The organism is Klebsiella sp. 141240 (assembly GCF_050600805.1).
Lineage (GTDB): Bacteria > Pseudomonadota > Gammaproteobacteria > Enterobacterales > Enterobacteriaceae > Klebsiella > Klebsiella aerogenes.
On sequence record NZ_JAQIRK010000004.1, the window covers coordinates 57,470 to 482,454 of the forward strand.

The 424,985-nt window shown below is 54.7% G+C and carries 378 protein-coding genes, 5 tRNA genes, 3 other RNA genes, 12 pseudogenes and 1 other annotated feature (1 of these 399 cut by a window edge); of the genes and pseudogenes, 204 read left to right on the top strand and 194 right to left on the bottom strand.

Going from position 1 to position 424,985, the window contains the following annotated elements; genetic code table 11:
• The 3 genes from PGQ95_RS08865 to PGQ95_RS08875 form a co-directional block, all read right to left on the bottom strand.
• Positions 1-99 carry the 5' end (the start) of a TonB-dependent siderophore receptor gene (locus PGQ95_RS08865; RefSeq protein ID WP_087857989.1) on the bottom strand. 2,091 nt of this gene lie to the left of the window's left edge, so 99 of the gene's 2,190 nt are visible here — the first part of the coding sequence; its start codon is at positions 97-99; its stop codon lies off the left edge, out of view.
• A 225-nt stretch (positions 100-324) separates the two neighbouring features.
• Positions 325-960 (bottom strand): TetR/AcrR family transcriptional regulator, encoded by a 636-nt coding sequence (locus PGQ95_RS08870; RefSeq protein ID WP_213793799.1) that lies wholly within the window; start codon positions 958-960, stop codon positions 325-327.
• Complete coding sequence (locus tag PGQ95_RS08875) at positions 957-1,076, bottom strand: hypothetical protein (RefSeq protein ID WP_161801890.1); 120 nt, start codon at positions 1,074-1,076, stop codon at positions 957-959. The genes PGQ95_RS08870 and PGQ95_RS08875 overlap by 4 nt, the downstream gene beginning before the upstream one ends.
• Positions 1,077-1,209: 133 nt before the next feature.
• Here PGQ95_RS08875 and bhsA point away from each other — a divergent pair, with 133 nt between their 5' ends.
• Positions 1,210-1,467: a multiple stress resistance protein BhsA gene (bhsA, locus tag PGQ95_RS08880; RefSeq protein ID WP_045375056.1), complete on the top strand. Its 258-nt coding sequence runs from the start codon at positions 1,210-1,212 to the stop codon at positions 1,465-1,467.
• 231 nt (positions 1,468-1,698) lie between these two features.
• On the opposite strand, the gene ldtC is transcribed toward bhsA, so the two are convergent.
• Positions 1,699-2,658: a L,D-transpeptidase LdtC gene (gene ldtC / locus PGQ95_RS08885; RefSeq protein ID WP_087857987.1), complete on the bottom strand. Its 960-nt coding sequence runs from the start codon at positions 2,656-2,658 to the stop codon at positions 1,699-1,701.
• A 165-nt stretch (positions 2,659-2,823) separates the two neighbouring features.
• Positions 2,824-6,270: a transcription-repair coupling factor gene (mfd, locus tag PGQ95_RS08890; protein WP_430917775.1), complete on the bottom strand. Its 3,447-nt coding sequence runs from the start codon at positions 6,268-6,270 to the stop codon at positions 2,824-2,826.
• Between the two features lie 338 nt (positions 6,271-6,608).
• Here mfd and lolC point away from each other — a divergent pair, with 338 nt between their 5' ends.
• From lolC to PGQ95_RS08920, 6 genes are all read left to right on the top strand, one after another.
• Complete coding sequence (gene lolC / locus PGQ95_RS08895; protein WP_087857985.1) at positions 6,609-7,808, top strand: lipoprotein-releasing ABC transporter permease subunit LolC; 1,200 nt, start codon at positions 6,609-6,611, stop codon at positions 7,806-7,808.
• Positions 7,801-8,502 carry a lipoprotein-releasing ABC transporter ATP-binding protein LolD gene (lolD, locus tag PGQ95_RS08900; RefSeq protein WP_015367168.1) on the top strand — a complete coding sequence of 234 codons (702 nt, stop codon included), beginning with the start codon at positions 7,801-7,803 and terminating at the stop codon, positions 8,500-8,502. Before lolC ends, lolD begins: the two co-directional genes overlap by 8 nt.
• The gene (lolE, locus tag PGQ95_RS08905; protein ID WP_113374189.1) at positions 8,502-9,746 is read left to right on the top strand and encodes a lipoprotein-releasing ABC transporter permease subunit LolE; all 1,245 of its coding nucleotides are present in this window, start codon (positions 8,502-8,504) and stop codon (positions 9,744-9,746) included. Before lolD ends, lolE begins: the two co-directional genes overlap by 1 nt.
• A 103-nt stretch (positions 9,747-9,849) precedes the next feature.
• Positions 9,850-10,761, top strand: a complete 912-nt coding sequence (gene nagK / locus PGQ95_RS08910) for an N-acetylglucosamine kinase (protein WP_087857982.1) — start codon at positions 9,850-9,852, stop codon at positions 10,759-10,761.
• 14 nt (positions 10,762-10,775) lie between these two features.
• Positions 10,776-11,606: a Sir2 family NAD+-dependent deacetylase gene (cobB, locus tag PGQ95_RS08915; protein WP_087857981.1), complete on the top strand. Its 831-nt coding sequence runs from the start codon at positions 10,776-10,778 to the stop codon at positions 11,604-11,606.
• A gap of 91 nt (positions 11,607-11,697) precedes the next feature.
• Positions 11,698-12,033 carry a hypothetical protein gene (locus tag PGQ95_RS08920; RefSeq protein ID WP_430917776.1) on the top strand — a complete coding sequence of 112 codons (336 nt, stop codon included), beginning with the start codon at positions 11,698-11,700 and terminating at the stop codon, positions 12,031-12,033.
• A gap of 140 nt (positions 12,034-12,173) precedes the next feature.
• On the opposite strand, the gene PGQ95_RS08925 is transcribed toward PGQ95_RS08920, so the two are convergent.
• The 5 genes from PGQ95_RS08925 to potA form a co-directional block, all read right to left on the bottom strand.
• On the bottom strand, positions 12,174-13,037 hold the full coding sequence (locus PGQ95_RS08925) for a DUF6708 domain-containing protein (RefSeq protein ID WP_430917778.1): 864 nt from the start codon (positions 13,035-13,037) through the stop codon (positions 12,174-12,176).
• A 316-nt stretch (positions 13,038-13,353) separates the two neighbouring features.
• Positions 13,354-14,400 carry a spermidine/putrescine ABC transporter substrate-binding protein PotD gene (gene potD, locus PGQ95_RS08930; RefSeq protein ID WP_430917780.1) on the bottom strand — a complete coding sequence of 349 codons (1,047 nt, stop codon included), beginning with the start codon at positions 14,398-14,400 and terminating at the stop codon, positions 13,354-13,356.
• Entirely contained in the window at positions 14,397-15,182 is a 786-nt protein-coding gene (gene potC, locus PGQ95_RS08935) for a spermidine/putrescine ABC transporter permease PotC (RefSeq protein WP_012968557.1), read from the bottom strand. The genes potD and potC overlap by 4 nt, the downstream gene beginning before the upstream one ends.
• On the bottom strand, positions 15,179-16,036 hold the full coding sequence (gene potB / locus PGQ95_RS08940) for a spermidine/putrescine ABC transporter permease PotB (protein ID WP_015705059.1): 858 nt from the start codon (positions 16,034-16,036) through the stop codon (positions 15,179-15,181). Before potB ends, potC begins: the two co-directional genes overlap by 4 nt.
• Positions 16,020-17,156: a spermidine/putrescine ABC transporter ATP-binding protein PotA gene (gene potA, locus PGQ95_RS08945; RefSeq protein WP_087857978.1), complete on the bottom strand. Its 1,137-nt coding sequence runs from the start codon at positions 17,154-17,156 to the stop codon at positions 16,020-16,022. Before potA ends, potB begins: the two co-directional genes overlap by 17 nt.
• Before the next feature lie 254 nt (positions 17,157-17,410).
• Between potA and pepT the strand changes: the two genes are divergently transcribed.
• Positions 17,411-18,634, top strand: coding sequence for a peptidase T (pepT, locus tag PGQ95_RS08950; RefSeq protein ID WP_087857977.1), 1,224 nt, complete (start codon positions 17,411-17,413; stop codon positions 18,632-18,634).
• 108 nt (positions 18,635-18,742) lie between these two features.
• On the opposite strand, the gene PGQ95_RS08955 is transcribed toward pepT, so the two are convergent.
• The 8 genes from PGQ95_RS08955 to rluE form a co-directional block, all read right to left on the bottom strand.
• Complete coding sequence (locus tag PGQ95_RS08955; RefSeq protein WP_015367148.1) at positions 18,743-19,864, bottom strand: cupin domain-containing protein; 1,122 nt, start codon at positions 19,862-19,864, stop codon at positions 18,743-18,745.
• Positions 19,865-19,949: 85 nt separating this feature from the next.
• Positions 19,950-21,416 carry a two-component system sensor histidine kinase PhoQ gene (gene phoQ, locus PGQ95_RS08960; RefSeq protein WP_087857975.1) on the bottom strand — a complete coding sequence of 489 codons (1,467 nt, stop codon included), beginning with the start codon at positions 21,414-21,416 and terminating at the stop codon, positions 19,950-19,952.
• A complete protein-coding gene (gene phoP, locus PGQ95_RS08965; RefSeq protein ID WP_087857974.1) occupies positions 21,413-22,087 on the bottom strand; it encodes a two-component system response regulator PhoP in 675 nt (224 codons plus the stop codon). The genes phoQ and phoP overlap by 4 nt, the downstream gene beginning before the upstream one ends.
• A 167-nt stretch (positions 22,088-22,254) precedes the next feature.
• A complete protein-coding gene (gene purB / locus PGQ95_RS08970; protein ID WP_045375095.1) occupies positions 22,255-23,625 on the bottom strand; it encodes an adenylosuccinate lyase in 1,371 nt (456 codons plus the stop codon).
• A 3-nt stretch (positions 23,626-23,628) separates the two neighbouring features.
• Positions 23,629-24,270 (bottom strand): high frequency lysogenization protein HflD, encoded by a 642-nt coding sequence (gene hflD / locus PGQ95_RS08975; RefSeq protein WP_015367144.1) that lies wholly within the window; start codon positions 24,268-24,270, stop codon positions 23,629-23,631.
• A 56-nt stretch (positions 24,271-24,326) separates the two neighbouring features.
• Positions 24,327-25,433 carry a tRNA 2-thiouridine(34) synthase MnmA gene (gene mnmA / locus PGQ95_RS08980; RefSeq protein ID WP_045393753.1) on the bottom strand — a complete coding sequence of 369 codons (1,107 nt, stop codon included), beginning with the start codon at positions 25,431-25,433 and terminating at the stop codon, positions 24,327-24,329.
• A gap of 56 nt (positions 25,434-25,489) precedes the next feature.
• Positions 25,490-25,948: an NUDIX hydrolase gene (locus tag PGQ95_RS08985; RefSeq protein WP_430917785.1), complete on the bottom strand. Its 459-nt coding sequence runs from the start codon at positions 25,946-25,948 to the stop codon at positions 25,490-25,492.
• Positions 25,949-25,969: 21 nt separating this feature from the next.
• The gene (rluE, locus tag PGQ95_RS08990) at positions 25,970-26,620 is read right to left on the bottom strand and encodes a 23S rRNA pseudouridine(2457) synthase RluE (RefSeq protein ID WP_045393759.1); all 651 of its coding nucleotides are present in this window, start codon (positions 26,618-26,620) and stop codon (positions 25,970-25,972) included.
• Positions 26,621-26,859: 239 nt separating this feature from the next.
• On the opposite strand from rluE, the gene icd reads away from it, so the two are divergent.
• The 3 genes from icd (at position 26,860) to yajD (ending at position 29,088) form a co-directional block, all read left to right on the top strand.
• Complete coding sequence (gene icd, locus PGQ95_RS08995) at positions 26,860-28,110, top strand: NADP-dependent isocitrate dehydrogenase (RefSeq protein ID WP_015705065.1); 1,251 nt, start codon at positions 26,860-26,862, stop codon at positions 28,108-28,110.
• 196 nt (positions 28,111-28,306) lie between these two features.
• Entirely contained in the window at positions 28,307-28,606 is a 300-nt protein-coding gene (locus PGQ95_RS09000; protein WP_113374181.1) for a hypothetical protein, read from the top strand.
• A 134-nt stretch (positions 28,607-28,740) separates the two neighbouring features.
• The gene (gene yajD / locus PGQ95_RS09005) at positions 28,741-29,088 is read left to right on the top strand and encodes an HNH nuclease YajD (RefSeq protein WP_015367133.1); all 348 of its coding nucleotides are present in this window, start codon (positions 28,741-28,743) and stop codon (positions 29,086-29,088) included.
• Positions 29,089-29,121: 33 nt separating this feature from the next.
• Here the strand turns inward: yajD and PGQ95_RS09010 are convergent, their stop codons facing one another.
• From PGQ95_RS09010 to PGQ95_RS09025, 4 genes and pseudogenes are all read right to left on the bottom strand, one after another.
• Positions 29,122-30,081: a YbgA family protein gene (locus PGQ95_RS09010; protein WP_430917787.1), complete on the bottom strand. Its 960-nt coding sequence runs from the start codon at positions 30,079-30,081 to the stop codon at positions 29,122-29,124.
• A gap of 149 nt (positions 30,082-30,230) precedes the next feature.
• Positions 30,231-30,958, bottom strand: a pseudogene (locus PGQ95_RS09015) (MerR family transcriptional regulator).
• 88 nt (positions 30,959-31,046) lie between these two features.
• Positions 31,047-31,451 (bottom strand): cell envelope integrity protein TolA, encoded by a 405-nt coding sequence (gene tolA, locus PGQ95_RS09020; RefSeq protein ID WP_271031897.1) that lies wholly within the window; start codon positions 31,449-31,451, stop codon positions 31,047-31,049.
• A gap of 117 nt (positions 31,452-31,568) precedes the next feature.
• The gene (locus PGQ95_RS09025) at positions 31,569-31,928 is read right to left on the bottom strand and encodes a helix-turn-helix domain-containing protein (protein ID WP_045393772.1); all 360 of its coding nucleotides are present in this window, start codon (positions 31,926-31,928) and stop codon (positions 31,569-31,571) included.
• Positions 31,929-32,257: 329 nt separating this feature from the next.
• Here PGQ95_RS09025 and PGQ95_RS09030 point away from each other — a divergent pair, with 329 nt between their 5' ends.
• Both PGQ95_RS09030 and oqxB read left to right on the top strand, forming a co-directional pair.
• A complete protein-coding gene (locus tag PGQ95_RS09030; protein WP_213793788.1) occupies positions 32,258-33,433 on the top strand; it encodes an efflux RND transporter periplasmic adaptor subunit in 1,176 nt (391 codons plus the stop codon).
• A gap of 23 nt (positions 33,434-33,456) precedes the next feature.
• On the top strand, positions 33,457-36,609 hold the full coding sequence (gene oqxB / locus PGQ95_RS09035; RefSeq protein WP_430917790.1) for a multidrug efflux RND transporter permease subunit OqxB: 3,153 nt from the start codon (positions 33,457-33,459) through the stop codon (positions 36,607-36,609).
• Between the two features lie 64 nt (positions 36,610-36,673).
• On the opposite strand, the gene PGQ95_RS09040 is transcribed toward oqxB, so the two are convergent.
• Entirely contained in the window at positions 36,674-37,153 is a 480-nt protein-coding gene (locus PGQ95_RS09040) for an RrF2 family transcriptional regulator (RefSeq protein WP_042892257.1), read from the bottom strand.
• Positions 37,154-37,257: 104 nt separating this feature from the next.
• The gene (locus PGQ95_RS09045; RefSeq protein WP_430918043.1) at positions 37,258-38,148 is read right to left on the bottom strand and encodes an oxidoreductase; all 891 of its coding nucleotides are present in this window, start codon (positions 38,146-38,148) and stop codon (positions 37,258-37,260) included.
• 171 nt (positions 38,149-38,319) lie between these two features.
• On the opposite strand from PGQ95_RS09045, the gene PGQ95_RS09050 reads away from it, so the two are divergent.
• Positions 38,320-38,802: a cold-shock protein gene (locus tag PGQ95_RS09050; protein ID WP_113374177.1), complete on the top strand. Its 483-nt coding sequence runs from the start codon at positions 38,320-38,322 to the stop codon at positions 38,800-38,802.
• A 50-nt stretch (positions 38,803-38,852) separates the two neighbouring features.
• On the top strand, positions 38,853-39,392 hold the full coding sequence (locus PGQ95_RS09055; protein WP_045375126.1) for a DUF2058 domain-containing protein: 540 nt from the start codon (positions 38,853-38,855) through the stop codon (positions 39,390-39,392).
• A gap of 107 nt (positions 39,393-39,499) precedes the next feature.
• Here PGQ95_RS09055 and PGQ95_RS09060 read toward each other — a convergent pair whose 3' ends face one another.
• Positions 39,500-39,658, bottom strand: coding sequence for a hypothetical protein (locus tag PGQ95_RS09060; protein WP_316424555.1), 159 nt, complete (start codon positions 39,656-39,658; stop codon positions 39,500-39,502).
• A gap of 34 nt (positions 39,659-39,692) precedes the next feature.
• Here PGQ95_RS09060 and PGQ95_RS09065 point away from each other — a divergent pair, with 34 nt between their 5' ends.
• From PGQ95_RS09065 to PGQ95_RS09145, 17 genes and pseudogenes are all read left to right on the top strand, one after another.
• Complete coding sequence (locus PGQ95_RS09065) at positions 39,693-39,950, top strand: YjhX family toxin (RefSeq protein ID WP_430917793.1); 258 nt, start codon at positions 39,693-39,695, stop codon at positions 39,948-39,950.
• 10 nt (positions 39,951-39,960) lie between these two features.
• A complete protein-coding gene (locus PGQ95_RS09070) occupies positions 39,961-40,719 on the top strand; it encodes an SAM-dependent methyltransferase (protein WP_430917795.1) in 759 nt (252 codons plus the stop codon).
• Between the two features lie 155 nt (positions 40,720-40,874).
• Positions 40,875-41,900: an LLM class flavin-dependent oxidoreductase gene (locus PGQ95_RS09075; RefSeq protein WP_430917797.1), complete on the top strand. Its 1,026-nt coding sequence runs from the start codon at positions 40,875-40,877 to the stop codon at positions 41,898-41,900.
• Between the two features lie 160 nt (positions 41,901-42,060).
• Entirely contained in the window at positions 42,061-42,624 is a 564-nt protein-coding gene (locus tag PGQ95_RS09080; RefSeq protein ID WP_045393784.1) for a YagU family protein, read from the top strand.
• 397 nt (positions 42,625-43,021) lie between these two features.
• A pseudogene (locus PGQ95_RS09085) lies at positions 43,022-43,304 on the top strand (Arm DNA-binding domain-containing protein); the annotation flags it as partial.
• A gap of 171 nt (positions 43,305-43,475) precedes the next feature.
• Positions 43,476-44,201, top strand: a complete 726-nt coding sequence (locus PGQ95_RS09090; RefSeq protein WP_430917799.1) for a hypothetical protein — start codon at positions 43,476-43,478, stop codon at positions 44,199-44,201.
• A gap of 27 nt (positions 44,202-44,228) precedes the next feature.
• Positions 44,229-45,458 (top strand): hypothetical protein, encoded by a 1,230-nt coding sequence (locus PGQ95_RS09095; protein ID WP_430917801.1) that lies wholly within the window; start codon positions 44,229-44,231, stop codon positions 45,456-45,458.
• A gap of 278 nt (positions 45,459-45,736) precedes the next feature.
• Positions 45,737-46,397: pseudogene (locus PGQ95_RS09100) on the top strand (integrase core domain-containing protein).
• A gap of 38 nt (positions 46,398-46,435) precedes the next feature.
• Positions 46,436-46,578, top strand: a pseudogene (locus PGQ95_RS09105) (integrase); the annotation flags it as partial.
• Positions 46,560-47,032: pseudogene (locus tag PGQ95_RS09110) on the top strand (GNAT family N-acetyltransferase). The pseudogenes PGQ95_RS09105 and PGQ95_RS09110, both read left to right, overlap by 19 nt.
• Before the next feature lie 168 nt (positions 47,033-47,200).
• The gene (locus PGQ95_RS09115) at positions 47,201-48,286 is read left to right on the top strand and encodes a DNA cytosine methyltransferase (protein ID WP_430917803.1); all 1,086 of its coding nucleotides are present in this window, start codon (positions 47,201-47,203) and stop codon (positions 48,284-48,286) included.
• Between the two features lie 9 nt (positions 48,287-48,295).
• The gene (locus PGQ95_RS09120) at positions 48,296-51,061 is read left to right on the top strand and encodes a hypothetical protein (RefSeq protein WP_430917805.1); all 2,766 of its coding nucleotides are present in this window, start codon (positions 48,296-48,298) and stop codon (positions 51,059-51,061) included.
• Between the two features lie 35 nt (positions 51,062-51,096).
• The gene (locus PGQ95_RS09125) at positions 51,097-53,877 is read left to right on the top strand and encodes a kinetochore protein (RefSeq protein ID WP_430917807.1); all 2,781 of its coding nucleotides are present in this window, start codon (positions 51,097-51,099) and stop codon (positions 53,875-53,877) included.
• Between the two features lie 14 nt (positions 53,878-53,891).
• Positions 53,892-59,840, top strand: coding sequence for a DEAD/DEAH box helicase (locus tag PGQ95_RS09130; RefSeq protein WP_430917809.1), 5,949 nt, complete (start codon positions 53,892-53,894; stop codon positions 59,838-59,840).
• 7 nt (positions 59,841-59,847) lie between these two features.
• The gene (locus PGQ95_RS09135) at positions 59,848-60,996 is read left to right on the top strand and encodes a PD-(D/E)XK nuclease family protein (protein ID WP_430917811.1); all 1,149 of its coding nucleotides are present in this window, start codon (positions 59,848-59,850) and stop codon (positions 60,994-60,996) included.
• An 81-nt stretch (positions 60,997-61,077) separates the two neighbouring features.
• Positions 61,078-61,200: pseudogene (locus tag PGQ95_RS09140) on the top strand (IS3 family transposase); the annotation flags it as partial.
• Between the two features lie 622 nt (positions 61,201-61,822).
• Positions 61,823-62,839: an ATP-binding protein gene (locus PGQ95_RS09145; RefSeq protein ID WP_430917813.1), complete on the top strand. Its 1,017-nt coding sequence runs from the start codon at positions 61,823-61,825 to the stop codon at positions 62,837-62,839.
• 173 nt (positions 62,840-63,012) lie between these two features.
• On the opposite strand, the gene PGQ95_RS09150 is transcribed toward PGQ95_RS09145, so the two are convergent.
• From PGQ95_RS09150 to pth, 3 genes are all read right to left on the bottom strand, one after another.
• On the bottom strand, positions 63,013-64,254 hold the full coding sequence (locus PGQ95_RS09150; RefSeq protein ID WP_430917815.1) for a tyrosine-type recombinase/integrase: 1,242 nt from the start codon (positions 64,252-64,254) through the stop codon (positions 63,013-63,015).
• Between the two features lie 214 nt (positions 64,255-64,468).
• Positions 64,469-65,560: a redox-regulated ATPase YchF gene (gene ychF / locus PGQ95_RS09155; protein WP_015705079.1), complete on the bottom strand. Its 1,092-nt coding sequence runs from the start codon at positions 65,558-65,560 to the stop codon at positions 64,469-64,471.
• 117 nt (positions 65,561-65,677) lie between these two features.
• Entirely contained in the window at positions 65,678-66,262 is a 585-nt protein-coding gene (pth, locus tag PGQ95_RS09160; protein WP_015705080.1) for an aminoacyl-tRNA hydrolase, read from the bottom strand.
• A 271-nt stretch (positions 66,263-66,533) separates the two neighbouring features.
• Between pth and ychH the strand changes: the two genes are divergently transcribed.
• The gene (ychH, locus tag PGQ95_RS09165) at positions 66,534-66,809 is read left to right on the top strand and encodes a stress-induced protein YchH (protein ID WP_045393789.1); all 276 of its coding nucleotides are present in this window, start codon (positions 66,534-66,536) and stop codon (positions 66,807-66,809) included.
• 43 nt (positions 66,810-66,852) lie between these two features.
• Here ychH and dauA read toward each other — a convergent pair whose 3' ends face one another.
• From dauA to lolB, 4 genes are all read right to left on the bottom strand, one after another.
• Positions 66,853-68,544, bottom strand: a complete 1,692-nt coding sequence (gene dauA / locus PGQ95_RS09170) for a C4-dicarboxylic acid transporter DauA (RefSeq protein ID WP_430917817.1) — start codon at positions 68,542-68,544, stop codon at positions 66,853-66,855.
• A gap of 124 nt (positions 68,545-68,668) precedes the next feature.
• On the bottom strand, positions 68,669-69,616 hold the full coding sequence (prs, locus tag PGQ95_RS09175) for a ribose-phosphate diphosphokinase (protein WP_015367113.1): 948 nt from the start codon (positions 69,614-69,616) through the stop codon (positions 68,669-68,671).
• A 181-nt stretch (positions 69,617-69,797) separates the two neighbouring features.
• Positions 69,798-70,649 carry a 4-(cytidine 5'-diphospho)-2-C-methyl-D-erythritol kinase gene (gene ispE, locus PGQ95_RS09180; protein WP_430918045.1) on the bottom strand — a complete coding sequence of 284 codons (852 nt, stop codon included), beginning with the start codon at positions 70,647-70,649 and terminating at the stop codon, positions 69,798-69,800.
• On the bottom strand, positions 70,649-71,263 hold the full coding sequence (gene lolB / locus PGQ95_RS09185; protein WP_015705083.1) for a lipoprotein insertase outer membrane protein LolB: 615 nt from the start codon (positions 71,261-71,263) through the stop codon (positions 70,649-70,651). Before lolB ends, ispE begins: the two co-directional genes overlap by 1 nt.
• A 271-nt stretch (positions 71,264-71,534) precedes the next feature.
• Here lolB and hemA point away from each other — a divergent pair, with 271 nt between their 5' ends.
• Genes hemA through kdsA form a run of 6 tightly spaced genes read left to right on the top strand, consistent with a single transcriptional unit; the run spans position 71,535 to position 76,864 of the window.
• Positions 71,535-72,791: a glutamyl-tRNA reductase gene (gene hemA, locus PGQ95_RS09190; RefSeq protein WP_015367110.1), complete on the top strand. Its 1,257-nt coding sequence runs from the start codon at positions 71,535-71,537 to the stop codon at positions 72,789-72,791.
• A 40-nt stretch (positions 72,792-72,831) separates the two neighbouring features.
• A complete protein-coding gene (gene prfA / locus PGQ95_RS09195) occupies positions 72,832-73,914 on the top strand; it encodes a peptide chain release factor 1 (protein WP_015367109.1) in 1,083 nt (360 codons plus the stop codon).
• A complete protein-coding gene (prmC, locus tag PGQ95_RS09200; RefSeq protein WP_430918047.1) occupies positions 73,914-74,765 on the top strand; it encodes a peptide chain release factor N(5)-glutamine methyltransferase in 852 nt (283 codons plus the stop codon). Before prfA ends, prmC begins: the two co-directional genes overlap by 1 nt.
• Positions 74,762-75,154, top strand: a complete 393-nt coding sequence (sirB2, locus tag PGQ95_RS09205) for an invasion regulator SirB2 (protein WP_015367107.1) — start codon at positions 74,762-74,764, stop codon at positions 75,152-75,154. Before prmC ends, sirB2 begins: the two co-directional genes overlap by 4 nt.
• 3 nt (positions 75,155-75,157) lie before the next feature.
• Positions 75,158-75,970, top strand: a complete 813-nt coding sequence (sirB1, locus tag PGQ95_RS09210) for an invasion regulator SirB1 (protein ID WP_045393803.1) — start codon at positions 75,158-75,160, stop codon at positions 75,968-75,970.
• 39 nt (positions 75,971-76,009) lie between these two features.
• Positions 76,010-76,864, top strand: coding sequence for a 3-deoxy-8-phosphooctulonate synthase (kdsA, locus tag PGQ95_RS09215; protein ID WP_015367105.1), 855 nt, complete (start codon positions 76,010-76,012; stop codon positions 76,862-76,864).
• Between the two features lie 78 nt (positions 76,865-76,942).
• Here kdsA and chaA read toward each other — a convergent pair whose 3' ends face one another.
• A complete protein-coding gene (gene chaA / locus PGQ95_RS09220; RefSeq protein WP_015367104.1) occupies positions 76,943-78,043 on the bottom strand; it encodes a sodium-potassium/proton antiporter ChaA in 1,101 nt (366 codons plus the stop codon).
• Between the two features lie 265 nt (positions 78,044-78,308).
• On the opposite strand from chaA, the gene chaB reads away from it, so the two are divergent.
• Together chaB and PGQ95_RS09230 are read left to right on the top strand one after the other, a co-directional pair.
• Positions 78,309-78,539 (top strand): putative cation transport regulator ChaB, encoded by a 231-nt coding sequence (gene chaB / locus PGQ95_RS09225; RefSeq protein WP_015367102.1) that lies wholly within the window; start codon positions 78,309-78,311, stop codon positions 78,537-78,539.
• A 148-nt stretch (positions 78,540-78,687) separates the two neighbouring features.
• On the top strand, positions 78,688-79,368 hold the full coding sequence (locus PGQ95_RS09230; protein WP_015705085.1) for a gamma-glutamylcyclotransferase: 681 nt from the start codon (positions 78,688-78,690) through the stop codon (positions 79,366-79,368).
• A gap of 28 nt (positions 79,369-79,396) precedes the next feature.
• Here the strand turns inward: PGQ95_RS09230 and PGQ95_RS09235 are convergent, their stop codons facing one another.
• Positions 79,397-79,639, bottom strand: a complete 243-nt coding sequence (locus tag PGQ95_RS09235) for a DUF1883 domain-containing protein (RefSeq protein ID WP_015705086.1) — start codon at positions 79,637-79,639, stop codon at positions 79,397-79,399.
• Positions 79,640-79,867: 228 nt separating this feature from the next.
• Positions 79,868-80,221, bottom strand: coding sequence for a DsrE/DsrF/TusD sulfur relay family protein (locus tag PGQ95_RS09240; RefSeq protein ID WP_015367099.1), 354 nt, complete (start codon positions 80,219-80,221; stop codon positions 79,868-79,870).
• A gap of 66 nt (positions 80,222-80,287) precedes the next feature.
• On the opposite strand from PGQ95_RS09240, the gene nasR reads away from it, so the two are divergent.
• The 7 genes from nasR (at position 80,288) to PGQ95_RS09275 (ending at position 92,847) form a co-directional block, all read left to right on the top strand.
• A complete protein-coding gene (nasR, locus tag PGQ95_RS09245) occupies positions 80,288-81,484 on the top strand; it encodes a nitrate regulatory protein NasR (RefSeq protein WP_430917819.1) in 1,197 nt (398 codons plus the stop codon).
• 234 nt (positions 81,485-81,718) lie between these two features.
• Positions 81,719-82,975, top strand: coding sequence for an ABC transporter substrate-binding protein (locus tag PGQ95_RS09250; protein ID WP_430917821.1), 1,257 nt, complete (start codon positions 81,719-81,721; stop codon positions 82,973-82,975).
• Between the two features lies 1 nt (position 82,976).
• Positions 82,977-83,861 carry a nitrate ABC transporter permease gene (gene ntrB, locus PGQ95_RS09255; RefSeq protein WP_087857956.1) on the top strand — a complete coding sequence of 295 codons (885 nt, stop codon included), beginning with the start codon at positions 82,977-82,979 and terminating at the stop codon, positions 83,859-83,861.
• A 9-nt stretch (positions 83,862-83,870) separates the two neighbouring features.
• Positions 83,871-84,659: an ABC transporter ATP-binding protein gene (locus PGQ95_RS09260; protein ID WP_087857955.1), complete on the top strand. Its 789-nt coding sequence runs from the start codon at positions 83,871-83,873 to the stop codon at positions 84,657-84,659.
• Between the two features lie 6 nt (positions 84,660-84,665).
• Positions 84,666-88,733: a nitrite reductase large subunit NirB gene (nirB, locus tag PGQ95_RS09265; RefSeq protein WP_430917824.1), complete on the top strand. Its 4,068-nt coding sequence runs from the start codon at positions 84,666-84,668 to the stop codon at positions 88,731-88,733.
• Positions 88,733-91,339 carry a nitrate reductase gene (locus PGQ95_RS09270; protein ID WP_087857953.1) on the top strand — a complete coding sequence of 869 codons (2,607 nt, stop codon included), beginning with the start codon at positions 88,733-88,735 and terminating at the stop codon, positions 91,337-91,339. The genes nirB and PGQ95_RS09270 overlap by 1 nt, the downstream gene beginning before the upstream one ends.
• 131 nt (positions 91,340-91,470) lie before the next feature.
• The gene (locus PGQ95_RS09275) at positions 91,471-92,847 is read left to right on the top strand and encodes a YchO/YchP family invasin (RefSeq protein WP_087857952.1); all 1,377 of its coding nucleotides are present in this window, start codon (positions 91,471-91,473) and stop codon (positions 92,845-92,847) included.
• On the opposite strand, the gene narL is transcribed toward PGQ95_RS09275, so the two are convergent.
• Together narL and narX are read right to left on the bottom strand one after the other, a co-directional pair.
• Entirely contained in the window at positions 92,844-93,494 is a 651-nt protein-coding gene (gene narL, locus PGQ95_RS09280; protein ID WP_015705094.1) for a two-component system response regulator NarL, read from the bottom strand. The genes PGQ95_RS09275 and narL overlap by 4 nt on opposite strands.
• 10 nt (positions 93,495-93,504) lie before the next feature.
• On the bottom strand, positions 93,505-95,283 hold the full coding sequence (gene narX / locus PGQ95_RS09285) for a nitrate/nitrite two-component system sensor histidine kinase NarX (RefSeq protein WP_087857951.1): 1,779 nt from the start codon (positions 95,281-95,283) through the stop codon (positions 93,505-93,507).
• Between the two features lie 311 nt (positions 95,284-95,594).
• Between narX and PGQ95_RS09290 the strand changes: the two genes are divergently transcribed.
• From PGQ95_RS09290 to narI, 5 genes are all read left to right on the top strand, one after another.
• Positions 95,595-96,983, top strand: a complete 1,389-nt coding sequence (locus tag PGQ95_RS09290; RefSeq protein ID WP_430917827.1) for a NarK family nitrate/nitrite MFS transporter — start codon at positions 95,595-95,597, stop codon at positions 96,981-96,983.
• A 386-nt stretch (positions 96,984-97,369) separates the two neighbouring features.
• Positions 97,370-101,113: a nitrate reductase subunit alpha gene (locus PGQ95_RS09295; protein WP_015705096.1), complete on the top strand. Its 3,744-nt coding sequence runs from the start codon at positions 97,370-97,372 to the stop codon at positions 101,111-101,113.
• Complete coding sequence (gene narH / locus PGQ95_RS09300; protein WP_015705097.1) at positions 101,110-102,645, top strand: nitrate reductase subunit beta; 1,536 nt, start codon at positions 101,110-101,112, stop codon at positions 102,643-102,645. The genes PGQ95_RS09295 and narH overlap by 4 nt, the downstream gene beginning before the upstream one ends.
• Positions 102,642-103,352, top strand: a complete 711-nt coding sequence (gene narJ, locus PGQ95_RS09305; RefSeq protein WP_015705098.1) for a nitrate reductase molybdenum cofactor assembly chaperone — start codon at positions 102,642-102,644, stop codon at positions 103,350-103,352. Before narH ends, narJ begins: the two co-directional genes overlap by 4 nt.
• The gene (gene narI / locus PGQ95_RS09310) at positions 103,352-104,029 is read left to right on the top strand and encodes a respiratory nitrate reductase subunit gamma (RefSeq protein ID WP_015367083.1); all 678 of its coding nucleotides are present in this window, start codon (positions 103,352-103,354) and stop codon (positions 104,027-104,029) included. The genes narJ and narI overlap by 1 nt, the downstream gene beginning before the upstream one ends.
• On the opposite strand, the gene PGQ95_RS09315 is transcribed toward narI, so the two are convergent.
• The gene (locus PGQ95_RS09315; protein ID WP_430917831.1) at positions 104,026-104,922 is read right to left on the bottom strand and encodes a DMT family transporter; all 897 of its coding nucleotides are present in this window, start codon (positions 104,920-104,922) and stop codon (positions 104,026-104,028) included. The two genes, narI and PGQ95_RS09315, sit on opposite strands and share 4 nt — an antisense overlap.
• Positions 104,923-105,029: 107 nt before the next feature.
• Between PGQ95_RS09315 and PGQ95_RS09320 the strand changes: the two genes are divergently transcribed.
• Positions 105,030-105,473: an Lrp/AsnC family transcriptional regulator gene (locus PGQ95_RS09320; protein ID WP_049056889.1), complete on the top strand. Its 444-nt coding sequence runs from the start codon at positions 105,030-105,032 to the stop codon at positions 105,471-105,473.
• Between the two features lie 117 nt (positions 105,474-105,590).
• On the opposite strand, the gene PGQ95_RS09325 is transcribed toward PGQ95_RS09320, so the two are convergent.
• From PGQ95_RS09325 to PGQ95_RS09350, 6 genes are all read right to left on the bottom strand, one after another.
• A non-coding RNA gene (locus PGQ95_RS09325) (RtT sRNA) lies at positions 105,591-105,723 on the bottom strand.
• A gap of 43 nt (positions 105,724-105,766) precedes the next feature.
• A non-coding RNA gene (locus PGQ95_RS09330) (RtT sRNA) lies at positions 105,767-105,899 on the bottom strand.
• A gap of 43 nt (positions 105,900-105,942) precedes the next feature.
• Positions 105,943-106,027 (bottom strand) — tRNA-Tyr (locus PGQ95_RS09335).
• A gap of 39 nt (positions 106,028-106,066) precedes the next feature.
• Positions 106,067-106,151: transfer RNA gene (locus PGQ95_RS09340), tRNA-Tyr, on the bottom strand.
• A gap of 159 nt (positions 106,152-106,310) precedes the next feature.
• Positions 106,311-107,153, bottom strand: a complete 843-nt coding sequence (gene purU / locus PGQ95_RS09345) for a formyltetrahydrofolate deformylase (protein ID WP_087857947.1) — start codon at positions 107,151-107,153, stop codon at positions 106,311-106,313.
• Positions 107,154-107,197: 44 nt separating this feature from the next.
• A complete protein-coding gene (locus PGQ95_RS09350; protein ID WP_113374297.1) occupies positions 107,198-107,656 on the bottom strand; it encodes a YchJ family protein in 459 nt (152 codons plus the stop codon).
• Between the two features lie 110 nt (positions 107,657-107,766).
• Between PGQ95_RS09350 and rssA the strand changes: the two genes are divergently transcribed.
• From rssA to galU, 3 genes are all read left to right on the top strand, one after another.
• The gene (rssA, locus tag PGQ95_RS09355; RefSeq protein ID WP_113374163.1) at positions 107,767-108,666 is read left to right on the top strand and encodes a patatin-like phospholipase RssA; all 900 of its coding nucleotides are present in this window, start codon (positions 107,767-107,769) and stop codon (positions 108,664-108,666) included.
• 89 nt (positions 108,667-108,755) lie between these two features.
• Positions 108,756-109,769, top strand: a complete 1,014-nt coding sequence (gene rssB, locus PGQ95_RS09360) for a two-component system response regulator RssB (protein WP_213316728.1) — start codon at positions 108,756-108,758, stop codon at positions 109,767-109,769.
• Positions 109,770-109,967: 198 nt separating this feature from the next.
• Complete coding sequence (galU, locus tag PGQ95_RS09365; protein ID WP_045397556.1) at positions 109,968-110,870, top strand: UTP--glucose-1-phosphate uridylyltransferase GalU; 903 nt, start codon at positions 109,968-109,970, stop codon at positions 110,868-110,870.
• A 124-nt stretch (positions 110,871-110,994) separates the two neighbouring features.
• On the opposite strand, the gene hns is transcribed toward galU, so the two are convergent.
• Positions 110,995-111,402: a histone-like nucleoid-structuring protein H-NS gene (gene hns / locus PGQ95_RS09370; RefSeq protein ID WP_004103116.1), complete on the bottom strand. Its 408-nt coding sequence runs from the start codon at positions 111,400-111,402 to the stop codon at positions 110,995-110,997.
• A gap of 546 nt (positions 111,403-111,948) precedes the next feature.
• Between hns and tdk the strand changes: the two genes are divergently transcribed.
• Positions 111,949-112,569: a thymidine kinase gene (gene tdk, locus PGQ95_RS09375; RefSeq protein WP_045397553.1), complete on the top strand. Its 621-nt coding sequence runs from the start codon at positions 111,949-111,951 to the stop codon at positions 112,567-112,569.
• A gap of 184 nt (positions 112,570-112,753) precedes the next feature.
• Here tdk and adhE read toward each other — a convergent pair whose 3' ends face one another.
• Complete coding sequence (adhE, locus tag PGQ95_RS09380) at positions 112,754-115,432, bottom strand: bifunctional acetaldehyde-CoA/alcohol dehydrogenase (RefSeq protein ID WP_430917834.1); 2,679 nt, start codon at positions 115,430-115,432, stop codon at positions 112,754-112,756.
• 478 nt (positions 115,433-115,910) lie between these two features.
• Here adhE and PGQ95_RS09385 point away from each other — a divergent pair, with 478 nt between their 5' ends.
• The 7 genes from PGQ95_RS09385 (at position 115,911) to PGQ95_RS09415 (ending at position 123,780) form a co-directional block, all read left to right on the top strand.
• The gene (locus PGQ95_RS09385; protein ID WP_045397549.1) at positions 115,911-116,558 is read left to right on the top strand and encodes a YchE family NAAT transporter; all 648 of its coding nucleotides are present in this window, start codon (positions 115,911-115,913) and stop codon (positions 116,556-116,558) included.
• Between the two features lie 753 nt (positions 116,559-117,311).
• Entirely contained in the window at positions 117,312-118,943 is a 1,632-nt protein-coding gene (gene oppA / locus PGQ95_RS09390) for an oligopeptide ABC transporter substrate-binding protein OppA (protein WP_045397547.1), read from the top strand.
• A gap of 84 nt (positions 118,944-119,027) precedes the next feature.
• On the top strand, positions 119,028-119,948 hold the full coding sequence (gene oppB, locus PGQ95_RS09395) for an oligopeptide ABC transporter permease OppB (RefSeq protein ID WP_015367069.1): 921 nt from the start codon (positions 119,028-119,030) through the stop codon (positions 119,946-119,948).
• Positions 119,949-119,962: 14 nt separating this feature from the next.
• The gene (oppC, locus tag PGQ95_RS09400; protein WP_087857941.1) at positions 119,963-120,871 is read left to right on the top strand and encodes an oligopeptide ABC transporter permease OppC; all 909 of its coding nucleotides are present in this window, start codon (positions 119,963-119,965) and stop codon (positions 120,869-120,871) included.
• 11 nt (positions 120,872-120,882) lie between these two features.
• A complete protein-coding gene (locus PGQ95_RS09405) occupies positions 120,883-121,896 on the top strand; it encodes an ABC transporter ATP-binding protein (protein WP_113374162.1) in 1,014 nt (337 codons plus the stop codon).
• Entirely contained in the window at positions 121,893-122,897 is a 1,005-nt protein-coding gene (gene oppF / locus PGQ95_RS09410; RefSeq protein WP_059304977.1) for a murein tripeptide/oligopeptide ABC transporter ATP-binding protein OppF, read from the top strand. Before PGQ95_RS09405 ends, oppF begins: the two co-directional genes overlap by 4 nt.
• A 16-nt stretch (positions 122,898-122,913) precedes the next feature.
• On the top strand, positions 122,914-123,780 hold the full coding sequence (locus PGQ95_RS09415) for an ion transporter (protein ID WP_162750197.1): 867 nt from the start codon (positions 122,914-122,916) through the stop codon (positions 123,778-123,780).
• 68 nt (positions 123,781-123,848) lie between these two features.
• Here PGQ95_RS09415 and PGQ95_RS09420 read toward each other — a convergent pair whose 3' ends face one another.
• Positions 123,849-124,178: an HI1450 family dsDNA-mimic protein gene (locus PGQ95_RS09420; RefSeq protein ID WP_015367064.1), complete on the bottom strand. Its 330-nt coding sequence runs from the start codon at positions 124,176-124,178 to the stop codon at positions 123,849-123,851.
• A gap of 34 nt (positions 124,179-124,212) precedes the next feature.
• Positions 124,213-125,673 carry a cardiolipin synthase gene (gene cls / locus PGQ95_RS09425; protein ID WP_045397543.1) on the bottom strand — a complete coding sequence of 487 codons (1,461 nt, stop codon included), beginning with the start codon at positions 125,671-125,673 and terminating at the stop codon, positions 124,213-124,215.
• 144 nt (positions 125,674-125,817) lie between these two features.
• Between cls and PGQ95_RS09430 the strand changes: the two genes are divergently transcribed.
• Positions 125,818-125,991, top strand: coding sequence for a YciY family protein (locus tag PGQ95_RS09430; RefSeq protein ID WP_086538044.1), 174 nt, complete (start codon positions 125,818-125,820; stop codon positions 125,989-125,991).
• A 52-nt stretch (positions 125,992-126,043) separates the two neighbouring features.
• On the opposite strand, the gene PGQ95_RS09435 is transcribed toward PGQ95_RS09430, so the two are convergent.
• Positions 126,044-126,340 carry a YciI family protein gene (locus PGQ95_RS09435; RefSeq protein WP_015367051.1) on the bottom strand — a complete coding sequence of 99 codons (297 nt, stop codon included), beginning with the start codon at positions 126,338-126,340 and terminating at the stop codon, positions 126,044-126,046.
• Between the two features lie 210 nt (positions 126,341-126,550).
• Here PGQ95_RS09435 and tonB point away from each other — a divergent pair, with 210 nt between their 5' ends.
• Complete coding sequence (tonB, locus tag PGQ95_RS09440; RefSeq protein ID WP_087857939.1) at positions 126,551-127,291, top strand: TonB system transport protein TonB; 741 nt, start codon at positions 126,551-126,553, stop codon at positions 127,289-127,291.
• A 43-nt stretch (positions 127,292-127,334) separates the two neighbouring features.
• Here the strand turns inward: tonB and PGQ95_RS09445 are convergent, their stop codons facing one another.
• From PGQ95_RS09445 to pfkB, 3 genes are all read right to left on the bottom strand, one after another.
• Positions 127,335-128,195, bottom strand: a complete 861-nt coding sequence (locus PGQ95_RS09445; protein WP_087857938.1) for a fructosamine kinase family protein — start codon at positions 128,193-128,195, stop codon at positions 127,335-127,337.
• A gap of 105 nt (positions 128,196-128,300) precedes the next feature.
• Positions 128,301-128,585 carry a type V toxin-antitoxin system endoribonuclease antitoxin GhoS gene (gene ghoS / locus PGQ95_RS09450; RefSeq protein ID WP_087857937.1) on the bottom strand — a complete coding sequence of 95 codons (285 nt, stop codon included), beginning with the start codon at positions 128,583-128,585 and terminating at the stop codon, positions 128,301-128,303.
• An 86-nt stretch (positions 128,586-128,671) separates the two neighbouring features.
• Positions 128,672-129,604 carry a 6-phosphofructokinase II gene (gene pfkB / locus PGQ95_RS09455; RefSeq protein WP_087857936.1) on the bottom strand — a complete coding sequence of 311 codons (933 nt, stop codon included), beginning with the start codon at positions 129,602-129,604 and terminating at the stop codon, positions 128,672-128,674.
• A gap of 357 nt (positions 129,605-129,961) precedes the next feature.
• On the opposite strand from pfkB, the gene PGQ95_RS09460 reads away from it, so the two are divergent.
• From PGQ95_RS09460 to ihfA, 9 genes are all read left to right on the top strand, one after another.
• A complete protein-coding gene (locus tag PGQ95_RS09460; RefSeq protein WP_015705111.1) occupies positions 129,962-130,720 on the top strand; it encodes a DUF481 domain-containing protein in 759 nt (252 codons plus the stop codon).
• A gap of 430 nt (positions 130,721-131,150) precedes the next feature.
• Complete coding sequence (thrS, locus tag PGQ95_RS09465) at positions 131,151-133,079, top strand: threonine--tRNA ligase (protein WP_045374332.1); 1,929 nt, start codon at positions 131,151-131,153, stop codon at positions 133,077-133,079.
• Positions 133,080-133,082: 3 nt separating this feature from the next.
• Positions 133,083-133,625: a translation initiation factor IF-3 gene (gene infC, locus PGQ95_RS09470; protein WP_004189469.1), complete on the top strand. Its 543-nt coding sequence runs from the start codon at positions 133,083-133,085 to the stop codon at positions 133,623-133,625.
• A gap of 90 nt (positions 133,626-133,715) precedes the next feature.
• On the top strand, positions 133,716-133,913 hold the full coding sequence (rpmI, locus tag PGQ95_RS09475; RefSeq protein ID WP_001124225.1) for a 50S ribosomal protein L35: 198 nt from the start codon (positions 133,716-133,718) through the stop codon (positions 133,911-133,913).
• 50 nt (positions 133,914-133,963) lie between these two features.
• Positions 133,964-134,320 carry a 50S ribosomal protein L20 gene (rplT, locus tag PGQ95_RS09480; RefSeq protein ID WP_004102963.1) on the top strand — a complete coding sequence of 119 codons (357 nt, stop codon included), beginning with the start codon at positions 133,964-133,966 and terminating at the stop codon, positions 134,318-134,320.
• Between the two features lie 118 nt (positions 134,321-134,438).
• Positions 134,439-134,563 (top strand) — a sequence feature (Phe leader region).
• On the top strand, positions 134,444-134,488 hold the full coding sequence (pheM, locus tag PGQ95_RS09485; RefSeq protein WP_001386830.1) for a pheST operon leader peptide PheM: 45 nt from the start codon (positions 134,444-134,446) through the stop codon (positions 134,486-134,488). (Overlaps the previous feature by 45 nt.)
• Positions 134,564-134,626: 63 nt before the next feature.
• Positions 134,627-135,610 (top strand): phenylalanine--tRNA ligase subunit alpha, encoded by a 984-nt coding sequence (pheS, locus tag PGQ95_RS09490; protein ID WP_015367044.1) that lies wholly within the window; start codon positions 134,627-134,629, stop codon positions 135,608-135,610.
• A 15-nt stretch (positions 135,611-135,625) separates the two neighbouring features.
• Positions 135,626-138,013 (top strand): phenylalanine--tRNA ligase subunit beta, encoded by a 2,388-nt coding sequence (pheT, locus tag PGQ95_RS09495; protein WP_430917837.1) that lies wholly within the window; start codon positions 135,626-135,628, stop codon positions 138,011-138,013.
• Between the two features lie 4 nt (positions 138,014-138,017).
• Positions 138,018-138,317: an integration host factor subunit alpha gene (gene ihfA, locus PGQ95_RS09500; RefSeq protein WP_015367042.1), complete on the top strand. Its 300-nt coding sequence runs from the start codon at positions 138,018-138,020 to the stop codon at positions 138,315-138,317.
• A 57-nt stretch (positions 138,318-138,374) separates the two neighbouring features.
• Here the strand turns inward: ihfA and PGQ95_RS09505 are convergent, their stop codons facing one another.
• Genes PGQ95_RS09505 through PGQ95_RS09515 form a run of 3 tightly spaced genes read right to left on the bottom strand, consistent with a single transcriptional unit; the run spans position 138,375 to position 140,943 of the window.
• Positions 138,375-138,728 carry a RidA family protein gene (locus tag PGQ95_RS09505; RefSeq protein ID WP_087857934.1) on the bottom strand — a complete coding sequence of 118 codons (354 nt, stop codon included), beginning with the start codon at positions 138,726-138,728 and terminating at the stop codon, positions 138,375-138,377.
• On the bottom strand, positions 138,725-139,990 hold the full coding sequence (locus tag PGQ95_RS09510; RefSeq protein ID WP_348854780.1) for a D-amino acid dehydrogenase: 1,266 nt from the start codon (positions 139,988-139,990) through the stop codon (positions 138,725-138,727). Before PGQ95_RS09510 ends, PGQ95_RS09505 begins: the two co-directional genes overlap by 4 nt.
• 38 nt (positions 139,991-140,028) lie before the next feature.
• The gene (locus PGQ95_RS09515) at positions 140,029-140,943 is read right to left on the bottom strand and encodes a LysR family transcriptional regulator (protein ID WP_015705115.1); all 915 of its coding nucleotides are present in this window, start codon (positions 140,941-140,943) and stop codon (positions 140,029-140,031) included.
• A gap of 278 nt (positions 140,944-141,221) precedes the next feature.
• Between PGQ95_RS09515 and PGQ95_RS09520 the strand changes: the two genes are divergently transcribed.
• Positions 141,222-142,655 carry a hypothetical protein gene (locus tag PGQ95_RS09520; protein WP_015367038.1) on the top strand — a complete coding sequence of 478 codons (1,434 nt, stop codon included), beginning with the start codon at positions 141,222-141,224 and terminating at the stop codon, positions 142,653-142,655.
• Between the two features lie 127 nt (positions 142,656-142,782).
• Complete coding sequence (gene btuC / locus PGQ95_RS09525; protein WP_430917840.1) at positions 142,783-143,769, top strand: vitamin B12 ABC transporter permease BtuC; 987 nt, start codon at positions 142,783-142,785, stop codon at positions 143,767-143,769.
• 36 nt (positions 143,770-143,805) lie between these two features.
• Here the strand turns inward: btuC and PGQ95_RS09530 are convergent, their stop codons facing one another.
• A complete protein-coding gene (locus PGQ95_RS09530) occupies positions 143,806-144,606 on the bottom strand; it encodes a MetQ/NlpA family ABC transporter substrate-binding protein (protein ID WP_087857930.1) in 801 nt (266 codons plus the stop codon).
• Between the two features lie 231 nt (positions 144,607-144,837).
• On the opposite strand from PGQ95_RS09530, the gene PGQ95_RS09535 reads away from it, so the two are divergent.
• From PGQ95_RS09535 to selO, 4 genes are all read left to right on the top strand, one after another.
• Positions 144,838-145,389, top strand: coding sequence for a glutathione peroxidase (locus PGQ95_RS09535; protein WP_087857929.1), 552 nt, complete (start codon positions 144,838-144,840; stop codon positions 145,387-145,389).
• Positions 145,389-146,138, top strand: coding sequence for a vitamin B12 ABC transporter ATP-binding protein BtuD (gene btuD / locus PGQ95_RS09540; RefSeq protein ID WP_087857928.1), 750 nt, complete (start codon positions 145,389-145,391; stop codon positions 146,136-146,138). The genes PGQ95_RS09535 and btuD overlap by 1 nt, the downstream gene beginning before the upstream one ends.
• A gap of 81 nt (positions 146,139-146,219) precedes the next feature.
• Positions 146,220-146,684 carry an NlpC/P60 family protein gene (locus tag PGQ95_RS09545; protein ID WP_430917842.1) on the top strand — a complete coding sequence of 155 codons (465 nt, stop codon included), beginning with the start codon at positions 146,220-146,222 and terminating at the stop codon, positions 146,682-146,684.
• 113 nt (positions 146,685-146,797) lie between these two features.
• On the top strand, positions 146,798-148,240 hold the full coding sequence (selO, locus tag PGQ95_RS09550) for a protein adenylyltransferase SelO (protein WP_430917844.1): 1,443 nt from the start codon (positions 146,798-146,800) through the stop codon (positions 148,238-148,240).
• A gap of 28 nt (positions 148,241-148,268) precedes the next feature.
• Here the strand turns inward: selO and hemP are convergent, their stop codons facing one another.
• The 3 genes from hemP to ppsR all read right to left on the bottom strand — a co-directional run bounded on the left by hemP (position 148,269) and on the right by ppsR (position 150,652).
• Positions 148,269-148,448, bottom strand: coding sequence for a hemin uptake protein HemP (gene hemP / locus PGQ95_RS09555; RefSeq protein ID WP_162750204.1), 180 nt, complete (start codon positions 148,446-148,448; stop codon positions 148,269-148,271).
• A 169-nt stretch (positions 148,449-148,617) separates the two neighbouring features.
• A complete protein-coding gene (gene aroH / locus PGQ95_RS09560) occupies positions 148,618-149,664 on the bottom strand; it encodes a 3-deoxy-7-phosphoheptulonate synthase AroH (RefSeq protein ID WP_047078818.1) in 1,047 nt (348 codons plus the stop codon).
• A 154-nt stretch (positions 149,665-149,818) separates the two neighbouring features.
• Positions 149,819-150,652 carry a posphoenolpyruvate synthetase regulatory kinase/phosphorylase PpsR gene (gene ppsR / locus PGQ95_RS09565; RefSeq protein WP_430917846.1) on the bottom strand — a complete coding sequence of 278 codons (834 nt, stop codon included), beginning with the start codon at positions 150,650-150,652 and terminating at the stop codon, positions 149,819-149,821.
• A 330-nt stretch (positions 150,653-150,982) separates the two neighbouring features.
• On the opposite strand from ppsR, the gene ppsA reads away from it, so the two are divergent.
• Positions 150,983-153,361, top strand: a complete 2,379-nt coding sequence (ppsA, locus tag PGQ95_RS09570) for a phosphoenolpyruvate synthase (protein ID WP_015367026.1) — start codon at positions 150,983-150,985, stop codon at positions 153,359-153,361.
• 83 nt (positions 153,362-153,444) lie between these two features.
• Here the strand turns inward: ppsA and rprA are convergent.
• Positions 153,445-153,552, bottom strand: an RNA gene (gene rprA / locus PGQ95_RS09575) — antisense sRNA RprA.
• 170 nt (positions 153,553-153,722) lie between these two features.
• The gene (ydiK, locus tag PGQ95_RS09580) at positions 153,723-154,847 is read right to left on the bottom strand and encodes an AI-2E family transporter YdiK (protein ID WP_045396076.1); all 1,125 of its coding nucleotides are present in this window, start codon (positions 154,845-154,847) and stop codon (positions 153,723-153,725) included.
• Positions 154,848-155,065: 218 nt separating this feature from the next.
• On the opposite strand from ydiK, the gene ydiJ reads away from it, so the two are divergent.
• Both ydiJ and menI read left to right on the top strand, forming a co-directional pair.
• Positions 155,066-158,122 carry a D-2-hydroxyglutarate dehydrogenase YdiJ gene (ydiJ, locus tag PGQ95_RS09585; RefSeq protein WP_430917848.1) on the top strand — a complete coding sequence of 1,019 codons (3,057 nt, stop codon included), beginning with the start codon at positions 155,066-155,068 and terminating at the stop codon, positions 158,120-158,122.
• On the top strand, positions 158,119-158,529 hold the full coding sequence (gene menI, locus PGQ95_RS09590; RefSeq protein WP_316424583.1) for a 1,4-dihydroxy-2-naphthoyl-CoA hydrolase: 411 nt from the start codon (positions 158,119-158,121) through the stop codon (positions 158,527-158,529). Before ydiJ ends, menI begins: the two co-directional genes overlap by 4 nt.
• Before the next feature lie 37 nt (positions 158,530-158,566).
• On the opposite strand, the gene PGQ95_RS09595 is transcribed toward menI, so the two are convergent.
• The gene (locus PGQ95_RS09595) at positions 158,567-158,755 is read right to left on the bottom strand and encodes a YegP family protein (protein WP_087857922.1); all 189 of its coding nucleotides are present in this window, start codon (positions 158,753-158,755) and stop codon (positions 158,567-158,569) included.
• 167 nt (positions 158,756-158,922) lie between these two features.
• On the opposite strand from PGQ95_RS09595, the gene PGQ95_RS09600 reads away from it, so the two are divergent.
• The gene (locus PGQ95_RS09600) at positions 158,923-159,171 is read left to right on the top strand and encodes a GlsB/YeaQ/YmgE family stress response membrane protein (protein ID WP_087857921.1); all 249 of its coding nucleotides are present in this window, start codon (positions 158,923-158,925) and stop codon (positions 159,169-159,171) included.
• Between the two features lie 486 nt (positions 159,172-159,657).
• Here the strand turns inward: PGQ95_RS09600 and PGQ95_RS09605 are convergent, their stop codons facing one another.
• A complete protein-coding gene (locus PGQ95_RS09605; protein WP_430917851.1) occupies positions 159,658-160,254 on the bottom strand; it encodes a hypothetical protein in 597 nt (198 codons plus the stop codon).
• 179 nt (positions 160,255-160,433) lie between these two features.
• Here PGQ95_RS09605 and PGQ95_RS09610 point away from each other — a divergent pair, with 179 nt between their 5' ends.
• Entirely contained in the window at positions 160,434-161,246 is an 813-nt protein-coding gene (locus PGQ95_RS09610; RefSeq protein ID WP_213316748.1) for an MBL fold metallo-hydrolase, read from the top strand.
• Between the two features lie 229 nt (positions 161,247-161,475).
• Positions 161,476-162,489 (top strand): acyltransferase family protein, encoded by a 1,014-nt coding sequence (locus PGQ95_RS09615; protein WP_430917853.1) that lies wholly within the window; start codon positions 161,476-161,478, stop codon positions 162,487-162,489.
• Positions 162,490-162,605: 116 nt separating this feature from the next.
• Here PGQ95_RS09615 and PGQ95_RS09620 read toward each other — a convergent pair whose 3' ends face one another.
• A complete protein-coding gene (locus PGQ95_RS09620) occupies positions 162,606-162,725 on the bottom strand; it encodes a small membrane protein (RefSeq protein ID WP_143115447.1) in 120 nt (39 codons plus the stop codon).
• A 554-nt stretch (positions 162,726-163,279) separates the two neighbouring features.
• Between PGQ95_RS09620 and sufA the strand changes: the two genes are divergently transcribed.
• The 7 genes from sufA (at position 163,280) to ldtE (ending at position 169,888) form a co-directional block, all read left to right on the top strand.
• Entirely contained in the window at positions 163,280-163,657 is a 378-nt protein-coding gene (gene sufA, locus PGQ95_RS09625) for a Fe-S cluster assembly scaffold SufA (protein WP_063443660.1), read from the top strand.
• Positions 163,658-163,659: 2 nt separating this feature from the next.
• Entirely contained in the window at positions 163,660-165,147 is a 1,488-nt protein-coding gene (gene sufB, locus PGQ95_RS09630; RefSeq protein ID WP_113374145.1) for a Fe-S cluster assembly protein SufB, read from the top strand.
• Positions 165,148-165,163: 16 nt separating this feature from the next.
• Entirely contained in the window at positions 165,164-165,910 is a 747-nt protein-coding gene (gene sufC, locus PGQ95_RS09635) for a Fe-S cluster assembly ATPase SufC (protein WP_047050190.1), read from the top strand.
• Complete coding sequence (sufD, locus tag PGQ95_RS09640; RefSeq protein WP_087857914.1) at positions 165,885-167,156, top strand: Fe-S cluster assembly protein SufD; 1,272 nt, start codon at positions 165,885-165,887, stop codon at positions 167,154-167,156. Before sufC ends, sufD begins: the two co-directional genes overlap by 26 nt.
• Positions 167,153-168,373 (top strand): cysteine desulfurase SufS, encoded by a 1,221-nt coding sequence (gene sufS, locus PGQ95_RS09645; RefSeq protein ID WP_087857913.1) that lies wholly within the window; start codon positions 167,153-167,155, stop codon positions 168,371-168,373. Before sufD ends, sufS begins: the two co-directional genes overlap by 4 nt.
• A gap of 11 nt (positions 168,374-168,384) precedes the next feature.
• Positions 168,385-168,801: a cysteine desulfuration protein SufE gene (gene sufE, locus PGQ95_RS09650; RefSeq protein WP_087857912.1), complete on the top strand. Its 417-nt coding sequence runs from the start codon at positions 168,385-168,387 to the stop codon at positions 168,799-168,801.
• Positions 168,802-168,901: 100 nt separating this feature from the next.
• A complete protein-coding gene (gene ldtE, locus PGQ95_RS09655; RefSeq protein WP_087857911.1) occupies positions 168,902-169,888 on the top strand; it encodes a L,D-transpeptidase LdtE in 987 nt (328 codons plus the stop codon).
• A 60-nt stretch (positions 169,889-169,948) separates the two neighbouring features.
• Here the strand turns inward: ldtE and PGQ95_RS09660 are convergent, their stop codons facing one another.
• From PGQ95_RS09660 to PGQ95_RS09670, 3 genes and pseudogenes are all read right to left on the bottom strand, one after another.
• Positions 169,949-170,185 (bottom strand): major outer membrane lipoprotein, encoded by a 237-nt coding sequence (locus PGQ95_RS09660; RefSeq protein WP_002908860.1) that lies wholly within the window; start codon positions 170,183-170,185, stop codon positions 169,949-169,951.
• Positions 170,186-170,496: 311 nt separating this feature from the next.
• Positions 170,497-171,909, bottom strand: a complete 1,413-nt coding sequence (gene pykF / locus PGQ95_RS09665) for a pyruvate kinase PykF (RefSeq protein WP_047056319.1) — start codon at positions 171,907-171,909, stop codon at positions 170,497-170,499.
• Positions 171,910-171,916: 7 nt separating this feature from the next.
• A pseudogene (locus tag PGQ95_RS09670) lies at positions 171,917-172,051 on the bottom strand (hypothetical protein); the annotation flags it as partial.
• On the opposite strand from PGQ95_RS09670, the gene PGQ95_RS09675 reads away from it, so the two are divergent.
• Both PGQ95_RS09675 and fumD read left to right on the top strand, forming a co-directional pair.
• On the top strand, positions 172,047-172,178 hold the full coding sequence (locus PGQ95_RS09675) for a hypothetical protein (protein ID WP_161799851.1): 132 nt from the start codon (positions 172,047-172,049) through the stop codon (positions 172,176-172,178). The pseudogene PGQ95_RS09670 and the gene PGQ95_RS09675 overlap by 5 nt on opposite strands.
• 235 nt (positions 172,179-172,413) lie before the next feature.
• Positions 172,414-172,626: a fumarate hydratase FumD gene (fumD, locus tag PGQ95_RS09680; protein WP_087857910.1), complete on the top strand. Its 213-nt coding sequence runs from the start codon at positions 172,414-172,416 to the stop codon at positions 172,624-172,626.
• 26 nt (positions 172,627-172,652) lie between these two features.
• Here fumD and PGQ95_RS09685 read toward each other — a convergent pair whose 3' ends face one another.
• The gene (locus tag PGQ95_RS09685) at positions 172,653-173,291 is read right to left on the bottom strand and encodes a TetR family transcriptional regulator (protein ID WP_087857909.1); all 639 of its coding nucleotides are present in this window, start codon (positions 173,289-173,291) and stop codon (positions 172,653-172,655) included.
• 127 nt (positions 173,292-173,418) lie between these two features.
• Between PGQ95_RS09685 and PGQ95_RS09690 the strand changes: the two genes are divergently transcribed.
• From PGQ95_RS09690 to PGQ95_RS09705, 4 genes are all read left to right on the top strand, one after another.
• Complete coding sequence (locus tag PGQ95_RS09690) at positions 173,419-175,269, top strand: bifunctional sugar phosphate isomerase/epimerase/4-hydroxyphenylpyruvate dioxygenase family protein (RefSeq protein ID WP_430917857.1); 1,851 nt, start codon at positions 173,419-173,421, stop codon at positions 175,267-175,269.
• A 76-nt stretch (positions 175,270-175,345) separates the two neighbouring features.
• On the top strand, positions 175,346-176,668 hold the full coding sequence (locus PGQ95_RS09695) for an MFS transporter (protein ID WP_087857907.1): 1,323 nt from the start codon (positions 175,346-175,348) through the stop codon (positions 176,666-176,668).
• A 15-nt stretch (positions 176,669-176,683) separates the two neighbouring features.
• On the top strand, positions 176,684-177,520 hold the full coding sequence (locus PGQ95_RS09700) for a shikimate dehydrogenase family protein (protein WP_430917859.1): 837 nt from the start codon (positions 176,684-176,686) through the stop codon (positions 177,518-177,520).
• A 58-nt stretch (positions 177,521-177,578) separates the two neighbouring features.
• Complete coding sequence (locus PGQ95_RS09705; RefSeq protein WP_087857905.1) at positions 177,579-178,316, top strand: substrate-binding domain-containing protein; 738 nt, start codon at positions 177,579-177,581, stop codon at positions 178,314-178,316.
• Here PGQ95_RS09705 and PGQ95_RS09710 read toward each other — a convergent pair.
• The 3 genes from PGQ95_RS09710 to PGQ95_RS09720 are packed head-to-tail and all read right to left on the bottom strand — an operon-like array spanning position 178,303 to position 181,104.
• Positions 178,303-179,052: an ABC transporter ATP-binding protein gene (locus PGQ95_RS09710; RefSeq protein WP_430917861.1), complete on the bottom strand. Its 750-nt coding sequence runs from the start codon at positions 179,050-179,052 to the stop codon at positions 178,303-178,305. The genes PGQ95_RS09705 and PGQ95_RS09710 overlap by 14 nt on opposite strands.
• Positions 179,049-180,056 carry a FecCD family ABC transporter permease gene (locus PGQ95_RS09715; protein ID WP_430917864.1) on the bottom strand — a complete coding sequence of 336 codons (1,008 nt, stop codon included), beginning with the start codon at positions 180,054-180,056 and terminating at the stop codon, positions 179,049-179,051. The genes PGQ95_RS09710 and PGQ95_RS09715 overlap by 4 nt, the downstream gene beginning before the upstream one ends.
• Positions 180,046-181,104 (bottom strand): ABC transporter substrate-binding protein, encoded by a 1,059-nt coding sequence (locus tag PGQ95_RS09720; protein WP_113374135.1) that lies wholly within the window; start codon positions 181,102-181,104, stop codon positions 180,046-180,048. The genes PGQ95_RS09715 and PGQ95_RS09720 overlap by 11 nt, the downstream gene beginning before the upstream one ends.
• Before the next feature lie 136 nt (positions 181,105-181,240).
• Here PGQ95_RS09720 and PGQ95_RS09725 point away from each other — a divergent pair, with 136 nt between their 5' ends.
• Both PGQ95_RS09725 and PGQ95_RS09730 read left to right on the top strand, forming a co-directional pair.
• A complete protein-coding gene (locus PGQ95_RS09725) occupies positions 181,241-181,960 on the top strand; it encodes a polyphenol oxidase family protein (RefSeq protein WP_213316762.1) in 720 nt (239 codons plus the stop codon).
• A gap of 80 nt (positions 181,961-182,040) precedes the next feature.
• Positions 182,041-183,444, top strand: coding sequence for a DUF7594 domain-containing protein (locus tag PGQ95_RS09730; protein WP_430917867.1), 1,404 nt, complete (start codon positions 182,041-182,043; stop codon positions 183,442-183,444).
• A gap of 54 nt (positions 183,445-183,498) precedes the next feature.
• On the opposite strand, the gene PGQ95_RS09735 is transcribed toward PGQ95_RS09730, so the two are convergent.
• Entirely contained in the window at positions 183,499-185,079 is a 1,581-nt protein-coding gene (locus PGQ95_RS09735) for a rhodanese homology domain-containing protein (protein WP_430917869.1), read from the bottom strand.
• Positions 185,072-185,677: a cysteine dioxygenase gene (locus tag PGQ95_RS09740; RefSeq protein WP_113374131.1), complete on the bottom strand. Its 606-nt coding sequence runs from the start codon at positions 185,675-185,677 to the stop codon at positions 185,072-185,074. Before PGQ95_RS09740 ends, PGQ95_RS09735 begins: the two co-directional genes overlap by 8 nt.
• Positions 185,678-185,784: 107 nt before the next feature.
• On the opposite strand from PGQ95_RS09740, the gene PGQ95_RS09745 reads away from it, so the two are divergent.
• The 7 genes and pseudogenes from PGQ95_RS09745 (at position 185,785) to PGQ95_RS09775 (ending at position 192,817) form a co-directional block, all read left to right on the top strand.
• Positions 185,785-186,678, top strand: a complete 894-nt coding sequence (locus PGQ95_RS09745; RefSeq protein ID WP_430917872.1) for a LysR family transcriptional regulator — start codon at positions 185,785-185,787, stop codon at positions 186,676-186,678.
• Between the two features lie 145 nt (positions 186,679-186,823).
• Positions 186,824-187,928: pseudogene (locus tag PGQ95_RS09750) on the top strand (LLM class flavin-dependent oxidoreductase).
• Positions 187,929-187,962: 34 nt separating this feature from the next.
• Positions 187,963-189,057, top strand: a complete 1,095-nt coding sequence (locus PGQ95_RS09755) for an acyl-CoA dehydrogenase family protein (protein ID WP_213316806.1) — start codon at positions 187,963-187,965, stop codon at positions 189,055-189,057.
• 5 nt (positions 189,058-189,062) lie between these two features.
• Positions 189,063-190,037: an ABC transporter substrate-binding protein gene (locus PGQ95_RS09760; protein ID WP_213316767.1), complete on the top strand. Its 975-nt coding sequence runs from the start codon at positions 189,063-189,065 to the stop codon at positions 190,035-190,037.
• Positions 190,034-191,071 (top strand): ABC transporter substrate-binding protein, encoded by a 1,038-nt coding sequence (locus PGQ95_RS09765; RefSeq protein ID WP_430917875.1) that lies wholly within the window; start codon positions 190,034-190,036, stop codon positions 191,069-191,071. Before PGQ95_RS09760 ends, PGQ95_RS09765 begins: the two co-directional genes overlap by 4 nt.
• Positions 191,052-192,047 carry an ABC transporter permease gene (locus tag PGQ95_RS09770; protein WP_087857892.1) on the top strand — a complete coding sequence of 332 codons (996 nt, stop codon included), beginning with the start codon at positions 191,052-191,054 and terminating at the stop codon, positions 192,045-192,047. Before PGQ95_RS09765 ends, PGQ95_RS09770 begins: the two co-directional genes overlap by 20 nt.
• Positions 192,041-192,817, top strand: a complete 777-nt coding sequence (locus PGQ95_RS09775) for an ABC transporter ATP-binding protein (protein WP_430917877.1) — start codon at positions 192,041-192,043, stop codon at positions 192,815-192,817. The genes PGQ95_RS09770 and PGQ95_RS09775 overlap by 7 nt, the downstream gene beginning before the upstream one ends.
• 95 nt (positions 192,818-192,912) lie before the next feature.
• Here PGQ95_RS09775 and PGQ95_RS09780 read toward each other — a convergent pair whose 3' ends face one another.
• The gene (locus tag PGQ95_RS09780) at positions 192,913-194,985 is read right to left on the bottom strand and encodes a TonB-dependent siderophore receptor (protein WP_430918051.1); all 2,073 of its coding nucleotides are present in this window, start codon (positions 194,983-194,985) and stop codon (positions 192,913-192,915) included.
• A gap of 505 nt (positions 194,986-195,490) precedes the next feature.
• Here PGQ95_RS09780 and PGQ95_RS09785 point away from each other — a divergent pair.
• From PGQ95_RS09785 to PGQ95_RS09820, 8 genes and pseudogenes are all read left to right on the top strand, one after another.
• Positions 195,491-196,312, top strand: a complete 822-nt coding sequence (locus PGQ95_RS09785; RefSeq protein ID WP_087857890.1) for an ABC transporter ATP-binding protein — start codon at positions 195,491-195,493, stop codon at positions 196,310-196,312.
• The gene (locus PGQ95_RS09790) at positions 196,309-197,334 is read left to right on the top strand and encodes a FecCD family ABC transporter permease (RefSeq protein ID WP_087857889.1); all 1,026 of its coding nucleotides are present in this window, start codon (positions 196,309-196,311) and stop codon (positions 197,332-197,334) included. Before PGQ95_RS09785 ends, PGQ95_RS09790 begins: the two co-directional genes overlap by 4 nt.
• Positions 197,331-198,383, top strand: coding sequence for a FecCD family ABC transporter permease (locus PGQ95_RS09795; protein ID WP_430917880.1), 1,053 nt, complete (start codon positions 197,331-197,333; stop codon positions 198,381-198,383). The genes PGQ95_RS09790 and PGQ95_RS09795 overlap by 4 nt, the downstream gene beginning before the upstream one ends.
• 11 nt (positions 198,384-198,394) lie before the next feature.
• Positions 198,395-199,347, top strand: a pseudogene (locus PGQ95_RS09800) (iron-siderophore ABC transporter substrate-binding protein).
• A pseudogene (locus tag PGQ95_RS09805) lies at positions 199,292-200,243 on the top strand (MurR/RpiR family transcriptional regulator). Before PGQ95_RS09800 ends, PGQ95_RS09805 begins: the two co-directional pseudogenes overlap by 56 nt.
• Positions 200,244-200,338: 95 nt before the next feature.
• Entirely contained in the window at positions 200,339-201,106 is a 768-nt protein-coding gene (locus tag PGQ95_RS09810) for a basic amino acid ABC transporter substrate-binding protein (protein WP_430917882.1), read from the top strand.
• Between the two features lie 63 nt (positions 201,107-201,169).
• Positions 201,170-201,934 (top strand): amino acid ABC transporter permease, encoded by a 765-nt coding sequence (locus tag PGQ95_RS09815; protein ID WP_020079062.1) that lies wholly within the window; start codon positions 201,170-201,172, stop codon positions 201,932-201,934.
• Complete coding sequence (locus PGQ95_RS09820) at positions 201,921-202,643, top strand: amino acid ABC transporter ATP-binding protein (RefSeq protein WP_032715551.1); 723 nt, start codon at positions 201,921-201,923, stop codon at positions 202,641-202,643. The genes PGQ95_RS09815 and PGQ95_RS09820 overlap by 14 nt, the downstream gene beginning before the upstream one ends.
• Before the next feature lie 53 nt (positions 202,644-202,696).
• Here PGQ95_RS09820 and PGQ95_RS09825 read toward each other — a convergent pair whose 3' ends face one another.
• Positions 202,697-203,896: an MFS transporter gene (locus PGQ95_RS09825; protein ID WP_316424606.1), complete on the bottom strand. Its 1,200-nt coding sequence runs from the start codon at positions 203,894-203,896 to the stop codon at positions 202,697-202,699.
• A gap of 257 nt (positions 203,897-204,153) precedes the next feature.
• Between PGQ95_RS09825 and PGQ95_RS09830 the strand changes: the two genes are divergently transcribed.
• Positions 204,154-205,317, top strand: coding sequence for a M20 aminoacylase family protein (locus PGQ95_RS09830; protein ID WP_430917885.1), 1,164 nt, complete (start codon positions 204,154-204,156; stop codon positions 205,315-205,317).
• Between the two features lie 78 nt (positions 205,318-205,395).
• Here the strand turns inward: PGQ95_RS09830 and PGQ95_RS09835 are convergent, their stop codons facing one another.
• The 3 genes from PGQ95_RS09835 to PGQ95_RS09845 all read right to left on the bottom strand — a co-directional run bounded on the left by PGQ95_RS09835 (position 205,396) and on the right by PGQ95_RS09845 (position 207,841).
• A complete protein-coding gene (locus PGQ95_RS09835; RefSeq protein ID WP_430915294.1) occupies positions 205,396-206,142 on the bottom strand; it encodes an SDR family NAD(P)-dependent oxidoreductase in 747 nt (248 codons plus the stop codon).
• Between the two features lie 70 nt (positions 206,143-206,212).
• Entirely contained in the window at positions 206,213-206,902 is a 690-nt protein-coding gene (locus tag PGQ95_RS09840; RefSeq protein WP_430917887.1) for a helix-turn-helix transcriptional regulator, read from the bottom strand.
• Between the two features lie 39 nt (positions 206,903-206,941).
• Positions 206,942-207,841, bottom strand: coding sequence for a LysR family transcriptional regulator (locus tag PGQ95_RS09845; RefSeq protein WP_430917889.1), 900 nt, complete (start codon positions 207,839-207,841; stop codon positions 206,942-206,944).
• Positions 207,842-208,136: 295 nt separating this feature from the next.
• On the opposite strand from PGQ95_RS09845, the gene PGQ95_RS09850 reads away from it, so the two are divergent.
• From PGQ95_RS09850 to leuE, 5 genes are all read left to right on the top strand, one after another.
• Positions 208,137-209,366: an MFS transporter gene (locus PGQ95_RS09850; protein WP_430917891.1), complete on the top strand. Its 1,230-nt coding sequence runs from the start codon at positions 208,137-208,139 to the stop codon at positions 209,364-209,366.
• 13 nt (positions 209,367-209,379) lie between these two features.
• The gene (locus PGQ95_RS09855) at positions 209,380-210,408 is read left to right on the top strand and encodes an alpha/beta hydrolase (RefSeq protein ID WP_430917893.1); all 1,029 of its coding nucleotides are present in this window, start codon (positions 209,380-209,382) and stop codon (positions 210,406-210,408) included.
• A 204-nt stretch (positions 210,409-210,612) separates the two neighbouring features.
• The gene (locus tag PGQ95_RS09860; protein ID WP_015366973.1) at positions 210,613-211,266 is read left to right on the top strand and encodes a LysE family translocator; all 654 of its coding nucleotides are present in this window, start codon (positions 210,613-210,615) and stop codon (positions 211,264-211,266) included.
• 257 nt (positions 211,267-211,523) lie between these two features.
• Positions 211,524-212,063: a GNAT family N-acetyltransferase gene (locus tag PGQ95_RS09865; protein WP_430917896.1), complete on the top strand. Its 540-nt coding sequence runs from the start codon at positions 211,524-211,526 to the stop codon at positions 212,061-212,063.
• Between the two features lie 126 nt (positions 212,064-212,189).
• Positions 212,190-212,834, top strand: coding sequence for a leucine efflux protein LeuE (gene leuE, locus PGQ95_RS09870; protein WP_087857881.1), 645 nt, complete (start codon positions 212,190-212,192; stop codon positions 212,832-212,834).
• Positions 212,835-213,139: 305 nt separating this feature from the next.
• Here the strand turns inward: leuE and PGQ95_RS09875 are convergent, their stop codons facing one another.
• From PGQ95_RS09875 to PGQ95_RS09885, 3 genes are all read right to left on the bottom strand, one after another.
• Positions 213,140-214,003, bottom strand: coding sequence for a 3D domain-containing protein (locus tag PGQ95_RS09875; protein ID WP_430917898.1), 864 nt, complete (start codon positions 214,001-214,003; stop codon positions 213,140-213,142).
• A gap of 11 nt (positions 214,004-214,014) precedes the next feature.
• Positions 214,015-214,821 carry a hypothetical protein gene (locus PGQ95_RS09880; RefSeq protein ID WP_130942411.1) on the bottom strand — a complete coding sequence of 269 codons (807 nt, stop codon included), beginning with the start codon at positions 214,819-214,821 and terminating at the stop codon, positions 214,015-214,017.
• A gap of 686 nt (positions 214,822-215,507) precedes the next feature.
• Entirely contained in the window at positions 215,508-215,864 is a 357-nt protein-coding gene (locus PGQ95_RS09885) for an ASCH domain-containing protein (protein WP_161798772.1), read from the bottom strand.
• Between the two features lie 338 nt (positions 215,865-216,202).
• On the opposite strand from PGQ95_RS09885, the gene PGQ95_RS09890 reads away from it, so the two are divergent.
• The 3 genes from PGQ95_RS09890 (at position 216,203) to PGQ95_RS09900 (ending at position 223,550) form a co-directional block, all read left to right on the top strand.
• Complete coding sequence (locus PGQ95_RS09890; protein ID WP_015705173.1) at positions 216,203-216,751, top strand: GNAT family N-acetyltransferase; 549 nt, start codon at positions 216,203-216,205, stop codon at positions 216,749-216,751.
• A 577-nt stretch (positions 216,752-217,328) separates the two neighbouring features.
• Positions 217,329-222,440, top strand: a complete 5,112-nt coding sequence (locus PGQ95_RS09895) for a hypothetical protein (protein ID WP_430917900.1) — start codon at positions 217,329-217,331, stop codon at positions 222,438-222,440.
• 525 nt (positions 222,441-222,965) lie between these two features.
• The gene (locus PGQ95_RS09900) at positions 222,966-223,550 is read left to right on the top strand and encodes a helix-turn-helix domain-containing protein (protein WP_430917902.1); all 585 of its coding nucleotides are present in this window, start codon (positions 222,966-222,968) and stop codon (positions 223,548-223,550) included.
• 19 nt (positions 223,551-223,569) lie between these two features.
• Here PGQ95_RS09900 and PGQ95_RS09905 read toward each other — a convergent pair whose 3' ends face one another.
• Together PGQ95_RS09905 and PGQ95_RS09910 are read right to left on the bottom strand one after the other, a co-directional pair.
• Entirely contained in the window at positions 223,570-224,013 is a 444-nt protein-coding gene (locus tag PGQ95_RS09905) for an acetyltransferase (protein ID WP_430917904.1), read from the bottom strand.
• A 358-nt stretch (positions 224,014-224,371) separates the two neighbouring features.
• The gene (locus tag PGQ95_RS09910) at positions 224,372-225,973 is read right to left on the bottom strand and encodes an aldehyde dehydrogenase family protein (RefSeq protein ID WP_430917907.1); all 1,602 of its coding nucleotides are present in this window, start codon (positions 225,971-225,973) and stop codon (positions 224,372-224,374) included.
• A 276-nt stretch (positions 225,974-226,249) separates the two neighbouring features.
• On the opposite strand from PGQ95_RS09910, the gene PGQ95_RS09915 reads away from it, so the two are divergent.
• Positions 226,250-227,260, top strand: coding sequence for an AraC family transcriptional regulator ligand-binding domain-containing protein (locus PGQ95_RS09915; protein WP_430917909.1), 1,011 nt, complete (start codon positions 226,250-226,252; stop codon positions 227,258-227,260).
• Between the two features lie 59 nt (positions 227,261-227,319).
• Here PGQ95_RS09915 and fdhF (PGQ95_RS09920) read toward each other — a convergent pair whose 3' ends face one another.
• Together fdhF (PGQ95_RS09920) and PGQ95_RS09925 are read right to left on the bottom strand one after the other, a co-directional pair.
• Positions 227,320-229,470, bottom strand: coding sequence for a formate dehydrogenase subunit alpha (gene fdhF, locus PGQ95_RS09920; protein ID WP_430917911.1), 2,151 nt, complete (start codon positions 229,468-229,470; stop codon positions 227,320-227,322).
• Between the two features lie 244 nt (positions 229,471-229,714).
• A complete protein-coding gene (locus tag PGQ95_RS09925; protein ID WP_430917913.1) occupies positions 229,715-230,806 on the bottom strand; it encodes a malate/lactate/ureidoglycolate dehydrogenase in 1,092 nt (363 codons plus the stop codon).
• 14 nt (positions 230,807-230,820) lie between these two features.
• Between PGQ95_RS09925 and PGQ95_RS09930 the strand changes: the two genes are divergently transcribed.
• From PGQ95_RS09930 to PGQ95_RS09945, 4 genes are all read left to right on the top strand, one after another.
• Positions 230,821-230,979 (top strand): hypothetical protein, encoded by a 159-nt coding sequence (locus tag PGQ95_RS09930; RefSeq protein WP_155953463.1) that lies wholly within the window; start codon positions 230,821-230,823, stop codon positions 230,977-230,979.
• Between the two features lie 311 nt (positions 230,980-231,290).
• Positions 231,291-232,379 carry an ABC transporter substrate-binding protein gene (locus PGQ95_RS09935; RefSeq protein WP_047066592.1) on the top strand — a complete coding sequence of 363 codons (1,089 nt, stop codon included), beginning with the start codon at positions 231,291-231,293 and terminating at the stop codon, positions 232,377-232,379.
• A gap of 125 nt (positions 232,380-232,504) precedes the next feature.
• On the top strand, positions 232,505-234,274 hold the full coding sequence (locus tag PGQ95_RS09940; protein ID WP_087857872.1) for an ABC transporter permease: 1,770 nt from the start codon (positions 232,505-232,507) through the stop codon (positions 234,272-234,274).
• On the top strand, positions 234,267-235,337 hold the full coding sequence (locus PGQ95_RS09945; protein WP_430917915.1) for an ABC transporter ATP-binding protein: 1,071 nt from the start codon (positions 234,267-234,269) through the stop codon (positions 235,335-235,337). Before PGQ95_RS09940 ends, PGQ95_RS09945 begins: the two co-directional genes overlap by 8 nt.
• 7 nt (positions 235,338-235,344) lie before the next feature.
• Here the strand turns inward: PGQ95_RS09945 and PGQ95_RS09950 are convergent, their stop codons facing one another.
• Complete coding sequence (locus PGQ95_RS09950; protein WP_430915233.1) at positions 235,345-235,716, bottom strand: VOC family protein; 372 nt, start codon at positions 235,714-235,716, stop codon at positions 235,345-235,347.
• 510 nt (positions 235,717-236,226) lie between these two features.
• Between PGQ95_RS09950 and PGQ95_RS09955 the strand changes: the two genes are divergently transcribed.
• From PGQ95_RS09955 to PGQ95_RS09975, 5 genes and pseudogenes are all read left to right on the top strand, one after another.
• Positions 236,227-236,976, top strand: a complete 750-nt coding sequence (locus tag PGQ95_RS09955) for a gluconate 2-dehydrogenase subunit 3 family protein (protein ID WP_183269031.1) — start codon at positions 236,227-236,229, stop codon at positions 236,974-236,976.
• 2 nt (positions 236,977-236,978) lie between these two features.
• Positions 236,979-238,763, top strand: a complete 1,785-nt coding sequence (locus tag PGQ95_RS09960; protein WP_015366945.1) for a GMC family oxidoreductase — start codon at positions 236,979-236,981, stop codon at positions 238,761-238,763.
• 10 nt (positions 238,764-238,773) lie between these two features.
• Positions 238,774-240,117 (top strand): c-type cytochrome, encoded by a 1,344-nt coding sequence (locus tag PGQ95_RS09965; RefSeq protein ID WP_162184090.1) that lies wholly within the window; start codon positions 238,774-238,776, stop codon positions 240,115-240,117.
• Between the two features lie 79 nt (positions 240,118-240,196).
• Positions 240,197-242,356 (top strand): annotated as a pseudogene (gene ccmI / locus PGQ95_RS09970) (c-type cytochrome biogenesis protein CcmI); the annotation flags it as partial.
• Positions 242,357-242,383: 27 nt separating this feature from the next.
• On the top strand, positions 242,384-242,902 hold the full coding sequence (locus PGQ95_RS09975; RefSeq protein WP_430918054.1) for a tetratricopeptide repeat protein: 519 nt from the start codon (positions 242,384-242,386) through the stop codon (positions 242,900-242,902).
• A gap of 184 nt (positions 242,903-243,086) precedes the next feature.
• On the opposite strand, the gene PGQ95_RS09980 is transcribed toward PGQ95_RS09975, so the two are convergent.
• Genes PGQ95_RS09980 through budA form a run of 3 tightly spaced genes read right to left on the bottom strand, consistent with a single transcriptional unit; the run spans position 243,087 to position 246,348 of the window.
• Positions 243,087-243,857, bottom strand: a complete 771-nt coding sequence (locus tag PGQ95_RS09980; protein ID WP_087857867.1) for a (S)-acetoin forming diacetyl reductase — start codon at positions 243,855-243,857, stop codon at positions 243,087-243,089.
• A 22-nt stretch (positions 243,858-243,879) separates the two neighbouring features.
• Positions 243,880-245,559 (bottom strand): acetolactate synthase AlsS, encoded by a 1,680-nt coding sequence (gene alsS, locus PGQ95_RS09985; protein ID WP_411326061.1) that lies wholly within the window; start codon positions 245,557-245,559, stop codon positions 243,880-243,882.
• A gap of 9 nt (positions 245,560-245,568) precedes the next feature.
• The gene (gene budA, locus PGQ95_RS09990; protein WP_015705188.1) at positions 245,569-246,348 is read right to left on the bottom strand and encodes an acetolactate decarboxylase; all 780 of its coding nucleotides are present in this window, start codon (positions 246,346-246,348) and stop codon (positions 245,569-245,571) included.
• Positions 246,349-246,455: 107 nt separating this feature from the next.
• Here budA and PGQ95_RS09995 point away from each other — a divergent pair, with 107 nt between their 5' ends.
• Entirely contained in the window at positions 246,456-247,328 is an 873-nt protein-coding gene (locus PGQ95_RS09995; protein ID WP_048228686.1) for a LysR family transcriptional regulator, read from the top strand.
• A gap of 63 nt (positions 247,329-247,391) precedes the next feature.
• On the opposite strand, the gene PGQ95_RS10000 is transcribed toward PGQ95_RS09995, so the two are convergent.
• Genes PGQ95_RS10000 through PGQ95_RS10025 form a run of 6 tightly spaced genes read right to left on the bottom strand, consistent with a single transcriptional unit; the run spans position 247,392 to position 253,117 of the window.
• The gene (locus tag PGQ95_RS10000; protein ID WP_032707870.1) at positions 247,392-248,162 is read right to left on the bottom strand and encodes a 3-hydroxybutyrate dehydrogenase; all 771 of its coding nucleotides are present in this window, start codon (positions 248,160-248,162) and stop codon (positions 247,392-247,394) included.
• Positions 248,163-248,185: 23 nt separating this feature from the next.
• Positions 248,186-249,577 (bottom strand): GntP family permease, encoded by a 1,392-nt coding sequence (locus tag PGQ95_RS10005; protein WP_087857864.1) that lies wholly within the window; start codon positions 249,575-249,577, stop codon positions 248,186-248,188.
• A gap of 47 nt (positions 249,578-249,624) precedes the next feature.
• On the bottom strand, positions 249,625-250,548 hold the full coding sequence (locus tag PGQ95_RS10010) for a 3-hydroxyacyl-CoA dehydrogenase family protein (protein WP_430917918.1): 924 nt from the start codon (positions 250,546-250,548) through the stop codon (positions 249,625-249,627).
• 11 nt (positions 250,549-250,559) lie between these two features.
• A complete protein-coding gene (locus tag PGQ95_RS10015; protein WP_430917921.1) occupies positions 250,560-251,741 on the bottom strand; it encodes an acetyl-CoA C-acetyltransferase in 1,182 nt (393 codons plus the stop codon).
• 9 nt (positions 251,742-251,750) lie between these two features.
• Positions 251,751-252,407, bottom strand: coding sequence for a CoA transferase subunit B (locus PGQ95_RS10020; protein WP_087857861.1), 657 nt, complete (start codon positions 252,405-252,407; stop codon positions 251,751-251,753).
• A 2-nt stretch (positions 252,408-252,409) separates the two neighbouring features.
• Positions 252,410-253,117, bottom strand: a complete 708-nt coding sequence (locus tag PGQ95_RS10025) for a CoA transferase subunit A (protein WP_430918056.1) — start codon at positions 253,115-253,117, stop codon at positions 252,410-252,412.
• A 140-nt stretch (positions 253,118-253,257) separates the two neighbouring features.
• On the opposite strand from PGQ95_RS10025, the gene PGQ95_RS10030 reads away from it, so the two are divergent.
• Entirely contained in the window at positions 253,258-254,148 is an 891-nt protein-coding gene (locus PGQ95_RS10030; protein WP_430917923.1) for a LysR family transcriptional regulator, read from the top strand.
• A gap of 45 nt (positions 254,149-254,193) precedes the next feature.
• On the opposite strand, the gene PGQ95_RS10035 is transcribed toward PGQ95_RS10030, so the two are convergent.
• Complete coding sequence (locus tag PGQ95_RS10035) at positions 254,194-254,334, bottom strand: hypothetical protein (RefSeq protein WP_015705194.1); 141 nt, start codon at positions 254,332-254,334, stop codon at positions 254,194-254,196.
• Between the two features lie 323 nt (positions 254,335-254,657).
• On the opposite strand from PGQ95_RS10035, the gene PGQ95_RS10040 reads away from it, so the two are divergent.
• Together PGQ95_RS10040 and PGQ95_RS10045 are read left to right on the top strand one after the other, a co-directional pair.
• Positions 254,658-255,572 (top strand): DUF535 family protein, encoded by a 915-nt coding sequence (locus PGQ95_RS10040; protein WP_430917925.1) that lies wholly within the window; start codon positions 254,658-254,660, stop codon positions 255,570-255,572.
• A gap of 320 nt (positions 255,573-255,892) precedes the next feature.
• Positions 255,893-258,292 (top strand): membrane-bound PQQ-dependent dehydrogenase, glucose/quinate/shikimate family, encoded by a 2,400-nt coding sequence (locus PGQ95_RS10045; RefSeq protein WP_316424631.1) that lies wholly within the window; start codon positions 255,893-255,895, stop codon positions 258,290-258,292.
• A 68-nt stretch (positions 258,293-258,360) separates the two neighbouring features.
• Here the strand turns inward: PGQ95_RS10045 and PGQ95_RS10050 are convergent, their stop codons facing one another.
• Positions 258,361-258,819: a winged helix-turn-helix transcriptional regulator gene (locus tag PGQ95_RS10050; RefSeq protein WP_087857856.1), complete on the bottom strand. Its 459-nt coding sequence runs from the start codon at positions 258,817-258,819 to the stop codon at positions 258,361-258,363.
• A gap of 60 nt (positions 258,820-258,879) precedes the next feature.
• Here PGQ95_RS10050 and PGQ95_RS10055 point away from each other — a divergent pair, with 60 nt between their 5' ends.
• The gene (locus PGQ95_RS10055) at positions 258,880-259,110 is read left to right on the top strand and encodes a tautomerase family protein (RefSeq protein ID WP_213793714.1); all 231 of its coding nucleotides are present in this window, start codon (positions 258,880-258,882) and stop codon (positions 259,108-259,110) included.
• Positions 259,111-259,127: 17 nt separating this feature from the next.
• Here the strand turns inward: PGQ95_RS10055 and PGQ95_RS10060 are convergent, their stop codons facing one another.
• From PGQ95_RS10060 to PGQ95_RS10090, 7 genes are all read right to left on the bottom strand, one after another.
• Positions 259,128-260,120, bottom strand: coding sequence for an ABC transporter ATP-binding protein (locus PGQ95_RS10060; RefSeq protein ID WP_430917928.1), 993 nt, complete (start codon positions 260,118-260,120; stop codon positions 259,128-259,130).
• Positions 260,117-261,097 carry an ABC transporter ATP-binding protein gene (locus tag PGQ95_RS10065; RefSeq protein ID WP_430917930.1) on the bottom strand — a complete coding sequence of 327 codons (981 nt, stop codon included), beginning with the start codon at positions 261,095-261,097 and terminating at the stop codon, positions 260,117-260,119. The genes PGQ95_RS10060 and PGQ95_RS10065 overlap by 4 nt, the downstream gene beginning before the upstream one ends.
• Positions 261,094-262,041: an oligopeptide ABC transporter permease gene (gene opp4C, locus PGQ95_RS10070; RefSeq protein ID WP_183269029.1), complete on the bottom strand. Its 948-nt coding sequence runs from the start codon at positions 262,039-262,041 to the stop codon at positions 261,094-261,096. Before opp4C ends, PGQ95_RS10065 begins: the two co-directional genes overlap by 4 nt.
• Positions 262,042-262,043: 2 nt before the next feature.
• On the bottom strand, positions 262,044-263,000 hold the full coding sequence (locus PGQ95_RS10075) for an ABC transporter permease (protein ID WP_271031829.1): 957 nt from the start codon (positions 262,998-263,000) through the stop codon (positions 262,044-262,046).
• Between the two features lie 43 nt (positions 263,001-263,043).
• On the bottom strand, positions 263,044-264,747 hold the full coding sequence (locus PGQ95_RS10080) for an ABC transporter substrate-binding protein (protein ID WP_430917932.1): 1,704 nt from the start codon (positions 264,745-264,747) through the stop codon (positions 263,044-263,046).
• Between the two features lie 183 nt (positions 264,748-264,930).
• Complete coding sequence (locus PGQ95_RS10085; RefSeq protein WP_213793711.1) at positions 264,931-265,581, bottom strand: CatA-like O-acetyltransferase, family 1; 651 nt, start codon at positions 265,579-265,581, stop codon at positions 264,931-264,933.
• Between the two features lie 29 nt (positions 265,582-265,610).
• Positions 265,611-265,994 (bottom strand): VOC family protein, encoded by a 384-nt coding sequence (locus PGQ95_RS10090; RefSeq protein WP_430917934.1) that lies wholly within the window; start codon positions 265,992-265,994, stop codon positions 265,611-265,613.
• Between the two features lie 92 nt (positions 265,995-266,086).
• Here PGQ95_RS10090 and PGQ95_RS10095 point away from each other — a divergent pair, with 92 nt between their 5' ends.
• From PGQ95_RS10095 to PGQ95_RS10105, 3 genes are all read left to right on the top strand, one after another.
• The gene (locus PGQ95_RS10095; protein ID WP_430917936.1) at positions 266,087-266,857 is read left to right on the top strand and encodes a DeoR/GlpR family DNA-binding transcription regulator; all 771 of its coding nucleotides are present in this window, start codon (positions 266,087-266,089) and stop codon (positions 266,855-266,857) included.
• 289 nt (positions 266,858-267,146) lie between these two features.
• Positions 267,147-270,362: a molybdopterin cofactor-binding domain-containing protein gene (locus PGQ95_RS10100; protein ID WP_430917940.1), complete on the top strand. Its 3,216-nt coding sequence runs from the start codon at positions 267,147-267,149 to the stop codon at positions 270,360-270,362.
• Between the two features lie 43 nt (positions 270,363-270,405).
• The gene (locus PGQ95_RS10105) at positions 270,406-270,864 is read left to right on the top strand and encodes a (2Fe-2S)-binding protein (RefSeq protein ID WP_045367023.1); all 459 of its coding nucleotides are present in this window, start codon (positions 270,406-270,408) and stop codon (positions 270,862-270,864) included.
• A 387-nt stretch (positions 270,865-271,251) separates the two neighbouring features.
• Here PGQ95_RS10105 and fdhF (PGQ95_RS10110) read toward each other — a convergent pair whose 3' ends face one another.
• The 3 genes from fdhF (PGQ95_RS10110) to PGQ95_RS10120 are packed head-to-tail and all read right to left on the bottom strand — an operon-like array spanning position 271,252 to position 275,011.
• Positions 271,252-273,399, bottom strand: coding sequence for a formate dehydrogenase subunit alpha (fdhF, locus tag PGQ95_RS10110; protein ID WP_430917942.1), 2,148 nt, complete (start codon positions 273,397-273,399; stop codon positions 271,252-271,254).
• 11 nt (positions 273,400-273,410) lie between these two features.
• On the bottom strand, positions 273,411-273,539 hold the full coding sequence (locus tag PGQ95_RS10115; protein WP_015366915.1) for a hypothetical protein: 129 nt from the start codon (positions 273,537-273,539) through the stop codon (positions 273,411-273,413).
• A 2-nt stretch (positions 273,540-273,541) separates the two neighbouring features.
• On the bottom strand, positions 273,542-275,011 hold the full coding sequence (locus tag PGQ95_RS10120) for a nucleobase:cation symporter-2 family protein (protein WP_430917944.1): 1,470 nt from the start codon (positions 275,009-275,011) through the stop codon (positions 273,542-273,544).
• Between the two features lie 532 nt (positions 275,012-275,543).
• Between PGQ95_RS10120 and ygfT the strand changes: the two genes are divergently transcribed.
• Positions 275,544-277,481, top strand: a complete 1,938-nt coding sequence (gene ygfT / locus PGQ95_RS10125) for a formate-dependent uric acid utilization protein YgfT (RefSeq protein WP_430917946.1) — start codon at positions 275,544-275,546, stop codon at positions 277,479-277,481.
• A complete protein-coding gene (locus tag PGQ95_RS10130) occupies positions 277,481-277,957 on the top strand; it encodes a 4Fe-4S dicluster domain-containing protein (protein WP_430917948.1) in 477 nt (158 codons plus the stop codon). The genes ygfT and PGQ95_RS10130 overlap by 1 nt, the downstream gene beginning before the upstream one ends.
• A 132-nt stretch (positions 277,958-278,089) precedes the next feature.
• Here the strand turns inward: PGQ95_RS10130 and ssnA are convergent, their stop codons facing one another.
• The 3 genes from ssnA to PGQ95_RS10145 all read right to left on the bottom strand — a co-directional run bounded on the left by ssnA (position 278,090) and on the right by PGQ95_RS10145 (position 283,364).
• Positions 278,090-279,424, bottom strand: a complete 1,335-nt coding sequence (gene ssnA / locus PGQ95_RS10135; protein ID WP_430917950.1) for a putative aminohydrolase SsnA — start codon at positions 279,422-279,424, stop codon at positions 278,090-278,092.
• The gene (gene ygfK / locus PGQ95_RS10140) at positions 279,421-282,525 is read right to left on the bottom strand and encodes a putative selenate reductase subunit YgfK (RefSeq protein WP_430917952.1); all 3,105 of its coding nucleotides are present in this window, start codon (positions 282,523-282,525) and stop codon (positions 279,421-279,423) included. The genes ssnA and ygfK overlap by 4 nt, the downstream gene beginning before the upstream one ends.
• Before the next feature lie 269 nt (positions 282,526-282,794).
• Complete coding sequence (locus tag PGQ95_RS10145) at positions 282,795-283,364, bottom strand: NTP transferase domain-containing protein (RefSeq protein ID WP_430917954.1); 570 nt, start codon at positions 283,362-283,364, stop codon at positions 282,795-282,797.
• A 34-nt stretch (positions 283,365-283,398) separates the two neighbouring features.
• Between PGQ95_RS10145 and yqeC the strand changes: the two genes are divergently transcribed.
• Both yqeC and yqeB read left to right on the top strand, forming a co-directional pair.
• A complete protein-coding gene (gene yqeC / locus PGQ95_RS10150) occupies positions 283,399-284,157 on the top strand; it encodes a selenium cofactor biosynthesis protein YqeC (protein WP_087858452.1) in 759 nt (252 codons plus the stop codon).
• A gap of 42 nt (positions 284,158-284,199) precedes the next feature.
• Positions 284,200-285,825: a selenium-dependent molybdenum cofactor biosynthesis protein YqeB gene (gene yqeB / locus PGQ95_RS10155; protein ID WP_430917956.1), complete on the top strand. Its 1,626-nt coding sequence runs from the start codon at positions 284,200-284,202 to the stop codon at positions 285,823-285,825.
• An 80-nt stretch (positions 285,826-285,905) separates the two neighbouring features.
• On the opposite strand, the gene arcC is transcribed toward yqeB, so the two are convergent.
• The 5 genes from arcC to ygeW all read right to left on the bottom strand — a co-directional run bounded on the left by arcC (position 285,906) and on the right by ygeW (position 292,029).
• A complete protein-coding gene (gene arcC, locus PGQ95_RS10160; protein WP_325081533.1) occupies positions 285,906-286,838 on the bottom strand; it encodes a carbamate kinase in 933 nt (310 codons plus the stop codon).
• An 11-nt stretch (positions 286,839-286,849) separates the two neighbouring features.
• Positions 286,850-288,256 carry a dihydropyrimidinase gene (gene hydA / locus PGQ95_RS10165; protein ID WP_430917959.1) on the bottom strand — a complete coding sequence of 469 codons (1,407 nt, stop codon included), beginning with the start codon at positions 288,254-288,256 and terminating at the stop codon, positions 286,850-286,852.
• A 51-nt stretch (positions 288,257-288,307) separates the two neighbouring features.
• On the bottom strand, positions 288,308-289,519 hold the full coding sequence (locus PGQ95_RS10170; RefSeq protein WP_087858456.1) for a YgeY family selenium metabolism-linked hydrolase: 1,212 nt from the start codon (positions 289,517-289,519) through the stop codon (positions 288,308-288,310).
• Between the two features lie 63 nt (positions 289,520-289,582).
• Entirely contained in the window at positions 289,583-290,782 is a 1,200-nt protein-coding gene (dpaL, locus tag PGQ95_RS10175; RefSeq protein WP_087858457.1) for a diaminopropionate ammonia-lyase, read from the bottom strand.
• 59 nt (positions 290,783-290,841) lie between these two features.
• Positions 290,842-292,029, bottom strand: a complete 1,188-nt coding sequence (ygeW, locus tag PGQ95_RS10180) for a knotted carbamoyltransferase YgeW (RefSeq protein ID WP_015366901.1) — start codon at positions 292,027-292,029, stop codon at positions 290,842-290,844.
• 485 nt (positions 292,030-292,514) lie between these two features.
• Between ygeW and PGQ95_RS10185 the strand changes: the two genes are divergently transcribed.
• From PGQ95_RS10185 to PGQ95_RS10200, 4 genes are all read left to right on the top strand, one after another.
• Complete coding sequence (locus PGQ95_RS10185; protein ID WP_087858459.1) at positions 292,515-294,293, top strand: sigma-54 interaction domain-containing protein; 1,779 nt, start codon at positions 292,515-292,517, stop codon at positions 294,291-294,293.
• A gap of 280 nt (positions 294,294-294,573) precedes the next feature.
• On the top strand, positions 294,574-296,223 hold the full coding sequence (locus PGQ95_RS10190) for an OFA family MFS transporter (protein WP_087858461.1): 1,650 nt from the start codon (positions 294,574-294,576) through the stop codon (positions 296,221-296,223).
• A gap of 148 nt (positions 296,224-296,371) precedes the next feature.
• On the top strand, positions 296,372-297,007 hold the full coding sequence (locus tag PGQ95_RS10195) for a carbonic anhydrase (protein WP_015366898.1): 636 nt from the start codon (positions 296,372-296,374) through the stop codon (positions 297,005-297,007).
• Positions 297,008-297,117: 110 nt separating this feature from the next.
• Entirely contained in the window at positions 297,118-297,792 is a 675-nt protein-coding gene (locus PGQ95_RS10200; protein WP_430918058.1) for a carboxymuconolactone decarboxylase family protein, read from the top strand.
• An 89-nt stretch (positions 297,793-297,881) separates the two neighbouring features.
• On the opposite strand, the gene PGQ95_RS10205 is transcribed toward PGQ95_RS10200, so the two are convergent.
• From PGQ95_RS10205 to PGQ95_RS10215, 3 genes are all read right to left on the bottom strand, one after another.
• Positions 297,882-298,091 (bottom strand): YdgH/BhsA/McbA-like domain containing protein, encoded by a 210-nt coding sequence (locus tag PGQ95_RS10205; RefSeq protein WP_015366896.1) that lies wholly within the window; start codon positions 298,089-298,091, stop codon positions 297,882-297,884.
• Positions 298,092-298,205: 114 nt separating this feature from the next.
• Positions 298,206-298,556, bottom strand: coding sequence for an antibiotic biosynthesis monooxygenase family protein (locus PGQ95_RS10210; protein WP_430917961.1), 351 nt, complete (start codon positions 298,554-298,556; stop codon positions 298,206-298,208).
• 21 nt (positions 298,557-298,577) lie between these two features.
• Complete coding sequence (locus PGQ95_RS10215; RefSeq protein ID WP_430917963.1) at positions 298,578-299,264, bottom strand: B3/B4 domain-containing protein; 687 nt, start codon at positions 299,262-299,264, stop codon at positions 298,578-298,580.
• Positions 299,265-299,307: 43 nt separating this feature from the next.
• On the opposite strand from PGQ95_RS10215, the gene PGQ95_RS10220 reads away from it, so the two are divergent.
• Both PGQ95_RS10220 and PGQ95_RS10225 read left to right on the top strand, forming a co-directional pair.
• On the top strand, positions 299,308-299,910 hold the full coding sequence (locus tag PGQ95_RS10220; RefSeq protein WP_087858464.1) for a cupin domain-containing protein: 603 nt from the start codon (positions 299,308-299,310) through the stop codon (positions 299,908-299,910).
• Between the two features lie 101 nt (positions 299,911-300,011).
• The gene (locus tag PGQ95_RS10225; protein WP_271032197.1) at positions 300,012-300,329 is read left to right on the top strand and encodes a putative quinol monooxygenase; all 318 of its coding nucleotides are present in this window, start codon (positions 300,012-300,014) and stop codon (positions 300,327-300,329) included.
• Positions 300,330-300,381: 52 nt separating this feature from the next.
• Here PGQ95_RS10225 and PGQ95_RS10230 read toward each other — a convergent pair.
• The 3 genes from PGQ95_RS10230 to PGQ95_RS10240 all read right to left on the bottom strand — a co-directional run bounded on the left by PGQ95_RS10230 (position 300,382) and on the right by PGQ95_RS10240 (position 300,618).
• A tRNA-Val gene (locus tag PGQ95_RS10230) sits at positions 300,382-300,458 on the bottom strand.
• A gap of 3 nt (positions 300,459-300,461) precedes the next feature.
• A tRNA-Val gene (locus PGQ95_RS10235) sits at positions 300,462-300,538 on the bottom strand.
• A gap of 3 nt (positions 300,539-300,541) precedes the next feature.
• A tRNA-Val gene (locus PGQ95_RS10240) sits at positions 300,542-300,618 on the bottom strand.
• Between the two features lie 249 nt (positions 300,619-300,867).
• Between PGQ95_RS10240 and PGQ95_RS10245 the strand changes: the two genes are divergently transcribed.
• Complete coding sequence (locus PGQ95_RS10245) at positions 300,868-301,437, top strand: TIGR00730 family Rossman fold protein (protein WP_015366891.1); 570 nt, start codon at positions 300,868-300,870, stop codon at positions 301,435-301,437.
• A gap of 55 nt (positions 301,438-301,492) precedes the next feature.
• Here PGQ95_RS10245 and mdtK read toward each other — a convergent pair whose 3' ends face one another.
• The gene (gene mdtK, locus PGQ95_RS10250) at positions 301,493-302,866 is read right to left on the bottom strand and encodes an MdtK family multidrug efflux MATE transporter (RefSeq protein ID WP_087858465.1); all 1,374 of its coding nucleotides are present in this window, start codon (positions 302,864-302,866) and stop codon (positions 301,493-301,495) included.
• Between the two features lie 230 nt (positions 302,867-303,096).
• Here mdtK and PGQ95_RS10255 point away from each other — a divergent pair, with 230 nt between their 5' ends.
• Positions 303,097-303,732 (top strand): riboflavin synthase subunit alpha, encoded by a 636-nt coding sequence (locus PGQ95_RS10255; RefSeq protein WP_430917966.1) that lies wholly within the window; start codon positions 303,097-303,099, stop codon positions 303,730-303,732.
• Between the two features lie 50 nt (positions 303,733-303,782).
• Here PGQ95_RS10255 and cfa read toward each other — a convergent pair whose 3' ends face one another.
• Both cfa and punC read right to left on the bottom strand, forming a co-directional pair.
• A complete protein-coding gene (gene cfa, locus PGQ95_RS10260) occupies positions 303,783-304,931 on the bottom strand; it encodes a cyclopropane fatty acyl phospholipid synthase (protein ID WP_015705219.1) in 1,149 nt (382 codons plus the stop codon).
• Between the two features lie 298 nt (positions 304,932-305,229).
• On the bottom strand, positions 305,230-306,414 hold the full coding sequence (gene punC / locus PGQ95_RS10265; RefSeq protein WP_430917968.1) for a purine nucleoside transporter PunC: 1,185 nt from the start codon (positions 306,412-306,414) through the stop codon (positions 305,230-305,232).
• A gap of 112 nt (positions 306,415-306,526) precedes the next feature.
• Here punC and punR point away from each other — a divergent pair, with 112 nt between their 5' ends.
• The gene (gene punR, locus PGQ95_RS10270) at positions 306,527-307,438 is read left to right on the top strand and encodes a DNA-binding transcriptional activator PunR (protein ID WP_430917970.1); all 912 of its coding nucleotides are present in this window, start codon (positions 306,527-306,529) and stop codon (positions 307,436-307,438) included.
• A 19-nt stretch (positions 307,439-307,457) separates the two neighbouring features.
• Here punR and purR read toward each other — a convergent pair whose 3' ends face one another.
• Positions 307,458-308,483: an HTH-type transcriptional repressor PurR gene (gene purR / locus PGQ95_RS10275; RefSeq protein ID WP_015366884.1), complete on the bottom strand. Its 1,026-nt coding sequence runs from the start codon at positions 308,481-308,483 to the stop codon at positions 307,458-307,460.
• A 295-nt stretch (positions 308,484-308,778) separates the two neighbouring features.
• Here purR and PGQ95_RS10280 point away from each other — a divergent pair, with 295 nt between their 5' ends.
• Both PGQ95_RS10280 and PGQ95_RS10285 read left to right on the top strand, forming a co-directional pair.
• A complete protein-coding gene (locus tag PGQ95_RS10280; protein ID WP_032705726.1) occupies positions 308,779-308,868 on the top strand; it encodes a YnhF family membrane protein in 90 nt (29 codons plus the stop codon).
• Between the two features lie 159 nt (positions 308,869-309,027).
• Complete coding sequence (locus tag PGQ95_RS10285) at positions 309,028-310,194, top strand: MFS transporter (protein WP_087858469.1); 1,167 nt, start codon at positions 309,028-309,030, stop codon at positions 310,192-310,194.
• Between the two features lie 49 nt (positions 310,195-310,243).
• Here PGQ95_RS10285 and sodB read toward each other — a convergent pair whose 3' ends face one another.
• A complete protein-coding gene (sodB, locus tag PGQ95_RS10290; RefSeq protein ID WP_045373530.1) occupies positions 310,244-310,825 on the bottom strand; it encodes a superoxide dismutase [Fe] in 582 nt (193 codons plus the stop codon).
• Positions 310,826-311,303: 478 nt separating this feature from the next.
• On the opposite strand from sodB, the gene PGQ95_RS10295 reads away from it, so the two are divergent.
• A complete protein-coding gene (locus tag PGQ95_RS10295) occupies positions 311,304-311,759 on the top strand; it encodes a helix-turn-helix domain-containing protein (RefSeq protein WP_087858470.1) in 456 nt (151 codons plus the stop codon).
• Here PGQ95_RS10295 and PGQ95_RS10300 read toward each other — a convergent pair.
• The gene (locus PGQ95_RS10300; RefSeq protein ID WP_430917973.1) at positions 311,756-312,631 is read right to left on the bottom strand and encodes a C40 family peptidase; all 876 of its coding nucleotides are present in this window, start codon (positions 312,629-312,631) and stop codon (positions 311,756-311,758) included. The genes PGQ95_RS10295 and PGQ95_RS10300 overlap by 4 nt on opposite strands.
• Before the next feature lie 339 nt (positions 312,632-312,970).
• Between PGQ95_RS10300 and PGQ95_RS10305 the strand changes: the two genes are divergently transcribed.
• Positions 312,971-313,318, top strand: a complete 348-nt coding sequence (locus tag PGQ95_RS10305; protein WP_045392486.1) for a Grx4 family monothiol glutaredoxin — start codon at positions 312,971-312,973, stop codon at positions 313,316-313,318.
• A 52-nt stretch (positions 313,319-313,370) separates the two neighbouring features.
• On the opposite strand, the gene rnt is transcribed toward PGQ95_RS10305, so the two are convergent.
• The 4 genes from rnt to PGQ95_RS10325 all read right to left on the bottom strand — a co-directional run bounded on the left by rnt (position 313,371) and on the right by PGQ95_RS10325 (position 316,357).
• Positions 313,371-314,015, bottom strand: coding sequence for a ribonuclease T (rnt, locus tag PGQ95_RS10310; protein WP_047040933.1), 645 nt, complete (start codon positions 314,013-314,015; stop codon positions 313,371-313,373).
• 104 nt (positions 314,016-314,119) lie between these two features.
• A complete protein-coding gene (gloA, locus tag PGQ95_RS10315; protein WP_045373539.1) occupies positions 314,120-314,527 on the bottom strand; it encodes a lactoylglutathione lyase in 408 nt (135 codons plus the stop codon).
• 79 nt (positions 314,528-314,606) lie between these two features.
• Positions 314,607-315,704: an alkene reductase gene (locus tag PGQ95_RS10320; protein ID WP_015366875.1), complete on the bottom strand. Its 1,098-nt coding sequence runs from the start codon at positions 315,702-315,704 to the stop codon at positions 314,607-314,609.
• 53 nt (positions 315,705-315,757) lie between these two features.
• Entirely contained in the window at positions 315,758-316,357 is a 600-nt protein-coding gene (locus PGQ95_RS10325) for a TetR/AcrR family transcriptional regulator (protein WP_045392477.1), read from the bottom strand.
• Positions 316,358-316,494: 137 nt separating this feature from the next.
• Here PGQ95_RS10325 and PGQ95_RS10330 point away from each other — a divergent pair, with 137 nt between their 5' ends.
• From PGQ95_RS10330 to sodC, 3 genes are all read left to right on the top strand, one after another.
• A complete protein-coding gene (locus PGQ95_RS10330; protein WP_087858472.1) occupies positions 316,495-316,734 on the top strand; it encodes a DUF1289 domain-containing protein in 240 nt (79 codons plus the stop codon).
• A 48-nt stretch (positions 316,735-316,782) separates the two neighbouring features.
• Positions 316,783-317,679: an aldo/keto reductase gene (locus tag PGQ95_RS10335; RefSeq protein WP_430917975.1), complete on the top strand. Its 897-nt coding sequence runs from the start codon at positions 316,783-316,785 to the stop codon at positions 317,677-317,679.
• 70 nt (positions 317,680-317,749) lie between these two features.
• Positions 317,750-318,271, top strand: coding sequence for a superoxide dismutase [Cu-Zn] SodC (gene sodC / locus PGQ95_RS10340; RefSeq protein ID WP_113374668.1), 522 nt, complete (start codon positions 317,750-317,752; stop codon positions 318,269-318,271).
• Here sodC and PGQ95_RS10345 read toward each other — a convergent pair.
• From PGQ95_RS10345 to PGQ95_RS10355, 3 genes are read right to left on the bottom strand one after another with little or no spacing between them, the layout of a single operon-like run.
• Entirely contained in the window at positions 318,264-320,288 is a 2,025-nt protein-coding gene (locus tag PGQ95_RS10345) for an FUSC family protein (RefSeq protein ID WP_430917977.1), read from the bottom strand. The two genes, sodC and PGQ95_RS10345, sit on opposite strands and share 8 nt — an antisense overlap.
• Positions 320,288-321,184 (bottom strand): efflux RND transporter periplasmic adaptor subunit, encoded by an 897-nt coding sequence (locus tag PGQ95_RS10350; RefSeq protein WP_087858476.1) that lies wholly within the window; start codon positions 321,182-321,184, stop codon positions 320,288-320,290. Before PGQ95_RS10350 ends, PGQ95_RS10345 begins: the two co-directional genes overlap by 1 nt.
• A gap of 10 nt (positions 321,185-321,194) precedes the next feature.
• A complete protein-coding gene (locus PGQ95_RS10355) occupies positions 321,195-321,431 on the bottom strand; it encodes a DUF1656 domain-containing protein (RefSeq protein WP_015366868.1) in 237 nt (78 codons plus the stop codon).
• A gap of 172 nt (positions 321,432-321,603) precedes the next feature.
• Here PGQ95_RS10355 and slyA point away from each other — a divergent pair, with 172 nt between their 5' ends.
• Positions 321,604-322,044: a transcriptional regulator SlyA gene (gene slyA / locus PGQ95_RS10360; RefSeq protein WP_087858477.1), complete on the top strand. Its 441-nt coding sequence runs from the start codon at positions 321,604-321,606 to the stop codon at positions 322,042-322,044.
• A gap of 37 nt (positions 322,045-322,081) precedes the next feature.
• Here slyA and PGQ95_RS10365 read toward each other — a convergent pair whose 3' ends face one another.
• Entirely contained in the window at positions 322,082-323,437 is a 1,356-nt protein-coding gene (locus PGQ95_RS10365) for a sensor domain-containing diguanylate cyclase (protein ID WP_113374670.1), read from the bottom strand.
• 219 nt (positions 323,438-323,656) lie between these two features.
• Positions 323,657-324,124: an outer membrane lipoprotein SlyB gene (slyB, locus tag PGQ95_RS10370; protein WP_045392464.1), complete on the bottom strand. Its 468-nt coding sequence runs from the start codon at positions 324,122-324,124 to the stop codon at positions 323,657-323,659.
• Positions 324,125-324,387: 263 nt separating this feature from the next.
• On the opposite strand from slyB, the gene anmK reads away from it, so the two are divergent.
• The 5 genes from anmK to pdxY all read left to right on the top strand — a co-directional run bounded on the left by anmK (position 324,388) and on the right by pdxY (position 328,963).
• Positions 324,388-325,512, top strand: coding sequence for an anhydro-N-acetylmuramic acid kinase (gene anmK, locus PGQ95_RS10375; RefSeq protein WP_087858479.1), 1,125 nt, complete (start codon positions 324,388-324,390; stop codon positions 325,510-325,512).
• 91 nt (positions 325,513-325,603) lie between these two features.
• Positions 325,604-325,927 (top strand): C-type lysozyme inhibitor, encoded by a 324-nt coding sequence (gene mliC / locus PGQ95_RS10380; protein ID WP_087858480.1) that lies wholly within the window; start codon positions 325,604-325,606, stop codon positions 325,925-325,927.
• Between the two features lie 57 nt (positions 325,928-325,984).
• The gene (gene pdxH / locus PGQ95_RS10385) at positions 325,985-326,641 is read left to right on the top strand and encodes a pyridoxamine 5'-phosphate oxidase (RefSeq protein WP_032706215.1); all 657 of its coding nucleotides are present in this window, start codon (positions 325,985-325,987) and stop codon (positions 326,639-326,641) included.
• Between the two features lie 125 nt (positions 326,642-326,766).
• Positions 326,767-328,041 carry a tyrosine--tRNA ligase gene (gene tyrS / locus PGQ95_RS10390; RefSeq protein WP_045392458.1) on the top strand — a complete coding sequence of 425 codons (1,275 nt, stop codon included), beginning with the start codon at positions 326,767-326,769 and terminating at the stop codon, positions 328,039-328,041.
• 61 nt (positions 328,042-328,102) lie between these two features.
• On the top strand, positions 328,103-328,963 hold the full coding sequence (gene pdxY, locus PGQ95_RS10395) for a pyridoxal kinase PdxY (RefSeq protein ID WP_087858481.1): 861 nt from the start codon (positions 328,103-328,105) through the stop codon (positions 328,961-328,963).
• A 37-nt stretch (positions 328,964-329,000) separates the two neighbouring features.
• On the opposite strand, the gene gstA is transcribed toward pdxY, so the two are convergent.
• The 13 genes from gstA to blr all read right to left on the bottom strand — a co-directional run bounded on the left by gstA (position 329,001) and on the right by blr (position 340,793).
• Entirely contained in the window at positions 329,001-329,606 is a 606-nt protein-coding gene (gene gstA, locus PGQ95_RS10400) for a glutathione transferase GstA (protein ID WP_087858482.1), read from the bottom strand.
• A gap of 108 nt (positions 329,607-329,714) precedes the next feature.
• Entirely contained in the window at positions 329,715-331,220 is a 1,506-nt protein-coding gene (dtpA, locus tag PGQ95_RS10405; RefSeq protein WP_087858483.1) for a dipeptide/tripeptide permease DtpA, read from the bottom strand.
• A 656-nt stretch (positions 331,221-331,876) separates the two neighbouring features.
• Entirely contained in the window at positions 331,877-332,512 is a 636-nt protein-coding gene (gene nth / locus PGQ95_RS10410) for an endonuclease III (RefSeq protein ID WP_113374672.1), read from the bottom strand.
• Position 332,513: 1 nt separating this feature from the next.
• Positions 332,514-333,212: an electron transport complex subunit E gene (locus tag PGQ95_RS10415; RefSeq protein ID WP_087858486.1), complete on the bottom strand. Its 699-nt coding sequence runs from the start codon at positions 333,210-333,212 to the stop codon at positions 332,514-332,516.
• A 3-nt stretch (positions 333,213-333,215) separates the two neighbouring features.
• Positions 333,216-333,836, bottom strand: coding sequence for an electron transport complex subunit RsxG (rsxG, locus tag PGQ95_RS10420; protein ID WP_430917980.1), 621 nt, complete (start codon positions 333,834-333,836; stop codon positions 333,216-333,218).
• 9 nt (positions 333,837-333,845) lie between these two features.
• A complete protein-coding gene (gene rsxD, locus PGQ95_RS10425; RefSeq protein WP_213794736.1) occupies positions 333,846-334,898 on the bottom strand; it encodes an electron transport complex subunit RsxD in 1,053 nt (350 codons plus the stop codon).
• On the bottom strand, positions 334,899-336,995 hold the full coding sequence (gene rsxC, locus PGQ95_RS10430) for an electron transport complex subunit RsxC (protein WP_430917983.1): 2,097 nt from the start codon (positions 336,993-336,995) through the stop codon (positions 334,899-334,901).
• On the bottom strand, positions 336,988-337,566 hold the full coding sequence (gene rsxB / locus PGQ95_RS10435; protein ID WP_045392444.1) for an electron transport complex subunit RsxB: 579 nt from the start codon (positions 337,564-337,566) through the stop codon (positions 336,988-336,990). The genes rsxC and rsxB overlap by 8 nt, the downstream gene beginning before the upstream one ends.
• On the bottom strand, positions 337,566-338,147 hold the full coding sequence (rsxA, locus tag PGQ95_RS10440) for an electron transport complex subunit RsxA (RefSeq protein ID WP_015366851.1): 582 nt from the start codon (positions 338,145-338,147) through the stop codon (positions 337,566-337,568). The genes rsxB and rsxA overlap by 1 nt, the downstream gene beginning before the upstream one ends.
• Positions 338,148-338,225: 78 nt before the next feature.
• A complete protein-coding gene (locus tag PGQ95_RS10445) occupies positions 338,226-338,666 on the bottom strand; it encodes a DUF2569 domain-containing protein (protein ID WP_015366850.1) in 441 nt (146 codons plus the stop codon).
• 78 nt (positions 338,667-338,744) lie between these two features.
• Complete coding sequence (gene ydgT / locus PGQ95_RS10450) at positions 338,745-338,960, bottom strand: transcription modulator YdgT (RefSeq protein ID WP_015366849.1); 216 nt, start codon at positions 338,958-338,960, stop codon at positions 338,745-338,747.
• A gap of 214 nt (positions 338,961-339,174) precedes the next feature.
• Positions 339,175-340,545, bottom strand: coding sequence for a GH1 family beta-glucosidase (locus PGQ95_RS10455; protein ID WP_213317643.1), 1,371 nt, complete (start codon positions 340,543-340,545; stop codon positions 339,175-339,177).
• A 110-nt stretch (positions 340,546-340,655) separates the two neighbouring features.
• Positions 340,656-340,793 carry a division septum protein Blr gene (blr, locus tag PGQ95_RS10460; protein WP_015366847.1) on the bottom strand — a complete coding sequence of 46 codons (138 nt, stop codon included), beginning with the start codon at positions 340,791-340,793 and terminating at the stop codon, positions 340,656-340,658.
• A gap of 170 nt (positions 340,794-340,963) precedes the next feature.
• Between blr and PGQ95_RS10465 the strand changes: the two genes are divergently transcribed.
• Positions 340,964-342,004: an oxidoreductase gene (locus PGQ95_RS10465; protein WP_308958954.1), complete on the top strand. Its 1,041-nt coding sequence runs from the start codon at positions 340,964-340,966 to the stop codon at positions 342,002-342,004.
• A 33-nt stretch (positions 342,005-342,037) separates the two neighbouring features.
• On the opposite strand, the gene add is transcribed toward PGQ95_RS10465, so the two are convergent.
• Both add and PGQ95_RS10475 read right to left on the bottom strand, forming a co-directional pair.
• A complete protein-coding gene (gene add, locus PGQ95_RS10470; protein ID WP_087858491.1) occupies positions 342,038-343,042 on the bottom strand; it encodes an adenosine deaminase in 1,005 nt (334 codons plus the stop codon).
• Positions 343,043-343,279: 237 nt separating this feature from the next.
• Positions 343,280-343,675: a DUF1398 domain-containing protein gene (locus PGQ95_RS10475; protein ID WP_087858492.1), complete on the bottom strand. Its 396-nt coding sequence runs from the start codon at positions 343,673-343,675 to the stop codon at positions 343,280-343,282.
• A 345-nt stretch (positions 343,676-344,020) separates the two neighbouring features.
• Between PGQ95_RS10475 and metQ the strand changes: the two genes are divergently transcribed.
• Complete coding sequence (metQ, locus tag PGQ95_RS10480; RefSeq protein ID WP_430917985.1) at positions 344,021-344,836, top strand: methionine ABC transporter substrate-binding lipoprotein MetQ; 816 nt, start codon at positions 344,021-344,023, stop codon at positions 344,834-344,836.
• On the opposite strand, the gene PGQ95_RS10485 is transcribed toward metQ, so the two are convergent.
• Positions 344,837-345,265, bottom strand: a complete 429-nt coding sequence (locus PGQ95_RS10485; RefSeq protein ID WP_087858494.1) for a MerR family transcriptional regulator — start codon at positions 345,263-345,265, stop codon at positions 344,837-344,839.
• A gap of 80 nt (positions 345,266-345,345) precedes the next feature.
• On the opposite strand from PGQ95_RS10485, the gene PGQ95_RS10490 reads away from it, so the two are divergent.
• Positions 345,346-346,572: an NADH:flavin oxidoreductase/NADH oxidase family protein gene (locus PGQ95_RS10490; RefSeq protein WP_430917987.1), complete on the top strand. Its 1,227-nt coding sequence runs from the start codon at positions 345,346-345,348 to the stop codon at positions 346,570-346,572.
• Between the two features lie 33 nt (positions 346,573-346,605).
• Here PGQ95_RS10490 and yedF read toward each other — a convergent pair whose 3' ends face one another.
• The 5 genes from yedF to malX form a co-directional block, all read right to left on the bottom strand.
• Positions 346,606-346,839 carry a sulfurtransferase-like selenium metabolism protein YedF gene (yedF, locus tag PGQ95_RS10495; RefSeq protein ID WP_015366840.1) on the bottom strand — a complete coding sequence of 78 codons (234 nt, stop codon included), beginning with the start codon at positions 346,837-346,839 and terminating at the stop codon, positions 346,606-346,608.
• Positions 346,836-348,047, bottom strand: coding sequence for a selenium metabolism membrane protein YedE/FdhT (gene yedE / locus PGQ95_RS10500; RefSeq protein ID WP_430917989.1), 1,212 nt, complete (start codon positions 348,045-348,047; stop codon positions 346,836-346,838). Before yedE ends, yedF begins: the two co-directional genes overlap by 4 nt.
• A 164-nt stretch (positions 348,048-348,211) precedes the next feature.
• On the bottom strand, positions 348,212-348,415 hold the full coding sequence (ydfZ, locus tag PGQ95_RS10505) for a putative selenium delivery protein YdfZ (protein WP_015705242.1): 204 nt from the start codon (positions 348,413-348,415) through the stop codon (positions 348,212-348,214).
• Between the two features lie 92 nt (positions 348,416-348,507).
• Complete coding sequence (locus PGQ95_RS10510; protein ID WP_430917991.1) at positions 348,508-349,692, bottom strand: MalY/PatB family protein; 1,185 nt, start codon at positions 349,690-349,692, stop codon at positions 348,508-348,510.
• Between the two features lie 48 nt (positions 349,693-349,740).
• On the bottom strand, positions 349,741-351,333 hold the full coding sequence (gene malX / locus PGQ95_RS10515; protein WP_113374681.1) for a maltose/glucose-specific PTS transporter subunit IIBC: 1,593 nt from the start codon (positions 351,331-351,333) through the stop codon (positions 349,741-349,743).
• Between the two features lie 173 nt (positions 351,334-351,506).
• On the opposite strand from malX, the gene PGQ95_RS10520 reads away from it, so the two are divergent.
• On the top strand, positions 351,507-352,535 hold the full coding sequence (locus PGQ95_RS10520; protein WP_015705245.1) for a Mal regulon transcriptional regulator MalI: 1,029 nt from the start codon (positions 351,507-351,509) through the stop codon (positions 352,533-352,535).
• 57 nt (positions 352,536-352,592) lie between these two features.
• On the opposite strand, the gene PGQ95_RS10525 is transcribed toward PGQ95_RS10520, so the two are convergent.
• Positions 352,593-354,086, bottom strand: a complete 1,494-nt coding sequence (locus PGQ95_RS10525; protein ID WP_213794740.1) for a YdgA family protein — start codon at positions 354,084-354,086, stop codon at positions 352,593-352,595.
• A 97-nt stretch (positions 354,087-354,183) separates the two neighbouring features.
• On the bottom strand, positions 354,184-355,362 hold the full coding sequence (gene manA, locus PGQ95_RS10530) for a mannose-6-phosphate isomerase (protein ID WP_430917994.1): 1,179 nt from the start codon (positions 355,360-355,362) through the stop codon (positions 354,184-354,186).
• Positions 355,363-355,558: 196 nt separating this feature from the next.
• On the opposite strand from manA, the gene fumA (PGQ95_RS10535) reads away from it, so the two are divergent.
• Both fumA (PGQ95_RS10535) and fumC read left to right on the top strand, forming a co-directional pair.
• Positions 355,559-357,205, top strand: a complete 1,647-nt coding sequence (fumA, locus tag PGQ95_RS10535) for a class I fumarate hydratase FumA (RefSeq protein WP_015366832.1) — start codon at positions 355,559-355,561, stop codon at positions 357,203-357,205.
• Positions 357,206-357,349: 144 nt separating this feature from the next.
• Entirely contained in the window at positions 357,350-358,750 is a 1,401-nt protein-coding gene (gene fumC, locus PGQ95_RS10540) for a class II fumarate hydratase (protein WP_430917996.1), read from the top strand.
• On the opposite strand, the gene tus is transcribed toward fumC, so the two are convergent.
• Both tus and rstB read right to left on the bottom strand, forming a co-directional pair.
• A complete protein-coding gene (gene tus, locus PGQ95_RS10545; protein WP_045392408.1) occupies positions 358,740-359,672 on the bottom strand; it encodes a DNA replication terminus site-binding protein in 933 nt (310 codons plus the stop codon). The two genes, fumC and tus, sit on opposite strands and share 11 nt — an antisense overlap.
• A gap of 73 nt (positions 359,673-359,745) precedes the next feature.
• The gene (rstB, locus tag PGQ95_RS10550) at positions 359,746-361,047 is read right to left on the bottom strand and encodes a two-component system sensor histidine kinase RstB (RefSeq protein ID WP_430917998.1); all 1,302 of its coding nucleotides are present in this window, start codon (positions 361,045-361,047) and stop codon (positions 359,746-359,748) included.
• A gap of 190 nt (positions 361,048-361,237) precedes the next feature.
• Between rstB and PGQ95_RS10555 the strand changes: the two genes are divergently transcribed.
• Positions 361,238-361,819 (top strand): hypothetical protein, encoded by a 582-nt coding sequence (locus tag PGQ95_RS10555; RefSeq protein WP_430918000.1) that lies wholly within the window; start codon positions 361,238-361,240, stop codon positions 361,817-361,819.
• A 6-nt stretch (positions 361,820-361,825) separates the two neighbouring features.
• Here PGQ95_RS10555 and rstA read toward each other — a convergent pair whose 3' ends face one another.
• Complete coding sequence (gene rstA, locus PGQ95_RS10560) at positions 361,826-362,542, bottom strand: two-component system response regulator RstA (protein ID WP_032707933.1); 717 nt, start codon at positions 362,540-362,542, stop codon at positions 361,826-361,828.
• A 125-nt stretch (positions 362,543-362,667) separates the two neighbouring features.
• Here rstA and PGQ95_RS10565 point away from each other — a divergent pair, with 125 nt between their 5' ends.
• A complete protein-coding gene (locus tag PGQ95_RS10565; RefSeq protein WP_015366825.1) occupies positions 362,668-363,003 on the top strand; it encodes a GlpM family protein in 336 nt (111 codons plus the stop codon).
• Here the strand turns inward: PGQ95_RS10565 and folM are convergent.
• The 3 genes from folM to ydgH all read right to left on the bottom strand — a co-directional run bounded on the left by folM (position 363,000) and on the right by ydgH (position 366,270).
• Positions 363,000-363,722 carry a dihydromonapterin reductase gene (folM, locus tag PGQ95_RS10570; RefSeq protein ID WP_113374687.1) on the bottom strand — a complete coding sequence of 241 codons (723 nt, stop codon included), beginning with the start codon at positions 363,720-363,722 and terminating at the stop codon, positions 363,000-363,002. The genes PGQ95_RS10565 and folM overlap by 4 nt on opposite strands.
• A gap of 37 nt (positions 363,723-363,759) precedes the next feature.
• Positions 363,760-365,142, bottom strand: coding sequence for an amino acid permease (locus PGQ95_RS10575; RefSeq protein WP_015366823.1), 1,383 nt, complete (start codon positions 365,140-365,142; stop codon positions 363,760-363,762).
• A gap of 177 nt (positions 365,143-365,319) precedes the next feature.
• Complete coding sequence (gene ydgH / locus PGQ95_RS10580; protein WP_032711543.1) at positions 365,320-366,270, bottom strand: DUF1471 family protein YdgH; 951 nt, start codon at positions 366,268-366,270, stop codon at positions 365,320-365,322.
• A 519-nt stretch (positions 366,271-366,789) separates the two neighbouring features.
• Here ydgH and pntA point away from each other — a divergent pair.
• From pntA to PGQ95_RS10595, 3 genes are all read left to right on the top strand, one after another.
• On the top strand, positions 366,790-368,319 hold the full coding sequence (gene pntA, locus PGQ95_RS10585; protein WP_430918002.1) for a Re/Si-specific NAD(P)(+) transhydrogenase subunit alpha: 1,530 nt from the start codon (positions 366,790-366,792) through the stop codon (positions 368,317-368,319).
• 10 nt (positions 368,320-368,329) lie between these two features.
• The gene (gene pntB, locus PGQ95_RS10590) at positions 368,330-369,718 is read left to right on the top strand and encodes a Re/Si-specific NAD(P)(+) transhydrogenase subunit beta (protein WP_020078971.1); all 1,389 of its coding nucleotides are present in this window, start codon (positions 368,330-368,332) and stop codon (positions 369,716-369,718) included.
• A gap of 131 nt (positions 369,719-369,849) precedes the next feature.
• Positions 369,850-370,038 carry a YdiH family protein gene (locus tag PGQ95_RS10595; RefSeq protein WP_045392396.1) on the top strand — a complete coding sequence of 63 codons (189 nt, stop codon included), beginning with the start codon at positions 369,850-369,852 and terminating at the stop codon, positions 370,036-370,038.
• Between the two features lie 135 nt (positions 370,039-370,173).
• On the opposite strand, the gene uspE is transcribed toward PGQ95_RS10595, so the two are convergent.
• The 3 genes from uspE to ogt all read right to left on the bottom strand — a co-directional run bounded on the left by uspE (position 370,174) and on the right by ogt (position 372,738).
• A complete protein-coding gene (uspE, locus tag PGQ95_RS10600; protein WP_045392393.1) occupies positions 370,174-371,124 on the bottom strand; it encodes a universal stress protein UspE in 951 nt (316 codons plus the stop codon).
• 151 nt (positions 371,125-371,275) lie between these two features.
• Positions 371,276-372,028 carry a fumarate/nitrate reduction transcriptional regulator Fnr gene (gene fnr, locus PGQ95_RS10605; RefSeq protein WP_004862555.1) on the bottom strand — a complete coding sequence of 251 codons (753 nt, stop codon included), beginning with the start codon at positions 372,026-372,028 and terminating at the stop codon, positions 371,276-371,278.
• A 194-nt stretch (positions 372,029-372,222) separates the two neighbouring features.
• Positions 372,223-372,738, bottom strand: a complete 516-nt coding sequence (gene ogt, locus PGQ95_RS10610) for a methylated-DNA--[protein]-cysteine S-methyltransferase (protein WP_430918004.1) — start codon at positions 372,736-372,738, stop codon at positions 372,223-372,225.
• Positions 372,739-373,190: 452 nt separating this feature from the next.
• Here ogt and PGQ95_RS10615 point away from each other — a divergent pair, with 452 nt between their 5' ends.
• Complete coding sequence (locus tag PGQ95_RS10615; protein ID WP_087858541.1) at positions 373,191-373,310, top strand: phosphatidate cytidylyltransferase; 120 nt, start codon at positions 373,191-373,193, stop codon at positions 373,308-373,310.
• A gap of 32 nt (positions 373,311-373,342) precedes the next feature.
• Here the strand turns inward: PGQ95_RS10615 and abgT are convergent, their stop codons facing one another.
• The 3 genes from abgT to PGQ95_RS10630 all read right to left on the bottom strand — a co-directional run bounded on the left by abgT (position 373,343) and on the right by PGQ95_RS10630 (position 377,740).
• A complete protein-coding gene (abgT, locus tag PGQ95_RS10620; protein ID WP_316423829.1) occupies positions 373,343-374,869 on the bottom strand; it encodes a p-aminobenzoyl-glutamate transporter in 1,527 nt (508 codons plus the stop codon).
• Positions 374,870-374,984: 115 nt separating this feature from the next.
• On the bottom strand, positions 374,985-376,430 hold the full coding sequence (locus tag PGQ95_RS10625; RefSeq protein WP_430918007.1) for a M20 family metallopeptidase: 1,446 nt from the start codon (positions 376,428-376,430) through the stop codon (positions 374,985-374,987).
• Positions 376,430-377,740: a M20 family metallo-hydrolase gene (locus tag PGQ95_RS10630; RefSeq protein ID WP_430918009.1), complete on the bottom strand. Its 1,311-nt coding sequence runs from the start codon at positions 377,738-377,740 to the stop codon at positions 376,430-376,432. Before PGQ95_RS10630 ends, PGQ95_RS10625 begins: the two co-directional genes overlap by 1 nt.
• Positions 377,741-377,906: 166 nt before the next feature.
• Here PGQ95_RS10630 and PGQ95_RS10635 point away from each other — a divergent pair, with 166 nt between their 5' ends.
• Together PGQ95_RS10635 and smrA are read left to right on the top strand one after the other, a co-directional pair.
• On the top strand, positions 377,907-378,815 hold the full coding sequence (locus tag PGQ95_RS10635; RefSeq protein ID WP_087858508.1) for a LysR family transcriptional regulator: 909 nt from the start codon (positions 377,907-377,909) through the stop codon (positions 378,813-378,815).
• 102 nt (positions 378,816-378,917) lie between these two features.
• Positions 378,918-379,481, top strand: a complete 564-nt coding sequence (smrA, locus tag PGQ95_RS10640) for a DNA endonuclease SmrA (protein ID WP_047077719.1) — start codon at positions 378,918-378,920, stop codon at positions 379,479-379,481.
• Here smrA and PGQ95_RS10645 read toward each other — a convergent pair.
• Positions 379,478-380,284, bottom strand: a complete 807-nt coding sequence (locus tag PGQ95_RS10645) for an IclR family transcriptional regulator domain-containing protein (RefSeq protein WP_015366809.1) — start codon at positions 380,282-380,284, stop codon at positions 379,478-379,480. The genes smrA and PGQ95_RS10645 overlap by 4 nt on opposite strands.
• Before the next feature lie 167 nt (positions 380,285-380,451).
• Here PGQ95_RS10645 and PGQ95_RS10650 point away from each other — a divergent pair, with 167 nt between their 5' ends.
• From PGQ95_RS10650 to pcaC, 6 genes are read left to right on the top strand one after another with little or no spacing between them, the layout of a single operon-like run.
• Complete coding sequence (locus PGQ95_RS10650; protein WP_032707939.1) at positions 380,452-381,138, top strand: 3-oxoacid CoA-transferase subunit A; 687 nt, start codon at positions 380,452-380,454, stop codon at positions 381,136-381,138.
• A 10-nt stretch (positions 381,139-381,148) separates the two neighbouring features.
• A complete protein-coding gene (locus PGQ95_RS10655) occupies positions 381,149-381,805 on the top strand; it encodes a 3-oxoacid CoA-transferase subunit B (RefSeq protein ID WP_430918011.1) in 657 nt (218 codons plus the stop codon).
• Positions 381,806-381,815: 10 nt separating this feature from the next.
• On the top strand, positions 381,816-383,018 hold the full coding sequence (pcaF, locus tag PGQ95_RS10660; protein ID WP_430918061.1) for a 3-oxoadipyl-CoA thiolase: 1,203 nt from the start codon (positions 381,816-381,818) through the stop codon (positions 383,016-383,018).
• Between the two features lie 9 nt (positions 383,019-383,027).
• Positions 383,028-384,380: a 3-carboxy-cis,cis-muconate cycloisomerase gene (locus PGQ95_RS10665; RefSeq protein WP_213794750.1), complete on the top strand. Its 1,353-nt coding sequence runs from the start codon at positions 383,028-383,030 to the stop codon at positions 384,378-384,380.
• Positions 384,370-385,137: a 3-oxoadipate enol-lactonase gene (pcaD, locus tag PGQ95_RS10670; protein WP_430918014.1), complete on the top strand. Its 768-nt coding sequence runs from the start codon at positions 384,370-384,372 to the stop codon at positions 385,135-385,137. The genes PGQ95_RS10665 and pcaD overlap by 11 nt, the downstream gene beginning before the upstream one ends.
• On the top strand, positions 385,127-385,516 hold the full coding sequence (gene pcaC / locus PGQ95_RS10675) for a 4-carboxymuconolactone decarboxylase (RefSeq protein WP_015705266.1): 390 nt from the start codon (positions 385,127-385,129) through the stop codon (positions 385,514-385,516). The genes pcaD and pcaC overlap by 11 nt, the downstream gene beginning before the upstream one ends.
• Positions 385,517-385,669: 153 nt before the next feature.
• Here pcaC and PGQ95_RS10680 read toward each other — a convergent pair whose 3' ends face one another.
• The 3 genes from PGQ95_RS10680 to PGQ95_RS10690 form a co-directional block, all read right to left on the bottom strand.
• Complete coding sequence (locus tag PGQ95_RS10680; RefSeq protein WP_271032610.1) at positions 385,670-387,286, bottom strand: mechanosensitive ion channel family protein; 1,617 nt, start codon at positions 387,284-387,286, stop codon at positions 385,670-385,672.
• Between the two features lie 149 nt (positions 387,287-387,435).
• On the bottom strand, positions 387,436-389,088 hold the full coding sequence (gene fumA, locus PGQ95_RS10685) for a class I fumarate hydratase FumA (RefSeq protein ID WP_430918016.1): 1,653 nt from the start codon (positions 389,086-389,088) through the stop codon (positions 387,436-387,438).
• Positions 389,089-389,143: 55 nt separating this feature from the next.
• Entirely contained in the window at positions 389,144-390,649 is a 1,506-nt protein-coding gene (locus PGQ95_RS10690; RefSeq protein ID WP_032707943.1) for an anion permease, read from the bottom strand.
• Positions 390,650-391,288: 639 nt separating this feature from the next.
• Between PGQ95_RS10690 and PGQ95_RS10695 the strand changes: the two genes are divergently transcribed.
• Positions 391,289-394,066, top strand: a complete 2,778-nt coding sequence (locus PGQ95_RS10695) for a flavocytochrome c (RefSeq protein ID WP_430918018.1) — start codon at positions 391,289-391,291, stop codon at positions 394,064-394,066.
• Between the two features lie 62 nt (positions 394,067-394,128).
• On the top strand, positions 394,129-395,079 hold the full coding sequence (locus PGQ95_RS10700; protein ID WP_430918020.1) for an FAD:protein FMN transferase: 951 nt from the start codon (positions 394,129-394,131) through the stop codon (positions 395,077-395,079).
• Here the strand turns inward: PGQ95_RS10700 and dcuR are convergent.
• Both dcuR and PGQ95_RS10710 read right to left on the bottom strand, forming a co-directional pair.
• Complete coding sequence (dcuR, locus tag PGQ95_RS10705) at positions 395,060-395,779, bottom strand: two-component system response regulator DcuR (RefSeq protein WP_087858519.1); 720 nt, start codon at positions 395,777-395,779, stop codon at positions 395,060-395,062. The two genes, PGQ95_RS10700 and dcuR, sit on opposite strands and share 20 nt — an antisense overlap.
• Entirely contained in the window at positions 395,776-397,392 is a 1,617-nt protein-coding gene (locus PGQ95_RS10710; RefSeq protein WP_087858520.1) for a sensor histidine kinase, read from the bottom strand. The genes dcuR and PGQ95_RS10710 overlap by 4 nt, the downstream gene beginning before the upstream one ends.
• A 304-nt stretch (positions 397,393-397,696) precedes the next feature.
• On the opposite strand from PGQ95_RS10710, the gene PGQ95_RS10715 reads away from it, so the two are divergent.
• The 3 genes from PGQ95_RS10715 (at position 397,697) to PGQ95_RS10725 (ending at position 401,600) form a co-directional block, all read left to right on the top strand.
• Positions 397,697-398,617, top strand: a complete 921-nt coding sequence (locus PGQ95_RS10715) for an N-acetylmuramic acid 6-phosphate etherase (protein WP_430918022.1) — start codon at positions 397,697-397,699, stop codon at positions 398,615-398,617.
• A 243-nt stretch (positions 398,618-398,860) separates the two neighbouring features.
• Entirely contained in the window at positions 398,861-400,516 is a 1,656-nt protein-coding gene (mqo, locus tag PGQ95_RS10720) for a malate dehydrogenase (quinone) (RefSeq protein ID WP_430915212.1), read from the top strand.
• A 157-nt stretch (positions 400,517-400,673) separates the two neighbouring features.
• Complete coding sequence (locus PGQ95_RS10725; RefSeq protein ID WP_113374703.1) at positions 400,674-401,600, top strand: LysR family transcriptional regulator; 927 nt, start codon at positions 400,674-400,676, stop codon at positions 401,598-401,600.
• Here the strand turns inward: PGQ95_RS10725 and mdcH are convergent.
• The 9 genes from mdcH to PGQ95_RS10770 form a co-directional block, all read right to left on the bottom strand.
• Positions 401,590-402,492 (bottom strand): malonate decarboxylase subunit epsilon, encoded by a 903-nt coding sequence (mdcH, locus tag PGQ95_RS10730; protein WP_430918063.1) that lies wholly within the window; start codon positions 402,490-402,492, stop codon positions 401,590-401,592. The genes PGQ95_RS10725 and mdcH overlap by 11 nt on opposite strands.
• Positions 402,492-403,109, bottom strand: a complete 618-nt coding sequence (locus PGQ95_RS10735; protein ID WP_271032604.1) for a malonate decarboxylase holo-ACP synthase — start codon at positions 403,107-403,109, stop codon at positions 402,492-402,494. Before PGQ95_RS10735 ends, mdcH begins: the two co-directional genes overlap by 1 nt.
• Positions 403,110-403,112: 3 nt before the next feature.
• Positions 403,113-404,072, bottom strand: coding sequence for an AEC family transporter (locus PGQ95_RS10740; RefSeq protein WP_004148291.1), 960 nt, complete (start codon positions 404,070-404,072; stop codon positions 403,113-403,115).
• Between the two features lie 136 nt (positions 404,073-404,208).
• Positions 404,209-405,009, bottom strand: coding sequence for a biotin-independent malonate decarboxylase subunit gamma (mdcE, locus tag PGQ95_RS10745; protein ID WP_087858525.1), 801 nt, complete (start codon positions 405,007-405,009; stop codon positions 404,209-404,211).
• Positions 405,009-405,842, bottom strand: a complete 834-nt coding sequence (locus PGQ95_RS10750; RefSeq protein WP_430918025.1) for a biotin-independent malonate decarboxylase subunit beta — start codon at positions 405,840-405,842, stop codon at positions 405,009-405,011. The genes mdcE and PGQ95_RS10750 overlap by 1 nt, the downstream gene beginning before the upstream one ends.
• Positions 405,835-406,134, bottom strand: a complete 300-nt coding sequence (gene mdcC, locus PGQ95_RS10755) for a malonate decarboxylase acyl carrier protein (RefSeq protein ID WP_008805033.1) — start codon at positions 406,132-406,134, stop codon at positions 405,835-405,837. Before mdcC ends, PGQ95_RS10750 begins: the two co-directional genes overlap by 8 nt.
• Positions 406,135-406,151: 17 nt before the next feature.
• Positions 406,152-406,994 carry a triphosphoribosyl-dephospho-CoA synthase gene (locus PGQ95_RS10760; protein WP_004190298.1) on the bottom strand — a complete coding sequence of 281 codons (843 nt, stop codon included), beginning with the start codon at positions 406,992-406,994 and terminating at the stop codon, positions 406,152-406,154.
• Positions 406,994-408,649, bottom strand: coding sequence for a malonate decarboxylase subunit alpha (gene mdcA / locus PGQ95_RS10765; RefSeq protein ID WP_430918028.1), 1,656 nt, complete (start codon positions 408,647-408,649; stop codon positions 406,994-406,996). The genes PGQ95_RS10760 and mdcA overlap by 1 nt, the downstream gene beginning before the upstream one ends.
• 224 nt (positions 408,650-408,873) lie before the next feature.
• Positions 408,874-409,908: an AI-2E family transporter gene (locus PGQ95_RS10770; protein WP_087858529.1), complete on the bottom strand. Its 1,035-nt coding sequence runs from the start codon at positions 409,906-409,908 to the stop codon at positions 408,874-408,876.
• Between the two features lie 448 nt (positions 409,909-410,356).
• Here PGQ95_RS10770 and mdtJ point away from each other — a divergent pair, with 448 nt between their 5' ends.
• The 3 genes from mdtJ to PGQ95_RS10785 all read left to right on the top strand — a co-directional run bounded on the left by mdtJ (position 410,357) and on the right by PGQ95_RS10785 (position 413,293).
• On the top strand, positions 410,357-410,719 hold the full coding sequence (gene mdtJ, locus PGQ95_RS10775; RefSeq protein ID WP_087858530.1) for a multidrug/spermidine efflux SMR transporter subunit MdtJ: 363 nt from the start codon (positions 410,357-410,359) through the stop codon (positions 410,717-410,719).
• A complete protein-coding gene (gene mdtI / locus PGQ95_RS10780; protein WP_087858531.1) occupies positions 410,706-411,035 on the top strand; it encodes a multidrug/spermidine efflux SMR transporter subunit MdtI in 330 nt (109 codons plus the stop codon). Before mdtJ ends, mdtI begins: the two co-directional genes overlap by 14 nt.
• A gap of 101 nt (positions 411,036-411,136) precedes the next feature.
• Complete coding sequence (locus PGQ95_RS10785; protein WP_411324831.1) at positions 411,137-413,293, top strand: putative bifunctional diguanylate cyclase/phosphodiesterase; 2,157 nt, start codon at positions 411,137-411,139, stop codon at positions 413,291-413,293.
• On the opposite strand, the gene PGQ95_RS10790 is transcribed toward PGQ95_RS10785, so the two are convergent.
• On the bottom strand, positions 413,294-414,106 hold the full coding sequence (locus PGQ95_RS10790; RefSeq protein ID WP_162750230.1) for a trypsin-like serine peptidase: 813 nt from the start codon (positions 414,104-414,106) through the stop codon (positions 413,294-413,296).
• 653 nt (positions 414,107-414,759) lie between these two features.
• Between PGQ95_RS10790 and PGQ95_RS10795 the strand changes: the two genes are divergently transcribed.
• The gene (locus PGQ95_RS10795; RefSeq protein ID WP_183269045.1) at positions 414,760-415,017 is read left to right on the top strand and encodes a hypothetical protein; all 258 of its coding nucleotides are present in this window, start codon (positions 414,760-414,762) and stop codon (positions 415,015-415,017) included.
• Positions 415,018-415,175: 158 nt separating this feature from the next.
• Here PGQ95_RS10795 and asr read toward each other — a convergent pair whose 3' ends face one another.
• Together asr and PGQ95_RS10805 are read right to left on the bottom strand one after the other, a co-directional pair.
• On the bottom strand, positions 415,176-415,595 hold the full coding sequence (gene asr / locus PGQ95_RS10800; RefSeq protein ID WP_113374707.1) for an acid resistance repetitive basic protein Asr: 420 nt from the start codon (positions 415,593-415,595) through the stop codon (positions 415,176-415,178).
• Positions 415,596-415,767: 172 nt separating this feature from the next.
• On the bottom strand, positions 415,768-417,255 hold the full coding sequence (locus PGQ95_RS10805) for a carboxypeptidase M32 (RefSeq protein ID WP_430918030.1): 1,488 nt from the start codon (positions 417,253-417,255) through the stop codon (positions 415,768-415,770).
• A 194-nt stretch (positions 417,256-417,449) separates the two neighbouring features.
• Here PGQ95_RS10805 and PGQ95_RS10810 point away from each other — a divergent pair, with 194 nt between their 5' ends.
• Complete coding sequence (locus PGQ95_RS10810; RefSeq protein ID WP_020078946.1) at positions 417,450-417,542, top strand: KPN_01571 family protein; 93 nt, start codon at positions 417,450-417,452, stop codon at positions 417,540-417,542.
• A gap of 35 nt (positions 417,543-417,577) precedes the next feature.
• On the opposite strand, the gene PGQ95_RS10815 is transcribed toward PGQ95_RS10810, so the two are convergent.
• Positions 417,578-418,828, bottom strand: coding sequence for an MFS transporter (locus tag PGQ95_RS10815; protein ID WP_063447887.1), 1,251 nt, complete (start codon positions 418,826-418,828; stop codon positions 417,578-417,580).
• A gap of 131 nt (positions 418,829-418,959) precedes the next feature.
• On the opposite strand from PGQ95_RS10815, the gene PGQ95_RS10820 reads away from it, so the two are divergent.
• The 3 genes from PGQ95_RS10820 to bioD all read left to right on the top strand — a co-directional run bounded on the left by PGQ95_RS10820 (position 418,960) and on the right by bioD (position 422,029).
• Positions 418,960-419,862: a LysR family transcriptional regulator gene (locus PGQ95_RS10820; RefSeq protein ID WP_213317617.1), complete on the top strand. Its 903-nt coding sequence runs from the start codon at positions 418,960-418,962 to the stop codon at positions 419,860-419,862.
• 123 nt (positions 419,863-419,985) lie between these two features.
• On the top strand, positions 419,986-421,206 hold the full coding sequence (mlc, locus tag PGQ95_RS10825; protein ID WP_087858535.1) for a sugar metabolism global transcriptional regulator Mlc: 1,221 nt from the start codon (positions 419,986-419,988) through the stop codon (positions 421,204-421,206).
• A 127-nt stretch (positions 421,207-421,333) separates the two neighbouring features.
• The gene (gene bioD, locus PGQ95_RS10830) at positions 421,334-422,029 is read left to right on the top strand and encodes a dethiobiotin synthase (protein ID WP_430918033.1); all 696 of its coding nucleotides are present in this window, start codon (positions 421,334-421,336) and stop codon (positions 422,027-422,029) included.
• Here bioD and clcB read toward each other — a convergent pair.
• The 4 genes and pseudogenes from clcB to PGQ95_RS10850 all read right to left on the bottom strand — a co-directional run.
• Entirely contained in the window at positions 421,982-423,277 is a 1,296-nt protein-coding gene (clcB, locus tag PGQ95_RS10835) for a voltage-gated ClC-type chloride channel ClcB (protein WP_430918035.1), read from the bottom strand. The genes bioD and clcB overlap by 48 nt on opposite strands.
• 101 nt (positions 423,278-423,378) lie before the next feature.
• A complete protein-coding gene (dmsD, locus tag PGQ95_RS10840) occupies positions 423,379-423,987 on the bottom strand; it encodes a Tat proofreading chaperone DmsD (protein WP_430918037.1) in 609 nt (202 codons plus the stop codon).
• A gap of 42 nt (positions 423,988-424,029) precedes the next feature.
• Positions 424,030-424,887, bottom strand: a complete 858-nt coding sequence (locus PGQ95_RS10845) for a DmsC/YnfH family molybdoenzyme membrane anchor subunit (protein ID WP_430918039.1) — start codon at positions 424,885-424,887, stop codon at positions 424,030-424,032.
• A gap of 1 nt (position 424,888) precedes the next feature.
• A pseudogene (locus PGQ95_RS10850) lies at positions 424,889-424,985 on the bottom strand (dimethyl sulfoxide reductase subunit B); the annotation flags it as partial.

Genomic DNA, 424,985 nt, shown 5'->3' on the forward strand with positions numbered 1-424,985 from the left:
GCTGACGATAATATCGTCTTCATCGGCAGCCTGCGCAGTAAACGCTGGCAGAGCGGTGGCCAGCAGCAGAGGATTGAGCAGCCAGAGGCGCTTGTTCATTCGCATTCCTTGATATGAGTTAGTCAGTACTGTTGTTATTTTTTTCAGCCACAGGCGCGGCTGTTACAGCGTGAAACATATAGAAAGACAAATGCGAATTTTGCACATATTGATTATCGTTATCAATATCATTTACAACAAATCAACATAAGGAAAATATTGAGAAAAGTAAGGGTATTCAGCAGAAGGGGAAAAAACCGGCGAGCGATGGTCGCCGGTAGGGGATTAAGGTTGCAGGATTTGCGGCCACAGGCGCAGCGTAGTGTCGCTTATTTGTTTCAGGGTAGCGAAATCAGCGCCTTCGCGCGCGCTGATTGACATTCCTTGCAGCACGCAGTTTAAAAACTGCGCCAGCTGCAAGACATTGCCCTGCGCAGGGAGCTCGCCGCGCTGCTGGCGTTGCTGTAAAAATTGCGTCAGCGTTTGTTCCTGCACCGCGTGGCGCGACTTAATGGTGTTGGCGATATCGGTTGACGAGGCGGCCAGCGCCGCGGAGGTGTTAATCATAAAACAGCCTGCCGGGGTATCTTTGCTGGTAAAGCAGGTGGCGACGGCGGTGAAATAGTCGCGCAGCGCCTGATCGACGGTTTTAGCGTCATCGAATAGCAGGGCTTCGTGTTTGGCGGCGAAGCGGGAAATGTAGCGATCCAGCACCGCGCGGAATAAGCCTTCTTTGTTCACGAACTCGGCGTACAGCGTCGGGGCTTTCGCACCGGTCGCTTCGACGAGATCGGCCAGCGAAGTTGCTTCATAGCCGTGCTGCCAGAAAAGTGTCATGGCCTTGTCCAGCGCCGCGTCCCTGTCGAACACTTTAGGTCGGCCACGGCTTTTTTTTGCGCAACTTTGAACGTCAGTTGTCATGATGCCGTTGTACCTATGTTGGGTTGTTGAACGGCCATTATAAAAATAAACGTGTCATGCTGCCAGCGGCAGAAGTCCAAAAATAAATAATTCATATATGTATGAAAATTAAGCATTTTATAAATAGTTAAATGATCGTTATAAAAATGAGTTGACCTGTGATGTGGATCACATTATCATTTACCTATCGATCGTTAAGTTAATTCTTTCGACCCTACTATAAAAATCATCTGCATAGGTATAATAATCATGAAAAACGTCCAAAAACTGGCACTTGCCGCCGTACTGAGCTCACTCTCATTCGCAAGTTTCGCCGCTGTTGAGGTGCAATCCACCCCAGCAGGTCAACATAAAATCGGTACCGTTTCCGCATCCGCCGGCACCAATCTGGGTTCGCTTGAAGATCAGCTGGCGCAGAAAGCCGACGAGATGGGGGCGACCTCTTACCGTATTACTTCGGTAACCGGTCCTAACACCCTGCACGGTACCGCGGTTATCTATAAATAAATGTTGTAACCCCTGTCATGCCACTGACAAAACGCGTTCCTGACCCCCTTCAGCAGAACGCGTGTAGTAAGCAGTAAAAAGTCGTTCCCTTTGTTATGCCACTCTCGCGACGCGGTCCACACCCCTTCATGGGACCGCGCCCCGCGAAACCTCGTCAGCGACGCTGACGATTGCCACAAAAAAACCCGCCGTGCCTGGCGGGTTTTTTACTTTCTGCAATTCGGAAATGCATTACAAGGCTTGCTCGGCGGAAACCTGATGGCGGGTCACATCGATCGGCATTCCTGAACGCAGCTCCATCGCGCTTTCCATCACCTGCTGATTGGTCTGCGGCGCCTGTTTAAAGTTCTTCATGCTGGCGTTCAGGACGATTGGCAGCGTCTGCGGATCGTCATTGATATGTTCGGACAGTGGCTGGTGGACTTCCACCAGACGGGTACCGTTTGGTTCTACCGAAACTTTGATTGGTTCGTTGATGATATTCACCCTGGTGCCCGGCGTGATTTTGTTATACAGCGACTTGATATCGGCATCGCGCAGGCGGATACAGCCTGAACTGACGCGCATCCCGATACCGAAATCGGCGTTGGTGCCGTGCAGCAGATAGACGCCGCCGTAGGCCGCGAGACGAATCGCGTGATGCCCCATCGGGTTATTCGGCCCGGCTGGAACGACCGCAGGTAAATCGATCCCCATCGCTTTATATCGTGCGCGGATGTTGGCGGTTGGTGTCCAGGTGGGGTTGGCGCGCTTATCGGAAACGGTAGTGACCATCGTCGGGGTCAGAGTATCGCCGCCAAGCTGGCCGATACCGATCGGGTAAACGGTCACGCTATTCTGTCCCGGCGGATAGTAGTACAGGCGCAGCTCGGCGATATTGAGCACCAGACCTTCACGGGGGGCGTCAGGCAGCAGCGTCTGTAGCGGGATAGTCAGCACGCTCCCGGCGCGCGGCACATAAGGATCGACGCCAGGATTAGCCTGCAGCAGCGCGAGAAAACCGACGTTGTATTTTTTAGCAATCGCTTCCAGCGATCCGCCGTTATCCTGCACCACATGAAACTGATTCTGCCCGACCAGCCGGCTACCGCTCGGCGGTAGCGGCCAGGTATTGGCGCGGGCGGGAAGGGCCAGCGTCGCCGCGAGAGCGAATGCCGTAAGCCAGGTTGAAACACGCGAGATATTTATCATTACCATAATTCCACAATAAACAAACGGTTATTTTTATAAGATAATCAATGTCAATTATGGCGCGGGAGAGTGTTGGGAAATCCAGGTGGATTGCAAAATGTTTGTAAAGTTTGCTAACTGTGACAGGTAAAGAGATGCGGTTCTGACAACCGCATCTCTTTTTTATCATGCGCTGGCGTTCTCTTCTAGCTGACGCATAAACTGGTTTACCCAGTCCATGCGCGTTTTACGCTCATCAAGCTCCTGGAAGAATTTGAGTCTTGTCGGCCCATCCAGCCGGTAATGCTGCGGCTGTTTCTGCAGTAGACCGATAAGCCAGACCGGGTTAACGTTATTTTTCTCATTAAACTCGATCACGCCGCCTTTTTCATTGCACTCCAGCTTGCGGATCCCCAGCTTTTGCGCCTGCTGGCGTAGGCGCGCGATATCCAGCAAATTACGCGCCGCATCCGGCAATGTGCCAAAGCGATCGATCAGCTCGACTTTGATTTCATCGAGATCGTGTTCATTTTTGGCGCTGGCGATACGCTTATAGAACGACAGGCGGGTGTTAACGTCGGGAATAAAGTCATCCGGCAGCAGCGCCGGCATGCGCAGCTCCACTTCCGTCTGCTGGCTGGTGAGATCTTCCAGCGACGGCTCGCGACCCTCTTTCAGTGCATCGACAGCGTTCTCCAGCAATTCCATATACAGTGAAAAGCCGATAGTTTCCATCTGCCCGCTCTGACCTTCTCCCAGCAGTTCGCCAGCGCCGCGGATTTCAAGATCGTGGGTCGCGAGGGCAAAGCCGGCGCCAAGGTCTTCTAACGACGCGATAGCTTCCAGGCGTTTCTGCGCGTCGGTGGTCATGGCTTTCGGATGCGGGGTGAGCAGCCAGGCGTAGGCCTGATGGTGCGAACGACCCACGCGGCCGCGCAGCTGGTGCAGCTGGGCAAGGCCGAAGTGATCGGCGCGCTCAATGATGATGGTATTGGCGGTCGGGATATCGATGCCGGTTTCAATGATTGTCGTGCAAACCAGCACATTAAAACGCTGGTGATGGAAATCGTTCATCACCCGTTCCAGTTCACGTTCGCGCATCTGGCCGTGACCGATGGCAATTCGCGCCTCCGGTACCAGTTCAGCCAGACGATCCGCCGCTTTCTGAATATTTTCAACATCGTTATACAGATAGTAGACCTGGCCGCCGCGCAGGACTTCACGCAGAATCGCCTCGCGAACCACCAGCGCGTCGTATTCGCGGACAAAGGTTTTTACCGCCAGACGGCGAGCTGGCGGGGTGGCGATAATGGACAGATCGCGCATTCCGCTCATCGCCATATTCAGCGTACGCGGGATCGGCGTGGCGGTCAGCGTCAGGATATCGACGTCCGCGCGCATCGCCTTGATACGTTCTTTATGACGCACCCCGAAGCGGTGTTCTTCATCGACGATAAGTAGACCCAGGTCGCGCAGCTTGACTTCATTTTGCAGCAGCTTATGGGTACCGATCAAAATATCGATTTTACCCTCAGCCGCCTGTTCGAGGATCTGCGCCTGCTCTTTAGCGCTGCGGAAACGCGATAGCATCTCAATGCGTACCGGCCAGTTGGCGAAGCGGTCGCGGAAGTTATCGTAGTGCTGCTGGGCGAGCAGGGTGGTCGGCACCAGCACGGCCACCTGTTTGTGGTTTTCGACGGCGAGGAAAGCGGCGCGCATCGCCACTTCGGTTTTCCCAAAGCCAACGTCGCCGCAGACCAGACGGTCCATCGCCAGCGGCTGGCACATGTCGCTGAGGACGGCGTTAATCGCCTGTGCCTGATCCGGCGTGGTTTCGAACGGGAAACCGTCGCAGAATAATTGATACTGCTCGCGGTCATGCTTAAAGGCGAAGCCTTCTTTGGCCGCGCGCTGGGCGTAAATATCCAGCAGTTCGGCGGCCACGTCGCGCACTTTCTCCGCCGCTTTTTGCCTTGCCCGCGCCCAGGCGTCGCCGCCGAGTTTATGCAGCGGCGCATTTTCTTCCGCGCCACCGGCGTAGCGGCTGATCAGATGTAGCGATGATACCGGCACATACAGTTTGGCGTCGTTGGCGTAGGTCAGCATCAGGTATTCGCCTTTGATGCCGCCCGCTTCGAGGGTGGTCATCCCGGCATAACGACCCACGCCGTGTTCAAGGTGCACCACCGGCTGGCCGATATGCAGTTCCGCCAGGTTGCGAATGAGCGTATCGGGGTTGATGGTACGGCGGGAATCCTGACGGCGGCGGGCGACGCGTTCGCCCAGCAGATCGCTTTCGCAAATCAGCGCCAGATTGGCCTGACTGTCGATAAATCCGTGCTCGGCGGCGCCGATCATCAGGAAGTGGCCATTTCCGGTGGCTTCCTGCAGGCGCAATATATGTTTTGGCGCAATTTTGATGCGCGCCAGCATTTCGCCCAGCGCCTCGCGGCGGCCTTCGCTTTCAACTGAGAAAATCACCGGGCCGCTGAAGGATTCAAGGAAGCGACGCAGATTGTCCAGCGGCGCTTTATTCTGCGCCTGGATCGCCAGCTCGGGCAGGGGTTGATAGCCGAGGTTAGTATTAGCGGCTTTCTCCGCCAGACGCTCGGTTTTTAACTGGATCCGCGGCCATTTTTTCAGCTCGCTAAAAAGTTCGTCGCTACGAAGCCACAGTTGTTCCGGCGGTAACAGCGGGCGCATCGGATCGACGCCGCGGTTTTCAAAGCGGGCGCGGGTTTCATTCTGGAAACGCTCGGCGCTGTGCTCCAAATCGCCGGTATTCACAATCAGCGTACTGGGCGGGAAATAGCTAAACAGCGGCGGCAGCGGTTCGTTGAAGAACAGCGGTTGCCAGTATTCGATCCCGGCGGGTAGGGTACCTTTGCTCACCTGCTGGTAGATATGTTCCGGATCGCGCTTCACGTCAAAACGATCGCGCCACTGGCTGCGGAACAGCTCGATCGCCGCCTGGTCGGTCGGGAACTCATGCGCCGGCAGCAGATTGATGGCCTCGACTTCTTCCAGGGTACGCTGGCTATCAACATCGAATAACCGCAGGCTGTCTATTTCGTCATCAAAGAAATCGAGGCGATAGGGCTGCTCGCTACCCATCGGGAAAAGGTCGAGCAGCGCGCCGCGGGTCGCGTATTCGCCGTGTTCCATCACCTGATCGACATGGCGGTAACCGGCGCTATCTAACTGCGTGCGTAGCGCATCGCGCGACAGACGCTGCCCTTTTTTCATTACCAGCGCGTGACCGTGCAGATAATTATGCGGGCAGACCTTCTGCATCAGAGTGCTGACCGGAACGATAAGCACGCCGCGCTGCATGGTCGGCAACTGGTATAAAGTGGCAAGGCGCGAAGAGATAATATCCTGATGGGGCGAAAAGCTATCGTAAGGCAGGGTTTCCCAGTCAGCGAGGCTTATCACCATGCTATCGGTAAATTGCCTGATTTCATCATTCAGACGCAGGGCGTTTTGCATGTCGGGCGCCACCAGCACCACCGGGCCGTGATGGCGTTCGGCCATTTCGGCTACCAGCGTGGCGCAGGCGGCGCCGGTGAGTTCGCCAAGCTGGCGCTGATCGCCGGCTTTGACCGGCAGAGTATAGCGATATTGTTCAGGCATAACGGTTGTCAGGATCCCTTAGCGCCTATCCCATCAGGCGATTGTTTGTACTGTTTGGCCGCAGTCGGCCAACTCGCTCTACGATGTAGGGGCAAATTGCTGATATTCAATGTCTCTGATTATCCGCAATTGGTCTGATTTCGCCAACCCGAATGGCCTTCCGCGCCAGGTTTTCTACAGCGCGTGGCGATTGATAAATATATACACTCTAAATTAACTTCCTGATTTAAAACTATTATTTTGTTATTTTGGCGAAAAAATCTACCGTATCAGCGATTTACGCGTTGGGCTATGCCATATATACTCGAACATCGGCTATCAGCAACCAGATGGATTACATGTACCAACCTGCCGCACTATTTATCGGCCTTCGCTACATGCGCGGGCGCGCAGCCGACCGCTTCGGCCGTTTCGTCTCCTGGCTTTCGACCATCGGCATTACGCTTGGCGTGATGGCGCTGGTGACCGTCCTGTCGGTGATGAACGGTTTTGAGCGCGAGCTGCAAAACAACATCCTGGGGCTGATGCCGCAGGCTATCATTAGCGCCCAACAGGGCTCTATCAACCCGCAAAAAATGCCGGAAAGCGCCGTTAAGCTGCAGGGCGTGACGCGCGTCGCGCCGCTCACCACCGGTGATGTGGTGCTGCAAAGCGCCCGCAGCGTCGCCGTCGGCGTAATGTTGGGCATCGACCCGGCGCAAAAAGATCCGCTGACGCCTTACCTCGTCAACGTCAAACAGAGCGATCTGCAGGCAGGTAAATATAACGTCATTCTCGGCGAACAGCTGGCGGGTCAGTTGGGGGTTAACCGCGGCGATCAAATTCGCGTCATGGTGCCTTCCGCCAGCCAGTTTACGCCGATGGGACGCGTGCCGAGCCAGCGTCTGTTTAACGTCATCGGCACCTTCGCCGCCAACAGCGAAGTTGACGGCTATCAAATGCTGACCAATATCGATGATGCCTCTCGACTGATGCGCTATCCGCTGGGCAATATTACCGGCTGGCGATTGTGGCTTAGCCAGCCGCTGCAGGTTGACACCCTCAGCCAGCAGACGCTGCCGGAAGGTACCAAATGGCAGGACTGGCGCGAGCGTAAAGGCGAGCTGTTCCAGGCCGTGCGGATGGAAAAAAATATGATGGGGCTGCTGCTGAGCCTGATCGTCGCCGTCGCCGCTTTTAACATTATTACCTCGCTTGGCATGATGGTGATGGAGAAGCAGGGCGAGGTGGCTATTCTGCAGACCCAGGGGCTGACGCCGCGGCAGATCATGGCCGTCTTTATGGTACAGGGGGCCAGCGCCGGGATCGTAGGCGCGCTGCTTGGCGCGCTGCTCGGCGTGCTGTTGGCCAGCCAGCTTAATAATTTAATGCCGATTATCGGCGCGTTTTTGGACGGCGCGGCCCTGCCGGTGGCGATTGAGCCGCTGCAGGTGATTATTATCGCTCTGGTGGCGATGGCGCTGGCCCTGCTGTCTACGTTGTATCCTTCCTGGCGCGCTGCCGCCACCCAACCCGCTGAGGCTTTACGTTATGAATAAGATCCTGCTGCAATGCGACAACCTGTGCAAACGCTATCAGGAAGGCAACGTGCAAACCGATGTGCTGCACGATGTCAGCTTCAGCATTCAAGAGGGTGAAATGATGGCGATTGTCGGCTCTTCAGGCTCCGGCAAAAGTACGCTACTGCACCTGCTTGGCGGGCTGGATACGCCGACCTCCGGCGATGTTATTTTCTCCGGTCAGCCGATGAGCTCGCTCTCCGCCGCGGCTCGCGCCGATCTGCGTAACCGCGAGCTCGGGTTTATCTATCAGTTCCACCATCTGCTGCCGGATTTTACCGCGCTGGAAAACGTGGCGATGCCGCTGCTGATTGGTAAGAAAAAAGCGGCGGATATCGAACGCCAGGCGAAAGCGATGTTGCAGGCGGTCGGTCTGGAGCACCGTAGCCACCATCGTCCGTCGGAGCTTTCCGGCGGTGAGCGCCAGCGCGTGGCGATTGCTCGCGCGCTGGTGAACAAACCGCGGCTGGTACTGGCGGATGAACCGACCGGCAACCTCGACGCCCGCAATGCCGACAGCATTTTTGAGCTGCTGGGCGAGCTTAACGTGGCGCAGCGTACCGCTTTCCTGGTGGTGACCCATGACTTGCAGCTGGCGAAACGAATGAACCGCCAGCTGGAGATGCGCGATGGCCGCCTGACGGCTGACCTGACCCTGATGGGGGCCCAGTAATGGCTTCACCGTTATCTTTACTGATTGCGCTGCGTTTTAGCCGCGGCAGACGCCGCGGCGGTATGGTCTCGCTGATTTCCGTCATCTCTACTATTGGCATCGCATTAGGCGTGGCGGTACTGATCGTCGGCCTGAGCGCGATGAACGGTTTCGAGCGTGAGCTCAACAACCGCATTCTGGCGGTGGTGCCGCACGGTGAAATCGAGCCGGTTAATCAGCCGTGGAATAACTGGAACGAAGCGCTGACGAAGGTTGAAAAAGTGAAAGGCATCGTCGCCGCTGCGCCTTATATCAACTTTACCGGGTTGGTGGAGAGCGGCAGCAATATGCGTGCCATTCAGGTCAAGGGCGTCGATCCGCAGCAGGAGAGCCGCCTGAGTTCATTACCAAACTTTGTGCAGAACAATGCCTGGGCTAGTTTTAAGGCCGGCGAGCAGCAGGTGATTCTGGGCAAAGGCGTCGCCGATGCGCTGCACGTGAAGCAGGGGGATTGGGTGTCTATCATGATCCCCAATTCAGATTCCGAGCACCAGCTGTTGCAGCCGAAACGCGTCAGGCTACACGTGAGCGGCATTCTGCAACTGAGCGGCCAACTGGACCATAGCTTCGCGATGATCCCGATGGCGGACGCCCAGCAGTATCTGGATATGGGCAGCAGCGTGACCGGCATCGCCATTAAAGTCACCGACGTCTTCCACGCCAATACGCTGGTACGCGACGCCGGCGAGGTAACCAACAGCTACGTCTATATCAAGAGCTGGATCGGCACCTACGGCTATATGTATCGTGATATTCAAATGATCCGCGCCATTATGTATCTCGCCATGGTACTGGTGATTGGCGTCGCCTGTTTTAACATTGTCTCGACGTTGGTGATGGCGGTGAAAGATAAAAGCGGCGATATTGCGGTGCTGCGCACGCTTGGCGCGAAAGACGGCTTAATCCGCGCGATTTTCGTATGGTATGGTTTATTGGCCGGTTCGGTCGGGAGCCTGATCGGGGTGGTTATCGGCGTGTTAGCCGCGCTGAAGCTGACATCGATTATCAACGGTATCGAAGCGTTGATCGGGCATAAATTCCTTTCCGGCGACATCTATTTTATTGACTTCCTGCCGTCTGAATTGCACTGGCTGGATGTCGTTTATGTGCTGGTGACAGCACTGTTGCTGAGTTTGCTGGCCAGCTGGTATCCCGCCCGCCGCGCCAGTCGTATTGACCCGGCGAGGGTGCTGAGTGGCCAGTAATTTATCGTCGTGGCCCTTCAACGCTGCATCTATTAAGCCAATTCTGTGACAGCAGAGGCCGCCCAAAGGATGTGGGGTTGGGGCTAATAAGAGGAATGGCTAAATGTATTACGGATTTGACATTGGCGGCAGCAAGATAGCGTTGGGGGTGTTTGATAACGCCCGGCAACTTCAGTGGGAAAAACGCGTTGCCACTCCAACGGAAAGCTATGAGGCTTTCCTGCAGGCGATTGAAGCGCTGGTTCGCGAAGCCGATCGGCGCTTTGGCGTGGAGGGCGCGGTCGGTATCGGTATCCCCGGCATGCCGGAAACCGCGGACGGCAAGCTGTATGCCGCCAACGTACCCGCCGCCAGCGGCCACCCGCTGCGCGTTGATCTCAGCGCGCGCCTGGGGCGCGAAGTACGTCTTGATAATGACGCTAACTGCTTTGCGTTATCTGAAGCGTGGGATGATGAATTTACCCAATATCCGCTGGTGATGGGATTAATCCTCGGCACCGGCGTCGGCGGCGGGATCGTGCTTAACGGCAAATCGATTACCGGTCACAGCTACATCACCGGCGAGTTCGGCCATATTCGTCTACCGGTGGATGCCCTGGAAGTGGTGGGGCGCGATTTTCCGCTGACCCGCTGCGGCTGCGGCCAGCTCGGCTGCATTGAGAACTATCTTTCCGGCCGCGGATTCGCCTGGCTGTATCAGCATTTTTATCACCAATCCTTAACTTCGCCGCAGATCGTCGATCTGTGGCTGCAGGGTGATGCGCAGGCGCGGGAGCACGTTGAGCGTTATCTCGATCTACTGGCCGTTTGTCTGGGCAATATCCTCACCATTGTCGATCCGGATCTGCTGGTGTTGGGTGGCGGATTATCTAATTTTACTGCTATAACCGAAGGGCTGGCGCAGCGCCTGCCGCGTCATTTGCTTCCGGTCGCCCGGGTGCCGCGCATTGAGCGCGCGCGTCATGGCGACGCCGGAGGTATGCGCGGTGCGGCCTTCCTTCATTTGACTCATTAATTACAGGGGTAGCTATGCTGTCGCGCCGCTTACATCGCTTAAGCCGTTTCCGCCGTAAAAAACGCCAGTTGCGCGATCGCTTACGGCAACGTGTCTTCTTCGGCGAAGACAAAACGCCGCCGCAGGCAATAGATAAACCGCGGGTGGTGGTGTTAACCGGCGCCGGTATTTCGGCAGAGTCGGGGATTAAAACCTTCCGCGCCGCCGACGGCCTGTGGGAAGAACACCGGGTGGAAGACGTGGCGACACCGGAAGGTTTTGCCCGCGACCCGGCGCTGGTGCAGGCGTTTTATAACGCCCGCCGCCGCCAGTTGCAGAGTGCGGAAATCGCGCCCAATGCCGCGCATCTGGCGCTGGCGAAGCTGGAAGAGGCGCTTGGCGATCGTTTTCTGCTGGTGACGCAGAATATCGATAATCTGCACGAGCGCGCGGGTAACCGCCGGGTTATCCATATGCACGGCGAGCTGCTGAAAGTACGCTGTTCATGGAGCGGGCAGGTGCTGGAATGGACCGGCGACGTGACGGCGGATGATAAATGCCACTGCTGCCAGTTCCCGGCGGCGCTGCGCCCGCACGTGGTATGGTTTGGCGAGATGCCGCTGGGCATGGATGAGATCTACAGCGGGCTGGCCGAGGCCGATATCTTTATCGCTATCGGAACCTCCGGTCACGTTTATCCGGCGGCGGGTTTCGTCCATGAAGCCCGTCTGCACGGCGCGCATACCGTCGAGCTAAACCTTGAACCCAGCCAGGTCGGCAGCGAATTCGCTGAGAAACATTACGGGCTGGCAAGCGAAGTGGTGCCCGAGTTCATTGATAAGCTGCTGCAGGAAAACTCGCTATAAACTGAAGCAGCCTGCCAGGGAGTATGGGCACAGCCCATTGCTTCCGGCAGCGCTGTTGACAAGGATGAAACGTCATGACAGGAGTCAGACTATGCATAATCCGCTGGTTATCGAAGCGATCATGTTGATCGCGGCCATTGTCGTCGGCGTATGGAGCCAGAGAGCTTTACCTATATACGCCGATAGTCGGCCGATTCTCTTTATACTGTGCTTGTTCATCAGTATCGGCAGCTCATTGGGCCTGCTGCTCGATGGCTTAGCCCTGCTCCTCACCGGCCAGGTAGCAACAGGTATTGTACGGATATATGGCCCCCTGCTGCTGCTGGTGGTGCTGTGGAAACCCCTTAATGCGGTCTTCGGTATCATTGAAGATTTTTTGCAGCGCAGAGAAGCCAGGGGGAAATCCCGGCGGCGAAAGCGAAATTAGAAACGTCTTAACGGTCGGAAGTTACCGACCGCGATGAGTTATTGCTTAAAAAAATTGAATACCTATCTGCCTGAATATTATGGACAAATTTTAATGCTCGCAAGAACAGGTCTGTAAGCCACTCTGGCTACTTCTAACTTTTAACTATCCAACGTAGATTCCGTCTGCGCGGAGTCAGACCACGGGGTGTCGGGTTTTATTCGTAACACCACATACGTTATTAATGCATCAGGTATCATCATTGGCAGCATGAAAAGAGCCAGAATCCAGAAGAAAGGGTTCCGGAAAGGAATAATAGTTGACCATTTATCATTTATATCAGCACGCAGGAAACCCCGACTAACTAATAACATGCAATATTTAAATGAGTGTTGAGGCTCTGGCGGTAAAATATGGACAGGCGTCATCATGCCGCGCATGTAGTTTTCACACCATGCCCATGATTTCGCATAGCTAAAGAGAAAATCTTCGTTTTCAATGGTAAAACGTGAAAATAGCGAAGCACTATGATCGGCGCTAATAACAAATTTTCTTTGGTAACCGCTGGGTTCAGTAACACGCCACTCATACCACGTACAACCGCAGCTTTTCCCGGATCCGGTCTTAAAGTTAGCGACTATCTCTTTCCAGTCATAAGTCAGCGTTTCGATAGGCCATCTGGCAAAGATGTTATAGGAAGTATTATGATGTTGAATATACACCCGCTGTTGCTTGCGATTCAGTCTGATGATTAAGCTTTTAGGCTGTGTTATGGCCACGCGTAGCACATATATACTGTAGTATAATATAAAAATAACGAATAGTATGGCGTAAAAGATTTCATCGGAATGGGTTAGTAGAGGCCCCACCAGAAAAAGAGAGTAAATAGTTCCAATTATTAAAAATAACCATATGGTTACGCCGGTTCCATTTCCTCGGAGGATGTTTCTTTTTATATCGCAGTAAATATCATTAACTTCTGTAATACCGAAGAGTGGAGGGGGGTTAATTTTTATATCATTCATTATTCCATTTCCTTATGTAAGAGCGGCGGTTAATCCTTTAGGTATTTCTGCTGGTTATGTTTTTTATCGCTAAATAATGGCGGTAGAGTTGCCTTCTCTTATTTATCCCGGTTAGGGCTACCCGCAAAGCGGCAACATCGATGTAAAGTATCGACGGCGACGGGTGAGATGCAATACATATAATTATTGAATAAATTCGGATGAAATGAATAACCCGCAGTACTTTATAAGCCTGTGTTTTCACGGGTGATTGACAGTGAATATATTAATTTTTTATATGCTGGATAACATCGCGCTATCCAGCATAGTATTACAATTAGCGACCGGCTTTCAACTTCTGGTAATACTCTTCATAAATGGCGCTGGCGCTGCCGACGTCATTTTGCCATTCGCCTTTTTCAATTGTGGCGGCATCCGGATACAGCGATTTATCGTTGGCGACTTCCGGGCTGAGCATTTTGCGCGCGGCCAGGTTTGGCGTCGGATAACCGATAGTTTCGGCTACCTGTTTCGCGACATCAGGGCGCAGCAGGAAGTTAATCAACTTCAGCGCGCCGTCAACGTTTTTGGCATTCGCCGGAATCGACAGGCTATCCATCCAGAAAATGCCGCCTTCTTTTGGCCAAATCACTTCCAGCGGGGTGCCAGCCTGACGCGCGACAAAAGCGGAACCGTTCCAGACCATGCCAAGGTTCACTTCACCTTCCATATACGGGTTTGCCGGGTTATCGGAGTTGAACGCCGCGACGTTTGGCATCAGCTTTTTCAGCTCGTTATAAGCCGCTTCAATCTCTTTTGGATCGGTGGTGTTGCCGGAATAGCCCAGTTTGCGCAGCGCCATCTGGAACACCTCGCGCGCGTCGTCGGTCAGCAGCAGGCTGCTTTTATATTCCGGTTTCCACAGGTCGGCCCAACTGGTTACGGTTTTCGGGTCGATAGCATCGCTATTGACGCCGATTGCCGTCGCGCCCCAGATGTAGGGAATCGAGTAGTCGTTATTCGGGTCGAAAGGTTTGTTCAGCATCTGCGGATCGAGGTTGCTGAAGTTACTCAGCTTGCTCTTGTCAATCTTTTGCAGCATGCCTTCTTTGCGCATTTTGTCGACGAAATAGGTCGATGGCACCACCAGATCGTAAGCGCCGTCTTTATAGGTTTTGAGCTTGGCGTACATGGTTTCATTCGACTCGTAGGTCGAATAGATCACCTTGATGCCGGTCTCTTTGGTGAACTGTTCCAGCAGGCCTGGCGGCACGTATTCGGTCCAGTTATAGAAGTAGAGCGTTTTGCTATCGTCCGCCTGCGCGGCGCCCATGCCCAAAGCCAGAGCGCCCGCAGCGAGCAGGTGGCGTGACCATTTTTTCATTTTAACGTCCCCTGAGTTTTATCACGTGCAATTAACTGACTGGCGATAACCATCACCAGCGAAAGAACCAACAGAATCGTCGCCAGCGCGTTCACTTCTGGTGAAACGCCGACCTTCACCATGGAGTAGATCTTCAGCGGCAGGATTTCATAACCCGGACCCGTAACGAACGAAGAGACCACCACGTCATCCATCGACAGGGTAAAGCTCAATAGCCACCCGGCCGCTACCGCCGGCAGCGCCAGCGGCAGGATGATTTTGCGCAGGATGGTCATCTCGCTGGCGCCGAGATCTTTCGCCGCTTCCAGCATGCGCACATCAAAGCCTTTCAGGCGAGAGAACACGGTCACCACCACGAATGGCAGACAGAAGGTGATATGCGAAAACAGCAGCGACCAGAAGCCCAGCTGAATACCGATCAGCATAAACAGCACCAGCAGGGAGATAGCCATCACGATATCCGGCGACATCATCACGACGAAAAGCATTCCGCTGACGAACGGTTTACCGCGAAAACGGTAGCGATACAGCGCCACGGCGGTGAGTGAGCCGATAAGCGTGGCGAAGGTTGCCGACAGCACCGCCATGGTCAGCGAGTGCTGGGCGGCCTGCAGCAGGCTATCGTTATTCATCAACAGGCTATACCAGTCGGTGGTGAAGCCTTGCCAGTTGATACCGAAGCGTGAACGGTTAAACGAGTTAACGATCAGAATAATAATAGGGATGTAGAGATACGCGTAAATGGCGGTCATAAAGCCGCCGCGCAGCAGTCGACCGATCATTCCAGCTCCACCTTTTTATTCAGCAGGCGCGCCGCGCGCCAGTAAATCAACAACATCAGCCCCATCACCAGCGTTAAGGTAATACTGGTTGCCGCGCCGAATGGCCAGTCGCGGATATTAAGGAACTGACTCTTGATAACGTTGCCGATCAGCAGATTTTTGGCGCCGCCCATCAGGTCTGAGACGTAAAAGAGCCCCATTGCCGGCAGCATCACCAGCAGACAGCCGGCGATAATTCCCGGCATGGTCAGTGGAATAATGATGCGGATAAAAGTCTGCAGCTTGCTGGCGCCGAGATCTTTTGCCGCCTCCAGCAGCGGGCGATCCAGTTTCTCAATGCTGGAGTAGAGCGGCATCACCATAAACGGCAGCAAAATATAGACCAGGCCGATAATTACCGCCGATGGCGTGTACATAATGCGTACCGGCGTATCGATAACCCCCAACCACAGCAGGAACTCGTTCAGATAGCCTTTGGTACTGAGGAAAATCTTCAGCCCATAGATGCGGATCAGCGAATTCGTCCAGAACGGGACGATAAGCAGGAACAGCAGCAGCGGGCGTACCTTTTGCGGCAAGCGCGCCAGGAACCACGCGAACGGGTAGCCCAACGCCAGGCAGGCGAGGGTCGCCAGCAGCGCCATATTCAACGAGTGCAGCAGCACATCGTAATAGAGCGGATCCAGCAGCCGCGAGTAGTTATCCAGCGTGAAGACCATTTTGACGAAGTTCGCATCGTCGCGGGTCAGGAAGCTGGTGGCGATGATCATCAGGTTGGGCAGAAAGACGAACAGCACAAGCCAACCCACGATGGTGGCGATCACCACATTTTGGAATTTACTGGTGTTCTTCATCGGCCAGCACAACCTCCCAGCTTTCTACCCAGTTAATCGCCATTTTCTGGTCGAGGGAGTGGTCAAAGTCCGGATCGTCTTCATTGAAGAATTCGCTGACCATAACCATCTTGCCGTTTTCCAGCTCAACAACTGACTCAAGGGTCATCCCCTTGTAGTTGCGTTCGCGCACGTAACCGATAAGGCCATCCGCTTCGCTGCCGTGATGAATTTCATCAACGCGGAGATCTTCCGGGCGCAGTAGAACGTTCAACTGTTGCCCTTTTTCAACGGCGAAGTTGACATAGATATTGCACTCGCGGCCTTCGACGCAGGCGCGTACGCGCTGTTCATCCAGGCGTTCAATAACGGTCGCGTTGAAGATGTTGATTTCGCCGATAAAACTGGCGACGAACAGATTCTTCGGCTCTTCGTAGATTTCACGCGGGGTACCGTCCTGCTCGATTTTGCCATCGCGCATCACCACAATGCGGTCGGACATGGTCAGGGCTTCTTCCTGGTCATGGGTGACGAAAACAAAAGTGATGCCGAGCTTGCGCTGTAGCGCTTTGAGTTCGTTCTGCATCTGCTTACGCAGCTTGTAGTCGAGCGCCGAGAGGGATTCATCAAGCAACAGCAGACGCGGTTTGTTGACCACCGCCCGGGCGATGGCGACGCGCTGCTGCTGGCCGCCGGAGAGCTGGTGAGGCTTACGCTGGGCAAACTCTTCGAGCTGTACCATTTTCAATGCGTCCACCACCCGCGGGGTGATTTCTGCCGCCGGGGTTTTCTGCATCCGCAGGCCGAAGGCGACGTTTTCGAACACGGTCATGTGCGGGAAAAGCGCATAGCTTTGGAATACGGTATTGACGTGGCGGTTTTCCGCCGGGACATGGGTGATATCCTGGTCTTCCAGGTGGATACGTCCGATATCGACGCTTTCCAGACCAGCGATTAGACGAAGAACGGTTGTTTTACCGCAGCCAGAGGGGCCAAGCAGGGTGAGAAATTCACCATTATTGATGGTTAAGTTGAGATCGGAGATAACGGTCTTACCATCAAAGCTTTTGCGAATTCCCGCCAGTTGTACCAGCGGAGAAAGCGAACGCGGTTGTATATTCAATTTTTGACTCTGTCCCATGTAGACGCAACGGAAAAGGGATCGCTGCGGGGTTTGTGATTAACCACCTTTGGGGTTGCACATAATTAATAAGGGCCAGCATTTTACGGCAAACGATTGTAATCGCCAATCATTGTTGTACCGCGGTGTATCACCTTTACACATAATGCACGTAAATGTATTAAAATTTGGTTTACGGGCTAAAAATGACCTGACGCAATATTTGTCTTTTCGCCCTTATTGATAATGTTGTCACAAAAAAAGAGGGTGGCCACATGGATAAATTGCTTGAGCGTTTTCTGCAGTATGTTTCTTTAGATACGCAATCGAAGCCTGGCGTGCGTCAGGTTCCCAGTACCGAAGGACAGTGGAAGCTGCTGCGCTTGCTGCAGAACCAGCTGGAAGAGATGGGGCTGGTCAACGTGACGTTAAGTGAGAAGGGCACGGTGATGGGGACCCTGCCGGCCAACGTCGCAGGCGAAATCCCGGCCATCGGTTTTATTTCCCACGTTGATACCTCGCCGGATTTCAGCGGTAAGAACGTGAATCCGCAAATTGTCGAAAACTACCGCGGCGGCGATATCGCCCTCGGCATCGGCGATGAAGTGTTGTCGCCGGTGATGTTCCCGGTTCTGCATCAACTGTTAGGCCAGACGCTTATCACCACCGACGGTAAAACGCTGCTCGGCGCCGACGATAAAGCGGGCATCGCAGAGATCATGACGGCGCTGGCGACGCTGCAGGCGAAAAAGATCCCTCACGGCGATATTCGCGTCGCCTTTACGCCGGATGAAGAAGTCGGCAAAGGCGCGAAGCACTTTGACGTCGCCGCGTTTGATGCCCGCTGGGCGTACACTGTGGATGGCGGCGGGGTCGGCGAACTGGAGTTTGAAAATTTCAATGCCGCCTCGGTGACCATTAAAATTGTTGGCAATAATGTGCATCCCGGCACCGCGAAAGGGGTGATGGTTAACGCTTTATCGTTGGCGGCGCGTATTCACGCCGAAGTGCCGGCCAGTGAGGCACCGGAAACCACCGACGGTTATGAGGGCTTTTATCACCTGACCAGTATCAAGGGCAGCGTTGACCGGGCGGAGATGCACTACATTTTGCGTGATTTCGATCGCAAGCAGTTTGAAGCGCGCAAACGCAAAATGATGGAGATCGCCAAAAAGGTCGGTAAAGGGCTACATCCGGATTGCTACATCGAACTGGTGATCGAAGATAGTTATTACAACATGCATGAGAAGGTGATTGCCCATCCGCACGTAGTGGACATCGCGCGTCAGGCGATGGTGGACTGCGATATCGAGCCGCAGATAAAGCCAATCCGCGGCGGTACCGACGGCGCCCAACTCTCTTTCATGGGGTTACCATGCCCGAATCTGTTTACCGGCGGCTATAACTATCACGGTAAGCACGAGTTTGTCACTCTGGAGGGTATGGAAAAAGCCGTGCGGGTGATTGTGCGGATTGCGGAGCTGACGGCAAAACGCTAAATCCAGAGCCCGGTCCTGTAGGCCCGGTAAGCGCAGCGCCACCGGGCAGGGTGTGGTTGATGCCGTTGTAGGCCCGGTAAGCGTAGCGCCACCGGGCAGGATGCCGACTCAGTCCTCAAAGAACCAATAGCCGCTGTTGACCAGCGCCGCCAGCATGGCGAGGAACGACGGGTCTTCCAGCGCATCGCCGAAATGTTCGGCGCGCAGCGACAGATGCGTTGCCAGCGCGTCAAGCGCAGGGCGGTGCGGAGAGTCTATTTTTTCGCCGTTGACGAACACTTCGCCATCGATCCGCAGCACGCGCAGGCCGCCAAGGCGGGCGAGCTTATCGCCCTGCTGCAGCGCATCGTAAATTTCGTCCGGCTGATAAGGCGGCTCCGGCGGCGCCACGTCAAGTTCGTGGCGGGATTGGGTAATGAACTCGCCAAACCACTGTTTAAAATGCTCAGGTTGGTTAATCAGCCCCAGCATCATCTCACGCAGGCGATCCAGTTCAACCGGCAGAATATCGGCCGGATGGTCGCGGGATGGCACGTCCGGGTCGGCATAGCGCTGGCTGCCCAGTTCACGTTGCAAAATATAGTCAGCAAAGCCGCTGAACAGCTCGCGGGCATTCGGCGCACGATAGCCGACCGAATAGTTAAGCGAATTTTCCAGCGAATAGCCTTCATGCGGGAATCCTGGCGGAATGTAGAGAATATCGCCAGGTTCCATCTCTTCATCGATGATGGCTTCAAACGGATCAACCTGCAGCAGATCCGGATGCGGGCAGTGCTGCTTCATCGGCACCTTTTCGCCCACGCGCCAGCGCCGGCGACCGGTACCCTGAATGATAAACACGTCGTATTGATCAAGGTGCGGGCCCACGCCGCCGCCGGGGACGGAGAAAGAGATCATCAGGTCGTCGATACGCCAGTCCGGCAGAGCGCGAAAGGGGTGCATCAATGCCGCCGTCGGCTCGTGCCAGTTGTTCACCGCTTGCACCAGCAGCGACCAGTTGTTTTCGCTGAGATGATCGTAGCTTTCAAATGGACCATGGCTGACCTGCCATTTTCCGTCCTGATGACTCACCAGACGGCTGTCGACCTCGCTCTCCATGGCCAGGCCGGCCAGTTCATCCGGGCTGATTGGGTCGATGAAATTGGCGAAGCCGCGCTTTAACACTACCGGGCGTTTTTGCCAGTAGCGTTCGATAAAGTCGGGCCAGTTTAGCGTTAATTGATAGTCCATATTTATATTCCACAGCAGGTGTCTGTCTGGGATTATAACGGATGCGGCGCCGCGGCGATGCAGGCGTCGTTAAAAAACTGTTGCGTTAGCTCTCTTTATCATCAGGAAGCTGGCGGCCAAAGATAACTTCCATGCAGGCGCCGCCGAGCAGGCTGTCGCCGGTCAGGATATCGCCATCGTACTGTTCAACGATATCGCGGGCGACAGACAGGCCGACACCCTGGCCCGGGCGCAACGTATCGGCGCGCTGGCCGCGATCGAATACCGCCGTGCGCTGGTTACGGGGAATACCGGGACCGTCGTCCTCCACCAGAATATGCAACTGGTTGTCGTTGGTCTGGCGTACCGAGACTTCGACAAACTCCAGACAGTACTTGCAAGCGTTATCGAGAACGTTGCCCATCACTTCCATAAAGTCGTTCTGCTCGCCGACAAAGCTTATCTCCGGCGAAATATCCAGCGTGATGTTAACCCCTTTACGCTGGTAGACCTTATTTAAAGCAGAGGTCAGGCTATCCAGCAGTGGGGCGATCGGGTGTAGTTCGCGGCTGAGAAGCGCATTGCCGCTGCGCATGCTGGCGCGGTGCAGATAGTAGCCGATTTGCTGCGATATGCGGCTAATCTGCTCCAGCATCACCGGCTCCGCTTCGCTGACGCTAATTTTCTCGCCGCGCAGCGAACGTAGGGTGCTTTGCAGCACCGCCAGCGGTGTTTTCAGGCTGTGGGTTAAGTCAGTGAGGGTGGTTCGGTATTTGTCGTAGCGGTCACGTTCGCTTTTCAGCAGGCGATTGAGGTTACTGACCAGGCCGGTAAGTTCACGAGTGGTGTGAGAATCGAGCCTCTCACGATGATGTTCTTCCAGCTCGCGGACCTCTTTCGCCAGTGATTCGATAGGGCGTAAACTCCACCAGGCGGCAAGCCACAGCAGCGGGATGACCAGCAACAGGTTGGCCGCCAGCACGTAGATAAACCAGCTCCACACCATGTAAGAGCGTTTTAGCTCCACCGGAATGGTGTCGACCACCACAATGCTTAATTGCGGCATCTTCGCGGTGGCCGGATAGAGATTAATCGCCACCGAGTGGGTCATCTCCGAGGAGTCATCTTCCTCGCGGATGGCGTCAAGCTGCTCGCGAATTTCATCATTATTGCGCAGCAGCAGACTACTGCTGCCAACATCGGCTTCGATTTCATGGAAGCCGTTGCTCTTCAGCCATTCAGGTTGGATTCGCTTCACCAGCCAGGGGACGTCATGCTGCGCCCACAGCAGTTTGCCTTTGGCATCGTAAATCAGCGTCACCGTCGGGCTCTGCATGTTCAGGTGTTCGGGGATATCGACATCGATATGGTTATTTTCCCACTTCGCCAGCATATAGAACAGGTTGCTCTCGCCGCGCAGCAGGCGGAAGGTGGTTTTATCGAAGCTTACGCTGTAGCCTACCAGCGCAACCATGCCGTAGGCCAGAGACAGGATCAGCACTACGGCGGCGGTCGCCAGCAGAAAGCGGACGCGCAGAGAAAGCGGAAGAATATGTCGCAACACGCCTTTCATCCGCGCAGTTCGAATAAGTAGCCCTGACCGCGCACGGTGGTGATCACGTCCTGCGGATATTGCGCCTGGATTTTTTTGCGCAGCCGCCCCATCAGCACATCGATGGTGTGGCTTTCGCGGAGTTCGGCATCAGGGTAGAGCTGTAGCATCAGCGAATCTTTGCTCACCACTTTGCCGCGGTTACGGATCAGCGTTTCCATGATGGTGTACTCAAAGGCGGTGAGCTTAATCGGCTGGTCATTGACCGACAACTCGCGGCGGGATAAATCTACCTGGAACGGCGGGATCGAGATAACCTGCGAGGCCAGGCCGCTATTGCGACGCAGCAACGCCTGCATGCGGGCGGCGACCTCTTCGATATGGAAGGGTTTGGTGACGTAGTCATCGGCGCCGGCGCTCAGCACCTCGACTTTATCCTGCCAGCCTTCACGGGCAGTCAGCACCAGTACCGGTACCGATACGTCGTGACTACGCCAGCGGCGGATCAGCGACAGGCCGTCTTCATCCGGCAGGCCAAGGTCAACGATGGCGACATCCGGGATATGCTCGCCCAGGTAGTAATCTGCTTCCTTTGCATCTTCCGCGGCATCCACCTGATGCCCCAGTTCCTGTAGCTGGACCTTGAGGTGATGGCGCAGCAGAGCATTATCCTCAACGACGAGTACGCGCATGCCCATTCTCCATTTCATTTACGATTTGAATAGTTTAACGCGATTATGTGGCGCTGGGGGTAAACATTATTTAAACCAGGCGGGAGAGAGCGTGTTTCTGCGTGGAAAGTCGTGATTGACAGGTAGCATGCGCGAAGAGATTGCCCATGCTACCTGAGTCAGGCTGGTTACTTCAGCTCGTCGACCATGGTGGTCGCGCGACCGATGTAGTTAGCCGGAGTCATCGCCTTCAGGCGGATTTTTTCTGCTTCCGGCAGCGGCAGGCCGTCGATGAACTGCTGCATGCCTTCGGCGTCGACGCGCTTACCGCGGGTCAGCTCTTTCAGCTTCTCGTACGGTTTTTCGATACCGTAGCGGCGCATGACGGTCTGGATCGGCTCAGCCAGCACTTCCCAGTTGTGATCCAGTTCGTCCAGCAGACGATCCTGGTTCAGCTCCAGTTTGCTCACGCCTTTCAGGGTGGATTGGTAAGCGATCAGCGCATAGCCGATGCCCACGCCGAGGTTACGCAGCACGGTGGAGTCGGTCAGGTCGCGCTGCCAGCGGGAAACCGGGAGTTTGCTGGCCAGGTGCTGCATGACGGCGTTCGCCAGGCCGAGGTTGCCTTCGGAGTTTTCGAAGTCAATCGGGTTCACTTTATGCGGCATGGTTGAAGAGCCGATTTCGCCCGCGATGGTTTTCTGTTTGAAGTGGTTGAGCGCAATGTAGCCCCACACATCGCGATCGAAATCGATCAGGATAGTATTGAAGCGCGCGATGCAATCAAACAGCTCGGCGATGTAGTCGTGCGGCTCGATCTGGGTGGTGTACGGGTTCCACTGAATTCCCAGCGAGGTAACGAACTCTTCACTGAACTGATGCCAGTCAACTTCCGGGTAGGCGGCGATGTGGGCGTTGTAGTTACCGACCGCGCCGTTGATTTTACCGAGGATTTCCACCTGGTTCAGCTGACGGTACTGGCGCTCCATACGGTAGGCGACGTTGGCCATCTCTTTGCCCATGGTGGACGGGGTCGCCGGTTGACCGTGGGTACGAGAAAGCAGCGGCACGTCACGGTATTGGGTCGCCAGATCTTTAATCGCGTCAATCAGCTTGCGCCAGTACGGCAGCACCACTTCGTCACGGGCGGTTTTCAGCATCAGCGCGTGCGACAGGTTGTTGATGTCTTCAGAAGTACAGGCGAAGTGAATGAATTCTGACACTGCGTGCAGTTCGGCGATATCGGCGACTTTTTCCTTGAGGAAATATTCTACCGCTTTCACGTCGTGGTTGGTGGTGCGTTCGATGGTTTTGATACGCTCCGCGTCCTCTACGCTGAAGTCGGCAACGATTTTATCAAGGAAACCGTTTGCGTCGGCAGCAAAAGCAGGAACTTCCTTGATCGCTGCGTGCGCGGCCAGTTTTTGCAGCCAGCGGACTTCTACCTGTACACGGAATTTCAGCAAACCGAATTCGCTGAAGATACCGCGCAGCGCGCTGACTTTATCGCCGTAGCGGCCGTCTACGGGGGAAACGGCGGTCAGTGAGGATAATTCCATAAATCATAACTCCGGGGTTAAATGAGCAAGAATTTGTTTTGCCTGGTTAACCAGACGATTGCGAGAAAACATGAGCTGCAGACGTCCGCCGCCAACCTGATGCCAGAGCACGGCGGAACGAATGCCGGCGAGCAGGGTAGAGCGTACCTTCGCCTGAACCTGCGGGCTTTGCAGCACGGCAGGAGAACCGGTGACCTGAATGCGCGGCCCCAGCGGGCTGATGACGTCAACGTAAATGCCAGCCATCGCGCTGAGCAGCGTTTCAGACTGTAGATCAAAATGTTCTAACTGACGGCGCAGGCCGCCGATGCGGTTGCCGAGAGTATCCATCGCCCCTTTGCTGGCGGCGAGTTTACGTTCCAGCACCATCAGGCTCAATGTGTAGCGGGTGAGTTCCGCGTTGAGGCCCTGACGGCTGCTGGTATTCAGCACGCCGAGCAGAGTCTCAAGCCCGAGACGAAGATTGGCTTCACTACCACCGAATACCGCCAGCGTTGAATCCGGGTCGAGATCGATGATGCTGTTCAGCGAAACGTGCAGGGCGTCGCTGTCGCAATGCCCCTGATGCGCCAGTTGCTGAACCAGCCGCGCTGCCTGGCATACGCCCGCCAACGCCAGAGTGATGTCATAATAATTCTTCGCCACGCTTACTCCTTGTAACCCGCCGGGCGTTAATCAGGCGTCCGGCGGAAAATGGTCGATCAGGATACCAGCGGCAGGCGCTGTTCGATAATTCCGCCGCCGAGGCACACTTCGCCGCTATAGAAAACAGCCGACTGTCCCGGCGTCACGGCGGCGACGGGTTCATCAAAGATAACTTCGATGCGGTCGTCATCCAGCGCCTTCACGGTGCAGGGGATGTCGGTCTGGCGGTAGCGGGTTTTTACCGTACAGCGAAGGGTGCCCTGCAGCGGCTGACGATCGACCCAGTGTAACTGCTGGGCAATCAGGCCGACGGACATCAGACGCGGGTGATCGTGACCCTGGGCGACAATCAGCACGTTGTTTTCCACGTCTTTATCGACCACGTACCATGGATCTTCGCTACCTTCTTTGGTGCCGCCGATGCCGAGCCCTTTACGCTGTCCGAGGGTGTGATACATCAGCCCCTGGTGTTCGCCTATCTCATCGCCATCGACGGTGATGATTTTGCCCGGCTGCGCAGGCAGATAGCGGCCCAGGAAGTCGCGGAATTTACGCTCGCCGATAAAGCAGATGCCGGTAGAGTCTTTTTTCTTCGCGGTGATCAGATCCAGCTCTTCGGCGATTTTGCGCACCTGCGGCTTTTCCAGCTCACCGACCGGGAACAAACTTTGCGCGATTTGTTCGTGGCTGAGGGTGTAGAGGAAATAGCTCTGGTCTTTATTGCCGTCGAGCCCGCGCAACAGTTGGCTTTTGCCGTTGACATCGGCGCGGCGCACGTAGTGACCGGTGGCGATGTAGTCAGCGCCGAGATCTTCTGCGGCGAACTCAAGGAAGGCTTTGAATTTGATCTCTTTGTTGCACAGGATATCCGGGTTCGGCGTACGGCCGGCTTTATACTCTTCGAGGAACAGCTCAAAGACGTTATCCCAGTATTCTGCGGCAAAGTTGACGGTATGCAGTTCAATACCGAGCTTATCGCAGACGGCTTGCGCGTCGGCGAGGTCGGCAGCGGCGGTGCAGTATTCCTCACCGTCGTCTTCCTCCCAGTTCTTCATGAACAGGCCTTCCACCTTATACCCTTGCTGTTGCAACAGGTAGGCGGAAACAGAGGAATCGACGCCGCCGGACATGCCGACGATCACTTTTTTTGGACTTTCTGACATTGGAATACTCACCACATTGAACTTCAAGGCGGCGTATTCTAGCACGCGCTAACCGTTCAGGCACCCCCTGTGAACGGCCAGTTAAATTCCGCAATCAGCGACAGCGGATGCCGCTGATCCTGCTGATAGCTGCGAATGCTTTCCGCCACCAGCGGCGAGCGCAGGTTTTTCGCGTTAAGAATTTCCTCAGCACCGAGCCACAGACAGCGATCGATGTCGCTGTCGTGCGGTTCAGTAGCGCACGTATCGTTAAGCTCAATGGCAAACAGGAAGCGCAGGAACGGCGTGTTATCCGGGGCCTGCCACTGATGCATGCGGATGAAGTGCTGCGGCGCGGCGCGAATACCGGTCTCCTCCCACAGTTCGCGCTCGGCGGCCTGCGCCAGGGTCTCATTGGCTTCGAGATGACCGGCTGGCTGGTTCCATAGCGCTTTGCCGTTAATCGTCTCTTCAACAACCAGGAATTTGCCTTTGGCGTGAACCACGCAGGCGACGGTGACGTGCGGTTTAAACATCGAGCTTCCTTATGAATGCTGTTATTCGGTTTGACGCCACTCGCCGTTGGCTAAACCATCAAGCGTATAGCCGCCCATGGCGTAGCGAATCAGCCTTAGCGTCGGAAAACCGACGTGGGCGGTCATCCGGCGAACCTGACGGTTGCGTCCCTCATAGAGGGTGATTTTTAGCCAGCGAGTGGGAATCGATTTACGCTCGCGAATCGGCGGATTGCGCGGCCAAAGCCAGGCGGGTTCATCCACCAGCTCCACGCCGGCGGGTAGGGTGGGTCCATCGTTTAGCGTCACTCCGTCGCGCAGTGCGCGGATCGCTTCTTCTGTAGGTTCGCCTTCCACCTGAACGTAGTAAATTTTGCCGGTGCGCTTACCGGGCTGGGTCAGTTTTGCCTGTAGCGCGCCGTCGTTGGTCAGCACCAGCAGACCTTCGCTGTCGCGGTCAAGACGACCGGCGGCGTAAACACCGGCGACAGGAATAAAATCCTTCAGCGTGCTGCGCCCGGACTCGTCGGTAAATTGCGGCAACACATCGTAGGGTTTATTGAACAAGATCACAGTTTTAAGCTGGCGTTCTTTACGTTGTCTGGTCACTTGTTGTGTGCTGAATCGCTCAACGCGATGTTTTCTAAATGAAGTTTTCTGCATGGTATTTTCAGGCTCTCTCAATTGCCGCATTATAGCCTAATTACGAATGCCTTTCATGGACGCAAACATTCAGGTAGTATTGACATGCTCATTACAAATTATTAACAAAAAATTGCTCAAACCGATTCGCAATACAGGCAGGAAGGCAACACGGACGCGAATCTCCGGTTAGCGGGGCGACCCGGTACTCAGGAGTAGGCCGACTAAGCCAACACCAGGCTCGCGTGAAGAGGGAAGAGCAGAACCAGAAGCGCTCGAAGGAGAGGTTAATGGAAAGCAAAGTAGTAGTTCCGGCGGAAGGTCAGAAAATCACCCTGCAAAACGGCAAACTGAACGTCCCTCATAACCCGATTATCCCGTTCATTGAAGGCGACGGTATCGGTGTCGACGTTACCCCAGCGATGCTGAAAGTGGTTGATGCCGCCGTTGAGAAAGCCTATAAAGGCGAGCGTAAAATTTCCTGGATGGAAGTTTACACCGGTGAAAAATCTACCCACGTTTACGGCCAGGATGTCTGGCTGCCTGCTGAAACCCTCGATCTGATTCGTGATTACCGCGTTGCTATTAAAGGTCCTCTGACGACGCCAGTTGGCGGCGGCATCCGTTCTCTGAACGTGGCGCTGCGTCAGGAGCTGGATCTCTACGTTTGCCTGCGTCCGGTACGTTACTATCAGGGTACCCCGAGCCCGGTTAAACACCCGGAACTGACCGATATGGTTATCTTCCGCGAAAACTCCGAAGATATTTATGCGGGTATCGAGTGGAAAGCAGATTCTGCCGAAGCTGACAAAGTTATCAAATTCCTGCGCGATGAGATGGGCGTGAAGAAAATTCGCTTCCCGGAACATTGCGGTATCGGCATCAAGCCGTGCTCTGAAGAAGGTACCAAACGCCTGGTACGCGCCGCTATCGAATACGCGATCACCAACGATCGTGATTCCGTGACCCTGGTGCACAAAGGCAACATCATGAAGTTCACCGAAGGCGCGTTCAAAGACTGGGGTTACCAGCTGGCTCGCGAAGAGTTCGGCGGTGAGCTGATCGACGGCGGCCCGTGGGTGAAAATCAAGAACCCGAACACCGGCAAAGAGATCGTGGTTAAAGACGTGATCGCCGATGCGTTCCTGCAGCAAATCCTGCTGCGTCCGGCTGAATACGATGTTATCGCCTGTATGAACCTGAACGGCGACTATATCTCTGACGCCCTTGCGGCGCAGGTTGGCGGTATCGGTATCGCGCCGGGCGCCAACATTGGCGACGAGTGCGCGCTGTTCGAAGCTACCCACGGTACTGCCCCGAAGTATGCCGGCCAGGACAAAGTGAACCCAGGTTCCATCATCCTGTCTGCAGAAATGATGCTGCGTCACATGCAGTGGTTTGAAGCCGCAGACCTGATCGTTAAAGGCATGGAAGGCGCTATCGCCGCTAAGACCGTGACCTATGACTTCGAACGTCTGATGGAAGGCGCTAAGCTGCTGAAATGTAGCGAGTTTGGCGACGCGATCATTAAAAACATGTAATCCAGCTTTCTGGATTAATGCGAAACGGGAGCCTAAGGGCTCCCGTTTTTATTTGCTTTGTACCGGGTTATCCATAATTAAATAACTGTGAGCTATTCATGCCCGCAGCCGCTTGCTACGGTAAATCATCCATTGGCTTTATTTATTGCCATATTTTGCCTGGTTTTTTCAGGTTATTATTATTAGAGGTGATATTATGAAAAAGATTATTCTGACCCTGGTATTAGCATCAGCGAGTATTTCTGCCTTCGCGGGTTACCATCCGGTCGCAAGGACCGCAGCCGTAGCCTCAGCCGATCATCCGGTGGCGGTAGCGGCGGCAACCGGCGATAACGGTAACCATCCGGTGGCGCGCACCGCGGCTGTCGCTTCGGCTGACCATCCGGTGGCGGTGGCGGCGGCAACCAGCGATAACGGTCGCCACCCAGTTGCGCGTACCACGGTTGTCGCTTCAGCGGATCATCCGGTCGCGGCGGCGGCAGTGACCAGCCATTAATAATCCTCTTCCCGGCGCCACGCCGGGATTTAGCTACTGCTCACGTCTGCGCATCGATTTCCTTTCCTGCTCCGTTTTACGCTATATTGGCGCTATTATCGTAAATTATCTCTTTATCACAGGTAACATCTGCCATGGCTTTGATCCCTAAAAACTATGCCCGCCTGGAAAGTGGCTATCGCGAGAAGGCGCTTAAAATTTATCCATGGGTCTGCGGACGCTGCTCGCGCGAGTTTGTCTACTCCAACCTGCGTGAATTGACGGTACATCACATCGATCACGATCATACCAATAACCCGGAAGATGGCAGCAACTGGGAACTATTGTGTCTGTATTGTCACGATCACGAGCATTCCAAGTACACTGAGGCCGACCAGTACGGTACAAGAGTGGTGGCCGGTGAAGATGCTCAAAAGGATGTCGGTGAAGCCACCTACAATCCTTTTGCCGATTTAAAAGCCATGATGAACAAGAAGAAGTAGCTACGCTTCGTCGTAATGCGCATAGCCTGGCTGCTAATTGACGCCCAGACGCAGGGCTAAATCCTGCGGGTAGGGATCAAAATAGTTCTGCGTCTGCAGATAGCGGTCGGGATATTCGGCCAGGTAGTGCTTAAGCAGCGTCAGGGGCGCCAGAATAGGGAGCAGCCCCGCGCGATAATGCAGTATCACGTCACGCAGCTCGCCGCGCTGACGGCTATTCAACCGTTCGCGGAAATAGCCCTGAATATGCATCAGCACATTGGTGTGGTTTTTCCTGGAGGCGGTATTTTTCAGGATCGCCATCAGCTTATCGCGGTAGGCGACGAAAAAGGCATCCAGGTCTTGCCATTGATGCATCGACGCGACGAAAGGGCCAATTTCTCGATAGCCGGCCTGATGATGCGCCAGCAACTGCAGTTTATAGCGGCTATGAAAATCCATTAACGCCCGACGGGTCAGGCCATTGGCCCGCAGCGTATTCAGTTCATGCAGGGCGAAAAGACGCTCGACAAAATTCTCTCTTAACTGCGGGTCGTGCAGTCGTCCATCCTCTTCTACCGGCAACCACGGATAGGCTTCCATCAACGCGTGGGTAAACAGGCCGGTTCCTTCTTTGCGCCCGCGGTTGCCTTTTTCATCATACAGGCGCACGCGTTCCATACCGCAGCTCGGTGATTTGGCACAGACGATAAAACCCGCTAATTCGCCAAGCCCAGGCAGGTAACCGGCGGTAAAGTCCGCCATTTTGCCCGTGACATCGTCGTGCGGCTCGCTGCTAAAACGCATCTGAATCTCACCTGCGCCGGTCTGCACCAGGCGCAGGGCCGGTCGAGGAGAGCCCAGGCCGATGGCCATTTCCGGACAAATGGGTTTGAAGGTTACCCACGACGCCAGTTCATCCATCGCAAATGGCGATCGTTTATGTCCGCCATCAAAGCGCACGGACGAGCCGGTTAAACAGCCGCTGATGCCAATGACAGGTTGCTTATTCATGGCGTACTCCTCGCTTTGTTCTCACTGGATGAGCCGTCCCGCAAAAGCGTTCGACCCGATATATTAAACTTACACAATCATGATTTTTTGTCCAAGTTTTTGGTGTGCTTTTTTAGCGGAGAACATGGCGCACAGGTGCAAAGCTTTTTTTACAGCGAGATAACGTCCAGAGAGGCAACGTGCTGGCGCCAGAGGTCTATCTGCCTCTGGCGTGCGGCGGTGAGCTGGCCCGAGGTCACCAGTAACCAGCGGCGTTGAGGGAATATTTCCGGGGCCAGCGCGGTGGGCGGCATCGGCAGCACATCAATGCGATGACCTTGTCCGGTGCGCATGAGCGCTTCCAGCCAGATTTCACATGGGTCGCTCAGGTGCCAGCCGGTAATCAGAGAGTTATCGCCCGGCGCGCGTTTATCGCCTTCAAGACAAAAGGAGGTGTAGGAGATGATAATACCGTCGAGGAGCTCACGCAGGGTCTGCATCGCCGGCACATTAGCCGATACCTTACTGCGTAACGGGCGCAATACGTTGGTAACCAGCTCAGGGCGGGGATATTCCCGACCGGCGTCGTAAATCAGCTGGCGCAGGGATTCGATTTTTCCCTCTTTCAGCCGCTGCAGCATGTTGTCCTGCAGGACAAGCCAGTTATTGCCTGGGCCGCTATCAGGGCGGGTCAACAGCGGTTTGACCTGGCTTACGGGAACACCTTTTTTTACCCAGTCGAGAATTTTCAGCGCCAGCTGACATCGTTATCGTTATAGAGGCGGTGGCCTCCATCGGTGCGCTCGGGTTTAAGCAGGCCGTACCGGCGTTGCCAGGCCCGCAGCGTGGTTGCGTTGATGCCGCAAAGACGGGAAAATTCGCCGATGGAGTAAGACATTGCAATTACCTGATAACCGAGATTGCTTCTAATATACTACGGATGACGGCCGGTTGAATGCCGTGGCGCTGGTAATAAAGCGCTAGTCTTATGCTTTAAAATCGATACTCGTATTTTTAAACGTCTGATAAGCGTCATCATCCGGCGCGGCGGGAATGTCTGCTTGCATAAATGCGGCTACAACAGTGTTGCATAGTTCTTCATCACCCTTTTCCACGGTAGCGGAATTTACGGTGCCATCACGCTGCAGCGACAAACGAATACGACAGGTTTGCCCGGGATACTCCACGGAATCAGGCATTTTGGCTTTGACGGCGGTCATTATCTGATACGCGTAGGTAGCCCGACTTGATGGCTTCGCCGAAGGGAGGCTGGCGAAAAGGTCGTCTACTTCGGTGGCGCTCGCCGCCGCGCGCGGCGTGGGCTGAGGATGATGACAGCCTGCCAGCAGTAAAGGGAACAATAACAACACCAACGGCGATTTGTTCAGCATGGTAACGCGTCCTTGTTTGTTTGGTATGGGCCAATCATAACGGTAGGCGCTACGCCCTGATAGCTGCTAAACATAGGTGCTTCTACCGTTCGCTCACCGATTCCCTGAGGACGATTATCACGACGGTAAGCGCAGTGGTGGCGTTTGAGAGCCGGAGACGCTTCGTCGCCAGGCGCCGGGCGCCTGACCATACTGGCGTTTGAAGCTGCGGTTAAAAGATTGCTGGGAGTCGAAACCCAGCGCTATCGCTACGTTTAAAATGGGCTCGTCGCTGTTGGCTAAGCGCTCGACCGATCTTTGCAGCTTATGCATGCGAATATATTCAGCGAGAGGGTAACCGGTGTGCTCCTTGAAGATCCGCTGCAGGTGCCATTTCGAATAGCCCGCGCGCCTGGCAACGGTCTCGATATCCAGACGGCTCTCGAGATTATTGTCGATCCAATCGAGTAGATCATGAATTACCGCAGCAGTATTCATCTTGCGCTCCACGTAATTATAAAAGCACCTTTAATTGTTGCATTTAAAGGTGGCTCGTTTTGGCATTAATTGCAAGTTTTATTGTTGCAATTAATTCCTTGCCGTAAACAGGCCTTTCTACAGCCAGAGGAATAGCACAGAAAGTGCAACAATTATTCTTGCACTTAGTTAAGCGCCTTCCTACAATCGCCGCGATAGTGTATTCGCAACTGTTACAGTTTTGTGGCGATGAACGACACAAATGGCCTCAAGCCTGCCCGGACAAAGGAAGTGGCGCGGCGTCTCCCGCAGCGTCTTGCCCGGCGGCGACAATTACCGGAATAAAAATAATGAGCCTGCAAAAAACCTGGGGAAAACGTCATCTGACTGCAGTAGGTATGGTGCTACTCTCGGCGCTGCTCGCCGGCTGCGATGAAGGCGTCGCGCAAAACGCCGCGCCGCAAGCGCCTGCCGTCAGCGCCGCTGAGGTGGTGGTGAAATCCATTAGTCAGTGGGATAGCTTTAATGGCCGGATTGAGGCGGTGGAAAGCGTGCAGCTACGTCCCCGCGTCTCTGGCTACATTGATAAAGTGAATTACACCGACGGTCAGGAGGTGAAGAAGGGGGAGGTGTTATTCACCATTGACGATCGAACCTATCGCGCCGCGCTGGAACAGGCGCAGGCAAGCCTGGCAAGAGCGAAAACGCAAGCCAGCCTGGCGCGCAGTGAAGCAAACCGCACCGATAAATTAATCAATACCAACCTGGTATCCCGGGAAGAGTGGGAGCAGCGCCGCTCCGCCGCGGTCCAGGCGCAAGCGGATATTCGCGCCGCGCAGGCGGCGGTTGATGCCGCGCAGCTTAATCTGGACTTCACCAAAGTGACCGCGCCTATCGACGGCCGCGCCAGCCGCGCGTTAATCACCAGTGGTAATCTGGTCACCGCCGGCGATACCGCCAGCGTTCTTACCACGCTGGTGTCGCAGAAAACGGTTTACGTCTACTTTGACGTGGATGAGTCTACCTATCTTCACTATCAAAATCTTGCCCGCAGGGGGCAAGGGGCCTCCAGCAGCCACCAGGCATTACCGGTTGAGATCGGCCTTGTGGGCGAAGAGGGCTACCCTCATCAGGGTAAAGTGGATTTTCTGGATAATCAGTTAACGCCGAGCACCGGTACGATCCGCATGCGCGCGCTGCTGGACAATTCGCAGCGTCTGTTCACGCCGGGACTCTTTGCCCGCGTCCGCTTGCCGGGCAGCGCTGAATTCAAAGCCACGCTTATCGACGACAAAGCGGTACTGACCGATCAGGACCGTAAATATGTCTATATCGTTGATAAAGAAGGTAAAGCTCAGCGTCGCGATATCGCGCCGGGGCGGCTGGCTGCCGGTTTACGTATCGTCAAGCAGGGGCTGAACCCAGGCGACAAAGTTATCGTCGATGGCTTACAAAAAGTGTTTATGCCGGGGATGCCGGTTAACGCGAAGAACGTTGCCATGACTACCAGCGCCGCCCTCAACTGATCCCTTATCTGAGAATCCGATCTATGGACTTTTCCCGCTTTTTTATCGATAGGCCGATTTTTGCCGCCGTGCTGTCGATTTTGATTTTTATCACCGGCTTGATCGCCATTCCGCTGTTGCCGGTCAGCGAATATCCTGACGTCGTACCGCCCAGCGTGCAGGTGCGGGCGGAATATCCCGGCGCCAACCCGAAAGTGATTGCGGAGACCGTGGCGACGCCATTGGAAGAAGCCATCAACGGCGTCGAAAATATGATGTACATGAAATCCGTCGCAGGCTCTGACGGCGTGCTGGTAACTACCGTCACTTTCCGTCCGGGAACCGACCCCGATCAGGCGCAGGTTCAGGTGCAAAACCGGGTATCACAGGCCGAGGCGCGTCTTCCGGAAGATGTGCGGCGTTTAGGTATCACTACCCAGAAGCAATCGCCAACCCTGACGCTGGTTGTGCATCTGTTTTCACCCGGCGGTAAGTACGATTCACTGTATATGCGTAACTACGCCACGTTGAAAGTCAAAGATGAACTCGCGCGTCTGCCCGGCGTCGGGCAGATCCAGATTTTCGGCTCGGGTGAATATGCGATGCGCATCTGGCTGGATCCCAATAAGGTTGCGGCGCGCGGGTTAACCGCATCGGATGTGGTGACGGCGATGCAGGAGCAAAACGTTCAGGTTTCCGCCGGACAGCTGGGCGCCGAGCCGCTGCCGAAAGAGAGCGATTTTTTGATCTCTATTAACGCTCAGGGGCGTCTGCACACGGAAGAAGAGTTTGGCAATATTATTCTGAAAACGGCGCAAGACGGTTCGCTGGTGCGCCTGCGCGACGTGGCGCGTATCGAAATGGGCTCGGGTAGCTATGCGTTACGTTCCCAGCTTAACAATAAAGACGCAGTCGGGATTGGTATTTTCCAGTCGCCAGGGGCGAATGCTATCGATTTGTCTAACGCCGTTCGCGCTAAAATGAACGAACTCTCCACCCGTTTCCCGGAAGATATGAAATGGGCGGCGCCGTACGATCCGACGGTGTTTGTGCGTGATTCGATTCGCGCGGTGGTGCAAACGCTGCTGGAAGCGGTGGTGTTGGTGGTGCTGGTGGTGATTTTGTTCCTGCAGACGTGGCGAGCATCGATTATTCCGCTGATTGCGGTGCCGGTATCGGTGGTGGGCACCTTCAGCATTCTTTATCTGCTGGGCTTTTCGCTGAATACCCTGAGTCTGTTTGGGCTGGTACTGGCGATCGGTATCGTCGTGGATGATGCCATCGTGGTGGTGGAAAACGTCGAACGAAACATTGAAGAGGGGCTGGCTCCGCTAGCGGCGGCGCATCAGGCGATGCGCGAAGTCTCCGGGCCGATTATCGCTATCGCGCTGGTGTTGTGCGCGGTGTTCGTGCCGATGGCATTCCTCTCCGGGGTAACGGGACAGTTTTACAAGCAGTTTGCGGTGACGATTGCGATATCGACGGTGATCTCCGCCATCAACTCGCTGACGCTCTCGCCGGCGCTGGCTGCGCTGCTGTTAAAACCGCACGGTGCGGCGAAAGATTTCCCGACCCGGCTTATCGATCGCTTGTTCGGCTGGATTTTCCGTCCGTTTAACCGTTTTTTCCATCGTAGCTCAAACGGCTATCAGGGGCTGGTGGGCAAAACGCTCGGGCGACGCGGCGCGGTGTTTGTGGTCTACGTCCTGCTGCTCTGCGCGGCTGGCGTGATGTTTAAAGTCGTACCCGGCGGATTTATTCCGACGCAGGATAAACTGTATTTAATTGGCGGCGTGAAAATGCCGGAAGGCTCTTCACTGGCGCGCACCGACGCGGTGATCCGCAAAATGAGCGAAATCGGTATGAATACCGAAGGCGTGGATTATGCGGTGGCCTTTCCGGGGCTTAATGCCCTGCAGTTCACCAATACGCCGAATACCGGGACGGTCTTTTTTGGTCTGAAACCGTTCGACCAGCGAAAACATACCGCTGCGGAAATTAACGCCGAGATTAACGCCAAAATCGCGCAAATTCAGCAGGGCTTTGGTTTCTCGATTCTGCCGCCGCCGATTTTAGGACTGGGTCAGGGTTCCGGCTATTCGTTGTATATTCAGGATCGCGCCGGTCTGGGTTATGGCGCGTTGCAAAACGCGGTGAACGCGATGTCGGGTTCAATTATGCAGACGCCGGGAATGCATTTCCCTATCTCGACCTACCAGGCGAACGTGCCGCAGCTGGATGTGCAGGTCGATCGTGATAAAGCGAAAGCGCAGGGCGTGTCGTTGACCGACCTTTTCGGTACGCTGCAAACCTATCTGGGGTCATCGTATGTGAATGATTTTAACCAGTTTGGGCGTACCTGGCGCGTGATGGCGCAGGCCGATGGGCCGTTCCGCGACAGCGTGGAAGATATCGCTAATTTACGCACCCGCAATAATCAGGGCGAAATGGTGCCAATTGGCAGTATGGTGAATATTAATACCACCTACGGGCCGGATCCGGTGATTCGCTACAATGGCTATCCGGCGGCGGATTTGATTGGCGATGCCGATCCCCGCGTGCTCTCGTCCACGCAGGCGATGACGCAGCTGGCGGCCATGTCTAAGCAGATACTGCCGAACGGGATGAATATTGAGTGGACGGATCTCAGCTTCCAGCAGGCCACGCAGGGCAATACGGCGCTGATCGTCTTCCCGGTCGCGGTCCTGCTGGCGTTCCTGGTGCTGGCGGCGCTGTATGAAAGCTGGACGCTACCGCTGGCGGTTATCCTTATCGTCCCGATGACCATGCTCTCCGCGCTGTTTGGCGTCTGGCTGACCGGCGGCGACAATAACGTATTTGTGCAGGTGGGGCTGGTGGTGCTGATGGGGCTGGCGTGTAAAAACGCGATTCTGATTGTCGAGTTTGCCCGCGAACTGGAAATTCAGGGTAAAGGGATTATGGAAGCGGCGCTGGAAGCCTGTCGCCTGCGTTTACGCCCGATTATCATGACCTCGATTGCCTTTATTGCCGGGACGATCCCGCTGATTCTTGGCCACGGCGCGGGGGCTGAAGTGCGCGGCGTCACCGGGATCACGGTGTTCTCCGGTATGCTCGGCGTGACGCTGTTTGGCTTGTTCCTGACGCCGGTGTTTTATGTGACGCTGCGAAAACTGGTGACGCGTGGCAAACAGGCAAGGGACGTCTTGCCCGCGTAGGTCGCTGCTAATAACAAAAAACCGCCTTTTCGTTTAAGGCGGTTTTTTTTCGCAACAAGAAAAGTTAATGCGCTTCTTTATAGCGGGCAGTCAGCTCAGGCAGCGGATCGCAGCCGCTGGTATCGGCTTTTTTGACCTCTTCCAGGGCGCTTGCCACGGTGTGGCGAGCTAACACCGCGAGCGACGCCTGCTCGGCTTCATCGGCTACGGACTTAAAGTACCAGCAAGCGTTGGCGCTAATCACGCAGCGAGCCGGGACGTCAGGGCGAGACGCCCACAGTTTTTTATCTTCAATAACGGAAAGATAGATATCACGCAGCGTGATTTGGTCGGCAGGGCGGCCAAGATGAATAGAGCCGTTGCGGCCAAGCGTGGAAACGATGATACCGTCGCGAGTGAGCGGAACCATGAGTTTACGGATAAAGCTCGGGTTGGCTTCCAGGCCGTAGGCCAGAATCGCACTCGTCGAACGTTCACCCAATTGCTCCGCCATCGCTACGCTGAGAACCATCTGCAAAGCTGTCGGGAAGCGGTAATCTAACATTTTCTTATCCTGGGTTGCGGTGAATCTTGTTCTTTTTGGCACCGCAGAGGTAAATAATCAGTGAGTAACACTATAACAAATACGGTAATTTTTTTGAAGCAATCTTAGCCAGGTCCCTCGCTTGCGGCCGCCAGCAGCGGCACGACGACATCGCTGATGGGGGTGGCAACGCCCAACCTTCGGCCATAGCGTTGTATGACTCCGTTACGGATGTCCCATTCCAGCGGACGATTGGCCTGACGGTCGGCGAGTATCGAGGTGCTTAAATCCGCCGGCGCCTGATGAAACCCATCAACAATTTCCTGCGGCACGCTATCGGCGAGTACCGCCCCTGCGGCGCGCGCCACCGCCAGACACTCGTGTAGATAGGCCAGCGCCAACCCGGTGATGTCCTGGCGCGAAAACATCCCGGCGCGGCGATTCGCCAGTACCATCAGGCCAGCGACGGCATTTTGCAGCAGTTTCCGCCAGGCGACCGAGGTGAAATCTGCCGTCAACTCAACCGCGCAGCGGGTACCGTTGAGAACCTCGACTATCCTCTTCACCTGCGGCGTATCGGGTAGCGTCAGGCGCGGTTTGGCACGTAACCATACCGAAGCATCCGCCTCTCGTTGTGCCGGAAACCAGACAACCGAAGGCAACACCTTTGCGCCGTTAACATAGGGGTCAAGCAGGCTTTCCTGTTCAACGCCGTTCTGTAGCGCGCAGACCACCGTGTTTTCATCACACAGCGCGTTAAGCCAGCCCGCGCAATCCGCTACCTGGGTGGTTTTCACCGCCACAAACAGCAACTCAACCGGGCGTTCCAGCGTATGCGGATCGGTCAATACGGGCCCTGGAAGGATCGTTTCGCCGTCTTCCCGGCGTAAAATCAATCGCTGATGTGCGGTGCGTCCGCAGAGCAGCGGTTTACGGCCCGCTTCATGCAGCACGGCGGCAATGGTTGTGCCAATAGCGCCAGGACCTAGCAACGCGACGGAGGAAAAGTTAGACATCATGCATTCTCCTGATTGAAGCCTACCCATTAATGATACAAATTTTCGGCAAAAGCCAGGATCAATTGCCGATATCGGGCAACACTTAGAGCAAAGGCATGGTCTATGCTGGCATTGTGCTTTAAACTGCGCGCTGCAAAATTGAGTAGATAAACGATTAATCAGGCGGTAATGGCGATGAACGGTACGATCACAACGTGGTTTAAAGATAAAGGTTTCGGATTTATCAAAGATGAAAATGGTGATAACCGCTATTTTCACGTGATTAAGGTCGCCAATCCGGATCTGATTAAGAAAGACGCGGCGGTCACGTTTGAGCCCACGACTAATAATAAAGGTCTCTCGGCTTACGCGGTTAAAGTCATCCCGGAAAGCAAACATCTGTATATTGCCGGTGAGCGTGTGAAGCTGACATCGATCAAGTCTTACCTGGTATACAGTGAGGAAGTGCCGGCCGATACGCGTATCGACAAGGAAAATGCGGTGCTCTCCGTGGGACTACTGATGAACAGCATCAAGCCGAAAGAGAGCGTGAAGCCGGGCGAAATGCGCACGCTGAAAAAGTTGGCGATCACTACCTTTCAGGGCACAACGCTCATCTTCTCTGAAGATGAAATCGACATCGACGCCACGGTGAAGCTCCTTAAAGTCTAATCCTGATTTACCGTATCCGAAGCAGAATTCAAACGATTGTAGAAACGACGATGACAAAACTTACCTTACAAGAACAGATGCTGAAAGCGGGTCTGGTCACCAGTAAAAAGATGGCTAAGGTTCAGAGAACGGCGAAAAAGTCACGCGTTCAGGCGCGTGAAGCCCGCGAGGCCGTTGAAGAAAACAAAAAAGCCCAGCTTGAGCGTGACAAGCAGCTCAGCGAGCAGCAAAAGCAAGCGGCTTTAGCAAAAGAGTACAAAGCGCAGGTTAAGCAGCTGATTGAAATGAACCGAATCACGATTGCGAAAGGTCAGATCGCTTTTAACTTTACGGATAATAATCTCATCAAAAACATTGATGTGGATAAAACCACCCAGGCGCAGCTCATTAGCGGCCGTCTGGCGATTGCCCGCCTTGCTGTTGATAATAACGGAAAATACGAATACGCGATTATTCCCGCCAGCGTGGCGGATAAAATCGCCCAGCGCGACGCCGAAAGTATTGTGTTGAACAGCGCCCTGAGCCAGGAAGCCGAGGACGAAGACGATCCGTATGCTGACTTTAAAGTACCTGATGATTTGATGTGGTAATCCGGGTCAGTACGCTGAAGCTAGTCATTGTGCGTCTTCCGTCATGGAGCGGGGGGCGCAATTTCAGATATCGATCACAATTTTCCCGTTTATAAATATCCTTTCTGTCACTGGATGTTATTATCCGGCTGGTAAATACCTTTCAACTCTACCGAGGCTTTGATGCTGGAGAATGTAATCATCTGATAATCAGTTTGCCGACCTTTCAGGCCGGGCTGGTTATCAATGCGCTGAAATCGAATGCGGGCACCGCTGCGTGTTTGCACGTTTTGCACATGATGATTAAACAGGTTTTCCAGTATGAATTTATCCCGTAAGGAACAACGTACCTTACACGTTCTCGCGAAAGGCGGACGTATTGCGCACATTCGCGATACCTCAGGCCGCGTCATCGCCGTGGAGTGCTATAGCCGCGAAGGACTACTGCTCAGCGACTGTACGCTCGCCGTTTTCAAAAAACTCCGCACTAAAAAACTGATTAAATCCGTTAACGGCCAGCCGTACCGCATCAACACCAGCGGGCTGAATAACGTTCGCGCTCAACCGGATAACCGCTAAGGAGAGTGGCATGACCACAACAATCGATATCCCCCGTATCTTTACCATCAGCGAAAGTGAACATCGTATCCATAACCCCTTCACGGCGGAAAAATATGCCACGCTTGGCCGCGTACTTCGCCTGCAGGCGGGGGCGCAGATCCTCGACCTTGGCAGCGGTTCTGGCGAAATGCTCTGCACCTGGGCGCGGGACCATGCTATCGGCGGTCTGGGCATTGACATGAGCCCATTGTTTACCGCGCAGGCAAAACAACGCGCCGCAGCACTTGGCGTTAGCGATCGCGTCACTTTTCTCCATAGCGATGCGGCAGGTTACGTTGCCGAACGGCAATACGATGTGGCGGCCTGTATCGGCGCGACGTGGATAGCCGGCGGCGTCGCTGGAACCGTGGCGCAGTTAGCCCGAAGCCTTAAGCCTGGCGGTATGCTACTTATCGGGGAGCCCTGGTGGCGTAAGGTACCCGCCACAGAAGAAGAAGCGCGCGCCTGCGGCGTTTCTGCGGTGGCTGATTTGTTGCCGCTTCCGGCGCTGGTCGCCTCTTTTGGCGAACTGGGCTATGACATTGTTGAGATGGTGCTGGCTGACCGCGAGGGGTGGGACCGTTATGAAGCCGCTAAATGGCTGACGATGCGCCGTTGGCTGCAGGCGCATCCGGATGATGAATTTGCGGTTGAGGTCCGTGCGGAGCTCAATGCCGCACCGCTTCGCCATGTCACTTCTACCCGGGAATATTTCGGTTGGGGCGTTTTTGCGCTGATGCAGAAATAACTCTCGTTATATTTGGTCAATTTATTTGAACTATTCTGTTAAATAAACGCCATTTATACATTTTGGCTAAGGGGTAGAGTAGGAGAACCACAAGCAGACGCGGAACGTTATCTCCGCGTCTGCTGAATGTTTTGCCGAAATCAGGGGCTATCCTCATGAAAAAGATTGGATTTTTGTCATTTGGCCACTGGACGCCATCGTCGCAGTCGGCGACCCGTTCCGCTGCCGACACGCTCTTACAATCCATCGATCTGGCCGTTGCCGCCGAAGAGCTAGGCGCGGACGGCGCCTATTTTCGGGTTCACCATTTCGCCCGCCAGCTCAGTTCACCGTTCCCGCTACTGGCCGCTATCGGCGCGAAAACTAAGAAGATTGAGATCGGCACCGGCGTTATCGATATGCGCTATGAAAATCCGCTATATATGGCGGAGGATGCCGGCGCTGCAGATTTGATCGCCGGTGGTCGTTTACAGCTTGGCATCAGCCGGGGTTCGCCGGAACAGGTGATTGATGGCTGGCGTCATTTCGGTTTTCAACCGCAGGATGGCGAGTCCGACGCTGACATGGCGCGGCGCCATACTGAGGTTCTGCTGGACGTGCTGCGCGGCGAAGGTTTCGCTAAACCTAACCCGCAACCGATGTTCCCCAACCCGCCGGGATTGCTGCGTCTTGAGCCGTACTCCGCCGGACTACGTGAGCGTATCTGGTGGGGCGCGGGCTCTAATGCTACGGCGATGTGGGCGGCGAAGCTCGGCATGAACTTGCAAAGCTCGACGCTGAAAGATGATGAGACGGGCGAACCATTCCATATTCAACAGGCGAAACAGATCCGCGCCTATCGTCAGGCCTGGACTGAGGCGGGGCACACGCGTACGCCGCGGGTATCGGTCAGCCGAAGTATTTTTGCCCTGATGGACGATCGCGACCGGATGTATTTCGGCTCCAGCCGGGATACTAGCGATAGTATTGGTTTTCTTGATGAGAAAACCCGCGCCATTTTCGGCCGCAGCTATGCCGCTGAACCCGATAAGCTCGTCGAGCAACTGAAACAGGATGAAGCGATCGCGGAAGCCGATACCTTATTGCTGACCGTACCGAATCAGCTGGGCGTGGATTATAACGTTCACGTGATTGAGTCTATTCTGAAGCACGTTGCGCCGGCAATGGGATGGCGTGATTAAAAGAATGCCTCGCGGGGCATTAATTGATGCCCCGCGATAATATAAAAGTATTAGCTTTGTTTATCTTTTGAACAAAAAGTGTGATCTTGATCAAGCCATACCCGCGCAGACTTAAAGAATATTGCAATGCTGTAACAATATTATTCATGGCGAGGGATTTATGGCAATTAAGGATTTTTTTGTACAGACTGCACCTGGTCGGCGTCGCTATGGCGTCGCCTTATTGGTTGGGGTTATTGCCGGAATCATGTCGGCATTCGTTAAGTGGGGGGCGGAAGTGCCTCTGCCGCCGCGAACATTTTCCGGCGGGCGTGATGAATTCAACCCTCCTTATCTCTTTCTACGCGACTATCTTGGTATTGACCCAACGCATACCGTTTACACCTTTTCTGAGCATATCATCAACCCGGTGATGGTCACGCATATCATCTTCTCGTTGGTGTTTGCGATTGGCTATTGCGTGGTGGCGGAGATATTCCCAAAAGTTAAATTATGGCAGGGCGTGTGGGCCGGCATTGTCGCCACCATTGCGGTTCACTGGATATCTTTCCCGCTATTAGGACTTACGCCGTCGTTATTCAATATTCCGGCTGATGAATATATTTCCGAACTGCTTGGCCATATTTTTTGGTTCTGGGCAATTGAGATGATTCGTCGCGATCTGCGTAACCGAATTACCCACGAGCCTGACGCAGAAATTCCGTTAGATGCGCCGTTCAGATAATTTAAAACCTCGCGAGTTATAAAACCTGCGAGGCTTTGAAATGAAAAATCCGCGCCGTGGCGCGGATTTTATCGTCAGGGATTAGACGTTGAACCGTGATTTAACAGTTATCTTATTGATATAAATGTTTTATTTTATTCATATTTTTGTATGTACTTATCATTGTACTCATTTTGGAGTTTGCTCGCATTAGTAACGCGAAGGCCGTAGGTTCGACTCCTATTATCGACACCATTTCAAACGCTTCTCAAGTCTATCGAAATCAACACAAAGCCCGTATACAGTGGTTTATGGCCTGTGTCTTATCTCCTGTTATCAACTGGACTTAACCGGAATCAAGTCACAGTTGGGGGTATAAATGGGGGCATTATGTGTTCGGTCCAGGGAGATGCCCCCAATGAAGCTTAATGCGTGACAGGTAGACACTGCTAAACCCAGAGAGAAAGCCTACAAGTGGGTAGACGGTGCTGGTTTGTATCTTGAAGTCGTTTCCTCTGGTCCCAAGTACTGGCGGATGAAATATTGCTTCAATGGAAAAGAGAAGCGTATGGCTTTTGGTGTTTACATCTTTTGCCAAGAAAGAAGAAAAACTGGTTCGCGATGTGCAGCTCAACAACACGCTTCAGGCTGTGGCGCTTGAATGGCACGGAACAAAGGTGAGCCAATGGGGAGAAGGCTATGGTGGTTTACATATTATGGGACTGGAGTTTACGGCTAGGGAGGCGATAATGTGGATTGCACCGCGGGTGTTGTTGGCACTGCTTGTGACAGTGATGCGGATAAGGCAAGCAAAGCATGCTAAGTTTTTAGATTGCTTTGCGCAGATTACTATAAGGAATTAACGATTAACTATGCTTAACATTCCAGTGTTCCACCCATGGCGCTCGATTTGGGACACTCAACTCAGCGATAAGATGACTAAGCTTGATGCTATTGCCGCGCGGAGGCAGCGAGGGCGTCAAAGACCTCCAGCACTTGAGGGTCTGAGTGATCACACCCTGGTTCTTGCTGCTCTTAATTTATCACGGGCGCGATTGGACTCCCCTGAGATATTGCACCAAAAAATCGAACCTTTGCTTTTGGCATGTGTCTGGCCACGCTGGTTGCTCCTGGAAGAGGCGTTAGACCAAGCCTCCACCACAGGTGACCTACATTTGGCTGCTCTAGTGCTTCGAACCCAGATAGAAGAACTCGATGCATTAAATGTCGTTGCGGAACTCTTTGAATTTGGCAAAAAGACTCCATTTGACAGTGAGGCTGTGGCGGATAAAATTCGTTTTCTCCAAAGTCGGGTCTTACCTAGGCTGGAATTAAAAAATAGGGAGGAGCTGACTAATCAGGCTTCAGATAAAGAGATAGCCGATAAACGTCATGAAAGTCTGAAGCTGGCTTTCAACCAACTTAGTGAATATGTCCATCCTAACTATGGTAGCCATATTCTATCTGTGAGGCCTCACTCTACTGATGCAGCAACTATTGTAGCTGACGCTTTTATCGTGATTTATGAAGCGTTTTTTCAATTGCCATGGGTTGAAAATGACAATTGCGATCATATTGTTTTTTTACCTTTGAATTAGACATCCTCAAATGATCCTTTCCGTATCTTGGCGGATGTCACTTTACCCATCCTCAAAAAGACTTACTCTGTGGAAATGGGGCATAGAGAAGCAGATTGGAAGGACGCAGAGGGGACTTTTCACCATTTTGCTAACTGCGAGTCTAACTGGGAAAGCGCTTTTGGTACTCCGCCGACTTGGCCAACAGATATTGAGGCAATCAAGGCTTTGAGAGAGAGCCAGCTTTCACCAAGTCTTTGGCCTGACTCACTTAAGACAATTTCAGGGCAGAATCGATATTCGTTCTTAATTCAACAAGAACTTCGACTTGCTCAAGCTGCTAATTCTTTACCTATACCGAATGGCGCGTATGAGAGTAATGAGCAGCTCTCGATCCTAGTTCCGAGTTTGAGCTTCAGCATCGAGGTAATTGAGTACAAGATGTGGTCTATGGCTCGTCAAGCGGCGAGACTTGTTAACGCAGACAGCGTTCTCGGGGTGACGCTACTCGTGCGCTCAATGCTTGAGCATCATGCATTGGCAATCGAGTTAGGGGAAAAATTAACCAAAGCTAAAAATGAGGTGGAAAAGTCTGCCCCTAACTCCGGAAAAATTTCGGAATTATTGGCGAACGCTGAGAAACAATTGGCACGAGTTCTTGCGGGAAGCTCGAACTTGTCTGGTGCAACGTCCGAGTGGCGGCACTTGTGGCGAGAGTCTATCAAAAAGCCGTATAACATACTAACTCCACTAGGGACAATGAATTCAAAACAACCAGGGGTGCTCAGCTTGTACGGTTTCTTGTCCCATGTTGCGCACGGTACAATTGCTACCGGAGGTGATCTTTTGGGGGGCGGGGGAGAAGGGTGGAAGTCAGGTCATAAGATAATTCTGGCGCAATTGACACTTATGCTTTCAACGCTATGTGGGATTGAGGCGATGATGGATCGCCAAGTAGCCTCTATGCTGACCGGATCTTGGCTCGACTCGCTGCGAGAAAAATCAACTGACCTCGGAAAAAGTATCAAGGCGAAGCGAATACTTGAAGGTCAAAAATTGAAATTTGGAAGGGATATTTTTGGAGTTGGAACCAAAGATGATCCTTACCGCTTTCGCGAAGGATTGGACTATCGTCCGTCATTTTATCACTACTTGTCACAAGAAGGTTTAAAGGTGGACAGTCGCAGTGTTGCCCTTTTTAAGGGAGCATTTGGAGATGAGGTCAAGCTCGATGATGGAAGTGTGCTGTACTTTATGAATTCCCAGCTGAACATCTGACTCTAAGATGAATATGTTCGTCTGAGTTGATTACCGTCCAAGGTGGCAAATTGGATCCGTTCTGGAATTATATTCTAAAGCGTTATGATTGCCGCCTTTTTCTCGCTAGTTTATTTCAGACCGGCTGAGGCTGAGGAGTCGAGTACTTTAGACCATCCCTCGCTTGTCGTTAGAAAAAGATAGCTTTGGGTGGTGAGTTTGTAAGTATCCCGGCAAACCGAACCATTCACTTTTAGAGATCTTCCGACATACTGATTATGTCCCCTGAGGAGATCGCTATGCGTAATATCCGATTCACCGAGCACCAGATAATCGCCGTCCTGAAGTCTGTCGAAGCCGGACGAACTGTCAAAGATGTCTGCCGTGAGGCCGCAATATCTGAAGCCAGTTACTACAACTGGAAGGCGAAATATGGCGGGATGGAAGCGGCTGATATTAAAAAAATCAAAGACCTTGAAGATGAGAACCGACGCCTCAAACAGATATTTGCTGACCTGAGTCTGGAAAATCGAGCGTTAAAAGACGTCATTGTCATCGAAAAAAAAGCTTTAAAACCAGCGATAAAGCGTGAACTCGTCAGCTATCTGACGGCGCAATTTGCCATGAGTTTATCCGCTGAAAATGCGGATGGATAACGGGCCAGAACTGGTGTCGCTGGCACTGGCGCAGTGGGCGGAAGAACACGGGGTGATACTGGAGTTTATCAAACCGGGTAAGCCGACACAGAATGCCTTTATTGAACGGTTTAACCGGACGTACCGGACAGAAGTACTGGATTTTTATCTGTTCAGAACCCTGAATGAAGCACGGGAAATTACGGAGCGCTGGCTGGCTGAATATAACAGCGAGCGGCCTCATGAATCCCTGAATAACCTGACGCAGGAAGAGTACCGGCTGATGGCTGAAAACCCGGAGATCTCAAAAAGTGCGTGGAACTAAAACGGGTATGCTTACACCCATCAACAACAAAGAAATAAGAGAAACTGGTTTGCGATGTACAACTCAACAACAGGTTCCAGACCGTGGCGCTTGAGGGCATGCGACAAAAGTTGGTCGACGGCCTGAAGGTTATGCCTCTGACATTCTGGAGGCTTTAAATAAATACATTTTCCCCTTCATACAGGGCATATTCTTACCTCGTTCTGTTGTGGAGTAGATTCTATGGATAACTGGCTAAAACGATGTGCGATGAAGAACCAGCTTTCCGTCGCATCCAGCATGTTTGTCTGCTTCGACGATGCTAATGTGATGGCTTCCTACTCGCTGGCTTCCAGCGCTGTTACAACAAATACTGCCCCCGTGCGCTTTTGTCGCAATATGTCTCATCCAATCCCCTTCTGATGCTGGGACGCCTGGAGGGGGATAAATCGCTACATAGGCAAGGTATGGGGCTGACACTGATACGTGATGCCGAGTTGCGGGTAATACAGGTGGCGGAAACCATCGGTATTCGCGGGACGCTGGTTGATGCGTTGTCTGACGAAGCGCGGGAATTTTATCTGCAGGTGGGGTTTGAGCCGTTGCCGATGGATCCGATGTTGCTGATGGGGGATTTGGTGGGAAACGCTATCTGAAGAACGGCCATTTAGTAATACTTTAACAACAAAAACACCACTTCCCCCTCAAAAGCTAAGTATATTGATGTAAGATTCTTTACAGAGGGGTATAATCTTTCTCTATGATTTTATGGCAAATTAACAACCATTTACGGTTTGTTAGAAGAAGATATTTGGTATGGGCGTATGAGCAGTGTTTTTGAGAGAGAGAACGATAATATTCGGGTCCTTTCACTTTTCTCCGGTTGTGGTGGTATGGATTTTGGAATTACCTCAGCTGGTGGAGACATCGTCTTTGCCAACGATGTTGCAGAGAATGCCTGCAAAACATTAGGGAACTATTTCCCCGATAGTGATATCAGGCATAGTGATATCTCTCAAATTCTGTCTTTTCCGGATGTTGATATTGTTGTTGGAGGCTATCCCTGCCAGTCATTTTCAATGGCAGGTAACAGAAAACCTAACAATGACGACAGAACAAACCTTTATAAACACTTTCTACGGGTATTAGAGACTGTTCAGCCGAAGTATTTTGTTGCTGAAAATGTTTCTGGCTTGAAACAATTAGGAGCAGGTAGCTTTCTGGAACAACAGCTCACGGCATATAAAGCTGCCGGGTACCAAGTCAGCTATCATATGGTAAACGCGAGGGCTTACGGCGTGCCTCAGTCGCGCAAGCGTTTGTTTATTATTGGCGTCAGAAACGATCTGGGGCAATACTTTGAATTTCCTGCTGAAACACATGGCAAAGCGACAAAAAAGAATCCTCATTTAAAACCCTATGTTTCACATGGTGAGGCTATTAGGGATTTACCACTATGGCCTGAAGGTGAGTTTTACGAACGACCACATGATCCTGATGGGCATTTCTCATGGTATTTCATGTCCCGAAATCGTAAAGCTCTATGGGACAGCCCTGCTTACACCGTCGTAGCTAACTGGCGTCATGTTACATTACATCCTGCCAGCCCGGTGATGAAGTTAACATGGTCAAACCTGGAGGATGGCTGGAAGCAGCGCTGGGACTTTTCTGATGAATATGAGCATCTAGTTGTTGATACTTCTCGTCCCAAACTGGAACAGGCAAGGCGGTTATCATGGCGGGAATGTGCACGAATACAAACTTTTCCACACGGTTTTGAACCTGTAGGAGACGTCGAGTCAAAATTTACCCAAATTGGTAATGCTGTTCCTCCACTGCTGGCTGAGGTACTTTTTCAGCATTTATTTTCTGGTGCTGGTTTGAAAAAGATGACAGCGAACGGTAATTAGGCGGTGAGTATGGATGATTTTTTCCCGGTTACCTTAGAAGAATGGAATGCTGAACTAGTAAAGATCGTCTTTCTTGAGTCTTCGCATACGGGCTCGACTTTAAGCCGAATTGATACTACGGGACGCATTTTTGAGCAACTTGCAGGTCCACGTAGCAAAGAGGATGCTAAGCGAAGTTTCCTGATTTCGTTTGGAAAAAAAGCGTCTAAAATCCAGGATGCTCTCAGGGATGAGTCTCGATTAGACATTTTAGCGCAAATAAAAGGATACCCTACTTATTTTGCCGTTTTATATTTAACATTACTTGCTGCCAGTGCTGATGATGAAACACATGACGAAGGGGATTTTCGGGTTCGATTTTCTGTGCTGCTTGGCTTTGATAAAAATAAAAAATTTGTTTTTACTGAATTACCCAACTTATGGGAAAGGTTAGAAAGATGGAGTAGTAAAAGACAAAACTGTACCCGTTTAATCTTGCCAAGGCCATCAAAACATGAAAGATTGATTGGGTACTCCAAGAGAATTGCTTTTCCATGCTACAAAGATGAGGTCTTTTTACGGAATGTTCTCATCGATAATAAGTTAGATAACTATTCAACTTTTGAATCAGTTAATAAGGTAGTACATCAATATATATCTTGTTTTAGCGAAGTTTTTAACCAAGAGTTTATTGAGTTCAGAACATTACTTTCAAAGGCTGCCATGCAGCAGGCTTATGACTCTCCTTTTTGGGGGGCTGTTCGTGATATCACTGTACATACAGAGAGAGAACAACTCAAAGAGAATGGTAAGTATTGTATTCACATTGAGTTTAATGATTCAGGTAATCCTGAGATTTATCTTCTTATGGATGACGCTGCTGCTACAGACTCAGAAATCCAGCGTTATTACTCCTTGCCTAATGAAATAGAGAGCTATAATAATATATATTACGAACGAGACATAGGCACCACATTAAATTTCTTGGATTTTTTATTAAAAAAACGGAAGGGTCATTTCTATAAATCACGAGTGGGAGTCGCACTGCGGTCTGGGTGTTTGCCGCTTTTTCGTGATGATTTTTGTCATATTAGTTCAGAGGGAGAATATTATGAAAATTCTCCAATCTATTTAATACTTCATCATACATATGCAGACAGTATTTTCACTGTCTTGAAGAAGGTTGGTGAAAGAGTACAACGTCGGGATATTAAATCTACCAAATGGTCAATAGTTTCTTCCGATAAAGTTGGCAGGCAAACGCTGGATAAGATAGCCCGTTTGTTACCAGAAGAAGCCCGTCGTTTTCTAATACAGGGATGGCAGCCTGCTCGACCTCGTATGTCAGGCGCAGCGCGATTTGGACAGGCTATACTGCTTAACCCTGCCAGTACACCGATAATTCATATGCCTGAAGTACTAAGAGGATGCTATGTCATCAGCAATAAAGACGGAGAAGAATTAATTCATGGCTCGCTATCTCAGGGAGCTGAAGGATTATTCATTCCACCAGAGGAGTTGATGGAAATATCTGGTCAGGCATTTTGTCGCTACGAACTTACGTTAGCGCATTCAGATATCCCAGTAAATTTTGATGTACACGTGTTAGATCACGCGCCTTACGCCACTTATTGTAAAATTGCAGAGCCACATGATTGGCTTATTGATGGACCATCGGGAGTATTAATGGCGTTAGGGGATACGGCAGTGATCTGCCCACTAAAACGCGAAAAAATAACACCATTGAGTGGTGCTCAGATGTTATGGCAGTATGAAAATTGCCTTCCTGTAACATGCCAATATACCGAGTTACATAATATACCCGCAGCATTTGACTGGCTCGCTGAGGCGCTGGCATTGCGTTTTCAACGTCGTAGCACATTGCCTTTTGGTGAATTAAAACAACATATTGACCCCGTATCACAGGTAACGAGGATACCAGAGTGGCAATTGCGTCGCATGCTCTTTGCTGCTGGCTGGCTTTGTGTAGTACAACGACGTCATGCGCCATATTCGTTAGTCTCATTAGCTGAAAGAACTATTTCCGTTGATGTCACTGAGCAGGGAATTGTTGCCCGAATTCTGGGGATGTTTACAAGAAGTGAACGTAATCTTCTCCAAGAAGCACTGAATGACGGTGAGCGAATAGGGCGTCGGTTGGTTGAGGATAAAGGTTGTTCAATGGGTTGTATTGAATTGCATCTATCAGCCAGAGAGCGTATTCATGCTTTCATTGAACAGTTTGGGTTACGTTTGGTTAGTCACCACGATTTCCCCGTAAATGCTTTGAGCGGAGTATTGCTACCACTGTCTCAAATGCAGTTTATCCCGGCTTTACCCCCGGAACTCTATGTGTCGCTATGGCAAGCTGAAAAATACCAATGGTCAGAAGAACAGCGGCTTACTCAAACGGCTAATAATCTATTGATACGGTGTCAGGAAAAGCAGAGTTATCGTTATTTTATTCGGCAGAACACCGGATACTGGCAAACTGATAGCTTCTCCTGGGCATTAATGGCTCAGATGATATGTACAGGAGAAACGGTTGGCGTGCAAAAAGGCGATACTGACTGGTGCTGGTCAAAGAAAATCTTTGCGTTACCGCCCTCCGTTTTACAGTGGTGGATCCATGTTGCCCATGGATGCTTGTCGATAACAGATAATGGTGGCTACTTATTTGCAGGGGGGAAATTTCCACTCTGGGACAATGTAATGGTTTCCCCTTCGTGCCAACGCGCGTTGGAACGACGGAACAGAGCGCTAACAACATGCAAGCTGCGTAGAACCTTACAGTAATTTTACAGAATCAGGTGGTAAGGAGAACGTTTAACATGGCTAAAAAGCAAAGTATTATCAGCGACCGGCTGGGCCAAATGTACAGCTTCGGTACAGAATCTCATGAATTGATCAGATGCTTGCAAGAGTGCAAGCAAAGGCTCACCAGAAATGGCGCTAAAGCAGATAATTTACCGAAAGGACCAGAGAAAAGGTTACATTTTCTCCGTACGTTACCACCTAAGGCCAAACTTGTTGTGTCTGATTGGCTTCGTGAAAATTTAACGTTTTCTGAACAAAATGACCCAGAAAATGTTCTTAGAGATTTGTTAGAAGCAGAAAGTAATGCGGAAAATATTGAACTCTGCAAACCGTTATGGCGCACTATTCTGGGATTCTATATTTCTTCTGACTGCCCTGAAATTATAACGAAATTTCTGAATGGTGAAGAAATAGATTTACCCCAACATGGTGTTTCTGACTCTTCGACAATTAATTTCATGGATGAAGACATTGAACATTGTGCCTTAATTAGTCAGGGTAGAGAAATTCCTAAGCCAGAGCGCACTATACCGCTGTTTGTTGGGGGATTGGTTGATGCACTCAGGGGAACGCGAACAGCCGATAATCGATGGCGGACAAAGCTATCAGAACATTCTTTACCGATGGCGCGAAAATTGGGTGAGCTTATCGATCAGTTTGAAGCCAGTTACGACCTTAAAACAATAGATGGTACTAGTGTAATACAGGCTCCTCCCGTTGTTTCCAAAGAAATCGACAGTTCGATGGACGAAGTTATGTTCATTGGAAAAGTGTTAGCGTTAACCGCGACCGGCGCTTTTTTTGTTATGCCGATTAGTCTGTTAATTAATGGCAACCTACGAGACCTCCCGGAGGAACTGGTAAAAGATTTTTTTCCCCATGGAGGTGAAGCCATTGGTTTTGAAAGCTATTTCAGCAAAAAATTTACTCGGGGTGAAATAGCAATATGGAAAGCCCGATATCAGCCGTCTGATAAACCCGCGCAGTATGTTATTACTGACTACATGTCGCGCGTTTATCCTGTCGTTGCGCTGCCTCATGCCTCTGATGAGCCAGATGCTGTCAGAGAGTGGTTACTTACCCGCTACCAGCCGCAAAACGATACGGCGGTCATTTTTCACCTAAGTGATGGCGTATCCCTAAGATTACCGGGTGACTTGTCTGATCCTAAAAAATATGACTTTGATATGCCGCTAGAGAGTTATCGTCAGGTTTCTCAGACACTACTTGGTTCTCATGCCCTCAGGGTGATCACTGAACTCCCTCAGGTGAGTAAAAAATATGATTGCGCTGAAGCCAGCACGTGGATCAAACGCCTGCTTAAACGCACTGATTCAGCAAAAGATTTCCCTCAGTTCAGTAAAGGACAGCTACAAAATTTAACCCACTTTATTGCTGAACATGAGTCTGATAATCAGGCATCCTATCTTCGTGCTGTATCTCACCTGGAACAGATAGCAGATACAAGATCCTTTCTTAACGATACGACTCAACAGTTATTGGCTTTACCTGAGGTTGAAGCGCAAATTAATATTGAAAAACAAGAAATACTGACTCGTTACGAAGAAGAACAGTACCAGATTAAACAATCAATAAAGGTATTATCTGAAAAGAAAATACAGCTTGAAAATGAAATCGACGACCAGAAGAAAAAACTGAAAAAAGAGACAGATCGTATTAATAAAGCGCTACGTCAGCAAGAAAATGAACTTGAACAACGGATTAAAAAGACCTTCGAAGCTGCGTCTCAAGCGGGAATTGAAACGCTGGCCCAGACAGCGTTACTGCGTGCGATAATTAAAAATGAAACAGTGCAGGAACAATCTGCCCAACGACAAATAGCACCAGAACCTGTAGCCGAATCAGTAAATTCTAATTTTCCATTAGCAGAGGCGAATGCCCTGACTCGCAAACATCAACTATCATCGGCTATCGAAAAACAGGCTCTGGCGACGGGACTAAGTGAATCTTTATTATCCAGCATGATTGCCGCTGCGAGTGTTACACCCGCAGTCGGATTGATGGGAAAACAGACGAAAGAGACTATCGCCTCACTAGCGAACCTCTTAGCCGGGAATGTTTGGGGAGAAGTATCGGTACATAGCGATCATTTTAGCTTCAGTGATTTAATGAACTCCCCCACATTGATCCGTTTATCCGGCGATACTAATACCATGACGCTAGGCGATTTTTTGACCCATCAACAAGAGGCAGGGCTGGTGAGCATCGTTGAATTGCGTGGTTTTAACCGCACTCCTCCAGAAACGCTGCTCCCTGAACTCCAAGAGTGCTTATTCAGAACTCGCCATCCTGCCGCATGCAGTTGGACGGATCGGCGGCAGGCTCTGCGACATTTGCCCATCCGACACCCGATACTTTTTTTACTCACATTCACCACCGGGAAAAGCACGTTTCCATTACAGGCTCCTCTTGCTTACCAGTTACCCCTGTTTCTTGCAGAAAATATATGGTCGGATGAACGGCCATTTGAGCAAAATACTGACATCACGCCTTCTCGTATTACCCTTGAACTATGGCAGACAATCTATGTGGACAACCCCCAGCCAGAGTACCAAGCTTGTGCGCCAAGGGAAGTGCTAGAAGCAGCGCTACTCTCTTTACTTCCTGATGAACAAGCACAAGCTGTTGCCCGTCTGGCTTATAGCCTAGGCCGTAGTACGGCACAAGATATTGCGACCACGATTGACGCTCTTGCCCCGCAGTTAGGGCCATATGTTCAGGAAATGACTACCGGTGAATCTGCAAGCGTACTTGAGACCCTTTTCCAGTTATAAGCAAAGGATTAATAATGAATAACCCACTGGAAACATTTGAATCAATAAGAGATTTTTATATTTCGTACCTTGAAACGGCCTTCCGTATTGGTTCATCAGACATACAGACTGAACGGCGAGCATTACTGGAACAGCAAGGGACATTATGTGCCGATCTATTTCTTGAGCCGATGTCCCGATATCAGAACTATGGCTTAACTATCAGTGCATTACGAAATGATGCTCATGGTCAGACATGGTTGCCAGGGTTTAATGCGCAACAAAGGGCGGCATTCATCGACCTCTGTTTAGGTGGACTTCTGCCCCGCAATAAAACGGATTCAACTAAGGGACGTTTTAATCTTTATACCCATCAACTGGACATGCTGAAAAGAGGGGTACAGCCAGGGAAACCGGGCATTGTCACCTCCGGGACCGGTTCCGGTAAAACCGAATCATTTTTATTGCCGGTTCTGGCACAGATCGCAAAAGAAGCTACCGGCTGGCCGCAAAGCTCGGCGTTGAAGCGCTGGCAACCGTGGTGGCATAAGGTAGCGGATAAACAGCCCAGCTTCATGCGCGAGCATGAAGCCGCTGCTCGTCCGAAAGCGGTACGGGCGCTGATCCTCTACCCGATGAATGCCTTGGTAGAAGATCAACTGGTACGTATGCGACGGGCGCTGGATTCCAGCGAAGCTCATGATGTCATGGATACGTATTTCGGCGGCAACCGGATCTTCTTTGGCCGTTATACCAGCGCAACTAAAGTAACTGGCTGGCTTAAACATCCCCGACTCAGTGAAGAAAAAAATGAGAAAAAGCGCGTGGCTAAAAAAATCACTGAGCTGCGTGAATATATGCAATTAACGGAAGAGACCCATCAGGAGGCGGTACGACAAGCGCAGCAGGACAAGGATAACGAATTATCGTTTAATTTCCCCCGAACCGCTGGCGGCGAGGTTCTCAGCCGCTGGGAAATGCAAAAGACACCGCCCGATATTCTGATCACCAACACCAGCATGCTCTCGACGATGCTGGTTCGCGAGGTGGACGATCCTATTTTTGAGCAAACCCGACAGTGGATTGAGCGCGATCCTGATGCCTATTTTTATCTTATTCTTGACGAGCTTCATCTACAGCGAGGAACCGCGGGTACTGAAGTCAGCTACTTGCTTAAACATTTGATCAACCGTCTGGGGCTGGATCAGGAAAAACACCGACACAAATTGCGTATTCTGGCCTCCAGCGCCTCTTTACCCGTTGAAGGGGCTGAAGGTGACCAAAGCGTCGAATATTTATGGGGAATGTTCGGTCAGCGGGGATTACCCACCGGTGCCTCTTCCAACGACTGGAGAGAATGTATTATTAAAGGTGCCACTCTTCCCCCGGGCAATATGTCTCTTTTCCAGGGGGAGCTGGAGGCGTTTTATCACGCAGTGCTTCAGTTACAGCAAGCACCACTTACCTCATTACAACACTGGCAGAATGTCGCCCGCAGCATGGGAATGATAGTCAGTGAAGCCTCAACAGAACAACTAGCGCAACGGGTCGTTTTACAGGCGGGCAACCTGCTTGAAAGTGGCTGCTATACGGAAGATCATTCTCCGAGAGCTACGTCAATCAAAATGCTTAGTTCACGCCTTTTCAACGCCCAACCCCTTAGTGACAAAGCGCTCCAGGCATTAATCTGGTTACGTTCGACTGAGGGAGACTGGCCGCAATGGTTTTCACATGCCTTTCCTGATGATATCGGTGCGCCACGTTTCCGCGCTCATGCTTTTTTGCGCGCTCTTGAGGGGTTATATGTCGCGCCATTGCCCGTCCCTAGCGCTGCATCTGCGCAAGACATTAATCACAGATATTTTGGCGATCTTACCGTGGAGTCCGGCTTACGTTACGGCAAAGATAAAAAATCGCGGCGTGTCGAATTACTCTATTGTGAATGTTGCGGTAATCTCTTTTGGGGGGGGAAACCTTCGGTCTTTTCCGGTTCAGAAAGTCGAATTGAACTTTTACCCAACGACCCTGATACGGAACAACTGCCCGAACACGCAAAATCAGTCATGGTAGAACGCCGATCTGCTGAAGAATACGCGCTATTTATGCCCGTTGTCGAACGTTTCTGGCCGAAAGGAAATGAGGAGCTAAACAGCGATAATGACAATACTTTTGGTACTTGGGTAAAAGCCAGCTACGATCCATTTACCGCCACTATTCAACACCCAGTATCGCTCTTAAAACCGCTACCGGAAAACCATATAGCGGGCTGGTTCTATTACGTTAAACCCGGTGAATTTGCCTCCTCGGAAAGAGGCCAGTCATCCAGCCAGTCACCGGGAACGGCGCTACCTTTTCAGTGTCCGGCGTGCGGTACGTCCTATAAATACGGCAAAGGTAAGCTCTCCCCAATCCGTAGCTTTCGCGTCGGTTTTTCAAAAACGACACAACTACTGGCCAGCTCGCTAATGGCGGAACTACAGCGATCGGGTAACCGTGAGCAACTGGTAACGTTTTCAGACAGTCGTCAAGATGCCGCAAGGGCGGCGCTCGATCTGGAATCGGGTCACCATGACGACGTCCGACGAGAAATTGTTGTCCATTCGCTACAGACTATTGCGGCTGATAAACCGTCCCATAACCAACTAAAAATACGCCAGGCAGAAATAGAGAACCGGAACAAAACACTAGTTAACCTCAGCGTAAGGTCGGATGAGGAAGAGGATGAATTGGATCAACTTGCTGATGAACGAAAGAAAATCAGAGGGTTATTATCAAAGCCTGAATCTGACAGCATACCTCTGCGTGAAATCCTCGAACCTGAATCACCGGATGCAGGTCAACCACTTGGCCCGCTGTTAAGGGCGCAGGTAGATGCAGGTATTCACCCTTCCGATCGTACTGGCATCGCGCCTGTTCCCGATCCAGAAAAACATGAAGAAGGCACGCTGACCTTTGCATGGCAACAACTCTTTGAAAAGAACACGCAGGGGGAGTGGTGCTGGAAGGCGCTTCCATCCTATGAAGACAACCTGCTTGTGGCACGACAGGAGATTTCACGCGATCTGAAACGGCTGGTAGGGGAAAGCGTATTCAGTAAAACCTACTTCGCGCTGGAAGAGTCCGGTTGGGGTTATCCCTGCCTTCCCATTACCGGAAACGACTCACGGGAACATCTCGCGATTTATGACGCAATGTTTCGTGTGTTGGCGGACGCATACCGGGTTACCCCTTCACAATATACAAAGCCAGAAACTCCATGGAGTTCAGCGCGCGATGTCAATCGTAGAAACCGCCTGTACCGTTTTACACAGGAGATATGCCAGTGTTCAGGAGGCGAGCCTTTATCTTTAATTGATAGTTTTCTCCGGCGACTAGAGCTGGCGGGTCATCAGGGCGGTATTATTGATATTGGTAAAATGCACTTTCGCCTGGCGGAACCTACAGATCGCGTCTGGCGCTGCTCCCGCTGTGGGCGTATACACATGCACACCGGCGCGGGAATCTGTACTCGCTGCTACTCTCCTTTACCAGAAACGCCGTGCAGTGAGGCAAAAACGCTCCAGATGCAACACTATCTCGGCAAACGTCTCTCACATTCTTCTGGTATTCACAGGATGCGCTCAGAGGAACTGACTGGAATGACCGAAAATCCGGCGGCAAGGCTACGCCGGTTTAAAGGTATTTTGATTGCCGACGACGATGATATTTTACCAGAAGGAATGAAAAATTTTGAGCCCGATCGAGATCTTGACCGGGCAGCTCGGGTGGTTGATGTGCTTTCCGTAACCACCACCATGGAAGTGGGCGTGGATATCGGTGATTTACGTGCGGTCTTTCAGGCCAACATGCCGCCACAGCGCTTTAATTATCAACAACGTGTCGGACGTGCCGGACGACGTGGACAAGCGTTTTCATTCGTATTAACCGCGTGTCGCAGTAAGAGTCACGATCTGTTTTACTTCCGCTATCCGGAAAAAATTACAGGCGACCTCCCTCCGCCACCGTTTCTGACTACAAAGCTGGAAATGATCTGCCAGAGACTGGTACGAAAAATCTGGCTGGTGTCGGCATTCAAATGGTTAAGACAGCAAACGGAAAAAGCCGATCACCCATGGCCGGTTGACGACTACGCACACGTCCCTGATAACCATGGTGAGTTTTTCCCGGTACACTGGCTGAAAGAAAACCAAACGGACTGGCTGCCAAAAATCCGGCAGGCCATCGAAGCAACCATCCTGGCGCGCGATGAATTTGCCCAGACTAGCACACAGCAAAACCCCCATTTGTTCCAGAAAATTATTCAGCCCTTGACGCCGGAACAGCTGATTCAGGATATCAACGCCGTACTGAACGACAGCGCGATGGAGGCGAAAGGATTGGCTGAAGCGTTGGCGGAACACGGTAAATTCCCAATGTATGGCATGCCGACCCGATCACGCCTTTTGCTGACAAGGCCTGTAAGCACAGGTGGAAAAGAAATCGAATTCGCCAGCATGGATCGCGATCTGGATATTGCGATACAGGAATTTGCCCCCGGAAAAATTCTGGTTCAGGATAAACGACGCTACTTTACAGCAGGTTATAGTGGACTGCTTAAACAGAGCAGAAAAAATCCACGATCATTTTATTCAAATGCCTGCGAACCGGGTGAACTCAGAACAATGACCGCCTGTCCGGTGTGCAACATTTGGGCTCCAGCAAACTCTCTGGCTACCGAATGTACTATCTGCGGTGCCGTTATGGATAAGGCAGAGCGCTATCAATGCTATGTTCCTTATGGATTTATCACTACGCTGGAACCAAAATCGGCCAAAGAGGATTTTGATCAGATCTTGACCACGGCCAGTCGTGTATCAATTGCAGAAGCCTACGCTTTTTCTGCAACGCCTGAGCCTGACGTTAATGTGGCGATACAGCTTCAGCCACAGACATGTCTGCACCGCCTGAATCGGGGAATTTATACCAATAAAACATGGCGTGGTTTCAGCGCAACACAGGGGAGCCTATCGGTCCCTTTCAGAAAGCAGGGGACCTACCAGCCGCTTTGGGCGAACCGGGTTTGGATGGATAGTCAAATAATTGAGGCCGACCTGTTAGTTAAAAACCGCTTTACCGATCGGGGAGAAACGCGAAACACATTTTATCTTGCCGCGCCTAAAGTGACTGATCTACTTGCGCTGATGGTTGCCCAAACCCCGCCGGGTCTCCGGCTACAGTATTCCACTCTAACTCCGGCATTCAGAGCTGCTGCGCTCTCGGCGTCTTCTATCATTGTGAATTATGCATCAAAAGAGCTACTGGATATTGATCCTGAAGAAATCGAAATTCTGGAACCCCGTGTTCAAATGCTGAAAAACGGTAAGTCGGTACCGGTTCTGCAAATGGCCGATCGTCTGGTTAATGGTTCAGGGTTATGTGAACGGCTACAGCAGAAGGGTGCATCCGGTTCTCTCATTATCCTTGAGGTCATGAAGAATATTTTAAATAACAAAACGGCCTACCCGCTGGCTGAGTTCCTGCAACCCGATCATCGCGAACGCTGCTTTCAGGGGTGTTATCACTGCCTGCACCGGTACGGAAACCAGCCGTATCACGGATTGCTGGACTGGCGTCTGGGACTGGATGTTATTCAACTTCTGCTGGATCAAACCTATAACGCCGGGCTGAACGGTGATTTTACCTCTCCGGGCGTAGCTGACTGGTCAGAAAATGCCCTACGATTAGCCAAAGAGGCCGCTTCGCTATACAGCGACAGTGCCGCAGAAATGATGGGGAATATACCCGTGATTCGCACCGGGGCCGGGCGTTGGGCTGCCGTACTACATCCATTCTGGGATCCCGATGCTGCATTTGCTGCAAACCCGGAACTTGAGGCATTTTCATATGAGGTGGACGTAGACGCGACGAATACTTTTGCATTATCCCGCCGCATGGGGACTGAAATGGCAAAATTACGGACTCAGGCGTCCTCGGCTCAGGAGTGATAATGCAATGAATGAAATGACGCTATCGCGTACTCGCCCGGTGCTTCCTTCTCTGTTGGGGAGCTTCGTCATTTGCCCGGCGAAATACCTGCTGGAAAGTGAAGCTCATTCTTACGCACGTTTACCGCTGCACCCGGGAGTGATTCTGGGCCAGGTAATACATCAACGAGTCAATTCAGTGATACGCAGGGAGGCCGCTTTTGGGAATTATACCCTCAGGCAACTGGAAAATGATTTTTCGATCGAGCTGAAAGCCAATCGACGTGCCGGGCCGGTAGCAAACTGGATATATGACCGTCACGGCGTTGCCGGGCTGGTGTCACGCCAAATGCTTGTTACCCAGATCCGTTACGTCAGATCGCTTATGCCACCTGTTTTCGTAAAAGGGGGCCCTGCACACGAAAAAACATTACCCGTTGGCCGGGAGGTTATGCTGACCAGCAATGATTTCGATATGCATGGGCGGGCCGACCTCATATATCAGGAGCGACCCGATCGGCTAAACGTAGTTGATTTGAAAACTGGAAAGGTAACAGACGAACTAAACCAGCCGAAAGAAACTAACCTGTTACAGATTGCGGCCTATGGCATAATGGTAAGAGAGCGAGCACCTGATATGAACATTGGGTTAGTTCTGACGGGGAGCCGTGATAGTTGGGAAGGGGCACTGAATACAGACCTGATTGAACGGGTCACTACGATTATCAAAAATATTAATCGACTTTTGCCACGGAATATCCCACTTTCAGTATATGAGTTGGCTTGTCCAGGCACGTACTGCTCCCATTGTCCCTGCCGTTGCTCGTGCCCGGCCTGGACAGAAAAGCTTCGCAAGCAGATGCAACCGTCTCTTTCTGATCATCAGCATGGCGGAATCGATATCAGTGGAAAATTACTTGATGCGGAAAGTGACGATCATCTTCTTACGCTGAAGATCCTGCTACCCGATAATTCAGTTGTTAAGGTCTTTTGTGTGCCTTCTTGCACCATCCCAGACCCAACGGAAGTAACAGGAAAACAAATTGCATTGTACGGATTAAACACCTTCAGTGAGACACCAACAGAGTATTTTCCCCGCAACTTCTACGTCATCAATATGCAGGATACAAGAAGATCGGCGTTTCAGTTTCACTGGCAGAGTGAAGGAGAGAATTAGACCAGGGGAAAACGCTTACCTTAAACAACGCTCGATGATCTTACCCGTAATATATTGACGCTCAGCCAGCGGTGATTACTCATGACAAAACCAGCATCGACCAGCAAAATGGCCCGTAAGCAGTACACACCCTAATTCCTCGATGAAGCCCTGAAACTGGCTGAGCGTATTGGTATCGCTGCCGCTGCCCGTGAGCTCAGCCTGTGACCTGCTCCCTTTTGATTAATACATGCGATTCTTTTTAATGTCTGCATATGGCACGGAGCGCACATATAGAGTCAATTAAGTTAGCGCGTCGGAACAACGGCGGCGGTCATTGATTGGTCACAGTCCCTAACATTACTAATGTGTAGCATGAATGTCTTCGGCTGTTGTGCCAATCTGAATCAATCCCATCCACCGATCAAATTCTAAAAAAATCCTCTTCTTGTCGACTGGCATCCTTTGCCGTTTAACTATCATAAACCATACACATTTATATAAAATTGTCCCTTGCCATCCTCTGTTTTCTGTATAGAGAGCCTCTGGCAATCTGCTGCCGCTGCTGGCCCGAGGCCGCCGATTGGTCGCTACTGGGGGACTGCTGCGAGCCCGAACCTGCTGAGTGACGAGTACACACGAATTAGAGCCACACGCGACCACTGCCAAAGAATTTTGCAGATCATCGCGAAGATTCACGCATAGCTTAGGACAACTATTAACAACCCTTGGTAGTTCGGTGTGTGGTGGACACTGCTCTCGAACCATAATAGAATTTGCTTCGAATGGAACAGCGTCAGATTGCCTGTTTTACTTGTCGCAAGCAACACCAAATAAGGAGTTCTTTTTGACTATAGATTTTAAATACTCAGCTGGAAAGGTTGAGCTATTTTATAGCGGTACTTACCTGATGGATAGTCCACAATATAGTAAGCTACAAGTAAGCGGGACTGATTTTCTGTCAAAACTGAACGGGACAAGAGTTGAAGATATTCCGCCTGGCATTAGTTTTTATATAGGAGGGGTTCAAGAAGTTTATCCTTCCTTGTCAGCACTCTCTCTTGATAACTCAGAAAGAGGGATGACGATAACTATGCAGACGAAATATATGAATATCGGCGCTTGGGTTAAGCCGTTTTCTTTTGATGAATATCTTTTGAAAATACAGTCACTAATGAGTGATATTCTCCCGCCAATAAAAAAATATTATCAGTATGACGATGTAACACTTATTAATTACACCGTATTGGGAGTGGTTTTTTCAATTAGAAACGGAGATCTGTTAGATGCTATTTCAAGTCGTTTGGAGAGCTTCGCTCGCGCACAGCGTGAAGCTGAGAGAATGCTATACAATCAAACCTTATCAAATTATACATATCTGGCCCGAGAGTTGAATTTTGTTGAGGGAGAAAAATTTTGCTTGGAAGAAGACTTGACAGTGGAGTTCAAGGAGGTCAAGGGGAATAATCCAGTAAAGTCAATTCAGAACTTAGTAGATGAATATATTCTAGCTTTTTTTAATAGCCAAGGTGGTAGCGTTTTTTGGGGGGTAAATGATGATGGCATAGTCACAAGCTTGAAATTGACATCTAAAATGAAGGATGATATCAGGAAGTCTGTTAGCGATAAAATTAACGTGATTGAGCCGCCTATAGATCCCACGCAGATAGGTGTGTTTTTTCACAAAGTATCAAACACTGATAGTGGCTACGTGCTGGAAGTGAACGTACCAAGCTCTCAATCAGAACTGCTTTACTTTAACTCATCTGGAGAAACTTGGGTTAGGTTAAATGGCTCGAAAAAAAAGATTCAGGGTTCTGCATTGCAAGACTATATTATCAAGCGAACTCATAAGAGTTCCTGAGGTTATTTTGCAAATCTTGAAAATCTACCATTGGTTTCGGCCACTAACGAACTGCATGCCAGATTGATATTTTCCCAAGGGTCAACGATCTACCTTCTGCCATGAGCAAACCGAAGGTAAATCGCCGAATATAAATGGCAGCATTGTGGAGAACAAGCTTTCGTTAATGGCGGCTATTGGCACAAAGTGGACCCTGAAGAATGAGTTCTATCCTCGTGGTTCAGTAAGTGCTGTAAGTTCTGCTCGAATTCTGTTATCCATTTGTCCAACATATCAGCCCATTCCTGCATCATCACTTTACGCTCATCAAGATAAGTTGCATGGTTGTATGTGCGGCGAACATTGTTAGTATCAGCGTGCGCAAGTTGGGCCTCAATAGCAGCAGGTCGATAGCCCATCTCGTTTAAGCGGGTACTTCCTGTAGTTCTGGTTGCATGCGGGCTATAAGTACCGCTCCAGCCTAGGCTTTTAAGTAGCTGGCGCAGGGAGTGCGATGTCATTGGACCTTTCGGATTATCCCTGCCCGGAAAAAGGTGCTGTCGATGCCCGGTTAATCTCTGTAGCGTTCTGAGCATGTTGACAGCCTGGGAGGGAAGGGGAATAACGTGTTCTCTGCGGGCTTTCATTCGCGTTGACGGAATGGTCCATAGTGCGTTATCGAGATCGAATTCTGTCCATTCAGCCTCAGTTACTTCGGCTGGTCGCGCCAGCGTCCACCACATGAGCCACATGCAATAGTTAACCTGGTATGAGCCACCACTGTTATCAAAACAGCTTAATAGCTTCCCGATTTTTTGTGGGTTTAATGCCTGTTTGTGCTGTGTCTTATTCGCCGGAATCGCCTTACGCACTGGCCAGACAGGATCGCTATCTGCTCTGAGCGTCGCCACCGCCAGTTCAAAAACGGATGAAATGGTGCGGCGGGCTTCAGCGGCAACGGTCGGAGCGCCGCGCTTAGCCGTTTCCTGAAGAATTTTAAGAATGTGATGTGGAGTGATCTCTCTGACTGGGAGTTTACCAATTGCAGGGAAAACCACTCGTTCGAGCATATCCAGTCGCCGCGTTTTGGTAATTTCGGCCCAGTCTTTCATCTGCAACCACTCTTTAGCGATCAGCTCAAAGGTGTTGGATGCGTCGTTGACCTTGCGAATCTTATCTAACTGGCGAGCCTGTGTCGGGCTAACTCCATCCGCGACTTGTTTACGCGCTTGCTCACATTTCTCCCGAGCTTCGGCAAGTTTGGCCGTTGGGTACTCACCCAACGCGAACATGCTTGATTTGCCGTTGAGTTTAAACCGATAGCGCCATGCCTTTTTGCCGTTGGGTTTCACTTCGAGGTAGAGACCATTGAAGTCATTGAGTCGATAGAGTTTTTCTTTCGGCTTGGCAGTGCGGCATTGCGTATCGGTGAGCATAACGGGGCCTTGTTTATTTATTATACCGTTATTGAACTCACTTAAAATGAAGATGGAAGAATGTTGTACTCATCCATGTACTCATTTTTGACAGCGTTGTTACGAGATGAGCTGAGACATTGTGAAATGAAAAATCCACGCAATTGCGTGGATTTTATAGAGTTTTACCGTTTCTATGGGATTCAGCGAAACCTCATGAGACAACAGAAGTGATTTAGACGTTGAACAAGAAGTTCATCACGTCGCCATCTTTAACGATATAGTCTTTGCCTTCCGCACGCATTTTACCGGCTTCTTTCGCGCCTTGTTCACCTTTGTAAGCAATGAAGTCTTCATAGGCGATGGTCTGGGCGCGGATAAAGCCTTTTTCGAAGTCGGTGTGGATTTTACCGGCAGCCTGCGGCGCGGTCGCGCCAACCGGAATAGTCCATGCGCGAACTTCTTTCACGCCGGCGGTGAAGTAGGTTTGCAGGTTCAGCAGAGCGTAGCCTGCGCGGATCACGCGGTTCAGGCCCGGCTCTTCAAGGCCCAGCTCGGCCATAAACTCATCACGCTCTTCGTCGTCCAGCTCGGCAATGTCGGATTCAACGGCGGCGCAAACCGGAACTACCACAGAACCTTCTTGCTCAGCGATAGCGCGAACCTGGTCGAGATACGGGTTGTTTTCAAAACCGTCTTCGTTAACGTTGGCGATGTACATGGTTGGCTTCAGGGTCAGGAAGCTCAGATAGCGGATCGCTTCTTTCTCTTCTTTGCTCAGATCCAGCGCGCGCAGCATGCCAGCTTTTTCCAGCTGCGGCAGACATTTTTCCAGCGCGGCCAGTTCAACTTTAGCGTCTTTATCGCCGCCTTTGGCTTTCTTGGAAACGCGGTGAATGGCGCGTTCGCAGGTATCGAGGTCGGACAGCGCCAGCTCGGTGTTGATAACGTCAATATCTTCCGCCGGGTCAACTTTACCCGCGACGTGGATAATGTTGTCATTTTCAAAGCAACGCACTACGTGGCCGATGGCTTCGGTTTCACGGATATTGGTCAGGAACTGGTTGCCCAGACCTTCGCCTTTGGACGCGCCTTTAACCAGACCGGCAATATCAACGAATTCCATGGTCGTCGGCAGGATACGCTGCGGCTTGACGATCTCTGCCAGTTTGTCCAGACGCGGATCGGGCATCGGTACGACACCGGTGTTCGGCTCAATGGTACAGAACGGGAAGTTGGCCGCTTCAATACCTGCTTTGGTGAGCGCATTGAACAGGGTGGATTTGCCGACGTTGGGCAAACCGACGATACCGCATTTGAATCCCATGATTTAAATCACCTTAATCTTTGGATAATCAGTCTGTTATGAATAACAGACTGTAGAAAAGTAAATAGCTTCGCCTATTATACACGGTGTGCGGCAAAAATTCCGCACGTCGAACGCTTATTGCGCTTTAAACGCGTGTAAACGGTTGGTTGCTTTAGTTAAACCGTCTTTCAGCCACACCTCGGTACAACGCGCCGCTTCATCAACCGCTTCGTCAATTAACTTCTGTTCGCTGGCCGGTGGTTTACCCAGCACAAAACCGACAACTTTGTTTTTGTCGCCCGGATGGCCAATTCCGACGCGTAAGCGGTGAAAGTTAGGGTTATTACCCAACTTGCTGATTATGTCCTTCAAGCCATTATGGCCGCCGTGCCCGCCGCCAAGTTTAAATTTAGCGACGCCGGGCGGTAAATCGAGCTCGTCGTGAGCGACCAGAATTTCGTCCGGATTAATGCGGTAAAAGGTGGCCATCGCTGCCACGGCCTTGCCGCTGAGATTCATAAAGGTAGTCGGCACCAGCAGGCGCACGTCTTCCCCGGCCAGGTTGAGGCGCGAGGTATAGCCAAAGAATTTGCTCTCTTCGCGCAGCGGCGCGCGGTGGCGCTCCGCCAGTAAATCTACGTACCAGGCGCCAGCGTTATGGCGCGTTGCCGCGTATTCCGCGCCGGGGTTAGCCAGGCCGACAATCAGTTTTATCGTCACTTTTTATTCCTGCATGGGTCGTTCTTTGCCGCGTAGTGTACTGCCTGCGTCGGCGCTTGACAAAATTCTGCCGGCGAAACGCTACCCTTACTGATAATTTCTCCTTTGAACCATTAGAATTTGATGTTGTTCAGTGGCTTATTTGTAAACTTTTGTTGATCAGATGTTCCCGAATGTGATCACTAACGCAATCACTCATATCTCCATTGTCTATACTTAACCTATAAATTTTGGGGATATTCCCATGCAGCCCAAGGTCCGGAGGTGACATATGAAACGCAGAAACGCTTCGTTACTCGGTAACATACTGATGGGTTTAGGGTTGGTTGTGATGGTGGTCGGCGTTGGTTACTCTATTTTAAACCAGCTTCCACAGCTTAACCTGCCGCAATTCTTTGCTCATGGCGCCGTGTTGAGTATTTTCGTCGGCGCCGTTTTGTGGCTGGCGGGCGCTCGCGTAGGCGGTCATGAAAGAGTCACCGACCGCTATTGGTGGGTTCGCCATTACGATAAACGCTGCCGCCGCGATCCGCACCGTCACAGCTAACGGAATTCAGCTCGCCGGATAGCCTTTCCGGCGAGCCTCTCATTTATTGCCCTAATTCTATATCCGCCAGTGCCGCAGTACGGTCTGGGTAGAAGCTCAGGCGTCCCGGAATTGGCTGAACCCCTGCGCGCGCCAGGGTACGCAGCGGCTGGAATTCAAGGTTCGATACCCGCAGCTCGCAGCCTTCCGGCAGGCGTTTCACAAAGCGCAGGAACGCGTCAAGACCACCGGCATCCAGCACCGGTACCGCATCCCACTTCAGCACCACCACGCGTTTGCCTTCAATCCGGCTTTCCAAATCGGTGAACAACCCTTCCGCCGCGGCGAAAAACAGCGGGCCGATCACCCGTAGCACCAGTACATCGTCCGGCACTTCAACGTTGACTGACGCCAGTCGCGTCATGCGCGCGATGCGGCGCATAAACAGCAGCGAAGCCAGCACGATACCGACGCTAATGGCGATGACCATATCGAACAGCACGGTCAGCGACATGCACATCAACAGTACGACGATGTCATCTTTTGGTCCGTGGCGTAGCAGGTTAATCACCTTATGCGCTTCGCTCATGTTCCACGCTACCATCAGCAGCAGGGCGGCCATGGCCGACAGCGGCAGCCATGAGAGCAGCGGGGCGAGGATTAACAATGCGAGGATCACCAGCAGGGCATGGATCACCGCGGAAATCGGCGAAGTTGCGCCAGCGCGTACGTTAGCCGCGGAGCGGGCAATCGCCGCGGTGGCGGTGATACCGCCAAAGAACGGCGCGATGATATTGCCAAGGCCCTGGCCTACCAGCTCGCTGTTCGCTTTGTGCTTGGTGCCGGTCATACCGTCGAGCACCACCGCGCAGAGCAGTGATTCAATGGCACCCAGCATCGCCATAGAGAAGGCGGCAGGCAGCAGCGCGCGCAGCGACGACCAGCTCAGGGTAAACTCCGAGCCCGGCATATCCCACGGCAACACCAGTTGCGGCAGCAGCTGCGGGATACCATTGCCCTGGCTGCCGTCGGCGAGTACATAGTGGAACTGCGAGCCGATGGTCGCCACATGCCCGCCAAGCACATTAACGATACCCATCACCGCGCAGCCCGCCAGCAGCGCCGGCAGGTGCCCCGGCAAGCGGATGCCCAAACGCGGCCAGAAAATCAGAATACCCAGCGTCACGATACCGATGGCGGCATCGCCAACGTTAATTGTCGGCAGCGCCATCACCAGCGCGCCGACTTTCTGCAGATAATGCTCTGGGACATGCGCCATCTGCAGACCAAGGAAGTCTTTAATTTGCATGGTACCGATAGTGATGCCGATACCAGAGGTAAAGCCAAGGGTGACTGAAAGCGGGATATATTCAATCAGACGGCCAAAGCGGGCGAGGCCGAAAAGGATTAAGAAAATACCCGACATTAGCGTCGCCACCAGCAGGCCGGCAAGGCCAAACTGTTGTGACACCGGATAGAGGATCACCACGAAGGCCGCGGTGGGGCCGGAAACGCTAAAGCGCGAACCGCCGGTCAGGGCGATGACAATCCCCGCCACCGCCGAGGTGTAAAGTCCATATTGCGGCGCTACGCCGCTGCCAATTGCTAACGCCATCGCCAGCGGGATAGCGATGATCCCGACGGTTATTCCGGCGATGAGATCGCGGGTAAAGCGCGATGCGGTGTACTTTTCTTTCCAGCAAGCGTCGATGAGGGCGCGGAAAGGCATCACATGTGAGGAAAATAATCTATTCACAATAATGTTTCATCCATGAGCGCATCATCTGTCAACTGAATGGCAGGTGAAGGAGGCATTAGTCATACAAATATGAACCAGAGACAAAAAAACCCGCCGCAGCGGGTTTTTCGGCTGGGCTCGATTAGTGCTCGAACATAGCAGAAATGGATTCTTCGTTGCTGATACGACGAATCGCTTCGGCCAGCATACCAGACAGGGTCAGGGTACGGACTTTGTCCAGCGCTTTGATTTCCGGCGTCAGCGGAATGGTATCGCAGACGACGAATTCATCAATCACAGAGTTTTTAATGTTCTGGATAGCATTGCCGGAGAAGATCGGGTGAGTCGCGTAGGCGAAGACACGTTTCGCACCGCGTTCTTTCAGCGCTTCCGCTGCTTTACACAGGGTGCCGCCGGTATCGATCATGTCATCAACCATCACGCAGTCACGGCCAGCGACGTCGCCGATGATATGCATCACCTGAGAAACGTTAGCGCGCGGGCGGCGTTTATCGATGATCGCCATGTCGGTATCGTTCAGCAGCTTTGCGATAGCGCGAGCGCGAACCACGCCGCCGATGTCCGGAGAAACCACGATCGGGTTGTCCAGATTCAGCTGCAGCATATCTTCGAGCAGAATTGGGCTACCGAATACGTTATCAACAGGAACATCAAAGAAGCCCTGAATCTGTTCAGCGTGCAGGTCAACGGTCAGAACGCGGTCAACGCCGACACTGGACAGGAAGTCAGCGACGACTTTTGCGGTGATTGGCACACGAGCGGAACGTACGCGACGGTCCTGGCGGGCATAGCCGAAGTAAGGGATAACAGCGGTGATACGGCCTGCAGAAGCGCGACGCAGGGCATCAACCATAACAACCAATTCCATCAGGTTGTCATTGGTGGGAGCACAAGTGGACTGGATGATGAAAATATCACCACCGCGTACGTTTTCGTTGATTTGTACGCTGACTTCGCCGTCGCTAAAACGACCTACAGCGGCGTCGCCAAGAGAAGTGTACAGGCGGTTGGCAATACGTTGTGCTAGTTCCGGGGTGGCGTTACCAGCAAAAAGCTTCATATCAGGCACGAGAAGAACCTCAGGCATGCGTCCAGTGGTGGATGAAACGGGCCATTAAACTGTGCGGGCCGGCGCCATCTCATCCAGGCGGTGTATTAAAGAGCACGATGCAACGTCTGGAACAGGGTGACGTTGTCACCGATACTCTGTTTGCCCGGCAAACTTGCCGTTATTCATGCAAAAAGCAGAATTACTTCAGTAGGGCTTGCTTCAGCGGCGAGACATTAATTCCTCGCGCAACAAAGCCTTGCAGCCATTCCGGGGCTTTTTCCAGCACCTGACGAGCGGCGGATTCGGTGTCAAATTCAGCAAAGACACAGGCTCCTGTGCCAGTCAGGCGCGACGGCGCGTATTCTAACAGCCAGGAAAGCGTTGCATCAACCTCACGAAAACATTTTCTTGCGATAACCTCGCAATCGTTGCCGAATTCACAGTTTAGTAAGGTATTAATTGACCTGCTCGGGGTATTTCGTGGTAACTCCGGATCGCGAAAAATGATCGGCGTCGGGATACTCACGCCCGGGTGGGCGACCAGATACCATTTTTCCGGCGGATCGACCGGGGTGAGAATCTCGCCAACCCCTTCGGCAAACGCCGCGTGGCCGCGAACGAAAACCGGGACATCGGCGCCGAGCTGTAGCCCAAGCGTCGCCAGTTGGTCTTCGCTAAGCCCGCAGCCCCACAGATGATTGAGGGCTACCAGCACCGTCGCGGCATTGGAAGAGCCGCCACCTAAGCCGCCGCCCATCGGCAGGCGTTTGTCGATGCTGATATCCGCGCCGCTGCCAGTGGGGAGTTGACCGTGAGACTCCGCCGCCGCCATCAGTAGCCTGGCGGCGCGAATAATCAGGTTCTCTTCATCCGGCACGCCGGCGACCGGCGTTAACAGCCGCAGTTTCCCGTCGCGGCGTGGTTCAATAGTCAGCATGTCGCCATAGTCGAGAAACTGAAACAGCGTCTGCAGCGTGTGATATCCATCGGCGCGTTGACCGGTGATATACAAAAAGAGATTCAATTTTGCAGGGGCGGGCCAGCGACTCATCATTTCACAATCCAGTTATCCATTTTCAGCTTGATGCGCTGGCTGCCGTTGTTGAGTTCCATATTAGACGGCAGGGTGGGTTTGGTGTCGCTGGTGTAGCCGCTGTAGGTCACGTGCCAGGTTTTACCGTTCTGCGTGTAGTTGAGTTCGCGCAGGCGGTACTGGTCATCCAGCGAATAGTCGGTGGCATCGCCCGGCAGGCCGATAATCCACTGACGCAGGCTGTTAAGCGGGATCGGCATGCCGGTCAGGCGGCCAATCATCTCTTCGGCATCGGTGGCGTTGTAAGTCTGGCCTTTGTTGTCAATCAATTGGACGCCGCCCGGCTGCGCGGTTAATGACAGTTCGGTGCTGCCAAGCGGGTTGGTCAGCAGCAGGCGGTAGCGGTCCTGGCCGGTTTGTTGCCAGAAGAAACGGGCATACACTTTCTGCTCATCGGACAGATAGGCAAACGCCCCGCGAGTCTGGAACTGGTTAAGGTTGCGGACATCCTGCTGGTGCTGGCGCCACTGTGGGGAATCCGGGCTTTTGCCGGGCCCTTGCGGCGGAGTATTGATTGCACAGGCGGTCAGAACGAGGCTTGCCAACGGCAGCAGGCGGAACAGTCGATTCATAATGATGACAAATCCTTGATGTCTACAGTGAAATGCGGCGACTGATGGTTCGCACACCGATTTGTGTAGCGGGTTGCAATAATAACCCTTAATGCTAGCGTCGCTGGCCGATAGCGTCTACGTTCAAGTTGTCTGAAATCAAAAAATTACCGTTAGTGGCTATTAAGCCCTGACTATTACTCCAAAAGGGGGGCGTCTCTTTTATTGAGTACGCGCATCCTGTATGATGCGCTCAGACTAACCTTAGCAACGCTGGTACTATTCCCTCACCATGACCCTTTTAGCTCTTGGCATCAACCACAAAACAGCTCCGGTAGCGCTGCGAGAACGCGTAACGTTTTCGCCGGATACGCTCGACAAGGCGCTGGAGAGCTTATTGGCTCAGCCAATGGTGCAGGGCGGGGTGGTGCTATCAACCTGTAATCGCACGGAGCTGTATCTCAGCGTTGAAGAGCAGGACAACCTGCAGGAAGCGCTGATCCGCTGGCTATGTGACTTCCACGGCCTGAATGAAGAAGACCTACGTAAAAGTCTTTATTGGCATCAGGATAACGACGCCGTCAGCCATCTGATGCGTGTCGCCAGCGGCCTGGATTCACTCGTGCTTGGCGAGCCGCAAATCCTCGGGCAGGTGAAAAAAGCGTTTGCGGATTCCAGCCGCGGCCATCTGAACGTCAGCGAACTGGAGCGCATGTTCCAGAAATCGTTCTCGGTGGCTAAGCGTGTACGTACCGAAACCGATATCGGCGCCAGCGCCGTTTCCGTTGCTTTCGCCGCCTGTACGCTGGCGCGACAAATTTTTGAATCGCTCTCCAGCGTCACGGTGTTACTGGTTGGCGCGGGGGAAACGATAGAACTGGTCGCCCGCCATCTGCGCGAACATAACGTTCGCAAAATGGTGATTGCCAACCGCACCCGTGAACGCGCCCAGGCGCTGGCGGATGAAGTCGGCGCGGAAGTTATCGCCCTCAGCGATATCGACGAGCGCTTAAAAGACGCCGATATCATTATCAGTTCTACCGCCAGCCCGCTGCCGATCATCGGCAAAGGGATGGTCGAGCGCGCGCTGAAGGCGCGCCGCAATCAGCCGATGCTGCTGGTAGATATCGCGGTGCCCCGCGACGTCGAGCCGGAAGTCGGCAAGCTGGCCAACGCCTATCTGTACAGCGTTGATGACCTGCAAAATATCATTCAGCACAATCTGGCGCAGCGTAAGGCCGCGGCGGTGCAGGCGGAATCGATCGTCGAGCAGGAAACCAGCGAATTTATGGCCTGGCTGCGCGCCCAAAGCGCCAGCGAGACTATCCGCGAATATCGTTCCCAATCCGAGCAGGTTCGCGAGGAGCTGACGGCGAAAGCGCTTGCCGCGCTGGAGCAGGGCGGCGATGCGCAGGAAATTATGCAAGATCTGGCCCGTAAGCTGACCAACCGCCTGATCCACGCTCCAACCAAATCTCTTCAGCAGGCTGCCCGTGACGGGGATGATGAACGCCTGCATATTCTGCGCAACAGCCTCGGGCTGGAATAGCGCACATTTCTCTATTTAAAGACAGGGTGAATTCACGCCTATGAAGCCTTCTATTGTTGCTAAACTGGAAGCTCTGTACGAACGCCATGAAGAAGTTCAGGCGCTGCTTGGCGACGCCGCCACCATTGCCGACCAGGATCGTTTCCGCGCGCTGTCGCGCGAATATGCGCAGCTTGGCGATGTCGCCCGCTGCTATACCGACTGGCGCCAGGTGCAGGACGATATCGAAACCGCGCAGATGATGCTCGACGATCCGGAAATGCGCGAAATGGCGCAGGAAGAGCTGCGCGATGCCAAAGAAAAAAGCGAAGCGCTGGAACAGCAGCTGCAGGTGCTGCTGCTGCCGAAAGATCCAGACGATGAGCGCAACGCTTTTGTCGAAGTTCGCGCCGGCACCGGTGGCGATGAAGCGGCGCTGTTCGCCGGCGATCTCTTCCGCATGTACACCCGCTACGCTGAAGCCCGCCGCTGGCGGGTCGAAATCATGAGCGCCAACGAAGGCGAACATGGTGGATTTAAAGAAGTGATTGCCAAGATCAGCGGCGATGGCGTCTATGGGCGGCTGAAATTTGAATCCGGCGGCCATCGTGTCCAGCGCGTTCCGGCGACCGAATCGCAGGGGCGTATCCACACCTCCGCCTGTACCGTGGCGGTGATGCCGGAGCTGCCGGAAGCCGAAATGCCGGATATCAACCCGGCGGACCTGCGTATCGATACCTTCCGTTCCTCGGGGGCGGGCGGCCAGCACGTCAACACCACCGACTCCGCTATCCGTATTACCCACTTGCCGACCGGTATCGTCGTTGAATGTCAGGACGAACGTTCGCAGCATAAAAACAAAGCCAAGGCGCTGTCGGTGCTGGGCGCGCGTATTCGCGCCGCCGAAGTCGCCAAGCGTCAGCAGGCGGAAGCGTCTACCCGTCGTAATCTGCTGGGCAGCGGTGACCGCAGCGACCGCAACCGTACCTACAACTTCCCGCAGGGCCGCGTGACCGACCACCGTATCAACCTGACCCTTTACCGTCTGGATGAAACCATGGAAGGCAAACTGGATATGCTGATCGAACCGATTGTGCAGGAATTCCAGGCTGACCAGCTGGCGGCGCTTTCCGAGCAGGAATGATGACCTTCCGACAGTGGCTCACTCAGGCGATAGCCCGGCTCGGCGCGAGCGAAAGCCCGCGTCGCGACGCCGAGATCTTACTGGGGCACGTCACCAGCAAAGCGCGGACCTGGATCCTCGCTTTTGACGAAACCGTATTGACGGCGGAACAGTTGGCGGAACTGGAAGCATTGCTGGCGCGCCGCGCCAACGGCGAGCCGGTGGCGCATCTGGTGGGTCAGCGCGAGTTCTGGTCGCTGCCGCTGTTTGTCTCGCCGGCGACGCTTATCCCGCGCCCCGACACAGAATGCCTGGTCGAGCAGGCGCTGGTACGCTTGCCGCAGACGGCCTGCCGCATCCTGGATCTTGGCACCGGCACCGGCGCTATCGCTCTGGCGCTGGCCAGCGAGCGGGCGGACTGCGAGATTATTGCCGTTGATTTTATGCCTGACGCCGCGGCGCTCGCCGCGCGCAATGCCGCTCATCTCGCTCTCAACAACGTGACCGTGCTGCAAAGCGACTGGTTTAGCGCGCTCAAGGAGCAGCGGTTCGCGATGATTGTCAGTAATCCCCCCTATATCGATGAAACCGATCCGCATCTTGCCGAAGGGGATGTTCGCTTCGAGCCGAGAACGGCATTGGTCGCCGCCGACCAGGGACTGGCCGATTTAGCGCATATCATCCGTGAAGGACGCAACTACCTGCTACCCGATGGTTTTATGCTACTGGAACATGGCTGGAAACAGGGCGAAGCGGTACGCGCATTGTTTAATGAAGCAGGATATCGCGACGTCGAGACCTGCCGCGATTATGGCGATAACGAACGTCTGACTCTCGGGCGTTGGCCGCACAAGGAGCAAGCCGGCGAATGAATTTATTTACTGCAGTACTCTATTTGCATATTGCCTGCGTGGTGACATCCGTCGGGCTTTTCGTGTTGCGTTACTGGTGGACCTACAGCGGTAGCGCGATGCTCAATCAGCGCTGGGTACGTATTGCGCCGCATTGTAGCGATACGCTGCTGTTCCTCAGCGGCGCGGGATTAATGGCGATAACGCACTATCTGCCGTTTACCGAAGATGGCGCATGGCTGACTGAAAAGCTGTTTGGCGTTATCATTTACATCGCATTAGGATTTATTGCGTTGGGCCGACGTCGCCCGCGCCGCCAGCAGACCCGGTTCATCGCCTTTCTGCTGGCGCTGGTGGTGTTGTTCTTCATCGTTCAACTCGCCATCACAAGAATACCGTTACTGGGGTAAGGCATGAGGTCATTAGCTGATTTCGAATTTAACAAAGCGCCATTATGCGAAGGCATGGTCCTCATTTCTGAATTGATCCGCGACGACTTTCCGACGCACTTTGTGCAGGATGAGCTGCAGCGGTTGTTAACACTGGCGCAGGAAGAAATTGCCACCTCCTGGGATCAGGAGCGTCAGCTCGACCGGTTGCTGGAATTGTTCTATCACGAGTGGGGCTTCGGCGCATCGCAGGGCATCTATCGTCTGTCCGATGCGCTATGGCTGGATAAAGTGCTGGTGAATCGCCAGGGAAGCGCTGTGTCGCTGGGGGCGATTCTGTTATGGATTGCCCAGCGTCTGGATCTGCCGGTGGTGCCGGTTATCTTCCCGACGCAGATGTTGCTGCGCGCCGACCCGGACACCAGCGAAGAGATGTGGCTGATTAACCCATTCAACGGCGAAACGCTTGATGAACACACGCTTGAGGTGTGGCTGAAGGGAAATATCAGCCCGGTGGCCGAGCTGTTTAATGAAGATCTCGATGAGGCCGACAACGCCGAAGTGATCCGCAAACTGCTCGATACGCTGAAATCGGCGCTGATGGAAGAGCGGCAGATGGAACTGGCGCTGCGCGCCAGCGAAGCGCTGCTGCAGTTTAATCCAGAGGACCCGTATGAAATTCGCGACCGCGGGCTTATCTACGCCCAACTGGAGTGCGATCACGTGGCGCTGCTGGATCTCAATTATTTCGTTGAGCAGTGTCCGGAGGATCCGATTAGCGAGATGATCCGTGCGCAGATCAACACGATTTCACATAAACAAATTACATTGCATTAGTCTGGAACCATTCCGGTTACACCCTGATAAGGCGATCTTATGAAACAAAAAGTGGTTAGCATTGGTGATATCAACGTAGCAAACGACCTGCCGTTCGTGCTGTTTGGCGGAATGAACGTGCTGGAGTCCCGCGATCTTGCGATGCGTATCTGCGAACATTATGTGACCGTCACGCAAAAGCTGGGCATTCCGTATGTGTTCAAAGCCTCTTTTGATAAAGCCAACCGTTCTTCCATCCACTCCTATCGTGGGCCAGGACTGGAAGAAGGGATGAAGATTTTCCAGGAGCTGAAGCAGACTTTCGGCGTGAAAATCATCACCGACGTTCACGAAGCCAGCCAGGCGCAGCCGGTGGCCGACGTGGTTGACGTGATCCAGCTGCCAGCGTTCCTCGCGCGTCAGACTGACCTGGTGGAAGCGATGGCTAAAACTGGCGCTGTCATCAACGTCAAGAAACCGCAATTCGTCAGCCCGGGCCAGATGGGCAACATCGTTGATAAATTCATCGAAGGCGGGAACGACAAAGTGATCCTGTGCGATCGCGGCGCTAACTTCGGCTACGACAACCTGGTCGTTGATATGCTCGGCTTCGGCGTAATGAAGAAAGCGTCCAACAACTCGCCGGTCATCTTTGACGTGACCCACGCCCTGCAGTGCCGCGACCCGTTTGGCGCTGCCTCAGGCGGCCGCCGCGCTCAGGTGACGGAACTGGCTCGCGCCGGGATGGCGGTGGGTATCGCCGGACTGTTCATTGAAGCGCACCCGGATCCGGACCACGCGAAATGTGATGGCCCGTCCGCGCTGCCGCTGGCTAAACTGGAACCGTTCCTGAAGCAAATGAAAGCGATCGACGATCTGGTGAAAAGCTTCGACGAGCTGGATACCAGCAACTAAGTTTCGCTGAGCAGTAAAAAAGCCTGCCGGTTTCGCCACCGACAGGCTTTTTTTTGGGCTTTATTGCTGATTACCCGGTCAGGCAAATATCGTCATCAGGTAGGCGGCGAACAGCGCCAGATGCGCCGCGCCGTTGAGGACATTGGTGCGCCCGGTTGAGAACGAGATATGGCACAGCACCAGCGACGCCACCATCACCACCATTTCCGGCGCTCCCAAACCGAAGCGGAGTTCATTGCCGGTAAGGAAGGCGATAAGCGTGACGACAGGCACCGTCAGGGAAATCGTCGCCAGCACCGAACCAAAGAAGAGATTCATTGCGCGCTGCACCTGATTATTCAGCACCGCTTTCAGTGCGCCGAGTCCTTCCGGGGAGAGGATCAGCAGCGCCACCAGGAAACCGGTAAAGGCTACCGGCGCGTTCATGCTGGTCAACAGTGTTTCCAGCGGATTAGCGTTCATTTTGGTAACGGCGATAACCGCAACCAGGTGTACCAGTAACCAGGCTGTGTGCCAGCCGCTACTGTGCGCCGATGGCTTACCGTGATGCGGGTCGTCATCATCGCTGTCATCTTCATGCTCGTACACAAACAGACTCTGGTGCGTTTTGGTCTGAATGAGCAGGAATACGCCGTACATGGCGGCGGAAATCAGCGCCACCAGCAGCGCCTGGCCAGTGCTGAAATTGGCGCCCGGCAGCGCCATAGGGAATACCAGTACGATAATCGCCAGCGGGAAGAGGGCGATCAGGTACTGCTTGATACCAAACAAATTCATATACTGCGTGGCGAATTTACGCCCGCCCAGCAGTAAAGAGAAGCCGACCAAACCGCCGGTGACGATCATAATGATTGAATATAACGTATCGCGCATTAGCGTTGGCGCGGCGTCGCCGGTCGCCATTAATGCGGAAATCAGGCTCACTTCAAGAATGACCACTGACAGGCTCAAAATTAATGAACCATAGGGCTCGCCGAGACGGTGAGCAAGAACGTCGGCATGGCGAACCACGCTAAATGCGCTACTCAGAATCCCGACTAGCGCCAGAATATTAATCGCAACGACCACTGGTAGTGATTGACTGCTTCCCCAGAGAAACAGCACCACCAGTGCTAAAACCGGAAAAACGAGGGAGGTCTCCTTGTGGCGGGTCTTAACCGCCTCATGTGCATGTGTCATGAACCATCTCCATTTATGCAGGTGTTATAATTATAGATAACGTAAGTTGATAAAATAACAGACATTGATAGGTTTAATTTGTATTTTTACTTAAATTTACCACTCTTGCATAAGAAATGCGTTGGTCTGCTAAAAAAAGCTGTTACGTATGTTTTATATATATTTTTCAGATGATTACTAAAATTCATTTCTCAATATTCCTGCCATTTGCCAACCTGGCAATTGTGTTCCAGACTTAGCTTTTACCCTGATTCTGGAGGTCATGATGCCTTATCGTAGTAAACAAGAACTTCCCGATAGCGTTCAGCACGTCTTGCCGGAACACGCGCAGGAAATTTATAAAGAAGCTTTCAATAGCGCGTGGGACCAATATAAAGACAAAGCCGACCGTCGCGATGATGCCAGCCGTGAGGAGACGGCGCATAAAGTCGCTTGGGCGGCGGTGAAAAATGATTATCAAAAAGGCGATGACGACAAATGGCATAAGAAAAAGTAATCACTTTTGCGATCTAATTTTTTGTCAGACCCCTTGTCAACGCTCCGTTAATTGCTTATTGAGTAATAAAGCTGGATAATAATTCAGCAATATTCACGGATGGCACAGATTATCGCCGGGAAGCAGGCAGTGGCGGAGGTAGTAGAAAGTGTTAACTCGTGATTTCTTGATGAATGCGGATTGTAAGACGGCGTTTGGCGCGATTGAGGAATCGCTGCTGTGGTCGGCTGAGCAACGGGCGGCCTCGTTGGCGGCGACCCTGGCCTGTCGTCCGGACAACGGTTCGGTGTGGATTTTTGGCTACGGTTCGTTGATGTGGAACCCGGCGCTGGAATACAGCGAATCCTGCACCGGTACGCTGCCGGGTTGGCATCGCGCGTTTTGCCTGCGCCTGACCGCCGGTCGCGGCAGCGCGCATCAGCCGGGCAGGATGCTGGCGTTGAAGGAAGGCGGGCGTACCACCGGCGTGGCCTATCGTCTGCCGGATGAGACGCTGGAGCAAGAGCTGACGCTACTGTGGAAGCGAGAAATGATCACCGGCTGCTATTTGCCAACCTGGTGCCGTCTTGAGCTCGACGATGGGCGCACGGTGAATGCGCTGGTGTTTATTATGGATCCGCGCCACCCGCTGTATGAATCCGATACCAGCGCGCAGACCATCGCGCCGCTAATTGCCCGCGCCAGCGGGCCGCTTGGCACCAATGCTCAGTATCTCTTTTCGTTGGATCAGGAATTACGCAAGCTTGGCATGCGCGACGCCAGTCTTGACGATCTGATTATCCAGGTGCGACATCTGGTCGGCGAGGCGAGCCAACCCGGGCTCGCATAAAAACGCCCGGTCCGCCGGGCGTGGAGATTCAGGCGGGAACGTAGCTAATGGAGTGCTCCAGCGACTGGCTATGGCTATCGATCAGCACGTTCCAGGTGCCGCTGTAGGGCACGGTGAGATAAGCGCTATCCCTGTCCTGCACGCTAAAAATATCGGCGTGGCTGTCGCCGGCGGCCTTGGCGCTCATTAAGTGAATATGACAGCGCTCCGAACAGCGCACCACCAGCGTATCACCGCCGAATAACGTTAAACTTGCTTTTACCATTGCCATTTTCATAACCCCGTTTCTGTCTCTGAATACATCAACCCGCGCGTGATATTGTTCACACTTTGCTCGTTGCATAACACCAAAGGGGGAGCGCGTGGATGATGATTTCGATCAACAAAATGGATAACGATTAAACAAAAATGACAATCTTCCTGAAAGCGTTCAGGTGGCGTACTTTTGCATCAGCAATAGCCGCCAGCCTGACATTTAATCCTGTTAATGGCGATTAATTTAGAAGGTCAGCACTTTATCCGCCGCCAGCGTCCACTGCGCCAGCTCGACCAGCGTTCCCACTTCCACGCCATCTACTAATGGCAAATGGGTGATCCCGCGTCCGTCCGTACAGGTCTTGCAGAGTTTTACCGGCACATTCTGCGCGGTGAGGATCTCAAGCATCTGCTGGATGTTATAGCCTTCCGCCGGTTTCTGTCCGCGAAGCCCGGCGGTCACCGCATCGGACATTAAAAACAGCTTCAGATCGAGGTCTGACTCCTGCTCGCGCAGGGCGATAGCCAGGCGCAGGCTATTAAACAGAGATTCGCTGCCGTAGGCGGCGCCGTTGGCGACAATCACAATACGTTGCATAAAGACTCCTTTTATCAGGCACGGTTATTGCTTAGCTTTACCTAAAGACGTAATTCGGGAGAGGGTATGAATAATACGACCGGCATGACGCCTGAAGCAATCGGCTGGTTTCATTATGCGCGCCAACTACAAAAACAGCAGCTCCGCAAGCTAACGCAGCAAGGGGCGCTGGCGAGCGAAATAAGTGGGTTGGTCCATATGCTGCAGTGCGAGCGCGGCGCCTCCAATATGTGGCTCTCTTCCGATGGCCGCTTGTATGACGCCGAACGCCGGGCGGGCGGGGCGCTGGTGGACGCGCGCTTAAGCGCTTTTTATGCTGCGCTGCAACCGGCGCGGGAATCCGCCAGTAGCGCGCTCTGTTGGCGTATAGCCAGCGCGGTGTGGTATCTGGCGCAACTTCCGGCGCTGCGAGCGGCGGTGCAAGGCCGCACGGTGGACGCTCAGGAGGCCACTCAGCGCTTTAGCCGTATTATTCGCCATTTATTGAATATCGTGCCGCAGTTGAATGACAGCATAGACGATCCGCAGATCGCCAGGCGTATGGTCGCCCTGTACAGCTTTATGCAGGGTAAAGAGCTGGCCGGCCAGGAGCGCGCGCTGGGGGCGTTGGGCTTTGCGCGAGGCCAATTTAACGGCGAGCTCCGTCAGCAGCTGGTTGACCGCATTGACGGTCAGCAGCCCTGTTTTGACAGCTTTCAGGCACTTTCCGGTCTGCCACGGGCGCTTGAGCTGCTGCAGGGTTGCGAAGCCGGGCGCGAGATAGAGCAACTGCGGCGCATCGCCTGTACCCGCCAGCCCTCGGCGGACGAAGGGGCCGCGGCGCAGCGCTGGTTTAGCCTGCAAACTGAACGGCTTGAGCAGATGCGCGGTCTGGAGGAGGCGTTGATTGCCGACCTGCTCAGCGCGACCCGGCAGTTGCTCGAACGTGGAGAAGACGATATGCCTCCGCTGCAATGGCCTGAAGAAGAAGGCGGCGATAGCCTGACTTTGCGCCTGGATAAGCAGCTGCTGCCGCTGGTCCGCCAGCAGGCGTGGGAACTTGAGCAACTTTCCGGCCAACTGGCTTCACTGAAAGCCACGCTTGAAGAGCGCAAGATTATTGATAAGGCGAAAGCGCTGCTGATAAGCCATCAAGGGATGCAGGAAGAACAAGCCTGGCAGGCTCTGCGTAAAATGGCGATGGATAAGAACCAGCGGATGGTTGAAATCGCCCGCGCGTTGCTAACGGTGAAAGCCCTGCTGCCGGACTCATCGTCAAATTGAATGCACAATCAGCGGGCAGGCATTGCCTGACGATGGTGCAATAGTTTACGCGGGGAGCGGTAAAACAACGTCTGGCGGGCAATGATAAATTGGCATCCGCTTTGCATTACTGAATTTGAGTGAATCAACAATTTGAGATAACGGACCAACGGCGGTCTGAGGGTCTCTGGATAAAGGCGTCCTGCGGTGCGAAAGCACTGCCGGGCGCTTTTTTTTGCGCGTTCTGGAGCGGCTATGGGCGATAAAGTTTTTATTTCACGACGGCGTTTTTTGCAGGCCGGGGCGGCGCTGGGCGGCGCTATGCTGCTACCCGGCGTGATGCAGGCGGCGTGGGCGGCGGGTTCCGATAAACCGGAGTTGGCCACCGTGCGGGTTGGATTCATCCCGCTAACCGACTGCGCGCCGCTGGCGATCGCGGCACTGAAAGGATTCGATAAAAAGTATGGCATCAGCCTGCAGCCAAGTAAGGAGGCCAGCTGGGCGGCGGTGCGCGATAAGCTGGTTGCCGGCGAACTCGATGCGGCGCATATCCTCTACGGCATGCTGTATGGCCTTGAGCTTGGTATCGCCGGCAAGCCGCAGTCGATGGCCAACCTGATGACCCTGAACCGCAACGGTCAGGCGATCACCCTCTCAAGTGACCTGCAGGCGCAAGGCGTGAGCGATAGTCATGGGCTCAAGCGGCTGATCGACCAAAAAGGGCCGGGCAGCTACACCTTCGCCCATACCTTTCCTACCGGCACCCATGCGATGTGGCTCTATTACTGGCTGGCTAATGCTGGTATCGACCCCTTCGCCGATGTGCGCATGGTGGTCGTGCCGCCGCCGCAAATGGTGATGAACATGCGCATCGGCAATATGGTCGGCTTCTGCGTCGGCGAACCGTGGAACGCGCGTGCGATTAACGATCGCATTGGCTTTACGGCGGCAACCAGCCAGCAGATCTGGCCGGATCATCCGGAAAAAATCCTCGGCGCGCGCAGCGATTGGGTGGCGCGCTACCCAAATACCGCAAGGGCGCTGGTGGCGGCGCTGCTGGAGGCCCAGCGCTGGATTGAAGCGTCTGCCGACAACACCCGCGAAACCGCGCGGATCCTCTCCAGACGGGCGTGGCTCAACACCAAAGAACAGTACCTTAGCGGGCGCATGCTTGGCGAATACGACAATGGCATCGGCAAACGCTGGCGCGACGCTCATCCCATGCGCTTCTTCCAGCAGGGCGAAGCCAGCTATCCGTGGCTCTCCGACGGCATGTGGTTCTTAACCCAATTCCGCCGCTGGGGCCTGCTGAAAAACGCGCCGGATTACCTGGCGGTAGCGCAGCGTATCAACCGCATCGACCTGTGGAAAGAGGCGGCGCAGGCCGTGGGCGGTATCACTGCGCCAACGCAAACGCTACGCAGCAGCACGCTGCTGGACGGCAAAGTGTGGAACGGCGTCGACCCGGAAGGGTACGCCGCCAGTTTCGCCATTCAACATAAGGGGGCATGAGATGAAACCAGCCATTAACACGCAGCCGCGCACGCAGACCTCACCCGCGCCGGGCGAAATCATTGTCCTGCCGCCGCTGCAGGTGCGCAAAGCTACGCCGTCCGCCAGTCGCTGGCTGAACGCCGCGCTGCAACGTCTGCTGCCGCCGCTACTGGGCCTGGGTCTGCTGCTGCTCGGCTGGCAGCTGGCGGCGCTTGGTACGAAAGGCTTCCCGACGCCGCTGAGCACCCTGGATTCGGCGCTGACGCTGTTTTCCGACCCGTTCTACCGCGACGGACCGAACGACATGGGCATCGGCTGGAACGTGCTGGCTTCGCTGCAACGGGTCGCGGTGGGCTTTGGTTTGGCGGCGCTGGCCGGTATTCCGCTGGGCTTTCTTATCGGCCGCTCGCTGTTCTTTGCGCGAATGTTTAATCCGCTTATCGCGCTGCTGCGCCCGGTGAGTCCGTTGGCGTGGTTACCGATTGGCCTGCTGCTGTTTCAGAAGGCGGAGCCGGCTTCCAGCTGGACCATTTTTATCTGCTCTATCTGGCCGATGGTCATTAACACCGCGGAAGGCGTCAGGCGCATCCCGCAGGACTATCTCAATGTGGCTCGCGTGCTGCAGCTGTCGGAATGGACGGTGATGCGCAAAATCCTCTTTCCGGCAGTGCTGCCCGCGGTATTAACCGGCGTGCGGCTGTCGATAGGCATTGCCTGGCTGGTGATCGTCGCCGCCGAGATGCTGACCGGTGGGTTGGGTATTGGGTTTTGGATCTGGAATGAATGGAACAACCTCAATGTGGAAAACATCATCATCGCTATCGTCATTATCGGCGTCGTCGGCCTGCTGCTCGAACAGGGGCTCATATTGCTCGCCCGCCGCTTCAGTTGGCAGGAAAAATAAGGAGTCGCTATGAAACCATTAATTCAGGTGCAGGCCGTCAGTCAACGCTTTAACACCGCCAGCGGCGAGTTCCTGGCGCTGCAAAACGTCTCATTTGATATTCACGAAGGGGAAACCATCAGCCTGATTGGCCACTCCGGATGCGGCAAATCCACGCTGTTGAATCTGATTGCCGGGATTACCCAGCCCACTGAGGGCGGGCTGCTATGCGATAACCGTGAAATTTCCGGGCCGGGGCCTGAACGGGCGGTGGTGTTCCAGAACCATTCGCTGCTGCCATGGCTGAGCTGTTTTGACAACGTGGCGCTGGCGGTGGATCAGGTGTTTCGCCGTACCATGAGCAAGGCAGATCGCCGGGAGTGGATTGAGCACAATTTACAGCGAGTACAGATGGGGCACGCGCTGCACAAACGTCCGGGGGAGATCTCCGGCGGTATGAAGCAGCGCGTTGGCATCGCGCGCGCGCTGGCGATGAAGCCAAAAGTGTTACTGCTTGATGAGCCTTTTGGCGCGCTGGACGCGCTCACCCGAGCCCATCTGCAGGATGCGGTAATGCACATCCAGCAGGAACTAAACACCACCATTGTCGTGATCACCCACGACGTCGATGAGGCGGTACTGCTTTCCGACCGGGTGTTAATGATGACCAATGGCCCGGCCGCGACGATCGGCGAGATCCTTGACGTTAATCTGCCGCGTCCACGTAACCGGGTCCAACTGGCGGATGATAAACACTACCACCACCTGCGTCAGCAGATCCTCCATTTCCTCTACGAAAAGCAGCCGAAAGCGGCGTAAGGCGGAATGATGCGGCGACTGGTGATTATCGGCAACGGTATGGCGGCAACCCGGCTGGCTGAGAAGCTGGCGGCGCGCGCGCAGGGGCGTTTCATCATCACGCTAATCGGCGATGAACCGCAGCCGGCCTACAACCGCATTCAGCTCTCGCCGGTACTCGGCGGGGAAAAAACGGCGGCGCAAATACAACTGCTGCCGACGGAGTGGTACGCACAGCATGGTGTCCGCGTGCGGCTTGGCGAGGCGGTAAGCGAAGTGGATGTCGCCGGGAGAAGACTACGCGTCGGCGGCGACTGGCTGGGATGGGATGAACTAGTGTTCGCCACCGGATCGCAGCCGTTTATCCCGTCGCTGCCGGGCATTGAGCGCCCTCAGGTATTCGCCTTTCGCACCCTGGCGGATGTTAAAGACATCCTGGCAATCCCCGGCCCGGCGGTGGTAATCGGCGGTGGCGTACTGGGCGTGGAGGCCGCGGCGGCGCTGCGCCGTCATGGTGGGGAAGTGACGCTACTCCATCGCGGTAGCGGTTTGATGGAGCCACTTACCGATGCTTTCGCTGCGGAACAGTTAAAACAACAGCTTGAGGCACGCGGCATCCGCTGCGTGCTGGAGAGCCGAATTGCCGCTATTGACGAACAGCATGTGCGGCTGGAAGACGGGCGCGCTTTTGCCGCAAGCCGGGTGGTGTTAGCCACCGGCGTGCGGCCGGATATCCGTCTGGCGACGCGCAGCGGCGTAGCCTGCCAGCGGGGGATTATCGTCGACCGCCGGATGGCGACCTCGCTGCCGGGGATCAGCGCTATCGGCGAGTGTTGTGAGATTGACGGCCAAACCTGGGGACTGGTGGCTCCCTGTTTGCGCCAGGCCGATGTGTTAGTTGAACGCCTGTGCGGGGCTCCCGGCGAAGAGTTCAGCTGGCAGGACGGCGGTACCCGGTTGAAGGTCACCGATATCGAGTTTTTTAGCGCTGGCGAACAGCAGGCCGGCGAGCAGGACCAGATCTACAGCAGTTGGGACCCCATCGATCGCCACTATCGTCGCCTGCTGATCCGCGAGGGCCGGCTGCACGGCGTGCTGCTGCTGGGCGACTGCCAGCAGGCGGCGCCGCTTACCGCGCTGCTCGGCAGCTATAGGTCTCCTTCAGCGGAGTGGCTTTTTGACCCATCTATAACGCAGCCGCGGGCTGCAGGAAAAATGACGATGACTAAACCTGTATTAGTGCTGGTCGGACACGGCATGGTCGGCCACCATTTTCTTGAGCAATGCGTGAGCCGGAACCTGCACCAGCAGTACCGTATCGTGGTTTTTGGCGAAGAGCGCTATGCCGCCTATGACCGGGTTCATCTCTCGGAATATTTCGCCGGGCGCAGCGCAGAGTCGCTATCGCTGGTAGAGGGAGACTTTTTTAGCCAGTACGGGATTGAGCTGCGGCTAGGGGAGACGATCGCGGAAATCGATCGTCCGGCGCGAATCGTGCGCGATGCTCACGGCCATGAAACCCATTGGGATAAGCTGGTGCTGGCGACCGGCTCCTATCCCTTCGTGCCGCCAATCCCCGGTAACGATGAAGAAGGCTGCTTCGTCTATCGTACGCTTGACGATCTTGACCGCATTGCCGCCCGCGCCGCCACTGCGCAGAGCGGGGTGGTCATCGGAGGCGGGCTGTTGGGGCTGGAAGCCGCTAACGCGCTAAAACAGTTGGGGCTTAAGACCCATGTGGTGGAGTTTGCCGCCAACCTGATGGCGGTGCAGTTGGATAACGGCGGCGCGGCGATGCTGCGGGAGAAAATTCTCGATCTGGAGGTTGGCGTGCACACCAGCAAAGCGACGACGGCGATAGTGCGCACCGCCGAGGGGCTGCAGCTTAACTTTGCCGATGGCGATACGCTGCAGACCGATATGGTGGTCTTTTCCGCCGGGATCCGCCCGCAGGATGCGCTGGCGCGCGGCGCAGGCCTGGCAATCGGCGAACGCGGCGGTATCGGTATCGATGACCACTGCCGGACCTCGGACGCAGATATATTGGCGATTGGCGAATGCGCGCTGTGGGACAACAAAATTTATGGCCTGGTGGCGCCGGGCTATCACATGGCGCGCACCGCAGCGGCGCAGTTGGCTGGCGAAGCGGCCCGCTTTAGCGGCGCCGATATGAGCACCAAACTCAAACTGCTCGGCGTGGATGTGGCGTCGTTTGGCGATGCTCACGGACGTACAGCTGGTTGCCAGAGCTATCAATGGACCGATGGTCCGCGGCAGATCTACAAAAAGATCGTTGTTAGCGCTGATGGCAAAACGCTGCTGGGCGGCGTACTGGTGGGCGATGCCGGTGACTACGCGACGCTGTTGCAGATGATGCTGAACGGCATGGCGCTACCGTCTCGTCCGGAAAGTCTGATCCTCCCCGCGATGGATGGGGCCACGACGAAAGCGCTGGGCGTGGCGGCGCTGCCGGATAGCGCGCAGATTTGCTCTTGCCATAACGTCAGTAAGGGGGACATTTGCCAGGCGGTCAGCGCAGGAGCGGGCGATATGGCGGCGATAAAAAGCTGCACTAAAGCGGCGACCGGCTGCGGGGGCTGTAGCTCGCTGGTCAAACAGGTGATGGAACACCAGCTTACCGGACAGGGCGTCGAGGTAAAAAAAGATATCTGCGAGCATTTTCCGTGGTCGCGGCAGGAGATCTATCATCTGGTACGAGTCAACCACATCCATACCTTCGATCAGCTCATTAGCCGTTACGGGCAGGGCCACGGCTGTGAAGTGTGTAAACCGCTGGTGGCGTCGGTACTGGCCTCCTGCTGGAATGAGTATCTGCTGAAACCGGCGCATCTGCCGCTGCAGGACACCAACGATCGCTACTTCGCCAATATTCAGAAAGACGGCACTTACTCGGTGGTGCCGCGGATGGCCGCAGGCGAAGTGACACCGGATGGGCTTATCGCTATTGGCCAGATCGCCAAACGTTACCAGCTGTACAGTAAAGTGACAGGAGGACAGCGTATCGACCTGTTTGGCGCGCGGCTGGAGCAACTGCCGGACATCTGGCGCGAACTGGCGGCGGCTGGATTTGAAACCGGACACGCCTATGGCAAATCATTACGCACGGTAAAATCCTGCGTCGGCTCGACCTGGTGCCGCTATGGGGTTCAGGATTCAACGGGGCTGGCGGTAAGACTTGAACATCGTTACAAGGGGCTGCGCGCGCCGCACAAAATCAAAATGGCGGTCTCGGGCTGTACCCGCGAATGTGCCGAAGCGCAAGGTAAAGACATCGGGGTTATTGCGACTGAAAAGGGCTGGAATCTATACGTCTGCGGCAACGGCGGGATGAAACCGCGCCATGCGGACCTCTTTGCGAGCGACCTTGACGACGCCAGCCTAATCCGTACCGTCGATCGGTTGTTGATGTTTTATATTCGCACCGCTGACCGCCTGCAGCGCACCAGTAGCTGGATGGATAACCTTGAAGGCGGCGTGGCGTATCTACGTGAGGTGATCTTGCACGATAGTCTCGGTATCGGCGATGAGCTGGAGCAGGAGATGGCGCGGGTGGTGGATAGCTACCAGTGCGAATGGCAGACCACCCTGAACGATCCACAGCGGCTGGCGCTATTCCGTTCCTACGTTAACAGCGATGAGGCTGATGAGGCGGTGCAGCGGCAAATCCTGCGCGGTCAGCCGCAGTTGGTGGCGCCGCAAGGGCTTGGGCAACCGGTCCTGCCGTCGCGACCGTGGCAGGCGATCTGCGACCTGGACGCGATCCCACCGCAGGCGGGGATCGGCGCGCGCCTCGGCGAACGGCAGATTGCGCTGTTCCGCTTCGGCGAGCAAGTTTATGCGCTGGATAACCAGGAACCCGGCAGCGAGGCCAACGTGTTATCGCGCGGTATTTTAGGCGACGCGGGCGGCGAGCCGATCGTCATTTCGCCGCTCTATAAACAGCGGATTCGCTTGCGAGACGGTCGCTTGTACGACAGCGGCGAGCCGTCGGTGCGCGCGTGGCCGGTGAAGATCGAACAGGGAAAAGTGTGGGTCGGCAACCAGGCATTGCTGCTGCGCGCGGAGGCGAGCTGATGAGCGAAACCCGAACCACCTGCCCATACTGCGGCGTCGGCTGCGGGGTTATCGCCCGCGTTGAACCCAGTGGAACCGTCACGATTCGCGGCGATGAAAACCATCCTGCCAACTTTGGCCGCTTGTGCGTAAAAGGGGCGGCGCTTGGGGAAACGACCTCGCTTACCGGGCGATTATTACATCCTGAAGTCGATGGCCGGGCGGTCGGCTGGCCGCAGGCGCTGGCGGAGGCGGGTTCACGTCTGCGCGACATTATTGAGCGCTACGGCCCGCAGGCGGTCGCGTTTTACGCCTCAGGCCAGCTGTTAACTGAGGATTATTACGCCGCCAACAAGCTGATGAAGGGCTTTATCGGCGCCGCCAATATCGATACGAATTCGCGGTTATGTATGTCATCGGCGGTCACCGGCTATAAGCGGGCGTTCGGCGCGGACGTCGTGCCGTGCAGCTATGAAGATGTCGAGCAAAGCGATCTGGTGGTGCTGGTGGGCTCCAACGCCGCCTGGGCGCATCCGGTTCTCTATCAGCGGTTGGCGCAGGCGAAACGCGATAATCCGCGGTTGCGGATCGTGGTGGTGGATCCGCGACGCACCGCGACCTGCGATATTGCCGACGATCATCTGGCCTTGGCGCCCGGTAGCGATGGCGGGCTATTTGTCGGCCTGCTTAATGCCATTGCCGCCAGCGGTGAAATGGCGGCGGGTTTTCGCGACCAGCGGCAGGCGCTGACCATCGCCGCGCAATGGAGCGTGGAAAAAGCGGCCGCTTTCTGCGGCCTGCCGCCGGAGCAGGTGGCTCGCTTTTATCGTGATTTTATCGCTGCGCCTCGCGCCATCACGCTGTACACCATGGGAATTAATCAGTCCGCCAGCGGCAGCGATAAGTGCAACGCGATTATCAATGTCCATCTTGCCAGCGGGAAGTTTGCCCGCCGCGGCTGCGGGCCGTTTTCGCTGACCGGTCAACCCAACGCCATGGGTGGGCGTGAAGTGGGGGGATTGGCGACGATGCTGGCGGCGCATATGAATTTTGAGCCACAGGATCTGCAGCGATTAGCGCGCTTTTGGGGCAGCGAGCGACTGGCGCAGACGCCGGGGCTAACCGCCGTCGAACTCTTCGCCGCGATTGGACGCGGCGAGGTCAAAGCGGTGTGGATTATGGGGACCAATCCGGTGGTCTCACTGCCCGATAGCCACGCGGTGAGTCAGGCGCTGTCCAGGTGTCCGCTGGTGATGGTCTCCGATGTCGCCGCCAATACAGACACCGGTCGCTTTGCCCATATCCGCTTTCCGGCGCTGGCATGGGGCGAAAAAAACGGTACCGTGACTAACTCGGAGCGGCGAATTTCGCGTCAGCGGGCTTTTTTGCCGCCGCCGGGGGAGGCGAAAGCCGACTGGTGGATCATTTCCCGTCTCGCCGCCGAATTAGGTTATGCCCGGGCTTTTTCATGGCAACATCCGCATGAGGTGTTTTGTGAACACGCGGCGCTCTCAGGGTTTGAAAATGACGGTCAGCGGGCGTTTGATATTGGAGGGCTGGCGGACCTCCGCCGGGAGGCGTGGGATGCCCTGGCGCCGGTGCGCTGGCCGGTGAGCCGCAGCGCCGCGCCCTGGCGGTTAACGGAGGGCTGGCACGGCGACGGCAGGTTGCGGATGGTGCCGGTGTCGCCGCAGCCGACCCGGGCGCGGACCGAGGCATTTTATCCATTAATCCTCAATAGCGGACGTATTCGCGATCAGTGGCATACCATGACCCGCACCGGCGACATACCGCGGTTGATGCAGCACATTGCCGAACCGGTCGTCGAGGTGGCGCCTGCCGATGCTCGTCGCTTTGAATTACGTGAGGGAGAACTGGCTCGCGTCTGGTCGCGCCACGGCGTGATGATTGCAAAGGTGATAGTTAGCGAAGGGCAGCGCGCCGGTTCGCTCTTTGTGCCGATGCACTGGAATAATCAGTTTGCCCGCCAGGGACGGGTCAATAATTTACTGGCGGCGGTCACCGATCCGCATTCCGGGCAGCCGGAGAGCAAGCAGTCGGCGGTGGCGATAGCGCCGTGGCGGCCGGCGTGGCAAGGGGAGCTATTATCTCGCGAGCCCTTACCGTTGCCATCCTCGCTGCACTGGCGGCGGCGGGCGGCGGTAGGGATCAGCCATTTGTCGCTGGCCGCGGATACCGGCCCGCAAAGCTGGCTGAGCGAGTGGTGTCGCAAACAGGGATGGCAGTTGCAAATTGCCGAGGGCGGTGGGCTGTGGAACCTACTGGCCTGGCACGACGGACAATTGATGCTCGGCTGCTGGAGCGATATTAAGCCGCCGCAAATCGATGCTGAATGGCTGTATACGGCGTTCCGGACGCCGCCGCAGACCGCCGGGCTACGCCATGCGTTGCTCAGCGGCCGTAAGGGCGGCGACAGCGCGCCGCGTGGGCAGACTATCTGCAGTTGCTTTAGTATCGGTGAGCGGCAGATCGGCGAGGCGGTTGCCGGCGGTTGCGTCAGCGTAGAGGCGCTTGGCGCGAAGCTCAAGTGCGGCACCAACTGTGGTTCCTGTATTCCGGAACTCAAAGCGCTGCTGGCGGCAAATCAAACTCGAACGCTGGTTTGATGATAGGGGAAAGCAAACGCCAACCGGTTTCAGTTTATTCCTGGAATGGCCCACAGGGCTGCGGGGAAGGGCAAAAAACGATAAACTAACATGATGTTGTTATTCCCCGTGAGCTTACGTTAATCCGTTTGATGCCTTTGCCGTACCGCTTAACCCCATCACTGACGCTTCTCCTGCTGCTGACAGGCGCTCCCGCCTGGGCGCTGATTGCCAACGATAGCAGTATGCCGCCGCAAACTACGCTGCCTGATTTAGGGATAGCGCCGCAGGTCGACGACGATGCCAAACATTTCGCCGAGATGGCCAAGAAATTCGGCGAAGCCAGCATGAGCGATAACGGACTCACCACCGGCGAGCAGGCGCGAATGTTCGCCATCGGCAAAATCGGCAATGAGTTCAGCCATCATCTGGAAAACTGGCTGTCGCCGTGGGGGAATGCCAATATCGACCTGTTGGTGGATAAAGAGGGTAACTTCACCGGCAGCAAGGGGAGTTGGTTTGTGCCGCTGCAGGACAATGAACGTTACCTCACATGGAATCAATATTCGGTTACCCGGCGCGAGAACGATCTGGTGGGCAATGTTGGGCTCGGCCAGCGCTGGCGTGTCGGTAGCTGGCTGCTGGGTTATAACTCGTTTTACGACAAAGTGCTCAGCGAGAGCCTGGCGCGCGGCAGCATCGGCGCGGAAGCCTGGGGCGAGTATTTGCGCTTATCGGCCAACTATTACCACCCACTTGGCGACTGGCAGTTGCGGGAAAACCAGACTCAGGAACAGCGGATGGCCGTCGGCTATGACGTCACTGCCCAGGCGCGATTGCCGTTTTATCAGCACATCAATACCAGCGTCAGCGTTGAACAGTATTTCGGCGATAGTGTCGATCTGTTTCATTCCGGTACCGGATATCACAATCCGGTGGCGGTTTCGGTGGGACTCAATTACACCCCGGTACCGCTGGTGACGGTCACCGCTAAACACAAACAGGGTGAAAATGGCGTCAGCCAGAATAATGTCGGCCTGAAGCTGAATTATCGTTTTGGGGTACCGCTGAAACAGCAACTGGCGGCGGATGAAGTGGCTATCAGCAACTCGCTACGCGGCAGCCGCTACGATAGCCCGGAACGCGATAATCTGCCGGTAGTGGAGTATCGACAGCGTAAGAATCTGACGGTGTATCTGGCGACGCCGCCGTGGGATTTGCACTCCGGCGAAACGGTACAGCTGAAGCTGCAAATTAATAGCCTGCACGGCATTAAATCACTGCATTGGCAGGGGGACACTCAGGCGCTAAGCCTGACGCCGCCGGTTAATGCCAACAGTGCGGATGGCTGGAGCATCATTATGCCGGTTTGGAACAGCGAGCCGGGCGCGGTGAATCGCTGGCGTCTGTCGGTGGTGGTTGAAGATAAATCGGGTCAGCGCGTCTCTTCCAATGAGATCGCACTGGCGCTGACCGAGCCGCTGGTGACGTTTACGGCTCCCGACGTTTCCTGGACGGAATCGCCTTAGAAGATCCGTTCCTGGTGAACCCAGACGGCGGCTTCAACCCGTGATTTCAGCTTCATTTTCTTCAGCATGTGTTTCACGTGCACTTTAACGGTGCTTTCGGTGATATCCAGGCGGCGGGCAATCATTTTGTTCGGCAGGCCCTGGGCAATCAGCTTCAGGATATCGCGCTCGCGCGGGGTCAGCTGGCTGATGTCGCGGTCGGACGTGGCGCGATTAGCGCGCAGGCTGGCGGCCAGTACCGGGGTTAACGCTTCGCTTAATACCATTTCGCCTGCAGCGGCCTGCTGCAGCGCTTTCAGCAGATCTTCTGGTTCCATATCTTTCAACAGGTAGCCGTCGGCGCCGCGTTTCAGGGCGGTCACTACGTCCTCTTCATGATTGGAGACGCTGAATACCACTACGCGGCCGGAGAGCGATTTTTCCCGCAGCTTGTCGAGCGTTTCGAGGCCGTTCATCCCTGGCATATTAAGGTCCAGTAGAATCAGGTCCGGATCCAGCGATTCCGCCAGTTCGATACCTTGTTCGCCATTACTGGCTTCGCCGATAACCTGAATGTCCGGCGCCATGCTAACCAGTTGCTTTACGCCAGTGCGCAGCATGGGATGATCATCAATGAGAAGGATGGTTGCCCGTTCCTGTTGACTCATAGGGGTCTCCTTATTGGATTGAAAACGATTTTTCCGGGATAAACGTCACCACGACTTCGGTACCGCCGGTCTCCCGGCGGCGCACCTGACAGTCGCCGCGCAAACTTTGCGCGCGATCCCGCATAATAATTAAACCGTAATGGTTACTTCGCTCCGCGTTTTCCGGTACCCCGCGGCCGTTATCGGCAACGACTAAACGTACCTGATTATCGCGTTGTGACACGGTCACGGTGACTTCCGTCGCGTTGGCATGCTTCAACGCATTGCTTAACGCCTCGCGGGCGATCTGCAGCAGGTGAATCGCCTGATGCGACGGGACAAAACGCGGCGGCAACTGATAATCCAGTTGTACCGTGAAACCAAAGTGCGCGCTGTACTCCTGACAGCTGGCCTCCAGCGCCGGGCGCAGACCCGCCTCGGTAAGCTGCAGACGGAAGGTGGTTAACAGCTCCCTTAACTGCGCCCATGAGGTGTTGAGTTCGTTGCGGATCTGCCCCAACAGCAGCCGGCTTTCATCCGGCAGGCTATCGCCCTGCATCTGCAGACAGCTCACCTGCATCTTCATGCACGAGAGTGACTGGGCGATAGAGTCGTGAAGCTCGCGGGCGATGGTCGCACGCTCTTCCATCACGATGAGCTGCTGCTGTTTTTCCTGATGGCGATCCAGCGCCAGGGTGCTGGTCAACTGCTCCACCAGCGTATCCACCAGTTGCTGTTGGTCATGGCTCAGGTGGCGGCCAACCGGCAGCGTTGCCAGCAGAATGCCATACTGGTTATGCGCGTCTGAAAGCCGCCATTTCAACGTCGTGCCGCCATCCGGCAGCGGGGGAAGATCGCGCGGACACAGATAGCAGCCTTTATCATCGCACTCGATATCGGAGTGGCAGGCAAACTCCTGATGATTGTCTTCATCCTCAAGGTCATAAACCCGCACTTCAATATCACGTAGCAACGTCAGCCCTTGCAGACCGTTCAGCACCGGTGAGATGCGCTCACACAGCGGAGCGCTGGAGTGTAACCGACGGTTGGCCTGCCATAAAAAGGCCAGGATCTCGTTTTTCTGCTCGAGCCCGGCAGTCTTTTCCTGTACCCGTCGTTCAAGCACGGCGTAGCTTTCCGCCAGCTCTTCCGACATGTTATTCAACGCCATGCCGAGGGTCGCCATTTCGTTGCGCCCGCTAATGTGCGCGCGCTGGGTAAAGTCGCGCTGGCTGACCGCCCGCGCCATACCCAGTAACTGTTTCCACGGTCGCAGCAGACGGGCGCGTAGCCAGATGATGGTAAAGATCAGCAGCAGCGCCATGCCAACGGCGAGGATCCGGTGGATCCAGACCACGCGCTCGATACGTTGTTCGGTGGTGTGGTCGAAGGCGGTCACCAATTGGTCAATACGGTCGACAAAATCGGCGACATCCTGTGCCACGTCGCTTTGCCTGACGGCCTGTTTCATACCTGGTCCCAGCGACAACTGCCAATATTGCTGTAGTGCTTTCAGCTGGACTTCCTGGCCGTCACGACGCGCGGAGTATTGCAACTCCGGGCTGAAAACGGTAGCGGTCATATCGTTAAACAGCTTTTGATCGTTGGCCGTCAGCGGAATAGCCGCCAGCAGGCGGTAACTCTGCATACGCAACGAGCCGGCCTTGTTAATGGCGTGGGCGCTGCCCTGCACCCCATGCACCAGGCGGGCGGATATCGCCATGCCGGCCACGCCGATGATGGTGGCGAGCAGCACGATTAACGCCAGCTGATTAACCAACGTGAGCGGCGTAAAAAGACGTTTTAACATGGAATGGGTGGCTCCTGATGGGTCATCTCTCCGGGAGTGGCGCTTATTCTCAGCTATCCCCTGGAGTATACCCATACCCCTAAGGTATTACTCCTTAATTGTCGGTGGTAGACGCCGTGGTGGGAGGGATAACCAGAAACCCGGCAGCCGCGTGAAAAACCACACTTTTTTTCTCATAATTATCTACTCACTTCGGAGCATGATTTATTTTTGCACAAAATGGCCCGCGCTTTTCCTTTGATTTATATCAACTTACAGCCTTGAGCAACCCCTAAGGTAGCATCAGGAAATATGAATAATCAGAGGTATCTATGAGTCAATCTTCAATCCCGGAGAAGGCTAGCAGCTCAGTCATCACCGACTGGCGTCCTGAAGATCCTGAGTTTTGGCAACAGCGCGGCCACCGTGTGGCGAGCCGCAATTTATGGATCTCCGTTCCCTGTCTTTTACTGGCGTTCTGCGTCTGGATGTTGTTTAGCGCCGTCGCGGTAAACCTCAATAAAGTGGGTTTTCAGTTCACTACCGATCAGCTGTTTATGTTGACCGCATTGCCAGCGCTTTCCGGCGCGCTGCTGCGCGTACCTTATGCCTTTATGGTCCCGCTGTTCGGCGGCCGCCGCTGGACGGCGTTCAGTACCGGTATCATGATTATTCCGTGCGTTTGGCTGGGCTTTGCGGTACAGGATACTTCCACGCCGTTTAGCGTGTTCGTGATTATCTCTCTGCTGTGCGGCTTTGCCGGCGCTAACTTTGCTTCCAGTATGGCGAACATCAGCTTCTTCTTCCCGAAAGAAAAGCAGGGCGGCGCGCTGGGGGTTAACGGCGGTCTGGGTAACATGGGCGTCAGCGTGATGCAGCTGGTTGCGCCGCTGGTAGTCTCGATTTCTATTTTTGCCGTTTTTGGCGGTAGCGGTAGCGAGCAGCCGGATGGCTCAATGCTGTATCTGGAAAACGCCGCGTGGATCTGGGTTCCATTCCTGATCATCTTTACCCTGGCCGCGTGGTTCTTTATGAACGATCTGTCGGCCTCAAAAGCATCGCTGAGCGAACAGTTGCCGGTACTTAAACGCCTGCATCTGTGGATTATGGCGCTGCTGTATCTGGCGACCTTTGGTTCCTTTATCGGTTTCTCCGCCGGGTTTGCGATGCTGTCAAAAACCCAGTTCCCGGACGTGCAGATCCTGCACTACGCCTTCTTCGGTCCGTTTATTGGCGCGCTGGCGCGTTCGATGGGCGGGGCGATTTCCGACCGTCTCGGCGGGACCCGCGTGACGCTGGTGAACTTCGTGGTGATGGCTATTTTCTGCGCGTTACTGTTCCTGACTCTGCCGACAAATGGTCAGGGCGGCAACTTCATCGCCTTCTTCGCGGTATTTATGGTGCTGTTCCTGACCGCCGGGCTGGGCAGCGCCTCTACCTTCCAGATGATTTCCGTGATCTTCCGTAAGCTTACGATGGACCACGTGAAAGCGCAGGGCGGCAGCGAAGCGCAAGCGATGCGTGAAGCGGCGACGGATACCGCCGCGGCGTTGGGCTTTATTTCGGCGATTGGCGCGATCGGTGGTTTCTTTATTCCGAAAGCGTTCGGTATTTCGCTGGATCTGACCGGCTCGCCGGCCGGGGCAATGAAAGTCTTCCTCGTTTTCTATATTGCCTGCGTAGTAATCACCTGGGCGGTATACGGCCGTAAACAGAAATAAGTCTTTTCTTAATGTGAAGTGACAGGGCGCGCCACAGGGTGCGCCCTTTTTATTATTTGTTGTTAGTTACAACATACTTTTACTTGTGCAAAGTTGTTGAATTCAGGGAAATAACTATCGGTACGTCATCTACCACTTAATACCTAAGCGTGGCATAAATCCCGGTTAACATTCTGTCATATTTAAAATAATCCTTATAAAACAATTGGATATTTAATAAATATCATTACTACTTTGGTGGTACCTGCGAGTTGGGTGCGGATTTATAAGCTATTTCGCATTGATCGCCATCAATTCTCCTCTTCTGGCATGGCGCTATTTTCGCTGCAAATCCAGCAATGTCGATTTATCAGAGAGCCGTCAGGCTCCATATCAGGAGAAACCCGATGAGTAAATTTCTGGACCGGTTTCGCTACTTCAAACAGAAGGGTGAAACCTTTGCCGATGGGCACGGCCAGCTTCTTAAAACCAACCGGGATTGGGAGGATGGATACCGCCAGCGTTGGCAGCATGACAAAATCGTGCGTTCCACTCACGGTGTGAACTGCACCGGCTCATGCAGCTGGAAAATTTATGTCAAAAATGGCCTGGTCACCTGGGAAACCCAGCAAACTGATTACCCGCGTACCCGCCCCGATCTGCCGAACCATGAACCACGCGGCTGCCCGCGCGGCGCCAGCTACTCCTGGTATCTGTACAGTGCTAACCGCCTGAAATATCCGCTGATGCGTAAGCGTCTGATGAAGATGTGGCGTGAAGCGAAAGTTCAGCATAGCGATCCGGTTGAGGCATGGGCTTCAATTATTGAAGATGCCGATAAAGCGAAAAGCTTTAAACAGGCCCGCGGTCGCGGCGGTTTTGTTCGTTCTTCATGGAAAGAAGTGAACGAACTGATTGCCGCTTCAAACGTCTATACCGTCAAAACTTACGGTCCAGACCGCGTGGCAGGCTTCTCGCCGATCCCGGCGATGTCGATGGTTTCCTATGCGTCCGGCGCCCGTTACCTGTCGCTGATTGGCGGTACCTGTCTGAGCTTCTACGACTGGTACTGCGACCTGCCGCCAGCCTCGCCGATGACCTGGGGCGAACAGACCGATGTGCCGGAATCTGCCGACTGGTATAACTCCAGCTACATCATCGCCTGGGGCTCCAACGTCCCGCAGACCCGTACCCCGGACGCGCATTTCTTTACCGAAGTTCGCTACAAAGGGACCAAAACCGTGGCGATTACTCCGGACTATGCCGAAATCGCCAAGCTCTGCGATCTGTGGCTGGCGCCGAAGCAGGGTACCGATGCCGCGATGGCGCTGGCGATGGGCCACGTCATGCTGCGTGAGTTCCATCTCGATAAACCGAGCCAGTACTTCACCGATTACGTACGTCGCTACACCGACATGCCGATGCTGGTCATGCTCGAAGAGCGCGACGGCTACTATGCCGCTGGCCGTATGCTGCGCGCTGCCGACCTGGTTGACTCCCTGGGCCAGGAGCAGAATCCGGAATGGAAAACCGTCGCCTTTGACGAGAAGGGCGAAATGACCGTACCTAACGGTTCTCTGGGTTTCCGCTGGGGCGACAAAGGCAAGTGGAACCTCGAACAGCGCGATGGTAAAACCGGCGAAGAAATTGAGCTGCGCCTGAGCCTGCTTGGCAGCCATGATGATATCGCCAACGTCGGTTTCCCATACTTTGGCGGCGAAGGTTCCGAGCATTTCAACAAAGTCGACCTCGAAAACATTCTGCTGCACAAACTGCCGGTAAAACGCCTGCAGACGGCCGATGGTTCCACCGCGCTGGTGACTACCGTTTATGACTTGACCATGGCGAACTACGGCCTGGAACGCGGTCTGAACGATGAAAACTGCGCGACCAGCTACGATGACGTCAAGGCGTACACTCCGGCCTGGGCAGAAAAAATCACCGGCGTATCCCGCGCGCACATCATCCGTACCGCGCGCGAATTTGCCGATAACGCCGATAAGACCCATGGCCGCTCGATGATTATCGTCGGTGCGGGCCTGAACCACTGGTTCCATCTGGACATGAACTACCGCGGGCTGATCAACATGCTGATCTTCTGCGGCTGCGTTGGCCAGAGCGGCGGCGGTTGGGCGCACTACGTTGGTCAGGAAAAACTGCGTCCGCAGACCGGCTGGCAGCCACTGGCGTTCGGCCTTGACTGGCAGCGTCCGGCACGCCACATGAACAGTACATCGTACTTCTATAACCACTCCAGCCAGTGGCGCTATGAAACCGTCACCGCGCAGGAACTGCTGTCGCCGATGGCGGATAAATCCCGCTACAGCGGACATCTGATCGACTTCAACGTGCGCGCTGAGCGTATGGGCTGGCTGCCGTCGGCGCCGCAGCTGGGCGTGAACCCGCTGCGTATTGCTGACGAAGCGAAGAAAGCCGGCATGACGCCGGTCGATTACACCGTGAAATCGCTGAAAGAGGGGTCTATTCGCTTTGCGGCCGAGCAGCCGGAGAACGGTAAAAACCATCCCCGTAACCTGTTTATCTGGCGTTCCAACCTGCTGGGCTCCTCCGGTAAAGGCCATGAATATATGCTCAAGTACCTGCTGGGTACCGAGAACGGTATTCAGGGCAAAGACCTTGGCAAGCAGGGCGGCGTGAAGCCGGAAGAAGTCGAATGGCGGGATAACGGTCTCGACGGCAAACTGGATCTGGTCGTCACGCTCGACTTCCGTCTGTCGAGCACCTGTCTGTACTCCGACATCGTACTGCCGACCGCAACCTGGTACGAAAAAGACGATATGAATACCTCGGATATGCATCCGTTTATTCACCCGCTGTCTGCCGCCGTTGACCCGGCCTGGGAATCCAAAAGCGACTGGGACATCTATAAAGGTATCGCTAAGAAATTCTCTGAAGTCTGCGTAGGCCACCTCGGCAAAGAAACCGACGTCGTGACGCTGCCGATTCAGCACGATTCCGCCGCGGAAATGGCGCAGCCGTTTGACGTTAAAGACTGGAAAAAAGGCGAATGTGACCTGATCCCAGGTAAAACCGCGCCGCATATTATTCCGGTCGAGCGTGATTATCCGGCGACCTACGAGCGTTTCACCTCTATCGGCCCGCTGCTGGAAACCATCGGCAACGGCGGTAAAGGTATCGCCTGGAATACCCAGAGCGAGATGGACCTGCTGCGTAAGCTCAACTACACCAAGGCGGAAGGCCCGGCGAAAGGCCAGCCGAAGCTGGAGACCGCTATTGACGCCGCTGAGATGATCCTCACCTTGGCGCCGGAAACTAACGGTCAGGTAGCTGTGAAGGCGTGGAAAGCGCTGAGCGAATTTACCGGCCGCGACCATGCGCATCTGGCGCTGAACAAAGAAGACGAGAAGATCCGTTTTCGCGATATCCAGGCGCAGCCGCGTAAGATCATCTCCAGCCCGACCTGGTCTGGCCTGGAAGACGAACATGTCTCCTATAACGCTGGCTACACCAACGTCCACGAGCTGATACCGTGGCGTACGCTGTCCGGCCGTCAGTCGCTGTATCAGGATCACCAGTGGATGCGCGACTTTGGCGAAAGCCTGCTGGTCTATCGTCCGCCGATTGACACCCGTTCGGTGAAAGCGGTGATGGGCGAGAAGTCCAACGGCAATAAGGAGAAGGCGCTGAACTTCCTGACGCCGCACCAGAAGTGGGGGATTCACTCTACTTATAGCGATAACCTGCTGATGCTGACTCTGTCGCGCGGCGGGCCGATCGTCTGGATGAGCGAAGCGGATGCGAAAGATCTGGGTATCGAGGATAACGACTGGATCGAAGTCTTCAACGCCAACGGCGCCCTGACGGCGCGTGCGGTAGTGAGCCAGCGCGTACCGGCAGGAATGACCATGATGTACCACGCGCAGGAACGTATCGTTAACCTGCCGGGTTCTGAAGTTACCGGTCAGCGCGGGGGGATCCACAACTCGGTTACCCGTATTACGCCAAAACCGACCCATATGATCGGCGGCTACGGCCATCTGGCGTACGGCTTTAACTACTATGGCACCGTCGGTTCCAACCGCGATGAGTTTGTTGTGGTACGTAAGATGAAGAACATTAACTGGTTAGACGGCGAAGGTAATGACCAGGTACAGGAGAGCGTAAAATGAAAATTCGTTCACAAGTCGGCATGGTGCTGAATCTCGATAAATGCATCGGCTGCCACACCTGCTCCGTAACCTGCAAAAACGTCTGGACCAGTCGTGAAGGGATGGAGTACGCCTGGTTTAACAACGTAGAAAGTAAGCCGGGCGTCGGTTTCCCGAACGACTGGGAAAACCAGGAAAAATGGAAAGGCGGCTGGATCCGTAAAATCAACGGTAAACTGCAGCCGCGCATGGGCAACCGCGCGATGCTGCTGGGTAAAATCTTCGCCAACCCGCATCTGCCGGGAATCGATGATTACTACGAGCCGTTTGATTTTGACTACCAGAATCTGCATAACGCGCCGGAAAGCAAACATCAGCCGATCGCTCGTCCGCGTTCGCTGATTACCGGCCAGCGGATGGACAAAATTACCAGCGGCCCGAACTGGGAAGAGATCCTCGGCGGCGAGTTTGAAAAACGCGCCAAAGACCAGAACTTCGAAAACATGCAGAAGGCGATGTACGGCCAGTTCGAAAACACCTTCATGATGTATCTGCCGCGCTTGTGCGAGCACTGCCTGAACCCGGCGTGCGTCGCGACCTGCCCGAGCGGTGCCATCTATAAGCGTGAAGAAGACGGTATTGTCCTGATCGACCAGGATAAGTGCCGCGGCTGGCGTATGTGCATCACCGGCTGCCCGTACAAGAAGATCTATTTCAACTGGAAGAGTGGGAAATCCGAGAAATGCATTTTCTGCTACCCGCGTATTGAATCCGGGATGCCGACGGTGTGCTCCGAAACCTGTGTAGGACGTATTCGCTATCTCGGTGTTCTGCTCTACGACGCAGACGCGATTGAAAACGCAGCCAGCACCGAGAACGAGAAAGATCTGTATCAGCGTCAACTGGACGTCTTCCTCGATCCTAACGATCCAAAAGTGATTGAACAGGCGTTAAAAGATGGCGTACCGCAGGGCGTAATTGAAGCTGCGCAGCAGTCGCCGGTTTACAAAATGGCGATGGACTGGAAGCTGGCGCTGCCGCTGCACCCGGAATATCGCACCTTGCCAATGGTTTGGTACGTGCCGCCGCTGTCGCCGATTCAGTCCGCCGCCGATGCGGGCGAACTGGGTAGCAACGGGATCCTGCCGGATGTAGAAAGCCTGCGTATTCCTGTCCAGTATCTGGCGAACCTGCTGACCGCGGGCGATACCCAGCCGGTACTGCTAGCGCTGAAACGTATGCTGGCGATGCGCCACTTCAAACGTGCGGAAACCGTCGACGGCATCGTCGATACCCGCGCGCTGGAAGAGGTTGGGCTGAGCGAAGCGCAGGCGCAGGAGATGTACCGTTATCTGGCTATCGCCAACTACGAAGATCGTTTCGTGGTGCCGAGCAGCCATCGCGAACAGGCTCGCGATGCCTTCCCGGAGAAGAGCGGTTGCGGCTTTACCTTCGGCGATGGTTGCCACGGCTCTGACAGCGAATTCAACCTGTTTAACAGCCGTCGCATTGACGCCATTGACGTTACCAGCAAAACGGAGCCGCACGCATGATTGAACTCGTGATTGTGTCGCGTCTGCTCGAATACCCTGACGCTGCCTTATGGCAGCATCAGCAGGAGATGTTCGAGGCTCTCGCGTCATCGGAAAAACTCGCCAAAGAAGATGCCCAGGCGCTGGGCGTTTTCCTGCGCGATTTAGTGGCTCAGGATCCGCTGGACGCCCAATCGGCGTATAGCGAGCTGTTTGACCGCGGCCGCGCCACCTCGCTGCTGCTGTTTGAACATGTGCACGGCGAGTCCCGAGATCGCGGGCAGGCGATGGTCGACCTGATGGCGCAGTACGAGCGCCACGGTCTGCTGCTGGATAGCCATGAGCTGCCGGATCACCTGCCGCTGTACCTTGAGTATCTGGCGCAGTTGCCGGAAGAGGAAGCGCTTGGCGGCCTGCGGGACGTTGCGCCAATCCTTGGCCTGCTCAGCGCGCGTCTGCAACAGCGCGAGAGCCGCTATGCGGTGTTGTTCGAGCTGCTGTTGAAGCTTGCCAATACTCAGGTCGATAGCCAGAAAGTGGCGGAGAAGATTGCCGACGAGGCCCGCGACGATACACCGCAGGCGCTGGATGCCGTCTGGGAAGAAGAGCAGGTCAAATTCTTTGCCGACCAGGGCTGCGGCGAGTCGGAAATCTCCGCTCACCAGCGCCGTTTTGCCGGAGCCGTGGCCCCGCAATATTTGAATATCTCTAACGGAGGACAGCACTAATGCACTTCCTGAATATGTTCTTCTTTGACATCTATCCGTACATTGCGGGTTCAGTGTTTCTTATTGGCAGCTGGCTGCGCTACGACTACGGTCAGTACACCTGGCGCGCCGCCTCCAGTCAGATGCTGGATCGTAAAGGGATGAACCTGGCGTCAAACCTGTTCCATATCGGGATCCTGGGTATTTTCGCCGGTCACTTCCTCGGCATGCTGACCCCGCACTGGATGTATGAGTCCTTCCTGCCGATCGACGTGAAGCAGAAGATGGCCATGTTTGCCGGCGGCGCGTGCGGCGTGATGACGCTGGTCGGCGGCTTACTGCTGCTCAAGCGCCGTCTGCTGAGCCCACGCGTTCGTGCCACCACCACCACAGCGGATATTCTGATCCTCTCGTTGTTGATGGTGCAATGCGCGCTGGGACTGCTGACCATTCCATTCTCCGCCCAGCATATGGACGGTAGCGAAATGATGAAACTGGTCGGTTGGGCGCAGTCGGTGGTCACCTTCCACGGCGGAGCTTCGCAGCATCTCGATGGCGTGGCGTTTGTCTTCCGCGTTCACCTGGTGCTGGGGATGACGCTGTTCCTGCTGTTCCCGTTCTCTCGTCTGGTTCACATCTGGAGCGCGCCGGTCGAGTACCTGACGCGCAAATACCAGATTGTGCGCGCGCGTCGCTAGTTCATTCGCGACGGCTGACTCACCCCGCTATGGCGGGGTTTTTTTTCGCCCCAACCAAGGTTGTTGCCGGCAGCGGCAAGCAGAATCAGTACCCCTCCAGCCAACTGCAGCGGCGCCAGCGCATGATGGAAAACCAGATAATCAACCAGAATGGCCACCAGCGGATAGATAAACGAGAGCGAACCGGTGACCGGCGTCGGCAATTTTTGAATCGCGCTATATAAAAGCTGGTACATAATCCCGGTATGGACGATGCCGAGGATTAACAAATAGCGCCAGGGAAAATGGCTGTTAAATTCGGGGTGATGAACCAGCGGTAAAAGCATCACCGTGCCGACGATAACCTGAATAAAAGCGATATGCTGCGCCGGTAGCGGCTGCAGTTTGCGGGCGATAATGGCGGTCAGGGCATAGAAAAATGCCGCGCCTAACGCCAGGATAATACCAGTGACGAGATTATCGTTGTGGGAGGGAGTCAGTTCGCTCGACAGCAGAATCACCACGCCGCCAAAGGCCAGCAGTAACCATCCCCATTTTACCGCGCTTACTCTTTCACCTAGTATCATGCTCAGTAATACCAGCATAAAGGGCTGGGTATTGTAGACCACGGTGGCCATCCCGATAGAAACGCGTGAGTAGGCGGCAAAAAGCAGAAGCCAGTTGATGACCAGCGCGACGCCGCCAAGGATTGCCAGCGCCAGGGTGAGACGCGTCAGGCGGCTGAAGGGCTGTCGGCTTAACAAAATAAACAGCAATAATGTGACTGCGCCAATAAGACAACGCCAGAACACCACATCAATCACCGGTAACCCTGAGAGCAGCACGAACGCGCCAATCGAGCCGGAAATTATCATCGCCAGACTCATTTGCCAGACTCCACTAGAAAGTTGCATATTTCACCTCCAGAAGTTTTCCATTATTGTCGTGAAAAGCCTGACAGCTTGATATATCTGGAATAAGGTAAACACAGATGAATGCCTTTATTAATTAGGTGAAATAAATGGAATACATAATTGATGAAATAGACCGGGCGATTCTTGCCTGCCTGACGCAAGATGCCAGAGTTTCGCTTAAGGTATTGAGTGCGCAGGTGGGATTGACCTCGCCGAGTACCGCCGAGCGGGTAAAACGCCTTGAGGAAAAAGGGGTGATTCAGGGTTATAGCGCGCGGGTTAATCTGGCGGCTTTGGGATATAGCCTGCAGGCATTAGTTCGAGTGAGACCGCTACCGGGATTGCTGCAAAAAGTGGATAAATATATCCAGGCGATGCCGGAGTGTATTGAAAGCGACAAGGTCACCGGAGAGGATTGTTTTGTTATGCGTCTCGTGGTCCGTGATATTGCGCAGTTGGATACGATATTGGATGGTCTCGCGGAGTATGCGCAGTGCAATACGTCGGTGGTGAAGAGTTCACCGGTAAAAAGACGATTGCCCCCGCTGTGAGTTTTCCCGGAGGCGGTGCTGCGCACCTGTCCGGGCTACCAAACGGCACCACCTGTAACCTCGCTAAGCGAAGCGCGAGCGAGGAGATAGCAGAACAGGTGGCTGAAGAGAGTGCAACAGGAGTGGGGGAAGGATTACTCGGCGCTAAAGCGCCTCGCCCTTCGGGCCGTTGCCTGCGGCAACGTTCTCTCGCTGACGCTCGAGTCGAACCTTAATCGAAGCTTCTCATCCTTCCCCGTAGGGCAGAATATTAAGTATTGTAGGTAGATTAAACTGGGTATGACATGGGGAGATGGTGGTGGGGGAAGGATTACTCGGCGCTAAAGCGCCTCGCCCTTCGGGCCGTTGCCTGCGGCAACGTTCTCTCGCTGACGCTCGAGTCGAACCTTGGTCGAAGCTTCTCATCCTTCCCCGTAGGGCAGAATATAGAATATCGTAGGTAGATTAAGCTGGGTATTACAAGGAGAGATGGTGGTGGGGGAAGGATTCGAACCTTCGAAGTCGATGACGGCAGATTTACAGTCTGCTCCCTTTGGCCGCTCGGGAACCCCACCAGGGGTAAAATCAAATTGTAGGCTATTCAGCAAAATGAATGGTGGTGGGGGAAGGATTCGAACCTTCGAAGTCGATGACGGCAGATTTACAGTCTGCTCCCTTTGGCCGCTCGGGAACCCCACCACGGGGTAATGCTTTGTACTGGCCTGCTCCCTTCTCGGGAAGCGGGGCGCATCATACCAAATGACGCGCCCCTGTAAAGCATTCCTTTGACAAAATTAAACTGGTTGCCTGATTTTTACGCGTAACGCCGTAAAGCTAACCAATTCATTTCGCTGTTGATTAAAGAATGATCGTCCGGTTGCCGTAAACAAAGACGCGCTGCGCCAGTACCTGATATAGCGCACGGCTTAAGACATTTTTTTCAACGTCACGGCCCGCGCGCATCATATCTTCGGCGGTATAGGTATGATCGACGTGAATCACGTCCTGCATGATGATTGGGCCTTCATCCAGATTATCATTCACATAGTGGGCGGTGGCGCCAATGATCTTCACGCCGCGCTCATAGGCCTGGTGATACGGACGCGCGCCGATAAACGCCGGCAGGAACGAGTGGTGAATATTAATGATTTTGTTCGGGAAACGAGCGACAAACGCCGGAGTAAGCACGCGCATGTACTTTGCCAGTACCACGTAGTCCGGATCGTGGGCGGCTATCGCATCGCCCATCTGCTGGTCGTGCTCTTCGCGGCTCAATCCTTCATGGCTCACCAGCTCAAAGGGAATACCGAAACGTTCCACCAGCGTGCGCAGCGTTTCATGGTTGCCGATAACCGCGGCGATCTCGACATCCAGCCCGCCGTAGTTGGCTTTCATCAGCAGATCGCCGAGACAGTGCGCTTCTTTAGTGACCAGAATCACCACCCGGCGACGGCCGGCCGGGTTGAGTTCACGGATTGAGCCTTCCGGCAGCGCGCTATCGAGGTCGGCCAGCAGAGTGGCGTCGTTAAAGATACCTTCGAGCTCGGTACGCATGAAGAAACGACCGGTACGGTGGTCGACAAACTCATTGTTCTGCACGATGTTTAACTCGTGCTTGTAGCAGATATTCGTGATACGCGCGATGAGGCCTTTCTGATCAGGGCAAATGGTGCGTAGTACTTTACGTTGTAATGAATGCATCGCGGGGGAAATCCTGTTGTGTTTGCAATTGCTGATGCCGGGCCTTACTGGCCGCAGCATTTTTTAAATTTTTTACCTGAACCGCAAGGGCAGGGGTCATTACGACCAATTAATGGTCGGGTGCCGTCAATATAGTACCACTGTCCGTTTTCTTTTAAGAATCTGGAACGTTCAATAATCGCGCCGGGACGGTTATCTTCAGTAAAGCGAGCGATAAAGCTGACGAAACCTTCATCGGGGCTACGCCCGTTATCGGTAGCGAAAACGGTTAAACCGAGCCACTGCGTGTTAGCAAAGCCTTTTTCGATATCGGCGCGAAAACGTGGTGCTTCACAGCCTGGATGCCAGGTTTTGATTAAATAATCGACATCTTTCATCACGAATGCGCTATAACGGGAACGCATCAGCTGTGACGGGCTCGGCGCAAGCTGACCGCCAGTCAGATATCGCTGGCAACATGAGCTATACTCGAGAGCGCTGCCACAGGGGCATAATTGCGACAAAATCGCCTCCATGGAAAAGAATAACGGCGCCAGAGCGCCAAAGTGCATTATGTTAACTGAGCGATGGCGCTAATGTCATGCTCGGAGTGGAAGGATATGTATCTGTACTAATGAGAAAGTTGAAGATTGGTTTAGCGCTAGGGGCTGGCGCCGCGCGCGGTTGGTCGCATATCGGCGTGATAAAAGCGCTGCATCGGGCAGGAATTGATGTCGATGTAGTGGCAGGATGTTCTATTGGTGCCTTAGTCGGTGCGGCATACGCCTGCAATCGTCTCCCTGCGTTGGAAAAGTGGGTTAGCTCCTTTAGCAACTGGGATGTGCTGCGATTGATGGATCTCTCCTGGAGGCGCGGCGGTTTGTTACGCGGCGAGCGGGTGTTCAATCAATACCGGCAAATTATGCCCGTTGCGCAAATTGAAGAGTGCGAACGTCGTTTTGCCGCCGTGGCGACTAACCTGAGCACCGGGCGTGAATTATGGTTTACGGAAGGTGACCTGCACATGGCGGTCCGCGCTTCTTGTAGTATGCCGGGCCTGATGTCGCCGGTGATGCATAACGGCTACTGGCTGGTAGATGGTGCGGTGGTCAATCCGGTTCCGGTCTCGCTAACGCGAGCCTTGGGGGCGGATATTGTGATTGCCGTCGACCTCCAGCATGACGCCCATCTTATGCAGCAGGACCTGTTATCAATCGAATCGCCGCGCCCGGAGCCGATAGAGGAGCTCAGTTGGCATTCCCGCCTGCGATCCCGGTTGGGGAGAATGAGCTCTCGCCGTACGACAATAACTCCCACGGCGATGGAGATTATGTCTACCTCGATTCAGGTGCTGGAAAACCGTCTGAAACGTAATCGTATGGCAGGCGATCCGCCAGATATCCTGTTACAGCCGTTTTGTCCGCAAATTTCCACTCTTGATTTTCATCGTGCTGGCGAAGCGATGGCCGCAGGACAGCTGGCCGTTGAGAAAAAAATGGATGAATTATTACCCTTGGTGCGCACTTCCGCGTAGCGCACTTGTCCAACACTTAAGTAAATTCTGACAGGCGATAGCGTGAATAGCGTGCCACTATTTAATTATCGTCAGCCAGGGGAGAGAACATGACGCAGCCATTGGCGGGAAAACAGATTCTGATAGTAGAAGACGAACCCGTTTTCCGCTCTCTTCTGGATAGCTGGCTCACTTCACTGGGGGCGACCATCCGCCAGGCGGAAGACGGCATTGAGGCGCTGCAGCAAATCGCGATTTCGAAACCAGATCTGATGATTTGTGATATCTCGATGCCGAGAATGAACGGCCTGGAGCTGGTTGAACAGGTTCGCAACCAGGGTGAACAACTTCCTATTTTGATGATTTCCGCGACCGAAAACATGGCGGACATTGCCAAAGCGCTGCGTCTTGGCGTGCAGGACGTCTTACTGAAGCCGGTAAAAGATTTTAATCGCTTGCGTGAAACGGTGTATGCATGTCTCTACCCGACAATGTTTAGTTCTCGAGTAGAAGAGGAAGAGCGATTATTTGAAGACTGGGATGCGTTAGTTAGCGATCCCCTGGCGGCGTCAAGGTTATTGCAGGAGCTTCAGCCGCCGGTACAGCAGGAGATATCTCATTGTCGCATTCATTACCGCCAGCTTATCTCTGCAGATAAACCGGGGCTGGTGCTGGATATTGCGCCGTTATCAGAAAACGATCTGGCGTTTTATTGCCTGGATGTTACCCGTGCCGGTGATAATGGCGTTCTGGCTGCATTATTATTACGTGCTTTGTTTAATGGCTTGCTGCAAGAACAGCTCGCTCATCAGGGGCAGCGCCTGCCGGAAATGGGCGCATTGTTAAAACAAGTTAACCAATTACTCCGCCAGGCCAATTTACCAGGTCAATTCCCATTGTTGGTTGGTTATTATCACAGCGGATTAAAAAATTTGATTCTGGTTTCTGCAGGTCTTAACGGCACGTTGAATACCGGTGAGCATAAAATTCAAATTAGTAACGGCGTTCCGTTAGGAACGTTGGGCAACGCATACCTCAACCAAATTAGCCAGCGCTGTACTTCATGGCAGTGCCAAATTTGGGGCGCGGGGGGACGTTTACGACTGATGTTGTCTGCAGAATGAACAATTCTATCTATTTTTAGTAGGTGGGATTACCGGGCCTACATTTCCGGTGGTACTATCACTGCGTTTTATGCGTAAAAGTCCTAATTCGAGGGTATCCAAACCTTTTCAGACCAGGTTTAACTGATCAGACTGATATACTCGATGCGTTATTTATTGACGATTAAGTTCAAAAAACGAACAGTCCAGGAGATTTCAATGGCTGCCCTTAATTCTAAAGTAAGAAAAGCTGTTATCCCGGTAGCGGGATTAGGCACCAGGATGCTACCCGCCACCAAGGCTATTCCGAAAGAAATGCTGCCACTGGTAGATAAACCATTAATCCAATATGTTGTTAACGAATGTATCGCCGCTGGGATTACTGAAATTGTTCTGGTGACACACTCTTCGAAAAACTCTATTGAAAACCATTTCGATACCAGCTTCGAACTCGAAGCGATGCTGGAAAAACGTGTAAAACGTCAGCTTCTGGAAGAAGTTCAGTCTATTTGTCCGCCGCACGTTACCATCATGCAGGTACGTCAGGGGCTGGCTAAAGGTCTGGGTCATGCGGTGCTGTGCGCGCATCCCGTTGTCGGCGACGAGCCGGTTGCGGTTATTCTGCCGGACGTTATTCTGGACGAATATGAGTCCGATCTGACCCGTGATAACCTGGCGGAAATGATTGCTCGCTTTGACGAAACGGGCGCCAGCCAGATCATGGTTGAGCCGGTTGATGACGTTACGGCTTATGGTGTTGTTGATTGCAAAGGCGAAAGCCTGCAGCCTGGCGAAAGCGTGCCGATGGTCGGCGTTGTTGAGAAGCCGAAGGCAGACGTCGCGCCATCTAATCTGGCGGTTGTCGGCCGTTATGTACTGAGCGCCGATATTTGGCCGCTGCTGGCTAAAACCCCTCCGGGAGCCGGCGATGAAATTCAGCTGACTGATGCTATTGATATGCTGATCGAGAAAGAGACCGTGGAAGCCTACCACATGAAAGGCAAAAGCCATGACTGCGGTAATAAGCTCGGTTATATGCAGGCCTTCGTAGAATATGGCGTTCGCCATAAGACTTTGGGCGAAGACTTTAAAGCCTGGCTTGAGCAAGCTGTCGCGAAGTAATATTCGTCGCCAGAACAACCGGGTCGCCTGATAGCGATCCGGTTTTTTTATGCCTGATACTTTAGCGCGTAGCGATAAAAAAAATCCCGCCGAAGCGGGATTTTTATATCAAGCATAAAGCTAATTAGAGCAGGAAATCGTCCAGTGTTTTACCTTGCTCATCCATTGCTTTCTTGATGACTGCCGGAGTACGACCCTGGCCAGTCCAGGTTTTAGTTTCGCCGTTTTCATCAACGTAGCTGTATTTAGCCGGACGTGCAGCACGTTTAGTTTTGGTGCCAGCTTTAACTGCCGCCATGGTGCTCAGCAGTTCATTCGGATCAATACCGTCAGCGATCAGCATTTCGCGGTACTGTTGCAGTTTACGAGTACGCTCTTCAATTTCTGCAGCAGCGGCGCTTTCTTCTTCGCGACGTTCGTTAACAACAACTTCTAATTTTTCCAGCATCTCTTCAAGCGTTTCAAGGGTGCATTCTCTTGCCTGCGCACGAAGAGTACGGATGTTGTTCAAAATTTTAAGTGCTTCGCTCATTGTAGTAATCTCAAACTTATATTGTGGGGTGGTTTGTTGAAGTAATAATAGAGCGATAAAATCAGATGTGCAATAGGGGAGAATGTAAGGAATTCAAAATTACTTGTTATTTGTCTGGTTGATTAAATAATTTAAGTTAAATTTTCGCGCGACCTCACATCTTCTCGCTTATAGCTTAAGCATACGCACTGGCGCTAAAACCATGAGTCAGGATGATTTTCCCGCGTTTCGAGAGTAAATTTATACTTCACGTGGATAAATATCGCTCTTCAGTTTTAGCGCATTAGTTACGGTGATGCTTAATATAAATTGGCGGCCAAAACCCATTATAGTTGTCCGGAGAATGGCGGTTTAAGCACAAAACGACAATGATTTGTATCCGCTGGCGCGGCGACGGTGGTGCCTGACGCTATTCATTCGCTGGTCGTTTCATTTTTTGTAAAGCATTATCAGCCTGCCAGCAATACCCCCTGTGAAAGCACGGTCGGCTCGGTAATATATGATACAATTGCGCGGTAAAACACATTGATTGGGGTTACGCAGCCGATGGCACAACTTTATTTTTACTATTCTGCAATGAATGCCGGTAAGTCTACCGCGCTGTTGCAGTCTTCGTACAATTACCAGGAACGAGGGATGCGTACCGTCGTTTATACCGCTGAAATTGACGACCGTTTTGGTTCTGGCAAAGTGAGCTCGCGAATCGGGCTCTCTTCGCCGGCGCGGCTGTATAATCCTCAGACGTCGTTATATGCCGATATCGCGTCGGAGCATGCCCGCCAGCCCATTCATTGCGTGCTGGTGGACGAGAGCCAGTTCCTGACCCGTGAACAGGTCCACGAGCTCTCTGAAGTGGTGGATGAGCTCGATATCCCGGTATTGTGCTACGGATTGCGTACGGACTTTCGCGGTGAGTTATTTAGCGGTAGTCAGTATTTGTTAGCATGGTCAGATAAGCTGGTTGAATTAAAAACGATTTGCTTCTGTGGGCGAAAGGCAAGCATGGTTTTACGTCTTGATCAGGAAGGGCGCCCGTACAATGAGGGGGAGCAGGTAGTTATTGGCGGTAATGAGCGCTACGTTTCCGTCTGTCGTAAGCATTATAAAGAGGCGCTGAATATCGGTTCGTTAACCCAGGTGCAAAGTAAGCTGCGTCACTGCGAATAATTCTTTAATTTCATTACCTTCAGGCGCCTATATGGCGCCTGTTGTCTTTTATGGAATCGGTTCCTGTATTCAGATATTACCAGGTTTATTGTCTTTTGTACTTCTGTAGGCAAACGTTAATAAAGTATGAAAATAAAAAAAGCCCCATCAATAGATGGGGCTTCGTTCATATCAATGCCGTGAATTAAGCGGATTTTTTCGCTTTTTTCTCTGCTTTGACTGGCGCTGCTTCTTTTTTCACAGCCGCAGCTTCGCCTTCGACAAAGTCACGACCGTAGTAGGTATCCAGCAGAATCTGTTTCAGCTCGGCGATCAGAGGGTAGCGCGGGTTAGCGCCGGTGCACTGGTCATCAAAGGCGTCTTCAGACAGCTTATCAACGTGAGCCAGGAAGTCAGCTTCCTGAACGCCGGCTTCGCGGATAGATTTCGGAATACCCAGTTCAGCTTTCAGGCTTTCCAGCCATGCCAGCAGTTTCTCGATTTTCGCAGCAGTGCGGTCGCCCGGAGCGCTCAGACCCAGGTGGTCTGCGATCTCGGCATAACGACGGCGCGCCTGCGGACGGTCATACTGACTGAATGCGGTCTGCTTGGTCGGGTTGTCATTCGCGTTATAGCGGATAACGTTGCAGATCAGCAGGGCGTTTGCCAGACCGTGCGGAATGTGGAACTGCGAGCCCAGTTTGTGAGCCATTGAGTGGCACACGCCCAGGAAGGCGTTAGCAAACGCGATACCAGCGATAGTGGCGGCACTGTGCACACGTTCACGGGCTACCGGGTTTTTAGAACCTTCATGGTAAGAGGCCGGCAGATACTCTTTCAGCAGTTTCAGCGCCTGCAGAGCCTGACCATCAGAGAACTCAGAGGCCAGTACGGAAACGTAAGCTTCCAGGGCGTGAGTCACGGCATCCAGACCACCGAAGGCACAGAGAGACTTCGGCATATCCATGACGAGGTTGGCATCGACAATCGCCATATCCGGAGTCAGCGCGTAGTCGGCCAGCGGATATTTCTGTCCAGTTGCATCGTCGGTTACCACGGCGAACGGGGTAACTTCAGAACCGGTACCGGAAGTGGTGGTAATGGCAACCATCTTGGCTTTGACGCCCATTTTCGGGAACTTGTAGATACGTTTACGGATATCCATAAAGCGCAGCGCCAGTTCTTCGAAGTGGGTTTCCGGGTGCTCATACATGACCCACATGATTTTGGCAGCATCCATCGGGGAACCGCCGCCCAGCGCGATGATTACGTCTGGTTTGAAGGAGTTGGCCAGATCCGCGCCTTTACGCACGATGGTCAGCGTTGGGTCAGCTTCAACTTCAAAGAATACTTCGGTTTCTACGCCAGCCGCTTTCAATACGGAAGTGATCTGGTCTGCATAACCGTTGTTGAACAGGAAGCGGTCAGTCACAATCAGCGCGCGTTTGTGACCATCAGTAATCACTTCATCCAGTGCGATTGGCAGTGAGCCACGACGGAAGTAGATAGATTTCGGAAGTTTATGCCACAACATGTTTTCAGCTCGCTTAGCAACGGTTTTCTTGTTGATCAGGTGTTTCGGACCAACGTTTTCAGAGATGGAGTTACCACCCCAGGAACCACAACCCAGAGTCAGGGAAGGTGCGAGTTTGAAGTTATACAGGTCGCCGATACCACCCTGAGAAGCCGGGGTGTTGATCAGGATACGCGCGGTTTTCATCATCTGGCCGAAGTAGGCCACGCGAGTCGGCTGGTTGTCCTGGTCGGTGTACAGGCAGGAGGTATGGCCGATACCGCCCATAGCGACCAGTTTTTCTGCTTTATTGACCGCGTCTTCGAAATCTTTCGCACGGTACATTGCCAGCGTCGGGGACAGTTTTTCGTGAGCGAACGGTTCGCTTTCGTCAACGTCGGTAACTTCGCCGATCAGAATCTTAGTGGTGGCCGGCACGGTGAAGCCCGCCAGTTCGGCGATTTTTGCCGCTGGCTGACCAACGATAGCCGCGTTCAGCGCGCCATTTTTCAGGATAATGTCCTGAACGGCTTTCAGTTCTTTGCCCTGCAGCAGGTAGCCGCCGTGGCTGGCAAAGCGTTCGCGAACGGCATCGTATACAGAGTCAACGACGACGACAGACTGTTCAGAAGCACAGATAACGCCGTTATCGAAGGTTTTTGACATCAGTACGGACGCTACTGCGCGTTTAATATCGGCAGTTTCATCGATAACAACCGGCGTGTTGCCTGCGCCAACGCCGATAGCTGGTTTACCAGAACTATAAGCGGCTTTAACCATACCTGGGCCACCGGTGGCGAGGATCAGGTTGATGTCAGGGTGGTGCATCAATGCATTAGACAGTTCTACTGAAGGTTGGTCGATCCAACCAATCAAATCTTTCGGCGCGCCTGCGGCAATCGCCGACTGCAATACAATATCCGCCGCCTTGTTAGTTGCGTCTTTAGCACGCGGGTGCGGAGAGAAGATGATGGCGTTACGCGTCTTCAGGCTGATCAGCGATTTGAAGATTGCCGTTGAGGTTGGGTTGGTAGTCGGGACGATACCGCAAATAATACCGATTGGTTCAGCAATGGTGATGGTACCGAAAGTGTCGTCTTCAGACAGGACGCCACAGGTTTTTTCATCTTTATAGGCGTTGTAGATATATTCGGAGGCGAAGTGGTTTTTGATCACTTTATCTTCAATAATACCCATGCCGGATTCGGCAACGGCCATTTTTGCGAGAGGGATTCGAGCATCTGCAGCGGCCAGAGCGGCGGCACGGAAGATCTTATCAACTTGTTCTTGAGTGAAACTGGCATATTCACGCTGGGCTTTTTTTACGCGCTCTACAAGTGCGTTAAGTTCAGCGACATTAGTAACAGCCATAATGCTCTCCTGATAATGTTAAACTTTTTTAGTAAAACAGTAGCTCGATTCGACATTATAGACAGGCTGTTAACAGCTTGCATGTAAATGTTAACGTAAAGATTTCTAACGCTTTGAACACACTGATTTACTAAAAAAGCTTTGTCTTACTACGCACTCAGGTACTTCGGCCTTTCACTCTGTTGGTGTAGCCAAGATTACTCACTTCTGAGTATGAATTACGTGATTTGGATCAATATTTGGCGATGCTGATACCTTTCAGCAGGGCAATAATTGACCAGTTAAATCATGAGGAGTGATAAGGTATGCATATTTAATGAATAAAGCGCATACATTAAACAAATATATAACAAATAAAATCAATCAGCCGCGGCTGCATATTTGAGATGAATTGTGGCTATGAAAAGGGTATCTTCTGCCAAATTAATTCGTACTGACGCTGTCAACAGCCTTTTTTAATGGTGCTGCGGAGTTCACTGTGACCCTACCGTTGTTTGATTTCGCTGTTTATTTTAAATTTTTTATCGGCCTGTTCGCGCTGGTCAATCCGGTCGGCATCATTCCGGTTTTCATTAGTATGACCAGTTATCAGACGGCGCTGGTACGTAATAAGACGAATCTGACGGCTAACCTGTCGGTGGCTATCATCCTCCTTACCTCGCTTTTCCTCGGTGATGGAATCTTGCAAATTTTCGGCATCTCAATTGATTCTTTCCGTATCGCGGGGGGGATCCTGGTGGTGACTATCGCCATGTCGATGATCAGCGGGAAACTCGGCGAGGATAAACAAAACAAACAGGAAAAGTCGGAGACGGCCATTCGTGAAAGCATCGGTGTCGTACCGTTAGCGCTGCCTTTAATGGCGGGGCCGGGGGCGATAAGTTCCACGATCGTGTGGGGCACGCGTTATCACTCAATTGCCCATCTGATCGGTTTTTCAATCGCCATTGCGCTGTTTGCCGCCTGTTGTTGGGGAATCTTTCGCATGGCCCCATGGTTGGTCAGATTGCTGGGGCAGACCGGAATTAACGTCATTACGCGTATCATGGGTCTGTTGCTGATGGCTTTAGGGATCGAGTTTATCGTCACCGGGATTAAAGCGCTGTTTCCTGGATTAACAGGGTGACTGACGCAGCAGACGCGGGGCGCTGAGCCTCGCGTTTGAAAGATTATTAGCAAAACTTATCCCTGTCGTTGCTATAAATGGCAAGCGATAACTTTTGCTGATAATGATTTTATTTTATATTTATCATATTGTTAGTTGTTTTTATTCTATCTCGTCAGACTGTTTTTCTCCCCTCATCACTGTTATTTTTGTCACATCATTCTCTGGCGCTTGCTGTCGGATCATCGAAATGATATTAGTAATTTCTTCGAGACAGCAGATTAATGTGCTAAAAATTAGACAATTGTTAAATTTTTGTGCAAAAAAGCAACTTTGCGTACAGAGCGGGAACGTAAAACGACAGGGTGTTCCTATCTGTGTGATTTTAAACGCTATTTTTGATTTTTAAACGTCATAAGTCTCAGGTTAAGCACGGTAAAAAAAACAATAAAAGAGAATCCGGTAACATATTTGCAAATTGCATTGGCGGACAAGAAACCGTTTTGGTACTTTCCGGCCTGATCGCTAACTAAATAATGTGCACAAATGAGAATTATTATTACATAACTCATTGTGCCGGCATTCCCCCTCTGGACAGGGGATAAAGAATCGACGTCAAGGCTGCCGTTTGAGCGGTCGTAATAAATAAGTCGGTGATAGCAAGCAGTAGAATCTGACAGCGGCAAAGACTCCTGCACTGTACAGAATCCCTATAAGGGAAAAATAACAGGCTGGTTAAATAACCAGTAATTATAATGAGTGGAGTAACAACACATGACCATCATCACTAAAAAAAGTCTGGTAGCGGCGGGAATTTTATCTGCGCTCATCACCGCAAATGTTGCTATGGCAGCTGATGTCCCTGCCGGGGTGCAACTGGCGGATAAACAAACGCTGGTACGTAATAACGGGGCAGAGGTGCAATCTCTGGATCCGCATAAAATTGAAGGTGTACCGGAGTCCAACGTTAACCGCGATCTGTTTGAAGGGTTAGTGATTGGCGATCTTAACGGCCATCCAGTTCCGGGCGTTGCCGAATCGTGGGATAACAAGGATTTTAAAGTCTGGACTTTCCATATTCGCAAAGATGCCAAATGGTCCGACGGTTCACCGGTTACCGCGCAAGATTTCGTTTATAGCTGGCAGCGTCTGGCCGACCCGAAAACGGCATCACCTTACGCCAGCTATCTCCAGTACGGCCATGTGGCTAACGTCGATGAGATTATTGCCGGCAAAAAACCGGCAACCGATCTCGGCGTCAAAGCAATCGATGACAAAACATTTGAAGTCACGCTGAGCGAACCGGTCCCGTATTTCTATAAACTCCTCGTCCATCCATCTGTTTCTCCAGTACCAAAAGCCGCCATCGAAAAATATGGCGAGAAATGGACGCAGCCTGCGAATATCGTCACCAACGGCGCCTATAAATTAAAAGACTGGGTGGTGAACGAACGTATTGTGCTCGAGCGTAATACGAATTACTGGGACAACGCCAAAACCGTTATTAACCAGGTAACTTACCTGCCAATTTCTTCTGAAGTTACCGATGTCAACCGCTACCGCAGCGGCGAAATCGACATGACCTATAACAACATGCCGATTGAACTGTTCCAGAAGCTGAAAAAAGAGATCCCGAAAGAAGTTCACGTCGATCCTTATCTGTGTACTTATTATTACGAAATCAATAACCAGAAAGCGCCGTTTACCGACGTACGCGTCCGTACCGCGCTTAAACTGGCGCTGGATCGCGATATTATCGTTAATAAAGTGAAAAACCAGGGCGATCTGCCGGCTTACAGTTATACCCCGCCATACACCGACGGCATGAAACTCGTTGAGCCGGAGTGGTTCAAATGGTCTCAGGACAAGCGTAATGAAGAAGCGAAAAAATTGCTGGCGGAAGCCGGCTATACCGCTGATAAGCCGCTGACCTTTAACCTGCTGTATAACACCTCTGATTTACATAAAAAACTGGCTATCGCCGTGGCGTCCATCTGGAAGAAAAACCTTGGCGCTAACGTTAAGCTGGAAAATCAGGAGTGGAAAACCTTCCTCGATAGCCGTCATCAGGGCACCTTCGATGTCGCGCGCGCCGGCTGGTGCGCTGATTACAATGAGCCGACATCGTTCCTGAACACCATGCTCAGCGACAGCTCTAACAACACGGCGCATTATAAGAGCCCGGCATTCGATAAGATCATCGGCGATACTCTGCAGGTCACCGATGAAGCGAAACGTGCCGAGCTGTACGCGCAGTCCGAACAACAGCTGGATAAAGATTCCGCGATTGTTCCTGTTTACTACTATGTGAACGCACGCCTGGTTAAACCGTGGGTTGGCGGTTATACCGGTAAAGACCCGTTGGATAATATTTACGTGAAGAACCTTTATATTATCAAACATTAATGGCAAGACGTGGGGCAGGCTGAGCTTGCCCCACCGTGTCTGAATTCATCGCACTCGATAGGCACAGGCCAGAAGGTACGGGCAATGTTAAAATTCATATTACGTCGCTGTCTGGAAGCGATTCCGACGCTATTTATTCTTATTACTATCTCTTTCTTCATGATGCGCCTCGCGCCGGGCAGTCCTTTTACCGGTGAACGCACGCTGCCGCCGGAAGTCATGGCGAACATTGAAGCGAAATATCATTTAAACGACCCCATCATGACCCAGTACTTCAATTATCTGAAGCAACTGGCGCACGGTGATTTCGGTCCTTCCTTCAAATATAAAGATTATTCGGTGAACGATCTGGTTGCATCAAGCTTCCCGGTTTCCGCCAAATTGGGCCTTGCAGCCTTCTTATTAGCCGTGATTCTTGGCGTTAGCGCCGGGGTTATTGCCGCCTTAAAACAGAATACCAAATGGGACTACGCGGTGATGGGGGTGGCAATGACCGGCGTCGTCATACCGAGTTTCGTGGTGGCGCCGCTGCTGGTGATGATTTTCGCCATCACGCTGCACTGGCTGCCTGGCGGCGGCTGGAACGGCGGGGCGCTGAAATTTATGATCCTGCCGATGGTGGCGTTATCGCTGGCCTATATTGCCAGTATCGCCCGTATCACCCGCGGTTCGATGATTGAAGTTTTGCACTCTAACTTCATCCGCACCGCGCGGGCGAAAGGCCTGCCGATGCGCAGAATTATCTTCCGTCACGCGCTGAAGCCTGCGTTGCTGCCGGTGCTTTCCTATATGGGCCCGGCGTTCGTTGGCATTATCACTGGCTCAATGGTTATCGAGACAATTTACGGCCTGCCGGGTATTGGCCAGTTATTCGTCAACGGCGCGCTTAACCGCGACTACTCGCTGGTGCTCAGCCTGACGATTCTGGTCGGCGCGCTGACCATTCTGTTTAACGCGATCGTCGACGTGCTGTACGCCGTCATCGATCCGAAAATTCGCTACTGAAGCCGGAGTTCGCCATGATGTTAAGTAAGAAAAATAGCGAGGCGCTGGAGAACTTCAGTGAGAAACTGGAAGTTGAAGGCCGTAGCCTGTGGCAGGACGCGCGTCGCCGCTTTATGCATAACCGCGCGGCGGTGGCCAGCCTGATTGTGCTGGTGATTATTGCGTTGTTTGTGACTATCGCTCCAATGCTGTCGCAGTTCTCCTATTTCGATACCGACTGGGGAATGATGTCTAACGCTCCGGATATGGAGTCTGGTCACTATTTTGGCACCGATTCATCCGGTCGCGACCTGCTGGTGCGCGTGGCGATTGGCGGACGCATATCGCTGATGGTTGGCGTGGCTGCGGCGCTGGTGGCGGTGATCCTCGGCACCCTCTATGGTTCGCTTTCCGGTTATCTCGGCGGCAAAGTGGACTCGGTGATGATGCGTTTACTGGAAATCCTCAACTCCTTCCCGTTCATGTTCTTCGTGATCCTGCTGGTGACCTTCTTTGGTCAGAACATCCTGCTGATCTTTGTGGCTATCGGGATGGTGTCGTGGCTGGATATGGCGCGTATCGTACGCGGTCAGACCCTGAGTCTGAAACGTAAAGAGTTCATCGAAGCCGCGCAGGTCGGCGGGGTCTCCACCGCGAATATCGTTATTCGTCATATTGTGCCGAACGTCCTGGGTGTGGTGGTGGTTTACGCTTCACTGCTGGTACCCAGCATGATTCTGTTCGAATCCTTCCTGAGCTTCCTCGGCCTTGGCACCCAGGAACCGCTGAGCAGTTGGGGCGCGTTACTCAGTGATGGCGCCAACTCAATGGAAGTCTCGCCGTGGCTGTTGTTGTTCCCTGCCGGTTTCCTGGTGGTAACGCTGTTTTGTTTTAACTTTATCGGCGATGGCCTGCGTGATGCCCTCGACCCGAAAGACCGCTAAGGAGCGCCGTCATGAGCACAATTGAAATGGCTAAAGCGCCGCAGGCCGCGCAGCAAAGCGGTCTGCTGCTGGATGTGAAGGATCTTCGGGTGACGTTTAAAACGCCGGACGGCGATGTCACCGCGGTTAACGATCTGAATTTTAACCTGCGGGCCGGCGAAACCTTAGGAATCGTCGGTGAGTCAGGTTCCGGGAAATCGCAAACGGCATTCGCGCTAATGGGGCTTTTGGCCGCGAATGGTCATATTAGCGGTTCCGCCACTTTTAACGGTCGCGAAATCCTTAATTTGCCCGAGCGCGATCTGAATAAGCTGCGTGCCGAACAGATTTCGATGATTTTCCAGGACCCGATGACGTCGTTGAACCCTTATATGCGGGTTGGCGAGCAGCTGATGGAAGTGCTGATGCTGCATAAAGGACTGAGCAAAGCCGCGGCTTTTGAAGAGTCGGTAAGAATGCTCGATGCGGTGAAGATGCCGGAAGCACGTAAGCGCATGAAGATGTTCCCGCACGAGTTCTCCGGCGGGATGCGCCAGCGCGTGATGATTGCCATGGCGCTGTTATGTCGGCCAAAACTGCTGATTGCCGATGAACCGACCACCGCGTTGGACGTTACCGTGCAGGCGCAGATCATGACCCTGCTTAACGAGCTGAAGCGCGAGTTTAACACCGCGATTATTATGATTACCCACGACCTCGGCGTGGTAGCGGGGATCTGCGATAAGGTTCTGGTGATGTATGCCGGGCGTACCATGGAATACGGTCAGGCGCGCGACGTCTTCTATCAACCGTCGCACCCGTACTCGATTGGTTTACTCAATGCGGTACCGCGTCTCGATGGCGAAGGCGATTCCTTGCTAACGATTCCTGGTAACCCGCCGAACCTGCTGCGTCTGCCGAAAGGCTGTCCGTTCCAGCCGCGCTGCCCGCATGCCATGGAAATCTGTAATAGCGCTCCGCCTCTGGAGTCGTTTGCGCCAGGCCGCCTGCGCGCTTGCTTTAAACCGGTAGGGGATCTGCTATGAACGCCGTGATCGAACAAAGAAAAGTGCTGCTCGAAATTGCCGATCTGAAAGTGCATTTTGATATTAAAGATGGCAAGCAGTGGTTCTGGCAACCGTCAAAAACGCTCAAAGCGGTTGATGGGGTCACTCTGCGCCTGTATGAAGGCGAAACGCTGGGCGTGGTCGGCGAATCCGGTTGCGGTAAATCAACCTTCGCCCGCGCCATTATCGGTCTGGTGAAAGCTACTGACGGTAAAGTCGCCTGGCTGGGTAAAGACCTGCTGGGCATGAAACCGGAAGAGTGGCGCGATGTGCGCAGCGATATCCAGATGATCTTCCAGGATCCGCTGGCCTCACTGAATCCGCGTATGACCATTGGCGAAATTATCGCTGAACCGCTGCGGACCTATCATCCTAAGATGTCTCGTCAGGAAGTGCGCGATCGCGTGAAGGCGATGATGATGAAGGTCGGCCTGTTGCCGAACCTGATTAACCGCTATCCGCATGAATTCTCCGGCGGCCAATGTCAGCGCATTGGTATCGCTCGCGCGCTGATCCTTGAGCCTAAATTGATTATTTGCGATGAGCCAGTATCGGCGCTGGACGTTTCCATTCAGGCGCAGGTGGTGAACTTACTACAGCAGCTGCAGCGGGAGATGGGGCTGTCGTTGATTTTTATCGCCCACGACCTGGCGGTAGTGAAACACATTTCCGACCGCGTGTTGGTCATGTATTTAGGCCATGCGGTGGAGTTGGGCACCTATGATGAGGTGTATCATAATCCGCTGCATCCTTATACCAAAGCGCTGATGTCGGCCGTACCGGTGCCGGATCCGGATCTGGAGAAGAATAAAACCATCCAACTATTGGAAGGGGAATTACCTTCACCGATTAATCCGCCTTCGGGTTGCGTATTTCGCACCCGATGTCCATTGGCCGGGCCCGAATGCGCCAAAACGCGGCCGGTGCTGGAGGGCAGTTTCCGCCATGCGGTTTCCTGCCTGAAGGTAGACCCGTTATAATCACTCGGGCTGACTGATGTCAGCCCTTTTTTATTGTGAGGTTAACGTGGCAGTTTCGCTCTCCGCCGCCCGTTTGCGGCTATACCATCTACTCTTCGATCAAACTCGTCGCTCCGGCCGTCGTTTTGAAGGGCTTTGCGGTTTATTCGCCCTGTTAAGCGTGGTCATTATTTTTGTTGAGTCCGGACTCGGCTCGCAATATCACCTGTCGCTTGATGAGTGGCATGTTTTTGTTTGGCTGGAGTTGGGGGTTACCGCGGTCTTCACCGCAGAATATATTCTACGCGTTATAAGCTGGCCGAATCCGCTACGCTATATCTTCAGCTTCTGGGGATTTATCGATCTGGCGACCGTTTTACCGCTGTATGTGATGTGGTTATGGCCGGAAATGAGCCTCGAGTATGTCTTTGCCTGGCGGGCCATGCGGGTTATCCGGGCGCTACGTATTCTCAAACTGCTGCGCTTTATGCCGTCGCTGAATATTTTTTGGCGGGCTATCGTCAGCGCCCGTCATCAGCTCATTCTGTTTTACTCGTTTATTGCTATTGTGATGGTGATTTTCGGCTCGCTGATGTATTTAATTGAAGGGCCGCAATACGGGTTTACCACCTTAAATGCTTCGGTCTATTGGGCAATCGTCACCATTACTACCGTGGGATACGGCGACATTACGCCACATACTCCATTAGGGCGGATACTCGCCTCTGTACTTATTCTCATCGGTTATTCTATCATCGCCATCCCAACCGGGCTGATAACGACACATATGACTACGGCGTTGCAAAACCGACGCGCTCGCCGCGTTTGCCCAAACTGCAATAACGCCGAGCATGATAAAAATGCCCGTTTCTGCCACGCTTGCGGAACAGAATTACCGCAATAACGTATAGAACAAAAAGCCTGCCGATATTACTGTCGGCAGGCTTTTTTACAGGCGCATTAGCTTAATGCTTATTCGCGCCACAGAATATGGCACAGTTTGTGATCTTTTTCCCGGCACAGCAGAACGCGAGCGAAAATATCGTTGATCTCGCCGCCATCGGTATCGGCAAGGCCAATAACGACTTCGGCGAAGAAATCTGGATTGAGGTCGTAATCGACATGCTCTTGCCAGTCTTCCGCCGGGTCAAACAGTTCTGCGCCGCCGCGCTCCTCAAACTGCAGGTTGAAAAGGATGATATCTGCCGGGTCGAGGTTATCCGCCGCCAGCTCAAGAAAGATATCGTAAGCCTGTTCGAGCGTTTCGTCTTCGGTCAGGCGATTGTTTAAATCCATATCCATGATTGCTACCCGTTAAGCATCTGATGGGCACGTTTTACAGCAACGGGCTGAAGAAGTAAAACAGTCGCTCTGCGATCCGCTGCCATAGCGGGCGTTTGGCCCACAATTTTGCATCCAGCAGGCGTGAACGGGAGATGTAATCGTCCTGCACCGCCGCCAGGTCGCCGCCGAAGCCCACGTCGTCGATCGCCAGCGTGATCTCGAAATTAAGCCACAGGCTGCGCATATCGAGATTAACGGTACCGACCAGGCTCAATTCGCCATCCACCAGCACGCTTTTGGTATGTAGCAGGCCGCCTTCGAATTGGTAAATTTTCACGCCAGCGGCAAGCAGTTCAGTGAAGAAGGCGCGGCTGGCCCAGCCTACCAGCAGGGAGTCGTTTTTGCGCGGCATAATAATACTGACCTCGACGCCGCGCTGGGCTGCGGTACAGATGGCGTGCAGCAGGTCATCGCTGGGGACGAAGTAGGGGGTGGTCATAATCAGGTGTTCTTTCGCCGCATAGGCTGCGGTTAACAACGCTTGATGAATCAAATCTTCCGGGAAGCCGGGACCGGATGCAATGGTATGAATGGTATGCCCGTTAGCCTCTTCAAACGGCATGATGTTGACGTCCGGCGGCGGGGGCAAAATTCGCTTGCCGGTTTCAATTTCCCAGTCGCAGGAGTAGACGATACCCATCGCCGTCGCCACCGGGCCTTCCATTCGCGCCATCAGATCGACCCACTGACCGACGCCGGAATCCTGTTTGAAGTAGCGCGGATCGACCATATTCATGCTGCCGGTGTAGGCGATATAGTTGTCAATCATCACCATTTTACGGTGCTGACGTAGATCCATGCGGCGTAAGAACACGCGCATCAGGTTAACTTTAAGCGCTTCAACCACCTCGATACCGGCGTTACGCATCATGGCCGCCCACGGGCTGCGGAAAAAGGCGACGCTACCGGCTGAATCGAGCATTAGTCGACAATGCACGCCGCGACGCGCGGCGGCCATCAACGATTCCGCCACCTGGTCGGCCATCCCGCCGGGCTGCCAGATGTAGAACACCATTTCGATGTTATGCCGCGCCAGCTGGATGTCTCGAATCAGCGCCTGCATCACATCATCAGATTCGGTCAGCAGCTGTAGCTGGTTACCTTTTACGCCAGCGATCCCCTGGCGACGTTCACAGAGTTTGAACAGTGATTCGGCAACCGGGCTATTTTCTTCAGCAAAGATATGTTTGCAGCTTTTCAGGTCCGTTAGCCATTTGGCGGTGGAGGGCCACATGGCGCGAGCGCGCTCGGCTCGACGCTTACCAAGATGCAGTTCGCCGAAGGAGAGGTAAGCGATAATTCCCACCAGCGGCAGGATATAAATAATCAGTAACCATGCCATGGCGGAAGGTACCGCGCGGCGTTTCATTAGAATGCGTAATGTAACACCGGCAATCAACAGCCAGTACCCCAGAATGACCAGCCAGTTTACGACCGTGTAAAAGGTTGTCATAGATGAAAAATCCTTTTGAATAGCCCGATGCCATGAGTTTACGCATCATCATCCATCTGGCAAATAAAAACGCAGCGAAAGCGATGGTCAGACAGATTCATCGGTTTATAATGAGGGCTGTTTTTCACTCGTAGAGTAGTAGCAATGAAGCGTAGTAGAACGGAAGTAGGGCGCTGGCGCATGCTTAGACAGGTAAGTCGCCGTAAATCGCGCTGGCTGGAAGCCCAATCTCGCCGCAACATGCGGATTCTTTCAATCAGGAAGTGCCTGGTCAAACGGCAACGTCATGCTTTGCTGTTCACCTTCTCTGAATTCTGAGAGTTAAAACGAAAGGCACCGCTTGCGGTGCCTCTGTGTTTTAAGTTATTGATTAAAATACTTTTTTGTAAGGTTTCACCGAGACGTGCTGATAGACGCCCGCGGCGATATAGGGGTCATCGTTGGCCCAGGACTGCGCCGCTTCCAGCGATTCAAATTCTGCGATAACCGTTGAGCCGCTAAATCCTGCCGCGCCAGGTTCATTGCTATCTACCGCGGGCATCGGGCCTGCGGTCAGTAAACGGCCTTCATCATGTAATAGTTGTAGGCGCGCCAGATGGGCAGGGCGCACCGCCTGGCGTTTTTCCAGAGAATCGGCGATATCTTCTGCGTAGATGACGTAAAGCACGGCAAGGCTCCTTAATCAAAAAATAGGCAAATCACGTGACGTGAAAGCGTTATGAGCAGCAATGTAAGATGCGCACGCCTTTAGCATGCCACGGCACGCCGGTTTTTTTCCACAAAACGAGGCAAAATTTGATGCAGGATAACACGCCTTATTGAATATGATTGCTATTTGCATTTAAAATCAGGGCATCATTTTTCAACAGAAACGACTATGAGCGCAATGACCCTTGATTTACCTCGCCGCTTTCCGTGGCCAACGCTGCTGTCCGTGGCTATCCACGGTGCCGTTGTGGCGGGGTTGCTTTATACCTCGGTACATCAGGTTATTGAAAAGCCTTCGCCTTCACAGCCAATCGAAATAACAATGGTGGCGCCGGCGGATTTAGAGCCTCCGCAGGCGGCGCAGCCGGTCGTTGAACCCGTTGTTGAACCGGAGCCGGAACCGGAGCCTGAAGTGGTGCCTGAGCCGCCAAAAGAGGCGCCAGTGGTTATTCACAAACCGGAACCGAAGCCCAAACCTAAGCCGAAACCAAAGCCTAAACCAGAGAAAAAAGTCGAGCCGAAACGCGAGGTGAAACCCGCTGAGCCGCGCCCGGTCTCGCCGTTTGAGAACAGCAATACGGCGCCTGCGCGTACCGCGCCGAGTACGACGGCGGCAACGGCAAAACCGATGACTACCGCGCCGAGCGGTCCTAAAGCGTTGAAACGCGGCGACCCTTCTTACCCGCAACGTGCCCAGGCGCTGCGTATTGAAGGTGATGTGCGCGTGAAATTTGATGTTACTGCCGATGGTCGCGTGGAGAATATTCAGATACTCTCTGCGAAGCCGGCCAATATGTTTGAGCGTGATGTCAAAACAGCGATGCGCAAATGGCGCTACGAGGCAGGCAAGCCGGGCACTGGTTTGACGATGAACATCAAATTCCGCTTAAACGGCGTAAAAATGGATTAAACTTGCTGAAGAAAAAGGCCCCTTTGAGGGCCTTTTTTTACGCTTATTGCAGGGCTTCATCGAGCGCTTTTTGCGCGGTGACCAGGTGCTGGCCGCCGAACAGAATCGCCCGATTAAGTAAGGTATAAAGCTGGTAAATCGGTTGTCGTTCAAGGAAGCCAGCAGGCAGCGGCGAGACCGACTGGTAGCCGTCGTAAATCTGCGGCGGCTGTTCCGGATGCAGAGGCAGCATTGCCAGATCGCATTCGCGATCGCCCCAATAACATGCCGGATCGAAAATATACGGCCCATTGGGCCCTAGCGCGCAGTTACCGGACCACAAGTCGCCATGTAATAAAGAGGGCTGCGGCTGATGGTTGCTGAGCCGCTGCTGTACGGTGTCGACAATGCTGTCGATATCGCCGAAGTGCAGTCCTTTTTCCGCCGCTAACTCCAGCTGCCAGCCAATGCGTTGTTCAGCGAAAAACGTTGACCAGCGGCGCTGCCAGGCATTCGGCTGCGGGGTCGTCGACAGATCGTTGTCAAAATCAAGGCCAAATTGCGGCTGGTCGCTCCACTGATGTAAATGGGCAATTTGCTGACCGAGCAGAAACGCGTTATGCGCGTCCAGCGGTCGCGGCGGTAAATATTCCATCACCAGAAAGCTGTAATCCCGATCGCTGCCGACGGCAAAGACCTGCGGAACGCTGACGGTTTTACAGCGCGAGAGCAGCTCCAGCTGATCCGCCTCCGCGGTAAAAATGGGGAGCAGCTCGCGTTCATCGCATTTGACGAAGTAGTCTTTCCCGCCAAAACGTAAATGCCAGGCGGCATGGATTTCCCCGCCGGGTAGCTCGTTGCGCAGTTCGATTTCAGCGCCGTCAGTGTGCTGCTCGCTTAACAAATTGCTAATAGCTTGCCACATGCTGTCTCTCCCCATGTTTTCCACCATATCATAAGGTTAGCGTATAACCTGGCCGTAAAGTTCGAGCTAACGCACAACTGGCGCCTTCCACGATGGCGATCGCACTTATTGAGCTTTTAACCATTCGCTAAATGTGGTGATGGCTATCTCTGCTGGTCTGCCTAGAGCGGTTTCCGCAAGGCCTGCGCTTAAAGCCCGCACGTCGTCGGCGCTCTGCGCGCTCAGCAGGCCAAACGTGTTGGTGCCTAATTCATGCGTTTTTCCATCTTCGTCGTTGAGCGTCAGGACAAAACCTGCGCGGATGAAATGATTGCTGAGCTCATTTATCTCGGTCAGCGTCTGTTCCTGAAATTTAACGGTGATCACGTGCGCGGTAATATCGTTGCTCATTTTTCACTCTGTTGTTATGCATGGAATTTCTAGCATAGACCATGATAGCGAATTGACCCCCTTCACCGGAGCGAAGGGGGGCGAGACTAGCGGGCACACAGGTAATCGTAGATTTTTTGCGTATTGGCTAATGAACACAGACGGGTGCCGTGGTTAATCGTGGCGGCGCTACCGGCGGCGACGCCAAAGCGGACCATATCTTCCAGCGAGGCGTGCTCGGCGAGACGCAAAGTCATCGCGCCGACCATACTGTCGCCGGCACCTACGGTGCTTTGGCTTTTCATCGGCGGCGGCACCACCTGTACGCTGCCGGAGGCATCAACTCCCAGCGCCCCCTGCGGGCCCAGCGAAACCACAACCCGGCGTACTTTTCCGGAGCGGATGAGCTCCAGCGCGGCATTGCGTACGTCGTCAGGCTGGCTGAGGTCGCGCTGTACCAGCGCGCTAAGCTCTTTCTGGTTCGGTTTGACCAGCTCAATGTTGCCGACGTCCAGCGCGGCGGCCAGCGCATCGCCGGAGCTGTCGATGATGCAACGTAGCCCGTGCTGCTGCGCGTTTTTTACCAGTTGAGTCAGATGCTCGACGCTGATACCGGGAGGCAGACTGCCGCTGATAACCAGCAGCGAACCGGGCTCAATCGCCAGCACTTTCTCTTCCAGGCGGCGGAACTCATCCTCGGTTAGCGCCGCGCCGGGCATGACAAAGCGATATTGTTCACCGCTGGCATCGACATGCACATGTAAGTTTTGCCGCGTCCAGTCGCGGGTTTCTATTGTTTCGACCGGGACCTGCTCGTCTGCCATCAGGGCGGTAAGATGCTCGCCGGTGGCGCCCCCAACCGGGAAAATAGCCGTCGCTTTACCACCCAGAAAGGTAATGGCCCGGGCGACGTTGATCCCGCCGCCTCCAGGTTCGAATACCGGTGCGCTACAGCGTAATTTGCCTTCGGGATAAATTTGCGGCGTCAGCGTTGCGCTGTCGAGTGATGGGGCCAGCGTGAGCGTATAAATTTTGGTCATCCTGTTCCTCCTTAATACGAATAAAGCTGCTTTTTTAAGCATGGCACCGAAATGGAGTAAGGGGAAGCGGGGTGGGCGGCGGATTTGCAAAGATGTCTGTGTTTTTATCTTTATGAAATAAAGATTGTTTTGGGAACCGTCTTATTCAAAAAACGAAATAGCAATTGATTGCTAAGTTATTCGTGCCTTTTTATAATCAAGCGCCTTTCTTAGGACTCGCATTCAGCGCGCCTCGCGAAAGTTTCCGGGACCTGTCGGGTCTCCTTAAATGTTGTACGGACTCTAAATTCAATGAAGGGATCTCTGGTCCATTCATCATTTGTACTGTCCTGAAGATATGTATTTTAGAGAGTTATAATGAAGCTTTTGAAGACAGTACCCGCAGCGGCATTGCTGGCGGGGGGGCTTTTTGCGTCTGTAAACGCACTGGCCGATGATTCCGTTTTTACCGTCATGGATGACCCTTCCACTGCCAAAAAACCTTTCGAAGGTGCTGTGAATGCGGGTTATCTCGCTCAGTCCGGCAATACGAAAAGCTCATCAATGACCGCTGACTCCACGCTGACCTGGTACGGCGACACGACGGCCTGGTCACTGTGGGGCAATGCGAGCAACACGTCCTCTAACGATCAACGCTCTTCGGAAAAATATGCCGTGGGCGGCCGTAGTCGTTATAACCTGACCGATATGAACTACGTATTTGGTCAGGCCAGCTGGCTGACCGACCGCTACAACGGTTATCAACAGCGCGACGTACTGACCGCCGGTTATGGTCGCCAGATCCTTAACGGCCCGGTTCACAGCCTGCGTTTTGAATTTGGTCCGGGCGTGCGCTATGACGAATATACCGATGGCGATAACGAAACTCAGCCGCTGGGGTATGCGTCCGGAACCTGGGCGTGGCAGATGACCGACAACGCTAAATTTACACAAGGTGTTTCGGTATTCGGGGCTGAAGACACGACGCTGAATTCGGAAAGCGCATTAAACGTGGCCATCAACGCCCACTTTGCGCTGCGCGTCGCCTATAACCTGACGTGGAACTCGCAGCCGCCGGCCTCGGCGCCTGAGCATACCGACCGCCGCACCACCTTGTCGCTCGGTTATAAAATGTAATTTACAGGCCGGGCAACCGGCCTGATTCCTGTTATTTCCTGCCGGGTATGAATACTCACTATAACGGATGATTTTTTCATTCATTTTTTAGCGGTGGGGGGATTTATTTATGTATGCAGGTAATTTATCGATTAATTAACCGCGTGGTATGAGCGGGAATTGCCACGATAAATTGTCAGCGCCCCTTGCTATTTAAAAGAAGAATAACCATTTAGTTATTACGTCTTTAATCGCGCACTAATGATGTGTACACTAACCCTCGGTGTTATCAACGAGCGGCTGCAGGTGAGGGCGGTTCAATAGATAGACGGGCGTACTCATATTTTCGCAGAGTGAAGCGGGAGCTGAGCCACAACTCGTTGATAATTATGATTATATTGTTTTGTATGTGCTCTTTCGTGTGGGGCACCACTGCAAATAAGGACATAAAATGCCTGTAATTACGCTTCCTGATGGCAGCCAACGCCATTTCGACCACGCAGTTAGCCCGATGGATGTGGCTCTGGATATCGGTCCAGGCCTGGCGAAAGCCACCATCGCCGGACGTGTAAACGGTGAGCTGGTTGACGCCTGCGACCCGATCGAAACTGACTCCACGCTTTCTATTATCACCGCAAAAGATGAAGACGGTCTGGAAATCATTCGTCACTCCTGCGCTCACTTGTTAGGTCATGCGATCAAACAGCTGTGGCCGAACACTAAAATGGCCATTGGCCCGGTTGTCGACAACGGTTTTTACTATGATGTCGATCTGGACCACACCCTGACTCAGGAAGACATCGACGCGCTCGAAAAACGTATGCACGAGCTCGCCGAGAAAAACTACGATGTCATCAAGAAGAAAGTCAGCTGGCACGAAGCGCGTGAAACCTTCGTGAAGCGTGGCGAAACCTATAAAGTTTCTATTCTTGACGAAAACATCGGCCATGATGACAAGCCAGGCTTGTATCATCACGAAGAATATATCGATATGTGCCGCGGCCCGCACGTACCGAATATGCGTTTCTGCCATCACTTCAAACTGATGAAAACCGCTGGTGCGTACTGGCGTGGCGACAGCAACAATAAAATGTTGCAGCGTATCTACGGTACCGCCTGGGCAGATAAAAAAGCGCTGAACGCCTACCTGCAGCGTCTGGAAGAAGCCGCTAAGCGTGACCATCGTAAAATCGGTAAACAGCTTGACCTGTATCATATGCAGGAAGAAGCGCCGGGTATGGTGTTCTGGCACAATGACGGCTGGACTATCTTCCGTGAACTGGAAACTTTCGTTCGTTCTAAACTGAAAGAGTACCAGTATCAGGAAGTCAAAGGCCCGTTCATGATGGACCGTGTGCTGTGGGAAAAAACCGGCCACTGGGACAACTACAAAGATGCGATGTTCACCACCTCTTCCGAGAACCGTGAATACTGCATTAAGCCGATGAACTGCCCGGGTCACGTGCAGATCTTCAACCAGGGGTTGAAATCTTACCGCGATCTGCCGCTGCGTATGGCTGAATTCGGTAGCTGCCACCGTAATGAGCCGTCGGGTGCGCTGCATGGTCTGATGCGCGTTCGCGGCTTTACTCAGGATGATGCGCATATCTTCTGTACTGAAGATCAGGTTCGCGATGAAGTGAACGCCTGTATTCGTATGGTTTATGATATGTACAGCACCTTTGGCTTCGAGAAAATCGTCGTCAAGCTGTCTACTCGCCCGGAAAAACGTATCGGTAGCGACGAGACCTGGGATCGCGCGGAAGCGGATCTGGCGGTGGCGCTGGAAGAAAACAACATCCCATTTGAATATCAACTGGGCGAAGGGGCGTTCTACGGCCCGAAAATTGAATTTACCCTGTATGACTGCCTCGATCGTGCATGGCAGTGCGGTACTGTACAGCTGGACTTCTCCCTGCCTCAGCGTTTAAGCGCCTCTTATGTTGGCGAAAACAACGAGCGTCAGGTACCGGTAATGATTCACCGCGCGATTCTCGGCTCGCTGGAGCGCTTCATCGGCATCCTGACCGAAGAGTTCGCTGGCTTCTTCCCAACCTGGCTTGCGCCAGTGCAGGTAGTGGTCATGAATATTACTGATTCTCAGTCTGAATACGTTAACGAATTGACGCGTAAACTACAAAATGCGGGCATTCGCGTAAAAGCGGACTTGAGAAATGAGAAGATTGGCTTTAAAATCCGCGAGCACACTTTACGTCGTGTCCCGTATATGTTGGTCTGTGGCGACAAAGAAGTTGAAGCCGGCAAAGTGGCCGTGCGTACCCGTCGCGGTAAAGACCTCGGCAGCATGGACGTAAATGAAGTGATCGAGAAGCTGCAACAAGAGATTCGCAGCCGCAGTCTTCAACAACTGGAGGAATAAGGTATTAAAGGCGGAAAACGAGTTCAAACGGCACGTCCGAATCGTATTAATGGCGAGATTCGCGCCCAGGAAGTTCGCTTAACTGGTCTGGAAGGTGAGCAGCTGGGTATTGTGAGTCTGAGAGAAGCTATCGAAAAGGCTGAAGAGGCTGGAGTAGATTTAGTTGAAATCAGCCCTAACGCCGAACCGCCAGTTTGTCGTATCATGGACTACGGCAAGTTCCTTTATGAAAAGAGTAAGTCTTCTAAGGAACAGAAGAAGAAGCAGAAAGTTATCCAGGTTAAGGAAATTAAATTCCGCCCTGGTACTGATGAAGGTGACTATCAGGTAAAACTCCGCAGCCTGATTCGCTTTCTCGAAGATGGCGATAAGGCCAAGATCACGCTGCGTTTCCGCGGTCGTGAGATGGCCCACCAGCAGATCGGTATGGAAGTGCTTAATCGCGTGAAAGACGATCTGGTTGAACTGGCAGTAGTCGAATCCTTCCCAACGAAGATCGAAGGCCGCCAGATGATCATGGTGCTCGCTCCGAAGAAGAAACAGTAAGGCCATCAAGTAACATTCCGGTGGGCTTCGGCTCACTGGTTTGTTCGCCTTTGTTTCGTTTATTAACAATGCGAAGTGGAAGTTATTAAAATGCCAAAAATTAAGACCGTACGCGGTGCTGCAAAGCGCTTCAAAAAAACCGGTAAAGGTGGTTTTAAGCACAAGCACGCTAACCTGCGTCACATTCTGACCAAAAAAGCTACCAAGCGTAAACGTCACCTGCGTCCGAAAGCCATGGTTTCCAAAGGCGATCTGGGCCTGGTAATCGCGTGCCTGCCGTACGCATAAGTCGTTAACCCTTTTAACTTTTTAATTAGAATAGATACAGGAGAGCACATATGGCTCGCGTAAAACGTGGTGTAGTTGCCCGTGCACGTCACAAGAAAATTTTGAAACAAGCTAAAGGTTACTACGGTGCGCGTTCTCGCGTATACCGCGTTGCCTTCCAGGCTGTTATCAAAGCTGGTCAGTACGCTTATCGTGACCGTCGTCAGAAAAAGCGTCAGTTCCGCCAGCTGTGGATTGCGCGTATCAACGCAGCAGCACGTCAGAACGGTATTTCTTACAGCAAATTCATCAACGGCCTGAAAAAAGCCTCTGTTGAAATCGACCGTAAGATCCTGGCTGACATCGCTGTATTCGACAAATTAGCGTTCACCGCTCTGGTCGAAAAAGCGAAAGCAGCTCTGGCATAAGCCAGTTGAAAGAGGGAGCTTGTCTCCCTCTTTTCGTTTCAACACTATCAATACATTGACTTTTATCCGTGCAGGCTTTTCAATACAGGTCTGACGTTTCTTACCAGACAAGGTAATGCAAGCATGAATGCTGCTATTTTCCGCTTCTTTTTTTACTTTAGCACCTGAACTCAGGAGGCTAGCGCGTGAAAGAAGAAACGGAAAACAGCGCCAGAAAGCCTCCCCTGTGGAGGCTTTTTTCGTATATAGATTCGGGATATTTGTTTCACTAAAACCGGTGTCTGCACCGACATAATGAGGAAAACCATGTCACATCTCGCAGAGCTGGTTGCCAGTGCCAAGGCAGCCATTAACGAGGCATCAGATGTTGCCGCGCTGGACAACGTCCGCGTTGAATATCTGGGTAAAAAAGGGCATCTGACCCTGCAAATGACCACCCTGCGTGAGTTGCCGCCGGAAGAGCGTCCGGCAGCGGGTGCGGTCATTAACGAAGCGAAAGAGCAGGTGCAGCAGGCGCTGAACGCGCGTAAGGCTGAGCTGGAAGGCGCCGCGCTCAATGCCCGTCTGGCCGCAGAGACTATCGATGTCTCCTTGCCGGGACGCCGCATTGAAAATGGCGGTTTGCATCCGGTTACCCGCACCATCGATCGTATCGAGAACTTCTTCGGCGAGCTTGGCTTCACCGTGGCGACTGGCCCCGAAATCGAAGATGATTATCATAACTTCGATGCGCTGAACATTCCGGGTCACCATCCGGCGCGCGCTGACCACGATACCTTCTGGTTCGATGCGACCCGTCTGTTGCGTACTCAGACTTCTGGCGTACAGATCCGCACCATGGAAAACCAGCAGCCGCCAATTCGTATTATCGCGCCGGGCCGCGTCTATCGTAACGATTACGATCAGACCCACACCCCGATGTTCCATCAGATGGAAGGTCTGATTGTTGATAAGAACATCAGCTTCACCAATCTGAAAGGTACCCTGCACGATTTCCTGAATAACTTCTTCGAAGAAGATCTGCAGGTACGATTCCGTCCGTCCTACTTCCCGTTCACCGAACCGTCTGCAGAAGTTGATGTGATGGGTAAAAACGGTAAATGGCTGGAAGTGCTGGGCTGCGGCATGGTGCACCCGAACGTACTGCGTAACGTCGGCATCGATCCGGAAGTTTACTCCGGCTTCGCCTTCGGCATGGGCATGGAGCGTCTGACCATGCTGCGTTATGGCGTGACCGATTTGCGCGCATTCTTCGAAAACGATCTGCGTTTCCTCAAACAGTTTAAATAAGGGCAGGACAGAACAATGAAATTCAGTGAACTGTGGTTACGCGAATGGGTTAACCCGGCGATCGACAGCGACGCGCTGTCCGATCAGATTACCATGGCGGGCCTGGAAGTTGATGGCGTTGAGCCGGTGGCCGGTAGCTTCAACGGCGTGGTCGTCGGTGAAGTGGTCGAGTGCGGCCAGCATCCGAATGCTGACAAACTGCGCGTGACCAAAATCAATGTCGGCGGCGAGCGTCTGCTGGACATCGTCTGCGGTGCGCCGAATTGCCGTCAGGGCCTGAAGGTGGCCGTCGCGACCATTGGCGCCGTACTGCCGGGTGATTTTAAAATTAAAGCGGCGAAACTACGCGGCGAACCGTCAGAAGGAATGCTGTGCTCTTTCTCCGAGCTGGGTATTTCCGACGACCATAGCGGTATCATCGAGCTGCCGGCCGATGCGCCGATCGGTACCGATATTCGCGAATACCTCAAGCTTGACGATAACACCATTGAAATCAGCGTCACGCCAAACCGCGCCGACTGCCTGGGTATCATCGGCGTGGCGCGCGATGTCGCTGTGCTGAACAAAGCGCCGCTGAACGCGCCGGAAATCACTCCAGTTGCCGCGACTATTGACGACGTGCTGCCGATTCAGGTTGACGCGCCGCAGGCGTGCCCGCGCTATCTGGGCCGGGTGGTGAAAGGCATCAACGTCAAAGCGCCCACTCCGCTGTGGATGAAAGAGAAGCTGCGTCGCTGCGGTATCCGTTCCATCGATGCGGTGGTTGACGTGACCAACTACGTGCTGCTCGAGCTCGGCCAGCCGATGCACGCCTTTGATCGTGACCGCATTGAAGGTGGTATCGTCGTGCGGATGGCAAAAGAGGGCGAAACGCTGGTACTGCTGGACGGCTCTGAAGCTAAGCTCGATAGCGATACGCTGGTCATTGCTGACCACAAGAAAGCGCTGGCGATGGGCGGTATCTTCGGCGGCGAACATTCCGGCGTTAACGATGAAACCCAGAACGTGCTGTTGGAATGCGCGTTCTTCAGCCCGCTGTCTATCACCGGTCGCGCGCGCCGTCATGGCCTGCACACCGATGCATCCCACCGCTACGAACGCGGCGTCGATCCGGCCCTGCAATATAAAGCGCTGGAGCGTGCGACCCGTCTGCTGATCGACCTGTGCGGCGGGGAAGCCGGCCCAATTATCGATGTGACCAACGAAGAGACGCTGCCAAAACGCGCCACTATCACCCTGCGCCGTAGCAAGCTGGATCGCCTGATTGGCCATCATATTGATGACGCTCAGGTGAGCGACATTCTGCAACGCCTGGGTTGCGAAGTGACCATTGGTCAGGACGAGTGGCAGGCCGTGGCGCCAAGCTGGCGTTTCGATATGGAGATCGAAGAAGATCTGGTTGAAGAAGTGGCCCGCGTCTACGGCTACAACAACATTCCTGACGAGCCGGTACAGGCAGGTCTCATCATGGGAACCCACCGTGAAGCGGACCTGTCGCTGAAGCGCGTGAAAACGCTGCTTAACGACAAAGGTTATCAGGAAGTGATTACCTACAGCTTCGTTGACCCGAAAGTACAGCAGCTAATCCACGCCGGTGAAGAGGCGCTGATTCTGCCAAGCCCTATCTCCAGCGAAATGTCGGCGATGCGTCTGTCGCTGTGGACCGGTCTGTTGGGCACCGTCGTCTACAACCAGAACCGTCAACAGAGCCGCGTGCGCATCTTTGAGAGCGGTCTGCGCTTCGTGCCGGATACGCAGGCGCCGCTGGGTATTCGTCAGGATGTGATGCTGGCCGGGGTGATTAGCGGTAACCGTTACGAAGAGCACTGGAACCTGGCAAAAGAAACCGTCGATTTCTATGATTTAAAAGGCGATCTGGAATCTGTTCTTGATCTGACCGGTAAATTAGCCGATATCGAATTCCGTGCAGAAGCGGCTACCGCACTGCATCCGGGACAATCCGCGGCGATTTATCTGAAAGGTGAACGCATTGGTTTCATTGGGGTTGTTCATCCGGAACTGGAACGTAAACTGGATCTCAACGGCCGCACTCTGGTGTTCGAAATCGAGTGGAACAAGCTTGCAGACCGCGTGGTGCCTCAGGCGCGCGAAATTTCTCGCTTCCCGGCGAACCGTCGCGATATCGCGGTACTGGTCGCGGAAAACGTCCCTGCAGCCGATGTTTTGGCCGAATGTAAGAAAGTTGGCGTAAATCAGGTAGTTGGCGTAAACTTATTTGACGTGTACCGTGGTAAGGGTGTGGCGGAAGGCTTTAAGAGCCTTGCGATTAGCCTGATCCTTCAGGATACCAGCCGTACACTCGAAGAAGAGGAGATTGCCACTACCGTTGCCAAATGTGTAGAGGCATTAAGAGAGCGATTCCAGGCATCATTGAGGGATTGAACCTATGGCGCTTACAAAAGCTGAAATGTCAGAATATCTGTTTGATAAGCTTGGGCTTAGCAAGCGGGATGCCAAAGAACTGGTAGAGTTGTTTTTCGAAGAGATCCGTCGTGCTCTGGAAAACGGAGAACAGGTAAAACTCTCCGGGTTTGGCAACTTCGATTTGCGTGATAAGAACCAACGCCCGGGACGTAACCCGAAAACGGGGGAAGATATTCCCATTACAGCCCGGCGTGTGGTGACCTTCAGACCCGGACAGAAGTTAAAAAGCCGTGTCGAAAACGCTTCACCCAGAGAGAAATAATCTGGACTGACTAATTAAAAAGGCCGCTATGCGGCCTTTTTTCTTACCTGTTTTATCTTACGCTTTTACGGCGGTGACCATGATTTCCACCAGGATGTCGGGCCGCGCCATCTCGGCCTGAACGGCCGCCCGCGCCGGGCTATGGCCTTCCGGCATCCACTTCACCCAGACCTCATTAAACGCGGCAAAATCGCGTGAGATATCTTTAAGCCAGATCTGTGCGGAAAGGATGTGCTGCTTGTCGCTACCGGCGGTAGCCAGCAGGGCGTCGATCTTCTCCAGAACTTCACGGGTTTGCAGCGCAATATCATCAGTACTGCTTTTCGGCGTTTGTCCGGAGAGAAACACCAGGTTGCCGTACTCGACGCTGGCGGAAAGTCGGGGTTGCGGATTATTACGAATAATTGTCATGCGGATTGTTTCCATGTCAGACCATCTAAAGAAATTGCCGGCGCTTCGCCATCGAGGAGCGCTCCCAGTACCACGGCGCTGCCGGCCGCGAGGGTAAAACCGAGGCTACCCTGGCCGAGATTCATCCACAGATTCTGGTATCCGGCACGCCCCAGCATCGGTGGGCCCGCGGGCGTCGACGGACGCATACCGGTCCAGGCTTCAGCCTCATCCAGTCCCTGCAGTTCGGGAAAGCTGCTAGCGACGATTTTCTTCAGCGCCTGAACGCGGCTATCACGTAGTTCATCGCCGTCGTAACCGATATCCACCATCGCCGCGATGCGTAACCGATCGCCCAGGCGGGCGTAAACGATTTTGTGTCCGTAGTCGGTCACGCTGATATCCGGCGCGATCCCGGATTGCTTAGGGTAGGGAAGGGTCAGGCTGTATCCCTTCAGCGCGCACAGCGGCACGCGCACGCCCAGATGACCCAGCAGCGGGCCGCTGCCGTTACCGGCGGCGACGACATAATCATCGCCGGTTATCGTACCGCAGCTGGTCTCAAGTGAACTGATGCGCCCGTCGCGCTTATTGAGCCGCAGCACCTCGCAGTGGGTGAGCAGGCTGAAGTTGCTGCTGGCATTGAGTTTGTCGAGCAGCGCGAGACAGAATTTATGGCAGTCTGCCGTTTCATCTCCTGGCGAATAAATCCCGCCCTGTAGCGAATGGCTGATGTGTTTCAGCGCCGGTTCAAGCTGCAGGCAGGCTTCGGCGCTCAGCGCATGCTGGTATTGGGGGTTAATCCCTTTTGCCGCTTTATGAAAATCATATTCCCGGCGATGGATGATGAGTTTGCCGCTACGCCGCCAGTGAAAATCAGCAAGATTATCTTCATCAAGCCACGACTGCATGACCTGACGGCTAAGCAGTGATAAACGTAAAATATGATCGCCGTTAATTTTGTTGCTTTGGCTATTGCAGGCGCGCAGAAACTGCAACAGCCAGCGCCACTGCTGGAAAGACATTTGCAGGCGCATATTCAGCGGTGAATCGGCTTTGCCCATCCATTTAATTCCCTGCAGGGGAACGCCGCGGTCGGCAAGCGGCGCCACGTAGCGGTAGCTTAATTGCCCGCCGTTGGCGAAACTGGTGGCGCTGCCCGGCTCGGCGTTGCGCTCCAGTAGCTGCACCTGGTGTCCGCTCTTAATTAATACCCAGGCGGTGGCCAGCCCCACCACGCCGCCGCCGATAATCACAATGCGTTTTTTCATAACCTGATATATCCACCGCTGATAAATATCTTGCGGTTATGTCAAAGCATTTACCCCAGCGGCGCAATTGACTTTTTATGGTCAGGGTATAACTGCAGGTTAATTTCTTTGAGCTGTTGGCGCAGCTGTTTACACAGAAAATCGACAAATTTCTGCGTGATTGGGCTGAGTGAAACATCGGCGCGACGCAGCAGGCAAAGGTTGATTTTCATCGGCGGCGTAATCGGGTGAATCATCTCCGGCGACAAATTATGCCGCGCCGAGAAGATATCGGTGATACTGCAGCCGATGCCGCGCTTCACGAACTCGGTGGCCATGTAGTAGGTCTGCACATTAAGCCGGGTAGTGGAAAAATCACGGCGGGTGGCGATGGCGGCAGAGAGCGAATGCGGCCCCGGCGAGATCCAGCGCTGCTGATCGATCTCTTTGATGTCCACCGCGCCTTGTCGGTAGTCGCGGTCGATATAGACCAGCGGCACTTCGGCAATCAGGGTGGTGATGATCTCCCCCTGCTGGACCGGCTGCAGCGTCAGCGCTAAATCTATTTCGCGCAGATCCAATTTCTTGACCAACGTCTCAGTATGCTCGGTGGTTAAGGTCATCACCAGATTACTGTTTTGCTGATAAAAATCGGTCACCAGCTCCGGCACCAGGCTTAATCCGAGGCTTGGTAAACAGCCTAAGGTGATTTTGGCGCGCGGATCGCGGGCCAGATTATCCGCCAGCAGGCGCAGGTTATCGAGATCCTGATAAATGCTCTGCGCTTTTTCAAAAAGTGTGAGCGCTTCGCTACTTGGCAGCAGCTTGCCCCGTACCCGCTGAAACAGCTTAAAACCGAGCTTAAGCTCGGCGTTTTTTAACGCTTTACTGGCGGCTGGCTGGGAGATATTCAGCGATTCCGCCGCACGTGAAAGAGAGCCGCAAGTCATCACGGCGTAGAAGATTTCCAGATGGCGCAGTTTCATGAACAGTTAACTCAGGGTTATAGCTTGCCGATAAAAAGTCATTTTCTACTAACACTAAATTAACATAAATTTAATCGCCAATCAGCGCTCCGGTTACATATTGTGCTGCTGGTACCGTCTTCAGACGGACTTTTACGTTCTCAGAACCATTCCCTTTGTTCCCTACAAATCCTCAGGCCATCGAGCCAATAATGATAACGAGGGGGGGATATTTTCTGAGCAGGCCCGAATACGCCAACCTGCAAGTGCGGTCGGTTTTAATGGCTTTAAGGAGTTATATGAGTGACTCAACGCTCGCTGGCAATACCCTCGCCAGACGAAATATCACAAGAAAAAACGTTATTATTGGCCTGTTATTGGTGCTTTTTGTGTTGACCGCGTGGTGGTGCCATGGCCGCCCGAGTAATGAACTCGGCCTGTTGGGCTTTACGCCATTAGTGGCGTTAGCGGTGCTGTCGCTGGTCGGTGTCGATATTGTTCTGGCGGTGATTTCTTCGATTATTATCGCCATGATTATGACCTCCACCGGATTGCCGGAAATGGGCACCATGCTGGCGAAATCCACCGGTTCATTTATCGCCACCGTCGGGCTGATTATTATGCTCGGCGCCGGGGTGGGCGAAGTCGCCACCCGTACCGGCGCCGCAGTTGAGTTGGTGAAATTTGTCGTTCACCGCATCGGCCTGTCCAGCCAGACCCGAGTGAAGTTTGGCATTGTGGTGTCCTCGATTTTAATCTGCGGCTCGCTGGGGACGATGGCCGGTGGTAACGCGATTATTGTCGCGGTAATCATCCCGGTAGCGGCAGCGGTACGCCTGACTCCGCCAACGGTAGCCGCGCTGATGATGACCGCCGGCTCCGTGGGATTGTTTACCGGGCCGTTTACCCCTAGCACCGTGACTATCCTGAGCCTTGGCGGATTAAGCTATCCGGATTATCTGCTGTACGTGGGGCTGCCGATGAGCGCGGTGACGTTGCTGGCCGGCTGGGTGATGGCGGGACGGATCCAGAAGATGACCGAAGGCAAACTACGCTATGAAGTCGATCTCACGGAGAAGCCAACAGAAGCACTGAGCGCCGCGCAGCTGCGTCGGCGTAAGCTCAGCGCGCTGGCCTTCGCGGCAACGATTATTGTGATGGCGGTAATTGGTGTGGTGATTAAAGCCGGATTCAGCTTTGCGATTATCGTGATGCTGCTGGTGGCCCTGATTACCGGGCTGGTGGGCGGCCTGCGCCCGACGCAGATCCTGCAGGCGCTGTACCACGGTTGTGGCCGTCTGGTGTGGATGTTTATCCTCTACTGGCTGTATAACCCGATCCTGGAGCTGATGGATGGTCTTCATGCCTACCAAGGGCTGCTCGACTATACCCAGCCGCTGCTGGAAGGCATTTCGCCTGCCTGGTTGTGCTTTTGCATCTTCGCTTTCAATATTATTGGCCACGTACCGGGGGCGGCGGTGGCGCAGATGACCTTCACCCACAAAATATTCGGCCCGATGCTGATGGCCGCTGGCGTACCGCCACAGGGAACCACTGCGGTGCTGCTGGCCTCTTCGCAGGTCGACTGGTTTGGCCCATTCCCCTCTTCGGATATGTTTGGTCAGATGGGGCTGGCGCAATCTACCCATCTGAAATATATGCTTTATAACGGCTGGGCGATTGTGGTGGCGAATATCATTCTCTTCGCGCTACTGTTCCAGGTATTGGTGTAAATTCCATTCCCACGCTGGCGTCTCGAGGAGCGCCGGCGCCAGCGTGGTGATAACTCAGAGTTTTTCCTTTTCTCCCCGCCATCGCCACCGTAAAATCAATCACCTCGCTCACTTGTCTCCGGGACTTATGCAGACCTTCGCCGATATTCAACAGCGCTATAACCGTCGTTGGCTAACCGCCTTAACGCTGATCCTACTTGTCACATTGACAATTAGCCTGTGCGCCGGTGACCAATGGATCGCGCCGCAGGAGTGGTTTAGCGCTAAAGGCGAGCTGTTTATCTGGCAAATCCGTCTGCCGCGCACGCTGGCGGTGCTGTTAGTGGGGGCGGCGCTGGCGCTTTCCGGGGCGATCATGCAGGCGCTATTTGAAAACCCGCTGGCGGAACCGGGTCTGCTGGGTGTTTCTAACGGCGCGGGCGTTGGGCTGATTGCCGCCGTGCTGTTAGGCCACGGCATGTTACCCATGTGGGCGCTGGGGCTGTGCGCCATCGCCGGCGCGCTGCTGATTACCTTTATTCTGCTCCGTTTCGCCCGGCGTCACCTGTCCACCAGCCGTCTGCTGCTGGCAGGGGTGGCGCTCGGCATTATTTGTAGCGCGTTGATGACCTGGGCGGTCTATTTCTCAACGTCTTTTGATCTGCGCCAGCTGATGTACTGGATGATGGGCGGTTTTGGCGGCGTCGACTGGCAGCAGCTGTGGCTGATGCTGGCGCTGCTACCGGTGCTGCTGTGGGTATGCTGGCAGTCGCAGCCGCTGAACTTACTGGCGTTGGGCGAAGTCTCGGCGCGTCAGCTCGGCCTGCCGCTGTGGCTATGGCGAAAACTACTGGTGGTGGCCACCGGCTGGCTGGTCGGCGTCAGCGTGGCGCTGGCGGGAGCGATTGGCTTTATTGGTCTGGTGATCCCACATATTTTGCGCCTGTGCGGCCTGAGCGATCATCGGGTGCTGCTTCCCGCCTGCCTGTTAGCTGGCGCCAGCGCGCTGCTCGGCGCCGATATCATTGCCCGTCTGGCGTTATCGGCAGCGGAATTACCGATCGGCGTGGTGACGGCGACGCTGGGGGCGCCGGTATTCATCTGGTTGCTGCTGCGTTCGGGACGGCGGGGGTAGGGAGACGCCGTCGTAATGGACGGCGTCGGGTGACGATTACCAGCCTTTGATGGCATCGCCTTTATAGACTTCCTGCGCTTTATCGGCGACTTCCTTGGTCTGGAAGGCCTCTTTCAGCTCCTGGATTTTCTTGCTGTCTTTATTGTCTTCGCGAGAGACAATCGCATTGACATAAGGTGAATCCGGGCCTTCCATAAACAGGCCATCGCGGGCGGCGGATAAACCGACCTGCGCCGAGAAATTAGTGTTGATGATGGCAAGCGTTACGTTCGGATCGTCGAGCGTACGGGTCAGCTGCGGAGTATCGACTTCAACAATCTTCAGGTGTTTTGGGTTATCAATGATATCCAGCGTAGTGGGCAGATAGCCTACGCCATCTTTCAACTTGATTAATCCTTGCGCCTGTAACAGCAGCAGGCTGCGGCCAAGCGTGGTGGTTTCGTTAGAGATAGAGACGGTCGCGCCGTCAGGCAGTTCGCTGATATTTTTGATTTTGCGCGAATAGGCGGCAATCGGGAAGACGAACGTTTTACCGACGATGGCGAATTTATAGCCGCGCTCTTTCGACTGCGCTTCGAGATAGGGCAGCGTCTGGAAGGCGTTGGCGTCGACATCTTTATTATTTAACGCTTCATTCGGCAGGACGTAATCATTGAAAGAGATAACCTCAACGTCGAGGTTATATTTGTCTTTTGCTACCTGCTCCACGACTTTCCAGATAGCTTCATCCGGGCCGGTATTGATCGCGACTTTAACCTTATCGTTATCGTCCGGAGAGCAGGCGGATAACAGCGCCACCGATGTGGCGATTAATACCGAGCTTAATAACTTCTTCATCTATAAAAACTCTCATAAATTAACAAGTAACGAAACACTATTACATCTGTTTCACACTGTACACTGATTTGTCCATTGCTGATATTGAGAGGAATTCATGTTGCCGGTGGCAAACGCAGCGGTGTTACATCAAGCGACATTTGCCCACGAATCAAAGTAGAATCAGCCGCGTTGAATCCGCTACAGTAGATAGGGATCTCCTTAACCTGCATTATTGACTGAGGGAAGGCTATGCAACACGACATTCTTAATACCGAAGTGACGACCATCGATGGCGAGAAAACCACCCTGGCAGCGTATGCCGGAAAGGTGCTGCTGATCGTCAACGTGGCCTCAAAATGCGGCCTCACGCCGCAGTATGAGCAACTGGAAGCGCTGCAAGAAGAGTTTGCTCCGCAGGGATTCAGCGTCCTTGGCTTTCCTTGTAATCAGTTTCTCGGCCAGGAGCCGGGCAGCGAAGAAGAGATTAAAACGTTCTGCAGCGTGACCTACGGCGTCACTTTCCCACTGTTCAGTAAAATTGACGTCAACGGCGAACATCGCGCGCCGCTGTATCAAAAACTGATTGCCGCCGCCCCGAAAGCCGTCGCGCCGGAAGGGAGCGGCTTTTATGAGCGGATGGCCAGTAAAGGCCGAGCGCCGCTGTACGTTGACGACATCCTGTGGAACTTTGAAAAATTCCTCGTGGGCCGCGATGGCCAGGTCATTCAGCGTTTCTCTCCGGACATGACGCCGGACGACCCGCAGCTACTGGCTGCGCTAAAAGGAGCATTAGCGCAATAATGCCGTTTTTGATGCAGCTACAGGATGTAGCGGAAGCGGGGCGGCTGTCGCCGTTTACCGCTGACGTTCGGCCCGGAGAGATAGTCCATCTGGTGGGGCCGAACGGCGCGGGTAAAAGTACCCTGCTGGCGCGGATGGCCGGGCTGACCACCGGCCCCGGCCTGATTACGCTTAACCAGCGGGCGCTGGATAAGTGGCCCGCGGCGGAGCTTGCCCGCCATCGCGCCTATCTGAGCCAGCAGCAGCTCCCGCCCTTCGCAATGCCGGTGTGGCACTATCTGTCGTTACATATGCAGGATAGCGCCCCGCAGGGGTTGCTCAACGAGATCGCCGGCCAACTGGGGTTAAGCGATAAGCTGGGGCGCCAGGTCAACCAGATCTCCGGCGGCGAGTGGCAGCGGGTGCGTCTGGCGGCGGTGATCCTGCAGATTCACCGCCGCGCGAATCCAGCCGGCCAGCTGTTATTATTGGATGAACCGATGAACAGCCTCGATGTCGCGCAACAGGCGGCGCTGGATAGCGTGTTGGCGTCGCTATGCGGGCTGGGGATCGCTATCGTGATGAGCAGCCACGATCTCAACCATACGTTGCGACATGCGCAGAGGGCGTGGCTCATTTGTGGTGGGCAGATGATTGCCAGCGGGGAAACGTATGAGGTGCTGAGTGAGGAAAATTTGACCGCCGCTTATCATATCGCTTTCCAGCGTGTGGAAGTCGCGGGTCATCTTATGCTCGTGGCGTCACAGTAGCAGGTAAGGATCTTGCCTGTACGCCGCTAAACAGGCTAAATTATTGCAATAACAGGACAGGGAACAGAGGAATCGTCTGAGATGCGTTTGTGGTTCATTTTTATTGCGGCGATGGTGCTGCCTGGCTGTAGCAGCCACCGGGCGCCGCCGCCGAATCCGCGGCTGGCTGATTCCATTACCGTGGTGGCGAATCTGAATGAGCAATTGCGCAACTGGCGTGGTGCGCCGTACCGTTATGGCGGCATGACGCCGCGCGGCGTTGACTGTTCGGGCTTTGTGGTACGCACGTTCCGCGACAAATTCGCCATGCAGTTGCCGCGGGAAACTCGCGAGCAGGCGGAAATCGGCACCCGCATTGATAAAAGCGATCTGTTGCCCGGCGACCTGGTATTCTTCAAAACCGGATCCGGCGAAAGCGGCCTGCACGTCGGTATCTATGATACCGACAATCAATTTATTCACGCCTCTACCAGCCAGGGCGTTACCCGCTCGTCGCTGGACAACGTCTACTGGAACAAAAAATTCTGGCAGGCGAGGCGCATTTAACCCGCATTCGGTGAAAAAGGGGAGCGATGGCTCCCTTTTTTAATTGCCATAACCCTGCAGTTCGCCCGTGTTAATACCCTGTTGAAGGCACTACACTGGCGGCAGGAGGAACCATGACCCTGTCTTTTACTACTCACTGGCGCGATCGGCTGCCGGGTTTTTACACTTCTCTGGCGCCCACGCCGCTGGAGAACGCGCGTCTCATCTGGCGCAACACCGCTCTGGCGCAAACGTTGGGCGTCCCGGAAACGTTATTCGAACCCGAGCGCGGAGCGGGCGTCTGGGGTGGCGAAGCGTTGCTGCCGGGGATGTCGCCGCTGGCGCAGGTCTATAGTGGCCATCAATTTGGCGCCTGGGCCGGTCAGCTTGGCGATGGGCGCGGCATTTTGCTTGGCGAGCAGCAGTTGCCGGATGGTCAACGTTTTGACTGGCATCTTAAAGGCGCTGGTCTGACGCCCTATTCGAGAATGGGCGATGGCCGGGCGGTACTGCGTTCAACTATCCGCGAAAGCCTTGCCAGCGAAGCAATGCATGCGCTTGGGATCCCAACCACCCGCGCGCTGGCGATGGTGACCAGCGACACGCCGGTTTACCGCGAACGCGAAGAACGCGGCACCATGCTGATGCGCATCGCCGAAAGTCACGTACGCTTTGGCCATTTCGAACATTTTTACTATCGTCGCGAAGCGGGAAAAGTGCAGCAGCTGGCCGATTATGTGATTGAACACCACTGGCCGCAGCTGCAGCAGGAGGCGGATAAGTATATTCTCTGGTTCCGTGACGTTGTCACGCGTACCGCGGAAATGATCGCCAGCTGGCAGACCGTTGGCTTTGCCCACGGGGTGATGAATACCGACAATATGTCGATTCTTGGCCTGACCATGGATTATGGTCCGTATGGCTTCCTCGATGATTTCCAGCCCGGTTTTATCTGTAACCACTCTGATTACCAGGGGCGCTACAGCTTTGATAACCAACCGGCTGTAGGGTTGTGGAACCTGCAGCGTCTGGCCCAGTCGCTCTCGCCGTTTATCAGCGCCGACGCGCTGAACGCGGCGCTGGATGACTATCAGCATGCCTTGTTGACCGCCTACGGCCGCCGCATGCGCGACAAACTCGGCTTCTATACTCAGCAAACCGGTGATAACACTCTGCTTGATGGACTGTTCAGCCTGATGGAGCGTGAAGGGAGTGACTACACTCGTACCTTCCGGATGCTGAGCCAAAGCGAGCAGCATAGCGCGGCATCGCCGCTGCGCGATGAGTTTATCGACCGCCCGGCGTTTGATAGCTGGTTTGCCGACTACCGGGCGCGGCTGCGCGATGAACAGATCGACGATAGCGAACGCCAGCAGCGGATGCAGGGCGTCAACCCGGCGGTGGTGCTACGCAACTGGCTGGCGCAGCGGGCAATAGAAAAAGCCGAAGATGGCGACATGCGCGAGCTGGAACGTCTGCATGAGGCCCTCGCGCAGCCGTTTGCCGATCGTTCAGATGATTATGGCAGCCGCCCGCCTGACTGGGGTAAACATCTGGAAGTCAGCTGCTCCAGCTAACCGTAAAGCCTCGCCATCGCGCGAGGTTTTATTTGGTCAAAATTAGCTTACCGGCGTGGGTCTGGCGCAGCAGATAGCGCTGGCCGTCATGTTCGATCACCACGCGGCCTTCCGCGCCCAACAGCGTCCGGCTGCTGATTTGGCGATCGCTGGCAATAGGATAGGGAGCATTGTCTTTCGTTTTCTCAGCTGTGGCAGTGTTATCCATACGCGTCATAGCACCAAAGTAAAAATAAAAGCAACAATGATAATCATTATCAGTAATGTTAATTTTCACGGCAAGCCTTTTTTGTCGTGGCTTACCATTTCAGGTAGCTATTGCGCAGAGGATGAACGGCGAGCGATGAATACCCGCCGCGAGCGCGGCGGGGGAAGGGTTACAGCCGTGTAGCGGTGGCAGCAGCCAGTTCGGCGAGCATTTTTTCGCTATCTTCCCAGCTCAGACACGGGTCGGTAATCGACTGGCCCCAGGTCAGCGGCTGACCGGGGATCACTTTTTGCGTCCCTTCGGCGAGGAAGCTCTCCGCCATAATCCCGGCAATGGCGGTAGATCCATCGCGGATCTGCTGGCAGATATTGGCGCACACTTCCAGTTGCCGGCGATGCTGCTTCTGACAGTTGCCGTGGCTGAAGTCGACGACCAGTTGCTCAGGGAGATCGAATTCCCGTAGCGCTTCACCGGCGGCGGCGATATCCGCTGCATGATAATTTGGCCGTTTACCGCCGCGCATAATGATATGGCCGTACGGGTTACCGCTGGTCTGGTAGATGGTCATCTGGCCCTGTTTATCCGGCGACAGGAACATATGGCTGGCGCGCGAAGCGCGTATCGCGTCGACCGCGATACGGGTGTTGCCGTCGGTACCGTTTTTAAAACCAACCGGGCAGGAGAGCGCCGAGGCCATCTCGCGGTGGATTTGACTTTCGGTGGTGCGCGCGCCGATGGCGCCCCAGCTAATCAGATCGGCAATAAACTGCCCGGTCACCATATCCAGGAATTCGGTGGCGGTGGGGATACCCAGCTCGTTGACCTGCAGCAGCAGACGACGCGCCAGTTCGATACCGTGGTTGACCCGGTAACTGCCGTTGAGGTCAGGGTCGGAAATGAGTCCTTTCCAGCCCACGACGGTGCGCGGTTTTTCGAAATAGGTGCGCATGACAATTTCCAGCTGCGGCTGGTAACGTTCGCGCATGCCCTGCAGGCGGCGCGCATATTCCAGCGCCGCTTCGGGGTCGTGAATGGAGCAGGGGCCGATAATCACCAGCAGGCGGCGGTCTTCGCCGTTGAGGATTTTTTCAATCCGCCGGCGGGAGGCGGAGACGTGGGCGGCAACCTCGGCCGACACGGGATGGCGCTGCGCCAGTTCCGCGGGCGTTACCAGGCTTTCAATGCGCGCGGTACGCAATTCGTCTGTTTTATTCATTGGGGTCTCAAAAATCTGTTTCTTCCGCGGCGAAAATGCCGGGAAGTGATGCGCATCACGATAAACCAATCCCTGCTTATTGCAAGAGCAGGGCATGATCCTGTATAGGCCACGAGCGATAGCATAAACAAATTTTCAATAATGTACTAGTGTATTAGTACATCCTGCGATTCAGCCCCATGATATCCATGATTTTGGTGGCAATTTCCTCTACCGAATAGTTGGTACTGTTGAGGCAGGGGATCTTGTTTTTGCGATACAGCGCTTCGACTTCGGTTACTTCCATACGGCACTGGCGCAGCGAGGCGTAACGGCTGTTTTCCCGGCGCTCTTCGCGGATTGCCGCCAGTCGCTCCGGGTTAATCGTCAGGCCGAACATCTTGTGCTGCAGCGGCTTTAACGAGGCCGGGAGAACCAGATTGTCCATATCGTCGGCGATAAAGGGGTAGTTAGCGGCGCGAATGCCATACTGCATTGCCAGATACAGGCTGGTCGGCGTTTTGCCGCAGCGCGATACGCCGAGCAGGATCACCTGCGCCTGATCGAGATTGCGCAGCGAAATGCCGTCGTCATGGGCGAGCGTGTAATCGATGGCGGCGATACGCGCATCGTATTTAATCAGGTTACCGGGGTTCAGGCCGTGGGTGCGGTGAGCCACCGGTGTGGGATCCAGATGTAACTCTTGCTGCAGCGGGGCCACCAGCGCCTGCACGATATCCTGACAAAAACCCTCGCTTTGCAAAATAATGTCGCGAATTTCGGGGATAACGATGGAATAGAAGACCAGCGGGCGGATGCCGGTTTGTTGATAAATGGCATCGATTTGTTCTTTTACCGCCCGGGCGCGGCTGACGTTTTCAACAAACGGCAACGTCACGCTACTGATGACCACCGGGAATTGCGACATTACCGCATGGCCTAAAACTTCCGCCGTAATAGCGGTACCGTCAGAAATATAAAATACGTGGCGATCTACAGCACTGTCCATTTTGACCATCCGGTATAATTATCTAAAAGCAGAGTAAATTTAAGCACAGAGCTTTAACCTTTGTCTCACTTTAAAAAATGAAACGCTATTTTTGTTTTTAATGAAATGGCAGGTTCAGTTTCGGGTTTTGCACACTATTTGTATCAAATATCAATAGAATCCATTTTAATCATATAGTTAGGGAATTCCGGAAAACAATCCTAAAAACAGAAAATTAATTTGCTTGAACGATTCACCGTTTTTTTCAGCGGCATAAATATGTCAGGATGAATACCGTAGTCGATCGTGTGTTTTCTATAATTTGTATTAAATCACAAAAGGATTGTCTCGATGTCCAACAATGGCTCGTCACCGCTGGTGCTTTGGTATAACCAACTCGGCATGAATGATGTAGACAGAGTTGGGGGCAAAAATGCCTCCCTTGGTGAAATGATTACTAACCTGTCCGGTATGGGTGTCTCCGTACCAAACGGGTTCGCCACCACCGCTGATGCTTTCGATCAGTTCCTGGACCAAAGCGGCGTTAACCAGCGCATTTATGCACTGCTGGATGAAACCGACATTGACGACGTTTCCGCATTAGCGAAAGCGGGCGCGCAGATCCGTCAATGGATCATCGACACCCCCTTCCAGAGCGAACTGGAAAACGCGATTCGCGAAGCTTATGACCTGCTGTCCGCCGATGACGCCGAGGCCTCGTTCGCCGTTCGCTCTTCGGCGACGGCGGAAGATATGCCGGATGCTTCCTTCGCCGGCCAGCAAGAGACATTCCTCAACGTGCAGGGCTTTGACGCCGTGCTCGTTGCCGTGAAGCACGTCTTTGCTTCACTGTTTAACGATCGCGCGATCTCCTATCGCGTGCATCAGGGTTACGATCACCGCGGCGTGGCGCTATCCGCCGGGGTGCAGAGGATGGTGCGCTCCGACCTGGCCTCCTCCGGCGTGATGTTCTCCATCGATACCGAGTCCGGTTTCGACCAGGTGGTGTTTATCACCTCGGCGTGGGGGCTCGGTGAGATGGTGGTGCAGGGCGCGGTGAACCCGGACGAATTTTACGTTCATAAACCGACCCTGGCGGCTAACCGCCCAGCTATCGTGCGCCGTACCATGGGGTCGAAAAAAATCCGCATGGTTTACGCGCCGACTCAGGAACACGGCAAGCAGGTGCGCATCGAAGATGTGCCGCAGGCGCAGCGCGATGTTTTCTCGTTAACCAACGAGGAAGTGGAAGAGTTGGCGAAGCAGGCGGTGCAGATCGAGAAGCACTACGGTCGCCCGATGGATATCGAGTGGGCGAAAGATGGCCATACCGGTAAGCTGTTTATCGTCCAGGCGCGCCCGGAAACGGTTCGTTCGCGCGGTCAGGTGATGGAGCGTTATACGCTGCATGCCCAGGGGCAGATCATTGCCGAAGGTCGAGCTATCGGCCACCGTATCGGCGCCGGCCCGGTTAAGGTTATCCACGATATCAGTGAGATGAACCGCATCGAGCCTGGCGACGTGCTGGTCACCGATATGACCGACCCGGATTGGGAACCGATCATGAAGAAAGCCTCGGCGATCGTCACCAACCGCGGCGGACGTACCTGCCACGCGGCGATTATCGCCCGCGAGCTGGGGATCCCTGCGGTGGTCGGCTGCGGCGATGCAACCGATCGCATCCAGGAAAACCAGAACGTCACCGTCTCCTGCGCCGAAGGCGACACCGGCTACGTCTACGCAGAGCTACTGGACTTCAGCGTGAAGAGCTCCAGCGTCGGCGAGATGCCGAACCTGCCGCTGAAGGTGATGATGAACGTCGGCAACCCGGATCGCGCCTTTGACTTCGCCTGCCTGCCGAATGAAGGCGTGGGCCTGGCGCGGCTGGAATTCATCATCAACCGCATGATTGGCGTTCACCCGCGCGCGCTGCTGGAATTTGACGACCAGGAGCCGGGCCTGCAGAACGAAATCCGCGAGCTGATGAAAGGTTACGATTCGCCGAGAGAGTTCTACGTTGGCCGCCTGACCGAAGGGATCGCTACCCTTGGCGCCGCCTTCTATCCGAAACGCGTCATCGTGCGTCTTTCGGACTTTAAATCTAACGAATACGCTAACCTGGTGGGCGGCGAGCGTTACGAGCCGGAAGAAGAGAACCCGATGCTCGGCTTCCGCGGCGCCGGACGCTACGTTTCGGAAAGCTTCCGCGATTGCTTCGCGCTGGAGTGTGAAGCGATGAAACGCGTGCGTAACGACATGGGCCTGACCAACGTGGAAGTGATGGTGCCGTTCGTTCGTACCGTCGCGCAGGCGAAAGCGGTGGTTGAAGAGCTGGAACGTCAGGGGCTCAAGCGCGGCGAGAACGGGCTGAAGATCATCATGATGTGCGAAATCCCGTCGAACGCGCTGCTGGCGGAGCAGTTCCTCGAGTATTTCGATGGCTTCTCGATCGGTTCGAACGACATGACGCAGCTGGCGCTGGGTCTCGATCGCGACTCCGGCGTTGTGTCTGAGCTGTTTGATGAACGCAACGACGCGGTGAAAGCGCTGCTGTCGATGGCCATCCGCGCGGCGAAAAAACAGGGCAAATATGTGGGCATCTGCGGCCAGGGGCCGTCCGACCACGAAGACTTTGCCGCCTGGCTGATGGAAGAGGGGATCGATAGCCTGTCCCTGAACCCGGATACCGTGGTGCAAACCTGGTTAGGTCTGGCTGAACTGAATAAATAAGTTCAACGCGGATAGCCCAATCCCTGGCAGAAATGCCGGGGATTTTTTTTGCCTTCAGCAACGTTGCGTTTTTTGATTTTGACGTAAAAAAAAGCCCATCGTGGGAGATGGGCAAAGACTACACACAGCAATTCGTTGTTTCACTCAGGGGATTTCCATGCTTATAAATCAATATCTTGATCTATAACCGTGGGCTAATAGTAGGCATCAGGGCTGTTGACGTCGATCGGATTCTTCTCAATAGTTAAATCAGTGTGAAGAATATGAGGGGTAAATATCGAGCTGGAACATGAATATGCCGGAAGTGGCGGGGGATTGATAAATTTAGCTTAAGTTTAAGGCGGGTTTCCCCGCCTTTCTGTTACTTTTCGCTTTTGTTATGGCTGGCATTAAGCTCGGCGAGCTCCGCCAGAACCAGATCCGGGTCCAGCGGCGGCGGCGGTACTTCTTGCACCCAGGCGTCGTAAAGGCGCCAGGAGACGGCCAGCAGCACCGGACCGATAAACAGGCCAATCATGCCGAAAGCGATCAGGCCGCCGATAACGCCGGAGAGGATCAGAATCATCGGCAGGTCGGCTCCCATGCGAATCAGCACCGGGCGAATCACGTTATCCATCGTACCCACCACGCAGCTCCATACCAGCAGCACCGTGCCCCAGGTCGTATCGCCGGTCCAGTACAGCCAGATAATCGACGGCACCAGCACGATAAGCGGCCCCAGCTGTACCAGACAGGTGAAAATCATCACCACGGTCAACAGCGCGGCGTAAGGTACGCCGCTTATCGCCAGCCCGATACCGCCAAGAACCGCCTGCGCCAGCGCGGTGACAACCACGCCCAGCGCCACGGCGCGTACCGCCTGTCCGGCTAGGACCACCGCAGCATCGCCACGCTTTGAGGCCAGACGGGTCGCGAAGTAGCGGAAACCATAGGCGACCCGCTCGCCGCGCCAGTAAAGCAGGGCGCTGAACAATAGCATCAGTCCGCAGTAAACCAGCAGTTTACCAATATGCGCAGCCTGGCCGACAAACCAGGTGGTGGTGGCGCCGATATAAGGGCGGACCTTGGCCATAATCGCCGCGCCGCCCATCTCCAGCAGGCTATGCCAGGCGGAATAGAGTTTATCGCCGATCAGCGGAATCGAGTTCAGCCAGGCGAAATCCGGCAGCGTTACCTGGCCGGTACTGACGATTTTAATCAGCGGGGCGCTATTATCGACCAGGCTATTCACCAGTAAGGCAATGGGAATGACGAATAGTAAAAACAGCAGTAGCGTCATCACCAGCACCGCCAGCGCGCGTTTGCCGAACAGCAGCTTTTGCAAACGAAGCAGCACCGGCCAGGTGGCGATGACCACGGTACCGGCCCAGGCGAAGGAGAGAATAAATGGTTGCACAACCCACAGGCAGGAAATAATTATCAGGGACAAAAACAGCACCGACAGCAGAATTTGCGGTATGTCCCGGGGCTGATGTTGGTTAATCATAGAGAAAATTTACCTTTCCAGTCGCGTCTCAATGCTGACGCAGCGTAATTCCATGTACAGATAATAATATCAATAATTTCGCGCGCCTGATTTTGCCCGTAAATCTCGTGGGCGGATATGAAAAAAATGTGATAAAAAGTTGAGTGCGCCACGCAAACGTTTAATTTGCGCATTATTACATCATCTAAACACAACATATTCAGGCAGGGTCAAGCGTCATGATCCCACAGATTTCTCAAGCGCCGGGCGTCGTTCAACTGGTGCTGAATTTTTTGCAGGTACTGGAGCAACAAGGTTTCACCGGCGATACCGCCACCAGCTATGCCGACCGGCTCACTATGGCGACCGATAACAGTGTCTATCAGCTGTTGCCGGACGCCATTCTGTTTCCCCGTTCCACCGCAGACGTCGCTTTACTGGCGCGACTGGCGGCGGAACCGCGCTTTAAATCGCTGATTTTTACCCCTCGCGGCGGTGGTACCGGCACCAATGGTCAAGCGCTGAATGCGGGGATCATCGTTGATATGTCGCGCTATATGAACCGTATTATCGAAATCAATCCTGAAGAGGGTTGGGTACGGGTCGAAGCCGGGGTAATCAAAGACCAGCTTAACCAGTTTCTTAAGCCCTACGGCTATTTCTTCGCCCCAGAGCTGTCGACCAGTAACCGCGCGACGCTCGGCGGAATGATCAATACCGATGCCTCCGGACAGGGGTCATTGGTTTACGGTAAAACCTCCGATCATGTGCTCGGGGTGCGATCGGTACTCATGGGCGGCGATATCCTTGATACTTTACCAATTCCCGCCGCGCTGGCGGAAACGCTGGGGCGCGAGCAGTCAGCGATTGGCCGCATCTACCGTACCGTCTATCAGCGCTGCAAAGCGCAGCGTCAGCTGATCATCGATAAATTCCCGAAACTGAACCGCTTCCTGACCGGCTACGATTTGCGTCATGTGTTCAATGATGAGATGAGCGAGTTCGACCTGACGCGCATTCTGACCGGCTCCGAAGGCACGCTGGCATTTATCACCGAAGCGCGGCTCGATATTACGCGTCTGCCGAAGGTGCGCCGCTTGGTTAACGTCAAGTATGACTCCTTTGATTCGGCGCTGCGTAACGCGCCTTTCATGGTTGAAGCGAAGGCGCTGTCGGTGGAGACCGTCGACTCGAAGGTACTTAATCTGGCGCGAGAAGATATCGTCTGGCACTCGGTAAGCGAATTGATCGCCGATGTGCCGGATAAAGAGATGCTGGGGCTCAATATCGTTGAGTTTGCCGGTGATGATGCTGAATTAATAGACGGTCAGGTTTCCACCCTGTGTCAGCGTCTTGATGAGCTCATGTCGCAGGGCGCCGCAGGAGTGATTGGCTGGCAGGTCTGTCATGAACTGGATGGCGTCGAGCGCATCTATGCCATGCGTAAAAAGGCGGTTGGTCTGCTGGGCAACGCCAAAGGCGCCGCTAAACCGATTCCTTTCGCTGAAGATACCTGCGTGCCGCCTGAGCATCTGGCGGATTACATCACCGAGTTTCGCGCTTTACTCGACGGACATGGCCTGAGCTACGGCATGTTTGGACACGTCGATGCCGGCGTGCTGCACGTTCGTCCGGCGTTAGACATGTGCGACCCGCAGCAGGAGGTGCTGATGAAGCAGATCTCCGATGAGGTGGTGGCGTTGACGGCCAAATATGGCGGCCTGCTGTGGGGCGAACACGGTAAAGGGTTCCGCGCCGAGTACAGTCCGGCCTTTTTTGGCGAGGAGTTATATAGCGAACTGCGTAAAGTGAAAGCGGCATTTGATCCGGATAACCGATTGAATCCTGGGAAAATTTGCCCACCGGAAGGCGTCGATGCGCCGATGATGAAAGTCGATGCGGTGAAACGCGGCACCTACGATCGCCAAATTCCCATTGCCGTGCGTAGCGCCTGGCGCGGCGCGATGGAGTGTAATGGTAACGGTCTGTGCTTTAACTTCGATGTAAAAAGCCCGATGTGTCCATCAATGAAGGTCAGCAATCAGCGCATCCATTCGCCGAAAGGCCGCGCGACGCTGGTGCGTGAATGGTTACGCCTGCTGGCCGACCGTGGTATCGATCCGAACAAACTGGAGCAAGAGCTTCCGGAAAAAGGCGTGAGCCTGCGCGCCCTGATCGAGCGTACCCGCAATAGCTGGCATGCGCGTAAAGGCGAATATGATTTCTCGCATGAAGTGAAAGAGGCGATGTCTGGCTGCCTGGCCTGTAAGGCCTGTTCAACCCAGTGTCCGATTAAGATCGACGTGCCGGAATTCCGTTCCCGCTTCCTGCAGCTATATCACAGCCGCTACCTACGACCGGTACGTGATCATCTGGTGGCGACGGTCGAGTCCTACGCGCCGCTGATGGCCCAGGCGCCGAAAACATTCAACTTCTTTATCAATCAGCCGTGGATGCGCAAGCTGTCGGAAAAACATATCGGCATGGTCGATCTGCCGCTGCTCTCCGTACCGTCGCTCAAACAGCAGCTGGCAGGCCACCGCTCCGCCAATACCACGCTTGAGGAGCTGGAAGCAATGAGCGTCGACCAGCGTGCGAAGAGGGTGCTGGTGGTACAGGATCCGTTTACCAGCTACTACGAAGCGCAGGTGGTAGCTGACTTTGTCCGCCTGATTGAAAAAGTTGGCTATCAGCCGGTGCTGTTGCCGTTCTCGCCGAACGGTAAAGCGCAGCATATCAAGGGGTTCCTGACGCGCTTTGCGCGTACCGCGCAGAAAACCGCTGATTTTCTCAACCGCGTAGCGCGGCTGGATATACCGATGGTTGGCGTCGACCCGGCGCTGGTGCTTTGCTATCGCGATGAATATAACCAGACGCTGGGCGAGAAACGCGGCGATTTTCGCGTGATGCTGGCGCATGAGTGGCTGACCCAGGCGATAGCGCCATCGGCCGGCCAGGACAACAGCGGCGAACCCTGGTATCTGTTTGGTCACTGTACAGAAGTGACGGCGCTACCGGCCGCGCCCAAACAGTGGGCGGAAATATTTGCCCGTTTTGGGGCGAAAATGGAGTACATCAGTACGGGTTGCTGCGGTATGGCCGGTACCTATGGTCATGAAGTGAAAAACCATGCCAACTCGCTGGCGATTTACGCGCTTTCCTGGCAGCAGGCGATGGCGCGTTTACCGCGCAGCCGCTGTCTGGCTACCGGTTATTCCTGCCGAAGCCAGGTGAAGCGTATCGAAGGTAGCGGAGTGCGTCACCCGCTGCAGGCTCTGCTGGAGATTATCGGATGATTTGGAAACGTCAGGCTTCGCTAGCGCAGCTTAACGCGATGGGCGAGGGGAACATGGTGGGTCTGCTGGATATTCAGTTTGTGGCCATCAACGATAACGCCATTGAAGCAACAATGCCGGTTGATCACCGTACGCATCAGCCATTTGGCCTGCTCCACGGCGGCGCATCGGTGGTTCTTGCGGAAACGCTGGGTTCGGTTGCGGGCTATTTGTGTACCGAAGGGGAACAGAAAGTGGTCGGCCTGGAAGTGAATGCCAACCATATTCGTTCAGTGCGCAGTGGGCGGGTGCGTGGGGTTTGTACCGCGCTGCATGTAGGGTCGCGCCATCAGGTGTGGCAAATTGATATCACCGATGAGCAGGGGCGCCTGTGTTGCTCATCACGGCTGACCACCGCGGTGGTGTAACAGTATTTCAGGGGATGCATTAGCATCCCCTGATTGTTTATTGCGTGTCGTCCTTGATGACATCGCTGGCGCCGTTTTTCTGCACCGAGGCGATACCCTTTTTCGCCGCATCTTTCGATGAGTACATCTCGCTGGTGGCGATGGTCTCGTGGTTATCGGCCTTCAGCAGAAAATACCACGGCTGCGAGACGTTCTTATCAGACTTTTTCAGTACGTAATATCCCATTTCTCACTCCTTCGGCGTTGACGAGCACTGAATAATCTGTAGACCATGGCTAACGCTACGGCAAGCAATCATCCAATAAATATATATTTGTTAAATCATTCGTTGTAATTATGCTACTATTTTAATTACGAATTACATTCACGGTAACAAAGAGGACGGAGTTAACCATGGGTATCATTTCCTGGATCATTTTTGGTTTGATCGCTGGTATTTTGGCTAAGTGGATTATGCCGGGCAAAGACGGCGGTGGATTTATTGTCACCGTGATCCTCGGTATTATCGGTGCGGTAGTTGGTGGCTGGATCAGTACCTTATTCGGCTTTGGCAAAGTTGACGGTTTTAACTTCGGTAGCTTTGTCGTGGCGGTAATTGGCGCACTTGTTGTGCTGTTTATCTACCGTAAAGTGAGGAGTTAATACGCCACGCGTACATTGACTCTGAGAAAGTAAGCCGCCGTGAACCACGGCGGTTTTTTTATGCCTGCGACACAAAAAAAGCCCGCAGGATACCCGCGGGCGAACCCATTTTGGCAAATTTTTTCGGCTGCCTCCTGACAAAGGGCGTATACACCGTTTTGCCGGATGGTAAGGCGCAGCCTGACCGCTTCCCGGCTGGAGAAGCAGTGAGGTAATTTTATGTCCAATTCAGGGGGAAAATAAGCTGACAAAAACAGTAGGGGCCGCGCTTATTCCAGCAACACGCTCATCACCAATAGCACAACCATGCACATCGACATAATACTGATATCAATCATCCTGTACGACACTCGCTCCCAAAACAATAGCCCGGCCTTGCACCGGTAAGTATTCACAAAGGAGAGGAATTGTACATGAGTAAACGCTGTCTTAACCAACCCTGCTTTTAAGAATTAACCGATCACATCACAAAACGTGAACGTTCTATTACTCGTCAGCAGCACCGATTGGCACTTTGGCGAAAATCTGTAGTCGGGCTTCGGATGCGTAAAATGGAATCAGCAGAAAAGCGAAACCTGCGCCACCGGTTGCATACTGCACTGCCAGGTCGGCGCTGTGGGTGATAAATATTTGATGTCCACCCCAGCTACAGCCCACGCTCATATCCGGCGTACAGTTTTTCCATTTACTCAGTAACTCGCCACTTTTCGTCAGGTATAAGTACTTCGTATCCGAACCCGATGGCGGCGTCGCGGATTCGGCTAACAAGATGAACGTTTGAGTGCTTACTACTTTCCCTTGCCCGTCTAACGATGAGGCTTGTAGCGTTGCGGTGGGGTAATTGAAGCGTAATTCAATGCTTGCGGCATTTTTGTCACTGACGTAAAAAACCTGCGTTAAATTATCCGCCCCCCAATATTTTCCACCGCTGGATTGCAGCGGTTTTATCTTAAATCGGTATACGTTCCGCTTGCGTATATCCTGGCGCTGGGAGTATTCGGCATTGTATTGCGCGCTTTGCGGCGCGTTAACCGAGCAGCCGGTAAGTAACCCCATTAATAGTAATGCTGAAAATTTACGCACTCTTTTTCCCGTCCATTATTCATATACTGCTGACGGTCGATTATGCCCGTTATGACAAACGATAAAAAATACAGAACGCTACCAAACCCGGTAGGTCGTTGCATCTCGCACTATCTGACATATGCTTAAAATAAGCATGTGCCATGCTTGTTATCAGATGCTGGGATAGAGGGGAAGATATGACGATTACGCTGTGCAAAGCTTGTGGTACCTCCTATGAATTTAGCGGAGGCCCTGCGCAACATTGCCCGATATGTGAAGACGAGCGTCAATTTGTTCCTGTGGGCGGGCAGCAGTGGATTGCGTTAAATAAGCTCACCGCATCGCATAACAATAAATGGCAGCAGCATAACAGTGGGCTTTTTAGCATTCGCACCATCCCCAGTTTTGCCATTAATCAGCGCGCATTTCTGCTGCGTACGCCGCAGGGCAATATTCTGTGGGACTGTATCGCCAACCTCGATGAGGCGACCAAAACGCTGGTTTCCGCGCTAGGTGGGCTGAAGGCTATCGCCATCTCGCATCCGCATTATTACAGCTGTATGCAGGATTGGGCGGCGGAATTCAAGGCGCCAATCTATCTGCATGGGGATGACCGGCAGTGGATCATGCGTGATAGCCCGTGGATCAGCTTATGGGAGGGCGAAACTCTACAACTGACCGCTGGCGTCAGCTTGATTCGTCTGGGCGGGCACTTCGCCGGCGGCAGTGTGCTTCACTGGGCACAGGATGACGGTCTGTTATTATCCGGCGATATAGTCCAGGTGGCGCCCGGAGCTAACGCCGTTTCTTTCATGTGGAGCTACCCCAATATGCTGCCGCTGCCGGCTGCTACCGTGAGTGATATCATTCGACGTCTCGACGAGCTGAAGTTTAGCCAAATCTACGGCGCGTTTGAAGGACGGGAGATTTTGGTTAATGCACAAGAAATCGTACGTCAATCGGGGAAAAAGTATGTGGCATGTTTGGCCCGAAATGGCGCCGATCTTTAATATTAAATCTTAACGTCATGGAAATCTATGCCTTAGAGATAGATATGTGCTGAAATTCGGTCCTTTTGGCCTAATTGGAATGGAAAAATAAACAACACTTATTAACCACTACATTTATATAGGTATATAATGAGGGGTTATTGAGGTTTTTAATGTTCAATGAATTCTTACGATATAAATAAGCTCTCAATTAGGAATTTACTTAACGACATAAAAAACAAAATGCCATATGAATAACTGCTTTGCTTATTTTAATTTCAGTTATCTTAAGGTGGCATTTATCGTGGTTAGGGAAAGAGATTTATCATTTGATAGCGTAAAAGGGGTGCTGATTATCCTTGTGATTATTGGGCATATTCTACCCGGTAGTGATAGCGAAGGAGTCAGAGGACTCATTTATTATTTTCACATGCCTCTATTTTTGGCAGTTACAGGTTATTTTATTAAAACTAAAGCTCTTGAGGTTAAATGGTCAGAGTTATTAAATCGCTATAAGTTCAGGATGATATTACCATACGTGGTGGCTTTTATAGTTTATACTTTGTGCCACTGTCTGTTTTCTATTGGTATAGAGAACTTGGAATTAAAAGATGTAATATGGCTAATACTTCACCCTTATTATCATTTATGGTATATACCTGCTGTGTTAATATTTATTGCGTATACTAAAATCATCAAGGGTAATATCATAGCTATTTATATCATTTTTGCTTTATCGTCAATAATATCAATTCTTTGGCACGGGGCCGATAACTTAGTTGATAATTTATTCCCATCGGTTAAATACCTTGGAGATAAGAGGTTTTATAACTATTACTCTTTCTTCTTACTAGGCTATATTATTGGAAGCATTAATGTAACTGTTAAATGGTATATATCAGTAATAATATGTCTGCTGATGGTGTTTATTAACAGGATGGTTGCTTTTTCACCAAGCATGGAGGCGGTAAATTGGTATATTTTCAATGTGTTCTTGATTTTTTTTGTTATCGCACTTTGTCAGCATAAATACTTCCTTGTAAACCGGTTTTTGGTTAGTCTCGGTCAGACCTCGTTACCAGTTTATCTTTGGCACGTTGGTGGTATTTTTATCGCTGGAGAAATAATGAATGATTCAGGTGTTGCGTACTATGTAATGGCATTATTTTTTGTGCTTATGCTTATATGGATCTCAATCAGTCAGCGGGGCAAGTATCCCCTGTTGAATAAATATTTTTATGGAGAACCATCAAAAGCGAAGTGAGGAAGTTAAGCGAATAGTGCATCCCTTTTTATGTCAATATGCCCCTGTCATGGGGCATAACTGTTTTTTATGCAGGGTGACAATTTGATACAAATGAAGAAATATTATCTAGAGTATCAATATTTTTTTTTGAAAGTGTCTTTTTGTTTTTTCTGATCCTTTATATAGGAAATGAAAACAGCAATAGCAAGTAGCAAAAGAATTATCACAATAATAACGAAAAATAAATTTTCCATTTGAGATATCCTCAGGAATGAAGATCGGTAATTTTATTGTTATGAGGAAGAATCTACATCTACACCAGGAAAAATCCTAGTGAAAAACACACTTCAGATAACAAAAAGTATAACTGAATGATGGTTGTTAATTGAGGTGGCATATAATTCCGAAATCCAGCGGCAGAAGCGCTATTTTCTATAGCTAATTACTATTATTTTTCACTTTGATGACATCCTGATGGCGCAAGCGATGCTAATCCTGGCGCTGGCAAGGAAGCTGCCTGTTGCTACCACATAGACGGGTCATTTGCCTATCTAATAAATAGGTATTTTCGATACATCTTTTTTCATTGCCGCTTTGCCTAAGTCTTTTCCCTGATAATTTATTATTTATCATTGAGTTAGATGAAGAAAATGCTGCCTGATAACCCCTCTGCCAGGGTCTATGCTTATAGAAAAGCCCAGGAATGGGCGAAATGGACGAATACCCCTGCTATGGCAGGGTTGAAGTGATAATCATTATCACTAACATGAGGGTATGGCCCGATAGCGGCAATCGATGAGGTAGAGCGATGGAACTACAAACAAACACCTTTAATCCCGACGATTTCAACTGGCAGGGGCTCACGATGACCCCCGCTGCGGCGGCCCATATCCGCGAACTGATGCATAAACAGCCGGATAAGCAGGGGCTGCGTCTGGGAATCAAAACCAGCGGTTGCGCCGGTTTTGGCTACGTGCTGGAAATGATTGCCGAACCGGCGGACGACGACCTGCTGTTTGAGCGCGACGGCGCGAAGCTGTTTGCGCCGCTGCAGGCGATGCCGTTCATTGACGGTACCGAACTGGATTATGTTCGCGAAGGTTTAAATGAAATATTCAAATTTCATAACCCGAAAGCGCAGCACGAATGCGGCTGCGGCGAAAGCTTCGGGGTGCAGGCGGAGTAACTATGTCTCGAAATACTGAAGCAACTGACGATGTCAAAAGCTGGACCGGCGGCCCGCTCAACTATAAAGAAGGCTTTTTTACCCAGCTACAAACCGATGAGCTGGCCAAAGGCATCAACGAAGAGGTGGTGCGCGCGATCTCCGCTCGTCGTAATGAACCGGAGTGGATGCTCGAATTTCGTCTCAACGCCTTTAGGGCGTGGCAGGAGATGGAAGAACCGCACTGGCTGAAAGCGCATTACGATAAGCTCAATTATCAGGATTACAGCTACTACTCGGCGCCATCCTGCGGCAACTGCGACGATACCTGTGCCTCCGAACCCGGCGCGGTGCAGCAAACCGGGGCGAACACTTTCCTGACTAATGAAGTCGAGGAAGCCTTTAACCTGCTCGGCGTACCGGTACGCGAAGGCAAAGAAGTCGCGGTGGACGCTATTTTCGACTCGGTATCGGTGGCGACCACCTATCGCGAGAAGCTGGCGGAGCAGGGGATCATCTTCTGCTCCTTTGGCGAAGCGATTCACGATCATCCGGAACTGGTGAAAAAGTACCTCGGCACCGTAGTGCCGGGCAACGACAACTTTTTCGCCGCGCTGAACGCCGCGGTCGCTTCCGATGGCACCTTTATCTACGTGCCGAAAGGCGTGCGTTGTCCGATGGAGCTGTCGACCTATTTCCGCATCAACGCCGAGAAGACCGGCCAGTTTGAACGTACGATTCTGGTCGCCGACGAGGGTAGCTACGTGAGCTATATCGAAGGCTGCTCGGCACCGGTCCGCGACAGCTACCAGCTGCATGCGGCGGTGGTTGAAGTCATCATTCATAAAGATGCGGAAGTGAAGTACTCCACCGTGCAGAACTGGTTCCCCGGCGACAACAATACCGGCGGTATCCTTAATTTCGTCACCAAGCGCGCGCTGTGCGAAGGCGAAAACAGCAAGATGTCGTGGACCCAATCGGAAACCGGCTCAGCCATTACCTGGAAATACCCGAGCTGTATTCTGCGCGGCGATAACTCGATCGGCGAATTCTTCTCGGTGGCGCTGACAAGCGGCCATCAGCAGGCGGATACCGGGACCAAAATGATTCATATCGGCAAGAACACCCGTTCGACCATTATCTCGAAAGGGATCTCCGCCGGCCACAGCCAGAATAGCTATCGCGGGCTGGTCAAAATTATGCCGACCGCGACGAACGCCCGGAACTTCACCCAGTGCGATTCGATGCTGATCGGCCCGGACTGCGGGGCGCATACCTTCCCGTACGTCGAATGCCGCAATAACAGCGCCCAGTTGGAACACGAAGCCACCACCTCGCGGATTGGTGAAGACCAGCTGTTCTACTGCCTGCAGCGGGGTATTAGCGAAGATGACGCGATCTCGATGATCGTCAATGGATTCTGTAAGGACGTGTTCTCAGAATTGCCGCTGGAGTTCGCCGTCGAAGCGCAAAAATTGCTGGCTATTAGCCTTGAACATAGCGTCGGCTGATAATTAAGGAAAAAAGATGTTAAGTATTAAAGATTTGCAAGTCGCCGTTGAAGACAAAGAGATCCTGCGCGGACTGAACCTTGAGGTACGCCCCGGTGAAGTCCACGCGATCATGGGCCCTAACGGCTCAGGGAAAAGTACGCTCTCGGCGACGCTCGCCGGACGGGAGGATTACGAAGTCACCGGCGGCAGCGTCGAGTTTAAGGGAAAAGACCTGCTCGAACTCGCCCCGGAGGATCGCGCCGGGGAGGGCATTTTTATGGCTTTCCAGTATCCGGTGGAAATCCCCGGCGTCAGTAATCAGTTTTTCCTGCAAACCGCGCTCAACGCCGTACGCGGCTATCGCGGCCTGGAGGCGCTGGATCGTTTCGATTTCCAGGATTTAATGGAAGAGAAGATCAAACTGCTGAAGATGCCGGAAGATCTGCTGACCCGTTCGGTGAACGTTGGTTTCTCTGGCGGCGAGAAAAAACGCAACGATATTCTGCAAATGGCGGTGCTTGAGCCTGAGCTGTGTATTCTGGATGAATCGGATTCCGGACTGGATATTGATGCCCTGAAGATTGTTTCGGAGGGGGTTAACTCGCTGCGTGACGGTAAACGCGCCTTTATTATCGTCACCCACTATCAGCGTATCCTTGATTACATCAAACCGGATTATGTCCACGTGCTGTATCAGGGGCGAATCGTCAAGTCGGGCGATTTCACTCTGGTTAAACAACTGGAGGAGCAGGGCTATGGCTGGCTTAGCGAACAGCAGTAACGCGCTGCAGCAGTGGCATCATCTGTTTGAAGCTCACGGCGAAGAACGCACGCCGCAGGCCAATCAGCATCTGCAACAGCTGTTGCGTCTGGGGTTGCCGACGCGCAAACATGAAAACTGGAAATACACCCCGCTGGAGACGCTGCTAAGCGGCACATTTGTTGCGAGTCCGGCGACGCTCAACGTGGCGCAGCGCGACGCGCTGGCGCTCAACCTCGATGCCTGGCGGATGGTGTTTATCGACGGCCGCTTCAGCCCGGCGCTCAGCGACGATCTCACCGCTAGCGGTTTTGACGTTAGCGTTGATAACCAGCGCCAGCATTTGCCGGATGCGGTACAGCCGGAAGTGTTTCTTCATCTCACGGAAAGCCTGGCGCAGACGGTGACCCGCATCGGCGTAAAGCGCAATCAGCGTCCGGAGAAACCGCTGTTGCTGATGCATATTACCAGCGGACTGGCAGGCGACGAGCTTAATACCGCTCACTATCGCCATCATCTGGCGTTGGAGAGCGGGGCGCAGGCGACCATCATCGAACACTATATTAGCCTTGACGAGCAGCGGCATTTCACCGGCGGACGCCTGACGATGTCTGTCGCCGACAACGCCCATCTGCAGCATATTAAGCTGGCGTTTGAAAATGGGCAAAGCTACCACTTTGCCCATAACGATCTGCTGCTTGGCCGCGATGCGTCGGCCTTCAGCAGCAGCTTCCTGCTGGGCGGCGCGGTGTTACGACACCATACCAGCACCCGTCTGGCTGGTGAAAACAGCAATCTGCGCATTAACTCGCTGGCGATGCCGGTGAAAAATGAGGTCTGCGACAGCCGTACCTGGCTCGATCATCGCGTTGGCTACTGCAACAGCCGTCAACTCCACAAAACCATCGTCAGCGATAAGGGGCGGGCGGTGTTTAATGGCCTGATTAACGTCGCTAAACACGCGCTGAAAACCGATGGTCAGATGACCAATAACAATCTGTTGTTGGGAAGGCTGGCGGAAGTCGATACCAAACCGCAGCTGGAAATTTACGCCGACGACGTCAAATGCAGCCACGGCGCCACCGTCGGACGTATTGATGACGAACAGCTGTTTTATCTGCGCTCGCGTGGTATCGATCAACAGGCGGCGCAGCAGATGATCCTTTACGCCTTCGCCGCCGAGCTTACTGAAGCCATTAGCGATGATGCGCTGAAACAACAGGTGCTGGCGCGTATTGGCAAGCGCCTGCCGGGAGGAGATGCATGACATTTTCAGTGGAACGCCTGCGCGCCGATTTCCCGGTGCTGAGCCGCGAGGTTAATGGTCAGCCGCTGGTCTATCTCGATAGCGCCGCCAGCGCGCAGAAACCGGAAGCGGTGATTAACGCAGAAGCCGAGTTTTACCGCCACGGTTACGCTGCCGTCCATCGTGGTATCCACACGCTGAGCGCCGAAGCGACGGCGCGGATGGAGCAGGTACGTCAGCAGGCGGCCGTTTTTCTTAATGCCCGTTCGCCGGAAGAGCTGGTATTCGTACGGGGTACCACCGAAGGCATCAACCTGGTAGCCAATAGCTGGGGCGGGGCTAACGTCGGGGCCGGCGATAATATTATCATCAGCGAAATGGAACACCACGCCAATATCGTGCCGTGGCAGATGCTCTGCGCCCGCGTCGGCGCCGAGCTAAGAGTGATCCCGCTCAACCAGGACGGTACTTTACAACTCGATGTTATTCCCGGTCTATTTGACGACCGCACCCGGCTGCTGGCGATAACCCAGGTGTCGAACGTACTGGGGACAGAAAACCCGCTATCGGCGCTGATCCCGCTGGCGCATCAGCATGGGGCGAAGGTGCTGGTGGATGGCGCGCAGGCGGTGATGCATCACCCGGTGGATGTGCAGGCGCTGGATTGCGATTTTTACGTCTTCTCGGCGCATAAGCTGTACGGGCCGACCGGTATCGGCGTGCTGTACGCCAAAGAATCGTTGTTACAGGAGATGCCGCCGTGGGAAGGCGGTGGGTCGATGATTGCCACCGTCAGCCTGAAGGAGGGCACCACCTGGGCGAAAGCGCCGTGGCGCTTTGAAGCCGGCACGCCGAATACCGGTGGAATTATTGGCCTCGGCGCCGCGTTGGACTACGTCAGCCAGATTGGGCTTGAGCAGATCGGCGAATATGAGCAGACGCTGATGCGCTATGCCCTGCAGGAGCTGAAAAAGGTGCCGGATTTGACGCTTTACGGCCCGCAACATCGGTTGGGCGTCATCGCTTTTAACCTCGGGAAACATCATGCCTACGATGTCGGCAGTTTTCTTGATAACTACGGCATAGCGGTGCGCACCGGTCACCACTGCGCGATGCCGCTGATGGCGTTCTATCAGGTGCCGGCGATGTGCCGGGCGTCGCTGGCGATGTACAATACGATGGAAGAGGTGGATCGGCTTGTGGCCGGGCTGCAGCGGATCCACAAATTACTGGGTTAAAGGACGCGAATATGGCGGCATTACCAGACAAAGACAAATTGCTGCGCAACTTTTCTCGCTGCGCTAACTGGGAAGAGAAGTATCTCTACATCATTGAACTCGGCCAGCGCCTGGCGCCGCTCAGCGCGGAAGAACACATCGTGCAGAACATTATTCAGGGCTGCCAAAGCCAGGTGTGGATTGTGATGGAGCAGGAGCCATCCGGCGTGATTACCCTACGCGGCGATAGCGATGCGGCCATCGTCAAAGGGCTGATTGCGGTGGTATTCATCCTTTACGACCGCATGACCGCGCAGGATATTAGTGAATTCGATGTGCGCCCGTGGTTTGATAAAATGGCGTTGACGCAGCATCTTACCCCCTCCCGCTCGCAGGGCCTTGAAGCGATGATCCGCGCAATTCGCGCGAAAGCCGCAAATCTTAGCTAGAATAAACAGGTAGATTTCATTCTGTTACGTGCGACGAAGGCGAACGCTTTCGTCGCCGCGCAGATCCTGGCGTTTTATCAGCGAAAGAAGGAATCTCAGTATGAAACGCGCGTCTCTCATCACGATGACCCTTCTCGCAGCTCTGAGCGCGCAGCACGGCGCCTGGGCTGTCGATTATCCACTTCCCCCTGCCAACAGCCGTTTGATTGGCCAAAACCAATACTGGACGGTACAGGAAGGGGATCGCAACCTGCAGGCTATCGCCCGCCACTTCGACACGGCGGCGATGCTGATTCTTGAAGCCAACGATACGATTGCGCCGGTGCAGCCGAAGCCGGGCACACGGGTCTTAATCCCATCGCAGATGCTGCTGCCGGATGTCCCGCGTGAAGGCATTGTCGTCAACCTGGCCGAGCTCCGGCTGTACTATTTCCCGCCGGGGCAAAATCAGGTGCAGGTTTATCCGCTCGGCATTGGCCAGTTAGGGCTGGAAACGCCGGAGATGACCACCCGCGTCGGGCAGAAAATCCCTAACCCGACCTGGACGCCGACTGCCGGTATTCGCGCGCGCTCGCTTGAGAAGGGTATTAAGCTGCCGCCGGTGATCCCCGCCGGGCCCAATAACCCATTAGGCCGCTACGCGCTGCGACTGGCCTACGGTAACGGCGAGTATCTGATCCACGGTACCAACGCGCCTGATAGCGTCGGGCTACGGGTGAGTTCCGGCTGTATGCGAATGAACGCTGACGACATCAAGGCGCTGTTCAGCCAGGTCCGCGCGGGCACGCCGGTACGGATTATCAATCAGCCGGTGAAGTTTGCGGTAGAACCCGATGGTAAACGCTATGTAGAGGTCCACAGGCCGCTTTCGCAAACTGAAGGGGAAAATACCCGGACAATCTCTTACACGCTTCCTGCCGCGTTTCAGGCCTTTTCTGACGATAAAGCGGTGGATGACCTGCAGCTGAAAAAAGCGCTGTCGCGAAGAGCGGGATATCCGGTGGTGGTTTCTGAAGGGGCGGGCAGCGCGACGACCGAGCTGTCAGCGCAGAATAGCCAGCAGAATGACACTAAACTGACGCAGTAGGGTAAAACAACAGGCAAAAAAAATGGCGCACAATGTGCGCCATTTTTATTACCAGAACTCTTACTTACGGTAAGAGTGAGCCTGGTTGTCCAGACGCTGGTTAGCGCGAGCTGCGTCGTCTTTAGCAGCCTGAACGTCAGAACGCATTGCGTTCACGTCGTTGCTCAGCTGGTCAACTTTAGCGTTCAGAGTCTGAACGTCAGAAGACAGCTGATCGATTTTAGCATTGCTGGAGCAACCAGCCAGCAGAGTAGAACCCAGGATTACCGCGCCCAGTACCAGTTTAGTACGATTCATTATTAATACCCTCTAGATTGAGTTAATCTCCATGTAGCGTTACAAGTATTACACAAACTTTTTTGGGATGAGAATATTTTTTTTATCCGAATGCACTTATTTTTGATCGTTCGCTCAAAGAAGCATCGAATTCGTCGATTTGGTTTAAAAAGCGCTGTGAAAACAGAAGGCTTCCATCGGATTCATCTTAGATAATCTCTTATTAAATAGTAAAATCCGATTTGCATTTTTATTAAGAACAGCTAGGGAATGAATAAAAAAAAGCGCCCCAGAGGAGCGCTTTAAAAAAAGATAAAATAACCTGTAAATTATTACAGCACGTGCACGGAGGCTGTGTTGGTGGTGCCGCTTGGAACCAGCGCGCCAGAAACCATCACAACCACGTCGCCTTTACGCGCCAGGCCGCTCTGCAGCGCCAGCTCTTTACCCAGGTGGTAGAAGTCATCAGTAGAGGCGATCTCTTTCACCAGCTGCGGTACCACGCCTTTGCTCAGGACTAACTGGCGAGCGGTGGTTTCGTTGGTGGTCAACGCAAGGATAGTGGCGTCCGGGAAGTATTTACGCACGGCGCGTGCGGATTTACCGCCCTGGGTGGCGACGACAATCAGCGGCGCTTCCAGTTTCTCAGCGGTTTCAACTGCGCCGCGGCAAACCGCTTCGGTAATGCGCAGTTTGCGGTTGTCGTTGTTGTAATCCAGGCGGCTGGTCATCACGCGGTCGGTACGCTCGCAGATGGTCGCCATAATGGTAACGGCTTCCAGCGGGTATTTACCTTTCGCGGATTCGCCGGACAGCATTACGGCGTCGGTGCCGTCGAGGATGGCGTTAGCGACGTCGCCTGCTTCAGCGCGGGTCGGACGCGGGTTTTTGATCATGGAATCCAGCATCTGGGTCGCGGTAATAACGACTTTGCGCGCGCGGATACATTTTTCGATGATCATCTTCTGCGCGAAGATAACTTCTTCTACCGGGATTTCAACGCCCATATCGCCACGAGCAACCATGATGCCGTCAGACGCTTCGAGGATTTCGTCGAAGTTGTTCAGGCCTTCCTGGTTTTCGATTTTGGAGATGATCTGGATGTTTTCGCCGCCGTGCGCCTTCAGGTGCTCGCGGATTTCAACCACGTCAGAACGTTTACGGATAAAGGAAGCGGCTACGAAATCAACGCCTTGCTCACAACCGAAGATCAGGTCCTGCTTGTCTTTTTCAGCCAGCGCCGGCAGAGCGATAGAAACGCCCGGCAGGTTAACGCCTTTGTTCTCGCCGAGGTCGCCGTTGTTCAGCACTTTACAGATAACTTTGTTACCTTCGATCGCGGTCACTTCCATACCGATCAGACCATCGTCGACCAGTACGGTGTTGCCGACGCTCAGGTCGGTGGTGAAGCCTTCGTAGGTCACCGCAACGATTTCATTGTTGCCGATTACGGATTTATCAGTGGTGAAGGTAAAGGTCTGGCCCGCTTTCAGGGAGACGTCGTTGCCGCCTTCCAGCTTGATGGTGCGGATTTCCGGCCCTTTGGTGTCCAGCAGGATTGCGGCTTTCTTACCGGTTTTGTTCATCACATTGCGCAGGTTCTGGATGCGCTGACCGTGTTCCGCATAGTCGCCGTGAGAGAAGTTCAGACGCATGACGTTCATGCCCGCGTCCAGCATTTTGGTCAACATCTCTTCGGATTCGGTTTTCGGACCGATGGTGCAAACAATTTTGGTCTTTTTCATGACAGTCTTAGTCTTTAAGTTGTGAAGGATATGGAAATCTCGCTCCGAGGGCGCACTGCCGCGGAGTCAAACCTGTGTTACGAAAGTTGCAATGCCACGCTCTAAGGATAGGTGACAACAAAAGAGCGTGCAGAAGAATGTGTGCTGGCGGTTCAGCCCATGAAAAGTGGCAATGTTTTGTACGTTTTTTTGTGCAGTCCAATGCGCTGAAACCATTCAAGAAAGAATCGAGGCGCATTATACGCTGCCGAAACGAAAAAGGAAAATAAAAACGGCGTTTCATTTTTAGTGTGATTAATGTAACAAAATTCACACGATTCGCTCGCGAAGCTGCAACACACTTTTGCCGCTGCGGATCAGATTAAACGGTGTTTTATCATATTTACAAACCTATTAAAGGCAGTAAAACGCTTCATTGAGTGGAAAAAAATAGCGCAGTTTGCTTTATTATAAAATCGTATCAATAATGAATTGATTGATAATGATAATTTACGAGTCTTAATAATGGGAAATAAAGCGAAAGACGACGAGCTCTATCAGGAAATGTGCCGCGTAGTGGGTAAGGTGGTATTGGAAATGCGCGATCTTGGCCAACAGCCAAAACATATTGTTATCGCCGGAGTCGTACGCACCGCGCTGGCAAATAACAAAATTGAACGTTCAGCGCTGACCCGCGAGGCGATGGAAAGGGTGATTCACGCGTTGTCGGGGCACTAAACCCCGCGCCCCGACATAAGTAATGCTTAAGAGATAACGAACCGAATCACCGCTTTTACCGCGATTTCGCAGTGGTGCGAGACCATCTCTTCGTCGTCGATTTCTGGCAGCGGATCGTCGAGATACAGGCTGCTGAAAGTATAAAAATTCGATACCTGATAGAAGCTAAAACTACTGATCAGCCTATGCACGTCGCGCGCTTGCAGACCAGCCTGGAAAATCCCCTGTTGCTGGCCGCGTTGCAGAATATCTTCGATAATCGACAGCGCGGTACGGTTAAGCGGCTTCAGCTCTTCTGAACCTTTCAACCACTTGCCGCGCTGCATGTTTTCCATGCAGATAACCCGCATGTAGTCGGCGTGAGTGGCGTGATAGCGCACGCTCCATTTCACCAATTGCACCAGCGCCTCAACCGGCGGCAGGTGCTCCAACCCCAGCTGTTGCTCCGTTTCACGGATCCGTGCATAGACATGTTGCAGTACCGCCTGGTACAGCTGCTCTTTGCTCTTGAAGTAGTAGACCACCATGCGTTTGGTGGTTTGCGCCTCGATGGCGATCTGCTCCATACGCGCGCCGGGAAGGCCATATTCGGCAAACACGGTAATGGCGGCGGCGAAGATGCGCTCCTTCAGGGATTGTGCTTCATCATGAGCAATGAGGGACATAACGACTCCTTTTTCTGTGGAGACAAAAAATACACATATTGATCACAATTCAGCAACCAAATCTGGCGCCTGTGAACCAAATGATACATAGTCAGTGCTCATGTCGATTGATGACCCGAGGACTCTTATGTTGCGTTCCATCGCTACCGTTTCGATATCCGGTACTTTACCCGAAAAGCTGCATGCTATTGCTGCGGCCGGTTATCAGGGCGTTGAAATCTTTGAAAACGATCTGCTCTATTATACGGGCACGCCGCGCGATATTCGCAACCTTGCCGCTGAATTAGGGCTAAAAATCACGCTTTTTCAGCCCTTTCGCGATTTCGAGGGCGCCAGCCGCGCGCAGTTTGCCGCTAACCTGCAGCGGGCTAAGCGGAAATTCGCTCTGATGCATGAATTAGGCTGCAATACCATGCTGCTCTGTAGCAATGTCCAGCCGGACTGTTCGGCCGATATCGAACTACAGGTCGCCGACCTGCGCATGCTGGCCGATCTTGCCGAGCAGGAAGGGATCGTCATTGGCTACGAAGCGCTGGCGTGGGGAACCCACGTTAACCGCTGGCGTCAGGCATGGGAACGGGTGCAGCGGGTGAACAGCCCGGCGATGGGCATCGTCCTTGATAGCTTCCATATTCTGTCGCTCGGTGATGATCTACAAGGCCTTGCCGAGGTGCCGGTTGAGAAAATCACCTTCCTGCAGCTGGCTGACGCGCCGTTGATGAAGATGGATGTTCTCGAATGGAGCCGTCATTTCCGCTGCTTCCCGGGCCAGGGGCAACTGCCGCTGGTGGATTTCGCCCGTGAACTGACCCTCTGCGGCTATCGCGGACCCTGGTCGCTGGAGATATTCAATGACGGCTTTCGCGCCTCACCCAACGGCGCCACGGCAAAAGATGGCTACCGGTCGTTGCTGTGGCTCGAGGAGCAGACCCATCGGCAGCTTGCGGATTGCGATGCGGCGTTATTTTCACCACCTGCGCTACCGCGCTATGACGGTCTGGAATTTATTGAGTTCGCCGCCAGTCCGGCGGAGTCTATCGCGCTTGGCCAGCGCCTGACGCAGTTGGGTTTTAAGCTCCAGGGCAAGCATCGGTCTAAGCAGGTTGCGCTCTGGTGCAATGGTGAGGCGCGGGTGATTGTTAACGCGCAGCCGCACAGCTGGGCCGACCATTTTCATCAGCGCCACGGCATCTCGTTGTGCGCAATGGCGCTGCGGGTGAGCCACAGCGCGCCGGTTGTGGAGCGCGCCCGCGCCTACGGTTATGCCACCTGGCAGGGGGATTCCGGGCCAAATGAGAGTTCGATCCCGGCGGTTTGCGCCCCAGATGGCAGCCTGATCTACCTGGTTGAAACCGGTGACGACATCTACGCCCGCGATTTTCATTTACAGGCAGCAGCGCCGCGCGACGATTACAGCGGTATTGACCATCTGGCGTTAGGCATGGAGGCCGACAGCCGCGACAACTGGATTATCTTTTTCCGTACGGTTTTCGGCTTCAGTCTCGAACATGAACAGACGCTGCCCGATCCATACGGCCTGGTACGCAGCCTGGCGGTTCATAGTCCGCAGGGTGATATCCGTCTGGCGCTGAATATTTCACAAAGTCGAGCCACGCAGATTGCGCGGTCGGTCGCCTGTTATCAGGGCGCCGGGCTACAGCACGCCGCTTTCGCCTGTCGCGATTTACCCGCAACGCTCGAAAGTCTGCCGCAGGCCGCGCTGAGCGCGCTGCCGATCCCGGCGAATTACTATGAGGATCTGCTGGCGCGCTTCGGGGGAGAGCCGCAGGTAGAGACGCTGCAACGCCTGCAAATCCTCTATGACCGTGACGCCCACGGCGGCGAATTCCTGCATCTCTATACCCGGCCATTCGCGGCGGGGCGCTTCTTCTTCGAATTAACCGAACGGCGCGACGGTTACGCCCAGTACGGCGCGGTGAATGCCGCTGTCCGCCTTTCGGCCATGCAGTACAGCTAAACGTAGCAAATGGTTCACAACACGACATCGCAAACACAATAACAACATTCATCTGTACTCAAGACAGGACACGACTATGAACTCTTATAGCCATAACCAGGCGACGGCGGCGGATACCGCGACCACCGCGCCTCGCTCCCGGCGGCGTATCGGGATCCTGGCGCTGCTGGCCGTCGGCACGATGATTAACTATCTCGACCGCACGGTGCTTGGCATCGCCGCGCCGAGACTGACCGCCGAGCTCGGCATTGATGCCGCCATTATGGGAATTGTTTTTTCGGCCTTTGCGTGGACCTACGCGCTGGCGCAAATTCCCGGCGGTATTTTCCTCGATCGTTTCGGCAATAAGGTGACCTATTTCCTCTCATTGGCGCTGTGGTCGCTGTTCACCTTATTTCACGGTATGGCGATTGGCTTAAAAACGCTGTTGCTGTGCCGCTTCGGGCTTGGCGTCAGTGAAGCGCCCTGTTTTCCGGTCAACAGCAGGGTAGTGAGTACCTGGTTTCCGCAGCAGGAGCGTGCGAAGGCCACGGCGGTCTACACCGTTGGCGAATATCTCGGGCTGGCCTGTTTCTCGCCGCTGCTGTTCTGGATTATGGGCAGCTTCGGCTGGCGCGCGCTGTTTATCAGCGTCGGGGTTGTTGGCATCCTGTTCGCGCTGGTCTGGTGGCGTTGCTACCGCGAACCCCATCAGGACAGTCGCCTGAGCGACAGTGAACGCGAACATATTCTTCGCGGCGGCGGGCTGGCTAGCGCGCAGCGGCAAAAAAACGCTTTTAGCTGGCCGCTGGTGCGCCAACTGTTGGCAAAACGACAGGTGATTGGCGCCAGCGTGGGTCAATTCGCTGGTAATACCGTGCTGGTCTTCTTTCTGACCTGGTTTCCAACCTACCTGGCGACCGAGCGCCACATGGCATGGTTGAAAGTGGGCTTCTTCGCCATCCTGCCGTTCCTCGCCGCGGCGGGAGGCGTGCTGTTTGGCGGCTGGCTCTCCGACAAGCTATTGAAAGCCACCGGTTCGGCCAATCTGGCGCGTAAGTTGCCTATCGTCGTCGGGCTGATGATGGCCAGCAGCATTATTTCCGCCAACTGGTTGCCGAGCGACCTGGCGGTGATCCTGATGATGTCTTTTGCCTTTTTCGGTCAGGGTATGGTTGGCCTCGGCTGGACGCTAATCTCCGATATCGCGCCGCAGGGGCTTGGCGGGATAACCGCCGGCATCTTTAATTTCTGTACCAATCTGGCGGGGATCCTCACGCCGCTGATTATCGGTTTTATCGTTGCCGCTTCCGGTAGTTTCTTCTACGCGCTGGTCTATATCGGCGGCGCGGCGCTGCTTGGCGTAGTGGCCTATCTGTTTATTCTTGGCGATGTCAAACGCATCGAACTTTCGCAGTAACGACAGGAGTAAGGCATGATCATTAGTGGTCATACGCGGCTGATAGCGCATCTTGGTTATCCGACCGCCAGTTTTAAAGCGCCGATGATTTATAACCCATGGCTGGCCCATTGCGAGGCGGACGTCAAAGTGGTGCCGATGGGGGTGAAACCAGCGGATTACGCGGCGCTGGTGCCGGCGCTGTTTTCCATGACGAATATCGTCGGCGCGCTGGTCACCATGCCGCATAAAATGGCTACCTGCGGGCTGGTAGACCAGCTGAGCCCGACGGCGACAATCGCTGGCGCCTGTAATGCCATCCGTCGCGAAGTCGATGGCAGCCTGCGCGGCGATATGTTCGACGGCGAAGGTTTTGTGCTGGGGATTAAGCGCAAGGGCTTTCAACCACAAGGGGCGAGAGCGCTGGTGATCGGCTGCGGCGGCGTCGGCTCGGCGATTGCCGCGTCGCTGGCGGCCGCAGGGGTCAGTACCTTGACGTTGTTCGACACCTGTGAAGCCGCCGCCGAGGCGCTGGCGGAGCGGCTGCATCAGCACTATCCACGTCTGGAGCTCGTCCTGATGCGGCGCGATCCCATCGCGCAGGATCTGGTGGTCAACGCCACGCCGCTGGGTATGAAAGCGGATGATCCGCTACCGCTGGACGTTTCGCGCCTGTCGCCGCGCACCTGGGTTGGCGAGGTGGTGATGAGCGTTGAATACACTCCGCTACTGCGGGCGGCGCAGACGTTGGGGTGCCCGATTCAGCGCGGTACCGATATGCTATTCGAGATGATCCCGGCCTATCTCGAGTTCTTCCAGCTCCCGGTGGCGACGCCGGAACAACTGCGCGAACGGGCCGAAATTCGCTACTGAATCAGCAAAAAAGGCGTTACCCTAGCGTTATGTTTTTGTCTTTATAGCGATTCGTGTGATGACCACTTCATTGACGCTGCTGGCGGCGGGGAGCCTGAAAAGCGCTTTCCTCCCGCTGCTGGCGCGATTTCAGCAGCTTAGCGGCATTCCTGTCGAGGCGCAGTTCGGCCCGGCCGGTCTGCTGCGCGAACGCATTGAAGGCGGTGAACGCTGCTCGCTGTTCGCCTGCGCTAATACCGAACACCCTCAGGCGCTGCTGCAGGCCGGGCTTGCAAAAAATTGCTGTTCGTTTGCCGCCAACCGGCTGATGCTAACCGCGCGCCGCACGCCTGACACCGATCGCGCTGACTGGCTGGCGTTGCTTCGCGACGGGCGACTGCGGCTGGCGACCTCCACGCCGGGCTGCGATCCCTCCGGTGATTACACATGGCAGCTTTTCGCTCGCCTTGAGGCCAGCTTTCCGGGGCTCGGACGGGCGTTGATGGCCCGGGCACAGCAGCTGGTCGGCGGCCGGGCGTCGCTGACTGTGCCGTCGGGCATTACCGCTGGGGCGTGGCTGATTGGCGAAGACTTTGCCGATCTGTTTATCGGTTACGCCCACTATGCGGTTCAGATGACGGAGAGCGCGCAGTTTCGCACGTTACTCATTCCCGAGCCGTGGAATATACGCTGCGAATATCAACTGGCGGAAATTGAGGAAAGCGCCGCCGCGCGGCAGCTACGGCGCTTTATCACCGCGGAAGAAGGGCAGAACTTTCTGCGCGCGGCAGGTTTTTTGGCCGTTAACGATGGATAGTAAACTGCGGCGCCAGTAACGGCACCGCGCTACCGGGATGATGGATTTTGTGGACCGGCAGGCCGTAGGCGCGGCGCAGGTTTGTCTCGCTGAGCACTGCGAATGACTCTCCCGCCAGCCATTCTCCGCCGGGCAACAGCAGCAGGGTATGGCTGGCGACCTGCAGGGCGTGAGTCGGATCATGGGTGGTGAACATCACCGTGCGTTTCTGCCGATGGGCAAGGTCGCTAATCAGCTGTAACACAATCTGTTGATTGGCCAGATCCAGCGCTGAGCAAGGTTCATCTAACAGGATGTTCTGGCTGGCGCTGACCAGCGCGCGGGCTATGAGCGCCAACTGCTGCTGACCACCGGACAGGGCGCGAAAAAGCTGATTGGCCAGCGCGGCGATCCCCAACTGCGCCAGCGCCTGTTGAACCTCCCGTTCATCTTCCTGCCCCGGCTGCGCGAACAGATCGACGTGGCGGGCGCGCCCCATCAGCACCACATCGCGCACTTGCCAGCCAAACGCCGGACGAAACGACTGCGGCACGATGGCGACGCCGCCTTCCACGCTAAATTTCCCGCCGAGCGGCGGCAGAACGCCGGTCAGGGTATCCAGTAGCGTGCTTTTACCACGACCGTTGGCGCCCAGAATTGCCCAGATTTGCCCATGACGGCACTGCATTGATAGTGGGGCGAAGAGCGGCTGACGATGACCATAGCGCAGGGCGTCCAGTGATAAGGAAATGTTCATTGGGCCACTCCGCGGCGTTGAGACTGAATCAGTAAAAGGGTAAACAGCGGCGCGCCGAGCAGGGCGGTAATAATGCCAATTGGAATCTCCGCCTGGGTTAAGGTGCGCGCCAGGTCGTCCACTACCACCATAAACGCGCCGCCGAGCCAGAATGCCGTTGGCAGCAGGCGGCGGTGATCGGCGCCGACCAGCAGTCGCGCCAGATGCGGAATCACCAGCCCGACCCAGGCGATGCTGCCGCTAACCGCGACCTGGGCGGCGACCAGCACCGCGCAGCAAACCAACACTCCGCGGCGCAATTTGGCCACCGAAACGCCAAGACCGTGCGCATCTTTATCCTCCAGCGCCAGCAGGTTGATACGCCAGCGCAGCTTTAGCAGGATAACGGCGGCGACGGCGACCGGCAGCGCCATGGACAGCACTTTGTGCCAGTTGGCGGTGGCAAAGCTGCCGAGCAGCCAGAAAACGATATTCGGCAGGGTTTCTTCCGTATCGGCAAGGTACTGCATCAGGCTGACCAGCGCGGCAAAGAAACCGCTGAGAATAATGCCGGAAAGGATCAGCGCCAGCGTGTTTTCACGCCCTTGTAGCCTGGCAATCAGATAAACCAACATCAGCGCGGCGAGGCCGAAGAAGAAGGTGCAACCCATCATCGGTATGATGTCAAAACCTAGCAGGATCGCCAGCGTGCCGCCGAAGGCGGAGCCGGAGGTCACACCGATGATATGCGGGTCGACCAGCGGGTTGTGGAATACGCCCTGTAAAGTCGCGCCGCATAGCCCCAGTGAGCCGCCGGCCAGCAGCGCCATCGCTACCCTGGGAAGTCTGACTGACCAGACTATCTGCCCGGCGACGGCGCTGGCGGACGCGCTATGCGTAAGCTCATGAAAGACCTCATTCAGGCTGAGGGGGTACTGCCCCAGGCATAGCGAAGCGATAGCGATAAATAACGTTGCCGCCGCCAGCCCGCCGTGCAGCAGGGCCCAGTGAAGGTTATTGCGCATTCGGCGTCCATTTCACGCGGTAGAAGCGTTGATAGTAATCCTGCGCTTTGGCATCGACATCGACGTTCCGGTAGCGGGAAGGATAGAGCTTTTTCGCCATCCACAGTTCGCCTATCGCCAATGCCTCTGGCATTGGATAGCCCCAGGCCTTGGCGTATTCCGGCATCAGCCATACGCGGTGGTTTTTCACCGCGTCTATCGTCTGCCATTGCGGGTCGTTTTCAATCTGTTTGACCACCTGCGGATAGCGGTCCTGGACGAAGATCACCTCGGGGTTCCACTGCAGAACCTGTTCCAGCGAGACTTGACGCGCCCCCTTAACCGTCGCGGCCGCAACGTTCAGCGCCCCGGCATGCTTCATCATCAGACCGGTATATTTGCCGGAGCCGTAGGTGTTGAGATCCGGGTTGGCCATATACACGCGCACCCGCTGATTCTCAGGGATACCGGCGACCGGGGCGTTAGCTTCTGCCCGCGCCGCGAAGGTGTAATCAATCAGCGCTTCGGCCTGGCTTTGGCGTTCGACGACTTCGCCAATCAGGCGGATCCCTTGTTTGAGCCCATTGTTATAGGCCTGCTCTTCATTGGCCATCGTCGGATTCATTTTGCTTTTCTCTCCCGCCGCGTCCTGGCGCAGAGAGATGGCGATAACCGGAATACCGGCATTTTGGATCTGCTGGATCATCGCCTGCGGCGCGTAATTAGCGACGAACACCACCTGCGGATGCAGCGCCAGCAGGCTTTCGATATTGACCTGCGTTAAATCACCCGGCGTTGGCAGATTTTCAATAGCGGGCATAAAGCGGACAAACTGCGGCCCGAGCTGTTTTTTCCAGCTGCTTAACACGCCAACGATATCGTCGCCGGCATTCAACTGGACCAGGAGATTAAGCGTCTGGTGCTGCAGGACGACCGCGCGGGTGATGTGATCCGGAAGCGTAACCTGGCGGCCCAACTGGTCGGTAACGGTGCGGTCGGCAAAGGCCTGGCTGGTGAACAGGCTGGCGCTACACAGCGCCAGGCCTAAAAGTAAACGGTGTGGTGACATGGATTAACCCGGTTGGATAAGAATAATCGATATATACTAAATTATATAGCGATGCCAAAAACAAAGCATCAACATCTTGCGTAGCGAGCGGCCTTGGCCTACGGTAAATCCACCACCAATCCATTCATGCGACGTTATGTCTTATCCATCCCGCTTGTTAAGTGATATTCCCGGTATTCGTTACGCTTTTCTTGATGTGCACGAAACCGCCGCCTTTCCGTACAGCGAAATGGCGCCGGTTAAGCTGGTGCACGGCAATGTTGTTCATCACTATCAGGAGCCGCTGGCAGAGCGGCCGCATGCCGATGCGGTGTTTACGGCGCTGCGTGGGCAAAAGGTCGGCGTCGTCACCGCCGACTGTTTACCGCTGTTAATGGCTTCGCGGGATGGGCGCTATGTTTGCAGCGTGCATGCCGGCTGGCGCGGAGCGGCGAGCGGCATTATTGAAAACAGCCTGGCGCTGTTTCACCAGCATCAGGTGACGACAGAAGAGATTGTGGTGGTCTGCGGGCCGCATATTCACGCCTGCTGCTATGAGGTTTCGGCCGATTTTTATCGAACGCTGTTGACCATGCCGGCGGGCAAGCTGGCAAAACGGTACAGCGACGAGCTCTTTCATCAGCGCCTCGCCCCACCAGGAAACGGGCAAGCGCAGGCGACCGGTAGCGATAATCTGTGGTTCGATCTCCGCGCGCTGGCGCAACGGGTGCTGCAACAGGCCGGGGTGGCGGCGGAAAATACCGAATGGCTGGGAAGCTGTACCTACTGTACGCCGCAGGCGCTCGGCTCCTACCGTCGGCGTACCCATTTTCCGGCGGCCAAAACCTTCCAGTATTCATGGATTATGCGTGAATGAGATAAAATGATGTTTGCTGATGTGTAACATCGGCGCACGCTTGCTATCTCTACGGTCCTTCAAACAAGGAGGATCGTAAAATGAAAGCTAACTCAGTTGTACTGGCCCTGACGCCGCTGCTGGCCGCCAGCGCTTTTTCCGCCCATGCAGGACCGCAAGCCCAGGCGGTATGCGGCTACAGTCACACCCTTGGCGACGACGCGATTATGATGTTCGGCATGCCTAACCAGGCGATGTGGCATGATTTCTTCGGCAATAGCCACACCGACGCGGTCTCAACCTATCAAACCCTGCGCGCACAGCCGGAAACCACCTGTGATAACAAGGCCGACAGTTCTGCATACTGGGCGCCGTCAATGAAGTTGCCGGATGGACAAATTGTCACTCCGGCTTATCAGAAAACCTATTACCAGGCGACCAAAGTCGAACAGTATCCGCTGCATCCTTTCCCGTCGGGGTTAGAGCTGCTGGCTGGCGACCACCACGGCTCCGCGCCGAGCTCGCGGATAACCTTCCTGTGCGCCAACGGTAAAGGCTATAGCAACAAAGCCGGTGAGGTTTGCGGCCTGCGTAAAGCGGGCGATGCCGTACAGTTTAATATCGGTATTCAGTTCCCCAACTGCTGGGATGGCGTCAACCTCAAACCGAGCCACGGTCACAGCAATGCCGCCTATGATGTTAACGGCGCCTGCCCGGCCGACTATCCGGTAAAAATCCCGACGGTAAATATGAATATCGCCTACGTGCTGCCGCAGATTACGTCTCTGGACACGGCGAAAATTGAGCTGTCGATGGACCCGGTAATGAAGGGCGATAAACGTGAAGAGAAGTGGGGCAGCATCTATACCGCCCATGCGGATTTCATGAACGGCTGGACGGTCGAGGGCGCGCACTTCATGACCGAACACTGTATGAATGAAGGTATGGATTGTGGGACCAACGTGCCTTATAGCTTCTCGCTGGCGGAAGAAAACGCGGTGGTTGAGAGCGCGCAGCCGAATGTTAACTTTGGGACGCCTGAAGCGCTGCAGATTTCCGATAACTGGAAGAACGGCGGCCGCACCCGCAACCCGGAAACCCTGACCCTGGTGAAGTTTAAAATCCCGGCGCTGCCGAAAGATCAGGATGCGTCGCTGTTTAAGTATCGTCTGCGTCTGTACGGCGGCAAGGTTGAAACCAACGGCGCGGATCAGATTTTCTTCTATCCGGCCAGCAATAGCTGGAGTGCGTCAAGCGTGACCTGGAAGCATCGCCCGACCTGCAGCTACAATTCAGATGCTCAACTGTATCTCAATTCATCTCGTGAGTATCGGATGGTGGATATCGATAAAGCGGTGCGTAAGGCGCTGGCGGAAGGGAAAACCGAAATCTCCTGGTACATCGGCGGCGACCGTCAGGGCAACCACTATCAGTTTGACGCCACAGCGGCGCAGAAGCAGCCGATCCTGATGCTGGTTGGTTTTAAAACCACCCCGGAAATTTAATTCGCAATAAAGGTAAGCTATTCCCGGTGGCCGTGTCGCCACCGGTTTTTTGACTTACAACACCTTAAAGCCGTGGGTACCATCACGCGCTAACTGTTCCACCAGACCAAACTCCCAGTCGAGATAAGCCTGCATCGCCTCAGCGGAGTTATCGGTTCCTTCATAAGGCCGTCGATAGCGATCGCTGCGCGCTGTTGCCAGATGCGTCTCGCCCTGTTCTAGCGCCAGCCCGGCATCAATCCACGCCAGCGTCCCGCCGCTTAACAGTTGCACAGGCTTACCGGTCAATGCCGCGACTTCAGGCACGGCGTAGCGGGCCAGCAGGCTGCTGCCACAGGTGACAACGTAACGTTTTGCGGGAGGGATGAGCTCTAGCGCCTGACGTAGCTGTGAACGCACCAGCCACCAGGCGCCGGGGATATGCCGTGCGACATAGTTCGCGCTGGTGGTGAAATCCAGTACCACGGTGCCGGGTTCGCGCAATTGTTCCGCTAACTGCGCTGGGGTTATCTCCTCAGCCTGCGGCGCCGGCGGTACGCTGGCGGGCGGAACGCCGCGCTCGCTCAATTGCTCAACGCGGACATCGCGTAAAACCGCCACTTCCCAGCCCATCTGCGCCAGCCAGGACGCCGCGATCGGCGCGCGGATCTCATCATCGGCGACCAGCACAATCCGCGCTCCGCGTACGCTGGCGTAATGATCGGTTTCCTGCACCAGCTGGCCGCCAGGGGCATTCACGCTGTGCGGCAGATGGCCTGCGGCATACTCCTCGGGGCTGCGAACATCAAAGAGATAGGTGGTGCGGCTCGGCTGCTGTTGCCAGCGGGCTAAAGTCGTGGCATCAATGAAGGCCACGCCAGCGCGCTCGGCCAACTGCGTCACCGCAGCCACGCGCTGCGCTGAGGCGCGGAAATCGGCGTCGTAGCGCCGCTGTTGGCCGTGCTCGAGTTCCAGTCCGGCTAAGGTCCAGCCGATGGTACCGTTGCGCAGTGCGTATACCGGATTGGCTAAGCCGGCATTGCGCAGCGATTGACTGCCGACAATGCTGCGGGTACGGCCGGCGCAGTTAACGATCACTGTCGTTTGCGCCGACGGCAGCAGGCCTTCGATGCGTAACGCCAGCTCCCCGCCGGGCACGCTGATGCTGCCGGGAATATTCATCGTTTGATATTCATCGAAACGACGCGCGTCGACCACCACGACCGGCTGTGGCCCCTCGATCAGCGCCTTCACTTCCTCAGCGCTCAACGACGGCGTCTGGCGCTCGCTCTCTACCAGCTCGCCGAACGCTTTGCTCGGTGAGTTAACGTCCTGAAAGAGCTCACCGCCGCTACGCTGCCAGCCCGTCAGTCCGCCTGCCAGTAGCGCGACATCCTGATAGCCCCAGCGTTGCAGCCGTTCAAGGGCCTGCTCCGCGAGACCTTCGCCGTTATCGTAGAGGGTAATCGGCGTCGTCAGGCGCGGCACGCGGCGAAAAATCTCCAGCTCCAGCTTGCTGAGCGGCAAATTAGCGGCAAACAGCGGATGGTTAGTGGCAAATGCGGCCTCTTCGCGAACATCGATGAGCGCCACTTCCGCGCCATCGATTAGCGCCTGGCGCACCTCGGCTGGCTGGCGGTAATTGTAGTCAGGCATATTCATTATCCTTTGAGAGATCCCAGATATTGGGCAAGTGGCGGTTGGAGTAACCGGAGACGAAAGGTTTGGCGATCCCATCCGCGGTATAAACAGCACGCCGGACGCCGCCAATGTTAGCGCCGTAGACGTGAATACTGATTGAGACGTGGTCCGCGAGCGCATTACTCACCCGATGAATATCGCCATCGCGGGAAGAGACTTTTTCCACCTTGCCGGGTGAAAGCCGTTCAGCAGGACCAGTGGCGATCGGTAAACCGCGTTCGTCGAGTCGGTAGCGCTGGTTCTCCTCCGCGCCGCGCAACATACCGATGGCTCCCCAGACCCGATGGTCGTGGATCGGCGTCGATTGCCCCGGCCCCCAGACGAAGCTGACAATCGAAAAACGTTGGCCGGAATCGGCATGCAGCAAATACTGCTGATAGTGGTGGGGATGCGGTAGGGTGTACTCTTCCGGTAACCAGTCATCTTTTTGCACAAGCGAAGCCAGGCGCACGGCGACGGCGTCGAGCAGGGGGGCCTCATCGGTAAACTGGCGATGCAGGGCATCAAGGTCTTGAATGAACTGGCGTAATTTTTCCACTCGCGGTGCGGTCATGGTGGTTTCCTGTTGTCGGGACTGGTCATTACGCTAGCAAAGGCGTTAATATAATTAAAATGCAATTTCCGCATATATTAATATGCAAAAATCACATTAAGGATTGTATGCGTATCGACGACATTGATGCTCTGCTGGCTACCGTGCAGTTTTCCTCCCTAAACCAGGCTGCGGAATATCTTGGCATTACCCAATCGGCCATTACCCGTCGGCTTCAGCGCCTTGAGCAAACCCTCAATGTGACGCTGCTGGAGCGCCAGACCAGGCCCCTGACGCTCACCGCCGCCGGGCACCGGGTGTATGAACAATGTCTGAGCATCAAGCGGGAAACTAAAAAGCTGTACGGTCTGCTTGACCCGGAGGCGGAGCCGCAGGGCGTTCTGCGTCTTGGCGTGCCGCAGAGCGTGGCGGAAATCGCCCTCCAGCCGGCGCTGAGCGCGCTACGCCAGCAGTTCCCAGCTCTGGAGCCGCAGGTGACCTGCGGCTGGAGCGGGCTGTTGCAAAAACGGCTGGAGAGCGTCGAACTGGATGGTGTTCTGGCGATGGGACCGCAACAGCAGCGCTTTGCTGACGGCTACAGCGGGAGGCTGCTGTGTCCGCTGGATATCGTGGTCATCGCGGCGAAAAGCTGGCGACTGCACGCCGGAGCGCTGCGCGACTGTGCGCAGCGAGGCTGGATACTGAATCCCGACGGCTGTGGTCTGCGGGCCGGGCTAATCCGCGAACTACAATCGCAGGGGCTGCGGCTGGCGCTGAACGTCGAGACCGCCGGCGCCCAGTTGCAAATCAGCCTGGTGGCGCAGGGGCTGGGGCTTGGCCTGGTGCCTCGCGCCGCGCTGGCGGCCAGCCCGTGGCGCGACGAAGTAGCCACGCTTACGCTCGCGGATTTTCAGCCGCAAGTGCATCTGTGGCTGGTACAGGCGCAGAATCTGGCTAACCTCAGCCAGCCGCTGACTTTTTTCGCCGAAAAAGTGGTCCAGCAACTTAACGCATCTTTCTGATACGTATATGTTATTTTAATAAATGCTTATCTTGCATATTAAGTTATGATAAAAATGCATTTTGTTCATTAAGTGCCTGTGTATAGGGTAATGAAAACGCGCCGCCGCCGCGGCCCATTCATTACCTTGCTACCAGGAGTTCTGTATGAGCATTCAGTTTCTCGGCATGATCGGCCACCGCCTGTCGTCAGAAACCATCGCCCCGGTAGGGCCGATTTTTGACCGTGATTATATTGTGCGCTTCGCGCAAACACATGAAGCCGCGGGGTTTGACCGTCTGCTGGTGGGGCATTGGTCCGATCAACCCGATGGCTTTTTGGTGACCGCGCTGGCGGGGTTGTCGACACAAAAGATAGCTTTCCTGCTGGCGCACCGCCCCGGTTTTGTCTCGCCAACTCTCGCCGCGCGTAAATTCGCCACCCTCGAACATCTGCTCGGCGGCAGGCTGGCGGTACATATCATCAGCGGCGGCAATGACGCCGAGCAGCGCCGTGACGGCGATTATCTCGACCACGACCAGCGCTATGCGCGCACCGACGCCTTCCTCGATACCATCCGCAAAGTCTGGACCGCCGAACAGCCGGTGGACATCGACAATGATTTTTATCAGGCGCAACAGGCCTGGTCGGCGATTCGCCCGCTGCAGAAACCGCATATTCCCCTCTATTTCGGTGGCTCGTCGGAGGCGGCAATTACGGTTGCCGGTAAACACGCTAACGTCTTCGCGCTATGGGGGGAGTCGCTGGCGCAGACTGCGGAAACTATCCAGCGGGTACGTGCCGAAGCGGCAAAACATCAGCGCGAGATCGATTTCAGCGTGTCGTTCCGGCCGATTATCGCCGATAGCGAAGCGGAAGCCTGGGAGAAGGCCGAGCATATTCTGCATGTCGCCACCGAGCGGGCGGCGCAGAACCAGGGGGGATTTAAAGCCAAGCCCGATAGCGTTGGCGCGCAGCGTCTGCGGGCTACGGCGGCGCAGGGTAAGGTGGTGGATAAACGCCTGTGGACCGGCATCGCGCAGCTGGTGGGCGGCGGCCACAACTCCACCGCGCTGGTCGGCACGCCGGAACAGGTTGCCGATGCGCTGCTCGACTACTACGACCTCGGCGTGCGTAACTTCCTGATCCGCGGCTTCGATCCGCTGAACGATGCACAGGAGTATGGCAAAGCGCTGCTGCCGATTACCCGCGAAAAAGCCGCGCTGCGCGCCGTGGCGGAGCGCGCATCGTGAGGCAACCCCCTATTGCTGATTGGCCGCGGCAGCTTGCCGAGATCCGCCAACTGATGGCGGAGGAGGCGGCCAGCCTTGATGCCAGCGGCGATTTTCCCCATCGCAATATTGACGTTCTGCGCCGACGCGGATTTTTAAGCCTTGCCGTACCATCGCAGTATGGCGGTGCAGGCGCCAGTTTAGCCGAGCTGCAACAGGCTATCGCCGCCATCGCCTGGGGCGAACCGGCGACCGCGCTGATTGTCTGCATGCAGTACCTACATCATCTGAGGCTGGCGGAAAATACGCATTGGGCTGAGCCGCTACGCCAGCGCGTGTTTGATGATGCGCTCACAAACGGCGGGTTGATGAATAGCCTGCGCGTCGAGCCGGATCTGGGCTCTCCGGCGCGCGGCGGCCTGCCGCAAACGATAGCCAGCCGTAACGGCCGGGGCTGGCTGATTAACGGTCACAAAATTTATACCACCGGTATCGAAGGGTTGAGCTGGCTGGCTCTGTGGGCGCGCAGCGACGACAACCCGCCGCTGGTCGGTAGCTGGCTGGTCCCTGCCGACAGCGAGGGCATTAGCGTAGTGAAAAGCTGGGATCACGTAGGCATGCGGGCCACCGGCAGTCACGAGGTGGTGCTGAAAAACGTGCAGGTATCCGCCGGGCACGCGGTAGACGTTTGGCCTGCCGACGAGCCGCCCGCGCCGGACGCCGAACAATTTCGTCTGTTTGCTAACCGTCATACGGCGTTGCTGGCGGCGATTTACGACAGTGTAGCCCGCGCGGCGCGCGACTGGCTTGTCGCGTGGCTTGGTGCGCGGGTTCCCGGCAATCTTGGACAACCGCTTTCCAGTCTGCCGCGGGTACAGGAAAAAGTGGGGCAGATAGAGGGGCTGCTACTGGTTAACCGCACTCTGCTGGAGAATGCCGCGGAGCTGGGCTTTTCCGCTATTGAGGCCAATCTGGCGAAAGTCACTATCACCGATAACGCCATTCTGGCGGTCAATCTGGCGCTTGAACTCACCGGCAATCATGGTTTAAGCCGGCAAAATCCTCTGGAACGCCACTATCGCAACGTCCTGTGCGGGCGGGTACATACGCCGCAGAACGACAGCGCGTGGCAGGCGGCGGGTAAACACGCTTTTCAACAACAAGGATAATTAAGATGCGCATACCTCATTTTACCCGCATAGCCGGGGCGCTAATGCTATTGACGCTGAGCGGCTATGTTGCGGCTCAGGAAAGAATCACGCTGCGAATTGCCGATCAAAAAGGCGGCATGCGGTCGCAACTGGAGGCTGCTAACGCCTTGCAAAACCTCGCTTACGATATTAAATGGGCCGAGTTTCCTGCCGCCGCGCCGCTGGCTGAAGCGCTCAACGCCGGCGCGGTTGACGTGGGGATTATCGGCGATGCGCCGCTGCTGTTCGCGCTGGCGAACGGCGCGCCGGTAAAAGCTATTGCCGTCGATAAGAGCAACCCGGCGGGGACCGCCGTGCTGGTGCCGCCCGGCAGCGCGTTAAAAAGCGCGGCGGATCTGAAAGGTAAACGCATTGCCACCGGTAAAGGATCAATTGGCCATTTTGTGGCGCTGAAAGCGCTGGAGCAGGCGGGGGTCTCGCCGAAGGATGTCCAGTGGGTATTCCTTGGCCCGGTGGATGCGAAAGTCGCGCTGCTTAACGGTTCGGTAGATGCCTGGGCGACCTGGGAGCCCTATACCACGCAACTGGTGAAAACCGCCGAAGGGCAGATTCTGGTGAGCGGTAAAGGGCTGTTGCCGGGTAATACCTTCCTGGCCGCCACCGATAATGCGCTGAAGGATCCACAAAAGCGCGCGGCGCTTCAGGATTATCTCACCCGACTGGCCGGCGCCGAGCGTTGGGCATACGCCAATCTCGATAGCTATGGCAAAACGCTGGGGGAGATCATTCGCTTCCCGGCGGAGATCGCCCGCGCGCAGTTTGCCAACCGCCAGTCGCAGTGGCAGCGGCTGGACGCGCCGACGGTCGCCCAGCAGCAGTCGACGGCGGACTTTTATCTTGCCAACGGCCTCATTCGCGCAAAGCTCGATGTAACGCCGACATTTGATAACGGCTTTAACGTGCCGGTCGCGCCGGTTCATGCGGAGGCGGCGCCATGATGACCACACGTTTTACCCGTCGTCGTTTCTTACAATTTACCGGCGGTCTGGCGCTGGCCGGGGCGTCTGTGCCGCTATGGGCTCACGATATGGCGGAGATGGCGAGCGGCGATGAACATCCGGCGCTGCGTCTGGCGCAGCCTTACAAAATCAAGCTGGCGATCAACAAAAGCGCGGTGTGCCTGGCGCCGGTCGCCGTCGCGGAGCAGCAGAAGATTTTTAGTAAATATAATCTCGACGTTGAGTTTGTTAACTTTGGTAACTCGACGGATGTACTGCTGGAAGCGATTGCCACCGGCAAGGCTGACGCAGGGGTAGGCATGGCGTTACGCTGGCTGAAGGCGCTGGAGCAGGGGTTTGACGTCAAACTTACCGCCGGAACGCACGGCGGCTGCCTGAATTTGTTGACGGCCAAAAACTCGCCTTTTAGCGGTCTGGAGAGCCTGAAAGGGCAAACCATTGGCGTCACCGATATGGCTGGGCCGGATAAAAACTTCTTCGCCATCTTGCTGAAACGCCACGGTATCGACCCGATTAGTGATGTGCAGTGGAAAGTCTATCCGGCCGACCTGCTCAGCGTGGCGCTGGATAAACGCGAAATCGCCGCCATTAGCGGCAGCGAACCCTTTAGCTATCGCCTGCTGGAAACCGGGAAATATCAGCTAATCGCCAGCAATATGACCGGCGATTACGCCAATCTTAGCTGCTGCGTGCTGGGCGTCAGCGGCTCCCTTGCGCGCGATCATAAACCGGCGGCGGCCGCGCTTACCCAGGCGATTCTGGAAGCGCACAGTTATGCCGCCGCGCACCCGGAAAGCGTGGCGCAATCTTTTCTCGCCCATGCGCTAAATACTAACGAAGCGGAGGTTAGCGGCATTCTTCACGGCCAGGGGCACGGCCATCATGCGGTGGGCGTGGCTTTTGTTAAAGAGCTGACGCAGTATGCCGTGGATCTGCAGCGGGTACAGGTCATCAAACCGGGAACCGATCCTCATCAGTTTGCGGAGAGTATTTATGTCAACGTTTTCGCCTGACCGCGCGCTCGCCCGACCGGGGCTCGGCGCTCTGCTCTGGACGGAGGGCGGGCTTGCCGCCGCGCTATGGCTGCTGGGCGGCCTGTTCACGCAGGCCTGGCCCGATGCCGGTCGGCGCTGGCCGTTTAGCGAGGAGTGGGCGCTGGCGCAGTTCACTCTCGGCGGCGGACTGCTGTTACTGACGCTGAGTTACCGTTACTGGCGCCAGCGGGGCGCGCGTTTGCAGCGTGCCGGAAAATGGCTGGCGCTGCTGCCGGTGCTCTTCGCGCTATGGGAAGGGCTGACGGCCAAGACGGCGTTTTTGCCGGTGCCGTTTTTCGCTCCGCCGCAGGCGCTGATTGAAGTCCTGCACGATGACTGGCCGCGGTTGCTTGATAGCCTGCTGCATTCGCTGGGGCTGCTCGGGCTCGGAGTACTGCTCGGCACCAGCTGTGGGTTTATTAGCGGGCTGGCGATTGGCTGGTCTCAGCGTATTGGCTATTGGGTGCATCCGGTATTACGCCTGCTGGGGCCGGTGCCTTCCACCGCGCTGCTGCCGCTATGCCTGTTTATCTTTCCTTCAAGCTTCGGCGCCAGCGTTTTTTTAATCGCGCTCAGCACCTGGTTCCCGGTCACGGTATTAACCTGGTCCGGGGTCATTGGTATCGATAAAGCGTGGTATGACGTGGCGCGAACGCTGGGAGCCAGCCAACGGTTCCTGATCCTGCGCGTGGCGATCCCCGCCGCGCTGCCGAACGTGTTTGTCGGCTTATTTATGGGGCTTGGCGCGTCGTTTTCAGTGCTGATTGTCGCCGAAATGGTCGGCGTCAAATCCGGGATCGGTTTTTATCTGCAGTGGGCGCAGGGCTGGGCGGCCTATCCGAATATGTACGCGGCGCTATTCGTGATGGCGTTGTTATGTTCCGGCCTGATTAGCGGGCTATTTATGATTCGCGATCGGCTGCTGAGCTGGCAGCGCGGAGGGATGCAATGGTAAGTGCCCAGACAATTTCGACCGGTGCGGCGGTGGCGGTACGTCATCTTCATCATGCTTTTACATTGGGCAAACAGACGGTGCCGGTGCTGGAAAATATCAGCCTGCAGCTGCGCCCAGGGGAGAGCGTCGCGCTGCTTGGCCCCTCAGGATGCGGTAAATCGACGCTGCTGCGTCTGCTGGCGGGGCTGGAGCCACAGCAAAGCGGGCATATTGAGATTGACGATGCGGCGATAGGCGGGCCGGGGCCGGAACGGATCCTGGTTTTCCAGGACCCAACGCTTTATCCGTGGCTGACGGTGCGGCAAAACGTGCTGCTGGGGCCGCAGGCGCAGGGGAAAAAGGGGCAGGAGCCGAAGGCCGACGCGCTGATTTCACGGATCGGGCTGCAGGCGTTTAGCGAGGCGTGGCCGCGGCAGCTTTCCGGCGGGATGGCGCAGCGTGCGGCGCTGGCGCGCGCGTTGCTCAATGAACCGCGTCTACTGCTGCTTGATGAGCCGCTGGGTAAGCTGGATTCGCTTACCCGTATCAGCATGCAGCGCGAACTGATTGCGCTGTGGCAGCAGCAGGGTTATACCAGCCTGCTGGTGACCCACGATATTGAAGAAGCGCTGCTGCTCTGCGAGCGGGTGCTGGTGATGTCGCCGCGGCCGGGGCGCATTATCGCTGAGTTTACGCTTCCGCTGGCGTTTCCCCGCCATCGCGACAATCCACTGCTATTGCAGCATCGGCAGGATATTTTGCGTATCCTCGGCCAGGAAGAGGATTGGTAAGCCAAATGCATCATCCGGTATTTCCCCGCAGCAGGGGCTGAGGGGAGGTAGCCCGGATAAGGCGCAGCGCGCCGCCATCCGGGGCAGGGCAAGGCTTAAAAATCCATTTTCACCGTAAACTGCACTTCACGCGGGTCGCCAATCTGGTTGCCGAGATTATTGGTGCCGATTGACGAGGTGTAATAGGTCTTATCAAACAGGTTCTTCACATTCACCTGTAGCGTTACCGGATACTGCAGCTTCATTTTGTAGGCCGCGAAGACGTCGGCCACCGCATAGCCCTGCAGATAATAATCCGCGCCGTTGGTGCCGGACCGTTTGCTGACCGCGTGGCCGCCGCCGCCAACGGTCAGGGTGTTGCTGTTATAGACGTTATGAATGTCATAGGTCAGGAACAGCGAACCGGTATGTTTTGGCACGTTCGGTAGCGGTTTACCGGCATAATCGGGATCTTCCAGCACTTTGGCATCGGTATAGCCGTAGCTGGCGATGACGCTGAGGTTATCGGTGATCGAGCCCGCCAGATCCACCTCCACGCCGCGCGAGCGAACCTTACCCGCGGTCTTCGCCACCGTCTCGTCGCCGATACTTTCGGTATACAGCACGTTACGTTTATGAATATCAAATAACGCGATATTGGCGGTAATACCCTCTAAAAGGTCGAATTTCGCGCCAACTTCGTAAGAGGTGGACTCTTCCGGCGGCAGTTCGCCGATGTAGCTGGCAATTGACGACTGCGGCATAAACGACTGGGCGACGTTAGCAAACAGCGACACATTTGGCGTTACCTTGTAGACCAGGCCAGCCTTCGGCGTCCATTTCTCATCGCGGCTATCGGTATTGACGTTAAACGGACGGCCTTTACCGGCATACTGGGTGTAATACTGGTAGCGTACGCCGGCCACGGCAATCCAGTTATCGGTCAGGTACAGGGCGTCCTGCAGATAGGTCGCATAGCTCTCCTGCTTGATGCGCTGATCGCTATCGGCAGCGGAAACGGTATTACAGGTATCGAGAGTGCCGTAAACCGGATGATAAATATTAAAGCCTTTCACGTTCTTACAACGCAGCATATCGGTACGCAGCAGATCGTAATTCTCATAGGCGACGCCGGTCAGCAGTTCATTATAAAAGCCGCCGATCACCACGTTGCCTTGTAGATCGGCGCGGGTGGAATGCATCTTTTGCGTTGAGCCATGCGTGCCGTCGACCCGGCGGGTCAGGTTGCCGGTTGCAGAATCATAGGCCATTACCCTGGCCTGGTTATCGTTGTAGTGATCCTGGCTGTAGCTGTAATCAAAGCGCGCGGTCCAGGCGCTGTTAAGACGATACTCGGCGTTCAGTTGGGCAATATCGGAATAACCATCGGTGATATTAAAGGCTTCATCGAAACGGGTTTTACGGTCGACGTTGACCGCGTGGCCGGTATTGAGATCGAAAATCGTGCCGCGGTCAAAGGGGGCGCTGTAATCGCGATGTGAATACGAAGCGGTAATGGTTGCGCTATCGCCAAACCAGGTCAGGGAAGGGGCGATAAAGCTGCTTTTGTTCTTGCCGAAATTACGCCAGTAATCTTCATTTTGATATTCGCCGATCAGTCGATAGGCCAGATTTGTGCCTTCGATTGGCCCGGTCACGTCGAAGCTCCCCGTGCCGCCGCCAAAACTGCTGGAGGTGGCGGAAACCGAACCAGAGAACTGGCGCTCGGGGCGTTTGGTGACCACGTTTATCAGCCCGCCGGGGTCGAGAATGCCGTACAGCGTCGAGGCCGGGCCCTTCAGAACTTCAACCCGCTCGGTAGCGGCGTTAAAGCTGCGCGGTAGAACGGTACGCAGGCCGTTGGTCATGATAGAACCGTCGCGATTGGCGCCGAAGCCGCGGCGGGTAAACGCATCCTGGGTACCGCCGAGGGTATTGGTCTGCACCACGTTGGCGACGTTATACAATGCTTCATCCAGCGAGGTAGCGTGCTGATCTTCCAGCACCCGGTCGCTGACGGTATTCACCACCTGCGGAATATCCAGCAGCGGCATTGAAGTCAATGTCGCCGTGGACGAACTCAGCGGCTGATAACCGCTGGTGGCGTTCTGCTGGCGGCCGTCAGCCACTACGGTAATGGTGTCCTCCGCGTCCTTGGTATTCTTTGCCGCGTTATTTTCTGCGGCTATTAATCCCGGTGAGGCTAAAAAAAGAAGCGAAAAAAGCGCGCGCCCTTGCAATGTCCTGCAGGCGACATGGGGTTGAGTCATTATCTGTTTCTCGTGAACGAATCTGCCTTTGCGGTCAGATAAAGCCAATTAAATCATTGCCCTGAAAATAAAACCTATCCGTTAAGCGTCTGAATGCGCCTTCAGATATGTAATTGAGAATCATTCAAACACGAAGAAATGTAGTAGTAAATGTTATGTAAGATAAAAAAGCTGCGCTGAAGAAAAGCGCGATTTAGTAGTCTGTACCAGGTGATGTGATGATCTTATTTTATTGATTATAAATAGTATTCATAAAATTCATTTTGTCTCCCCATGAGGTCCTGAACGTGAAGGAAGCAACATGCAGCACAGTATTGACTACTACATTCATCCCCTTCATGATCAAAAGAGAATGAGATTTATTTTTATTTGACTGCAGAACGTTGAAGGCGGACGCCGGAACGCTGCGGCGCAGGAGCGAGTTATGCCACAGCGGGTAAACCCTGCAGAGAAGGGGATCGTCCTGGAATCCCTGTCGGCCGGCTATGGCCAGACGCTTATCGTCGATGACATTAATCTGACGATCCCCAGCGGTAAAATGACGGTGCTTGCCGGGGCTAACGGCTCAGGCAAATCAACGCTATTATCGACCATCGCCCGGATGCTAAAACCGCTCGGCGGCTGCGTGCGTCTGGACGGAAAGACCATCCACGACATGCCGACCAAAGCGGTCTCCCGCCAGTTGGGGATCCTGCCGCAATCGCCGCTGACGCCGGAAGGGCTCACGGTGTTCGAACTGGTATCGCGCGGGCGCTACCCGTGGCAGGGGCTGATGCGCCAGTGGTCTGAAGCCGATGAACAGGCGGTGGAAGAGGCGCTGCAATTAACCGGCACCGCCGAATTCGCCCATCTGCCGGTCGACAGCCTTTCCGGCGGTCAGCGTCAGCGCTGCTGGATAGCGATGGCGCTGGCGCAGCAGACGAAAACCATTTTACTGGATGAGCCCACCACCTGGCTCGACCTGCGCTATCAGGTCGATATTCTTGAACTTCTGCAGAGCCTGACCCGTCAGCATGGCCGCACGGTGGTAACGGTCCTTCACGACCTGAACTTTGCGGTGAACTACGCCGACCTGCTGGTATTTCTCAAAAAAGGGCGGATAGCCGGGACCATTTCAGAACACGAAATCTGCAGCCCTGAACTGATTAAAAACGTCTTTGATGTTGATGTGCAGATGTCAATCAATCCGCAAACCGGCAAACCTTTCTTTATGCCGTTTCGCGCAAGCCAGGTCGTTGCCCTATGAGCGCCGCCGTGCTGTACGCCACACGGCGTCGTACTCGTCCGCGGCTGGCGATGCTGCTGTTAGCTCTGCTACTTATCATCGGTTCGCTGATTCATCTTGGCTTAGGCGCCCGCTGGATCGCGCCGCAGACGGTCCTGCAGGCACTGCTCGAGTACGACCCGCGAAACTTCGATCACCGTATTATTGTTGATTTACGTCTGGTTCGGCTGGCAGCGGCGCTGTTGACCGGCGCGGCGCTTGGCGTTGCCGGGGTGCTGCTGCAGACGGTGATCCGCAACCCGCTTGGCGAGCCGCATATTCTTGGGCTCAACGCCGGCGCCTCGCTGGCGATGGTTGCGACCTCGGCGCTGGGCCTCTCTGTCGGCGATTTTCCAGCGGCGCGCCCGCTAACCGCCGCCTGTGGCGCGGCGCTGCTGTTCGGCGGGGTAATGGCGCTGGCTTCTGCCGGGCGCGGCGGGGCGACGCCGCTGCGCATCACGCTATGCGGCGTGGCGATCTCGGCGTTTGCCTCGGCGGTGACGGCGGCGATTTTAATTCTTGATGAACAAACGCTGCTGGCAATGCGCACATGGCTTGCCGGCGATCTGGCCGGATTGAACTGGGCTACCCTACAGGCGGCGCTGGTGCCGGCGCTTTCTGGCATGGGACTGGCGCTGCTCCTCGCGCCACGTCTGAACGTGCTGGCGCTGGGCGATAAAGCGGCGCTGGGGCTGGGGGTGAATCTGGTGCAGACCCGGCTGCTGGGGCTGGCCGCTATTGCGCTGCTGTGCGGCGCGGCGGTGGCGGTGGCCGGGCCTGTTGGGTTTGTCGGGCTGGTGGTGCCGCACGTGGTGCGCCGTCTGATAACGCAAGATATTCGCCTGGCGTTACCGCTGGCGGCGCCGGTAGGGGCGCTGGTGCTGGTGCTGGCGGATATCGCCGCCCGTACCCTCGTCGCCCCGCAGGAACTGGCGACCGGCGCGATGACCGCGCTGGTGGGGGCGCCGCTATTTATTTTTATCGCCGCGAGGTTTTTTAAATGATACGCGCCGTTCATCGCGCTGGATTTCGGCCTCTGGGGTTCGCTTCAAGGCATCTGTTGCTGCGTCCGGCAGCATTGAAAATTGCCGCCTTCATGCTGCTCTTTTTGCTGGCGCTGGGGCTCTATAGCCTCAGCCGCGGCAGCTTTCCGCTGTCATCTTCGACATTGGCGCGTGCGCTGCTGGCGCCGGAGAAGCTTGGCGAGCAGCAACGTTTCATCCTGTTTGACATCCGCCTACCGCGAATTTTGATGGCGCTGCTCTGCGGCGCCATGCTTGGCCTGGCGGGAGCGGCAATGCAGAGCATTACCCGTAACGGCCTGGCGGACCCCGGCCTTATTGGCGTCAAAGAAGGGGCCAGCATTGTGGTGCTGGCGCTAATCCTGTTTTTTCCGGCCGTAGGGCTGGCGTGGCGGCCGCTGGCGGGAATGCTCGGCGGCGTGCTGGTGGCGCTGTTGGTGCTGGCGCTGGCGCGCGATTGTTCACGTCCGCGCTTTATTTTGATTGGCATCGGGGTGTCGTGGACGCTGGCGGCGGCGGTTGGCATTTTTATGACTACCGCCGACGTACGCGACGTACAGACGGCGATGATCTGGCTCTCCGGTAGCCTGCACGCGGCGACCTGGCCGCTGCTGGTGGTCGCGTTTTGCTGGGCGCTACCTGGCGCACTGATTCTGTTCTGCACCGCCCGCGCGGCGGATGCGGCGCTGCTGGGCGACCGTACCGCCATCGGTCTTGGCGTGCGTTTGCCGCAGCTCACGCTACTGCGTTTCTTCGCCCCCGTGCTGCTGACCTCTGCCAGCGTTTCCTGCGTTGGCAGTCTGGGTTTTGTCGGCCTGATGGCGCCGCATATGGCGCGTTTCGTCCTGCGCGGCGGCCAGGTGGCGCTGCTCTGCGGCAGCGCGCTGATTGGCGCGTTGCTGGTGCTGGCAACCGATACGCTGGGGCGGCTGGCGTTTGCGCCGCTGCAGATCCCGGCGGGGATTGTCATTGCGCTGGTAGGGTGCCCATTTTTTATTGCTCTGCTTTGGCGTCGCCGTGACGCCCTGTAAATCAAAAAGGATTGTTATGCGTTGGTTCGTTTCTCTGCTGGTGCTGTGCGCGGGCGCTGCCGCGGCTGCCGATTCGCAAACCTTCACCGACGATTTAGGTCGTACGGTGACCGTACCGCTGCATCCGCAGCGAATCGTTTCGATGCACGATCTCGATATCACCATCCCGCTAATTGAGCTCGGAGTGCCGCCGGTGGCCAGCCATGGCCGCACGCGCCCGGACGGCAGCCACTACCTGCGTTCCAGCGCCCAGTTGACCGGCGTCGATTTCGACAATAGCGAGATCCGCTTTATTGGCACCGCCGATATCGACCTTGAGGCCGTGGCTGCGGCGAAGCCGGATCTGATTATTACCGAGCCTAGCCGCCATGTCTCGGTGGAGCAACTGGCGAAAATCGCGCCGACGGTCAGTATCGATCACCTGCAGGGCAGCGCGCCGCGGATTTACCGCCAACTGGCGCAGCTCACCGGCAGCCAGGCGCGACTGGCGGTGCTTGAGCGTCGTTATCAGGAACAAATTAAACAGCTAAAGGCCACGGTCGACCCGCAGCAGTACCGCGTGTCGGTGATACAGGCGAATAACGGCAAGGTGACGGTACACTACTCCTATCACGCGCTGGGGCGAGTTCTGCGTGACGCCGGGTTCCGCTTCCCCCCGTTGATCGACAAGATCCCCGATGGCCAGCGGATCGACGTCAGCGCCGAACAGCTACCGGAGCTGGATGCCGATTTTGTTTTCGCGACCTGGCGTTCGGACACCGGCGGTAAGCCGCAGGATGAGCTAAAGGCCATGGAGGCGGTAATGCCCGGCTGGTGTGACTTCATGCGCGCCTGCCGAACTGGACGCTATATTTTGCTGCCGCGCGAAGAGGTTATTTCTAATTCGTACGCCGCATTGACGCTGATGGTTGCTCAGGTGCAGTCGCACATCGCCGGGCGGCCGATTCCGGCGGGGGCGAAATGAAAACGGGAGTGAAAAAAGAGAAGGGCAGAGTCGATCTGTTTGGCGAGCGTTTTCGCGCTCGCGCGCATCAGCTTTCGCCCCGTTTACGCGAGGTGGCAAACTACATCAATGATAATCGTGAAGTGGTACTGGAACGCACGGCGATGGAGATCGCCACCGCTACCCACACCTCCGATGCCACCGTGGTGAGGGCGATTCAGGCTTTAGGTTTTGCCGGGCTGCGCGAGTTAAAAGAGACCATGGCGCGCTGGTTCGGGCCGTCAGCGACCTCGTCGGAAAAGATGCGTTCGACGGTGGGGGCGCTCTCCTGTGATGTCAATTCCAGCATCGATTTTGTGCTCGATGGGCATCAGCGCGCCTGTGAGGTGCTATCGCGTGCGGATAATCGCGCGGCGGTAGCCCAGGCGGTGGCGCTGCTGGGCGATGCGCGTCAGGTGGCGATATTTGGCATCGGGGCGTCGGGGATCCTCGCCGAGTACACCGCGCGTCTGTTTAATCGTATTGGCTTACCTGCCTGTACCCTCAACCGTACCGGCTTCAGTCTTGCTGAGCAGTTGATTAGCCTGCAGCGCGGCGACGTGCTGATTATGATGGGGCAAAAATCACCGCACCGGGAGGGCATGACCACGTTGCGCGAGGCGCAGCGGCTGGGGATCCCAACGATATTACTCACCCAGGCGCTGGATTCGCGCTTCAGTCAACTGGCACAGGTGGTGATTGATGTTCCGCGGGGCGGCGATAACGGGCGAGTGCCGCTGCACGGTACGGTGCTGATTTGCCTTGAGATGATCGTGCTGTCCGTCGCCTCGACCGCGCCGCAAAAGACGGTCAAATCAATGAAGCGAATCAATGAATTGCATCGAGCCATCGGCAAATCAGGTGGTCAACGCGGTTGAACAAAAGATAATTCACTCACCAGACGCTTTCCGGTTGCATGCCATGCTAAGTATGTGTATTTTTATGCAAAATAAATGCATAAAAAGGATGTCTCATGGTCAAGAATTTGCTCAAAGCGTGTTTCATGATGGCCGCGCTGGCGGCAGCCGGACAGGCGGCTGCGGAAACCTATACCGTCGGTTCTGGCGGCACCTACCGTCCCTTTGAATTCGAAAATAGCCAAAAGCAGCTGGAAGGCTTTGATATCGATATCATTAAAGCCATCGCCAGGGCCGAAGGTTTTGACGTCAAACTGGTCAGCACCCCCTGGGAGGGCATTTTCGCCACTCTGGGTACCGGCGATCGCGACATTATCATCTCGGGTATTACTATCACCGATAAACGCAAACAGATGGTGGATTTCTCCGCGCCGTACTTCCCGGCCGAACAGTCGATTGTGGTGCCGGAAGGTTCAAAAGTGAACTCGCTGGCGGCGTTGAAAAACGAAAAAGTCGGCGTGGTGAACTCCAGCACCGGCGATATTGTGGTTTCGCAGGAACTGGGTAAAAACAGTACCTCCATTAAGCGTTTTGACAATACGCCGCTGATGCTGCAGGAGCTGTTTGAAGACGGCGTTAGCGCCGCGGTAGGCGACGTCGGGGTGGTTAAATACTACATCAAGCAGCACCCGGAAAAGCAATTCAAGCTGGTGCCTGACGCCAAATTTGAGCGCCAGTATTTCGGCATCGCCGTCGCTAAAGGTAACAGTGAACTGCTGGGCAAAATCAACGCCGGTTTGCAGAAAATCGTTGCCGATGGCACCTACGCCAAAATCTATAAAACCTGGTTCGATGACAACGTGCCGACGCTGCCTGCGCAATAACACCAATTTTCAGTGACCGCGGCTGTCGCTCAGGCGATGGCCGTATTTTTTTAGGGAAGGACTATGACGGGATTCCGTTGGGAGATCATCGAGGAGTACGGCCCGCTGTTTATGGACGGCGCCTTGATGACGATTAAATGTACCATTATCTGCGTGATCCTCGGGACGCTGTGGGGGTTAACGCTTGGACTGGGGCGGATGGCGAAGGCCGAGCACGGGCCATGGAAATATATTCTGCGTTATCTGGTGCAGTTTCCGGTGCGCTTCTACGTCAGCGCCTTCCGCGGTACGCCGCTGTTTGTGCAGATCATGGTGGTCCACTTTGCGCTGGTGCCGCTGTTTATTAACCCGCGCGACGGCCTGCTGGTCACCAGCGGAATAATGAGCGCCGATTTCGCCCGCGAACTGCGTTCTAACTACGGCGCGTTCCTCTCCTGTATCGTGGCGATTACCCTCAACGCCGGGGCCTACGTGTCGGAGATCTTCCGCGCCGGGATCCAGTCTATCGACAAAGGGCAGATGGAAGCCTCGCGCGCGCTGGGTATGCCGTGGTGGAAAACCATGCGTAAAGTGATCCTGCCGCAGGCATTTCGCCGCATTCTGCCGCCGCTTGGCAACAACGCTATCGCTATTGTTAAAGACTCATCGCTGGCCTCGGCGATCGGGCTTGCCGATCTGGCCTACGCGGCGCGAACCGTCTCCGGCGCTTACGCCACCTACTGGGAACCCTACCTGACTATCTCGCTGGTCTATTGGGTGATTACCTTCCTGCTGGCGCAGCTGGTTAACCGTCTGGAAAAGAGGTTTGGCAAAAGTGATTCACATTAATAATCTACATAAGCGCTTTGGCGATAGCCACGTGCTGCGCGGCATCAGTTGCGATATTAAACCACAGGAAGTGGTGTGCATTATCGGGCCCTCCGGCTCCGGCAAAAGCACTTTTCTGCGCTGCATGAATGCGCTGGAAACCGTGAGCGAAGGCGAAGTGGTGGTCAACGGCTTTGCCGCCCATGACCGGACGACCGACCTCAACAAGATGCGCGAGAGCGTTGGCATGGTGTTTCAGCGCTTCAACCTGTTCCCGCATATGACAGTGCTGGAAAACCTGCTGATGGCGCCGATGAATCTGCGCAATATGCCGCGCCAGCAGGCGGTCGACCTGGCGGATGCCTTGCTGGCGAAGGTGGGACTCAGCGATAAGCGCGATGCCTGGCCTTCCAGCCTCTCCGGCGGTCAGCAGCAGCGGGTAGCGATTGCCCGTGCGCTGGCAATGAAGCCATCGATCATGCTGTTTGATGAGCCCACGTCAGCGCTGGATCCGGAACTGGTAGGGGATGTGCTGGAAGTGATGAAAAATCTCGCCAGCGAAGGGATGACAATGGTTATCGTGACCCACGAAATGGGCTTTGCCCGCGAAGTGGCCGACCGGGTGATTTTCATCGATCAGGGCGTGATTCAGGAAGAGGGCAAACCGGCGCAGATCTTTAGCGCGCCGACCAATCCGCGCACCGCTGCCTTCCTCAGTAAGGTGCTGTAGCCAAAAGCAAAACGGGCAGGTGGAGTCCCGCCTGCCCGTTATCAACAACTCCGCTATTGCGCGGTCTCGGTAGCCTCTTCCATGTCTTCTTCCTGCTCATTGGCGAGCAGCGTTTTTTCATTCTTGCTAAGGCACTGGATTAACAGGAACAGCACGCCGCTGGCGAACAGGGTGATGATCAAGCCGTCATAGCCGGAAACGCCAATCAACAAGCCGCTGACAATCGGCCCGGCCACGCTACCCGCTGACCAGAAAAAGCCAAATAGGGCGTTGATCATGATGAGCTTTTGCCCGCTAAAGGTTTTGCCTGCCCGCACCAGCGACAGGGTATAAAGCGCGCCCGCCGCGGCGCCGAGCAGCAGGCAGATAGCCATCAGCTGTACGCGCGAGGCGAGCATAAACGGCAGCGCCAGTAGCGACAAGCTAAAGATAACCGCGCAGATAAGATGCACGCGACGGATGCCGAAGCGGTCGGCAACCCATCCCAGAGGCGCCTGGAACATGGCGTCGCCGGTGAGGACGACGGTGACCAGCAGTACCGCCATCGTTTCATTTAAACCTTTATCGATGCCGTACAGCGGCAGTAGCGCGAGAATACTGGCGTCGAAGAAGGCAAAGCAGAATACCCCAGAGGCCAGAACTGGCAAGAACGCCCCCAGGCTACGCCAGCTGGCGCGCTCGGCAAGGCTTTCGCGACTGCCGCGCGGCAGATGACGCAGCATCAGCAGGCAAACGGCGGTAATGGCGACAATTGCCATCAGCGCCGCGTGTTGCCAGGCGGGGCCGACGGAGATAAGCAGCGGGCCGGCGAGCTGGCAGCCGGTAAAGGCCGAGGCATAGATGCCGGTGAGAGTGGCGCGATTACTGCCCGCCGCGCCGCCGGTTATCCAACTTTCCCCCAATACGATAATGACGCCGGAGGCGAGTCCGGTCAGCAGGCGCGGCACTAGCAACAGCGTCATGTCGGTGGTCATGCAGGAGGCGATGGTCGCCAACGCCAGCAGGATTAGGCTAACGCTGAGCAACGCGCCCATTTCAAAACGACGGCACAGCGCGGGAGAAAGGAAAGAAGAGAGCATCATTCCAGCGGGCGGCAGCGCGGCCAGCAGGCCGACATAAAGCGGAGCAACTTGCTGCTGCGCCAGCTCAAGGCTGATTAATGGCACCGTATAGCCGGTGATAAATCCCACAAGTGAAGCGGCCATGATCATCGCCAGCGTGGGGGCCAGGCGATTCTGGTCTGGGTTAAACATTGTATTCCCGATAACGGAAGGTTGCAGGTGAATAATCCGGCAAAACGCCGACCAGTCTGCATGATAATTAATCAGCTGACGGAAGTCACCGCTGAAATAGCTACTATTTTTGATATCGATAAAACGATCCGCTGGTGAATAGACAAAAATCATCATCGCTGAAGTTGTCAGCCGCGGGGGCGAAAGGATATAACGAAGGGTGCCGCCTGGAAGCAGCAGGACGGGGACTACTCATTCAGTAATGAAAGGAACAGGACATGGCGGTATCGTCTTCACTGATTGCCGAAGCTATCGGCTGGCGTCGCGATTTTCATGCTCATCCGGAGCTCGGGTACCAGGAGCAGGAGACCTCGCGTCGGGTCGCCGGGCTACTGGCTTCGTTCGGCCTGCAGGTGCATGTCGGGCTGGCCGGTACCGGGGTGGTCGCGACGCTTGAGAATGGCCCGGGGCCGGTGATTGGCCTGCGCGCCGATATGGATGCGCTGCCGATCGCTGAACAGGGGGCGGTGGAATATCGTTCGCGTCATGCTGGCGTAATGCATGCCTGCGGCCATGACGGCCACACCGCCATGCTGTTGGCCGCCGCTGCGCACCTTGCGCAGACCCGCAGCTTTGGCGGCACCGTGCATTTTGTCTTTCAACCCGCGGAGGAGAACCTCGGCGGCGCGCGCAAAATGGTGGAAGAGGGGTTGTTCGAGCGCTTCCCGATGGACGCCATTTACGCGTTGCACAACTGGCCAGGCTTGCCGCTGGGGCATGTGGCGGTGAATCCCGGGGCAATGATGGCCTCGCTTGACTCCTTTGAGATAACGCTCACCGGTAAAAGCTGCCATGCGGCGATGCCGGAGAGCGGCGCCGACCCTATCGTCGCCGCCGCACAGCTGATTATGGCGCTGCAGACGATTCCGTCGCGCCGCCTGTCGCCTCAGGATTCCGCGGTGGTCAGCATTACCCAGATCAACGGCGGCGAGGCGATCAACGTGCTGCCGGACCGCGTGGTACTGCGCGGGACTTTTCGCTGCCTGAGCAATACGGTGCGCGAGCGGGTAAAAAACCTGATTGAGCAATACGTGCATACGCAGCCGCAGGTTTCCGACGTTGACGGTCAGATTACGTGGTATCCAGGCTATCCGGTGACCAAAAATGATAAACAAGAGGCGCTGAAGGTGCGAGAAGTGGCGCAGGCCGAGCTCGGCGAAGCCGCGGTGCGCTGGCAGATCAATCCTTCCATGGCGTCGGAGGATTTTGCCTGCATGCTGGAAGTGTGTCCCGGCGCCTATTTCTGGATAGGGACAGATGGCGAGACGCCCTCGAGGCCGCTGCATAATGCCAGCTACGATTTTAACGACGATCTGCTGGCGCCCGGCGTGGCGCTGTGGACGGCGCTGGTGGAAAAGCTGCTGCCTGCCGGGAAGGGCTAAGTTTTCGTGCGCCGCGGAAAGCGGGTCAAGGGTCTCCGGGCGCCAACATCTTGCAGTTAAAAAAGCCTCGATGGGAGTTCACTCAGCTAAATAACCCCCATCGATGGGATAAACGCCGCCGGTACAGAACGCCGCATTTTCTGACAGCAAAAACAGTATGAAGTCTGCTATTTCTTGCATTTTTGCCATCCTCTTCATTGGGTGGCTATTGGCGAAACTACGTACGATATTGTCAGGGAATTCACTCATTCGTGGCGTTTGGACGTAGCCCGGAGCGACGGCATTGATTCGAATACCTTGCGTTGCAAACTCTAATGCTGCGGTTTGGGTCAAACCGATGATACCGTGTTTAGCCACGGTGTAAGGCGCTAATCCTGGAATGCCAACCAGACCATTGACTGCAGATAAATTAACGATAGAACCGCCAGATTTTATCATCTCAGGTATTTCGTATTTTAGGCAGTAAAAAACGCCGCTCAATGAAGTGGCAATAACTTTTTCCCAGTTTTCAACCGTCTGCTCTGTTATATTTTTACCATGCTCACCTGTTATGCCCGCATTATTTACAGCATAATCAAGTCTGCCGAAATGTTTGATAACATCAGCAATCATTTTCTCTACTTGTTCAGGTTGCGACACATCGCATCCGATCCCCAGCGCCTGTTGCCCCTGTGAAGATAATTGTTTCGCTTTTTGGATGGCCTGCTCTGGCGAGCGGGAGACAATAACGACCTTAGCACCATATTGGTGTAATTGCTCTGCGACTGCCTCACCTATCCCTGTAGTACTTCCTGTGATGACAGCAACTTTATTCTGGAAATTCATCATTCCCCCTATGACGTAGAATTGAGTCTTTCATCTGGGGGAGTATACAAAATCGCTGTGACAGTTTTTGTCAGTACTCTTTCTCCTCGTCGATCCCTTCTTTTATTCTCCATTTTTTCAATAAAGCCATCCGGCTTTCCCTGTACATAGAGCCCAGTTGTGCCATCTCTGAAATTTTGTCAGTTCTAAAGTGACGAAAATCATTTCTCATTTCACACCACGCGACCAAAAGCCAACATGACTGCATATATGCCAATCCAATGGGCCATATCACGCGAGAAGAGTAAGCGCCTTTCTTGTCACAATATTTTATTTGGACCCTCCTTTGCTTTTTAATAGCATCGCGAATGTTTTTGAAAAATACCTCATTGCTCTCGGAAGGACCGAGCACATAGGATTGGCTTTCAATAAGATTTTTTAATTCGTCAGGAATGACGGCGTGTATTTTGGCAAGCGCATTCCTTGCTGCGTTTTTGAAATCATCATCCGTGCTATGAGATACCCAGTTTAGCCCAAGGGTAATGGCATTGATTTCTTCATGAGAAAGATTTAAGGGCGGCAAATGAAAATCGGACTTAACGATATAACCCATTCCGGCCCCACCTTCAATGCGCACCCCTTGATGCTGTAGCGTTTTTATATCCCTGTAAAGTGAACGTACGCTTATCCCTAATCTTTCTGAGAGCGTGGATGCCGTGATGGGATATCTTTGCGCTCTTAATATCTGTAGTAACTCGAGAAGCCTCTCTGTTCTGGTCATTTGATAAGTCCATCCTGATACAGCGAAAAAATCTTAAACCTAAAGTTTCCCGTTCATGCGCAGCGCATCAACAACGAGTGAAAAGGCAGGGGAAGGCTGCTTGCGGCTGGGATAATAAAGATAGTAGCCCGGAAAAGGATGACACCAGGACTCAAGCACCCGCACGAGACGACCTTCTCTGATGTGTGAGCCGAATTCCTCTTCAGGTAAAAAGGCGATGCCTAACCCGGCCAGGGCGGCGTCGACAACATGATCCGACGTGTTAAACGTCAACTGTCCATTAACCCGGACGTTCAACTCTCCTCCCTCGCGATCGAATTCCCAGACATAAATCCCGCCGGAGCGGACCATGCGCAAATTAATACACTGATGCTGCGTCAGCTCATGAGGCGTTTTCGGCACCGGGTATCGTGCGAAATAATCTGGCGAGGCGGCTGCTGCCATGCGCAGTTTCGGGCCGATTGGCATCGCTATCATATCTTTATCAATCGTATCGCCAAGCCGCACGCCAGCATCAAACCGATCCGCCACGATATCCCGGAATCCGTGATTAGCATCGAACTCAATATGAATATCCGGATATTCGCGGAGCAGCGGCGCAAGCTTGGGCAGCAGGGTCGTTTTCAGCACGTTCGGCCCGCAGGTGATGCGGACGGTGCCTGCAGGCTTGTCCCGCAGTTCAGTCAGCATGTCCAGCTCAGCCCCTATCTCGTCAATACGGTGGCCCACCGATTGCAACAGGCGCTCCCCGGCGGCCGTCGGGGACACACTGCGGGTGGTCCGCGTTAATAGTCGGATTTGCATTCGTTCTTCCAGTCCGGAAATCGCTTGGCTTAGCGCAGGCTGGGTCACGCCAAGCTGCGCGGCGGCGCGCGTGAAGCTGCCTTCCCGCGCCACGGTGACGAAAGAGAGTAAATCGTTGAGGTTGCGTCTTGCCATGTTGGTTTCCGGGCTATTTATAAATTTTACTTATAAGGCTATTAAGCATTCATTAGCTAGTTTCACCGCTGCCTATTGGTAACAATAATGCGATGAAAAAGTCAACGCTAAACGAGATGGAAAATGCTCACCGTAAAACGACACGGCTGATGCTCCTCCTTGCCGGATTCAGGATCGTGGATTGAGCCGTCGAGCCTTCCATATCCATCGTTCTCTTTAACTCACGCGCTTATCCCCCACGTCGCCGTTTCAGGAGGGGGAGGGCATCGCATTATCAACAGAAAAGAAAGGCTAAATGCGTAATCAGAAAACTGAAACCAGAAATCAGAACGGAACCAGTGAAAAACAACAGGCTCACTGGGGCGGCGTGTTTGCTATGACGCTGTGCGTCTTCGCCCTGATCGCCTCCGAGTTTATGCCGGTCAGCCTCCTGACATCGATGGCGCAGTCCCTGAAAGTCACCGAAGGCATGGCCGGGCAGGGGATCGCCATTTCCGGCGCGTTTGCGGTGGTGACCAGCCTGTTTATTTCCCGACTGGCAGGCACGCTTAACCGGAAAAACCTGCTGCTTGGCCTGACGTGCATCATGGCACTTTCGGGGGGCGTCATTGCGATGGCACCTAATTACCTGACCTATATGACCGGCCGGGCCCTGATTGGCATCGTAGTCGGCGGGTTCTGGTCGATGTCGGCGGCGACAGCGATGCGTCTGGTGCCGGTGCACCGTGTTCCGCTGGCGCTGGCCATTTTTAACAGCGGCAACGCGCTGGCAACCGTTGTGGCCGCGCCTCTGGGCAGCTGGCTGGGTTCCGTCATCGGCTGGCGGGGAGCCTTTTTCTGCCTGTTACCCGTCGCCATCGTCGCGTTTATCTGGCAACTACTCAGCCTGCCCTCGATGCCGGTTACCCGCCAGCCAGCGGGGGCCGGCAACGTCTTCATACTGTTTCGCCGTCGAGTGGTCACGCTGGGCATGCTGGGTGTGGGGATCTTCTTTATGGGGCAGTTCACGCTCTTTACCTATATCCGGCCTTTCCTTGAGACGGTCACGAAGGTGGACGCCTCAGCGGTGACTCTCATCCTGCTGGTCATCGGGAGCGCAGGTTTCATCGGCACCACGCTGATTGGCCGGGTATTGAAGCGCGGATTCTACTCGACGCTAATGGCCATTCCTGTGCTGATGGCGACCGTCGCGCTGGCCCTGATCGCGTTTGGCAGCCAGGCGGCCATCGTGACGGTCTTGCTCGGGCTGTGGGGGTTTATTTCAACTGCCGCGCCCGTGGGATGGTGGGCATGGGTTCCACGCACGTTCCCCCAGAATGCCGAAGCGGGCGGCGGGCTGATGGTGGCGATGGTGCAATTGTCCATTGCGCTGGGATCCACCGTGGGGGGCGTACTGTTCGACCATCATGGCTACCAGAGCACCTTCCTGGCCAGCGCCGCGATGTTGATTATCGCAACCGTACTGATTTTCCTGACCTCACGTGCAGACGCCTCTGCCGATGGTCTTTCATCACACTCGTCCTGACAAGGAAACTATCATGAATAAATTTGCGTTAGCCCTGGGAATGTTCATCAGCGCATTTGCCGCCTCGGCGGCGGATATGTCCAGAGGCGCTGATAACTTTTATAAAAGCGAAAAAGTGACGCAGCAGAAAGTCACTTTTAAAAATCAGTATCAAATGAACGTGGTCGGCAATCTGTTTATGCCGAAAACGATAAATCATAACGCCAAAAACCCGGCGATCGTCGTTGGCCATCCAATGGGCGCGGTCAAGGAACAAAGCGCAAACCTATACGCGCAGAAGCTGGCGGAGCAGGGGTTTGTTACGCTGGCGATCGATCTCTCGTTCTGGGGAGAAAGCGAAGGCAAGCCGGGGCACCTGATTTCACCGGAAATCTACGCGGATGATTTCAGCGCGGCGGTGGATTACCTCAGTACACAATCGTTTATTGATCCAGAAAATATCGGCGTGCTGGGCATCTGCGGCAGCGGAAGTTTTGTCATCAGCGCCGCGAAAATTGACCCGCGTATGAAAGCTATCGCCACCGTCAGCATGTATGACATGGGAGCCGCCTTCCGTAATGGCCTTAACCACTCCCAGACGCTGGAGCAGCGTAAGGCCTTTATCCAGTCGGCCATTGATCAGCGGTTTGCCGAGTTCAAAGGAGGAGAGAAAACTTATATTCCGGGCACTGTGAATAAGCTGGACGCTTCCACGCCGGAAATTCAGCGCGAGTTCTTTGATTTCTATCGCACTGAACGCGGCGGTTATACCCCGCAGGGCGAGAAAGAGGAACTGACGACAAAACCGATGCTGAGCAGTATCGGTAAGTTTATGAACTTCTATCCTTTCAATGATATTGAAACCATTTCGCCGCGTCCGATGCTCTTTATTACCGGTGACCAGGCCCATTCAAAAGAGTTCAGCGAGGACGCCTTTAAACGCGCCGGTCAGCCTAAAGAGCTGTATGTCGTTCCGGGGGCAGGGCACGTCGATCTGTATGACCGCACGGACGTGATCCCCTTCGACAAGCTGACGGACTTTTTCCGCAACAACCTGAAATAACGCGTGGTAATGGGTTGTATTAACAGCTACCGGCCTTCGGGTCGGTAGTGGGGCGTAATTTGCTCAAAAGGACAAAATGCTGCCGCATCACTGAGAGTTCAAATGTCTGTGTAGTGCCACAGGCGGAGGCTGCAATATATTCCGCTTTCGGCATGAATCAGACTGAGGTAACGTAGCGAAAATATTTTTCTGGACTCAATCACGATGCCTTCCATCGAAACGTTTATAACTTTCCTTCTCGCGCTGACGCTGCTGGAGATTTCTCCTGGGCCAGACATGATGCTGACTATCGCCAGAGGTGTCGGTCAGGGAAGACGTATTGCGCTGCTTACGGTCCTGGGCAATGTATTTGTAGCAGGTTTTGTGCAAGTTTCTTTTCTTGTCCTCGGGCTGGTAACCGTTGTTCATGCCTGGCCGGTTGCGCTGGATCTGTTACGGTGGGTCGGTGCGGCTTATCTGATGTGGCTGGGCATAAAAATGATTGCGACTTCAGGTACTGATACGCGGCTGCGAAAAACGGCAAAAATTTCTGACTGGAATGCCGTTAAGGAAGGCGCTCTGAACAGCCTGACTAACCCAAAATCCCTGTTGTTCATGTTTGCTTTTCTTCCTCAATTTGTTGATCCCGCAGCGGGTCCAGTTTGGCTGCAATTGCTTGTCCTTGGCAGTATCCAAAAGCTGGCAGGAATCGTGTCTCTGGGGTCAGTCGCGATGGCATCAGGCACATTTGGTAACTGGCTGGGTAAACACCCAGGCGTTATCAAATGGCAGGAACGATTTACAGGTGTTGTCATGATTGGCTTGGGTATCCGCATGTTGTTTAGCGGGTCCGGCATAGTATCAAAATCTATCCGTTAGGTTATACAGAACCGGTAAATCCTGTGTCCGCTTCTCGCTCAGACAGGATTTTAAATTCAGTTGGTTGATTCGCTTTGTACCAGGAGCGGACAGTTTAGTTCTGGAGCATCATTTATATTGACCGATTGCCGTTAGTGATGCGTACAAATGATTTATTGTGGGAAGAAGACATTGTTGATTTTATGTTAATGCTATAGGCTGGCTGCAATTTATACTAATAAACCAGACTATGTAACCTGACTAATCAAGGGGATATAATGATTTTTCAGCAGGCACCTCAGCTAGAGACTGAGCGCTTAATTCTAAAACATTTCACGTTAGAGGATTTTTCCGCTCTTCAGGCATGCTGGGCTGATCCAGAAATGGTTAAGATAAATGGCGGAGAAGTTCCCACGGCAGAAGCAGTATGGGCCCGCTTGTTACGTTACATAGGTCACTGGCAAGCTTTAGGTTATGGATACTGGGCTGTTTTTGAAAAAGCAACCCATCTTTATATTGGCGCGTTTGGGTTTCAGGATGCGCATCGCAATACTGAGCCAACATTAAAATATCCAGAAGCGGGATGGACAATCATCGCTGAAATGCGCGGAAAGGGTTACGCCAATGAAGCATTGGCAGCGATTTTAGGTTGGGCAGACCAGACATTTACCTCCCCGGTATGCTGTATTATTGCGCAAGAAAACCAACGTTCAAATTATTTAGCTGAGCGATTTGGTTTTCAATACCAGAGTCATGTTACATACCGTAATAAAAAGGTACGCCTGTTAATCCGTCCGAAATTCGCTATTCAGTCTTAATAAACATTTGCTCGTCAGCGCTATGCCAAAAGTGGAAATTGGCTGAGTAGAAAGCAGCCGTTATGTTTTCATTAACGCTGGTTACGTTAGAATAGCCTCGATAAAAACGAGAGAACTGGAGTAAAAATGTTTGCTGATTTTGGTATCGTGAATTTCTGGACGTATCTGCTTGGTGCGACACTGATAGTGCTTGCTCCTGGCCCTGAGACCATGTTCGTGATCAAAACAAGCATTACGAGCGGCGTCAAACGAGGCTTTGCTGCAATATTTTCCATTCTGATGAGTGACGTACTTCTGGTTCTGCTGGCATGGTGTGGGCTGGCTGCAGTCATAAGCTCAACTCCAGCCTTATTTAACGCCATCAAATACGCAGGTGCTGCCTATCTTTTCTATCTCGGTGTCCAGACGATACGCGCTATCTTTAAGCCCACTGTCGAAACGAATGAGGAAAAGAAATCTTCAGCTGATGCTAAGGGGATCATCGGGCGTGGAATGCTGGTTACGCTACTGAATCCAAAGACACTGCTGTTCTATATCTCTTTCTTCGCCCAGTTCATCAATGTTCAGGCTGAACATTCCTGGATGGCGTTTATCATTCTTGCTGCGGTGATGTTCGCGATTACTCTCGTCTATTTCGGTTTCCTTGTTTTCTGCGGCTCTTATCTGCTAAGCCGTTTGAAAGGCAACCGTAGATTATCAACCATTGGAAACGCGCTGGTGGGTATGTTCTTCATCGGATTTGCCGCACGACTCGCAAGCGCAACTTCCTAACTAGACAGCTAAACCGCCTCACCGCGGTTTTTTTACGTTCTTACGCCGGATGGGACGACCGCTGTTCGCTCACAGCAAACCTCGCAATGCTTCAGGCGGTCCGCTTAGTGCCAAAAGCGGAAGTAGCTAACTACATTTTTTTGGATCTACGGGGTGCAGTTCACAGAATTCCCCGACCGGCTTATCGCAACGATAGCTAGCCACGGTCGCCGCCACCAGGCAGAGCCTGGCGGCGCCTTCTGCAATAGCCGGAAACTTTTGACTACGCCTAAAAGCACAGATTGCAGCGCATGTTATACCCGCAACTACCTGTAGCTGGATTTTAAGTGCATTCGTAGCAGTTTTTCTTTGATTGCGGGGTCAGTGATAACCACGGCTGTAAACATATAATGATGATCGTCATCACTGCTTGTAAACGGAGGAAGGCAATTTTTTTGGAAACCACAAAAGGTGTCAGCATGGATATCTTTAACTTTTCCACCAACATCTCCGACAAAGAAATATCCGTCATGCTTGAATTTCCTGCCAGTGTAGGGATCTGTGATCATGTTGTTAGTCACATCATTAATATAAAGTACGTCTCCTGCCTTTAATTTTAAACCTGAATTATCATTAACCTTTACAGCCATAGTCCGGTACGGAACCAAAAAGTAATTGTTAATTCCTAAGCCAAACGGTGCGTTGGTTTTTACATGATAACTTAACCCATACGCAGACAGATCATGAGTATGGGTTTCATATTCCACATCACAGTCGATATAATAAGGAGGTTTTTTCTTAAATACTCCAGCATGCGTGAGCCTGATTTCCTCTCCATGAAATGTTGTTTTGACAGAACCTTCCTGAGCACCCAGGCACCAGCTACGCTTACTGACATTATCCGATATCGGGATACCATCTTTATCCCGGAATGGGACGCCGTTTTTATCCTCGACGGGTTGCGTGGTATAAAAGTTAGTCGACCATAGCTTTATTTTTCTCCCGGTCGAACTGTCGGGGGGAGGCGGGATATCAAAAGTGTCCTGAAAATCAGGTGTCAGTATGCGATATTCCTGATTGATAATTTGTGCAGGTTGCATACAGGAACTGACGAGCGCTCCCCCTCCCAGCAACAGAAATGTGCGCCAAGTAAGCCTTGCAATTTTAAAGTTCTGGATACTATTTATCATATTGATATTCCTCATTTTCCATCACCTTTACTTTGAGCACTATTTCCGCCTGCCGGTTTGGTTACCTGATATGCAACTACCGGCGCAGTGGCAGGCGTTGCTTTACACATTTTTATGTTGGTACGGATAAGCTCAGCGAGAGCTATTGCTGAATTTTTATCGGCGGCCGAAAAAGACATTAAGCTACTCTGCGCCGCCTTTTGCTGATTTAAGGTCTCAGCAATCTCTGTGACATCGGGTGCAACCAGACTGACGGCGGCCTGCTCCGACTGGAGTTCAAACTCCAGATCAGACATTACACTGTTTAAATATGGTTGTATCAGCCCACTTACTGAAGGATTGGGGTCGGTACTTATTGCAATATCCATTTGGTCGGATGTTATATCCATCATGGAGCGATATATACAGTTTAATTTTTTCCGGGTAGAGCGATAATTCAGAAGTTGAATATCATAATTATATCGCTGGCTTGCGGCACCACCTACCACAGAAGTTCCACCGGCATAAAGTGCCGTGGTCAGTGCTCCACTCGCAGCCGCAATCACTGATGTCACAGCACCAGCGGCACTGGTATCACTTAGAAGATATTTTTGCGTGGCTAGTTGCTGTTCTTTTTCTCGTAATTGCATTTCATATCTTTTAACTTCAGTAGCCATTTTTTCATAATCATTTTTAGCTGTGTTTATGCATTGAGAAGCCGTTTTTTTATTACTGCAATCTAATGAACTGACGTAATTCATCTCAGGAATAGCATTAGGGTAAGGCGAGGTGCAGGAAACAGATGTCAGGCAGACAAAAGCAACGATTGTTCTCATCATTTATCCTCATACGGATAAAACACCACTGCTTGATTTAGAGTGATTTTAGTACAGATTTTACCCCCTATGTTCTATTAATCTGCTCCTCCGTGTTTCACATACGCTGTTAGCAATGTCTGCTCCTCCACTGTGAGTTCAACGGGTCGATGCAAAGGTCATTGATACTCGAATGAGACCCCAGTCATAGCTTTTAAGAACCGGCAAAGGTCATCACCAGCATCCTCAATCGTATGAAAACGAACAGAGTCTACACACCCGGATTTACTCTTATTAAGACAGGCAATGAATGGCGGTGTTGGGTCTTGTCCTGTAAGACTTCTAAATCGAGTAGCATCAACACGCCAGCGATACATTGCTCCATATCGTTGTACCCCCCTGATGCCTGTGCGGGTATTTTTCGTCGTTTTAATAGAAATTGGCATTCTGAGTTACCTTAGTTAAATGACTGTGAGATTGCATAGTCCTTATACAGCTGACCAGATCAGTTTATAGCAACCGGCTGAATGGCGAAAGGAATCCCCACTGCTTAACTAACCGTCATTTTTGGCTGCTGTGATTTATGGTCACTGCCAACGTCCGCTCCTCGCTCTCAGCGGACCTTCAGCTTCGTTAACACGTCCGCTTAGTGCCAGGAACGGACGTTTATGAAAAGGGTGATAGATAAACATCAGCAATTTTCTCTCCGATTACAGCACCTCAACCACTTCGAATTCTTCTGCGATCAACTCCATATCCTCAGAAAAATGACCTTCACGGATGAAAAATCGCTGATGCTCTTTCTTCCAGTATTCAAGACTTAAATCGCCTTCACCCTCTTTGCGAGCAAACTCCTCATTAATATCGCAAAAACGCACCAATTGTAGCGAAACCAGCCGGATCACGCATACCGGGACATTCTGTCCATCAAGAATTATGTTATAGCTGCCAATCCTCGGAGCAGATTCTTCCTGTTGGTAAGAGGCAAAAGATCCACAAGAGGCCGTTTTGATTCCTTTTTTAATAAGGTTAGCAAGCTCGCTTGCCAGTTCTGGACTGTCTCCCATTTGCCAGGCCCCTGCGCCTGGATATTTCATTTCTATTTCCCTAAGCTTAACCATTAATGCATCTGCCTAACCGTTGATGAAAAAAGTAATAATAGTATTAGCGTTAATGGGGTCACCATTAACAGTAATACGTTACCTCAGATAGTGTGGTTTGCTCTTCGCTCAGACTGGAGCTTAAACTCAGTTGGTTCATCCGCGCAGTGCCAAAAACTGCCCCTGACTGCTTGTTAACCGCGCCTCCTATTGTATAGATATTTTCTGTACATCAAGATACATTGAGATAGCTATTTAATGGCTTAAACAGTAATAGACACTAAGTTCAGGAAGGAAAAGTGCTGATGCCAATACCTATACTCTATACAGAACGCTTACTGTTAAAACCATTATCCTCAGAAGATGCCTCACAAATTCAGATACTTTATCCTCGCTGGGAGATTGTTCGGTACATGGTCTCATCAGTACCGTGGCCCTATCCGGATAATGGCGCCGAGAATTATGTCAATAACGTTGCCTTGCCTGATATAGCAAATGGAATCGCTTGGATCTGGACTATTAGGCATCGTGAAACACCTGACAACATGGTAGGTTTAATCTGTCTTTATGATGTTGAGGATAACAACCGAGGATTTTGGTTAGCACCGGAGCATCAGGGCAAAGGTTTTATGCGTGAGGCCTGTAACGCAGCTACAGATTATTGGTTCAATTCCTTAAATAAGACTATATTGCGTGCGCCGAAAGCGGCTCTCAATAACCGCTCCAAACGTATCTCACAAAGCAGTGGCATGAGGCTCATTAGGACTGAAAAGAAAGCATATGTCAGCGGTCTGCTGGATTCCGAGCTATGGGAAATCACACGTGACGAATGGAATGCTCGTAAAGGTGGCTGATAAGCTGATGGCATGTCCGCTAAGCGCTCCCAGCGGACCTTCAGCTTCGTTAACACGTCCGCTCCGTGCCAGGAGCGGACCTTTTTAGACTGTCATTCAATCTTTCAGAGAGCTCAATTCTTCAGAGAGCCATTGTCTTAGAATGCTTATTTTAAATACTGAACGGTAGACTAAATCGTATCCTGGCTCAGCCTTAAGTTTGTACTGTGGAAACGCAACAACAAGCCTTCCTGCAGCCACATCATCCGCAATCTGAGATCAAAAGCGCTTATGACAACGCCAAACGAGCACTGTCGGGCGGACTGGTGAAAATCAAAGAACAGACGAACAAAGAGGCCCGAAAAGCTTCAGGTGGAGGTAGATCGCCTCAAGGCCGAGCTAGAGGCCTACAAGGGAAAGGAAGAACAATGGCTACGCCGCTGGCAGCAAATCGCCTTTCATGTGCGGCAGAAAGGCATACAGATGGCTAGTGTGGATAAAACCTCTACTCAAAGGGCTGAGCTGCCTTATAATACTTAAACCGCGCAGACACACCGGCCTTTTGATAAAGAAATTCCACCTTCAGGGAGAATATAAAATGAGTCTAGAAATAAAAAAACAAAGTAACCCGTTTTCTACTGGCGGTGGGGGAGTTAATTTTGAAACAAGAGTTCAAGCAGCTTTCGCACTATCCTTATTGACTAAATCTTGTGTTCCTTGTTTGAGTAACTACATGAGGGCTAAAGAGTTAAAATTCCAGAACAAATATGATGGTGTAAATACTGATGATTTTGTATTGACTGCCACAGATAACTCAAATAATGAAAGTAAGATCTTTGCTCAGATTAAACATGAAATAACTATTAGTGGCTCATCAAACTCAGTATTTGCAGAAGTTATAAATAGTGCTTGGGCGGACTTTAAAAGTGTGGGCTTTAAGTCAGAAAGAGATTCTATCGCGTTAATAACAGGTAATTTACCAAAAACTGACATAAATAATACTTTGCCGTTACTTGAATGGGCTAAGTTTTCATCGAACTCAGAAGATTTTATAAAGAAATCTCAAACCCAAGGATTTACCAGTGAAGCAAAGCTCGAAAGATTAGGGATATTTAGAGATCAGCTTACTCATGCGAATAACGGGGTAGCTATCTCAGAAGAAGAATTGTGGTCTTTCTTAAAATCGTTTCAGATTTTACCTTTTGACTTAGATGCAGAACATTCAATCGTAGCAAACTTACTTTGCTCATTGATTCAGTGTTACTCAGACGTATTACCTTCTCTAGTCTTAGCTAGACTTGTTTCCTGCGTTCAAAGTTTCAACCAGAATGCGGGGGTTTTAACTCAAAATAATATACCAGAAGACGTTAAAGGATTATTTAATAAATCAAGCTACTTATATTTCGAGAATGACTTGATAAAGCTTTATGAGCGCAGTCAGCATATTTTTGAAGGTATTTCTACAACTATAAATGGACTCCATGTTGATAGGGCAGAACAACTAGCAGCACTATCTAACTGCTATAGAGATAGTGAGTTTGTATTTGTTACCGGTGCAAGAGGGGCTGGAAAGTCAGGCGTTGTTAAAGATTTTATCACAACAAAAAATTTAGATATTCCAGTCTTCTACTTAAGAGCTGAAGATTTAGATAAAAGTAACTTAAATGAAGTTTTCACTTCCATGGGAATTACATCTTCTTTGGGAGAAATTGAAAGTCATTTCTCATTGCTTCACGAAAAAGTACTCGTAATAGAGTCCCTAGAAAAAGTTTTAGAGCTAAATTATCCAAATACTTTTGTTGAGTTATTGCAATACATTAGAAAACAGTCTGGTTGGACTATCATTGCAACTGGCCGGGACTATGCTTATCAACAATTGTTATTTAATTTCCTACAGCCTTGCTCTATAAATTTTAGCAGCATGAATATTGAAGGGCTTGAAGATAGTCAAGTCGAGCAAGTTTGCGAGCATATTCCAGAGCTAAAATCTTTAGTATCTAATAACTCATTAGTAGAACTACTAAGAATACCATTTTTTATTGAGATTGCTGTAAGAGCTATAAAAAATGGCGCTCAATTTGGGATTGGAGATACTGAAGAAGACTTTAGGGATACAGTGTGGCGGACTGTCGTTGCAAAAGAAGCTGATAGAAAGTCAGGGATGCCAGATAGAAGAAGAGCAACCTTTATTAAAATAGCAATAGAGAGAGCTAAAAAGATGCTTTTTGGTGTCAGAGCAAGCGGTTTTGACCCGGAAGTAATCGCAAAGTTGGAAGAAGACAATTTGATCTACAGAGATCAAAAATCATCTTGTGTAAGTCCTATGCATGATGTTTTGGAAGATTGGGCTTTAGAGGAGTTCATCGATAGAGAGCATTTTGATAATTCTCATAATGTTGCAAGCTTTTTGTTAAATATAGGAAATGAACCTGCGATAAGTAGGGCATTCAGGTTATGGCTGTATAGGAAGCTAAAATTTGATGATACAACTAATGAATTCGTAGAAGGTTTATTATCTTCGGACGAGATAGAGAGTTATTGGAAGGACGAGGCAATTTCTGCAATCATGCAGCATGACTCTCCCGGGATATTTCTTAATTCACTCAAGCGCCAACTTCTTAGAGATGATTGTGCTCTTTTGACACGGTTTTGTTTTATTCTCAGAATAACGTGTCAAAGACCAATATCTCTACACAACGGACTATTGATAAAAGATAAAAAATCGGGATTGCTCAAATCCCTTTTCCTGAAACCATATGGAGAAGGTTGGGAAGCACTATTCCATTTTATTTATCAGGAAAGAGATAATTTGAGTAGTCCTGTGCGCACTCAAGTTATTGAATTAATAGATGAATGGACTGGTCTCATTAATATACATGATGAGTTGCCAAAAGCGTCTGAAAAGGTTGGTTTTTTAAGTTTATGGCTCCTTGAAAAGGTTAAAGATTCATATCGTGGTGAGGGGCAAAGAAAAAAAATATTAAATGCTTTATTAAAAGTTTCAACGGCTATTAAAGATGATTTTGATGAATTGATGAAACAGGACGTTTTCACCTCAAAGATAAAGCCTAGACGATTAAGTTATGTTGATGAACTGAGTAGTTTGGCACTTATAGGCTTCAATGTTCCTATGTTGTGTAAGTTTTATCCTGACTTCGTAGTTAAACTTTCCATGCATGAGTGGCTGTTGGAAGAATCCGAAGAGAACGATTATGGCTACGGGTCATATCGAGTAGACGTAGAGGAATCATTTGGGCTAGATACAGAACGAGATTTTTTCCCTGCAAGCGGTGCCAAAGGCCCTTTCAAATATCTTCTTCAATTCAAGCCAAGGCTAGGCTTGGATTTCATTATTAGATTGTGCAATTTGACAGCACAAAAATACTCAGAATCGGATTTTTCTAAAACTCAAGACAATGAAGAAGACACTATTTACGCCTTCGAAACAGTAGCTAAACAAGTCGATATAACCCTGAATGATGGCACAGTAGTTAAACAGTATGCATCTCCCCACCTCTGGAAGGGATATAGAGGACAGTCTACGTTGCCCTACTTATTACAGAGTGCTCTTATGGCATTGGAGAACTGGTTAGTTGAGTACGTTGAAAATTGTGGTAAGAATAATGAAATAGATTGGATTTTTGATTATGTTCTTCGCTCTAGTAATTCAGTAATGCCTACATCTGTTTTATCTTCTGTGGCCACAGGCTTCCCTAATAAAGTAGGTAAAGCAGCCTTTCCTTTGCTTAAAACTGCTGATTTATACCATTTAGATTTGATTCGAATGACACAAGAAATGGGTGGAAATGAGATGCATTTCTTTGGTCTTAATAGGGATGCATTGTCGAAAATATACCTGGAAGAGAGAAGAGAAGCAGCACTTCGACCATGGAGAAAAGAGTCATTAGAAACCTTATTAACAAGGCTTCAGTTCGTAAATGAGTTAAGGGATGATATTTTAAAAATTGTTGATGAACTGAAAAATGAAGCTACTGCAAGTAATGAAAAAAGCCTTCGGTATATGGTGCACAGAGTCGATACAAGGACTTGGAAAGTAGTTGAAGACAAAGAAAATGACAGAGTATTGTTTCAAAGCTCATCAGAGCTTCCGGAAGATTTAAAGCTGGATCAACAAGAATTTAATGAAAAGCACGCAATGGATAACACCGTAACTAGTTTAAACTTATGGGGTAAAAAACTATTCGATGAGCAATTACTAGAAGAAAAATACTTCTCTTCATATCAGGATGCATTAATAGCTACTAAGGGATTGCTCAGCGCCCTCCAAAAAGGTGAAGTACACAACTTTGCTGATATGGCGGTTGGCACAATCACAACTGTTGCAGCGGTTTGTGTTCGTGATGTACTTTTAGAATTGAGCTATGAAGATAAAAAGTGGTGCTTAGAAATCATCCTAGAATCAATATTCATGCACGCAGACAATATGAATGGGACAGCTGCACATGATAAGACTGATTATTATGGCTCTGGAGCATGCGCATTTGTCTTACCTAAGTTATTTGATTTAGATCTAGATTCAGAACAAATAGAATATTTGAAGTTTGCGTTAGCTACAGCATTAACGCATGAGAACCTGAACGTTAGTGCTTGTGCTGCTAAGGGAGTAAGAGAGTTTCTTTGGTCTAGAGACGCTGAATTAGCATCCCGTTGTATAGGTGGAATAGTTGAGTATGCCAGATTACGAAGGGAAAATAGTGAGGTACGTAGGTTTTATCATTTACAAGGTGCTGAATTGCAAGCCGCACTCGAAAAATGGAATGATCTTTTAACAACTTTTCGTAACGACTTGATTGAGGGAAAGTTTAAGCTTTCAGTTAACGATATATCTTTGGAAAGCCACTGTTCGTGGTTTATTCATTTACCAATGCTAATGGTTCCTTACTGTACTAAGGATGAGATACAAATTCAGTTGGTCAATAGGTTAATGAGTTTTGTATTTGATACGGAGTATCAAAACCATCGTTCGAGTGATGATGAAAAAATAAATCATGAAATTAAAAAGCAGATTCAAGACTGTCTCTCTGAACATGTTGTTTCTTCAAGAAAAAATAACTTCATGCCCTTTAAAGATCTATTGGTGTTAGGGTGTGCAAAAGCTCCCGGCTTCATTTATTCTTTAACACTCTCCTATCATGTCGCTGTAGAAAAAGAAGGTGATTATGATGCTATATGGGCACTTTGGTGCCTGTTAGCACCAGAAGCACACAAGATAGCTTTGAATGATGTTAATGATCGTTATATCGGTTTACAGAATGACCTAAATCAGCTCCTGCGTGGAATGATGTATGCGGATTGCCCTTGGCAAGGACATGAGAATGAAGAGAAAGATATGAAGCGAGGTGCTAAATATTTGCTCGATTTTGCTAGGCAATCTGCACATAATAGCCATGTGTTTGAAGCCTTGTCTTCATTGATTTATAACTTCTACAACGTATTCTTCGAAGAAGGCATTCTGATTTTAGCTGAGCATTATAGTGCCAATCGACATATTATCGGGAAGCAAGTCAATACAGCATTTTATATAGAAATGGTTGTTGGAAGATTTTTGCAGATAGAAAATCGCGGAACTCTCAATAGAAAAATGTACGATATATGCCTGCTTCTCTTAACAGGAATTGTAGAAACTGGCTCTGCTAGAGCTTATTACTTACGTGAAGAATTGATTCGTTCTCGAAAGATTTCAGCCTAGAGGGTAACAGTGACAATTTTTTAAAAAATGGTGATGGCTCAGCTGAGTATAAAGAAGCGATTCTTCGATCTTTTATTAGTCAATGACTAGATCAAAAGTTCAGTATGCTCAGACAGATAGGTTCATTGAGCTTTGATGGATTTGCACTGGAAAAGAGGCTAGTCCATCACATCAATGCCCAATGGTATCTCAATAACCACCAAACTGTATCGAGATTAAGGTGATGAGCGAAATTCTGACCTTCGGTTTGATGGTAGGCCAACCGGCATTGCGTAATCTGTGCCTCGCGGGTTCACCTAGAACGCTGTTAGCAATGTCCGCTCCTCGCTCATAGCGGACCTCCAGCTCATTAACTTACCCGCGTTGTGCCGGGAGTGCGCATCGCAAACTCATGCTCTTCTGATGACGTAGGTACTTAAAATGATTGTCCAGCTATTGAAACCTGACTTTTTCACACTGACACAATCAATGATTCCAGCCTAATTTAGCTAATGGCATAATCAGGCTGGCGAAAGTGAGGGTGAAATGGATAAAAAAGATAAAAATCAGATAGTAGATAGCGACATTGCACAGTTATTACTAAAGCACAGGAAAGCTCGTAACTGGACGGTAACGGAGCTTGCTCAACGCTCAGGCGTGAGCCAGGCGATGATTAGTAAGATTGAACGAGGCGTCTCCAGTCCCAGCGCGACTATCCTTAGTCGTTTAGCGAACGCCATGAATATTACGCTATCAAAACTTTTCGCCGAGCTTGAGGAACATCAGAATTCGCTGGTTCGTTTCGCTCACCAGCAGCAGCATTGGACAGATGAACAGTCAGGCATTATCCGTTGGACATTGTCCCCGGCGGGCGCCAGTCCGGAACTGATAAAAGTTGAAATCCCTGCAATGGGTCAACTGACGATCCCCGCCTCCGCTATTGAGCATCTTTGCGGGCAAACACTTTGGATGCTGAGCGGCAACCTTGATTTTAGGTTCAATCATCAGACTCATCATTTGCAAGCGGGTGATTGTCTTGCTCTTACCTTTGCAGGCGAGTGCCAAATGACTAACCCGGATAGCGAACAGAGCTGTACATACATCGTTGCGTTTAGCCAAAAAAACAGATGATATTTCCCCTGGCAAACGGTTAGACGCCATTCCCTTTACGCAGGTGCAGCAGGGGATAAGGTCTTCCCTGACTATCCTGCCCGGAGCGCCCTGAAACCTGAAAGCCGATATGTTGATAAAACCCGACGGCCTGTTGGTTTTGTTCATTGACGTCGACGCTTAAATCAGGATGAAGAGCAAGGGCATGGGATATCAACTGTTTTCCGACGCCAAGCCCGCGAGCAGAGGCATCTACGAACAGCGCCTCCAGATGGCCATCATGTAAAAACATAAATCCGAGCGGAAGGTCTTCATCATTTGTCGCTACCCATACAGGGGTTTCTGAAAAAAAGCCGACCACCTCTTTTTCGATCTCTTGCCGGTCGTGAGCTGTCAGAAAATCGTGCGTAGCATCTACAGAACTTTTCCAAATTTGGATGATGTCTTCCGCTTCACAAGGTCGTGACATTCTGATTTTTATCATCTTTTCTGCCTTAAAGTGGACATGATTTTGGGTAATTACCTACAAAAAGAATCCACGTAATTTACTATGGTGTAATTAAATTCACAATAGTGATGATGTCGCCATGTCTATCGTTGCTAGCCTCACTTTCAGGTGCAGAATGCCACGACCGGCGCTGGCCTGATAGCGCTCAAACTGGCGTACAAGCCGTTTGAGCGTATGGAAAGCCGCGATGAGTTCCGATTTATTGTTGTGGAGCTCACCCTATGCATGTCCTCAAGGTCGTAGTCACTGCCCCGGCTATGAAGCAGACTCGCTACAACACAGTCGAGTAAGGGGCAGTTGGATAAGGCCTTTCAGGCCGATGTGTTGTACTGACTCAAAAATCTTTTTTACGGAAGCTATCGCGGATGGCGTCCCCCATCAGACAGGTCAGGTTCATCCAGGTAGGCTCGACTGCGAAATTCGCCATGTTTCCAGCCATATTGTCGAACGCTCGCTTGTTGGTGTAGAGCATGTGCCCTGGTGACATAAACTTTGCCTCCATGATTGATTTCTCAACGTTCTCGTAATTGAGTAGGTTGCCAAAGTTGCCGCGACCAGAAACGAACGTCTTGCCTGCCTCATTTCCACCCCAGGTAAGATAGGGGTTGAGAAAAATGAAGGACGGCATGCTGTTGATGGCGACCGCACCATATTCCAGGTCAGACACCGCCTGCTCGAGTAATTTCTGATGGGCCTTTCTGGTGTCCTCATCGATAAGTATCGCGCTGGCGAGCGTGCCCAGGAGCTGGGTGTTGGCGAACTTGACGGCGCCGGGGAGAAAGTGCGCTGCATTGGCTGGCAGGTCAAGCGGCACCTCAGCGAGCACCAGGCTGAACGCTTCATGCGAAGTGGCGTAGCCACAGGGCTCAACGCCTGTTAGTAATATGACATCGGAATGCGGATACTTGCCGCCCTCGGGGCTCAGTACTTCCGCATCGGGATAGGCCTGGCGAAAACCATCCACGACCTTGTCGGCACCGGGGTAGTACATACCCATGGCCGGAGTAGTCTCCGAGATAGCGACCCGCAGCGCGTCGAGGAATTCCATGCGCTGCGGCCAGTGCTTGCTTGTCACCAGAGTCTGGGGACGACCGCAGTTCGCGCCACCATTGAACTTTGCCATGGTGGCTATCTGCACTGCCTGATGCTCAATTTCCTTCTTTGTCCATGGCCGGTCGCCCGGCACGATGATGCATGGGTTATTGCCGCCGCATTCGGAGATAAGCGGCGTCTCTGTGGCTGACATAATAGCCTCGGCCGTTGCGGTTCCACCTGTAAAGTAAATCCGGGAGAGGCGGGGGTCTACTGTCAGGTCTTGTCCCCGATCGGCATCGCAGAAGCTCAGAACGCGCCGATCAATCAGCGGCTGCATGATCTTCGCCCAAATCCTGTCGGTTTCTTCGTTCAGGTGATGCGGTTTGTGTACGACCGCACAGTTCTCGAAGAAGATTGCTTTCAACACCTCGAGCGCTGAGCTGTAGTTACCGGCACCCAGCACGGCAATAATACCCGAGGGCTTTTCCATCGGATTGATTTGTTTCGGCGTGCCTTTCACACGGATGCGACTCTTCTGATCCGCGTACATCAACTTGTCCTTCCGCTCCTGCGGAAAGACATAAATGTCGTAGAGATCCTCACTCACTTTTTCCACGCTCAGCGGCTGTGGCATCTTGCCGTCGAGAATGGATTCATAAAGGATGATGGCTGCCGAGACGGTACTCGCCATAGGAACGACGGTAGCAACCTTTGACATTGGGTATGAAAAAAGAGGCGCACCGAGGATGCCATTCTTCATCTTGCTGTCGGCGAAGGCGAGGTCATCACCGTACTTCTTCAGGTTTGCACGGATTTCCTCCAGCAGATGCAAACGTTCTGCGGGAGATGTTGTAGTCCATTTTTGGGGATCCAGTTGGTCGATAGCTTCGGTAGCATTCATTGAGATTTCTCTATTGTTCAGATTGGACCGTCAGGACGGTGGAACGTGTCCTGGCTGGTGTGATGTTTACACTCACTATAGGAAGCAAGCCGCGACAACGCTCTGGCAATCCGCGCCAATTTTAATGCGAGAGATGCCAGCACAGGGAGTGAGTCGCGGATGTTACAGGTTGGCGCAACGTGCAGTCATTGTGGCGCGGTTTGAATGGGGTTAAGCGCACGACTGCTCTATACTCTGAGCGTCGGTTGAATGAGCAATAGTGACGGAGTGCTGAAGGTGCAAAACAAAACTTTTCCCATGGATATTGGCTGGCTGGCAATACTGAAGGACTTAGGTGTTCAGCCTGGCCATGTATTACGTCGGGCCGGCCTTCCAGACGATTTACTCTCCCGTACAAGACAGGGGCTTTCTGGCGAAGACTATTTTCGTTTCTGGCGCGCTTTAGAGGCTGAGGCAAGTGATGCCATGTTTCCCTTACGCCTCGTCGAGACTCTCTCGGCTGATTCTTTCAACCCACCACTCTTCGCTGCCCTGTGCAGCGCGAATCTGGTACAGGCTATGCATCGCCTCGCCAAATACAAGCAACTTGTGGCGCCCATGAGCCTGGAAGTCAATACGGGTGACGCAGGCGAACTGGTCGTGACGCCTCGCTGGTTGTCGATACAAACCGAGGTACCTTACTCGCTGCAAGTGGCCGAGATTGCGTTTTTTGTGCGACTAGCCAGACTGGCTACCCGTGAGCACATTAAGGCGTATCGCGTTATCCTGCCGCAACTTCCATCCAGTCATTATCTCCGGCGTTACGAGAATTTCTTCGGCGTACCTGTGCAAAAAGGAGAGTATCCAGCAATCGCTTTCGCCGCTGTGGATGCTTTGCGTCCATTCCTGACGGTCAACGAAAGCATGTTTCACGCGTTCGAACCCGATCTTCGCCGTCGGCTCAGTGAACTCGATTCGACGGCGTCAACGGTGGAACGCGTGCGTGCTGTCTTACTGGAGCTGTTGCCTGGTAACGCGGCTACCATTGAGAAGGCCGCGGAACGACTGGGCTTGAGCAAGCGTACGCTTCAACGTCGTCTCGAGGAAGAGGGGGAAAACTTTCGCGCCCTGGTCAATATGGTGCGGGAGAGGCTTGCCCGACACTACCTGGCAAATACCACGATGTCCGGCGCAGAAATCGCTTTCCTCCTGGGATTCGAAGATCCCAATTCCTTTTATCGCGCATTCCAGGGGTGGACTGGGAAAACACCTGACAGCGTCCGTCATGCCAAAGAAGGCCTATTTTGATGTCAATCCAGACAACGTCAGATTCCAGGGAGAAGCTAAGCTTCTCCCTGAATTTACCCTCAGGCGTTTGCCGCCGCCTTTAACCGCGCCTTCATCAGGCTATAGGTCGTCCAGGCGTACCGTTCCGCCCAGTCCTGGTCGGCAATAGCCTCTACCTTCACCGCGCAGTACTTGGTTTCCGGCGTTTTCGAGATAGGATCCAGATTATCCTGGGTCAGCTCATTACAGGCGCCGACCCACCACTGGTAGGTCATGTACACCGCGCCGGGGTTGATCCGCTCGCTGAGATCGGCGCGGGTCATCACTTTGCCGCGCCGCGAACTCACCCATACCAGCTGACGATCGGCGATACCCGCCCGCTCGGCATCAGCAGGGTGCATTTGGATCCGGCCCGGTTCGTCCGCCAGCGACTGCAGCGCCGCGCAGTTGCCGGTCATTGAACGGCAGGAGTAATGGCCGACTTCGCGCACCGTGCAGAGCACCAGCGGGAAATCATCGTCCGGCGTTTCCGCCGGCGCGCGCCACGGCGCGGCGAACAGTTGCCCTTTGCCCGATGGAGTATCAAAGTGATTATCCTGATATAACCACGGCGTGCCGGGGTGATCGAGCGTCGGGCACGGCCACTGCACGTGGCCCATATCGCCCATTTTCTCCCAGGTTACGCCGTAGAACAGCGGGCAGAGTTCGCGCATTTCATCCCAGATTTGCTGGTTACTGGTGTAATGCATTGGATAGCCCATCTCGCTGGCCAGTAGGCTGATAATTTCCCAATCGCGTTTCACGTTACCTGTGGGCGGAATAGCCTGTTCAAAACGCTGGAAGCCGCGGTCGGCGCAGGTAAAGACGCCGCCGTGCTCGCCCCAGGATGTCGCCGGCAGCAGTACGTCAGCCACTTCCGCCGTTTTAGTCATAAAGATATCCTGCACCACCACAAAATCCAGCGCTTCCATCCCTTTGCGTACCAGACCCAGATCGGCCTCGGTTTGCAGCGGATCCTCGCCCATGATGTAGTAGGCTTTGATTTCTCCCGCCAGCGCTTTATGCGGGACTTCAGTGATACGGGTGCCGATTTGCGTATCCATTAGCGTCGGATCGATGCCCCAGGCATTGGCGAATTTGGCGCGCACCGCGGCGTCGGTGACGTCCTGATAGCCCGGGAACTGGTTGGGTAGCACCCCCATGTCGCAGGCGCCCTGGACGTTATTTTGTCCGCGCACCGGGCCGACGCCGACGTTGGCCCGTCCGAGGTTGCCGGTCAGCAGCGCGAGGCTGGCGAGACCGCGGACGACATCAACCGCCTGGCCGAACTGGGTTACGCCCATTCCCCACATAATGGTGGCGGAAGGGGCGGCGGCGAAGGTGCGCATCGCCCGCCGGATGGCCAGCGCGGGGACGCCGACCAGCGCTTCCACAGCTTCGGGAGAGTAGTCTTTCACCGCCTCGCGGTAGGCCTCCAGCCCTTCGGTATAACGCTCAACGTAATCGTGATTGTAGAGATCTTCTTCCAGCAGGACATAGGCGAAGGCGTTGACCAGCGCCATATTGCTGCCATTGTTGAGTTGCAGATGCTGGTCGGCGATGCGGGCGGTTTCAATGCGCCGCGGATCGCAGACGATGATTTTCGCGCCGTTGTCGCGGGCTCTCAGTACCCGTCTCGCCACGATAGGGTGAGAATCGGCGCAGTTATAGCCAAAGACCAGCAGACATTTTGAGTTCTCAATATCGCTTATCGAGTTGCTCATCGCGCCATTGCCGAGAGAAGCCTGCAGCCCGGCGACCGACGGCCCGTGGCAAACGCGGGCGCAGCAGTCGACGTTATTGGTATTGAGTACCGCACGGGCGAATTTCTGCATCACGTAATTGGTTTCATTACCGGTGCCGCGGGACGATCCGGTAGTCATAATGGCGCGCGGGCCATATTTGGCCTTGATCTCGCGGAGCTTAGCGGCGGTGTAGCGAATTGCTTCTTCCCAGCTGACCGGGGTGAACGGGCCGCCTTTCTGATAACGAATCATCGGCTGCTTGAGGCGAGGCGTGAGAAGCTGCGTGTCGTTGAGGAAATCCCAGCCGTAGTAGCCTTTCAGGCATAGCTGGTTTTGATTGGTGACGCCGTCAGCGGCCTCGGCGCGAATGATTTTATCATTTTCGACAACCAATTTGAGTTTACAACCCGCCCCGCAATAGGGGCACACGCTGGTAATTTTATTCATCAGTAACAGACCTGTTAACAGTGAAGATAGGGCGATAGCGCGCCGGGCCCGGCAGGCTACCGTCAGCAAACGCGCGACGTCGAACGTCGTGCGATGCACTTCGATTGCATAATGCGTGCCAAAGTGAAAATAGCGCTGATGACGCGGGATGAAGGTGATGAAGACGCGGGAAAATCACTGACGTCGTCACAAGTGACGATGACGCGGGACGCCGTGGCTGACGATCGCCCCGCGGGGGCTGAGGTTAAGCGTTGACTTCCATCTTCTGCTGCAATTGGTTCAACGTCTCCTGCGACATCCCGGCCTGCCGCGCGGCGGCGCAGATCGCCTGCCAGCTACTGGCATCGAGCGGAATACCGTTTGCCAGCCGCTGCTGACGATTGGCCGCTTCCCACTCACCCGGCGCCAGAATAGGCGTATCGGCATCGTGCGGCGACCGTTTACACCAGTCGATAAAGGCCTCGGTTTCGCGCTGCATCTGCGGCGCATCGAAGGCTTCCGGGCTGAGAATAATGGTAGTCATGCAGTTGAAGATAGCGTCGAGGCAGCCCTGCAGGCTATCCTGATGGGTCGTTTGCCCGCCCGAGACCGCGCCGCCGAGCACCTCGCACAGCGTCGCCAGGGCATAACCTTTGTGTTGGGCAAAGGTGAGCAGGGCGCCAAGCGGTGAGGTCTGCATCACCGCCGGATCGGTGGTTGGTTCGCCGCGAGAATCAATCAATGAGCCGGCAGGCACCGCTTCGCCTTTATGCCATGCGACGCGGGTTTTGCCAAAAGCGATGGCGCTGGTGGCGTAATCGAGCAGCAGCGGCGGGTGGCCTTCACGCGGGAAGACCACGCAGAGCGGGTTAGTGCCGAAGCGGCTATCTTTGCCGCGAAATGGCGCCACCATCGGGTCGCCGACGACGTTGACGAAATGAATGGATATTAACCCCTGCGCGGCGCACTGTTCCGCCCAGTAACCGATGCGCCCGATATGGTGAGCATTGCGCAGCGCCACGGCGGCCAGGCCGTGCTGTTTGGCTTTTTCAATCCCCAACTGCATGGCTTCATGGGCAACGACCTGGCCGAAACCGGCGTTGCCGTCGAGGGTGACGACGGCGCCGGCGTCTTTCATCACGCTGGCGTGACGGTTAAGTTGCAGAAACCCTTCGCTATGGGATTTTACGTAACTCGGGATCATGCCGACGCCGTGGGAATCGTGTCCGGCAAGGTTGGCGGCGATCAGGTGGTCTGCGACCAGCGCGGCTTCGGTTGGCGTACTGCCCAGCTGCGTGAACAGGGTGGTGACGAAGTGGTGTAGCTCCGTGGGGCGAAAGCGATGTCCTGTAGGCACGGATAGTCTCCTCGATGTATGTTGTTGTTTTGTTGCGTTTGCCGTTCCATGCTGCGCCGCAAGGCGCAGAAGATCAAGGCGATAAATATCTCTCACTGAATAGGGAGATTATTGGCATGGTTCATTTTGACGAAACCGCCCGGCAAAATGGTTTTGAATGTAATATTAGGTGAATATGTAAAAGGTACATTTATTACTCCATCCTCGTAATGACACTGCTCCTGTTTTTCTTTATTCGAATGGTCCTGAAGAAATGCAAATAAAGGCTTTGACCATAGCGCTAATCGCTCCATGACGCTGCAGCATTAATCTGTGACCTCGCTCGCTGTTTTCTCTATTCGCTGAATAAACTCCATAAACACTACTTTTTAAACTACACCATTGTCACAAAAGCCATAAAAACCCCACCCGCAGCGTTGCAGAGGGTGTTGTAGCACTATATGTTAAATTTGTGTTTAATTATTGATGCTTAAGGGTTGATTTTATGTATAAGAAAATCGGTGGTTTAGTGGTTTCACTGACGACAGTCTTCTCGTACTCCGCGCTGGCGGAGGTGCCGCAGGGCTACCCGGCAGATTATCAAAAAGTCGTTGATGCCGGGGTGAAAGAGGGCAAAGTCGTGGTTTATTCCACAACGGACACCAAAGCGGCAGGGCCGTTAATTAAAGGCTTTGAAGCGCAATATCCTGGGATTAAAGTTGAATATAACGATATGAACAGCACCGAGCTGTACAACCGTTATATTAGTGAACAAGCCGCCGGCGGCGGGAGCGGCGACGTGGTGTGGAGCTCTTCCATGGACACGGCGCTGAAATTAGCCACCGATTATGCGCAAGAGTATGCCTCGCCGGAAGTTGGCAAGCTGCCGAAATGGGCGGTCTGGCAGCAAAAAGCCTACGGCACAACCTATGAGCCGGTGGTCTTTATCTATAACAAACGGCTGATCCCACAAAATGAAGTGCCGGATTCACATACCGCATTGGCCAAACTTATCGCCGGGCAGGCTGATAAATTTAAAGGCAAAGTCACCACCTACGATATCGAGAAATCGGGGCTTGGTTTTATGCTGGCGGTGCAGGATAGCAAAGCTGACGCCAACTACTTCGCCGACCTGGCGAATATCGCCAAAGGCGGCCTGACGGTGCAATCTTCTACCGGCACCATGATGGAGCGCGTCTCCTCCGGTGAAAACCTGATCGGCTATAACATCCTGGGATCCTATGCCGAAGCGCGCGCTAAAACCGACCCGTCATTAGGCATTGCCTATCCGAAAGACTACGTGCTGGTGCTGTCCCGCGTCTCATTTATTACTGCGGAAGCAGGACACCCAAATGCGGCGAAACTGTGGTTCGACTACGTACTGTCGGAAAAAGGGCAAACGATTCTTGCCTCTCAGGGCGATATCCCGTCAATTCGCAACGACATTGAAGGTAAAAATGATATCGACGGGATGACCAAATTACTGGGCAATGCGCTGAAGCCGATTCCGGTGGATGAAAGCCTGCTGCAATATCTGCAACCCAAACAGCGTCTGGAATTTATTAAGCAATGGCGTGCCGCTGCTGCGAAATAAAGCAATTACCTATGAAACTTCCCCTGGAACGTATCCGGGGGAATGATCGTATCAGTATTCAGTAAATAAATACTCATTATCTCTTCTTGATAATTTATCTCTGCACTTTGCCAGGGGAATTAAAGATGAACATTTTACGCAGAAAGTGGCAAGGGCTACCGCGTGGCATAGTGGTATTGATAGCGGCACTGGTAATTTACGTTCCGCTATTATTTATTGTGGCCCAAAGTTTTCTTTCCGCACCATTTTTTGCCCGCTCTAAAGAGTGGAGCCTCGAAGCCTTCGGTTTTATTTTTACCGACCCGGATTTTTACCTGGCCTTACGCTCTGGATTTATCCTCGCTTTTGGTCTTGTCATTATCGCGATTCCGCTGGGCGGCATTCTGGCCTTTTTAATGGTACGTACCGATTTACCCGGTAGGCGTTTTATTGAGCCGCTGATCCTGGTGCCGATTTTCGTCTCGCCGATGGTGTTGGGCTTTGGTTATGTGGTGGCCGCCGGGCCGGTCGGTTTCCTGTCGCAGTGGGCGCAGGCGTGGCTGGGTTTTGTGCCCTGGAATATCTACTCGATGTTCAGCATCGTGGTAATAGCCGGTTTAACGCACGTCCCGCATGCCTATCTTTATATCTCCTCGGCGCTACGTAGCGTCGGTTCGGATGTGGAAGAGGCGGCGCGTACCGTCGGCGCCACGCCGCTGCAGGTGATGACCTCGGTGAGCCTGCCGATGGTACGGCCATCCATTCTTTACGCCTGCGTGCTGCTGTTCTTCCTCGGCCTGGAGGTCTTCGGCCTGATGCTGGTGCTCGGCGATCCGGAAGGCAACATGGTGCTGGCGACCTATCTCTATAAGTTGACCAATAAACTGGGAACGCCCTCTTACCATCTGATGGCGGCGGTCGCGGTGGTGTTAATCTGCATTACCATTCCGCTGGTCATGTTGCAGCGCCGGTTGATGCGTACCGCCAACCGCTTCGTGACCATGAAAGGTAAAGCGTCGCAGTCGCGCGCCTTGCCGCTGGGGAAATGGCGTTGGGTCGCGGGCGCGGTCGTGGTGGCGTGGCTGACGGTGACTATTGGCGTCCCGCTGCTGGGTGTGGCGCTACGGGCCTTTATTTCCAATTGGGGCGTTGGCGTTTCGCTATGGGATGAGCTGTCGCTGGCGACTTTCCGCAACATCTGGCAGCAGCCGAATCTGCTGCGGGCGATCGTCAACTCGATGGCGATCGGGATTATCGGCGGCGCGCTGGCGGTGGTGTGCTATCTGTTTGTCGGTATCGCCATGCACCGTAAACCGGATAACGTCACGCGCTTTCTCGACTACAGCGTGCTGGTACCTCGTGCGGTGCCGGGCCTGTTGGCCGGTTTGGCGTTTCTGTGGGTGTTTCTGTTTGTGCCGATGTGGCTCGATCAGTCATTGAAAAATGGCTGGCTCTCGGCGCTGCCGGTCGCCGACTGGCTGCGCGAACACCTTATCGTGCAACTGCGCGCGCTGCGCAACACCATTTTCAGCGTCTGGTTGGCCTATACGGTGGTGTGGATGGCCTACGGCCTGCGCCTTATCTCATCAACGCTGCTGCAGGTGGCGCCGGAGCTGGAGGAGGCCGCGCGCAGTACCGGCGCTTCTCGCGGACAAATCACCCGCCACGTCACCATTCCGCTGGCGCGCTACGGGCTAATTGGTTCCTGGCTGCTGATGTTCCTGATCTTTGAACGCGAGTATTCAACCGGCGTTTATTTGTTGTCGCCAGGCACCGAAACGATCGGGTCGATGCTGGTCTCGTTGTGGGCGGCGGGCGCCATTGATATCGTCGCGGCGCTATCGTTTATCAATATTCTGCTGGTGGTAGTCGGTCTGGGTATCGCCCTGCGCTTTGGAGTGAAATTACATGATTGAGTTATCGGTAGACAATTTGCATCTGACCTATGGCGACAACCCGGTGCTGAAAGGGGTGTCGATGGAGCTCAAACGCGGGGAAGTGGTGTCGCTGCTTGGCCCTTCAGGTAGCGGGAAAACCACGCTGCTACGTGCGGTCGCCGGGCTGGAGAAACCGACCGCCGGGCGGATCACCATCGGCAATAGCGTGGTTTATGACGGTAGTCCGCGTAGCGAAATCCCGGCGGAAGAGCGTAATCTCGGGCTGGTGTTCCAGTCCTACGCCCTGTGGCCGCATAAAACGGTATTCGACAACGTGGCCTATCCGCTGAAACTGCGTAAAGTGGCCAGCGGCGAGATTAAACAGCGGGTGCAGAGCGTACTTGATCAGTTAGGTCTGGGACATCTGGGCAACCGGCACCCGCATCAGCTTTCCGGCGGCCAGCAGCAGCGTGTGGCGATAGGACGGGCGCTGGTCTATAACCCGCCGGTTATTCTGCTGGATGAGCCGCTATCCAACCTCGACGCCAAGCTGCGTGAAGAGGCGCGGGTATTCCTGCGCGAGCTCATTATCAAGCTGGGCCTGTCGGCGCTGATGGTCACCCACGATCAGAATGAAGCGATGGCGATCTCCGATCGCATTTTGCTGCTTAACAACGGCGTGATTGAACAGCAGGGGACGCCGCAGGAGATGTACGGTAACCCAGCCACCCTGTTCGCCGCCGAGTTTATGGGCAGCAATAACCGCCTGCACGGTAAGGTGACGGCGCTGGAGGACGGACGCGCGCGAGTTGAAGGCGCCAGTTGGGCGCTATGGGGGCGCGCGGGCGAGGGGGTCAGCGTCGGTCAGCCGGCGACGGCGGTGATCCGCGTCGAACGGCTGCGCCTTGACTGCTCGCCGCAGGACAATAGCCTGGAACTTCCGCTGCTGACCAGCATGTACCTCGGCGATCGGTGGGAATATCTGTTCCGTACCGAGGGCGATGACTTTGCTATCCGCGCCTACGGCACGGCCCTGCGTGATGCCGAACATTGTCATCTGACGCTGCCCGCGGATGATGTGTGGATTTTCCCGCAGCGATAAACTTTGCTTAGGGCGCCAGATGACACACCGCTTCGATATTGTGTCCATCTGGCGCAATGACAAAGGCGGCGTAGTAATTGGCGTGGTAATTAGGCCGTAATCCCGGCGAGCCGTTATCCTTGCCTCCGGCGGCCAGCGCCGCGTGCCAGAAGGCATCAACCTGCTCGCGGCTGTCGGCGCAAAAGGCGATATGCAGCGGCGCGGGTTTATCTTCGCTTTGATAGAGGCATAAAGAGGCGTCGTTCGCCCCGGCTAACTCCGCGCCGTAAGCTGGCTCGCCTTCGCCTGCCAGCGTCACGCCGAGCGGCGCCAGCGCCTGTAAAAAGAATGCCTTGCTCGCGGCATAATCACTGACGCCAAATTTGACATGATCGAACATAAATTCTCCTTGTGGTTGGGAATATCTGTACGACATCACCGTGTCGTTAAATTGATAAGCGAACCAGCTTTGGTTTAATTAACAACGGTGATTAACTAATTTAACAGCTCGAATTGTTTAATTATTCATTAAGCGAGTATTTACAGGTGCTTAATCTGCCATGTACCATAAACAAAAAATAACAAATGTGATACATATCACCCTTTATTGGCGCTTTGGTAAAACCAAAGGCGCGTAATTTCCGCATGACTTACCGCACTCAGGTTATTAAATGCCCGATCTTATCGTGACAACCCGGTGAATATTTGCGCCATTTTCCCGCGTTGCGTTGAGAATCGTCTAATATCCAAACGATAACCCTATAAATCTTATCGCTATTGGCGATTTATTGTACGTCTTATTGGCCAGAGCCAGAGGGGCTGTTGCGTAATCGCTGAATGGTATCGGTACCAGAGCGAGATTTGCTGGGCTTGTAAGCGTCAAAACAGTAATTTAATTGACAGGAATGTGATTATGTCGAGCGAGAAAACCAACAATTCGAGGCGTGATTTTTTAGTAAAATCAATGGCCTTGATTCCAACGGTCGTCATCGGCGGCGGTAGCGTGGGCGCCATTGGCGTGGCGACGAGCGCCACGGCGCAGGCGGCTTCCGCACCCTCTGCCGGTGGCAACGCCGCATCCAGCGACTGGAAGCCGCAATTCTTCAACGATCGTGAGTGGCTGTTTATCAACGCCGCCGTCGCTCGCTTAATCCCAGCCGATGAACTCGGTCCAGGCGCCAAAGAGGCCGGTGTGCCGGAGTTTATCGACCGCCAGCTCAACACCCCTTATGCCACCGGTTCCATCTGGTATATGCAGGGGCCATTTAATCCCGACGTGCCGAAAGAGATGGGCTACCAGCTGCCGCTGGTACCAAAACAGATTTATAACCTCGGTATCGCCGATGCCGAAGAGTGGTGTCAAAACCAGTATCACAAGAGCTTTGCTGAACTGAGCGGCGAACAGCAGGATGAGGCGCTCGGTTTGTGGGAATCCGGCAAGGCGCAGTTCAAACAGCTGCCGGCCTCGCTGTTTTTCTCCTATCTGTTGCAAAACACCCGCGAAGGCTTCTTCAGCGACCCTATCCATGGCGGCAATAAAGGCATGGTCGGCTGGACGCTGATTAATTTTCCCGGCGCGCGCGCCGACTTTATGGACTGGGTTGAACGAGGCGAACGCTATCCCTTCCCGCCGGTATCAATTAATGGGGAGAGGGCGTAATCATGGCGACCGTATTGAAAAAAACCGATGTAGCGATCGTTGGCTTCGGCTGGGTTGGCGCGATCATGGCCAAAGAGCTGACGGAAGCGGGGCTCAACGTCGTCGCGCTGGAGCGCGGCCCGATGCGCGATACCTGGCCGGACGGCGCTTATCCGCAGGTTATCGATGAGCTGACCTATAACATCCGCCGCAAGCTGTTCCAGGATCTCTCTAAAAGCACGGTGACGATTCGTCACAACACCAGCCAGCAGGCGGTACCCTATCGCCAACTGGCCGCCTTCCTGCCGGGGACCGGCGTTGGCGGCGCGGGTCTGCACTGGTCCGGCGTGCATTTCCGCGTCGATCCGATCGAACTGCGTATGCGCAGCCATTATGAAGAGCGTTACGGCAAAAACTTCATTCCCCAGGATATGATCATCCAGGATTTCGGCGTCACCTACGACGAACTGGAACCGTTCTTCGATAAAGCGGAAAAAGTCTTTGGCACCTCCGGTACCGCCTGGTCGGTTAAAGGGAAGGTTGTCGGTAAAGGCCGCGGCGGTAACGCCTTCGCGCCGGATCGCTCGGACGATTTCCCGCTGCCGGCGCAGAAAAATACCTGGTCGGCGCAGCTGTTTGAAAAAGCGGCGCTGGAAGTGGGCTATCATCCCTATAACCTGCCTTCCGCAAACACCTCCGACTCCTATACCAACCCGTATGGCGCGCAGATGGGGCCGTGTAACTTCTGCGGTTTCTGCAGCGGCTACGCCTGCTACATGTATTCGAAAGCCTCGCCGAACGTGAACATTCTGCCGGCGCTGCGCCAGGAAAAACGCTTTGAACTGCGTACCAACGCCAACGTGCTGAAGGTCAATCTGACCGACGATAAATCCCGCGCCACCGGTGTGACCTATGTCGACGGTCAGGGCCGTGAAATGGAACAGCCGGCGGATCTGGTGATTATCGGCGCCTTCCAGTTCCATAACGTGCATCTGATGCTGCTTTCCGGGATCGGTAAACCGTACAATCCTGAGACGGGCGAAGGGGTGGTCGGGCGTAACTTCGCCTATCAGAACATGACCACTATCAAGGCTATTTTCGATAAAGATACCTTCACCAACCCGTTCATCGGCGCGGGCGGCAACGGCGTCGGCGTCGATGACTTCAACGCCGATAACTTCGATCACGGCGCGGCGGGCTTCGTCGGCGGTTCGCCGTTCTGGGTCAACCAGGCGGGGACTAAACCGATCTCCGGCGTGCCGGTGCCTCCGGGTACCCCGGCGTGGGGCAGTAAATGGAAATCGGCGGTGGCCGACACCTACACCCACCACCTGTCGATGGATGCCCACGGCGCGCATCAGTCCTATCGCCAGAACTATCTCGATCTCGATCCGAACTACAAAAACGTCTTTGGTCAGCCGCTGCTGCGCATGACCTTCGACTGGCAGGAAAACGACATCAAGATGGCGCAGTTTATGTTCGATAAGATGGCGCCGATCGCCAAAGCGATGAAGCCGAAATATATGCTCGGCAGCCCGAAAAACGCCAATAGCCACTTTGACACCACCAGCTACCAGACCACCCATATGAACGGCGGCGCGGTGATGGGCGAAGATCCGAAAACCAGCGCGGTGAACCGTTATCTGCAGAGCTGGGACGTGCATAACGTCTTCGTCATCGGCGCTTCCGCTTTCCCACAGGGGCTGGGCTACAACCCGACGGGGACCGTTGCCGCGCTGGCCTACTGGTCGGCGAAGGCTATCCGCGAACAGTACCTGAGAAATCCGGGTCCATTGGTGCAGGCATAAGGGAAAGCAAATCATGAAAATGCAATGGTTATCGGCACTGGTTCTCGGTGCGTTAAGCTGCGCGGCGTTCGCCGAAGAGGCGCCTGCGGACAGCAATCTGATTAAGCAGGGCGAATATCTGGCGCGCGCCGGCGACTGCGTGGCCTGCCACACCAACGGTAAAGAGGGCAAACCTTTTGCCGGTGGTCTGCCGATGGAAACGCCGATCGGCACCATTTATTCCACTAACATCACGCCGGACAAAGCGCATGGTATTGGCGGTTATACCTTTGAAGAGTTTGACGATGCGGTGCGTAAAGGCGTGCGTAAAGACGGCTCAACGCTCTATCCGGCAATGCCATATCCTTCCTTCGCCCGTATCAATGAAGCGGATATGCGCGCCATGTACGCCTACTTTATGCACGGCGTGGAGCCGGTTAACGTCGCCAACAAAGACACGGACATTCCGTGGCCGCTGTCGATGCGCTGGCCGCTGGCGTTCTGGCGCGGCATCTTCGCCCCGACGCCGAGCGACTTTGTCGCCAATCCGCAGGTGGACCCGGTACTGGAGCGCGGCCGTTACCTGGTGGAAGGCCTTGGCCACTGCGGCGCCTGCCACACCCCGCGTAGCCTGACGATGCAGGAAAAAGCGCTTAGCGAAAGCGAAGGCGATAACTACCTGGCGGGTAGCAATGCGCCGATTGACGGTTGGGTGGCATCCAGCCTGCGCGGTGAAAATCGCGACGGGCTGGGAAGCTGGAGCGAAGCTGAACTGGCCGAGTTCCTTAAAACCGGGCGCAATGATAAATCCGTGGTCTTCGGCGGCATGAGCGACGTGGTTGAGCACAGCCTGCAGTATCTCTCGAATGACGATATCACCGCTATTGCCCGCTATCTGAAGTCGCTACCGCCGCGCGGCGGTAAACAGACGCCAGCTCCGGTGGAAGATAGCGTGGCGAAAGATCTGTGGAAAGGCGATGACAGCAAAACCGGCGCGGCGCTGTACGTCGATAACTGCGCTGCCTGCCACCGTACCGACGGCGTCGGTTATAAACGCGCGTTCCCGTCGTTGAAAGGCAACCCGGTGGTACAAACCGAAGATGCGACCTCGCTGATTCACATCATTCTGACCGGCAACACCACGCCGGCGGTGAAGGATGCGGTCTCGAACCTGACTATGCCGTCATTCGGCTGGCGTCTTGACGATCAACAGGTTGCGGATGTGGTCAACTTCATCCGCACCAGTTGGGGCAACAACGCGCCGCCGGTGAGCGCCAGCGATGTGGCGAAAGTACGAAAAGATAAGTCGATGATTCGCGATGAAAAGGCGTTAGGTAACGCCGACGTCTCGAAACTGCCGACTGCTGCAGAGTAACTGGGCCGGGGCGGGGCACTGGATTCGCCCCGCCTGAGGTAAAAAACGTGATGACACCTGAACAACAGGGGACACAGCCATGATGCCGGAACTGGGCAACTATCTGCTGTGTCTGGCGGCGGGGCTGGCGCTGCTGCTAAGTATCTTTCCGCTATGGGGCGCGGCGCGTCAGGAACGATGGCTGATGGCATTAGCCCGGCCGCTGGCCTGTGCGCTGTTTATCTGCATCATCGGCGCGTTTGCGCTGCTGGTGCATGCCTTTGTAATCAATGACTTCACCATCCGCTACGTGGCGGAAAACTCCAACAGCGCGCTGCCGGTGTGGTACCGGGTGGCGGCTACCTGGGGAGCGCACGAAGGCTCTTTGCTGCTGTGGGTGCTGCTGCTCAGCGTGTGGACGTTCGCCGTCGCGCTCTTCAGTCGTCAGATGCCGCCCGATGCGGTAGCGCGGGTGCTGGCGGTGATGGGGATGATCGCCTTCGGTTTCCTGCTATTTATCCTGTTCACCTCCAATCCGTTCAGCCGCAGCCTGCCGCTGTATCCCGTAGATGGCCGCGATCTCAATCCTATGCTGCAGGATATCGGGATGATTTTTCATCCACCGATCCTCTACATGGGCTACGTTGGCTTCTCGGTGGCCTTCGCCTTCGCGATTGCGTCACTGCTGGCGGGACGGCTGGATACCGCGTGGGCGCGGTGGTCGCGCCCGTGGACGCAGGCGGCGTGGATGTTCCTGACACTTGGGATCGTGCTGGGCTCGGCGTGGGCCTATTACGAACTGGGCTGGGGCGGCTGGTGGTTCTGGGACCCGGTGGAAAACGCCTCGTTTATGCCGTGGCTGGTCGGCACCGCGTTGCTGCATTCGCTGGCGGTGACCGAAAAGCGCGGCAGCTTCCGCGCCTGGACCGTGCTGCTGGCGCTGGCTGCGTTTTCGCTGTGCCTGTTGGGGACTTTCCTTGTGCGATCTGGCGTGCTGGTATCGGTGCACTCCTTTGCCTCCGATCCGGCGCGCGGGATGTTTATACTGGCTTTGTTGACCCTCGCGATTGGCGGCTCTCTGCTGCTGTATGCGGTGAAAGGCGGGCGAGTGCGGGCGCGAGTGGAACATACGCTGTGGTCGCGCGAGTCGTTCCTGCTTGGCAACAATATTCTGCTGATGGCTGCGATGCTGGTGGTGCTGTTAGGCACGCTGCTGCCGTTGGTGCATAAAGCGTTGGGGCTGGGGACGATATCGATCGGCGAACCGTTCTTCAATACCATGTTCACCGCGCTGATGGCGCCGTTTGCACTGCTGCTGGGGCTAGGGCCGCTGATTCGTTGGCGCCGCGATGAGCCAGGTAAACAGCTTAAACGATTGGCGATATCGCTTCCTGTGACGTTGTCACTTTCTCTGGTCTTACCATGGCTTCTTCAGGACCGCATCACCGCGATGGCGGTTATCGGCCTGATGATGGCGCTGTGGGTGCTTATCTTCGCGCTGATTGAAGTCCATGAACGGGCCACGCATCGCCACGGCTTCTGGCGCGGCCTGCGTACCTTAACGCGTAGCCAGTGGGGCATGGTGCTCGGCCATGTTGGCGTGGCGGTAACCGTCATTGGCATCACCTTCAGCCAGAACTACAGCATCGAGCGCGATGTCCGCATGCGGGCTGGCGACAGCCTCGATATTCATCGTTATCACTTCGTCTTCAAGGGCGTGCGTAATATCGTCGGGCCGAACTGGAGCGGCGGCGAGGGGGTGATTGCCGTCAGCCGGAACGGTCGCCCGGAAGCCACGCTGTATGCCGAAAAACGCTTTTACACCGCCAGCCGGATGATGATGACCGAAGCGGCCATCAGCGGCGGGTTTACCCGCGATCTTTACGCCGCGCTGGGTGAAGAACTGGATGATGGCAGCTGGGCGGTGCGTCTGTACTATAAACCGTTCGTGCGCTGGATCTGGTACGGCGGCGTACTGATGGCGCTGGGTGGACTCTGTTGCATGCTCGATCCGCGTTACCGCCGGTCGCGGCAACAGAAAACAGCAGCGGATCGCAATGACATTAACCGCTCGCTGTACCAGTCCCGACTGCGCGAACTTGAGCAGGAGCGTACTGACGGTAATGAGGAGATGATCGTCGAGCTGCAACGTACGTTGTTGGCAGATATTTCGCCGCAGGAACCGACGCGTGTTCGGCCGCTTAGCCGCTGGTTGCTGCTACCGGGGGCGCTGTTATTGGTCTTCGTCAGCGGCGGGCTCTATCTGAAAACCAGCGATGTGGGTCAGGTGCTGCTGTGGCGACAAAGCGAGCGTCATTATCCCGCGCTGCTGGCGCAGGCGAAGGATCCGACCGCTGCGCCGCTGCGGATGGATGAGTTGGCTCAACTGAGGCTTGGGCTGCGCAGCCATCTGCAGGCTAGCCCTGACGATCTCGCCGGCTGGCAACTGCTTGGGCGGCTCGGCCTGCTGCTAAACGATGGCGAGACGGCGATCGGCGCTTTTGGACGGGCATATAAGCTGGCCCCGGCTGACCCGGCGGCAGGCTTTGATTATGCCAGCGCGCTGGTGCGGGCGGGTGATAACGCGCAGATGCGGATGGGCGAGCTGTTGCTGCGCGAGCTGCATCAGCGGCAGCCGAAAAACCTGCCGGTGCTGGAGATGCTGGCGCTCAGCGCGGTCCGCAATGAAGACTATCCGCAGGCGGTAGCGGCGCTACAGCAACTGCTGATGTTGTTGCCGGAGGGCGATGCCCGCCGTGAGGCGATTGCCCGCCAGCTGGCGCAGGCGCAGCAGCAGGCGCGGTAAATATTTGCTTTTTCTGCACTGCTCCCCGGTCGCGCTGTCGCTTACCGGGGCTACAAATGGCAGTGACCGCGCGAACGGTAGGCCGGGTAAGGCGTAGCCGCCACCCGGCAAAATAACGCCGTAACAGACGAAAAAAAGCCCCTGCGAACAGGCAGGGGCAAACCATGTCAGAGCTTATTTTTTATTAATTGAACACCATGCCGCCATCGATCAGCAGCGATTGACCGGTCATATAATCGGAATCCGGGCTGGCAAGGTAAGAGACGCAGGCGGCGACATCTTCTGGTTCCGACAGGCGGCCGAGGGTGATGCGTTTGGCGAATTCGGCGGTGCCATAGCCCAGAGGTTTACCGGCCGCTTCGGAGACCTGACGATCGATCTCGGCCCACATCGGCGTTTTCACAATCCCCGGGCAGTAGCCGTTAACGGTAATACCCAGCGGCGCCAGGTCGCGGGCGGCGGTTTGCGTTAAACCGCGTACGGCGAATTTGCTCGAGCTGTAGACCGCCAGTTCCGGGTTGCCGACGTGACCGGCCTGGGAACAGGCGTTGATGATTTTGCCGCCGTGACCCTCTTTTTTAAAGGCATCGACTGCCGCCTGAATCCCCCAGATCACCCCTTTAACGTTGATGTTGTAGACCTTGTCGACAATCTCCGGCGTAATGGATTCGATAGGCGTTGATGGCGCAACCCCGGCGTTGTTGACGATGACGTTGAATCCGCCCAGCGTTTTCCGCGCCTGTTCGACGGCGGCAAACACCTGCTCGCGGTCGGAAACATCGACTTTGACCGCGATTGCTCGCCCACCGTGCTGATTGATTTCATCCGCCACGGCTTTTGCCGTAACGTCATTGTAATCGGCGATCGCCACGGCAAAACCGTCCTTCACGAGGCGTAACGCGATAGCTTTACCAATGCCCTGACCGGCGCCGGTGACAAGTGCGACTTTTTTCATTTCCATTTCCTTTTGTGATGACTTAAAGAATCTGACTCAGATGTAGCTGGCCCATCAGCAGCGGGTTATCGCGGTAATCTACGGGGATGGCGACCACCGCCGGGCCGTCGACATCCATCGCCGCGCGTAGCGTTGGCTCCAGCGCATCAGCGCTTTCCACCGCAAACCCTTTCGCGCCGAAGGATTCGGCATAGGCTTTAAAATCCATTGGTCCGAACTCGACGCCGGACAAGCGTTGATATTTTTTCTCTTCCTGGATAGCGACCATGTTGTAGCCGTTATCGACCCAGATAAGATGCAGGATGTTGGCTTTCAGGCGGACCGCCGTTTCCAGCTCCATACTGGATTGCAGAAAACCGCCATCGCCGGAGACCGAGACCACTTTGCGCTGCGGATTGACCAGCCAGGCCCCGATGGCCCACGGTAGGGCGACGCCCATGGTCTGCTGACCGTTGGAGATCATCACCTGACGGGCTCGGAAGCTGTAGAGATAGCGGGCGATCCAAATATGAAAGCTCCCCATATCGACCGTCAGCGTGACGTCGCTATTCACGATATCCTGCATGGCGCGGACGATGCGCAGCGGGTGCAGAGCAAACTGATTCAACTGCGCCCCGCGGCGATCGAGCAGTTCGCGCTGATGCTGGCGGTCGTGGAGGATTTCAGCGGCCTGCGGCGAGAGCACCAGTCGATGATCGATATTTTGCGCCAGCTTGTTCAGCGTGCCGGCGATATCGCCCACCAGCTCGACATCCGGCGTGTAGTTACGCTCTTCATAGGCGGGCAGCACGTCGATGTGTACCAGCGTCGCGTTGCCGCTGTTCCACATCGCCGGCTCGTATTCCACCGGGCTATAGCCGATGCAGATAACCAGGTCGGCCAGTTGCAATAAGCGGTCACCGGCCTGATTGTTAAACAGCCCAACGCGCCCGGCGAAGCGCGAGAAGTTATCCTGATTGACCGCTCCGGCGGCCTGATAGGTGCTGGTGACCGGAATATGGCTGGTTTCCAGCAAACGATGCAGCGCGGCGCTGTTTTCCGTCTGGCTGGCCATTAATCCAAGCAGGAACACCGGATTCTTCGCCTGGGTAATCAACTTCGCAACCTGATTGATTGCCTCGTCAGGCGCGGCGCCCATCTGCGGCGCGCTGCTGGCGGGCAGCACTTTGCCGGTCGCCGGGCCATCGACGACATCCTGCGGCAGGCTGACGAAGGCGCTGCCCGGGCGACCCTGCTCGGCGGCGCGAAAGGCATTGGAAACCACCTCGGCCAGCGCATCCGGCGAGGTCACTTCTACGGCGTATTTGGTGACCGGGCTGAACATCGCCACCGTATCCATACTCTGGTGTACCTGTTTGGCTTTATCGGCGCGTTTGACCGCGCCGCCCAGCGCCACCACCGGATCGCCTTCACTGTTAGCGGTGGCCATCCCGGTTATCAAGTTGGAACAACCGGGTCCGGAGGTCACCAGCGCGACGCCCGCTTTGCCGGTAATGCGCCCGACCGCGGCAGCCATAAAGGCGGCGTTGGCCTCGTGGCGCACCGGAATAATGCGGATTGAGGAGTCCAGTAACGAGTCGAAAACCTTATCGATTTTAGCGCCGGGGATCCCGAAGACCTGGCGTACGCCTTGCGCTTCCAGTTGGCTGACGACCAGATCGGCGCCGTGCGCCCACTGGCGCAGCGGATACTGTTTGTCCATGTGAACCTCCTAACTTTCTACTGAACGGATGGCGGCATCGAGATTATCGGGATGCAGATTGGCCTGCAGGAACGCGCTGTCGGCGGGAAGGTCGATCATCAGCTTATGAATTTCGCCGAAGGTCAATACCCCATGGTCGAGCTGGTAGTCCAGCAGGTGGCCGCCGCCCTGGCGGTCATCGGTGATGAAGTGTTCGTGATAGCCGGCGACGTTTATGCCCTGCATATGCTGCGGGGTACGAAAACCGACCAGTACGCCGTCACGCTGGTTAAAGCGGAAAACCGGCTGATCGTCGAGCACGTCGGTCATCGCCCGGTAGGGCGGCGTCTGACGCGGCACGGTGCGGGTATGGGCGTGGCGGAAATGACCATCGATTCGCAGCGCGCAGAACAGATTGTCGGAAGGAATTTGCTGGTCAATAACCTCATGCAGCTGCTGGCGGCTGACCGGATGGTCAAAGGTTTTACGGTACTGCGGCTGGAACCAGGTCATCACCGCAAACGGCGTTTTCTGTTCCGGCCGCGCTTTACGCGCGCTGCCGTCGGCACGTAGTTGATACACCTGGCTGCTAAACGCGATCAGCTCGCCGTCGAGTTCATTAAAGGTGCCGAGGCCGAAATCGCCGTGCTTCAGCAGGTCCGCAATGGTGGTGGTACCTTCGTAGACGCCGCTGAGCAGGGCGCTCATCAGCGAAGTTTGATATAGCACGCTATCGGGATGCTGGGCGGAAAACGCGCGTAGCGTTTCACACAGACTCTCTTCGCAGGTGCAATCTGAAGCATGATTCATGAGCCACTTCCTCGGTTCAACAAATATAAGAAAGGTTAAATAAAGGTTGACCCGATTCAGCTCACAGTTCCAATATAGAAACCATGCTGGTTTGAGACGTTTTCGATATGGAACTTCGTTATCTACGCTATTTTGTCGCCGTCGCCCGGACGCGGCACTTCACCCGGGCAGCGAAAGAACTGGGTATCTCACAGCCACCGTTAAGTCAGCAAATTCAGCGACTTGAGCGTGAGGTTGGTACTCCGCTGTTGCGTCGGCTAACCCGCGGGGTGGAGCTGACCGAAGCCGGGGAGTCCTTTTATGAGGATGCCTGCCAAATCCTCGCGCTGAGCGATGCGGCGCTGGAAAAGGCCAAGGGCATTGCTCGCGGAATGAACGGCAGCTTGTCATTAGGCATTACCAGTTCTGATGCTTTCCATCCGCAAATCTTCACCTTGCTGCACCGTTTTCAGCTCGATCACCCAGGCGTCGTCCTCCATCAACGGGAGGGCAACATGGCGAATTTGATGGCGGCGCTGAGCGAGGCGGAGATCGATATCGCCTTTGTCCGTTTGCCGTGTGAAAGCAGTAAGGCGTTTAACTTGCGTATCATTGATGAAGAGCCAATGGTCATTGCGCTCCCGCGCGATAATCCATTGTCAGCGGAACCGACGCTGGCGCTGGAACAGTTGCGGGACGTCGCGCCGATCCTCTTCCCGCGCGAAGTGGCGCCGGGTTTGTATGAGCTGGTGTTCAATAGCTGCCTGCGCGCCGGTATCGATATGAACCGCGCAAGGCAGTCGTCGCAGATTTCATCGTCGCTGAGTATGGTTAACGCCGGATTTGGTTTCGCGCTGGTGCCGCAGTCGATGACCTGCATCGCGCTGCCCAACGTCAGCTATCAATCGATACAGGGGACGCCGGTCAAGACCGATATTGCCATCGCCTGGCGCCGTTTTGAGCGCTCGCGTACGGTGAAGCGATTTTTAGAGATGTTCTAATTCCCGGGGCGCATAGCGCGACCCAACGGAGATACGCTGATCTTTTCTCCGTTGGGTTACCCGTTACTGCGCCACCCAGCCGCCATCCATATTCCACGCCGCGCCGCGCACCTGCGCGGCGGCGTCGCTGCATAAAAATAGCGCCATTTCACCCAGTTGCTGAGGCGTCACGAATTCTCCGGAAGGTTGTTTTTCAGCCAGCAGCTGCGCTCTGGCCTGCTCCGGGTCGGCCCCCTCAGCGATACGTTTATCGATCTGCTGCTGAACCAGCGGCGTCAGCACCCAGCCGGGGCAAATCGCGTTGCAGGTTATACCGGTACGCGCGGTCTCCAACGCCAGCGTTTTGCTAAAGCCAATCACCCCATGCTTGGCGGCAACGTAGGCGGATTTCTCTTTCGAGGCGACTAACCCATGCACGGAGGCAATATTAATAATCCGCCCCCAGTTGCGCTCGCGCATGCCCGGCAGCGCCAGTCGGCTGGTGTGGAAGACGCTGGACAGATTTATCGCCAGAATATCGTTCCACTTTTCCACCGCGAACTGCTCCACCGGCGCCACATGCTGGATCCCGGCGTTATTAATCACAATATCGACGCCGCCAAATTCGCTTTCGGCATAGCGCATCATCGCTTCAATTTGCCCGACGTCACGCAGGTCGGCATCGTGATAGCCGGGAATTTTACCCAGCGCGGCAACCTCGGCTCGCGCGCTCGTGCTGTCGCCAAAACCATTCAACACCAGCTGCGCGCCGGCCTGCGCCAGCACTTTGGCAATGCCTAAACCAATACCGCTGGTGGAGCCGGTGACCAGCGCCGTTTTACCGTTCAAATTCATTTCGTTACTCCTTAAATCAGGCATCAGACAATACCGGTTAAATAGAACACGGCAATGACAAACAGAACCGCGAGGCTTTTGATGAGCGTGATGGCGAAAATGCCGCCGTAAGCCTGGCGATGGCTTAAGCCGGTGATTGCCAGCAGCGTGATGACGGCGCCGTTATGCGGCAGGGTATCCATGCCGCCGCTGGCCATTGACGCGACGCGGTGCAGTACCTCAAGCGGGATATTGGCGGCATGCGCGGCGGCGACGAAAGTATCGGACATCGCTGCCAGCGCGATACTCATCCCACCAGAAGCAGAACCGGTGATCCCGGCCAGTACGGTGACGCTAATTGCCTCGTTTAACAGAGGATTGGGAATGGCGGTCAGCGCTTTCGACAACACCAGAAAACCCGGCAGGGCGGCGATTACCGCGCCGAAACCATATTCCGAGGCGGTGTTCATCGCCGCGAGTATTGCTCCACCGACCGCCGTACGGCTGCCTTCCGCCAGACGACCGCGAATATTACGAAAACCGAACACCAGTACCACGACGATGCCGGAGAGCAGCGCGGCCTCGACGGCCCAGATGGCGGTGATTTTGCCAACTTCGGTGACGATGGGCTTAGCCAGCCCGGGTAGCGTCAGCTCGTGGCTGGTCCCGTACCAGTGCGGGATCCAGCGGGTAAACAGCAGGTTCAGTATGCCGACCAACAGCAGTGGGGCGATGGCAATCAGCGGATGCGGCAAATTGATGTTGTCCGGCGTCTGCGGCTCGTTTTGCAGATCGGTACCGTAACCCTCGCCATTCGCGAGCGCTTTACGCCGCTGTCGTTCCAGCCACAGTAAACCGAAGGTGATGATAAACAGTGAACCTATCAACCCAAGCCAGGGCGCGGCCCAGGCGTTGGTGCCAAAAAAGCTGGTGGGGATAATGTTCTGAATCTGCGGGGTGCCCGGCAGGGCATCCATGGTGAATGAGAACGCGCCCAGCGCGACGGTTGCCGGGATCAGCCGCTTCGGGATACCGCTTTGGCGAAACAGTTCGGCGGCAAAGGGATAGACCGCAAAAGCCACCACGAACAGCGAAACGCCGCCGTAGGTCAGCAGGGCGCAGACCAGCACGATCACCGGGATCGCATGTCGCCGCCCGAGAATTTGAATCGCGGCGGCGACGATGGATCGCGAGAAGCCCGATAGTTCAATCAGCTTGCCAAAGACGGCGCCGAGCAGAAATACCGGAAAATAGAGCTTCACGAATCCGACCATTTTTTCCATAAACAGGCCGGTAAAGGTCGGGCCTACCGCGCTCGGGTCGGTGAGCAGAACCGCGCCAAGCGCGGCGATAGGGGCGAACAGGATAACGCTATATCCACGATACGCAGCCAGCATCAGTAATGCCAGCGCGGCCAGGGCGATCAACACACTCATTACGACTCCTCACTATCATTGTTATTGTCGGGGTACAAAACGAGAAGTTACGGTTTCAGGGCATAGCGCAGCTGATGTTCGCGGCGCGACTGTATTCGTTTCTGCCGGGTCTCATCCCAGCGATAAAAACCTTGCCCGCTGCGGGCGCCGGTATCGCCTTGCGCGACTTTGTCGGCGACCAGCGACATCATGTCGCTGCCCGTGGCCAGTTCCGGCAGCAGGTGCTGGCAGATATCCTGAACCGTCGCCAGACCGGTCATATCCGCGGCTTCCAGCGGGCCGACCATCGCGTAACGGCGGCCGAGCGAGGCGCGCATCACTTTGTCGACCACTTCCGGCGAAGCGATGCCGCTCTTGACGATATGCAGCGCTTCGCGCAGCAGGGCGAACTGTAGTCGGTTGCCGACGAACCCCGGCGCGGCGCGGTTGAGTACCACCGCTTCCAGCGCGCAGGAGGATAAAAAGTCGCTGACCTGGTTGGCGAGATGCGCCACGGTAGCGCTACCCGGCACCACTTCCACCAGCGGGATAAAATGCGGCGGATGCCAGAAGTGGGCGATTAACAAGCGCTCCGGATGCCGCATACCCTGCGCCAGCCGATCCGGCGGTAGTCCGCTGGTGTTGCTGGCGATGATGGCTTCGTCGGCGATCAGCGTTTCCAGTTCGCGGTATAAGGCGTGCTTGAGCGCCAGACGTTCCGGAATCGCTTCGATCAGCAAGGTCGCGTCAGCAAGATCGCCTAATGTCGTGGTGCCGGAGAGGAGCGAGAGCACCGACGCACGCTGAGCGGCGTCAAACTGCCCGCACTCTTCGAGCTCGCGCAAAATGGCGGCGGCGACGCTCTCGATCTCGCTAATGCGCGCCGGGTCGGTGTCGTAGAGGCGTACGGCGTGGCCGTGGCGGGCAAAATGGCAGGCGATGCCGACGCCCATCAGGCCAGCGCCCAGTACCGCCAGTTGTGGTGTAAACATAGTGGCTCCTGTTAACGTTCTATGGTCATCGCGATACCCTGACCACCGCCGACGCAAAGCGTCGCCAGGCCTTTGTTGACATCGCGGCGCTGCATCTCGTGCAGCAGACTAACCAGAATGCGACATCCTGAGGCGCCAATCGGGTGGCCGAGCGCGATAGCGCCGCCGTTGACGTTGACCTTCTGGCTGTCCCACTCAAGCAATTTGCCAACCGCCAGCGCCTGTACGGCAAAGGCCTCGTTGGCTTCGATGAGATCCACCTCATCCAGCGACCAGCCGGCGCGCTGCAGCGCCTTCCGGCAAGCGCTTACCGGGCCGATACCCATCACGGACGGATCGACGCCGGCCACCGCAGAGCTGACTATTCGCGCCAGCACCGGCAACCCAAGCTGCCGCGCTTTATCGACGCTCATCAATACCACTGCCGCCGCGCCATCGTTGAGCGAAGAGGCATTGCCCGCGGTGACGCTGCCATCTTCCGTGCGGAAGGCCGGGCGTAACTGCGCGAGCTGTTGTTCGCTGGTTTCCGGGCGCGGCTGTTCGTCTGCGTCCACCATGCGCGGCGCTTTTTTACCCTGAGGGACGCTAAGCGGCACTATCTCAGCCTGAAAGCGCCCGGCGGCTATCGCGGCGGCGGCTTTGCGCTGCGAAAGGGCGGCGAAGGCATCCTGCTGGGGGCGGGAGATGTCAAAGGCGTCGGCGAGATTCTCGGCGGTGATGCCCATGTGATAGTCGTTAAACGCATCCCATAATCCGTCCTGAATCATACTGTCCTGCATACTGGCATGGCCGAAACGCAGGCCATCGCGCGCCCCCTGAACCAGATACGGAGCATTGCTCATGCTCTCCTGGCCGCCGGCGATCGCGATCTCCGCCTCGCCGCTGCGAATGGCTTGTACTGCCTGTTGCACGGCTTTCAGCCCGGAACCGCAAACCAGATTGATGGTAACGGCCTGAGTTTCAACCGGTAGCCCGGCGCGCAGCGCGGTTTGTCGCGCTGGATTCTGTCCGCAGCCGGCAGTTAATACCTGGCCAAAAATCAGTTCGTCAACGGCGCTGGCCGGTAGCTGTGTGCGTTCAAGCAAACCACGCACTACGGCGGCGCCAAGCTCGACGGCGGAAAGGGAAGATAAGGCGCCGCGAAAACTGCCGATTGGCGTACGTAGCGCGCAGACGATAGCGACTTCTTTCATATTGTCTCCTTAGTTGAAGCGCATTTCGCGGACGTCATCGGCAATGACCAGCCGTCCAGCCGTTTTATGTGCAATTTCGTCAATGCTGACGCCGGGGGCGTATTCGCGCAGAACAAAGGCGCCGTCGCTAATTTCCAGCAGCGCGAGATCGGTCAGTACCCGGCGAATACAGCCCGCGCCGGTGAGCGGCAGGGTGCACTGCGCCAGCAGCTTGGATTCGCCGTTTTTCGAGGCGTGAGTCATCACCACGATGATGTTTTGCGCGCCCGCCACCAGATCCATGGCGCCGCCCATGCCTTTCACCATTTTTCCTGGGATCATCCACGAGGCGATATTACCCGCGACATCGACTTCAAAAGCGCCAAGGACCGTGAGATCGACGTGGCCGCCGCGGATCATGGCGAAGGACTGGGCGGAGTCAAAGATAGCCGCCCCGATTTGTGCGGTAACGGTCTGCTTACCGGCGTTAATCATGTCGGCATCGAGGGTTGACTCATCGGGAAATTCGCCCATCCCCAACAGGCCGTTTTCCGACTGCAGCATCACTTCAATACCGGCGGGAATATAGTTTGCGACCAGCGTGGGAATGCCGATACCGAGATTGACATAATCGCCGTCGCGCAGTTCCTGGGCGACGCGCATCGCCATTTGTTCGCGAGTTAACATGTTCAGTTCCCTCCGGCGCGCAGCGTGCGCTGTTCAATACGTTTTTCGAATTGCCCGACGATCAGCCGGTCGACATAAATACCGGGCGTGTGGATGGCGGAAGGGGGGAGTTCGCCCGGCGCGACGATTTCTTCGACTTCCACTACCGTGATACGTCCGGCGGTGGCCATCAACGGGTTAAAATTTTGCGCGGTATGGCGGTAGACCACGTTGCCGTACCAGTCGGCTTTCCAGCCCTTCACAAGGGCGAAATCGCCGCGAATGGCTTCTTCGAGAATGTAATTTTTACCGTCGAACTGACGCACTTCTTTGCCTTCCGCCACCGGCGTGCCGTAACCGGTCGCGGTATAGAATCCGGGGATCCCGGCGCCGCCGGCGCGAATTTTCTCGGCAAGCGTCCCTTGCGGGGTCAGTTCCACCGCCAGTTCGCCGCTCAGTTCCAGTTGTTCAAAGAGGGCGTTTTCGCCAACGTAAGAGGCCACGACTTTGCGTACCTGGCGCGTTTCCAGCAGCATGCCGAGACCAAAGCCATCAACGCCGCAGTTATTAGAGACGACCGTCAGCCCCTGTACCTGGCGGCGTTTGACCTCGGCGATTAAGTTTTCCGGGATGCCGCACAGGCCGAAGCCGCCGGCCAGTAACGTCATACCATCGGTTAATCCGTCCAGCGCCGCTTCATAGCTGGCGACGCGCTTATCCAGTCCTGCCATCATTTTTCTCCTGCCTTGCGATGGCTCTATCATTAAGGGCGCGGACTGATTTGATAATTTTGAATTTGTGACTCACTCATTTGGTTTTTTTATTAATTTATCGTTAACTAAATTCTTTCAATTAGTTAACAGGCAGAAAAATGAGAATGAGTGTCAAACAGTTACGTGCGTTTCTAGCGGTAGCTCACACTCTTAATTTCGCCCACGCCAGCGAGCGCCTGAACCTGTCGCAGCCGGCGCTGAGTTTGACCATTAAGGGGCTGGAAGAGGCGCTTGGCGGAGCATTGCTGCAACGCAGCACCCGCAAAGTGACCTTAACCCAGGAGGGAGAGACCTTTTTGCCGATGGCCCGCCAGCTGCTGGCGGACTGGGATAATGCCGAAGAGGCGATGCGGCAAAGTTTCACCCTGCAACGGGGAAAGATCTCCGTTGCCGCCATGCCGTCGTTTGCCGCTAACGTGCTGCCGGAAGTGCTTAAAGCCTTTCGTGACCGCTATGCGGGAGTCAACGTCACGGTGCATGACGTGATCAATGAGCAGGTCATTGAGATGGTGCGCGAAGGCCGGGTGGAGATGGGGATCGCGTTTGAGCCATCGCCCGGCAACAATCTGTTGTTTACGCCGCTGGCGGTGGATCGCTTTGTGGCGATCGTGCCAAAAACGTCGCCTATGGCGAGCAAAAAGCAGTTGAGCTGGCGTGAACTACTGACGCTGGATTTTATTACCCTGCAGCGGCCGTCGGCGGTGCGTTTGATGTTGGAAGAAGAGCTGGCGCGTAGCGGCGGCCAGTTAGACGTGGCGCTGGAAAGTCATCAGTTGGTCACCGTCGGGCGGATGGTCGCCAGCGGTTTGGGCGGCAGCGCGGTGCCCGCGTTATGCCAGTCGCAGATGCAGTCGCTGGGAGCGGTTTGTCTACCATTAAGCGATCCGCCGATTGAAAAGTGTATTGGCGTTATTCACGCCGGACATATGCAGTTGTCGAAAGCGGCGCAGGCGCTGCTGGAAACGCTGAAGGGTTTTTTGCCTGCTTAGGTCGTTTACAGATAAAAAAACCGGCCTCTTCAGCCGGTTTAATCATCAGATTTTGCAGGCATCGCCGCAATCATCATCGGCAACAATCGCCTGTGCTTTTTTGTCCGCTTCATCCAGGCGTTCAGCGTTACGTTCTTCCGCTTCTTCCAGGCCGCTAAACACCAGGTTGTCGAGATCAATTTCCATGAGTTACCCACTTTGCTACTGTTTTGACTGTCGGCAGAGTATAGGTCAAAACGATGGAGGGTGGCACCCCACGGCCGAAGCTATCGCACAGAGCGTTAATCGTCAGCTTGTTTCAGATAGCGGAGCGGCGGAGCGGCGGAGCATGAGTTAATAACCGCTATTATTTATAGTTGACATTATTTGTTTATTATAATGAGAGCATAAAAGGATAATTTTCAGATTGTTTCTTAAATGAAATGACAACGAACCAGTAAATAACCATTGACCCGTTTCAGATATGGTAATATGGCCGCGATTATGGATGAGTCTATGGATCTTGATCAATGGTATCGATAACAGCATCTGCCATCAAAGAATGGCGGAGAAATAATAAAGTCATTTGTCACGTTAAACTTAAATATAAAAAGGTGTTGCGTAAATGCCGCGAAATACCTTTAACAGGAGGTAAGTACAAGGAATATCAACGGCTTTGCCAGACATTCAGCTGTGCAAAATTGACCAGTGCGACGCCTGGACTGGTACATTTTGAAGATAAGCCTTTCAAGGCTTATTTAAATAAGAGAATGTCGAAAAGAGCTAAACTGAATATTGCCCATGGCGCTTTGAATTTTATTGAAAAAAGCTTTCAGGCGGAAATATTACCGCAGTTGTATAATGTGTCAGCGTTCGGTTGTTCGATGATTGCCATCCCGCTAAAGAATGGAACCAGCCTGGAAGTGAAACTTCTGGCCTCGCCGTTCCAGGAAGAGGGGGAACTGATGCTGCAGATGTTCTTTGAAAATAAACGCGTGTATAGCGTCTGTTTTTCCTGTACGGATCAGGGCAGCGCGTGGATTGGCGGTATTCAGGGCGGTAAAGACATTAGCAACGACGAAGTGAAAGTGTTGACCAAAGAGCTCTATGGCACGCGGCCAAAAAACCTGATTATCACTTTGCTGTACGGGTTCTTGCGCCACTTTAATATCCGCGAGATCTACGCCATCGACAGCGACTACCATGTGAAGAGCGACAAGGTGAAAGCCAGTTACTCAGAGTTGTGGTTAGAAATCGGCGGCGAGAAGCAGCGGCGCGGTTGGTACAAATTACCTGCGCAAGAGATTAAAAAAAGTCTTGAAGAGGTGAAAAGTAAACATCGCAGCCAGTTCATTAAACGTGAAAATTTAAAAGAGCAGGCACAGTTGGAGCTGATCGCTGCATTACGGCAGATTAGCGTCGGTGAAAACACCACCCAACCATAATACTGGATTGCCGATTCGCCGGGGGCGGCGGGTCGGCAAGCCATGATTGATGCCAGCTCCTTCCTTGCGTCTGCGTCTAACACTGCTCACCTTTACAACCTGCTCATCTATCAAATCCAGTTTATAAATTAAAAGATTTTAAACATTTTATGCGGTTAAATTTTACATAAAATTTACATGTCCATATACTTTCTTACGTTCTTCGCCCTGGTTTGGGGCGTCCAACCAACAGGTTAACTGCGCTGTACGGCATCGCTTATCGATCGGCGCTTTAAAATAAATGCTTTGGTTATATCGACATATGTCGAATGGGATGAAATATGGACGAACAAAAAGGTCATGGTCGAAGGATCTTCTTCACCATATACCGATTGCTTTTTGTGTTACTGAGTTTTGGCATTGGGATTTTCTTAACTATCTGGGGGGGCAAGCTGCTCTCGCTCGGCGGCAGCGCCTGGTATCTGTTAGCCGGTCTCGCTTATCTCATCATCGCCGTCGGTTACTTCACTCGTAGTCAATACGCGCTTCCTCTTGCTGTTCTTACCTTTCTGTTAACGCTGGCCTGGGCACTGTATGAAGTGCAGCTCAGCTACTGGGGCTTGATCCCTCGTCTGGTGGTTCCTGCGCTCATGCTGATGTTGGCTCTGTGGCTGGCGGCGGCGATGCCGGTGGCTCGCGTGCGTCTGGCGAACTGGAGCGCCACGGTTATCTTTATTGCGCTGCTGGCGACGCTGGTTTCGGCGTTCTACCCGCACGGCGGCATCCATAATGGCGTCGTGAAAGCGGCGAGCGGCGATAGCGCGACCCAGGCGGCAAAAAGCGATAACTGGGAGTTCTTCGGCCGCGATGCCTCCGGCACCCGTTTTGCGCCGTATACCGATATTACCCCGGAAAACGTACATAAGCTGAAAGTCGCCTGGACCTACCACACAGGCCGCCGCCTGACCGGCCCGGCCATCGGCGTTGACGAAAATACGCCGCTGCAAATTGGCGATACGCTGTATTCCTGTACGCCGCTCAACGTGGTGACCGCCATTGATGCCGATACCGGTAAGGCGCGCTGGCGCTTTGACCCGCACGCGCAGACGGCGGAACATGTGACCTGCCGCGGCGTGGGTTACTATGATGTGCAGAGCGACGATACGCTCAGCGCGGAAGAAAAAGCGAGCCCGGCGCTGCAACAGTGTCCGCAGCGGATCATGGTATCGACCGTGGATGCGCGCCTGCTGGCGCTGAATGCAAAAACCGGCGAACTGTGCGATGACTTCGGCGACCACGGCAGCGTGGATCTGAAGCAGGGCATGGGCGACACCGAAAACAGCAAACGCTACCATCCGACTTCAACGCCGGTGATCATGGGGCACATTGCGGTGCTGGGCGGCTGGGTACGCGATATCGTACACGGCGAGCCATCCGGGGTCGTACGCGCATTTGACGTACGCGATGGTAAAGTCGTCTGGGCCTGGGATGTCGGCAAGCCGGAGAATATCACCGACCCGGAAAAAGGCCGCGTTTATACCCTCGAAACGCCGAACGTGTGGACCATTCCCGGCTTTGATAAAGAGCTGAATCTGGTTTATCTGCCGACCGGTAACGGGCCGCCGGACTACTGGGGCGGCGATCGGAATGAAGCGAAAGAGAAATATGGCTCCGCGGTGGTAGCGGTGGATGCCAGTACCGGTAAAACAAAATGGGTTTTCCAGACCGTCCACCACGATATCTGGGATTATGACCTGCCATCGCAGCCGGTACTGTTCCACATGAAAAACGAGCAGGGCGAGGACGTCCCGGTTCTGATCCAGACCACCAAAACCGGTCAGATATATGTGCTCGACCGCCGCACCGGCAAACCGGTGACCCGCGTCGAAGAGCTGCCGGTCGCTCATCAGGGGGCGGAGGGCGAACATCTGTCTGCCACCCAGCCGTTCTCCACCGGCATGCCGCAGTTAGGCGTCGAGCCGCTGAGCGAAAAATCAATGTGGGGCGTGACGCCGTTCGACCAACTGATGTGCCGTATCGATTTTAAAGAGTCGACCTACCTTGGCATGTATACGCCGCCGTCGGAGAAACCGTATATCGAGTGGCCAAGCCTGCTCGGCGGCATGAACTGGGGCGGCATCACCATCGATGAACGTACCGGTACGCTGTTCGTCAACGATATGCGTATGCCGTTGCGGATGTCGCTGGTGCGCAAGGAAGAGATGGCGAAATACAAAGTCTCCACCGACGAAGTCCCTGGCTTTATGGGCACCGTTCGCCCGCAAGTTGCAGGGCCTTACGGCGGCGTGCGTATCGATATCCTGCAGTCCGCGCTGGGCGTGCCGTGTAATACCCCGCCGTTTGGTACCATGAGCGCCATTGACCTGAACAGCCGTCAGCTCCTGTGGCAGGTGCCGATGGGCTCGGTGGAAGATACCGGGCCGCTGGGGATGAAAACCCATCTGCATATCCCGCTGGGAATGCCGACGTTGGGTGGCCCAACTTCCACCGCCTCGGGCCTGGTATTCTTCGCCGGTACCCAGGATAACTATCTGCGGGCGCTGGATTCCGCCAGCGGTAAAGAGCTGTGGCGCGCTCGCTTGCCGGTTGGCGCGGTAGCGGCGCCGTTGGTCTACAAATCGCCGAAAACCGGCAAAGAGTACGTGCTGATTTCCGCCGGCGGCGCCAGCCACTCGCCGGACGTCGGTGACGATATCATCGCCTACGCGCTGGAGGAATAACCTCCCTACACGAAACAGGTCCCGGAAACGGGACCTGTTACTGGCTGACAGCCCGCGCGTTGCAGGGGTCAATCCTGGACTTTTACTATCTGAACATCGCTCTGCGCAATACGCTGCCCTGCGGCATTGACGTAGGCCAGAGACACCGGCGCACCGGTGGTTTTATCGACTAACTGGATATGCGGCGACGTATGCAGGAGTTGCTGATGTCCCCATTCCATCAGGGCAAAAAGGACCGGCGCCAGGCTGCGGCTCTTTTCGGTGAGCGTATATTCATAACGCTCGCGCGCACCCGCTTCGCGATAGGGGAGCTTGCGTAGTAGCCCCACATCAACCATCAATTTTAAACGCTGAGTTAACGTCTGTTTGCTCATTCCGGTATGAGCGCGAATCGTTTCGAAACGCGTCACGCCGTAAAACGCCTCTCTTAAAATCAATAAAATCCATTGATCGCCAACAATTTTAGCGCTCTCCGCCAGCCCGCAAAGTTCCGCAGGCAGATAGGGGGATGAATTATCTTTTGACATGATATAGGTTATCTCCTAACCTGAGTTTGAAATATAGACTCAGTTAATCAGGAGAATACTGTGCCTTTTGTTAATGTGCAAACGATTAAAGGGATCATGACCGCAGAGCAGAAGAATGAACTACTGCGTCGCATGACTGACCTCATGGTGGAAATTGAAGGCCGGGGCGATCCGCAATTCCGCCAGTCCGTCTGGGTCCGCATTGATGAACACGAGCCGGAACAGTGGAGCCTCGGAGGAATACAGCCAACGTCAGAGATGATAGCGGCAAAATTTGCCGCTAAACGATGATTTTATTGCCGTTATTGTTATGCGATAACCACGCGTGACTCAGCCTCAATTTCATGACAGGCGACCTTGTGGCCCGGCGCGATTTCGCGAAGACGCGGCGGCTCGCGACGGCAACGGTCGTTTGCCAACGGGCAGCGAGACGAAAAACGGCAGCCTGCAGGCGGTCGGGAAGGGTCGGGAATTTCCCCCTGAACGACCGCCTGCGGTTCGCTTTCGGGATCGAGTGTGGGTACCGCGGCCAGCAGCGCCTGGGTATAGGGATGAAGAGGGAGGCTAAACAGCGCATCGCGGCTGGCGGTTTCCACCAGTTGACCGAGGTACATCACCGCCACGTCGTCGCACAAATGCTCTACAACTCCAAGGTCATGGGAGATGAATAGAAAGGTGACGCCACGCTCGTCGCGCAGGTCGGAAAACAGATTGATAATCTGCGCCTGAATCGACACATCGAGTGCGGAAATGGGTTCATCGGCGACGATAAAGTCCGGATTGAGGATAAGCGCGCGGGCGATGCCGATGCGCTGCCGCTGACCGCCGGAAAACTCATGCGGAAAACGGTGGTAATGCTGAGGCGCCAGCCCGCATATCTTCATCACCGCAATGACTTTCTCATAGAGTTCAGCGCGCGTGCACAGTTTATGCTGCAACATCGCTTCGCCAATCGCCTCGCCAACGCGGATGCGTGGGTTTAGCGAGCTATAGGGATCCTGAAACACCAGCTGAATTTTTGGCCGTAGGGCCTGTATTGCGGCCGCTGGCAGTTCGGATAACTCCTGACCGCGGAATTTAATGCTGCCGGCGGTTTTGTCATACAGGCCAAGCAAGGTACGGCCAACGGTCGTTTTGCCGCTACCGGATTCTCCGACGAGACCGAAAATCGTTCCCGGTCGAATATTAAAACTGACGTCATCAACCGCGCGCAGTTCACCTGTCTGTTGGCCGAACAGGCCGTCGCGCAGCGGGAAATACTTTTTCAAACCATTAACTTCAATGATATAGGGCTGATTCATGCCACCGACTCCGCGAATTCACTATAAAAACAGGCCGCCTGGTGAGAAGACCCCAAAAGAGGTGGTGTGTCCTGACGGCAGCGCGCGGTTGCCTGTTGGCAGCGGTCGGCAAACGCGCAGCCTGCAGGCAGTTGCGCGAGATCCGGCACCTGGCCGGGAATGGAGTACAGCCGCCGGCGCCGCGTGCCAGGCACCGGGCGAGAGGCGATAAGCCCGCGGGTATAGGGATGCTGGGGCTGGCGCAGTACCTCGGCGGTGGTTCCCTGTTCGACGATCCGCCCGGCATACATCACCACTACCCGTTCGGCCATCTGTGCGATCACTCCCAGATCGTGGGTGATCAGCAGCATCGCCATCTGGCTTTCGCGCGCGCGGTCGCGCAGCAGGCGCAGGATCTGTGCCTGTACGGTAACATCCAGCGCGGTCGTCGGTTCATCTGCTATTAATAATTGTGGCCCGCAGCTCAACGCCATGGCGATCATCACCCGTTGCAGCATACCGCCGGAAAGCTGGTGCGGATAGTTCGCCATCAGGCTTTCGCTGCGTGCCAGCCCCACCTCGTTTAACAGCCGTATTGCGCGCTGCCAGGCGGCTTTCGGCGAGTCGCCGCGATGGCGGATGAGCGGCTCGCAGAGCTGTTCGCCTATGGTCAGTACCGGGTTGAGCGCCGACATCGGCTCCTGGAAGATCATCGCCAACTGGTTACCGCGCAGATCGGCCATTTGACGGGCTTTCAGCTTGAGCAGATCGCGTTCTTCGAAAAGGATCTCGCCGCCGTCAATACGCGCGGCATGGGGAGGCAGCAGGCCCATTAGCGACATCGCGGTCACGCTTTTGCCGCAGCCGGATTCACCGACGATACCTACCGTTTGCCCGGCCTGAATCGAGAAAGAGATCTCCTGTACCGCGCGTACCCGGCTACCTTCAGCAGCAAAAGAGACAGAAAGTTGCTTAAAAGAAATTAATGGTGCGCTCATTTCAGCCTCTGTTTCATTTTCGGGTCCATCGCGTCGCGCAGGCCATCGCCCAGCACATTAATGGCAATCACGGTAATAAAGATGGCAATACCCGGAGGCATCCACAGCCACGGTCGCCGCTGAAAATCAATCAAGCTGTTAGCGGCATCCATCATATTGCCCCACGATGGCGTCGGCGGTACTACGCCGAGACCGAGATAGCTCAGCGCCGATTCGCTCAGAATGGCGTTAGCGACCGCCATTGTCGCCATTACCACCAGAATCGGGATGGTATTGGGCAGCAGGTGACCGAACAGCCGGCGACGCGCCGACAGTCCCAGTACCTGCGTCGCCAGCATAAAATCGCGTTCGCGTAGCGACAGGCACTGCCCGCGTACTAACCGCGCCAGCTTCGGCCACTCCAGCAGGCTGAGCATAATCACCACCATCCAGATGCGGGAATCCGCTGAAAAGTCGAGCTCGGAGAGCATCGCGCCTGCAACGATTAACAAAGGCAGGCCGGGTATCGTCATCACCAGGTCGGCCAGACGCATAATCAGTTTATCGGTGACGCCGCCGACATAGCCCGATAGCGCTCCCAGTAGATAGCCAAGGGTAACCGACAGCAGCATAGTCAGCAGGCCGATTATCAGTGAAATGCGCCCGGCCAGCAGCAAACGTGTATAGATATCGCGGCCAAGAAAATCGGTACCCAACCAGTGTTCGGCGCCTGGCGGCTTGTTGATCATCAGCGCATCGGTGGCGTCATCTTTCCATGGCGACCATATCGGCCCGAGTACGCACCACAGGGCCATCACCACAAGCAGGATTAAACACAGCATCGCCATCCGGTTGCGGCGTAGCTGGCGCCAGGCCTGATACCATGGAGAGGGCGTTATTTGCGCAAGCGCGGGGATTGTCGCCTGGCGCAGGCGGCGACGGTGACCAAATAGGGAAGTTATCATCATTATCTCACTCGAATGCGCGGATCGGCCCACGCGTAGAGCACATCGGCCAGTAAATTACCGATGATCGTCAGTACCGCCAGAAATAGGGTAAACCCCATCAGTACCGGATAATCGCGGGCGGCCAGCGAATCGATATGAATGTGCCCGGCACCCGGCCAGTTAAATACTTTCTCGGTAATGATGGCGCCAGAGAACAATCCCGGCAGTTCGAAGCCAAGCAGGGTGATGACCGGCAGTAACGCATTGCGTAGCGCGTGTTTCATAATAACCGTGCGTTCTCGCAACCCTTTAGCACGGGCGGTACGAATGAAATCCATCTTCACCACGTCAAGCATGCTGGCGCGAAAATAGCGCGTCAGGCTGCCGGCCTGCAGCATTACCAGCGCCAGTACCGGCAGTACCAGATGAGCGGCGACCTGCAGCACGTACCGCCAGCCGCTATCGTCGCTACCGGTATTGGTCATCCCGCCTACCGGCAGCCAGTGCAGGTCGACGGCAAACCACTTAATCAGCAGCAGGCAGAGGAAAAAGGTGGGAAAGGACATGGCGGCAAACACCGCGATACTCACCAGATGATCGAACCATGAATTAGGTCTGAGCGCGGAGACCACGCCAACCGTCAGGCCGATACCCCAGTAGAAGACCAGCGCCACGCTTGCCAGCAGGAAGGAGTTCCAGATGTACTGGTTCAGTAACTGGCTGACCGGGATCTGGTATTGCAGCGAGAAGCCTAAATCCCCGCGCAGCAGTTGCCCCAGCCAGTGAAGGTAGCGGGTGAAAAGCGGTTGGTCGAGGCCGTATATCGCCTTCAGTTCGGCGGCGCGGGCGGCCGTCAGGGTGATGTTGCCATCGATAAAATCGCCGGGGGTTTTAGCAAAGAGCATAAAAATGATAAAGGAGGCCAGCAGCAGCATCGGCAGCGTTTGCAATATGCGCCTCAGGATGAAATTTTTCATAACATTCTCACATCAGCCGCCGGGTGGCCGGCGGCTGGGGGATTTACTTCACGATTTTCACGTCCGGCAAACTGCCGGTGAGGCCGTTATAGATATCCGGCTTAAAGCCGGTCACCCGGGCGCTGCTGGCGGAAAGAATTTCCCGGTATCCAAGCAGGATAACCGGCGGATCCTCGGCCAGCACCTGGTACAGCTGGTGATAGATAGGCTTGCGTTGTTCGACATCCAGCACCGCGTTGCCTGCATTGATAAGCTTATCGACTTCAGCATTGTGGTAGCCCGACTCTTTGGCTTCGCTGCTGTAGAAGTCCCACACGCCGTCATGTGGATCGTTGAGAGTGCTGGTGCTAAACGACGCCAGATCGTAATTACCCGCTTTGCGCTGCGCCATCAGCGCGTTGAAATCAACCACCTGCGGTTTCAGCAACACGCCGATCTGCCGCCAGTTCTCTTTGGCAATCGGGATCAGCGCATCGTTAATGACTTTTTTGCTCGCAAGCAAGGTCAATTCCAGCCGTTTTCCGTCTTTCACGCGGATGCCATCGGCGCCAGGCAGCCAGCCCGCTTCATCGAGCAGTTTTTTCGCCTGCGCCGGATCGTAATGGTAGGGGTTGACGCCTTGCGCGTTGAAGGCCCAGGAGATAGGCGCGATCGGTTCAATGGCTACCTTGGCGTACCCCTGATATACCACGTCGATTAACTTCTGCCGGTCAAGCCCGTAAATCAGCGCCTGACGCACTTTTTTATCCTGCAGCGCCGGGCGATGGACGTTGAACTCCACCTGGCTGTAGTCGCTGGAACCGTAGAGGTTAATATTGGCAAAACCGAGCATCTTAAGCTGCTCAATATCATCCGGGCGCGAGGTGAAGGCGTCGTAGTCGGTTTCGCCGGTCTGGAATAACTGGAAATTGGTAGACGGATTGGTCACGCGATAGATAAAGCGCGGCGTGGGCGGCGTACCGCGGTAAAAATGCGTGTTGGCGTGGAAGCGAATCTCCTGACCGGGAATATATTTATCGTAGACATAAGGGCCGTTACCGAGCGGTTTTCCGTGCAGAGAACGCAGATAATCCAGATTTCCGCGTTGATACCCTTTACCGTACCAGGCTTTCGATAATACCGGACCGCCGATTTTCGCCAGCGTTGTCGCGCCCGGCTGGGTGGTAGTAACCTGCAGGGTCAGCGGATCGATAACTTTCAGGCCGCTCACGCTATCGGCTTTACCGGCTTTATATTCCGCGCCGCCGGCGATATTAGCCAGAGTAATATCGGTGTCGCCGTCATATTTCGGGTCGAGCAGAACGGTCAGCGTAAAGGCGACATCTTCCGCGGTGAGCGGCGATCCGTCGCTGAAGGTCAGGTTAGGGCGCAATTTGATGGTATAAACTTTGTTATGCGCGCTCACCGTCCAGCTCTCAGCTAGCCCCGGCACCAGCTTACCCTGACTGTCCCAGTCAATCAGGCGCGAGAAAATAACGTTGGTGACGTTCTCATCCCAGCCGTTGACGAAGAAGTAAGGGTTAAAGATCCCCTGCGGTTCGGAAATGCCGGCCACCACCGTGTCTTTACGCAGTTTGGCGCTGGCCGGGATCTGGCTGGCATCGGTTGCGGGAGTGATCCCTTCTTTGAGAATATCGTCGGCGTTGGCGACAGAAGAAAATGCCACCATGCTACCGAGTAGCGCCACTTTCAACGCCAGCGCGAAGCGCGTTTGTCTGGTTTTTAATCCTTGCCGTAATCTGGACAAAAGTGCTACCTCATCAAATGATTGCGTTGTTATTTACAATTCATGACGAAGATAAGAGGCGCGTTGAATACTGTCTAACAACGAAACGCTATGGTTTATAGCCATTTCGCATTAGCAAAAAACCGGCAATATAATGCCGGTTTTCGGGGAAGTCATAGTGGATTGTTCTTTATGCCGCGGCAGCTACTCGCGGGCCTCAACCGGCAGCCACAGGGCCTGCGGGTTAGCGAAATAATATTCGACTTCGGCATAAAAACGGCTGGCGTGCAGGCCATCCACAAAAGCGTGATTAAATCGGCCGGCAACCGGAATGATGCCATTTTTCAGTTTTCCCCACGTCAGGGCGGGCACCGCCGCGCCAACGTAGTATTCCGCATGGGTCATGGCGCTAAAGTGCAGCCACGGTAGGCAACTGGCGCAAAAGAAATTTTCTTCTTCCACAATAAGCGGTGAGGGATTGGTGCTTCTTGCGGCCTCAATGCGCGGCGTCGCGGCGGCGCTAAACGCGGGGAAATCAGCGGCGTTATCGCACCATACCTGGCGAAAACCTTCGCTGGCCGTCATGATCGGCGTCATCACCGAGATGGCGTCATATTCGATGATATCTTCGTTGCGCAAGCGCTGTTTTAGCTGCGGTACGGCGTTGGCCGCGCGCAACAGGCCGAATAATGCCAGTTGGAAGAAGGAGACGCCCCGGTCCTTCGCGCAGGTGTACAACTGTTGCGCTTCTACCGGTACGCACAGATTGAAGCTGGGATTGGCAAAGGTACGGTAGAACGTAAAATGATCCAGGCGAGGCCAGCTCGCTTTATCAATGACGCGATAATGTGCCACGGTCGACTCCTTCATGTGGATTTGCCTTACTATGCGACGATTTCCACCAGGTTTCCATCAGGGTCTTTAATAACCGCCTCATAATAGCCATCGCCGGTAGTGCGCGGGGCAGAGACTAAAATGTCCGCCATTTCAGCGCGTTTGGCTAACGCATTAACCTGATCGACGCCGCCGACGGCGATCGCCAGATGCGCCCACCCCGTATAGTTGTTATCGCGGGGCGAGTCCTGTAAGCCGGGTTTGCTCATTAACTCAATTGCCACGTCAGAGCCAATTTTTACAAAGTAGGATTCAAAACCAGGATTGGTTTTACTGCGGTACTTTTCGTTGATTTCGCCAGCAAAAAATACCACCCAAAAGCGTGCTTGCTGCTCAAGATGACGGGTCCAGAGGGCGATATGGGCAACTTTCATGGTTTACCTCGTAAAGGATCGGGTTGACAGCATGCGCATGAGTGAATGATTATGCTCTTTGCTGCTCGTTATGTTTATTTAAAGGAGTTATTGTGCTCGATTATGCTGCTTTCCCTCAGCAACGACAAGCGCTGATTTGTCAGATCCTGCAGGAGGACGGTAGGGTCGTCTGCGCCGATCTGGCCCAGCGCTTACAGGTCTCTGAACACACTATTCGCCGCGATCTTCATGAGCTAAGCAAAGACGGATATTGTAAGAAAGTCTACGGCGGTGCGGTGATGACCCTGCCGGAATCCATGGAGTACAACGAACGTAAAGAGAAAAATAGGGCAACAAAGAGCAGGATCGCTCAGAAATGCGCACAGCTAGTGAAACCGGGCGGCTGTATTTTTATTGATACCGGCACCACCAATCTGGCAATGGCGGAAACGCTACCGGGCGAACTGGCCTTAACCGTGGTTACCAATTCCCCGGAAATTGCGGCGGTTCTGCTTAAAAAACCGCTTTATGAGGTAGTGATGCTTGGCGGTCTGGTGCAACGCGCGGCTGGCGGTTGTGTCGGCGCATCGGCGGTGGCCCAGGTGCAGGGGATCCTCTTCGATCAGGGATTTATTGGCGGCTGCGCGATGGCTCCGGAGTCAGGTTTAACCGGCTTTGATCACGCCGATTGTGAATTTAAGAAAGCGGTTATCAAACAGTGCAGTGAAATTATCGTTGGCTTAACCTCAGATAAAATCCCCGCCGTCGCGCGTTTTGTGGTAGCTGAAAGCAGCGCCATTGACGTGCTGGTGGTGGAGGAAAACATCAGCCGTAAATACCGGGATGCTTTCCGTGAACATGAGATCCGTATCTATACCGTCTAGCACACGGGCAAATTATTAATTTGAGAAATCCGGGCTATCACTTTGATAAAAATGGCGGCGAAATGTTACTGACCTGCGAGCCGCGGCCTCAGCAGCGCTATTTTCTCCGCACTTTAGCCGCATTTTGCGCGGCGACTCACAAAAACGAAGCTCAAGCAGCACCTCATTGATTTCTGGCACAAATCTTGGATTTGTTATCGCTGATGTGGCTTTTCCCATGGGTTGTGGATAGCGCGACGTTTAGCGTACCCGGGATTGCCCGCAACGGATAATCATTGAGGGGACTGTTATGTGTGCTTCACCTTCAGCGCCGCTATGGCGCGTGGATGGACTGGCGAAAGTCAAAGGAACGGCCGTTTATGGCGACGATATTACCTTACCGGGCATGCTGTATGGCGTTTGCCGTTTTGCGGATATACCCGCCGGGAAAATCGAGGCGATAGATCTCAGCGAGGCGCTGAATGTTGCAGGCGTGGTAAAAATCGCCACCTGGCAGGATATTCCCGGTACGCCGGTCGTGGGGATTATCGTCAAAGATTATCTGCCCATCGTCAAAGACGAGGTGGTCTTCCACGGCGATGTCGTCGCCGTGGTGGCGGCAACCAGTTATGAAGCTGCCTGCGAAGCGGCGGATAAAATACATGTGCGCTACACGCCTTATGAGCCGCTAACGGATGTAGAAGCCGCTCTGGCGTCGGATGCCCGGCGAATTCACCCGGAGCGCAGCGATAATATCGCCGCTCATCACCACACCGTTAAGGGCGACATCGCCAAAGGCTTCACCGAAGCCAGCCACGTGATTGAACGTGAATATGAAGTGGGCTTCCAGGAACATGCCTACATCGAACCGGAAGTCGTACTGACCTGGCTTGATCCTACCGATGGCAGCCTGATTATCTCCGGCTCTATTCAGAACCCGCACCGCGTACGCAGCTTCGTGGCTAAGTTTATGGGCTGCCCGCAAAGCCAGATTAACGTCAAACGCGCGGTGATGGGCGGCTCGTTCGGCGGCAAAGATGACATCATCGATCATCTGGCCTGCCGTTCCGCATTGATGACGCGCCTGACCGGTCGCCCGGTGAAATTTGCCTACACTCGCGAGCAGTCCATTATCGAAAGCTGTAAGCGCCACCCTTATAAAATGAAGTATCGGGCCGGGGTGGACGACAACGGACGCATTCTGGCGATCAAAATCGATATTCTTGCCGACAGCGGCGGCTATGCGGCGTCCTCCCCGTTCGTCACCTGGCGCTCTTCGGTGCAGGCGGCGGGGCCGTACAATATTGATAACGTCCATATCGACGTCAAAGCCGTCTATACCAACAACAGCTATACCTCGGCGATGCGTGGTTTCGGTTCACCACAGGTGGTTTACGCCAACGAATCCTTTATGGATGAAATTGCCGAAGCGCTCAATCTCTCGCCGGTGGCGGTGCGTGAAGTGAACGCGCTGCGTCAGGGCGATACCTCGGTCACCGGCCAGCGGTTTGATAAACACACCGTCTCGGCGATTGAAGTCCTGAGCAAGGCGGTGAATGCCTCGGAATTTGCGGCAAAACGCCAGCACTATCGTGAATTGAACCAACAAGGCGATGTTTATCGATATGGTATTGGCCTGGCGCTGAGCTACCGCGGTTGTTCCATCGGCGCGGAAGGGGTAGATACCTCGACGGCGCTCATTCAGGTGAATGAAGATGGTAGCGTCAATCTGGCGACATCGGTATCGGAAAACGGTCAGGGTCTGCAAACCGCGATGTCGCTAATCGCCGCGGAAGCCTTTGGTATTCCTCTATCGGAACTGCATTTTATGGAGCCGCCGACCTCGGTTATCGGCGACGGCGGATCGACGGCGGCCACCCGCGGAACGATGGTCGGCGGCGGGGCGATTCTTGACGCCGCCGACAAGATAAAGCGCCGTATTCTCAGCGTCGTCGGCGACAGCATCGGCACCCGCGAGTTGGAAGAAACCCTGTGGCAGGATGGCTTTATCATCAACGCCCAGGACAGTGAACGGCGTATTGACTTCAAAACCGCGGTCAATAGGACCAAATGGGCCAGCGTCAGCCTGACCGAGTACGGCTGGTTTGTGCCGCCGCCCATTCACTGGGATGAAGAAAAAGGCTGCGGCAGCCCGTACTTTACCTGGGTCTACGGCTGCCAGGTGGCTGAGGTACGGGTGAACACCAGCACTGGTAAAACCGATTTGCTGCACGTTACCGCCGCCCATGACGTGGGCCGGGTACTCAACCCGGTGGGTTTTGAAGGCCAGGTTTACGGTGGGGTGGCGCAGGGTTTCGGCTATGCGCTGCTGGAAGACTTCAACATTGAAAACGGCCAGGTCAAATCGGAAAACTTCGACAGCTACCTGCTGCCGACGATGAAAGACATTCCGCCGATGACGATTATCGGCGTAGAAAACCCGGATATCGCCGGGCCTCTGGGGGCGAAGGGGATCGGCGAGCCGGCCACTGAACTCGCGGCGGCGGCTATCAATAACGCGGTGAGTTTTGCCCTTGAGCAGCGGTTTAATAAATTACCACTGACCCTCGAACAGGTGATCCTCGGCTACAACCTGAAGAAGCCGGTTCGCCAAAGCGAAATGATGCTGGAGGCGGAAAACAAGAAGCAGGTGCTGCGCCTCACTGATGTGAAAGTTACCCGGGCGAAAAGCCTGCAGGAGGCGTTAACCCTGCTGGCGCAAGAGGGCGTGACGGCTATCGCCGGTGGTACCGATGTGATTGTGCAGGGGCGTTTGCAAACCCGCGCGATGCGGTTGGTTGATATTTCCCGTCTGCCGGAGTTGACGCAGGTGAGCGAGGATCCGGTCAGCCATGAGGTCATCATTGGCGGAGCGATGACCTTTAACCGTATTACCGATCATCCGCTGCTGCGCGAACGTTACCCGCTGCTGGTGCAGGCCTGTCATACCGTCGGTTCGCACCAGATCCGCAACCGCGCCACCATCGGCGGCAATATCGTCAACGCCGCGCCCTGCGGCGATTCCATTCCACCTGCCATCCTCTATGACGCGCGCATCGAACTGCGCTCGTTAAATGGCGTACGTACCCTCGGTCTGGCCGAGTTCTTGCTGTCTGGCTACAAGACCCAGCGCCAGCCGGATGAGCTTTTGACCAAAGTGATACTGCCGCCACCGGCGCGTCCGCAGGCCAAAGGTTTCTATCACCAGTTAGGGCGGCGCAACGCGCTCAACATCACCCGTCAGAGCCTGAGCGCGCTGCTTGATTTTGCCGATGATGGCACGGTGAGCTACTGCCGTCTGGTGGATGGCGCGCTGTTCAGTAAACCGCAGCGGCTGCTGGATATTGAACGATGCCTGCTAGGGAAACCGTTAAATAGCGACACGATTAATAGCGCCTGCGAGATGCTGGACAAGCTTATCTATGCGGCCATTGGTAAGCGCTGGTCGGCGGCATATAAGCAGCCGGTATTCGTCAATATGTTCCGCGACATGATGGCCGAGGCGCAACGGGCCTCAGGGATTTAATGATTCAATCAGGGCGCCAGAGCGCCCTGTACAGGATAGAGCTATGAGCACAATTAAAGTGAAGGTAAATGGCAAGCTGGTGGAAGCAAAAGTAGAAGGCAATATGCGCTTATTGGATCTGGTGCGGGATACATTGCATCTTACCGCCACCAAAGAGGGATGTTCGATTGGCGAATGCGGCGCTTGCACGGTGCTGATGGACGGTAACGCCGTTTGTTCTTGCCTGGTACTGGCCGAACAGTGTGATGAAGCGGAGATCGAGACGCTCGAAGGGTTAAACGATAATCCGATTACCCAGAAATTACAGAATGCATTTATTGAGAAGGGCGGTGTGCAGTGCGGGTTCTGTACGCCAGGAGTATTGGTGAGCGCCACCGAATTATTAACCAAAGAGCCGCATCCGGACGAAGCGCAAATAAAGGATGTATTAGAAGGCAATATGTGCCGCTGTACCGGCTATCAGCCGATTATTGATTCCATTCAACACGCGATTAAATCGTGATCTTATACCGGGGTTACAGCGTTGTGTGACTTGGTAGCCGGCAAAGCGCCATGCGCCGCTTCGGGGAAAACCCCCGGTGGCGCTAGCGCTTACCGGGGCTACAGGATTATGCGATTGGGTAGCCCGGAGAAGGCGCCATGCGCTGCCACCGGGGAAAATCCCCGGTGGCGCTAGCGCTTACCGGGGCTACAGGATTATGCGATTAGGTAGCCCGGACAAGGCGCCATGCGCCGCCTCCGGGAAAATCCCCGGTGGCGCTAGCGCTTACCGGGGCTACAGGGTGGTGCGATTTGGTAGCCCGGAGAAGGCGCAATGCGCCGCCTCCGGGAAAATCCCCGGTGGCGCTAGCGCTTACCGGGGCTACTCAATGGTACAAAGGCTCGAACCTTAACCCATCGCGCTTTCGCGCAGGCGGGCTTTCAGCTTGTTGTACTCGTCGATCACGTACTGCTCCGCCGCGCGCTGATCGGCAATCCGCTCAACGTTGACCGCGCAGTACTTGTACTCCGGCGTTTTGGTTATCGGGCTCAGGTTCTCCGACACCAGCTCGTTACAGGCGCCAATCCACCACTGGTAGGTCATGTACACCGCGCCTTTATTCGGCCGTTCGCTGACCTGCGCGCGGGTGATGATGCGGCCTTTACGCGAATTGACCCACACCAGCGCTTCATCTTCGATGCCCAACCGTTCGGCGTCGGCGGTGTTGATTTGCGCATAGCCTGGTTCATCGGCAAGCCTGCTTAAGGCCGCACAGTTACCGGTCATCGAACGGCAGGAGTAGTGACCGACTTCGCGCACCGTCGACAGCACCAGCGGATACTGTTCAGAAAGTTTATCTCCCGGCGCGACCCAGTCGCAGGTGAAAAACTGGGCTTTACCGCTCGGTGTAGAAAACCTCTCTTTAAACAGATACGACGTCCCCTGGTCGGCGTCGGACTCATCGCGGCATGGCCACATGACATAGCCAAGCTCGCCCATTTTTTCATAGGTAGCGCCGTAGAAGTCCGGGCACAGATGCCGCAACTCATCCCAGATCTCCTGGGTGTTGTTGTAGTGCATCGGATAGCCCATCCGGGTGGCGATTTCGCTGATGATCTGCCAGTCGGTTTTCAGGTCCCACTTCGGCTCCACCGCTTTAAAGAAGCGCTGGAAGCCGCGGTCCGCTGCGGTATACACGCCTTCGTGCTCGCCCCACGAGGTGGACGGCAGGATGACGTCGGCCGCGGCGGCGGTTTTGGTCATGAAAATATCCTGGACGATAACCAGTTCCAGCTGTTCAAACGCCTTGCGCACCGCGGAAAGCTCGGCATCGGTCTGCAGCGGATCCTCGCCCATAATATAGGCCGCGCGGACTTCGCCGTGTTCAGCGCGGTGCGGCAGCTCGCTGATGCGATAACCGGTATGTTCCGGCAGGCTGTCGACGCCCCAGGCTTTAGCGAACTTCTCGCGGTTTTCCGGGAACTTAACGTACTGGTAGCCCGGATAGGTATCCGGCAGCGCGCCCATGTCGCAGGCGCCCTGGACGTTGTTCTGCCCGCGTATCGGGTTGACGCCGACGCTTGGCTTGCCGAGGTTGCCGGTGAGGATCGCGAGGCTGGTCAGCGAGCGCACGGTCTCCACGCCCTGGTAGAACTGGGTGACGCCCATGCCCCACAGGATGGCGGCGGATTTGGCGCTGGCGTACATCCGGGCGCAGGCGCGGATCTCCTGAGCGCTGACGCCGGTTATCTCTTCCACCGACTCCGGCGTGTAGCCTTCGACGATTTTGCGATACTCCTCGAAGCCTTCGGAACGACTGGCAACGAAGGATTTATCGTACAGATCCTCTTCAATAATGACGTGGCCAATGGCGTTGAGCAGCGCGATATTCGAGCCGTTCTTCAGCGCGATGTGCATGTCGGCGATGCGCGCGGTTTCAATTTTGCGCGGGTCGCAGACGATGATTTTCGCCCCGTTGCGTTTGGCGTTAATGACGTGATTCGCCACGATAGGGTGGGAATCCGCCGGGTTGTAACCGAAGATAAACACCAGATCGGTGTTATCAATCTCCGTGATGGCATTACTCATGGCGCCGTTACCGACCGACTGGTGCAGACCTGCAACCGAAGGGCCGTGTCAGACGCGAGCGCAGCAGTCGACGTTATTGGTGCCAATAACGGCGCGCGCGAATTTTTGCATCACGTAGTTGGTTTCATTGCCGGTCCCGCGGGAGGAGCCGGTGGTCTGGATCGCGTCCGGGCCATATTTTTCTTTAATGGCGCCAAGGCGGGTGGCGACATAATCGAACGCCTCATCCCAGGAGACGGCTTCCAGTTTGCCGCCACGCTTACGACGGATCATGGGGGTTTTGAGACGCGGGGTCAGGATCTGGGTATCGTTAATAAAGTCCCAGCCATAATAGCCTTTCAGACACAGGGTGCCCTGATTGTTTTTCCCCATGGCCGCTTCGGCGCCGACGACCATGCCGTCGTCCACCACCAGCCGCAGCTTACAGCCAGCGGCGCAGTAGGGACAGACGGTGGTGACTTTTTCCATCGTGTGACTCCTTAAAAATAGTACGGCAACAGATAGATAAAACGGCTGTTAATTCCGAGGGTAATGGCGTCCTGGATGGCGGGAACCGCCATCAGGGCCATCATCAACAGTGCAAAAAGCAGACGTTGCGACATAGACATAATCACTCCTGGCCGTCAGCGGCGGTTTGACCTTTCTGTACCTTGCGCAGCAGCAGCCACATGCGCACCGTACGCACGGCCATGTTGCGGGCAGCCGCGCTCGGCGGCGCCGGGTCCGGTTCCGGGACATCGTGAGAAATACGGAACGGCACGCTGCCGTTCAGCGTCAGGTTGGCGACAATTGCTGTCAGGGTGCCGATAGTGATGCCGCTATGCAGAAACAGCTGCATCATTGGCGGGAACTGGGTAAACAGATTCGGCACCAATACCGGCATCATGCCGAGACCAAGGGTGAGTGCGACGACCATCCCGTTGTTATTGTTGCGATAGTTGACCTGACCAAGAGTACGAATACCGGAAACGGCAACCATGCCGAACATAACGATACCGGCGCCGCCGAGGATCGGTTTCGGAATCAGTACCACCAGCGCCGCCATTTTGGCGAAAATGCCCATCAACATCAGAATGACGCCGGAGACCGACACCACGAAGCGGCTGCGTACGCCGGTCAGGCCAATCAGGCCGACGTTCTGCGCGAAGGCCGCGTAGGGAAACAGATTGAAGAAACCGCAGATTGTCGTCGCCAGTCCGCAGGTATTCAGGCCGTTACGCAGCATGCTGGCCGTGACCTGTTTACCAACGATATCGCCGGTGGCCATGATGGACGACATGGTTTCGACCATCACCACCACCATCACCATCGACAGCAGGGCGACCGGCACGATATGAAATTCAGGCCCGGCGAACTGCATCACCTGTGGCAGATGCAGCCACGGCGTAGCATTGACGAGGTTAAAATCCAGCGGCTTGAAGAAGCTCCATAAAATAGTGCCAATCACCAGACCGATCAGCACCGAGGTGTTTTTGACCACGCCGGTGGCGAAAGTATAAAGGTTAAGAATAATGACCAGCGTGATGGCCGCCATCAGCAGCGAGAAGAGATCGCCGAAACCGGCCATCTCGCTACTGCCGCCGCCGATCCACCCCCCCGCGACCGGCATAATCGAGAGGCCGATCAGCGTTACGATGCCGCCCATCACCACCTTCGGAAAGAAGCGAATGAGGCGGCTAATCCACGGCGCGCAGCAGAGGATAAAAATACCCGAGACGATAACCGAGCCGGAGATCGCCCCGATACCGTACTCTTTACCGATAAGCACCATCGGGATCAGCGCGGCGAAAGTACAGCCCTGGATCAGCGGTAGGCGGCAGCCCAACCACTGCTTGATGCCCATCGATTGCACGATGGTCGCGGCGCCGCAAATAAACAAATCGGCGCTGATTAACAAAATAATATGCTCCGCAGGCAAACCGACCGCGTTACCCACCACGAGCGGTACCGCCACCGCCCCGGCGTACATCACCAGCACGTGCTGCAATCCATAGAGAATCATTTGCGTAATTGGCAGGACCTCATCGACCGGCGCGACAGTCGCCGTATTGCGTGAGGCCGGAATGGCAAAATCTTTCATGAAGTAGTTGTCTCCTTTACGACTTCTGCCCGTGCCGAACTGAAAGGGGAGAAGTTACGATTCGAAGGCCATTGCCTCCCTCTGCTGATGATGTTCACCAGCGTATAACGCGCACGGAGTTGCTTATGCGTTAGGAGGGTTATGCGTAAGCTGTGCCAAAAATGAGCGATGCGGCAGTGGAATAATATATTTGTGAAATCAATCACGGGTTGGCATGTTTATTTCTTGCTGGCCTGTTTAGCGCTGCGAGCGGGCATCAGAAATAAAAATGGCGAATATCAGTTTGAGATGTATACCGTCTCATTTTGGTAGGCGAAATAAGCGCTAAGAAGATAAAAATGATAAAAAGTCAGGGCTGGCTTGAGATGCCATCCCGGTGATTTGATGAGCTTTTATTTATTCGTGAGTGACAGGAGAGTAATAATTTGAGCTGACTCGCAAAAATGAATAGCAGCAGAAGGTGAGCGCCCAATATCGCCCGAATATTGCAATCCATCCCTAAGACTATTCCAGAAGAATAAAAGGGAAGCAAATGAATCGATTTATTGTGGCCGATGTTGCGAACTGTATTGGATGTCATGCCTGCGAAGTAGCCTGCGTCACGGCGCATCATCAGAATGCCTGGCCGGCACAGCGCAGCGCGTTTGTTCCGCGCATCCATGTTGTCTTCCACCGGAATACCAGTACTGCGACCACTTGCCACCATTGCAACGACGCGCCTTGCGTCACCTCCTGCCCGACTCAGGCGCTGTATGTCGCCAACGACAGCATCCAGTTTACCCAGTCCGAGTGTATCGGTTGCAAAAACTGCGTTGTTGCTTGCCCATTTGGCGCAATTGAGATGGTCGCCAGCGGGGAAGATGGCCCGCAACTGGCGCAAAAATGCGATCTTTGTCGCGATCGCCCCTCAGCAGAGCAGGCCTGCGTGGCCAGTTGCCCGACTCAGGCGCTGCGCGTAATGGACGAGAGCGCGCTCCAGCGTTTACAGCGGGAAAGACAAATCCGCTCCGCACAAGGGCAGCCGCTGGCCGAGCGTCGTGGCGCAAGGCGCGAAGCGTTCCTGGATAAAGCGCCGCGGGTGGGGGCGAAGAAGCTTGCCGCGGAGGAGCGAAAAGGGCATTTTGCCGAGATCTACCAGCGCCTTAGCGAATGTGATGCCGAATATGAAAGCGAGCGTTGCCTGTACTGTGCGCAAAAAGCCTGGTGCAACTGGACCTGCCCGTTACACAACCACATTCCCGATTTCATCAAACTGGTACGTGAGGGAAAAATTATTGAGGCCGCAGAACTCTGTCATCAAAGCAGTTCACTGCCGGAAATTTGCGGCCGGGTCTGCCCACAGGACAGGCTATGTGAGGGCGCCTGTACGCTGAAAAACGAAGGCGGCGCGGTGGCGGTTGGCAATCTGGAGCGTTATATCACCGATACCGCGCTGGCGATGGGCTGGCGGCCAACCACAGGCGAGGTCGCGCCGCGTCGGGAGCGTGTGGCTATTATCGGCGCCGGCCCGGCGGGACTGGGCTGCGCGGATATTCTTGCGCGCGCTGGGGTGCAGGTTGATGTTTTTGATAAACATCCTGAAATTGGCGGGCTACTGACTTTCGGCATTCCGTCTTTCAAGCTGGAAAAAACGGTAATGGCGCTGCGGCGCGAGATCTTCAGCGACATGGGGATTCATTTCCATCTCAATCAGGAAGTGGGGCGCGACGTGGACTTTAGCGAACTGCTGGCTAACTACGATGCGGTCTTTTTAGGTGTCGGCACCTACGGACTGATGGGCGCGGGTCTCGATGGCGAAGACGCGCCGGGCGTCATTCAGGCGTTGCCGTTCCTGATTGCCAACACCCGTGAGGTGATGGGGCTTGAAGAGAGCGCCGAATATCCGTTAACCGACATTAAGGGTAAGCGGGTGGTGGTGCTCGGCGGGGGCGATACGGCGATGGACTGTTTGCGCACCGCGGTGCGTCGCGGAGCCGAGAGCGTGACCTGCGCCTATCGTCGCGATGAGTTAAGCATGCCGGGCTCGAAAAAAGAGGTGGTGAACGCGCGAGAGGAGGGCGTGGCGTTTCAGTTTAATGTTCAGCCGCAATATATCCTGCGTAACCGTAAAGGCCAGGTCAGCGCCGTCGGGATGATCCGTACCGAAATGGGTGAACCAGGGCCGGATGGCCGCCGCCGCCCGCGGCCAATTGCCGGTTCAGAATTCGAACTCCCGGCCGAAGTGCTGGTGCTGGCGTTTGGTTTCCAGGCCCACGACATGCCTTGGCTGCGGGGGCACGGCATCAAACTTGACCGCTGGGGGCAGATTGTGACGGGCGGCAAAGGTCGCGGCACCACGCAGACCAGCCATGACAAAATCTATGCCGGCGGCGATGCGGTACATGGCGCCGATCTGGTGGTGACGGCAATGGTTGCCGGGCGCCAGGCCGCAAGCGAAATGCTGGCGCGATTTGACCATAAGGAGCGGTGATGACCCATTTTATTCTTGCCAGTTCACAGGCCTGTATCGGCTGTCGTACCTGCGAAGTCGCCTGCGCACTGGAGCATGTAGCGGAAGGGGCGGAATTTCATCCGCGATTGAAGGTGATGCGACTCGATGCGTTGAGCGTGCCGGTGATGTGCCATCAGTGTGAGAACGCGCCATGCGTCGGGGTCTGTCCGACCGGCGCATTAGCGATGGGCGCCGAGCGGGTCGAGGCCGATGCCGGGCGCTGCATTGGTTGCCAGAGCTGCGTCGTCGCCTGCCCATTTGGCGCGATTACTATCGAGACATCGGCGGCGCATCCGCCGGTTATTGTGAAGTGCGATCTCTGCGAGCAGCGAGAAGATGGCCCGGCCTGTGTATCGGTGTGCCCAACGGCGGCATTATCGCTGATGACCGGTGAGGCGCTGACGGCGCTGCAGAAACAGAGAACGATCGCCAGCGCTAGCTTATTGAGCTTGTAGGAGAGCCCCGGATGGCGACGCGCTGCGTCTTATCCGGGCTACCCAACGATGTTCCTGCGCTATTTATAGCCCCGGTAGAAGCCAAAAACAAAACCCGGTACAGCGACCGGGTTTTGTTTTTGCGTGATGGGATTATGGCAATGCATCCATCCGCTGCCACATCTTCTTCGCCACCTTCCGCGCTTCGGCGAAAATCGTATCGCAATCAATAGCGAACTGCCGATCCTCATAGACCATGACGCCATTCACCATCACGCTATGAACGTGGCTGGCCCCCAGACCGAAGGCGATGTGCCCGGCGAGATTCGCCGCCAGCAGCGGCGTCGGCGGAATATAATCGCTGATGGTTAAATCCGCCTTATAGCCTGCCTCAATACGGCCGAAACGGTCGTTAAAGTTGCGGCTAAGCAGCGTGTTACCGTTGCTTAATGCCCGCGCAAAGCTATCCGGCCACAGCGGCCCGCCGGCATCGCGGTGTTTAAAGAAAGCGAACTTGAGCTCTTCGAACATATCGGAGCCGATGCCGTCGGTGCCCAGCGCCAGGTTGCGAAACGCCGTCAACTGCTGGTTATAACCAACGTGGTTGTTCATGTTAGAGCGGGCGTTATGGACAAGGAAACCATCGTGCGCGTTCAGCAGTTCAATATCAGCTTCCGACAGATACAGCCCGTGCGCTACCAGCGTTTTACTATCGATGAGATCGAACTCCGCCAGGCGTACCAGCAGATCTTTACCGTAGTGATGGTGGCTATGAGAAACGTCGTAACGGTCTTCCGCCATATGAATATGCAGGCCGCGCCCGGTTGTTTTTAATGCTTCGCGAAGCATTAATAGCCCCTCATCAGGAATCGTAAACGGCGCATGGGCGCCGATATGCGCTTCTACCAGATACGGCTCGTCGCCGCTTTCCCGCGCCCGATCGATTTCGCGGGCAAAGCGGATATTTTCCTCGACGCTTGCCTGAAGTTCCTGCAGCCCGCCGTTACGGTCGGTGGTTTCAAAGCAGGTCATGCCGCGCAGGCCGACCTTGATGAAGGCGTTACGCAACTGGCTTAACGAACCGGCGATATAGTTCGGCGACGCGCTGTGGTCAATGACGGCGGTGCAGCCGCTGCGAATGGCCTCCAGCGAACAGATAAGCCCGCTGTAGTATAAGGATTCCTCATCCAGCGCGCGGTCGAGCCGCCACCACAGATTTTTCAGCGTCGAGATGAAATCGGGACTCGGCGCAATATTGGCCTGAATCCCGCGCGACAGGCCGGAATAAAAATGGTTATGCGAGCAGACCATCCCCGGCATCACCAGCCGGCCGCGCATTTCTTTAATACGCGCCTGCGGATAACGCGGGCTCAGGTTCGTGCCTGTTTCGAGAATTCTGTCATTTTCGATGACGATATCGACACCTTCTTCCACTTTTGCCGGGTGAAGCTGGGCAAGAGTGGCATTTTTAAGCACTAAGATACTCATACTTCGACGGCTCCCAGCAAATAGTGATGATGTTGATGAACGTGGCTGATGATGCGGCACATGGCATCCAGCTGCGGCGGTACTTCAACGAACTGACCCTGAGTATCGATTTCCAACTGCCAGATCAGACCGTCCTGGCGGACATGAACCCGCTGCTGTTCCACGAGGAAACCCGGATTACTGCTGTTATTGAAATCCTGTTCAAGGCTAAAAACGGTGACTTTGTCTTTATAAGGTTTGCCTTGCCATGGGCAGAACTGCGCGCAGTTGCCGCATTCGTTGCAGTACGCATCGAGGTGCAGCGTCTGGAAGCGGTTGTCGAACCCCGGTACCGCAATTGAGACATTGGCGCGGTTCGGGCAGACATCAACGCACTTGCTGCAGACGTAATTACATTCGAGGCAGCGTTCCGCCTCCTGCGCGACAAAAGCATCGCGGTCGTCTTTATCAACCTGAGCGATAGCAATGGTCCCTTTGCGGCGGTAGATGTCCGCGGGATCGACGTTATTCCACTGTTTATCGCCGAAGTGGCTGCGGATATTCTCGCGCTTAAGGATTGCATCGCTGGCGCGACGGGCGTTGCCTATCGCCGAGACGATTGAAGAAGGGCCACGCTGTACGTCGCCAATCAGGAAGACGTTAGCCAGACGGCTTTCGCCATCAGCATTAACTTCAGGCCAGCCGTGGTCGTTGAGCGGGATCCCCATCGCCGCCAGCGCTTCGCCATCCTGCTGTTCACCGATGGCGGTAATCAGCGTATCGACCTGCAGCGTCCAGGTTTCATCGGTGGGCATTGGGCGACGTCGACCTTGTTCATCAGGCTCACCGAGGGCCATGGTGCGGACGGTCAGCGTGCCGTCAGCGGCGAAATGCTCCGGGTTACTGAGAAAACGGAACGTAACGCCATCCTGGAGGGCTTCTTCGTACTCCTCGCGCCATGCCGGCATCTCCTGCTGGGAGCGGCGATAAATCACCGTCGCTTTCTCAACGCCCGGGATGCGCAGCGCCGCGCGGGCGCAGTCCATTGCGGTGTTACCCGCGCCGACAATGGCCACGTGTTTACCTACTTTCAGGCGATCGCCGTGGTTGAACGCCCGCAGGAAGTTGAGCGACTTATGAATATTCGGATTGTCGCCGCCAAGCTTCACGCCGCTGTTTTTGTCAGTGCCGGTTCCGACCAGTACATAGCGATAACCCTCCTGACGGAGTTTTTCGACGGTGAGATGCGGGTCGCAGCCGTAGACAATATTGACGCCGTGATTAACAACGAACTCAATATCCTGCTGGATAAGTTCAGCGGGAATGCGGAAATGCGGAATGATATTTTTTACCACTCCGCCCGCGTTGGCTTCGCGCTCAAAGAGCGTGACCGGGTGGCCGGCGCGGGCGAGGAAGTAACCCGCCGCCAGCCCCGCCGGGCCTGCGCCAATCACCGCCACCGGATTTCGGCTGCCGGAACCTGCCGGTTTATGCCAGCGGCGTTGGTATTCCGGCCAGCCTTTCTCAAGGGCGATTTTTTTCAGCTCGCGGATATTTAACGCGCTGTCATAGTCAAGACGCGTACAGTTGTACTGGCACTGGTGATCGCAGATATGGCCGGTGATCGCCGGCAGCGCGTTACGTTGATAGATAAGCTCCAGCGCATCGGCATAGCGCTGTTCGCCCATCAGGCGAATGTATTCCGGAATATCCTGTTTGATGGCGCAGGCGCTGACGCAAGGGGCGACGTAGCAGTCGGTTAACGGCAGCGGCTCGCCAACGTCGATGCGATCGTCTGGCTTCCAATGTTTTTGCGTGTACTCCATGCTGACCGCTTTTTCCGCCAGCGCGTTCAGGCGCTTGACGTCGACCTGATTCATTTCCCAGCCATCGGCCTGCTCCAGCTCGCGCATGCACTGGCTAAGACGCAGATAACCCCCGGGTTTCAGCAGGTCGGTCGCCATGGTAATGGGGCGGATCCCGGTTTCAAAGATATCGCGAATATTGAGCTGGCTGGCGCCGCCGGAGTAGGAGATCGGGAGTTTGCCGTCGAATTCACGCGAGAGCAGTGCCGCAACGTTGATGGAGAGGGGGAACAGCGCGCGGCCGGACATATACATCTCATCGCCGGGCAGCGCGCCTTTATTGTTGACCGTGCCGAGGGTGTTGGTCAGCTTCACGCCGAAGCCAAGTTGTTTACTTTTCGCCAATGCCATCAGGCGCGTCAACATTTCCAGCGCCTGGCCGATTTTAAGATCGTGTTCGAAGGATTCTTCGTTCAGACCGATATAGTCAAAGCCGCAAGTGTCGAGAATTTCGCGTACCCGCGGGTAGCCCAACAGCGTCGGATTGAGCTTCACGAAGGTGTTGAGCTGCTTCTCTTCCAGCATATAGCGGCAGATCGCTTCGATTTCATCTGGCGGGCAACCATGCATGGTCGAGAGAGTAACCCCTTGTACCAGTTTTGCAGGAATGCGTTCCGCGAGCGTCGCCAGCCGTGGGCGAATATCATCCAGCGACAAGCGGGTGAGGAAGGCGTCATCATGCAGCCAGCGGTTCAGCGTGTCGCGGTACTGGGTAAATTTGGGTTGCCCGGCGGCGTTCATCATATTATCGATAAACTGCTGCATCGGCGGTTGCTTGATCCCTTCCAGGTTATAACCGACGCTCATATTGAAAATAAAGGACTTACCGTTCTTCGCCGGCGTGAACGGGAAAACCTCTTCCAAAAGATGCAGAATAAACCATGCTTTAAGATACTCATCCCACGCTTTTTGCAGCGTAAATTCCGTAGACCATTCGGTGTTAAAGCATTCGTCTTCGGCATCGATGCAGGGTTTTTCCAGCTCAAGCCGGTCGAGAATCTGTACGGTTTTCAACTCGATAAATCGCCCACCGGTGAGCCAGGCGGTGATGATGTTCTGCGCCAGTTGGGTATGCGGCCCGGCGGCGGGGCCGATTGGGGTGGCGCAGCTTTCGCCGAAGACGCTTACCCGGCGTTGGTTGGCAGGCGAATAGAACTGCTGCTCAGGAATACCAAAAATGGAATGGTGTTGTTGATACTCATCGAAAATGCGCGTCAATAATTCCTCAAACGGGACGGGACGCATGATATCCCCCATAACCCTCTCCTTTATTTGTGCAATCAAATTTGCCGGTTAGTAGTGCTTATTCCGACGGATAGTTAAGGAGGAGCAACAATCGAACCAGTTATTAAAGGCAGAAGGTTTGAATAATTAAAAATGTGAGAGAGATCTAAAGAACACCTGGCTTTGTGAATAGGCTCACGCTATGGTAATGAGAATTAAAATCACTCTATATTTTTATCCGGCGGGATTTCTCAAAATAAACGGCGAAATATCACAATGATAATTTCCCGACAAAGGCATGATTAATCCTGGTTTTGCAGGCGAATAAAATCAGCAGGGGTATCGATATCCCAGACCATTTGCGGAAAATCTAACTCCAGGCAGCGATGGCGGCTTTGTAATAACCGTTTGCGCATTGAGCCTGGTCCATCGAGAGTGATAAGTTGGCGCAAGTGCGTGCCGGCAATAAGAATGGGATGGCCCGGTACGCCTTGATATTGCGGAAGAAGAGCGCTGTCTCCGCGATGTTGCCACAGCCGCTGGAAAAGCGCAGGCGGCAGGCAGGGTAAATCGCCGAGGGTGATAAAACAGAAGTTGTTTCGCACCTGGCTTGCGCCGGCGCAAACAGAAGTAAACAGACCCTGTTGATAGTTGGGATTATAAACCAGGGTTATTTGCGGATGCGCCGAATAGCGTTGATGTAACTCCTCTGCGCGAAAACCGCTCACCAGAATAATACGCGAGCAGAATTGCAGGGCATTTTTTATACTTGCATCAAGTATTGTCGTTCCACGCCAGGGTAACATCATTTTCCACTGTCCCATCCGGGAGGACAATCCGGCGGCGGTAATAATACAATCGACCTGTCTCATACTCCTCCCTGAATAATGGAATCCTGGCCAGCGCATGGAAAATATACCGCATATGCAATCGCTGTTTTGTGATTTAGGCGTAAATGATGGTCCGCTGCTCATTTCCGCCGTCGGCGCGGGAGGCAAAACCAGTACCTTAATGTGGCTGGCGCAGCGTTTTCTTGAGTCTGGCCGGCGAGTTCTGCTCACCACGACTACCCATATGTATCTCCCGGCATCACTACCTGTGGTGATTTGCCGCGAACCGCTGGCGCTGCCTGTCGAGGTTTGGCAGCGGCCGCTGCAGGCCTGTTACGCCTCATGGCTCGCCCCTGCGGGTAAGGTTCGTGGGTTTAGCCCGCAACAGCTTGATGCGCTGGTTGCCGCGGGGCGCGTGGATGTGGTGCTGGTAGAAGCTGACGGGGCTCACGGTTTCGCTTTAAAAGCGCCAGCTGAGCACGAACCTTGCATACCTCAATCCTGTTGCTGCGTTATTGCCGTCATGGGGGCCTGGAGGCTCGGGCAAAACGTTGGGCCAGCGACCGTTCATCGCTGGCCCCTTTTTTCCCGGATCACCGGCGCGGCGCCGGATACGGCGCTGAGTTGGCCAATGCTGCATCGCTTAATTACGCATCCGCAGGGAGCGTTTAAAGGTGTTCCGCCATCCAGTCGCCGGATCCTGCTGCTGAATCAGCTTTCTCAAAATGAGAATTTACCGGAGGAGGCGCTGTTGCAGCAGTGGGGAATTAACGCACTGTGGGCGGGAGCAGTACAAGAGCAGCCCGCGATAACGCGACGACGAACAACAGAGTGACGCCCCGGCTTGGGCGCATAGCGGATATCCATTGAGGTTGTTATGAATATTTTCTCTGAAGCGGCAAAACTCGAAGCACAGAATCGCCCGTTTGCGCTGGCGCAGATTGTCGATAGCCGCGGCTCAACGCCGCGCCATTCGGCGCAGATGTTAATTCGTGAAGATGGTTCGATAGTCGGCACCATCGGCGGCGGCATGGTTGAGCGCAAAGTGATTGAACAGGCGCTGGAAGCACTCAGCGAAAAAGCGTCGCGCATGTTTCATGGGCGGATGGCGCGCAGCGGCAGCGATGCGGTCGGCTCCGATTGCGGCGGGGCGATGTCGGTCTATATTAGCGTACATGGCCTGCGCCCGCGTCTGGTGCTGATCGGCGCCGGGCACGTGAACCGCGCGGTGGCGCAAAGCGCGGCGCTGCTCGGTTTTGAGGTGGCGGTGGCCGATATCTATCCAGAGAGTCTGAACCCCGACTATTTTCCGCCGGCAACGCAGTTGCTGCATGCCGAAACCTTCAGTGAGGCGGTGGAAAATCTGGCGATCCGCGGCGATGACTTTGTGTTAATCGCCACCAATAACCAGGATCGTGAAGCGCTGGATAAACTGATTGAACAACCGGTCGCCTGGCTTGGGCTGCTGGCGAGCCGCCGTAAAGTCCAGGTGTTTTTACGCCAGCTGCGGGAGAACGGCGTTGCCGCAGAACATATTGCCCGCCTGCACGCGCCGGTCGGCTATAACATTGGCGCCGAAACGCCGCATGAGATAGCGATTAGCATTCTGGCGGAAATCCTGCAGGTAAAAAATCGTGCGCCAGGCGGCCTGCTGATGGCGGCTGCCACGCCTGCGCAGCAGCAGTTGGTCGCTATTCGCGGCGCCGGCGATATCGCCAGCGGCGTGGCTCTGCGCCTGTGGCATGCCGGGTTCAAAGTGGTGATGCTGGAAGTGGCGAAGCCGACGGTTATCCGCCGTAGCGTCGCTTTTGCCCAGGCCGTCTTCGACGGTGAAATGACGGTAGAAGGGGTGATGGCGAAGCGGGTGTCATCCGCTCAGGAGGCCATCCGGGTAATTGAAAATGGCGCGATCCCGGTATTGGTGGATCCGCTGTGCGAATCGCTGACTGAACTGCGCCCTGTCTGCGTGGTGGATGCCATTCTGGCGAAAGAGAATTTTGGTACGCAACGAGAAATGGCGCCAGTGGTTATTGCGCTGGGTCCTGGTTTTTGCGCCGGCGTGGATTGCCATGCGGTGATTGAAACCAATCGCGGCCATTGGCTGGGGCAGGTGATTTACGATGGCAAAGCGCAGGAGAACACCGGGGTTCCAGGTAATATTCTTGGCCATACTTCACGACGGGTGATCCGCGCGCCGGGGGCCGGGGTGATGCGCGCGAAGGTGGCGCTGGGTGATATTGTGAACGAAGGTGATATCATCGCCACCATCGGCGAGGCCGAGATTATTGCGCCATTAAGCGGTATGGTGCGCGGTTTGCTCAGCGATGGGTTAGTGGTCGAGAGCGGCTTTAAAATTGGCGATATCGACCCGCGCGGCGCCAGCGCCGATTTTACCAGCGTCTCCGATAAGGCGCGCGCCATCGGCGGCGGGGTGCTTGAGGCGCTGATGACGCTGATGAATAAAAGAGTAAAAGAGAAGAGTGAGTTATTGTCGGTGGCGTAGATAGCAGCACGAAACCGGTGTTGATGGCCTCAAAATCCCCGGTGGCGCTACCGCTTACCGGGGCTACATTCGGTGCCTTTTTACCCTTCAATGACCGTACCGGTTTTTCCTTCAATCCCTTCTTTGGCTTTATTTAATACGGTGATGAGCGCTTTGCGCCCCGGACGTGAACGGGCGAATGACGCGGCGGCCTCAACTTTCGGCAGCATCGAACCCTTAGCGAAGTGCCCCTCACGAATGAACTGTTCGGCATCGCTGAGCGACAGCTTATCCAGCCACTGCTCGTTGGGTTTGCCAAAGTTGATCGCCACTTTCTCGACCGCGGTCAGGATGATCAACATGTCGGCGTCGATCATCGCCGCCAGTTTAGCGCTGGCCCAGTCTTTATCAATTACCGCGCTGGCGCCGCGCAGATGATTGCCTTCGCGGATTACCGGGATCCCGCCGCCGCCCGCGGTGATCACCACGTGACAGGCATCCATTAGCGCTTTTACCGTCTCTTTCTCAATAATATCGACCGGCTGCGGCGAGGCGACAACCCGGCGATAGCCGCGCCCGGCATCTTCTTTCATGACGTAGCCCTGACGCGTAAGCTGTTCCGCTTCCTGCTCGGTGAAAAAAGAGCCGATAGGTTTGGTCGGATTTTTAAACGCCGGATCGTTGGCGTCGACTTCCACCTGGGTGATGATTGTCGCCACCGGGATATGCATCGATCGCGACAGCAGCTCCTCGCGCAGGGCGTTTTGCAGGTCATAGCCGATATAACCCTGGCTTAGCGCCACACAGACCGACATGGGCAGCATCGGGGTATGGGCCTCGGTTTTGGCAGCGGCTTCGAAGGCAAGGTTAATCATCCCAACCTGCGGGCCGTTGCCGTGGGTCACGACCACCTGGTGGCCCTGAGCTATCAGGTCGACAATAGCCTGCGCGGTTTGTTTGACGGCCTGCATTTGCCCGGCCAGATCCTCGCCAAGCGCGTTACCGCCGAGGGCGAGTACAATTTTCTTACTCATGAATGCCTCACTTAAGATGTGGTTCCGCTGACCGGAAGGTGAGCGGTAGAAAAGGGATCGCGGCGTAAGAAGCGCCCTTGGCCAGCGCTGCCGGTGAAGGTGCCGTTATCGAAAATAACCCGGCCATGCGATAAGGTCTGGCGAATCGCGCCCTGGCAAATAAAGCCCTCCCAGGGCGAATAGTCGGCGTTGTCATGCAACATCTCATGGCGGATCGTGGTGGTGCGCTGCGGATCGATTATGACGACATCGCCGTCTGCGCCGGGTGCCAATAGTCCTTTTTTCGGCCACAGGCCAAATAGCTTCGCGGGGGTGGCGCTGGTGAGCGCGACGAAACGCTGCGGTGAGATCCGCCCGGTCATGACGCCGTGGGAAAACATGAGCAACAGGCGGTTTTCCACCCCCGGTAGGCCGTTCGGACAGCGGCTGAAATCGCCGCCGGAGAGCTGCTGGCGTTGGGCCATCGAGAAAGCGCAGTGATCGGTCGCCACCACGTCGATCGAGCCATCGGCGATACCGCACCACAGCGCATCATTGTTGCTGGCGTTGCGCAGCGGCGGGCTTAACAAATAGCCCAGCGCGTCTTCGCGTTCATAGCACCGGTCGTCAAGCAGCAGATATTGCGGACAGGTTTCAATCCACACCGGCTGGTGCCGCCGCTGGGCGAGACGCAGATAATCCAGCCCCAGGCCGTTGGAGAGATGAACGATATACAGCGGCGCATTGTCGGCGAGCTGGGCGAGGTTGATCATCCGCGCGATAGCCTCCGCTTCACACTCCAGCGGGCGGCTAAGGGCGTGGTAGCGCGGCGCGGTTTTGCCGACCGCCAGAAATTCGGCCCGTTTACGGGCGATAGCGGCGTCGTTTTCCGGATGAACGGTGGTTAGCGCGCCGGCGCGGTGGAGATGGCGCATCGCCTGAAGCACTTCGTCATCGTTCAACTTATACTGGTAGGTCAGGTAGAGCTTGAAGCTGCTAATTCCGGCTTCCACCATCATCGGGATTTCATCGAGGATGGCATGGTTGATATGCTGGATAACGCCGTGAAAACTGTAGTCGATCACCGCTTTGTAGGCGGCATATCCGTGATAGGCCTCTAGCTGGTGACGAAGTCGGCAGCCGGCGGGGCCGAAGCCCATATGGTCGACGATAGTGGTGGTACCGCCGCAGGCGGCGGCGCGGGTGCCGGTGAAGAAATCATCGCAGCTGCGGGCATGCCCGGTATCGATATTAAAGTGAGTATGAACGTCAATGCCGCCGGGCATGACGTAGCAACCCGCGGCATCGATAGTCTGGCAAGGTTCGGTCGGGGTTATCCGTTCGGCGAGCTGGCTGACCAGGCCGTTTTCAATCAGCAGATCCTGTTTTGCCTGGCCGTCGGCGTTGACCACGATGCCGTTTTTAATCAGTACGCGCATAAAAACTCCAGACTCCCGCCGACGCGCGGCGGGAGGAATAACCGTACGAACTTACTCCGTTGCCAGCCAGCTCAGCGGGATTGCGGCGTACATAGCGGCGCAGGTCACCAGATGCTGTTTCCAGGTTTTTTCATTTGGCGCATGGGCTTCCGGCTCTTTACCCGGACCGAAACCGATAACCGGGATGCCGTGACGGCCCATGATGGAAACGCCGTTGGTGGAGAAGGTCCACTTGTCGACCACCGGCGCTTTACCGAACAGCCCTTCATAAGCGTTGCAGAGCGCGCGCACGGTGAAATGATCCTCTTCCACTTTCCAGGTCGGGAAGTAGCATTCCGTTGGATAAACCAGCCCGGTCCATGACGGACGCTCATAGTTGTACATTGAGACCACGGCGCCGGCCTTCTGCACGGCAGGCAGGGCGCGGATTTCATCCAGCGCGCCTTCCCAGGTTTCGCCCCAGGTCAGACGGCGGTCGATAGAGACCGCGCAGCTGTCGGCAACCGCGCAGCGGCTTGGCGAGGTGAAGAAAATTTCTGAAACGGTGAGGGTGCCTTTACCCAGGAACTCATCGTTGCCCAGGTTATGGGAGAGCTCCTGCAGCTCGTTAAGAATCGGCCCCATTTTGAAAATCGCATTATCGCCGCGCTCCGGCGCCGAGCCGTGGCAGCTGACCCCCTGGACATCGACACGAATCTCCATACGCCCGCGCTGGCCGCGATAGATTTGGCAATCCGTCGGCTCGGTACTGACCACGAATTCCGGGCGAATGCCGGACTGTTCGATGATGTACTGCCAGCACAGACCGTCGCAATCTTCCTCCTGAACGGTACCGGTCACCAGCAGGGTATATTCATCTTCCAGACCGAGATCTTTGATGATTTTTCCAGCGTAGACCATCGACGCCATCCCGCCTTCCTGGTCAGACGCGCCGCGCCCACCGATCAGTTCGTCGGTTTCCATTCCCTGATAGGGGTCAAAGGTCCAGTTCTTGATGTTACCGATGCCAACGGTATCGATATGCGCGTCCATGGCGACCAGTCGCGGGCCGTGGCCGATATAGCCCAGCACGTTGCCCATCGGGTCGATCTCGACTTTATCGAAGCCGACTTTTTCCATCTCTTCTTTAATACGATGCACGACGCGTTTTTCGTCACAGCTTTCGCTGGGGATGGCGATCATATCGCGCAGGAAGCGGGTCATATCCTGCTGGTAGTGGTTTGCTTTTTCGACAATCAGTTTGAAAGGAATGTGCTTAGCCATGAATTAACTCTCCGGTCCTGGTTTCCCGCTTCGCGGGATGAATATGTTGAATAAGTTGAACGTTTATTGTGCTGCCGGCAGTTTGCCTTCCCAGACGACCTCGCGGTAATGCTGCACGTCGGTGTCGCCTTCAGTGCTGATGACCAGCACCACGGAGTGAGTATCAAGCCCCAGCTTGTTCATTAGCGCCTGGCGCTCGGGATGGAAGTGGACGGCGGCCAGCGTTCCGAGCCCGACGGCGCCGGATTCCCCGGAGATAACCCGGTGGTCATTGCCGACAGGATTACCGAGTACGCGCATACCGAGGGCGGCCACGGCATCCTGGCAGGAGATAAATTGGGTGGCGCAGTTGCGCAGGATTTCCCAGCCCAGCGGGTTAGGTTCGCCGCAGGCCAGTCCTGCCATGATGGTGGCCATGTCGCCGCCGACGTTGACGATGTCGCCTTTTACCCCGGAGCGATAGATGCAGTCCGCCAGTTCAGGTTCCACAATCACCGAGTGCAAATCGCGGGCGCCGAAGACGTCGACCAGATAGCCGAGCACGCCGCCTGCCATCGCGCCGACACCGGCCTGCAGGAAGACGTGGGTAGGGCGAGCAATGCCCATCGCCGCCATCTGTTCTACCGCTTCATCGGCGAGGGTGGCGTAACCTTGCATAATCCAGGTCGGGATTTTGGTGTAGCCTTCCCATGCGGTGTCCTGTACCACTTCCCAGCCGTTTTTCTGTGCGGTTTGCATGGTAAAACGCACGGTATCGTCGTAGTTCATATCAGTAACGATACATTCCGCGCCGAGGCGCAAAATGGCATCCACGCGTTCCTGCGCTGACCCTTTCGGCATGTACACCACCGCGTTTTGCCCTAGCTGCTGGGCGGCCCAGGCGACGCCGCGCCCGTGGTTGCCATCGGTGGTCGTGGCGAAAGTCATCTTCTCTTTGATGGTGGATTTGAGGGTATCAAACGAGAAAGCGTTAATATCGAGATGGTATTTTTCGCACAACAGTTGGGCGATGGCGTAGGCGCCGCCGAGCATTTTGAAGGCGTTGAGGCCAAAGCGCTGGGATTCATCTTTTACCAGGATGTTCTTTACGCCGAACAGCGTCGCCAGTTCCTTCAGGGCATACAGCGGCGTCGGTTGGTAACCGGCGATTTTTTGATGAAAATGGCGCGCCTGTTGCGCCTGCTGACGAGAGAACAGCGGCGAAGTTTCACCGGTAAAGAAACGGTTGTCGGCAATATCCATTTTCAGCGAAAAAGCAGACATATTCTGTCCTTATCCTTCTTTGGAGTCGGGAAAGCCGGCCCGCAGACCGGCTCGCGAAGTTATTTGATGCGTTTTTGCGCGTCCTGTAGCAGTTGTTCCAGCAACTGACCGGGTTTGGCATATTTGCGACAGAGGATCATGGCGGCGATGATGTATGGCTTCCAGCTGGCCTCTTTATAGGTGGCGATACGGTATTTCTCGAACACCGCTTCGGTGACTTCGCCCTCCTCGCAGGAGACGCCGGTAATATCCGCCGGCAGGCAGTGCATATACAGCGCGTCACCGTCTTTGGTGTGCTTCATCATCTCTTCGGTACAGTGCCAGTCTTTGTGATTGGCGTTCTGGGCGAGACAGGCTTTTTCCAGCGCTTTCAGCCCGTCATGGTCGTTGGCGCGCAGTAGCTCGGTGCGCTGTTCCATCACTTTGTATGGCGCCCAGGATTTCGGGTAAACGATATCGGCGTCTTTAAAGGCTTCCGCCATATCGGTGACCTGACGGAAGCTGCCGCCGGATGCCGCGGCGTTTTTCTTCGCCACTTCGATAACATCCGGGATCAGATCGTAGCCCTCAGGATGGGCGAGGGTGACGTCCATACCGAAGCGGGTCATCAGGCCGATAATCCCCTGCGGAACGGAAAGCGGTTTGCCGTAGCTTGGTGAGTAGGCCCAGGTCATGGCAATTTTTTTACCTTTCAGATTTTCCAGCGAGCCGAAGTGCTCACGCAGCCAGGCCAGGTCGGCCATCGCCTGCGTCGGATGGTCAATGTCGCACTGCAGGTTAATTAATGCCGGGCGCTGCGGCAGTACGCCCTGTTTGTGACCGTCATCCAGCGCTTCGCCGACTTCACGCATATAGGCGTTGCCGGCGCCGAGGTACATATCGTCGCGGATACCGATAGCGTCAGCGCAGAAGGAGATCATATTGGCGGTTTCACGTACCGTTTCACCGTGGGCGATCTGCGACTTGCCTTCGTCGAGGTCCTGCTGCGCCAGGCCGAGCAGGTTTAACGCCGAGGCATAAGAGAAGCGGGTGCGGGTCGAGTTATCGCGAAAGACCGAAATACCCAGTCCGCTGTTAAAAACTTTGGTCGCGATGTTTTCCGCCCGCAGCGTTTTCAACGCCGCGGCGACATCCAGCACCTGCTTCAGCTCGTCCGGCGATTGCTCCCACGTCAGCAAAAAGTCTTTTTCATGCAGGTTAGAGTTGAGCTTATTGATATCCTTGATCAGTTCGTTAACAGTTTTCATATTTCGATCCTGGTAGTGAATGACGGCTTATTGATTGCTGTGCAGTCGAAATGACATTGATGTAAGTGGCGACGGCCAGCGCTGTATTACCACTAACAATAAGCGTGCCAGTTATAATTGAGTCGCGGTGGCTGAGCAGAAAAGCCGGAAATTATGCGAGGCGGGTCACGAAAAATGGCTTATAACGCTCACTTGATGGAAATGAAATTCATTTGCCAGTTGTTACGGCAAATTAAATTTGAGCCATCAGACAAGCGTAGATATCGATCTGCGACGATGAGTTTGTCACCAAAATGATAATTTTGACCTGCGGATTATCATATTGAGAGGAAAATGTGATACCTCTTCCATATTTTCTTTAAGCTGTAAAAAAGCGCAGGGTTGGCACCTTTTTTCAGGTCGGCCGGCGGTAGTATGATAAACGCAGAATAAAAAGAGTCGATCTTCAGCATTCTCTTTCGGCTACTGATATTAAAAGGTCAATTATGATTCCCTCCAATTCGCTATCCGTTTTAATGCAGATTCAGCCAACGATTCAACGTTTTGCCCGCATGCTCTCCAGCGTGTTACAACTCGAAGTCGAGATTGTCGACAATACGCTGTGCCGGGTCGCCGGTACCGGCGCCTACGGTAAATTCCTGGGGCGAAAATTAAATACAGATTCGCGACTTTTACGTTACATAATAGAAACAAAAAAAGAAAAGGTCGTAACTCATTCGCGTTTTGATCCCTTGTGTAAAGGTTGTACCAATAAAGAGAACTGTAAAGAGAAGGCATTTCTGGGTACCCCGGTGATTTATCAGGAACAGTGTGTCGGGGTTATTAGTCTGGTCGCCTTAACTCGCGAACAGCAGGAGCGCATTAATGACAACCTCCACGAGTTCTCAGATTATGTACGCCACGTTTCTTCAATATTTGTCTCCCGCCTGTTAGAAGACCAGGGTGGGGGAGACAATATGCTTAAAATGTTTTCCACCATGATTGAAAACATGGATCAGGGCGTGCTGGTGGTTAGCCAGGATCAAAAAGTTAAATTTGCCAATCAGGCGGCGATGAAAATCCTTGGCGCGAATCACGGCAGTATGATTGGCAAAACTATTCATTTTCGTCCGCTGACTTTTGCGCAAAATTTTATTCGCGGCCATGTTCAGCACGTGATTTCATTTGATGATAAGAAAGAACTGATTATCGGTCAGCTGCACGCTATTCAGGATCAATGGCTGTTCTTAATGGCCTTCCACCAGTCGCATTCGTCAGCCGATCTGGCGCCACCGCAGGATGGCCCGCAGATTGAACAGATGGTTGGCGAATGTCGGCCAATGCGTCAGCTGAAAAAACTGATTACCCGCGTGGCGCCAAGCCCGTCGAGCGTGATGATCGTCGGTGAAAGTGGGACCGGCAAAGAGGTGGTTGCTCGCGCGGTGCATAAGCTGAGCGACCGACAGGCGAAGCCTTTCATTGCGATCAACTGCGCGGCCATCCCCGAGCAGCTACTGGAGAGCGAGCTCTTTGGCTATGTCAAAGGCGCATTTACCGGGGCCTCGGCCAATGGTAAGACCGGTCTGATTCAGGCGGCTAATCACGGCACGCTGTTTCTTGATGAAATCGGTGATATGCCATTAACCCTGCAGGCCAAGCTGCTGCGGGCGATTGAATCGCGCGAAATTCAGCCGGTGGGCGCCAGCCACCCTGTACCGGTCGATATCCGCATTATTTCGGCCACCAACCAGAACCTTGAGCAGTTCATTGCCGAAGGGAAATTCCGCGAGGATCTGTTCTATCGGCTTAATGTCATCCCGCTGCGCCTGCCGCCGCTGCGCGAGCGTCAGGATGATATCGAATTGCTGATTCACTATTTCCTGCATCTGCACACCCGTAGGCTGGAGCTGGTCTATCCCGGCGTGTCCCCGGAAGTCATCGCCTTACTGAAGAACTACCGCTGGCCGGGCAATATTCGCGAGCTGAGTAACCTGATGGAGTATCTGGTTAACGTGGTTCCCTCCGGCGAGGTGATTGATCTTTCGCTGCTGCCGCCAAATCTTATCAGCAGCGGCAAAGTCACCGAGCGGGAAAGCACCCGGGCAGCGCCAGCCAGCGTTGCGAAAGAAGAAGAGGGGGGAACGGCGCTGGAGGAGATGGAAAAACAGATGATCCGCGACGCCCTGACGCGCTATAGCAATAAAAAGCAGGCCGCCGATGAGCTCGGGATCGGCATTGCGACGCTGTATCGCAAAATTAAAAAGTATGAGCTGGTCGGGGTTTGATAAGCCGTATCACTCTGAGAGCAACGTTTATCAAAATCGCCGATCGTTATTGATCTGGCAACGAAAATGCCCTTATACGCGGAAAAGAGAAAATCACTACCGCTGATTTTCTCTTTTTTTACGCCTTTGAACTTCATCTCGCCAGTCCTTATCCGCTCTGCTTGCTCGCTTCAGTCGCCATTTTCTGTTCGTTTTTTCAGCGGCTGGCATTGTTCTTGCCTTTACCGTTTGCCATCGGCTGCTGCGATAGCCGGCAAACAAACATGATAAGGACAGGAACATGGTGCAGATAAATGAGAATCTCGCGACTCCGCCCGTTTCATCGTTGAGTCGTTTTTTTGCTAAGCCCCGCATTATTGCTAAACCTGGATTTAACCGCTGGCTGGTCCCACCCGCGGCGCTGGCGGTGCATTTGTGCATTGGCATGGCCTACGGCTTTTCCGTCTATTGGCTGCCAATGTCGCAGCTGATCGGCGGCAGCGCGCCGCTGCAGTGTCCGGTCGATATGTCGTTCTGGCAGCAACTGGTTACCCGCCAGTGCGACTGGAAAATTTCCCTGCTCGGCTGGACCTATACGCTATTCTTCGTTTTTCTCGGCTGCTCCGCGGCGCTCTGGGGAAGCTGGCTGGAGAAGGTTGGCCCGCGTCTGGTGAGTTTTGTCGCCACCCTCTGCTGGTGCGGCGGCCTGCTGCTGGCGACCGCGGCAATCTATTTTCATCAGCTGTGGCTACTGTGGTTGGGCGCCGGCGTGATTGGCGGCATTGGCCTGGGGCTTGGCTATATCTCGCCGGTCTCAACGCTGTTGCGCTGGTTCCCTGATAAGCGAGGGATGGCCGCGGGAATGGCGATCATGGGCTTCGGCGGCGGGGCGCTGGTGGGAGCGCCGCTGGCGAATTGGCTAATCAATTTTTTCGCCGATGGTCAGGAAAGTGGGGTATGGCAAAGCATCCTGGCGCTGGCGGTGATTTATGCGCTGTTCATGCTCTGCGGCACTTTTGGTTACCGTCTGCCGCCAATGGGCTGGCATCCGCGCGGCGCGAAGGCGCAGCAAGCCATCAGCAAACAGCCAACTATTCAGGTTCACGTCAGCGTCGCGTGGCGTACCCCGCAATTCTGGCTGCTGTGGCTTGTGCTGTGGCTCAACGTTACCGCCGGGATTGGCATTCTCGGCATGGCCTCGCCGATGCTGCAGGAGATTTTTGCCGGAAAGCTACTATCCCTGGATCTGGGCTGGCAGGAACTCAATGCAGAACAACTGAAGCGCATCGCGACAATGGCGGCGGGATTTACCGGCCTGCTCAGCCTGTTTAATATTCTGGGGCGCTTTTTCTGGGCTTCTGTTTCCGATATGTGCGGCAGGAAAGCCACCTTCGCGCTGATCTTCTTTCTGGGAACCCTCCTTTACGGCACACTGCCGTTGATTAACCACGGCGGCTACGTGGCGTTTTTTGTCTGTGCGCTCTGCGTGATTATCTCTATGTACGGCGGCGGTTTCGCGACCATCCCGGCATATCTTGCCGATGTATTTGGCTCACAAATGGTTGGCGCGATCCATGGTCGTCTGCTGACTGCCTGGTCGGCGGCCGGGATCAGCGGCCCGGTGCTGGTCAACTATTTGCGCGAGTACCAGCTGGCGCAAGGCGTGGAACCCGCGAGAATTTATGACATCACGCTGCTGGCGTTGACCGGGTTGCTTATCATCGGCTTTATTTGTAATCAGCTGGTTCGGCCGATTCCGCAGAAATATGCCATGACCGCGGAGCAACAGCAGCAGGCGAGGGGGCTGTATACTATCAATAAAGACGCGCAGCTGAGCTGGGAACCGACGCCCGCGCCGCTGCTGCTGACGCTAAGCTGGCTGGCCGTCGGTATACCCTTGCTGTGGGGAATGGGCACCACCTTGCAACAAGCGGTGAAGTTCTTTATGTAGACCCACAGAGGCGAGCACCCAACGGGCAGGTTGGGTGCTTATTGCACAGCTATTATCAATAACGATTCCCATTCTGCGCTTCGGTGATACACTAGCTAAATGTGATCTTTGTCATATCGTAATTACTACAGAGAAAAGAGACACTGCTATGCAACATATCATTGAGGGCTTCCTCAACTTCCAGAAAGAGATTTTCCCGCAACGCAAAGAGCTCTTCCGCAGCCTGGCGTCGAGCCAAAACCCAAAAGCGTTGTTCATCTCTTGTTCTGATAGCCGCCTGGTCCCGGAGCTGGTTACCCAGCAGGAGCCAGGGCAGCTGTTCGTTATTCGTAATGCCGGTAATATTGTTCCCTCTTTCGGGCCGGAGCCGGGCGGCGTGTCTGCAACTATTGAATATGCCGTTGTCGCCCTCGGTGTGACGGATATCGTTATTTGCGGTCACTCTAACTGCGGCGCGATGAAAGCCATCGCCACCTGCCAGTGTCTGGAACCAATGCCTGCCGTTTCCCACTGGTTACGCTACTCCGACGCGGCGAAAGCGGTGGTAGAGAAGAAAACCTGGGCCAGCGAAACCGATAAAGTGAACGGTATGGTGCAGGAAAACGTTATTGCCCAGTTGAACAACATTAAAACGCATCCGTCGGTTGCGGTTGGCCTGCGCGACAAAACCCTGCGTCTGCACGGCTGGTTCTATGATATTGAAAGCGGCGATATTCGCGCACTGGATAAAGACACCAAAACCTTCGTTTCACTGTCGGAAAACCCGGAAGTCTACTTCGAATAATATCCTCCAGGGCAAGGAAGCCCTGTGCATCGTTATAAATAATTCATGAACCCATCTCATAGGTCTGTTCGTTTTTGCCTGGCTAATCAACCCCCCGCTAACTTTCTATAATCGTCTTCTCCTGTCGACACTTTCCGTTTGGAGAACAAACGATGCAAAACCCATTGAACGCGCGCCAACAGGCGCTGATCCCGGTTGCCGCCCTGGCCGCTGAAGGCAATATCGAGGAATTGGCCTCGGCGCTGGAGACCGCGCTGGATACCGGCCTGACGATAAATGAATTAAAAGAGACGCTGGTGCAGCTGTACGCCTACTGCGGCTTTCCGCGTAGCCTGAATGCGCTCTCCTGCCTGATGAGGGTGATAACCGAGCGCCAGGCGCGAGGCGTTATTGATAACGAGGGTGCGACAGCGGCCCCGTTACCGGAGAACTGGGATAGCCTGCAGGCCGGTAGCCGTAATCAGACACAACTGGTAGGGCAGACGGTCAGCGGGCCGCTATTTGATTTTGCGCCAGCCATCGACTGCTATCTGAAGGCGCATCTGTTTGGCGATATCTTCCAGCGTGACGTCCTGGATTGGTCGACGCGCGAGCTGGCGACGATCTCAATGCTGGCCGCACTAACAGGCGTGGAAAGCCAGCTGAAGAGCCATTACGCGATTAGCCTACACAACGGGCTGACGGCGCAGCAGCTGCGTGGATTTATTGACGTGCTGGCGACAAAAGTTAGCGCCGAAATAGCGGAAAAGGCCTCGGCGGTACTGGAGCAAGTGGCAGGTAGTTGAAGCATCGGTGGAGAGGACAACGACATTGTCGTAGCTGAAAAGCAGCGCGGCGCGCCAGAAATAAAGCCTGGCGCGTCACACTCGCACTTTTATTTGCTCAGTTCGGCAGTCATATAGACGCGGTTATTGAACTGGGCGCTGGTGATTTTATAAGACGCGCCTTGCTCGGCAGCCTGGGCGGCAATTTTCGCTTCCGCACGGTCGAGGGTTGAAGCGGTTGCCGTCACGCTCTGGGCAAAAGCACCGAATGACATCAGGGACAGCACGGTAACTGCAGCAAAAGTTTTGATGGATTTCATGGTCATATTCCTTAAAGATTTTGTTTGGTGAGGAGCGCTGTTGCTCCGATGTGATAAGAATAGAACCAATGATGATTGTTTAAAATCGAAACAATTTGCCTATCTTGTTCAAAATCACTGATGTTGTGTTTGATAGCGTAGTGGATACTCCGCAAGTGGATGGGGCAGGTTCATATTATGGCTGCCCTCAATCTCGGCAACGATGGTTTGATAACCGGCGATCCAGCGTTGCCCCTGAGCTTTGGCCTGCTGGTGTTGCAGATGGTTCATCATCATTTCCATAGACTCTCGGTCGCGCCAGTAGTAGTTGTTGATGATTCGGCCGCTGGCGGCATCATGATAGCTCTCCATACCGATAAATCCCTCCAGCGACTGGGTATAGCGCTCGATCTCGCCGTCCAGTTGATAAAAGTCATCGTCGTACTCTTTCTTCTCAAAGATAAAACTGGTTAAAAATAGTGACATTACCTGCTCCTGTGTCTGACTTTATAGGCTGATTAGCGTGGACTGGTGGCTCAAGCCGGGCATCATCTGCTCCAGCCCCCCGGTAAGCATGCGGCCGGCCTCATGCAGTGCTTCGAGCGGCATCTCTGGCAGACTTTCCAGAATAAACCACATCTGCGGGTCGCGAGCGCTCAGGCGGGTACGAACACCCTGTCGCCAGTTCCAGCGGCGGCAGGTCACGCCGCGATCGTCACGCCAAATGACTTCTCCCGATTCCGGTGATTCAACGGCGGCTAAGCCTTCCTTCATCGTATCAAAGGGCTCAGAGCCGTCGGCGATGACCAGACGCGGCGCGCCGCAATAGGCGGCGATGTTCTCGCCGCCGACGGGAACGGCATACCGCAGGCTGACGGCATTGTAGAGGTCAACGACCGGGTCAATTGCCGGCATGGCGCCATCGCGAAGTACGCGTTTACGCAACGCCTCTGCGGAACAGGGCGTACGTTTCGGTTTAGCGCCAAACGCTTTGAATACCGTAGACCATGCCGCGAGATGGTCCTCCGCCCATGCGGGTTCTCCGGCTAATACTGCCTGACAGGCTGACGCCAGCGCGGCTTCACCGATAGAAGCATCACCTAGCGGCGCAGCGTTGACGGTAATACTCAGCGCCCGAAACCCAGGAGCGATCCCGGCTAACTGTGGGCTAATTGACGGTAATGGGTGAGACATTGCATAATCCTGTAATGACTGATTTAGAGCATAATATCGACCGATGAATGATAAAGTCAATATAACGACCGATAACAGTAACGATCTAAGCCGCATTAATGAGGCGGTATCGCGGCGTATTAAGCAGTTTCGACGCGAAAAGAAGATCTCTCTCGACGAGCTTTCCCGTCGCGCCGGCGTCAGTAAAGGGATGCTGGTGGATATCGAAGGGTGTAGGGCGAATCCCAGTATCGCGCTGTTGTGCAAAATCGCTGCGGCGATGGGGGTGTCGGTGGCGGAGTTTGTCAACGTTGCCAGTGAGCCGATGGTTCATCTTATCGACCGTGATGCGATTCCGGTATTATGGCGCGGCGAGCAGGGCGGCAGTGCCAGGCTGCTGGCCGGCACCAGCGGACCGGATATGCTTGAACTCTGGCAGTGGCGGATGTTGCCTGGCGAATCGTTCCGTTCACCGGGGCATCCGGCCGACACCTACGAACTGCTATACGTGACCGAGGGAGAACTCACCCTGACGGTGAATAATGACCCATATCAGGTGGCTGAAGGGTGTTCTGCGGTAGCACGTACCGATGTGCCACATGAATATTGTAATTTCAGTCAGTTGCCCGTCGTCTTTACCATGACGGTGTATGAGAAAGGGCGCTGACGCGGACTCTGGCGTAATTCTGGCTTCACCACTACGCTGAATAATTCACGCCCTGGATAGATATAGCCTCCAGGGGAATACGGTGAGCCAGAGGAAACCTTATGAGTGAAGTCAAAATTGTTGCCACGCTAACTCCCCATCCTGAATATATCGATACCATCAGAGAGGCGGCATTAGCCATGGTGCCGCCGACGCACAGAGAAGCAGGGTGCCTGCAATATGACCTGCACGAAAGCCGGGAGATCCCTGATGTCAGGCAGCTTTCCCGGCAAGGAAAGATCTCATTTGTGTTTATTGAGCGTTGGCGTTCGGAAGACGATCTGAAACAGCACGTTGCGATGCCCTATCATGACGATTTTCTGGCGATTCTGGAGGGTAAACTGGAGAGTATTCAGGTACAGCGGCTAATGGCGTTATAGATAAAAAAAGAGGAAAGAAGAGAAGTGCGCACCAAATCAATAACGATTGAAATGGTGCGTCCGAGTGGACTCGAACCACCGACCCCCACCATGTCAAGGTGGTGCTCTAACCAACTGAGCTACGGACGCATATGGTGCGTTTAATTGGACTCGAACCAACGACCCCCACCATGTCAAGGTGGTGCTCTAACCAACTGAGCTATAAACGCGAATGGTGCGTTCAATTGGACTCGAACCAACGACCCCCACCATGTCAAGGTGGTGCTCTAACCAACTGAGCTATGAACGCAATGTTGTGGTGACAACGGGGACGCATATTAACGGCAGGGAGGCCGTGTGGCAAGAGGCAAACGTCACTTTTCTTGCAGAATAGACGCGTTTGCAGAACTTTTATCCATATCGCCCATATTTTACTGATGATAAAGGATATTTCTTCAGCAATCTCCAGCTTCGTTGCGTTTTTCTGCCCGGATTGGCAGGGGAGACGCTCACCGACTTTATGCTAGAGTGTGCGGCAAATAAACGACGGAGCGCAGTAATGAAAGCAATTGGCATTTTTTGTGGTTCTTCTACCGGGGAAAACCCGATTTATCAGGTTTACGCGCAACAGGTTGGCAAGGCGCTGGCGCAAGCCGGGGTGGAGCTCGTATATGGCGGCGGTAAAGTAGGACTCATGGGCGCCGTGGCAGACGCTGCATTAGAACACGGCGGGCGGGTCATTGGCGTGATGCCGCGCGGGCTGGTGGAGCGTGAGATTGCGCATAGCGGATTAAGCGAGCTGCATGTCGTTGAGAATATGCATGAGCGCAAAAACAAAATGTCGCTGCTGGCGGACGGCTTCATTGCCATGCCGGGTGGAGCCGGAACGCTGGAAGAGATTTTTGAACAGTGGACCTGGGCGCAGCTCGGTATTCATGAAAAGCCCTGTGCTTTCCTGAACGTGAACGGCTATTACAACCCGCTGCAGGCGATGGCGGAAAAAATGGCCGCCGAAGGGTTTATGCATCGCCGCTATGCTGAGATGCTGACTTTTAGCGATGATGTACAGGAGATTTTAACCGCATTCCATCGCTATACGCCGCCGCAGCGCAAATGGCTTGCGAAGTAGCGCTATTAAAGGGCAAACCGTTTTATCGGCTTGCCCTTTTCTTTAGCGTTTCTGGTTAGCGCGCGGCGCGCTGCAGGATCACGCTTGACGGCTGACGCTGCAGGAAGCGCATGCGCAGCATCATCATGATGGCAGCGGAGGTCAGGCCGATGATAAATCCGCACCAGAATCCCGCAGGCCCCATCCGCGGCACCACAATATCGGTCAGCGCCAGCAGATAACCGCTTGGCAGGCCTAGCACCCAGTAAGCGGTAAAGGTAATAAAGAAGATCGACCGGGTATCTTTATAACCGCGCAGAATACCGCTGCCGATCACCTGGATGGAGTCGGAAATCTGATAAATCGCCGCCAGCAGCATCAGCTGTGAGGCCAGTAACACGACCTCCGGGTTATCGTTGTAAAGCAGGGCAATCTGCTTACGCATCAGGATCGTGAAAATCGCGGTGATCATCGCCATGCAGACGCCCACGCCGACGCCGGTACGCGCTGAAGTCTGGGCATCCAGCGTCGAGCCCTGGCCGAGGCGAAAGCCAACGCGGATGGTCACCGCCGCCGCCAGTGAGAGTGGCAGAACGAACATCAGCGAACTGAAGTTAAGGGCGATTTGATGCCCTGCGACATCGATAATCCCCAATGGCGAAACCAGCAGCGCCACAACCGCGAACAGCGTGACTTCAAAAAACAGCGCCAGCGCGATCGGCAGGCCTAACTGTACCAGCCGTTTTAATACCGAAAAATCAGGTTTACTGAAACGCTCAGCGCAGCGGATATCGCGCATTGAGCGCGCGCGGCGCACCCAGGCCAGCATGCTGGCAAACATGACCCAGTAGACCGAGGCGGTCGCGACGCCGCAGCCGATGCCGCCAAGTTCCGGCATACCGAAATGACCATAGATAAAAATGTAGTTCACTGGAATGTTGACCAGCAGGCCGATAAACCCCATCACCATTCCGGGCTTGGTTTTTGCCAGCCCTTCGCACTGGTTACGCGCGACCTGGAAGAACAGATAGCCCGGCGCGCCCCATAGCAGCGCACGCAGATACCCCACCGCTTTGTCGGCAAGCTGTGGGTCGATGTTGTGCATCGAGCTGATGATATAGCCTGCGTTCCACAGCACCACCATCACCAGTACGGAGACAAAACCCGCCAGCCAAAAGCCCTGGCGTACCTGCTGGGCGATACGATCGCGGCGACCGGAGCCATTGAGTTGGGCGATAACCGGCGTTAGCGCCAGCAGCAGACCGTGGCCAAACAGGATGGCCGGTAGCCAGATCGAGGTGCCGATAGCCACGGCGGCCATATCGGTTGCGCTGTAGCCGCCGGCCATCACCGTATCGACAAAGCCCATCGCCGTCTGGGCGACCTGCGCCAGAATGACCGGGATAGCCAATGCTAATAACTGACGCGCTTCTATAAAGTACTTCTGCACGTGAACACCTTTATATTGTTGTTATTTTGAGACTAAAAAAGCCGCCTTAAATGGCAGCAAGAAGAAAATACAGGAGGAATTTCCAGTCTATTGTAGCGAGGATTAGCCATTAAGCCAGTGAAAAAATGGTGGGGGCACGATGCGCGCTGGCAACCTGTTTGGTCAACTGTTATTGTTCCGCGTATATATAACGGTAATGATACCGTCACGATTCTCAACAGGAGCAAAGTATGTTTACTGGTATTGTACAGGGGACTGCGAAAGTGGTGTCCATCGATGAGAAACCGAATTTCCGCACCCACGTGGTGGAGCTGCCGGCGCATATGCTCGACGGCCTGGAGACCGGTGCTTCGGTGGCGCACAATGGCTGTTGCCTGACCGTTACCGAAATTGACGGCCCGCGAATCAGCTTTGATTTGATGAAAGAGACGCTGCGTATCACTAATCTTGGCGCTATCCATGAAGGTGATATGGTCAACGTTGAGCGAGCGGCGAAATTCAGTGATGAAATTGGCGGTCATTTGATGTCGGGCCATATTATGACCACCGCCGAGGTCGTTAAAATCCTCACCTCGGAAAATAATCGCCAGATTTGGTTTAAGGTGCAGGACCCGGCGTTGATGAAATATATCCTGTATAAAGGGTTCATTGGCGTCGACGGTATTAGCCTGACGGTTGGCGAAGTGACCCCGACTCGTTTCTGCGTGCACTTGATTCCGGAAACGCTGCAGCGCACGACGCTTGGCGTGAAAAAACTCGGCGATAAAGTGAATATCGAAATCGATCCGCAGACTCAGGCGGTCGTGGATACCGTGGAGCGCGTGCTGGCGGCAAAAGAAGCGGCGCAAAAAAACGCCGAGGAATAATCAAAAAAGCCCCCGTAGAAGCGTATTTCTGCGGGGGCTTTTTTGCGAGTCTAGCGGGCTACGCGCAGGCCGTGTTCAACACCGCGCGAGAAGACGACCTGCCAGAGCTGAATATCGCGGGCGCGGAAGGCACCGGCGCAGGCATTCAGATAATAGGTAAACATGCGTTTGAAACGGTCTGAATAGTTATCGGCAATATCCGGCCAACTGGCAAGAAAACGCTCGTACCAGGCCATCAAAGTAGTGTCGTAATCGGCGCCAAAGTTATGCCAATCTTCCATCACAAAATGCTTCTCGCTGGCATCGGCAATATGGCGTACCGACGGCAGGCAACCGTTAGGGAAGATATATTTATTAATCCACGGGTCGACGTTGTGATCGGTAATTTTTGAGCCGATGGTGTGCAGCAGAAAACGACCGTTTGGTTTTAAATTACGATCGACAACTTCAAAATAAGTGGCGTAATTTTTAGGCCCCACGTGCTCGAACATCCCGACGGAGACGATACGGTCAAAACTCTCATGGAGATCGCGATAGTCCTGCAGCAGAATATTGACATCTAATCCTGCACAGCGCTCCTGCGCCATTTTTTGTTGTTCGGCCGAAATGGTCACGCCCGTCACGCTGACATTATAGTTTTTGGCCATGTAATAGGCCAGTCCGCCCCAACCGCAACCGATATCCAGCACTTTCATTCCCGGTTCAAGCTGCAGTTTGCGACAAATAAGATCTAATTTATCCTGCTGCGCCTGCTCCAGATTTTCGGCCTCTTTCCAGTATCCGCAGGAATATTGCATATAGGGATCGAGCATGCGGTGGAAAAGGTCGTTGCCTAAATCGTAGTGTTCTTTACCCACAATCCAGGCGCGTTTTTTACTTTGCAGATTGAACAGGCGAGCGCCAGCGATACGTAGCGTATCTTTGAAATGGTGGGGGAGTTGCTTATCCAGCCCGGCGCGCAATACCTTGTGAAAGAATATATCCAGGCGTTCGCATTCCCACCAGCCGTCCATATAGCTTTCGCCTAATCCGAGAGACCCTTCCTGTAACACACGTTTAAAAAAGAGCGGGTTTTTTACCCGGATATCGGAGGGTGCGGAACCATTGATTTCAATTCCGGCACGGCCCAATAATTCAGCTGCAATCCGGTACCAATCATCGTTTGGTACACTTACTTCTTCTATACACGATGAACTCATAGCTTCTCCATCACGCCCAAGTGATCAGAACCTTAAAACAGCGTAGACGCTTTTTTGGCTTTGTGAGAAATCTCACGAAAAAATCGTGAGGGTGCTATCCGACGTAGAACAGAGGAAGGGAGATAACCCTTGCCGAAAGGCCTTCCATGGTGAAACGGGCTGCTTCCTGCCCCCGTTAATATCTAAAAAACTTTCTATTTATGTGATGCCGGATCCAGTATAGGCCGCTAAAAACCGCCTTTCAATAAAAATATATTAGCAGGCTAATGACTGGTCCGGGATTTCCTTTAAAAAATCATCAAGCGTGAGAGGATTCGTTCACTAACTGCACGCGTCGTTGCTGCATCCAGAAACCGATGCCTGCCAGGACGATGGAAATCAACATCACGCTGGTGGTGGTCAGAAGCGGAGTGGCGATAAGGCTTGATACCAGCAGGCTTGCCAGGAAGCACAGGCCAAGCTGCAGCGTATTCTGCAGGGCGGCGGCGCGGCCGGTCGCTTGTGGAAAAGGTTTCAGCGCCTGGGCGACGACGATAGGGTAAATCCCGCCATTCACAATCGCCATGATGCAAAACGGAATCATTAGCGCAACCAGCGACGGATGAGCCTGCATTCCGGCAAGCCAGGTCGCCGCCACGCTCAGCGCAAAAACAACCAGCAGCCAGGGCAGCATCTGATGACCCTGCCATTTTTGCAGCGCCGCGCGGCAGCCGTAACCGCCGATCAGGAAGGCAATAGTTTGCGGCACGTAGCTGAGACCAATCACCGTTGGGCCATAACCCATTTCATGAAGGATAAACGGCGAGCCGGTGAGCCAGGCGAAGAAGCTGGCGGAACACGCCGCATAAATGAGCACGTTACCGCTATATTCACGTGAACGCAGCAGGGCCATAAAGGTGAGTTTTTGCGGCGTTTCGCCAGCAGGTTTTACCACCGCCTTCAGACGAAAAGCCGGCAGCATCAACAGTAAGGTGATAGCGAACAGGGTGGCGAAAATAGCCTGCCATTCCAGATGAACTAACAGCCAGCTGCCGAGTAACGGCGCCAGCGCCGGAGAGAGCCCGACCAGCGGCATGATCGTCGCGAAAATGCGGTTGGTGCGCTGGGCTGGATAGTAGTCGGTCACCATCGCCTGCCAGGTCACCGCGGCGGCGCATACGCCAATCGCCTGGATAAAACGCAGTACCAGCATCAGCGTCGCGTCGCGTACCCACAGCATCCCAAGACAGCCAAGAGCGAAGATAGCCAGCCCGGCGAGCAGAATCGGTTTTCGGCCATAGCGGTCCGACAACGGCCCCCAGAACAGCTGGCCGAGCGCGAAGCCCGCGAGGAATAAGCTCAGGCTGGCGCTAACCGATGCGGCAGAGGTGTTGAGGTCTTGCTGAATGGCGGCAAAAGCCGGTAGATACATGTCGGTGGCCAGAAAGCCAAGCACGCTCAGGCCGCCCAGCCACACTAAAAATCCTTTCCCAGGTTGTTGCATAACGTTCTCTTTCTACTGATGCAGGTACGATGCCGCAGAGTGTAGGGAGTGTAATCCACCTTGTGAAACGCTATTATTTGTCACATGCATTCAAAAATTTTGCAGGCAGAATATGTGGTCTGAATATTCCTTAGAAGTGGTTGATGCTGTAGCGCGTAACGGAAGTTTCAGCGCCGCGGCGCAGGAGTTGCACCGCGTACCTTCGGCGGTGAGCTATACGGTGCGACAACTGGAGGAGTGGCTTGCGGTTCCGCTGTTTGAACGCCGCCACCGTGATGTTGAACTAACCCCCGCCGGGCACTGGTTTTTGCAGGAAGGGCGTTCTGTTATCAAAAAAATGCAGATCACCCGCCAGCAGTGCCAGCAGATTGCTAACGGCTGGCGTGGTCAGTTGTCCATCGCGGTGGACGATATCGTTAAACCCGCGCGTATGCGCCAGATGATCGTTGATTTTTATCGCCATTTTAGCGATGTCGAACTGATCGTTTTTCAGGAAGTTTTCAACGGCGTCTGGGATGCGTTAGCCGATGGGCGGGTAGAATTAGCTATCGGCGCGACGCGTTCGATTCCGGTGGGCGGGCGTTACGCTTTCCGCGATATGGGGATGCTGAACTGGCACTGTGTCGTTGCCAGTAGCCATCCGCTGGCGCAGATGGATGGGCTGCTCAGCGATGATGTGTTGCGCAACTGGCCGTCCCTGGTGCGCGAAGATACCTCGCGCTCGTTGCCGAAGCGCACAACCTGGCTGCTGGATAACCAGAAGCGGGTGGTGGTGCCGGACTGGGAATCTTCAGCCACCTGTCTTTCTGCGGGATTATGCGTCGGGATGGTGCCCGGCCATTTCGCCCGCCCGCATATCGATAGCGGGGAGTGGACGGCCTTGACGTTGGAAAACCCATTCCCGGATGCTGCCTGCTGCCTGACCTGGCAACAAAGCGATGCTTCACCCGCTTTAAGCTGGCTGCTTGACTATCTTGGCGACAGCGAAACGTTGAATCGGGAGTGGCTGCGGGCGCCGGAATAACCGGCGCCGGAGGAGGGCGTTAGCGGCGATAATCGACGAACGGGCCGTCGGCTACCGAGCGGCGCTCGATAAGACGTGGATGCACCTCGATGGACTGCGACTCTTCACGTTTATTAACGATACGATCGAGCAGCATATTGAATGCCGCTTCCCCGAGCGAGTCCTTCGGCTGGTGAATGGTGGTCAGCGCCGGGCTGAAGTAGCGGGCGTTACGCACGTTATCATACCCGATCAGCGAAATGTCCTGCGGCACGCGCAGGCCCATTTCGTCGGCGGCGCAGATAGCGCCCATCGCCATGATGTCGCCGCCGCAGAACACGGCGGTTGGGCGATGCTGCTGATTAAGGATCTGCTGCATGGCGCGGTAGCCGGATTCCGGTTCAAAGTCGCCCTGCACAATCCAGTTTTCCGGCACATTGATATGCGCTTCTTTCATTGCCTGCATGAAGCCTGCCAGGCGTCCGGCGCCGGTGTTGCGTTCAAGCGGGCCCGGAATAACGCCAATTTCGCGATGGCCGCGTTCAATCAGGTAACGGCCGGCGATATAGCCGCCTTCAAAGGCATTATCGATAACCGAGTCGGTAAAGTCCGCCTTGGCTTCGCCCCAGTCCATCACCACCATCGGAATATGACGATACTCTTCCAGCATGCTGAGTACGGACTCCGGGTACTCGGAACACATCACCAGCAGGCCGTCGACGCGCTTTTGCGCCATCATAGACAAGTAGGCGCGCTGTTTTTCCGGATCGTTCCAGGCGTTGCCCAGAATCAGGGTATAGCCTTTCTGGAAGCAGCTCTTTTCTACGGATTCGATAATTTCAGCGAAATAGGCCGCTTCGCTGCTGGTGGCCAGCAAACCGATCGATTTAGTGTGATTGACTTTCAGGCTGCGAGCCACGGCGCTTGGCGAATAGTGGAGTTCTTTAATTGCCGCCCACACCGCATTGCGCGTCTCTTCCGCCACGAAACGGGTTTTGTTAATCACATGTGATACAGTTGTAGTGGAAACGTTTGCGCGTTTCGCTACATCTTTAATAGTTGCCATTACTTCTCACTCCAGACCTTGACCTGATCGTCTGATTATCGATACGTAAACGTTTGCCTATACACACCCTGTATACAATGCTCAACATTGCAACACCTGGGAAAACGACACAGAACGACAGGAAGGGGTCAATGGCCGATACGCTTTCAAATTAGCGTGGGATTTTGTCCTATCTCGCGGCAAAGGGGAAGAGCAAAAATGTGCATCACTCTAAATCCGGGAAGATTTTTGCATATTTTTGTGCAAAAATGAGCAAGCTCACTTTCTATGTGGGGATAATCAGGGGAGAAAATTGATGGACACAAATTTAAAGTTTTCGCTGACAACGACGGTTATTGTTTTGGGTCTGATCGTCGCCGCCGCGTTGACCGCGGTACTGCACTGATTCCAGCAGGGAGGGGGCTTCCCCTCCCATCCCGCCATTATTAGCAAATCTGCAAAAATCTTTTGTCATTTCGTTTACTTCTGTTTTTCTGTGATTGATGTCATGCTTTTGGCTTCTGATGTAATGCCGAGTCCTGAATCGGCCTGATGGAGTCTCTGAATGAAAATCAACTTTCCCTTACTCGCGTTGGCGATCGGTGCCTTTGGTATCGGTACCACCGAGTTTTCCCCGATGGGACTACTGCCGGTTATCGCCAAAGGCGTAGATGTTTCTATTCCGGCCGCGGGGATGCTGATTAGCGCCTATGCCATTGGCGTGATGGTCGGCGCGCCGTTAATGACGTTACTGCTGTCGCATCGCGCTCGCCGCAATGCATTGATCTTCCTGATGGGGATCTTCACCCTCGGCAACGTGCTCTCTTCAATTGCGCCGGATTACACGACGCTACTGCTGTCGCGTATTATCACCAGCCTCAATCATGGCGCGTTCTTCGGCCTCGGCTCGGTCGTTGCCGCAAGCGTGGTGCCAAAACACAAACAGGCCAGTGCGGTCGCGACCATGTTTATGGGGCTGACCATTGCCAATATCGGCGGCGTACCGGCGGCTACCTGGCTTGGCGAAACCATCGGCTGGCGAATGTCTTTCCTCGCCACGGCGGGTCTGGGATTAATTGCGATGGTCAGCCTGTGGTTCTCCCTGCCGAAGGGTAGCGCCGGCGAGCGTCCGAACGTGAAGCGCGAGCTGTCGGTGTTGATGCGTCCTCAGGTACTCTCCGCGCTGTTGACCACCGTGCTGGGCGCCGGGGCGATGTTCACGCTGTATACCTACATTTCTCCGGTACTGCATACCATTACCAATGCTTCACCGCTGTTTGTTACCGCCATGCTGGTATTAATCGGCGTTGGTTTCTCACTTGGCAACTATCTGGGCGGTAAATTTGCCGACCGTTCAGTCTCCGGAACGTTGAAAGGGTTCCTGTTGTTACTGATTGCCATCATGTTGGCCATTCCGCTGCTGGCGCAATCACAGTTGGGTGCTGCCGTCAGCATGGTCGTGTGGGGCGCGGCAACCTTCGCGGTGGTTCCGCCGCTGCAGATGCGCGTAATGCGCGTGGCGCACGAAGCGCCGGGTCTGTCATCGTCGGTGAATATTGGCGCTTTTAACCTCGGTAACGCGTTGGGTGCGGCGGCGGGCGGCGCGGTGATTTCCGGCGGTCTCGGTTATGCTTTTGTGCCGGTGATGGGGGCGATTATTGCCGGGCTGGCGTTGGCGGTAGTGCTGTTTGGCGGGCGTTCTCAACCAGAAGAAGCGTTAGCGAATCACTAAGTTGTACTAAGAAAAAACCGCAGCGGGGCAAGCCTGCTGCGGTTTTGTTTTATGCTGCCAGGTTGGCGGCAACAAATTTCCAGTTTACCAACGCCCAGAAGTGTTCCAGATAATTAGGACGGGCATTGCGGTAGTCGATGTAGTAGGCGTGTTCCCAGACATCAACGGTCAGCAGCGGCGTCGCATCGGTAGTCAGCGGAGTGCCGGCGTTGCTGGTGGAGACGATAGCCAGGCTGCCGTCTGCGTTTTTAACAAGCCAGGTCCAGCCTGCGCCGAAGTTTTTCGCCGCGGCATCGGTGAATTTCGCTTTAAAATCAGCGAAGCTACCGAAAGATTTGCTAATCGCTGCGGCCAGTTCGCCTTCCGGCTCACCGCCGGCGTTCGGCGCCAGGCAGTTCCAGTAGAAAGTGTGGTTCCAGACCTGCGCTGCGTTATTGAAGACGCCACCTTCAGAAGAGCGAACGATCTCTTCCAGAGATTTGCCTTCAAAAGCGGTGCCTTTGATCAGGTTGTTGAGGTTGGTCACATAGGCCTGGTGATGCTTACCGTAATGGTATTCCAGGGTTTCTGCGGAAATGTGCGGCGCCAGGGCGTCTTTTGCATATGGTAATGCAGGTAATTCGAACGACATTGCTACTCTCCTTATAACTTTTTGTTTTTTCTCACATTAATTAGGTGAAAGTTCACCTGAATACAGTATTTACTGTGTAACGCTGTCGCGAGTGTTACATGTTATTGTGTTGAGAATGTTAACATTTGCTGAAGTCAGTTAAAAGACTTACAACAACAAAGGTTATTCATTGCTAACGCGACTGATTAAGCCTTCGCCAGTCTGGCGCATGACGAGCGATATGATTCGCAAAGTCCCCATCGACGCTCCTGCATACGACTAAAACGCTGCATATCCTCACCGCTTGTTATCTTTTTAAAATGCGATAAATCATTAGCTTGTTAGCATTATGCGTAATAGGAATGACTTTCATGCCCAATAATCATTGGGATCTATTTTAATTGTATGACAAATATAATTGTCTCTGCAGGCAACGGACCTCGGCGTAAGAAATCGTTATTGAACAAGCATAAAGCTCATAATTGATGGATGAAAAGAGATGGCGCACAAACATGAAATGGTCAGCGGACATATTATCCCGATCGTCATAGATATTATCGAATGGATCGAAGACAACATTTTTACCGCGCTCCCCGTTACCGCGATCTCGAGGAAATCGGGTTATTCGCACTGGTACTTTCAGCGCCAGTTTGCGCTGATTACCGGTTATACGCTGGGAACGTATGTTAGCCGACGCAAAATGACTATTGCCGCCGGTATTCTCAAACAGACGAAGGATTCGGCGTTGAGTATCTCATTGCTGCTCGGTTTTGAAGGCCAGGCGACATTCTGCCGTACTTTCCGTCGTCATTTTGGTATGTCGCCGACCAGTTATCGCCGCCACCCCGCGCAACTGGAGGAGCGAATGCAGTATCCGCTGAATCTGGAAGAGGGGGGGGATGTACAGAAGAGCGGTTTGCCGGCGCAGCGGCAAACCGAGGCCAGCGTCTCTTAACGAATGGTTTTTGGCGTCATTACGCGGCGCGCGCCGACGTAGTGGCGAACCCAATAATCTTCGCTTAAGGAGGTTATCTGAATATCACGACCGGTACGCGGCGACTGGATAAACTTACCGTTTCCAACGTAAACGCCTACGTGGTCGGCGGTGCCGCGTCCACGGGTACGGAAGAAGACCAGGTCGCCGCTTTGCAGTTCATCGCGGTCAACCGGGCGGGCATCGCGCAGGTGGTACATTTCGTTAGCGGTGCGCGGAATATGAATTTTTACCAGATCTTTATAGGCGTAATAAACCAGCCCGCTGCAGTCGAAACCGGTACGCGGTGAGGAGCCTCCCCAGCGATAAGGCTTGCCCAGCTGATCCATGAGTTTATTCATTGCGGTACTTTGCGCTTTTTGCACGCGGGCTTTGTGTGCGTCGGCAATCGTCAGATTCGGCTCGTCGACAACGGGCTTACAGCGTTTTTTGTAGCCTTTACGCACTACGCATTTGCTTTTCACGCTGTTCAACGCCAGCGTCGATGCTTCGCCGGATTTTACCGTTTTTGCACACTGTTTTTTATAACCTTTGCGCAACACGCATTTTTTGGTGGCGCCGGCGGCTTGACGATTAAGCGCGGTTTGGCTTGCTGCGGTAGTGCGGGTAGGGAGCTTAGAGCTGGAGGTTTTTTTACGGGTAGTTTTAGCGGTGGATTTGGATTTATTCTGTGCCGCTTTCTTCTTACGCTCGGCGGTGGAGCCTTTTACCGGATGCGCCTTCGGCGTAGCCGAAGCGTGCGTATGCCCTGAAGCATGCGCCAATGGCGTAAGCGAGATAGATGTAAACAGTAATGCACAGAGCGATATCGCGATTTTATTGAGCCGCGCCACTGAGCAATCCCCTGATTAAATTACAGACATATACTAATGCCTGACGGTGAATGACAAACCGGAATGATTCTAAAGCATAAAAAGCCAGAAAGTTAATACTCTTTTGTATCTAAAATGTCGTTTGGTTAACGATTGCAAACAAATAAGTCAGAGAATCGCCGCTGCGTACAAAAAATGCGCAACCCGCCCCGCACTGACGTCACAAAGTGATATTTTTAAGGCAACTTCAGACGACAGAAGATAAAATGTGGCGAGTGAAAAAAATGTTATTATCGGTCCTGCGTCCAGGACGCTACAATGACAAATTACTGCCGTAAAGATGTTTAAGGAAGCACGACAATGAGCACCACTTTAGAAACAATCCAACGTCAAATCGCTGAAAACCCGATCCTGCTGTATATGAAAGGTTCTCCGAAGCTGCCGAGCTGCGGTTTCTCCGCTCAGGCTGTACAGGCGCTTTCCGCTTGCGGCGAACGTTTTGCCTACGTAGACATCCTGCAGAATCCGGATATCCGCGCTGAATTACCGAAATACGCTAACTGGCCGACCTTCCCGCAGCTGTGGGTTGACGGCGAACTGGTTGGCGGTTGCGACATCATCATCGAAATGTATCAGCGCGGCGAACTGCAGCAGCTGATCAAAGAAACGGCAGCCAAGCACAGCGCTGACGAGCCGAAAGCAGAGTAATTCTTTGCAGCAAAGAAAAAGCGACTTCCCCGGAAGTCGCTTTTTTTATCGCTTATGCTTCAAGCGCAGGTAAGGGCCAACCGCCAAGGCGCTTCCAGCGGTTGACGATTTCGCAGAATAGCTGGGCGGTTTGCTCGGTATCATACAACGCAGAATGAGCCTTGCTGCCATCAAACTCCATTCCCGCGGCAATGCAGGCTTTAGACAATACCGTTTGCCCTAAGGCCAACCCGCTCAGCGCGGCGGTATCGAAGGTCACGAAAGGATGGAACGGGTTGCGTTTCAACCCGGCGCGCTCGGCGGCGGCCATCGTAAAGCTATGATCGAAAGTCGCATTATGCGCCACCATAATCGCGCGGCTACAATCGCTCTCTTTCATCCCTTTGCGGACCATTTTAAAAATGGCGTGCAGCGCATCGTATTCGCTTATCGCGCCGCGCTCAGGATCGTTTGGGTTAATTCCATTGAAAGCCAGCGCTTCCGGCTGCAGGTTGGCCCCTTCGAAGGGAGCCACGTGAAAATGCAGCGTTTCGTCCGGCATCAGCCAGCCCTGCTCATCCATCTTCAACGTAATAGCGGCGATCTCCAGCAGGGCGTCGGTTTTGGCATTAAACCCGGCGGTCTCAACATCAATCACCACTGGGTAAAAACCGCGAAAACGGCCGCACAGACCATTAAGTTGAGCGTTCTCGGACATCAGATTCTCTTAGCTGGAAAAAAGTAGCGCGCATTATGGCAAATTTTGCCGCGGCTTGCAGCAGGTAGGGATAAAACATCGGGCGCGAACGCGCCCGAATTAGCTTAGTTGCCGAGACCTTTTCCGGCATCTTTCTCTTCGATCAGCTCAATTTTGTAGCCGTCCGGATCTTCAACAAAGGCGATAACCGTGCTGCCGCCTTTCACCGGGCCGGCCTCGCGAGTGACGTTGCCGCCGTTCTGGCGAATACGTTCGCAGGCTTCCGCCGCGTTGTCGACGCTCAGCGCAATATGGCCATAGGCGGTACCGAGCTCGTAGCTATCCACGCCCCAGTTATAGGTCAGTTCGATAACCGCGGTATCGCTCTCTTCGCCGTAGCCGACGAAAGCCAGCGAGTATTTATATTCAGGGTTTTCGCTGGTACGCAGCAGCTTCATGCCCAGCACGTTGGTATAAAACTCGATAGAACGTTGCAGGTCGCCAACGCGCAGCATGGTGTGAAGTAAGCGCATAATTTCCCCTATGCAGTTTGTTTTGATACATCAGAGTCTTGAGTATAGCGGCGTTGGTACGCCGCTATCAATGGAGGGATTACAGGGTTGGATAATCGGTATAACCTTCCGCGCCGCCGCCGTAGAAGCTTTCCGGGCGCTGCGGGTTTAGCGCCGCTTTCTTCTGCAGACGGGCCACCAGATCCGGGTTGGCGATGTAATCGCGGCCAAAGGCCACGGCATCGATCAGCCCTTTATTAATAAGGTCGTTGGCTTTCTCCACCGTATAGGCGCCAGCGCCGATAATCGCGCCAGGGAAACGATCGCGGACTTTCTGACGGAATTCGTCGCTATACGGCTGGCCGCCGGCCCAGTCTGGTTCGGACATGTGCAGATAAGCGATACCGCGTTTTGCCAGTTGCTCAATAAGATAGAGCGCATCGGCTTCTTCGTTCGGGCCGTTATCGACGTTCTGGAAACTACCGATTGGCGACACGCGGATACCGATACGGTCGGCGCTCCATTCTTTGCTGACGGCATCGACCACTTCGAGCACCAGGCGGGCGCGGTTCTCAACGCTGCCGCCGTACTGGTCGGTACGCTGGTTAGAAGAAGGCGACAGGAACTGGTGCAGCAGATAACCGTGCGCGGAGTGCAGCTCTACCAGATCGAATCCGACATCACGGGCATTGCCTACCGCCTGACGGAAATCATCAACGATGCCTGGGATTTCGTCCGTTTCCAGCGCGCGCGGCATTGACGTATCAACGCGAATCGCATGGCCGTTTTCATCACGCAGCGAAGTACGCGTGCCTGCGCTCAGTGCCGATGGCGCGACCGGCGCTGCGCCGCCCGGTTGCAGGCTGTTATGGGAAATCCGCCCGGTGTGCCACAGTTGCACGGCGATATGACCGTTTTCAGCATGAACGCCAGCGGTGATTTTTTGCCATGCGGCCATTTGCTCTGCGCTATGCAGGCCCGGCGCGCCGGCATAACCTTTCGCCTGGGCGGAAATTTGCGTCGCTTCGGTGATAATCAGGCCGGAGCTGGCGCGCTGACGATAGTACTCAGCCATCAGCGGAGTAGGGATGTCGCCAGGTTCGATGCTGCGCAGACGGGTCAGCGGAGCCATAAATACGCGGTTAGGTACGGTCACCGCACCGACTTTTAACGGGCTGAACAATTTAGATTCTGACATAATGACTCCTGAGTAGACCGGTCGTCTTGTAACTGGTTAAATAAAAACGCCTGTTAAACCGCAGGCGCTGCAATGATCTGTTTGGCGTGAGCAAGGGCGCTTTCCAGCGGCGTTGCGCTACGCGTAATTTTGGCCTGTAGATTGGCCCCCAACCACAACGAGTACAGCACCTGTGAAAGGGTGATAGCTTCCCCCTCAAACAGCAGGCTACCCTCCAGACGGCCTTTTTCCAGTGCTTCGCCCAATAGGGCGATAATCTGACTGGCGCCTTTATCCATGGCGGTACGCATATCTTCCGACAGGTCGCACACTTCCGCCGACAGCTTCACGGTTAAGCAGCCGCTGATAATGCCCTGTTGGCAAAACTGATTCAGCGTGTGCTGATAGTAGGCCAGCAGTCGGTCGCGGTAGTTGCCTTCGCCATGGTCGAAGTGGTCAACCAGGCGCTGCAGATAGCCGGTGTAGTGATGTTCAAGCAACGCGACGCCGAAGGCTTCTTTTGAGCGAAAGTAATGATAGAAAGAGCCTTTCGGCACTTCCGCCGTTTTCAGAAGTTCACTTAAGCCCATTCCGGTAAAACCACGATGCATGCATAGTTGTTCGCCGGTGACGAGGATGTGTTCTCGGGTATCGCATTCGCTGTGTCTGTTCATGCGGCACACTGTAGTAGACCGATTGGTCTAATGCAAGCAAAATGATCATTCTGCGAGGATAACAAACGAACAAAAGTTGCACGCGAGCGGCAGAGCGTCTTCAATGAGAAGCAGAGAGAACAAACAGGAGATCGGTTGTGGCAGAGCAGCTTGAGTTTTTCCCGGTACAAAGTCCGTGTCGGGGAATATGTCAGTCCGATGAACGCGGGTATTGCCGTGGCTGTTTTCGTAGCCGTGATGAGCGCTTCAACTGGCAAAAACTGAGCGATGCGCAAAAACAAGAGGTTCTGCGCCTGTGCCGTCAGCGATTACTGCGTAAAATTCGAGCGGCTAAGCCGGAGCCGGCGGAAGAACCGCAGCAACCCTCACTGTTTTGAAGATAAATATGCGTATACTCAGAGCACTTTTTTGTCGAGGAAGCGTTTATGGTTCAGCGTATTGCTATGGCTCCGCAGGGGCCGGAATTTTCACGTTTTGTTATGGGTTACTGGCGGCTAATGGACTGGAATATGTCCGCCGAGGCGCTGGTCGGCTTTATTGAGCAGCACCTGGATCTGGGAATTACTACCGTCGACCACGCCGATATCTACGGCGATTATCAATGCGAATCTGCCTTTGGCGAAGCGCTAAAGCGCGCCCCGCACCTGCGTAACCGTATGGAAATCGTCAGCAAATGCGGTATTGCGACCAAGGCGCGCGCGGAAAATACTATTGGCCACTATATTACTGACCGCGACCATATCATTCTCAGCGCCGAGCAATCCCTGCGTAATCTGGCGACCGATCATCTCGATTTACTGCTGATTCACCGCCCGGATCCGCTGATGGATGCCGATGAGGTCGCTGAGGCTTTCCTCGCGTTACATCATAGTGGGAAAGTGCGACACTTTGGGGTATCTAACTTTACGCCGGCGCAGTTTACGCTTTTACAATCGCGCCTGCCTTTCACCCTGGCCACTAACCAGGTCGAGCTCTCGCCGGTACATCAGCCGCTGCTGCTGGACGGCACCCTCGATCAACTCCAGCAGTTGCGCATTCGCCCGATGGCCTGGTCCTGCCTCGGCGGCGGACGCCTGTTCAACGACGAAAGCTTCCAGCCGCTGCGCGACGAGCTGGCGCAAATTGCCCAGGAGCTCAACGCAGAAAGCATTGAGCAGGTGGTTTACGCCTGGGTGTTGCGCCTGCCGTCGAAACCGCTGCCGATTATTGGCTCGGGGAAAATCGAGCGCGTGCGCTCGGCGATTGTGGCGGAAAAACTGCATATGACGCGCCAGCAGTGGTTCCGCATTCGTAAAGCGGCGCTGGGTTACGACGTCCCGTAAGCCAGATTACGCCTCCGGATGCCGTTACCTGGTTTACACTTATCAGGGATACGGCTAATCCGGAGGTGTTATGCAACGATGTTTACTCGCTATTTTCACTCTCGCATTTTGCGCTGGCGCTCAGGCCGCCAGTGAAGATGTCACCCTCAATCTTGTCACCAGCCAAAGCGTTGGCCAGGCCGTCGGCAGCGTTAAAATTACTGAAACCGACAGGGGACTCGAATTTGCTCCTGATTTACGCGCGTTACCGCCGGGTAAACACGGTTTTCATATTCATGCTGAAGGGAGCTGCCAGCCGGCGATAAAAGACGGTAAAGCGGTCGCCGCCGGCGCGGCGGGCGGGCATTTCGACCCGCAACATACCGGCAAACATGAAGGGCCATTAGGGGCGGGGCATCTCGGCGATCTCCCTCTGCTGGTGGTGAACGACGATGGCGTGGCTAATCAACCGGTTATTGCCCCGCGCCTGAAAACGCTCGCGGAAGTGAAGGGCAAAGCGCTGATGGTGCATGTCGGCGGCGATAATATGGCCGATAGCCCGCAGCCGCTGGGCGGCGGCGGCGAGCGTTTTGCCTGCGGGGTGATTAAGTAGCCCGTTCGGTAATGGTGCCGGCAATCGGCGCTTGTTCTAATTGCGATAGCGAGCAGTATAACCGCCAGATAATCGCCGCCAGCTCTTTAGCCGCCGGCTGATGATGGTGATTAAGGGTGTCGCAAATCCGCTGCAGTTCCAGCAACGTCGAGGCAAGTGGGCGTTGCTGGACGCCGCGTTCGCTCATGACGTCGCGTAGCAGGCTAATACACAAGTCGCGCACTTGTGAAAGCGGATCGGAGCGTGTCTCCCAATCACGTAGTTGCCACACGACATGCGAGCAGTTGAGCAGCACCACGCCCCAGCGCAGCAGCCAACGTCGCGCCAGCGCGTCCTGGCTGCTGCTCAACTGGCTAATGTGGTGATACACCAGTGACTCAAATTCGTGTTCGCTGTGCTGCGGGCGGCGGCTCAGCTGATCGACGAAGTGACGCCGTAACGCACGAATATGGCGGCGGCTTTTCCGCGCATCCGAACCGGGACTGATAATCGCAAAGGCAAGCCATGCAAGACCGACGCCGATGATTTTGCTGAGATTATCATTAAGAAACGAGGCGAAGTCATAGACCGGAGGGTTGGTGACCGAAATAAACGATCCCATAAAGACGATTAACTGCCCCCATAGCCCTGCGAACTTCGGCATTTGAAGTTTCAATAATTGCATGGTGGTGAGCAGCGGGAACAGAAACAGTAAAAACTGCCACAGGTCGGTTATCTGCACCATTAAGCCAAACTTCACCACAAAGCTGAACAGCGACAACAGCACCAGGGTACGCATCAATAAGGTGAGCGATTTAAAAGGCGAAGGCGACACCGAGTACAGTACGCAGCTAATGGCGGCAAGGGTGAGCGCGGCGGCGCAGGCCTGCCATTGGGTGCTGATGCCCCAGGCACCCACGGCCACCAACGCGCAGAAGGTACGCAAGCCGTTCCATAACGCCTCCGCCTGATCGGTATGACGCGACAACGCAGGCGCCGAAGGGACGTTAAACTCGGTGATAGCGCTGGCATTCTCGATGCGGCGGATCCAGCGGCTGCTTTCGAGATAGATACGGCAGAAATAGCGCAGCCGTTTCCAGAACGCCAGATGGCGATAGTCGGCGTTGGGGCCAGGAGCAAGCGGCACCAGTATCCGCGCCACGCTATAAGCAGTCGCGTGCGGGTTGGCGAGCTCGCTGAGTAGCGTTTCGAGCACCGCCCGCGTATTACCTGGCGCATCCGGCCAGTTCAATAACATTCGCCGCAGGCTGGAGATGACGCTGGTCATTCGCAACTGCTGGTGTAGCAGATAATTCAGCAAGGGATTTTGCCGTCTGAAACGGTAGTGGCTCCAGAAGGCCTGGATACGCAGCAGATTCATGGTCAGGATCTGGCCGATGACGCTTTCATGAGCGCTACGAATCGCATCGGTGGTTTCCGGCACCCACAGCAGGCTGGCATGCTCTAATAATCGGGAGTGCATATTCTTCAGTGCCGTCAGCAGCGTGACGCCATCCGAGGTACTGGGCAGGATCATCATCATGAACCCGCCGGACAATATCCCCACAATCACTTCACAGACACGCGACTGAGCGATAGTCCACAGTTCATTCGCGTCGGTAACATTAATAACCGGGAAGGCGATAATGGCGCAGGTATAGCCTGCCAGCTGAAAGGCGTAGGCGACGTTATTGGTAAACATCGCACAGGCCCAGGTACAGAGCGCAATCCAGGCTGAGATACTGAATAGGAATAGCCAGGGGTCATTAAGGGTATGGCCGGCCAGTAGCAGGGCGGCACAGGCGCCGAGCAGGCTGCCGGCGATACGTCCAAAGCTCTTACTGATAACGCCGCCGACGGTCGGGAAGCTGACTACCGCGGCCGAGGTCATCGCCCAGTAAGGCTCATCAAGGTCCAACGCATAGGCGATGCTGAGCGCCAGACACATGGCAATGCCGTTGCGCAATGCGTAGCGCCATTGCGGGCGACTGGCCTTAAACCACGGCAGTGATTGCCAGCGCAAAGGCTGCAGCTTCATTATTGTCCGCCAATTGACACGGTACAGGTGGTACCTGAAACCAACGTGACATCCGCAGGGAGTTTATCGAACTCGATACGTACCGGTACGCGTTGCGCAAGGCGTACCCATGGAATGTTGGGTTTAATATTAGCGACCAGCGCCGAACCGCCTTCAACGCTCTGGTCAACGATGGCGCGGCCGATACTGGAGACGTGACCCTGTAACGTTTGTTTGCTGCTATAGAGAACGACCTGAGCGCTATCACCTTCGCGGATGTGCCGCAGTTTGGTCTCTTCAAAATAACCCAGAACATAAAAAGAATGACTATCAACCAACGCAAATACCGGATGGCCGACGGAGGCGTAATCCCCGACTCGCGTTGACAAATTAGTGATCCAGCCATCAACCGGGGCTTTGACCACGGTTTGCGCCAGCTGCCACTGCGCATGCTCCAGCGCGGCTTGCGCTACGCCAACCACCGCTTTTGCCGCTTCATAAGTCGTATTGGCGGTATTCAGAGTGGTATTAACGGTTTCCATATCTTCAGCAGATATGAAGTTTTGCGAAAGACTGCGGCGACGAGCGACATCGCTGGCGGCTTTAGTCTGCTCGGCTTTGGCTTTAGCCAGTTCGGCTTTGGCTTTTGCCAGCTGCGCTTGTGCGTTTAATACCGAGATGCGATACGGCGTATCGTCAATACGGAACAAAACGTCGCCGGCTTTGACCAATTGGTTATCTTTAACATTCAACTGCAAAATACTGCCGGAAATCTGCGGGGTGATACCGACCTGTTCGGCGCGAATTTTGCCATCGCGCGTCCACGGAGACTGGGTGTAGTAGTTCCATACCAGCCAGGCGGCGATAATCGCAATAGCGGCAATAATTAAGGTTGAGAGATATTTTAGTTTCTTCATGAAATGAGCATCACAGGAGAGTCAGGAGAACCAGCGCCAGGCAAACGGCCAGCGCAAACAGGGAAAGGTCCATCAGCAGGGGATGCCAGATTTCGCCGGCATACATCCAGTCGCGTAGCTGACGATGAACGATTAACCAGATAAAGAAACCAAGCACGACGGCTTTAAATAACGGGGGAAAATAGATAGAAGCGCCGAACACCAGGTCCTGTAGCGACAATCCGGGAGTGTTAAGACTCAGTTTCACAAGCAAAAATCCTTTGCCGTTGCAGGGATAATGTTCTTGGTGATGAATTAGTTCACATTGTAAATCATTGTCTTGAATTTAGTGAATCAAGTAATTCATTTGTTTTGGTAATTTAAATGCTGCACACTATTCTAAAAGCAGTATAATAACTTAGCAAGCTAATTATAAGGAGATGAAATTGGAATCGCCACTTGGTTCTGATCTGGCACGTTTGGTACGCGTTTGGCGCGCGCTGATCGACCATCGCCTGAAACCTCTGGAGTTAACGCAGACGCACTGGGTCACGCTGCATAACATTCATCAGCTACCTCCTGAGCAGTCGCAAATCCAGCTGGCCAAGGCCATTGGTATCGAACAGCCCTCTTTGGTGCGCACGCTGGATCAACTGGAGGAGAAAGGGCTCATTTCTCGCCAGACTTGTGCAAACGATCGCCGGGCGAAACGTATTAAGTTAACGGAAAAGGCTGAACCGCTGATCAATGAAATGGAAGCGGTGATTGGCAAAACGCGTGATGAAATCCTTGCGGGTGTCTCAAAGCAGGAAGTCGAAACGCTACTCAACTTAATCCGTAAACTTGAAAACAATATCCTCGATCTTCAGGCAAAAGACTAGCCGGGAAAAGGGCTTTGCGTTCGCAAAGCCCTTTCTATTATTCCTGCCAGACCACCACGCGGTCGCGGCCACCGTTTTTCGCCGCGTACATAGCCGTATCCGCGCGCTTGACGCACTCCTCAGCCCCAATGCTTGAGCTTGTAACGGTGTAAACACCCATGCTAATGGTCATTCGTTCCGGCAGCGATGTCTGTCCGGCGCTGACCATCTGACGAATTCGCTCGGCTATCGCCAGCGCATCATCAGCGTGGGTATTTACCAGCAGCAGGGCGAACTCTTCGCCGCCGATGCGCGCGGCAATATCATCATGGCGCACGTGCGTCCGTAATACGTCGGCGGCAAACTGAATCACCTTGTCACCCTGAACATGACCGTAGTTGTCGTTGATACGCTTAAAGTGGTCGAGATCGCTGACGATAACCGACAGCGGTTGTGTTGCTGAAACTTGCGGCAGCAGACCGTTGAGCGTGTCGTAAAAGTAGCTGCGGTTGTACAGTCTGGTCAGCGGATCGCGGATAGAGTTCTGATATGAATTGATGTATTTGTTGTTAGAGTCGCGATAGAGAAGAAAAACGTCGCTTAACAGGACGAACAGCATAAATAAGGTACTTAAGGTTTCGAACAGGCGTGCCTGATTCCATGCGATGATATGTTGGCTATTTGTCGCTGTGAGTAATACGTTTAGCGTAAACAAATAGGCGGCGCAGAAAAATGCCCCGCTGTACCAGAATATATTTCTTAGCCGGGTGAGAGTAACCAATAATACCAATGTCACTACCCAGACTAAAAAAAGCAACCAGCCCATCCAGTTATGCCATAACGGAGTAAAAGTGCTGGTGAGATCGTCGATGAAATCGATGCTTAATAATGGACTATTACTGGAATGTAGCCACGACAAAATAAGAGTGATAGCACTAAAAAGAAAACACCCCGTCAGTACTATAGTATGTGCGCCGGACGCTTGATTAAGATACTGACGAAAACGGTATATAACAATAGCGGTGATGAACAACACCGCCATCAGGATATTACGGAATGAATAAAAGATCAGTGCGTCATTTTGTTTAACAATATATTCGCTGTTGTACAATAGCCAGCCGGGATAGCTGCTCAGGGTACCCAGCATCAGCAGGGCGGAGCTGGCAAAGGCGATGGCGATAGGCATTAGATACAGGCGGTTTTTATCACACCAATATTTCATGCTCATGAAACAGGCAATAGTAATATGAAAAATCATTAATATTATTGTCAACAAAGGAAAAAGTGGTGATGAAGTCGTAGGAATACGATTAACGACTGAATGAGATAGTAAATCAATCGTAATAATTGCCAGGCTGCAGGCAAAGATATAAGCAAATAAGCGGTGCGATAACCGGTTTAAATTCAGAGGCACAGGCAAACTCCCGCGATAAAAGGGCGGATAAAAACGACGTGCTGGTCGCTAAATGAAAAACATCTTCAGGCTAACGAATTAATCAACGGGAAATATTGCGCAAACGCAAGTTGCTGTGCAGAAACATCAATAATATTGATATATGTATGATGAATGTTTTGGTGATAAATAATGAATCTGGAGAATTAATGCGGCCAATTAAGGCCGCATTAGGGAGGCTTAACGCGGGGAAACCGTCACTTGACTACCGCTGCCGGCAATGGCTACGCGCTGGCCGACGGAGAACGGGGTGCTGCCCTGTTTCTGAACCACCATGATGGTATTACCGTCATCTTTGCGGATCTCCAGCTCAACGCCCTGCGTTTTGTTCATCGCGCCCTGTACGCCCTGACCGGCTACGCCGCCGGCAACCGCGCCTGCAGCAGTTGCAAGAGAACGACCGGTACCGCCGCCGATGGTATTACCAAGGAAGCCGCCGAGTACCGCGCCGCCAATCGCGCCGATAGCATTGCTGTCATCGCCGCTTTGGATCTGGACCGCACGGGTATGTACGATGGTACCGTAGGTCACGCTTTGCACCTGCTTGGCTTCTGATGCTGTGTAAACATCGCCGGATAGACCGCTGCTGCTGACGCAACCCGCCAGGGTTAAGCCAATCATCGAGACAGCCAAAACACGTAAAATCATTTATGAATCTCCTGTGTACCAAAATGTTCCAGTGAACTTCCATGTGGTCAATTATATGGCATTTAAGCGTTCGCTGGCATAGCTTCCTTATGGACTGTTTAAAAATAATAAGGTTCGCTTTAACGACGGATAAACGTAAGTACTTTACATAACAAATTGTCGCGGCAGAACTATTGTTAAAAAGTATTAGTGCGCCATAGCATTGCACGCTGCTTTATGATGCACTGATGGCACTGCAAAAGTCATGGAATGAGGGTAGGCGTATGAAATCAGGTCGTTTTATTGGCGTAATGTCTGGCACCAGCCTTGATGGCGTTGATGTTGTTCTGGCGGCAATAAATGAAAACATGGTGGCGCAGCAGGCGAGCCTCTCGTACCCCATCCCGGTCAATCTGAAAGAAGATATTTTAGCGATTTGCCAGGGGCAACAGCTGACCTTGTCGCAACTGGGGCGACTCGATACCCGTTTGGGACGGCTTTTTTCGGATGCAGTATTAGCGCTGATGCGCCAGCAAAATCTTCAGCCTGAGGATGTTGTCGCTATTGGTTGCCATGGCCAGACGGTGTGGCATGAACCGACCGGCGATGCGCCGCACACGATGCAAATAGGCGATAACAATCAGATCGCAGCGCATACCGGCGTGACCGTGGTGGGGGATTTCCGCCGCCGCGATATGGCGCTTGGCGGCCAGGGCGCGCCACTGGTTCCGGCTTTCCACCAGGCGCTGCTGGCGCACCCGGTTGAAAGACGTATGGTGCTTAACATCGGCGGCATAGCCAACCTTTCCTTGCTGGTTCCAGGGCAGCCGGTACGCGGTTACGACACCGGACCGGGAAATATGTTGATGGACGCCTGGATTTGGCGCCAGTGCGGTAAACCCTACGATAAAGACGCGCAATGGGCCAGTGAAGGCAAAGTATTGCTACCGCTGCTGCAGGATATGCTAAGCGACCCGTGGTTTGCGTTACCCGCGCCGAAGAGCACCGGTCGAGAGTATTTCAATTATGGTTGGCTGGAAAAACATCTGGCGCGTTACGCTAATCTGCGAGGGCAGGATGTTCAGGCCACGCTGACTGAACTGACGGCGGTGACCATCAGTGAGCAGGTTTTGTTAAGCGGCGGCTGCGAGCGTTTGTTAGTTTGCGGCGGCGGGGCGCGTAATCCGCTGTTGATGGCGCGTCTGGCGGCGCTGCTGCCAGGAACGGAAGTCACGACCACCGATGATGCCGGTATCAGCGGTGACGATATGGAAGCGTTGGCTTTTGCGTGGCTGGCATGGCGTACGCTTGCCGGCCTGCCGGGTAATCTTCCTTCCGTCACCGGCGCCAGCGAAGCGACCATTCTTGGCGCCATTTATCCCGCGAATCGAGCGCAGAATCAGAGTTAACTGAAGTCGCTATTTTTTATTTACCGGTAAACTGGACGAAATTCCGGGAGGGCGGTTTGCCCTCCTGACCGGGAAAGTCGAAGGCATACTCATGAAAAAATTTCTTATTGCGGTAGTTCCTTTTATGCTGGCGGGGTGTAGCTATTACAACCAATTCGTTGAACGGATGCAGACCGACACCCTTGAATATCAGTGCGATCAAAAACCGCTGACCGTCCATCTGAACAACGCTCGTCAGCAGGTGAGCTTTATCTATGATAATCAGCAACTCAATCTGACCCAGGGGCTCTCGGCTTCCGGTTCTCGTTACACTGATGGCGTTTATGTCTTCTGGTCGAAGGGCGACAGCGCCACCGTGTATAAGCGCGACCGCGCCGTACTGGACAACTGCCAGTTACAAACCGCCAAACGTTGAGATTTCCGTAGCGGGGGCGCACAATAACGCCACCCTATGACAACGATCTCAATGGTTATGTCTGATAACGACGAATTGCAGCAAATCGCGCATCTGCGCCGTGAATATACCCGTGGCGGCCTTCGTCGCCACGATCTTCCCGCTGAACCCCTGACGTTATTTGAACGTTGGTTGCGTCAGGCCTGCGACGCTAAGCTCGCCGACCCGACGGCGATGGTAGTCGCGACCGTTGATGAAAACGGCCAGCCCTATCAACGCATCGTATTGTTAAAACACTATGATGAAAAAGGGCTGGTGTTTTATACCAACCTGGGCAGCCGTAAGGCGCACCAGATCGAAAAAAATCCCCATATCAGCCTGCTGTTTCCCTGGCATATGCTGGAGCGCCAGGTGATGGTAATAGGCCAGGCAGAACGTCTGTCGACGCTGGAAGTGGTTAAGTATTTCCACAGCCGACCGCGCGATAGCCAGATTGGCGCCTGGGTCTCCCAACAGTCCAGCCGTATCTCCGCTCGTGGGATCCTGGAAAGTAAATTCCTCGAGCTTAAACAGAAATTCCAGCAAGGCGAAGTGCCGTTGCCAAGTTTCTGGGGCGGTTTCCGCGTTAGCATCGAACAAATGGAGTTCTGGCAGGGCGGTGAACATCGTCTGCACGACCGCTTTTTATACCAGCGGCAAAATGATGGCTGGCAAATCGACCGTCTGGCGCCATAAAGGACGCAAAATGTTGTTTTAAGCGCTGGTGCTACGTGCTCCGGCGCTTTATTCTATGTACCTTTCGCGTCTGGCGAAAAGTCGTGTACCGGCAAAGGTGCAGTCGTTTATACATGGAGAATTTGATGGCAAGCAGTAACTTGATTAAACAATTGCAAGAGCGGGGGCTGGTAGCCCAGGTGACGGACGAGGAAGCGTTAGCAGAGCGACTGGCGCAAGGCCCGATCGCGCTCTATTGCGGCTTCGATCCTACCGCTGACAGCTTGCACTTGGGGCATCTTGTTCCATTGTTATGCCTGAAACGCTTCCAGCAGGCAGGCCATAAGCCTGTGGCGCTGGTCGGCGGCGCGACCGGTCTGATTGGCGACCCGAGCTTTAAAGCCGCTGAGCGTAAACTCAATACCGAAGATACCGTGCAGCAGTGGGTGGATAAAATCCGTAAACAGGTTGCGCCATTCCTCGATTTCAACTGCGGCGACAACTCGGCGATTGCCGCGAATAACTACGACTGGTTCGGCGGCATGAACGTGCTGACCTTCCTGCGTGATATCGGCAAGCACTTCTCTGTGAACCAGATGATCAACAAAGAAGCGGTGAAGCAGCGTCTGAACCGTGACGATCAGGGGATCTCTTTCACCGAGTTTTCCTATAACCTGCTGCAGGGTTATGACTTTGCCTGCCTGAATAAACTGCACGGCGTGGCGCTGCAAATCGGCGGCTCCGATCAGTGGGGCAACATCACTTCAGGTATCGACCTGACTCGTCGTTTGCACCAGAATCAGGTCTTTGGTTTGACCGTTCCCCTGATCACCAAGGCCGACGGCACCAAGTTCGGTAAAACAGAAGGCGGCGCGGTATGGCTGGATCCGAAGAAAACCAGTCCGTACAAATTCTACCAGTTCTGGATTAACACCGCCGACGCAGACGTTTATCGCTTCCTGAAGTTCTTCACCTTCATGGACATTGCCGAGATCAATGCGCTGGAAGAAGAAGATAAAAACAGCGGTAAAGCGCCGCGCGCGCAGTACGTGCTGGCAGAGCAGGTGACGCGTCTGGTCCACGGCGAAGAAGGCCTGGAAGCGGCTAAGCGCATTACCGAAAGCCTGTTTAACGGTAATCTGAGCGACCTGAGCGAAGCAGATTTCGAACAGCTGGCGCAGGATGGCGTGCCGATGATCGAAATGGAAAAAGGCGCCGATCTCCTGCAGGCGCTGGTGGATTCCGAGCTGCAGCCGTCCCGCGGTCAGGCGCGTAAAACCGTAGCCTCTAACGCGGTGACCATTAACGGTGAAAAACAGTCCGATCCGGAATATGTATTCAGTGATAGCGACCGCCTGTTCGGCCGCTACACCTTACTGCGTCGCGGTAAGAAGAATTACTGCCTGGTCTGCTGGAAATAAAAAATAAAACCAGGGCGTGGGAAACCACGCCCTTTTTTCTTTTTAGGGTTGTGGTAAGAAAATGAAGAACATCCTCGCCATTCAGTCTCACGTTGTGTTTGGCCATGCGGGCAACAGCGCCGCTGAATTTCCGATGCGCCGCCTCGGCGCCAACGTCTGGCCCCTCAATACCGTTCAGTTCTCCAACCATACGCAGTACGGCAAATGGACCGGCTGCGTCATGCCGCCTTCGCATCTGACCGAAATCGTGCAGGGGATTGCCGATATCGATAAGCTGCAGAGCTGCGATGCGGTACTGAGCGGCTATCTTGGCTCCGCCGAGCAGGGCGAACATATTCTCGGCATCGTGCGTCAGGTTAAAGCGGCGAATCCGGCAGCGAAATATTTTTGCGACCCGGTGATGGGCCACCCGGAAAAAGGCTGTATTGTCGCCCCCGGGGTGGCTGAATTCCACGTACGCTATGCGCTGCCGGCCAGTGATATCATCGCGCCGAATCTTGTCGAATTGGAGATCCTGTGCGGCCATCCGGTAGCCAACGTTGACGAAGCCGTTAGCGCGGCGCGTGAGCTGATAGCACTAGGGCCGCAGGTGGTGCTGGTGAAGCATCTGGCGCGGGCCGGTATGAGTATGGATCGCTTTGAGATGTTGCTGGTGACAGCGGATGAGGCCTGGCATATCAGCCGCCCGCTGGTCGATTTTGGCAGCCGTCAGCCGGTCGGCGTGGGCGATGTGACTAGCGGCCTGCTGCTGGTTAAGCTACTGCAGGGCGCCAGCCTGCGCGATGCCCTTGAGCACGTTACTGCGGCAGTGTATGAAATCATGCTGGCCACCAAAAATATGCACGAGTATGAATTGCAGGTGGTGGCGGCGCAGGACCGCATTGCCAAACCGGAGCATTACTTCAGCGCTACGCAGCTGTAAGCGCGATGGCATGCCCGCAAGCGGGCATGCCAATGGTTTACTTCAGACCTTCCGCCGACAGCGCCGCCGCAACGGACGGCCGCGCCGCGACGTGCGCCATCCAGGCGCCAATATTAGCGTACGCTTCCATATTCAGTTTCACTGCATAGCCCCAGCGCAGGACCGTAAACAGGTAGCCATCGGCGATGGTGAAGCGATGCCCATTCAACCACTGTTTATCCTGCAGCGACTCATCGACATACTGCAGCTTTTTCTCCAGCAGCGCGCGCACCGTCGGCTTGTAGTCTTCCGGGGTGTCCGGGCGGAACAGCGGGGTAAAGCCTTTATGTAATTCGGTGGCGACGTAATTCAGCCATTCCAGCGTCTGATAGCGGGCAATGGTGCCCACTGGGGCCAGCAGCTGACGGTCAGGTACGCGGTCGGCAATGTACTGCATGATGGCCACGCCCTCGGTCAGCAGCATGTCGTCGTCAAGCAGCAGCGCGGGAACCTGACCCTTAGGGTTAATCAGCAGGTAGTCATCGCCGTTTTCGAGGCGTTTCTTCGCCAGGTCGACGCTATCGATGGTAAAGTCGAGGCCGCTTTCGCGCAGGGCGATATGAGAGGCAAGGGAACAGGCGCCGGGCTTGTAGAACAGTTTCATCAGTAACTCCTCGTGGCTGCAGTTTCCTGTATGTTAGTCCCCCGTGGGGCAAAAAAAAAGCCGCTAACAAACGTTAGCGGCCTAAATTTATTGGTTTTCCCGGAGCATTTAAGCGGTTGCGGTTTCGCGCGCTTTGGCGACAGCGTCGTCGTCCAGCGTCATGCGGTTCAGCTTCGGCGCGGTCAGCAGCATCAGGAAAGCGATGACTGCGGTCGCGATACCAATTTGCAGGAACACGTGGCCGTAAACGTTCAGAGAAACCAGCGGGTCGGTGACGTTTTCCGGTACTGCCATCAGGTTAGCTATTTTACCTGCAATGATGGCGGCGCCTGCGGTGGTCAGGAACCAGCTACCCATGATGAAGCCCATCAGACGTTGCGGTACCAGTTGAGCCACCATCGCCAGGCCGAGGCCGGAAATCATCAGTTCACCGATACTCTGCAGCGCGTAGCTGAGGATCAACCAGTTGACGGAGACGATACCGGCATCGCTGGCGAATTTGGTACCCAGCGGCAGCACCAGGAAAGCACCGGAGCACAGTACCATACCGATGGCGAACTTATGCGGCATCGGCAGACGGTCACCCATCTTGTTATAAATCGCCGCCAGAATCGGGCTACCAATCATAATCCAGAACGGGTTCAGCGCCTGATACTGCTCAGGTTCGAACGCGATACCCAGAATCGAGTGCTCAACGTTACGGATCGCGAAGAAGTTCAGCGAGGTTGGCATCTGGCTGTACAGTACGAAGAAGACAATCGCTTCAACCATCAGCAGGAAAGCAACGATCATTTTACGACGCGCCGCGCCCTGCAGCGCCATGGCTTCTTTAGCGAAGATGATAACGATGCCCAGTGCGATGACGCCCAGCGCCATACGTGCGATGCCCTGGTTGTGCAGCAGCCAGGTGGCAATAGCAACCAGAACTACCACGCCGACGATGGTCGCCAGCAGTTTGCCGACATGTACCGGAGCGAAGTCAGGTTTAGAACCGTACTGTTTAACCCACTTCTGGCAGAAGGCGAAGTTAACCACGGTAATCAGCATCCCCACTACGCTCAGCGCGAACGCCACGCTCCAGCCGAACTTCGCCGCCAACCACGGTGTGGCCAGCATAGAGAAGAAGGAACCGATATTGACGGACATGTAGTACATGGTGAATGCACCGTCCAGACGCGGGTCGTTCTTGTCGTAGCAGGTAGAGAGCAGGGAGGACGGGTTGGCTTTAAACAAGCCGTTACCGACGGCGATAGTCGCCATACCCATATAGACGATGGCGGCATCGTGACCGGACCAGGCAACCAGCGCATAGCCGATAGCCAGTACAATCGCGCCAAGCATGATGACGCGTTTGGTGCCAAGTACCTTGTCGCCGAGCCATCCGCCGATAGCGACCAGGCCATAAACCAGTGCACTAAAGGAAGAGAACAGGGTGATAGAATCCGCTTCCGACATACCCAGCTGTTTTACCAGGTAAACGGCCATGATCCCTTGCAGGCCGTAATAACCAAAACGCTCCCATAACTCAATGGAGAAAATGAGATAAAACGCTCTTGGTTGTTTGAAAGCGTTCAAACTCACGCTTTCTGCTGGTTTATTGTTTGCAGTTGACACATATACCTCTTTTTTTACATCCCATATTAACGGGGGCTGTTTGGGGCGCAATCCCGGAGGACCGCCGCCTTTATAGTTATTCTTGGAGGGAAAACGGCAAGTAATGTTCACTATCCTGCCCCATCAGGCAATAGCTTTGTAATACTCTGTTACACATAACTAAGCCACTATAATTAGCCAGTCATACAAATGTTATACAGAGTTAAATTTCACCTTTTTGCTAAACCTGATATTTTAATCTGTGATTGGCCGTCGCCGCGGGGATAAAGGCGATATATTCTGCTTTTTGACCTTGAAGGTAGTGAGATGGCCTATATTCCTAAAAATAAGCAGGCTATTGTCCTGACGTGTAAGGCTCTGATATTGAAATTGCTGGCTTTTTGCAGCATTTTTGCAACAGTAATTTAACGATGAGTTGCGTGGATGATCTTGATCACAAATATATAGAAAATTTTCAACGGTAAAAAACGAATGCGCTGATTGCTGGTTATATAACCGCATAATTATCCATCTAAACGGCAAAAGTATGGAGTGATTATCGGTATGATTGATAAATAATAGAGCCATAACCATAGGTTAAGTTATGGCTCCAGGCGGTCAATGAGGAAAATAGCGGCGGCTGGGGAGAGCGGTCGTATTCAGCAGATATGCAGAACTCAGGACTCTACCTTCTCTTTATACTCGCACAAATCTTCAATCAGGCAGGAACCACAGCGCGGTTTTCGCGCGATACAAGTGTAACGGCCGTGAAGAATAAGCCAGTGGTGGCAGTCAACTTTAAACTCCGCAGGAACCACCTTTAACAACTTTTCTTCGACTTGTTCAACGTTCTTGCCGGGAGCAAATTGTGTCCGATTGCAAACGCGAAAAATATGGGTATCGACGGCAATAGTCGGCCAGCCAAAGGCGGTATTCAGCACGACATTAGCGGTCTTACGCCCGACCCCCGGTAAGGCCTCCAGCGCCGCCCTGTCTTCCGGTACTTCACCGTTATGCTGCTCCAGCAGGATGCGGCAGGTCTTAATGACGTTTTCGGCTTTACTGTTAAAAAGACCAATGGTCTTGATATAGGACTTCACGCCGTCAACGCCAAGTTCCAGCATCGCCGCCGGCGTATTGGCGACCGGATAGAGCTTCGCCGTCGCTTTATTGACGCTCACATCGGTGGCCTGCGCCGACAGCAGCACCGCAATCAGTAACTCGAACGGCGAGGTAAAATTAAGTTCGGTGGTTGGGTGCGGGTCGTTATCCCGCAGCCTGGTCAGGATCTCCAGGCGTTTGGCTTTATTCATCTTACGCTTTCCCTGTCACATCAGTTGGGGCGACGGAGACGGCTTGCGCCGCTTTCGCCTTACGCTGCTTAGTACGCTCATCGATGAGGTATTTTACCGCCAGCATCATACCGAGGCCAATGAAAGCGCCCGGCGGCAGCATCGCCAGCAGGAACGGAGTATCGGTATGGAAAACTTCGATGCGCAGAACTTTCGCCCAACCGCCTAATAAGCTATCGGCGCCATCAAACAACGTGCCATTGCCGATTATTTCGCGCAGCGATCCCAGCACAAACATGGCGCAGGTCGCGCCCATACCAATGGAAAAACCATCAAGCGCCGACAGCGCCGGTCCTTTTTTGGCGGCGAACGCTTCGGCGCGCCCCACCACGATACAGTTGGTGACGATAAGTGGAATGAAGATACCCAACGATTGATACAGGCCGAAAGCGTATGCGTTGATAAGCATTTGTACCACGCTAACTACCGAGGCGATAATCATCACGTAGATCGGAATACGGATCTCCGCTGGCGTCCAACGGCGCAGGCTGGAGATAGTGAGGTTAGTTAGCGTCAGTACCAGCGTGGTCGCCAGACCGAGGCCCAGGGCATTGGTAGCCGTTGAGGTAACCGCAAGCAGGGGACACATACCCAACAGCTGAACCAGCGCCGAGTTATTCTTCCACAACCCTTGAACAATGACGTCTTTTACTTCGCTCATGGTTTAGTCTCCGCAGGCGGTGAATTCAGGGATCTGCGCGGGCAGCGTTTGCGCATACAGTCCCGCGCGTTTAACGGCGTTTACCACCGCGCGGGGGGTAATGGTCGCACCGGTGAATTGGTCGAAATCACCACCGTCTTTTTTCACCGCCCAGTGGTTATCATTTTGACCATGGATAACCTTGCCGCTGAAGTGGGTGATCCAGTCAGAAATACGCAGTTCGATCTTATCGCCGAGTCCGGGGGTCTCATGATGCTCGGTGACACGTGATCCAAGAACGGTGCCTTTAAAGTCAGCTGCGACCAGCAGTTGAATCGCCCCGGAATAACCATCCGGCGCCGTGGCTTCCATCACCGCGCCGACCGGCGTATCGTTCTGTTTTGCAATCCACACTTTATGCTGACCTTTGCCTAACTGCGACGCGGTCACCAGATAACAGCTTTTCAGCAGATCGTTATTATAACTCTCCGCTGGCAGGACCTGATCGAATAGGGCCTTTTGCTGCAGCGCGGCCTGCTGCTCGATGGTGTTTTTGGTTAACTCATTAATGGCGGCCGTTAGTCCGGTCGAGCCAGCGGCAAAGAGCGCCAGCGTGATGCCATGTTTACGCATGCTGTTTAACATCGCGACTCCTCAACGGTGGCCATACACGCGCGGGCGCGTGTAGTAGTCAATCAATGGGACGGTAATATTCGCCAGCAGCACGGCAAAGGCGACCCCGTCCGGATAACCGCCGAAGCTGCGGATTAGCCATACCAGTAAACCGGCCAGCGCGCCGAAAATCAGGCGTCCGCGGTTGGTGGTGGATGCCGTCACCGGATCGGTAAGGATAAAGAATGCCCCGAGCATGGTGGCGCCGGAAAGCAGATGCATTTGCGGCGATGCCAGGCTTTCCGGTGAGAAAATCCAGCCGAGAGTGGCGCAGACGGCAAGGCTTAGCAGGAAGCTAACCGGGATATGCCAGCGAATGGTTTTTTGCCAAAGCAGGAACAGCCCGCCAGCCAGCCAGGCGAGGTTAACCCACTGCCAGCCGAGACCAGCCAGTTGGCCGCCATAAATTGGATACTGCAGGATCTCTTTTGCGCTGTGTCCGGCATGCAGCGACGTTTTAAATGTATCCAGCGGAGTAGCCTGGCTGATACCGTCGATTCCCATGCGCAGGCTGTTCATATCGCCACCGCTGGCGGTGTGGCCGCCGAAAATGACCTGCAGCGCATCCATAAAACCAGGAACCTGAGCGGCAATCTCGTGAGGTGGTAACCAGGAGGTCATCTGCACCGGGAAAGAGATCAGCAGGACGACGTAGCCGATCATTGCCGGGTTGAAGGGGTTATGCCCTAATCCGCCGTACAGTTGCTTGGCAATCACCACCGCGAATGCGGTGCCCAACACCACCATCCACCACGGCGCCAGCGGCGGAATACTGACTGCCAGCAACAAACCGGTCAGCAGGGCGGAGTTATCCGCAAGGGTTGCCGCAATATTTTGTTTGCGCAACTTGAGAATAGCCGCTTCGGTTCCCCATGCGGTGAAGGCCGCAAGGATAATCTGCAACAGGGTACCCCAGCCGAAAAACCAGCTCTGGACGACAATACCAGGGATCGCCGCCAGCAGCACCAGTAGCATAATTCGCGAGGTCTGGCGCTGGTTGTGGGTATAAGGGGAGCTTGCGATTCTGAAAACCATTTATTCCTCGTTAACTGCCTGCTGTGTTGCTTTACGTGCCTGAACGCGAGCGATAGCTGCCGCGACGGCCGCTTTACGCGGGTCGTCATTGGCCGCGTCCGGCGCGGTTTGTTGTTCTACTTGCTGTGCGGCCTTACGCGCTTTTGCACGGGCGATAGCGGCTTCAACGGCGGCTTTACGCGGATCGACCGCGGGCGCAGCCTCAACCGTTGTTTCACTTTCGGCAGACGGTGCGGCGTTTTCAACCTGCTGCGCAGCCTTACGCGCTTTGGCTCGGGCGATAGCTGCTTCAACGGCGGCTTTACGCGGGTCGACCGCGGGCGCTGCCTCAACCGGAGCTTCACTTTCGGCAGACGGTGCGGCGCTTTCAACCTGCTGCGCGGCTTTTCGTGCTTTGGCGCGAGCGATGGCGGCTTCAACGGCGGCTTTACGCGGATCGGGAGCATCGGCTGTCGAGTCGACAGCAGTTTGCTGTGCGGCTTTGCGCGCCCGAGACTCGGCTTTACGCGCTTCGCGGGCGGCAATCGCTTCGCTGTTGTCCGGTTTACTGCCGGATTGAATGACAATCGGCTGCGCCGCATCACGCTGCTTATCACGCACCCGGGCCAACGCGGCGTTAATAGCATCCTGATCTTTCGCCGCCGGTTGGACGGCAGCTTTTTTGTGCCGCTCCTGACGCGCGGCTTTTTCGCGCTCAAGACGCGCCTGTCGCGCTTCAAAACGAGCTTTGGCCTCGGCGGCGCGCTGTTCTTCCAGGCGAATGGCGGCAATTTCCGCTTTTTCCTGGCGGAAATATTGCACTAGTGGAATATTGCTAGGACAGACCCAGGCGCAGGCGCCGCATTCGATGCAGTCAGCTAAGTTGTGGGTGGTGGCTTTATCGTGCTGCTGGCCTTTACTGAACCAATATAGCTGCTGGGGGAGGAGATCTGCCGGGCAGGCATCGGCGCAGGCGCTGCAGCGGATACAACCTTGCTCTTCCTGCGTTTCGCCCATCTCAGTCACCGACGGCGCCAGCAGGCAGTTAGTGATTTTCACGACCGGAACGTCGAGCCAGGGCAGAGTGAAGCCCATTAGCGGCCCGCCCATGATGACCATCGGCTCCGCGCTGGCGCAGAAACCGGCATCGCTCAGAAGATGGCGCACCGGCGTACCAAGGCGCGCCCAAACGTTGCCCGGACGGCTAATCGCTTCGCCGGTGAGGGTGACGACGCGCTCGGTCAACGGCTCGCCGTCGATCACCGCGCGTTTAACTGCATAAGCGGTGCCAACGTTCTGCATCAGGACGCCAATATCGGAAGAGCGTCCGCCGTGCGGCACCTGCTTTCCGGTGAGAATTTGCGTGAGCTGCTTCGCACCGCCGGAGGGATATTTGGTTGGAATTACCCGCAGCGCTATGCCGTGGGCGTCGGTTAATACCGCGCGCAGCATGGAGATGGCCTGCGGCTTGTTATCTTCGATACCAATCAGCACCTGTTTGGGCTGCAAAATATGCGCAAGGATGCGGATCCCCTCCACAACCTGCGCCGCGCAATCCTGCATCAGGCGATCGTCAGCGGTGATATAGGGTTCGCATTCGGCGGCATTGATAATCAGGGTGTCGATTTTATCACCGCCGCCGCGCAGTTTAGTTCCCGTAGGGAAGCCGGCGCCGCCGAGTCCGGCGACGCCAAACTGGTGGATACGTTCGATCAGTTCTTCACGCGACTTGTTGTGGTAGTCGCTCCAGCCCTCGCGCTCAATCCAGCAATCTTCGCCATCGGCGTCGATAATAACGCTCAGTTCCGCCAGCGCGGAAGGATGGGCGGTCGAGTGAGGCTCGATAGCCGTCACCGTTCCGGAAGTCGGGGCATGAACCGGCAGCATTCTGCCAAAACCGCGGGTCAACGGTTGACCGCGCAGAACTTTGTCGCCCGGTTGTACGCACAGTTCGCCTTCAGCACCGATATGCTGCTTCAGCGGAATGACGAAACGCTGCGGCAGCGGAACCTGACGCAGCGGCGTGCCGTTGGACTGAGTTTTCATTTCAGGCGGATGAATACCGCCGTTGAAGTCCCAGATTTTGTCTTTTCGGAAAGCGGAAAATAACTTAAACATGTTGTTCCACAGGAATATTGCGTACTGGGATGGTTTGCAGGTCCCATTTCCAGGTTTCGGTGGTCTGAGCGACTGGACGCAGGTCAATACACTGAGTCGGGCAGGGGGCCACGCAGAGATTACAGCCGGTACACAGGTCGCTCATCACCGTATGCATGGCGCGGGTCGCGCCAACGATGGCATCGACCGGGCAGGCCTGAATACATTTGGTGCAGCCAATGCAGTTGGCTTCATCAATCACCGCCAACATGCGAACCGGCTCTTGCTGCTGCTCGTCGCCGTCAATAGGCTGCGGATCGACATTCAATAATGCGGCGATTTTTAACATAACCGCTTCGCCGCCGGGGGCGCAGCGGTTAATTTTTTCACCTTGAGTCCCAACGGCTTCCGCGTAGGGACGACAGCCAGGAAAACCGCATTGGCCGCATTGACTTTGCGGCAGCAGTTCATCAATTTTTTCTACCACCGGATCGTCTTCCACCGCAAAACGGCGCGACGCGTACCCTAGTATTAAGCCGAAAATCAGCCCGAGCAGGCTGATGGCGATCACGGCTATCCAGACAGCGCTCATTACAACTTCACCAAACCACTAAAGCCCATAAATGCCAGCGACATTAATCCTGCGGTCACCAGCGCAATCGCGTTACCGCGAAACGGCGCGGGAACATCGGCAACTACTAGTCGTTCGCGAATGGCGGCGAATAACACCATCACCAGCGAGAAACCGACGGCGGCGGCGAAACCGTACAGCGCGGACTGCAGGAAATTATGCCCGAGGTTAATATTCAGCAATGCCACGCCAAGCACCGCGCAGTTGGTGGTGATTAACGGCAGGAAGATCCCCAGCAGGCGATACAGCGCCGGGCTGGTTTTACGGACCACCATCTCGGTAAATTGCACCACCACCGCGATGACCAGGATAAAGGCCAGGGTGCGCAGATAAACAAGGTTTAGCGGGATAAGGATCCAGGTGTCGATCAACCAGGCGCAAATCGAGGCCAGCGTCATCACGAAGGTGGTGGCCAGTCCCATCCCCATAGCGGTTTCCAGCTTTTTGGAAACCCCCATAAACGGGCACAATCCAAGGAACTTCACCAGCACGAAGTTATTAACAAGGACAGTACCGACAAAGAGCAGTAAATAATCAGCCATTATTGGACCTGAAACGAAAAAAAGCCGCCTATTATCGAATAAATCGATACCGGCGACAACAGGTGAACTGTGTGGTTATTACGGATTGACGAAGGTCCGCTTAACCCGCGCAGAACGTCGAAAATAGGGCGCAAACAGTGCTGCGGCAAGCAACGGAAACAGCAGTTGGCGCATGGCCAGAAGATCCGAAATCGGCGAAAAAGCGAACGCCTTAATCGCCAGCAGCAGCGAAATAAGCAGCCAGATAATGTAGTGTTTGGGTACCACCGCGCGGCGTTTGAAAAAAGCTATTGTCAGCCACAGGGTATAATACCACATCGCGACGGCGAACAGCAGCGAGGCCAGCCATAGCGCCAGGTGGCCGAAGCTCATCGCTTTCAGCAATGCCCAGGTCTGCGGCGCCATCAGCGCATTCGCGTACAGTATTAATGATAGGGAGGTGCTGAGCAGCGCGAGCAGTAACCACGCCAGCGGCGCCAGTAGCCATCCGCCGATACGTTCTGCAGATTGAGAGGACATCGTAACCCCCGGATTCAACGCCAGTTAGTTAATTTCAGGGCGGGAAGTATAAGCAACTGGCGTGAATGATAACAGTCTTTATTGCACGTAACGCCATACCGACTTCGGCACCTGGCCGACATCGAACAGTTTTCCGCCAGAGACTAACTCGGCGCGGCGGTGATCGGCGGCGCGATACATGTTGACGATTTCATTGGTGTCAGAGAGAGAATAGTTAAGATGATCAAAAAGTTTTTCTAGGCTTTCCAGCGAACTAATTTTGCGGAATTTTAATAAATAATCCTGAACGGTCATTTGTGTATCCATTTAATAATCGGAATTAAGTCGAATATTACCAATTTTCTGTAAACCGTGTTTCAACTAACAGCGCCTTCTTGATGGGCCGGCGGAATTATTTCGGTTGCCAATACTAAAAACAAGAACTGATTAGGATCCTGGCATCGTAAAAAGAAATTTAAGAATATTCTACAACCAGATCAGGCGCCGGACGGCGCCTGAGGGGGGAAGATTAACGCTGTTCGCCTCGGCTGGCAATAACGTTTTGGTACCAGAAATAACTCTTTTTTCGTTTGCGGGCGCGGTTCTGCTGGTGATCGACGTAGACAAAGCCATACTGCTTCTGATAGCCGTTGAGCCAGCTTAGCAGGTCAATAAAGGACCACGGGTAAAAACCGCGGACATCCGCACCTAATGCTATTGCTTTTTCCAGCGCATTAATGTGGCTACTCAGATAGTCAATTCGCGGATCGTCGACAATTTCACCGTCAATTATCGGATCTTTTGCCCCCAAACCATTTTCGGTGATATAGATTGGGATATCGCCATAGCGCTCTTTTATCATCATGATGCCGTCGGTTAATCCCTGCGGCCAAATTTCCCAGCCCCATTCAGTATAAGTACTTTGCGGATTGCGGACGAAATAAAATAATCCATCCACGCCGGACTCGCCGACGCCTGGACCTTCTTGCGGCGTGGCGGAGACCGTCTCCCGACGATAATAATTCAGGCCGATAAAATCACAGCGGTTTTCCTTGAGCAGCGCATCGTCGCCCGGCGCAAAAAGGGGTACATTCCACAGCGCCTGAGCCTGACGGAGCAAATCGGCTGGATAGACGCCTTTCAGTACCGGATCGTATAGCCAGTGGGTATGGATAGCATCGGCCAACGCGGTGGCCCTGATATCCTCGGCGCTTTGCGTCAACGGCGTATGGGGCTGCAGGACGTTAACGAAACCGATCTGGCCGTTAATGTTCATTTCACGGAAGGTCTTAACGGCCAGCGCGTGGGCGACAAAGACATGGTGACAAGCCTGGATGGCGCGAGCCGGGTCGCGTACCGCCGGTGGATGGCAGCCATTAATATAACCGTGGCCGATAAATACGATGGTTTCGTTAAAGGTTGCCCACAGCTTGACCCTGGAACCGAAGCGCTGATAGCACAGACGAGCGTATTCGGCGAAGGCTTCCGCTGTGCTGCGAGCCTCCCAACCCCCTTCGTCCTGCAATGCCTGCGGTAAATCCCAGTGATAAAGGGTGATCATTGGTTCGATATTGTGCGCCAGCAGTTCGTCGATCAAATCGCTGTAAAACTGTACGCCGGGTTCATTGACTTCGCCACGGCCATGAGGCAATAACCGTGGCCAGGAGATAGAAAAACGGTAGCTTTGTAGCCCCATTTCAGCCATCAGGGCGACATCTTCACGAAAACGATGATAGTGATCGACGGCGATATCGCCATTGGTGCCCTGAAAGGTGGTTCCCGGCTGGTGCGAGTAAATATCCCAAATAGATGGGCCTTTGCCATCGGCATCGTGCCCGCCTTCAACCTGGTAGGCGGCCGTTGCTGCCCCCCAGAGAAAATCTTGCGGAAATGCGGCCATCAAAAAAACTCCTTATCAAGTGATAAGGAGAGTGTATTGAATGGCGCGACAAATCTGCAACCGGTTTCTGAAACCGGTTGCAGATTTGCGGCGAGTATCACTTTTTGCCTTTATTTCGCCTGTACGGTGCTAGCCGGGGGCGGGGACTGATAATCATCGATTTGATGCGCAACCACCAACAGCACAGCCGAAACGCCAAACACAACCCAACCAATAAGTTCTACAATGCGGGTAAAAACAGTCGTCATAATTCTAAAGCGGAAAGTTAAAATGGATTGAAATGTTACTAAACCGCGGAAACAACGCAAGTATTACCGCCCATGCATTGCGCAACTGACGCAAAGATGAACAGCGTGCACGGATAAGCGGAAGATAAAGGTTTATAGTAGAAGTCATGGTTGCCTGCGAGGATGACGCCATGAGTGATGCTATAAGGGTAGGACTGATAGGCTATGGTTATGCAAGCAAGACATTTCACGCGCCATTGATTTCCGGTACGCCGGGTATGGCGCTATCGGCCGTGGTCAGTAGCGACGCGCAAAAAGTACTGACAGACTGGCCGGCGACCCAGGTGGTGGCTTCAGCGAGTTCGCTATACGCTGATCCTGATATCGATTTGATTGTTATTCCGACTCCCAACGATACCCATTTCCCTTTGGCGCGAGCGGCGCTGGAGGCGGGTAAACACGTCATTGTTGACAAACCTTTTACCGTGACACTGTCACAAGCACGCGAGTTGGATGCTATCGCCAGAAGCCGCGGGCGGCTGTTATCGGTGTTCCATAATCGCCGTTGGGATAGCGATTTTCTCACGCTGAAGGCCTTGATTGCCGCAGGGGATTTGGGGGAGGTCAGTTATTTTGAATCACATTTCGATCGTTTTCGCCCGCAGGTTCGTGACCGCTGGCGTGAGCAGGGCGGCCCTGGCAGCGGTATCTGGTATGACTTAGGCCCGCATCTGCTCGATCAGGCGGTCAATCTGTTTGGCCTGCCGGTGAGTATTGCCGTCGATCTGGCGCAGCAGCGCCCCGGCGCGCAGGCGACGGATTATTTTCACGCGGTGTTAGTTTATCCGCAACGGCGAGTGATTTTGCACAGCACGCTGCTGGCGGCGGCAGAAACGGCGCGATATATCGTCCATGGTTCACGAGGAAGCTATGTGAAATATGGTCTCGATCCGCAGGAAGAACGTTTGAAAAACGGCGAACGGTTGCCGCAGGAGGATTGGGGCTACGATATGCGTGACGGTATATTGACCCGTGTTGAAGGTGAAGAGCGCGTCGAGGAAACCTGGCTGACGCTCCCCGGGAACTATCCCGCTTATTATGCGGCGATTCGCGATGCGCTCAACGGCAGCGGAGAAAACCCGGTACCCGCAAGCCAGGCGATTCAGATTATGGAACTGATTGAACTGGGGATTGAATCGGCACGGCACCGGACGGCGCTGTGCCTGATTTAACAGCATGCTCCGCCTGCACGGCGGAGCTTTGGCTTAATTAGCCTTTAGAACGCGTTGGATCAGCGCCTCTTTTTCCTGACGGCTGAGGAACGCCAGTTCCAGACCGTTAATTTGCGCCTGACGGATCTGCTCGCGGTTGAGGCCCGCCGCCGGTGCGGCGACATTGTACTCGTGAATAATATCCACACCCTGTACCGCCGGATCGTCGGTGTTAATGCAGGCCAGCACGCCGTGATCGAGGAAGGTCTTCAGCGGGTGCTGCGCCAGTGAGGCGACGGTACTGGTCTGGATGTTCGACGTCAGGCAGGATTCAATGCCAATACGTTCAGCGGCGAGGTAGTCCATTAGCTTCGGATCCTGCACGGCTTTCACCCCATGACCGATGCGTTCGGCGCCCAGTTCACGAATGGCCTGCCAGATACTTTCCGGCCCGGCTGCTTCACCTGCGTGGACGGTAATACGCCAACCCGCGTCACGCGCGCGACGGAAATGATCCATAAACAGCGCGCCAGGGAACCCCAGCTCATCGCCAGCCAGATCCAGCGCGGTGATCCCATCGCGATGGGCCAGCAGGGCGTCGAGTTCCTCTTCACAGGCCGCTTCGCCGAAGGTGCGGCTCATGATGCCAATCAGACGCGCCTCGACGCCGAAATCACGGCAGCCTTCGCGTACTCCGGCAATCACCGCTTCGACGACGCCGGCGACCGGCAGCTGATGGGTCATCGCCATATAACGCGGAGAAAAACGCAGCTCAACGTAGTGCAGGCCGTTGCGCGCGGCGTCTTCAACGTTTTCCCAGGCAACACGGCGGCAGGCTTCCAGAGAAGCCAGCACCTTCACGCCCCAATCGAGTTTCGCCAGGAAGCTAACCAGGTCTGGTTCATTGCTGGTGACCTGCACATGCGGACGCAGCGTTTCAAGGGTATCTGCCGGGAGAGTAATATTGAACTGGCGGCCAAGATCGAGAATGGTTTGGGCACGGATGTTGCCGTCAAGATGGCGGTGAATGTCTGTTAAAGGCAAAGTTGAATCAATCATGGTCGCACTCATTTTTTAGTTGAAGTGCACGATATTATACATCAGCAGCGTAACCGTTTAAAAGTACGGAAAAAATCCCATGGATACATGGAGATGGGGGGGGCAAAGTCTGTTTTTGCGCAAATAAAAAGCCATTTCCCTTTTCTGTTGCGCAACTTGAGGTGTTGAGCGGCCCCAAGCGTAAACTAACTTCCGGGCCGTCTGAATATCTGGATGAGCGTTTAATAATTTCTGCGATTAAAAGGGGAGAATCATATTTTCCATATGCAATAATGTGTTGTCTTTTGACCAGTAATGGCGCGTTTTTTCATTAAGATCAACCACCCATTTAAATACCCCGGCATTTGCCAGTTCGGCGCAATAGTTATCAAAAGGAGTGACACCACTAAAGTGGCGTCGCGCAGCTTCTCGGGTGAGCGTTCTGCAGGCCTGCGAGTTAACACGCAGCAACTTTCTGTTGCTTTTCAGGGAAACGAAAGTATCTGATGACATAACAAAATTCACATTCCCGGTAGCAACAAAATAGATGTAATAAGAGACATTATTTTCAATGAGTACTTCAGTAAATGAAATAAAATCCGCATCAGTACGTACTCGCTCAAAAATGGTTCTGAGCAAATCCAGAAGCTCCATGGTTTTCCTTGTGGGTCGTGTGTGCGTGCGATACGGCTTTATATACAGCTAGTGTATATAAAACGTTCACTTATCTATTTATTATAATGCTAATTATATAAACTTAATTTTAATGTGTGTAATGGTATTGGAACAGTGTTTCAAGTGTTACAAAGTATTGCTTCAGCGCAAGAAATCAGCAGTTCCACTGGCGGGGGAGTAAAAGCAGCGTGGCGACTTATCAATAGCGTTTCGCTATTAGTCATAGAGAATCAGTATTTAATCTTAGTAAGACGCTTATATATAGTGTCCCGGACTGAAATTCCTGCCATCGTCAGCAGGCTATATTAAAAGGACACCGGGAAAATGGCTTTTTCACTTAAAGGTTTTACTCATTCATTGGCTCTCGTTGGCGCGTTGCTACTGGCGGGGTGTGGGCCAAAAGATCGGGATCCTAATCATATTAAGGTGGGGATTAGCGCGGGTATCGATCAGCAAGTCTGGGCGGTGGTGCAAAAAGTCGCCAAACAAAAATATAATCTCGATGTCGAGGTGGTGACTTTCAATGATTTCGTTCTGCCAAACGAGGCGCTGAACAATGGCGATCTCGATATCAATGCTTTCCAGCATAAACCCTATCTGGATAAACAGATTCAGGAGCGCGGCTATAAGCTGGTGGATGTTGGTACCACATTTGTCTATCCGATAGCCGCTTATTCAAAGAAAATCACCGCTATTTCGCAGCTTCCGGACGGCGCCCAGGTGGCGGTGCCTAACGACCCAACCAACCTTGGACGCTCACTGCTATTGCTGGAGAATCAGGGGCTTATCACTCTGAAAGAGGGAGTAGGCCTGCTGCCAACCGCGCTGGATATCGTCAATAACCCAAAGAAGCTGAAAATCGTCGAGATTGAAGCGCCGCAGCTGACCCGTGCGCTGGATGATAAACAGGTGACAATGGCTATCATTAATACCACCTTTTCCAGCCAGATTGGGCTGTCGCCGACGCGTAATGGTCTGTTCATTGAGGATAAAAATTCACCGTACGTCAATATCTTTGCCAGCCGCGACGATAATAAAGATAGCGCAAAGGTGAAGAACCTGGTGAAAGCCTACCAGACCGACGAAGTCGCCAACGCCGCCGCCGAATTGTATAAAGGCGATGCGGTGAAAGGCTGGTAGCTATTCTTCCTTCGCCGTCCGGTCCTGCACATCCAGCACCTGAGATAACACGCGCCGCGCATTAGCGGCGCAGTCAATGTCATCCGGCTTCTGTTGTATCTCATCAATAACGCTTACCAGCTGCGCTTTACCGTACGCGAGTTTCTGTTCCAGTTTTTCAATATCCGCCACTTTTTGTTGCAGGGTGGTGAGTAGCGTTTGTCGGTCCCAGTGGTTGAGATCGGACGGTAACAGGGCGGCGATTTCTTCAAGAGTAAATCCCGCCGCCTGAGCGGTAGTAATCAGTCCCAGCACGACCAGCGTTTCTTCCGGATAGCTGCGATAGCCATTGGCTTTACGCTGCACGGTTTTGAGGATCCCCGCCCGCTCGTAATAACGGATCCGCGAAGGCGCCAGGCCGCTGCGTTTTGCCAGTGTACCGATATTCATTTTTATTCCTCATAAGCTGCTTGACCTTAAACTTAACTTTAAGGTTATGGTTTGTCCAGTTCACTGACTGGAGCCCTGACATGACCCTTTTTACCCCTCTACGACTGGCCTCTGGCGTCGTCATTAACAACCGCATCGCTAAAGCGGCGATGGAAGAAAATATGGCCGATGCCGATCATGCGCCGTCAACGGAATTATTCATGCTTTATCAGGCCTGGGCGCAGGGCGGCGCCGGGGTGATTATTACCGGTAATGTGATGGTGGACGCCCGGGCGATGACCGGCCCGGCAGGCGTGGTGCTGGAAGATGAACGACATCTCGACAAGTTCCGCGCCTGGTCGCAGGCGGCACGGGCGAATGGCGCGCAGGTGTGGATGCAGATCAATCATCCTGGGCGACAGATGCCTGCGGGCCTGGGACAGGAGACGCTGGCCCCTTCGGCGTTGGCGCTGGATCTTGGGTCGCAATCTTCGCGCTTTCGCCTGCCGCGGGCGATGGATGAGAAGGATATCGCCGATGTGACGCGACGGTTCATCACCACCTCCCGGTTAGCGGAACGCGCTGGATTTCACGGCGTCGAAATCCATGCCGCCCACGGTTATTTGCTGAGCCAGTTCCTCTCGCCGCTCAGTAACCAGCGCACCGACCAATATGGCGGGAGCATTGAAAATCGCGCCCGTCTACTGCTGGATATCGTGCGCGGCGTCCGCGAGACGGTGGCGGCGGATTTTACCGTGGTGGTTAAACTCAACTCAGCGGATTTCCAGCGCGGCGGCTTTTCGAATAACGATGCCAGGACGGTGGTGCAAATGCTGGCGGAAAGCGGCGTCGATCTGGTCGAACTTTCCGGCGGCAGCTACGAAGCGCCGGCGATGATGGGCGCCATGCGTGATGAGCGAACGCTGGCGCGGGAAGCTTACTTCCTGCAGTTTGCCGAGCAGATCGCCGAAGTGGCGACCATTCCACTAATGGTCACCGGCGGCGTGCGGCGGCGTGAAGTGGCGGAAAGGGTGGTGAATAGCGGAGTTGCGCTGGTGGGGATCGCCACGGCGATGGCGATTGTGCCCAATTTGGCGCAGTACTGGCGTGAGGGGGAGTACGATGCGCCACTGCTGCGTCAGGGTAACTGGAAGAACAAGGCCATTGCCGCCAGCGCGCATATGGCGGCGGTGAAATATCAGCTGCAGCGGTTAAGCCGCCACCGCGCGGTGCGGCCGCAGGTCTCACCGCTGTGGGCGTTGCTGACGGCGCAACTGACGGCGAAACGGCAGGCTAAACGTTATCGGCGCTGGATGGCGGGCAAGTAATGACAGCCGGTAGCGCGCTACCGGCCCTTCTCGTCACTTTTGAATCAGATAGCGGATCGTCGGCCCATCCTGCTGAATATCCAGCACGGTATAGCCGTGATTTTTAGCATCGTGCGGGATGTTGTTGATTGACTGCGGACAGTCGCTCACCACTTCAAGTATTTCCCCTTTTTTTAGTGCCGGCATTGCTTCAAGCGTGGCCACGGCCGGGTAGGGGCAAGGTTCACCAACCATATCGAGGCGGTAATCAGGAACGATCTCTTTCATGCGGTTTCCTTAATACGGGTCGCCGAAGTGTTTTTCTGGCGAAAGAAGTGTTTTTCCCAGGCGATGACCAACATCAGCGCGATAAATAGCAGCAGGTAGGTGATAAGCAGGCCGCCGAACGGACCAAAAGTCGTCAGCAGGTTAATCTTATCCCAGTTGGTGGCAAGCGTCGGCGATAAATCATCCCAGAAGTAAGCCAGCAGGGTGGAGCCGATAACGTTGCCTAACCCGACCCACCAATAATGTACCTGGCCTTCAACGGCGCGATACATCCAACCGGTTTCGCAACCACCGGCCAGTACGATGCCGAAACCGAACAGCAGGCCGCCAATTACCGCGTTCGGCCCGGCCCACATGATTTTGGGCTCCATGCCGAGCTGCACATAGCTAAAGATACCGATGGCGCTGGCCGCCATCCCGAAGATGATTGCTTTGGCCATATAGGTGCGCCCGGTCACCCACATATCGCGAAAGGCGGAGGTGAAACAGATTTGCGCTCGCTCGATGAGCAGGCCAAAGGCAACGCCGAACAGCAGGGCCAGGCCCAGTTTAGGCTGATTGGCGGCGGTCAGTAGCCCCCAGCCGATCATAGCGACAAATACCAGCATTCCCAGACGAAAGCGGCGGCGGGCCTGCACGGGTTTTTGAGTTAACGGCGAGGCCGCGGAGACTTTCTCAATTTTGACCGGAATACGGAAAACAGGCAGCAGCGTAAAGCGCGCGCCGAACCAGGTCCCGATGGCGGTGGCGATGGCGAAGAACCATGCGTGCAGGGAAAACTGCGGGATCCCGGTGAAGAAAGCCGCCAGGTTACAACCCATTGCCAGCCGGGCGCCGAAGCCCGCGATAATGCCGCCGGCCAGCGCCTGGAAAATGCGAATGCGGCTACGCGGCATCCGCAGCTTGACGTTATTCGCCCACAGCGCGGCGGCCAGGCAGCCGCCAAACATGCCAAGGATCATCATACCGTCGATACGCGTTAACGGCGTACCTTCGAGATGGATTAATTGGTAGTAACCCCAGTTTTCGGCCGGGACGCCCATCATCTGCAGCAGCTGGCCGCCCCAGCGGGTAAATTCGCCGGTGACTGCCCAGAATGTACCGGTAATGCCAAAATAGTAAGTAGAAAGAATACCGGCGGCGATCACCGCAGGCGCTGGCGCCCAAAACTTAATTAGCCAGGCTTGTTTGAATTGATGCCATGTCATAGAAATGCCTCTGAACTCAGAAGGTAATTCGCCCCGAAAGGGCTTGAAGAGCCGCGATAATACGCCGCTTAGCTTTCAGAATCACTCGACGAGATCAAAAGCGGGAAGAATGCCTCATGAAAAAGGCCGCCAGTCAGGGCGGCCTTAAATCAACAACGCTGGAATTAATTAAAGCCCAGGCGAATAAGATTCAATGGGCAATACAATTCATGACTACCGTCTAATTCTACGCAGTCACTGCGGCGCAGCTGTTCGCTGTTTTTATTAGCGCCATGAATGGCCTTAATCACTCCCGTCGCGCCGCTGTCGGCCACCATGACCCGGCTGCCAGCGTCAATAGCATTACGGTTACGATCGTAGGTTTTCATCATTTCCTCCTCTGCATTGTCATTCGGACGTGATTGTTTCGCGTTGTTTTAATACTCCTGTGTGGTTAAAAAGTTTTTGAGGTATATCAAAATTATTTTAATTCAGGGCGCAATGATCGCAGAGCGGCAATCAATCCTTGAACCCCTTTCTCAAGCTTCACCCGCGGGCATCCGGCATTTAGCCTGATGAAACCGTTACCCTCTTCGCCATAGGTATAACCCGGCATGATCGCGACTTTTTGCTCTTCAATCAGCGCTTTTTGCAGCGCGCGATCGTCGATACCGAGTGGACGCAGATCGATCCACGCCAGATAGGTGGCCTGTGGCGGCTGCCAGTTTAGCTGCGGGAAGGCCTGATTCAGCTGCTCGGCGATATAGCGCATGTTTTCCTGCAGATAATCGCGTAACGCATCCAGCCATGGCGCGCCCTGACGATAGGCGGCGATATGCGCGACCAGCGCCGGAACCGACGGAGAAGATAGACCATCGCGGCCTTTCAGCGCTTGCAGATAGCCATCGCGCGAAGCGGTATCGGCGATGAGCCCATAGGCGCCGGTAAATGCCGGGATATTGAAGCTTTTTGAGCCCGACGTGAACAGCGCCCAGGGGCCCTGCGCAACGGCGCACCAGGGGGTATGACGGTGTTCGCCCCAGGTCATATCCATATGAATTTCATCGCTAATAACCCGGACGTTATGCTTCGCGCACAGCTGCGCCATGGTGGTCAGTTCGTCGCGGCTCCAGACTTTGCCCGTCGGATTGTGCGGGCTGCACAGCAGCAAAATGCGGTTGTCGGGATGGGCGAGCGCGGCTTCCAGTTCGTTCATATCGCAGCGCCACTCACCCTCATCAAGCTTGAGTACGACTGGGGCAATGCGTCGCTGGTTGCCGTCGATAGTTTTGTAAAACGCGTCGTAAGCCGGAGTATGGACCACGATGCCGTCGCCCGGATTGGACCATTGCCGAATCATTTCGGCCACCATGTAGATAACCGACGGGCCGTAAACGATGGCCTCGTGGTCAATGGGGCTATGAAAACGGCTGGCGAACCAGTGGCTGATGGCGCCGAGAAACTCGTCATTTTTCCAGCGGCTATAGCCAAAAACGCCGTGCGCCAGTCGCTGGCTGACGGCGTCGATAATGCAAGGGGCGGTAGCGAAATCCATATCGGAGATAGTGAACGGCAGCAGGTCGGCGGCGCCGAAACGGTCGGCAACATAGTCCCATTGGGTGCACCAGGTCCCGTGGCGGTCCACTGGCGTGGCAAAATCAAACATCTGAACGTCCTTCGCGAGAGCCCCCTCCGGGTGAGAGGGGGCGTATGTTTAGGCCTGAACGGTATTCATCAGGGTGGCCATTTCATCTTTTACCGACTGAACCTGTGGGCCGATGACCACCTGCAGGTTGTGATCGTTAAGCTGGACCACGCCGATTGCGCGGTTGGCTTTCAGCGCGGCGGTATCGACTTTGCTCATGTCGTTCACCGACAGGCGCAGGCGGGTAATACAGTTATCGAGCGTGACGATATTATCAGCACCGCCGAGCGCGGCCAGAATCGCCGGCACGTTATAACCTGATTTGCCAATCGTTCCGGCAACTGCTTTTTCGATGTTGGTCGCCGTTTCGATATCGCGGCCCGGCGTTTTCAGGTTGAAGCGGGTGATGGCGAAACGGAAGATACCGTAGTACACCGCGAACCAGATGGCGGCGACAACCGGTACCATATACCACTTGGTCGACAGCCCGTGCAGGATGCCAAACACCACGAAGTCGATAATGTTGCCGTCGGTGTTGCCGATGGTGACGCCAAGTACCGCCATGATAGTGAAACCAAGGCCGGTCAGCAGGGCGTGGATGACGTACAGTACCGGCGCGACGAACAGGAACAGGAATTCCAACGGCTCAGTGGTACCGCCGACTACGCAGGCAATGACGCCGGAAATGAGCAGCCCTTTAATTTTATGACGGTTTTCTGGGCGGGCGCAGTGGTACATCGCCAGCGCCGCGCCGGGCAGGCCGCCGAGGAAGGCGGGCATTTTACCCTGTGACAGGAAGCGGGTCGCGCTTTCAGAGAAGCCGTGCGTCGTCGGGCAACTCAGCTGCGCCTGAAAGATAGTCAGCGCGCCGCTGACGCTGTGGCCGCAAACGTCCATGGTGCCGCCCGCTTCGGTAAAGCGGATCAGCGCCACCAGAATATGGTGCAGGCCAAACGGCAGCAGCAGGCGTTCTCCGGTGCCGAAGATCATCGGGCCAAAATCGCCGGCGCTATTGATAACATGTCCTAGTCCGTTGATACCCATCGCGAACACCGGCCACACCAGCGGAATGACCAGACCGACCAGGCCTAACACCACGGTGGTAATGATCGGCACAAAGCGCGTGCCGCCAAAGAAGGCCAGCGCATCCGGCAGACGGATGTTGTGGAAGCGTTCGTGCAGCATCCAGACGATAATACCGGCGATCACCGCGCCGAGGATCCCGGTGTCGATCGACTGAATACCAATAATATTCTGAATGTTGTTGGCCTTGAGGACCGCCGCGTCGGTCGTCGGCAGGATGCCTTTCGCCGTCAGCCAGAAGTTGACCGCGAGGTTCATGACCGCGTAGCCGACGAAGCCCGCGAAAGCGGCGACGCCTTTGTTTTCACGCGCCAGGCCGAGCGGAATTGCGATACAGAACATGACCGGCAGGAAGCTAAAAGCAAATGAGCCGACTTTACTCATCCAGACAAAAATCGCCTGCAGCAGCGGCACGTTCAGCCACGGCAGCAGCGTAATCACATCGTGGCTGCTTAACGAGCTGCCGATCCCCAGCATGATCCCGCAAAACGAGAGCAACGCCACGGGCAACATAAAGGTTTTTCCTAACTGCTGGAAAAACTCCCATAAGGTAATTTTTGGTGCTGTTTTCGCCGTCATACACGAATCCTGGTTCTGAAAAGGGTCGATAGGATGTAACGTAGCGGCAAGATAAAACGTTTTACCATTTTTTAGTGCGATAAAAATCACATAATCAAGCGATAATAAGGTTTATAAAGATAACATACTGATAAAACGTTTTATCGAAAGGCAAAGGGAGTCAGCCAGTCGTTATGGCTATCGCAAAAAAGACAACCATCAATGATGTGGCGCTGGCGGCTGGCGTCTCGGTCAGTACGGTATCGCTGGTGCTCAGCGGTAAAGGGCGCATCTCTTCGGCCACCGGCGAGCGCGTCAACCAGGCCATTGAGCAACTCGGGTTTGTGCGTAATCGCCAGGCGGCGTCGCTCCGCGGCGGGCAAAGCGGGGTGATTGGCCTTATCGTTAGCGATCTGTCGAAGCCGTTCTATGCCGAGCTAACCGCCGGGTTGACCGATGCGCTGGAATCACAGGGTAAAATGGTATTTCTCACCCAGGGCGGGCATCGCGGCGAGAAAATGCTCCAGCGCTTCGAAACGCTGGTCTCGCAGGGGGTTGACGGGGTGATTATCGCCGGCGCTATCGACAAGGGCGGCGAGCTGCGCGATCGTGCCGCCGAAGTAGGGATGCCGCTGGTTTTTGCCTCCCGCGCCAGCTATCTGGACGATATCGACCTGATCCGCCCGGATAACATGCAGGCGGCGCAAATGGTAACGGAACATCTGATTCGCCGCGGTCATCAGCGCATCGCCTGGCTTGGCGGACAAAGCGCGTCCCTGACCCGCGCTGAACGGGTGGGCGGCTATTGCGCCACCTTATTGAAGTACGGACTGCCGTTTCATAGCGAATGGGTTGTCGAGTGTGGCTCCAGTCAGCAGCAGGCGGCGGAAGCCATGATCGCGCTGCTGCGGCAAAATCCGACCATCAGCGCGGTACTTTGCTATAACAGCGTCATCGCCACCGGGGCGTGGTTCGGTCTGCTGCGCGCCGGGCGGCAGAGCGGCGAGGGTAGCGTGGAAAGTTATTTTGAGCAACGCATCGCGCTGGCGGCCTTTGCCGAAGTGCCGGAAGCGGCGCTCGATGATGTCCCCTTGACCTGGGTGACCACCCCCGCCCGTGAGATGGGGAACAGCCTGGCGGAGTGTATTTTACGCCGCCTCGAGGAGGGGCAAGGCAGCGCGCGTAATCAGATTATGCCGCCGCGGCTGGTTATCAGAAAGTAGGGGCCGCCATCGATTAAGGTGTTCCCGGGCTACCTGACTGCAGCCCGGGACATTTTTTTACTGCTGCGGTTCGGCGGTGGGGAGCGTCAGGCCGAACATGGCGGCGAAATCAGCCAGCGGCATTTTCTGCCCGTTTAGCGTGACCTGGCCGTCGGCGTACTGCAGGCTGGAGGTGATCGCGTTATCTTCCATTGTGGTCAGACGGAACATCTGCCCCATCGCCGCCAGCCCTTTGACCTGCTGATCGGCAAGTTTCGCCGCATCCTCCGGCTGGTAGCCTTCCAGCCCGGCAATCTGCGTCATCAGGGCGGTGGCCATATCCACCGGGATCACCAGCTTGCCGTCCAGCGATTTAACGCTGCGGTCCAGTTCATCGGCGACGGTCTGCGGCGCGGCGGTCGTTTGCGCCGGATCCTGCATCAGCACCGACAGATTCAGGGTGCTTTCGCCTTTGGCGTTTTGCCAGCTCAGCGGAGAAATCGTCAGCGACGGATTACCTTTCAACAGAATTGGCAGCGAGCTAAAGAAGATCTCGGTTAACGCCTGCTGATAAAGCTCCGGATTCTGCGCCAGCTCGGGTTTCGCCATCAGCGCCTGCGCCTGGGCGTTATACTGCTGACTGAATTGATGCCACGCCTGACCGTCGAGATTATCCAGCTTAACGGTGAGTTTGCCGCGGCCCATATCCTGATTTTGCAGTTTCAGGCTGTTAAGGTTGTAATCAAGCTGGCTATTGATACGCTTGCCGTCATCGGAGAGCGTAGAGCGGCCGTCGATATTCATGCCTTCCAGCAGCGCCAGCTCTTTACCTTCAACGCCGATAGCCAGTTTTTCAAGGGAAATCTTCTGCTTGCCGATACGTTCCTCAAAGGAGGTCATTTCGGTGGCGCCGTCAGCCTTCAGGTTGCTGAAACTGAGCTGAACTTTCTGGTTGTATTCGTTGACCGCGTTGATCTGCCCGCTGGCCGCTTCGCCGCTCAGGCTAATAGTTTTGCCATCGCGATCGGCATTGAGCTGGAACTGGCCGCCGCTAAAGATAACTTTTTCATTGTCTTTAGCGTAATCCAGCGGGTTAAGGAAGATGGCCGACTGGGTATCGCCGCTGTAGGCAATGCGGGTGTCGATGTTAAACGGCGTTTGTCCTTTAGCAATATCGAACAGCGCTTTGCTGGCATCGTTATTCACGAGGGTGGTGTTGACGGAGGCCATTGCCGGCGCCAGGTTAAAAGATTTTAACGAGGCAAGCGGGAAGGGACCATGATCGACCTTTTCGTCAAACACCAGGCTTTGACCGGCGGCCAATAGACTGTGTTCTTTACCGGCCTGCGGCTTCACCACCAATTGCAGATGGCTGCTGAATAACCCGCGCTGGTAGTCTTGATAGCTCAACTCTACGCCAGCTTCCGGCGCGTTGCTCTGCAGTTGGGCATTCGCCTGCTGCACCATTTCTGCAATACGGTTTTCCAGTTGCTTACCGGTAAACCAGGCTCCGCCTGTCCAGACGACTCCGAGCGCGACGATAACTCCCGCGGCGACCAACGTTTTTTTCATAGCATTTGTCCATAAATGAAACCAGGCGGAACATGCCGCCTGGTTGTGTTGTCATGATGGGGGAAGTCTAGCAACTGCGGATTAAAAGTTCAGTAACTTACTTAAGCTTATTGAACACGCGCGCCAGACGACCTTGGCCGCTGACCAGTACCGGTGATTCGTTGCAGGCGATAAACGCCGATTCACCCGGCTGCAGGGTCAGGCGCTGCTCGCCTTTACGTAGCGTCGCTTCGCCTTCCACGCAGAACAAAATCGCGGCGCTCTCTTGCGCCAGAGAGTCCTCATTACTGGACAGCTCGTGCAACGAGAAGGCGAAATCATCGACCGGGATTGGGAAATCCAGCTCGCTGCCGTGTTGTTCCGGCTGAGTCAGCAGCTCAGAGGCAGGTTTGGCGACAAATTTCACGTTCGCCACCAGTTCCGGAATATCGATGTACTTCGGCGTCAGACCGGCGCGCAGCACGTTATCCGAATTGGCCATTACTTCCAGCGCGACGCCCTGCAGGTAGGCGTGCGGGGTCTCGGCGAACAGGAACATCGCTTCGCCAGGGTTCAGTTTCACCACGTTGAGCAGCAGCGGGGAGAAGAGGCCGCTGTCATCCGGGTAGAATTCAGCGATCAGACGAATGGTCTGCCACGGTTCGCCCTGTTCGCGGTCGAGGGCGTTTTGCAGCACGCTGAGCGCATGCGCTTTTTCCTCACCTTTCATATTCAGCAGGCTGGCGAACAGCTGGCTTAAACGCCCTGCATCCGGCTGTTGAATGAATTCGCCAATTGCCGGATGCGCCTCGGCAACCGGCTGCAGCAGCGCGACAATTTCATTAAATTCGCGGAACGCGTTCATGGCGAGGAACGGCGTCAGGGCGAAGACCAGTTCCGGCTTATGGTTGGGATCTTTATAGTTACGCTCGGCGGCATCCAGCGGAATACCCGCGGCGTTCTCTTTGGCAAAGCCAATTTCCGACGCGCGTTTGTTCGGGTGAACCTGGATGGAGAGCGGCTGGGCGGCGCACAGTACCTTGAACAAGAACGGCAGTTCGCCAAAACGCTCGGCGACGTTAGCGCCGAGGAGGGCATTTTTATCGGCCTCAATGACCTCGCGCAGCGACTGCGGCTGGCCGTTGGCGTTTAGGATCCGCGAACTGCTTTTGGGATGTGCGCCCATCCACAATTCCGCCATCGGCAGGTTGTCCGGATTGGCGATACCGTAAAGGTCGGTTAACGCGGTGTGACTTCCCCATGCATAGTTTTGCACTGAGTTAATGAGCTTCTGCATTCTCAATCCCTGTTTCCACATAAAAATGTTGGCTCTATTAAACCAACAAATCGTCGAGAAGCAACTGCTGAAAGAAAAAGTCGTCCTTGTCTCAGTTTTTGTTAAAAAATTGTGTAAGATTGATCGACTCGCTTTTCTACAGGCAAATGGAGTGTCTGCCTGAAACATAATCAGCCAAGCAGTAAGTGAGAGTACAATGTCGAACAAACCGTTTGTTTATCAGGATCCTTTTCCGCTTAAAAAGGATGACACCGAGTATTATCTCCTCAGCAGTGATTACGTCTCCGTCGCCGAATTCGCCGGCCAGGAAGTTCTGAAGGTTGAACCTCAGGCGCTAACCTTACTGGCCCAACACGCGTTCCACGACGCCTCCTTTATGCTCCGCCCGGCACACCAGCAGCAGGTCGCGGATATCCTCAACGACCCGGAAGCCAGCGAAAACGACAAATACGTCGCGCTGCAATTCCTGCGTAACTCCGATATCGCCGCCAAAGGCATTCTGCCGACCTGTCAGGACACCGGCACCGCGATCATTATGGGGAAAAAGGGACAGCGCGTATGGACCGGCGGCGGCGATGAAGCCGCGCTGGCGCAGGGCGTGTACAACACCTATATCCAGGACAATCTGCGTTACTCGCAGAACGCGCCGCTGGACATGTATAAAGAGGTCAACACCGGTACCAACCTGCCGGCGCAGATCGATCTTTATGCTACCGATGGCGATGAGTATAAATTCCTCTGTATCGCCAAGGGCGGCGGCTCCGCGAACAAAACGTATCTCTACCAGGAAACGAAAGCGTTAATCACCCCGGCGAAGCTGAAAAACTACCTCGTCGAGAAGATGCGCACACTCGGTACCGCAGCTTGTCCGCCGTACCATATCGCCTTTGTGATTGGCGGCACCTCTGCGGAAGCCACGCTGAAGACGGTGAAATTGGCCTCGACCAAATACTACGATGGCCTGCCGACCGAAGGTAACGAACATGGCCAGGCGTTCCGCGATGTGCAGCTGGAGCAAGAACTGCTGCTGGAAGCGCAGAACCTCGGCCTCGGCGCGCAGTTTGGCGGCAAATACTTCGCCCACGATATCCGCGTAGTCCGCCTGCCGCGTCATGGGGCGTCTTGTCCGGTGGGGATGGGCGTCTCCTGTTCCGCCGACCGTAACATTAAAGCCAAAATTAACCGTCAGGGGATCTGGCTGGAAAAACTGGAGAGCAACCCAGGCAAATATATCCCTGAGCACCTGCGCCAGGCCGGTGAAGGCGAAGCGGTGAAGGTGAACCTCAATCAGCCGATGAGCGAGATTCTGGCGCTACTGTCGCAGTATCCGGTGTCAACTCGTCTGTCGCTGAGCGGCACGATCATCGTGGCCCGCGATATTGCCCATGCCAAGCTGAAAGAGCTTATCGATAACGGCGAAGCGCTGCCGCAGTATGTCAAAGATCATCCGATTTACTACGCCGGCCCGGCGAAGACGCCGGATGGTTACGCCTCCGGTTCTCTGGGGCCGACGACCGCTGGCCGCATGGACTCGTATGTCGATCTGTTGCAATCGCATGGTGCGAGTAAAATCATGCTGGCTAAGGGTAACCGTAGCCAGCAGGTGACCGATGCCTGCCATAAACACGGCGGTTTCTATCTCGGTAGTATCGGCGGCCCGGCGGCGGTTCTCGCGCAACAGAGTATCCGCAGCCTTGAGTGCGTAGCTTATCCGGAGCTGGGAATGGAAGCTATCTGGAAAATCGAAGTGGAAGATTTCCCGGCCTTTATCCTCGTTGATGATAAAGGTAACGACTTCTTCCAGCAGATCCAGACGTCGCAGTGCTCGCGCTGCGTGAAGTAAACGACACCGCCCTTCGGGGCGGTTTTTGTTTGGGCCGCTTTAGCGGCACGAACGACTAAAACAACTAATAATTCTGGTTAATACTTAATCCTTTAAGCAGGTGAGCTTGTCGCTATGACGCACTTTGAATCCAAGGAGAAAGTAATGACAACGCATCGCAGTGAAAAAGACTCGATGGGCGCCATCGACGTCCCGGCCGATAAACTTTGGGGCGCGCAGACCCAGCGCTCGCTTGAGCATTTCCGTATCTCAACGGAGAAAATGCCTGGTGAACTGATCTACGCGCTGGCGCTGACCAAGCGCGCGGCGGCGAAGGTGAACCAGGACCTGGGCCTGCTGGCGGCGGACAAAGCGGGCGCCATCATCGCCGCCGCGGATGAAGTCCTCGCCGGCAAGCATGCGCAGGAGTTTCCGTTAGCTATCTGGCAAACCGGCTCCGGTACCCAAAGCAACATGAATATGAACGAAGTACTGGCTAACCGTGCGAGCGAGTTGCTTGGCGGCGAGCGCGGCATGGCGCGCAAAATTCACCCCAATGATGACGTCAATAAAAGCCAGAGCTCGAATGATGTTTTTCCAACAGCGATGCACGTCGCGGCGCTAATCGCGCTGCGCGAAAAGCTGCTCCCGCAGCTACAGGTGCTGCGGGACACGCTACAGGAAAAGTCGCTGGCCTTCGGTGACATTGTTAAAATTGGCCGCACTCACTTGCAGGACGCTACGCCGCTGACGTTAGGGCAGGAGATCTCCGGTTGGGTCGCGATGCTGGAACATAATCTCCGGCATATTGAACACAGCCTGCCGCATCTCGCTGAGCTGGCGCTGGGCGGTACGGCGGTTGGCACCGGCTTGAATACGCACCCGGAATATGCGGTGCGGGTGGCGGCGGAACTGGCGTCGCTTAGCGGGCTACCGTTCGTCACCGCGCCCAATAAATTTGAAGCGCTGGCCACCGTGGATGCGCTGGTTCATGCCCACGGCGCGCTGAAAGGACTGGCGGCTTCGCTGATGAAAGTCGCCAACGATGTGCGCTGGCTGGCCTCCGGGCCGCGCTGTGGCATAGGGGAAATCGCCATTCCGGAGAACGAACCGGGATCCTCCATTATGCCCGGCAAAGTCAACCCGACGCAGTGCGAAGCGTTGACCATGTTGTGCTGTCAGGTGATGGGTAACGACGTGGCGGTGAATATCGGCGGCGCGTCAGGCAACTTTGAGCTTAACGTCTATCGGCCAATGGTCATCCACAACTTCCTGCAGTCGGTACGCCTGCTGGCGGACGGTATGGAGAGCTTTAATGAGCACTGCGCGGTGGGCATTGAGCCAAACCGCGAGCGGATCGGCCAGTTGCTTAATGAGTCGCTAATGCTGGTGACCGCGCTCAATACCCATATCGGCTACGATAAAGCGGCGGAGATCGCCAAAAAAGCGCACCATGAAGGGCTGACGCTGAAAGCCGCGGCGCTGTCGCTTGGTTACCTGACGGAAGCCGAATTCGATAGCTGGGTGCGCCCGCAGGATATGGTTGGCAGCCTTGCTACTCGCTAGCCAGCCATAAATGCAGACGCGGGATCAGTAATCGTAACGACTGCGCCTGCGGCTTGTGGCGGTACTGCACGTTATCGGCATCGTAATTCAAAAGTTCGCCGAGATCCGGCACGCTTACCCCATGCGTGCCGGAGATAAGCGCAATTAGCGGGCCGGGGCAGGCGTACTGCACCTGCTTCTGCTCGCCGGCATACCACACTCTGGCAATCGGCTGTACCTTGACCGGGCGTTTGATTTTCAATTTTGCCCGCTGCGGCAGGGCGGCGATATCCTGAAATTCCCTTTCCAGCTTGCTTTGCCACTGTTCGCGGGTCCAGGGCGGCACCGCGCGCGGCGATTGCAGGCTCTTCTCTAGCTGCATTAATACTTCATCGCGGGTCAGATTTTTAATCACATGCTTATTGGCCCAGCCGAAGCGGATGGTGCTGGGGTCGAGCAGCGGCGTCAGGGTACGATAGGCGCTAAGGGTAATCAGGCCGGGCAGATGGCGGTGAACCCATTCGAAACGCGCGGCGGCCGGCAATCCGGAATCGACGGTGACGATTTTCTCAAACGCCGCTTTCAGCGCGTTAATGGCGCTGATTTTCTCCAGCAGCTCCGCCTGCTGTTGCGTATCAACCGCCAGGCAAATCGCCCCGGGGAGGCGTACCGCCGCCTTGCTGCTGCGGTTTTCCGACTGCTGCTGGATAAACAGGTGGCTGTAGTGCCTGAGCGCCATCTCCAGCGCGCTTTGCCCGACGTGCTGGGTGACCTGAATGGTATCCAGCGGCGCGTGCTCCGCCTCTTTACTTACCGCCGGTAATTCGAAAACCCGCGCCGCCAGCAGACGGCAGCGGCTCAGCGACGCTTTGAAGGTTTGTAGTTCGCGCTCAAGCTCACGAAAGGTGTCATTTAAGCGCGCAACGAGGTCGTAGCTAGCCATGATTACCGCCTTAGTTACAACATACTGTTTGAGTATAAACTATACGCAGACCGTGACGCCTGCGCAAGTTCAGCTAAGCAGAGGTAAAAGCGGGAAGCTGGTGGTAAATGGGCCAGCTGAAAATGAATGCCGCGCCGCCGAGCGAGCTTTCGTCGCAGTGGACTTCACCGGCCATCGCCTGAGCAATACTGTGTACAATCGCCAGCCCCAGGCCGCAGCCGCCGGTGGCGCGATCGCGGCTGGGATCGAGACGGACAAACGGCTCGAATACCCGTTCGCGTTCTTCAAGGGCGATACCCGGGCCATCATCTTCCACTCGCAGCGTCGCCCTTGAACCGGCCAGCGACAGGCCAATCTGAATATGTTGCCGACTGTAGCGCAGGGCATTATTAACCAGGTTATCCAGCACGCGCTCCATTAAACGCATATCCAGCGCGCCGTAGTCGCCCGCCGTAAGCTGGCGCAACGCGACTTCACGCTGCGGATTGACCAGTTGTATATCCTCGACGTGCGCGCGGATCCAGGCCGGGAAATCCGGGGTAGTCAGGTTGAGTTCGTTCTGCGGGCGATCGAGGCGCGCGTAGGTGAGCAGTTCTTCAATCAGCGCTTCTAGTTGCCCGATATCGCGGTTGAGAGCCAGCGACTCGGCCTCGGTCAGATTTTCGCTCATCTCCAGGCGATAGCGCAGGCGCACCAGCGGCGTGCGTAGTTCATGGGCGATACCGTCAATAAGCTGTTTTTTACTGGCTATCAGGGCGTTGATATTATCCGCCATCTGGTTAAAGGCCACGCCGAGTCGCTCGAAGCTCGACATGCTATCGAAATGGATGCGCTCGCTAAAATGGCCTTCGCCGAAGCGCTGTGCGGCGGTTTCGATACGCAACATATCCTGCCAGTGCGGACGCATCCAGATAAACACCGGGAAAGCCAGTGAAATAGCGATAAACGCCATCAGCGCGACGTCCAGCAGGCGCATCTCATGCAAAAAATAGAGATAGGGCACCGGGCCGACCGACAGGACGTAATGGCTGCGCGGGATGCGTTGAATAAAGGTGTACTGATCGTCCAGCGCCACGATATCGCCCGCGCGCAGATGCTGCATCGAGCTTTCCGAGAGCTTGAATTTGCTTAACGGTTCAATGTGCAGATCGAAAGAGAGGTTGAGGTCCAGCTCTTTCAGCGTGTTGCTCCAGTCGCGCGGCGGGATCTCGCGCAGTTCGCTGCGCATCAGATAGAGCGAGCTTTTCATCAGATCGTCCAGCGACTGGCGTCCGGCGCGCTCGGCGGTGAATTTATACACCAGGCCGACCAGCATGGTCATGACCAGGAAGCAGACGAACAGCAAAAGGTAAAACTGCACAAACAGTTTTTTCATTAATCATCACCGGTCATTAACTGGGTTATCTTGCGTCAAAAGATTCTACAGGAGAAGGATCCCGCTCGGCAAAGTTCTCACCGACACGCCAGGCCAAATGACCGATAGCCGTATTGTGCCATTTCCCCGGCCTGTCAGGTGCCAGCCTCTCTGTTAATTTAAGCGCCCCTTAAATGATGGAGAGCGCCAGATGACTAAGCCCGTGTATTTGCATACTGATAATGATGTTGAGATTTTGAAAACCTTCGATATGGTCCTGAGCCATATGCAGGCGATCGCCGACCCTTATCAGTGGAAGTGGGTGATTACCGGCTGGCACAGCATCCTGCAGAACGCGATGGTGTTGGCGCTGTGTCAGGGTAATGACTTTCAGGTCTACCTGGCCGACGGTAAAGCGTCGACACAAGAAATCTTCCAGCAAATCTGTAACGACGATTTCTCCAACATCAATAAACTGCAGCTGCCGTCCTTCATGGCGCTATACCGTGCGACGAGGGAGAGCAGCGCCTTCACACCCAGCGAAGTCTGTACGGTGGCGGTGGGCAAGCTTCACCAGCTGCGTAACGATTTCATCCATTATCATCCGGGAGGCTGGAGTCTACAGGTCGATGGTTTACCGCAGTGGATTCTGGCGAGCGGCGAACTACTGGATCATTTCCTCGCCAGCGGTGAGGTCGTACGCTGGTATGACGAAAACGACGAAATGGCATTCAGAGAGAAATACGCTGAATTTCAAGACCGACTACACGGTGTGATGTCGGTCTATTCCTGACGCGGATTAATTATCCCAGGCGTGCGGGGCAAACAGATAGCCTTTGTTGCGCACCGTCTTGATGCGGTAGGGCTCGGTGGCGTTGTCGAGCAGCTTTTTACGCAGGCGTGAAATCGCGACATCGACGCTGCGATCCATGCCGTCGTAGCTGACGCCGCGGAGATTTTTCAACAGCGCATCGCGATCCATAATCTGCCCGGCATGGGTCGCCAGTTCCCACAGCAGGTCGAAATCGGCGGTGGATAAAGCCACGTTGTCGCCGCCGAGCAATACCTGACGGTTAACCGGGTCGATCGACAGCGAACCAAAAACAATGGCTTTATGCGGCGTCAGGGTTGCGGGAGCGGGCATCGACGGCGAAGCCACGTGCTGGCGCAGATGCAAACGCAAGCGGGCCAGCAGCACCGCAGGTGGGGTGGTTTTGAGGATGTAATCACTGGCGCCCATCTCCAACGACAGAATATGGTTCATATCGCTATCGAGCGAGGTCAGCAACACGATCGGACCCTGCCACTGGCTGCGCAGGTCGCGGCACAGCGTCATCCCGTCTTTGCCAGGCAGCATGATATCCAGCAGTACCAGATCGGGTTGTTCACGAGCAATAACCTCTTCGGCCCGGTCGCCGCGCGGCTCAACAACCACGTCCATATCATGTTTTCCCAGATAGGCGGCGATAAGCGCGCCAACTTCGGGCTCATCCTCAACAAAAACGATCTTATTCATATCTTACGCGTATAAATTAAAAAGCTAACATACACCGCCCGCAAATTGCCTGCCATTAATCTTTCATAAACAAATGTTCTTCCGTTATGCTGGTAGAAATTGTTGTTCAAATGTTAAGGCATAAAATGGGGCTGTTGATTAAAGCGCTGCTGGGAGCGCTGGTGGTGGTACTGATAGGCGTACTGTCAAAAACCAAAAATTACTATATTGCCGGCTTAATTCCGTTATTTCCGACCTTCGCGCTTATTGCCCACTATATCGTCGCCAGTGAGCGTGGCATTGAAGCGCTACGCACGACTATTGTCTTCGGTATGTGGTCAATCATACCGTATTTTATCTACTTACTTTCGTTATGGTACTTCACTGGCGTAATGCGCCTGCCTTACGCGCTGGCAGGCGCGGTGATCTGCTGGAGTCTGGCGGCCTGGCTGCTCATCCTCGGCTGGAGCCGTTTCCACTAGCGCAGCGGTCGGCCGCCGTCGACAGCGAAAGAGCGGCCGGTGACGTAGCAACTGGTGAACAGATAATCGATGAGGTCGATAATCTCTTTTTCACCCGGCGCGATTTTCATCAGCGATTTATCCAGCGCCTGTTTACGATATTCAGCGTCATCATGCTCGTTGAACATAATCAGCGATGGCGCGATGGCGTTGACCTTTACTTCCGGGGCCAGCTTACGGGCGAAAGAGCGAGTCATATTATCAAGCGCCGCTTTACTGGCGGCATAGGCGATATGCTTATCGCTGCCGCGTTCCACTACGTAGTCGGTAATATGAATAATATCGCTGGCCGCGTGACCAAAACCGCGCAGCAGGCTCTCCAGCGCGTGGTTAAGCAGATAGGGCGCGTGGACATGAATTTGCATCATCCGCGATATCACCGTGGATAACGACACGCCCGGTTTCTCCGCCATCCAATCACTGGCGTTATGAATAATCGCGCGCAGGCCGTTGGTCTGCGCTTTCACCGCTTCCGCGAAGGTAAGAATACCGTCGTCGCTGCTGAAATCAGCCTGCAGACACACCGCGCCGGCTTCGCGCAGGGTGTCAATCGAAGGATAATGCTGGCGATAGCTGACGATCACCGGTTGCTGCTGGTTTAAAAAATGGTGTGCCAGAGCGAGGCCGATACGGCGGCCTGCTCCCGTGATCAGGACCGGACGAGGCTGTGCTTCAGCCATGGGTATCTCCTTTCAAGTTCAGCGGTAGGGCAACCGCTTACCCCACCAGCATCCACGTTGCCGGAACGGCGGCAACCAGCAAAAAACCAATTAATGCCATTTCACGGCGTTTGAGCATGCGATCGTGCTGGTGAGTACGCCGGGCGTACAGGAAAACCAGAAGACCCGGAGCGTAAAGTACCACCGACAATAGCAAATGCACAGGACCGGACGCATACAATAACCATAAGCCATAAACGCACGCGCCGACACCCACGGCTTTGTGTAAAGGACGCACGGCAATCTTAAGCAGGAAAGCGCCGACGAGGAAATAGGGCACCAGAATCATTTCTGAGGCGATGGTTAGCAGGGTACCGTAGTCAGATCCGGTAAGCCAAATCAGCACCAGACAAATCTGCACGCTGATGTTGGTCAACCACAGCGAGGAAGAGGGCGCATTATTCTTATTAGTTTTGGCGAACAGGCGCGGGAACGCTTTGTGCGTCGCCGCCAGATACGGCACTTCGGCGGCCATAATGGTCCAGCTTAAATAGGCGCCGCAGACGGAGATAATTAATCCCGCGGCGATCACGACCTCGCCCCATGACCCCATCATCTTGACCATCAGGCCAGCCATCGACGGGTTGCGCATTTCAGCCAGTTCTGGGCGGGCGACAACGCCCAGCGACAGCAGGGTGACCAGCAGATAAACCGCCAGCGCCGAGACCACCGCCAGTAGCGTCGCGCGACCAACGTCGCGCTTATGACGGGCGCGGGCGGAAACCACGACCGCGCCCTCCACGCCGATAAATACCCACAGGGTGATCAGCATGGTGTTTTTCACCTGTTCCCATACCGGTACGCCGAGAGCGATACCGCTGAAATCGAGGCGGAAAGTATCGAGCCGGAACGCGATAGCGGCCAGCGCTACGAAAGCGCCGAGCGGCAACAGTTTAGCCAGCGTCGCCACCAGGTTAATGCCTGCCGCAGTCTGGACCCCACGCAGCACCAGAAAATGCACCACCCATAACAGCACGGACGCGCCGACGATCGCCTGCCAGGTGTTACCGTCACCAAAAATACGCATCTCCGGCGTATCGGTGAAGAAACTTAGGGCCGAGAAGACGATTACCAGGTAGGAGACATTGGCAATCACCGCGCACAGCCAGTAACCCCAGGCGGAACAGAAACCGATCAGTTCGCCAAAACCTTCGCGAGCATAGGTAAAGATACCGCCGTCCAGTTCCGGACGGATTCGGGTCAGCAATAGCATGGCGAAAGCGAGGAATAAAATCCCGACGCCGGTGATGGCCCAGCCGATAAGCAGAGCGGATGGGCTGGCAACGGCAGCCATGTTTTGCGGCAAACTGAAAACGCCCGCGCCCAGCATGGAGCTGAGTACCAGTGCGGTCAGGGCGCTAAGGCCCAGTTTCTTTTCCATTGTATTCCCGAGGTGGCAACAGTGAATCAAGAATATTTATTTGGCGAAATCGCATAAAAATGGAGGATTACGCTAAGGCGCGGGATTTTACGGAGTGTCTTGTACGCATGCAATGGCGGCGGGCGAAAAAATGCAAAAAGGCGACGTGATGTCGCCTTTTTGAGCAGCTGAAACCGATTACTTATACAGGTCGGCGCTGATGGTGATATTACCGCCACGTTCCTGCCACTGGCGGGTGATGTGGTAATATTTCGCCCCTTTCTTGGCCGCGCGTTTCGCGGTCTGATAGGAGATTTCCGTCATGTTGCCATAGTTACCGGTGAATTTGATGCTATCAAACGGCACCATCTGCGCGGCGGTGATTTTGTTCACCTCTTCAACTTTCGTGCCGTCCGGCAGGGTGACAGTGTAACGTCCGCCTTTCGACGATTGGGTTTCGTAGAACAGACCTACGCCGGTACCTGCGCCGACCGCGGCAGAGGAGGCCACGCCTGGGATTTCGACGTTTTTAGCCGCTTCGCCGCCTTTCGCCAGAGCGGCGCGACCGGCTTCAGAATCAGCAGGAATCGCATCCGGGCTCTGCAGTACGCGCTTCTGCGCATCCTTTTTATAAATATAAGCGGTGATGCGCTGGTTGCCGCCCTGGTTGGCGTCAACCTGGCGGACGATGAAGAAGGCATACGCGCCTTTAGCTTTTGCCGCTTTGGCGATGGCGTCGTTGACTTCCGGCTGGCTACGATAGAAGCCCTGCACGGTCACGGTGTCATATGGCATCAGCGCGACGGCCTGATCTTTCGGCAGTTCCATCACGCCGTTAATAATACGGTTTTTCGGGGTATCCGCCTGCGGGGCGTTTTCTTTATAAAAATCCGCCGTTACGCGCCAGTTGCCGCCGTTGCCGAAATCTGAGGTGTCGACAACATAAAAGGAAGCTGCGCCATCTTTATCCGCCTTACGGGAAACCGCCTGTACGGCATCGCCAATCGCGTTAAAACGGCCAGTGACGACGACGCGGTCATAGGGCTTCAGCGCTGCCGCTTGCTCCGGAGTCAGCTCGGTCGCTGCATGGGCAGACAACGCGGTGGTAGCCAGAAGAGCAGACGCCAGGAGTGTGTTCTTAAGCTTCATAAAAATAATCCTTTGCCTTGCGCAAACCATGTACTGGTATTGTTGTTGACTGAAAACAGGTGATTATTGCATTTAAACAACGTAACTGTCTGCGTCATTTTTCACTTCCCGCCCGAATCGTTCGTTACAAAAATATAACAAATACTGATATGTTGAAAAAACAGCTCCTTGAACAGCAAAATCGATAATCAATATCACTTTTATAAGTTAACGTAATGTTAATGCAATGATACTGGCGGTAATAAATGGCGAATTAATCCCAAAGGTAAGCGAATTATCAGGTTCTGGCATAAAATTAAGGCAAATATTGCTGCCTGACGCAGTCAGGACTAATTTTTCTCAATAAAATCAAAAATTCTGTTTTAACGATGTAGATCACAATCGGTATTTTCAGTAGGTTATAAAAAGTTTGTTACTGTTTCATTTTCCAGATGAATACCTGTGCGGCGTTTTTGCGCCGCCGCTGGCGCATTTGTGAAAAAAATAAACCATCATCAAAAACCGATGGAAGGGAAAACTATGCGAATTGGGATACCAAAAGAGAGCTTAGCTCAGGAAACCCGGGCCGCTGCGACGCCGAAGACGGTCGAGCAGCTGCTTAAGCTCGGGTTTAGCGTGGCGGTCGAGAGCGGAGCCGGGAAACTGGCGAGCTTCGACGATGAAGCCTTCGAACAGGCGGGCGCGGAAATCGTCAGCGCGGATAACGTCTGGCACTCCGACGTCATCCTCAAGGTTAATGCGCCGAGCGATGCGGAAATTGCGAAGCTCAACCCGGGCACTACGCTGGTGAGTTTCATCTGGCCGGCGCAGAATCCGGATCTCATGGAAAAGCTGGCCGCTCGCGGTATCAACGTGATGGCGATGGACTCGGTGCCGCGTATTTCCCGCGCCCAGTCGTTAGATGCGCTGAGTTCGATGGCCAACATCGCTGGTTATCGCGCGATTGTCGAAGCGGCGCACGAATTCGGTCGTTTCTTTACCGGGCAGATCACAGCGGCAGGTAAAGTACCGCCGGCGAAGGTGATGGTAATCGGCGCAGGCGTTGCTGGCCTTGCGGCGATCGGCGCGGCGAACAGCCTCGGCGCCATCGTCCGCGCCTTCGATACCCGTCCGGAAGTGAAAGAACAGGTGCAGAGTATGGGCGCCGAGTTCCTTGAACTGGACTTTAAAGAAGAAGCGGGCAGCGGCGACGGTTATGCCAAAGTCATGTCTGAAGCCTTTATCAAAGCCGAAATGGCGCTGTTCGCCGCACAGGCTAAAGATGTTGATATCATTGTCACCACCGCGCTGATCCCGGGTAAACCGGCGCCGAAGCTGATTACCCGCGAAATGGTTGACTCCATGAAGTCGGGCAGCGTGGTCGTCGACCTGGCGTCGCAAAACGGCGGCAACTGTGAATACACCGTGCCGGGCGAAGTCGTGACCACCGCTAATGGCGTGAAAATTATCGGTTATACCGACCTGCCGGGTCGTCTGCCGACGCAATCTTCTCAGCTCTACGGCACTAACCTGGTAAACCTGCTGAAGCTGCTGTGCAAGGATAAAGACGGGAATATCACCATCGATTTCGACGATGTGGTGGTACGTGGCGTTACCGTGGTCCGCGAGGGCGAAATTACCTGGCCGGCGCCGCCGATTCAGGTATCCGCGCAGCCTCAGGCGACGACGAAAACCGTCGAAGCGCCAAAAGAGGAGGCCAAACCAGGTTCGCCGTGGCGTAAATACGCGCTGATGGCGCTGGCGATTATCCTCTTTGGCTGGCTGGCGAACGTCGCGCCGAAAGAGTTTCTGGGTCACTTTACCGTCTTCGCGCTCTCCTGCGTAGTCGGCTACTACGTGGTGTGGAACGTGTCGCACGCGCTGCACACGCCGCTCATGTCGGTAACCAACGCCATTTCAGGGATTATTGTCGTTGGGGCATTGCTGCAGATAGGGCACGGCGGCTGGGTCAGCTTCTTGAGCTTTATCGCGGTGCTGATCGCCAGCATTAATATTTTTGGTGGTTTCACCGTCACTCAGCGCATGCTGAAAATGTTCCGCAAAAACTAAGGGGTAGCACATGTCTGGAGGATTAGTTACAGCTGCATACATTGTTGCCGCTATTCTGTTTATCTTTAGCCTTGCGGGGCTGTCAAAGCACGAAACGTCGAAGCAGGGCAACCTGTACGGCATCGCTGGGATGGCGATTGCGCTGATTGCCACCATCTTTGGGCCGGACAGCGGTAATGTCGGTTGGATAATCGTGGCGATGGTTATCGGCGGGGCGATTGGTATCCGCCTGGCGAAGAAAGTCGAAATGACCGAGATGCCTGAGCTGGTGGCGGTGCTGCATAGCTTCGTTGGTCTGGCGGCGGTGCTGGTTGGCTTCAACAGCTATCTCGACCACGGACCGGGCCTCGATCAGGTGCTGGCGAATATTCACCTGACCGAAGTGTTCCTCGGCATCTTTATCGGCGCCGTGACCTTCACCGGCTCGATCGTTGCCTTTGGTAAGCTGCGCGGCAAAATTTCGTCAAAACCGCTGATGCTGCCGAATCGCCATAAGCTGAACCTGGCGGCGCTGGTTATCTCCTTCCTGCTGCTGGTGGCCTTCGTGCGTACCGACAGCACCGGAACGCAGGTACTGTGCCTGCTGGTGATGACCATTATCGCCCTCGCGTTCGGCTGGCACCTGGTGGCGTCTATCGGCGGCGCGGATATGCCGGTCGTGGTATCGATGCTGAACTCGTACTCCGGTTGGGCGGCGGCGGCGGCGGGCTTTATGCTCAGCAACGACCTGCTGATCGTGACCGGCGCGCTGGTGGGTTCTTCCGGTGCGATCCTCTCCTACATTATGTGTAAGGCGATGAACCGTTCCTTTATCAGCGTTATTGCTGGCGGTTTCGGCACCGATGGCGGCAGTTCCAGCGGCGATGAAGAAGTCGGTGAGCATCGTGAAATCAGCGCTGAAGAAACGGCGGAAATGCTGAAAAACTCGCATTCGGTGATCATCACCCCGGGCTACGGTATGGCGGTGGCGCAGGCGCAGTATCCGGTCGCGGAAATCACTGAGAAGCTGCGTGCGCGCGGTATCAAGGTGCGCTTCGGGATCCATCCGGTCGCCGGGCGACTGCCGGGGCACATGAACGTGCTGCTGGCGGAAGCGAAGGTTCCGTATGACGTGGTGCTGGAAATGGACGAAATCAACGATGATTTCGCCGATACCGATACCGTACTGGTGATCGGCGCGAACGACACCGTCAACCCAGCGGCGCAGGACGATCCGAAGAGCCCGATCGCCGGTATGCCGGTGCTGGAAGTGTGGAAGGCGCAGAACGTGGTGGTCTTCAAACGTTCGATGAACACCGGCTATGCTGGCGTGCAGAATCCGCTGTTCTTCAAAGAGAACACCCACATGCTGTTTGGCGACGCTAAAGCCAGCGTGGATGCCATTCTGAAAGCGCTGTAATAGCGCAACGCTCTAAGCCGTCTCTGTTGAGACGGCTTTTTTATATAGGCAGTGAAACCATGATTTTGCTCATAAAGTGAACGGTGATGGGTGTTATACTATGCCTGTTTTTTCACCACACTGAGGATATTATGGATACCGAGTTAACCCCCACGCAGATGGCCATCGAGTACCTGCGCCGCGACACTTCCGTTATGACCCCCGCGCAGTACCTGAAGAAGCTCAAACTCCTCGAGCTCGAGTTTGCCGATCTGATGTCGCTTTCATCGATGGAGCTGAAAGAAGAGATCGACCTGGCCTGGCGTTTAGGTATCCACTAACGCATTCTGTAAGTTTATTAAATTAGCGTTGATATCCGGGGCCGTAAGGCCCTTTTTCTTTTTTGCGGGCGCGGCAAAAAAATCCCCCGGCGGGCGGGGGACGTTAGATAATATTTCAAACCTGATGAGACGCTGTTAGTCGTCGTCTTCATCGTCCAGTTCAACTGGAGTTTGATAAGCTTCAGGTTTCAGTACCAGCAGGTCGCAGCGCAGGTGGTCGATAACCTGTTCCGCGGTATTGCCGAGAAACGCGGCAGAGATGCCGGTGCGGCCAACGGTGCCCAGCACCACAATCCCGGCCTGCAGGTGTTCAGCTAAATCAGGGATAACCTCTTCAGGCAGCCCTTTCTCTACGTGGGTGCGGCTTTCATCAATGCTGAATTTCTGGCGCAGCGCTTTCATTGCCAGTAGATGCTGGCCGCGAATCGCATCGTTATAGATGCTCGGGTCAAAATCAGGTAATTCAATGGCGATGTTGATAGGCGTCACCGGATAGGCGCCAACCAGATGTACTTCGGTATGGTTAACCTGATCGGCGAGGGCGATGGTCTCCCGCACCAGTTTTTCATTGAGGGCGTTGTGATAGTTCTCTTCACTGGCAAGATTAACCGCCACCAGCGCTTTACCGCCTTCCGGCCAGGGCTGATCTTTAACCATCCACACCGGACATGGACATTTGCGCAGCAGGTGCCAGTCGGTCGGCGTGAAGATGACCGCTTCGAGTTTGTCGTGCTGATGGGCCATTTTCAGCAGCAGGTCGTGTTTATCGCTGATGATTTCCTGAATGATGGCTTCAAAGGGGCGGTTGTGCCATACCACTTTGATATCGATTGGCACCCCGGATTCAATATAAAACTTGGCCTGTTCACGGATCCAGGCGCTGCGTTGGCTAATCACGCCCTGGCGCATCGCCGTCCGCTCGTCGGGCGACAGCAGGGTGGTCATTTCGTAGGAAAAATCATAGATCGGCAAAAAGGCTTTGATGCGTCCACCAATCCGTTGGTGCAGATACACCGCGCGCCGTAATGCAGGCTGGTCGTCCTGGTTAGGGTCGATTACTACCAGCATGTTCTGATACTTCGCCATACAGGGTCTCCTTACAGCTGTAGCTACAGTCAGTATTTAAAAAGATAACCTATATGGATGAATTGAAACAGGGGATGACCCTGGCCAGATCAACAAATTAGAAAAAAATGTCGATCCGGCACAAGGTAGAAGAAAGTATAGCGGAGATAAATCAGGCGACGTTGCGCGCCTGGCCTGCCAGTTGCGCCAGCAGATCGCTGTTTTCGATGGTGATATATTTCCCTTTCACCGCCAGCATACCGCTTTTCTGGAAACGACCGAGCAGACGGCTGATGGTTTCTACCGTCAGGCCCAGATAGTTGCCGATGTCGCCACGCGTCATGGTCAGGCGGAACTCACGTGGTGAGAAGCCGCGCTGCGCGAAACGGCGGGACAGGTTGTAGATAAACGCCGCCAACCGTTCTTCTGCGTTCTTTTTGGAAAGCAACAGGATCATGTCCTGATCGCCTTTGATCTCGCCGCTCATCAGGCGCATCATCTGCTGACGCAGGTTCGGCATTTTACCGGAAAGATCATCCAGCGTTTCGAACGGAATTTCGCATACCATCGAGGTTTCCAGCGCCTGCGCAAAGCTTGGGTGCAGGGCGGTGCCAATGGCGTCAAAACCGACCAAATCACCCGCCAGATGGAAGCCAGTAATCTGCTCATCGCCTTGTTCGGTGATGGTGTAGCTTTTGATGGTCCCTGAACGGATAGCGTACAGCGACTTCAGCTCATCACCCGCTTTGAACAGGGTTTGCCCTTTCTGAATAGGCTTCTTGCGCTCGATGATATTATCAAGCTGATCCAGCTCATGTTCGTTCAAAGTAAAGGGGATGCAGAGCTGGCTAATGCTGCAATCCTGACAATGGATTGCACAACCACCAGACTGAATGCGTCGTATAATTCGCTTTTCCGGGATCATATGTCTGCTCAAGCTTTAATTGATATTGGTCAATTTTAACATCTTTTTGAGGAGCAAGTAAGTCTCGAAACCCGGAAAGACGTAATATTAGAAGGGTAAATATATCACTCGCCATATCTCTTTGATAATAAGAAAATTATTAGGCGATTAATTATTGTAAAGTTACCTGTAATTTCCAAAAAAGGCATTATCTGTCAAAGCAGCAAATAGCCCTCATGGCGCAATAACCACTCTTTCCGCTGTACGCCGCCGGCGTAGCCGGTCATGGTGCCGTTACGGCCAATCACGCGATGGCAGGGAACCACGATGCTGATCGGATTGGAACCATTTGCCGCGCCGACCGCGCGTGCTGCGCCTGGACGGCCAAGAACCTCGGCTAACTGACCGTAGTGCATGACTTGTCCGCAGGGAATCGTACGCAGCGCTTGCCACACCTGGCGTTGAAACGGCGTACCGCCGGTTGCGGTCGGCAGGGTATCGATAATCGCAAGATCGCCGTCGAAGTATTGCTGCAGCTTCGCGCTCAGCCCGCCCGGATCGCGCGCATCAACGCGATTATAACCCTCGTGACGGTAGTGGATGTCCAGCAGTTGCTCCATACGATCACGGTGCTGATCCCATTCCACGGCGCGCAGGTTAAATTGTTCATCGCAAATGACCCACAACGGCCCCAGCGGGGTGTCGATTTTATCTTGCAGCAGCGTCAGCATCGGTCTTCCTTCTACGAGGTTATTTCGCCAAGGGCACACCATATCATGACGTGCGGCCTGCAAACTATACCTCCGAAAGGTCAGCAAATAATGAAACCTGTACTATTAATTTATAAATACGAATCGCAGTCATTTAAATTCAGTCATTCCATTGCCCGATCGCAAATTGCAGGAATAAAGGAAGGGGTGAAGTAATGTTTATTTTTGCATTAACTACCAGGCGCGTCGTGAAGGGCATTTTGCTACCTTTGTCTGGCGGCGAATTTCCCTGTGCGGAGAAGCGTTCAGTTCAAATTCCTATGCAGTTTGTCATACGCACGCGGATTAGTGTGAACTGGCTAATCCACCGGGAGGCACCCGGCGCCGCAGATAAATATACAGGCATTCCTTGAGTCAATTATTTTTCCAGCGCTTTGGCGCTGGTTTTTTTTAACCAACAGAAAGGTGGCGATATGCAATACATATTAACGGGAGTTGTTGTGTTGATTATCAGTGGGTTAGCTATCAATTTGCTGTCGGTGGTCATCGAAAGCCTGTATAAAACGTTCCTGCATCGCAGCACATCGCGTTAACGCCCGCAGGCCCTCCCTGGCCTGTCGCTGCGTTAGGGTAAGCGTGGATAAATACCTGGGCCAATCGGTAGCCCTACCAGATACCAGCCCACCAGCAGCAGTAGCCAGACGGCTAAGAAAATGAGTGGGTAGGGTAATACCAGCGAATAGTAGGTGCCCAGTCTGGCTTCGGGCCGGTAGCGCTGTAAAAAGCCGAGAAACAGCGGCACAAACGGCGATACCGGCGCGAGCGGCAGCACGGAAGAGTCAGCGATACGAAACAGGATCTGCGCAAACGCCGGGTGAAAGCCCAGCAGCATGAACATTGGTACAAAAATGGGCGCCAGAATCGACCAGATAGCCGAACCGCTGGCGATAAACATACACAAAAACGCCGACAGCAGCGCCAGGCCGACAAACGCCGGCACGCCATTCATTCCCGCGCTTTCCAGCACATCGGTTAGACCAACGGCCATGAATTTACCCATATTGCTCCAGTTAAACATGGCGACAAACTGGGCCAGTGGGAAGACCATCACGATAAATCCGGCCATCTCCTTCATCGGCTCGATCATTAACTGCGGCAGGTCAGCCTGACGGCGAATTTTGCCGGTAGCGATGCCGTAAGCCAAAGACACGACAAAAAAGAAAAAGATAATCAGCGGCACAATGCCTTTAATAAAGGGCGAGGGCATCACGGTATGTTTGATGGGATCGCGCAGGATGCCGTTTTCCGGCACCACCATCAGCGCGATAACCGCCACAAACAGCAGCGCCGCGATACCGGCAATACGCAGCCCGAACCGCTGTTCCGCCGTCAGCGTCTGCAGCGTTTCATCGCTCTTACCCTGCCACTTTCCTAACCGTGGCTCGACCAGTTTATCGGTGATTAATCCGCCGACCAGCGTCAGAACGATGACTGAGGTGGCCATGAAATACCAGTTGTCGATAACGCTAACATGCAGCGAGGCATCAAGCGTTTTCGCCGCTTCGGTACTGATACCAGAGAGCAACACGTCGGTGGTGACAATAAGTAAATTTGCCGTAAACCCGCAGCCGACGCCGGCGATTGCCGCCAGCAAACCGGCTACCGGATGGCGGCCGACGGCGAGAAACATTAACGCCCCCAGCGGCGGCATAATGACCAGCGCCGCATCGGAAGAGATGTGGCTGAAGAAGGCGATAAATAACACCATGTAACTGGCGTAACGCGCGCTAACGTGCGATGACATCTTGACCATCAGCGACGGCAGCAGGCCGACCCGTTCGGCAAAACCAGCGCCGAGCACCAGCGCCAGAATCGCCCCCAGCGGCGCGAAGCCGCTAAAGTTTTTAATCACGTTTGGCAGAAACCAGTGCAGCCCTTCAACGCTGAGCAGATTCTTTACCACCACTCGCGAACCGTCGGTAGGGTTCTGCACGCCGACGTTTAGCGCCGACAAAATGGCGGTGGCGGCCATCAGCGCGACGATCAGATAGATAAACAGCAAAAATGGATGCGGAACCTTATTACCTATTTTTTCAACCCAGCCATACAGCTTACCGGTGGGGGAATGCGACGGTATGGATGACATACTCATGGGCGTTCCTCAGTTGTCGTTGTTGTGTTGGTTGCGGCATGCCTCATGGGTTGTCAGCTGTTGTTTTTATTGGCGATTGCCATGCGCTGTACGCTATCCCAGAGGCTAGTTTTTCTTATTTTAAAATTGATGGTACGACGTCACGCGGGATCGGCCACTGATATGGGCTAACCGCCAGTACCTGAGCCAGTTCCTGCTGGCTTGCTTCAAGCAACGGCCTGTCGCTGAACAAACGAATCGCCGTCGCTCCCAGTATCTTACCCGCCAGCAGCATCCCTTTATGGGCAATGGAGGTTCTTCCCTGGCTCACCAGTTGCCAGCTATGCAGCGGCGTACCGATGGCGAAGCAGGGGCTAAAACACTGGGCCACCGGCGCTTTCCAGCTCACATCGCCGACGTCGGTAGAGCCGGCCAGAACGTTTTCCGTCGCGGCCCACGGCGCGACTTCATCAATCAACACCGTGTCGTGATGGCGGCGGGCAAACGCTTTTCCTTCTTCACCGCTGGTGCCGGCAATATTCTTCAGGCTGTTATTTATATCGTTCACGCCGAGCGTGGCGCGAATATCCGCCGCGAAAGCGCGCTCTTCGTCACTCCATTGCGGCGTACCGTAATGACATACGGCCTGATACATTGCCGCTTCCAGCGTGCGATTGGGGAGATAGCTGGAACAGGCTTTTTCAAAACGGCAACTGACGCTGGTTTCGGTCATCAGCGCGGCGCCCTGGGCTATTTTCTCAATGCGGGCGAAAATTTGCTGCACGTCGGCCATTTCCGGAGCGCGAATTAAATACAGCACTTCAGCCTGCGCCTGCACCACGTTGGGCGACACGCCGCCGGTATCGGTAATGGCGTAGTGCACACGCGCCTTCTCGATAATATGCTCATTGAGGAAGTTACTGCCGGTGGTCATCAGCGTGACGGCGTCCAACGCGCTACGCCCCAGATGCGGTGAGTTTGCCGCGTGCGCGGCGGTTCCGGTAAAGCGCCACGCCGCCTGAATATTGGCCAGCGTGCTGGTGCTGAACATCCCGGCCCAGGCTTCCGGATGCCAGGTAAGGGCGGCGTCGATATCATCGAATAACCCTTCGCGCACCATAAAGGTTTTACCCGAGCCGCCTTCTTCGCCCGGGCAACCATAAAAGCGCAGGGTGCCCGAGCCGCCTTGCTGCTGCAGCCAGTGTTTCGCGGCGACGGCGGCGGCGAACGCCGCGGTGCCGAGTAGATTATGCCCACAGCCGTGGCCGTTTTCCCCCGGCGTCGCGGATGTTGGTTCAGCACTGTGTGCCTGTTGGCTGAGACCTGCCAGCGCATCAAACTCGCCGAGCAGGGCGATAACCGGTTTACCCTCGCCAAAGCTGGCGATAAACGCATTGGGGATTCCACCAGCGTTACGGCTTAGCTGAAAGCCTTCCGCTTCCAGCGCGTCGGCCAACCGCGCGGCGGACCAGAATTCCTGGAAGCGGGTTTCCGGATGATCCCAGATATCATCGGCAATAGCGCAAAAATCGTCGCGTCGCGATTCAATGATGTCATCAACAAATTGATAGATCTTTTCCATCACACGCCTCGCTGCCAGGGAAAGTTGAGCGCGATGCGCGCCAGCGTCTCGACCGCGATGGTCATCACGCCTTCGTCGAAATCAAATTTCTCATTGTGATGTCCGGCGCTCAGTTCAGTACCGAAAATCATGTATGAAGCCAGCCCGCCGCGTTCCTGTACGCGCGCCATCATCAAAGTGGCATCTTCGGATCCCGCCGGCGCGGCAATATGATCGACCGCCTCTACCACCCCCGGCACCTGTGCTGCCTGCTCACGCAGGTATCGCACCCACGCCGGAGAGGGCGCGCTGGAGGTCGCCGCGCCCATGAGCCGAAGTTCATAGCGGGCTTCATACATCGCTGCGGCGCCGGCAATCACATTTTGCGCCCGCTCAAACACATACTGGTTGATAGCTTCCGTCTCGCCGCGGGTTTCCACTTTTATCAGCGCGGAAGAAGGGACCACGTTGCGCCCGGTGCCGGCCTGCATAACGCCGACGTTAACCCGCGAGGCGCCGGCGCTGTGCGGCGCGATGGCGTGTAATGCGAGGGCGGCCTGCGCGGCGGCCAGTAGCGCGTTGCGCCCATCTTCCGGTTTGCCGCCGGCGTGTGCCGCGACACCCTCGAATTGCACGTCGAATTTGGTGGTCGCCATAAAGTTGTCACCGCCGCAGACCACGGTGCCGCTGGGGACGCCGGTGCCGATATGAATGGCGGTGAAGTAGTCCACGTTATCGAGCACGCCGGCCGCCACCATCGCGCGCGCGCCGCGGGTACCTTCTTCGGCAGGCTGGAAAATCAGCTTGATGATCCCGTTGAGCCGATCGGCATACTGCTGTAGCACATGCGCTAAACCCAGCCCAATGGCGGTATGGCCGTCATGGCCGCAGGCGTGCATCATCCCGGCGTTGCAGGAGGCGAAACCCGCGCGATGCGGGCGATGGCAATCGTCGTGTTGTTCGTTAAGATCGAGCGCGTCCATATCGACGCGAAACGCCAGCGTCGGGCCGGGGCGGCCGGTGTCCAGGGTGGCGACGACGCCGGCGAATCCGCCTTCAAAAGCCGGTAGCCAACGTTCCGGCGCTCCCTGTTCGCGGGCGCGCTGGAATGCCTGCTCCAGGGTGGCATCGTCGGGCAGCCCCATCCGGCTGTCGGCATCAATAACGTCGCGCCCCAGCGCCAGTTGATAACCGAGGCCGTCTAAGATCCCGGCAACCTTGCTGGCGGTACGAAATTCCAGCCAGCCGGACTCCGCGTGCAGGTGAAAATCACGACGCCATTGCGTCATTTCCGGCGCCAGTTGGCTGATGAATTCATGAAGTTGCGGCATAACCCTTCCTGTCATAATTAAAAAGTGTGACGGCGTTCACGAAGCGATAGCTTTTGCTTATCACATACGCCTTTCATGCAATCTCACCCTTAACCTGCCACAGCATGTTCGATTACAGTAGATGTCATTTTCTTCTGTCTGATAAACAATGGTTATCACCTAAAGCATGTCATTTCAGATTAAATTTCATCAAATTCGCGCTTTCGTTGAGGTTGCCCGCGAGGGGAGTATTCGCGGCGCCAGCCGGGCGCTGGCGATCTCGCAGCCTGCGTTGACCAAGGCGATTAAAGAGCTGGAAGAAGGGCTTTCCGCCCAATTGTTTGTCCGCCGCAGCCAGGGGGTGGCGCTGACGGAAAACGGCGAAAGTTTTTATCAACATGCGAGCCTGATCCTTGAAGAGCTTCGGGCGGCGCAGGATGAACTGCTGCAGCGTCAGGGCGAGCAGGCCGGGCAGATTAATATTGGTCTCGGCGCCAGCGTCGCCCGGTCGCTGATGCCATCGGTGATTTGCCGCTTTCATCAGCAGCATCCGCTGGTGAAGGTACGGATCATGGAAGGGCAACTCCTGGCGATGATTAATGAACTGCGGCAGGGTGAGCTTGATTTCACTATCAACACCTACTATCCCGGCCCGTACGATCATGAATTCAGCTTTGAAAAACTGTTTGAGAAACCGTTCGCGGTATTCGCCCGCGCCGGACATCCGGCGGCGCGCGCCACTTCCCTGACTGAATTGCTCGAACACCACTGGACGATGCCAACGCCGCGCGGTAGCTACTTTAAACAACTGCAGGAGATGTTTAACCAGGCCGGGCTGGCGCCCAAGGTCGATATCGTGTGTGAAACCTTCTCTTCGTGCATCAGTCTGGTGGTGAAGAGCGATTTCCTCAGCATTCTGCCGGTAGAGCTCGGAAACGATCCGATGATGGCGGATAAACTGGTGATGATCCCCATACGTGAAACGTTGCCCAGGGCAACCTACTACCTGATCCAGCGGCGCGACACGCGACAGACGCCGTTAACGGCTTCGTTAATCACCCTGTTTCGTCGTCAAAGCCGTCAATTGTTTCCTTAAATATCCTGCGTGGGGCTATTTGTCGGCAGTGGCGGCTAAACGCGTTGAGGGGCAGGCGCGAGGCGGCTATAGTAGCAGGCGATAGCCGCTGGAGGAGTGACCATGAACCTTGACGACAAATCCCTGTTTCTTGACGCCATGGAGGATGTCCAGCCTCTGAAACGCAATAATGACGTACACTGGCATCGTGAACGACCCGCGCGCGCGCCGCAGCGTATTGATACCCTACAGCTCGATAATTTTCTGACCACCGGTTACCTCGATATTGTGCCGCTCGCTGTACCACTGGAGTTCAAACGGGAAGGGCTACAAAGCGGGGTACTGGAAAAGCTGCGGCGCGGAAAATACAGTCAGCAGGCAAGCCTGTCGCTTCTGCGCCAGCCGGTCGAACAGTGCCGGCAAATGCTGTTCGCCTTCGTGATACAGGCGCAAAAAGAGGGGCTGCGTAATTTACTTATCATCCACGGCAAAGGCCGTGATGACCAGGCCCACGCCAATATTATTCGCAGCTACCTGGCGCGCTGGCTGCCAGAGCTGCCTGAGGTACAGGCGTTTTGCGCCGCGCTACCGCACCACGGCGGCAGCGGCGCCTGCTATGTTGCGCTGCGTAAATCAGAGCAAGCCAAACAGGAGAACTGGGAGCTGCACGCCAAACGTAGCCGCTAGCGCAGCAGCAGCGTTAGCTCGCGGGCGGCTTTTTGTAGTTCCGGCAGCACCCGGTCCAGCATTTCGCGGGTCGACATCTGGCCCGCGTGAACCCCGACGTTTAGCGCCGCTTCTACCTGTCCCTGCGGGTTATATAGCGGTACCGCCAGCGAACGCAGCCCCATTTCCAGTTCCTGATCGTTCAACGCATATCCCTGCTGATGCACGCGTTTTAGCTCCGCGCGCAGCTTATTCACCGAATCTACCGTCTGCGGGGTGTAGCGAATCATCGTCACCCGGCCCAGCATGTCGTTCAGCCGTTCTTCCGGCTGATGGCTTAACAGCACGCGCCCCATGGAGGTCGCCCACGCCGGCAGGCGGCTGCCGATATCAAGATCGATCGTCATAATTCGCGAACTGGAGGCGCGGGCGATATACAGGATATCGTCGCCATCAAGGGTGGCGATTGAGCAGGACTCATTGAGCATTTCGCTCAGATGTTTGAGCACCGGCTGCGCCGAGCGCGCCAGCGGCGTTGAGGCCAGCCAGGCGTGACCAAGGGCAAGTATCCGTGGACGCAGCTGGAAATTCTTACCGTCTTCGGCGTAGACGAATCCCAGTTTGCTTAAGGTATACAGGCAGCGCCGTACCGCCGCGCGTGGAATGCCGGTTTTCTGGCTGATCTGCGAAATCGACAGCACCGGGCGCTGCGGGGTAAAAGCCTGAATGACTTCCAGCCCCCGCGCCAGCGACGCCATAAAGTTCGGGTCGCCCTTAAACGGATCGCCGTCGCCCGCCACTACATCATCTGGATGCTTGTCCATTTTGTTCTCCGTATTTGCCATCGATCACATTCTTTCGCTAAAGATATACGATGTTCGATTATCGCACCATATTTCGATTATCGCCCTTGACCAGCATCGTTAAGCGGGTCACATTTTGTGCGAACAACGCATATAAGTGCGATTACCGCACGTTAAGGAGCGACCTGATGATTGATAAAAGCGTGTCGACGCTGAGTGAGGCCATTGCCGGGATCCACGACGGCGCGACCATCATGATTGGCGGATTTGGCCCCGCCGGGCAGCCGACGTACCTGATTGATGCTCTGATTGAACAGGGCGCCCGCGACCTAACCATTATTAATAACAACGCGGGCAATGGCGAAGTGGGGCTGGCGGCGCTGCTCAAAGCCGGACGGGTGCGCAAAATGATCTGCTCATTCCCGCGTCAGGTGGATTCACAAATTTTCGATGACCTCTATCGCCGCGGCAAGGTTGAGCTGGAACTGGTGCCGCAGGGCAATCTGGCGGCGCGGATCCAGGCCGCTGGAGCGGGTCTCGGTGCGGTCTTTACCCCGACCGGCTACGGCACGCCGCTGGCGGAAGGCAAAGAAACCCGCGAAATCGACGGCCGCCACTATGTGCTTGAGTATCCGATTAAAGCCGATTTTGCTCTTATTAAAGCCCATCAGGGCGACCGCTGGGGCAACCTGGTATACCGCAAAGCGGCGCGCAACTTCGGCCCGATTATGGCGACCGCCGCCAAAACTACCATTGTTGAAGTCTCGCAGCTGGTCGCCCTTGGCGAACTCGACCCGGAAAACATCATCACCCCGGGGATTTTCGTCCAGCGCGTATTCTCGCTGGAAAATCTGTCCGTCGCGCAAAGCGCCTGAGGAGCCGAACATGCAAAAACTGACTCGTGACGAAATGGCCCAGCGCGTCGCCCGCGATATTCCAGAAGGCGCTTACGTAAACCTCGGTATTGGCCTGCCAACCCGTATCGCCAACTATCTACCTGCCGATAAAGAGGTGTTCCTGCACAGTGAAAACGGGCTACTGGGAATGGGGCCGAAGCCGCAGTCCGGCGAAGAGGACCCGGAACTGATCAACGCGGGTAAAGAGTATGTCACTCTGCTGCAGGGAGGCTGTTTTTTCCACCATGGCGACTCCTTCGCCATGATGCGCGGCGGGCATCTCGATATCTGCGTGCTGGGCGCCTATCAGGTTTCCGCCAGCGGCGATCTCGCTAACTGGAGCACCGGCGCGCCGGATTCGATCCCGGCGGTCGGAGGGGCGATGGATTTGGCTATCGGCGCCCGCCAGGTGTTTGTGATGATGGACCATCTGACCCGCGATGGCGAATGCAAACTGGTCGAACAGTGCAGCTACCCGCTGACCGGCGTCGGGTGTGTCAGCCGTATCTATACCGATCTGACGGTCATCGATATTACCGACCGCGGCCCGGTGGTGCGTGAAATCTTTAACGGTCTCTCATTTGAAGAGCTACAGCGCATCACTCCGGTGGCGCTGACTTTTGAACAACTGGCGGAAAGCGCGTAAGGAACCTATGATGAATCAGGCATTTATCTGTGATGCGGTACGTACGCCGTTTGGCCGTTTTGGCGGCGCATTATCGAGTATGCGCGCTGACGATCTGGCGGCGCTGCCGCTGAAAGCGCTGCTGGAGCGTAATCCGGGTCTCGATCCGGCGCTAATTGACGATGTTATCTACGGCTGCGCCAACCAGGCCGGAGAAGATAACCGTAACGTGGCGCGTATGGCGTTGTTGCTGGCCGGGCTGCCGCAGAGCGTTCCCGGCAGCACGATTAATCGCCTGTGCGGCTCGAGCCTTGATGCGATCGGCGTCGCGGCGCGGGCGATTAAAAGCGGCGAAACTCAACTGATGATCGCCGGTGGGGTGGAGAGTATGTCGCGCGCGCCGTTTGTGATGGGGAAAGCCGAGAGCGCCTTTAGCCGCTCGATGCAAATGGAAGATACCACCATTGGCTGGCGCTTTATTAACCCACAGATGAAAGCGCTGTACGGCGTGCACTCGATGCCCGAAACCGCGGAAAACGTCGCCGATGAGTTCGCCATTTCTCGCGCCGACCAGGACGCTTTTGCGCTTCGTAGCCAGCAGCGTACCGCCGCGGCGCAGGAGGCGGGGCGTTTCGCCGATGAACTGATCGCCGTGTCGGTACCGCAACGCAAAGGGGAGCTGCTGCGCTTCAGCCGCGATGAACACCCGCGCAGCACCTCGCTGGAAGCCCTGGCTAAACTGCGCGGCGTGGTTCGCGCCGACGGCAGCGTTACCGCCGGTAACGCCTCCGGCGTCAATGACGGCGCCTGCGCGCTGCTGTTGGCCAGTGAACAGGCGATGTCGGCGAATGATTTACAGCCGCTGGCGCGAGTTGTCGGCGTGGCGACGGCGGGGGTGGCGCCGCGAATTATGGGCTTCGGCCCGGCGCCGGCGGTGCGTAAGGTGCTGGCGCAAACCGGGCTGACGCTGGCGCAGATAGACGTCATCGAACTGAATGAGGCTTTTGCCGCGCAGGCGCTGGCGGTTACCCGTGATTTAGGTCTGCCGGATGATGCCGCCCACGTTAACCCCAACGGCGGGGCCATCGCGTTGGGCCATCCGCTGGGGGCTTCCGGCGGGCGTCTGGCGATGACCGCCGCTTATCAGTTGAAGCGTACCGGCGGCCGCTATGCGCTGTGCACCATGTGTATCGGCGTGGGCCAGGGGATTGCGCTGATTATTGAACGCGTTTAAGGAGTCGCGATGAGTTTGTTGACCCCCATGTTGCGCAGCAGTCCGCTAACCGACTGGTTTAGCGATGCGCAGCGGGTACAGGGCATGCTGGATTTCGAAGCCGCGCTGGCGCAGGCGCAGGCCGACTGCGGGCTGGTGCCGCAGACGGCAGTCTTGCCGATAGTCAACGCCTGCCGGCATGCGCTTATTGATTTCGACGCGCTTGGACAGGCTGCGGCCAGCGCCGGCAATCTGGCTATTCCGCTGGTCAAACAGCTGACCGCGCGGGTGAAAGCACAGGATCCGGACGCCGCGCGCTATGTCCATTGGGGCGCCACTAGCCAGGACGCTATCGATACCGGCTTTGTTCTGCAACTGCGCGGCGCGCTAGCGGCGACGGATAGCCTGCTACAAAGCCTGATTGACGCGCTTGCCGAACAGGCCCAGCGCTATCAACATACGGTGATGCCGGGACGCACCTGGATGCAACATGCGCTACCGGTCACCTTTGGCCTTAAACTGGCGGGGACGCTGGATGCGCTGTTGCGCTGGCAGCAGCGGTTGATTGAGATGCGCCCACGGGTGCTGGCGCTGCAGTTTGGCGGCGCGGCGGGCACGCTTGATTCATTGAAACAGCAGGCGCCGCAGGTGGCGCAGGCATTGGCGCAAACCCTCGACCTGCAGTTGCCGGATACGCCATGGCATAGCCAGCGTGACCGTTTCCTCGAGGTCGGCGCCTGGTTCGCTGGCGTTTGCGGTACCCTGGGAAAATTCGCCAATGATTTTTCGCTGCTGATGCAAACCGAGGTCGCTGAAGTCGGCGAACCGCTGGCGGAAGGGCGCGGGGGCTCCTCGACCATGCCGCACAAACGTAACCCGGTCTCCTGCGCGGCGATTTTAACCGCGGCGCAGCGCACGCCGGGGCTGGTCGCCACCCTTTACGCCGGTCAAATCCAACAGCATGAGCGCGCGCTCGGCGGCTGGCAGGCCGAATGGGAAACGCTACCGGAACTGATCATGCTGGTGGGCGGGGCGCTGGCGCAAACCGACATGCTGGTGCGCGAGATGCAGGTTTTCGTGCATAAGATGCGTGCCGACCTTGATATTACCCACGGGCTGATTATGGCGGAAGCGGTGACCCTGGCGCTGGCGGAGTTTATCGGCAAAGCCGAGGCGCATCATCGTGTAGAAGCGCTATGCCGCCAGGCTCTGGACAGTCACGGTTTACTTGTCGATTTGCTGGCGGCTGACCCGCAGGTCAGTCAGTATCTCTCCCGCGAACGTTTAAACTCGCTACTGGATCCGGCAACGGCCACCGGTAGCGCCGAACGCTTTGTGCGCCAGGTACTGGCGCGTTATCAGGAGCAACATCATGAATCTTGATTATCAACTCGACGGGCCGGAAGGCGCGCCGGTTATCGTGCTGTCGAACTCGCTTGGCACCACGCGCGCCATGTGGCAACCGCAAATGGAGGCCCTGACGGCGAATTTTCGCGTACTGCGTTATGACACCCATGGCCATGGTAAAACGACGAAAAACGGCAAGGTGACCCTGGCGCAACTGGGCGAAGACGTACTTGCGCTGCTCGATCACCTTAATATCGGTAAGGCGCTGTTTTGCGGTATTTCGATGGGCGGGCTGACGGGATTATGGCTGGCGCGCTTTGCGCCGGAACGTTTTTACGCGGTGGCGGTGGCTAATACCGCGGCGCGAATCGGCGATCAGTCGGGCTGGCTTTCCCGCGCCCGCGCGGTGCGTCAGGAAGGGATGGATGTGGTTGCCGCGGGAGCGGCGGACCGCTGGTTTAGTGATAATTTCCGCCAGCGCGCGCCGGATGTGGTCGAGGCGTTATGTCACCAACTGACCCATAGCGACGCTGAAGGCTACTCCGCCTGCTGCGAAGCCCTGGCGGCGGCAGACCTGCGGGGAGAGGTCGGGCAAATTTCGATTCCGGTGCTGATTATTGCCGGGGAAAGTGACCCTGTCACGACTGTCGCCGACGCTAACTTCCTGCATCAGCAGATTGCCGATTCACAGGTGGTGGTGGTGCGCGCGTCGCATCTGTCGAATATCGAAGCGCCAGCCGCCTTTAACGCCGCGCTGAACGGCTTTTTGCTGGGGGAGCAAAATGGAAGATAAACAACGTTATCAGCAAGGAATGGAGGTTCGCCGCAAGGTATTAGGCGATGCTCACGTTGACCGTACTCTGCAGAATCTGACGCCGCTGAACGAGGAGTTTCAGGATTTCATCACCCGTTACGCCTGGGGAGAAACCTGGACCCGTCCGGGTCTCGATCACCATACCCGCAGCATGATCACCATCGCCATGCTGATTGCGCTGAACCGCGAGGCGGAACTTAAGATGCATCTGCGCGCCGCCTTTAATAATGGCGTGACCCGTGATGAGCTGAAAGAGTTGATTATGCATTCGGCGCTGTACTGCGGTTTACCGGCGGCGAACGCCACGTTGCATCTGGCGCAGCAGGTGTTTGCCGAAATCGACGCCGCGCAGGCGTAGGGGGCGGCGCATTGCGCCTTGTACGGGCTACTAAATCGCACAGCGCTGTAGCCCCGGTAAGCGGTAGCGTCACCGGGAATTTTGAGTTGTAGGCCGGATAAGCGCAGCGCCATCCGGCATTGCCTGATGAAGCTGCGTCGTCGTGGGATGATGTTACCTGTCGCGCTCCTGCGGCGCGACGGCCGGGGCGGTATACCAATCCTCTTTGGCGACCACCACCGCGCCTTTCGGTTGCATGACAAAATTGGGCGACATAATCTGCACGCCAAATTCGTTAAACACATCGATAATGCTGCTGTGCAGCGCGTTGCGCCCCTCCGGCAGCGTCGTTTCCGGTAACAGCCGCACCTGCAGTTCATACGACGTATACCAGTCGAGCAATCCCAGTTTGCGAACCACCGGCGCCACCTGATGATCCACTCCCTGGGCGCGGTGGGCCGCCAGTTCCAGCATCGCCTGTACCTGCCGCCACGGCGTGTCGTAACCAATGGTCACGCCGGTGGTGAGGTTGATTCCCTGTTGCGGGTCATTGGCGCTGAGATTGGTGATTTTACCGCTGACCACCACCGCGTTCGGCAGGGTGACAATATAGTTCTCGCGGGTCAGGATTTTGGTCGCCAGCATGCCGATCTCGCTGACCTGGCCTTCGTTATCGGCGATGCGGATCCAGTCGCCTTTATGCAGCGCGCGGGTATAAATCAGCACAAGTCCGCTCATGGCGTGATTCATCACCCCCGCTGAGCCCAGCGTCAACATCAGGCCGAAGAACACGCTAATCCCCTTGAAGGCCAGAGAGTTTGCGCCAGGCAAGAAAGGATAGGCGGCGGATAGCGCAAAGAGCCAGATAACCACGGCGATAAGCTTTCGCGTGGCGCCGACGGTTTCCGGATGCAGACCGGGGATCTGCAGACGCCCGGCGGCGACCTGATCCAACACCACCTTCAGCAGGCGGATGATAAACCACGTAATCAGAAAGATAAGCAGTACGATCATCAATCCCGGCAGCGCCGACACGATGGACAGCGAAATATCACGAATTACCCCTACCGACCACTCACCGAGCGATTCTCCCCATACCCGGGTCCACGGAAACAGGCTGAATACCCAACTCAGCCAGACATAACCCGCCAGTACCCCAAGCAGTAGGACCAGCAGCGCGTATAACCGGCTTTCAATGTTGCCGAGAAAACGCCGCCAGTTATGTGGGATCATGCTGCGTTTTTCGAGGATCCGCAGATGGAAAAAGCGCCGTACTCGACGCCACGAACGGAACGCGAGATAACCAGCCAGGGCGAGGAGCAACGCGCCGGCGGCGGATTTTAACGCCGCCAGCAGCAGATAGCGGGTATTGTACTGTTCACGCAGCGACGTCCGTTGCGCTTCCATACGGGCAAGAACGCGCTGCGCCGCCTGATCGAGGGTAAGATCGTCGCCTTCATCAAGGTCGGCCTGGCTTAGCAACATAATAGGTTTGCCATTCATCAGAAACAGCCGCCCCGGCTGGTTGTAGCGGGTGACTGGCACCACCTGCAGCGGCTGGCTGATATCGGCCTCGGTGAAGGCGCGTAGCGTATTGCGGATGCGCAGAACCCGTTCTTCCGGCGTGGTCTGGCCGAATGTAGCCTGTAGCATGACGATCGGTTGATGGAAAATCGCGACGGTTCGCGCCTGCTCGCGAGCGGTGGGCTGCTGACGAGGTTCTGCCGCCGAAAGCGGAAAGGCCAGCCAAAGCAGAAAACACGCCGTTAATAACGCCTGGATCCTGTTCATATGCGACACCGGAAAAGGGGGATTTATTGTTATTTTTCAGCTGGTCAAACTCTGAGCGGCTGCTGGATTGAGCATAGTTCAGCGTCGGGTGAATTCAAGAATAAAGGGGGAGAATACGCCCGACGATGAGCCGCCGGGCGGGGAGGGAATTAGCCGTGTTGTTTACACCCGGCGCACTGCTGATTTTGGATCTGTTGGAAGAAATCGTTACCTTTATCATCAACGAGAATAAAGGCCGGGAAATCTTCGACTTCGATTTTCCAGATAGCTTCCATTCCCAGCTCCGGATAAGCCACGCACTCGAGGCTCTTAATGCTCTGTTGCGCGAGGACTGCCGCCGGGCCGCCAATACTGCCGAGGTAGAATCCCCCGTGTTTATGGCAGGCATCGGTCACCTGCTGGCTGCGGTTGCCTTTGGCCAGCATCACCATGCTGGCGCCGTGCGATTGCAGCAGATCGACATAAGAATCCATACGTCCCGCGGTGGTCGGACCGAGGGAACCGGAGGCATAACCGGCCGGCGTTTTGGCCGGGCCGGCATAGTAGATCGGGTGATCTTTCACGTACTGCGGCAGCGCTTCGCCGTTATCGATAAGTTCCTTCAGCTTAGCGTGGGCAATGTCGCGGGCCACGATAATGGTGCCGTTAAGGCTCAGACGCGTGGAGACCGGGTGCGCCGACAGCTGCGTGAGGATCTCGCTCATCGGCTGGTTCAGGTTGATACTAACCACATTGCCTTCGCCCTGCTGGCGCAGGTGTTCAGGAATGTATTTCCCCGGGTTGCTTTCCAGTTTTTCAATCCAGATGCCGTCGCGGTTGATTTTAGCTTTGATATTGCGGTCGGCGGAGCAGGAGACGCCCATGCCGATCGGGCACGAAGCGCCGTGGCGCGGCAGACGGATGACGCGGATATCGTGGGCGAAATATTTCCCGCCGAACTGCGCGCCGAGACCGAGGTTTTGCGCTTCTTGCAGCAGCTCTTGCTCCAGTTGCACATCGCGGAAGGCCTGACCGTGCTCGTTGCCCGCGGTCGGCAGGTCGTCATAGTAGCGGGCGGAAGCCAGCTTAACGGTCTTCAGCGTCGCTTCCGCCGAGGTGCCGCCAATCACAAAGGCGATGTGGTAGGGCGGGCAGGCCGCGGTACCGAGGGTACGCATCTTCTCGACGAGGTAGTTTTTCAGCTTCGCCGGGGTGATTAACGCTTTGGTTTCCTGGTACAGATAGGTTTTGTTGGCGGAACCGCCGCCTTTCGCCATACACAGGAATTTATATTCGTCGCCATCGACGCTGTAGAGATCGATCTGCGCCGGCAGGTTGGTGCCGGTGTTGACCTCTTTATACATATCCAGCGGCGCATTCTGCGAGTAACGCAGGTTGTCTTCCGTATAGGTGTTATAGACGCCCTGCGCCAGCGCGGCTTCATCGCCGCCGCCGGTCCATACGCGCTGGCCTTTTTTACCCATGATGATGGCGGTGCCGGTATCCTGGCAGGTTGGCAGAATGCCTTTGGCGGCGATTTCGGAATTACGCAGGAATTGCAGCGCGACGTATTTGTCGTTTTCGCTGGCCTGCGGGTCGAGCAGGATGGCCGCGACCTGCTGCTGATGTGAGACGCGCAGCATGAAAGCGGCATCGTGGAAGGCCTGCTGCGCCAGCAGGGTTAACGCCTGTGGTTCAACTTTCAATACTTCCTGACCATCGAATTCGGCGACGGAGACGTGCTCTTTGCTGAGCAAATAGTATTCGGTATCGTCATGCGCCATCGGGAACGGGTCTTGATAAACAAAGGGTTTCGTCGACATATTCACATACTCCATAAAGATAAAAACCGCCGGGGGAAGACCCGGCGGTTATGAATCAGAACATCATGGACATCCACGGATAGCCAATCAGCAGCAGGGCGGCCAGGAAGATGGCGCCGAAGATGGTGCCGAGGCGCCAGTAATCTTTGGTCGGCAGATAGCCGCTGCCGTAGTAAATCGGGCTCGGGCCGGTACCGTACGGAGTGATGATGCCCATCACGCCCAGCGAGGTCACCATCAGCAGGACGAAGACTTCCATATTCATTCCCGGGATAGTCGAAGCGATGGTCAGCATGGCCGGCAGCAGCGCGGTAGTGTGCGCGGTGGTACTGGCGAACAGGTAGTGCAGCAGATAGAACGCCAGCAGCAGGACGATGGTCGCAACGCCCGGAGAAATACCGCTCATCAGCGCGCCGCCTTCTTTACCCAGCCAGGCGATGAAGCCTGTGGAGGAAAGACCGTCAGCCAGCGCGACCAGCGTGGCGAACCAGACAAAGGTATTCCATGCCGCTTTGTTATTGGTGATATCGCTCCAGGACAGCACGCCGGTCCACAGCATCAGCACGATAACCAGCAGAGCAGCCAGCGCCGGTTCAATCCAGTCGGCGGCGAAGATCCACATCATCAGCGCGAAGCAAACAAACACCAGCAGCAGGATTTCATTGCGCGACAGTTTGCCCAGTTTCTCTAATTCACGAGCGGCCCACAGCGGTACTTCGTTATTGATTTTAACTTCTGGCGGATAGAACCAGTACGCCAGCAGCGGCATGGCCAGAATCAACAGGATACCGAGCGGCAGGAAGGCGATAAACCAGGTCCCCCAGGAGATGTTGATACCGACGATGCTTTTTACCAGCGCCAGCGCCAGCAGGTTCGGCGCCAGCGCCGACAGGAACATAGAACTGGTGATACAGGCGGCGGTAATGGCTACCCACATCAGATAAGAGCCAATACGGCGTGCGCTCGGATCGTTAGGTTTAGAACCGTACAGCGGCGGCAGGTTAGCGATAATAGGGTAGATGGTCCCGCCGCTACGTGCGGTGTTGGACGGAGTAAACGGCGCCAGCAGCAGGTCAGCGAAGGTAATGGCGTAGCCCAGCGTCAGGCTGCGGCGGCCAAGATATTTTACCAGAATCAGCGCCAGACGGCGGCCGAACTGGGTTTTGTCATAGCCCGCGGCGAACATGAACGCGCCGAAGATAAGCCACACGGTAGAGTTGCCAAAGCCGCTCACCGCCCATTTAAATGACGCGCCGGCCAGCTTAAAGCTTGGCGCCGCCATCTGTTCCGGGCTGAACAGCAGCCACTGGCTACATAAAGCAATCACCACCACCCCGGTGATACCGATAACGGCGCCCGGCAGCGGTTCGAAGATAAGGCCGACGATGACGCCGACGAAGATAGCAAAATAGTGCCAGGCGAAAGGCGGTAAGCCGTCAGGCACCGGGACGAACAGCAGCAGTACGGCGACGATAATGGGCAACGCCATCATGATCAGACGTTTATACGCCGCGTTAGACGCGGCACCGGCAGGCGGTATGGTTGTCTTTTTCTCTTTCATAATGAGTATCTGCTAGTAGTTGAAAATACGGTTCCGTCTTCGCTTACAACACTCGATTTTTTTAGTTGCGAAAGTTTCTTTAATTATTAATGGTCGAGATTGCTTATTGCTTAAACGGTTATTTAACGCGTTTTTCGCGGCGTTAAATTAAATTCATTGGGTATTTATATATTGCGCTTTCACGTTGCATTGCAATTGATCGAGATCAAAAAAAACAGGTGATCTGGATCTTTTTTTTCGTTTGGCAATAACCACATATGATGATGTGGTTATTATCCGCAAGAAACGTCAATTGTTAAGGGAACGCTTAAAAAATAATAAATGGCTAAAGCAATTAATTATTTAAGTTATTGAAATTTCGTGTTTTATTTTTGTTTTGCGTGTTTTTCTAGCGTTAACAAAAGTGACCGAAATGTTATCATTCATTTGTATTATGTAAATGCGGTATATAAATTTAATAATACAATGGAGGTATTGCTGTTATTGCAGGTATTAAATAGTTTTTTAACTAACGTAATTAATTTAGTAACTAAAAAACACGCTATATTATTGGCATGACAACAGGAATGAAAATAAACAATCAATAAAATTTCCGTCACCCAATTCTGAATTTCAATATTTAAAATCTGGAGTATTAATATGACCAGTAACGAACGAATTCTGCAGCCATTTACTTTACCGAATGGGACTGAACTGAAAAACCGTTTGCTAATGGCGCCAATGACCACCTGCACCGGTTATTTCGATGGTACCGTCACCAGCGAGCTCGTTGAATACTATCGCGCCCGCGCTGGCAGCATCGGAACTATCATCGTTGAATGCTGCTTTATTGATGATTATGGTCTGGCCTTCCCGGGCGCTATCGGCATTGATAACGATGAAAAAATCGCCGGGTTGGCGAAAATCGCCGAAGCGATTAAAGCGGAAGGCTCAAAAGCGATTCTGCAGATTTACCACGGCGGCCGCATGGTTGACCCACAGTTGATTGGCGGTCGCCAGCCGGTGGCGCCGAGCGCCATTGCCGCGCCGCGCGACGGCGCCGCTATGCCGCGCGCCCTCAGTGGTGAAGAAGTCGAAGGCATGATTGCCAAATTTGGCGACGGCGTTCGCCGCGCCATTCTCGCCGGTTTCGACGGCGTCGAAATCCACGGCGCCAACACCTATCTTATTCAACAGTTCTATTCGCCGAACTCCAACCAGCGTGACGATGAGTGGGGCGGCAGCCGCGACAACCGCGCCAGATTCCCGTTGGCGGTACTGGACATCACGCATAAAATGGCCCGTCAGTACGCTGACGATGCCTTTATTATCGGCTATCGCTTCTCGCCGGAAGAGATGGAAGTCCCGGGGATCCGCTTCGATGACACCATGTATCTGCTGGAGAAACTGGCCGCCCGCGGCGTTGATTACCTGCACTTCTCGGTTGGCGCGACGCTGCGCCCGTCTATCGTAGATACCAGCGATCCGACGCCGCTGATTGAAAAGTACTGCGCCATGCGTTCTGAAACGCTGGCGCAGGTGCCGGTGATGGGCGTCGGCGGGGTGGTTAACGCAGCCGACGCCGAACAGGGCCTCGATCACGGTTATGATCTGATGGCCGTCGGCCGCGCTTGCATCGCCTATCCGGACTGGGCTTCACGTATCGCCGCCGGCGAAGAGCTGGAACTCTTTATCGACAGCACCCAGCGCGAGGCGCTGCATATTCCGGAACCGCTGTGGCGTTTCTCGCTGGTCGAGGCGATGATCCGCGACATGAGCATGGGCGACGCGAAATTTAAACCGGGGATGTTTGTCGAAACCGTTCAGGACGATGCCAACGAGCTGGTCATTAACGTCAGCCTCGAAAACGATCGCATTGCGGATATCGAGCTGGCCGCCAGCCCAGTGCAGAGCGTTGAATTTACCACCAGCTTCGAAGAGATCCGCGAACGTATTCTGACCGCCAACACGCCGCACGTCGATGCTATCTCCGGCGCGACCAGCCAGAGCGAAGCGGTGAAAAAAGCGGTGTCCAAAGCGATGCTGAAATCCAGCAAAGCGCTGGCCGCGGAAGAGGGCGGCAACGATGTCGCGCCGAAAAGCTATGACGTTGTGGTGGTGGGGAGCGGCGGCGCCGGTCTGGCCGCGGCGATTCAGGCCCACGACGAAGGCGCCAGCGTGCTGATCGTCGAAAAAATGCCGACTATTGGCGGCAACACCATCAAAGCTTCCGCCGGGATGAACGCCGCGGAAACCCGCTTCCAGCGCGTCAAAGGTATTCAGGACAGTAAAGAGTTGTTCTATCAGGAAACCCTGAAGGGCGGCCACAACAAAAACAACCCGCAACTGCTGCGCCGTTTCGTTGAAAATGCGCCGCAAGCCATTGAATGGCTGGCGGACCGTGGGATTATGCTTAATGATATTACCACCACCGGCGGGATGAGTATCGACCGTACCCACCGTCCGCGCGACGGATCGGCGGTTGGCGGCTACCTGATTAGCGGTCTGGTGCGTAATATCACCAAACGCGGTATCGATGTGCTGCTGGATACCTCGGTAGAGGAGATCCTGATGCGCCACGGTGAGGTGAGCGGCGTGCGTCTTATCAACGATGAACAAGAGATCATCGACGTGCAGACCAAAAGCATCATCGTGGCGACCGGCGGCTTCAGCGCCAACAGCGCGATGGTGGTGAAATATCGTCCTGACCTCGAAGGCTTCGTGACCACCAACCATAAAGGGGCGACCGGTAGCGGTATCGCGCTGCTGGAACGCATTGGCGCCGGCACCGTGGACATGGGCGAAATTCAAATTCACCCGACTGTCGAACAGCAGACCTCGTATCTGATTTCCGAATCGATTCGCGGCGGCGGCGCTATTCTCGTTAACCAGCAGGGGAACCGCTTCTTCAACGAGATGGAGACCCGCGATAAGGTGTCTGCGGCGATTATCGCGCTGCCGGAACACTATGCTTACATCGTCTTCGACGAGCATGTGCGGGCGAAAAACAAAGCCGCCGACGAGTATATCGCCAAAGGCTTCGTCACCAGCGCCAGCTCGCCGCGTGAACTGGCGGAGAAACTGGGGATGGATTACCATGCGTTCCTCGCTACGCTGGAATGTTACAACGGCGCAGTGGAAAAACAGCACGATGAAGCGTTTGGCCGCACAACCGCGCTGCGCGCGCCGATTAACGAAGGCCCGTTCTACGCCATTCGTATTGCCCCAGGGGTGCACCACACTATGGGCGGCGTGACCATTAATACCGATGGCGAAGTGCTGAATGTGGCGCAGCAGCCGATTCGCGGCGCCTACGCCGCGGGTGAAGTGGTTGGCGGTATCCATGGCGGTAACCGCATCGGCGGTAACGCGGTCGCGGATATCATCATCTTCGGTACCCTCGCGGGCCATCAGGCGGCGAAACGTGCCAGAGGATAATAGGTAAATGCTGATGCCGGGCTGGCTTAGCCGCCCGGCTTATCCCTTCTAAGGAGAGCCCAATGTCCGATAACCGCGTCTATAGCTACTCCGCCGTGTTGATGGGCTCGCCCATCCTGCTCAAACTCTATTCCCACGATGAGGCGCTGGCCTCCCGCGTCTTTCAGTTAATTAAACGCTACGAAGATCTGCTCACCGTTAACCGCGCACAGTCGCAAGTGATGGATATCAACCATGCCGCCGGGCATCATCCCGTTACCGTTAGCCGTCCGGTGTATCAGCTGATTAAGTGCGCTAAAGCCGCCAGTGTGGTGCGCGACAGCGCCTTTAATCTGGCTATCGGCCCGCTGGTTAAACTGTGGCGCATTGGCTTTCAGGGGCATCGCGTGCCGTCGGCGGCGGATATTGCGGCGCGGCTGCCGTTAACCCGCCCGCAGGATGTCATTCTCGATGACGAAAAGCAGAGCGTGTGGCTGGCGCAGGCCGGAATGGAAATTGACCTTGGCGCAATCGCCAAAGGATATATCGCCGACCGGGTACGCGATTACCTGGGCCTGCAGGGGATTGAAAAGGCGCTGATTAACCTCGGCGGCAATGTACATACGTTAGGGGAATGGTCGATTGGGCTGAAAAAACCCTTTGCCGCTGAGCAGGAACTTATCGGCTCGATTGCCGTTGCCGGGCAGTCGGTTGTCACTTCAGGCACCTATGAACGCTATTTCGAGCAGGATGGCAAACGCTGGCACCATATCCTCGATCCGCGCAGCGGCTATCCGCTGGATAACGAACTCGACAGCGTCACGGTCATTTCCGCGGATTCACTGGACGGCGATATCTGGACCACGCTGCTGTATGGCCTTGGCGTGGAGAAGGGTTGCGCGGCGCTGCGCCAGCGGGACGACATTGAAGCGATTTTTGTCACCAAAAACCGCGGCGTGATTCTGTCGTCACCGCAGCGCATCCGCTTTCAACTGCTCGACAGCGGCTATCAGATTACTGACTGTACTGCTTGAGCAGGCCGTACTGCTCGGCGACCAGCCGATAGCGGTACACCGGTCGGCCGGTCGCGCCGTAATGAATGGTAGTGTAGAGAATATTGATCTGCGCGAGCCAGATCAGATACTTGCGGCAGGAGACGCGCGAGATATTTACCGCCGCCGCCAGTTCATCGGTAGAGAACTCCACATCAGGGTGGCTATCAATCCACTGGCACAGCGTGCGTAAGGTCTGCGCCGTTAAGCCTTTCGGCAGCTTACGCGCGTCAACCGCTTCCGGCGTGCCGCCGTGCAGTAGACGATCGACATCCGCCTGCTCGTAATAGGGCTGGCCGGTCATCAGTTTACGTTTTTCACGCCATGCGGTCAGCGCCTCTTCAAAGCGCGGGAACTGGAAGGGCTTAATCAGATAATCCACCACGCCATAGTGCATAGCGGTTTGAACGGTGGCGGCATCGGCGGCGGAGGTTATCATAATCACGTCGATGGCGCGGCCGCTGGCGCGAATGGTCGGCAGCAGATCGAGGCCGCTATCCTGCTGCATGTAAACGTCCAGCAGCACCAAATCGATCGCCATCTGCGGGTCGTTAATCATCTCCTGGGCTTTGCCGAGCGTCGACGCGGTGCCGCAGCAGCTGAAACCGGGGATGCGCGCCACGTACAGGCGGTTCAGCTCGGCAACCATCGCATCGTCGTCAACAATTAATACATTTATCACGCTTTTTTCCTTTTACTATCCCAGGGCAGGTGAACAAAAAATTGAGTAAATACGCCAGGCTCGGACTCGACGGACAACGTGCCGCCGAGTTCGTGGAGCTGCTGGTTGGCGAGAAACAGGCCGACGCCGCGATTCTCGCCTTTGGTGGAGAAGCCCTTATTAAAGATGGCGTCGATATTAGCCGCCGGGATCCCCGGGCCGTCGTCGCTCACTTCACCGCTTAGCCAGCCATCCTGATAGTGCAATAGCAGGCTCACTTCGCCTTCCGTCTGGCCGCTCATCGCGTCCAGCGCATTTTCAATCAGATTGCCTAACACCGTCACCAGTACGGTGACCTGTTTTTCATTGGGGCAATCCGGCACCAGGCTCTCTTCGGCGAGGTTCAAAGAGAAGCCTCGCTCTTTGGCGCGCTGGATTTTACCAATCAGGAAGCCGGCGACCACCGGCGATTTTATCCGGTGCTGAATTTCGCCGATGTCGGCCTGATAGGCATGGGCGGTCTGCAGCACGTATTCTTCCAGCTTGTCATAGCTTTTCATATTCAGCAGGCCGAGGATCACGTGCAGCTTGTTCATAAACTCGTGCGAAGTGGTGCGCAGGGCATCAACGTAGCTCATCATGCCGTCCAGACGCTGCACCAGTTGACTCATCTCGGTCTTATCGCGGAAGGTGCTGATGGCGCCGACGATGGCGTTCTGGCTGCGCACCGGGACGGTATTGCTGATCAGCAACAAGCCATTACAGCCGAGCGCGCGGTCATAAATGGGTTCACCGCTGCGCAAAACTTCCTGCAAGTCCGCCAGCAGCGGGGTGCGATCGATGCTTTTATCCGGCCCGCTGAGTAACATGCCGCGGGCGGCCGGGTTAATCAGCGTGACCTGGCCGCTGCTATCCACGGCGATCACGCCTTCTTTCAGCGAGTGCAGCATCGCCTGGCGCTGCTGAAACTGGGTGGAGATATCCTGCGGCTCCAGCCCGAGCAGAATGCGTTTCAAGCCGCGTACCAGGCTCCAGGTGCCGATAGCGCAGACCAGCGCGCTGAACAGAATGGTCAGCAGGACGTCCCAGCGGCTATTGGCGATCTGTTCGTCGACTTTACTCAGCGAAATACCTACCACCACCACGCCAATCTGCTGATGTTGTTCATTGAATACCGGGGTGAACACGCGCAGCGCCGGCGCCAGTACGCCGTGGTTAATCGCCACGTTTTCCCGCCCGGCGAGGGTCGGGCGGATATCCTCGCCGATAAACGGTTTACCGATGATGGCGCTATCAGGATGCGAATAGCGAATGCCGCGCATGTCGGTCACAATCGCGTAAAGCAGATCGTTACGCCGGGTAATGGCCTGCGCCAGCGGCTGAATGATATTACTCTGCGGCGGCTCGCCGAGACCACGCTTTACCTGCGGCATATCGGCCATGGTGCGGGCCACCGCCAGCGCCGTCTCTTTTAAGCCGTCGCGGGTGGCGTTGCTGATCTGCATAAACCATAGCGCGTAGACCAGCAGAAGCACCGCGCCGATAACGCTGCCAATCATTAGCGTGACGGCGGTACTTAATTTCAGGTTGCGGGCGCGCTTGCGGGCGGGCGGCTGTAGCTCGGCTTCCTTCATGACAACCCCGATCGATTCGTTGAACGATCATTATCGCCGATAGGGCGGCTTTCATAAAGCCGTGTAATAACAGTAAAACCGCTTTCTGGATATCCGCTGCCTGACATGCGTAGCCCTCATGCTCGGATAACGCGCAGTCGCGCCGCGATTAGGTGTCGAGTGAACAAACTGTGACCCCCGTGGCGGTAAAGCCGTGGATGAAGGCTTTACACTGGCTGCATCAATCAAATAGCCGTGATGAATGAATGGATATTTCACCGCTGTTGATGTAGCCGCAGTGAGTTCGGTTTTAAATGGAGGTTTTATGAGCAGTAAGCCAACCGCATCAATGCTGGAACGACGCCACCCGCAAACGCGCCATATCGATACGCTCGCCACCCTCGATATGCTGACCCTGCTGCAGCAGGATAACAAACAGATAGCCGTTGCTATCGATGCCTGCCTGCCGCAGATTACCCGGCTGGTGGATAACGCCGCGGCGACTCTGAGCCGGGGAGGACGGCTGGTGATCGTTGGCGCCGGGGCATCCGGGCAGGCGGCGTTGCAAACGGTTAATGACTATTCCCCTGAAGCCAATCACTCACTGGTGGCGATGATCGCCGGTGGTGAAGGGAGCGCGCTGCAGGCCGCCGAGCGGGCGGCTAACGATTATGACGCGGGCTTACGGGATATGCAGCTATTGTCCTTGAGCGCCAACGATATGCTGCTGGCGCTCACCGTCAGCGGCAAAACGCCGTGGGTGTGGGGGACTATGCGTCACGCCTGGTCGCTGGGCACACCGATTGCTATCCTGACGCAGCAGCCTGATAGCGAAGCCGCGCAGCTGGCGGATATTATGATTGCGCCGCAGACCGGGCCGGAAGCGGTGGCGGGTTATGGCAACCCGAAAGCGCAACTGGCGCAGCGGCAGATCCTCACCCTGTTAACCACTGGCCTGGCGGTACGCAGCGGCAGGGTGTTCGGCAACCTGCGCGTTGATCTACAGGCAACCAGCCCGCGCTGGGAGGAGCGACAAATCGCCATGGTGATGGCCGCCGCAGAGTGTACGCGCGCGCAAGCTAAAGCCGCGTTGGCCAGTTGCAATCAGCATTGTCGGACGGCGATTCTGATGCTGATGACGGGGCTCGATGCCTGGCAGGCACGGGATCTACTCAGCGAAAACAACAACCATTTGCGTATCGCCTTACGTGAAGCACAAGAGAAAACGCCAAGTAACGTCAATTAAACTCCTCGCCGCGCCGGTTTGTTAAATAACTAAATAAACCGGCGCCATATTTCTTATCGCCTGAATAATCCTGATTTTCCGCCGCTATTTTCACAATAAATGCCCGTGAAATAAATAATCTGCTTTTTTAAGTTAAAAAACTGTTTGATTAAAATATCGAAGTGTAAATGATATTTTAAAATAAAGTAAAAGTGCGTTAATATGACGGCTCTTATTACACTTTTGCTACGCGATATTTCTATTATGCCTGCAATTAAAAAAACGATTATATCTATGACCGCATTAGCGATGTTCGTCAGTACGGCGACCTATGCTAATGGCGATACCTCGAAAAAAACTGACTTTCTGCTGATCGGCGGCGGCATCATGAGCGCCTCGCTGGGCACCTGGCTGCAGGAACTGCAGCCGGAGTGGAAACAGGTGATGGTGGAGAAACTCGACGGCGTCGCGCTGGAATCCTCCAACGGCTGGAATAACGCCGGTACCGGTCACTCGGCGAATATGGAACTGAACTACACGCCGCAGCGTGCGGACGGTTCTATTGATGTTAGCAAGGCGCTGGATATCAACGAACAGTTTATGATTTCGCGCCAGTTCTGGTCGGCGCAGGTTAAACGCGGTATTTTGCACGACCCGCACTCGTTTATTAATTCCACGCCGCATATGAGTTTCGTGTGGGGCGATAATGTTGATTATCTGCAAAAGCGTTATAACGCACTGCAGCAGACCACCTTATTCCAGGGAATGAAATTCTCCACCGATCACGCGCAAATTAAACAGTGGGCGCCGTTGGTCATGGAAGGACGCGATCCGCAGCAAAAAGTGGCTGCCACCTGGACGCCGGTCGGTACCGACGTGAACTACGGCGAAATTACCCGTCAGCTAATCGGCAGCCTGAAAAAGAGCAGCAATTTCTCGCTGCAGACCTCTTCTGAAGTCACCGATTTCAAACGCAATGCCGACAACTCCTGGCACGTGACGATTAAGAACGTGAAGAGCGGTGAAGAACAGGCTATCGACGCCAAATATGTCTTCATCGGCGCCGGCGGCGGCGCGCTTAAGTTGCTGCAGAAAACCGGTATTCCGGAAGCGGACAACTATGCGGGCTTCCCGGTAGGCGGCTCGTTCCTGATGACCGAAAACCCGGAGTTGACTAAACTGCACCAGCAGAAAGTTTATGGTCAGGCCTCGGTTGGCGCGCCGCCGATGTCGGTACCGCATCTGGATGCTCGCTACCTCGATGGTAAGCGCGTGGTGCTGTTCGGGCCATTCGCCACCTTCTCCACCAAGTTCCTGAAAAACGGTTCGTTCTTCGATCTGCTGAGCACCACCACCACCAGCAACGTACTGCCGATGACCCACGTTGGCCTCGACAACTTCGATCTGGTGAAGTACCTGATTAGCCAGGTTATGCTCAACGATGATGACCGCTTTGCGGCGCTAAAAGAGTACTACCCGAACGCGCGCAAAGAAGACTGGAAACTGATTCAGGCCGGTCAGCGCGTGCAGATCATCAAAAAAGACGCAGAGAAGGGCGGTGTGCTGAAGCTCGGTACCGAAGTGGTGGTCGATCAGCAGAAAACGATTTCTGCGCTGCTCGGCGCATCGCCGGGTGCTTCCACCGCCGCGCCGATCACCCTGAACGTTCTCAAGCAGATGTTCCCGCAGCAGTTTAACTCGCCGGAATGGCAGAGCCGCATTCGCGCTATCGTGCCGAGCTACGGCGAGAAGTTAAACGGCAACGTGGCGTTGACCCAGCAGGTTTGGGATGACACCGCCGCGGCGCTGCAACTGACCAAGCCTCCGGTTATTCAGATGCCAGAGTCCGCGCCGACCGCGACCGCCAAACCGGCAGAGACGCCGCGCGAAGCCTCGCCGCAGCACGATATGGCGCTGTAACGACGCATCCGGGCAGTGAACAAAAGGGAAGACCATGGTCTTCCCTTTTTTGCGTTATTTACCGGCTGAGGCCGCGCGCTGCCTGCAACTTTGGCCTCATAAAAGATATACTGGTTTGAATTGAAAAAGAAAATTAAACCAGGAGTGTGGAAGGGCTATGAGAGACGATATTAACCAGGAGATCACCTTCCGCAAGCTATCGGTCTTTATGATGTTTATGGCGAAGGGCAATATCGCCAGAACCGCCGAAGCCATGAAGCTCAGCAGCGTTAGCGTTCACCGCGCGCTGCATACGCTCGAAGAGGGTGTCGGCTGCCCGCTGTTTGTTCACAAAGGGCGCAACCTGCTGCCGCTGCAGGCGGCGTGGACGCTGCTCGAATACTGCCAGGATGTGATGAGTCTGATGAGCCGCGGGCTTGAGGCGACGCGTAAAGTCGCCGGCGTCGGTCAGGGGCGATTGCGCATCGGTACACTCTATTCGCTGACGCTGGAAACCGTTCCGCGCATCATTATGGGGATGAAATTACGCCGCCCGGAGCTTGAACTGGATCTGACGATGGGCTCCAATCAGATGCTGCTGGATATGCTGGAAGACGATGCCCTTGACGCTATATTAATCGCGACCAATGAGGGCGAATACAATAATTCGGCTTTCGACGTAGTGCCGCTGTTTGAAGACGATATCTTTCTCGCCGCGCCGGCGACGGAACAGCTGGATACCTCGCAGCTCGCCGATCTACGCGATTACGCCGATCGCAAGTTTGTCTCGCTGGCGGAAGGATTTGCGACTTATGCCGGGTTTCAGGAGGCCTTTCAGGTAGCCGGTTTTGAGCCGGAAATTGTGACCAGGGTGAATGATATCTTTTCGATGATAAGCCTGGTGCAGGCGGGCGTGGGCTTCGCGCTGCTGCCGGGGCGGATGAAGAAAGTCTATGAAAACGATGTCCAGCTGTTAAAGCTGGCGGAACCCTATCAGATGCGCCAGCTGATCTCTATCGTCTATTCACACCATCGCGAGCGTGATGCCGACCTGCTGGCGCTGGCGGCGGAAGGGCGCATGTACGCCCGCAGTATTAATCGCTAAGCCGCTGCGCCAGATGGCGGGCGACGTCCACGCCGCTGCGCTCCAGCGAAATGGTCTCGCCGCGCCAGCCCGCCTGGCGGGCCAGGCAGGTGAGCACGCCGCCGGGCGGCATCTCGATTGCCAGCCTCGCGTCGCGTTCATCGGCGGCGATCATCGCCTCCTGCCAATGTACGGTGCGCGCCATGTTCATCGCCAGATCGTCGGCGATCCGCAGCGGATCCCACAGCACGCGCGCCGTCGAGCCGCTTAAATAGGCGCGCTGAGGGCGCGTTAAGGTGACGTCGGTAAAGGCTTTTGCCAGGGCGGCGGCAGGTTTAGCCAACAGCGCGCAGTGCGACGGCACGCTGACCGCCAACCGTTGGGCTTTACTGGCGCCAGCCTGCAGCGCCAGCTGCGCTACCTCGGCCATGGCTTCATCGCGCCCGGCGATCACTATCTGCGTTTCGGCATTCAGGTTGGCGAGATAAACCTCATGGCCGTCCATCAGCGCCTCAACCCGTGGGCGGGTCAGCCCCATAATCGCCGTCAGCCCGTAACCTTCGGGATAAGCCTGCTCCATTAAATCACCGCGTAGCGCCACCAGGCGCAGCGCGCTGGCGAAATCGAGCGCGCCGGCAATCACCGCTGCCGGAAACGCGCCGATAGAGAGCCCGCTGACCATCTGCGGATCCACGCCCTGGCGTTGTAGTTCGCGCGCCCAGGCTACTCCGGCGATCAGCAGACAGAGTTGTACTGCACGGGTATGCTTTAGCGCGTCGGCGCTATCGAGAGTATCGACTTCATCCCCCAGCACGGCGCGCGCCTGGGAGAGGATAGCCTCGCGATCGGGGATTGCCGCCAGCATTGCGGGGCGCTGGCCGCCCTGACCGGGAAAAGTAAATATAATCTTCATCATTCCTCCCTGTGCCACGGCGTCGCGGTTAAGCGTGCGCCGCGGGATGTTTTCAGTAGCGCGCGGCCATCGCGCAGCCACTCATTAAGGGCGAAGGCGCCGTAGGGCGTTTCTACCTGGGTATCGGCGCGGCACGGTAGTTGGGCAACTCGGGCCTGCCATTCCAGCAATGCCTCGCGGTCCAGCGGCTGCGGCGCGCGGATCAGCAGATCCAGATCGCTTGCCGCATGCAGCACCGGGATTTCGGTTGCCAGCGCGTAGCCGGTACTACCGGTGATGCCCCAGCGCCAGGGCCAGCGGTGTAAGGTAAGGGCGATAGCCGCCTGGATCGGCGGCTGCGAAACAAAAGGCGAATGGAGTAAGACCTCACGCTCAACAAGCATCTCCGGGCTGACGCTGCGCACGATATTGTGCGGCTGAACCCAGCCGGCGGCGCGTTGTTCGCGCTTCATGCCCCGCACCCCAACCGGGATGCGGGCCTGGCCGTCAACGTCGCGTCTCACCACCACCGGCAGCGCGGCTCGCCACTGCTGAACCACCCACGGCTCGGCAATGTCTTCCAGGGCGCTGGCGTGGTTTAACCAAACTAAATCGTGGGGACGCGGCGTTGATGACATGGTTTACAGTCCTGAAGTCAAAGAGATAAACAGCGGTAGCGACAGGATACACAGAACCGAGCTCAACAGCAGCACGGCTTCAGCATCCGGAGACTGCACGCCGAAGCGGTTGCCGAAGACCACGCCGAAGAAGCCGGCGGCCAGCGCAATCATCAGGATCGCGGTAATGGCGATAGAGCCGTGCAGACCAAGTAACATCACCAGGCCCCAGGCAATAAACGGCTGCACCAGCAGTTTCACGATGGTTGATGTAGCGATCAGCGCATTGAGCTGCAGTTTACGTGCCGACAGGATCACCCCGGTGAGGAACAGCGCGGCGGCGGTGGCGGCCAGTCCCAGCGGTTTGATCGACGCCAGCAGCAGGTCCGGCATTTTAATGCCGATAGCGGAAAGTACCACCCCAAGCAGCGGGCCCCAAACGATCGGTTTTTTCACCGAACGCCACATCAGCACCGGCAGCATCGCCAGCGTAGAACCGCTGTTTTCACCCGCGGCGCGTGCTTTTTCACGTTCCAGAATCAGCAGGCAGAACGGGGTCATCAGTACCGAGCCGCAGGCGATAGAGACTGCCACCGACAGCGAGGTTGACGCGCCTTCACCCAGCACGCTGCCGAGGATCGGCAGACCCAGCGCGGCATAGTTTGGCAGGGCGACGGTGAGGGTCAGCACCGCGGCATCCTGCGGCGTGCGTTTGAACACGCTGGTGGCGAGGAAGTAGATCGCGGCATAGGTGATCCACATCGCGCCGGTCAGCACCAGCACTAGCGGCGACTGGGCGACGATACCTGCCCACGGCGTTTGTACCGTCGCGCTAAATAGCGTGGCGGGTAAGGCAAAATCCATTACAAAAATATTAAGCAGCGAGACGTTTTTGTTATCTACCATCCCGGCCTTTCCGGCCCAGAAACCCAGCAGCATGATAACGAAAATCGGGGCAAGAGCATGAATAATCACATAAGTCATAAATCACCTGTAAATAAAATAGAGTACTGGCGCGATTGTTATTTTTTCTAAAAGCCGTCCCTTCCCGGAGCGTGTATTCCGCGCTCCGGGAGACTGCTTCCGGCAGGTTTTCTTCTACTACTTACGTACGAACGTCTTACCAGCTGGCGCGCATGCGATCGCGAACCAGCTGTGAGCTGCGGCGGTTTTCCGCGCCCAGGCGACACTTCAGTGAGGTATCGGTGCGCGCGTCAGCGATGGCGTCGCGCAGGGTACGGCTGACCAGCGACAGATCGCCTTCGTCTGGCGCATCCGGATTGCTGATATCGAGCAGGGCGGAAAGCAGGCCGAGCGTAGCGTAGTTGCTGACGTCATAGGCCATCGGCGGGATCGTCGCCGCCAGTTTCTCCAGCGCCTCTACGGTACGCAGCGTAATGCGCGCTGCCGATTCTTTACCCATCGCGTGGACCAGCACGCCGCTATCGTTAAAGGCGATCAGGCGGTTGGCCTGATAGCCGTGGGCCAGAAACGCCCCGGACATCGCTTTTCCGACGATCAGGCCAATCACCGGGTGGCCGGCAAGACGGGCTTTGGCGTAGGCGCCTGCCGCTCCGGCCAGCGCCTGGTGGATGCCGAAGGCTTCTTCACGGCGACCATAGGCCTGGCTCGGGACATCAATTACTGCGACGATCGGTCGTTTGCCAGGCCGATCGGCGTCGGCGGCGATGGTTTCATTGACCACTTTCGCCAGCGTCCAGCCTTCCAGCAGGCCGACTTCGCCACCGGCAGCGCGCGGGTAATGGTTGTTGGCGTCAGGCACCACGGCGATAAAGCGGACGTTTTCGCCATTAATCTGGCCATCTGCGACCTGTACCGAAGGGCATAGCCCGCTCATCAGCGGCGCGTTGGGCGCCAGTTTGTTCAGCCATAGCGCGGCGCGGTTTGGGAACTGACTCATTATTTATCCTCCCGGGCAAAAAGCTGTTTAATCTGCGCGGTGTCCGCCTGCTGGCGGGTATCGAATTGGCTCAAGCGACGCAGATAATCGTCATAATTGTCGCTGCGGTGCTGTGCCGGTACGCCTTTGGCGATGGCCTCGTTCATTGCGGTTTTAACGGCGTTAACGCCATCGTTAACCAGCGCGTCGACCAGCCCGCTGGCGGCGCGAATTTCACCCCCGGTCATACTCCAGATAAACGGTCGGTTGCGGGAGTCATACTCTTCAATACCGGCCTCCTGCTCGATAACCTGCGGGCCGTTGAGGCCAAGACGGGCTTCACGGGTAACGATAAGGTAGCTGCACAGCGCCGCGGCTATGGACATGCCGCCGAAACAGCCGACGGTACCGGTAATAATGCCGACCACCGGGGCGTAGCGGCGCAGGTCGACAATCGCGGCATGAATATCGGCGATGGCGGCCAGACCGAGGTTGGCCTCCTGCAGACGTACGCCGCCGGTTTCGAGGCACAGTACCGCCTGCGTCGGGATACCGTTGCGGTTATCTTCCGCCGCCAGCTCCAGCGCGGCGGCCATTTTGGCGCCGGAGACTTCGCCCATACTGCCGCCCTGGAAGGTGCCTTCGATGGCAATCACCACCGCAGGTTGGCCGTTGATAGTGCCTTTGGCGACCACCATACCGTCGTCGGACTGCGGGACGATGCCCTGTGCGCCAAGCCACGGCGACATAATGCCTTCAAACGGGTCCAGCAGTTCGCGGTAGCTGCCATCGTCCAGCAGGGCGTGGGCGCGTTCGCGAGCGCGCAGTTCGATAAAGCTGCGATCGTTACGCATGAGCGGCCTCCTCAAATACTTGTTCAATACGAATACGGGCGACGCCCGGCGTGGCGCCGAAGTCGTGGATAATCAACTGCCCGGCGGGCAGGCCGTTGATCAGGTTCAGCCTGTCGAACAGCGCCTGCCAGCGCGCCTGGCTGTTATCCACTGAGGTGGTGATCTGTACGTTGAGCGTGGCGCCCTGTGCGGCGGTATAAAGCACTTCCATATCGCCTGAACCTACGACTCCTGCCAATGCTTTGCCGCTGAGGGCGCGGTTGGCAGGAAATGACAATGTAATCTGTTCCATAACATCCTCTGAATGCGTTAGCCGGAAACCCGGTCGAGAAACAGGGTGGCGGCAAGGAGATCGGCCGCGCCACCCGGCGAGGCGTTTTGCGCCAGCATCTGCGCATCAAGGCGCGCCAGCGCGGCGCGACCGGCGACGCTGGCGCAACCGCCCGCCGCCAGAACCTCGCGGGCGCCTTGCTGCATGGCGTGCAGCCCGTTCATGCCGGCGCGCGACAGCACGCAGGTATCGCTCAGCGAGGTCATGATGGCCATCAGCGCATCAAGGCGCGCCTGCTGCTCGCTGGCGCCTCGCGCCCGGCTCTGCTGCAGTTGTGGCAGCGCCAGGGCGGTAACATGCGGAAATCCGCGCTGCGCTTCCTCGCGTGCGCCCGGCACCTGCCAACGGCGGCTGGCGCGCAGCCCTTTACTAAAGCTTTTCGGCGCGAAACCGTCAGGCAGGCGGGCAAGGGCGGCGGCGGTCCCGGCGATCGCCTGTGATTGACCCTCTCCACCCAACATCGCCACCGCGCTGACCAGCAGGCCCAGCGCCCAAATGGCGCCGCGGTGGGTGTTAACTCCACCTGTCGCCATCATCATCTGCGCTTCACCTTCGCGACCGAGGCGGCCGACGGTTTCGCGCAGGGCGATATCCGCAGGACGCTGCCAGCTTTGCTGCGCCAGTGCGTGAAAGGTTGGCTGCAGGCTGCGGGCGGAGCGTTCCATCAGGTCCAGATTGAGATCCTGATGCGCGCCGTTGCCGCGACTATCGACCAGACCCGGTTTCGGACTCAGACGGGCTTCGTCAATCAGACACGCGCTGGCGGTATGCGCCAGCCAGCTGACGCGGCTTTCTGCGTGTAGGGGGGAGAGATTTTTCATTACCAGCTCCGGAATTTTGCCGGTGGGTTGTACAGTCCGTCGGACCACTCCACCAGCTCGGCGACGCTGCCGGCGGCCAGTAGCGAGCGGGTGGCATCGCTGCGGCGAATGCCAATATCTTCCGGGTAGACGACTTTGCCGCTCTGGCGCAGCGCGGCGACGCGTTTGGCGTCCACGCCGAGGCCAATATCGGTGATCCCGGCCACCGCGGCGACCATCGCCCGGCGCTCTTCAAGGCTCTCCGCCCGGTACAGGTAGGCGATACCCTCTTCGGTCAGCACGTGGGTTACGTCATCGCCATAAATCATCACCGGCGCCAGCGGCATGCCGGAGGTTTTGGCGACGTCGACCGCATCGAGCGTTTCAACGAAGGTCGGTTTCACGCCGGCCTGGAAGGTTTCGACCATCTGCACCACCAGTTTTTTACCGCGCTGCATCGGGTCTGGTTCAGTGATCATATTGAGCCAGGCCGGGGTGGCGTGGCGACGACCGTGCGGGTCGTGACCCATGTTCGGCGCGCCGCCGAAACCGGAAAGACGACCGCGGGTGACGGTTGAGGAGTTAGCCAGACCATCAACCTGCAGGGTCGAACCGATAAACATATCTACCGCGTACTGACCTGCCAGCTGGCAGAAGGCGCGGTTGGAACGCATTGAGCCATCCGGGCCGGTAAAGAAGATATCCGGGCGGGCGCGGATATACTCTTCCATCCCCAGTTCGCCGCCGAAGCAGTGCACGCTTTCCACCCAGCCGCTTTCGATGGCCGGGATTAAGGTAGGATGCGGATTCAGCGTCCAGTGTTTACAGATTTTGCCTTTCAGTCCGAGCTGTTCGCCGTAGGTGGGCAGTAACAGCTCAATGGCGGCGGTATTAAAGCCGATACCGTGGTTAAGCGACTGCACCTGATGTTCCGCGTAGATGCCTTTAATCGCCATCATCGCCATCAGAATGTGTTCTTGCTTAATCAGACGCGGGTCGCGGGTGAACAGCGGTTCAATGAAGAACGGTTTGTCGGCGACCACCACGTAATCGATCCACGAGCCGGGAATATCAACGCGCGGCAGATCGCATTCGTCGTCCACCAGTTCGTTGACCTGGGCTATCACAATGCCGTCGTGGAAGGCGGCGGCTTCCACCAGCGCTGGCGTATCTTCAGTACCCGGTCCGGTATACAGGTTGCCTTTACGGTCCGCTTTATAGCCGGCGATCAGCGCGACGTTTGGCGACAGATCGACGTACAGGCGGGAGTAGAGTTCAATATAGGTATGGATGGCGCCGATTTCGAGCAGGCCATCTTCCAGCAGCTGCGAGATGCGCAAGCTTTGCGTGCCGGAGAAAGAGAAATCCAGTTTACGGGCAATGCCTTTTTCAAACAGGTCCAGATGCTCGCTGCGCCCGACGCTTGGCATAATCATATGCAGGTCGTGGATTTTCTGCGGATTAACCTCGGCGAGCATGCGGGAGAGGAAATCAGCCTGCTTCTGGTTGTTACCTTCCAGTACTACCCGGTCGCCAGGGGCGAGCAGATTTTCCAGTACGCTGACCAGTTGGTCAGTGGGGATGACTTTGCCGGCAATCTTCGTTTCGGCCAGCCGCCGCTGTTTTTCCGTCCGGCGACGGTTCCAGACCCGTCCCGTCGTTTGTTCAGCATTCATTGTTAACCTCCTGATTCGACAAATCGTTTCGTTTGTCCTGGTGGAAGTTAGTGTGCGATGCGCGGCGCTGTGCATCAATTAAGCACGCCGGCTAATCGTTAGCTTTAGAGTAATGATTGGATGTGCCCATTTGTGATGGGGATCAATAATAAAAAAGGAGTAACGGTCTAAGCGGAAAAGATGAAAGGAGGGAAGGCTGGCGGATAGGCCAGCCAGATTGCCGATTATTCTTTACTTAAGTCACTGAGTAAGAAGGCAATACTCTGCCCGCCGTTGGTTTGCTCAAGGGCGATTTTCACAATGATGGTCAACGGCACCGACAGCAGCATGCCGACCGGGCCCAGCAGCCAGCCCCAGAATATTAACGACAGGAATACCACCAGCGTGGAGAGTCCCAGCCCGCGGCCCATAATGCGCGGTTCGAGAATATTGCCGAACACCAGGTTGATAATAAGGTAACCGGCAGTGACGATCAGCGCCTCATACAGTCCGCCAAATACCATCACCTGCAGAATCGGCGGGATGGCCGCCAGTACCGAACCGATATTGGGAATATAGTTCAGCGCAAAGGCCAGTAGCCCCCACATAAAGGCGAAGCGGACGTCCAGCAGCGCCAGCATGCCCCAGACCACCAGCCCGGTGACCAGGCTTATCGCGGTTTTCAGCACCAGATAGTGGGACACGCTATCAATCGCCCGCTGAATGGCGCCCATCCCCTCAACCGGCCGCGACATCAGTTGCTGGAGCTTGGCGGGCAGCTGCGGCACTTCCAACAGCATGAATACCACGGTGAGAAGCAACAGGAAAATGGACGACATCGCATTCGACAACTGGGTCAGTAGACTGGTCACCAGCGTCATCACCGCGTTGGGGTCGATATACTTATTCAGCTCAATGGCGGAGACGGTAAATCCAAAGCGCTGTAGCCATGGCGTGACCGTTTTTAGCGGTTCGGCCAGCGACGTGCGGTATTGCGGCAGGGTACGCGCCAGTTCGTTAAGCGATGTGCCAAGCGACGCCAGCAGTACCACCGCCAGCAGCACGATGGCGCCCACCAGTAGAGAAATCGCCAGCACCCGGGGCACCCGGAAGCGCACCATCAGCTGGACCAGCGGGTTAATGACCACCGCCAGAAACAGCGCTAAGATAAAGGGGACGATAATATCGGCGGCAAAGCGGATGCCGGTAAGGATGATAACCAACATGCCCAGCATGATGACGATCTTGAGTCCATTAAGGGTGATGATGGGTTTGGCCATTGGGTTCCTTACGCTGGAGATGAAAACGTCCTTGATCATAGCGACTTTGCTATTCGCGTTTATGATGGAGATCAGTTTGAGAAAATACTAATCGAAATCGCACCTTGGACGTAAAGAATTGCAAAGACTTTGAGTTAATATTAACACTATGGTACAAATTTACTTGTGTTTAACTACCGAGGACAATTTTTTTCCGCAATGACGAGAAGCAACACCGCGGATAATTGTAATTTTATGAACAATCAGTTCAGCCATTATTTTTCGACTCATCACGCATTACCTTTCATCCTTTCCCGATTTGCTGGCGAACAGCACTGGCGCTCAGCGCTATAGTCCCATTCTCTCTGCCTGAGCTGGCGCACCGCGCACGGCTAAAACTACGTCAGAATTTTTTCGGTTTACCTTCGTGAGCCGTCATGGATTGTATTCTCAAGCAGGAGAAGGGATTATGTTTTATTGGATTTTATTAGCCTTAGCTATCGTTGCTGAAATAACCGGCACGCTGTCTATGAAATGGGCCAGCGTCAGCGGCGGTCATACAGGCTATATTTTAATGCTGGCAATGATTGCGCTTTCATATATTTTCCTGGCCTTCGCCGTTAAAAAAATTGCTCTCGGTGTGGCGTATGCGCTATGGGAAGGTATCGGTATTTTATTAATTACCGTATTCAGCGTGCTGCTGTTTGACGAAAGCCTGTCTATCGTAAAACTGGCCGGGCTGGCAACGCTGGTCGCGGGTATTGTGCTGATTAAGTCCGGCACTAGGAAAGCGGTGAAACAGCGCGAGGAGAAAGCTCATGCAACAGTTTGAGTGGATTCACGGCGCCTGGCTGGCGCTGGCTATCGTACTGGAAATTACCGCGAACGTATTTCTGAAGTTTTCCGACGGTTTCCGTCGTAAGACCTACGGTATTCTGTCGCTGGCGGCGGTGCTAGGCGCTTTCAGCGCCCTGTCGCAGGCGGTAAAAGGTATCGACCTTTCCGTCGCTTATGCGTTATGGGGCGGGTTTGGGATCGCGGCGACTATCGCCGCCGGCTGGATCCTCTTCGGACAACGCCTTAATCATAAAGGCTGGGTAGGCGTCGTGCTGCTGGTAGCCGGCATGGTATTGATAAAACTGGCTTGATATGATGCCGCCTGCGTAGGCAGGCGGCAAATTCTGTCCTCTGTATTACGCTTAAAAAGCAGATTCGGCTTCCTTTCTGTAGGCCGCTATGAGGACAGCGCATGATCCCTTTGCCAGGCTGGCGGAATATCCCTTCTGCCAAAATTCTTTCCGTACTGGTCTTTCTCGCCGGCCTGGGGCTGGTGGTCTCCGTTATTTCTCTCTTCTATTTGTCACAACACCTGGTCAGTATTAAAACCAATGAAATTGATAAGCACCGTACGATGCTCTCGGTGGAAGGGGCTGTACAGACATCGGTCAATCGGGTGCTGTCATTGGTACTGGATAATTCGATTTGGGATGATGCGGTTAAACAAACCTATACGCCCCATCTTGACTCACACTGGCTGTATGATTCGTGGGGATCGGGTTTTAAGATTAATAATCTCTACGACGGCACTTTTATCCTGGATGAAAACTACCGCATCCTGTGGGGCGCTTTTCGCAGCGAGCCATTTACCGAATCCGATATTGGTTTTTTCGGCAGCGGGTTGCGAACCCTCATCGAGCAGCACGCGGATGCGCTGAGACGCGGTGAAAATGCCTTTGCTGGTATTACCCGTACTCGCGCAGGTATCGCGTTTGTCGGTATCGGCTTGATTCGCCCGACGATCGGCCGCTTGCCGGTTTATGACAAGACCCGTCGCTATCTGGTCATTACCCGACACATTAATCCGACCATGCTGGAAACCCTGGGGACTACTTTCCAGATTAATCGCCTGCATACGACGCAGTTCGCCGGCGAATACAGCGTACCATTACGTACAGAAGGCGGCGAAACGCTGGCATATCTGAGCTGGCAGCCGCGTCTCCCTGGTGCTGAGGCGGCGCGCGCCGCGTCAAACAGCATCAGGCTTATCGCCATTCTGGCGGCGAGTTTAATTCTGCTATTCATTCTGCTCAGTAGCCTGGGGCTATACAAACTGGCGCGCGGCGAACAGCAGGCGCGAAAAAATGCGTTGACCGATTGGCTGAGCCGTTTGCCGAACCGTCGGGCGTTGATCGAACGTTTGAATACGATGGGCGACTGCGGCAAGAATGAAATGCAAAGCGTGGTATTTATCGATCTCGATGGTTTCAAAGACGTTAATGATAACTACGGCCATGACGTTGGCGACGCGCTGATAGCGCATATTGCCCGCGAACTGCAGGATCGGGTTCCGGCGGGGGCGATGCTGGCGCGGATGGGCGGGGATGAATTCGCCATGACCGTCAGCGGTGAACAAGCGGTTAATCAGGCTTCGGCGTTTGCCTGGGCGGTACTGGAATTATTAAAATCGCCCATTGAACTCAGCGCGCGCAAAATATATATCAGCGCCAGTATCGGTATTGCCAGCGGCGTGCCGGCGGTTTGTTCCAGTACCGAATTGTTTCGTCGCGCAGACATGGCTATGTACCACGCGAAGAAGAGCGGTAAGGGGAGAGCGGCCTGGTATGATGACACCCTTAACGAAACGCGCCAGCACCAGCTACACATCGAAAATGGCATCCGCGAAGGTCTCGAAAAAGGCGAATTTGATGTCTGGTATCAGCCGATTGTCAACGCCGATACGCTGGTGATGGAAGGCGTAGAGGCGTTGCTGCGCTGGTCGCGGCGCCCTGAAGGCCCGCTGGCGCCGGATGCTTTTATTCCCATCGCCGAAAGTAGCGGATTGATCTACGCGCTTGGTCAGTTTGCGCTAGCGCAAGCCTGTTACGATTTACAGCCGATGGGAGATCTGCTCCTTTCCGTCAATATCTCACCGGCGCAGTTCCGCGACCCGGAATTTGAAACGCGGGTGATCCAAACCCTGGGACGCTGTCAGTTTCCTGCGCGCCGCCTGCAGCTTGAGGTGACCGAAAGCTACGTACTGGAAAACCCGGAGCGCGCCCGCGTGGCTATCGAAAACCTGAAATCGTTGGGTATCACCGTCGCGCTGGACGATTTCGGTATTGGTTATTCCAGTATTGGTTATCTACGCAGCTGTCGTTTTGATAGTCTGAAGATTGATAAGTCGTTAGCCGGCTTGGTGGATGTCGACCCGCAGGCGGCAGAACTGGTGCGCGGCACGGTACGTATCGCTAATGCGCTGGGGATCACCGTGGTTGCCGAAGGGGTTGAAAGTCAGCAGCAGCTGGCGCTGCTGCGGCGGGCGGGATGCGATCGACTTCAGGGATATTATTTCAGTCAACCGATGCCGATCGATTCATTGCTTCAACTGCGCCAGCAGCAGGGATAATCACTCATTGGCCAGCGCTTCCAGCTTGTCGAGAAAACCGGTCACGGCAATAGCCCGGTTATCGGCGCGATAGCGATCTTTCGGGCCCGGCGCCGAGCTTTGCACCGCAATGACCTGCCAGCCGTTTTCCGTTTTTAACAGCAGCGGAGAACCGCTGTCTCCCGGTAGCGTATCGCATTGATGTGATAGAACTGAGGCCTGCGCCCATCCCGTCACCAGACAATCCTGATGGCTATAGAGGCTATCCAGATGATCTTCCGGGTAACCGGATTGCGTCACTTTGCGGTCCGTTGCTTTCAGCGCCGCGGTTAGCGCTTCTTTATCACCGCGGAAAACCGGAACTGGCGTAATGCCGCCGGGCGCGTAGCGCAGGACGATCAGGCCAAAGTCCCAGGGGGCTGCGGAAGACGGAACAATCCAACCATCGCCGTCCGCTTTAAGCCGTTTACCCAACGACGGATCGGTACGGCCATCAATCCCGTGAATTTCATAGACCCAATTACCTTTACGCGAGATAAAACGCAACGCGACGGCCTTATCCGGCTTGCCTTTCGGCGGCTGCAGCAAACAGTGACCGGCGGTGAGGGCCAGATGCGGCGAAATCAGCGTTGCGGTACATAAATTACCGCTGGCGGTTTCTAACTGGCCGATGGCATCCCAGGGGGAACTGGCCGGGTCGCTGACCGCTTTACGATCGTCATGGCCGAAAAAAAGCGTTTTGATATCTTTCGCGCTCATGCCGTCATCATCGGCGTGAGCAAACAGAGGAAAAATACAAAACGAACACAGTAATAACAGTACGTCTCTACGCATATCACTCTCTGGGGAGATAATTATGTCTATTGAAAGTAGCAGGAGATTTAAGTTTATGAAAGTTAAGAATAATTTTTATTAAGCCAAACGGCAGTTAAAATGAATCCTGAAGTCATTTCATCTATGCAAGAACCATGTAAATTCAGATGGTTAACGCATTATCTCTGCTGTTGTCATTTCCGCAGAAAGCGGCGGGTAACGCAACATAATTCGTGTATCGGAACGTACGTAAAGCGCGGGAAAAATAATCACTTTGCCTTGCAGGACATTCGCAAAGCGCAATTTTTTGCGGGTGTTTTAGTCGCCTTGCGAGCACGAAAGTTCATCGTCATTGGCGTTTTTTTACCATCTTCTCAATTATTTTCACTACGAAACATTTTCTCACTGTAAACATCGTTTTCGCTGGTTCCCATTGAGTGAAATGTGAGGTTGACCCGGCCATCATAAGCGCAATGTCATTTCCCGCAGTGGGAGGGTGTATGTCTAAACAAGGTATTCGCGCATTAGTTTATGTTTCGCTGGTTTCAATTTTTATGTGGGGCGCGATGGGCTATCTCGTCATTGAGGCGGTACATGCCCTGTAATGATCCGCCAGCGCCGTGAGGTGGCGTGGGCTATAATATCCGCCAGTGAATGCAGAACTGGCGGATATGATGACTATCGATGAGACGCGATTACGGGCGGTGATTGCAGGAGCAGATAGCGAAGTGTCGACCGCTGAATTGGCGGTGGAGCTGCTGGCGGCGCGGCAAAAAATTAGCGAGCTGGAACGTCAACTGGCGACGCCGATTCGCTTACCTTTCTCCAGCGCGAGCCCGGTATGCGAAATTGAAGCGGGATATGCGGCGGGAGTCAGCGATTGCCGTCAGGCGATACGTGCAGCCGGTTTTCCCATTGAGGGGGATGAATAGCGACGCCTAGTAGAGGAAAAAGCGGGTTGCCACCAGCGCGCAGATTATCAGCAGTATCAGGATGAGCTCAAAACGATAACGTCGCAGCATAGCGCTCTCCAGAAAAAAACGGCGCTGAAACAGCGCCGATTTATACAAAACCAGACTAACCGGAAAGATTATGCAGCCGGCTGAGCAGCAGGTTTAGCTGCGGTGTGTTTAGTGGTTTTGTGGTGTTTTTTGGCAGCCTGAGCTTTCTGCGCTACTGGTTTAGCGGCAGTTTTGTGGTGCTTTTTGGCAGCCTGAGCTTTCTGCGCGGCCGGTTTAGCGGCGGCTTTGTGGTGTTTTTTCGCAGCCTGAGCTTTTTGCTCTACTGCAGGTTTTGCCGCGGCTTTTTTGTGTTTCTTGGCAGCCTGGGCCTTCTGTTCTGCAGCCGGTTTGGCGGCAGCTTTGTGATGTTTCTTATGGTGAGTGGTCTTGGCAGTGGTGCTGTGAGTTGCAGCAGCAGGTGCCTGAGTGGTGCTTACTGCATCAGCAGCGAAAGCAGCGGAAGACAGACCCATAGCAGCGGCAACGACCAGAGCTAATACTTTTTTCATTCTGATATCCTCGAAAAGGTTTCTTCATTTCAACCCCACTGCGGGGCCGTTGAAGTAACTATATGCTTGTCTTTTCGAGCTTTCCGTGAGTGTTTGGTATCGGCGTGTAACCGTTTGTACAATACCCGTCTGGTCAGTCGAAACGCGCCGGAGCAGGCCCCGGCGCGCAGGCTTAGAGATAACGGGCGGTAAGATGCTGGCGGAAATACTCACCGTTGAGATCTTCGCCGGTGGCATTTTTAATCAGCTGCGAAGTGGTAAAGCGGCTGCCGTGTTGCCAGATATTTTGCCGCAACCAGTCGAACAGGGCGTTAAAATCGCCGCCGGCGATATCCTGCGCGAGATTCGGTAGCGCGCGTCTGGCGGCCGCCATTAACTGTGCGGCGTACATCGCCCCCAGCGTATAGGAAGGGAAATAGCCGAAACCGCCATCGGTCCAGTGAATATCCTGCATACAGCCGTCACGATAGTTGCCGAGGGTCGAAATACCCAGCCAGCTCTGCATTTTCTCATCCCACAGGGCTGGAATATCGTCTACTTCAATATCGCCGTCGATCAGCGCCCGCTCGATTTCATAGCGCAGAATGACGTGCGCCGGGTAGCTGACTTCGTCGGCATCGACGCGAATGAAGCCCGGCTTCACGCGCTGGTTCCAGGCGATAAAGTTTTCCGCGCTGAACGCCGGCTGGTCGCCAAAGCGTTGACGCACGGCGGGCAGCAGGCGGTTGAGGAAGGCTTCGCTGCGGCCAAGCTGCATTTCGAAGAACAGACTCTGAGATTCATGAATCGCCGTTGAGCGAGCCAGCCCAACCGGCTGATCGACCCAGTTACGCGGGAGGTTCTGTTCATAGCGCGCGTGGCCGGTTTCGTGGATCACGCCAAATAGCGCGCTGAGCAGATCGTTTTCGTTATAGCGGGTGGTGATCCGGACGTCCTCTGGCACCCCGCCGCAGAAGGGGTGTGCGCTAATATCCAGACGCCCGCCGTCAAAATCAAAGCCTAAAACCCGCATCGCTTCCAGCCCCAGCTCGCGCTGATCGGCGATGGCGAAGGGCCCCTGCGGCTCGAGCAGCGTTTTCTGCGCTTGCTTATCGACGACGTTTGCCAGCAGCGACGGCAGCCAGGATTTCAGATCGGCGAATAGCACGTCAAGACGCGCGCTGGTCATGTCGGGTTCAAAAATATCCAGCAGGGCGTCATAGCGGGAACACCCTTTCGCTTCGGCTCGGATCTGCGCCTCTTCGCGGCTGAGCTTAACGACTTCGCGCAGGTTTTCGGCAAATCCCTGCCAGTCGTTAGCCGGACGCTGGCTGCGCCAGGCATGTTCGCAGCGGCTGCCGGCCAGTGATTTCGCCTCTACCAGGCTTTCCGGCAGTAGCGCCGCCTGCTGGTACTGCCGGGTCATTTCGCGCAGGTTAGCTTGCTCCAGATCGTTAAGGTCTTCCTGTTGGGCGTGCCGCAGCCATTCACCAACCTTCTTGTTGGTCAAAATTTGGTGCTGCAGCACCCCGAGCTCCGCCAGCGCTTCGCCGCGCGCGCGGCTGCCGCCGGGCGGCATCATGGCGAACATATCCCAGCCGGCGATGGCGGCAAGGTGAGAGAAGCGGGAGAGCCGTTGGAATGTGCGGGTGAGCTGCTGATAGTTGTTGTTTTCAGTCATAGTCTCTGCTGGCCTGTGGCGAGTGAAATAAATCTGTTGTCAGAGGGTACACTAGCGCGTCGGGGGGATTTGGTCGAGTCGTGGGAACGACATTTTGCGTGCGGCGAAAAATGCGTATGTGAATACCATAACGGACGGCGCGCCTCGCCAGCGACTACACTAATTACAGGCGCTGGCTGTCAGCGGAGGCGAGTATGAATCCGTTCACGTGGGTGTTTTTCGCACTGCTTTCTATGGATGCTCTCAGAGAACTGTTGGGGTTGCCGTCGGTGCTCGGGCTGTGGTGAGCGGACGTGACCCGTAAGGTCACGTCGTTTAACGATTATTTCAGGCGGTTGTGCAAACAGGCGCCGGTCAGCAGCGCGGCCATTAACAGGAGCGCGATAAAGCCGCCGACGCCGTTCCAGCCGTAATGATGCCAGAAGACCCCGCCGAGCGTCCCCGCAATACTGGAACCGAGATAGTAACTGAACAGGTACAACGAGGATGCCTGGCCGCGCGCGCGACGCGCCCGTGGTCCGATCCAACTGCTGGCGACCGAGTGCGCGGCAAAAAAGCCGGCGGAGAACAGCAGCATGCCGATGAAAATCAGCCACAGGGGCGAGAATAGCGTCATCAGCAGGCCAAACAGCATCACCGCAATAAAGAACAACATCACCGGCCCGCGGCCATAGCGCACCGTCAGCGCGCCGGCTTTTGGCGAACTCCAGGTCCCGGTCAGGTAGGCGACCGACAGCAGGCCAACCACCGCCTGGTTCAGCGACCATGGCGACATCATCAAGCGGTAGCCAATATAGTTGAACAGGGTCACAAATGCGCCCATCAGCAGGAAACCTTCGAGGAACAATAGCGGCAGTCCGCGATCGCGCCAGTGCAGATGGAAGTTAATCAGCAGCGTTTTCGGTTTCAACGAAATAGGGCGAAAATGGCGAGACTCGGGAAGAATACGCCAGAACATAATTGCCGCTGCGAGGGCGAAGGCGCTTATCACCGCCAGCGCCACGCGCCAGCCGAAGAAATCGGTAAAGACCCCGGTGAGCAGGCGGCCGCTCATGCCGCCTATTGAGTTACCGCTGATGTAAAGCCCCATCGAAAACGCCACCACGCTTGGGTGGATCTCCTCGCTGAGATAAGTCATTCCCACGGCGGCCACGCCGCTAAGCGACAGGCCGATCAACGCGCGCATGATCAGAATACCGTGCCAGCTGGTCATCATCGTGGATAATAATGAGCAGCACGCCGCCAACAGTAAGGCGGTGACCATCACCGGTTTACGACCAATGGCATCAGACAGCGGTCCGGTGAAAAGCAGCCCGACGGCGAGCATCGCGGTGGAAATCGATAACGAAATACTGCTGCTGGCAGGGCTTACGCCGAACTCGCCCGACAGCACCGGCAGAATAGGCTGCACGCAGTAGAGCAGGGCGAATGTCGCCAGTCCGGCGGAAAACAGCGCCAGGGTGACGCGAATAAACGCCGGGGTACCGCGTTTAATAAATTGATTTGGCTGGTTTACGGCCTTATCGCTGGCGCTGCTCGCCGGCGCGGTGCCGGCGGTTGTTGTGTTACTCACGGAGAATTCCTTGCTTATATACCGCTGGATTACAAACAAACTGATGTGACCATTCAGCTCACATTTTTAGGGTATAAAATTGTAAATATTCCGTCTAATATATTAATAATCTCAAATAAGATGTTTTAAATATGAATATCGAGCTGCGTCATCTGCGTTACTTCGTCGCCGTAGCAGAAGAGCTACATTTTGGCCGCGCGGCGGCGCGCCTCAACATCTCCCAGCCGCCGTTAAGCCAGCAAATTCAGATTCTCGAACAGCAAATTGGCGCGCGGCTGTTTGCCCGCACCAACCGTAGCGTTAGCCTGACTCCTGCGGGGAAGCAGTTCCTCGCCGATAGCCGACAAATTCTGTCGCAGGTTGAAGACGCCGCCGCCCGCGCCGGGCGCCTGCATCACGGCGAAACCGGTGAACTGCGTATTGGCTTCACCTCATCCGCGCCGTTCATCAAAGCGGTTTCCGATACGCTTTCTACTTTTCGTCGGCGATTTCCCGATGTTCATATTCAAACCCGCGAAACCAACACCCGCGAACAGATAGTGCCGTTGAATGAAGGGGCGCTTGACCTTGGCCTGATGCGCAACACGCAACTGCCGGATACGTTGTGCTGGGAAAAGGTGCTGCGCGAACCGCTACTGGCGATGGTGCCCAGCGATCATCCTTTGGCTCGTCAACAGGCGGTCAGTCTGCTTGAGCTGGCGCGCGAGCCGTTTGTCTTTTTCGATCCGCATGTTGGTACCGGCCTGTATGACGATATTCTCGGGCTGATGCGTCGCTACGGTACCGCGCCGGTTATCACCCAGGAGGTCGGCGAAGCAATGACCATCATCGGCCTGGTGGCTTCTGGTCTTGGGGTATCGATCCTACCGGCGTCGTTTAAGCGGGTGCAGTTGAATGAAATGCGCTGGCTGCCGATTAGTGAACCCGATGCGGTATCGGAAATGTGGCTGGTGTGGGCCAAACACCGCGAACAGGGGCTGGCGGCGCAGCGTTTTCGCGATTATCTTCTCGCCGCCGCCGCATTAGCAAAATGAGACAAAAAAGAGCCAAAAATGTGCGGTAAATCACAAGGCTAAGTAAAAATTTGACGTGTACCATCGAAGTGCTTCACCATAGCCGGAAGTTTATTTCGAAGCGCGAAAATAAGGGAGTCAATGGTGGTAGCGGACAGTCAACCAGGCCATATCGATCAAATAAAGCAGACCAACGCAGGAGCAGTGTATCGCCTGATTGATCAGCTTGGCCCGGTATCGCGTATCGACCTTTCCCGATTTGCGCAACTGGCGCCGGCCAGCATTACCAAAATTGTTCGCGAGATGCTGGAAGCGCATCTGGTGCAGGAGACAGAAATCCAGGAGCCGGGGAGCCGCGGCCGCCCTGCGGTCGGGCTGATGGTTGAAACGGAAGCCTGGCATTATTTGTCGTTGCGCATCAGTCGGGGGGAAATCCACCTGGCGCTGCGCGATTTGAGCAGCAAGCTGGTGGTGGAAGAACAACTGGATCTGCCGCTGCAGCATGCGCAACCGCTGCTGACGCGGATCATCGAGCAAATCGATCAGTTTTTTATTCGCCATCAGCACAAGCTTGAGCGCCTTACCGCTATCGCCATCACCTTGCCGGGGATCATCGATACTGAAAACGGCATCATTCACCGGATGCCATTTTACGATGATGTGAAAGACATGCCGCTTGGCGAAGCGCTGGCTAATCACACCGGGGTGTCGGTCTATATACAGCACGATATCAGCGCCTGGACTATGGCCGAATCGTTGTTCGGCGCATCACGGGGCGCGCGCGACGTCATCCAGGTGGTGATCGACCACAACGTCGGCGCGGGAGTGATCACCGATGGCCGCCTGCTGCACGCCGGCAGCAGCAGCCTGGTGGAGATTGGCCATACCCAGGTCGATCCTTATGGTAAACGCTGCTATTGCGGCAACCACGGCTGCCTGGAAACCATCGCCAGTGTCGAAAGCGTGCTGGAGCTGGCGCAGATGCGCATGGCAAAATCGATGAGCTCTATGCTGCATCAACAGCAGTTAAGCGTTGAATGGTTATGCCAGGCGGCGCAGCAGGGTGATTTACTGGCGCGGGATATCATTACCGGCGTTGGCGCCCATGTAGGGCGTATTCTGGCTATCATGGTCAACCTGTTTAACCCGCAAAAAATCCTTATTGGTTCGCCGTTCAACCAGGCGTCCGATATTTTGTTTCCGGCAATTTCTGACTGTATTCGGCAACAGGCGCTACCGGCCTATAGTCGTCATATCGCGGTTGAGAGTACCCAGTTCTCAAACCGCGGAACGATGGCTGGCGCGGCTTTGGTGAAAGACGCCCTCTATAACGGATCGCTCCTTATCCGACTGTTACAGGGTTAACATTTTTTCATAGTCGCACCAAAAATTGCGCTATCTCAATCTGAGCCCCGGCGGCTTCGCGTAGACTTTTCCCACTGTTGATTATTTCTCTTATGTATCTTTCGTATACACAACTTTGGGGTTAGTGATGTTTAAGCGTTTCTTTATAACAGGTACTGACACTGCTGTCGGGAAGACGGTGGTTTCCCGCGCGCTGCTGCAGGCACTTGCTGCCAGCGGTAAAAGCGTCGCCGGGTATAAGCCTGTGGCGAAGGGCAGCAAAGAGACGCCGGACGGACTGCGTAATAAAGACGCGCTGGTCTTACAGAGCGTGTCGACGCTGTCGCTGCCGTATGATGCTGTCAATCCCATCGCGTTAAGTGAAGAAGAAAGCAGCGTGGCGCACAGCTGCCCGATCAACTACGGCTTATTAAGCGACGGCCTACAGCAGCTCAGCGGCAAAGTGGATCATGTCGTGGTGGAAGGTACCGGCGGCTGGCGCAGCCTGATGAACGATTTACGCCCGCTCTCCGAGTGGGTGGTGCAGGAGCAACTGCCGGTGGTGCTGGTGGTGGGCATTCAGGAAGGGTGTATCAACCATGCGTTATTGACCGCTCAGGCGGTGGCCAACGATGGTCTGCCGTTAATCGGCTGGGTCGCCAACCGCATTAACCCTGGTCTTGCGCACTACGCTGAAATCATCGATGTGCTGAGCAAAAAGCTGCCCGTGCCGCTGATTGGCGAGCTGCCTTATCTGCCGCGCGCTGAACAGCGTGAACTCAGCCAGTATGTTGATTTAGACGTTCTCGGCAGCGTAATGGCGATAGATCGAATCCCGGCGTAACGTCCGCGACAGTACCGACGCCAGTACGCAGGCGATCAATAAACCGGGCAGCAGCACATACTGCCCGGTCATTTCACAAATCATCAGCGTCGACATCATCGGCGCATGCGTTGTTGCAGCGAGAAACGCCGCCATTCCGGTTAAACCAATCATAATCGCCATATCGCGATCCCCGTGCAGCCACATACCGCTAAAAGCAGCGAACAGCATTCCTATTGCCAGCCCGACGAATAGCGTCGGGGTAAAAACGCCGCCCGGCGCGCCGGAGCCGCTGCTGGCCAGCACCGCCAACAGCTTACAGACAAAGACGATGATAATGACGCTAAATAGCGGCGGCGATAGCAGATAGCTTTGCACAACGCTATAACCGTTGCCCCACACCGCCGGGGTAATAAGCGATAACATGCCGACGATGAGGCCTCCCAGCGCCAGCTGCCACGGCGGCGACAGTTTCAGTCTCACGAAGCCACGGTGGCTGTAGTCCATCAGCCAGATGAATAGCGGCCCGCACAGCCCGGCCAGCAGGCCGGTTGCCAGCATTAATGCGTAATGCAGCGCGGTCAGGTTTTGCTGAAAGACGACGTGGTACAGCGGCGCGGCGCCGCCGTTGAGTAGATTGGTCAGCAGCAGGGCGATCACCGCAGAGATCACCACCGGCCCGAGCGAGGCCAGCATCAGGGTGCCGAAGAGAATTTCGGCAATAAACAGGCTACCCGCCAGCGGCGCATGATAGGCGCTGGCCATCCCGGCGGCAGCGCCGCAGGCGACCCACAGCTTCCATTCAGCGCGCGGCGTAAAACGGCGGGCGAACAGCGAGGCGGCCAGCGCGGCCAGCAGGATCATGGCCCCTTCGCGGCCAATGGCGCTGCCGGTTACAACCACCAGCAGCGACGCCAGCGATTTCACGAGGCTTGCCGGCGTATCGAAACAGCCATCGCCGGTTTCCAGCGCTTCCATGTAATCGGTCGGGGCGTGCGGACGCGAGACGCTACGCCGTTGCCATAGCCACAGCAATGTCCCGGCGGCGAGCCCGCCAAGCGCTGGCGTCAGCAGCCGACGCCACCACGGCAGCGACTGCGCGGCGTTCACCAGGCTACCGCTATCGTTACCGAGAAATATTGTTTCCAGCGCCAGCATCGAGTGGCGAAACAGCGCCACGGCCAGCGCCGCAAAGATGCCGACGAGCGTGGCGATGATCAGGCGACGGAACATCACCTGCACATCAGGATAGTTATGAAGACGATGCATAGGCGGGAGTGAAATTGGGAGTCATAGCGTTATTGTGATAGGGAATAACCTTAGATGCAAAAGCTATAAGTGCCGCGCCGGGGATCGACGCGGCGGGTGAGTTAACGATACAGCTGTTTTTCCGCCACCGCGATGGGCAAATTTTCCTGCCAGTTAGCCAGCGTCGACTGCGCCAGTTGGCCCAGCGCCCGATAGAACGGATGCCCTGCGTTTTCAATAAAGACGCTCAGGAAACGCCCGGACCACGGCAGTAAATGCCAAGCCAGCAGTTGAGTAAACAACTCATCCTGATTTGTTTCGCACAGCCATGCGGCCAGCAGCAGCAAGGTACCGAAGTGGTCTTCGGGTTCGTTGCGCTCAATATCCAGCGCGATACCGCTGGCCCGCATCCATTCGCGCAGCGCAAGCGTAGAGTCGCCGAATAACACCGACTCTTTATCCAGCCACACCGAGCCCCATGGCGGAGCGGGCAGCGCCCATGGGCCGATAAACAGACGCTGCCAGGCTTGCGGCAGCGCCTCGTCGCTGCTGGCGGCGAAGTCTATTGCCAGTGAATCGGAGACCGGGAACGGCCACTGCGGCTGCCAGCTACCATCGAGAAAAGCGGCGACCAGCGGCGCGTTTTGCTTGCTATTCGGTGCAAAAGAGAACAGCGCGCCCAACGTGCGGGCGCTTAGTGCGACGGCGTCGCGATTTGGGATCTGCATCATTACCCTATTCCTTACTGCGGCGCGCACAGGCGCGCCGTTTCGTTAACCCGCAACCGCCATACCCACGGTCATATGCAGGCCATAAAACAGGCCGCGGCCTATACACTCCGCGACTAAAACCAATACCAGCCCGATGAATAACCCGGTGGCGCGCGGCGGCTGGCGGCGGATTAACGGACACAGCCAGCAGCCGAGACCGAGCGCCAGCAGGAGCAGCCGTAGCACCTGCAGTCTGCCGTAATCCGGGAGAAGGGCGTTCGCCTGTTGTACTGAACTGTGGATCGTGCCGAGGTTAGCGCTTTGTAAGACAACAACGGCCACGCTGATGATGAGGGCGGCAACGCTAATCGCGGCAAAAAACCAGCCGTTGAAGTCAACTTTCGCCAGCTTCAGCAGCAGGGCGGCGAACAGCGGCCCGCTGAGTAGTACCGTCAGGAAGAACGCGCTGGTAGTGTAGCCATTGTACCACGTCGGCACGGTGTCAATCTGGTAGACCCGGGTCATCGCCATCACAAACAGCAACCCCAGCAGCATGGTGAGAAACAACCAGATTTTGCCGAGCGTCGCCGGCATTTTTCCTGGCACCGCCAGTAGCCACCAGAATCCGCCAACGGCGAAGAAGAGGGCGCCGCTGGCGATTTCATTACTGAGCGCTGAAGCGCCAACGCGGTTCAGTGAATTAAATGCCCGTAGCGGCGAGCCGAGATGGATTACAGACGCGAGAAAACCTATTCCCATCAATAGCCAGATAAAGAACATACTGCGCACCAGTCGCTCTCGCGATTCGCGCTGACCGGAGAGCGACACCCAGCCCAGGCCGCTGACGATGACTGCGCCAGCTACGCATTGCCCCAGTACCGTAAACAGAACTAGCGGCCATTCATGCCATCCATTTCCCATTTCAGACCTCCTTCGGATTGGCCAGATAGCCGGTGGTATCGCCGCACGGACGGCTGTTGGCGTTTGGTTTTATCACAATGCTCGGCCTGGTGAAGTGC

Bases quoted from the DNA above. Each gene is read 5' to 3' on its own strand.
- purB (WP_045375095.1), bottom strand. From the start codon at position 23,625: ATGGAATTATCCTCACTGACCGCCGTTTCCCCCGTAGACGGCCGCTAC.
- PGQ95_RS10770 (WP_087858529.1), bottom strand. From the start codon at position 409,908: ATGGCCAAACCCATCATCACCCTTAATGGACTCAAGATCGTCATCATG.
- potB (WP_015705059.1), bottom strand. From the start codon at position 16,036: ATGAAGAACACCAGTAAATTCCAAAATGTGGTGATCGCCACCATCGTG.
- PGQ95_RS09660 (WP_002908860.1), bottom strand. From the start codon at position 170,185: ATGAATCGTACTAAACTGGTACTGGGCGCGGTAATCCTGGGTTCTACT.
- PGQ95_RS10665 (WP_213794750.1), top strand. From the start codon at position 383,028: ATGAGTTTGTTGACCCCCATGTTGCGCAGCAGTCCGCTAACCGACTGG.
- rsxG (WP_430917980.1), bottom strand. From the start codon at position 333,836: ATGTTAAACAGCATGCGTAAACATGGCATCACGCTGGCGCTCTTTGCC.
- ygfK (WP_430917952.1), bottom strand. From the start codon at position 282,525: ATGGGGGATATCATGCGTCCCGTCCCGTTTGAGGAATTATTGACGCGC.
- cobB (WP_087857981.1), top strand. From the start codon at position 10,776: ATGCTGTCGCGCCGCTTACATCGCTTAAGCCGTTTCCGCCGTAAAAAA.
- ydiK (WP_045396076.1), bottom strand. From the start codon at position 154,847: ATGATTAACCAACATCAGCCCCGGGACATACCGCAAATTCTGCTGTCG.
- punR (WP_430917970.1), top strand. From the start codon at position 306,527: ATGTGGTCTGAATATTCCTTAGAAGTGGTTGATGCTGTAGCGCGTAAC.
- PGQ95_RS09065 (WP_430917793.1), top strand. From the start codon at position 39,693: ATGAATTTATCCCGTAAGGAACAACGTACCTTACACGTTCTCGCGAAA.
- PGQ95_RS09125 (WP_430917807.1), top strand. From the start codon at position 51,097: ATGGCTAAAAAGCAAAGTATTATCAGCGACCGGCTGGGCCAAATGTAC.
- PGQ95_RS09930 (WP_155953463.1), top strand. From the start codon at position 230,821: ATGTATGTTGTTGTTTTGTTGCGTTTGCCGTTCCATGCTGCGCCGCAA.
- PGQ95_RS10790 (WP_162750230.1), bottom strand. From the start codon at position 414,106: ATGCGTAGAGACGTACTGTTATTACTGTGTTCGTTTTGTATTTTTCCT.
- PGQ95_RS09040 (WP_042892257.1), bottom strand. From the start codon at position 37,153: ATGTTAGATTACCGCTTCCCGACAGCTTTGCAGATGGTTCTCAGCGTA.
- PGQ95_RS09090 (WP_430917799.1), top strand. From the start codon at position 43,476: ATGCTTAACATTCCAGTGTTCCACCCATGGCGCTCGATTTGGGACACT.
- mliC (WP_087858480.1), top strand. From the start codon at position 325,604: ATGAAAAAATTTCTTATTGCGGTAGTTCCTTTTATGCTGGCGGGGTGT.
- oppC (WP_087857941.1), top strand. From the start codon at position 119,963: ATGATGTTAAGTAAGAAAAATAGCGAGGCGCTGGAGAACTTCAGTGAG.
- purR (WP_015366884.1), bottom strand. From the start codon at position 308,483: ATGGCAACTATTAAAGATGTAGCGAAACGCGCAAACGTTTCCACTACA.
- PGQ95_RS09010 (WP_430917787.1), bottom strand. From the start codon at position 30,081: ATGAATAAGCAACCTGTCATTGGCATCAGCGGCTGTTTAACCGGCTCG.
- btuD (WP_087857928.1), top strand. From the start codon at position 145,389: ATGCCGTTTTTGATGCAGCTACAGGATGTAGCGGAAGCGGGGCGGCTG.
- ldtC (WP_087857987.1), bottom strand. From the start codon at position 2,658: ATGATAAATATCTCGCGTGTTTCAACCTGGCTTACGGCATTCGCTCTC.
- PGQ95_RS10345 (WP_430917977.1), bottom strand. From the start codon at position 320,288: ATGAAGCTGCAGCCTTTGCGCTGGCAATCACTGCCGTGGTTTAAGGCC.
- thrS (WP_045374332.1), top strand. From the start codon at position 131,151: ATGCCTGTAATTACGCTTCCTGATGGCAGCCAACGCCATTTCGACCAC.
- fumC (WP_430917996.1), top strand. From the start codon at position 357,350: ATGACAACGCATCGCAGTGAAAAAGACTCGATGGGCGCCATCGACGTC.
- PGQ95_RS09755 (WP_213316806.1), top strand. From the start codon at position 187,963: ATGGCGGAGGAGGCGGCCAGCCTTGATGCCAGCGGCGATTTTCCCCAT.
- PGQ95_RS10185 (WP_087858459.1), top strand. From the start codon at position 292,515: ATGATTCCCTCCAATTCGCTATCCGTTTTAATGCAGATTCAGCCAACG.
- PGQ95_RS10000 (WP_032707870.1), bottom strand. From the start codon at position 248,162: ATGAATTTGAACGGTAAAACGGCGCTGGTCACCGGCTCCACCAGCGGT.
- potC (WP_012968557.1), bottom strand. From the start codon at position 15,182: ATGATCGGTCGACTGCTGCGCGGCGGCTTTATGACCGCCATTTACGCG.
- PGQ95_RS09070 (WP_430917795.1), top strand. From the start codon at position 39,961: ATGACCACAACAATCGATATCCCCCGTATCTTTACCATCAGCGAAAGT.
- pdxH (WP_032706215.1), top strand. From the start codon at position 325,985: ATGTCTGATAACGACGAATTGCAGCAAATCGCGCATCTGCGCCGTGAA.
- fnr (WP_004862555.1), bottom strand. From the start codon at position 372,028: ATGATCCCGGAAAAGCGAATTATACGACGCATTCAGTCTGGTGGTTGT.
- PGQ95_RS10445 (WP_015366850.1), bottom strand. From the start codon at position 338,666: ATGTCCTCTCAATCTGCAGAACGTATCGGCGGATGGCTACTGGCGCCG.
- PGQ95_RS09840 (WP_430917887.1), bottom strand. From the start codon at position 206,902: ATGACCAGAACAGAGAGGCTTCTCGAGTTACTACAGATATTAAGAGCG.
- yajD (WP_015367133.1), top strand. From the start codon at position 28,741: ATGGCTTTGATCCCTAAAAACTATGCCCGCCTGGAAAGTGGCTATCGC.
- adhE (WP_430917834.1), bottom strand. From the start codon at position 115,432: ATGGCTGTTACTAATGTCGCTGAACTTAACGCACTTGTAGAGCGCGTA.
- mdcH (WP_430918063.1), bottom strand. From the start codon at position 402,492: ATGAAGATTATATTTACTTTTCCCGGTCAGGGCGGCCAGCGCCCCGCA.
- PGQ95_RS09940 (WP_087857872.1), top strand. From the start codon at position 232,505: ATGAACATTTTACGCAGAAAGTGGCAAGGGCTACCGCGTGGCATAGTG.
- sufC (WP_047050190.1), top strand. From the start codon at position 165,164: ATGTTAAGTATTAAAGATTTGCAAGTCGCCGTTGAAGACAAAGAGATC.
- hydA (WP_430917959.1), bottom strand. From the start codon at position 288,256: ATGCGCGTACTGATTAAAAACGGCATCGTGGTCAACGCCGACGGCCAG.
- sufE (WP_087857912.1), top strand. From the start codon at position 168,385: ATGGCGGCATTACCAGACAAAGACAAATTGCTGCGCAACTTTTCTCGC.
- PGQ95_RS10305 (WP_045392486.1), top strand. From the start codon at position 312,971: ATGAGCACCACTTTAGAAACAATCCAACGTCAAATCGCTGAAAACCCG.
- ydgH (WP_032711543.1), bottom strand. From the start codon at position 366,270: ATGAAGCTTAAGAACACACTCCTGGCGTCTGCTCTTCTGGCTACCACC.
- slyB (WP_045392464.1), bottom strand. From the start codon at position 324,124: ATGATTTTACGTGTTTTGGCTGTCTCGATGATTGGCTTAACCCTGGCG.
- folM (WP_113374687.1), bottom strand. From the start codon at position 363,722: ATGGCTGAAGCACAGCCTCGTCCGGTCCTGATCACGGGAGCAGGCCGC.
- oppF (WP_059304977.1), top strand. From the start codon at position 121,893: ATGAACGCCGTGATCGAACAAAGAAAAGTGCTGCTCGAAATTGCCGAT.
- btuC (WP_430917840.1), top strand. From the start codon at position 142,783: ATGCAGACCTTCGCCGATATTCAACAGCGCTATAACCGTCGTTGGCTA.
- narI (WP_015367083.1), top strand. From the start codon at position 103,352: ATGCACTTCCTGAATATGTTCTTCTTTGACATCTATCCGTACATTGCG.
- PGQ95_RS09855 (WP_430917893.1), top strand. From the start codon at position 209,380: ATGAATAAATTTGCGTTAGCCCTGGGAATGTTCATCAGCGCATTTGCC.
- ychF (WP_015705079.1), bottom strand. From the start codon at position 65,560: ATGGGATTCAAATGCGGTATCGTCGGTTTGCCCAACGTCGGCAAATCC.
- PGQ95_RS09260 (WP_087857955.1), top strand. From the start codon at position 83,871: ATGAAACCATTAATTCAGGTGCAGGCCGTCAGTCAACGCTTTAACACC.
- ihfA (WP_015367042.1), top strand. From the start codon at position 138,018: ATGGCGCTTACAAAAGCTGAAATGTCAGAATATCTGTTTGATAAGCTT.
- sufS (WP_087857913.1), top strand. From the start codon at position 167,153: ATGACATTTTCAGTGGAACGCCTGCGCGCCGATTTCCCGGTGCTGAGC.
- PGQ95_RS09890 (WP_015705173.1), top strand. From the start codon at position 216,203: ATGCCAATACCTATACTCTATACAGAACGCTTACTGTTAAAACCATTA.
- abgT (WP_316423829.1), bottom strand. From the start codon at position 374,869: ATGAGTATGTCATCCATACCGTCGCATTCCCCCACCGGTAAGCTGTAT.
- sirB1 (WP_045393803.1), top strand. From the start codon at position 75,158: ATGAGGTCATTAGCTGATTTCGAATTTAACAAAGCGCCATTATGCGAA.
- PGQ95_RS09405 (WP_113374162.1), top strand. From the start codon at position 120,883: ATGAGCACAATTGAAATGGCTAAAGCGCCGCAGGCCGCGCAGCAAAGC.
- mdtJ (WP_087858530.1), top strand. From the start codon at position 410,357: ATGTTTTATTGGATTTTATTAGCCTTAGCTATCGTTGCTGAAATAACC.
- PGQ95_RS10630 (WP_430918009.1), bottom strand. From the start codon at position 377,740: ATGCCGCAACTTCATGAATTCATCAGCCAACTGGCGCCGGAAATGACG.
- potD (WP_430917780.1), bottom strand. From the start codon at position 14,400: ATGAAAAAATGGTCACGCCACCTGCTCGCTGCGGGCGCTCTGGCTTTG.
- PGQ95_RS09735 (WP_430917869.1), bottom strand. From the start codon at position 185,079: ATGCCTGACTACAATTACCGCCAGCCAGCCGAGGTGCGCCAGGCGCTA.
- PGQ95_RS10615 (WP_087858541.1), top strand. From the start codon at position 373,191: ATGCAATACATATTAACGGGAGTTGTTGTGTTGATTATCAGTGGGTTA.
- PGQ95_RS09505 (WP_087857934.1), bottom strand. From the start codon at position 138,728: ATGACAATTATTCGTAATAATCCGCAACCCCGACTTTCCGCCAGCGTC.
- PGQ95_RS09810 (WP_430917882.1), top strand. From the start codon at position 200,339: ATGGTCAAGAATTTGCTCAAAGCGTGTTTCATGATGGCCGCGCTGGCG.
- rstB (WP_430917998.1), bottom strand. From the start codon at position 361,047: ATGAAAAAACTGTTTGTGCAGTTTTACCTTTTGCTGTTCGTCTGCTTC.
- PGQ95_RS09880 (WP_130942411.1), bottom strand. From the start codon at position 214,821: ATGATGAGAACAATCGTTGCTTTTGTCTGCCTGACATCTGTTTCCTGC.
- tyrS (WP_045392458.1), top strand. From the start codon at position 326,767: ATGGCAAGCAGTAACTTGATTAAACAATTGCAAGAGCGGGGGCTGGTA.
- PGQ95_RS10555 (WP_430918000.1), top strand. From the start codon at position 361,238: ATGACTAAGCCCGTGTATTTGCATACTGATAATGATGTTGAGATTTTG.
- PGQ95_RS10045 (WP_316424631.1), top strand. From the start codon at position 255,893: ATGGACGAACAAAAAGGTCATGGTCGAAGGATCTTCTTCACCATATAC.
- PGQ95_RS09730 (WP_430917867.1), top strand. From the start codon at position 182,041: ATGAAAGCTAACTCAGTTGTACTGGCCCTGACGCCGCTGCTGGCCGCC.
- PGQ95_RS10845 (WP_430918039.1), bottom strand. From the start codon at position 424,887: ATGGGAAATGGATGGCATGAATGGCCGCTAGTTCTGTTTACGGTACTG.
- rsxD (WP_213794736.1), bottom strand. From the start codon at position 334,898: ATGGTTTTCAGAATCGCAAGCTCCCCTTATACCCACAACCAGCGCCAG.
- fumD (WP_087857910.1), top strand. From the start codon at position 172,414: ATGGGAAATAAAGCGAAAGACGACGAGCTCTATCAGGAAATGTGCCGC.
- pntB (WP_020078971.1), top strand. From the start codon at position 368,330: ATGTCTGGAGGATTAGTTACAGCTGCATACATTGTTGCCGCTATTCTG.
- PGQ95_RS10025 (WP_430918056.1), bottom strand. From the start codon at position 253,117: ATGGCAGGACTGGATAAGCGCGTCGCCAGCTATGAAGCGGCGCTGGAC.
- mdtI (WP_087858531.1), top strand. From the start codon at position 410,706: ATGCAACAGTTTGAGTGGATTCACGGCGCCTGGCTGGCGCTGGCTATC.
- PGQ95_RS09720 (WP_113374135.1), bottom strand. From the start codon at position 181,104: ATGTCACCACACCGTTTACTTTTAGGCCTGGCGCTGTGTAGCGCCAGC.
- PGQ95_RS10285 (WP_087858469.1), top strand. From the start codon at position 309,028: ATGAAAATCAACTTTCCCTTACTCGCGTTGGCGATCGGTGCCTTTGGT.
- PGQ95_RS10725 (WP_113374703.1), top strand. From the start codon at position 400,674: ATGAGAGACGATATTAACCAGGAGATCACCTTCCGCAAGCTATCGGTC.
- PGQ95_RS09290 (WP_430917827.1), top strand. From the start codon at position 95,595: ATGAGTCAATCTTCAATCCCGGAGAAGGCTAGCAGCTCAGTCATCACC.
- ychH (WP_045393789.1), top strand. From the start codon at position 66,534: ATGAAACGCAGAAACGCTTCGTTACTCGGTAACATACTGATGGGTTTA.
- PGQ95_RS10740 (WP_004148291.1), bottom strand. From the start codon at position 404,072: ATGACTTATGTGATTATTCATGCTCTTGCCCCGATTTTCGTTATCATG.
- PGQ95_RS10225 (WP_271032197.1), top strand. From the start codon at position 300,012: ATGAGTGAAGTCAAAATTGTTGCCACGCTAACTCCCCATCCTGAATAT.
- PGQ95_RS09520 (WP_015367038.1), top strand. From the start codon at position 141,222: ATGAGTGACTCAACGCTCGCTGGCAATACCCTCGCCAGACGAAATATC.
- PGQ95_RS10655 (WP_430918011.1), top strand. From the start codon at position 381,149: ATGCAAAAACTGACTCGTGACGAAATGGCCCAGCGCGTCGCCCGCGAT.
- PGQ95_RS09935 (WP_047066592.1), top strand. From the start codon at position 231,291: ATGTATAAGAAAATCGGTGGTTTAGTGGTTTCACTGACGACAGTCTTC.
- nagK (WP_087857982.1), top strand. From the start codon at position 9,850: ATGTATTACGGATTTGACATTGGCGGCAGCAAGATAGCGTTGGGGGTG.
- PGQ95_RS09025 (WP_045393772.1), bottom strand. From the start codon at position 31,928: ATGAATACTGCTGCGGTAATTCATGATCTACTCGATTGGATCGACAAT.
- ydfZ (WP_015705242.1), bottom strand. From the start codon at position 348,415: ATGAAAACCTACGATCGTAACCGTAATGCTATTGACGCTGGCAGCCGG.
- PGQ95_RS09815 (WP_020079062.1), top strand. From the start codon at position 201,170: ATGACGGGATTCCGTTGGGAGATCATCGAGGAGTACGGCCCGCTGTTT.
- PGQ95_RS09270 (WP_087857953.1), top strand. From the start codon at position 88,733: ATGAGCGAAACCCGAACCACCTGCCCATACTGCGGCGTCGGCTGCGGG.
- PGQ95_RS10415 (WP_087858486.1), bottom strand. From the start codon at position 333,212: ATGAGCGAAGTAAAAGACGTCATTGTTCAAGGGTTGTGGAAGAATAAC.
- PGQ95_RS09725 (WP_213316762.1), top strand. From the start codon at position 181,241: ATGTCTTATCCATCCCGCTTGTTAAGTGATATTCCCGGTATTCGTTAC.
- PGQ95_RS09705 (WP_087857905.1), top strand. From the start codon at position 177,579: ATGACCACTTCATTGACGCTGCTGGCGGCGGGGAGCCTGAAAAGCGCT.
- PGQ95_RS09770 (WP_087857892.1), top strand. From the start codon at position 191,052: ATGTCAACGTTTTCGCCTGACCGCGCGCTCGCCCGACCGGGGCTCGGC.
- lolD (WP_015367168.1), top strand. From the start codon at position 7,801: ATGAATAAGATCCTGCTGCAATGCGACAACCTGTGCAAACGCTATCAG.
- prmC (WP_430918047.1), top strand. From the start codon at position 73,914: ATGACCTTCCGACAGTGGCTCACTCAGGCGATAGCCCGGCTCGGCGCG.
- PGQ95_RS09055 (WP_045375126.1), top strand. From the start codon at position 38,853: ATGACAAAACTTACCTTACAAGAACAGATGCTGAAAGCGGGTCTGGTC.
- ygeW (WP_015366901.1), bottom strand. From the start codon at position 292,029: ATGAAAACTGTTAACGAACTGATCAAGGATATCAATAAGCTCAACTCT.
- PGQ95_RS08955 (WP_015367148.1), bottom strand. From the start codon at position 19,864: ATGGACTATCAATTAACGCTAAACTGGCCCGACTTTATCGAACGCTAC.
- pcaC (WP_015705266.1), top strand. From the start codon at position 385,127: ATGGAAGATAAACAACGTTATCAGCAAGGAATGGAGGTTCGCCGCAAG.
- add (WP_087858491.1), bottom strand. From the start codon at position 343,042: ATGATTGATTCAACTTTGCCTTTAACAGACATTCACCGCCATCTTGAC.
- yedE (WP_430917989.1), bottom strand. From the start codon at position 348,047: ATGACATGGCATCAATTCAAACAAGCCTGGCTAATTAAGTTTTGGGCG.
- rsxB (WP_045392444.1), bottom strand. From the start codon at position 337,566: ATGAGCGCTGTCTGGATAGCCGTGATCGCCATCAGCCTGCTCGGGCTG.
- PGQ95_RS10195 (WP_015366898.1), top strand. From the start codon at position 296,372: ATGCAACATATCATTGAGGGCTTCCTCAACTTCCAGAAAGAGATTTTC.
- PGQ95_RS10485 (WP_087858494.1), bottom strand. From the start codon at position 345,265: ATGAATATCGGTACACTGGCAAAACGCAGCGGCCTGGCGCCTTCGCGG.
- leuE (WP_087857881.1), top strand. From the start codon at position 212,190: ATGTTTGCTGATTTTGGTATCGTGAATTTCTGGACGTATCTGCTTGGT.
- prfA (WP_015367109.1), top strand. From the start codon at position 72,832: ATGAAGCCTTCTATTGTTGCTAAACTGGAAGCTCTGTACGAACGCCAT.
- PGQ95_RS09860 (WP_015366973.1), top strand. From the start codon at position 210,613: ATGCCTTCCATCGAAACGTTTATAACTTTCCTTCTCGCGCTGACGCTG.
- sirB2 (WP_015367107.1), top strand. From the start codon at position 74,762: ATGAATTTATTTACTGCAGTACTCTATTTGCATATTGCCTGCGTGGTG.
- PGQ95_RS10030 (WP_430917923.1), top strand. From the start codon at position 253,258: ATGAGAATGAGTGTCAAACAGTTACGTGCGTTTCTAGCGGTAGCTCAC.
- PGQ95_RS10320 (WP_015366875.1), bottom strand. From the start codon at position 315,704: ATGTCAGAATCTAAATTGTTCAGCCCGTTAAAAGTCGGTGCGGTGACC.
- PGQ95_RS10695 (WP_430918018.1), top strand. From the start codon at position 391,289: ATGACCAGTAACGAACGAATTCTGCAGCCATTTACTTTACCGAATGGG.
- PGQ95_RS08875 (WP_161801890.1), bottom strand. From the start codon at position 1,076: ATGCTTAATTTTCATACATATATGAATTATTTATTTTTGGACTTCTGC.
- PGQ95_RS10215 (WP_430917963.1), bottom strand. From the start codon at position 299,264: ATGTCTCACCCATTACCGTCAATTAGCCCACAGTTAGCCGGGATCGCT.
- PGQ95_RS09700 (WP_430917859.1), top strand. From the start codon at position 176,684: ATGATCATTAGTGGTCATACGCGGCTGATAGCGCATCTTGGTTATCCG.
- rnt (WP_047040933.1), bottom strand. From the start codon at position 314,015: ATGTCCGAGAACGCTCAACTTAATGGTCTGTGCGGCCGTTTTCGCGGT.
- rluE (WP_045393759.1), bottom strand. From the start codon at position 26,620: ATGCGGCAATTGAGAGAGCCTGAAAATACCATGCAGAAAACTTCATTT.
- PGQ95_RS09120 (WP_430917805.1), top strand. From the start codon at position 48,296: ATGGATGATTTTTTCCCGGTTACCTTAGAAGAATGGAATGCTGAACTA.
- PGQ95_RS10455 (WP_213317643.1), bottom strand. From the start codon at position 340,545: ATGGCCGCATTTCCGCAAGATTTTCTCTGGGGGGCAGCAACGGCCGCC.
- PGQ95_RS09430 (WP_086538044.1), top strand. From the start codon at position 125,818: ATGAAGCGTAGTAGAACGGAAGTAGGGCGCTGGCGCATGCTTAGACAG.
- sufD (WP_087857914.1), top strand. From the start codon at position 165,885: ATGGCTGGCTTAGCGAACAGCAGTAACGCGCTGCAGCAGTGGCATCAT.
- lolE (WP_113374189.1), top strand. From the start codon at position 8,502: ATGGCTTCACCGTTATCTTTACTGATTGCGCTGCGTTTTAGCCGCGGC.
- alsS (WP_411326061.1), bottom strand. From the start codon at position 245,559: ATGGACAAACAGTATCCGCTGCGCCAGTGGGCGCACGGCGCCGATCTG.
- menI (WP_316424583.1), top strand. From the start codon at position 158,119: ATGATTTGGAAACGTCAGGCTTCGCTAGCGCAGCTTAACGCGATGGGC.
- yqeB (WP_430917956.1), top strand. From the start codon at position 284,200: ATGAATATTTTCTCTGAAGCGGCAAAACTCGAAGCACAGAATCGCCCG.
- malX (WP_113374681.1), bottom strand. From the start codon at position 351,333: ATGACGGCGAAAACAGCACCAAAAATTACCTTATGGGAGTTTTTCCAG.
- PGQ95_RS09825 (WP_316424606.1), bottom strand. From the start codon at position 203,896: ATGTTTAACCCAGACCAGAATCGCCTGGCCCCCACGCTGGCGATGATC.
- PGQ95_RS09445 (WP_087857938.1), bottom strand. From the start codon at position 128,195: ATGTGGCAAGCTATTAGCAATTTGTTAAGCGAGCAGCACACTGACGGC.
- rsxC (WP_430917983.1), bottom strand. From the start codon at position 336,995: ATGTTTAAGTTATTTTCCGCTTTCCGAAAAGACAAAATCTGGGACTTC.
- sodC (WP_113374668.1), top strand. From the start codon at position 317,750: ATGCAACGATGTTTACTCGCTATTTTCACTCTCGCATTTTGCGCTGGC.
- uspE (WP_045392393.1), bottom strand. From the start codon at position 371,124: ATGGCGAAGTATCAGAACATGCTGGTAGTAATCGACCCTAACCAGGAC.
- PGQ95_RS09030 (WP_213793788.1), top strand. From the start codon at position 32,258: ATGAGCCTGCAAAAAACCTGGGGAAAACGTCATCTGACTGCAGTAGGT.
- oqxB (WP_430917790.1), top strand. From the start codon at position 33,457: ATGGACTTTTCCCGCTTTTTTATCGATAGGCCGATTTTTGCCGCCGTG.
- PGQ95_RS10020 (WP_087857861.1), bottom strand. From the start codon at position 252,407: ATGTTAACTCGCGAACAAATGGCGATGCGCGTCGCCCAGGAACTGCGC.
- PGQ95_RS09075 (WP_430917797.1), top strand. From the start codon at position 40,875: ATGAAAAAGATTGGATTTTTGTCATTTGGCCACTGGACGCCATCGTCG.
- kdsA (WP_015367105.1), top strand. From the start codon at position 76,010: ATGAAACAAAAAGTGGTTAGCATTGGTGATATCAACGTAGCAAACGAC.
- aroH (WP_047078818.1), bottom strand. From the start codon at position 149,664: ATGAATAAAACAGACGAATTGCGTACCGCGCGCATTGAAAGCCTGGTA.
- PGQ95_RS10090 (WP_430917934.1), bottom strand. From the start codon at position 265,994: ATGAAAGTTGCCCATATCGCCCTCTGGACCCGTCATCTTGAGCAGCAA.
- PGQ95_RS09795 (WP_430917880.1), top strand. From the start codon at position 197,331: ATGATACGCGCCGTTCATCGCGCTGGATTTCGGCCTCTGGGGTTCGCT.
- ogt (WP_430918004.1), bottom strand. From the start codon at position 372,738: ATGCTGACGCTGCTGCAAGATAAAATCGACACCCCGCTGGGGCCGTTG.
- PGQ95_RS08870 (WP_213793799.1), bottom strand. From the start codon at position 960: ATGACAACTGACGTTCAAAGTTGCGCAAAAAAAAGCCGTGGCCGACCT.
- rpmI (WP_001124225.1), top strand. From the start codon at position 133,716: ATGCCAAAAATTAAGACCGTACGCGGTGCTGCAAAGCGCTTCAAAAAA.
- mdcC (WP_008805033.1), bottom strand. From the start codon at position 406,134: ATGGAACAGATTACATTGTCATTTCCTGCCAACCGCGCCCTCAGCGGC.
- PGQ95_RS10255 (WP_430917966.1), top strand. From the start codon at position 303,097: ATGTTTACTGGTATTGTACAGGGGACTGCGAAAGTGGTGTCCATCGAT.
- PGQ95_RS10465 (WP_308958954.1), top strand. From the start codon at position 340,964: ATGAGTGATGCTATAAGGGTAGGACTGATAGGCTATGGTTATGCAAGC.
- PGQ95_RS09320 (WP_049056889.1), top strand. From the start codon at position 105,030: ATGGAATACATAATTGATGAAATAGACCGGGCGATTCTTGCCTGCCTG.
- arcC (WP_325081533.1), bottom strand. From the start codon at position 286,838: ATGAGTAAGAAAATTGTACTCGCCCTCGGCGGTAACGCGCTTGGCGAG.
- PGQ95_RS09530 (WP_087857930.1), bottom strand. From the start codon at position 144,606: ATGAAGAAGTTATTAAGCTCGGTATTAATCGCCACATCGGTGGCGCTG.
- PGQ95_RS09895 (WP_430917900.1), top strand. From the start codon at position 217,329: ATGAGTCTAGAAATAAAAAAACAAAGTAACCCGTTTTCTACTGGCGGT.
- bhsA (WP_045375056.1), top strand. From the start codon at position 1,210: ATGAAAAACGTCCAAAAACTGGCACTTGCCGCCGTACTGAGCTCACTC.
- nth (WP_113374672.1), bottom strand. From the start codon at position 332,512: ATGAATAAAGCCAAACGCCTGGAGATCCTGACCAGGCTGCGGGATAAC.
- PGQ95_RS09515 (WP_015705115.1), bottom strand. From the start codon at position 140,943: ATGAAACTGCGCCATCTGGAAATCTTCTACGCCGTGATGACTTGCGGC.
- PGQ95_RS10100 (WP_430917940.1), top strand. From the start codon at position 267,147: ATGTGTGCTTCACCTTCAGCGCCGCTATGGCGCGTGGATGGACTGGCG.
- icd (WP_015705065.1), top strand. From the start codon at position 26,860: ATGGAAAGCAAAGTAGTAGTTCCGGCGGAAGGTCAGAAAATCACCCTG.
- narX (WP_087857951.1), bottom strand. From the start codon at position 95,283: ATGTTAAAACGTCTTTTTACGCCGCTCACGTTGGTTAATCAGCTGGCG.
- PGQ95_RS09250 (WP_430917821.1), top strand. From the start codon at position 81,719: ATGGGCGATAAAGTTTTTATTTCACGACGGCGTTTTTTGCAGGCCGGG.
- narJ (WP_015705098.1), top strand. From the start codon at position 102,642: ATGATTGAACTCGTGATTGTGTCGCGTCTGCTCGAATACCCTGACGCT.
- PGQ95_RS10060 (WP_430917928.1), bottom strand. From the start codon at position 260,120: ATGAATCAGCCCTATATCATTGAAGTTAATGGTTTGAAAAAGTATTTC.
- PGQ95_RS09135 (WP_430917811.1), top strand. From the start codon at position 59,848: ATGAATGAAATGACGCTATCGCGTACTCGCCCGGTGCTTCCTTCTCTG.
- pheS (WP_015367044.1), top strand. From the start codon at position 134,627: ATGTCACATCTCGCAGAGCTGGTTGCCAGTGCCAAGGCAGCCATTAAC.
- yqeC (WP_087858452.1), top strand. From the start codon at position 283,399: ATGGAAAATATACCGCATATGCAATCGCTGTTTTGTGATTTAGGCGTA.
- PGQ95_RS10325 (WP_045392477.1), bottom strand. From the start codon at position 316,357: ATGAACAGACACAGCGAATGCGATACCCGAGAACACATCCTCGTCACC.
- yedF (WP_015366840.1), bottom strand. From the start codon at position 346,839: ATGAAAGAGATCGTTCCTGATTACCGCCTCGATATGGTTGGTGAACCT.
- PGQ95_RS10650 (WP_032707939.1), top strand. From the start codon at position 380,452: ATGATTGATAAAAGCGTGTCGACGCTGAGTGAGGCCATTGCCGGGATC.
- PGQ95_RS10525 (WP_213794740.1), bottom strand. From the start codon at position 354,086: ATGAAAAAAACGTTGGTCGCCGCGGGAGTTATCGTCGCGCTCGGAGTC.
- PGQ95_RS09905 (WP_430917904.1), bottom strand. From the start codon at position 224,013: ATGATAAAAATCAGAATGTCACGACCTTGTGAAGCGGAAGACATCATC.
- PGQ95_RS10750 (WP_430918025.1), bottom strand. From the start codon at position 405,842: ATGCGTAACGATCGCAGCTTTATCGAACTGCGCGCTCGCGAACGCGCC.
- pcaF (WP_430918061.1), top strand. From the start codon at position 381,816: ATGAATCAGGCATTTATCTGTGATGCGGTACGTACGCCGTTTGGCCGT.
- tolA (WP_271031897.1), bottom strand. From the start codon at position 31,451: ATGCTGAACAAATCGCCGTTGGTGTTGTTATTGTTCCCTTTACTGCTG.
- bioD (WP_430918033.1), top strand. From the start codon at position 421,334: ATGTTTAAGCGTTTCTTTATAACAGGTACTGACACTGCTGTCGGGAAG.
- PGQ95_RS10490 (WP_430917987.1), top strand. From the start codon at position 345,346: ATGACCCTTTTTACCCCTCTACGACTGGCCTCTGGCGTCGTCATTAAC.
- hns (WP_004103116.1), bottom strand. From the start codon at position 111,402: ATGAGCGAAGCACTTAAAATTTTGAACAACATCCGTACTCTTCGTGCG.
- mdcE (WP_087858525.1), bottom strand. From the start codon at position 405,009: ATGAGTCAGTTCCCAAACCGCGCCGCGCTATGGCTGAACAAACTGGCG.
- ghoS (WP_087857937.1), bottom strand. From the start codon at position 128,585: ATGAGCAACGATATTACCGCGCACGTGATCACCGTTAAATTTCAGGAA.
- clcB (WP_430918035.1), bottom strand. From the start codon at position 423,277: ATGCATCGTCTTCATAACTATCCTGATGTGCAGGTGATGTTCCGTCGC.
- mnmA (WP_045393753.1), bottom strand. From the start codon at position 25,433: ATGTCAGAAAGTCCAAAAAAAGTGATCGTCGGCATGTCCGGCGGCGTC.
- pheT (WP_430917837.1), top strand. From the start codon at position 135,626: ATGAAATTCAGTGAACTGTGGTTACGCGAATGGGTTAACCCGGCGATC.
- PGQ95_RS09785 (WP_087857890.1), top strand. From the start codon at position 195,491: ATGCCACAGCGGGTAAACCCTGCAGAGAAGGGGATCGTCCTGGAATCC.
- PGQ95_RS09715 (WP_430917864.1), bottom strand. From the start codon at position 180,056: ATGCGCAATAACCTTCACTGGGCCCTGCTGCACGGCGGGCTGGCGGCG.
- rsxA (WP_015366851.1), bottom strand. From the start codon at position 338,147: ATGGCTGATTATTTACTGCTCTTTGTCGGTACTGTCCTTGTTAATAAC.
- PGQ95_RS10205 (WP_015366896.1), bottom strand. From the start codon at position 298,091: ATGAAATCCATCAAAACTTTTGCTGCAGTTACCGTGCTGTCCCTGATG.
- dpaL (WP_087858457.1), bottom strand. From the start codon at position 290,782: ATGTCTGCTTTTTCGCTGAAAATGGATATTGCCGACAACCGTTTCTTT.
- PGQ95_RS09235 (WP_015705086.1), bottom strand. From the start codon at position 79,639: ATGGCAATGGTAAAAGCAAGTTTAACGTTATTCGGCGGTGATACGCTG.
- PGQ95_RS09080 (WP_045393784.1), top strand. From the start codon at position 42,061: ATGGCAATTAAGGATTTTTTTGTACAGACTGCACCTGGTCGGCGTCGC.
- PGQ95_RS09545 (WP_430917842.1), top strand. From the start codon at position 146,220: ATGCGTTTGTGGTTCATTTTTATTGCGGCGATGGTGCTGCCTGGCTGT.
- budA (WP_015705188.1), bottom strand. From the start codon at position 246,348: ATGAATCATGCTTCAGATTGCACCTGCGAAGAGAGTCTGTGTGAAACG.
- PGQ95_RS10245 (WP_015366891.1), top strand. From the start codon at position 300,868: ATGAAAGCAATTGGCATTTTTTGTGGTTCTTCTACCGGGGAAAACCCG.
- PGQ95_RS09295 (WP_015705096.1), top strand. From the start codon at position 97,370: ATGAGTAAATTTCTGGACCGGTTTCGCTACTTCAAACAGAAGGGTGAA.
- chaA (WP_015367104.1), bottom strand. From the start codon at position 78,043: ATGACACATGCACATGAGGCGGTTAAGACCCGCCACAAGGAGACCTCC.
- oppA (WP_045397547.1), top strand. From the start codon at position 117,312: ATGACCATCATCACTAAAAAAAGTCTGGTAGCGGCGGGAATTTTATCT.
- PGQ95_RS10145 (WP_430917954.1), bottom strand. From the start codon at position 283,364: ATGAGACAGGTCGATTGTATTATTACCGCCGCCGGATTGTCCTCCCGG.
- mdcA (WP_430918028.1), bottom strand. From the start codon at position 408,649: ATGAATGCTGAACAAACGACGGGACGGGTCTGGAACCGTCGCCGGACG.
- chaB (WP_015367102.1), top strand. From the start codon at position 78,309: ATGCCTTATCGTAGTAAACAAGAACTTCCCGATAGCGTTCAGCACGTC.
- fdhF (WP_430917911.1), bottom strand. From the start codon at position 229,470: ATGAATAAAATTACCAGCGTGTGCCCCTATTGCGGGGCGGGTTGTAAA.
- lolB (WP_015705083.1), bottom strand. From the start codon at position 71,263: ATGAATCGACTGTTCCGCCTGCTGCCGTTGGCAAGCCTCGTTCTGACC.
- PGQ95_RS09885 (WP_161798772.1), bottom strand. From the start codon at position 215,864: ATGGGAGACAGTCCAGAACTGGCAAGCGAGCTTGCTAACCTTATTAAA.
- PGQ95_RS09620 (WP_143115447.1), bottom strand. From the start codon at position 162,725: ATGGAAAATTTATTTTTCGTTATTATTGTGATAATTCTTTTGCTACTT.
- PGQ95_RS10350 (WP_087858476.1), bottom strand. From the start codon at position 321,184: ATGAAGAAACTAAAATATCTCTCAACCTTAATTATTGCCGCTATTGCG.
- PGQ95_RS09045 (WP_430918043.1), bottom strand. From the start codon at position 38,148: ATGTCTAACTTTTCCTCCGTCGCGTTGCTAGGTCCTGGCGCTATTGGC.
- PGQ95_RS09835 (WP_430915294.1), bottom strand. From the start codon at position 206,142: ATGAATTTCCAGAATAAAGTTGCTGTCATCACAGGAAGTACTACAGGG.
- ntrB (WP_087857956.1), top strand. From the start codon at position 82,977: ATGAAACCAGCCATTAACACGCAGCCGCGCACGCAGACCTCACCCGCG.
- smrA (WP_047077719.1), top strand. From the start codon at position 378,918: ATGAACCTTGACGACAAATCCCTGTTTCTTGACGCCATGGAGGATGTC.
- PGQ95_RS09790 (WP_087857889.1), top strand. From the start codon at position 196,309: ATGAGCGCCGCCGTGCTGTACGCCACACGGCGTCGTACTCGTCCGCGG.
- PGQ95_RS08925 (WP_430917778.1), bottom strand. From the start codon at position 13,037: ATGAATGATATAAAAATTAACCCCCCTCCACTCTTCGGTATTACAGAA.
- PGQ95_RS10040 (WP_430917925.1), top strand. From the start codon at position 254,658: ATGGTATCGATAACAGCATCTGCCATCAAAGAATGGCGGAGAAATAAT.
- PGQ95_RS10595 (WP_045392396.1), top strand. From the start codon at position 369,850: ATGGATACCGAGTTAACCCCCACGCAGATGGCCATCGAGTACCTGCGC.
- sufB (WP_113374145.1), top strand. From the start codon at position 163,660: ATGTCTCGAAATACTGAAGCAACTGACGATGTCAAAAGCTGGACCGGC.
- PGQ95_RS10690 (WP_032707943.1), bottom strand. From the start codon at position 390,649: ATGAAAGAGAAAAAGACAACCATACCGCCTGCCGGTGCCGCGTCTAAC.
- pfkB (WP_087857936.1), bottom strand. From the start codon at position 129,604: ATGACCAAAATTTATACGCTCACGCTGGCCCCATCACTCGACAGCGCA.
- metQ (WP_430917985.1), top strand. From the start codon at position 344,021: ATGGCTTTTTCACTTAAAGGTTTTACTCATTCATTGGCTCTCGTTGGC.
- PGQ95_RS10710 (WP_087858520.1), bottom strand. From the start codon at position 397,392: ATGAAGGAAGCCGAGCTACAGCCGCCCGCCCGCAAGCGCGCCCGCAAC.
- PGQ95_RS08985 (WP_430917785.1), bottom strand. From the start codon at position 25,948: ATGTTTAAACCGCACGTCACCGTCGCCTGCGTGGTTCACGCCAAAGGC.
- PGQ95_RS09865 (WP_430917896.1), top strand. From the start codon at position 211,524: ATGATTTTTCAGCAGGCACCTCAGCTAGAGACTGAGCGCTTAATTCTA.
- PGQ95_RS10220 (WP_087858464.1), top strand. From the start codon at position 299,308: ATGAATGATAAAGTCAATATAACGACCGATAACAGTAACGATCTAAGC.
- PGQ95_RS10645 (WP_015366809.1), bottom strand. From the start codon at position 380,284: ATGGACAAGCATCCAGATGATGTAGTGGCGGGCGACGGCGATCCGTTT.
- sodB (WP_045373530.1), bottom strand. From the start codon at position 310,825: ATGTCGTTCGAATTACCTGCATTACCATATGCAAAAGACGCCCTGGCG.
- PGQ95_RS09850 (WP_430917891.1), top strand. From the start codon at position 208,137: ATGCGTAATCAGAAAACTGAAACCAGAAATCAGAACGGAACCAGTGAA.
- PGQ95_RS09600 (WP_087857921.1), top strand. From the start codon at position 158,923: ATGGGTATCATTTCCTGGATCATTTTTGGTTTGATCGCTGGTATTTTG.
- nirB (WP_430917824.1), top strand. From the start codon at position 84,666: ATGATGCGGCGACTGGTGATTATCGGCAACGGTATGGCGGCAACCCGG.
- ydgT (WP_015366849.1), bottom strand. From the start codon at position 338,960: ATGACCGTTCAGGATTATTTATTAAAATTCCGCAAAATTAGTTCGCTG.
- PGQ95_RS09775 (WP_430917877.1), top strand. From the start codon at position 192,041: ATGGTAAGTGCCCAGACAATTTCGACCGGTGCGGCGGTGGCGGTACGT.
- PGQ95_RS09760 (WP_213316767.1), top strand. From the start codon at position 189,063: ATGCGCATACCTCATTTTACCCGCATAGCCGGGGCGCTAATGCTATTG.
- ppsA (WP_015367026.1), top strand. From the start codon at position 150,983: ATGTCCAACAATGGCTCGTCACCGCTGGTGCTTTGGTATAACCAACTC.
- PGQ95_RS10785 (WP_411324831.1), top strand. From the start codon at position 411,137: ATGATCCCTTTGCCAGGCTGGCGGAATATCCCTTCTGCCAAAATTCTT.
- PGQ95_RS09150 (WP_430917815.1), bottom strand. From the start codon at position 64,254: ATGCTCACCGATACGCAATGCCGCACTGCCAAGCCGAAAGAAAAACTC.
- PGQ95_RS10715 (WP_430918022.1), top strand. From the start codon at position 397,697: ATGAGCAGTAAGCCAACCGCATCAATGCTGGAACGACGCCACCCGCAA.
- PGQ95_RS10735 (WP_271032604.1), bottom strand. From the start codon at position 403,109: ATGTCATCAACGCCGCGTCCCCACGATTTAGTTTGGTTAAACCACGCC.
- PGQ95_RS10035 (WP_015705194.1), bottom strand. From the start codon at position 254,334: ATGGAAATTGATCTCGACAACCTGGTGTTTAGCGGCCTGGAAGAAGCG.
- pdxY (WP_087858481.1), top strand. From the start codon at position 328,103: ATGAAGAACATCCTCGCCATTCAGTCTCACGTTGTGTTTGGCCATGCG.
- PGQ95_RS09420 (WP_015367064.1), bottom strand. From the start codon at position 124,178: ATGGATATGGATTTAAACAATCGCCTGACCGAAGACGAAACGCTCGAA.
- PGQ95_RS09000 (WP_113374181.1), top strand. From the start codon at position 28,307: ATGAAAAAGATTATTCTGACCCTGGTATTAGCATCAGCGAGTATTTCT.
- PGQ95_RS09745 (WP_430917872.1), top strand. From the start codon at position 185,785: ATGCGTATCGACGACATTGATGCTCTGCTGGCTACCGTGCAGTTTTCC.
- phoP (WP_087857974.1), bottom strand. From the start codon at position 22,087: ATGCGCGTACTCGTCGTTGAGGATAATGCTCTGCTGCGCCATCACCTC.
- PGQ95_RS10295 (WP_087858470.1), top strand. From the start codon at position 311,304: ATGGCGCACAAACATGAAATGGTCAGCGGACATATTATCCCGATCGTC.
- punC (WP_430917968.1), bottom strand. From the start codon at position 306,414: ATGCAACAACCTGGGAAAGGATTTTTAGTGTGGCTGGGCGGCCTGAGC.
- PGQ95_RS10475 (WP_087858492.1), bottom strand. From the start codon at position 343,675: ATGGAGCTTCTGGATTTGCTCAGAACCATTTTTGAGCGAGTACGTACT.
- PGQ95_RS09130 (WP_430917809.1), top strand. From the start codon at position 53,892: ATGAATAACCCACTGGAAACATTTGAATCAATAAGAGATTTTTATATT.
- PGQ95_RS09830 (WP_430917885.1), top strand. From the start codon at position 204,154: ATGGCGGTATCGTCTTCACTGATTGCCGAAGCTATCGGCTGGCGTCGC.
- PGQ95_RS10010 (WP_430917918.1), bottom strand. From the start codon at position 250,548: ATGTTTACACCACAACTGGCGGTACTGGGCGCTGGCCTGATGGGCGTC.
- PGQ95_RS09980 (WP_087857867.1), bottom strand. From the start codon at position 243,857: ATGAAAAAAGTCGCACTTGTCACCGGCGCCGGTCAGGGCATTGGTAAA.
- pntA (WP_430918002.1), top strand. From the start codon at position 366,790: ATGCGAATTGGGATACCAAAAGAGAGCTTAGCTCAGGAAACCCGGGCC.
- PGQ95_RS10820 (WP_213317617.1), top strand. From the start codon at position 418,960: ATGAATATCGAGCTGCGTCATCTGCGTTACTTCGTCGCCGTAGCAGAA.
- PGQ95_RS10005 (WP_087857864.1), bottom strand. From the start codon at position 249,577: ATGAGTGTGTTGATCGCCCTGGCCGCGCTGGCATTACTGATGCTGGCT.
- PGQ95_RS09845 (WP_430917889.1), bottom strand. From the start codon at position 207,841: ATGGCAAGACGCAACCTCAACGATTTACTCTCTTTCGTCACCGTGGCG.
- PGQ95_RS09315 (WP_430917831.1), bottom strand. From the start codon at position 104,922: ATGCAACTTTCTAGTGGAGTCTGGCAAATGAGTCTGGCGATGATAATT.
- PGQ95_RS10120 (WP_430917944.1), bottom strand. From the start codon at position 275,011: ATGAAAGATTTTGCCATTCCGGCCTCACGCAATACGGCGACTGTCGCG.
- PGQ95_RS09115 (WP_430917803.1), top strand. From the start codon at position 47,201: ATGAGCAGTGTTTTTGAGAGAGAGAACGATAATATTCGGGTCCTTTCA.
- PGQ95_RS09765 (WP_430917875.1), top strand. From the start codon at position 190,034: ATGATGACCACACGTTTTACCCGTCGTCGTTTCTTACAATTTACCGGC.
- PGQ95_RS09875 (WP_430917898.1), bottom strand. From the start codon at position 214,003: ATGATAAATAGTATCCAGAACTTTAAAATTGCAAGGCTTACTTGGCGC.
- ygfT (WP_430917946.1), top strand. From the start codon at position 275,544: ATGAATCGATTTATTGTGGCCGATGTTGCGAACTGTATTGGATGTCAT.
- manA (WP_430917994.1), bottom strand. From the start codon at position 355,362: ATGCAGAAGCTCATTAACTCAGTGCAAAACTATGCATGGGGAAGTCAC.
- slyA (WP_087858477.1), top strand. From the start codon at position 321,604: ATGAAATTGGAATCGCCACTTGGTTCTGATCTGGCACGTTTGGTACGC.
- fumA (WP_430918016.1), bottom strand. From the start codon at position 389,088: ATGTCGACGAAACCCTTTGTTTATCAAGACCCGTTCCCGATGGCGCAT.
- PGQ95_RS09695 (WP_087857907.1), top strand. From the start codon at position 175,346: ATGAACTCTTATAGCCATAACCAGGCGACGGCGGCGGATACCGCGACC.
- PGQ95_RS10565 (WP_015366825.1), top strand. From the start codon at position 362,668: ATGGGGCTGTTGATTAAAGCGCTGCTGGGAGCGCTGGTGGTGGTACTG.
- PGQ95_RS09945 (WP_430917915.1), top strand. From the start codon at position 234,267: ATGATTGAGTTATCGGTAGACAATTTGCATCTGACCTATGGCGACAAC.
- PGQ95_RS10510 (WP_430917991.1), bottom strand. From the start codon at position 349,692: ATGTTTGATTTTGCCACGCCAGTGGACCGCCACGGGACCTGGTGCACC.
- mqo (WP_430915212.1), top strand. From the start codon at position 398,861: ATGCCTGCAATTAAAAAAACGATTATATCTATGACCGCATTAGCGATG.
- PGQ95_RS10115 (WP_015366915.1), bottom strand. From the start codon at position 273,539: ATGTCTATGTCGCAACGTCTGCTTTTTGCACTGTTGATGATGGCCCTG.
- fumA (WP_015366832.1), top strand. From the start codon at position 355,559: ATGTCGAACAAACCGTTTGTTTATCAGGATCCTTTTCCGCTTAAAAAG.
- PGQ95_RS09415 (WP_162750197.1), top strand. From the start codon at position 122,914: ATGTCAGCCCTTTTTTATTGTGAGGTTAACGTGGCAGTTTCGCTCTCC.
- PGQ95_RS10700 (WP_430918020.1), top strand. From the start codon at position 394,129: ATGTCCGATAACCGCGTCTATAGCTACTCCGCCGTGTTGATGGGCTCG.
- PGQ95_RS10810 (WP_020078946.1), top strand. From the start codon at position 417,450: ATGAATCCGTTCACGTGGGTGTTTTTCGCACTGCTTTCTATGGATGCT.
- PGQ95_RS09910 (WP_430917907.1), bottom strand. From the start codon at position 225,973: ATGAATGCTACCGAAGCTATCGACCAACTGGATCCCCAAAAATGGACT.
- PGQ95_RS09685 (WP_087857909.1), bottom strand. From the start codon at position 173,291: ATGTCCCTCATTGCTCATGATGAAGCACAATCCCTGAAGGAGCGCATC.
- narL (WP_015705094.1), bottom strand. From the start codon at position 93,494: ATGAGTCAACAGGAACGGGCAACCATCCTTCTCATTGATGATCATCCC.
- PGQ95_RS09460 (WP_015705111.1), top strand. From the start codon at position 129,962: ATGAAGCTTTTGAAGACAGTACCCGCAGCGGCATTGCTGGCGGGGGGG.
- PGQ95_RS09675 (WP_161799851.1), top strand. From the start codon at position 172,047: ATGTGTGCTGGCGGTTCAGCCCATGAAAAGTGGCAATGTTTTGTACGT.
- PGQ95_RS09995 (WP_048228686.1), top strand. From the start codon at position 246,456: ATGGAACTTCGTTATCTACGCTATTTTGTCGCCGTCGCCCGGACGCGG.
- PGQ95_RS10680 (WP_271032610.1), bottom strand. From the start codon at position 387,286: ATGAACAGGATCCAGGCGTTATTAACGGCGTGTTTTCTGCTTTGGCTG.
- PGQ95_RS09275 (WP_087857952.1), top strand. From the start codon at position 91,471: ATGCCTTTGCCGTACCGCTTAACCCCATCACTGACGCTTCTCCTGCTG.
- PGQ95_RS10065 (WP_430917930.1), bottom strand. From the start codon at position 261,097: ATGAGCGCACCATTAATTTCTTTTAAGCAACTTTCTGTCTCTTTTGCT.
- ssnA (WP_430917950.1), bottom strand. From the start codon at position 279,424: ATGAGTATCTTAGTGCTTAAAAATGCCACTCTTGCCCAGCTTCACCCG.
- hemP (WP_162750204.1), bottom strand. From the start codon at position 148,448: ATGGATAACACTGCCACAGCTGAGAAAACGAAAGACAATGCTCCCTAT.
- PGQ95_RS09050 (WP_113374177.1), top strand. From the start codon at position 38,320: ATGGCGATGAACGGTACGATCACAACGTGGTTTAAAGATAAAGGTTTC.
- anmK (WP_087858479.1), top strand. From the start codon at position 324,388: ATGAAATCAGGTCGTTTTATTGGCGTAATGTCTGGCACCAGCCTTGAT.
- PGQ95_RS10210 (WP_430917961.1), bottom strand. From the start codon at position 298,556: ATGTCACTATTTTTAACCAGTTTTATCTTTGAGAAGAAAGAGTACGAC.
- PGQ95_RS10015 (WP_430917921.1), bottom strand. From the start codon at position 251,741: ATGAAAGAAGTCGCTATCGTCTGCGCGCTACGTACGCCAATCGGCAGT.
- PGQ95_RS09740 (WP_113374131.1), bottom strand. From the start codon at position 185,677: ATGACCGCACCGCGAGTGGAAAAATTACGCCAGTTCATTCAAGACCTT.
- sufA (WP_063443660.1), top strand. From the start codon at position 163,280: ATGGAACTACAAACAAACACCTTTAATCCCGACGATTTCAACTGGCAG.
- PGQ95_RS09535 (WP_087857929.1), top strand. From the start codon at position 144,838: ATGCAACACGACATTCTTAATACCGAAGTGACGACCATCGATGGCGAG.
- pepT (WP_087857977.1), top strand. From the start codon at position 17,411: ATGGATAAATTGCTTGAGCGTTTTCTGCAGTATGTTTCTTTAGATACG.
- rstA (WP_032707933.1), bottom strand. From the start codon at position 362,542: ATGAATAAGATCGTTTTTGTTGAGGATGAGCCCGAAGTTGGCGCGCTT.
- tus (WP_045392408.1), bottom strand. From the start codon at position 359,672: ATGGCTAGCTACGACCTCGTTGCGCGCTTAAATGACACCTTTCGTGAG.
- rssB (WP_213316728.1), top strand. From the start codon at position 108,756: ATGACGCAGCCATTGGCGGGAAAACAGATTCTGATAGTAGAAGACGAA.
- PGQ95_RS09595 (WP_087857922.1), bottom strand. From the start codon at position 158,755: ATGGGATATTACGTACTGAAAAAGTCTGATAAGAACGTCTCGCAGCCG.
- gloA (WP_045373539.1), bottom strand. From the start codon at position 314,527: ATGCGCTTACTTCACACCATGCTGCGCGTTGGCGACCTGCAACGTTCT.
- cls (WP_045397543.1), bottom strand. From the start codon at position 125,673: ATGACAACCTTTTACACGGTCGTAAACTGGCTGGTCATTCTGGGGTAC.
- rssA (WP_113374163.1), top strand. From the start codon at position 107,767: ATGAGAAAGTTGAAGATTGGTTTAGCGCTAGGGGCTGGCGCCGCGCGC.
- PGQ95_RS09950 (WP_430915233.1), bottom strand. From the start codon at position 235,716: ATGTTCGATCATGTCAAATTTGGCGTCAGTGATTATGCCGCGAGCAAG.
- ldtE (WP_087857911.1), top strand. From the start codon at position 168,902: ATGAAACGCGCGTCTCTCATCACGATGACCCTTCTCGCAGCTCTGAGC.
- selO (WP_430917844.1), top strand. From the start codon at position 146,798: ATGACCCTGTCTTTTACTACTCACTGGCGCGATCGGCTGCCGGGTTTT.
- PGQ95_RS10575 (WP_015366823.1), bottom strand. From the start codon at position 365,142: ATGGAAAAGAAACTGGGCCTTAGCGCCCTGACCGCACTGGTACTCAGC.
- phoQ (WP_087857975.1), bottom strand. From the start codon at position 21,416: ATGAAAGGCGTGTTGCGACATATTCTTCCGCTTTCTCTGCGCGTCCGC.
- tdk (WP_045397553.1), top strand. From the start codon at position 111,949: ATGGCACAACTTTATTTTTACTATTCTGCAATGAATGCCGGTAAGTCT.
- oppB (WP_015367069.1), top strand. From the start codon at position 119,028: ATGTTAAAATTCATATTACGTCGCTGTCTGGAAGCGATTCCGACGCTA.
- PGQ95_RS09900 (WP_430917902.1), top strand. From the start codon at position 222,966: ATGGATAAAAAAGATAAAAATCAGATAGTAGATAGCGACATTGCACAG.
- gstA (WP_087858482.1), bottom strand. From the start codon at position 329,606: ATGAAACTGTTCTACAAGCCCGGCGCCTGTTCCCTTGCCTCTCATATC.
- PGQ95_RS10760 (WP_004190298.1), bottom strand. From the start codon at position 406,994: ATGAAAAATCTCTCCCCCCTACACGCAGAAAGCCGCGTCAGCTGGCTG.
- PGQ95_RS10520 (WP_015705245.1), top strand. From the start codon at position 351,507: ATGGCTATCGCAAAAAAGACAACCATCAATGATGTGGCGCTGGCGGCT.
- PGQ95_RS09615 (WP_430917853.1), top strand. From the start codon at position 161,476: ATGAATAACTGCTTTGCTTATTTTAATTTCAGTTATCTTAAGGTGGCA.
- PGQ95_RS10805 (WP_430918030.1), bottom strand. From the start codon at position 417,255: ATGACTGAAAACAACAACTATCAGCAGCTCACCCGCACATTCCAACGG.
- PGQ95_RS09690 (WP_430917857.1), top strand. From the start codon at position 173,419: ATGTTGCGTTCCATCGCTACCGTTTCGATATCCGGTACTTTACCCGAA.
- PGQ95_RS08920 (WP_430917776.1), top strand. From the start codon at position 11,698: ATGCATAATCCGCTGGTTATCGAAGCGATCATGTTGATCGCGGCCATT.
- PGQ95_RS10105 (WP_045367023.1), top strand. From the start codon at position 270,406: ATGAGCACAATTAAAGTGAAGGTAAATGGCAAGCTGGTGGAAGCAAAA.
- cfa (WP_015705219.1), bottom strand. From the start codon at position 304,931: ATGAGTTCATCGTGTATAGAAGAAGTAAGTGTACCAAACGATGATTGG.
- purU (WP_087857947.1), bottom strand. From the start codon at position 107,153: ATGCATTCATTACAACGTAAAGTACTACGCACCATTTGCCCTGATCAG.
- asr (WP_113374707.1), bottom strand. From the start codon at position 415,595: ATGAAAAAAGTATTAGCTCTGGTCGTTGCCGCTGCTATGGGTCTGTCT.
- potA (WP_087857978.1), bottom strand. From the start codon at position 17,156: ATGGGACAGAGTCAAAAATTGAATATACAACCGCGTTCGCTTTCTCCG.
- PGQ95_RS10130 (WP_430917948.1), top strand. From the start codon at position 277,481: ATGACCCATTTTATTCTTGCCAGTTCACAGGCCTGTATCGGCTGTCGT.
- PGQ95_RS10625 (WP_430918007.1), bottom strand. From the start codon at position 376,430: ATGGAAAAGATCTATCAATTTGTTGATGACATCATTGAATCGCGACGC.
- PGQ95_RS10335 (WP_430917975.1), top strand. From the start codon at position 316,783: ATGGTTCAGCGTATTGCTATGGCTCCGCAGGGGCCGGAATTTTCACGT.
- lolC (WP_087857985.1), top strand. From the start codon at position 6,609: ATGTACCAACCTGCCGCACTATTTATCGGCCTTCGCTACATGCGCGGG.
- PGQ95_RS10795 (WP_183269045.1), top strand. From the start codon at position 414,760: ATGACTATCGATGAGACGCGATTACGGGCGGTGATTGCAGGAGCAGAT.
- dmsD (WP_430918037.1), bottom strand. From the start codon at position 423,987: ATGATGCAGATCCCAAATCGCGACGCCGTCGCACTAAGCGCCCGCACG.
- galU (WP_045397556.1), top strand. From the start codon at position 109,968: ATGGCTGCCCTTAATTCTAAAGTAAGAAAAGCTGTTATCCCGGTAGCG.
- opp4C (WP_183269029.1), bottom strand. From the start codon at position 262,041: ATGATAACTTCCCTATTTGGTCACCGTCGCCGCCTGCGCCAGGCGACA.
- PGQ95_RS09610 (WP_213316748.1), top strand. From the start codon at position 160,434: ATGACGATTACGCTGTGCAAAGCTTGTGGTACCTCCTATGAATTTAGC.
- nasR (WP_430917819.1), top strand. From the start codon at position 80,288: ATGAATAATACGACCGGCATGACGCCTGAAGCAATCGGCTGGTTTCAT.
- PGQ95_RS09240 (WP_015367099.1), bottom strand. From the start codon at position 80,221: ATGCAACGTATTGTGATTGTCGCCAACGGCGCCGCCTACGGCAGCGAA.
- PGQ95_RS10190 (WP_087858461.1), top strand. From the start codon at position 294,574: ATGGTGCAGATAAATGAGAATCTCGCGACTCCGCCCGTTTCATCGTTG.
- PGQ95_RS09960 (WP_015366945.1), top strand. From the start codon at position 236,979: ATGGCGACCGTATTGAAAAAAACCGATGTAGCGATCGTTGGCTTCGGC.
- PGQ95_RS09710 (WP_430917861.1), bottom strand. From the start codon at position 179,052: ATGAACATTTCCTTATCACTGGACGCCCTGCGCTATGGTCATCGTCAG.
- hemA (WP_015367110.1), top strand. From the start codon at position 71,535: ATGACCCTTTTAGCTCTTGGCATCAACCACAAAACAGCTCCGGTAGCG.
- pcaD (WP_430918014.1), top strand. From the start codon at position 384,370: ATGAATCTTGATTATCAACTCGACGGGCCGGAAGGCGCGCCGGTTATC.
- PGQ95_RS10280 (WP_032705726.1), top strand. From the start codon at position 308,779: ATGGACACAAATTTAAAGTTTTCGCTGACAACGACGGTTATTGTTTTG.
- blr (WP_015366847.1), bottom strand. From the start codon at position 340,793: ATGACGACTGTTTTTACCCGCATTGTAGAACTTATTGGTTGGGTTGTG.
- ydiJ (WP_430917848.1), top strand. From the start codon at position 155,066: ATGATCCCACAGATTTCTCAAGCGCCGGGCGTCGTTCAACTGGTGCTG.
- narH (WP_015705097.1), top strand. From the start codon at position 101,110: ATGAAAATTCGTTCACAAGTCGGCATGGTGCTGAATCTCGATAAATGC.
- rplT (WP_004102963.1), top strand. From the start codon at position 133,964: ATGGCTCGCGTAAAACGTGGTGTAGTTGCCCGTGCACGTCACAAGAAA.
- PGQ95_RS10170 (WP_087858456.1), bottom strand. From the start codon at position 289,519: ATGGCTAAGCACATTCCTTTCAAACTGATTGTCGAAAAAGCAAACCAC.
- ppsR (WP_430917846.1), bottom strand. From the start codon at position 150,652: ATGGACAGTGCTGTAGATCGCCACGTATTTTATATTTCTGACGGTACC.
- PGQ95_RS10075 (WP_271031829.1), bottom strand. From the start codon at position 263,000: ATGAAAAATTTCATCCTGAGGCGCATATTGCAAACGCTGCCGATGCTG.
- tonB (WP_087857939.1), top strand. From the start codon at position 126,551: ATGAGCGCAATGACCCTTGATTTACCTCGCCGCTTTCCGTGGCCAACG.
- ispE (WP_430918045.1), bottom strand. From the start codon at position 70,649: ATGAGTCGCTGGCCCGCCCCTGCAAAATTGAATCTCTTTTTGTATATC.
- PGQ95_RS10050 (WP_087857856.1), bottom strand. From the start codon at position 258,819: ATGTCAAAAGATAATTCATCCCCCTATCTGCCTGCGGAACTTTGCGGG.
- mfd (WP_430917775.1), bottom strand. From the start codon at position 6,270: ATGCCTGAACAATATCGCTATACTCTGCCGGTCAAAGCCGGCGATCAG.
- pykF (WP_047056319.1), bottom strand. From the start codon at position 171,909: ATGAAAAAGACCAAAATTGTTTGCACCATCGGTCCGAAAACCGAATCC.
- PGQ95_RS10635 (WP_087858508.1), top strand. From the start codon at position 377,907: ATGTCATTTCAGATTAAATTTCATCAAATTCGCGCTTTCGTTGAGGTT.